This is a genomic window from Rhodopirellula baltica SH 1, from assembly GCF_000196115.1.
GTDB lineage: Bacteria > Planctomycetota > Planctomycetia > Pirellulales > Pirellulaceae > Rhodopirellula > Rhodopirellula baltica.
In genome coordinates this window covers 865,071-1,326,443 of the sequence record NC_005027.1, presented here as the reverse complement: position 1 = coordinate 1,326,443, position 461,373 = coordinate 865,071, and the positions used below count along the sequence as shown (strand labels likewise).

Annotated in this window: 301 protein-coding genes, 4 tRNA genes and 3 pseudogenes (2 of these 308 running past the window's edge); 152 read left to right on the top strand and 156 right to left on the bottom strand. The window is 55.5% G+C overall.

What is annotated here, in order from left to right; genetic code table 11:
• Together RB_RS05010 and RB_RS05005 are read left to right on the top strand one after the other, a co-directional pair.
• Positions 1 to 78, top strand: the 3' end of a protein-coding gene (locus tag RB_RS05010) for a hypothetical protein (RefSeq protein ID WP_007324373.1). The gene continues 183 nt to the left of window position 1, outside the view; only the last 78 of its 261 coding nucleotides appear in the window; the start codon falls outside the window, past its left edge; its stop codon occupies positions 76 to 78.
• A gap of 238 nt (positions 79 to 316) precedes the next feature.
• A complete protein-coding gene (locus RB_RS05005; protein WP_164921545.1) occupies positions 317 to 1,324 on the top strand; it encodes a substrate-binding domain-containing protein in 1,008 nt (335 codons plus the stop codon).
• 296 nt (positions 1,325 to 1,620) lie between these two features.
• On the opposite strand, the gene RB_RS05000 is transcribed toward RB_RS05005, so the two are convergent.
• Genes RB_RS05000 through RB_RS04985 form a run of 4 tightly spaced genes read right to left on the bottom strand, consistent with a single transcriptional unit; the run spans position 1,621 to position 6,161 of the window.
• Complete coding sequence (locus tag RB_RS05000; RefSeq protein WP_011118914.1) at positions 1,621 to 3,129, bottom strand: DUF389 domain-containing protein; 1,509 nt, start codon at positions 3,127 to 3,129, stop codon at positions 1,621 to 1,623.
• Positions 3,126 to 3,881, bottom strand: a complete 756-nt coding sequence (nagB, locus tag RB_RS04995; protein WP_011118913.1) for a glucosamine-6-phosphate deaminase — start codon at positions 3,879 to 3,881, stop codon at positions 3,126 to 3,128. The genes RB_RS05000 and nagB overlap by 4 nt, the downstream gene beginning before the upstream one ends.
• A gap of 22 nt (positions 3,882 to 3,903) precedes the next feature.
• Positions 3,904 to 5,301 carry an HD domain-containing protein gene (locus RB_RS04990; RefSeq protein ID WP_164921544.1) on the bottom strand — a complete coding sequence of 466 codons (1,398 nt, stop codon included), beginning with the start codon at positions 5,299 to 5,301 and terminating at the stop codon, positions 3,904 to 3,906.
• A 14-nt stretch (positions 5,302 to 5,315) separates the two neighbouring features.
• Positions 5,316 to 6,161 (bottom strand): hypothetical protein, encoded by an 846-nt coding sequence (locus RB_RS04985; RefSeq protein WP_164921543.1) that lies wholly within the window; start codon positions 6,159 to 6,161, stop codon positions 5,316 to 5,318.
• 705 nt (positions 6,162 to 6,866) lie between these two features.
• Here RB_RS04985 and RB_RS04975 point away from each other — a divergent pair.
• From RB_RS04975 to RB_RS04880, 19 genes are all read left to right on the top strand, one after another.
• Positions 6,867 to 7,811: a GDP-L-fucose synthase family protein gene (locus RB_RS04975; protein ID WP_011118908.1), complete on the top strand. Its 945-nt coding sequence runs from the start codon at positions 6,867 to 6,869 to the stop codon at positions 7,809 to 7,811.
• Positions 7,812 to 8,426: 615 nt separating this feature from the next.
• Positions 8,427 to 9,437 (top strand): GDP-mannose 4,6-dehydratase, encoded by a 1,011-nt coding sequence (gene gmd, locus RB_RS04965; RefSeq protein ID WP_007330038.1) that lies wholly within the window; start codon positions 8,427 to 8,429, stop codon positions 9,435 to 9,437.
• Between the two features lie 433 nt (positions 9,438 to 9,870).
• Positions 9,871 to 11,196: a nucleotide sugar dehydrogenase gene (locus RB_RS04960; RefSeq protein WP_193427766.1), complete on the top strand. Its 1,326-nt coding sequence runs from the start codon at positions 9,871 to 9,873 to the stop codon at positions 11,194 to 11,196.
• 595 nt (positions 11,197 to 11,791) lie between these two features.
• A complete protein-coding gene (locus RB_RS04955) occupies positions 11,792 to 12,769 on the top strand; it encodes a GDP-mannose 4,6-dehydratase (RefSeq protein ID WP_011118899.1) in 978 nt (325 codons plus the stop codon).
• A gap of 628 nt (positions 12,770 to 13,397) precedes the next feature.
• Positions 13,398 to 14,558, top strand: coding sequence for a dTDP-glucose 4,6-dehydratase (rfbB, locus tag RB_RS04950; protein WP_164921541.1), 1,161 nt, complete (start codon positions 13,398 to 13,400; stop codon positions 14,556 to 14,558).
• A gap of 829 nt (positions 14,559 to 15,387) precedes the next feature.
• Entirely contained in the window at positions 15,388 to 16,935 is a 1,548-nt protein-coding gene (locus RB_RS04945; protein ID WP_011118891.1) for a lipopolysaccharide biosynthesis protein, read from the top strand.
• Positions 16,922 to 17,560 carry an acyltransferase gene (locus tag RB_RS28305; RefSeq protein WP_011118890.1) on the top strand — a complete coding sequence of 213 codons (639 nt, stop codon included), beginning with the start codon at positions 16,922 to 16,924 and terminating at the stop codon, positions 17,558 to 17,560. The genes RB_RS04945 and RB_RS28305 overlap by 14 nt, the downstream gene beginning before the upstream one ends.
• Positions 17,561 to 17,569: 9 nt before the next feature.
• Complete coding sequence (locus RB_RS04935; RefSeq protein ID WP_011118889.1) at positions 17,570 to 18,496, top strand: hypothetical protein; 927 nt, start codon at positions 17,570 to 17,572, stop codon at positions 18,494 to 18,496.
• A gap of 48 nt (positions 18,497 to 18,544) precedes the next feature.
• Positions 18,545 to 19,465: an NAD-dependent epimerase/dehydratase family protein gene (locus tag RB_RS04930; protein WP_011118888.1), complete on the top strand. Its 921-nt coding sequence runs from the start codon at positions 18,545 to 18,547 to the stop codon at positions 19,463 to 19,465.
• Between the two features lie 48 nt (positions 19,466 to 19,513).
• Positions 19,514 to 20,659: a glycosyltransferase family 4 protein gene (locus RB_RS04925; protein ID WP_164921540.1), complete on the top strand. Its 1,146-nt coding sequence runs from the start codon at positions 19,514 to 19,516 to the stop codon at positions 20,657 to 20,659.
• A 205-nt stretch (positions 20,660 to 20,864) separates the two neighbouring features.
• The gene (locus tag RB_RS04920; protein WP_164921539.1) at positions 20,865 to 21,557 is read left to right on the top strand and encodes an FkbM family methyltransferase; all 693 of its coding nucleotides are present in this window, start codon (positions 20,865 to 20,867) and stop codon (positions 21,555 to 21,557) included.
• A 1,132-nt stretch (positions 21,558 to 22,689) separates the two neighbouring features.
• Positions 22,690 to 24,024 carry a glycosyltransferase family 4 protein gene (locus tag RB_RS04915; protein WP_011118881.1) on the top strand — a complete coding sequence of 445 codons (1,335 nt, stop codon included), beginning with the start codon at positions 22,690 to 22,692 and terminating at the stop codon, positions 24,022 to 24,024.
• 221 nt (positions 24,025 to 24,245) lie between these two features.
• Positions 24,246 to 24,689: a hypothetical protein gene (locus RB_RS04910; protein ID WP_164921538.1), complete on the top strand. Its 444-nt coding sequence runs from the start codon at positions 24,246 to 24,248 to the stop codon at positions 24,687 to 24,689.
• On the top strand, positions 24,686 to 24,817 hold the full coding sequence (locus tag RB_RS28495) for an FkbM family methyltransferase (protein WP_011118878.1): 132 nt from the start codon (positions 24,686 to 24,688) through the stop codon (positions 24,815 to 24,817). Before RB_RS04910 ends, RB_RS28495 begins: the two co-directional genes overlap by 4 nt.
• Before the next feature lie 321 nt (positions 24,818 to 25,138).
• Entirely contained in the window at positions 25,139 to 25,957 is an 819-nt protein-coding gene (locus RB_RS04900) for an FkbM family methyltransferase (protein ID WP_164921537.1), read from the top strand.
• A 20-nt stretch (positions 25,958 to 25,977) separates the two neighbouring features.
• The gene (locus RB_RS04895; RefSeq protein ID WP_164921536.1) at positions 25,978 to 27,147 is read left to right on the top strand and encodes a glycosyltransferase; all 1,170 of its coding nucleotides are present in this window, start codon (positions 25,978 to 25,980) and stop codon (positions 27,145 to 27,147) included.
• Positions 27,148 to 27,286: 139 nt separating this feature from the next.
• Complete coding sequence (locus RB_RS04890; protein ID WP_315851302.1) at positions 27,287 to 28,387, top strand: glycosyltransferase family 4 protein; 1,101 nt, start codon at positions 27,287 to 27,289, stop codon at positions 28,385 to 28,387.
• Positions 28,384 to 29,556 carry a glycosyltransferase family 4 protein gene (locus RB_RS04885; protein WP_011118873.1) on the top strand — a complete coding sequence of 391 codons (1,173 nt, stop codon included), beginning with the start codon at positions 28,384 to 28,386 and terminating at the stop codon, positions 29,554 to 29,556. The genes RB_RS04890 and RB_RS04885 overlap by 4 nt, the downstream gene beginning before the upstream one ends.
• Positions 29,557 to 29,802: 246 nt before the next feature.
• Complete coding sequence (locus RB_RS04880) at positions 29,803 to 30,582, top strand: FkbM family methyltransferase (RefSeq protein ID WP_164921534.1); 780 nt, start codon at positions 29,803 to 29,805, stop codon at positions 30,580 to 30,582.
• A gap of 423 nt (positions 30,583 to 31,005) precedes the next feature.
• On the opposite strand, the gene RB_RS04875 is transcribed toward RB_RS04880, so the two are convergent.
• Positions 31,006 to 32,184: an ISAs1-like element ISRba7 family transposase gene (locus RB_RS04875; RefSeq protein ID WP_011118077.1), complete on the bottom strand. Its 1,179-nt coding sequence runs from the start codon at positions 32,182 to 32,184 to the stop codon at positions 31,006 to 31,008.
• 8 nt (positions 32,185 to 32,192) lie between these two features.
• Here RB_RS04875 and RB_RS04870 point away from each other — a divergent pair, with 8 nt between their 5' ends.
• From RB_RS04870 to RB_RS04820, 9 genes are all read left to right on the top strand, one after another.
• A complete protein-coding gene (locus tag RB_RS04870) occupies positions 32,193 to 32,990 on the top strand; it encodes a glycosyltransferase (RefSeq protein WP_011118867.1) in 798 nt (265 codons plus the stop codon).
• Between the two features lie 31 nt (positions 32,991 to 33,021).
• Complete coding sequence (locus RB_RS28490) at positions 33,022 to 34,152, top strand: glycosyltransferase family 4 protein (protein ID WP_011118866.1); 1,131 nt, start codon at positions 33,022 to 33,024, stop codon at positions 34,150 to 34,152.
• A 39-nt stretch (positions 34,153 to 34,191) separates the two neighbouring features.
• Positions 34,192 to 35,532: a hypothetical protein gene (locus tag RB_RS04860; protein ID WP_011118865.1), complete on the top strand. Its 1,341-nt coding sequence runs from the start codon at positions 34,192 to 34,194 to the stop codon at positions 35,530 to 35,532.
• Between the two features lie 87 nt (positions 35,533 to 35,619).
• A complete protein-coding gene (locus RB_RS04855; protein WP_011118864.1) occupies positions 35,620 to 36,930 on the top strand; it encodes a glycosyltransferase in 1,311 nt (436 codons plus the stop codon).
• A gap of 216 nt (positions 36,931 to 37,146) precedes the next feature.
• Positions 37,147 to 37,677, top strand: coding sequence for a putative colanic acid biosynthesis acetyltransferase (locus tag RB_RS04850; protein WP_011118863.1), 531 nt, complete (start codon positions 37,147 to 37,149; stop codon positions 37,675 to 37,677).
• The gene (locus RB_RS04845; RefSeq protein ID WP_164921533.1) at positions 37,674 to 38,423 is read left to right on the top strand and encodes a glycosyltransferase family 2 protein; all 750 of its coding nucleotides are present in this window, start codon (positions 37,674 to 37,676) and stop codon (positions 38,421 to 38,423) included. Before RB_RS04850 ends, RB_RS04845 begins: the two co-directional genes overlap by 4 nt.
• A 758-nt stretch (positions 38,424 to 39,181) precedes the next feature.
• On the top strand, positions 39,182 to 41,752 hold the full coding sequence (locus RB_RS04830; protein WP_011118858.1) for a polysaccharide biosynthesis tyrosine autokinase: 2,571 nt from the start codon (positions 39,182 to 39,184) through the stop codon (positions 41,750 to 41,752).
• Between the two features lie 923 nt (positions 41,753 to 42,675).
• The gene (xrtU, locus tag RB_RS04825; RefSeq protein ID WP_164921531.1) at positions 42,676 to 44,505 is read left to right on the top strand and encodes an exosortase U; all 1,830 of its coding nucleotides are present in this window, start codon (positions 42,676 to 42,678) and stop codon (positions 44,503 to 44,505) included.
• Positions 44,502 to 45,995, top strand: a complete 1,494-nt coding sequence (locus RB_RS04820) for a tetratricopeptide repeat protein (protein ID WP_011118854.1) — start codon at positions 44,502 to 44,504, stop codon at positions 45,993 to 45,995. The genes xrtU and RB_RS04820 overlap by 4 nt, the downstream gene beginning before the upstream one ends.
• Positions 45,996 to 46,861: 866 nt before the next feature.
• Here RB_RS04820 and RB_RS04815 read toward each other — a convergent pair.
• Positions 46,862 to 47,506, bottom strand: a complete 645-nt coding sequence (locus tag RB_RS04815; protein WP_007332500.1) for an acyl-CoA thioesterase family protein — start codon at positions 47,504 to 47,506, stop codon at positions 46,862 to 46,864.
• 424 nt (positions 47,507 to 47,930) lie between these two features.
• Entirely contained in the window at positions 47,931 to 49,664 is a 1,734-nt protein-coding gene (locus RB_RS04810; protein ID WP_011118849.1) for a hypothetical protein, read from the bottom strand.
• Positions 49,665 to 49,994: 330 nt separating this feature from the next.
• Between RB_RS04810 and RB_RS04805 the strand changes: the two genes are divergently transcribed.
• The 5 genes from RB_RS04805 (at position 49,995) to RB_RS04785 (ending at position 60,042) form a co-directional block, all read left to right on the top strand.
• Positions 49,995 to 53,147 (top strand): dockerin type I domain-containing protein, encoded by a 3,153-nt coding sequence (locus tag RB_RS04805; protein WP_011118847.1) that lies wholly within the window; start codon positions 49,995 to 49,997, stop codon positions 53,145 to 53,147.
• 417 nt (positions 53,148 to 53,564) lie between these two features.
• Positions 53,565 to 57,233, top strand: coding sequence for a DUF4347 domain-containing protein (locus RB_RS04800; protein WP_231846230.1), 3,669 nt, complete (start codon positions 53,565 to 53,567; stop codon positions 57,231 to 57,233).
• Between the two features lie 239 nt (positions 57,234 to 57,472).
• A complete protein-coding gene (locus tag RB_RS04795; protein WP_011118845.1) occupies positions 57,473 to 58,678 on the top strand; it encodes a hypothetical protein in 1,206 nt (401 codons plus the stop codon).
• A gap of 75 nt (positions 58,679 to 58,753) precedes the next feature.
• Positions 58,754 to 59,800: an endonuclease/exonuclease/phosphatase family protein gene (locus RB_RS04790; RefSeq protein ID WP_231846229.1), complete on the top strand. Its 1,047-nt coding sequence runs from the start codon at positions 58,754 to 58,756 to the stop codon at positions 59,798 to 59,800.
• Complete coding sequence (locus RB_RS04785; RefSeq protein ID WP_007325922.1) at positions 59,797 to 60,042, top strand: RNA-binding S4 domain-containing protein; 246 nt, start codon at positions 59,797 to 59,799, stop codon at positions 60,040 to 60,042. The genes RB_RS04790 and RB_RS04785 overlap by 4 nt, the downstream gene beginning before the upstream one ends.
• 11 nt (positions 60,043 to 60,053) lie before the next feature.
• Here RB_RS04785 and RB_RS04780 read toward each other — a convergent pair whose 3' ends face one another.
• Positions 60,054 to 60,887, bottom strand: coding sequence for a DUF726 domain-containing protein (locus RB_RS04780; RefSeq protein WP_011118843.1), 834 nt, complete (start codon positions 60,885 to 60,887; stop codon positions 60,054 to 60,056).
• A gap of 256 nt (positions 60,888 to 61,143) precedes the next feature.
• Here RB_RS04780 and RB_RS04775 point away from each other — a divergent pair, with 256 nt between their 5' ends.
• From RB_RS04775 to RB_RS04765, 3 genes are all read left to right on the top strand, one after another.
• Entirely contained in the window at positions 61,144 to 62,907 is a 1,764-nt protein-coding gene (locus RB_RS04775; RefSeq protein WP_007336666.1) for an Hsp70 family protein, read from the top strand.
• A gap of 2 nt (positions 62,908 to 62,909) precedes the next feature.
• Complete coding sequence (locus tag RB_RS04770) at positions 62,910 to 63,590, top strand: hypothetical protein (RefSeq protein ID WP_231846227.1); 681 nt, start codon at positions 62,910 to 62,912, stop codon at positions 63,588 to 63,590.
• A gap of 113 nt (positions 63,591 to 63,703) precedes the next feature.
• The gene (locus RB_RS04765) at positions 63,704 to 65,434 is read left to right on the top strand and encodes a J domain-containing protein (RefSeq protein ID WP_011118840.1); all 1,731 of its coding nucleotides are present in this window, start codon (positions 63,704 to 63,706) and stop codon (positions 65,432 to 65,434) included.
• Positions 65,435 to 65,684: 250 nt separating this feature from the next.
• Here RB_RS04765 and RB_RS04760 read toward each other — a convergent pair whose 3' ends face one another.
• Together RB_RS04760 and RB_RS04755 are read right to left on the bottom strand one after the other, a co-directional pair.
• Positions 65,685 to 65,966 (bottom strand): hypothetical protein, encoded by a 282-nt coding sequence (locus RB_RS04760; protein WP_011118838.1) that lies wholly within the window; start codon positions 65,964 to 65,966, stop codon positions 65,685 to 65,687.
• Positions 65,963 to 67,123, bottom strand: a complete 1,161-nt coding sequence (locus RB_RS04755; RefSeq protein WP_193427765.1) for a Gfo/Idh/MocA family protein — start codon at positions 67,121 to 67,123, stop codon at positions 65,963 to 65,965. The genes RB_RS04760 and RB_RS04755 overlap by 4 nt, the downstream gene beginning before the upstream one ends.
• A gap of 494 nt (positions 67,124 to 67,617) precedes the next feature.
• On the opposite strand from RB_RS04755, the gene RB_RS04750 reads away from it, so the two are divergent.
• Positions 67,618 to 68,142: a hypothetical protein gene (locus RB_RS04750; RefSeq protein ID WP_164921528.1), complete on the top strand. Its 525-nt coding sequence runs from the start codon at positions 67,618 to 67,620 to the stop codon at positions 68,140 to 68,142.
• Positions 68,143 to 68,290: 148 nt separating this feature from the next.
• Positions 68,291 to 69,415, top strand: coding sequence for a transglutaminase-like domain-containing protein (locus RB_RS04745; protein ID WP_164921527.1), 1,125 nt, complete (start codon positions 68,291 to 68,293; stop codon positions 69,413 to 69,415).
• A 493-nt stretch (positions 69,416 to 69,908) separates the two neighbouring features.
• Here the strand turns inward: RB_RS04745 and RB_RS04735 are convergent, their stop codons facing one another.
• On the bottom strand, positions 69,909 to 70,955 hold the full coding sequence (locus RB_RS04735; RefSeq protein ID WP_231846226.1) for a hypothetical protein: 1,047 nt from the start codon (positions 70,953 to 70,955) through the stop codon (positions 69,909 to 69,911).
• 385 nt (positions 70,956 to 71,340) lie between these two features.
• Complete coding sequence (locus tag RB_RS04730) at positions 71,341 to 72,057, bottom strand: transposase (protein WP_231846225.1); 717 nt, start codon at positions 72,055 to 72,057, stop codon at positions 71,341 to 71,343.
• 251 nt (positions 72,058 to 72,308) lie between these two features.
• Here RB_RS04730 and RB_RS04725 point away from each other — a divergent pair, with 251 nt between their 5' ends.
• Together RB_RS04725 and RB_RS04720 are read left to right on the top strand one after the other, a co-directional pair.
• A complete protein-coding gene (locus RB_RS04725; RefSeq protein ID WP_011118830.1) occupies positions 72,309 to 74,036 on the top strand; it encodes a purine-cytosine permease family protein in 1,728 nt (575 codons plus the stop codon).
• 18 nt (positions 74,037 to 74,054) lie between these two features.
• Positions 74,055 to 75,563, top strand: a complete 1,509-nt coding sequence (locus RB_RS04720) for a mannitol dehydrogenase family protein (RefSeq protein WP_011118829.1) — start codon at positions 74,055 to 74,057, stop codon at positions 75,561 to 75,563.
• A gap of 81 nt (positions 75,564 to 75,644) precedes the next feature.
• On the opposite strand, the gene RB_RS04715 is transcribed toward RB_RS04720, so the two are convergent.
• Positions 75,645 to 77,690 carry a dockerin type I domain-containing protein gene (locus RB_RS04715; RefSeq protein WP_164921523.1) on the bottom strand — a complete coding sequence of 682 codons (2,046 nt, stop codon included), beginning with the start codon at positions 77,688 to 77,690 and terminating at the stop codon, positions 75,645 to 75,647.
• A gap of 367 nt (positions 77,691 to 78,057) precedes the next feature.
• On the opposite strand from RB_RS04715, the gene RB_RS04705 reads away from it, so the two are divergent.
• On the top strand, positions 78,058 to 78,924 hold the full coding sequence (locus RB_RS04705; RefSeq protein WP_164922721.1) for an SHOCT domain-containing protein: 867 nt from the start codon (positions 78,058 to 78,060) through the stop codon (positions 78,922 to 78,924).
• A 30-nt stretch (positions 78,925 to 78,954) separates the two neighbouring features.
• On the opposite strand, the gene RB_RS04700 is transcribed toward RB_RS04705, so the two are convergent.
• Positions 78,955 to 80,313, bottom strand: a complete 1,359-nt coding sequence (locus tag RB_RS04700) for a sigma-54-dependent transcriptional regulator (RefSeq protein WP_165447204.1) — start codon at positions 80,311 to 80,313, stop codon at positions 78,955 to 78,957.
• Between the two features lie 500 nt (positions 80,314 to 80,813).
• Here RB_RS04700 and RB_RS04695 point away from each other — a divergent pair, with 500 nt between their 5' ends.
• From RB_RS04695 to RB_RS04670, 6 genes are all read left to right on the top strand, one after another.
• A complete protein-coding gene (locus RB_RS04695; RefSeq protein WP_007325942.1) occupies positions 80,814 to 81,524 on the top strand; it encodes a cytidylate kinase-like family protein in 711 nt (236 codons plus the stop codon).
• An 11-nt stretch (positions 81,525 to 81,535) separates the two neighbouring features.
• Complete coding sequence (locus RB_RS04690; protein ID WP_007325943.1) at positions 81,536 to 81,781, top strand: hypothetical protein; 246 nt, start codon at positions 81,536 to 81,538, stop codon at positions 81,779 to 81,781.
• A gap of 2 nt (positions 81,782 to 81,783) precedes the next feature.
• Complete coding sequence (locus RB_RS04685) at positions 81,784 to 82,146, top strand: SpoIIAA family protein (RefSeq protein WP_007325944.1); 363 nt, start codon at positions 81,784 to 81,786, stop codon at positions 82,144 to 82,146.
• A 388-nt stretch (positions 82,147 to 82,534) separates the two neighbouring features.
• A complete protein-coding gene (locus RB_RS04680) occupies positions 82,535 to 83,710 on the top strand; it encodes an efflux RND transporter periplasmic adaptor subunit (protein WP_231846224.1) in 1,176 nt (391 codons plus the stop codon).
• Positions 83,711 to 83,889: 179 nt separating this feature from the next.
• Entirely contained in the window at positions 83,890 to 87,324 is a 3,435-nt protein-coding gene (locus RB_RS04675) for an efflux RND transporter permease subunit (protein WP_011118819.1), read from the top strand.
• A gap of 287 nt (positions 87,325 to 87,611) precedes the next feature.
• Positions 87,612 to 89,456, top strand: coding sequence for a TolC family protein (locus RB_RS04670; RefSeq protein WP_011118817.1), 1,845 nt, complete (start codon positions 87,612 to 87,614; stop codon positions 89,454 to 89,456).
• Positions 89,457 to 89,632: 176 nt separating this feature from the next.
• On the opposite strand, the gene RB_RS04665 is transcribed toward RB_RS04670, so the two are convergent.
• Entirely contained in the window at positions 89,633 to 94,390 is a 4,758-nt protein-coding gene (locus RB_RS04665; RefSeq protein ID WP_231846223.1) for a sulfatase-like hydrolase/transferase, read from the bottom strand.
• 719 nt (positions 94,391 to 95,109) lie between these two features.
• Between RB_RS04665 and fdhA the strand changes: the two genes are divergently transcribed.
• The 3 genes from fdhA to RB_RS04645 all read left to right on the top strand — a co-directional run bounded on the left by fdhA (position 95,110) and on the right by RB_RS04645 (position 100,249).
• A complete protein-coding gene (gene fdhA / locus RB_RS04655) occupies positions 95,110 to 96,318 on the top strand; it encodes a formaldehyde dehydrogenase, glutathione-independent (protein WP_011118811.1) in 1,209 nt (402 codons plus the stop codon).
• 328 nt (positions 96,319 to 96,646) lie between these two features.
• Positions 96,647 to 97,279: a hypothetical protein gene (locus RB_RS04650; protein ID WP_011118809.1), complete on the top strand. Its 633-nt coding sequence runs from the start codon at positions 96,647 to 96,649 to the stop codon at positions 97,277 to 97,279.
• A 600-nt stretch (positions 97,280 to 97,879) separates the two neighbouring features.
• Complete coding sequence (locus tag RB_RS04645; protein WP_011118806.1) at positions 97,880 to 100,249, top strand: arylsulfatase; 2,370 nt, start codon at positions 97,880 to 97,882, stop codon at positions 100,247 to 100,249.
• A gap of 27 nt (positions 100,250 to 100,276) precedes the next feature.
• Here RB_RS04645 and RB_RS04640 read toward each other — a convergent pair whose 3' ends face one another.
• Positions 100,277 to 101,569 (bottom strand): hypothetical protein, encoded by a 1,293-nt coding sequence (locus RB_RS04640; RefSeq protein ID WP_231846222.1) that lies wholly within the window; start codon positions 101,567 to 101,569, stop codon positions 100,277 to 100,279.
• A 223-nt stretch (positions 101,570 to 101,792) separates the two neighbouring features.
• Positions 101,793 to 102,686, bottom strand: coding sequence for a rhomboid family intramembrane serine protease (locus RB_RS04635; protein ID WP_164921521.1), 894 nt, complete (start codon positions 102,684 to 102,686; stop codon positions 101,793 to 101,795).
• Between the two features lie 1,437 nt (positions 102,687 to 104,123).
• Here RB_RS04635 and RB_RS04630 point away from each other — a divergent pair.
• From RB_RS04630 to RB_RS04590, 7 genes are all read left to right on the top strand, one after another.
• Complete coding sequence (locus RB_RS04630) at positions 104,124 to 104,636, top strand: GNAT family N-acetyltransferase (RefSeq protein ID WP_011118797.1); 513 nt, start codon at positions 104,124 to 104,126, stop codon at positions 104,634 to 104,636.
• A 213-nt stretch (positions 104,637 to 104,849) separates the two neighbouring features.
• On the top strand, positions 104,850 to 105,122 hold the full coding sequence (locus RB_RS04625; protein ID WP_231846221.1) for a hypothetical protein: 273 nt from the start codon (positions 104,850 to 104,852) through the stop codon (positions 105,120 to 105,122).
• Between the two features lie 169 nt (positions 105,123 to 105,291).
• Positions 105,292 to 105,570, top strand: coding sequence for a helix-turn-helix domain-containing protein (locus RB_RS27985; RefSeq protein WP_315851294.1), 279 nt, complete (start codon positions 105,292 to 105,294; stop codon positions 105,568 to 105,570).
• A gap of 18 nt (positions 105,571 to 105,588) precedes the next feature.
• The gene (locus tag RB_RS04615; RefSeq protein WP_011118793.1) at positions 105,589 to 106,842 is read left to right on the top strand and encodes a DUF1559 domain-containing protein; all 1,254 of its coding nucleotides are present in this window, start codon (positions 105,589 to 105,591) and stop codon (positions 106,840 to 106,842) included.
• 186 nt (positions 106,843 to 107,028) lie between these two features.
• The gene (locus RB_RS27855) at positions 107,029 to 107,241 is read left to right on the top strand and encodes a hypothetical protein (protein ID WP_173391551.1); all 213 of its coding nucleotides are present in this window, start codon (positions 107,029 to 107,031) and stop codon (positions 107,239 to 107,241) included.
• A gap of 535 nt (positions 107,242 to 107,776) precedes the next feature.
• Complete coding sequence (locus RB_RS04600) at positions 107,777 to 108,211, top strand: hypothetical protein (protein ID WP_011118790.1); 435 nt, start codon at positions 107,777 to 107,779, stop codon at positions 108,209 to 108,211.
• A gap of 659 nt (positions 108,212 to 108,870) precedes the next feature.
• A complete protein-coding gene (locus tag RB_RS04590; RefSeq protein ID WP_011118787.1) occupies positions 108,871 to 109,440 on the top strand; it encodes a DUF1572 domain-containing protein in 570 nt (189 codons plus the stop codon).
• A gap of 1,788 nt (positions 109,441 to 111,228) precedes the next feature.
• Here the strand turns inward: RB_RS04590 and RB_RS04580 are convergent.
• Positions 111,229 to 111,580: pseudogene (locus RB_RS04580) on the bottom strand (transposase); the annotation flags it as partial.
• 298 nt (positions 111,581 to 111,878) lie between these two features.
• Here RB_RS04580 and RB_RS04575 point away from each other — a divergent pair.
• Together RB_RS04575 and RB_RS04570 are read left to right on the top strand one after the other, a co-directional pair.
• Positions 111,879 to 112,430 (top strand): hypothetical protein, encoded by a 552-nt coding sequence (locus RB_RS04575; RefSeq protein WP_011118781.1) that lies wholly within the window; start codon positions 111,879 to 111,881, stop codon positions 112,428 to 112,430.
• A gap of 88 nt (positions 112,431 to 112,518) precedes the next feature.
• The gene (locus RB_RS04570) at positions 112,519 to 113,058 is read left to right on the top strand and encodes a hypothetical protein (protein ID WP_011118780.1); all 540 of its coding nucleotides are present in this window, start codon (positions 112,519 to 112,521) and stop codon (positions 113,056 to 113,058) included.
• Positions 113,059 to 114,067: 1,009 nt separating this feature from the next.
• Here the strand turns inward: RB_RS04570 and RB_RS04565 are convergent.
• The gene (locus RB_RS04565) at positions 114,068 to 114,310 is read right to left on the bottom strand and encodes a hypothetical protein (protein WP_164921520.1); all 243 of its coding nucleotides are present in this window, start codon (positions 114,308 to 114,310) and stop codon (positions 114,068 to 114,070) included.
• Between RB_RS04565 and RB_RS04560 the strand changes: the two genes are divergently transcribed.
• The 3 genes from RB_RS04560 to RB_RS04550 all read left to right on the top strand — a co-directional run bounded on the left by RB_RS04560 (position 114,300) and on the right by RB_RS04550 (position 116,396).
• The gene (locus RB_RS04560; protein ID WP_164921519.1) at positions 114,300 to 114,824 is read left to right on the top strand and encodes a hypothetical protein; all 525 of its coding nucleotides are present in this window, start codon (positions 114,300 to 114,302) and stop codon (positions 114,822 to 114,824) included. The two genes, RB_RS04565 and RB_RS04560, sit on opposite strands and share 11 nt — an antisense overlap.
• A 114-nt stretch (positions 114,825 to 114,938) precedes the next feature.
• The gene (locus RB_RS04555) at positions 114,939 to 115,175 is read left to right on the top strand and encodes a hypothetical protein (RefSeq protein WP_164921518.1); all 237 of its coding nucleotides are present in this window, start codon (positions 114,939 to 114,941) and stop codon (positions 115,173 to 115,175) included.
• 681 nt (positions 115,176 to 115,856) lie between these two features.
• A complete protein-coding gene (locus tag RB_RS04550; protein WP_011118772.1) occupies positions 115,857 to 116,396 on the top strand; it encodes a hypothetical protein in 540 nt (179 codons plus the stop codon).
• An 886-nt stretch (positions 116,397 to 117,282) separates the two neighbouring features.
• Here RB_RS04550 and RB_RS04545 read toward each other — a convergent pair.
• The 11 genes from RB_RS04545 to aroA form a co-directional block, all read right to left on the bottom strand.
• Positions 117,283 to 117,354 (bottom strand) — tRNA-Gln (locus RB_RS04545).
• Positions 117,355 to 117,510: 156 nt separating this feature from the next.
• Complete coding sequence (locus tag RB_RS04540; protein ID WP_011118768.1) at positions 117,511 to 119,475, bottom strand: BBP7 family outer membrane beta-barrel protein; 1,965 nt, start codon at positions 119,473 to 119,475, stop codon at positions 117,511 to 117,513.
• A 220-nt stretch (positions 119,476 to 119,695) separates the two neighbouring features.
• Positions 119,696 to 121,228, bottom strand: coding sequence for an anti-sigma factor (locus RB_RS04535; RefSeq protein ID WP_011118766.1), 1,533 nt, complete (start codon positions 121,226 to 121,228; stop codon positions 119,696 to 119,698).
• Positions 121,225 to 121,935 (bottom strand): RNA polymerase sigma factor, encoded by a 711-nt coding sequence (locus RB_RS04530; RefSeq protein WP_007328552.1) that lies wholly within the window; start codon positions 121,933 to 121,935, stop codon positions 121,225 to 121,227. Before RB_RS04530 ends, RB_RS04535 begins: the two co-directional genes overlap by 4 nt.
• A 172-nt stretch (positions 121,936 to 122,107) precedes the next feature.
• Positions 122,108 to 124,498: a protein kinase domain-containing protein gene (locus tag RB_RS04525; protein ID WP_164922716.1), complete on the bottom strand. Its 2,391-nt coding sequence runs from the start codon at positions 124,496 to 124,498 to the stop codon at positions 122,108 to 122,110.
• Positions 124,499 to 125,398: 900 nt separating this feature from the next.
• The gene (locus RB_RS04520; protein WP_011118761.1) at positions 125,399 to 126,388 is read right to left on the bottom strand and encodes a ParB/RepB/Spo0J family partition protein; all 990 of its coding nucleotides are present in this window, start codon (positions 126,386 to 126,388) and stop codon (positions 125,399 to 125,401) included.
• Complete coding sequence (locus RB_RS04515) at positions 126,381 to 127,127, bottom strand: ParA family protein (protein ID WP_011118760.1); 747 nt, start codon at positions 127,125 to 127,127, stop codon at positions 126,381 to 126,383. Before RB_RS04515 ends, RB_RS04520 begins: the two co-directional genes overlap by 8 nt.
• 805 nt (positions 127,128 to 127,932) lie before the next feature.
• The gene (locus tag RB_RS04500; RefSeq protein WP_011118756.1) at positions 127,933 to 128,958 is read right to left on the bottom strand and encodes an IS110 family RNA-guided transposase; all 1,026 of its coding nucleotides are present in this window, start codon (positions 128,956 to 128,958) and stop codon (positions 127,933 to 127,935) included.
• Positions 128,959 to 129,479: 521 nt separating this feature from the next.
• A complete protein-coding gene (locus tag RB_RS04485; RefSeq protein ID WP_164921516.1) occupies positions 129,480 to 130,310 on the bottom strand; it encodes a hypothetical protein in 831 nt (276 codons plus the stop codon).
• 317 nt (positions 130,311 to 130,627) lie between these two features.
• Positions 130,628 to 131,377, bottom strand: a complete 750-nt coding sequence (locus RB_RS04480) for an N-formylglutamate amidohydrolase (protein WP_164922712.1) — start codon at positions 131,375 to 131,377, stop codon at positions 130,628 to 130,630.
• Positions 131,378 to 131,404: 27 nt separating this feature from the next.
• Complete coding sequence (gene aroA, locus RB_RS04475; protein WP_007332883.1) at positions 131,405 to 132,796, bottom strand: 3-phosphoshikimate 1-carboxyvinyltransferase; 1,392 nt, start codon at positions 132,794 to 132,796, stop codon at positions 131,405 to 131,407.
• An 81-nt stretch (positions 132,797 to 132,877) separates the two neighbouring features.
• On the opposite strand from aroA, the gene RB_RS27850 reads away from it, so the two are divergent.
• From RB_RS27850 to RB_RS04450, 4 genes are all read left to right on the top strand, one after another.
• A complete protein-coding gene (locus RB_RS27850) occupies positions 132,878 to 133,093 on the top strand; it encodes a hypothetical protein (RefSeq protein ID WP_007340739.1) in 216 nt (71 codons plus the stop codon).
• 372 nt (positions 133,094 to 133,465) lie between these two features.
• On the top strand, positions 133,466 to 133,936 hold the full coding sequence (locus RB_RS04460; RefSeq protein WP_007332884.1) for a hypothetical protein: 471 nt from the start codon (positions 133,466 to 133,468) through the stop codon (positions 133,934 to 133,936).
• A gap of 36 nt (positions 133,937 to 133,972) precedes the next feature.
• Entirely contained in the window at positions 133,973 to 134,935 is a 963-nt protein-coding gene (locus tag RB_RS04455; protein ID WP_007327839.1) for a putative bifunctional lysylphosphatidylglycerol flippase/synthetase, read from the top strand.
• A gap of 263 nt (positions 134,936 to 135,198) precedes the next feature.
• Positions 135,199 to 135,903, top strand: coding sequence for a methionine-R-sulfoxide reductase (locus RB_RS04450; protein ID WP_164921515.1), 705 nt, complete (start codon positions 135,199 to 135,201; stop codon positions 135,901 to 135,903).
• A 22-nt stretch (positions 135,904 to 135,925) separates the two neighbouring features.
• Here the strand turns inward: RB_RS04450 and RB_RS04445 are convergent, their stop codons facing one another.
• Positions 135,926 to 136,828 carry an alpha/beta hydrolase gene (locus tag RB_RS04445; RefSeq protein ID WP_164921514.1) on the bottom strand — a complete coding sequence of 301 codons (903 nt, stop codon included), beginning with the start codon at positions 136,826 to 136,828 and terminating at the stop codon, positions 135,926 to 135,928.
• Positions 136,829 to 136,835: 7 nt separating this feature from the next.
• Positions 136,836 to 137,300, bottom strand: a complete 465-nt coding sequence (gene mscL / locus RB_RS04440) for a large conductance mechanosensitive channel protein MscL (RefSeq protein WP_164921513.1) — start codon at positions 137,298 to 137,300, stop codon at positions 136,836 to 136,838.
• A 363-nt stretch (positions 137,301 to 137,663) separates the two neighbouring features.
• On the opposite strand from mscL, the gene RB_RS04435 reads away from it, so the two are divergent.
• Positions 137,664 to 139,199, top strand: coding sequence for a S10 family peptidase (locus RB_RS04435; protein ID WP_231846218.1), 1,536 nt, complete (start codon positions 137,664 to 137,666; stop codon positions 139,197 to 139,199).
• A gap of 224 nt (positions 139,200 to 139,423) precedes the next feature.
• Here RB_RS04435 and RB_RS04425 read toward each other — a convergent pair whose 3' ends face one another.
• On the bottom strand, positions 139,424 to 139,972 hold the full coding sequence (locus RB_RS04425; protein WP_007327833.1) for a DOMON domain-containing protein: 549 nt from the start codon (positions 139,970 to 139,972) through the stop codon (positions 139,424 to 139,426).
• Positions 139,973 to 140,590: 618 nt separating this feature from the next.
• On the opposite strand from RB_RS04425, the gene RB_RS04410 reads away from it, so the two are divergent.
• Both RB_RS04410 and RB_RS04405 read left to right on the top strand, forming a co-directional pair.
• Positions 140,591 to 142,312: a hypothetical protein gene (locus RB_RS04410; protein ID WP_164921510.1), complete on the top strand. Its 1,722-nt coding sequence runs from the start codon at positions 140,591 to 140,593 to the stop codon at positions 142,310 to 142,312.
• A gap of 156 nt (positions 142,313 to 142,468) precedes the next feature.
• On the top strand, positions 142,469 to 144,001 hold the full coding sequence (locus RB_RS04405; RefSeq protein ID WP_164922709.1) for a sulfatase: 1,533 nt from the start codon (positions 142,469 to 142,471) through the stop codon (positions 143,999 to 144,001).
• Between the two features lie 68 nt (positions 144,002 to 144,069).
• Here RB_RS04405 and RB_RS04400 read toward each other — a convergent pair whose 3' ends face one another.
• Entirely contained in the window at positions 144,070 to 144,750 is a 681-nt protein-coding gene (locus RB_RS04400; protein WP_007327827.1) for a redox-sensing transcriptional repressor Rex, read from the bottom strand.
• 455 nt (positions 144,751 to 145,205) lie between these two features.
• On the opposite strand from RB_RS04400, the gene RB_RS04395 reads away from it, so the two are divergent.
• Positions 145,206 to 146,945 (top strand): hypothetical protein, encoded by a 1,740-nt coding sequence (locus RB_RS04395; protein WP_011118733.1) that lies wholly within the window; start codon positions 145,206 to 145,208, stop codon positions 146,943 to 146,945.
• 245 nt (positions 146,946 to 147,190) lie between these two features.
• Here the strand turns inward: RB_RS04395 and RB_RS04390 are convergent, their stop codons facing one another.
• Positions 147,191 to 147,769, bottom strand: coding sequence for a glutathione peroxidase (locus RB_RS04390; RefSeq protein WP_007332895.1), 579 nt, complete (start codon positions 147,767 to 147,769; stop codon positions 147,191 to 147,193).
• Positions 147,770 to 147,916: 147 nt separating this feature from the next.
• Here RB_RS04390 and RB_RS04385 point away from each other — a divergent pair, with 147 nt between their 5' ends.
• Positions 147,917 to 148,648, top strand: coding sequence for an SDR family oxidoreductase (locus RB_RS04385; RefSeq protein WP_007340751.1), 732 nt, complete (start codon positions 147,917 to 147,919; stop codon positions 148,646 to 148,648).
• On the top strand, positions 148,639 to 149,469 hold the full coding sequence (locus tag RB_RS04380) for an SDR family NAD(P)-dependent oxidoreductase (protein ID WP_164921509.1): 831 nt from the start codon (positions 148,639 to 148,641) through the stop codon (positions 149,467 to 149,469). The genes RB_RS04385 and RB_RS04380 overlap by 10 nt, the downstream gene beginning before the upstream one ends.
• 148 nt (positions 149,470 to 149,617) lie before the next feature.
• Here RB_RS04380 and RB_RS04375 read toward each other — a convergent pair whose 3' ends face one another.
• Positions 149,618 to 150,934: an FAD-binding oxidoreductase gene (locus RB_RS04375; protein ID WP_011118731.1), complete on the bottom strand. Its 1,317-nt coding sequence runs from the start codon at positions 150,932 to 150,934 to the stop codon at positions 149,618 to 149,620.
• 86 nt (positions 150,935 to 151,020) lie between these two features.
• Here RB_RS04375 and RB_RS04370 point away from each other — a divergent pair, with 86 nt between their 5' ends.
• Positions 151,021 to 151,176, top strand: a complete 156-nt coding sequence (locus RB_RS04370; protein ID WP_164921508.1) for a hypothetical protein — start codon at positions 151,021 to 151,023, stop codon at positions 151,174 to 151,176.
• A 710-nt stretch (positions 151,177 to 151,886) separates the two neighbouring features.
• Here the strand turns inward: RB_RS04370 and RB_RS04365 are convergent.
• From RB_RS04365 to RB_RS04350, 4 genes are all read right to left on the bottom strand, one after another.
• Positions 151,887 to 153,383, bottom strand: a complete 1,497-nt coding sequence (locus RB_RS04365; protein ID WP_011118727.1) for a DUF1501 domain-containing protein — start codon at positions 153,381 to 153,383, stop codon at positions 151,887 to 151,889.
• 28 nt (positions 153,384 to 153,411) lie between these two features.
• On the bottom strand, positions 153,412 to 158,769 hold the full coding sequence (locus RB_RS04360) for a DUF1549 domain-containing protein (protein WP_011118726.1): 5,358 nt from the start codon (positions 158,767 to 158,769) through the stop codon (positions 153,412 to 153,414).
• Between the two features lie 261 nt (positions 158,770 to 159,030).
• Complete coding sequence (locus RB_RS04355; RefSeq protein ID WP_011118724.1) at positions 159,031 to 159,690, bottom strand: hypothetical protein; 660 nt, start codon at positions 159,688 to 159,690, stop codon at positions 159,031 to 159,033.
• Positions 159,691 to 159,944: 254 nt separating this feature from the next.
• Positions 159,945 to 161,336 (bottom strand): hypothetical protein, encoded by a 1,392-nt coding sequence (locus tag RB_RS04350; protein WP_164921507.1) that lies wholly within the window; start codon positions 161,334 to 161,336, stop codon positions 159,945 to 159,947.
• Between the two features lie 271 nt (positions 161,337 to 161,607).
• Here RB_RS04350 and RB_RS04345 point away from each other — a divergent pair, with 271 nt between their 5' ends.
• From RB_RS04345 to RB_RS04330, 4 genes are all read left to right on the top strand, one after another.
• A complete protein-coding gene (locus RB_RS04345) occupies positions 161,608 to 162,153 on the top strand; it encodes an acetyl-CoA carboxylase biotin carboxyl carrier protein (RefSeq protein WP_007329525.1) in 546 nt (181 codons plus the stop codon).
• Between the two features lie 667 nt (positions 162,154 to 162,820).
• A complete protein-coding gene (locus RB_RS04340; protein WP_164921506.1) occupies positions 162,821 to 164,113 on the top strand; it encodes an LptF/LptG family permease in 1,293 nt (430 codons plus the stop codon).
• A gap of 51 nt (positions 164,114 to 164,164) precedes the next feature.
• Entirely contained in the window at positions 164,165 to 164,836 is a 672-nt protein-coding gene (locus RB_RS04335) for a TIGR04283 family arsenosugar biosynthesis glycosyltransferase (protein ID WP_011118717.1), read from the top strand.
• Between the two features lie 211 nt (positions 164,837 to 165,047).
• Positions 165,048 to 165,947 carry a ParA family protein gene (locus tag RB_RS04330; RefSeq protein ID WP_011118715.1) on the top strand — a complete coding sequence of 300 codons (900 nt, stop codon included), beginning with the start codon at positions 165,048 to 165,050 and terminating at the stop codon, positions 165,945 to 165,947.
• 149 nt (positions 165,948 to 166,096) lie between these two features.
• Here the strand turns inward: RB_RS04330 and RB_RS04320 are convergent, their stop codons facing one another.
• Positions 166,097 to 167,095, bottom strand: a complete 999-nt coding sequence (locus RB_RS04320; protein WP_231846212.1) for a linear amide C-N hydrolase — start codon at positions 167,093 to 167,095, stop codon at positions 166,097 to 166,099.
• A gap of 278 nt (positions 167,096 to 167,373) precedes the next feature.
• Between RB_RS04320 and RB_RS04310 the strand changes: the two genes are divergently transcribed.
• A complete protein-coding gene (locus RB_RS04310) occupies positions 167,374 to 168,930 on the top strand; it encodes a mechanosensitive ion channel family protein (RefSeq protein WP_231846211.1) in 1,557 nt (518 codons plus the stop codon).
• Between the two features lie 27 nt (positions 168,931 to 168,957).
• Here RB_RS04310 and RB_RS04305 read toward each other — a convergent pair whose 3' ends face one another.
• From RB_RS04305 to RB_RS04290, 4 genes are all read right to left on the bottom strand, one after another.
• On the bottom strand, positions 168,958 to 169,104 hold the full coding sequence (locus RB_RS04305; protein ID WP_007329533.1) for a hypothetical protein: 147 nt from the start codon (positions 169,102 to 169,104) through the stop codon (positions 168,958 to 168,960).
• 390 nt (positions 169,105 to 169,494) lie between these two features.
• Entirely contained in the window at positions 169,495 to 170,142 is a 648-nt protein-coding gene (locus RB_RS04300; protein ID WP_231846210.1) for an LssY C-terminal domain-containing protein, read from the bottom strand.
• Between the two features lie 299 nt (positions 170,143 to 170,441).
• The gene (locus tag RB_RS04295) at positions 170,442 to 171,077 is read right to left on the bottom strand and encodes a hypothetical protein (protein ID WP_164921505.1); all 636 of its coding nucleotides are present in this window, start codon (positions 171,075 to 171,077) and stop codon (positions 170,442 to 170,444) included.
• A gap of 75 nt (positions 171,078 to 171,152) precedes the next feature.
• A complete protein-coding gene (locus RB_RS04290) occupies positions 171,153 to 171,683 on the bottom strand; it encodes a hypothetical protein (RefSeq protein ID WP_011118707.1) in 531 nt (176 codons plus the stop codon).
• A gap of 788 nt (positions 171,684 to 172,471) precedes the next feature.
• Between RB_RS04290 and RB_RS04285 the strand changes: the two genes are divergently transcribed.
• Entirely contained in the window at positions 172,472 to 173,752 is a 1,281-nt protein-coding gene (locus RB_RS04285) for an IS701-like element ISRba4 family transposase (protein ID WP_076611259.1), read from the top strand.
• Between the two features lie 255 nt (positions 173,753 to 174,007).
• On the top strand, positions 174,008 to 174,865 hold the full coding sequence (locus tag RB_RS04280; protein ID WP_164921504.1) for an IS5 family transposase: 858 nt from the start codon (positions 174,008 to 174,010) through the stop codon (positions 174,863 to 174,865).
• Between the two features lie 336 nt (positions 174,866 to 175,201).
• On the opposite strand, the gene RB_RS04275 is transcribed toward RB_RS04280, so the two are convergent.
• The 7 genes from RB_RS04275 to RB_RS04240 form a co-directional block, all read right to left on the bottom strand.
• Positions 175,202 to 175,693: a hypothetical protein gene (locus RB_RS04275; RefSeq protein ID WP_231846209.1), complete on the bottom strand. Its 492-nt coding sequence runs from the start codon at positions 175,691 to 175,693 to the stop codon at positions 175,202 to 175,204.
• 163 nt (positions 175,694 to 175,856) lie between these two features.
• Entirely contained in the window at positions 175,857 to 176,237 is a 381-nt protein-coding gene (locus RB_RS04270) for a hypothetical protein (protein WP_231846208.1), read from the bottom strand.
• A gap of 521 nt (positions 176,238 to 176,758) precedes the next feature.
• Positions 176,759 to 177,226, bottom strand: a complete 468-nt coding sequence (locus tag RB_RS04265; protein ID WP_231846207.1) for a hypothetical protein — start codon at positions 177,224 to 177,226, stop codon at positions 176,759 to 176,761.
• A 192-nt stretch (positions 177,227 to 177,418) separates the two neighbouring features.
• A complete protein-coding gene (locus RB_RS04260) occupies positions 177,419 to 177,604 on the bottom strand; it encodes a hypothetical protein (RefSeq protein WP_231846206.1) in 186 nt (61 codons plus the stop codon).
• Positions 177,605 to 177,636: 32 nt separating this feature from the next.
• Positions 177,637 to 177,846, bottom strand: coding sequence for a hypothetical protein (locus RB_RS04255; RefSeq protein WP_164921501.1), 210 nt, complete (start codon positions 177,844 to 177,846; stop codon positions 177,637 to 177,639).
• An 83-nt stretch (positions 177,847 to 177,929) separates the two neighbouring features.
• On the bottom strand, positions 177,930 to 178,310 hold the full coding sequence (locus RB_RS04250) for a response regulator (RefSeq protein WP_164921500.1): 381 nt from the start codon (positions 178,308 to 178,310) through the stop codon (positions 177,930 to 177,932).
• 222 nt (positions 178,311 to 178,532) lie between these two features.
• Positions 178,533 to 180,014: a DUF1501 domain-containing protein gene (locus RB_RS04240; protein ID WP_007333131.1), complete on the bottom strand. Its 1,482-nt coding sequence runs from the start codon at positions 180,012 to 180,014 to the stop codon at positions 178,533 to 178,535.
• Between the two features lie 227 nt (positions 180,015 to 180,241).
• Between RB_RS04240 and RB_RS04235 the strand changes: the two genes are divergently transcribed.
• Positions 180,242 to 181,654 carry a mandelate racemase/muconate lactonizing enzyme family protein gene (locus RB_RS04235; RefSeq protein ID WP_164921498.1) on the top strand — a complete coding sequence of 471 codons (1,413 nt, stop codon included), beginning with the start codon at positions 180,242 to 180,244 and terminating at the stop codon, positions 181,652 to 181,654.
• A 631-nt stretch (positions 181,655 to 182,285) separates the two neighbouring features.
• On the opposite strand, the gene RB_RS04230 is transcribed toward RB_RS04235, so the two are convergent.
• Together RB_RS04230 and RB_RS04225 are read right to left on the bottom strand one after the other, a co-directional pair.
• On the bottom strand, positions 182,286 to 183,173 hold the full coding sequence (locus tag RB_RS04230; RefSeq protein WP_007329162.1) for a serine/threonine-protein kinase: 888 nt from the start codon (positions 183,171 to 183,173) through the stop codon (positions 182,286 to 182,288).
• Positions 183,174 to 183,282: 109 nt separating this feature from the next.
• On the bottom strand, positions 183,283 to 185,442 hold the full coding sequence (locus RB_RS04225) for an alpha-amylase/4-alpha-glucanotransferase domain-containing protein (RefSeq protein WP_011118691.1): 2,160 nt from the start codon (positions 185,440 to 185,442) through the stop codon (positions 183,283 to 183,285).
• A 31-nt stretch (positions 185,443 to 185,473) separates the two neighbouring features.
• On the opposite strand from RB_RS04225, the gene RB_RS04220 reads away from it, so the two are divergent.
• From RB_RS04220 to RB_RS04210, 3 genes are all read left to right on the top strand, one after another.
• Positions 185,474 to 185,656 (top strand): hypothetical protein, encoded by a 183-nt coding sequence (locus tag RB_RS04220; protein WP_231846205.1) that lies wholly within the window; start codon positions 185,474 to 185,476, stop codon positions 185,654 to 185,656.
• Positions 185,657 to 186,352: 696 nt separating this feature from the next.
• Positions 186,353 to 187,498, top strand: a complete 1,146-nt coding sequence (locus tag RB_RS04215; protein WP_164921497.1) for a DUF4013 domain-containing protein — start codon at positions 186,353 to 186,355, stop codon at positions 187,496 to 187,498.
• Between the two features lie 106 nt (positions 187,499 to 187,604).
• On the top strand, positions 187,605 to 188,072 hold the full coding sequence (locus RB_RS04210; RefSeq protein WP_007325564.1) for an NUDIX hydrolase: 468 nt from the start codon (positions 187,605 to 187,607) through the stop codon (positions 188,070 to 188,072).
• 385 nt (positions 188,073 to 188,457) lie between these two features.
• On the opposite strand, the gene RB_RS04205 is transcribed toward RB_RS04210, so the two are convergent.
• Positions 188,458 to 189,630, bottom strand: a complete 1,173-nt coding sequence (locus RB_RS04205) for a hypothetical protein (RefSeq protein WP_231846204.1) — start codon at positions 189,628 to 189,630, stop codon at positions 188,458 to 188,460.
• Positions 189,631 to 189,938: 308 nt separating this feature from the next.
• Here RB_RS04205 and xseB point away from each other — a divergent pair, with 308 nt between their 5' ends.
• The 5 genes from xseB to RB_RS04180 are packed head-to-tail and all read left to right on the top strand — an operon-like array spanning position 189,939 to position 194,767.
• A complete protein-coding gene (gene xseB, locus RB_RS04200) occupies positions 189,939 to 190,358 on the top strand; it encodes an exodeoxyribonuclease VII small subunit (protein ID WP_007333124.1) in 420 nt (139 codons plus the stop codon).
• Between the two features lie 2 nt (positions 190,359 to 190,360).
• The gene (locus RB_RS04195) at positions 190,361 to 191,308 is read left to right on the top strand and encodes a polyprenyl synthetase family protein (RefSeq protein WP_193427779.1); all 948 of its coding nucleotides are present in this window, start codon (positions 190,361 to 190,363) and stop codon (positions 191,306 to 191,308) included.
• Positions 191,305 to 193,212, top strand: a complete 1,908-nt coding sequence (dxs, locus tag RB_RS04190; RefSeq protein WP_007325559.1) for a 1-deoxy-D-xylulose-5-phosphate synthase — start codon at positions 191,305 to 191,307, stop codon at positions 193,210 to 193,212. Before RB_RS04195 ends, dxs begins: the two co-directional genes overlap by 4 nt.
• A complete protein-coding gene (locus tag RB_RS04185; RefSeq protein ID WP_007325558.1) occupies positions 193,212 to 194,102 on the top strand; it encodes an NAD(+)/NADH kinase in 891 nt (296 codons plus the stop codon). The genes dxs and RB_RS04185 overlap by 1 nt, the downstream gene beginning before the upstream one ends.
• A 20-nt stretch (positions 194,103 to 194,122) precedes the next feature.
• On the top strand, positions 194,123 to 194,767 hold the full coding sequence (locus RB_RS04180) for an RluA family pseudouridine synthase (protein WP_007333120.1): 645 nt from the start codon (positions 194,123 to 194,125) through the stop codon (positions 194,765 to 194,767).
• 268 nt (positions 194,768 to 195,035) lie between these two features.
• Here RB_RS04180 and RB_RS04170 read toward each other — a convergent pair whose 3' ends face one another.
• A complete protein-coding gene (locus RB_RS04170) occupies positions 195,036 to 196,901 on the bottom strand; it encodes a hypothetical protein (RefSeq protein ID WP_231846203.1) in 1,866 nt (621 codons plus the stop codon).
• Between RB_RS04170 and RB_RS04165 the strand changes: the two genes are divergently transcribed.
• Positions 196,900 to 198,447, top strand: a complete 1,548-nt coding sequence (locus RB_RS04165; protein WP_164921496.1) for a sulfatase family protein — start codon at positions 196,900 to 196,902, stop codon at positions 198,445 to 198,447. The genes RB_RS04170 and RB_RS04165 overlap by 2 nt on opposite strands.
• Before the next feature lie 94 nt (positions 198,448 to 198,541).
• Positions 198,542 to 201,694 (top strand): DUF1583 domain-containing protein, encoded by a 3,153-nt coding sequence (locus RB_RS04160; protein ID WP_231846202.1) that lies wholly within the window; start codon positions 198,542 to 198,544, stop codon positions 201,692 to 201,694.
• A 168-nt stretch (positions 201,695 to 201,862) separates the two neighbouring features.
• Here the strand turns inward: RB_RS04160 and RB_RS04155 are convergent.
• Both RB_RS04155 and RB_RS04150 read right to left on the bottom strand, forming a co-directional pair.
• Positions 201,863 to 201,935 (bottom strand) — tRNA-Lys (locus RB_RS04155).
• Between the two features lie 127 nt (positions 201,936 to 202,062).
• Positions 202,063 to 202,151, bottom strand: a tRNA-Ser gene (locus RB_RS04150).
• Positions 202,152 to 202,561: 410 nt separating this feature from the next.
• Here RB_RS04150 and RB_RS04145 point away from each other — a divergent pair.
• The 4 genes from RB_RS04145 to RB_RS04125 all read left to right on the top strand — a co-directional run bounded on the left by RB_RS04145 (position 202,562) and on the right by RB_RS04125 (position 206,147).
• Positions 202,562 to 203,176, top strand: a complete 615-nt coding sequence (locus tag RB_RS04145) for a hypothetical protein (RefSeq protein WP_007333116.1) — start codon at positions 202,562 to 202,564, stop codon at positions 203,174 to 203,176.
• A 225-nt stretch (positions 203,177 to 203,401) separates the two neighbouring features.
• Positions 203,402 to 204,298 carry a polyphosphate kinase 2 family protein gene (locus RB_RS04135; RefSeq protein ID WP_011118674.1) on the top strand — a complete coding sequence of 299 codons (897 nt, stop codon included), beginning with the start codon at positions 203,402 to 203,404 and terminating at the stop codon, positions 204,296 to 204,298.
• Positions 204,299 to 204,482: 184 nt separating this feature from the next.
• Positions 204,483 to 205,631 (top strand): (E)-4-hydroxy-3-methylbut-2-enyl-diphosphate synthase, encoded by a 1,149-nt coding sequence (ispG, locus tag RB_RS04130; RefSeq protein ID WP_011118672.1) that lies wholly within the window; start codon positions 204,483 to 204,485, stop codon positions 205,629 to 205,631.
• Between the two features lie 174 nt (positions 205,632 to 205,805).
• On the top strand, positions 205,806 to 206,147 hold the full coding sequence (locus RB_RS04125; RefSeq protein WP_007333113.1) for a tetratricopeptide repeat protein: 342 nt from the start codon (positions 205,806 to 205,808) through the stop codon (positions 206,145 to 206,147).
• Positions 206,148 to 206,436: 289 nt separating this feature from the next.
• Here the strand turns inward: RB_RS04125 and RB_RS04120 are convergent, their stop codons facing one another.
• The 3 genes from RB_RS04120 to RB_RS04110 form a co-directional block, all read right to left on the bottom strand.
• Positions 206,437 to 207,981 carry a polyamine aminopropyltransferase gene (locus RB_RS04120; RefSeq protein WP_011118670.1) on the bottom strand — a complete coding sequence of 515 codons (1,545 nt, stop codon included), beginning with the start codon at positions 207,979 to 207,981 and terminating at the stop codon, positions 206,437 to 206,439.
• Between the two features lie 17 nt (positions 207,982 to 207,998).
• Positions 207,999 to 210,704, bottom strand: a complete 2,706-nt coding sequence (gene acnA / locus RB_RS04115; protein WP_011118669.1) for an aconitate hydratase AcnA — start codon at positions 210,702 to 210,704, stop codon at positions 207,999 to 208,001.
• Positions 210,705 to 210,790: 86 nt separating this feature from the next.
• The gene (locus RB_RS04110; protein WP_011118668.1) at positions 210,791 to 212,194 is read right to left on the bottom strand and encodes an MATE family efflux transporter; all 1,404 of its coding nucleotides are present in this window, start codon (positions 212,192 to 212,194) and stop codon (positions 210,791 to 210,793) included.
• 237 nt (positions 212,195 to 212,431) lie between these two features.
• Between RB_RS04110 and RB_RS04105 the strand changes: the two genes are divergently transcribed.
• Positions 212,432 to 213,844 (top strand): hypothetical protein, encoded by a 1,413-nt coding sequence (locus tag RB_RS04105; RefSeq protein WP_011118666.1) that lies wholly within the window; start codon positions 212,432 to 212,434, stop codon positions 213,842 to 213,844.
• A 135-nt stretch (positions 213,845 to 213,979) separates the two neighbouring features.
• Here RB_RS04105 and RB_RS04100 read toward each other — a convergent pair whose 3' ends face one another.
• Positions 213,980 to 216,325 (bottom strand): AMP-binding protein, encoded by a 2,346-nt coding sequence (locus RB_RS04100; RefSeq protein WP_011118665.1) that lies wholly within the window; start codon positions 216,323 to 216,325, stop codon positions 213,980 to 213,982.
• A 668-nt stretch (positions 216,326 to 216,993) separates the two neighbouring features.
• On the opposite strand from RB_RS04100, the gene RB_RS04095 reads away from it, so the two are divergent.
• The 4 genes from RB_RS04095 to RB_RS04075 all read left to right on the top strand — a co-directional run bounded on the left by RB_RS04095 (position 216,994) and on the right by RB_RS04075 (position 223,919).
• Positions 216,994 to 219,831: a serine hydrolase gene (locus tag RB_RS04095; protein ID WP_193427763.1), complete on the top strand. Its 2,838-nt coding sequence runs from the start codon at positions 216,994 to 216,996 to the stop codon at positions 219,829 to 219,831.
• A gap of 145 nt (positions 219,832 to 219,976) precedes the next feature.
• Complete coding sequence (locus tag RB_RS04090; protein ID WP_011118659.1) at positions 219,977 to 220,960, top strand: DUF3500 domain-containing protein; 984 nt, start codon at positions 219,977 to 219,979, stop codon at positions 220,958 to 220,960.
• 293 nt (positions 220,961 to 221,253) lie between these two features.
• A complete protein-coding gene (locus RB_RS04080) occupies positions 221,254 to 223,104 on the top strand; it encodes a carbohydrate-binding family 9-like protein (RefSeq protein ID WP_164921495.1) in 1,851 nt (616 codons plus the stop codon).
• Between the two features lie 11 nt (positions 223,105 to 223,115).
• Positions 223,116 to 223,919: a polysaccharide deacetylase family protein gene (locus RB_RS04075; RefSeq protein ID WP_011118657.1), complete on the top strand. Its 804-nt coding sequence runs from the start codon at positions 223,116 to 223,118 to the stop codon at positions 223,917 to 223,919.
• Positions 223,920 to 224,135: 216 nt separating this feature from the next.
• Here the strand turns inward: RB_RS04075 and RB_RS04065 are convergent, their stop codons facing one another.
• The 4 genes from RB_RS04065 to RB_RS04050 form a co-directional block, all read right to left on the bottom strand.
• Complete coding sequence (locus RB_RS04065; protein WP_164921494.1) at positions 224,136 to 224,399, bottom strand: hypothetical protein; 264 nt, start codon at positions 224,397 to 224,399, stop codon at positions 224,136 to 224,138.
• Between the two features lie 113 nt (positions 224,400 to 224,512).
• Positions 224,513 to 225,778, bottom strand: coding sequence for a hypothetical protein (locus tag RB_RS04060; protein WP_011118655.1), 1,266 nt, complete (start codon positions 225,776 to 225,778; stop codon positions 224,513 to 224,515).
• Between the two features lie 65 nt (positions 225,779 to 225,843).
• Positions 225,844 to 227,757 (bottom strand): tetratricopeptide repeat protein, encoded by a 1,914-nt coding sequence (locus RB_RS04055; RefSeq protein WP_164921493.1) that lies wholly within the window; start codon positions 227,755 to 227,757, stop codon positions 225,844 to 225,846.
• Between the two features lie 92 nt (positions 227,758 to 227,849).
• Entirely contained in the window at positions 227,850 to 229,316 is a 1,467-nt protein-coding gene (locus tag RB_RS04050) for a sulfatase (RefSeq protein WP_011118653.1), read from the bottom strand.
• Between the two features lie 226 nt (positions 229,317 to 229,542).
• Here RB_RS04050 and RB_RS04045 point away from each other — a divergent pair, with 226 nt between their 5' ends.
• Positions 229,543 to 230,322: a thioesterase II family protein gene (locus tag RB_RS04045; protein ID WP_164921492.1), complete on the top strand. Its 780-nt coding sequence runs from the start codon at positions 229,543 to 229,545 to the stop codon at positions 230,320 to 230,322.
• 84 nt (positions 230,323 to 230,406) lie between these two features.
• Here the strand turns inward: RB_RS04045 and RB_RS04040 are convergent, their stop codons facing one another.
• Complete coding sequence (locus RB_RS04040) at positions 230,407 to 234,912, bottom strand: DUF885 family protein (protein WP_164921491.1); 4,506 nt, start codon at positions 234,910 to 234,912, stop codon at positions 230,407 to 230,409.
• Positions 234,913 to 235,121: 209 nt separating this feature from the next.
• Between RB_RS04040 and RB_RS04035 the strand changes: the two genes are divergently transcribed.
• Complete coding sequence (locus RB_RS04035; RefSeq protein ID WP_011118648.1) at positions 235,122 to 236,057, top strand: proline racemase family protein; 936 nt, start codon at positions 235,122 to 235,124, stop codon at positions 236,055 to 236,057.
• A 235-nt stretch (positions 236,058 to 236,292) separates the two neighbouring features.
• Here RB_RS04035 and RB_RS04030 read toward each other — a convergent pair whose 3' ends face one another.
• Positions 236,293 to 237,009 carry a DUF3467 domain-containing protein gene (locus RB_RS04030; RefSeq protein ID WP_231846199.1) on the bottom strand — a complete coding sequence of 239 codons (717 nt, stop codon included), beginning with the start codon at positions 237,007 to 237,009 and terminating at the stop codon, positions 236,293 to 236,295.
• Between the two features lie 230 nt (positions 237,010 to 237,239).
• On the opposite strand from RB_RS04030, the gene RB_RS04025 reads away from it, so the two are divergent.
• A complete protein-coding gene (locus tag RB_RS04025; protein WP_007324730.1) occupies positions 237,240 to 237,422 on the top strand; it encodes a hypothetical protein in 183 nt (60 codons plus the stop codon).
• Positions 237,423 to 237,694: 272 nt separating this feature from the next.
• Here the strand turns inward: RB_RS04025 and RB_RS04015 are convergent, their stop codons facing one another.
• From RB_RS04015 to RB_RS04005, 3 genes are read right to left on the bottom strand one after another with little or no spacing between them, the layout of a single operon-like run.
• On the bottom strand, positions 237,695 to 239,848 hold the full coding sequence (locus RB_RS04015) for a hypothetical protein (RefSeq protein WP_011118644.1): 2,154 nt from the start codon (positions 239,846 to 239,848) through the stop codon (positions 237,695 to 237,697).
• Between the two features lie 3 nt (positions 239,849 to 239,851).
• On the bottom strand, positions 239,852 to 240,976 hold the full coding sequence (locus RB_RS04010) for a PDZ domain-containing protein (protein ID WP_164921490.1): 1,125 nt from the start codon (positions 240,974 to 240,976) through the stop codon (positions 239,852 to 239,854).
• Complete coding sequence (locus tag RB_RS04005) at positions 240,966 to 242,246, bottom strand: S1C family serine protease (RefSeq protein WP_007324734.1); 1,281 nt, start codon at positions 242,244 to 242,246, stop codon at positions 240,966 to 240,968. The genes RB_RS04010 and RB_RS04005 overlap by 11 nt, the downstream gene beginning before the upstream one ends.
• Positions 242,247 to 242,589: 343 nt before the next feature.
• Between RB_RS04005 and RB_RS03995 the strand changes: the two genes are divergently transcribed.
• Positions 242,590 to 243,495, top strand: a complete 906-nt coding sequence (locus tag RB_RS03995) for an SDR family oxidoreductase (RefSeq protein ID WP_164921488.1) — start codon at positions 242,590 to 242,592, stop codon at positions 243,493 to 243,495.
• Positions 243,496 to 243,628: 133 nt separating this feature from the next.
• Here the strand turns inward: RB_RS03995 and RB_RS03990 are convergent, their stop codons facing one another.
• From RB_RS03990 to RB_RS03970, 5 genes are all read right to left on the bottom strand, one after another.
• The gene (locus RB_RS03990) at positions 243,629 to 244,162 is read right to left on the bottom strand and encodes a TadE/TadG family type IV pilus assembly protein (RefSeq protein ID WP_164922697.1); all 534 of its coding nucleotides are present in this window, start codon (positions 244,160 to 244,162) and stop codon (positions 243,629 to 243,631) included.
• A 108-nt stretch (positions 244,163 to 244,270) separates the two neighbouring features.
• Positions 244,271 to 245,404: a VWA domain-containing protein gene (locus tag RB_RS03985; RefSeq protein ID WP_164921487.1), complete on the bottom strand. Its 1,134-nt coding sequence runs from the start codon at positions 245,402 to 245,404 to the stop codon at positions 244,271 to 244,273.
• Positions 245,405 to 245,420: 16 nt separating this feature from the next.
• The gene (locus tag RB_RS03980; RefSeq protein ID WP_007336011.1) at positions 245,421 to 245,822 is read right to left on the bottom strand and encodes a TadE family protein; all 402 of its coding nucleotides are present in this window, start codon (positions 245,820 to 245,822) and stop codon (positions 245,421 to 245,423) included.
• A gap of 341 nt (positions 245,823 to 246,163) precedes the next feature.
• Positions 246,164 to 247,267, bottom strand: coding sequence for a DUF481 domain-containing protein (locus RB_RS03975; protein ID WP_011118637.1), 1,104 nt, complete (start codon positions 247,265 to 247,267; stop codon positions 246,164 to 246,166).
• 191 nt (positions 247,268 to 247,458) lie between these two features.
• Positions 247,459 to 248,460, bottom strand: coding sequence for a DUF6655 family protein (locus RB_RS03970; RefSeq protein WP_164921486.1), 1,002 nt, complete (start codon positions 248,458 to 248,460; stop codon positions 247,459 to 247,461).
• A gap of 525 nt (positions 248,461 to 248,985) precedes the next feature.
• Between RB_RS03970 and RB_RS03960 the strand changes: the two genes are divergently transcribed.
• The 4 genes from RB_RS03960 (at position 248,986) to RB_RS03945 (ending at position 256,668) form a co-directional block, all read left to right on the top strand.
• Positions 248,986 to 249,900 (top strand): iron-sulfur cluster transporter, encoded by a 915-nt coding sequence (locus RB_RS03960; RefSeq protein ID WP_164921484.1) that lies wholly within the window; start codon positions 248,986 to 248,988, stop codon positions 249,898 to 249,900.
• Positions 249,901 to 250,178: 278 nt separating this feature from the next.
• A complete protein-coding gene (locus tag RB_RS03955) occupies positions 250,179 to 254,840 on the top strand; it encodes a DUF4332 domain-containing protein (RefSeq protein WP_011118631.1) in 4,662 nt (1,553 codons plus the stop codon).
• Positions 254,841 to 255,024: 184 nt separating this feature from the next.
• Entirely contained in the window at positions 255,025 to 255,243 is a 219-nt protein-coding gene (locus tag RB_RS03950; protein ID WP_085978436.1) for a small basic protein, read from the top strand.
• Positions 255,244 to 255,612: 369 nt separating this feature from the next.
• A complete protein-coding gene (locus RB_RS03945) occupies positions 255,613 to 256,668 on the top strand; it encodes an acyl-CoA desaturase (protein WP_051156491.1) in 1,056 nt (351 codons plus the stop codon).
• A 318-nt stretch (positions 256,669 to 256,986) separates the two neighbouring features.
• Here the strand turns inward: RB_RS03945 and RB_RS03940 are convergent, their stop codons facing one another.
• Positions 256,987 to 257,514 (bottom strand): hypothetical protein, encoded by a 528-nt coding sequence (locus RB_RS03940; RefSeq protein WP_164921483.1) that lies wholly within the window; start codon positions 257,512 to 257,514, stop codon positions 256,987 to 256,989.
• A 137-nt stretch (positions 257,515 to 257,651) separates the two neighbouring features.
• Here RB_RS03940 and RB_RS03935 point away from each other — a divergent pair, with 137 nt between their 5' ends.
• Positions 257,652 to 259,334 (top strand): S1 RNA-binding domain-containing protein, encoded by a 1,683-nt coding sequence (locus tag RB_RS03935; RefSeq protein ID WP_007326414.1) that lies wholly within the window; start codon positions 257,652 to 257,654, stop codon positions 259,332 to 259,334.
• Positions 259,335 to 259,459: 125 nt separating this feature from the next.
• On the top strand, positions 259,460 to 260,245 hold the full coding sequence (locus RB_RS03930) for a TIGR00282 family metallophosphoesterase (protein ID WP_011118627.1): 786 nt from the start codon (positions 259,460 to 259,462) through the stop codon (positions 260,243 to 260,245).
• An 800-nt stretch (positions 260,246 to 261,045) separates the two neighbouring features.
• Here the strand turns inward: RB_RS03930 and RB_RS03925 are convergent.
• Both RB_RS03925 and RB_RS03920 read right to left on the bottom strand, forming a co-directional pair.
• Positions 261,046 to 262,638 carry a hypothetical protein gene (locus RB_RS03925; RefSeq protein WP_011118622.1) on the bottom strand — a complete coding sequence of 531 codons (1,593 nt, stop codon included), beginning with the start codon at positions 262,636 to 262,638 and terminating at the stop codon, positions 261,046 to 261,048.
• A 200-nt stretch (positions 262,639 to 262,838) separates the two neighbouring features.
• Positions 262,839 to 265,028 (bottom strand): preprotein translocase subunit SecA, encoded by a 2,190-nt coding sequence (locus tag RB_RS03920; protein ID WP_007328238.1) that lies wholly within the window; start codon positions 265,026 to 265,028, stop codon positions 262,839 to 262,841.
• A 265-nt stretch (positions 265,029 to 265,293) separates the two neighbouring features.
• Here RB_RS03920 and RB_RS03915 point away from each other — a divergent pair, with 265 nt between their 5' ends.
• A complete protein-coding gene (locus RB_RS03915; RefSeq protein WP_164921482.1) occupies positions 265,294 to 266,817 on the top strand; it encodes a BBP7 family outer membrane beta-barrel protein in 1,524 nt (507 codons plus the stop codon).
• A 235-nt stretch (positions 266,818 to 267,052) separates the two neighbouring features.
• Here the strand turns inward: RB_RS03915 and RB_RS03910 are convergent, their stop codons facing one another.
• Complete coding sequence (locus tag RB_RS03910) at positions 267,053 to 267,796, bottom strand: ribonuclease E inhibitor RraB (RefSeq protein WP_011118617.1); 744 nt, start codon at positions 267,794 to 267,796, stop codon at positions 267,053 to 267,055.
• A 95-nt stretch (positions 267,797 to 267,891) separates the two neighbouring features.
• Between RB_RS03910 and RB_RS03905 the strand changes: the two genes are divergently transcribed.
• Positions 267,892 to 269,142 (top strand): sensor histidine kinase, encoded by a 1,251-nt coding sequence (locus tag RB_RS03905; protein WP_164921481.1) that lies wholly within the window; start codon positions 267,892 to 267,894, stop codon positions 269,140 to 269,142.
• Positions 269,143 to 269,413: 271 nt separating this feature from the next.
• On the opposite strand, the gene RB_RS03900 is transcribed toward RB_RS03905, so the two are convergent.
• The 5 genes from RB_RS03900 to RB_RS03880 form a co-directional block, all read right to left on the bottom strand.
• Complete coding sequence (locus RB_RS03900; protein ID WP_007328243.1) at positions 269,414 to 269,620, bottom strand: hypothetical protein; 207 nt, start codon at positions 269,618 to 269,620, stop codon at positions 269,414 to 269,416.
• Complete coding sequence (locus RB_RS03895; protein WP_007336109.1) at positions 269,598 to 270,377, bottom strand: hypothetical protein; 780 nt, start codon at positions 270,375 to 270,377, stop codon at positions 269,598 to 269,600. Before RB_RS03895 ends, RB_RS03900 begins: the two co-directional genes overlap by 23 nt.
• Before the next feature lie 360 nt (positions 270,378 to 270,737).
• Positions 270,738 to 271,940: a glycosyltransferase gene (locus tag RB_RS03890; protein ID WP_164921480.1), complete on the bottom strand. Its 1,203-nt coding sequence runs from the start codon at positions 271,938 to 271,940 to the stop codon at positions 270,738 to 270,740.
• Positions 271,941 to 272,520: 580 nt separating this feature from the next.
• On the bottom strand, positions 272,521 to 275,181 hold the full coding sequence (gene ppdK, locus RB_RS03885) for a pyruvate, phosphate dikinase (RefSeq protein ID WP_164921479.1): 2,661 nt from the start codon (positions 275,179 to 275,181) through the stop codon (positions 272,521 to 272,523).
• A gap of 197 nt (positions 275,182 to 275,378) precedes the next feature.
• Positions 275,379 to 275,816 (bottom strand): hypothetical protein, encoded by a 438-nt coding sequence (locus tag RB_RS03880; protein WP_231846195.1) that lies wholly within the window; start codon positions 275,814 to 275,816, stop codon positions 275,379 to 275,381.
• A 161-nt stretch (positions 275,817 to 275,977) separates the two neighbouring features.
• On the opposite strand from RB_RS03880, the gene RB_RS03875 reads away from it, so the two are divergent.
• Positions 275,978 to 277,240, top strand: a complete 1,263-nt coding sequence (locus RB_RS03875; protein ID WP_164922696.1) for a CCA tRNA nucleotidyltransferase — start codon at positions 275,978 to 275,980, stop codon at positions 277,238 to 277,240.
• Between the two features lie 74 nt (positions 277,241 to 277,314).
• Here RB_RS03875 and RB_RS03870 read toward each other — a convergent pair whose 3' ends face one another.
• From RB_RS03870 to RB_RS03860, 3 genes are all read right to left on the bottom strand, one after another.
• Entirely contained in the window at positions 277,315 to 277,737 is a 423-nt protein-coding gene (locus RB_RS03870) for a VOC family protein (protein WP_164921478.1), read from the bottom strand.
• 34 nt (positions 277,738 to 277,771) lie between these two features.
• On the bottom strand, positions 277,772 to 278,248 hold the full coding sequence (locus RB_RS03865) for a hypothetical protein (protein ID WP_231846194.1): 477 nt from the start codon (positions 278,246 to 278,248) through the stop codon (positions 277,772 to 277,774).
• Positions 278,249 to 278,378: 130 nt separating this feature from the next.
• Positions 278,379 to 281,882, bottom strand: coding sequence for a DUF7133 domain-containing protein (locus RB_RS03860; RefSeq protein ID WP_164921477.1), 3,504 nt, complete (start codon positions 281,880 to 281,882; stop codon positions 278,379 to 278,381).
• Positions 281,883 to 282,040: 158 nt separating this feature from the next.
• On the opposite strand from RB_RS03860, the gene RB_RS03855 reads away from it, so the two are divergent.
• Complete coding sequence (locus RB_RS03855; protein ID WP_007332717.1) at positions 282,041 to 282,457, top strand: hypothetical protein; 417 nt, start codon at positions 282,041 to 282,043, stop codon at positions 282,455 to 282,457.
• Between the two features lie 76 nt (positions 282,458 to 282,533).
• Here RB_RS03855 and RB_RS03850 read toward each other — a convergent pair whose 3' ends face one another.
• Complete coding sequence (locus RB_RS03850) at positions 282,534 to 285,566, bottom strand: hypothetical protein (protein WP_164921475.1); 3,033 nt, start codon at positions 285,564 to 285,566, stop codon at positions 282,534 to 282,536.
• A gap of 232 nt (positions 285,567 to 285,798) precedes the next feature.
• Positions 285,799 to 286,956 carry an exonuclease gene (locus RB_RS03845; protein ID WP_011118602.1) on the bottom strand — a complete coding sequence of 386 codons (1,158 nt, stop codon included), beginning with the start codon at positions 286,954 to 286,956 and terminating at the stop codon, positions 285,799 to 285,801.
• A 197-nt stretch (positions 286,957 to 287,153) separates the two neighbouring features.
• Between RB_RS03845 and RB_RS03840 the strand changes: the two genes are divergently transcribed.
• Together RB_RS03840 and RB_RS03835 are read left to right on the top strand one after the other, a co-directional pair.
• Complete coding sequence (locus tag RB_RS03840; RefSeq protein ID WP_231846192.1) at positions 287,154 to 287,951, top strand: hypothetical protein; 798 nt, start codon at positions 287,154 to 287,156, stop codon at positions 287,949 to 287,951.
• A complete protein-coding gene (locus RB_RS03835) occupies positions 287,948 to 289,222 on the top strand; it encodes an HTTM domain-containing protein (RefSeq protein WP_011118600.1) in 1,275 nt (424 codons plus the stop codon). Before RB_RS03840 ends, RB_RS03835 begins: the two co-directional genes overlap by 4 nt.
• A gap of 120 nt (positions 289,223 to 289,342) precedes the next feature.
• Here RB_RS03835 and tgt read toward each other — a convergent pair whose 3' ends face one another.
• The 3 genes from tgt to RB_RS03820 form a co-directional block, all read right to left on the bottom strand.
• Entirely contained in the window at positions 289,343 to 290,461 is a 1,119-nt protein-coding gene (gene tgt / locus RB_RS03830; RefSeq protein WP_011118599.1) for a tRNA guanosine(34) transglycosylase Tgt, read from the bottom strand.
• A 5-nt stretch (positions 290,462 to 290,466) separates the two neighbouring features.
• The gene (locus RB_RS03825; RefSeq protein WP_007332711.1) at positions 290,467 to 291,798 is read right to left on the bottom strand and encodes a tetratricopeptide repeat protein; all 1,332 of its coding nucleotides are present in this window, start codon (positions 291,796 to 291,798) and stop codon (positions 290,467 to 290,469) included.
• A 198-nt stretch (positions 291,799 to 291,996) separates the two neighbouring features.
• Positions 291,997 to 292,070, bottom strand: a tRNA-Thr gene (locus RB_RS03820).
• 572 nt (positions 292,071 to 292,642) lie between these two features.
• On the opposite strand from RB_RS03820, the gene RB_RS03810 reads away from it, so the two are divergent.
• From RB_RS03810 to RB_RS03790, 5 genes are all read left to right on the top strand, one after another.
• Positions 292,643 to 292,876, top strand: a complete 234-nt coding sequence (locus RB_RS03810; protein WP_164921471.1) for a hypothetical protein — start codon at positions 292,643 to 292,645, stop codon at positions 292,874 to 292,876.
• 97 nt (positions 292,877 to 292,973) lie between these two features.
• Positions 292,974 to 294,788: a proteasome accessory factor PafA2 family protein gene (locus RB_RS03805; protein WP_164922695.1), complete on the top strand. Its 1,815-nt coding sequence runs from the start codon at positions 292,974 to 292,976 to the stop codon at positions 294,786 to 294,788.
• 214 nt (positions 294,789 to 295,002) lie between these two features.
• Positions 295,003 to 297,459 (top strand): polyketide synthase, encoded by a 2,457-nt coding sequence (locus tag RB_RS03800; RefSeq protein ID WP_164921470.1) that lies wholly within the window; start codon positions 295,003 to 295,005, stop codon positions 297,457 to 297,459.
• A gap of 79 nt (positions 297,460 to 297,538) precedes the next feature.
• On the top strand, positions 297,539 to 299,458 hold the full coding sequence (locus RB_RS03795) for a hypothetical protein (protein ID WP_164921469.1): 1,920 nt from the start codon (positions 297,539 to 297,541) through the stop codon (positions 299,456 to 299,458).
• A gap of 19 nt (positions 299,459 to 299,477) precedes the next feature.
• Complete coding sequence (locus RB_RS03790; protein ID WP_007332705.1) at positions 299,478 to 300,713, top strand: hypothetical protein; 1,236 nt, start codon at positions 299,478 to 299,480, stop codon at positions 300,711 to 300,713.
• Positions 300,714 to 300,958: 245 nt separating this feature from the next.
• On the opposite strand, the gene RB_RS03785 is transcribed toward RB_RS03790, so the two are convergent.
• Complete coding sequence (locus RB_RS03785; RefSeq protein WP_164922694.1) at positions 300,959 to 301,762, bottom strand: hypothetical protein; 804 nt, start codon at positions 301,760 to 301,762, stop codon at positions 300,959 to 300,961.
• Positions 301,763 to 302,080: 318 nt separating this feature from the next.
• On the opposite strand from RB_RS03785, the gene RB_RS03780 reads away from it, so the two are divergent.
• The gene (locus RB_RS03780) at positions 302,081 to 303,589 is read left to right on the top strand and encodes a Gfo/Idh/MocA family protein (protein ID WP_011118593.1); all 1,509 of its coding nucleotides are present in this window, start codon (positions 302,081 to 302,083) and stop codon (positions 303,587 to 303,589) included.
• A gap of 154 nt (positions 303,590 to 303,743) precedes the next feature.
• On the opposite strand, the gene RB_RS03775 is transcribed toward RB_RS03780, so the two are convergent.
• The 4 genes from RB_RS03775 to RB_RS03760 form a co-directional block, all read right to left on the bottom strand.
• On the bottom strand, positions 303,744 to 306,725 hold the full coding sequence (locus RB_RS03775) for a carboxypeptidase regulatory-like domain-containing protein (RefSeq protein ID WP_231846188.1): 2,982 nt from the start codon (positions 306,723 to 306,725) through the stop codon (positions 303,744 to 303,746).
• Between the two features lie 187 nt (positions 306,726 to 306,912).
• Positions 306,913 to 312,327, bottom strand: a complete 5,415-nt coding sequence (locus RB_RS03770; protein ID WP_164921467.1) for a choice-of-anchor I family protein — start codon at positions 312,325 to 312,327, stop codon at positions 306,913 to 306,915.
• 577 nt (positions 312,328 to 312,904) lie between these two features.
• Positions 312,905 to 313,453, bottom strand: coding sequence for a PEP-CTERM sorting domain-containing protein (locus tag RB_RS03765; protein ID WP_011118586.1), 549 nt, complete (start codon positions 313,451 to 313,453; stop codon positions 312,905 to 312,907).
• A gap of 34 nt (positions 313,454 to 313,487) precedes the next feature.
• Entirely contained in the window at positions 313,488 to 327,254 is a 13,767-nt protein-coding gene (locus RB_RS03760; RefSeq protein WP_231846187.1) for an SdrD B-like domain-containing protein, read from the bottom strand.
• A 685-nt stretch (positions 327,255 to 327,939) separates the two neighbouring features.
• On the opposite strand from RB_RS03760, the gene RB_RS03755 reads away from it, so the two are divergent.
• From RB_RS03755 to RB_RS03745, 3 genes are all read left to right on the top strand, one after another.
• Complete coding sequence (locus RB_RS03755; RefSeq protein ID WP_164921466.1) at positions 327,940 to 328,218, top strand: hypothetical protein; 279 nt, start codon at positions 327,940 to 327,942, stop codon at positions 328,216 to 328,218.
• A 320-nt stretch (positions 328,219 to 328,538) separates the two neighbouring features.
• Positions 328,539 to 330,506, top strand: a complete 1,968-nt coding sequence (locus tag RB_RS03750) for a WD40 repeat domain-containing protein (RefSeq protein ID WP_164921465.1) — start codon at positions 328,539 to 328,541, stop codon at positions 330,504 to 330,506.
• An 85-nt stretch (positions 330,507 to 330,591) separates the two neighbouring features.
• Positions 330,592 to 332,664, top strand: coding sequence for a hypothetical protein (locus tag RB_RS03745; RefSeq protein ID WP_164921464.1), 2,073 nt, complete (start codon positions 330,592 to 330,594; stop codon positions 332,662 to 332,664).
• A gap of 345 nt (positions 332,665 to 333,009) precedes the next feature.
• Here the strand turns inward: RB_RS03745 and RB_RS03740 are convergent, their stop codons facing one another.
• From RB_RS03740 to aroB, 6 genes are all read right to left on the bottom strand, one after another.
• A complete protein-coding gene (locus RB_RS03740) occupies positions 333,010 to 333,510 on the bottom strand; it encodes a globin family protein (protein ID WP_011118578.1) in 501 nt (166 codons plus the stop codon).
• Positions 333,511 to 333,543: 33 nt separating this feature from the next.
• On the bottom strand, positions 333,544 to 334,167 hold the full coding sequence (locus RB_RS03735) for a Tll0287-like domain-containing protein (RefSeq protein WP_011118577.1): 624 nt from the start codon (positions 334,165 to 334,167) through the stop codon (positions 333,544 to 333,546).
• Positions 334,168 to 334,280: 113 nt separating this feature from the next.
• Entirely contained in the window at positions 334,281 to 335,666 is a 1,386-nt protein-coding gene (locus RB_RS03730; RefSeq protein ID WP_164921463.1) for a cytochrome c3 family protein, read from the bottom strand.
• Position 335,667: 1 nt separating this feature from the next.
• Positions 335,668 to 337,677: an FAD-dependent oxidoreductase gene (locus tag RB_RS03725; RefSeq protein ID WP_164921462.1), complete on the bottom strand. Its 2,010-nt coding sequence runs from the start codon at positions 337,675 to 337,677 to the stop codon at positions 335,668 to 335,670.
• Positions 337,678 to 338,069: 392 nt separating this feature from the next.
• Positions 338,070 to 338,624: a transcription termination/antitermination protein NusG gene (gene nusG / locus RB_RS03720; RefSeq protein WP_007327462.1), complete on the bottom strand. Its 555-nt coding sequence runs from the start codon at positions 338,622 to 338,624 to the stop codon at positions 338,070 to 338,072.
• A gap of 104 nt (positions 338,625 to 338,728) precedes the next feature.
• Complete coding sequence (aroB, locus tag RB_RS03715; RefSeq protein ID WP_164922692.1) at positions 338,729 to 339,889, bottom strand: 3-dehydroquinate synthase; 1,161 nt, start codon at positions 339,887 to 339,889, stop codon at positions 338,729 to 338,731.
• A gap of 140 nt (positions 339,890 to 340,029) precedes the next feature.
• On the opposite strand from aroB, the gene RB_RS03710 reads away from it, so the two are divergent.
• On the top strand, positions 340,030 to 340,701 hold the full coding sequence (locus RB_RS03710) for a hypothetical protein (RefSeq protein ID WP_164921461.1): 672 nt from the start codon (positions 340,030 to 340,032) through the stop codon (positions 340,699 to 340,701).
• Between the two features lie 127 nt (positions 340,702 to 340,828).
• On the opposite strand, the gene RB_RS03705 is transcribed toward RB_RS03710, so the two are convergent.
• Complete coding sequence (locus tag RB_RS03705) at positions 340,829 to 341,110, bottom strand: DUF1294 domain-containing protein (RefSeq protein WP_231846184.1); 282 nt, start codon at positions 341,108 to 341,110, stop codon at positions 340,829 to 340,831.
• 74 nt (positions 341,111 to 341,184) lie between these two features.
• Here RB_RS03705 and RB_RS03700 point away from each other — a divergent pair, with 74 nt between their 5' ends.
• The gene (locus RB_RS03700; protein WP_164921460.1) at positions 341,185 to 343,389 is read left to right on the top strand and encodes an AAA domain-containing protein; all 2,205 of its coding nucleotides are present in this window, start codon (positions 341,185 to 341,187) and stop codon (positions 343,387 to 343,389) included.
• 143 nt (positions 343,390 to 343,532) lie between these two features.
• Here the strand turns inward: RB_RS03700 and RB_RS03695 are convergent, their stop codons facing one another.
• The 5 genes from RB_RS03695 to RB_RS03675 form a co-directional block, all read right to left on the bottom strand.
• Positions 343,533 to 346,757: a protein kinase domain-containing protein gene (locus tag RB_RS03695; protein WP_164921459.1), complete on the bottom strand. Its 3,225-nt coding sequence runs from the start codon at positions 346,755 to 346,757 to the stop codon at positions 343,533 to 343,535.
• 124 nt (positions 346,758 to 346,881) lie between these two features.
• Positions 346,882 to 350,103, bottom strand: a complete 3,222-nt coding sequence (locus RB_RS03690; RefSeq protein ID WP_011118569.1) for a serine/threonine-protein kinase — start codon at positions 350,101 to 350,103, stop codon at positions 346,882 to 346,884.
• A gap of 206 nt (positions 350,104 to 350,309) precedes the next feature.
• Entirely contained in the window at positions 350,310 to 353,561 is a 3,252-nt protein-coding gene (locus RB_RS03685) for a serine/threonine-protein kinase (RefSeq protein ID WP_011118567.1), read from the bottom strand.
• 235 nt (positions 353,562 to 353,796) lie between these two features.
• Positions 353,797 to 355,263: an aldehyde dehydrogenase (NADP(+)) gene (locus RB_RS03680; protein ID WP_011118566.1), complete on the bottom strand. Its 1,467-nt coding sequence runs from the start codon at positions 355,261 to 355,263 to the stop codon at positions 353,797 to 353,799.
• Between the two features lie 15 nt (positions 355,264 to 355,278).
• On the bottom strand, positions 355,279 to 356,160 hold the full coding sequence (locus tag RB_RS03675) for a class I SAM-dependent methyltransferase (protein ID WP_011118565.1): 882 nt from the start codon (positions 356,158 to 356,160) through the stop codon (positions 355,279 to 355,281).
• 140 nt (positions 356,161 to 356,300) lie between these two features.
• Between RB_RS03675 and RB_RS03670 the strand changes: the two genes are divergently transcribed.
• The 3 genes from RB_RS03670 (at position 356,301) to folK (ending at position 360,250) form a co-directional block, all read left to right on the top strand.
• Positions 356,301 to 358,151 (top strand): ExeA family protein, encoded by a 1,851-nt coding sequence (locus tag RB_RS03670; RefSeq protein ID WP_011118564.1) that lies wholly within the window; start codon positions 356,301 to 356,303, stop codon positions 358,149 to 358,151.
• Between the two features lie 581 nt (positions 358,152 to 358,732).
• A complete protein-coding gene (locus tag RB_RS03665) occupies positions 358,733 to 359,152 on the top strand; it encodes a hypothetical protein (RefSeq protein WP_231846181.1) in 420 nt (139 codons plus the stop codon).
• A gap of 114 nt (positions 359,153 to 359,266) precedes the next feature.
• Complete coding sequence (gene folK / locus RB_RS03660) at positions 359,267 to 360,250, top strand: 2-amino-4-hydroxy-6-hydroxymethyldihydropteridine diphosphokinase (RefSeq protein WP_011118559.1); 984 nt, start codon at positions 359,267 to 359,269, stop codon at positions 360,248 to 360,250.
• Between the two features lie 161 nt (positions 360,251 to 360,411).
• Here folK and RB_RS03655 read toward each other — a convergent pair whose 3' ends face one another.
• The 6 genes from RB_RS03655 to hemB form a co-directional block, all read right to left on the bottom strand.
• Positions 360,412 to 361,812, bottom strand: a complete 1,401-nt coding sequence (locus tag RB_RS03655) for a hypothetical protein (protein WP_011118557.1) — start codon at positions 361,810 to 361,812, stop codon at positions 360,412 to 360,414.
• A complete protein-coding gene (locus RB_RS03650) occupies positions 361,809 to 364,316 on the bottom strand; it encodes an ABC transporter permease (protein WP_011118556.1) in 2,508 nt (835 codons plus the stop codon). Before RB_RS03650 ends, RB_RS03655 begins: the two co-directional genes overlap by 4 nt.
• Complete coding sequence (locus RB_RS03645) at positions 364,313 to 365,320, bottom strand: ABC transporter ATP-binding protein (protein WP_011118555.1); 1,008 nt, start codon at positions 365,318 to 365,320, stop codon at positions 364,313 to 364,315. Before RB_RS03645 ends, RB_RS03650 begins: the two co-directional genes overlap by 4 nt.
• Positions 365,321 to 365,406: 86 nt before the next feature.
• On the bottom strand, positions 365,407 to 365,814 hold the full coding sequence (locus tag RB_RS03640; RefSeq protein WP_011118554.1) for a GntR family transcriptional regulator: 408 nt from the start codon (positions 365,812 to 365,814) through the stop codon (positions 365,407 to 365,409).
• Between the two features lie 755 nt (positions 365,815 to 366,569).
• Complete coding sequence (locus tag RB_RS03635) at positions 366,570 to 367,310, bottom strand: class I SAM-dependent methyltransferase (RefSeq protein ID WP_164921458.1); 741 nt, start codon at positions 367,308 to 367,310, stop codon at positions 366,570 to 366,572.
• 79 nt (positions 367,311 to 367,389) lie between these two features.
• Positions 367,390 to 368,421 (bottom strand): porphobilinogen synthase, encoded by a 1,032-nt coding sequence (hemB, locus tag RB_RS03630; protein WP_164921457.1) that lies wholly within the window; start codon positions 368,419 to 368,421, stop codon positions 367,390 to 367,392.
• A gap of 196 nt (positions 368,422 to 368,617) precedes the next feature.
• On the opposite strand from hemB, the gene RB_RS03625 reads away from it, so the two are divergent.
• Positions 368,618 to 370,168 carry a family 16 glycoside hydrolase gene (locus RB_RS03625; RefSeq protein WP_164921456.1) on the top strand — a complete coding sequence of 517 codons (1,551 nt, stop codon included), beginning with the start codon at positions 368,618 to 368,620 and terminating at the stop codon, positions 370,166 to 370,168.
• Positions 370,169 to 370,347: 179 nt separating this feature from the next.
• Here the strand turns inward: RB_RS03625 and RB_RS03620 are convergent, their stop codons facing one another.
• The 3 genes from RB_RS03620 to RB_RS03610 all read right to left on the bottom strand — a co-directional run bounded on the left by RB_RS03620 (position 370,348) and on the right by RB_RS03610 (position 371,729).
• The gene (locus RB_RS03620) at positions 370,348 to 370,824 is read right to left on the bottom strand and encodes a hypothetical protein (protein ID WP_011118548.1); all 477 of its coding nucleotides are present in this window, start codon (positions 370,822 to 370,824) and stop codon (positions 370,348 to 370,350) included.
• A gap of 24 nt (positions 370,825 to 370,848) precedes the next feature.
• Positions 370,849 to 371,232, bottom strand: a complete 384-nt coding sequence (locus RB_RS03615; protein ID WP_011118547.1) for a hypothetical protein — start codon at positions 371,230 to 371,232, stop codon at positions 370,849 to 370,851.
• A gap of 101 nt (positions 371,233 to 371,333) precedes the next feature.
• Positions 371,334 to 371,729, bottom strand: coding sequence for a hypothetical protein (locus tag RB_RS03610; protein ID WP_011118546.1), 396 nt, complete (start codon positions 371,727 to 371,729; stop codon positions 371,334 to 371,336).
• 101 nt (positions 371,730 to 371,830) lie between these two features.
• On the opposite strand from RB_RS03610, the gene RB_RS03605 reads away from it, so the two are divergent.
• Positions 371,831 to 372,643, top strand: coding sequence for a 4'-phosphopantetheinyl transferase family protein (locus tag RB_RS03605; RefSeq protein WP_231846180.1), 813 nt, complete (start codon positions 371,831 to 371,833; stop codon positions 372,641 to 372,643).
• Positions 372,644 to 372,753: 110 nt separating this feature from the next.
• On the opposite strand, the gene RB_RS03600 is transcribed toward RB_RS03605, so the two are convergent.
• The 24 genes from RB_RS03600 to RB_RS27705 all read right to left on the bottom strand — a co-directional run bounded on the left by RB_RS03600 (position 372,754) and on the right by RB_RS27705 (position 406,797).
• The gene (locus RB_RS03600; protein ID WP_390174941.1) at positions 372,754 to 374,187 is read right to left on the bottom strand and encodes an FAD:protein FMN transferase; all 1,434 of its coding nucleotides are present in this window, start codon (positions 374,185 to 374,187) and stop codon (positions 372,754 to 372,756) included.
• Between the two features lie 286 nt (positions 374,188 to 374,473).
• Positions 374,474 to 375,733: an NADH:ubiquinone reductase (Na(+)-transporting) subunit F gene (gene nqrF, locus RB_RS03595; RefSeq protein ID WP_007337386.1), complete on the bottom strand. Its 1,260-nt coding sequence runs from the start codon at positions 375,731 to 375,733 to the stop codon at positions 374,474 to 374,476.
• A gap of 135 nt (positions 375,734 to 375,868) precedes the next feature.
• A complete protein-coding gene (nqrE, locus tag RB_RS03590; RefSeq protein ID WP_007328966.1) occupies positions 375,869 to 376,510 on the bottom strand; it encodes an NADH:ubiquinone reductase (Na(+)-transporting) subunit E in 642 nt (213 codons plus the stop codon).
• Positions 376,511 to 376,513: 3 nt separating this feature from the next.
• On the bottom strand, positions 376,514 to 377,140 hold the full coding sequence (locus RB_RS03585) for an NADH:ubiquinone reductase (Na(+)-transporting) subunit D (RefSeq protein WP_007328967.1): 627 nt from the start codon (positions 377,138 to 377,140) through the stop codon (positions 376,514 to 376,516).
• Between the two features lie 3 nt (positions 377,141 to 377,143).
• Complete coding sequence (locus RB_RS03580) at positions 377,144 to 378,055, bottom strand: Na(+)-translocating NADH-quinone reductase subunit C (protein WP_007333689.1); 912 nt, start codon at positions 378,053 to 378,055, stop codon at positions 377,144 to 377,146.
• On the bottom strand, positions 378,042 to 379,301 hold the full coding sequence (locus RB_RS03575) for an NADH:ubiquinone reductase (Na(+)-transporting) subunit B (protein ID WP_007337389.1): 1,260 nt from the start codon (positions 379,299 to 379,301) through the stop codon (positions 378,042 to 378,044). The genes RB_RS03580 and RB_RS03575 overlap by 14 nt, the downstream gene beginning before the upstream one ends.
• Before the next feature lie 5 nt (positions 379,302 to 379,306).
• Positions 379,307 to 380,677, bottom strand: coding sequence for a Na(+)-translocating NADH-quinone reductase subunit A (locus tag RB_RS03570; RefSeq protein WP_164921455.1), 1,371 nt, complete (start codon positions 380,675 to 380,677; stop codon positions 379,307 to 379,309).
• 255 nt (positions 380,678 to 380,932) lie between these two features.
• The gene (locus RB_RS03565; RefSeq protein ID WP_011118540.1) at positions 380,933 to 382,768 is read right to left on the bottom strand and encodes a hypothetical protein; all 1,836 of its coding nucleotides are present in this window, start codon (positions 382,766 to 382,768) and stop codon (positions 380,933 to 380,935) included.
• Positions 382,769 to 382,799: 31 nt separating this feature from the next.
• Positions 382,800 to 383,807, bottom strand: a complete 1,008-nt coding sequence (locus tag RB_RS03560) for a hypothetical protein (protein WP_164921454.1) — start codon at positions 383,805 to 383,807, stop codon at positions 382,800 to 382,802.
• A gap of 163 nt (positions 383,808 to 383,970) precedes the next feature.
• Positions 383,971 to 386,379, bottom strand: coding sequence for a serine/threonine-protein kinase (locus tag RB_RS03555; protein WP_007337392.1), 2,409 nt, complete (start codon positions 386,377 to 386,379; stop codon positions 383,971 to 383,973).
• Positions 386,376 to 387,380, bottom strand: a complete 1,005-nt coding sequence (locus RB_RS03550) for an NAD-dependent epimerase/dehydratase family protein (RefSeq protein WP_011118537.1) — start codon at positions 387,378 to 387,380, stop codon at positions 386,376 to 386,378. The genes RB_RS03555 and RB_RS03550 overlap by 4 nt, the downstream gene beginning before the upstream one ends.
• 133 nt (positions 387,381 to 387,513) lie before the next feature.
• On the bottom strand, positions 387,514 to 387,726 hold the full coding sequence (locus RB_RS03545) for a hypothetical protein (protein ID WP_164921249.1): 213 nt from the start codon (positions 387,724 to 387,726) through the stop codon (positions 387,514 to 387,516).
• A gap of 505 nt (positions 387,727 to 388,231) precedes the next feature.
• Positions 388,232 to 391,087: a vWA domain-containing protein gene (locus RB_RS03540; RefSeq protein WP_011118534.1), complete on the bottom strand. Its 2,856-nt coding sequence runs from the start codon at positions 391,085 to 391,087 to the stop codon at positions 388,232 to 388,234.
• Positions 391,084 to 393,672 carry a BatA domain-containing protein gene (locus RB_RS03535; protein WP_164921453.1) on the bottom strand — a complete coding sequence of 863 codons (2,589 nt, stop codon included), beginning with the start codon at positions 393,670 to 393,672 and terminating at the stop codon, positions 391,084 to 391,086. The genes RB_RS03540 and RB_RS03535 overlap by 4 nt, the downstream gene beginning before the upstream one ends.
• A gap of 133 nt (positions 393,673 to 393,805) precedes the next feature.
• On the bottom strand, positions 393,806 to 394,687 hold the full coding sequence (locus RB_RS03530; RefSeq protein ID WP_011118532.1) for a DUF58 domain-containing protein: 882 nt from the start codon (positions 394,685 to 394,687) through the stop codon (positions 393,806 to 393,808).
• The gene (locus RB_RS03525; RefSeq protein WP_007335040.1) at positions 394,677 to 395,771 is read right to left on the bottom strand and encodes an AAA family ATPase; all 1,095 of its coding nucleotides are present in this window, start codon (positions 395,769 to 395,771) and stop codon (positions 394,677 to 394,679) included. Before RB_RS03525 ends, RB_RS03530 begins: the two co-directional genes overlap by 11 nt.
• A 259-nt stretch (positions 395,772 to 396,030) precedes the next feature.
• Positions 396,031 to 398,595, bottom strand: coding sequence for a peptidase (locus tag RB_RS03520; protein ID WP_011118530.1), 2,565 nt, complete (start codon positions 398,593 to 398,595; stop codon positions 396,031 to 396,033).
• Positions 398,596 to 398,616: 21 nt separating this feature from the next.
• Entirely contained in the window at positions 398,617 to 399,279 is a 663-nt protein-coding gene (locus tag RB_RS03515; protein ID WP_164921452.1) for a hypothetical protein, read from the bottom strand.
• Positions 399,276 to 399,848 carry an RNA polymerase sigma factor gene (locus tag RB_RS03510; RefSeq protein ID WP_231846176.1) on the bottom strand — a complete coding sequence of 191 codons (573 nt, stop codon included), beginning with the start codon at positions 399,846 to 399,848 and terminating at the stop codon, positions 399,276 to 399,278. Before RB_RS03510 ends, RB_RS03515 begins: the two co-directional genes overlap by 4 nt.
• A 3-nt stretch (positions 399,849 to 399,851) precedes the next feature.
• Positions 399,852 to 400,583, bottom strand: coding sequence for an FHA domain-containing protein (locus tag RB_RS03505; RefSeq protein ID WP_007325534.1), 732 nt, complete (start codon positions 400,581 to 400,583; stop codon positions 399,852 to 399,854).
• A 357-nt stretch (positions 400,584 to 400,940) separates the two neighbouring features.
• Entirely contained in the window at positions 400,941 to 402,374 is a 1,434-nt protein-coding gene (locus tag RB_RS03500) for a nucleotide sugar dehydrogenase (protein WP_011118525.1), read from the bottom strand.
• A gap of 568 nt (positions 402,375 to 402,942) precedes the next feature.
• Positions 402,943 to 405,045 carry an esterase/lipase family protein gene (locus RB_RS03490; RefSeq protein ID WP_164921450.1) on the bottom strand — a complete coding sequence of 701 codons (2,103 nt, stop codon included), beginning with the start codon at positions 405,043 to 405,045 and terminating at the stop codon, positions 402,943 to 402,945.
• Between the two features lie 302 nt (positions 405,046 to 405,347).
• Complete coding sequence (locus RB_RS03485; protein ID WP_007325404.1) at positions 405,348 to 406,502, bottom strand: DUF1559 domain-containing protein; 1,155 nt, start codon at positions 406,500 to 406,502, stop codon at positions 405,348 to 405,350.
• 121 nt (positions 406,503 to 406,623) lie between these two features.
• Positions 406,624 to 406,797 carry a hypothetical protein gene (locus RB_RS27705; RefSeq protein ID WP_007338348.1) on the bottom strand — a complete coding sequence of 58 codons (174 nt, stop codon included), beginning with the start codon at positions 406,795 to 406,797 and terminating at the stop codon, positions 406,624 to 406,626.
• Between the two features lie 587 nt (positions 406,798 to 407,384).
• Here RB_RS27705 and RB_RS03480 point away from each other — a divergent pair.
• The 6 genes from RB_RS03480 to RB_RS03455 all read left to right on the top strand — a co-directional run bounded on the left by RB_RS03480 (position 407,385) and on the right by RB_RS03455 (position 415,830).
• A complete protein-coding gene (locus RB_RS03480) occupies positions 407,385 to 410,108 on the top strand; it encodes a COG1361 S-layer family protein (RefSeq protein WP_011118518.1) in 2,724 nt (907 codons plus the stop codon).
• Between the two features lie 128 nt (positions 410,109 to 410,236).
• Positions 410,237 to 411,193: an ATP-binding response regulator gene (locus RB_RS03475; RefSeq protein ID WP_007325399.1), complete on the top strand. Its 957-nt coding sequence runs from the start codon at positions 410,237 to 410,239 to the stop codon at positions 411,191 to 411,193.
• Between the two features lie 40 nt (positions 411,194 to 411,233).
• On the top strand, positions 411,234 to 412,421 hold the full coding sequence (locus RB_RS03470; protein ID WP_007338344.1) for an AAA family ATPase: 1,188 nt from the start codon (positions 411,234 to 411,236) through the stop codon (positions 412,419 to 412,421).
• A 99-nt stretch (positions 412,422 to 412,520) separates the two neighbouring features.
• Entirely contained in the window at positions 412,521 to 413,804 is a 1,284-nt protein-coding gene (locus RB_RS03465; protein WP_007338343.1) for an HD-GYP domain-containing protein, read from the top strand.
• A gap of 2 nt (positions 413,805 to 413,806) precedes the next feature.
• A complete protein-coding gene (locus RB_RS03460) occupies positions 413,807 to 414,829 on the top strand; it encodes a ribonuclease H family protein (protein ID WP_011118516.1) in 1,023 nt (340 codons plus the stop codon).
• Entirely contained in the window at positions 414,820 to 415,830 is a 1,011-nt protein-coding gene (locus RB_RS03455; RefSeq protein WP_011118515.1) for a c-type cytochrome, read from the top strand. The genes RB_RS03460 and RB_RS03455 overlap by 10 nt, the downstream gene beginning before the upstream one ends.
• Positions 415,831 to 415,977: 147 nt before the next feature.
• Here RB_RS03455 and RB_RS03450 read toward each other — a convergent pair whose 3' ends face one another.
• A complete protein-coding gene (locus tag RB_RS03450) occupies positions 415,978 to 416,439 on the bottom strand; it encodes a ferritin-like domain-containing protein (protein WP_007325393.1) in 462 nt (153 codons plus the stop codon).
• Between the two features lie 492 nt (positions 416,440 to 416,931).
• On the opposite strand from RB_RS03450, the gene RB_RS03445 reads away from it, so the two are divergent.
• Both RB_RS03445 and RB_RS03440 read left to right on the top strand, forming a co-directional pair.
• Positions 416,932 to 417,687: a hypothetical protein gene (locus RB_RS03445; protein ID WP_164921449.1), complete on the top strand. Its 756-nt coding sequence runs from the start codon at positions 416,932 to 416,934 to the stop codon at positions 417,685 to 417,687.
• Between the two features lie 102 nt (positions 417,688 to 417,789).
• Positions 417,790 to 418,815, top strand: a complete 1,026-nt coding sequence (locus tag RB_RS03440; protein ID WP_007331323.1) for a helix-turn-helix transcriptional regulator — start codon at positions 417,790 to 417,792, stop codon at positions 418,813 to 418,815.
• 90 nt (positions 418,816 to 418,905) lie between these two features.
• Here RB_RS03440 and RB_RS03435 read toward each other — a convergent pair whose 3' ends face one another.
• Complete coding sequence (locus tag RB_RS03435) at positions 418,906 to 419,763, bottom strand: dihydroorotate dehydrogenase electron transfer subunit (protein ID WP_011118509.1); 858 nt, start codon at positions 419,761 to 419,763, stop codon at positions 418,906 to 418,908.
• A gap of 81 nt (positions 419,764 to 419,844) precedes the next feature.
• Positions 419,845 to 420,909, bottom strand: coding sequence for a transglutaminase-like domain-containing protein (locus RB_RS03430; protein ID WP_011118508.1), 1,065 nt, complete (start codon positions 420,907 to 420,909; stop codon positions 419,845 to 419,847).
• A gap of 213 nt (positions 420,910 to 421,122) precedes the next feature.
• Between RB_RS03430 and RB_RS03425 the strand changes: the two genes are divergently transcribed.
• Positions 421,123 to 422,991 (top strand): arylsulfatase, encoded by a 1,869-nt coding sequence (locus RB_RS03425; RefSeq protein WP_011118507.1) that lies wholly within the window; start codon positions 421,123 to 421,125, stop codon positions 422,989 to 422,991.
• 433 nt (positions 422,992 to 423,424) lie between these two features.
• On the opposite strand, the gene RB_RS03420 is transcribed toward RB_RS03425, so the two are convergent.
• The 4 genes from RB_RS03420 to RB_RS03405 form a co-directional block, all read right to left on the bottom strand.
• Complete coding sequence (locus RB_RS03420; protein WP_231846173.1) at positions 423,425 to 424,279, bottom strand: carbon-nitrogen hydrolase family protein; 855 nt, start codon at positions 424,277 to 424,279, stop codon at positions 423,425 to 423,427.
• Between the two features lie 139 nt (positions 424,280 to 424,418).
• On the bottom strand, positions 424,419 to 425,282 hold the full coding sequence (locus RB_RS03415) for a DUF2314 domain-containing protein (protein ID WP_011118504.1): 864 nt from the start codon (positions 425,280 to 425,282) through the stop codon (positions 424,419 to 424,421).
• Positions 425,283 to 425,632: 350 nt separating this feature from the next.
• A complete protein-coding gene (locus RB_RS03410) occupies positions 425,633 to 426,490 on the bottom strand; it encodes a DUF1206 domain-containing protein (RefSeq protein ID WP_011118502.1) in 858 nt (285 codons plus the stop codon).
• A 310-nt stretch (positions 426,491 to 426,800) separates the two neighbouring features.
• Positions 426,801 to 428,534: a DUF11 domain-containing protein gene (locus RB_RS03405; RefSeq protein ID WP_164921448.1), complete on the bottom strand. Its 1,734-nt coding sequence runs from the start codon at positions 428,532 to 428,534 to the stop codon at positions 426,801 to 426,803.
• A 441-nt stretch (positions 428,535 to 428,975) separates the two neighbouring features.
• Between RB_RS03405 and RB_RS03400 the strand changes: the two genes are divergently transcribed.
• The 4 genes and pseudogenes from RB_RS03400 to RB_RS28480 form a co-directional block, all read left to right on the top strand.
• Positions 428,976 to 430,568: a DUF4153 domain-containing protein gene (locus RB_RS03400; protein WP_164921447.1), complete on the top strand. Its 1,593-nt coding sequence runs from the start codon at positions 428,976 to 428,978 to the stop codon at positions 430,566 to 430,568.
• Between the two features lie 914 nt (positions 430,569 to 431,482).
• Positions 431,483 to 432,775, top strand: a complete 1,293-nt coding sequence (locus RB_RS03395) for an HD domain-containing phosphohydrolase (protein WP_011118495.1) — start codon at positions 431,483 to 431,485, stop codon at positions 432,773 to 432,775.
• Between the two features lie 28 nt (positions 432,776 to 432,803).
• Positions 432,804 to 433,115, top strand: a pseudogene (locus RB_RS28485) (DUF1589 domain-containing protein); the annotation flags it as partial.
• Positions 433,052 to 433,249 (top strand): annotated as a pseudogene (locus tag RB_RS28480) (hypothetical protein); the annotation flags it as partial. The pseudogenes RB_RS28485 and RB_RS28480, both read left to right, overlap by 64 nt.
• A gap of 4 nt (positions 433,250 to 433,253) precedes the next feature.
• On the opposite strand, the gene dnaB reads toward RB_RS28480, so the two are convergent.
• Entirely contained in the window at positions 433,254 to 434,702 is a 1,449-nt protein-coding gene (dnaB, locus tag RB_RS03385) for a replicative DNA helicase (protein ID WP_011118493.1), read from the bottom strand.
• A gap of 103 nt (positions 434,703 to 434,805) precedes the next feature.
• Positions 434,806 to 436,542 (bottom strand): DnaA/Hda family protein, encoded by a 1,737-nt coding sequence (locus RB_RS03380; protein WP_164921445.1) that lies wholly within the window; start codon positions 436,540 to 436,542, stop codon positions 434,806 to 434,808.
• A 496-nt stretch (positions 436,543 to 437,038) separates the two neighbouring features.
• On the opposite strand from RB_RS03380, the gene RB_RS03375 reads away from it, so the two are divergent.
• The 4 genes from RB_RS03375 (at position 437,039) to RB_RS03360 (ending at position 443,419) form a co-directional block, all read left to right on the top strand.
• A complete protein-coding gene (locus RB_RS03375) occupies positions 437,039 to 437,722 on the top strand; it encodes a Maf family protein (protein WP_164921444.1) in 684 nt (227 codons plus the stop codon).
• Between the two features lie 242 nt (positions 437,723 to 437,964).
• Positions 437,965 to 438,864 (top strand): DUF1573 domain-containing protein, encoded by a 900-nt coding sequence (locus RB_RS03370; RefSeq protein ID WP_164922688.1) that lies wholly within the window; start codon positions 437,965 to 437,967, stop codon positions 438,862 to 438,864.
• 77 nt (positions 438,865 to 438,941) lie between these two features.
• Positions 438,942 to 440,426, top strand: a complete 1,485-nt coding sequence (locus RB_RS03365) for a DUF4346 domain-containing protein (RefSeq protein WP_011118487.1) — start codon at positions 438,942 to 438,944, stop codon at positions 440,424 to 440,426.
• A gap of 269 nt (positions 440,427 to 440,695) precedes the next feature.
• A complete protein-coding gene (locus tag RB_RS03360) occupies positions 440,696 to 443,419 on the top strand; it encodes an O-antigen ligase family protein (RefSeq protein WP_011118485.1) in 2,724 nt (907 codons plus the stop codon).
• 77 nt (positions 443,420 to 443,496) lie between these two features.
• Here RB_RS03360 and RB_RS03355 read toward each other — a convergent pair whose 3' ends face one another.
• Genes RB_RS03355 through RB_RS03340 form a run of 4 tightly spaced genes read right to left on the bottom strand, consistent with a single transcriptional unit; the run spans position 443,497 to position 450,164 of the window.
• A complete protein-coding gene (locus RB_RS03355) occupies positions 443,497 to 445,902 on the bottom strand; it encodes a site-2 protease family protein (protein ID WP_231846170.1) in 2,406 nt (801 codons plus the stop codon).
• Positions 445,854 to 447,305: an efflux RND transporter periplasmic adaptor subunit gene (locus tag RB_RS03350; protein ID WP_164921443.1), complete on the bottom strand. Its 1,452-nt coding sequence runs from the start codon at positions 447,303 to 447,305 to the stop codon at positions 445,854 to 445,856. Before RB_RS03350 ends, RB_RS03355 begins: the two co-directional genes overlap by 49 nt.
• Entirely contained in the window at positions 447,299 to 448,228 is a 930-nt protein-coding gene (locus tag RB_RS03345) for an efflux RND transporter periplasmic adaptor subunit (protein WP_164921442.1), read from the bottom strand. Before RB_RS03345 ends, RB_RS03350 begins: the two co-directional genes overlap by 7 nt.
• 4 nt (positions 448,229 to 448,232) lie before the next feature.
• A complete protein-coding gene (locus RB_RS03340) occupies positions 448,233 to 450,164 on the bottom strand; it encodes a TolC family protein (RefSeq protein ID WP_231846169.1) in 1,932 nt (643 codons plus the stop codon).
• Between the two features lie 476 nt (positions 450,165 to 450,640).
• Between RB_RS03340 and RB_RS03335 the strand changes: the two genes are divergently transcribed.
• Positions 450,641 to 461,373, top strand: the beginning of a protein-coding gene (locus RB_RS03335; protein WP_164921441.1) for a LamG-like jellyroll fold domain-containing protein. Its footprint extends 11,752 nt past the window's final position; 10,733 of the gene's 22,485 nt are visible here — the first part of the coding sequence; the start codon lies at positions 450,641 to 450,643; its stop codon lies off the right edge, out of view.

The following is a 461,373-nucleotide window of genomic DNA, read 5'->3' as shown; positions in this document are numbered from 1 at the left end:
CGCTCGACCGGCCGAAAAGCCGCCCCGCGGAAACGGCTGGGCAAGTCGCTGCAGGAATTGAATCCGCCGGCGAAATGATCTCGCCCGCGAGACAGCCACTTCCGGCGAACATACCCACGCTGGCCTTCCACGGCCGGCGAAGCCAAATCGTCGTGCAAGAAGCCTGACCGGCACGCTCGACCGAGGCACCAAGCAAACGCCCCACGTGGGCTCGCGTGGTGGCGATTTTTGGCCAAATCGGGTTAGAATCAGAATCGAACGTTCGCTTCCATTCAGAACGATCCTTTCCGCCCGTTCCCCAATGAGACCACGCCCGATGTCAAAAGGCCGGATCACGATCCAGGACATTGCCAATCGAGCAGAAGTCTCCAAAAGCACGGTTTCGCGAGTCCTCAACAGCCCGCTGATTGTCCAAGCCGACAAGCGCGAACGCGTGATGGCGACCATGGCAGAACTGGGCTACGAACCCAACCAAGTCGCTCGATCTTTGGCGGGCGGCCGATCGATGACAATCGGGATCGTGACACAAAACATCGGCACGCCGTTTTATGACTCGGTCGTGCAAGGTGTGATGCAAGGGCTCAATGGGACCGGATTCTCACCCATCGTCGGCGACGCGATGCTGAATCAGAATTTGTTTCTCGACGCCGCCCGAACTCTGATGGGACGAAATGTCGACGGATTGATTTTGATCGCGGGCGACACACCCTCTGAAAAGATCGAAGAGCTCGGCGAAGAAAAACCCACTTTGGTCGTCGCCCGAGAAATGCCGGACTGGGATGGCGCGAACATCGCAACAAACAATTTCCAAATCGGCGCCAACGCAACCCAGACATTGCTCGACCACGGTCATCGAGAAATCGTCCACATCGCTGGCCCAGCGAATCACATCGATGCGATCGGCAGGCTTGCCGGGTTCCGGCACGCGATGCAGCAGGCTGGTATCGAGGTGACTGATGACCACATCATCCACGGTGACTTCCACGCGGAATCGGCTGCGGAAGCGATCGAGACCTTGGCTCAACGGGGTGTGCCTTACACCGCGATCTTTGCCGCGAATGATCTGATGGCATTCGGTGCAAGACTGGCTCTTCATCGCCGGCAGGTTTCCGTTCCCGATCAGGTCTCGTTGATTGGCGTGGATGATCAACCCGAATCGAAGTGGATGGTGCCACCACTGACCACCATCCGCCAACCCGGCAAAGAGATGGGCCAGGCCGCAGCGACCGCGATCATCGCGATGATCAACGGCAGCGAACCAGACCTTCCCAAACTGGGCGGCGACGTCGTGCTACGCGAATCAGTTCGCCAGCACCCCAGCTGACCACGAACCGTGACGCCATGACCTCAACAAAAGACCACCGAGCGACTGTAGGCCGTACCGAAGCGATAGCGGAGTTACGGCAACCACCAGCCGCACCCAAACCGTAGCCCCCGGCCCAACAATGCACCCAAACCCAATCTCGGTGAAGCACCACCGAGCAACATCGTAGGCCGTACCGAAGCGATAGCGGAGTTACGGCAATCCCCAGCCACAACCAACCCACATCCCTCGGCCCAACAGCGAACTCGACGCCGATCTCGGCGAAGCACCACCGAGCTACAAACTGGGGCTTTCCCTCAAAACAACCACGTCTCCAGGTGCATCATCCAAACCAGCACCAACATCAATAACGTGATTAACGAAACCGTCATTCGCGTCGCCCACTTGTGCCCCGATTCGACTCGCAAACCGCGAGCGTAGAGCACAAACGATGTCCCAATCATAATCGTCAGCACGTTGACGCAGACCAAGATCAGCGGCCCAAAGACCGGCCATCCACGCTCGGTCGATTCCCAGACATTGAATGATGCCTGCAAACCCGCGGTCGAAATGGGCGGCACCAGCGCCGCCGCGATCGCCGCTCCCGCCAAAGCCGACGACAAATGGCTTCGCGTGCGAGCGTAAGAAGCGGCCATGCCACCAACCAAACCGACACAAAAATCCAACGGCGACGGATTGCAACGGCCCCACATCTCATCCGTCACGACTGGATGATGCACCAACCGAACCAGCAATCCGAACAGGAAGCTCGATCCGAACGCACCCGCGAAACCAATTCCGATCGACAGCAGCGAACGCCGGAACAACGGACGATTGCCGTGAGCCAGCGATAACCCCGCACCCATGATCGGCGTCATCAAAGGAGCAATCAACATTGCACCAATGATCACGACCGCCGAATTTTGCAGCAAACCAAACGCGGCCAACATCGCCGCGGCCGAGATCAAACCGAGGAACTCCAAACTGGGCTCGGACCCTTCCTCGAGAGAACGAGCCAACTCCAACCGAGCGTCGCGATCCATCGGTTCGGCCACATGACTGGCCCAATACCGAACGCTCGCCGACAACGATTGGTTCCAACTCTCTTTCTGACTGACCAACGCCACCGAAGCTTGGGTCGATTGCCCTAGCAACGCTCGTGCAACTTTATAGTGCGGCTCAGACGAAGGTTTCGAACCGAACGGCACCCAAATCAAATCACCACGGTCACAGCGCTGCCGCTCCAAACTCAGGGCTTTCGCAATCGCCGCATCCACTGGATCAGAATGCTCTGACGTAGATTTGGATGACGACTGACTTTGCTTGGCCAGTTCGGTCAACCACTCGTGCCCCAGATGTAATCCGGGATCCACCCCCAACAAACGCCGCGAGATCCATCGCGTCACTTTGTCAGACGAATCGTCGATCGAAAAGACATGGCGAGAGGACTCGGGCGGCGTTCCCTTCGAACTCAGCCAAACCGATTTGATCGCACATCGATCGAACAACGTCGCTTGAAAACGGTCGTCATCCACATCGTCGACCATCAACAACAAACGCGAATCCCACTTGGCCAACTGCAGCGAGATCGCTTCCACATCGGATTCGACCCGCTCGACGCGATGGGGTGATTTCGTGGCCGCTTGCTTGGACGAACCCAGCCCGATTTGCTCCAGTTCCTTTTGACTGCGAAGCTCCAGCGTCCGGTGATCCAGTCCCAGCACCAGAACGTCCGCACGCAACTTCATCGATTCCGCGAATTGACGAAGCCAAGGCAGCCCATCAGCCAACTGCTTTTGCGAACCGACCAGCAACGTGACGCTCATGCCCGCTTATCCAACAAACTTGCTGCGGCTTCGTCCAACACAAACGTGACACTTGGATGCTGCTGAAGGAACGAGGCCGGCATCTGCGGCGCGACCGGGCCGCGAACGGATCGCTCAACCGCCTCCGCTTTCGACTCGCCGGTTGCAATCAAAACAATTTCACGAGCTTCCAAAATGGTCGCGATTCCCATCGTGAGCGCCCGCCGCGGAACGTCCTCGGGTGAATCGAAGAACCGAGCATTCGCGGCGATGGTTTCCTCCGTCAAATCCACCACCCGCGTGCGACTGTCCTCCGTCGCACCAGGCTCGTTGAATCCGATGTGCCCGTTCGCTCCCAAGCCCAACAACTGCAAATCGATGCCGCCGGCCTCGGCAATCAACGCCTCGTATTGACCACCCGCGTCCGACAGTTCATCCGCTGTGCCCTTGGGCAAATGCGTTCGCTCCGCATCAAAATCCGTTTCGCCGAACAACCGAAATCGCATGTAAGCGTGATAGCTTTGCGGATGATCGGGTAGCAACCCAACGTACTCATCCAAGTTAAATGTGGTCGCTTGCGAAAACGAAAGATGACCTGCGTTCACCTTTTCGACCAGAAGTTCGTACGTTCGCTCGGGAGTGCCACCAGTGGCCAGACCAAGAACGCTCGCTGGCTTGCGACGAATTTGCTCGACGATAAATCCCGCCACTCGCGCTGACGCCGATTCGTGGTCGGGAACAATCTCTATCTCAATCACGTTGATTCCGCCCACCCATTCAAAAAGGAATGCTGAGTCACGCCCACTGTTTTTCAGTTTCAGCGACCGCGTCGGTCAGCCATCTTCGCATCGAATCGCCGGGCAAGTCAGCCAAACGATCACGAACCCACTCGGGCACAAACACTCGCACACGCTTGACATGATTGTCGAATTGGCGATTAGCTAACACGGACGCAACGGGCGAAACATCACCCAGTGTCGCGACCTCGCCCGACCGAAGCACGATGTCGATGTTGATGTCGACCTCCAGCTTGACCGGTGGAGCATCGATCAGAACCAATTCCGGCTCGACGGGTTTCCCAATCGCATCGCCAATGGATGTGGCCAACGGTTGCGAACAAGACGCGAGCCACCAATACGGACGCCTCGCCAGCATCTGGTGCATGTCTTCGCCGGACTCGACGTTGAACTGCGCCGCTCGCTTGAGCAACTTCCGTGTCGGCCCGAACAATCCATCCGCCAAACTCTTCACCGGCCCACCACGACGATCCGCGGCATCGACAAACTGCCTCACCCAAGCTGACTCACTCAGGTCCATCCACTCGGTGATGTCGGCTTTCTCGCCACCGGCAGATTGCTGCAATTCGTGAACAGCTCGCTGCAACATCGCGGTGGCTGCACGAACCGTGTGATGCCAATAGACTTCGCTGAACATCACATAACGACCGAAGACCATCATCTCCGCCGCCGTGCGTCCTTTTTCGTGAATGGCGAGCTTCGGCCGATCCGGATGCCGAACCAACGAAGCGATGATTCGCATCGGATCAAAGTTTCGGCCATACGGAACTCCCGCATGCAGACTGTCGCGTTGCAGGTAATCCAATTTATCGACATCGATCGGCCCACTTAAGCAACTCGCATAAAACGCGATGTGCTCCGATGAAGTTGCCGCTGGGTACTGATCGATCTTTTTCGGACACACGATCGCCATGACGTCATCGGCGGTGCACGACCAGTCCGCTGCCAGTGCGTCGGCGAGAGGCCCGGAACGCAACATCGCTTCGACACGTTCCTCGTGCCGCGGCATACCGGACTGGCCCATGTCTTCGATGGGATGGCAAAACGGCCAATGACCAGCGTCATGCACTAAAGACGCAACGATGAACGACTCAGAAGCACGCATGTCCTCGGCGATTTGGTTCGCTGAGCCTTGTTCCACTGGGCTCTGTTGGCCAACTTGATTTAGTACTCGCAGCGCCCAGGTGTAGACGCCGAGCGAATGTTCCAACCGGCTGTGCATCGCTCCCGGATAAACCATCGAAACCAACCCGAGCTGGCTGATCGACGCCAGTCTTCTCATCGGGGAGGTGTCGATCAACCGTTGGACGCGAGCGGTTACTGGTACATCCATCGCGGGCGGAATCCGCAACCGCGATGGCCCGCGATCCATCAAATGCACTTCAGGAACAGACACAGAATTGCAGTCGCTCAAACGGACGAGCCCTGAACCGTGCCAGCCAGTTGTCCGATTCGATCGATGGATGCTAATTCAGCCACCCCGGTCATCTGCATCGGGGAACTCAATTGCACGAGATCATCAACGAACTCTTCGTCTTCCCAATCTGGATCGAGTTCTCGGCGAGCACCGGGTTGCCCCGCGAGCGAAACGCCCGCGATCAGGGCCAGCAAAATCACGGTGACGAAGTACAAACCTGACTGAGCCAAGCCGCTGACGAATTCCAACTCAAAAGCCCCAACCGAAACCGCCGCTCCAATCAGGATCATGACAGAAAAAACGATCCCGGCCGTCGTCCATGACATTTCGTTGGCATGATCCAACTCCAACACATACGCGGGAACGAATGCGTAAACCAACCAAATCGCGGCGTAAACGGCCGAGCAGATCAGGACTCGGTTGCGTAGTTCGACTCCCGCATAGGGTTCCAATTCTGCGTCGTGGACGAAACTGTAGCCCGTTCGAACCACGGGCGGTGCAAGCAGCAAAATCCCGATAATCTGAGCCCAAAGCGGAGCCCCACCCATCGCAAAACGGAACCCGAGAGCTAGAAAGAGCATCCCAAGTACAACGCCTGCTGCGATATAGAGGTGCCGCCGCGTGAAATCTCGGTCTTTCCGAGTGATCGGCTTGAGAACACTCTGCCCCTTCGAATCCTTCGGCCCATCGTCCTCGGGCGCGTGGATTGTGACGGCTTCCGAAGCGTCGGGGACCCGAATCGTTTTTTTGCAGGCGGGACATGGCCCCTGCTTCCCAGCAAACTTGTCGCTGACTTGGAACCGTTTCAGACAATTTGGACAAGTGACTTGAATCGGCATGGGGGGCGGCGAACCGGTCGAATCGGGACGAAAATATCAGACGGCGGTGCACATTGTGACGGCCGAAAACGAGCGAGGTGTGGGTTGTAGCGAGAGCTTAACAGAAAATGAATCCGATTACGCCAGCACTCGCGGGTTCGCCGGTCCACAATCCGGGACACCGACTAATCTTCATCGCATCCCCTGGAAATTGCTCCGCCGCCCGCTCAGCGTGCTATGGATTGAGTAGCTTTCCACGCCGCTGCTGATGTGCCCCAACGGGGGCGATCAAAAGTTGTGGAGGGGGAAGCGAATTTGATTCAGGAAGCTAAAATGGACCTGAACCAGATACCTTGAAGTCGTGCAATGCGTGCAGCCCCACCAGGTCGCACACGGTGTCGCGAGTTTGAGCACTTAACAATCATCCAGATGTGGAAAGTCCGATTAGGCGACGAATTCACTCTGGCTGAACTTTCCGGCCCACCGGCGGTGACAATGAAACAAGTGTCACCCAAGTGGACGAAGTCCGCGCTGACCAAACGATTTCCCAGTCCACATTGCTGCGTCCCAACCACACCCCGCCGCGTCAGCAAGGCCAGCCAAGCCTCCCGTAGGCCAGGTTCCACCTGGCACCCCAACCGATGCTTCCGCCAGGAAGCGAGCCGTCCCCACCGAAGCAACTCCCCGTGGCCCTGAGCCCCTGCGGCCCTTTCCCACTTCCCAACAATGCCCCAAAAGATCTTCGTTGCTGGACACCGAGGCATGGTCGGATCGGCCATCCTCCGCCGGTTCGCCCACCGCGATGACCTGCAAGTTGTCACGCGGACTCGGACCGAACTGGATCTTTGCAACCAAGCCGCTGTCAACAAGTTCTTCGAATCGGAACGCCCCGACACGGTCATTTTCGCAGCAGCCAAAGTCGGCGGCATCCACGTCAATGCGACCTACCCAGCCGATTTCGCCTACGACAACACCATGATGGCGGCCAACGCCATTCACGCGGCGTTCCAGACAGGTGTCTCTCGGTTCCTGTTTTTGGGCAGCACCTGCATTTACCCTCGCATGGCACCTCAGCCAATCCAAGAAGACGCTCTGCTGACCAGCCCACTCGAAGAAACCAACGAAGGATACGCCCTGGCCAAAATCATGGGGCTGAAACTCTGCCAGTACTACCGGCAACAACATGGTGCCCTCTTTCACAGTGCGATGCCAACCAATCTGTATGGCCCGGGCGACAACTACCACCCCGATAATTCACACGTGATCCCAGGCCTCATTCGCCGCTTCGACGACGCTGCGAAAGAGAACGCCAATTCGGTCACCGTTTGGGGCAGCGGAAAACCTAGACGCGAATTTCTGCACGTGGATGACTTGGCCGCCGCAGTCGAACACCTGCTCCAGCTCGAAAACCCTCCCGACTGGGTCAATGTTGGCACGGGGGTCGACCTGACAATCGCCGACCTCGCACGAAAGATTGCCGACGCAACTGGTTTTGAAGGGCAAATCGTTCAAGACGCCAGCAAACCCGACGGAACGCCCGTCAAATGCACCGACATCAGCCGAATCCGGTCCACCGGCTGGCAGCCGACCATCCGTCTGGACGATGGTCTCACACAAACAGTCGCCGACTATCACCACCGAATCCAATCCGGCGAAGTCCGCTCGGTCTAGCAGCCTGTCGATTTAGTCGTATAGCGAGTGAAAACAATTAGCCGATGGGCGTTAGCCCCGGTTGGCACTTACTTCACAAATCCACCCTCCCTCTGGGAGGGTCGAGCGAAGCGAGGGGAGGGCTACCCACCGGGTTTTAGGTTCGCCCTCCCCGGCCCGAAGTGGGCCGACCCTCCCTGAGGGAGGGTGAAGTAAATGCCATTCAGCGTTAACCTCGGTTGGCGTCTGACTAACCGCCGCTAACGCGGTACGGCTCATTCAATCAACAGGCCGCTAGCCCTCCCGTCACCAATCACCCCCTGCCTCCGCCCGCTGTCGCAACCCGCCACGTAAGCAAGGCACTCCCTCTGATTCTGTAGCCGGATTCGCCAGAATTCGAAAAACCCACACCGTGGCCGACATCCAGAACTCTGACGGGCAAGAGTGCCCATCCTACTGGCATGGAAACGTCGTTGACGACCAAGTCGACAAAACGGTCAGCAAGACATCCTTCCTTCATAACCCGCCGCGTTAGCAAGGCACTCCCTCTAAATCCCTAGCCGGATTCGCCAGAATCCGGAAAACCCTAAACCTGTGGCCCTGAGCCCCTGCGTCACTTTCCCACTCATCCCAGCCATGACCAAAACCGCACTCATCACCGGCATCACGGGCCAGGACGGCTCCTACCTCACCGACTTGTTGCTCGAAAAAGGCTATCAGGTTCACGGGATCGTTCGTCGCAGCAGCACCTTCAACACCGACCGGATTGATCACGTCTACAAAGACCCGCACGAGTCGTCCAACCTGCACTTGCACTATGGCGATCTGACCGACGGTCAAAACATGACCAATCTCGTCTTGGACATTCAACCAGACGAGATCTACAACCTCGGTGCCCAGTCACATGTTCGCGTCTCTTTCGACTCGCCTGTCTACACGGTCCAGACCGTTGGCCTCGGCTCACTCAATGTGCTCGAAGCCGCTCGCCAACTCAACAAGCAAAAAGCGACTCGCGTTTACCAAGCCAGCAGCAGCGAAATGTTTGGCGATGTGATCGAAACACCTCAAACTGAAACGACACCGTTTCAACCACAAAGTCCTTATGCCTGTGCCAAAGTTTACGCTTTTCACCAAACGGTGAACTACCGGCACGCTTATGACTTGTTCGCCAGCAACGGCATCCTGTTCAACCACGAATCGCCACGTCGAGGCGAAACGTTTGTGACTCGCAAAATCACGCGTGCCGCCACGCGAATCAAACTCGGACTGCAAGACAAACTGTATCTTGGGAACCTCGACGCCAAACGAGACTGGGGCTATGCCAAAGACTATGTCGAAGGCATGTGGCGAATCCTCCAGCATGACGAGCCCGATGACTTTGTTCTGGCCACCGGCGAAACTCAAACCATTCGCCAATTCCTCGACTATACCTTCGAAGCTTTGGATCTGGATTGGAACAAGTACGTCGAGATCGACCCTCGCTACTTCCGCCCCACCGAAGTCGACCTGCTACTGGGCGACTACTCCAAAGCCAAAACCAAGCTTGGTTGGGAACCAGAAACCAGCTGCAAACAACTGGCCGAATTGATGGTCGAACACGACCTCGAACTCGCCAAAACCGAGTTGGCACAAAAGTCACTCTCATAACTGAAGCGTGAAATAGGCTTCCAGCCTGTCATCCCCCCGGGGCCCACCCATAGGCGATGAAGGCCACTTCGTCGCCCCCCAATTCCCCACCAGATTCATTAGCCGCCGAGCGTTAGCTCCGGTTCCCAACAGCACGCCCAACCACGTCAGCAAGCCCCACCCCGTAGCCCGGATTCGCCAGAATTCGGATCCCCGTCGGCCACTCCCATCACAACCCGCCGCGTCAGCAAGGCGGCTCTAACGAGTAAGCCAGATCGAGCCAGCGACGCTCCGCCAAGGTAACAATTGCCGGATGTGTGTCGCAAAGCCGCCTTCATTCGGCGATCGAATGCGTTCATCCTGAGTCCCTGTGGTCCTAAGTCTCTTTGACCCTCACAGACAGGCAGGAAGCCTATCCCACTTTCTTTCCCCGAAGCGATCGCCTCTTCTCTTCATGCCAACAGACTTCACTTCACGGATTCAAGATCGTAGCGCCACGGTGGGTGTTGTTGGACTCGGCTATGTCGGTCTTCCCCTCGCACTCGCCTATGCTGGCGGCGGGTTCAAAACAGTAGGATTCGACATCGATGACAAGAAGACGTCGGCAATCAACGCTGGCACCAGCTATATCAAACACATCTCGGCGGACTCCATCGCCACGGCGATCCAATCCGGCAATCTCGCCGCCACAACAGACTTCAGCCAAATCCGTGAAGTCGACGCGATCATCCTGTGTGTTCCCACGCCGCTGGATGAGCACTTTGAGCCCGACCTCTCCTATGTTGTGAGCACGATCGAATCGATCCTGCCACATCTGCGTGCAGGGCAAACGATCAGCCTCGAAAGCACGACTTACCCTGGCACCACCGCCGAGGAACTGGTCACTCGTATTGAAGCCGCCGGCCTGACCGTCGGCACCGATGTACACGTAGTCTACTCACCCGAGCGAGAAGACCCCGGCAACCCCGAGTTCGCCGCCACCAACATCCCCAAAGTCGTCGGCGGTCACACGCCAGCGTGCCTGAAGGCAGGCGAAGCGCTCTACGGCAGCGTTTTCGATCAAGTCGTCCCGGTCAGCAGCACACAAGTCGCCGAGTTGACCAAACTGCTCGAAAACATTTATCGCAGCGTCAACATCGGGTTGGTCAACGAATTAAAACTTGTCGCCGACCAAATGGGCATCGACATTTGGGAAGTGATCCAAGCCGCCAGCACCAAACCCTTTGGCTTCAAAGCCTTTTATCCCGGCCCTGGACTGGGCGGTCACTGCATCCCGATCGACCCGTTCTACTTGACTTGGAAAGCCCGCGAATTCGGCGTGCACACACGGTTCATTGAACTGGCCGGCGAGATCAACCGAGCGATGCCCACGCACATCGTTCGTCGCTGTGCAGACGCCTTGAACCAAAACAAAAAAGCCCTCAACGGCAGCAAGGTGCTACTGGTTGGCCTGGCCTACAAACCCAACGTCGACGACGACCGAGAATCACCCTCCTACGAACTCCTGGATCGCCTGACCTCGCAGGGTGCTGAGGTCGACTACCACGATCCGTATGTCCCCGTCATTCGCCCATCGCGAGAGCACTCGCACTGGGCCGGCAAACCCAGCGTCGCCTGGGACGAAGCAACCATTCAAGAATACGACCTGGTCCTGATCTCGACTTGGCACGATTGCCTCGACATTCATGAACTCGCCCAATGGTCGACTTTCATCGTCGACACCCGCAACGCCACTGCCAAACTGCCACCCGAACTCCAAACAAGAGTCCTCAAGGCCTAGTGGGATAGGCTTCCATCCTGTCATACCCTTTCAGCAGGTAGCAGGCTGTTGATTTAGTCGCATACCGAATGACAATCATTAGCCGTTGGGCGTTAGCCCCGGTTGGCGCCTAATCAACCGCCGCTAACGCGGTGCGGCTCAATAAATCAACAGTCTGGTAGGCGACAAAGGCCTCTTCGTCGCCCCCAACACCAACCCTATCAGCCGCCGAGCGTTAGCTCCGATTCCCAAGAACCGATCGACAGGCTAGAAGCCTGTCATCCCCTTTCAACAGGTAGCAGGCTGTTGATTTAGTCGCATACCGAATGACAATCATTAGCCGTTGGGCGCTAGCCCCGGTTGGCGTCTAATCAACCGCCGCTAACGCGGTGCGGCTCAATAAATCAACAGCCTGGTAGGCGACGAAGGCCTCTTCGTCGCCCCCAACACCAACCCTATTAGCCGCCGAGCGTTAGCTCCGATTCCCAGCAACCGATCGACAGGCTAGAAGCCTATCCCAGTGTCCTCCGAGCACGCACCGGGTGGCTCGCGCCACTCCGCTAATACAACCTGAGTTCCTGTGGCTCTGAGCCCCTGAGTCCCTTTCCCACTCCATATGCCTACCGCACTCATCACTGGCATCACCGGGCAAGACGGCTCGTACCTGACCGAGCAACTGCTCGACCGAGGCTACACGGTCCACGGCCTGGTCAGGCGGACCAGCAACACGGTTCGAACTCGACTCGACCCGCTGTTCCACAACAAGGGCGTCTACAACAAGAGTTTGTTTCTGCACTATGCGGACCTGGATGATGCGACCACCATCCGCCGCGTGCTCGTCAAAACTCAGCCCGACGAACTGTATCACTTGGCCGGGCAAAGCCACGTGGGTGCCAGTTTCGACATCCCCGAATCAACGTGCCAGTTCACCGCAATGGGCACGCTCAAATTGCTTGAAATTCTTCGCGACCTCGAGAAACAACCGCGGTTCCTGCACATCAGCAGCAGCGAAATCTTCGGTCGCCCCGACGAATTTCCTCAGCACGAACACACGCCAATGCGACCGGTCACGCCGTATGGCGTCGCCAAGACCTTCGCGACCCAGATGGTCCAGCTCTACCGTGAATCGTTTGGTTTGTTTGCCTGCAACGCGATTTGCTACAACCACGAATCACCACGACGGGGCGAATCCTTCGTCACCCGAAAAATCACCAAGGCTGCCGCGGAAATCTCCCTGGGCCTGAACGACGAAATCGTGCTCGGTTCCCTCGATGGACGCCGCGATTGGGGCAGTGCTCCCGAGTACACCACCGCCATGCACCTGATGCTTCAACAAGACGCCCCAGATGATTATGTCCTGGCCACAGGGAAAACACATAGCGTCGAAGAGTTCCTCGACGCCGCGTTTCGAAGCGTCGGTCTCAAGTACAAAAACCACCTGAAACAAAACCCCAAGTACATGCGACCGGCAGAAGTCACTCGCCTGGTCGGCGACCCAACCCACGCCAAACAACGACTCGAATGGACCCCCACCACGACCGCTCTCGAGCTAGCCAAACAAATGACCGCCGCTGACGTTGAATCGCTGAAGTGATCAGCCTCTAGCAACTAGCGATTAGCTTTAAGCTTTTCATAACCCGCATCGTCAGCAAGTACTCCAGCCTCCTGCCGGCATTTGTCATAACCCGCCGCGTTAGCAAGGCCACTAGGTAGCGGATTCGCCAAGAACCGGATTCCACCTTCTCAGCCGCCGAGCGTTAGCTCCGGTTCCTTCACCACCATAACCCGCAGCGTCAGCAAGTACTCCAGCCTTCAGCCGGCTTTTGTCATAACCCGCCGCGTTAGCAAGGCCACTACGCAGCGGATTCGCCAAGAATCCGGATTCAACACCTCAGCCGACGAGCGTTAGCTCCGGTTCCTTCACCACCGTAACCCGCAGCGTCAGCAAGGCCCACGCGCAGCCGAATTCACCAGAATTCGGACCATGCCTGACCATCCCATCATTTCCCCAACCCGTAGGCGACAAAGGCATCTTTGTCGCTCACTCCCTACGTCGCCACCCCAAAACACCACCGAGTCAGCAAGCCTAAGTGTGGGATAGGCTTCCAGCCTGTCATCCCCGAAGCATCAACAATCGCCCGCCGACCTGTAGGCAACGAAGGCCCGTTCGTCGCCCTCCAAACCTGTAGGCGACAAAAGCCTCTTTGTCGCCATCCTCACCTATGCCACCTACCACTCCCCAACGACTCCTCATCACCGGCGGCGCCGGTTTCATCGGCAGCAACCTCGTCCGCATAGCTCTGTCCGCCGGCCACCAAGTCCTCAACGTCGACGCCCTGACCTACGCCGGCAACCTCGCGTCCCTCTCTGACATCGAGTCATCCCCCAACTACCGATTCGCGCACGTCGACATCACCGACGCCGCGGCAATCGACGCCACCATCGCCGACTACCAACCCGATGCGATCATGCACTTGGCCGCCGAGAGCCACGTCGATCGCAGCATTGATGGCCCCGGCCAGTTCATCCAAACCAACGTCATCGGCACCTTCAACCTGCTGCAATCCAGCCTCAAACACTACCGCTCACTGGAAGCCGATGCCAAAGACCGCTTTCGCTTCCTGCACGTCTCCACCGACGAGGTCTACGGCAGCCTCGGCGACACCGGGTTGTTCACCGAAACCACGCCCTACGCCCCTCATTCACCGTACTCGGCCAGCAAAGCATCCTCGGACCACCTCGCCCGAGCCTGGCAGGACACGTACGGGTTACCCGTGTTGGTCACCAACTGCAGCAACAACTACGGGCCGTACCAATTCCCTGAAAAGCTGATTCCCGTCGCGATCCTCAAATGCCTGCAAGGCGAACCGATCCCGGTTTACGGCAAAGGCGAAAACATTCGCGATTGGCTGTACGTCGAAGACCACTGCCGCGCCCTGCTCACGGTCATTGAAAAAGGCACTCCCGGCGAGACCTACAACATCGGCGGCAACAACGAACAACGAAACATCGACCTCGTCCACCTGATCTGCAACCTTATGGATGAGCTCTGCCCCAAAGTCCCCTCGCCCCCGGAAATGGGGGAGAGGGCTAGGGTGAGGGGGCAAAAAAACAACACCCCCCGCTCCACTCCAGATGGAGCATCCCGAGGAGAGAGTCAAAGCAACAAAACTTCCCTCTCCACCTCAGGGGGAGAGGGTCAGGGTGAGGGGGAGAGAAGCTACGCCTCGCTCATCACCTTCGTGACCGACCGCCCCGGCCACGACCTCCGCTACGCGATCGACGCCAGCAAGATCCAACGCGAACTCGGCTGGGAACCGCAGGAAAATCTCCAAAGCGGCTTCCGAAAGACCGTCCAGTGGTACCTCAACAACCAAACCTGATGGCAAAACATCCACTCCGGTGACTATCAGTTGTATCGCCTGGAAACGGCCTAGCATCCCATTTCATGACCCGCTGCGGTAGCAAGGCTCGTTCGCCACACCTCCCATGGCCGAATTTGCCAGAGTTCGGACACCACCAGCAACTAGCCCCTCGCCGGTTTCTAACGATTGCGTCGTCTTTGCCCTGGACGTTCCCCCAATCGACCAAACCGCCCGTAGCGGCGATTGCGAAAAGCGAATCCGCAAAACATCCTTCCCCAGCCCTTGAATAAGCGCCCTGGATGAGGTCTCAAAAAAACGAGCAGGTGCCACCCAAACGGACGAAGTCCGCGCCGAAACAAGCGAGCTGCGAGGAGCGAACGCCTCTTGCACCTTCTCGCAACTCGAAGCGGAGATATCTAGCAACTTATCTCCTTCGTCACCGAACGTTCCGGCCACAGTCTTTGCAACGCCATCGACGCCAGCAACATCAAACGTTAGCTCGCCTGGAAATCGCAAAAGCCGTTTCCTCAAGACTGCCCAATGGTTTCTCGACAACGAAAACTGGTTGCAACAATCACCTCCCCCGTCCCTTCAATTCAACCGCGGTTAGACTTCCAGCAATACAATCTAAAAAACATCATCCAAACACCGCACAACCGAAGATGAGTGTTAATCCATGAAACACAGTCACAGAAAATAGTTGGAATCGTCGGGACTAATTCCGGACGACAAGAACAATCGGGCAAACCACATTCGAACCAACCAAGCATCGTGGGAATTCGCACATGACGAACGCACCGAGTCGGTGCCCCGCAAACACGCGAAAACCAAACATCTACTCGCATAAATGACGATTAAAGAAAACCGCCTCCTCAAGGCGACACAGACTACACTAGTATCTCAAGGCTTTCGCATCCTCTCGCTGGCGATTTCTTTAGTAAGTGTACCGCTCTATCTAAAGTGGCTAGGTCAGGAACGCTATGGGCTGATGCTGACAGGCAGTTCCCTCATTGGCTACTTAATGTTCTCAAATTGTGGATTAAACTGGGCCTCGATGCTATTGATAGCACAAGCACATGGCAAAAAAGACCAACCCGCGATACAATCGATCGTAAGAAACAGCTTGTCCCTAGCTGTGTTTTCCGTGCTCGTAGCGGCCTCAATGACACTCATTCTTTACTTTACGCTAGTGGACAACCTAAACGTTCATTTCCTACCGCCCCACCCCGAGATGCCGGGCATTATTCTCGGCCTAGGAGTAGTGGCGACTGTCAGGTTACTTATTTCTCCGATATACAATCTATTCTCCGGCCTCCAAGACACACCGGTTGTTGCAGCCTACCAAGGAATTGCCACGCTGCTGAATACATTGTTCATGATATACGTTGCCTACCTCGGATTAAGTCTTGGATGGTTATTCACCCTGGGAGCGATGGGGACTGTATTCTGCGGGTGCATAGCCGCGATACACTGTTTTTTCAAACATCGTTGGGCATTCGCGATCGGGCCAGTGTGGGAATCGAGACACATTCGCGATCAGTTTCGAAGCGGGGCCAAGAGCCTGGTAATGCAGGTTGGGGTTGTCATGACGACGACGGCACCAGTCCTTTCAATCAGCTCGACCATTGGTCCAGAGTGGGTTCCTCTCTATTCGATTCCAATGACCCTTCTTAGCATTCCACTAAGCTTAATTCTGCAGTTAAACGGAAATCTTCAGCCGGCATACGGCCAAGCAATCGGAGAGGGTGACAAAGAATGGATTCGCTCCACGGTTATGACAATGCTACGAAGAGTATTCGTGTTTCTTGGAATTGTTGGAACGGGATTCATTGCACTCAATTCCCAATTCATCTTCGCGTGGACAGGGGGAGACATTGACGTCTCTTCAACGATGACGATCTGCGTTTTCGTTAGCGGCGGTATTTCGGCGTGTGTGGCAGTTTACCGTGGCGCGTTAGCCGGTATGAACCGACATAGATACGCCGCAATAGGCGATATCCTTTGCGGCTTTGCAACAATTGCTATTGCGCCCATTGTCATCAATACGTTCGGCGTCGCATGGATCGGACTTGCCGCCTCATTCGCCTCGCTTGCAACCGTCGGTTGGATGTTTCCCTTGCAGTTCCGAAGGTTCGCTGGAGATCATGTACAGGGAACTGGATCAAACCATTTCACGATCCCATTGCTTCTAACATGCGTCATGGCAGCAATATCAACTTCGATTTCAAATACATACACAGCGGCACTGCCCCCTATCATCGCAATGACGGCAACCGCATTGTCCTGCTGCGTTGTTTTTTTGTTTGTTGGTTATCGCCTTGGCCTCACGGATGTCCGCCAATTCGTAGGATGGTCAGTTAGACGCATTCAGATCCTGCCACATGCGCAAAGCTAACGGTTTTACTCGGACACTTCGCATGAAAATGTTAGATCGAGTTTTAGCAAAAGTCTCTCACATCCTGGAGGACTCCAGGCTTCGAGCGAGGCAAAGGCATATGATGTCTCTGTTGAGCAGACCGTGCAACGCAATCATTGGTGATGACTGCGTAATCATGAAGCTCGATTCGAAAGGTGTCATAACTATTGGCGAGGACACCAGAATCGAAGGACAGCTCCTAACGCTATGGAATGGGGGGCACATCGAAATAGGATCAAATTGCTTCGTGGGCCCAAACACGCGACTTTGGTCACAGAGCAGCATTAAGGTCGGAAACCACGTCCTCATATCGCATACGGTCGACATCCATGACACCAACTCACACCCGCTAGACAGCGTGGAGCGACGCAAGGACGCCGAGGGCATATTGATTACAGACAAGTATCTGCTGCCAACACAAACTCAGTCAGCGCCGATCGTGATCGAAGACGATGCGTGGATCTGCATGAAAAGCTCGATAATGAAAGGTGTCACGGTTGGAAAAGGAGCGGTCGTTGCAGCGAACTCGGTCGTTACCAAAAATGTAGATCCTTATACAATTGTTGCGGGAACACCTGCGACCATGATTGGAACAACGACATAGAATTGAACTATGAAAAAAGAAATCACAGAAGGACTTGAGCGAATCGTTGGCCGTGCCAGCTCGAATAGCATCGCGCAAAGCCCCGGGATTGCGGCGTTACTGACCGGCGTGGGTAAGCTGCAGGCAACCTTGAATGAACATAGACTCGGTCCCGACGCACCGCTTGCGAAGGCCGAGTTCAAAGTCTTTTCTCAATATGGGGATGACGGAATTATTCAACACCTGATCCACCATATCAACTTGCCGCGGCGACATCAAGTATTTGTGGAGTTCGGTGTCGAAGATTACCAGGAATCGAACACAAGGTTCCTCTTGGTCAATGACAACTGGCGAGGCCTCATTATTGACGGAAGCGAAGTGAATATGAATTCGGTGCAGAACTCAGACCTGCATTGGAAATACGATTTGACGGCAATCGCAATGTTTATCAACCGTGATAACATCAACGACATCATCAAGAACGCTGGGATTTCTGGCCCCATCGGAATCCTAAGTGTCGACATCGATGGAAACGACTACTGGGTTTGGGAAAGCATCGATGTTGTTGACCCCACAATCGTGATTGCAGAGTTCAACAGCGTGTTCGGTGACGAACGCACGATTACAATTCCCTATGATCCAAGTTTCGTTCGACAGCAAGCGAATGATCCGCACCTCTACTACGGCGCTTCGCTTGCTGCGCTTTGCCACCTCGCACAGTCTAAGGGATACGCATTCATCGGATGCAACACCGCTGGAAACAATTGCTACTTCGTGAAACGCGACCGATTGGGCAAGATCAAGGAGTTGTCCGTAAAGGAAGGTTACGTCGAATCTAGATTCAGCGAATGTGTTCGCTCCGGTTCATCCATCCGAATTCGACGCGAAGAAAGACTTGAGTCCATTCGAGGCCTGCCGGTCGTCGACGTACTTACGGGAGAAACCGTTGAGCTTTAGTCACGCGATGAACGGTGTTTTGCAAATATTAGTACGCGAGATTCAACAGTGAGAACAGTGCTGATTACCGGTGCCAGCGGTTTCCTCGGTTCTCTGATCACGAGTCGGTTCGCGAGTGAGGGATGGAAGGTACTTGCGTTCGGACGCTACGGTCCGCGTGCCAAACCGGAAGCTGCTGAATACGAAATGACCGCCTGCAATCTTCCGGACGAATTGCTCGAAGACGCGGTTCGCCGCGAGCGGCCCGACGTTTGTGTCCATTGCGCAGGAAATGCGAATCCACGACTTTCAATGACCGACCCGCTTCATGACTACGAAAACGGTCCACAGCTAACCGCTTGGTTGCTTGACGCGTTCCGACGTCACTCAAACAACACTCGATTCGTGTTCCTCTCTTCGGCCGCCGTGTACGGAAATCCAAAGACATTGCCCATCAGCGAAAAATCAGTCGTCGAACCGCTTTCACCCTACGGATTCAACAAATTCCATTGCGAGTCCCTGCTTTCTAGCTACCGCAATATCTATGGCCTTTCAACGTCCTCTGTTCGCATCTTTTCGGCCTATGGCCCCGGACTTCGACGGCAAGTGATCTGGGACTTGCTAACCAAAGTCGTCAGCCGCAAAGTGATCGAAGTCTCAGGGACCGGAGATGAGAGTCGAGACTTTGTCTATGGCGAAGATGCGGCCCAAGCCATCTATAGAATCGCCACGTTGCAATTGGAACCCGCACCTGTTTACAACTTGGCAAGTGGCCAAGAAACATCTATCAAGACTGCCCTCGAACTAATCTGTGAGACAACCGGGCGAAATCCCGAGATCAAATTTGACGGGCGGAACGCCCCGGGGATGCCACTAAATTGGCGTGCTGACATCGACCTGATCAGCAAGACGGGATGGCGGGCTGAAACCTCGCTTCGCGCCGGAATCACGAAGATCTACGAGTTCGCAAAAAATCGACTTGAATCCTAAGGAAACCCAAACGGCATGTGCACTCTTCCGCACTGCCGCCAGATCAATATGAATCAACCGCACCGAATAGGAATCATCAACTATTCCCATTCCGACTGGCAGGGTGGCAGAAACTACATCCAAAACCTTCTTACGGCGTTGCAAACGCTAGACGCCGACTCTTTAAATTTTGAAGTCGTCGAAGTCCCGAGCCATGAATCCAAATCAAATTCAGTTCTCACGCGACTAAAAAACCGATTCCATACGATTCGCGGTATCCACCAACCTCAACTACACGCTGAACTCGTGAAGCAAGGCATCGATTTCGCGTATTATTGTGCTACGGGCGATCGCGAGAAAGTTGGTTACCAAAGTGCACATTGGATTGCAGACTTTCAAAGTTTGGTGCGCCCCGAATTCAGCCCCGACGACTATAGTGTCAAGGCCCAAAGCTACTTCAGAAGCGTGCTGCGCGACTCTCAACAAGTAGTTCTCAGCAGCAATGCGAGCCAAAACGACTGTCGAAAGCTTTTCCCGGAGTACGTCTCCAAAACGGCGGTCCTACCGTTCCGCGTTGCAACGTTTCCGCAACTGATCGAGCAGTCACTTCCGTCACTACCAGAACTGAAGAAACGTTTTGACCTACCAGATAAATTTTTCATCGTCTGCAATCAGTTCTGGGCTCATAAGAATCACGAAACTATTTTCAAAGCAGTCGAGATGCTTTCGAAAAAAAACAAGTCGACATGTGTTGTCTGCACGGGGCAGTGGAAAGACCTTCGAAACCGAAATCACCAGGAAACGATCGATCGACTGTTGGAAAAACCCTCCATTAAGCAGGGCATTCGATTGGTTGGCAAGATTCCGTTCGATTCACTGCTGGGACTGATCCGTCATTCACATGCCGTCATTCAGCCATCACACTTCGAAGGTTGGAACACCTCGGTTGAAGAATCACACTGTTTGGGCAAAACGATACTTCTCTCAGACATCCCGGTTCACCGCGAACAAGCCTGCCCAACCGCACAGTATTTTGATCCAACGAGCTACGAATCGCTTGCAAAATTGATGTGCAATTCACTCGACGAGGCGACTACAGGCTTCGATGCGGGCAGAGAACAGATGGCTGTCGATCGTTACACAGTAAAGATCAAGGAATTTGCGAGGGCCTTTTTGAATCTAGCGACGCAATCGCAACACAATCATTACGGGTGACGAAGCTATGACAAATGAACTACCACACTGGAAAGATCACATTCGATCCTTTAGCTATGCAACTCCAGACTTTCCGACGAAGCGTCGCTGGCTTGAACTGTTGTTTCGCAAAGAATTGCAACAAACCAATCCGATGGACCTTGTTCTATCGGGTGGTTCGAGGTGTGTCGTTCCGGTCGTGCCTTCATCCGTAATCGGACACGAAGTGCTGCTCTACGGAACGTACGAAAAAGAAGTCGTAAAACGATTTCTGCGGACACTGAAACCGGGCGATGTATGCATTGATATTGGAGCAAACTTCGGCCAATACAGCCTGCTTGCGTCACGCCGTGTTGGGCCAAATGGAAAAGTCATTTGCGTTGAACCTGTACCCCACGTTTTTCAACGATTGAAAGAGAATCTTGAACGGAACCAATGCGAGAACGTGGTTGCGTTAAACGTTGCCCTCGGCGAATCACCCGGGACCTTGAACATGCAAGTCATCGAGGATGAAAACGACGGAATGCATCATCTTACGCATGAATCGGGCGCAGGAACGATTCCCGTTCAAGTGTGTACGCTTGACGGATTGCTTGATGACCTCGAAATCAGCGGAGATGTATCAGTAATCAAAATGGATGTCGAAGGTTGGGAACAAGCGGTGTTGTCAGGCGCAACTCGCACTCTTTCACCAAAGAAAAAGCCAACAATATTTTTCGAGTCGATTGAAGAACACGCAGCTCGCTTTGGATTCGACGCATTGAAAGTACATCAGCTATTGCACAAATACGGTTATCGCTTGGAGTTTTTGAACGAACAGCACGGAAAGGCTTCAATATGGCAACAATTCGCGACTGGTACAACACATCAGCCAAACTTGATTGCCGTACCGCCCGCGACTAGGAGTCAATCGACCTGATTATCGCCGCTATTCCGGTAGTTGTCTCGACTGAGGCATCGTCGAATTTCGCGCTGGCAATTCGGAGCGACGATTCCTTTCGCATTTCGAAGACAAGTAAATACTTCACTTAACCATGAGCAGGTTGTTTCTTCATATTAGCTACCCGAAAGCAGCAAGCACGAGCCTGCAAGAACTTTTGTTTTTACAGCCCCCAGAGATTAACGATATCGGACCGGGAACGTGGAAGGAAACTCTAGAGGGTGAGGAGCTCGAAAGATTCTCTAGGAGGCTAAACATATTTCATTCAATCCAACTGGAAGATCTGCTCCGATTTGATCACGCGAAATTCGAGTTTCAAGTTGCCAACCTGTTCAAGAAGAACATCGACGTTTCCCCGCCAAAATCGACAGTTGTCAGTGTAGAGCCCCCCCCCCCCCCCCCCCCCCTATTACGTGGATGTCGTGACGTAAGCAAACCGATTGAGTTCACTATTTGCAAATGCAAAGATAATTGTTGTGATTCGCAGCCAGCATTCAATTGTCGAGAGTCTTTACTCGATGGCCCCGCACTCCCCATTGGCCCGGGAAGCCAGCGTAAAAGCCGCCTATCGTTTGGTAAATGGCTCGACGTTTGCATCGAGAATTCGAGTAGAAGTGCGATAAGCTCGCTGTATTTCGACGAGCTAATTCAGGTCTATAAAGACTTATTTAACGAAGATCGCGTTGGCGTCCTTGTCTTTGAGGAACTAACAACTTCGCTCATTTCGTTCGCAAAACAAATTTTAGAGTTTCCTGACGTGGATGAGCAGAAAACGGAAGACCTGGTGCGTCAACCACCACGCAACTAACTGACGAAATACTCTTACAACCGACTCCGGTCGCTCCTCCTAAAAGATGTAGCGAATCGAAAGTACATTCCGTCGTCGATAGGAGAACTGCTCGTCGATAAAGCCTTAAAACCAATTTCAGAGAAATTGCTTCCCGTACGACGCAAGTGTTAATCAAGCCAGCAAGGACAACGATTGGATTATAATTTCAAGGTCTCCAATCAACGGCTTTCCCGACGACATCGACTCAAGATCAATGAATTTGACTATCCCCTCCAACAGCTCGTTTGATTTGACCAAACGGTCGAATCGTTCGGTTATCAAGTGAAGGTTCTTCATCTTCCCGGATCGTATCCACCCTGGCGCGCCGCTGGGAAAGAGGTTTACTCGCATACTCTGGCGACTGCATTGCGAGAATTCGCGATCGATAGTGAGGTCGCTGTGACGACTTCAGGTGTCCATCCAGCGGAAGTTGGTGACTATGAGCATGAAGGGGTTCCTGTTCATGTTTTGCCACCGGCGTCCGAATACGGTTCGCGGCAGGCTTTTTACGGACGCAAGTTCAGTGATCTACCAGGCTTCAATCAGTTGCTAACCGACGTTCAACCCGACGTCGTCCATTTTCATGATCAAAATGACGGCGCCAGCCTCTCTCATCTGCGAATGGTGAAGGATCGAGGCTTGCCCGCAGTTCTGACCTTCCATAGTCCGGGGCAAATTTGTCCTCATCACGACCTGTTGCGTTGGGGAACAACGCCTTGCGACGGAGAACTCCGAGTGCGTCGGTGCACGGCTTGCAGAATGAGTGCGTCTGGCTTGAATCCGGTGTTAGGCAATTTGATCGGGCTTGTAGAGTGGCCGGCACCTGATCCAGAGTCCACTTCGATTGCAAGCCGCTTGCTCAATGCCCGCAAGATGACTCGATGGTTTCGAGATTCGGTCATCGAATTCGGAGAGCTATCTGATGCTGTCGTCGTGCTTGCGCGTTGGTGCGAAGATATCTGGCTTCGAAATGGATTGGAACGATCGAAATTGTTTTTGGTTCCCTCCGGTGGACGTTCGGAGCGACCTCGTGATCCATCTCCAAAATTCCCTGAACGTAGTACATTGGTTGTCGGATTTGCGGGAAGGTGCGAGTCGATCAAAGGAATTCACGTCTTAGTCGATGCCATTCAACGGCTGCCACCAGAGTTCATGATCGAAGTACGTTTGTACGGCGGCGGTTGGGATTCTGATTATGGTCGAGCACTATTGGATCGAATCGCAAATGATAGTCGATTTGTGAAACCGCGGATCGTGCCCAATGACCAATTGGGCATTGAATTTGCAAAACTCGATGTGGCCGTTGTCCCATCGATCTGGTTAGAGACGGGTCCCTTAACACTGTTCGATGCGTTCGCCGCCGGTACACCCGTTATCGGAAGCAATCTCGGAGGAATCGCGGAACGTGTTCGCCATGGCGAAAACGGGCTGCTCTTTGAGGCTGGTTCGGCACTGGACCTTGCCGCATGCCTGACACGGTGCCGCGAAGAATCTGGGCTCGTACAAAGACTTCGATCCGGCGTCTCTTCGCCGAGAACATTTGTCGATACCGCGTCAGACATGTCGGTCATCTATCGAAAATTAGCTGGACAGTCAAAACCTACAAAACCTAGCTGAAACGGCGGTGGTAAGGATTGTCATAGTGTCAGTCGCGATGATACAACTCTCCCTGATGCCGACGTCCATAACATAGCAATGAAAGAATCCTGCGATCCCACCCTACGCGAATCTACCAAGTCTGGAACGCTCCCGGAAACAGTGAGGCACGACTGTCGGCCTTTATCCGGTCCGATCATTGGTTTGTGCATCGCCGCACATCCAATTGACGATGGAAAGTGATGGTCCATGATGGTCTCACGTTTGCTTGGTATCCGGATAGCAACATCGCGACCGACGTTGCCTTGTTTGGTGACCGTTACGCAGCCGATTCGCTATCCCTGATCGAACGCTATCTTCGCCCCGAACACTCCTTTCTTGACGTAGGTTCCAACATCGGACTGTTCACTTCGTTGGCCTCTAAGAAAACCAATGACCTGACGTGCGTGGAAGCTGGAGTAAAACAGCGACGGCGGCTTGAAGAGAACCTACGGCTGAACGAATCAACGCGACCATTCACGGCGTTGCAGTATCGGACAAGAACCAAACGATCCGATTTTCACTGGGAGACTCAATCTCACACGTTCTGGACGACATTCGCGGCAATCAGCCTGCCGAATCTTCCCACGGGTCGGTTGAAGCAAAAAGACTCGATGACATATTGGACGATTGAGAATACGCGATGATGAAACCCGATGTCGAGGGCTATGAATTGGCCGCACTGCGGGGTGCAGTCCACTTGGTAGAGAATCATCGACCGCCACTATTTTTGTTGGAAGTCAATGGCGCGACGGTACGGCAAGGGCGACCATAAACTTATTGAGCTTCTAAAACAAAGCGGGTACGTCGTCGGAATATTCCGGAATCGGAATTCAACACTCGAGATTTCGCGTGAGCCATGGGGCGACGTATTGGCCATCAGTCCCCTCGGGCTAGAACTACTTCAGCAGCGCATCCCCGAGTGCCAGATCATTGAAGCCTAACATTTTGAAGGCATTCAAAATGATGTGCAGTCAAGTACGAACACGAAGTACAAACTTAAAGTAAAAGTAGAATCCAGATGTCGCTAAATAAGATCCAGAAACGGTTTTTACGTCCCGAGTTTGTTCACCGTCCTCAGCAAGCATTTCAAGCAATGCTTCAAAAACTACTCGGCGTTCGTCCTGGCCCAGTCCGGCGGATCCTACCGTGGGGATACCCAGTCTGGGTTGAACCGCAAGACTACATCGGGCATCGAGTCCTTCGTCATGGGCTGACAGCGTTAGAAGCTTGCGAGACCAGCTTTCGCTTACTTGATCCAGGAGATGTTGCCGCAGACGTTGGTGCCAACTATGGCGTCGTCACGGCGGCAATGGTCGCCGCAGTTGGGAAAACCGGGACGGTTACCGCCGTCGAAATGCATCCCAAGACATTTGCCGCTTTGCAGCGCAACGTCAATGAATGGGATACCGGCGGGACGACGGTCCGATTAATTCAGGCTGCCGCGAGTGATCGAAGCGGGGAAATCATCGCCTGCGAATCGGAAGACTACGCCTCCAACAGCGGTGTTGGCTATGTCACACATCAAGTCCACCATGAAAATCACCGTCAGCGCAAAGTTTCCAGCGATCGTCTTGACCATCTTCTCAATGGTAAGGCCCCGGTGTTTCTCAAATTGGACGTCGAGCGTCACGAGCTTGAAGCTTTACGAGGCGCGGGGGAGTTGATTTCTAATCACTCGGTCCCACACCTATTGGTCGAGGACTTGGTTGGCCGAACACCTGTGAAAGATCTCCTTCAAGATGCTGGCTATACATTGTTTGAACTTGAATGCGATTTACGAGGTCCGAAGGTTTGTCCAGTCAATTTTGAGCGCCCGTTTCAAGACGGCGTTTGCAGCGACATCCTAGCGACAAAGAATCCGGATGAAGTCCGGCGAAGATTCGAATCGCCCGGCTATCGTTGTTTAAATTGAATTCCGAACAACTCATCGACGTGAACACTAACAAAAACATTGCTGAAAAACCACGCTTGCTGCACGTCCTGGTCGGCGCCGGACGGGGTGGTGTAGAACGCGACGCGTTGGTTCTCATGGAACGTCTGTTGACTGTGCGGCACGATGCCTTTGTGCTAGGCCCGGATGGGCCGATGACAAGTGACTGGAAAGATTCTGGTGCGGTAGTCCACATTGCAAGACAAACAAGCCGTTGGCCGTTGCAGATCTCGCCTTGTCTCAAGAAATACCTGGAACGATTGAAGGCCAATCAACGACTTCCGGATGCTGCGATTGTATGGCATGGAATGCCAAAGTTGCCACAAATCCTTCATCTGCTTTCGGCGTATGGGATACGGACAGCGATCCATGGCGGGAATCCAGCAATCGGCTTGTCGCGACTTACCGACTGGGTTTATTGCATGCTTCACCGTCTCTACCCGCCAAAGGGTGAACTACCGAATTACATTTGCTGTTCAAAACATGTCGCCGATTCATTTCATCGCAGCCGCTACTTGCGACGCTTTCCGACGGAGGTCGTACCCAACGGAATCGAGTGGCCACAGGCACCGGCCGATGTTAAGTCTGTCAGAACCGACAAGCCGTTCACCATTGGCATGACAGCTCGACTCAGCCGCATCAAGGACCATGCGACACTCCTTCAAGCATTCGCAGAGCTTCGTGAATCGTTGGCCCACAACGGATCGCAAAAAAGTGTCCGACTCGAATTGATCGGCGATGGTGATCAACGGGGCGTATTAGTGCAGTTGTGCGAGGATTTGAACCTGAATGATTCGGTTCGCTTCGTCGGTGAAGTAGATGACGTCTACGGTGCGATGGCGGAATGGGATCTCTTCGCCTATGCAACGACAAAACACGAAGGGTTGGGCAACGCTGTATCGGAGGCAATGGCATTCGGCTTGCCCTGTGTACTTACGGATGTGGGCCCCATCCGAGACTTCTTCGACCTTCGACCAGATGGCCCGTCGGTTCGACTCGTTCCCCCCTTTGATTCAACAGCGATGGCGTCATCACTGTCCGAGCTCATCACCGATCAGGCCGCCCGTTTTCGCCTGGCGTTGGCGGGTCAAGATCTCGCAAGGGAACGATTTCATCCAGACCATTACTCCAGGGCATACGCCGAGCTATTGGGGCTTCCGACCGGTGCCTGACGCAGCCAAACCGAATTGGATTTGCGCACAACAAGGTGCGCGAGAACACTATGCGATTCCACGCGCTTTGGCGGGCCGCAACGAATTAGCGTTGCTCTTGACCGACATCTGGAACAAGGATTCTTCATTCCTTGGACGCATGCCCGGCGCGATCGCAAGACGCTTACGAAGCCGTTCGCACGAGGACCTCCGCGAGTATGCCGTACGTTCGTTCCCCTTCACATTTGCGCGCATCGAAGCAATGCAGCGGGTCCGCCGAGAGGAGTCTTCCAGTTATTATGCAGCAAGAAACGAGAGATTTGATAGGCTATGCAAGAACGGTCTTCAGGATTTCTTGTCCATCGATTCGAATGGCGATTGCCTAACTGTTTTCGCCTTTGCTCACGCGTGCCGAGACCTTTTTGAATTCGCTCGAAGGGTCGGTTGCCAAACAGTACTTGGCCAATTCGACCCGGGCCCTGCGGAAGCGGATATCGTTGAACAAGAACACTTTGACCGCCCCGAATTTCGCACGACTTGGAAACGCTACCCCGAGAGCTACGTTGAACGCTGGAGGGAAGAAATCGAGCATGCGAACCGAGTCGTTGTCAATTCAACTTGGAGCCGAAACTGCTTGATCGGTCGCGGTATTGATCCCAGTCGAATCGAAGTACTTCCGCTCGCCGAGGTCCCATCGGCCGCCCCGGAATTTCGACGTAATTTCCCAGATCGCTTTACTCGTGAACGTCCCCTACGCGCGCTATTCCTGGGTCAAATTATTCTTCGAAAGGGAGTGGCTCGGCTAATCGATGCGGCAAGAGAGCTAGTCGACGAACCGATCGAATTCCACCTCGTTGGACCAACCGACATCGAGAATTTGAGCGAGTTGATCGATGGACTGCCAATTACCTGGCATGGTTCTGCCGCTCGTTCGCAGGTCAGTCAACACTACCGCGACGCAGATGTTTTTCTATTACCTACGCTATCGGACGGTTTTGCTCTGACTCAGTTGGAAGCTCAAGCATGGCGTCTGCCGGTTGTCGCAACCCACCGCTGCGGCAGTGTTGTGGAACCAAACGTCAACGGGTTGCTACTGGACGAACCGACGGGTCCAGCTATTGCCGCTGCGATTGCCTCACTGCTGGAATCTCCCGAACGTCTTGTCGCAATGTCCAGCGCGACTTGTATCCCGAGGGGCGGACTCGATCTCTTGGCCGATGGTCTCTTGCGTACAGAATCGAAACTAAGGAAGGTCACTTGAACCGATCTGTGCTAGCGATCGGTGACGTCGAAAGTCCGTCATGCCACGGTGGGATACCGCATGCGTTTCTCAATGCCGCCCGCCATGGCGAATTTGCGCAAAGAGGTGGGCGAATTAGGTTAAACGAATTCAAAGCAAGGCGAATTTCCTGGACCGTGAACCGCATGATCCGCGGGCACCGAATGGGAGGCTATCAATATTCCTCCGCGTTTCTTCAGCATGCTGAAAACGCGGTGAAGGAATTGATTAAGGGCGACGTCATTAGTTTCAGCCAACACTTCCCGAGGGCTCAAACTGTACGTGATGCTGGCGGATCAATCACCTACTATCTTGACGCCACGGCCGCGCAACTGACCTCCGGGAGAGGCCTGGACGTGCGCCTCCCCAATGACATTCGGCAAACACTCTTAGACATTGAACGACAAAACTATTCGCTCGCCGACCGAATAGTTTTTCGCTCTCGATGGGCGGCCGACTCAGCGATAAAAGATTGCGGAGCGTCACCCACGAAAGTTCACGTCGTTCTACCAGGAGCAAACCTCGACCTCCCAGAGGACTGGTCGTTCTTGGCTCCAACAGGTCGTCCAGGTTTTGATCGCCCCGCCGTACTTGGGTTCGTTGGAAAGGATTGGAAACGCAAAGGGCTACCCCTTATCTGCGATGTACGGGACGAACTTGAACGTCGTGGACTGCCTGCGATCGTTCGAGCCGCCGGTACGATACCGGATTCCATAGGCCAACGTAGTGGCGTAGACCTTTCGGGCTACATTGATAAAAAATCGGATCCTACGGCTTACCCTCGTTTTCTATCCGAATGCGACTTGGGCTGCCTATTTAGCAGTCGCGAGGCGTTGGGGTTTTCAATTATCGAATTCCTGCGTGCCGGCGTACCAGTCATCGGATTTGCCGCGGAAGGACCCGCAGAGACAATCCCATCGGATGCAGGTCTCCGCTTTTCACCCGAAAATGATGTACTAACAATTGCTGACGCGGTTGAGTCACTACTGCGTGATGAATCTCGCATGTGTGACTTTCGTCGAGCAGCTCAAGAGCATTCGTTTAGTTTGACTTGGGATCGCTGTATAGCCGAGTTCAAACGTTTGTGGGCCGGGAAAGAGCTCGTTCCATTTCGTCTCGTCTCGTCCAAAACTGCTGAACGTATTGCATGACCGTCAACGCATCTTTCCAGAAAGTCAATCGACACAATGCTGGTTGCCCCATGAACTCTCCTTCTTACAGTAATGCCGATACGAATCGGGTGAATCTATTGAGACATCTGGACGAAGGAAGCAACAATACTCTCAACCTGCGTATTCCCAAACGGATCAAAGCGAGTCGAAAAAAACCATGTCCTTGAACTCCGCAAAAGCTTCATGATTAGTATCCTCAAGAGACTCTGGCGACAGTACGTTCAGATGTCCGTCAACCATCCGGGCATCGCCATCTCACTTTCGACGCATCTCGCTAGCCGCGGCCGAATTCGCGTACATCCGCGCTGCTATCGACTACAACTCGACAGCGACCCCGATCGCGTATTTGAGCTGCTTCGCGAGTTGGCGACGGATGTTTCGGTTGTCTTTGACGTGGGCGCAAATTTCGGGATAACGTCGCTCGTCGCCGACGGTGCCGTTCGAGACGGTGGAACGGTCGTCGCATTCGAACCATCAGCACAAAACTTGAAGGTACTGGAGTTCAACATGAATGCTTCGGCCATAAATCCGTTCAGGGTCGAACGGTTTTGCGTGGGTGACCACGAAGGAATGACCGATTTCTATCTTCTGGGCGGTGACGGCATGCACACGAGCAACTCGCTTAATTTTGGACAAGAAGCCGGGCATGAAATTACCCATGTCAAACCAGACCAAACGACCATTGTTCAAGTTCCCATACGAACACTCGACGCTTATTGTTCCAACACCGGTCTGGTTCCCGATGTTATCAAGATTGACGTCGAGGGGGCCGAGTTGCAAGTCCTGCGCGGCGCCTATCAAACACTTCTAAAACATCGACCGAAGTTGATGATCGGGGTGCACCCGTTTTGGTGGCCAAAGGAACAACAAGCAGATGAGTTAAGACTGTTGCTAGAGGAATTGAACTATTCGTCGACTAAGCTGGATGGTTCGGCCACAACTTTGGAGGACTTCGAGGACGTAGTATGCACTCCGTTGACTAAATCAAAACAGGTTACGACTTGAAAATTCTGCATATTTTGTCGACGCCGCGTGCGGAGGGTACGCCGCGTTTGGTGCTCGATTGGCTCGCCATGGACTGTGAACACCAACAGTCAGTGTTTTGCCTCAATTCAACGCCGGCAGACTTAAGCAGCAGGCTAAAAACTTCTGCACATAGCTACTATGAATCTAACCTATTGGCTCAATCCCGGCTTCAAAAGTTCCCAAGTATCTTGAAAAACACTGCCAAGGTCGTACGCGACCTGCAACCGGATCTCACTATTTGCTGGAGCGGCGGATTCTCCAGTTGGGTGTTGGCTGGTGCTCGATTGGGAGGATGCAAAAAACTGATCGCGCACGCGGGAAATCCTGCAGATCGAGGACTTCGTGGCGACTTCCTTACTCGATATGTTATGTGGCCCTTGACGCACGGCGATCGCATCAAAATCATGCTGAGAACATGAGTTTCTCGAGGAAGTCGGTATTCCAGCCCGCTTTTTTTCGCTTCTGCTTGAGACTTCGCTTGGTAGTGTCCTGCTTGAGAAGCGTCGTCACATAACGACGGATGAACGTGAAATTCGCCGTCGCGTTCTTGGTCCGAATGCGGCTGGCATCGTCGTGGAACACGACATCCAACACCCAGTGCATGGACTCCACGCTCCAGTGACTCCGGACACTGATTGCGAACTCTCCTACCCGGGCAGGTCGACTGAGCAGGAAATAACGAACCTCGACATGGCACTCTCCATTTCGCTCCGTTTGCGTGATGGCTTGGCCGATGCTCGTCGCACCTGCCCAGAGATCTGTCATGGCTTTCATCTCAGGTGGTATCGGGCAAACAGCGTAGAATCGTTCTTCCTGTCGGCCACTCTTTTTTCCCACCGTCTTCTTCGACTTCACTCCATTGGCTTTCAGCCCTTCTTCGTGAACCAACTCGAAGTGTTCACGGATGGCATTGGCCAACTTGGGATGGTTGTCTTTGATCGCGAAAATGTAGTCGCCGCCATTACGATGAATCTTCTCAGCAATCGACTTCTGGGCTCCGATTGCATCGAGCGTGATAATGGTGCCACGGACATCAATGAAGTCTAAAAGCTCATCAATTGCTGTGATTTCGTTGGTTTTTGAATCCACTTCGGTTTGCCCAAGAGTGACTCCATGTTTGGAAGCCCAAGCGGATACAAAGTGAATTGCGTTTGATTTCTCAGCGTTGGTGTAAGAGCCGCGTGCGGTCTTGCCATCAATCGCAACATGAATGGGCAGAGACTGCTCTTCATCACGATCAAGCTTGTCTTCGGCGTCGCGATATTGCTGACAAAGTTGTGTGTGCCAGTCTAGCAAAGCTTGCTGAAACTGCTCTGGTTTGATCAGTGACAGGACTCGACCGATGGTGTCGTGCGAGGGGATGCCGTGAGGGAAATCTGCAAAGCGACTGAGCCAATCGAGTCGTTCATTTCCAAAACACTCGATCTCTTCGGGACCGTCGGCATCGGCGATCGTCGCAGCAACCACTAGGAACAAAATGGAGTTCAACGGATGCGTGGTTCGTCCGGGAACGCGAGGGTCTTCGACCTGATCAAAGCAGTCGTGAAACACATCGATTTGCGAAAGCATTGCCGTCTCCATAGCAGGGCATGAATCAAACGAGTTCACGCAATCTTTCGCAACAGGTCTTCACCAAGACAACCGGCAATCGAATACTTCTTCCGAAATTTGATGCGATCGCCGTGCCCTTGACGCTACTCGGAGGTCGCGTGGTGTGCTGTTCAGACTATGTGCGGGATTCCATGCGAGCAGTCCCTGGTACACGGAAAGATCTGTTCGTAACTGTCCGGAATTGCACCCGTGTTGCTGAGGTGGCAGAAAGAGCTGAGCATGCCAGAAATTCACGATCTTCGCATAGACCGCCAACGGTAGTGATGATTGCGACTTTAGAACGTCACAAGGACCACAAAACTCTGCTACATGCGATACCCACCGTCCTATCACGGATTCCCAATCTCCAATTGCTGCTGGCAGGTGACGGAACACTTCGAAAGGAACTAGAAAAACTAGCCAACGAACTTGAACTCTCTGCTGCGGTCAAATTTCTTGGTACGCGTGACGATATCCCAGAACTTCTTGGGAACGCAGACCTTTTCGTGTTCTCAACCACACCGCGAGAGGGTCTTGGTAGCGTTCTGCTGGAAGGCTTGGCTGCAAAATTGCCTATCGTTGCCTCCGATGTTCCGGCCTGTCGCGAGATACTCGCAGGGGGACGTTGGGGCCTACTCGTCCCGCCTGCGGATCCGCAAGCACTTGCAAATGCGATAATACGATCCCTAGGCGAACCCCTTAGTGCAGACGCCTTAAATAAAGCAGCAAAGTATGCATCAGCATTTACACCACAACAAATGATGTCTGACTATCTAGCGATAGCAGAACACATCTAGTCCACGGCATTCCTTCAGCGAACACGCACCAATGACTGCTCATATCGAAAAGCGACTGGCTATCTGTTGGCCGCATTTTGGACCATATCATTTCGCACGTCTGGACGCCCTTTCAAAGGCACTCGCGGATGATTGGCACCTATGTGGTTTCGAAACTGACCCATCAGATTCGACGTATGAATGGTCCTGCGAGGAGAATCAAAATAGAGAATGGACTCACGTCAAAAGTGCCCCCACCTTAGTATCTCATTCACTTGCTTCATACCGACCAACCATCGTATTCATCAACGGATGGGGCTTCCCAACTTCTCGTCGTGTTTGGCGATGGTGCCTTCGAAACCGTACGCCGAAAGTGCTTCTGAGTGATAGTCGCGCGTCAGACAAAAAGCGCAATAGAATCTCGGAATGGGCAAAATCTGCATACGTGAAAACATTTCAAGCAGCTGTAACGGCAGGTGAAAGCCATGCAGAATACCTAGTCTCGCTCGGCATGCCGAGGCACAAAATTCACCTGGGCCTTGACGTCGTTGACAACCAATACTTCTCCAGTAGACGGAGCGACCACTCTAGCAACACCGGTCATTTCTCACAAACAAAGGATCGCCCCTATTTCCTAGGCATCGGGCGTTGGATCAAAAAAAAGGACTGGCCCCTCCTAATAAGAGCGTATGCAACGTGGAGTTCGTCGATTGACAATCCGCCAGAACTAAGGCTAGTCGGCGGAGGGGAAATGCATCGAGAACTGAACAAGATGCGACTGAAGTATCAATTGAATGAAAACCTATCTCTTGTCCCATTCCAATCGTACGCAACTCTGCCCAATCTTTATCAGAATGCGATTGCTACGGTTTTGCCAAGCCGAGAAGACGAACAATGGGGACTGGTAGTCAACGAATCACTTGCCGCCGGCACTCCTGTCATCGTCTCAACCGAATGCGGATGCACTGAATCATTGGTCGAGCATGAAAAAACGGGCTTTATTTTCCAAGCGGGGGATGAGCATTCGCTACGCAGGATGCTTCAGAAAGTGTATTTTCTCCCTTCCTCGTCTCGGAAGGAAGTTGTGAGACTAGGTTCCAGCAAGATTGACTCATGGGGACTACCGCGTTTCGCTAGTGCCATCAAGGAATCAGTCACAACTTGCCTACTACCCGAAGGGTAGTAGTTCCCACAGCCTTCTAAACCAACAAGAATTAACTACATGGCGTTTCTCTACATCGCACTAACAGGTTTCGCCATTGCAATTGCTCTCCAATCATCTTGGAAGCGAAGCCACGATCCACTACACCCTACCTTCTTATTTGCCTTCCCATCGATTGCAGTCTACATTGCACAACCAACCTGGCTCGTGCTGAGCGACTACACAAGATTTCACTCATACCTTGACCCGAATCAATTCCAACAAGTCGCATTGCTAAATCTCATTGGCTTGATCTCATTATTCGCTGGCTCCAACGGCCCAAACTCAGCAGAACCTGTCTCCGCAGGGCGACAGTTTGCCCGGGATCACCGGGGATTGCGATTGATAAGTGTATTTTTAGGCGTAACCAGCATCATTGGCTACCTATATTGCATTCATTCTGTTGGAGGATTTTCAGAAGCTTATGGAAGAGGAAAAGGCGGGGGCTGGTCGGACATAGGCTATGTCCGAGAAACTCCATGGCTGTCGATTCCGGCAACGACTTTAATGGCAATCTCCAATCGAAAGCTGGGATGGAAGGAGTACCTTTGGATTGCCACCTTTTCATTCCCCCTACTCTTCCATGGCCTGGTAGGAGGAAGACGCGGCTTCATCGCAGCCGGCTTCCTGACAATTGCAATCTCGCGATGGCTCGCAACTGGCCGACGACCACGCGTGTTTCGGTTGAGTATTTTTGCTATCGCGCTTGGCATTCTACTGCTAGCCGTTGTTGCAAATCGAAAGCAAACATCTTTAGTACACGGAGTCAGTCTTGACCGAGGGCTTAAAAGTTACGCTGTCGTATCGAGCTCTGGAACTGAGTACATCTACGGCGGTGCGGTCATGCTCGCATCACAGGCTCAAAACATTCATTTTTACGGAAAACGCTACCTGACTGTTGTATTCATACGGCCTGTTCCATCGCAAATTTGGCCTCAAAAGTATCAGTTCGCATCGGAATTCCTTTCGATACCAAACCTCGCTGCGAAAGGAAGCAACTTGGGCACAGGAGAACTTGATTTTGCTAGCACAGTAGGTTTCCATGCATCTGTCGGAGCCGCCCCTGGCCTTGTAGCCGATCTATACCTGGAGTTCTGGTACTTCTATGTTTTCGCGTTGTTCGCCGTAGGGCGTTCTTACTGGTTTGCATGGCACAGAGCGATGCTGGGCAATCATTTCTGGGGCACCGCGTACATTGTCATGGCCGCTTTATCTATCTACTTGATCCTCCAAACGCTGGAAGCTATGCTTTTCCGTTTTCTTTTCGCAACAGGTTTTGTTTTCATAACCTGGTTTGCCATGGAACAACGCTTGCCTAATCTCGACTTTACCATTACGTCAGATAATCGAACGAAAGCATAGACTTCAGAAAATCCGAATTGCTTCACATAGAACGCAAGTTTTACCCAACGCAGATCTGAAGAACCTTGAACACGCAAACTACGAGCAATGGTGGCAGGTATTAATTGTTTTGACTGCCTTAAAAGCTTGATTGCGTCCAAAACAGATACTACTGATTTGCAAACACATCATCGCCTGAGTCAAATTAGCTACATGATAGATTACCGCCGAGAAAAGCCCAGGGTTGCTATGGTCACCTCGTCAGTAACGCGTGCTGCCGGCGGACTTGCTCCCATCGTATTGCGATTAACAGCATCACTGGTTAATTCGGGGTACCCCGCAACAATACTAAGCGTGGAAGACGAGTACTGGAGTGACGTCTCCAAAAAGATTGGTGCCGCTGCTGGGGAGGCGTTCCCCGCCTGTGGCCCGGCCAAAGTTCGTTCGGCTGTTCGTTATAGCCCGGGGCTCCATCGTCGCCTTGAACAGCTTTGCCCAGAAGTTGCTCACACACATGGACTATGGCAATACCCATCGATGGCTGTTCTAAAGTGGGGCCAATCTACTAAGCGTCCTTGGGTTGTCTCACCACAAGGAATGTTAGACAAGTGGGCACTTGATCAGTCGCCAGTAAAAAAGCGAGTTGCTTCAATTGCTTTTGAATCAAAACATTTGGGACAGGCTGGTTGTGTGCATGCGTTGGCCGAAGGTGAATATGAAGCGATTCGCGCTTTTGGCATTCGTTCTCCTATTTGCCTGATTCCCAACGGGGTAGACTCGCCTGAATTTGCGATCGGGCAAGAGCCTGCCTGGAAGAATGATTGCGGAGACCGTCGCGTGCTACTGTTTTTGGGTAGGATTCATCCCAAAAAGGGGCTATCTGAGTTGATCGAAGCTTGGCGAATGCTTAACGAACAGGACCCCGTCACTTGCAAATGGTTTCTTGCAATAGTTGGCTGGGACGACGGAAACCACCTGCAAGCTCTTCGACAGCAGGCTGCAGACGCTGGCCTCAGCGACTGCATTGGGTTTTACGGCCCGGTCTTCGACGGGGGAAAATCGGCGACACTCTCATCGGCGAACGCATTCGTACTTCCTTCATATAGCGAAGGTATGCCGATGGCAGTTCTTGAAGCATGGTCTCATGGCTTGGTTGCTGCGATCACTCCGAAATGCAATCTCTCTGAAGGTTATGAGCATGGGGGTGCGGTTAAGATTCTTCCTGAACCGCACTCTATAGCCAGCGGATTGCAAAGCATCCTACGCCTGAAAGAAAGCGAACAGGCAATTCGATCACAGATGGCAAGAGCGTTTGCTGAAGAACAATTTTCATGGAAGATAATCGCAAATAAATTTCGTTCGGTCTATGATTGGCTGGCTGGTCACGATTCACGTCCAAATTGCGTCAGATTGGATTGAAAGAATCACTCTTTGCCGATTTTCTGCCAGCTTGACTGTACGCTCAGGAACCATTCGGAAACAACATTCGGGATTCAAATAGGTAGCGGAAGGGCGCGAGCCCGCCGGGCGGCTCGCTCCGCTATAGCCGAACTAGATTCCGAACGATTCCTGAGATCCCAAAGCAACGAGCTTGGGGGTTGTTCACATCGTCCATTCAATATTTGAATTGTCAACTTGAAACTAAAAGGATACCGATCGAAGTTCGAACGCGGGGCTTCGCAATTTACCGAAGCTCTTTGGCTTGTTGTGAAATGCGTTGCTTTCATGCCTCCAATTCCCTTGCCCTCCAAGCTTCGAGTGTGGCTACTGGGAGCCTTCGGCGCTCGAGTCGGAAAAGGGGTCGTAATCCGAAGCCAAGTTGACATCGCGTTCCCGTGGCGCCTAACTGTTGGCAATGACGTGTGGATTGGAGAAGGTGTCAAAATCTTGAATCTGGCCTCGGTGACAATTGGCAATGATTGCTGTCTGTCTCAACGCTCGTTCCTGTGCACTGGATCGCACCGATTCGACCTTCCCGAATTCGATTTAGTAACCCGCCCCATCGTGGTGAACGATGGGTCCTGGATCGCCGCGGGTGTTTTTGTTGCCCCCGGTGTTTCGATCGGCCCCAACAGTATGTGCGCGGCGGGTAGCGTCGTACTGAACGACGTGCCCGCAAACACCAAAGTTATCGGCAACCCGGCTTGTCCGAAGAATCAACCATGAAGATTTCAGCCATCACCGCGGTTTATAACCGCCGCGAGACGATCGGCGATGCAGTTAAATCGGTTCTTTCTCAACGGAACGTGGACCTGGAAACCATCGTCGTGGATGGGGACTCCAGCGATGGCACCTCCGACATCATTTTGCAGTTTGGTGATCAAGTATCGAAGTCGATTCGGGAACCCGACACGGGAATCTACAACGCACTGAACAAGGGACTGCGGGCCGCCACCGGGGATGTCATCGGTTTTCTGCACGCGGATGACTGGCTGGCAGACGCGAATGTCCTGGCTGACGTCTCCATGCTCATGGCCAATCCCAACGTCGACGGCGTCTACGCTGATCTGGAATATGTCGATGCAAACGATCAAAACCGTGTGCATCGCCGTTGGGTTTCCGGTTCCTACGACGTCCGGAAGTTCCGAAGGGGTTGGATGCCGCCGCATCCGACCGTGTACTTTCGTCGTGAACTCTACGAGCGGTTTGGTCTGTTCAATGAAGACCTTCGCACGGCGGCTGACTACGAGTTGCTGGTCCGAATGATGGTTCGCCATAGGGCGAGAATGGCATATCTGCCGCGTGTGACCGTCAAGATGCGAGTCGGTGGGGCCAGCAATGCCAGCCTGACAAATCGTTTGAACGCGAATCGCGATGATCGGCAGGCTTGGTTGATCAACGGATTGAAGCCACCGATTGGATTGCGGTTCACAAAACCGCTTCGGAAGCTGCCCCAGTTTCTGAAACGGTGAGCAGTATCTTGCTTGGCCCTCACCCTAGCCCTCTCCCAACAGGAGAGGGGACTTTCTGGTGGCGGCAGGCTTGGTTGATCAACGGGCTAAAACCACCAATCGGATTGTGGTTCACCAAACCGCTTCGGAAACTGCCTCAGTTTCTGAGACGGTGAGCAGTGTCACGCTTGGCCCTCACCCTAGCCCTCTCCCAGAAGGAGAGGGGACTTTCTGGTGGCGGCAGGCTTCCCAGCCTGTGATTTAATTCCACGGGCCGAGTCCTTCTTATCCCCACATCTCGAAACACCGAAGAATTAGTGTCCGATCAGACTGGATTAGTGTTCCACGAGAGCGGTCAAGGGAACACTAATCGCCGCTAATCGAACACTAATAATTCCTGGACAGGGATATTTGGCTCCAAACCGCTTGTATTCCCAACGCAAGCGTCTCTGAAAAGATGTGGGGTACGAAAAGGCTGACATGCCTATGCCACTTTTCGGGGTGTAATCGATTGGCGCGACTGGGCCTGAGTTTCGACCGGATTTGCGGAACAGTTGCGGACAACTGTTCTACTATGGTCGATTCCATCGACTTTGACGATTCTGGCGGGCAATCCGAACGTTCCGGATGGCCGTCACCAAACCTTCGGAATTAATATTCCCGAATCAGAATTCCTAGCCCTACGGCGGGTGGCTCCTTACACTTGACTGCTTCGATAGCAGATTTCCTCCGCTTTACCGTTCCATCCCCGCTCCTCTGCTTCTCATCACGGACTTCGGATGACCCCGAACTCAAATTCAACTGAACCATCGGCCGGAAAACGCGGCCCGAACTCCTTTGCGTCGTATCCCTCGCAAAACGCTGGAACGATGGGACAGGCGGCGATGGGCTCGTACCCTGCGATGAACGAAGGCTGGGGCAGCAGTGGCTCTGCCCAAACGGCTGAATCGGCGGATCTGATGGGTGCGATCTGGCGTTATCGCTGGGCGGCTCTGGTCCCGACGATTCTCGGTGCGGTGATTGGCTTCCTGGTTTTTGTCAAGACACCGGAGTCGTTTCAATCCGGAACGTTGCTAATGTTCGAATCGGATCGGCCTGCGGTCATCGACACGATGACCGGCGATTTAATCGGTGGTGTCCCCTCGATCGACATTCTGCGATCGCAACTGTTGAGTGACAAAGTCACTCGCAACGCGTTTGAGAATGAGAGCATGGAAGTTTTTCGCGAATCGCTGGGGGGTCATCCCTCTGCATTGCTAGGACTTGCAAACAATGCACTCAAGTTCGAAACGAACATTCAGGATGCTAGGTCAGCCTCATCACTCGTGGCGTCATTGAGTTTTGAACATTCTGATCCGGAGCTTTGTGAAGCCGCCGTCAAAGCCTACAGCGCTGCTTTGCAGCAGCTGTTCGCGGAAAAGCACAAGAGCTCACGTGGGGAATTGCTTCGTCTCATTCGGGACGCAACCGACAACTTGCAGCCAAAACTTAGCGAGTTGGAGAAAGACTATCGTGCGTTCCGAACCAAGGCCTCTTTGGTCTGGAATGAAAACGGGGAGGCAATCAACCCGCACCGCGAACGTCAGCTTTATTTGACTGAACGACGAAGCGAGTTGTTCGAGACGCTCCGTAGTCAATCCGTTGAACTGTCGGCAGTTGAGAGCATCGCGAAAGAGGCTGATGATCCGCTTGTGCGACTTTCAATTATCGGGCAATTGATGGGCAAAACCTTCGAGATGCCTGAGTCAAATGAGATTAGCCAAAACATGCGTGATGGCGACGCTCAACTTGCCCAAATCGAGCTAGATCAACAATTGGTCCCGTTGATGATCGAACGCAACAAGTTTGCGGCGGAGTTCGGTGAACAACACCCAACGGTTAAGGCGCTTGATGCGGAACTGACCATGATGAAGAGTGAGCTGAAACGCTTGGTCAAAGAGCAGTCGGAGCGCATTGTCGAGTTGATGGAACAAAACAAAGTGGAAGGTGTCGACCCTCGTAAACGTGCCGAAGAAGCGGTCAATGTGATCTTGACCGCTTCCCGAGCGGAAGTGCAGTTGCTGAAACAGCAAATTTCCGAAATTGATTCGCAAATCGCTGGCGAACGGATCGAGGCAATGAAGCTGGCCCAAGACGAACAAGAAAATGCATCGATGCTCCGCCAGATTGACCGCAATCGCGAATTAATCAATCAGCTCGACGAACAAATGGCTCGAGTCGAACTCACCGAGGAAGAAGGAGGTGTTCAGGTATCTGAACTACGAGCTCCGAGCAGGGCTTATCGAATTGGTCCGAACTTGATGAAGATGCTTGGGATCGGAACCTTCCTGGGCCTCGCCCTTGGATGCGGACTCGCAGTGCTTTTGGAAAAGAATGCCAACACGTTCCGAGACCCAGAGGAAATCATCGCGGCCGTCGGTGCACCGATCTTGACTCACGTCCCATTCTTCAAGGGTCGCGTTAAACGTAAGAAAGGTGAAGCCTCAAATCCATTTGAATTGCTTGACCCGCACTTGGCGGTCGTGCATGCCCCATCCTCCGTGGCATCCGAGTCCATTCGGTCTTGTCGGACGTCGGTTCTGTTTGAATTGGCTGGTGTCGAGGGAGGGAAGGTTCTTCAGGTCACCAGTCCGCTACCCGGTGACGGGAAGTCCACGATTGCCGGCAACTTGGCATGCAGTATCGCCCAGTCGGGTAAACGTACTCTGATCATCGATTGTGACCTTCGCCGGCCTCAGGTAACGGACAACTTCGCCATGGCAGATCAGCTTGGCTTGGTCGATGTGCTCAACGGAAAATGCGAACACGTCGACGCAGCTCACGATACACCTCTCAGTACATTGAAAATGATGCCTTCGGGGCCAATCCCCGCGAACCCGGCCGAAGCGTTGACGTTGCCCGAAATGAGCGAGTTGTTGGATGTTCTTCGGGAAGAGTATGACTACATCATTCTGGATACTCCGCCGTTGTTGGTGGTGACCGACCCGAGTATCACCGCCAGCATGACTGATGGCGTCGTGATGGCACTGAAGGTTCGTCGCAAGAGCAAGCCAAACGCGAAAGAAGCTGCCTCGATCTTGGCCAATGTTGGTGCGAAATTACTCGGTGTGGTGATCAACTCATCGGATGAAGGTAGCAACAACGATGGCTATAAAGGCTACGGCTACTATCGTTACGGGCGTCACACCAATCGATACTATCGCAAGACGGCCGACAATGGTGCGAAGGCGGGACAACGACGGAGTCCCGTGGTTGTCTCCGGTCGAGGACAGGCCGCTCGGAGTGCACGACCAATCGCTGTGCCGCCAGCAACTGCTCCATCGATCGAGCAAGAACGCTCGGACGTGTAGCCGGATTCGCCTAGAATTCGGACACGACAAGGAATTCAGCCACAGAGATCGCCGAGGGCACAGAGTTGCGTTTCTCAGTCCCTCACGCTCTAGGCTTGGAATACGCACTCGCGAATTTGAAACACCTAGGGCCACTTAAAAGCGTACATCAAACCTCGTTCCGCCCTCTGTGAACTCGGTGTCCTCTGTGGCGATCAACCGCTCACTGTATAGAGCGAAATGTCCTGTGCAAACTTAGCCAGAAATTTGCCTTCGAACATCAGTCCTCTAAAATCTGGCGAATCCAGCTACGACCTTAAAGCAAGTTGGTCGTGGCCTTGCTGACGCGGCGGGTTACGACGGGATGGACAACGCTCGTCGGATTTGTAGCCGGTTTGGCGGTGAATTCGGAAGCGAGGACCAGCGAGGTTCGCTTGTGTACTGGATTGCCGACTTAGAGGCCTAAGTCGGCTACGTGCACCTCTCCCCCTCGCATTAGGCTCTTGCCAATCTGAATAAGCTGAGGCCATCCAAAAGCTTTTCATCAAACCTCGCTCCGCCCTCTGTGAACTCGGTGTCCTCTGTGGCGATCAACCGCTCACTGAACCAAGCAGAATGTCCTGTGCAGACTTGGCCAGGAATTTGCCTTCGAACATCAGTCCTCTAAAATCTGGCGAATCCAGCTACGACCTTAAAACAATTTGGTCAAGACCTTGCTGACTCGGCGGGTTGTGACGCGACAGTCGGCAGAGTAGCCGGATTCGCCAAGAATTCGGATATGACCGTCGACTTCTTAGGTTTCGCGATTCCCGCTACCGGTTGAACGGGACTAGCCGGTATTCTTTTCGCGATTGCGGTGACAATCGGCTGGCAATTTGTGGCGTTCAATGCCGCCTCACCTTATCATGGGGACCGACCTTTCCCCCCGAACAACAGACCGCAGTATGACCGAAGATTCTCCCGCGATCGCTCCCATGAAGACGAAGGCGAAGGTGCCGCTGGCTCCTGTTCGCACTCCGGTGATCCTGTCCGTTTGGACCTGGTTCTGGGTGGCACTGCTTGCCGCGTGCATTCCCATGCTGGGCATCTACTTTTCGCGGATGTGGCGGCTGGACCATTACCAGTACTTTCCGTTTGCGATCGGCGCGGTTGTCTGGCTGGCATGGTCTCGTAGCGATCGTTACTTCTACGCCCCCTCTCGAATCAGTTCATTACTGCTGATCTCAGTGGGCGTGCTCGCCATGATCGGTAGTTGGAGCCTAAGGTCACCTTGGATGATGTCCATCGCGTTTGTCTGCTACGCAGCGGCGAGCTTGGGCGTGATGCGTGGCCCAGATGACAAGAGCCTGTTGATCCTCGCTCTGCCGTTGTTGCTGCTGATTCGTTTGCCGCTCGGTTACGACCAATTGCTGGTGATCCAATTGCAGCATTTGACCACAATGATGTCGAGTTTGCTCCTCGATGTTCTTTCCATTCCGCACGCGGTAACTCGCAATGTGATCGAACTGCCAAGCCGAGAATTATTTGTGGCTGAGGCGTGCAGCGGAATTCAATCGGTGTTCACGATGGCGTTTCTGAGCACGTTGATCGTTGCAATCAATCGCCGGAAACTGTGGCTTGCTCCCTTCTATCTGATCGTCGCGTTGATTCTCGCAGCGGGTGGCAACGTATTGCGGGTGTCCATGGTCGCAGTTGCTGATCAGTGGATGTCATTGGATCTCGCTTCGGGATGGGCGCACGACATTCTGGGTTACACCACGCTGGCGATCTCCGCATTCTTCCTGTGGTCATTTGATGGCATGATCATGACGCTGATGCACGTGACCGGAACGACGTCGGACGAACACCCCGACAATCCAGTCTTGCATCTTTGGAATTGGTTCGTTGACGACGGCCAAAACGTTGACGCAGTGGGCGAATACTACCGCAGTAACCAGGCTGGTTCCGATCCGAAAGAGCTCGGGTTTCAGCTGCAACTGGCTCGTCTACTTGGGCGTCTACAAGCCAAGCCCATTGCAGCAGCAATGGCGGTATTGGCAGTTGTGTTGCTTTCAGTAAGTTCGACTTCGGCCATGAAGGTCAGTGCCGTCGGCGTGGAGGAAGGTGCTCAGGGCATGTTTGTTGATGGGCTCATTTTCGAACCACCAATTCAATTCATTGCGTCGGGAAACAATGGCTTCGAATTAAAAAATCATCAGCAAGCTCGTGATGGTGACAATCCTATCCTGGGCCAAAATGCGGATGTTTGGACATTCGAATCCATCGTCAAGGGCGTGCCCGTTCGCGGGCAAATTGTCTTGAGCCAAACGTATGCGGAATGGCACGAACTATGTCTTTGCTACGAGAACCAAAATTGGAGGCTGCTCAATCGAATCTTGGAGTTAACCGATACGACCGAGTCAGAAGACGCAGATTCTGGATTTCAACCTTTTGCTTACGCTCTCTTTGGAGGTGACACTGACGCTCGCGGTCACCTTTGGTATTCCGCAATCACCCCATCAGGAAACTTTGTTTCCCCCCCCGAGAGACCCGGGCGTTTAGGAAGCAGACTAGCCGATGTAGCTGAACGTCTGGACGAATCAATCGAACCAATGATGATGTTGCAGCTTTGGGTGGTTGCACCTGAGAAGCTTGACGCGTCGACGATTGATCGGATTGATGAGATGTTTGACGGACTGCGTCAGAAGATTGCGACCGCGGTGAAGGCGGCCAATGGTGGCTCAGCGATCGGATCAGACGCTCAGGCAGAAGCCAACCTGGAGGTGTCGTCATGATTCGGTACTTCAATCCGTTGCAGTGGTTCAAATGGTTTGGGCAGTGGTTCGTTGCCTGGTTTCGGACGATTCCGTGGAAACGTGCCTCTACAGCAATCCCCGCGTTGGCGTTAACGGTTGCTTTGGCGATCTTGCTGTTCGTTTCGACGGGAAAGAACGTTTCTTGGCGGAATCAGTTGATCCGCGAACAGTTGGCTGATGCGTTTGAACGGGACGACTACAAGACGGCTGACCTGTTGATTCGGCGGCAAATTGATGAGGGCGACGAGTCGGCGGAGACATTGTATCGGTTGGCGGTGGCTCGGAATCAGCAGGATGAGACAGAGGAAGCTCAGTCGTTGATGCGTGGGCTGGTGGCTCAGCAGCGTGATCCGCGTGCGGCTCGGTGGTTGTTGCAGGAGCTCTATGAACAAAAGAAGTGGGCGGACCTGGAGAATGAGGAGCAGCGGGAATTCGGACAGTTGCTTCGTCTATTAAGTGAAGAGCTGCCTGATGATCTGGGCATCAAGAAGGCCTATGCGGATTATCTGATTCGCACCAACCGGCAAAATCAGGCGGTCCCGTATCTGGTTCAGCTCGCGTCGGTTCAGCCGATGTTCGGATTGCAAGCGGCGATGATTTCTCGCCAAGCAGGTGAGGATGACGCGGCCACCCGTTACGCGGAAACAACGCTTGAGAAGATTCAGCAACTGTTTGAGGAAGAACCGGCCAGCCCTCAGTTGGCGATGGCGAATGTGCAAGCGTTGATCTTCCTGGAGAAACACGCTGACGCGGTGCGGCTGTTGAGCGAATCAATTGGCCGGATGAAAACCAAGGAGCATCAGGCTGGGTTGCAACAGGCAATGGGCGACACGATCGTCGTCTGGATCAACAAAATTGAATCGGAACCGAACGAGACCGTTGAAGAACGTTTGCGGGTTCTGAAGATGCTGCAAGTTGCGTTGCAGTACGCCCCCAATAACCCTCGCGTGCTCAGCCTGGTTGCGGATCAGGTGCTCAAGACGCTGGAGTCCGACGACAAAGAGCTGATCAAGATTCGAGCGGCATTGGTCAAAGGGTCTTCGCCGGGAATCGCGAATTTCATCCGCGGGACGGCAGCCTTACTGAACGACGACGCTGAAAAGGCAACGCTGCATTTGAAACTTGCGGCGGAGCATTTGCCTCACAGCTCGGCCATCCTGAATAACTTGGCAGTCGCAATGGCTGAGAAGGAAGACGGTGACCTGGAACAAGCCCTTCAGATCAGTGAGCAAGCAATCGAGAGTGTGTCGACTCCCAATGCTTACTTCTATGAGACCCGCGGGCAGATTCTGACGAAGCTCGGGAAGCACCTGGAAGCCATCCCTGACCTTGAACGGGCTTTGGCGGAAGAGTCGCTGGCGAATGCGGCTCACGAATCGCTTGCCGTTTGCTTTGAGGCTTTAGGGCAAGAGGATTTGGCGGAAGAACACCGAGCGGCGATGACGGTGGAAGCTGAGACGAAGGATTGAGGTGGTTGAGATGTTTGAGCGGTGAATCGAATGCTCAACGATTCAGGATTCTTTTGGCTTTCGCTCGTCATAACCCGCCGCGTAAGCAAGGTGCAGTGGAGTCGCCGACTCCAGGGCTCGGCATTGCTTTCGTCGCCGACTCAGGCTTTGAGTCGGTTCGCCGCTTCGCCAAGAGCCTTGCTTACGCTGCGGGTTGTGACTTGGAGCAGGTTGGACTACTGGCCTTGCAGACTGAATCATTGTGAGCCCGGTTGCGAGCTGGAGGGCTCCGGCGAGATTGTGTCTGAAGGCGCGGAAGGCCGATTCAGGGCCTGAATCGACTACGGGAATGGCGGTCCGAATTCTGGCGAATCCGGCTACGATATGATGGCTTTGTTGACGCGGCGAATGCATTCACATGTAACCGATCCAGGCTCTGAGTCGGTTCGCCGCTTCGCCAAGAGCCTTGCTTACGCTGCGGGTTATGATTTGGAGCAGCTTGGACTGCTGGCCTTGCGGACTGAATCATTGTGAGCCCGGTTGCGAACTGGAGGGCTCCGGCGGGATTGCGATTGAAGGCGCGGAGGGCCGATTCAGGGCCTGAATCGGCTACAGGGGTGGCGGTCCGAATTCTGGCGAATCCGGCTACGCGATGATGGCTTTGTTGACGCGGCGAACGCATTCACATGTAACCGATTCAGGCCTGTGAATCGGTTCTTTACGTGGGAAGAGCCTTGCTTACGCGGCGGGTTGGGATTTGATGGCTAGGCGATGGGCGTCGCTGATACGACATGAAAAAAGGCGACTGTGAGCTTGGCTCGCAGTCGCCTTTTTTTGTTGGTTTCTGAATCGTACGAAGTCTTGCGGACTCGGGTCCTCAAACAGCTTTACTGAGTGATACCGGCTTGTCCGGCTGCGCTGGTGGTTGGCAACTTCGGTGCGGCCATTTGCTCAAGGCGTTCCCGGTTGATCTTGGTAGCCATGACACCTGGCGATGTGGCTGGCTCGATCGTTGTCACCAAGACTTGCGGTTGAGGTTGGCCATCCAACACATAGTTGTCGACCGCGTCTCGCACCGATTTCAGACGCGACTGGGTCTCAGCTTGGCTGGCACCACGAAGGACGTAGATTTCACGGCGAGTTTCAGGTGCTTGGGTGGCGATCCAGCGAACGCGATTTTGGCCGGCAGCCAAGAGGGCTCCGTCACCGCCACGAAACAGCTCGTGTCCGATGGTGTTGTGCATCCGCCATCCGTTGCGTTTCATCGCTTCAAATGGCATCACGACTTGCAGCGCGTCCACTTCATTGAAGGGGTCCGGCCAAGCGACATTGCGGTGGTAGCCGACGTGCATTTGGTGAACCAACGAACCCCAGTCCGCCGATGCTGTTTGGGTGCGAATGCCGCCGAATGCTGTCGCTGCGAGGATTGCGGCGAAGAGCAACGTGCGTTGTGTTGGGAACGTGGTCGCCATGGCGGGCAAGTCCTTTTGCAGGGCCGAATGAGGTTGAGTCGCGATGCACTGGCTCCTCATCGCGAACTGCGAACAGGAAGCCTTGATGCTTTGTCTCATTCGTCACGTTACCCCCTCAACGTTCAATCGGTGGACCAGAGGGGCCCTGGTTTGCGTGATCGATAAAGTCGCGGCAAGCGTTAGGGTTGGGTGAGCGTTGCTTATAAGGCGGGTTTACCCTGGTAGGCGACTCCGGCTTTGAGTCGAAGGATCCTGGACAGGGGAGAGCCTTGCTGACGCGGCGGGTTGTGAATCGGAAAGCGACGGGATGTTGGGCGTCGCTGGGGTCCGAATTCTGGCGAATCCGGCTACGGAGTGATGGGCTTGATGACGCGGCGAACATGCACACTTGTCGGCGACTCAGGCCCTGAGTCGGCGGATCTCAACGTGGAAGATCCTTGCTGACGCTGCGGGTTGTGACTGAAAGCAGCGAGCTGGCTCTGTATCAGGAGTCGCTGACTTCGGATTGGACGACCAATTTGTGGATCGCCTCGATTGCCTGTGACTCGCTGCCGTGCAGGACTTTCATGGCATCGGGACCACCGGTGATTTCGAAAGCTTGTTCGACTTCGTCGGGCGTCAACCAGCCGCGATAACCGTAGTAGCGAATTTCGGCTAGTTTTCGAAGCGGCGTCATTGACCGGTCACCCAAGACCTGAGCCACACGCTTGCGAGCGACCTCGGGACTGAGGGTTGGCAAGTCCGACAACGTCAAACGCTCATCGACGACTGCCCACAACGACTTCATTTGCTCATCGACATACGCGGCTGGCGAACCGCGTCCGACGCGGGTGATGCGTTCGACTTCGGTATTGTCCATCGCGGCGGAGCTGACCAACGTCTTGCCGGTGCGAGCATCCATCACCTTCACGCGGCTGATGTTGCTGACCGCGCCCATTCGATTTTCTTTCAGTCCCACGTCGAAATGGAACAGCAAATCCAACTCGAGGTTGTGGGCGGTTTTGATCGTGTCACGCGAGTTGCCTTCGCCGACGAACAGAACGCTGGGAATCCACATGGGTTGGGGTGCTTCGTCGACCGAGTCGCCGTTGACGGTGTGACCTTGTGTCGTGGACTCAGCCTTCACGTCAACCAATGCGTGACCGAACTTGCCATCGGAGATTCGTTTCGACAGCCCCGTTTTGACGGTGTCGGCGACCAGCCCCAAAAACTTTTCCATGCGGGCACTGACTTCCGAATCGGTCATTTCCGCCTTTGGAACCAAGGGAGCAGCGGCTCGATTGCGTCGGCCTCGTCCGGACATGCCCATCCCAGACATCCCCATTCCGGCCATGCCCATGTCTTCTTCATACATGTCCATGCCACCCATCCCCATCTCTTCTTCCATCCCGGCCATCCCTTCTCGCATGGCGTCTTCCATTCCCTGCATGGAGTTTGCCATCTCCATTTCCATGTCCATCATGCCAGAGTCCATTCCCATACCCATTTCGCCGTTCCCCATGCCTCGAGATGTTCCCGAGTCGGTGATGGGCGAAGGATCAGTGGTGGAGGAATCGCCGTGGACCCCGAGGCTCACGCCAACTCGAAGGTGCCAAAGCGGTTTTCGAAAATGCTTGCTGAACTTGATTTGATCCATCTGTTGTTCAGCCGCGTCACTGCCACGAGCGATGAAGCCGTGGAAGAGCTGCAGAGCCAACGGCAAGTTGCCGTATCGATACGCCACATGGGCTTCGTTGCGAAGAACGGGCCCCAAAGCCACCGGCTGTTGCGAAGCCTCCGAGGACGTCAGGACTTGCTGAACACGCTCGGTCAGTGGTGACCAGTCGAGCTGGAACACTTCCAGCATCACGATTGGCGACGGTTTGAAGTCGCCTCCGCCGCGAGAGTTTGATTGACCGCCGTAGCCGGGACCGTATCCCGATTCGCCGTATGGATCCCCCATCCCTTGGTTTTCCATCTCAGCGTCGTACATGTCCATGTCATCCCCCATGCCCATGTCATCGTAGCCCGGCTCCATTTCTTCGTAGCCGGACGGTCCACCTTGGGCCTCCATCGCGGCACGCTCTGCCGCTTGCATCGTGGCCTGTTGGCCCTGAGCAACCGCGACAGACGAAAACGCTGTTGCGACAAGTAGCGGGCCAAGCGCCGTCAAACAGATCGCCCAACGGGCAGATTTGGCAGAAAAACGCAGCGACAGATCAGCGGGCTTTGTCGGCATGGGATGAATTGAATGGTGAAGAGGCTTTGCGGACGTTCAATCAAGCGTTTTGCGGAGGATCACGGGCGTGCGGGAGGTGTCTCGATCGCGATGATTCCGGCAAAAATCCGAGCAAAAGGCTACTCGGAGCCAAACGGTCGTCGTCTATAATAAGCGACGACGACGAGCGTCGGGGAATGGATTCTGGAAAACCATCCAAACAATCGCGTGACAATTCGTCGGATTTTAACGCGAAAGGTGCCGCTTCCAGGGAACTTTCCGCCCACCCGTGACGTCCACCATAAAACGTCTGCCCATCCGTTCCGCCTCGACATGTGAGAATTCGTCACGATGCCGCGTGTTTCCCTGACGAGCCTACGACGCCGCTCCCAGCGAAATCTGTCGCGCGGGACTCGACGTCGTCTTGCAATGCAGACGCTGGATGATCGCCGCGTTTTGGCCGCGATTGTCGGTTCGGTCTTTCACGACGCCAACGATTCGCTGAAAAAAGAAGCGGAAGAATCGACGCTCGCGAATCGGTTGGTGTTTGTCGACCAAAACGACAACAACACTCTCGATCAGGGCGAACAATACGGGCTGACTGACGAAGCGGGCCAATTTGTCTTTGATGGACTTGGTGACGGCACGCACGTGATTCGTGTTTTCAATGGCACCGACTCGCAAGTCCAAACGACGCCGACGGTGATCACGGCCAACCCGTTCCTCAGCGAATCGGGAATCACGGCTGTCACCCCCGCTTTTGTTCTCGACGCGGGAACGCCGGAAGAAGACGTGTTGCCCGCCGTCTTTGCGAAAGGCACATCGCTCCACTCCGTGACCAGCAGTGGATCGGTCGCGTCAACGTTGGATTTGGGCGTCGGCATTCAAGCCATTTGGCGTGCACCGTCCGGCGAATTGATCGCATTGGGCGACAATGCCGTCAGACACAAAGCCTTCATCATCGATGCGGCGCTCACCGGATTCACACCGTTCGAAGACAGTGATCTGGCACCGCAGTTCGTTGATCATGCGATTGACGACGTCGGCCGAGGTTTGTTGCTGCAAGCGGACGAAAATGGCTCGTCGCAAATTTGGACCGTGGACACCGCCAACCTCAGTGCCGAAGCAACAGGCACATTGGTTTCAACTGACACTCGGTTGGTTGGCGATTCAGCACCTCGTTCAACGGACGGCCCCACCCGTTCGATTCTGGCTCGTGCGACGCAAATTGATGACGGACAAGGTGGCTTCGCCGATGGTTTGGAGATCCAGGTCTGGAGCAATGCCAACCACTCGTTGTTAACCAACGATCCAATCATCGTCGATGGCGGTGTCGAGGTGGTTGCGTTTAGCGACGAAGCCGGGCTGCTAGTTGTCCGACAATCGGATGGATTGACGGTCCACGATCTCGAAACCACTGACCTGGCAACTCTCTACAGCCTTCCGACCGACGCGCCCGTCGCGATCGATGCGGCTCGCGGTTTGATCGTCACCTTGACTCCTGAAGCAGTCGATCCGGTTGAGGCTGGTTTGCGATTGATCGATGCCGAAACCGGCGACTTGGTAGTCGATCTGGCGATTGATTTGTCATCGTTGAATCTGCCATCCATGTCCGGCGCACAAGGCATCTCGCTCGATCCCGAGTTGCGACGCGTCGCCATCGTTGGTGCGGCTGGATTGGCGGAGATGAGCCTTCGCACGCCGGCTCCACACCGAGTTCAAATCACCAATAACGAAGACGCGGCCCCGATCGAGTTTGGCATGCGTTTGATCGGAGCCAACACGGCACCGGAATACGACACTCCGCCCAGCTGGACGATGGACGAGGACACCGTTCTGACCAGTGCGGCTCCCGCGGTTTATGGCGACGCATCCGACACGGATGAAGACGATTTCATTCTGCTGCCGATGCAACCAGCCAGTGCTGGCGTGTCGACGGTAACTCTGGCCGGTTCGCTTTCTTACGTTCCAATCGAAGACTTCGCCGGCGTAGATCAGTTCACCGTTTGGTTGCACGACGGACGCGATTTCACCGAGCATGTGTTGGACATCACGGTCGTGAATGTGCCTGAAGCTCCCGTCCAGGTCGTGCCCCACGTCGAACCGGTTCCCGAAAACATTTTGGTGAACGGAATCATTGGTGAAATCGAAGTCATCGATGGTGACGGACAAGGCAACCACATCATCGAAATCGATGACGAAAGATTCATCGTCGACGGCAACGGAAATTTGATCTTCGTTGGCCCCGACAAGTTGAACTGGGAAGATGAATGGTCGATTCCGTTGATCATCACGGTTCACGATCCTGACTTCGAAGAACCTTTAATCCACACCGCGACGTTGCAGATCACCGATGAAGATGATCCGATCGAGGATGTGTTGCCAGGCAACGCAACCGTGCGTGAAAACTTCGAAGGCGACGTGGTCACCGAGATCACGGTGGTCGATGAAGACGACGACCAGTTTTACGACTTCGAAGTCGATGACGACCGCTTTGTCATCATCAGCGGAAGCCTGCGATTGAAACCGGGCATCGCCGTTGACTACGAAGCGGAAGAAAGCATTGTGATCAACGTCACGGTTTCTCACCTGGACGACTCGTTTGAAAAAGCAATCACGTTGCAAGTGATTGACTTGCCAGAAGCGCCAACCGGCTTTGCACTCACGCCCGCTACGGTGGAAGAACAGCTCGCCGGTGCAACCGTTGGCGAACTTCGCATCGCTGGAAACCCCGCGGCAAACAATCACACGCTGACAGTCAACGATTCACGATTTGTGTTCGATGGCTCAACGCTGAAGTTGGCAGAAGGCGTTGCGGTTCTGGTTGCGGACCAACAGGAAATTGAAGTCGACATCACCGCGAGCTCGCAGTCGCCCGGAGTCGATCCGGTGACGGAAACGTTCCTGATCCAAGTGATCGAGAATGACACGCCGTACCACAACGACACCGAACCTCACGATGTCAACGGCGATGGTGACGTCAGCTCGTTGGACGCTTTGACGATCATCAACTACCTCAACACTTACGGTCCTGGACCGGTTGGTTTTGGTGATCCTGGTTTCGGCTACGATGTCAACGGCGATGGCTTTGTCACCGCGTTGGATGCGTTGCTGGTGATCAATTATCTGAATCACATTTCGACGCCTGCCGGCACGGTCAACAACGGTGAAGAAGAGCCTGACGAAAAAGGCGAAGGTGAACCCGACGTCGATGACAACTTGACTCAAAAGAGCGACGATGAGTCGGGACAATCGCTGGCACCCGGCGGTGACAACACGATTGGTCCAATCGCACCGCGCGGTTTCGCTCAATCATCGCTTCGAAGCCAAGCTCGTGATTCTGTGCTGACCGACTTGACCAAGTTGATCGACAGCAGCAGCACCGATGATCCGTTTGGCGTCACAACGGATCAGCTCATCGACGTGCTCTCACGCGTGAGCGACCTGGGCGGCGACAGCCACGACTCGGCACTCAAGTTGTTGTCCGACGAATCGGACGAGTAGTTTTAGAGTCGTCTGTGAAATTGAAAACGTTTCGCGCATTAGCCGCCCGGCGTTAGCCGCGGTTTCTGCCAGCACCGTCGTGCGGCTCGCTCGGTCGATGTCTCTCGCTATCCATTCACGGCCGCACGTTGCTCGCCGTGAGAACCGGGCCTAACGGCCGGCGGCTGATTTGATTGGGCCAACCATTTCAGACTGCCTTCTTAGGCAAAATTCACATTGGGCGAGTTGTATCGGTTGAGCGGGTAGGTATGCTTGGGACAGCACCCCTCTGCAGGGCCGCATTGTGGTTGGTCGTGCCGGAAGGTTGCTGGTATCCCAGCCATACCGGAACTTCATCTGATGACTCGACTTCAATCCAAACGCAAACCAGCTTTCGCCCACCCTCAATGGTCACTTGAGCCGCTCGAGCCACGGCTCATGCTCGCCGGTGATGCTGGTGCAGAAATCGCTGCTGCGGCTGGAACAAGCTCCGCCGACTCAACCTCATCCGATACAGTCTCGGACTCATCCGCTTCGTCCGCATCGGTAACCGAGATTGCGTTCATCGATGGTGACGTCGAACAATCCGAGAAACTCACCGGATTGATGCGAAGCGGCGTCGAGTTCGTATTGCTTGATGGAAAGACACCCGCCATCGATCAGATGACCGCGATTCTAAATGGCCGCACCAACGTGCGAGCGATACACATTGTCTCGCATGGCGAAGCGGGCGCATTGCAACTTGCCGGGCAACGAGTCGACGCGGAAGTGTTTCAACAGCACTCCGAGCAACTCGCACGTTGGAAACAATCACTTCGCAGCGACGCGGACATCATGCTTTATGGATGCAACGCTGCTTCGGACGTCACCGGACGCAACCTGATCACAACGCTCGCACGTTTGACATCCGCTGATGTCGCTGCGTCCGACGATGCGACTGGACATACATCTCGAGGCGGTGATTGGGACTTGGAATTCCACGTTGGTGAGATCGAGACTTCGTTGCTTGCGACCGTGGATCAACTGCAGCACATTGAAATGGTTCTACCGATCTCCATTCGCGCCGCCGGCACGACGGGATCCGAACAAATGCAGTTGCAAGTCGGTGGCGAAGTCGTCCAAACGTGGAACAACATCGGCGGCGACGTCGCCACTCGTCAGTTCCAGACGTTCACCTACGACGGTGCCGCGGACGCCACGGCGGATGATGTGCGAGTCGTATTCACCAACGATTTGTATCAACCCAGCCAAGGCATCGATCGCAATTTGGTCGTGGACTCGATTACCGTCAACGGTGTCACGGTTGAATCAGAAAATGCGAACACGTTTGGAACAGGAACTTGGCAGGAAGAAGACGGTGTCGCCCCCGGATTCCGACGCAGTGAATGGATCCACAGCAACGGCTACTTCCAATATGCGGCTCCGTCCTCAACCAGTTCCATCTCCGTTTACGCGGCCGGTGCCGAGAACACTGAAACGATTGAGCTCTGGATTGATGGCCAACGTGCCCAAACCTGGCAAAACATTGGTGGAGACATCGACACAGGCGAGTTCGTCAAACTGGATTTCGAAGCCGACAGCACCGTCGATATTTCACAAATCCAGATTCGCTTCACGAACGATTTATATCAAGCCAACGGTGCAATCGATCGCAACGTGCGAATCGACCGAGTTGAGCTAGATGGCACGTCCTATCAAACCGAAGCCGAAACGGTTTATTCCACCGGCACATGGCAGGAAGATGGCCTGACACCAGGATTCAAACAATCCGAATGGCTGCACGCAAACGGCTACTTCCAATACGGACTCACGCCCACCAACCCCGGAACGATCTCACTCGAAACCAGCAATGTGACGGTCGACGAAGACGCGGGGACCGCACTTATTCAGGTCATTCGATCCGGTGGCAGCGATGGCATCGCCACGGTGGATTACGACACGTTCGCGGGCACAGCAACCGAAGGAGTCGACTACACACGTCAAACCGGAACACTCACGTTTGCTGACGGTGTCACCGAACAAACCATCGTGGTTCCCATTCTCGATGACGCTCTGCTGGAAAACAACGAAAGCTTCAACATCACCATCGACAACGTGCAAGGCGGAGCCAACTTACTGGTTCCGCGAACCGCGACGGTATCGATCGTTGATAACGAAGTCAGCCTGCCTAACTACGCCAGTTTCGCCGACGTTTCGGGTTTGACTCTCAACGGAACCGCACGCCAAACCGGCGACACGCTCGAACTCACGCAAGCCCTCAACAATCAAGCCGGCAGCGCGTTCTACTCCACCGCGGTCAATCTCACCAACGACGGATCCTTCCGTACCGCATTCGCATTCCGTGCCATGAACGGTGCGGGCACGGACGGCGCCGATGGTTTGACCTTCACCATCCAGAACGATCCACGCGGAGCAACCGCCATCGGTGGTTCCGGTGAAGAGCTCGGTTACCAAGACATCACTAACTCGGTCGCAATTGAGTTCGATACCTACCGCAACAGTTTGGATCTCAACGACAACCATGTCTCGATCTTGACCGGTTCAGTCTATTCCAACGTGCGGACCGCGGTGCCGGAGATCGATCTCAACAACGGAAGCCCGCGATATGCGTGGGTGGAATACAACGGGACCAGCAATGTGTTGGCGGTCTACCTATCCGACGACGCGACCAAGCCGACTCACGCTTTGATGAAGGCCACCATCGACCTGCACACTCAAGTCGGCGATGCAGGATTCGTCGGCTTCACCGCGGGAACGGGTGGACGGGATAATTCACATCGCATTTTGAATTGGACCGTCGACCAATCCGATCCGCCGCTCGACCCGCCTGTCGTTGGCGGCGACGAAGTCCTCAGCACCACGATCGCTTCACAACTTCGTTTGCCAACCGCAATCGATTGGCTTCCGGATGGAACGATGTTGGTTTCCGAACAAGGCGGAGTCGTCAAAACGGTTCGAGGCGGTGCGGTCGCGAGCGATCCGTTCATCGACATCTCGGGAATCGTCAACGGAACTCGCGATCGTGGATTGCTCGACATCGCCGTGCATCCGGACTTCGCAAACAATCCGTACGTCTACTTGTTGTTCACTTACGATCCGCCCGAAGTCAATCAACAGGCGGCTGGAACTTTGGCCGGACCAGATGGCAAAGGCAACAGAGCCGGTCGTCTGATCCGCGTCACTGCCGATGTCGCGAACGACTATCAAACCGCCGTCGCGGGTAGTGAAGTCGTTTTGCTAGGCAGCAACAGCACGTGGGAAAACTTCAACGGGTTTGCCAACAGCACATTCAACTTCACCGAAGCCCCCGCCGGCGAGAATCCTGACGGAACGTACATCAACGACTTCATCAACAGCGACAGTGAATCGCACACGATTGGATCGCTTGCCTTTGGAATCAACGGCGAGCTGTTCGTTTCAATCGGCGACGGTGCCAGCTACAACCGTGTTGATGTCCGTGCCGACCGCGTCCAGGACATCGACAGCCTGTCGGGCAAGGTCTTGCGAATCGATCCACTGACTGGCGAAGGTTTGTCGGACAATCCGTTCTACAACGGCGATCCAGACGCGAATCGATCGAAGGTTTATCAGCTGGGTTTGCGGAATCCGTTCCGCATGTCGGTTGATCCCGTGACCGGACGTTTGTTCGTCGGCGATGTCGGCTGGACCAAATGGGAAGAGATCAACTCCGCCGGGGCTGGTGCCAACTTTGGCTGGCCGTTCTACGAAGGCGGCAGCGGAACCAGTTTGGTCAACGCCGGATACGCGGGCACTCCAGAGGGGATCGCTTTCTTCGCAGAGAACGTCGCCGTGACATCCTCGCAGTATGCACTGAATCACCAAGCCGATGGAATCAACGCGATCGTCATGGGCGATGTCTATCGAGGAAACTTGTACGGCGACGACTATACCGGCGACGTGTTCTTCAACGACCTAGGCCAAGGCATTGTCCGACACGGCGACGTCGATGCGACCGGGGCAATCACCAACGTGCAAACCTTCACGACCGGTGCCGGTGCCGTGGTGGCGATCAGCCAAGGCCCCGATGGAGCCCTCTACTACGTCGACCTCGACGATGGCTTGGTCGGACGCTGGGAAATCGTCTGATCGCGCTGCACTCTGAAATAGCAGAATGGTTGCCCCCAGCCATTCCGTTGCAATGGGTACCTATTTTTGCCCCTTTTTTGATGAGCAATGGCGGCAATTGCGAGAGTTCCCCAACGCCTGTCCAGCGATTGCCCCGGCGAGCCGCACTCTGTCAGACGCGTTGTTGACATTTTCGCCCTGCTGCGTCACGTTCGGGGACACCAAATCACCGAAAATCCCCGCCTCAAAGCTCATTCTCCGTGTCGCTCGATCCCCAATTGCTCGCCCGCCTCAGCACCGATCCTGCCAAACGCATCGACGAAGTCATCGCCCACTACCGGCGTGAACGTCAGCCGGTCGAATTGTTCGAAGCCTTGAAGATGAAAAGCCGGCTGGCCCATGGTCTGCCGATGATCGCGGATCCGGACGAACCGCTGGCACCTGCCACATCAGAAGCAGACAAGCAACGTGAGCGAGAACTCGAAGAGGATCTTCTCGACGCATGCCGCCAAGCCGGTGCGATGCTCATTCAAGACGGTCGCATCGCAGAAGGTTGGATGTATCTGCGTCCGACAGGCGACATCGAATTGGCCAAACGTTTGCTCGAAGACATCGAGATCAACGATGACAACTACGACGAGATGACTCAGGTGCTACTGCACGAGAACGTCGATCTCCGCCGCGGTTACAACGCGGTGCTCAAGCACCAAGGCACATGCAATAGCATCACGCTTTACGATCAAGCCATCGCGGCGCGTTCGCGAAAGGATCGCCAAATCGCCGCCGAATGTTTGCTGACATCGTTCTACAACGAACTTCTGTCACTCGTTCGCGATGACTTCCAAAATCGCGGACCTGACAATGGCGTCTCTGCCGAAGCGATCGAAGCAGACGCCGCTAAGCTCAACCTTGGCGAACTGATTGCCAAGTACAAATGGATCCTCGGCGGCGGTGGCTATCACCTCGACACAACACACCTGTCTTCGACTGTCCGGTTCGCGACTGTGATTGACGATCGCGAAATGATCGATCAAGCGTTGCAGCTTTGTCAGTATGGCCGTCGTTTGCCATCTGATTTTCAGTATCCCGGCGAAGAACCGTTCGTCGATTTCTATCCTGCACACTCCGCGTTCTTTTCCGCGTTGTTAGGACAAAGCGTCGATACCGCTCTTCGTATGTTCGAACAGAAGGCTCGCACGGTTGACGTCAACGTTGCCGGCGCAGGTGCGATCGAGACGTACATTGATCTGCTCGATCGAGTCGGCCGCCCCGCGGAAGCACTCCGCGCCGCGATCGAGCTCTTTCCCGATGACGTCCCCGTGCAACGAGTCTTGCCCGAACTCCTGGCGATGGCTCGACGAGCCAAACAGGCTGGCGACACGTCGGGTCTGGATGCTTTGGAACAGTTCTGCTTTGGCCGATCTGATCTTCTCGCCGTCGCGGCCATCGCGGCGGAAAAAGCCTGACCAGCGGAAGCGTCTGTCCAACTTCCCCGCGAGATTCAATCCCGCGTGATCCACTCAACATTGACGAATGACACCATGCGTTTGCTCTTTCTGCTCGCGTTGACCGGGCACTTCATCAGTGGGTTTGGTTCTGTCGCGATCGCGCAACAGCCGACCGAATTCAGCGTCATGACTTGGAACTTGGAATGGTTCTTCGACAATCAAACCGCTGACAACCCAAGCGAACTGGGCCGCGAAAAAAGTGCTCCCAGTCGCGGGCAATGGGATTGGCGTCGCGACCGAGTGGCGGCGGCGATCGCGAAAGTCCAACCAACCGTTGTCGCGTTGCAAGAAATCGAGAGCCAGAACGTCACGTACTTTCTGACTCGAGCGATCGATCGCAACCATGGGCTGAAGTACGACGACTATGTGATCAAAGGCGAAGACTTCTACACCGAACAAGACGTCGCCTTGCTAGCGACCACCACAACCGGCGTTCAATCGATCTCTCGCGGAGTCGTGACACCGTCGATGAAGTCACGCGGCTACGCCTCGGTTTCCAAACACCTGTTCGCCGTCGTCGAAATCCCGGTCAATGGAAAGACCGAACTTTTGGTGATCGCAAATTGTCATCTTCGTGCAATGGCCAAGAAAGGTGATTTGCGAGCGAAACAGGCACGAACGCTTGGCCTGTGGTTGGAACGCTTGGTGGCGGGCGTGAAAGCATCGCAGGAAAACCCTGACCAACCAGTTCATGTCCTGGTGACCGGCGACTTCAACACGGAAGAGCTGGCCGGAAAAATCTCACCGGACTCGGACCTCGGCGTCCTGATGTCGCGAGGCAACGACGATCCCTCGGATGATTTAGTCGACCTGCACGACTACATTCCCGACCAAAACCGAACCACGCACCTATTGCCGGGTCGCCAATTCGATCGCATTCTCGTTTCGCGAGACTTGGTCATCGACACTCCCGGAGTCGTCGACTTGTCTCTTCGCGATGTAACGGTTCGATCCGACTTGAACTTTGGCGGCGATCAAGACACCCAAGACGAACACTGGAACAACTACTGGGGCATCGCCGATGACCAGCGTGACATCAGTGACCACAATCCCGTCCTCGCACGATTCCAAATCCAATGAGCGATTCGCCGACGCAGCCCAACGTTCCAGTCCCCATGGTTCGACTGGATGATTTCCTCAAACGAGAGGGGTTGGTTGGAACCGGAGGCGAAGCCAAGGTGCTGATCCAAGGCGGCGAAGTCATCGTCAACGGCGAAGTCGACACTCGTCGTCGCAAACAATTGCATGATGGCGACGTCGTCACATTCAATGGTGAAGACTACCCGGTCGATGTGGCATCACTCGGCGACCCACCAATGTGAACCGGTTGTCTCTACCGGATCGCGTATTGCCCGAATCGATTCCAGTAGCCGCTGTGATGGCCCCAGAAATTGAACTGATTCGGCAATTCGCGACACAGATCGTGATTCATCAATCGATCACTCAGCTTTTCGCAAACGATCGCGCCGGTGCCGACCACTCGATCAATCACGGGTGCCATGTTCAAGATCCGATCTCGCGGCGAATAAAGATTGATCAACCGCCCGCGAAACGCATCGGCTTGTTCGTTCCAATTCAATCGCGATGTCATCCCGCCCATCAGCAGCAGGTCATCGACGCGGCAATCTCTTTCGGCGAGCTTCTCGAGAGCCGATCGGATCACGACCGTCCCCAGCGAATGGCCGACCAGATGCAACGGACGCTTTCCAACACCGGGAAGCTCCAAAATTTTGTCGGCCAATCGGATGCCGTCGCGTCGGGCACAGTAATACCGATGACGAAAACTGGCGGCACCAATGACCGCGGCGGTTCCAATGCCGCCAGCCAAAGTCCCGACCCCGATCAACGCTCGGCCACCATGGATGGCCGGCAAGGCCGCACGAGCACCACGAGCGATCACGCCCACCGATGGTCCGGCTTCTGACCAGGATCCAGCGGCCCAAAGCACGCTGTACGTGGATCCTCTCAATTCGGCAGCACGGATCAGATTGGCGTTTGGTCGAGCACGGTAGCCAGCCACCACGACGTGGATTGGCCCGCGACTCGATTCTTCAATCGCATCAATCCGGACTGCCATCAACAACTCTTCAAAAAAGACAAAACACAAGTTCGCCAGGTCGGCGAAATCAGCCCTCTCAAAATACCCGATCAACGCACTTCGACGCAAAGCGATTTCCGAACCCTCGATCTGGATTCGCTATCCAGTCTCTCGTAAACGCCCCGACGTTTCATGCCCAAAGCAGCAGTTCCATTGATAGTCGGATCAATCCCACCCGCAGTTTGCTCTTTCGTGGGCCGCATTCACCCGTTAAATCCACCTGTTTCAACGGATGCACGGCGGGACGCAAAATCACTAGACTATCACCGCCCGAAAATGCTTTTGCCCGCCGCGATCACGCTCTCCCGAACACCGTTCTCAATTCATGCCTGAATTCGGATCCGATTCGTCCTTCCCAACCGAAGAACCGGTGTGCATCGGGATCGATCTCGGCACGACACACTCGTTGGTCAGCGTCTTTCGCGATGGCAAACCCGAACTGATTTCCAACGCTCACGGCGAAAAGCTCACACCATCCATCGTTGGTGTTTTGCAAGACGGCCAGATCGTCGTCGGATCCGCTGCTCGAGAACTTCGCGTGACAGCGCCCGAGCGATGTGCGTGGGTTTTCAAGCGATACATGGGACAGGAACGCAAACTCAAACTTGGCGACAAAGAATTCACGCCTCACGAGTTGAGCAGTCTCGTGTTGCAGTCACTCCGCGACGACGCTGCCGCTCAGTTGAACACGGAAATCACCGACGCCGTGATCACCGTCCCGGCTTACTTCAATGATCACCAACGCACCGCGACGAGATTGGCGGGCGAGATGGCAGGTTTGAACGTTCGCCGAATGATCAACGAACCCACCGCAGCGGCGCTCGTGTACGGCTTCCACGCTCGCGAAGACGAAAAGAACCTCTGCGTCATCGACCTTGGTGGTGGCACGTTTGACGTGACCGTCATGGAAGTCTTCGAAGGCACTTTGGAAATCCGAGCAACCGCCGGCGAAAGCATGTTGGGCGGTGAAGACTTCACCGATCGCATGGTATCCGCGGTCTTGTCCGGCGAAGACACCCAGCTTGAACTCGCCGAACTGCAGCAACCACTGCGTGTATCACGGTTGCGAGGCGAATGCGAAAAGGCAAAACGTTTGCTGTCCAAGGAAGAAAGCTGCAAGATCCGGCTTCCCGACAAGGATGGCAACTTCGCCGAAAAGCCAAAAACATACCGGCTCACCCGAGCCGACTTTTCGCGAATGTGCGATCCGTTGATGCAGCGAATCGCGGGCCCGATCGCGAGAGCCCTTCGCGACGCAGAGCTGGATCCCAAGGAAATCGACGATGTGATCTTGGTCGGCGGATCGACTCGCATGCCGGTGCTGCGTGACTTCGTGATCGACTACTTTGGCAAACCACCGATCATCGATCATGACCCCGACGAAGTGGTGGCATTGGGTGCCGCCGTGCAAGCCGCTTTGATCGGTCAGGACGCTGCGGTCGACGACATGGTGATGACGGACGTCTGCCCGTTCACGTTAGGTGTCGAGGTTGTCAAAGAGTTCGGCGGACACATGCAAGATGGCTACTTCAAACCGGTGTTGCATCGCAATTGCACCATCCCAGTCTCTCGCGAAGAAGTCTTCAGCACCGTCGCCGCAAACCAAACCAACGTGACACTTCGGGTGTTCCAAGGTGACGCCCGCAAAGTGGCCGACAACACCGCTCTTGGGCAACTGGAAGTCAAAGGATTGCCGCCCGGTCCCGCCGGCAGCCCCATCTATGTTCGCTTCACATACGATTTGTCAGGCGTGCTGGAGGTAGAGGCTTATGCACCGGGTGGCGAACGGTTCCGCACCGTTTTGACCAATCACGTGCACCAGTTGTCGCCCGCTCAGATCGAGGAAGCCAAACGTCGCATTGACGCGTTGAAGTTCTATCCTCGCGATGATTTGGACAATCAAAAACTTGCCCGATTTGCCGAACGCATGCTGGGTGAACTCCATCCGTCGCAACGTCAACAACTCGACGAAGCCTTAGACATCTACGAAGACGCCATGGCGAGATCTGATCGCGAACACTTTGCCAGCGCAAAAGACACGTTGCTGATGGTCCTATCGTCACTCGGCCTCGATCACGAAGACCTTTGAACGTGAGTGATTCGCCCGCCAAAACCTATTTGCGATCCATGCTGGACATCAATCCGGTGTGGCAGTCCGCGTCCGCGTTGCAATTGCGACGAAAGACATTGCGGATGCCCAATCATGACCGCCGCCAAACCGGTGTCGATTCGGATTCAGTCGACGACATGGTCGCCAAGCACCAAAACCGCGCCAAGGCTCGCGAGACGGTGAGTCATCTTCAACAGCAATTCTTTCATTTGTCGGACGAGGAACTGAGCACAGGATTGGCCAGCCTGAATGCGGATGAGGTCCCCGAGTTGGCACCGACGATCCGTCGTTTACAGATCGCCGCCAGCGAACGCAACTCGTTCGTCACAATGCTGGCCGACAAAAAGTTCGATCGTGAATTAGTGATCGCACTGGGCAAGTCCGTTGTTCTGCCGCAATCTGACGCTGGCTACGTTCGCGAGAAATTCATTCAAAATTTGACGACGAAGAACAGTCGCAAGCGGGCTCGCGAGACTTCACTCAAAATTCAAAAAGCGTATCCGGATCTGTTCGCCTTAGAACGCGATTGGCTCACCACGCTGCAGAACAGCAAAGCGTCCGGACCGATGAAGTCCGGCGGAGCATCCTTGCTCAACTACAGGGTCCTATTCTTTGGAACCTTGATCGCCTACCAAATCGCCAAGATCTTCCTGATGGATTGAGCCGCTCACTGCATCCTCAGCGTCCTGCAAACGCATCGCACAGTAGTGACAGAATCAACATCTGGCCGAACCTCCCCATCGCAACCCAGTGACACTCACGCCCATCACCGTTCATGTCTGACCCCGCGTGGCACCATCTTCCGCACGATCCAAGATCGTTCTTCGACTTAGCGGAAGGCTTCGATCGCCGTGATCTGAAACGTGCCTATGGAAAGCTGATTCGCCAGTTCAAACCAGAAACGCATCCTCAAGAATTCCAAAGAATACGATCGGCATATGAACAACTCGAGAACGCCGAACGATACGGAAGGAACCAAGCGGAAAGCCAATCCGCAGCGGATGCTTGGAAACCCAGCGCCAACACTGATCGGCAATCCACATCCGAATCGCAACCTGACAACACGTCGAACTCGGACGCAACACAACGATCACCCAAACGTCCAACGCCACCGGTTTCGCCCGTCGATGAAGCGATCGCGAATCCACGTGAATCGTACACGCGTCTTTCGCAAAAACATTCACGCTCGCCGCTGGAATACTACATCCTCGCGGTGCTCAGCGATCTTCTCGTCAAACCAGCCAACAACAGCGAGAAACCCAATGACAGCGAAAAACATCGCCCACAGTTTTTGCAATGGTTGCTGGATGGTTTGCAAGAACATCCGCAAGAACCCGGTCTGATCTCGCTCGTCGCCGGCACGCTCCGTGGTGATGTGCCGGACGATCAGATTCAAACGCTTTTGCCAAAGATCGCCAAATCAATTCGTTCCTCGTTGTTCTATCGATTGACCGAACCGCTTTGGGAACGCCTGCTGATCGATCAACCGTTTGAAGTCTTTGAAGGTTTGATCCGCGAATGTGAGAGCCATCTGCGGCAGGGCGATCCGCGAGGTCGACTGGCGTTCTGTCTACGAATTCTGCGGACCGCCATTTGGACCGCCCCCACGGAATGGACTCAATCGCAACTCGAAACGTTGTCTGGCCAAGCCGCGGACTTGGATGATTCGATGCACAACGATTTGGAATTCGTTGAACTGCTGCACAGTTATCTTTCGTCGACCAAGTCATCCGCGTCAGCGTTGCCAGCGCGTGCGGCGATGGAATCGTTTCTGCGAACCTACTGCACCGGCGACGGACCGATGGCGACGGCGGAAATGGCACGTTGCCTCGACGAGATTGCTCGTGATGCTCACGGCGTTCAGGAATCATTCCCAATCAACCAAGAACAGGACGATCACTCGTTGTTCTTGTTGATGATGATGGCCACATCGGACTTGGCCGAAACAACTGGCTTGATCGCCCCCGCACCAGACGAAGAGAAGAACAACCGACAGGCCGTGTCGTGTTTGCGTGACCTCAAGAACACGTTGCAAGATGTTGTGCATCGCGTTTCGTGGATCGACACAACCTACAAATGGCTTCCCTTCGCGGGACTCTACTTGGTCTACGGAATCCTCTTCACGGTGCTTTGGTTCATCGCGATGACGATCGTCAATCAAGTGATCTACTCGTCGGCGACCGGCACGATCAGCGTGTTGATCATGATCGCGGGTCTCCTCAGCTTTCCCGTCTTGTACTTCTGGTGGTTCTTTCCCAAGTACCTTGCTGAGCGAGCTGAGAACTCTCGTCAAAAATACTTTTCAACGTGCTACACCAAACGTTGGCGCGGGCGTCTGTTCCGCTATGTGCAATCCTGCGGTGAATCCCCCAACGATTCTTTGACCCGACTGAACGGAGCGGCGGCATTCCACGACGACACCGAGTGGATGAACCTGGTCCTCAGTTTTTGCCACGGCGATCTTGGACTACTGATCTTCGCCCGAGCGCAGCTGTTTGTGGGGTAAAAGTGGGAAAGTGTCTCAGCGCCAAAGAACCACAGGAGCCACCACGTAGCCGGATTCGCCAGAATTCGGACCGCAGCATCACCCAGCGTTCGCAAAGCGAGCGAACATCGCAACCCGCCGCGTAAGCGAGGCCCCCAGTAACAACCCTTCCGTAGCCGGATTCGCCAGAATTCGGACCGCAGCACCACCCAGCCTTCGCACAACAACCGAACGTCATAACCCGCCGCGTAAGCGAGGCCCACACAACAACCTACAAGTGCAGCGGCAAGAATCGCTTCACTTCATCCGGCTGCTTCTCCGCAGGAGGATCCAACCACGGCACCTCCTCTTCTCGCTGCATGTGCTCGCTGATCCGAGCCCGCACGTCGCGAACGATCGTTGACAACACATCGCGTTCGGTGGCACCTTCGGTTTCAAGGCCTTCCAAGTTGGCCACTCGACCTCGAGTGCGACCACTCTCCGTGCGGCTGACGTAAACCACGCACCCAAACGCCGGCTGATCTTTTTTGCTGGTCGTCGGTAAATCGGTCACGCGAGATCTCCCAGATCAACTCGTCGTCCTTCATGCAAACTGGTGCGAGCCGCCTTCAAAATCGCGGCTGCGTTGAAGGCGTCTTCCAATCCACTCAGGTTACGAACCAAACTCGTCACCGCACGATGGAATTGGCCGAGCATTTTTTCACCAACCGGGGATTCGCCTTCCAAGAACTCTTGATGACGACCGGCGTCATCGAACCACACCAACGTACCGGGAAGATCGACAAACGCGACTCCATTCTCACAACAAACTTGCATCGCCGCGGGCGGTCGAAAACCGATCGCTTCTTGCCATTGAGCAGGAATGTAACTGCCACAGCTGACTTGGGCGGTAACACCTTTGTGTTCGCCGTTGCTTCGAACACTATCGGTGGCACTTCCATTGGATGTCGCAGCTGGAGTGCCAGTCGTGAAATGCTTCCGCGCCCCTCGACCAGAACTCGCGTCATTGAACAACAAACTGAGAGCTTGGTAGTCCGCTGCTTCTTCGGGCGAGTGGTTGGCCGACATCACACTGAGGGGACGTTCCCCGACCACGTAACAACACCAGTCGATCAACTGCATCAATTCGGTACGCGTCATCCGAGCACGAATCTCTTCCGGGTCGACCCGCGAATCATCGCCCAAGTTTCCTTCAACGCCACGACGCGTGATTTGGTCACGTCGTTTCAGTGGAGCGTCTTCCAGACAAAGTCGTTTGTGACAAAAGATCAGCCGGGGCGATCCCAGGTGAGTCGCAATCAATTCCTTCAGCCGCAATGTCGCGGGAGCAAACCGGCGTGGCAAACCGGCCATGAACGCGACCCCGGAATCCTGCACGCAATTCTTAAATTCACGATCGCGGACCGGATCGAAATCCAAATCGCTGGCCCAGTAAACCGCTTTGCCCGCCCGACACGCTGCTGTCGCGGGATGGAACCGCAACCACGAGTTCTCGAGCACCAAAACGGCATCAATGTCATCGCGCGTCACCAACGCTTGGTAACCATCGACAGGGTCCGCTTGAAATTCTGAGACCGCTGATTCGGCCAATTTGGACACGTTGCAATAGATCGCACGAACATCGAATCGATCTCCTAGCATCCGCAATGCAGGCCGGTGCATGGACTGCCATTGATCGCCCAATCCGATCAATCCGATTCGCAATTTCACTCGAGTTCCCTTCGCAGTTCGCCTGGATTGTTCATCGATGCACAATCTAGCAGATTCGCAACGGTTCGGTATGCAGCCTACCGTTCCGCCCGGACCGCCAAAAAATGAAACCTCCGCAAAAGATCGGGTTGAGCAACCTGCGTAGGGCTGACAACGCCCGCTCAGGCACTGACACGTACCGAGCCCGCAGGAAACGGCCCCAAAAAGCTCGCCCGGGAAGTGTTTGTTAGTCACACCGACCATTTCCCGAAGCACTTGAGATGGATGAGCTGGATCGATCAGACGACGAACCTGAATTGGCTCGCCAAACTTACATTCGTACCGCTCGCCTGGGTCCGAAACGACGACGCTCTGCCTTTGCGGAATAGCCCGATTCGTGCTGCCGATCCAAAGACCGCTTCGCTTGTTTTTTTGATGTAACACACCGCGGTTCAGTCCGCTGAGTGAAGTGTTGCCCAACACGCACCAAAACTTCACCAGCACGGACCGAAATCATGCGTCAATTCAGCCTCACTGTCGTTTTCAGCGTCTGCTTCCTGTCCACCGCAAGCGCTCAGTACCCACCACAGCACGAGCACACTCTCCCATCGCCGCCTCCAATCAAGAAAGCCGACAAGGGATTGCTCGAAGCTGAATGGCTCGAAGCAATCGCGATGACCGACTACGAAGTCTGGATCGCGGAAGACACATCGAACAAGCAAGAATTCGAACTGTTCCTGCAAACCAAAGATGGGTGGTTCCCAATTAACAAAGCGGCCGGCGGGATGCATGTCGAGCGTCGTTCCTTTGACACCCGTGAAGAAGCAGAACTTTTCGCATTGCTAGAAATGGAACGCAACCCGCAAAACCTGGACTACTACATCCATGCTTACACGCCCGACATGGAATGGCAGTACGTCGACACCTTCGACAGCAACGCCGAAGCACGCGAATTCCTGGATGGTTTGATGGAACTGATTGGCGACCACTACGTCGGGGACATCCGCCGAGTGACGGTTCTGCCGCGGTCGCTGCGCTAGCAAGCTGTCCCTTCAAACTCGGTCATGATGGTGGCGGCGATCATTTTGACACACAGCCAACAATTCCGACTGCTATGCTTGGCATTCATCGATTTGATCACGGGTGACTGATTCCCCGCGAGCGACTATTCCAAGCAGGGTCCAATCCATGCCATCATTCAAAACGCTATTCGCCACAGCGATCGTGTTCGCCGCTTTGTCGTTCCCGGCAGCTGTGGCACAAGACACCATCGTCGACCGGCAGGACCAAGCTGCGGGCAAAGTACCTTCCATCCCCAGCGGTCTCAATCAAGGTTTCTCGATTGTGCGTACGCCGGCTAAACGAGTCACCGCGACGATCACCTTCGCAGTCGACATTCCTTCGGTGAAAGCCAACACCTGGGTTTTCGCGATGCCAGAGCCACCGGACTTGCCCAGCCAAACGCTGGTTCACGCGAGCACAAAACCCAACAGTGAACGAATCAAAGACAAATCTGTGTTTGAGCGAACCATTCGTCGGTGTCGCATCGAGGTCCAGCATGACTCACAGACCAGTGCTGCTCAGTTCCGATGCGATGACGAAATTCAGTTGTTCAATCGGTCGCTGAAATACGAAAAACGGATCACCACAGAGAACGCTCCAGTCGATCCGCTGTCTGCCGACGACCGAGCAATCTTTTTGCGATCGACACCCGAATACGACTATCAGTCCGAAGAATTCCGAAAGTGGAAAACGAAGAACCGATTCCAACGCAGACGGACTGAGGGCGAAGTCCGGTTCGCTCAACGCGTCTTTCAAAAGCTCGCCAACACGTACCAGTACTCGTACGTCCCCAGCGAAGACAGAACCGCATCGCTGCTGTGCCAATCGGATGCAACCGACTGCGGCGGGCTTTCCACTCTTTTCGCTACCGTGATGCGAAGCGAAGGCGTGCCGGCTCGGATTCTATCGGGCCGGTGGGCAATCTCTGCCAACCCGGGCGAGACAATCAATGATCAACCGTACTACCAATACCACGTGATCGCGGAGTTCTATGCGCAAGGTGTCGGGTGGATTCCGTTGGACATCTCATCGGCGATCATCCACGATCGCACCAAAACGAAACTGCAATACTTCGGGCAATCCGATGGTGACTTCATCACCTACCACGTCGATCCCGGCGTTGAGTTCGACACGGACCTTCACGGTGACTACCGTGCCGCATACTTCCAGATCCCATTGATGTGGCTGACCGGCGAAGGCACACTCGATCAATTCAGCCACAAGGAATCTTGGACAGTCAGCCCGAAGTAGGTTGTGACAGGACTGAGCGGAATATAAGTGGCATAGGCTTCCAGCCTGCGTTCCGCGCAATCACAGACTGGAAGCCTATCAGCCCATTGATTTAGTCGTATACCGAGTGACAACAATTAGCCGATGGGCGTTAGCCCCGGTTGGCGTCTGACTAACCGCCGCTAACGCGGTTCGGCTCATTAAATCAACAGGCCGCTATGCCACTCCTGCTGTCCGACTCTTATTTTTCTCTCGTTGCCAAGCAGGTCGGCAGGAGTCTTTTGCATTGAAGCTGTCTTGGGAAACGCCACTATATCTCACGTACAAACTTGGCTAACGCCTAAACGGCTCACATCTTCCCCCGCTAATTCCCGCCGACGTGCCTAAACGACGTTGAATCTGCAGCAGGCAACCACGAAAAAAGGGCGATGGTGATTCAATCACCGTCGCCCTTGCTGTTTTACGATTTTCGTCACACACCGATCCAATTGTGGTGTTTGATCGGTGACGCCGATCAATACCGGAAAATCATGTCCACGGTCACTCGGTCTTCCAGGACATCTTTGAACGCGGTCAGCGGGAACTCGTAAGCGACGCCGGCCTCGAAGTTTCCATTGGGTTTGAACTTCATGCCGACGTTGTGCGTGACCAAGTCGTTGCCTTCAACGTCGGTCGCACCCAGGTTGAGCAAGTCTTGGCCCGAAACGCCCAACGCCAAGCCATTTTCAGCTTCATCCACCCAGTGCCACCAAGAGTTTTCGGTGAACAGATAGACCCGGTCGGTCAGCTTCACGTCAAAGTGGTTGTTCCAATGGACAGTTGTGCTTTGGACCGATTGATCGACGGGCAATTGCCAGCCAAAGGAGCTAAGGATGTGAGCGTTGCCACCCATCAAACGTTGACCGCCGGTTGCGAAGAAGTGGAACTCCCCGTCGCCAACAGCTTGCGATGATTGCTTGCTACCCATCGGGATTTCGTAAGTGAAGCCACCGGACAACAACGTTCCCGATTGAGTGTCGCGGATGAAGTTGTATTTCAAACCGGCTGAAACATCCGCCCACCCGGAATCCAACAACAGCGTGTCCAAAGCCCCTTCGCTGTTGTCCAGAATGTATCCATCCTTCACAGCGATCAGACTGAGTCGTTCCGTCAGTGCCACACGGAACTGCAAAGCAAACAGTTGCACCGAACCGCTTGCAGGAATATTGCCCGGACCAAGCGTCGCGGGGAACTGATGTGTCACAAAGATCGGACGCAGCTCCGTCAGATTGCGAGGGTCCTCGAAGTGAACGAAGTCGATCATCGGGCTGATGAAGTCATCAAAGCAGTGATCACTTGGACGCAAATGCCGTTTCAGCGATGCCAAACATCCGGCGGCTTTGCAACCACGACACGCGACGGAGTCACAAAAAGAATCGCATCCACAATCGTCGCAACACACGTCATCGCATCCAACCAGCCCCAATGGATCACAACCACTGGATCGGCCGGCCGAAGCAAACGACGTCAAACAACATCCCATGATGACGGCCAAAGCCGAGGCCTTCCAAACGCAATTCACGATCCATCTCCTGTTGCCGTTGACACTGCCAATGGCCGATCGACGATGCCGGCCCAATCGAACAATGTGCTTGTTTCGTTACCGAGGCGAATCGGTTGGCCCAGTCGCATCGCTACGATCCCACATCGGCGATCGACACAGCTTGCCAAGTCCCACTCAATGGCAAACTTGTTATCACCCAAGCAAGATTTGCATGACTGCCAATCCAGATCGTGCGGTCCTGTCACACACTCCAAACCCCTCTCAGCCACACTGTGCCAATCCGACGCGAATCAAAGCATCGCCCCCAATCCACCGCTCAACCTGCAACACTTTCTCGCCCCAAAGAAATCTCGCCCACCACCAACACAACCCCTCCGACCCCACCAGATTCTCAAAAAAGGTGTCAGGTACCTTTTTGACAAACTGGGTAACCTGTCGTTTCTCGCTGCTCGAATTTGCGAGGCCTACCACGGGGACGCATTGTCATTTCCAAGTCGAATCGACGCGCAGTCGACTCCATCCAATTCTCTTCTCCGAACGGTGCCCCACGTTTGACAGAAAAATCCAATTGTTTCTGTTCCTTGTCAGACAGTTTTGCGGCGACATGTTGGCACCAACCAGATCGCCGAACGATCGGCCAAGGCGATAGCAATGCTTTCTCTTTCGCGGCCCCGTACTTCCAACGATGAAGACTTCCCCAACGCCAATCTTCAGGTAGCTCGCAATAGCCCGCGGCCAGTGCGTTGCGTTCGACGTACCGGCAGACCGTCAGAAAATGCTCGTCGTCCTGGATCGGAAAACTCTTGTAGCGGCCCTGGTAGAGATGGCCTTCACCGACAATCTCATAATGGGCGTTGTACCGCTGCGTGTGAGTCAGAGTGAGCCACTGAACAAATCGACTCATTCCACCATCGCACTTCGGTCGGAGAACCAGGTGCCAGTGGTTCGGCATCAAGCAATACGAAAACAGTTCCACCTCATCTTTTGACAATGCTTCGGCCAGGACCGATTCAAACGCTTCGTAGTCTTGCTGCTTTCTAAAAATCGTGGCCCTGCGATTGGCACGGTTCAGTACGTGATAGAGATGCCCGGAGGCATCAGCTCGTGGAGCACGCGGCATGGGATGAATCGATCCAAGAGTGGGTGGCGGACCATCCAACGCTATCCTTGAAGGTTGCCTAGTCAATACGATCCACCGAAACGCCAAACGCCCCAGACCCCCAAAAAGGTACCTGACACCTTTTTCGCGCGATACGATTCATAAGCGGGGCAAGTTGTCTGTGACGAGTTGGGTTGAGATTGGTCCTGTTGAGGTGGAAATCTGTTTAGAATACAGTCACCGGCCGCGAATTCCCCCGTAGAGCAGCACGCATGAGCACCGATACGAACCGACAAGCAATTGCCCAAATGAAACAGGAGCAATTGCCGGTTCCGAATCATCGGTTGCACAGTTGGCCTCACTTCGTCGGCTTGTATGCGGGAGAGCATGTTGCGGCAACCGAGTTTGTGATCGGTGCGACGTTTGTGGCCATGGGCGCGACGACTCGCGACATTCTGATTGGGCTGCTGATCGGCAACATCATGGCGATCCTAAGCTGGACGCTCATCACCACTCCGATCGCCGTGCAGATTCGGTTGAGTCTCTACACCTACCTCGAAAAGATCGCTGGCGACTCAATGACGCGGCTCTACAACTGGGCCAACGTATTGATCTTCACGGTCATTTCCGCCGCGATGATCACGGTCTCCTGCACCGCGGTGAGGTTGCTATTCAACATACCGGCTCAACTGGAGTGGTACCCGACGGACTTTTTGTTTGTCGCCGTTGTTGTCGCGGTGGGAATGATCGTCGTGTTGATCGCGATGTACGGATTCAACGCCGTCGCAGAATTCTCGGGACTCTGTGGTCCGTGGCTGGTCGTGATGTTCGTCAGTGGAGCGTTGGTGTTGTTCCCCGCGTTGGCTGAGTCAGTCTTGGGAAAGACCACCCTCACCGGATTCAATGACTTTCTCGTCATTGGCGATCATTCAATTTGGACGGGCACCAATGCGGAAGGCAAACCGGGGATTGGATTGTGGGAAGTCGCCGGTTTCGCTTGGGCGGCCAACACAATCACACACTTTGGATTGATCGATATGGCGTTGTTGCGATACGCGAAAAAGTCGATCTATGGGTTGTGCACCAGTGCGGGCATGCTGTTTGGACACTACATCGCGTGGATCGCGTCGGGCATCATGGGCGCCGGTGCCGCGGTGCTGCTGAAGTCCACCATTGTCGATTTGGATCCCGGCGACGTTGCGTATCGAGCACTCGGAATGTCGGGCTACGTCATCGTCATTGTTGCAGGATGGACGACCGCGAATGCGAACCTCTATCGCGCCGGATTGGCTGCGCAAGCGATCTTCCACAATCGATCTCGCAAGATGGTCACCTTTACCGTCGGATGCGTCACGGTCGCGGTTGCCTGTTTCCCGTTCGTCTTTCGTCAAATCCTTCCGCTATTGACCTACGCGGGATTGTTGGTCGTTCCTGTCGGAGCGATTGTTTTTGCCGAACACGTGGTGTTCCCTCGGATTGGCTTCACGCGTTACTGGGCCAAGTATCGAAACCTACCGCACAGCACTCCAGCGATTGCGTCCTGGATCGCTGGGTTGATCTTCGGCTTTGGTTTGAACGCGATGCAGGTGATGTCGTTCTACTACCTGTTTCTTCCCACCTGGGCGTTCACGATTCTGCTTTACACATTCCTAGCCAAGCTCTACGGGGCCGCGGAAGCTTATCCGGCTAAGGAAGAAAAGGAACGGATCTTGAACGAAGACATCCGCGAATTCCAACACGAACAAGCTTTGGCGGAAGGCGAACCCGTCACCGACTCCACGCGTTTGACCCTGGTACTACGATGGACCTCACGGCTTTGTCTGCTGTTGATCTTGTTGCTTGCCTTGAAAGCAATGTTCCAAAGTCCGGACCTGCCAACCTACACCTCGAACCGTGATCTCTTCTACACCTGGGCGTTCGTGCTGACGATTTCGTATTTCGCGACCGCCTACTGGGTTCTGCATCGCTACAAAGCCATCAATCCACAGCACGACAATTAGTCAACTGGCTGGAACATCATGACCAATGAAATCAAATCGCTAAACGAATCCAACGTGTCGATGTTGCCCGCTGAACTATCGCCGCCGCAATATGATCGCGATCGTTTAAAGCCTCGAATCGTGCACGTTGGAGTGGGTGGATTCCATCGTTCGCACGAAGCTTTCTACACCGACGAGCTTCTGCGGTCGGATGATTCGTGCGATTGGGGAATTTGCGGTGTGGGATTGCGACCAGCCGACCAGAAGATCGCATCAATCTTGAAAGAGCAAGACTATCTCTACACATTGATCATTCGACATCCAAACGGCACCATCGAAAACCGCGTGATCGGTTCGATCATCGACTTTCTGATGGGATGCGACGATCCTGAATCCGTGATCGAGCAAATGGCCAGCCCGGATACTCAAATCGTTTCATTGACCATCACCGAAGGCGGCTACAACCTCGACGCGGCGACGGGCGATTTCAATTGGAATCATCCCGACGCACAACATGATTTGGAACATCCCACCAATCCGAAAATGGTGTTTGGTTTCCTCACCGAGGCTTTGAAACGTCGTCGAGCACGCGATTTGCCCGCATTCACGATCCAGTCCTGCGACAACATTCAACACAACGGCGACCTGACTCGCAAAACCGTGCTAGGATTCGCCAGAAAACAAGATCCAGAGCTAGCGAAGTGGATCGAAACCAATGTGTGCTTTCCCAACGCAATGGTTGATCGAATCACTCCCGTCACCACCGATGCCGACATCGAATACTTGGCACAGGAGCATCAATTAAAGGATCAATGGCCGGTCACATGCGAACCTTTTTGCCAGTGGGTCGTGGAAGACAACTTCTCCTCGGGTCGCCCAAAATGGGAATCCGTTGGAGCACAGTTTGTCCCTGACGTCGTTCCCTACGAGAAGATGAAGCTACGACTTCTCAACGCTGGCCATTCCGTGCTTGGAATACTTGGAGCCATTCACGGACACCGCACCATCGATGGTTGCGTATCGGACACGTTGTTCGCAACGTACCTTCGCCAGTTCATGGATGTGGAAGTGACGCCGGTGTTGGACGAGGTCGAGGGCATCGACTTGGAATCCTATAAAGACACCTTGTTGCAGCGTTTTGGCAATCCAAACATCAAGGACGCTCTTTCGCGTATCTGCCTGGAAAGCTCCAGCAAATTACCGGTCTTTTTGATTCCAACCATTCAAGACAACTTGGCTCGCGGTGGCAGCATCCAATTCGCGACGTTGGTGATCGCGGCTTGGTGCTTCTACAGTGACAAACAAACCGACCAGGATGGCAACGCTCTCGAGATCACCGACGAACTGAAAGCTCAGCTTCACCAAGCGGCAGTCGCCACTCGCAAGGACCCGCTCTCGTTCTTGGAAGTCACCGAGGTCTTTGGCGATCTGATCCAAAACGAACGCTTCACCAAACAATACGTTTCGATGGTCGAAACGCTGTACGAGACGACCGATGTCGCTTCGATGATGGAACGCATGGTTCAAACTTCCGGCGAAGTGAACTGACACCTCGCCCGAGATCGCTTTCACAAGCCAACTCGCAATGACCGTGACTGAATCGCTGCGAGTTCCACTTTTGCAGCCAAGTCAAATCAAGCGGTTCTCTGCGAAAATCTGGTCAATGGCTGCGATTCGCTGATCGTCCTCTGATCGTCGATTCGACTCATCCCGCGATGAAGTTTGTTGCTGAGGCACTTGAGTCGTGTCCCGAGCGACCGGTTCGCGATTCCGCTGCCTCGAACCGTCGACGCCGTCTCGGTTTGGCTGGTCGTCACGGTCCATTGTTGCGAGTTGGCCATCGTCGACGCCTTTGCCAGTGGAGTCATCTTCGGGCGTCGCCACGCTGAATTCCGATGCGACCGCTGCGGCGATGGATTGCCCGACTTCCTGACCGACCAAATCATCGAAGTCGAAGTGAATGCCCAAGTAAACTCGGCTGCGTCCATTCTCGGCCATGGCCTCACTGAAGGAACTGAAAGTTCGCTCGGCGTCATCAAGATTCAAACCGTAGGCTTCCTGCAATTCAGGATTGTCCAACAGAATCTCAAGTTCTTCCGACGCGACAGTGAACGAGATGTCATCGGTGCCATAGAATTCTTGCAGGGTCCCAAACAAGGCACCGCCAAAGGTCGCGTGGCCGGAGATGTAGGTCGGAAATTGCGGCGTGAAGCCAACAATGTCATCACCTCCATCAGGCGCCCCCAAAGCGGTCCAATCAGCATCGCCTTCGGTCAGCGTGTTTCCATCGAAATCGCCTTCTTGGATTGCGGTGACCGGACGCCAAAGTTCTTCTCCGAACTTGGTCGTCCACGCCACAACCCCCGCATCAGCCATCGCGACTGATGCCTGGGCGAACAAAGCCGCATTCTCCTCAAACGTATTGCCTTCTTGCACGGCGACTGTTTCTAGAATGTCGTTGAACAGCGTGAGCGGCGTGCCCAAACCATCTCGGTCGTAAGCCCAAAAGATCCCCGCTTCGGTTTGGTCGGCCGTTCGTGTGGTGCTGTCGACCGCCCCCAATTCCTTCACTTCGTTGTAAGACGCCGCGTATTCTTCGCTGGTCAAATCCGGAGGCGACTCCGGTGTGAAGGCGTCCGCATCGGAGATTGCGAACGTGTCCACATCACCCCAACCCGGTCCCCATACTGGGACGTCCGGATTCAGCGGATCCGAATGAAAAGAACCTATCTCATCGGTGTAGGTGTACTCCACGACCGAGTCCGATCCATCATTTGCACGATTCGCGATCACGGTACTGTTAACTTCCGCGCCGAGGATCAACCCCGCCTCGGTTTCTGGATCTTGGCTGTAAGTTGCTAGCACATCTCCATAGAACGAATCGATCGTTTCTTGCTGGTCCGAGTACAGGGAACTCAGGACGGAGTAGGCGGCACTCGATGCGGCAGCTTGCGATGAAACGTCACCGGAAGAGTTCGTCAATGATGAATCGTATTCGTAGAATGCAATTTCAGAATCGCCAGAAGCTATCGCGACGGAGTCATAGATCGCCACGTTCAACATCGCCATCGCTCGAGAAGCGTACCCCGGGTTTTGATAATCCTCGCTGTTGGAGGTCAACTCGTTGAACAGGTTGTTCCAATCAAGCACAGCATCCCCGGTCAACTCAATCGCTGAATCAGCATCTGTTTGATCGCCCGACGTTGTTCCGTCGGTGGATGGATCATCGCCATTGGTGCCCTCAACATCCGAATTGTCTCCGCTCGTTTCGGAATCTGTTTGGTCTTGGTTTCCCGATCCCGCGTCGGGCGATCCTGAATCTCGTGGTCCACCTTGGTCGCGGTTCAAACGGTTGATCACCATCAACGCATCCAGGGCACTGTTGCGACCGTCGTTGTTGACGTCCGTCATCTGTCCGCGTCTGACATCACCCGCGGATTCACCAGCTTGTTCGCGGTTCATCCGATTGATGATGGTGAGAGCATCCAAAGCCGTGACCTGATCATCTTCATTGACGTCTTCCGGCATCGCCTCGTTGTGGAACAGATTGGCGGCGAGAAGGTTCCTGGTCTCCAGATTCTCTGACATCAACTTGCGGCGAGTCGATTTTCGTTGTTGTTTGCGAGATCGAGCTGACTTGGACGTTCCGATCCAACGATTCCAACTGAGTGGCATGGTATTCCCCGCGCGGCGATTGAGAAAAGGAGAAGCGACGGGCCTTTCGAATCGTTGCAAATCGCGACGAAACAAGACTCGCCTACCATCTCAGGACGTACCCCGCGACCAAACGTCACACCCGAATCGAAATTTGGTTCAATGGCAGCAAGCAATTCGCAGCAATTCGTTTTCTTTCTCGGCTCAACCAGGGGGCGAGGACACCCGGCAAAGATTGCGGCCGGCACAATCAACACCCCAAAAATGTGGCACTAGGAAGTCTGGGCGAATTGGTTGACAATAAAGCTCGTGATGTCAGTAAAGTGCCTGATATCAATTCGTTTCCACCAGTGTTTCCTGCGAGTCTCCCGTGTTGCCACTTTCGTCCATGGGCCAGCAAATCGCCCAAACACTTTCAAATCGTCATGGATTCTCCGTCGATGCCGTCAGCCACATGCTGGCAGCGGTCTACAACGGCAACGGAAGCATGGCCCAATTCTCGCATCCTGAATTCGGTGGGTCCGGACAATGGATGTCCGGCGGCATGATGATGATTGGCGACATGTTCAATCAAAATCTGAAATACCGTGTCGCCGCATTGTGTGATGATTGCGCTCGCTCGATTGCCGAGAACCAAACCGGAACCAGCAGCGGCGTGTTCCAATCGCAAAGCCAAAGCGGTGGCTCGAATTACCAAGACCAGCAGGCCGGCGGCGGATCGGCCGAGAACAGCTTGTTTGCACCGGACCCACGACGAAATTGGTGGCCCAGCGAACTAGGATCGCCTTCGGCCAGCGGATCACAAAACCACATGCGTTACGCGTACTTTGCCAACGCACAACGATTGGCGGTCGCAACGGGCGATGACGTTTGGTTGTACGACACGTTGCATCACAACATTGGCGGATTCAGCCAACAGCAATCGGGCGACGGTTCAATCACCTTCACCAGCCAATTCGGAATCGTTCCGCTTTCTTCGCTGCCGGTTGTCAGTCGCAACGGAGTCACCGAAACGCCGCAAGCTCCACCAGCGCCGGCCCCACCACAAGCGGCACCAACTCAATCGATGCAACAGCCCCCTCCTGCCGAGACTCCACCTGCACCGGTTCCCACATCGAACCAGCCGCAAACAACATCGTCCACTTCGAATGATGTTTTCGACACACTCAATCGCCTCGGCGGCTTGCTCGACAAGGGCTACATCACGCAAGAAGAATTCGATCGCAAGAAATCAGACTTGTTGGACCGGATCTAAAGCTCCCCGGCAAGATTTCTCTACGGAGCGTTAGTGCAGATTGTATCGATTCATCTTGTAGTGAAGCGTTCGCACACTGATTCCCAATGCCTTCGCAGTTTGTTCGCGGTGGGACTTCTTGGCCGACAAAGCCAGCTCGATCCCGGTCTTCTCTGCTGACTCAGTGATTTCTACCAAGGTTTTCAACGCCGTGCTTTGCGCGGCGTTCTGCTGGTGCAGTTCGCATGGCAAATCGGCTGCTAAAATCGTTTCCGCGGGAACGGTTACAACCAACCTTTCGATGTGATTGCGGAGCTGACGAACGTTCCCAGGCCAATGCGACTGAGACAACATTTGCATCGCTTCCGGGACGATCCTTTTTAAGGGCCGACGATGTCGTGCACAAAACCTTTTTAGAAAGTGTTCTACCAGCAACGGGATGTCTTCTCGTCGGTTCCTTAGCGGGGGGACTTCGATCGGAATGATGTTCAGACGGTAGTACAAATCTTCGCGAAAGGCCCCATCCTCGACCAACTTCGAAGCCACTTGATTGGTGGCCGAAACGATCCGAGCGTTGGATTGCAACAACTCCTCACCGCCGACACGTGCGTACTGGCCGGTTTCCAAGACCCGCAACAAATCGACTTGGCTCTTCGCGGGGATCTCCGTGATTTCATCTAGAAACAACGTACCGCCCGATGCCTGTTCAAAGCAGCCAGGTTTCTGCCGCGAGGCTCCCGTGAATGAACCCTTTTCATGGCCAAACAATTCACTTTCCAAAAGGCTTTCAGGCAAGGCCCCCAAGTTGACAGCAACAAACGGGGCGTTGTTGCGGTTGCTTAGATCGTGTACCGCGCGAGCGATCAATTCCTTGCCGGTTCCGCTTTCTCCTTGCACCAACACCGTCGCGTCCGTCGCCGCGACTTGGCGAATCTTGTCGACGAGGTTTTGAAACGTTTGACAGTTCCCGATGAACCCTGTCAGTTCGCCGGCTTCCGCCAATTGCTCTCTCAAATGATGATTTTCGTTCCGCAATTGGTGATGCTCTGCTGCCTTTGCAACTTGTTGCCGAATCAAGTTCAAATCAACGGGTTTCATGATAAAATCGAACGCACCCCGCTTCATCGCATCGACCGCTGTTTCCACGGTTCCGTTTGCTGTGATCACGATGCAAGTCGTTCCCGGATCGCGTTGCCTAATCAACGAAATCAGTTCCAATCCATCGCGATCACCAGGCATTTGCACGTCCGCGATAACGAGCTGAAAGTGTCCGGCATCGAACTTGTCGAGAGCCTCGTTGACCGAGCCTGCCGTTTCGATGTGATCGCAGATCTTTTCCAGCCCACGCGCGAGACCTGACCGAATATTCGGCTCGTCGTCCACGATCAATAAATGCAGTTCGCTGTCCATTCTCAGTTGGCTTGCTCGTTCGGATGGGAAGTCGTCTTTCGAGACATGCTCACTAGGCAAACGACAGACCAAACAAAAGCTCATCGAAGTGAAGGCCAACTGGACGACTGCTCTAGAAGACTTTGTGGCGAAAGCAGCCGTACCTTTCTAAAGCGACGAAGATGCCCAAACACCGAATAACTAGGCAATTCCTTGCTCGTTCGGCACCACTGTCCATAAAACCGACTGGCAGCAACGGCGAGTGCTTGGGTTCGTCGGTGGATGTGAGTGGCACCCCGCGTCAGCATCGTGAAGATGCAAGTGTCTGCATCCTTCCTGCAAGAACCTGCACAGTTCTCACATCCATACTCAGCGCTAACTAAGACGCCTGTCCAAAACTTTGCACCGTGATTCACGGGCATCGGCGTTTGCATCCCGGTCACGTCGCCTGGTAGCGGCCCATCAATTGCGTTTACGAATGGCTCCGGTACTAGCCCACAACGCAAGGAGATTCGCAACCAATGAGTGTCAGAATTCCGGCCATCGAACGCCGAGCCGACGAAGAAGTGATGAAGTGGGTGCATTCTCAAAAAGACCATGACGGGATGTCCACAAAGAAGACAGGCAGGGAATTGGGGCCTTACCTCACCCTGTCACGGGAAGCGGGTGCCGGCGGCAGCGAGTTGGCCCGCAAAGTCGCCGAACGTTTGCACTGGGATGTACTGGACAACGAGATCGTCGAATACATGGAGCAGCACTATGGAACGCCACGCTGCCTCATTCAGCGAGTCGACGAAAAGCACGAGAGCTGGTTGAGCGAAATCCTAACGTCGCGAATTGGTGGGCTCGGGTTTTCGGAATCCACCTACACGCACCGAGTCGCCAAACTCGTCTTGTTGGCCGCATCGCACGGAAACGTTGTCATCGTGGGACGTGGTGCCAAATACGTGCTTCCGAGAGACCGCGGATTGGCGGTGCGTGTGGTCGCCTCTCTTGACGTACGAGTGCACCGAGTGATGAACCAGCAAGGCATCTCTAAGAAGGAAGCTCATCGCTGGATCCTGGAGAAGGATCGGCAACGAGAGAGCTACATTCGAGAGCACTTTCAACAAGACGACACCGATCCGCATCTCTACGACCTGGTTCTCAACGTCGGCGAAGAATCGCTCGATGAAGCGGCCAACGTGATCATCGACACGGTTCGTCGGTGGTCCGACAAGCAACAACGATGAGGTCACATGCCATGAAATACAAGCTGATTTCAATCGACGATTCGGTGTTCGAATCGGAACAAGCGATCGTAACGGTTTGGTGCGAGCCGTCCTGGTTCGATTCGTTGATGGGTCTGAAGGCAGAGTGCCTCGCGTTCATCGGCAGCGATGCGAATTGGGAAAGCATCGACCACGGAGACATCACCCCGCACGAGTTTCGAATGCTGAACCAAATTTGGGCACAACACACACGACCGTCCAACGTGACCAACGAGTAATCATGGCTGTTATCCACATCGCTCCTTCGCAGAGCAACGTCATCGAAGTCGAAATCAACGGAACGCTCTCGAAGCAGGATTGCTCCGCTTTGCTTCCAACGGTGAAAGAGCGAATCGTTCGGTTCGGAAGTGTTCGGATCTTGGTCCACCTCCGCGATTTTCGCGGGTGGAATCTTCGAGCCTTCGATCCTAACCCTGGTCTGGGGCTGCAAGGCGATGAAGAAGTCGAACAAGTCGCAATTGTCGGCGATCGACGTTGGGAACATGGCATGAGTTTGTTCTGCCGTCGCTTTCGTACCGTTGGACTTGAATACTTCGAACCTGACGAATTGAACGTCGCCCGTGCCTGGATCCAGGCTTGCTGAATGGTTCGATCGCCGAGCCACTGACGTGGATTTGTTCGCGAACCAGCGATACGCAAGCGTACCGACGCAACCTGCAGATTGTTGCAGAGAGGGTGATGCGATTTGCAGATCGCGTGCGGCGTCCCAGAAATGCTTTTCCAAACGCAAGTGTCGTTTCCCCCGCGAAACCCGCCAGTTTTGCAAGCAATGCGTTAATCTGACGCGGACATTTCGAGCCTCGGCACGGCTCGTGCTTTTGGTTGGTCCGACCAGTCCAAATGCGTTTGAACCGCAGTCCTTGCACAATCAATTCCTTGAAATGATCTCAATCATCCGTTCCATGCTCAATCGATCGATCCCCATCCTGATTTTCGTGGTGATTCCATGTGCCTTCCTCGGATGCGACACGATGTCTGGATCACGCCCGGCACAAATCATCAGCGGTTCGCATCCGTCGTCCCATAGCAAACAACATACAACGACCGGGCAAGCAAATTCGCACCACAACGAGTCTCACCATGGCTCAAGCGAACCGGAAGTGACGAACGCTCACCATGCAACCGGCGAACATCACGCTCAGCACAAAATTGTGGTGACGAGTCCTGTTGCCCGAGACGTCACGCTAACGCGGCAATACGTCTGCCAAATTCATTCACGGCGGCACATCGAAGTGTGCGCTTTGGAGGGTGGATACCTCAAAGACATCCATGTCAATGAAGGCCAAGCCGTTACCAAGGGCCAGACAATGTTCCACATCCTGCCGACCATTTACGAAGCCAAGCTGGACGCCGACATGGCGGAAGCTCAACTCGCACAAGTGGAGTTTGACAATACCAAGAGCTTGGTTCAACAAAACATTGTTTCCACCCAAGAGCTCAAGTTGGCAGAAGCTAAACTCGCGAAAGCGGTTGCGAACGTCAAACTGGCACAGGCCGAAATGAACTTCGCCAACATCAAAGCTCCTTTCGACGGAATTGTTGATCGTTTACAGGAACAGGAAGGCAGCTTGGTCGAAGAAGGCGCGATGTTGACGACCATGTCCGACAACAGCGTCATGTGGGTCTACTTCAACGTCCCCGAATCCCGCTACTTGGAATACCAAGAAGCCATGAATGCGGGCCAGAACCAGGATGCGTTGGATGTGCAATTGCGATTGGCCAACCACAAGATCTTTGACCAACCAGGCAAGATTGGTGCGATCGAAGCGGACTTTGATAGCGAGACCGGCAACATCGCATTCCGGGCCGACTTCCCCAACCCAAACGGACTGCTGCGGCACGGCCAAACGGGAACGGTGTTAATCAACCAAGTGGCGAAAAACGCGGTCGTGATTCCTCAGCGAGCAACCTTTGAAATTCTGGCCAAGAAGTACGCCTTTGTCATCGACGTAGACGACATCGTGCACCAACGGGAAATTGTGATCCAAAACGAAAAGGATGACATCTTTCTTATCTCTGAGGGTTTGCAACCGGGCGAGAAGATCGTGCTCGAGGGCATCCTTCAAGTCCGTGACGGCGAGAAGGTGGAGTACGAGTATCGGGATCCAGATACCGTGCTCGGCAATCTGAAATATCACGCTGAATAGTCGCCGCTCCATGCTGACGACCATGTCGATCCTGACTTGGTAGAGATCGCAATTGCACCTTTCAGAGGCTTCCGCCGAGACGACAACAAACGGCAAGTGCCCACCTTAATCACACCCCGCGAGCTTCTGTTACCTGCTCGTTCAACCAGCCATTCTCTCGCGTTCACTCGTTTCGCAACATGTTCGAAAAATTCCTTCACCGGCCCGCGCTCGCCATCGTCATCTCGTTGCTGATCCTGTTCATGGGCGGCCTCGCGATCAACGTGTTGCCGATTTCGCAATTTCCATCCGTCGCGCCACCGAGCGTTCGCGTTTCGGTCTCGTATCCCGGTGCAAGTGCCAAGATTCTGATCGACTCAACGATGGTGATCTTGGAACAAGCCATCAATGGTGTTCCCAACATGCGTTACATGCTCAGTGACGCGACCAGCGCCGGCGAAGGAACGATCCAGGTCATCTTCGAACCGGGAACTGATCCGGACGTTGCCGTGATGAACGTGAACAACCGCGTTCAAATGGTCAAGAACAACCTGCCGCCAATCGTTGAACGCGAAGGCATCATCGTGATGCAGAACATGAGCAGCATGCTGATGTATGTAAACGTGTTCAGCACCGACGAAAACGTCGACCAGAACTACCTCTACAACTATTCCACCGTCAACATCCTCAACGAAATCAAACGCATCCCCGGTGTGGGCTTCGCATCGATTTTGGGCAACCGCTCGTACGCCATGCGAGTGGAGTTGGATCTGGACCGCATGCGGGCCTACCACATCGACGCAGAGGACGTGATGGAAGCACTTGCTGAACAAAGCATGATTGGCACGCCAGGACGACTTGGCCAGGCAACCGGAACGACGTCGCAAACGCTCGAGTACGTGCTGACTTGGGTTGGACGATACACGACGCCAGAGGAATACGATCAGATCATCTTGCGAGCGACTCCCGAAGGCGAAATCTTACGTCTAGCGGACGTTGCCACCATCTCGCTGGGTTCGTCCTTTTATGACCTGTACTCTGACATTGACGGACTGCCTGCCGCGGCAATCGTCCTGAAGCAAACGCCAGGATCCAACGCCGCCGAAGTGATTGAAAAGGTCAAGGCAAAGGTCGAAGAGATCAAGGAGAAACAATTCCCACCGGGGATGGATTACGCGGTCACCTATGACGTCTCCAATTTCCTGGACGCATCGATTGAGAAGGTGCTGCACACACTATTCGAAGCCTTCATTTTGGTTTCGTTGGTTGTCTACTTGTTCCTGGGCGACTTCCGCAGCACGCTGATCCCAACGCTCGCCGTTCCGGTGTCGTTGATCGGCACATTCTTCTTCATGCTGATGTTCGGCATGTCAATCAACCTGATTACCTTGTTCGCACTGGTGCTCGCCATCGGGGTCGTCGTGGACGATGCCATCGTGGTGGTAGAGGCGGTTCACGAGAAGATGCACGCCAAGCATCTCGGCCCCTATCAAGCGACCCGGGAAGTGGTGCAAGAGATCAGCGGCGCGATCATTGCTATCACCTTGGTAATGACCGCGGTTTTCATTCCCGTCACATTCATGACCGGCCCGGTCGGCGTGTTCTATCGTCAGTTCGCGTTGACCATGGCTATGTCGATTGTCATCTCGGGAGTCGTTGCATTGTCACTGACGCCGGTGCTGTGCGCGATGATTCTAAAACCACTCGACGACAACACACCGCGTGGGATTATCGGTCTGTTGAACCGCGGAATGCAAAAGATCGCAGGCAAATATGCTTTCGTTTTGCGGGCTTTGGCGAGTCTTCTTCTCGGGTTTGCGGTTGGTTACGGCGTCTATTCGCTGCTGCACATCGAACTCGTCCACGAGGTCATTTCTGAACAGGTGGAACTGACCAACACACGAATTCAAATCATTGCTGTTGTGGTCGCTTTGCTGGCCACATTCTCATTCCGCGCCGCGTTCTCCGGTACTGATGGCACCGCGAAAAAACGAAGTCCAATCGGATTGTTCCTGCATGGGTTTGACCGCAGCGTTGAATCGGTGACCGGCGTCTACGCAAGATTCCTTCGTCATATCATCAGTCGCCGAGTGGTGACGATCGCAGTGATCGCCGTTTTTGGATATGGAATTCTGGTTGTCAACCAAGTCCTGCCGACTGGTTTCATCCCGCTGGAAGACCAAGGCATGATCTATGGAATCGTGCAAACTCCACCCGGATCGACGCTTGAGTACACCAATTCAAAATGCCATGAACTGCAACAAATCTGCAAACAGATGGACGAGGTCACCTCCGTTTCGTCAATCGCCGGTTACGAAGTTCTCACCGAGGGCCGCGGATCCAATGCGGGCACATGCATCATCAATCTCAAACCGTGGGCCGATCGCGAGCTGACCTCGCGAGAGCTCATCGAAGAATTGGAAGAACGTGGGACGGACATCGCCAATGTCAAACTCGAGTTCTTTGAACCACCGGCCGTTCCAGGGTTTGGTGCCGCCGGCGGCTTCTCCGTCAACTTGCTCGACAAAACGAACAGCGGCGACTATGCAAAACTCGGGCAGGTGACCGACGAGTTCATGGCTGCACTGGGCAAACGTCCTGAACTGAAAGGTTTGTTCACGTTCTTCGCTGCTAACTACCCACAGTACGAAGTCATCATCGACAACGACGTTGCGATGCAAAAAGGTGTCTCGATCAAGGACGCGATGGACAACTTGTCGATTGTCATTGGAAGCACGTGGGAGCAGGGCTTCGTTCGATTCGGCCAATTCTACAAAGTCTATGTCCAAGCCCAACCGAAGTTTCGTCGCTACCCAGAAGACCTCGACAACATGTTCGTCAAGAACGAAGGCGGGGAAATGGTGCCGTACTCGGCTTTCATGCGAATCGAAAAGAAGCAGGGACTGAACGAGATCAGCCGATACAACCTCTATCCAACCGCACCCATTCAGGGAGCCCCAGCCGCGGGCTACAGCAGTGGCGAAGCGATCGCGGCTATCAAACAGGTCGCTGCGGAAACGCTGCCAAACGGTTTCGACATCGACTGGCAGGGTTTGTCATACGACGAAGCCAAATCGGGAAACACGGCGGTCTACATCTTCTTGATCGTGGTGATCTTCGTTTACATGGTTTTGGTTGGCCAATATGAGAGCTTTATCATTCCTTTGGCCGTGTTGACATCACTACCCGTCGGCATCTTCGGATCATTCGCGTTCCTACAATCCATGGGTTTGGCCAACGATGTGTACTGTCAAATCGGTTTAGTGATGTTGGTTGGCTTGTTGGGTAAGAACGCCATTTTGATCATCGAATTCGCCGTTCAACGTCGCCAGGAAGGACTGAGCATCATGGAAGCGGGCATCGAGGGAGGCAAACTTCGATTCCGGCCCATCCTGATGACATCATTTGCGTTCATCGCCGGTCTGATTCCGTTGGTCCGCGCCACCGGCCCTGGTGCGATCGGAAACCGCACCATCGGAACCACTGCTGTCGGTGGCATGTTGCTCGGCACCCTCGTCGGCGTCCTGGTGATCCCAGGCCTATATTACCTGTTCGCCAAAATAGCGGATGGTCGTTCTCTGATTCGAGATGAACATGACGCGCCACTCAGCGAGATCTTCGAGCGTGAGCACTGAAGCACCGTTGGATGGCCATCCCATACGAACATTCCTCATAGACATTGCAATCAGAAAGGTCCTTGCAGGTTTCAGAGCCAGAACGACTGATCTGCAAATGTTGGCACAATCGCGAAGGCATGGCCGATGCGTCCAATGAGCGTTTTATGAGAGACGATATTGAAGCTACCAGACTAACAGCATTCGGCCCGCCAGCCAATCTTGGCGGGACGCCTACTGGTTAATCAAAACGGCCATCGAAACCAATCGGCAGGACGCCGATTCCAGTCAGTTCAGCAAGGACGAACATGAACTTTCCATCGAAGCTTGCCCCACGTTGCAAGTCATCTAAACGCGCCACAATCGCCGCCTTGATTTGCGGATCATTGCTAGCGATTCCGGGCTGCGGTATCCCTTGCTTGCGAGGCTACAAGCCGGGACCGTCGATGCCTCAGCACTACAACTGGAATAATGGCACCGACTATACCCAACCAACTGTGTCGAAGAGCATGCCCCAGTTCGAAACCGAATCAGGTTCGCTAGTCGAAACAGCCTCCTTCATCGAGACGCGAAACTCGCAAGCGATTGATCTGGCAAAACAATCGCCGTCGATGAAATCGAAGCCGGTATCACCCAAGTCAGACGACGAAGACAAAACATTCGCAAACTACATCAAGTCGACTGACCTCTCAGACGTGAATTCACCAGCCGACCAAAACAAGACCAATAAACTGAACGCAAGTTCCACCACATTGGTGAATGTTCAGGTGGATGCCAGCGACGACGCGCAGATTGGCGAACCAGCGGAAATGATCGTCTACGACGAAGCCGACCTGAACTTTGGCATTTCGACGTACCAAAACTCGGCCCACCTGCCGCAAAGTATCTTTTACACCGATCCTTACCTGCTGGACCTGATCAATCAAGCATTGGTTGGCAACCAGGAACTGAGAATCCTTTCTGAAGAGATCCGAATTGCATGCAACGAAACCTACGCAAGAAGCGGTGAGTATCGTCCCTTCGTCACCGCGGGCGTCGGAGCCGGCATCGAAAAATCAGGCCGCCACACCCGCGATGGCGCAGTGGAAGAACAACTAGAAGTCGTGCCGGGCAAGGGGTTCCCTGATCCGTTGCCTGACTTCTTGGTCGCCGCAAATGTATCGTGGGAAGTCGATATCTGGAAACGACTGCGCAACGCTCAAAATGCCGCTGCGATGCGATACCTGGCGACGAAGGAAGGGCGGAACTACGTTGTTACCCGTTTGGTCGCGGAAATCGCCGAGAACTACTACGAGCTGCTTGCTCTCGACAACCGAATGCAGACGCTTCAAAAGACGATCGATATCCAGCAGCGTAGCCTCGACATATCCAACGCGATGAAGGAAGCCGGACGAGGCAATCAACTGGCCGTCCAACGTTTTCAGGCCGAAGTGCACAAAAACGAGAGCGAACGTGCGGTCATCGCTCAAGAAATCGTCGAAACGGAAAACCGAATCAACTTTCTGGTCGGACGTTATCCCCAGCATGTGGACCGAACGGAAGTCGACTTTATCGACCTGAACATGCAAACGCTCAGTGCCGGCGTCCCATCGGAATTGTTGCAAAACCGAGCCGACATCCGCGAAGCGGAGCGCCGCGTCGCCGCAGCTGGATTGGACGTCAAAGTCGCACGGGCTCGCTTTTATCCCTCCCTCACTCTGACCGGCGGATTGGGTTGGAACGCATTCGCAACTGGATATCTGTTCCGAACACCAGAGTCGTTGATCTACAGCGTTGCGGGTGACATCGTGGGTCCGCTGATCAACAAACGTGCCATCAAAGCCGACTACCAGACAGCGAACGCGGTTCAGTTGCAAAGCATTTACAACTACCAGCAAACCGTCCTGGAAGCACACGTCGAAGTTGTCAATTTGGTTTCAAAGGTCGACAACTATCGAAACAGCATCGAAGTCAAGAAGAAGCAACTTCAGTCGCTGGAAGAGTCCGTCGACAGTGCCGGCAAACTGTTCCAAAACGCTCGTGCGGAATACGTCGAAGTGTTGCTCGCTCAACGGGAATTGATGGAAGCCAAGATGTTGTTGATCGACACCAAGCAAGAAGAACTCAGTGCGATCATCAACGCTTACCAAGCCCTCGGTGGTGGTGGCTTCTGAGCCCGAGCGGCGACGAATCTCGCGAATCGGTACGAGCCAGATGAGCGTTCGCACCGTTCGCGAGAAGCAAGCGAAACAAAAAGCCATTCGCCTTCTTTTGGTGCGGCGATACCATCGATGGCTTCAGTGTTCACGACCATATCGACAAACGACGGGGTTCGATAAACGCTAGCCAATCAGAACTTCTGAGACTCGTCTGGCCCTGGGCTTGCATACGCTGGATCTTTGGCTCGGATCAAAACTTCGCCATCGTCTGTCATCCGCACTTCCAGCGGGACGATCGTCACTCCTTGCTCGTTGATGGTTTGAGCGTTGTCGCCGAGGTCGCGACCCTCGATGCCATCACGCTGAACGGGAGGAACATTGGCGTTGAAAAATGCGGTGCACCACCACTTTCCATCTTGGGTTTGAAAGGGAGTCCCGTGTCCGAGGAAGCGGCCCGCGAATTTCCGAGGTCCGTAGGGACCAGTGATTTTGTCGGCCACGCTGTAGTACAGATTGTAAGAACCCTTGCGTCCTTCGTCGGTTGACCAAGCCGTTCCAAGATGAACGTATTGTCCGCCGACCTTGATCATCGTGGCGCCTTCGTGACCGATTCGACGGATGGGGGTTCCATCCGGCCCCGGGCGTGTTCCTGATGGATCGATGCGAACGGGTTGGGCGGCGTAACCCGAGAGGTCCTTGTTGAGCGGAGCAACGGAAGTGTTCTGCCACAACATCCAAACCGTTCCATCGTCATCGGTGAACAGCGACGGATCATGACGAGGTCCCATCTTGCCCTTCATCGGATGCGTCCAAGGCCCCGAGAGTTTCTCGTCCTTTGAAAGCACAAAACTGGAGTGCTGCTTCGGGCAATGCACCAACGCCCAACGTCCCCGATCCCCCAGGCTCGGCATCCAATGAACCTCGGGTGCCCAGATCCTGTCTTTCGCTGCCCTTCGTCCCTGCATTGCCTTCCAAGTGTCGCCGGTATCGAAGATCACGCCGAGCGATTCCCACTCGACGAGATCCTTGCTGCGATATGCACGCACCTGACTTCCCACAATGCTCTGGTCACCCAGACCGATGTTGTAGGGATTCGATTGTTCTCGAGGGTCACCTTCGTTTGGCTGCGTCCCTGTGAGATAGAAGTATCCGTCAGGCCCTGATGTGATATACGGATCGCGAATCCAGCCTGCCTTGATGAACAATGCCCGGTCGTGAGACTGCAACCCCGCGCGAATGGTCTCCGCATCCATGACCGGTCCTGGAACACGATCGGTTGGAACTTCGACAAAAGCCGAGTCAGGAAACTGGTCCGCCTTGCTCTCATCGATTTTTGCTGTACGCCTCTCGGTGTCATCCGCCATGGCAACTTTCATGTCCGAATTCTGCGGCTTCGACACGTTTGCTGACAAAGTCGATGCCTCGCGCGGCAGCATGATCGGACCGGACGCATTGATTGTCGTGCAGTTGTTATCAGATCCTGGAGATTCACCTCGCTTCATGTTTCCGCTCGCGCCGGAAGCATGCAACGGTTGGCGATCAGCCGTCGGATGCTTGGGAACACTGTCGCCGGTTTCCTTCTTCCACTGGTCCAGCAACGTTCGCATTTGTTGCAGCGTTGTTTGATGTTCCGGCCTCGCAGCCAAATTGACAAACTGATTTGGATCTTTGCCGACGTGGAAAAGCATCTCGGCCGGCTGCGGCTTTTGGGTCAGCAACGCTTGAGCGTCGGTGAGCTTGCCAGCCTTGGCGGCTTCCCACAATTCACGTGCGGCAGCGAAACTGTACGTCGCACTCTCGCCCGACAAGTTGTGGCGTTCCGGCCAAGCGTTCCAGATGTAGAGCCAGTCGCCAGCTCGAACGGCTCGCTCGTGGTTTTGAAACACGTGCCAATTTCGCTCTGCAAACGCGACCTCGCGAGTGATTGCATTCGGATCGCCAAGGACGTCCACGGCACTGACTCCTTGCACCGTTTTCGGACACGCAACGCCGGCGAGTTCCAGGATTGTGGGTGCGAAGTCAATCGAACTGACGATGGAGTTCGTCCGCCCGTTCACTACGTTTGGTCCGGAAATGATCAGCGGGGTTTTGATTCCACTGTCGTACAAGTAAGTCTTGCAACGCGGAAACGGACGGCCGTTGTCGCTGCAATAGATGATGTACGTGTTATCCAGAATCTTCTGGCGTTTCAGTTCTTCCAACACTTGCCCAACGGCGTGGTCGGTGCGAGCGACCTCGTGGTAGTACCCCGCCAATTGATCGCGTGTGACTTCACCGTCAAACAACATCGGTGGCACGCCAATCGATTTGGCGTCGAACTTCGGAGCGTCTTCGTTTGGCGTGAATGGAGAGTGAGCGTCGTGCGATGCGAACCAGCAGAAAAACGGCTGATCCGTCGGCCGGTCGCGAAGATGCGACACCCAACGCTCGCTACCGGCCGGTTTGCTATCCGTGCTCACATCAAAGCCCAACGCATGGGGGTCGGCCATATGATTCTTTCCAGAGATCACCGTGTGGTACCCCGCCTCCCGCAACGATTGAACGAACGTTCGTTGCGTCTCCGGCAAAGTCGTGTGCAATTCCGGCGCACCCGTGTTGTGTGGGTAGCGGCCCGTGATCATTGAACAACGACTCGGTGAGCACGAACTGATCGTCAGATACGCGTTGTCGAAGACAAGTCCTTTCGAAGCGAGGCGTTCAAGATTTGGAGTTGGAACGAACGCATTGCCGTAAACGCTCAAGTCATCCGGGCTGATGTCATCGGTGAGCACAAACACAAAGTTCGGTTTGCTCTTGCCGTCGCTTGCCGCTCCGCTCTTCTTCTTCGCCGGCCCACCGACCGCCGGTCTTGTTGCCTCGACATTGTGGTGCAGCACCTTTCCCGAAAAGCGATTGGGCGAGGAGTAATCTCCCGCGGCAGTTCGCTCATCAAACCCAATGCTCAGTCCATCGACCGGTTGTGCGGGAATCAATCCGGGCGAACTCGTCGAGATCGGTTCGTCACCATCGATGGTCAACGTCATACGCTTTGCCGACAGCGTCGCGGCAAATTGAACTTGTCCGCGGACGGTGGCCGTCCCCATCAATCGTTTGACTTTCCCATCCACCCGAACATCGAATGCCGGTTTGCCGTCGACGAAATGCAAAGCGTAGCCATGCTGGATACCACCTTGAGCCATCGCAACGCCGCTCGGATTGTCCGCCTCAATCTCCACGGTCAACGTCAGCGTTCGATTCGCAATCAACGGCGATTCAGTTTCCTTTGTTGCGGACGTCGCTTTCTCGGTGCCAGCGTACGGCTCCCACGTCACACCGACTCGTTTGGCCCACGCTTCCCACCGGGACACCATCGACGCCAAACGCTGCGGATGCTGTTCAGCAAGATTGTTGAGCTCACAACGATCTTCCGCCAGATTGTAGAGTTCCCATGTCAGCTTCTCCGGCATTCGCTTCGAATAGACAATCTTCCAGTCTCCTTCGCGCAGAGCATGTGCCGCTTGGTGATCAAACCCAATTTCACGATCAGCCGATGTTTCGCCACGCATCACGGAAAGCAAGCTTTTTCCTTCCAATGGCTGGATCGAATGTCCGGTAAAGGAGGTCGGATACTCCCCTCCGGCTGCTTCTAACACAGTGGGCAAGACATCCATCATATGGGCAGGCTCGCGAACCCAATCGTTCCGTTTCGCGATGCCCTTTGGCCAATGCGCGATGAACGGCGTGCTGATGCCGCCCTCGTGCGTGAAGTGCTTGTACATCCGAAACGGCGTGTTCCCAAGGTTCGCCCACGCGCTCCCATACGATTGATGAGTCCCGCGTCTGCCGATTTCTCGCAATTGCTCACCGGTTCGCAGGAATGTGTCACCGCGTCGTGAAACGCCGTCGAAACCAAACGGCCCCCATTCGTAACAAGCACCGTTGTCGCTCAAAAACAGAATCAGTGTGTTCTCGAAATCACCGGTGTCTTTCAGGTGCTCGACAATTTGACCGACGCCGCGATCGACGCCTTCGACCATCGCTGCGAACACGGACATCCGACGGGCGAGATCCTTTTGACGATCGGGTTCCAATGAATCCCACACCGGATTCTGTTCTCCTGCAAACCCATTCGCGATGTCGTCCCGATCCTCAGGAACGATTTCTCTCGGTGCCATCTTCCAATGATCGCCGTCAACCAAACCGAGCTCCCGCATTCTCTCGAACCGTTCTTCTCGCAGGACGTCCCATCCGCGTGAATAGATCGGCTCGTACTTGTCCGCTCGTTCCGATGGTGCTTGCACCGGGAAGTGCGGCGATGAATGTCCAAGGAACAGAAACCATGGCATGTTGGTCGATTGCCCCTGCCGAATAAACTCGATCGCGTAATCGTTGAAGACATCGGTAGCGTAGAACTGATCCGCCGGTGGATCGATTTCTTTGACGCGATTCTCGGGCAACCGGATGTAGTAGTCAGCGTCGTATTGATCATGCGAATGATCGTTGGTGTAGCCATAGAACTCGTCAAAACCACGTTTGATCGGTCCAGTTTTCGGATGCATGTGCCACTTACCAACGTAGTAGCAACCGTACCCTTCCGGCTTCAGCACTTCGGCCATCGTGACGCAGTCGTCGCGAAGCCGACCAAGGTAACCCTGCCCTCGAGTCCGGTTTGGTTCGCGAGTTGTAAAATCTCCAATGCCTGCCTGAGTTGGATACAGACCGGTCATCAAGGACGCGCGGCTGGGACAACAACGTGCCGAGTTATAAACCTGGGTCAGCTTGACGCCATCTGCCGCAAGTGCGTCGATGTTTGGGGTGCTGATTTCGCCGCCGTAGCAACCGAGATCGGAATAACCCAAATCATCGGCCAACACGACGATAACGTTCGGCCGTTCCTGAGAAGATACGTCACCGGCAAAAACCGCCAAACAACCAAGTACCGATAACAGCGCCCGAAAAACGGAAGGCATAGAACACCTTACTTTCGTGGAATACATCGCGAAACGAGGTGCATACTCTACCACAAGGCAGCAACGACTGAGCAACCAGACGAGAACCCGACTTGAGATTGAACGTCACCCGACTTTCTTCTCAAGACTCGTATGCTTGGCGGGAGTGTTTCGCGAATGATTCAGGCTCAGCCCCATCGTCCTTTCGCCATCAAGCTCGGGTCCACAAACCGGATCGATCGAATTTTCTGATTGGCCGGATTGATCTTGGACGCAGCGACCGCCAACTTTCGTCTCTAGAGGTTGTGCAGTTTTCCGATACCGCTTTTCAACAGATATCCACCTGGCATACCTCTCCCGAAACGAAGTTTGGCGAGAGTGTCGAGCGACGCCTTTCAGACGTACACGAGGGTGATGGCCGTGCGTGACATGTGACGTGCGTTTCCCTCCCCAGGAAAGCTCGCTTGAATCGATCGCGGCGGAAGAAACCGATGCAAGCTTCTCGAACAAGATCTTCATTCGATGAACGCAGTGATGCATGAAATCGATCATCCAAGTTGCGATCGACGTCACCCGAAACAACAGTCTATTGACCTTGCAGCAACATCAGTCGCGTCCCCCATTGCCTCGAGCTCATCTGCTAGACTGCCACTCGACTTAGAGACGTCGTTCTCCCCGTACACGTCTACAAAGTCGCCTTCTCTCTCGCTCGCTCCATCATCCCCACGAGGCGTGTTTCGATGTCAGACAACAAAGGTGTTGTGTATCTGGGTGCCGGAAAGGTCGATGTTCAATCGATCGACGATCCCAAACTGGAACTCAGCTACCGAGGCAAAACTCGGCAGTGCCACCACGGAGTGATCTTGAAGGTCATCTCCACAAACATTTGCGGATCCGACCAACACATGGTTCGCGGACGCACAACCGCCCCGGCCGGCATGGTGCTCGGGCACGAGATCACGGGCGAAGTCATTGAGGTCGGCCGTGACGTTGAATTCATCAAGAAGGGTGACATCTGCAGCGTCCCGTTCAACATCGCTTGCGGTCGATGCCGTTGCTGCAAAGAAGGCGACACCGGAGTTTGTGAAAACGTGAACCCTGATCGCCCCGGCGCAGCGTATGGCTACGTCGACATGGGCGGCTGGATCGGCGGCCAATCACGATACGTCATGGTTCCCTATGCGGATTGGAATTTGCTGGCGTTTCCCGACCGTGATCAAGCTCTCGCGAAAATTCGCGACTTGACCATGTTGTCGGACATTTTCCCGACCGGTTACCACGGTGCATACACCGCGGGGGTGACCACCGGCAGCACCGTGTATGTCGCAGGAGCCGGCCCGGTGGGTCTTGCTTGTGCTCACGCGGCCCAGTTGCTTGGAGCAGCGGTTGTGATCGTTGGAGACATGGTGGAAGAACGACTCGCACAGGCACGCTCGTTTGGTTGCGAAACGGTTGACCTCAAAACCGATGCCTCGCTGCCTGACATGATCGAACAGATCCTGGGTTCCCGAGAAGTCGATTGTGCCGTCGACTGCGTTGGATTCGAAGCCCGCGGCCACGGTGGTGATTCAGGCGTCGAAAAACCCGCCACGGTGCTCAACCAAGTCATGGAAGTCACCCGGGTCGGAGGCGGCGTTGGGATCCCTGGTCTGTATGTGACGGACGATCCAGGCGGGGTCGACGAAGCCGCCCGAACCGGCAACCTATCGCTCCGAATCGGTTTGGGTTGGGCCAAGTCCCTGCACTTCACCACCGGCCAGTGCCCCGTGATGAAGTACAATCGAGGCCTGATGATGGCGATTTTGCATGACCGATGCCAGATCGCCAAAGCGGTCAATGCAACGGTGATTTCGTTGGACGATGCCCCTCAAGGCTACGCCGATTTCGACCAAGGCGCCGCGAAAAAATTCGTGCTCGACCCACACGGCGTCCTGGCTGCTTCCACTTAAGAAACGCCGGGCCTGATCGAACCAACAACGAGGGTGGATGCGACACACTGCATCCGCCCTCGTTTCGTTGATGCATGATTTGATTCAACCAATCGTTCCAATCGCTTTCGCGGTAGCCAATCCACACCAAGGGTCCTGCTAAATCCAACGCTGCAATTTGCGAAGAAAGACAAAACGCTGGAACCTCCATGGAATCCTCACTGCTGCATCCCACGTTGCTTCCGGCGACACTGGACGACTACGATTGCACCGAAAAAACAGCGCCCTGAACGCCGCAATTTTGTGCCAGGGATCATACTAAATCGCACAGCCATTAGGGAAAAATCCTTTGCCACTTCTATCAAACTGGAATCAATCAGACTGGATCGCACTTGCTGCCGTAATTGTCGCGATCTCCTCACCTTACATCCATGCCTACCTGAACCGTGTTAAGCTCAAAATTGAAAACAAAAACCAACATGGACTCACCTACCAACCAAAGTCAGCAAAAATCCAAAAAACATCCCTGAAACATGTCCGCCACCTCAAAATCTCGACGAATCGCACGATTGCAGCAGAGAATGTATTCGTATTTCTTGAGCGAGTAGAAATGCTGGATAAGAACGAGGAATGGAAGACAGTTTTCAACGATGGCAGACTTAGTTTGAAGTGGCAGTATGAGCAAGATGGAGGAAAACGCATTGGTCCATATGTGTTCTGCAATCTGGTTCGAATGACAAAAGGACAATCACTTCATTTTGTTCCTCAACATGACACTGCAAGCATGGCCGATGTTTCGATTCCGTCGACAGGAGGATCGATGCGGGCATGGGTCCAGGCGGTCGGAGACAATGGAGAGTCTCCTGTATACTTGTTAAAAATCGAATACAAAGGAGGTTGGGCTGAAACGAACGAAGAATGGGCCCAAATCTTGACGGTCAGCGGACCAACGCCTTGTAGTGGGCTCCCATCTGACAAATAGAGAAGACGAATTAGTTTTCCTACAAACGACGTTGACATTGAGCCGGCACCTTCAAATTCTGATACAACCGTGTCATGAGTTTAAACGCGACACATCATTCATCGGCGAAGCACTCGCTGCAATTACATTCAAGACGTACTAGTTGCTGAATGATGGATGACGGCTATGTTAAACGCCCCACCAGCACATCGAGCCTACCTGGGTCCGCCACGCATCTTCGGCGCATTGAAGTCGATGCAACTTCATAGCGATCTACTCGTCAGAACATCTTGTTCTTGTCGCGTTTGGCGGATCACGTCTAGCGCGTCAACATGGTCGATTGGAACTCCGGACACCGTGTGGACACTCGGCGAACATGCTGTTTTCTTCTCAGACGGCAGAAGATTTCCACGTATCTTCATGCATCAACAAATCGTTTTGATAAACTGCACGTCAAGATTTAGGCAGTGCCGCTCGCCCGTTGATTTGCGGGCTGAATCGTGTGTCATGTGTTTGAAGATTGGCCGACGTGCGTTCGCATTCTTTTTCGCTAGGCAACCGGGCCTAACGGCCGTCGGCTAATTGGTGCAACGATTGTTTTCCCCACAAGGTTGTTGAGTTATGAGAGTTCGTGTCCCGCAGCTCGCTTGTGTCATTGCCGCGATCATTGCGATTCCCGGCGTCGCAGTCGCTCAGTCCTCCCCGGATTCATCGCCAGCCCTGGATCGAACAAGGTTGCCGATCGCCGAGCCGATCGTGAAGCCGATCACGGAACTGGATGTTCGAAACACTCAGCCACCGCCTCGTTTTCAAGTGACTGCGCCGCAGGGGGCTCCCAACGTCGTCATCGTGCTAATCGACGACCTGGGCTTTGGTGCAACTTCGACTTTCGGTGGACCAATCCCCACGCCAACGCTCGATCGCCTTGCCAAGAGCGGCCTGAGATACAACAACTTCCACACCACCGCACTCTGCTCGCCCACCCGTGTCGCTCTGAAATGTGGTCGGAACCATCACACGGCCAATGCTGGCTCGATCATGGAAACGGCCACTGCCTATCCGGGAAACACCGGTGCGATTCCCAACTGCGTCGCACCGCTGGCGGAGATGCTGCGTCTAAACGGATACAGCACCGGCGCGTTCGGCAAGTGGCACGAAACCGCCGCTTGGGAAACCAGCGTTTCCGGTCCTTTTGATCGCTGGCCCACTCATCAAGGCTTTGACAAATTCTATGGCTTCATCGGCGGTGAGACCGACCAGTGGTCACCGTTGATCTTTGATGGCGTGATCCGCATCGATCCTCCACTGAAGGAAGGCTACCACTTCACCGAAGACATGACCGACCAAGCCATCAATTGGATCAAAGCACAGCAATCACTCACGCCGGACAAGCCGTTCTTCACCTATTTCGCGACCGGTGCGACCCATGCTCCGCACCACGTGCCGAAAGAATGGATCGAAAAATTCCACGGTCAATTCGATGCGGGATGGGACAACGTTCGCCAAGAAAGCTACGAGCGTCAAAAGCAATCGGGAATTATTCCTGAGTCGACCCAGCTTCCGCCACGTCCGGAGGACATCAAAGCGTGGGATTCACTCTCCGACAACGAACGAAAACTGTTCGCAAGGCAAGCCGAAACGTTCGCGGGCTTTGTGGGCCACACCGACCACCACATCGGTCGACTGATCGACGCGATCGAATCGATTGGCGAAATGGACAACACACTCATCTTCTTCATCGCTGGCGACAACGGCACAAGCGCTGAAGGCGGCATGGTTGGCATGTTCAACGAGATGACTTACTTCAACGGCGTGCAAGAGAAGGTCGAAGACTTGATCCCGTTGATGGACAAATGGGGCAGCCCGGAAACGTTCCCGCACATGGCCGCAGGCTGGGCGGTTGCGTTTGATTCACCATTCACCTGGACCAAGCAAGTTGCTTCGGACTTCGGTGGAACTCGCAACGGTATGGTGGTGCACTGGCCAGAGGGAATCAGAGAGAGTGGCGGAATGCGAAAGCAGTTCGGCCATGTCATTGACATCGCCCCCACTGTGCTTGAAGCGACATCGTTGCCTGAACCCGAAGTCGTCAACGGCACGCCTCAGACGCCGATCGAAGGGACAAGCCTGCTTTACACCTTCAACGAACCCGACGCTCTCGAACAACACACGACTCAGTACTTTGAGATTTTCGGAAACCGAGCGATCTATCGAGACGGTTGGTTTGCTCGAACGATCCACCGAGCACCTTGGGAAACCGGCAAACAAAAGCCGCTCACGCAAGACGTCTGGGATCTCTACAACGTGCGGGAAGACTTCAGCCTTGCGGTCAATTTGGCGAGCGAACGCCCAGAAAAGTTGAAGGAGCTGAAGGCATTGTTCATGACCGAGGCGGCCAAATACAACGTGTTGCCAATCGACGACCGCGTCCTCGAACGAATCAACCCCGCAACTGCCGGTCGCCCGGACTTGATGGGAGATCGCACGACGTTGAGGTTGTACGAAGGCATGAACGGGATGATGGAGAACACATTCATCAACGTAAAGAACCGCTCCATAACAATCACTGCGGAAATCGAAATTCCGGATGGCGGCGCATCCGGAGCCCTGCTAGTTCAAGGCGGTCGCTACGGCGGTTGGTCACTGCACCTTCGTGACGGAAAACCAGCGTACGAATACAACTGGTTGGGGCTGGAACGTTTCGTCGTCGAGAGCCCGAAGGCAGTATCCGCGGGCAAATCCACTGTCACGCTCGACTTCAAATACGACGGAGGCGGCATGGGCAAGGGCGGTGCTGCCACTCTTTCCGTGGATGGCGATCAGGTCGCTGAAGGTCGCATCGACAAAACGCAAGGCTTCATTTTCTCCGCAGATGAAACCGCTGACGTGGGTCTCGACAATCAAACTCCCGTCGCACTCGGCATTGGTTACGGCCCCAAGGAAACCAAATTCACCGGCAAGATTCACGAGATCGTGGTGGAAGTGAAGTAGGGCAGACCGCAGACGTGAAGTTCCGGCTCAATAGCCCTTTAGGGTTTCGCTCAAGATCTCGTGTAGCTCGGTACGCGTCGCTGCGTTCAGATTCGAGTATTGGTCGGGCACAGTCTCTGCGGTCAGGATGGTCCGCAGTTGAGATATGATTTCTGTTCGCAGCGTTGGCTGCAGGTCGTCAAAGGCTTCTGAGTAGACCAGGAAACTGCACGGGTATCGGAACAACCTGGTTTGTAGATCAAACTGCCGAAGCGATCGCCCCTTCGCATCGATCGGCCCGCGCGCCTCGAACTCATGCACAAACTCTCCCGCACTGTCGATTGGTGACTGCAACGGTTCCTCGTCGCAGAACAAGATTACCTTCAACACTTGGCGTGCGGCTTGGGCGATTTGCATCGACAGCTCCTCCTTGTCTGCTTCGCTGATGCTCTGCCCCTTTGCCTGACGCTGTGCCCGATCGTATTCCAGCTTTCGGACGGTGAAATCTGCTTTGACGAAAACGTTGTGCACACCGGTTTGATGCCCCAGCACCATCAACGCGGCAATGTCACTGGTCGGCAACAAGTACCCGGTCGTGTCAAAGCGATCTTCCAAGTCGGTCACATTGCCACTGCGACGCAGGTCCAACGTGTTGCCACGCAAAAAAGCATTGCCCATGTGTTGCATGGAACCATGGCCGCCAGTCACGTACCAACCGCCCCAACGCTGGGCAAAGGGACTGGAATCACCGGTCACATACGACGGGAACTGGGCGTTGATCCCACCATCATGAAACGGCGAAACGCTGCGGATCATGTGCCCCGGCAATCCATCCGTCATCGACGTCGCATGGCACCCCAAACAGTCATAGTCGGACCGAACAATCTTCGCTCGCCAAGGTTTCATATCAACGGTGTAGAAAGCTGCTCCTAGCTTTGAATCGGCGGTGGAGACTTCGACCAACGAGCTGCCTCGTACCCAACCAACATAAGTGTCATCGTTGAAATAGATGGCTCTGGGATTGGACCGAGAAATGTGCTGCACCTGCATGCTGGTTTTGGAAAACACCAGCATCTGTGATGACACGGGGATCTCCAAAGCCTTCAGCAGCGATTCCAAATGTCCGCGTGGCTTGCCGTAGTCGAGACGCAACTCTTTCGCTTGGATCTTCTCAATAAACCGACTGACTCGATTGTCTTCGACCGTATCAGAGTAAGAAAACGGCGGCTCCTCGATGTCCATCAGCCCTTGCGCGGACACCACAGAAAGGACAGAAAACGACAGCGACCATCCCACAGCCAAAGCCACAACCAGAATGCAATTGATGCGGGAATGATTCATCGTTGGATCGCCAAAGTCACGTGTTTGAATTCGGTTGGTGCTTTCTGCAAAGTTCGCTGAATCTTCGAACCCTTGGGTTGCCGCGCTGTCCGAACCTGCCGGTATTCGCCAGCAACTTCTTGGACAACCCTGAAATACACCTTTCTGTATAGAATACTCTGTGAACACTTTCATGTGAACGGTGTCCATGCAGGAACTCAGCAATTGAGCACTGCAAAGCGGCTCACGCGGCGCCGAGCAGCCATGCTCCAATCACAATGGCGCCCGTGATCAATCCAGCGACGATTTGAAACGAACCGTTGGCAAGCCACGCTTCTGGCAAACGGCACCCGATCCAGCCAAACAAAGTCCCGGCGAGGAAACCGGTGACGTGCGCCAAGACATCGGTCCGTTCACCTTCCAACCCCATGAACGACAACAACAGGACGCCGCCGATCAACGGACTCCATCGAACCAAGGCCTTCGTCGATGTTTTGTAACGTGGGTGCATGGCGTGCGCGACCAAAATTCCCAATGCCGCGAAGACCGCAGTCGACGCACCGATCGAAGTGTGCGCCGCATCTCGGATCAAGGCGTTCATCAAGTTTCCCAGTGCACCGGCCATGACGATTGCCAACCACGCCAATCCGCCGCCCAACAAACGCCCCGCCAGCACACCGAAGACACCACCAAAAACCAAATTCGAAAGTAGGTGACCAGCATCCGCGTGCAAAGTCAGCGCCGTGATCGTTCGCCACCACTGACCACCCAACACATCCCCCGCGTTCATCTGGCCAACCGATTTCCAGTCGATCCCGTATGCGGAGGTATCCGCCAGAACGGCAACCGAGACAATGAAGATGGCGTAGTAAACCACCCCCGCAATCGCGCCGCCGAACACAGCCGCCTTCGGTGGCAGCGTCTGTTCGGTTTCAGCAAGACGGTCGTTGCGATACGACTGCAACTCAGCAAAGGCGGCGTTGACTTGATCGTCAGGGACGACCAAGCACCAGTCCCCCGATTTTTGAATCATCTCGTTTGAGATCCCCACCGATTCCAGCACCAAGCGAGCGTCCATGCACTCGCGGTGCGAAGGCGAACGAAAAACGATTTCGGGTTCCGGCCGTCTCTCGGTCATGGCTTGGCAGGCAAGGTTGCCAACCACCCCGCTTTGTGCGGAGCGTTGGCTTGGTCAACAGAATTTGGACTGTGCCAAACTAGGCGACACCCCTAGCACAAGGCAAGCGGTTTGAACGAAGCGTCCTCCCAAACACACGATGCATCAACAGGATCGCGTCGGAACCGCAACGACGTGAAACAACACGCTTTCAACCTGCCAATGAGGCTCCTCGCGATCGAAGGTCGTTCGCCACGGTCCCCTACTCTCGGGTCAATGAAACCGGGGCTGTCACGCCGAGGAACTCCCATCGAGTCATGTCCTCCGATTCGCTGTGCATGCGAAGCCTCTCTTGCTCAACTGGTTGCGCCACCGTTTCAGCTTGTCGGCTGAGTCGTCAACGACATTTGAACGCATGCGGGTGAGCACTCCTGGCCATCAACGTTTTGGAACTCGGCCAAGCGTCACGAAGGCACTTCCAAGCGGCGCACCCAAGTGGCTTAGGCTTCCAGCCTGAGAATCACCCACTCCATCTCAAATAAATCCAGCATCCAATCCATTGAAATAAACCGAAACGCGATAGCATCCGGTTCGCCAAACACAACCGCGACGGTTCACACAACCTGTGATGCGTATAGTCCCAAGAGGCACTCAAAAAGCCCGCAAGTCTCACGGCCTATATCAGCCGCCTGGCGTAAGCCACGGTTCCCACACTCATCCGAAACCAACACCCAAACCGCTCATTGCGTTCACCCCAAGTGGCTTAGCAGGCTGTTGATTTAGTCGCATACCGAATGACAATCATTAGCCGTTTGGCGTTAGCCCCGGTTGGCATCTAATCAACCGCCGCTAACGCGGTGCGGCTCAATAAATCAACAGCCTGTTAGGCTTCCGGCCTGAGATTGTGCGGTACAAAACTGAAGACCGCGTCACACTTTCTGTCCGACACTTATTCGTCGCTCGTTACCAACTGCATTCAACTTGGTAGCGCACGCCCGTTCGGTCTCACGTCACTTGCCACCCTTCCGTATCGCCTGACCGAACGCTTGGATCGCAAGAAAAGAATCACCTCGCCATTGCCAACTCCCTAAGCATCACGTTCCAACACGAACCCAACGGTCTGCTCCACGCTGTTCTTTGTTCCAACCCCACAAACTGCTGAGTCCGCCAAACTAACCGAGCAGTGCGTCAATTCCACCGGATTCGTTTCAGGCAAGAAGCTTCTGCAGGTTCTCCCCAGGCGGATGAGCAGCAATTGCTTGCAACGCCTCATAGAATCGGGCAAACTCGAAAGCGACCAGCGAGGGAAGCCCGCTGAAACCAGCCCCCATTCGCTAAGAACAAATCCTCGTCAAGCCAAAACGCTCGACTTGTTCCCACCGCCAAACCGGCGGAGACACCCCAAAAACCTATTCCATCTCAGTCTGACTGCTAAAAAACAAGTTCCCCGATCAAACAATGATCGTTGCCGAAACAGAGCGATTGACGCTTCGCCACGCGTCGCCCGATGATGCAATTGCAATGCGATCGGTATTTTGCGACCCAGAGGTAATGCAACATGGTGACGGATTGCAAACGGATGATTGGATTCGATTGTGGATCACTCGGATGAACTGCAATTACAACGAACGCGGATATGGACTCTGGATTATCACACAATCGTTCGACACGCTGGCGATTGGTTACTGCGGGCTAACTTGGTTCCCGAACATCAATGGTCGCCCAGAAGTAGAAGTGGGATACCGTCTGGCCCGCGCATACTGGGGCAGGGGCTATGCCACGGAAGCCGCGATGTCGGTCCGTAATCTGGCGTTTTCACACCATGACTTGGATCGCCTGATCGCGGTCATTGAGCCAGACAATTCGCGGTCGATTCGTGTCGCAGAGAAACTGGGAATGAAATACGATGGTGAAGTATTACTCGACGGCTATGATCACAGCGATTCCGTTTACGCCTGTCAACGAGAATGAGACGGGGAATCACGGAATTCTCGTGACTCGCCAAGCTGAGGTAATCGAAGTGGTCGATCGCTCGCGGCGACCACGTGATCCCAATCGTTCCCTGACTAAGAAACGTCGCGTTTGACACTTAAGAAAAACCAACTATCGCTTCGACGAACGGCCGTAGCATTCGGTGTTCTCGCGATAGCGTTTGCTTACTACCGAAACCTACCATTCGCCGGAATGACAATTGGTTTTCTCGTTGGTGTCCCGTCGTTCTTTATCGTCCTACTCGTCCGCAAAGACCAACTGCGTGGCATTGTGCGATGTTACGTCTACGCTGCCCTTTGCGCGGTTCTTGCCGCAGGGATGTCACCACCGGACGTTGCACCGGCAGCGTGGGGCGGGGTGGTTGGTTGGACATTGGCCGTAATACAAAACCAGTTCATTCGTGCTCGCAATGCGGACGCATCGGGACTGCCGGCACATGTTGATACTTCTGACTACGGACGTTAGCCGCTGCTATGCTTGGGAGTGAGAACCGCGTGAATTTAAACCTGAAACGCAATTTCAAGAGCATTGAAAAAACGAAGGGTTTTTCAACGCCCTCTGGCGAAAGACCGACTGAGCCCACCAAATTGTTTGGAGCTTCAAATCCCAACAACTCAGACGGACTCAGCCAGCTATGGCAAATCTTAGCTTTCACCAACGCGTAGCCATCTCTGTCATGCAACGACACGACAAGAAACAGAAAGACATTGCTGAAGCAATTGAGGTTTCTCCTTCCACGGTTTCTCATGAACTGGCAAGGAACCACGTCACCGGCAAGCACTATCATCCATTGCATGCCGAACGCCGAGCCAATTCTCCTAAGAAATTGAGCGCACGGAACACTTCACGTATCGTAAATCTCAATTGTGCGAATATCTGCTTACCCCCTATGTTCAATGAACTGCCCTTCTAGCCCGCCAGGAATCGCACAATGTCTTCCAAGTCGCATCAACAAGGTGGCTTCACTCTGGTCGAGATTCTCGTTTCGATCACGATCATTGCCATCTTGATCGCAATTCTGATCCCTGCGGTCCAGCACGTTCGTGAGAGTGCTCGACGAATCACTTGTGCCGACCGCATGAAGCAGGTCGGCTTGGCGATGCACAACTATCATTCGTCATTCAATCAACTCCCATCCGTCATGGGCGGCACTACCGCGTCTGCCGTGGATGGCCCATCACCTACACTGACCTGCAACCGCAACTACCTAGGTGGTCTCGTTGCGTTGTTGCCCATGCTAGAGCAACAAGCATTGTGGGACCAGATCGTGGCGGGCGGGCCTTTGGAGGAGGACACGCTCGGCAATATGGTCACTCCTTCAATGGGGCCGGCGCCATGGATCGGACAATTCAAACCTTGGGCAACGGATGTTGCCTTTCTACGCTGTCCGAGCGATCCCGCTTCGAGCGATCTGTCTTCGCCTGCCTATGGTGAGTCGGGAACGTCACGCAGCAACTACGCGTTTTGCATGGGTGACACGATTCTGCTTGTTCATTCAGGAGGACGTAACGAAGCGGGCTTTTATGACACCGACGGAATCGAACCGAGCGATCTTTCAACATCCGCCTTAGCTGGCGTCAAAACCCGAACACGTAAAAACCGCAACGACATCGCTCAACTGGCGAGATCGACTAACCGTGGGTTGTTTTGGGCCCGTCATCGCACTTCCTTTCGTGACTGCACGGACGGTTTGAGCAATACGATCGCGATGTCGGAGATCGCAACTCATTTGGGTAACAATGAAATCATTGACACGGCCATCTTTGATCAAGGAACGCAAATGCTGACCCAACCGAACTTCTGCGAGCAGGCGATTGATCCCAATCGCCCGACGCACTGGGGGGCTGGGTTTTCAGAGGGAAATCAATCGTTCGACGCGGAAAAAAAGGGAACCCGATGGTGTGATGGTCGCTTGCTGTACACCGCCTTTCAAACGATTCTTCCTCCTGGCAGTGTCACCTGCTTCTCGCTGCGCGATGCATCTCACGGATTATCCTCTGCGACGAGCCGGCATGTCGAAGGCGTTTCAACGTTGTTCGCGGATGGATCAGTTCGCTACATCACAACCAGCATCGACGCAGGCAATTCGGCGGCAGCACCCGTCTTGGGCGCTCAACCATCCCCGTATGGAATCTGGGGAGCACTTGGTACTCGCGGCAGTGGCGAGATAGTCCAGAACTATTGACAATCGAGGGCAATTTCAACAGGCTCAAACTGGAGCATCCGCTACTTCGTATCGTCAGTTCGCCACGCGAGATAGCGTCGAATAGTGGTGGCAGTTCACTGTGCAGGCTGACGATCTCGATCAAATCATTGCCGCCTATCCGAACTCATCGGATGTCAACTGGCGCAACGGCCTTGGCGACGCTTCATGCGCCACGTTCGACGACAAACCGCCGTCGTGGTGGGAGCCTACGAACGGGTCGTCTGCGAAAATGCTTCGGTGGTGCCACCCCGTTGGCAGTGCAAAACGCCACCATGGAGTCACTCCATTCGATCCGTCAACATCATTCGCTTACGTCTGACGGTGGAACCACCAATGGTCTTCTTGCGACAGGACGAACGACGGTTAACGATCGCGTGAACCGGAAAACGCAAGCGGAGCGATTTATCGTTAGAAACTTTCCGTCGCGTTCCCGGTTACGCGTGACGCTATCCGGCACGCAGACCCGCTGCTTCGTCATCCACGCACGCGATTCCCGACTACGAACTCACTCTGGCACTACAACGACTACGTTTGCTCTGACCCGCGGCGGCGTTGTTGCCGATCCAGCGGCCGGCGTTCTCTGGTTGCCCAGCATCGTTCAATCCCCAATCCATGCTGACCCAACGTTCATCTCATGCAAGTGACTGCAACGCTCACCCGAACCCACTGCTTCGGTTTGCTCGGACGATACCGCGACGTGCTACAATCTGACGATCGCATCGTGACGCTGAGACAACGCACGTACTCCCAATCGGCGAATAACGATTGCAATGAACCGGAGGAAGTGTGCTTCCGCTGCGGCGGGTTGCCTTCGGCATTATAACCGTCTCCGCTACGCCACCACTTCTCTGGTTACCGCTGTTGTTATCCGACCGAAGATGTTCCGTTTCCACTCGTCCAAAGGATTTGACCAATGGCACGTCAATTGATTTCTTGCTCGCTGTTTACCGCCGCACTCCTGCTTGCATCTGCGTCGATTGCTGACGACGCTGCTGCAACGCTGTCGCAAGACACTGACCGCGCCGCAGCAATCAAGCAAAATCAGAATACTTGGGAAATGCGACGGGCTGCGGCTGTGCAAGAATACGACGCCAGAATGGCGGAGTTCCAAGCAGGACAGTTGCCTGCCAATGTTGCAATTCAGGCTAACACCCGCCTGCTCCATGCTTCGCTGGTGCTCGGCGTTCCTGATGCGGCCGTCGACTATGATCGCCGGGCATCCCGAATCGAATCAATCGCAAAGAAGAACCTCGAACTGCGTACTGGCACGAACCAAGACGTCGCTCAGGCCGAGTCGGCGAGGCTGAATGCTTTACTCAAGGCTTACCTCGAACGCGCGGCTGACTGATCCCGATCGGCGAATAATTATTGCGAACGGGATAGGGGCCCGGTTGCCCGGGCCCTCCTCCCACACCACCTAGCATGCGGGACCGCACTAGGCGGTTGAGCACGAATTGTAAGTCAACGCGTCGCCGCGATTCCCCAAGCCATTGGACCGACAGCTTCGGCACTAAGAGTTTGCCATACGGCAACGGCTGCTCCGCGAGATGAACCGATACGCGCTCGTTCGTTCCCTTCAGGCCTTCGCGTCGCGGTTGGATTCGGCGGATCGCTACTATGCCCTCTGCTGACCTCTCTTTGCTCGGGCATGCTTTTGCAATGGATGCGACTTGAAATCATCTCTCACATCGTTGCCGTGTTCCTATCTTTTCAGGTTGCAATCTCAGTTGCCGCTGGTGTCGCAGTACACGTCACTGACCGAAGACTCATTCGTTGGCTCATTGTGATCGGCAGCGGAGCATTGATCGCCCTCCCATGGGGTTATATCTTGATCGTGGACGCAATGAGGTTTGGTATGTAGGCGTTCGCTCAGACGTCGGTTCCTGATTTGAACTCACACAATGAAACAACCAAGTGTTGCGAAAGAGCGGCGGCAATGTCTGTTCGCACCACAGAATCCAGGGGCACCGCCGTGTGACCACGACCGTTATTTAATTTGGAGTTCAGATGAGCGAATCAACACCGTGGCTTAATGCGATGCGAGATACGGTAGTGTCGTATCGACGCATGATTGACGGCAGTGTTGCGCAACTCACTGACGCAGAACTTCACATGCGGCCTGAGAACGGTGCAAATTCTGTCGCGATCATCCTACGTCACCTCGGCGGCAATCTTCGAAGTCGCTGGACTGACTTCCTGACGACGGACGGCGAAAAACCTGACCGGAACCGTGATGCCGAATTCGTTGATTGGACTGGAGATCGGCAGTCGCTGATCGAGCACTTCGATCGTGGATGGTCGGCGTTAGTCTCAGCGATTGACTCGATTGATGCCGAGAACATTGGTCAGACGATCTTTGTCAGAGGCGAAGCACATACTGTCGCACAGGCACTCACTCGATCGCTCACACACGTGACGTATCACGTGGGACAGATTGTTTTGGTCGCGCGATTGGTTCACGAGGGAGAATGGCGTTGGCTAACAATTGCGCCCGGATTGTCTTCATTTCACAATCACCGCACTTGGGGCACCAAAGCAAGTCGTAGCGTGTTTGCTGATGCCGATGACGGCAAATAGACAATGAGGATTTAACTTCGCGTGGGAGCGGTGACTGAGTCACGTTCTCTTTGGCGTTGATCATTCGTCGCGGTTCAAAACGCGTCGTCTAGCCGAAGCTCGAGTCCTCTTTTCAGGAATCAAGATGACGGAAGTTGAGTCGTTCCCACATCCCGCGTGATCTAGACCGTTCGATTGGATTCGTCCAATTGTCAAAGCGGCAATCATCTCGTGGATGGGCAGCGACGATGACTATACGCCTTCTGATCCGACTCGCGACATTTGGGTGAAATGCCTGGTGCGGTTTTCAATCACATCAGCCAGTAGAGAGTAGATCGCCAAACTTCAAAGACATGGACGTGGTGCCGCCGATTGCAGTTTCAATTGACGCATCAACCTCGACGGCCCTTTGACAAACGTTGTCCGGACAAAATCATGCAACGCTCAACATTGCTGACAATCTCTGCAACCGTTGTGCTATTCACTTGGTTTGCGTTCGTGGCGTTTGGCTTCGTGAACGTTCGGCTTCGTTCAAGCGAATTGGCCCGCGATTTACACATGGAGGATCGCCGATTTCACATCCTCGACGGACCTCTGATTCCGCCGACAACAGTGAACGGCGAGGAGCGTTTACTTGTCGTTGGCGAATCAACTGAGAACTATCTCCTGTGTAGTGTGTCTCGAAACCGTCGATTTGACGACTCCCGTGGACAATGGAAGGTTGATTGCGTTTACCGCCCTGACATCGAACCCAAATTTCCTCGGCTCCCAATCTGGATGCCAATCGATCATTTCCCCACCACCGAAGATATCGCTAGATTCCGCGTCGCTTCGCAGGAGCATCCGTGGGTAAGATGGGACACACCTAACGGAACCGACCCAATCACGACGGAAGGCGATCTACCAGAGTAATATGCTTTCAGTTACGGCAGTACTGCCTTCGGCGACTTCTGTCGCTTCCACCACGATCTTTTTACCCGGCCATCACTGGTACTACCCGAAATAGAATGCGAATCAACCCGTGTTCAGTGCGCTCACAACCTCGAACGCCCGAAGTCGCAACGGATTCTGGTCTACCAGCGCTTCGCAGAAGGCGTGGTACTGGTCCTGGTTAACCTTCTTGCTCACATGCATCAACTTGATCGGCGTGCCAGTAGTTCTCTTCGTTGGAATGTGCCTCGGTGGAAATGGGCATGGCAGCGTTACTTGGGTAGTCTGATACCTCGGCCTGCTCTACTGGTTTATTGCAATCACCACTATGTTCGCGAGTGCGGCACTTGGTGCATACTCAGCTGTCAAGCTGAAGCGACTTCCTTGGTGGGTTCTTGTTGAATTGTTGCTGGTTGCACTTCCTTCTGCCTACTTCATCTACGAAATGCGATACTAGCGTCGTCCGCCGCAAGAAGCGGAACAACTAGCCGGTGAGGAATCGCATTCGCGTGGACGTAACGTTTGCCACGCCTATCCCATTGGAATCACGGGGTGAGATGCGAACGTTTAGTCGAAGCTGAAGTTCTCTGTTCAAGATGCCCGGTGCAGTAAGCCGAGCGGCCACCCGCATTCTCCCTTGAACTTTGCGTCGAACTTGTTTTCGCAGACGCAGTTGTTGGTTCGTTCCAAGTGCAGCGATTCAGTGGCTGGACTTGTGCTGGGCCCCTGGTTGTGCTGTATTGGCCGTGGATGGCACTGACGAAGGTTCATGGCCGGTCGGTTTTGATGAAAGAAATTGCCGTCACGTCATACTATCCCCCTTCGCCCTCCTGAAGGCGTTTGAAGTCGCTCGGTCGTTTCACTTCCCTGGTTCATGCGTTACCCACTGTCGTAGTAAGTCAGCCCATGCTTAAGGCGGATGCCCTGAGCTGACAATGACGTGTAGCTGACCTCGATCACTCGCATCGCACAGGCGGCATTTCATCGGAACAGTCAGTGGCTTCGTTTGCGGTACATGGCCACTGCCCAACCAGGAGGTCCAACCCAGAGCGAGCCACACCAACCATTTCACCTCTTCGACCTTCACCTTGCTGCCCGCACTCATCCAGCCGTAGTGGCGGATCTTTATCAAGTCCGTCGGCATCACGTGCTGCAACAAGTTGTGCACGAGACCTTCGTCTGCAACAGTCTTGTTCTGAAACTCGTTTCCCTTACGACAAATCCGGCAAGTCCACTGTCAACTTCTTGTGGGAAATTTCAGGCTTACCGATCATCTTCGCAGCCTTCTTCCCCACGGTGGTCACCTCTCCGCAGTTACTTCGGGTTGCCTGGTGTATGGCCTCGTACTGCCTTACTTCAGAGTTACTTTTGGTATACTGACTCCTCGAAAGAAACCAGAACTAGGTAGAGGGGACTCGCTTCTAAAAGAAAGTGACACCCCGCGAAATCACGCCGTTTTTGGGCGTAGTGCACACGAAGCAGGTGTGTCTCGGCGTTCCGCCAAAGATGTCCACAAATAGGGAGACCTTATGACTTGGCAATTGATGGCATTGATCGTCGGCACGCTCACTCTAGTTCCCTACACGGTGAACGCGAGTGAGCCGACACCGAAGATAGCTGCCCAACCAGAATTCAATCAGGTGCACGTCAAGATCATCATGCCCACCGAACCGGCGGATCACCACAAGAACCGCCCCGTTGTCGAGTCTTGGATCGCTGAAGACATGAAGATACTCGGGCAGGCCAAATTCACCGCCGTGACAGGGTGGGTGCGACTCGATCTTTCCCCCTTAGGTGCAACGGACGTATGGGGTGGGACACTCGGCGATAGACACCATTGCCCCGTGGGCGCGGATATTCCAGAGCGGTCTGAGGACCGCATGAAGGTACACCTCAGCGGATGGAGCCCCGGCGGTGCATGCGTGACTGTTTCACTGAAGAATGAACCGGGTAGCCGCGTGGTTGCGGCTGTCAAGCAGTATGAGAACACGTACAAGACGTTTAAGGGAATGCCCTACGTGGCCGTTCTCATCGGTCCACCTGTTGAAAAACCTTCCGCTGAGACGATCCGCAAGAACTAGTTTCCGCTTTCCGACCACAAACCGATCGATGCAGGCAACTCCGGTGCCTCCATAGATCGAAATTCGTTCGCCTCACTGATTACGTTTCGTGCATCGCAAAATCATTCTCGCTGTTCTTGTCCTGCAAATTTTCGCATCATGGCACACTGCCGCATCATGCGATGAGGCTCAAGCCATTGCCGGCCCATCAAAAGCTTCGATCTACTTGCACTTACTCGGAACCAACAGAGCGAAAAATCACGATCCTGATGACTGGCGACCAGATCCAGATGACCAACGGCTACCGAGGTGGTCATGCGTTTCGACGCTGCTGGTACACAACAATCGTAAGTTCTATCTCCGTGCTCCTGGTAACAGAGACCCGTACGTCAAGCTAAATGGCCTCGCGGTGCTTGATCAATCCGGTATCGCGAGCGTTGAGATCGAGTATGAACTAGATGACTCAAACATGACGTACATCGAAACCGAAACGTTCAAGGTAAAACTCGACCATTTCATCTACTTGGCCGACGGCATCTATTGGCGGGCGATACTTTCACGTAACGACGATGCTTACGAAGCGTTTGACTTGGCACAAAAAAACCAGCGTTTGAACTCGAAAAGCGATCGCAAACCGTGTCCCCCGTGACGTTGTCCGGCATGCATTCTCGCTCAGCTCATTTCCATCATCCTAACAGCCAACTATGTGATCGAGCGATGCCCGACTCGCATGACAACACAGATGCAAGTCCACACGAGCAACCTCATCCAAAAAAATTAAAGCAAATAAAAAGCTGCTGGTCTTTTCGACTGCGGGCGCTGCAATCGGAGTTTCAGCTATGTTGGCTGGCAACACGGCCTACGAATCCCCGGCGGTGCGATCGGTGGAATCATCGGTGGCGCAACGGGAGAAGGCATTGGCCATCTCGTTGGAAAGGTAGTTCTCGGAAACGACGCCACGAAATCGTCCAAACTTGATCACGCTCAGTTGCCGGAAAAAGAGATCGAGTTCCCATATGCGAAACGCATTCTTTTGTAATTTGCTATCTTCTGGCTCGTTGTATTTTTCGTGATTCTTCCGATCGTGGCGTTGATCGACTACCGAACCTGATCACAATCCGACACAGGCAGCGAAAGCCCAATCGTGGAGGACCATCGGTTAGAACTGGTGTTTTGACCTGACGTGTTTGCAGCGGAACATCAATCGCGCGGCCGCGTTAAACGGTACCGTCATCGCAATGAATTGATTCCGCGTATTGGAACTTGACTCGATGCATGTGCTCACCGAAGTTATTGCTCCGCATGGGTGGTTCGCTCTGACGTGTTGCGTCTTCGGGACATCACTCGCATCGCACCGTTGGGGTGGTCGCGGGTTTGTATTCTCTGTGCTCCTACATGGCTTTGCTTATGCAATTGTTGACCAACGCTGGATTCGTCCTGAAGTCGATGCCCCTGGCTGGAGCGGAGCTCCTGATCAAGACGCGGTCTTCTATCTGGGCGTCGCAGTTCGAATCGCGGTTCTATTCGTCATTCTGGTCGCCACCTTTTTCGCAACTAAGTTCTTCGGCCTGCGACTTGGCAACGGAAGAACGAGGTGACAATGGCATTCGCCCACTTGCAACGTGCGATCGCCATTGCACGCAACGAAGGACGAGTGATCAGCTTTTGCCGTAATCATGTTGCCAATGATTGCCTTCGGTAGCGGTTTCCCTCGGTCCGCTGATATGCTGTGGGGATATCTTACCGGGTCGTTCGAACTCCGATCGGCGAATAACAATTCCTCTGAACCGGGGGAAAGCGGCTTTCGCAAAGGCGTTGTTTCCTTCGACATCATACGCTGTCTTCGCTTCATCCACTTTCAGCTTTTCGCTGGTGTTCTGCCACAGATCAATGATTGTCAACGCTATCCGAATCATTGCGTCCTTCAGCGTTGCGACATGTGTTGCTATCACGATCTACTGTTGTGCTAACGGCATTCGTTCCATCGATGACTTTCGCAACTATCGAGTAATGCGATCGGTTTCTAGTCCTGTCGTTGAGGCTCTCGCAGATGGATTACTTGCTGTTGGCTCGACGAGGCAACAATTGCTCGAGATCGATACGCCATCATGGACGGAAGACTACGGCCGGTGCAAGATTCATGGATTTACACCCGAACGCGACTACGATCGTCAAACCGTCGTGACGGTCGATGATCGTGTTGTTTCGGCACACGTCGGCAGTTGCACTTGGCAATGGTCGTTTTTCGATGAGATGCCGGAGGATGTCGCCGAATCGGTTGGCTCGGTCCGCGGATTGCGATATGCAATCGAGCTGGTCCCTGAGCACGCTGGTATACTGCAACCGATACTTGATGCGGAGCTGAAATCACTCGGCGTGCAATCTGCCGCATCCGCCCAAGAATCAGAACCATGACATACAGAAGAGCACGGCTCGCGACCTTTTCGCAATGGATGGTCAACCATCGTGCCGCGTGACTTCCGCTGCTCTGCCAATAAGGATGTTTTTCTCAACCCCGGTGCGATAGTCATGGACAAAACTCACGACAGACGCTTCTTCGCGTTCCTTGGCTTTCTCTTTTTTCTGTTCTTCCTTGGGTTCCTCGGGTCAAACACGTATGGTCACTTTGCGTTCCTCGCAGCACCCGCCGCATTGGCATCGCTCGCTGCACTGGTCTTCATCCCGAGAAACGCAGATCAAGTTCCCGTCCAGCACCGTCTCGATACCGTCGCTGATATCTTTCGTGCACTGATTGGCAAGATCTAGCGTGTCATCGCGGACGTGCAACTTACTACTGACCGAATTCAGAGCTTCCGGGCGTTCCACGAAACAAACGAGACGACTGGTGTCTCGGGCTCTCGTCTGCTTGTACGTCGTTTGCACGCCCCTGTAATGGTGGTCATTTGTTGGTTGAACTAGTTTCAGTCTCAACAATACGAGGGAACGACATGTCGCGACTAGGAACCCACTTCTATCGCCTACCCACCGTCCCCACGTCTTCCGCGTTTTCCGTGACCGTATCGCTGACGATTGGATGCGTGAGACCAATTCCTCAACCCGAGTATCCAACGCATCAAATGATGGGTACCGGACATCAGATGATGGGTACCGGCGATGTTCAGTTTTTCCCAGTCGGAACTGAATTCAAGCTATCACCTGAAGAGGCTAGACTTCAGGCAGTACACGCTGAAAAGGAAATTGTGATCAGACTCTGCCGCCACTACACAGCATGCCGAGCTCATCCATCCGTACATGCCTGTCCCGTAGCTATGACAGCGGCAACCGAAATGTTGCTTTACAATACAGAGCAGTTTCCGACAAGATTCCGTGCGAGCACGGCGAACCAGCGGTCACAACGGAACGACGACGGCCGCCAAATTGATGATGGCTAGTGATGCATTGTCGCTCGCGGGATCGTAACGTTCTCCGACCAATAGAGATGTTGCAATGAAATCACTGCTCGCATTTTTCTTGTTGCTGTGCCCCACGGTAATCGTTGCCGAAGAGCGTCCACGTGACCTGAAGGGCATCGAGGCAGCTTTGAAAGCATCACCAGATGACCCGATGCTTCGTTACGGCAAATGCCGAGCGTTATTCGCCGACGGAAAGGAACAGGAAGCGATTGACCACGCATCCATCACCATGGCAAAGTTCATCAAAGCAGAAAAGGACCTTGCCTGGATCGGACTCGGATCAATCGAGACAAAACAGCACCGCATCGACGTACATTTCAACATGGGACCGAAAGAGAGGGCTGAACGCAAAGACGGCATCGTCCGTCCATACAGTTTCCGCGTGTGGGAGAAGGGCGATAACCCCGACCTCGTCCATGTACTTGACTTTGAGCTGGGATACTCCAACGGCAAGGTTGCAACGGCGGCAATCGGGGAGATGACCAGCCAAGGCCACGGGAACTATGGAATCATTGATCCCCAAAGTGATTTCGCTGCAGTAAAAAAGGAAGTGCTTGAAATACTGAGCAGATAGACGGCGAACAATTGGTTGGAACCGAGCGTCACGATCGTTTTTCGTGGAGATCCGATCGATGAAGCAATGATGCGAGTCGGTCCGCCCCAGAGCTGAAAATCTACCCCGCGGATCCGGTGATCCAGAATGCCACGGAATTAGAAAGGTGCTCGAACTCATGATTGTCCCGTGAATGACCTTGGCAAGCTGTTCTTACGAGAACAACGCATCGACAAGGTGTCCGTGTCCATTGCATGCTTTGCCGCTGCATTGGTCTTGCTAATGTCGCGGTGTTTAGCTTCTGCTTGGCGTCCCGTGGTTCCACGTTCGTCTCGGATCTTTACCAGCAATGGACCAGATGATTTCCGTTCGTCGCAACGCTCGTTGTGTTGACACCGATCGTTTTCGCCAAGAACTACAAGCACCTCACGCTGGTTGCTGGATCGGCTCTCGTGCTTATTTCGCTGACGAAACTAAACACGTTTCTAGTGATCATCGTGTGCTGGGGTGACTGGGGGCCGATGTGAGTCGCTCCGCGTCAGGCGATCGGACCGGCCGTCCAATCAGGATACGACATCGCGTGGACGCGGCGATTGAGTCGCCTTCGGCTCCGGGCTGCTTCGCCGGTCGTGGGGTGAGCCCCGATTGCCTGGCCGACGCTCAAGTCACCTGTTCAAGACGCCCGAGGATGACATCCCAAGCACCTGAAAGCCCGCAGAGTTCAGACCGCAGCAAAACGATGTCGATCTCAATGCCAGCCATCCGCCGGCGAACGAAGAAGACGCCCCACTCCGCCGACTGCACAGGGCAAACGCGGACAATCCGCGACACGAAAAAAGCCGATTGAAGAAAACCCCGCAAATAACTGGGTGTGTCTTCAATCGGCTCTTAGTGTCTTGCCAATAAGCTACCCCGCTAGGACTCGAACCTAGAATGGCTGGACCAAAACCAGCTGTGTTGCCAATTACACCACGGGGTAGTGGGTGCGACTGAGCGGGAAGTTTAGCACGCGTTGCTTGGTTGCTAAAGAGGAGTCTGGCCGATTCCAGCGGGTTCGCTGCGGAATTTTTTTCGGTCGTTCGAACGCACCGATTTTGCCGAGTTTCTCTTGAATTCCACGCTCGATTTGCCCCTCTCAGAACGGATGGAAGACTCCAAATGTGATCCCGTGTGCCAACAAATCGTTGTACGTTCCCGTGGCGTCCGGTCGACGACTGCCTTCGAATCCCCCGATCGTCAGATCGCTTTTGTTCAGCAGGGGGTCGATCTGCTCAGCTGCCCTCAGCACGCGACTGAGATACAAAAATTGGTATCCGATCGTGACGTCCCAGTCGTTCCAGAAGTGCCGCGTCACCGACAACTGAATTTCCGGAGCCACCGACAACGCGTCGAATTCTCTGACCCCTGAATTGGTGGATCGAACCAACAAACCTGTGTCCGATCTGCTGGTGATGACACCGCCCCCAGCTTGCGGTTCGGTACTGACGGATGCTCCAGATGCCGCCACGCTGCTGTGCGTGACTCCGATTCCTAACTGCACGGCGGTGTTGAACGACCAGACGGGGCCGGACGTGGTTGAACGGATCCCCATGGTTGCACCGTGGAAACGGTTTTCGACGGAGAAGCTATCGGTCTGTTCCAACAACGAACCGGCTTGCATGCCTCCGCCGTCAACAAGTGCCCTGCGTTCGTCATGGATGGTCAAACTGTCGTCGAGTTGCAAGAAGCGGTAGCCAACAAACGATTCCATTTGTCGCCCACGCGAATTGATCAACAGAGCTCGCACCAAGGCGTCGGCCCCGCCAAATTCGGTCGACGAATCGACGGAAATGCTGCCTCGCAAATGATTGTTGAAATGAATCAAATCCGCGGCCTCACCGTTATCAGTGCCACCGGGTGTGACGTCGACGTAGGGCCGAGCCAAGATGGAATATTGCGAACCGTCAGCGAAGAATCGACTGGAAACATCCTCCGAGAAAAGAATCGATCCTGAAATCGCCAGCCCCGTGTCACCGAGATAGCGACCGATTTCAAACCGTCCGGCATTGCGACCATCGTCGTCCAGCATTCCACCGTACAACGTTCGGGTACCAACCTGTCCGATCTCGCCGGCGTCATCTCGAGCGGTTCCGGCGCGAGCGGTGGTCACCAACGACGGTGCATTTTGTCCGTCCACGAAAAGATGCATGTAGTCCGCTCGGATCCAAAGATCGTGCAGCGGATCAGACAGGGCGTAGGCGAGAACGCGCACGCGGGCGTCAATTCGTTCATCGCAAGCACCGACGCATCCACCGCCGCATTCATCGCAGGTGGCCGCGTGGCCGTATGAGTCGCCTTCCATCAAAATGCTCTCGCCTTCGATGTACGACTCGCCCATTTCGCCAACATAGTTTCCTTGTTCGTCCATCCACTCGCCATCAACGACGACTCCATCGATCATTTCTCCATCGACCGAGTGTGGCACAAAACGATTCATCGGGGCTTGCGCAGTCCGCGCGGGCACCGACAAGGTTCCTGGCAATGGTTGACCGACTCGCACCGGGGCAGGTTGTGAGCCGTAGTAGTATTCGCCTTCTTGCAGTTCGCTGCTGATTGGATTCCCATCCGCGTCCAAGATTTCGACACTGGTCACTTCACCAGGCGTTTCAAAGTGCGGCAAACCATCGGTGCCAGGAACGACGACGCGACCATCGGCGGGCAACTTCACGCGAGAAGATCGGACGCCACTCGCGTCGATGTGCTGGACCTGGGTGACTGTCAGATTTCCATCGTCTTCGTGTGAATCGTCAAACGCGGCATGCTTTGGTTTGGTCAGCTGACGCTTCACTGGAATCCGTCGCAGCGAACTTGCCGACGATGAAGATGCCTTTGCGGGCACGCTTGCCTGGGGCGTCTGCTGGACCGGAACGGTTTTGCCTTTGATCTCCGCCTCCGACTTCATTCCGAATCGAATGGGAAACGGGAAGAAGTTGGACTTCGATTTCTCGGTGGTTTCCTGAGCCCGACTGATGCTTGGTGACATCGCGAAAGGGATGGCCATGCATGCGCACAGCAACATGCTTCCGGGTCCAAATCGTCGTCGAATCGTGTGGTCGTTCATGTGCTATCCAGCCTTCCGAGGCTCCGAGTGGAACCGTGAATTGCGAAGCGATTGCGTAGCGTCAACGGCAATCGCTGGTGCGTCGGCTTTCGGGGTAGCAAACTTGAGCAGAAAAGATCAAGTCGGAAAGAAAATCGCGTGCGTGAGTTTCACGTGAGAAGGATGCAAAAGCACAGCATCTCAGCAACGAGACATCGAACGGAACGCAGCAAATTCGTCGCTATGGACGAAGCAGACGATCGCGAACTTCACCCGGCGGCAGCAGGTCCAACACTTCCTTTTGATCCGCCGAGGCCTCTTGGTAGGCCTGTTGCAACGTTTTCAACTCGGCATCCGGCCGACCACGACGTCGCAACGCTTCCTCGGCCCAATCACGGATCACCATTGATCGGAACCACGCGTTGGCCGAAACCGTTCGCAGCAACTCCAAATCATCCTGTGGCAGCATGATTTCGATTTTGTGCAACTCACTTAGCGACAACGGTGGTGATTCAGGGCCACGTCGTCTGTCTCTCGAATTATGACGTCGTCGCGAATCACCAACGATCGAATGCGCGATGAAATGATAGGCGGTCAACTCATCGGTCTCGCCACGGCCGTAGCGACGGAACCATTCCATCATTCTCATGGCGGCGGGTTCTTCGTCCTCAACACGTTCTTCAACGATTTGCCGCATGGTGAAAGCGATCCGCTCGATCGTTTCATCACTCAATCCCTTCGCCGTCACTCGCCCGATGACGTTCATCGTTTCACGAACGCCCTCTTCAATTGCCAGCCGCCGCGATTCGCCGGTTTGACTTTCGATCGACGCGAGCGTGTCGCGGCTGAGTTGTTCCTTCCAACGCGAATAGGCTCGCATTGTCGCCAACAGTTTCTGCGAGTCCTCGGTTTCAGCCACTCGTTTGGCTCGTTTGCGAGTTGTCTCGCGTGCTTGAGGCGACAAGTTATTGAACGTGTCCCAGCGACGGTACGCGGTTGCACGCTGTTCGTCGTCCAGTTCCGAAATGGCGTCGAGCAATTCGTCGGTCCCACCGTACTGGTCGACCAAACGCTCCAAATCTTCCGTTGCCGAACGACTGGCGAGAGTCATCCAATCGGGTGACTGCTCGAGTTCTCGAATCAGATCCAAGTCGTCGGTACTGGCATAAGCTTGGTGGTCAATCGCGATTGGAAGGTCGGCGAGTTGTTGCTCGCGAGCCATCGCTTGCCAACGCCACGTCACCAACGCGGAGACAATCAAAGCGAGAACACCGAAGACCCCCACGCGTCGCAGCCATTTTCGTCTGCGTTGTTGGGGCAGGGCATCCAGGCTGACGCTGCCATTGACGGATGCGGCCGGTTCGGTCCCCATCGAGGCACGCGTGAGATCACGGACCACCATTTCCAACGTCGTTTGAACCGAACGCTCATCGGCGACGGGTGTCGGAAGCACGTCCAACATATCCCACCCTCGTTGCAGCCCCTGCAAACGAAGGCGTAGCGACTCTTCATCAATCAAACGATCTTCGAGCTCAGCTCGTTCTTTGCCTGACAGCTCACCATCCAGATACGCCACCAGTTGCTCATCATCACGATCGACTGGCATCTCGCGCAGCGTCACATTGTCGGGATCAAAGCCCTGATCGGATCGCGATTGTTTTTCGGTTGGGATTGCCATCGAAAGGGTTCTGTCACCCGATGCTTGACCGGTGTCGTTGGAATTTGAATTGGATGGATTGGATTTGTTGTCAAGCGAACGTTTCGGATCATTCATGATGGATCCTCCTCGACAACTTCACCGGTGGGCTGTTTGGAATTGTGGTCGATTTTGATCGACGGCAACGACATCGCTGGGTCGAACGTTCCGCCGAGTTGTCCGGATTCGATGTACGGCGTCAAAGCCTCTTTCAAACTGACACGGGCACGGCTGAGCAGCGACTTCACGGCCTTGGTGCTGAGCCCCATCGTTTCCGCGATTTCGACGTAGCTCATGTTTTCAAACCGAGACAGGATCAGCGCCATCCGCTGACGCTCGTTCAACGACGCGACCGCCGAACGAACGATCGACGCTCGTTCGTCGCCCTCGACTTGGCGTGTCGGCATCAATCCACTGCTATCGACCGCGGTCACCGCCAAAAACGGAGCATCGTCCGAGTCATCCGCGCCGCGTTGCGAATCCACTTCGCTGGTTTCATGTCGTCGCGATGCGGTTCGTTTTGAATTGCGTGCAACGTTGCCCGCGATCGTGAACAACCAAGTCGAGAACTTAGCGCCAGGCGTGTAACTTTGGCGAGCCCGATAGACACGCAAAAATGTTTCTTGAGCCAAGTCCTCAGCCAGTCCTCCTCGCGGTGCCAAATGTTGCATCAATCGAACCAATCTTGCTTGGTAACGACGAACCAATTCCTCAAACGCGCCCGCATCGTCCTCTTTTACGCGCAGCATCAACCGCACATCGGGATCAGATTGCGTGTAACGCAAGACGGTGGATTGGGTCGGCGATGTCAGGGCACTGAAGGGGAGGAAAAAGGGTAGGGTGGGTCAGCAAAACAAAAGTGTGTTCCGGTTCGGCAGGAAACCAATTTTCAGCATAACGGAACACGAACGCGAATTTGTCGGCAAAGGAATTTTGCCGACCGCAGGAATGACTGAATCAGCCACCGCCGGCCGCGACATGTTGCAAGATGCCGTAAATCTCGATCACGTTGTCATCCGCGTCAAAGACCGGATTCCCTCGCGTGAACAGCTTTCGATATTTGCCTTGGTCGTCACGATAGCGAAACTTCAACTGATACGAAGTCCCTTGGGTCACGCTGCGTTCGATGGCTATCTGAAGCGATTCGCGATCGTCGGGGTGAATCGACGCGACGAATTCGTTGTAATTCGGGGACCCGCGACGAACATCTCGCCCGGTCACCCGAAAAGCTTCTTCTGACCAATGGATCGCTTGCGATTGCAAGGTGAACGACCAACTACCTAACCCCGCCAAACGCTGAAGGTCTCGCAACCGCCGGCGTGAATATTCCAAATCATGCTCGGCGGCTTTGCGAGCAGAAATGTCACGAACGGTCGACAACAGCATCTCTTCGCCGGCCAATTGAACCGTCCGAGAGCTGATCAGAACATCAATCAAGCCTTTGACTTCGCTTCGATCCACCGGGTGATCGTCGCAGATCGGGTTTTCCAACTTGGTTTGCTTGGGAACGAACTGGGTTTCGAAGTTGTCGATCTGACCTTCGCGGGCCAGTTGATCAATGAACTTTTCACGAGCCATCGGGCACGCCCAAATCGTCAGCGACGTCATCTTTTCGCCGACCACTTCTTCCTTTTCGTAGCCCAACAGTTCCAAGCACGCCGTGTTGGCTTCCATCACCACGCCGTCGGACCACCGAATCAGCAGACCGGCATCGGGCGAATGAGTGAACAAGGTCGAGTACTTCGCTTGGCTCTCACGAACCCGTTCTCGGCGATCACGTTGCTTGCGAACCCGTGCCGCCGCTTCGCTGTTGGATTGCCCGGCGGACTCGTACAACACCAACGCTAAATCCAAGTCACCTTGAGCGGTGGCGGTGCGAGCGAATTCCAGTTGAGTGCTGCGTAGCGTGTCGATCGCTCGTCGGTTGTCCGGCCAAATCTCGATCGCTTCACGAAGCAGGGCATCGACGGCCGCGAAACGCTCGTAGCGATCGGCTCGCAAACCAGACGAGCCCTTTTCCTTGTTGGGATCTTCAACCGCATCCAGTTCGTCCAGTTCAGCCAAACGACGTTTCGCGCGACGCACCAATCGATCACTGGCTTCGTGCGAACGGTGCCCCTCGATCGCTTCGATCAATTCCTCCACCGAAGTGAATCGGTCGAGCGGCTCGGTCGCCATCGCCTTGTGTGCGATTTGAATCAGTTCCAACTCGGTGTCGCCGAGGTTCTCTGGAATGGGTTCGATCTTGTTGTTCGCCGCCGCGCGAATGCAAGCCAGCAGGCTCTTGCCGTGGTGTGGCGGGAAACCCGTGACCACACGAAAGAGGATCGCGCCGAGCAGATAGATGTCGGTGGCGTAGGTGATGCCAAACAGATCACCCGCTGCCAGTTCCGGTGCCATGTAGGCCGGTGTGCCACCAATCGCGTGATGCGAATCGGTGCTGGGCACCGCGGACGATGGCGTCAGCGAGGACTTGCTGAGCGCCAGCCCCCAGTCGGCCACCAAGACTTCGCCGAAGCGACCAAGCATCACGTTCTCGGGCTTCAAATCGCGATGGACGAGTCCTCGCGAATGGGCGTAACGAATCGCATCGGCAACTCGCAGCAAGATGTTGAGGTTTTTTTCCAAAGAAAGCGTATCTATTTGCTGGTCCCAACTCGCTCCATCGACACGCTTCATCGAATAGAACAGCTGACCTTCGTCATCAATGCACAGATCATGCAGGGCGATCACGTTGGGGTGATCCAACGCACCAATCACGCGGGCCTCTGCCAAGAACCTTCCTCGCGAAGAAGCGTCGGTCGCCAGTTCACGCCGGAGCACCTTGATAGCAACCTCGCGATCGATTGCGCGTTGGTGAGCTTGATAGACGATCCCGGTACCACCACTTCCCAGCGTTCCGATCAATCGATACTCGACATCCTTCAACGACACGCAGTCAGCCTTGGTCGGGTCCGAGCTCAACATCGCAATCCGACGAGGCGGCAAGAAGCCTTCGCAACTTGCAAGCGCCGACTGGCCATCGATCGGATCGTTCGACAAGAGATTCCCACCAGCCGGCGAGGATCCTTCGACAGGTCCGACGCTGCCGGAGACCTCGATGGTTTCTGACAACTCATCCTCAGAATCATCAGCACCGGTCGACTGCAGTGGCGTCAGGAGATGCGGATTCCGAGCCCAGCTAGGATGCTGCAACACACCCGCGGTCGAACCACCGTTTGCGATTGCATCGAGGGAAAGCGTGAGGGTCTGCGAGTCGGCAGGCATCTCTGCCAAACGGTTTGCCAGAGCGGCGTCGACTTCAATTGTTTCAATCAGGCTGGACATCAACACGTCCGAAGGGGGCATCACCCGCGAAAACTCCGGCCACGTTGCCGATCATTCGCGCACATGATTTTAGACGGCGGGGTACCGCCCACGTAGGCCCAAGAGCAGAATTCACCCAGGCATCCTCCGGAAATCAGCCGATCGAGCCCGATAAGTTTGCCTGGACGCTTCGACCGCTCGGGGGAGCACGATCCCACGCCACATTCATCCACCCAGTACGTTGGGCTTCCAAGCCCGACGAAGCCAAACGCTCCTATTCAAATTCCCCTAGCTCCATCGCCCCGCTTCGAGGTCGTGCCGCTTTGCTTCCCCCACCCTTTGGAATCGATCCACGAAGCAGGTCGGCAGGAATGATCGGGTAGAAGAACCTCACGTAGGCGAGCCTCTCTGAGAGTCGCAAATGACAGCGTCTCGGAGAGACGCCGCTACGTGATCAAGCCCAACGACTCCCGCTCACGTGCTTAGGGTCGCCCCGCTTCGCGGTCGAGGAGGGTTGCGGGCTGGATTCAGTGCTGAGCCCTCCTCTCGCTTCGCTCGACCCTCCCATGGGGAGGGTGAAGGCAATCAACTTGCAAGACAACAACTTAGAAGCTGCACGGCTTTCTTTGGAGAGCGGAGATTGGTTGCGTTGCTGTGCTTGTCGGGCTTGGAAGCCCAACCTACGGAATCTAGCGGTCCACCACCTTCGAGAACGGGACGGGGGCACAAAAAAACCGACGTGGTGACAGACTTGAATCTGCGACACCACGCCGGCCAGGTGAATACTCGATAGCTAACAGGCTGTTGATTTAGTCGCATACCGAATGACAATCATTAGCCGTTGGGCGTTAGCCCCGGTTGGCCTCTAATCAACCGCCGCTAACGCGGTGCGGCTCAATAAATCAACAGCCTGCTAAGCGTCTTCCGCTCAGCCGAATGCAATCAGCCCGCGACGCGAAGCTGAGGGCGATTGACGCCGCCGAGCAAGCCGCGAATGCGTTCGAACTCCTCTGCGTCGCTGAAGTGAATGGTGATCTTCCCGCGGCTGCGAGCCGAGGCTTTGATCTCGACCTTGGTGCCGAACACCATCCGCATCTCTTGCTGCATCGCTTCGATGTGCGGAGGAACGGGCTTGCGTTTCTGGCGAGAGACGTTGGTGACTTTCAACCCGGTGTCGCTGTCTTCTTCTGCACGCAGCAATTCAGCAACACCGGTCTCGGTTTTGCGAACGCTCCAACCTTCTTCCAAAATCTTCTTGGCCGTCGCGACCTGCACTTCGACTTCGCCGATCGGCAAGAGAGCTCGAGCGTGTCCGGCGGTCAATTCGCCGCTGGTGACCATCTCAACGATTGGCTGAGGCAGCTCCAACAAACGCATGAGGTTGGCAATCGTGCTTCGGTCGATGCTCAAGCGGCGAGCCAGGTCATCTTGTTTGCACTTGTGCTCATCGATGTAGCGTTTGAACGACATCGCTTTTTCGATCGCGTTCAAGTCCTTGCGTTGCAAGTTCTCGATGATCGCCAGCTCAGCGACCAAGCGATCGTCGGCTTCGCGAACTTCGGCGCGGATGGTTTTCAAACCCGCGTGGATGGTCGCACGCAAGCGACGTTCGCCGCTGATCAGTTGGTAGCGACCGTCAACGATGCGAACCAAGATCGGCTGCAACTGCTGATGGTTCTTGATCGATTCGGCCAGCGAAGCGATCTCGTCGGGATTGAATTCACGACGCGGCTGAAACGGGTTGGCTTCGACCGAATCAATCGGCAACTCGAGCGACTGAACGCCTGGTTTAGGAGCGTTGTTGGTTTCGCCGGGTGGAACGATGTCGTCCATGGGCTCACCCAACAATGCCGCCAAGCCTTTTCCAAGACGGCGGTCTTTGCCAGCGGGTGCTTTACTGGTGTTCGTTGGATTGGTTGTCGCGTTAGTCACGTTGCAGTACCTCCATGCACAGTTGGGTATAAGCGAACGCGCCGCGACTTCGCGGGGCGTACTGGAAAACGGTTTGGCCGTGGCTGGGGGCTTCGCACAACGCGACGTCCCGGGGCACGACACTTTCGAAAACGATGTCGCCAAAGAAGTCACGGACCTCTTCGTCGACTTCACGGGTCAATTCAAGAGATTCGTCGTACATCGTCAGCAGGATGCCGCCAAAGGTCAGACGACCATCGGTGGCGGTGATGACTTTCTTGATCGTTCCAATCAGTTGTGTGACGCCGACCATCGCGAAGTACTCGCACTGGATCGGAATCAACACTTCGGTGCTGGCAGTGAGCGCCGTTTCCGTCATGGCTCCCGCACTGGGCGGGCAATCGATCAAGATGTATTCGTACTCGCTCATCACGCTATCGAGATGCTTGCGGACCCGAGCGGTCGAACGATCGCCGGTTTCTGCAAGCACGTCTGCGTCATGGAAAGAACGACTACCGGGCAACAACCCAAGATGCGGCACATCGGTTTCGACGATCGAATCAGGAAGCGAGTCGGTTCCCGTCAATCCGTGATGTGCGGCGGGCGATTGGCCCAAAGCCGACGTGGCGTTGCATTGTGGGTCGATGTCGACCAACAAGGTTTTCTTGCCAGACATGGCCAGGGCGGCGGAAAGGTTGACCGATGTGGTGGTCTTCCCAACGCCTCCTTTCTGGTTCACGACTGACAAGATTTTCGCCACGTTGAATGCGTCCGAGATGGATGAATCACATTGCCGGCAAGTCCGTTTGCCGACCGACCAAGGAACTCCTTGGACAAGCGGGAAACTAGGTGAAACAAAGCTCGCGAAACAAGACTGGTTTCATAAGAAACCGGCCTTGACTTGTCAGGCGTGTTTCTGCGTGCGCGAGTTTCGTGTGAAATTGGGCGAGCGAGATAGCCTCAGGGAAGCTGAGTTTGGCCGTTGGCCAAAACGAGCGTGTGCTTTCCTCGTCCTGAGGCGTTGCCCCAGGCGAGGTTGAAAAAGGCCGTTGGCCATTGAGGGAAGCAAGGCTTCAATCGATCCTCGCTCACCGGGCTGTTGATTCAAACAGCCGCACCGCGTTAGCGGCGGTTAGTCAAAGGCCAACCGGGGCTTCCGCCGAATGGCACTTACTTTACAACTTCACCCTCGCCCCTGGGGAGGTCGTGCAGATTGTCGAGGTCGCGTTTCAGCGGAGTTCTGTATGATGCACCTCTCCCGAAACGAAGTTTGGGGGGAGCGACCGTAATGAATCTGGCAAGTGTCAGCGATCAAAAATCATAAAATTTTTGATTCCATGGCGTTCTCTGCGCAGCATCTTAACGGCGGGCTCTTGGGTAAAAGCTCGCTTTGATTAAACTTGCAAACTGGTACCGCGTGGCAACACGCGAGTACGTCGGGCAGCCGGTTGTCGGGCTTGTTTCGATGCCCGGCTGCCCCCTTTTCACTTCGCGTGGTGGTTGCCTGTGGCGGTGCGACCTCGATCGGGCTCGGCGAAAGGGACTCGCGGCGACGCTTGGGTGGATTAGCAACAGGATTGCACCTCGGCCATGGAGGCGTACTTCGTTGCGTCAAAGGTTTCTTCGTTGCGAACCATTTGATTGAGCGTCGAAAGCATCTTCCGCATGCAAGCGACCATCGCCACCTTGAAGGGCTTGCCTTGGCGGCGAAGCCGTTCGTAAAACGCCTTGGTCGCCGGGTCGTGTCTGCGTGCCGAATTAGCCGCCATGTACATCGCGTTGCGTACGTCTTGTCGTCCGCCGCGAATCGGACGCTTGCCATCCTTCCTGCCACTCTGGTTGGCAATCGGACTGACGCCAACAAGCTTGGCCACCTGCTTTCGGTTCAGCGTTCCCAATTCAGGCAACCGAGTGAGCAGCACGCTCGCGGTGACTTTGCCGACACCGGTGTGACTGAGCAGGATATCGACCTTGGGATCCTCTTTGGCAAGCTCCTTGAGAATCTCATGGAGGCGTTTTTCAACGCTTTTGAGCTGCTTTTGGATGTTTTCCAACATCTCTTCAAGGAACTTGATTGCCTCGGCGTCATGGGTGTGTTCCAACCGCATCCGCTCCTGGCCACGCATCTTCAGCAATGCCTCACGTCGATTGACCAAGGCGGTATGGTGCTTCTGCTGAGCAGTGCGAGGAGCCGTCAGATGAACTTTGACATCCTGACCGAATTGGCAGAGCACACCTGCATCGATCTGGTCCGTTTTCTCCAGCCGGCCCTGACCTTTGGCAAAGTCTCGGACCTGTCGCGCGTTGACCACCGCGACGTCGACCGAATTGTCGTGAGCGGCGTCCATCATCAGTAAGTGGTAACTTGCTGTCGATTCGCAAATGATCAAAGTGCGAGAGGCTGGATCAATGTGATCGAGCAAATGCTTGTGGATGTGATCGAGGTCATTGTTGATCGAGCCGGTGATCTTCCCGTGCGAGTCACACAGGTCGAGTTTGTCTTTGGCGACGTCGACGCCAATGACCCGCTGGTAGCCGGTTCTCGAAAGAGTTGCTTCGTTGACGCTGATGGTTGTTGCTTCGCGATTCATCTTTCAAATCCCTGCCTAGTAAATGCGGTCTGGCTAAGAAGCCGACCTGGCGACCGTTCGGGTAAAAGAACTCGCTTGCGACCAAGCTCCCCCTCGTACTGGCGAACGCCGAATAAAGGGTCGAAAGCGATCTGCAAGCGAGCAACCATTTCGGCAGAGCGACTGCCCAATGGTCGTCACAGCGAATCGACTGACAAACAGTTAAAACTCAGCAACAGCGATATACTAGGTCGAGCGACGCCGTTCAGGCGTACGCGAGGGAGGGGGCCGAGCATGGAAAACGGCGCGGATTGCCCTCCCCCGGAAATCTCGCTGAACGCTCGCTTTCCGACCCCTCCCGCTGCACGGGCGGGGTTCTCAAGGCGTTACTGGCGATGCACGTAAAAATTCACAACCTCCTTGAGGGGGTGTGAAGTAAGTACCATTCGGCAAACGCCCATCGGCTAATTGTTGCCATCCGGCATACGATTCAATCAGCAGGCTGTCACCCCTCGGGTTGCCAAGCAACCGAAGAAACCGGATCACTCAGGTTGCCGGATCCAATGACGTTGCCGTTCCATCACGCTGGGAGCTGGCGGCATCGCTGGCATTTCGACTTCCGGGATTCGAAAGGAACGCGTCCGAGCTGACTCTTGAGAGGACGGCGAACGATGCAGATCCATCGTCGGCGGACGAAGAACTTGCTGCCGCGTATCCGGCCTCATTCGAGATTCAGGAATCGAACTGGCCAACTGAGCCGGAGTCGACTCCTCGTGAACAGCCGGACTGGATGCCAAATTTGCTGATGCGGTCGTCGCGGATTGAGCTGCGACTTGTTGCTCGCTTGGTGACGACGCGCCGTGAACGCGAGCCTCTGCTTTGCCGATCGGCGGCATCGACTGACGTGGCAACGGATTCGAAGGCGATCCCGACAACGCATTGAATCGTTGATCAGGGAAGTGGGGATTGCTCAGCGGAACCGCCAAATCGTTGTATGTCAGCGGCAATCGACCGTCCCGGCGTGGACGAGCCGGCTGGCGTGACGGAATTGTGTCCGGACCGGTTGCGGCAAAGGCGTCCGAACGCGAAGGAGCGGCAAAACCTTGGCTGGGCGGGTCCGGCAGATATTGATTGGGCCAACCGTTCGATGCAGAACGACCGGAAGGCAAATCCGATTGACCGGCCAGCGAAGGTTCCGTGTCCCAAGGCGGATTGAGCGGAGCCGACGTGGCAATCGCGAACGGTGCCGACGTCGGACCGGTTGCCAAAGCGTTGGGATCGGAAGACTCAGGATGAACCGCGTCGCGACGAAATGGAATCGCGGCGAGGAAGCCACCGACAACGATGATCGTGCCGAGGGTGAGATTTCGCATGAGAAGGACTCGAAGGCTGGGGGGGAAAAGAACATTCCAGCTTCGTCCATGAAATGGCACCGTCGATCGCTTCATGCGGGTGCCTATCGAGTTGATCGGCACCGGGAGTCGCTATAGACGCAACAATTTCTCTGCCGACGCACGACCGCTGCAAACGAAAAGGTCCCGGGCGAATAGCTTCATCGACCGGAATAAACGGGCGCCAAGCAACCTGCAGCTCGGTGGTCCCCCACCGAGAGCTGACTGTTTTTTCAGTGCTCGGTTCGCTGGAGACCCCAGCGAGCGACATTCTTACGAGCGACGGTTTTAGATCCGAATCAGGCGGCTTGGGGTGTCGCTTCGGGGGTCACTTCGCGAATCGCGTTTGCGAGCACTCGCAGGACCTCGCGTCGACGACGGACCGGACGAGCTGCCCATGCTCGATTCAGTACAACTTCGACGCCCAGGTAATGCACATCGTAAAAGTGCTTTCGCATCGCTTTCGTGAGCGAATCATTCGTCCCGCGGCCCGGATGATTTCGGCGGACACGAAGATCGGGCATCGCGAAATACAGCTCGTCGGATAGATCCAAGCACCAATCCAGCTCATCGGCACGCCCGGGATCGTAGAGCAACCCCACGTCGCCACGCTGCCATTGCCCCGACGCTGATCGAGCCGCGAAAGTGCGAATGGACAGATGAACGACATACGGGAATTCCAGCAGCATGCCGCTCACCCGGCGCCGGACCGCATCCCGGTACGGGGTGCGAATCTCCGACAAAATTGATTTTCGAATCTTCGCTGGCAACTTCCGAATCGCCGGTGCAAAAAGATTGCGGTGGTGGACCGATCGGCCGACATCCACCAAATCAGCCCGGAAGGGGTTTGCTATCAATTCGCACCCGGCGTGCTCAGCAATGATCCGAGAAGCAAAATGGGCGTCGCGATCGACCAGCGGCAATGACAGACGGGACGCCGGCGATGAGATGACCGCATCGACGCCTGCGAAGGTATTCCTCCACCCGGCATGTGCCAAAGGCTCGCGCAGTGATTCTGGGATCCGGTCGCCTCCGGAGTCGCAGGTCACTAAGAGAGCCATCTCTGTTCTCCCGGATTATTCCGCCGTCCAGTGGTGTGCCCGGCCGATCAACTGCTCCAAATCCGACCAATAATTCGGATAGGTCTTGCCGGTGCAGGCGGGGTTTTCGATCTCGATCCCGCCAAGTCGCAGCCCCGCCAACGAAAAGCTCATCGCCATTCGGTGGTCGTGGTAAGTATCCAAGCGTACCGGACTTTCGTCGCTGACAGCGGGTTCACTCAACGGATGAATCGTCATCCCGTCGTCATGTTCCTGGATCGTCGCCCCAAGCTTTCGAAGCTCGCTGGCCAGATCGCCAATCCGGTCAGTCTCTTTGAACCGATTGTGAGCGACGCCACGAACGCGCGTTGGCGAATTAGCGAACAACGCCACCATCGCCAACGTTTGAACCGTGTCGCTGATCGCATTCATGTCGACATCGACACCGCGAAGCTGGCCGCCGGGCAAATTCGTTGCGATCACGCGGATCGAATCTTCACCTTCTTCGATTTGGCAACCCATCATTTCCAAGACATCGACAAATGCGACGTCGCCCTGAGTTGCTGCTCGACTCAGCCCGTTCACGGTGACATCGCCGCCGGAGATTGCCGCGGCCGCCCAGAAATAACTGGCTGCCGAAGCATCGGGTTCAATTGACCAACCAATCGCGTCGTAGTCGCCAGAGATTTGAACCAGAACATCGTCCTGAGCAGCCGCCGGCCACTGCAATTCGACAGACGCACCAAAGACCTGCATCGCATCGGCGGTCATCTCAACGTAGGGACGCGAGACCAATTCGCCGACGACTCGGATCGTAACGGGCTGGTTCGAGCGACGACTGGCCAGCGGCGCGGCCATCATCAAACCGCTCAGATATTGACTGCTCACACTGCCGGCAACGCTCAGCTCATGCTTCGCCCACCCCGCCGTTTGAATATGAACGGGCGGACAACCGCCTTCGGAGACCGCTTCGATGCGACCATCAACGACTGGCGAAAGAGCGTCCACCAAATCTCCGATGGGACGCTCGTGCATGCGGGGGACACCCGACAGAACATAGTTGCCACCCAGAGCGGACAAAGCGGCGGTCAAAAACCGGACCGTCGTTCCGCTGTTAGCGATGTACAAATCGTACGGCGAGTCCGATTCCGGTGCGGACTGGACGCCGGTGACCACGAGGGTTCGTCCGGCATCATGCGACTCGATTTCGACACCAATCTTACGGAGCGAATCCGTCATGACATGGGTGTCTTCGCTGACCAAGGCACCTTCTAGCTGACTGGTGCCACGACCGAAGGCGGCCATCAACAGGGCTCGATTGGTCAGACTCTTGCTACCGGGAGGCCGAATAGAACCGCAGACTGGACCACCGGGAATGACTCGGACAGTGGCGATCGCGTCGGACGGTGATTCGGTGGTCGAGTTCATGAACCGGCTAGAGTCGGGTGTTCGGGTGAGGACGAAGTCCGGGGTGGATGCTGCCCGGGAATCCAAAGGGATCCAACAATCATGACCGCCAAGGTCACCGTGTGGATCAACCAAGTCGGTTCGCTGGTGGTCACGGTATGGGCCGTGATCACGCTCATCATAACCAATAATGCCAAAAAACGCCGTTCAGCACGACGGGCCGCAGCTCCCACGGACAATTTACTGACCATCAACATGATCAATGCGATCAAAGGCAATCCGATGGCACTGGTGGCGGTCGCCAAAAAAATCAACTGAGGCATCACTGGCATCCTGCGTGAAGCGGAACAAAAAGAAGAGACCGGTTGAGAGCGTTCCTTGCTCGCCGGGAACGCTCTTGTCACATGTTTGCCCCGGTTCGTGGAAGAGCGAACTTGAGCGGAACTTCAAAATTTTTGCCGGAAAATTCGGACCAACCGAAATAATCGACAAAAACTCCCCAAATTACCTCACCCGAAATCTGCTGGATTCCGATAGGGATGGTGGAGGGTTTTGTGTCCTGACGTTTTTGCAAACCGCTTGCCAATCGTCGAGCTCAAGCCCCGGGAAACGGACGCTGGAAGCAATTGTTTTCGCTCGCCCGCCTTCCCACCCGTCACAACCTCCCCCCTTTCACCTCTCCGAACCCACATGTCCGCTCGAAGAACCGCCTCCGCCGTTTTTTCGCTGATCTTGCTGGTCACGCTGGTGGTCCCATCAACCGGCTGCCGATTGTGCGCCGATTGCGAAATGGATGCCTACCCAGCCTATGGCGGTGCTTGGGAGAGAACCCTTCGCGAAACCGGCCGGGTCGGCAGTGTCTTTGATCCCGGTGGCGTGCGAGCAGCTGATATTGAGGCCCGGACGGATCCGGAAACCGCCGATCGCCGCATCCGATCGCAATCACGCTACGACAACGACAGTGCTACCGATTCGGGTGAAGATCGTCAAAAGAAGTCCGACGACGAGCAACGGAAGCTTGACGAAGAGACTCGCGACAACGACAAAACGCCGGAACAACAGAAAGCAGAGCTCGAGGAACTGGAAAAGCGTCTGGAGGGCCTGAATTTGCAAGATATCCGTTACGTCGAACCACGCGAAAACCAATCGGATTGGAATTAGCAAGCTTCGGCGGCTCCTAAAACAAAGCCCCTGCGCGTGAAATTCGATCCCCGCAAGCTCGTCGGCCCGTTCATGGCGTTGCTGCTGTTCGGCTTGGCCGTCCGGCTGCTAATCGGCGAAGCCCAAAAGGTGTCGTGGGATGACTTCGTCGCTGGCTTGACCGGCGTCCCCACCGCCTACCTGATCATCGCGACATTTCTGGTCGCTTTGAACTACGGGCTGCTGATCTGCTACGACATTTTGGCACTCCGATACGTTTGTCGGGCACTTCCACTGCGACGGGTGTCGTTGGTCGCGTTTCTTGGCTACGCCTTGGGAAACAACCTGGGCACGCTGCTCGCCGCCGCTCCGATCCGCTATCGGTTCTATCACCGTTGGGGCCTGACGCACCGGCAAATTGTTGCCCTGATGAGCGTTCTGGCGTTGACGTTCTGGTCGGGCGTCTGCGTGCTGGGCGGAGTCGTTTTGGTCCTGCACCCCATCGAACTGCCCGCTAAGTTTGACCTGCCCTTCGGTGTGCGAACGCTGGGCGCCATCCTGCTGTCGATTGCCGTTTTTTACGCTGTCATTTGCTTGGTGTGGCACAAACCATGGCCAATTGGAAAGCTGCATCTTCGCCCGCCAAGCCTGGGACTTGCGACCGCACAGGCCTCCGTCGCAATCGTTGACCTGACAATCTCCGCCACGGCACTCTACTTGGTGATGCCCGGTGACGCGGTCGTTCCATTTCCAACCGTATTGGCAGCGTATTTGGTCGGAATCACGGTTTCGCTGATCACGCAGGTCCCCGGCGGACTAGGAGTCCTCGAGCTGATCCTTTGGACGCTTCTGAAAGACACCGTCGGAAAACCCGTGCTTGCATCCGTTCTCATCTTTCGCGTCATCTACTACATTTTGCCGCTACTGGTCGGAATGGTAGTTTTGGTCGCGCATGAGATCTACAGCGGCGCGATGGAAGCACGCCACGATGCCGAAGCCTTTGATTCCACCACGACCTAACGTTCTATTGAGCGTGCGCCGGTTGGCAATTCGAGCCAAATTCAAGTCAATGCATCAACCAAATTGCCGGTTTGCTGCGTAGAACGATGCGATAAAATAGATGCGGACGCGGAGCATGCTTGAGCATTTTCAATGCGCTGGCATCTCGTTATCGCGGACGAAGACCTCATAAGCGATCCAACGAGCGAGTCCTGTTCTCTACGCTACGCTGCTTCTGCCCACCTCAATTGCCCCTTCCTTGCTTTCAACCACAAGGCCGAACGATGCCACTGCTCTCAAAGCCTCTTTGGAAACACGTTTTTGGACTCGCGATTGCGGGCGGCCTCGTTTTCGCGGTCGCCGGATGTGGTGAGCCAATGGCATCGACCCAGGCGAATGACGCTCCGGTGACGAAGTCTTCTGACACAAAATCAGGTGACACCGAAAAGACCGCCAAGACTGAAACGGCGTCGACAAGCAAGAAGACCACGCCTCTCCTCACCCACAACCGATATGAGCTGAAGATGGATTCGAGCCCGTTCAACAAGCTAACCGAAGCGGAAGCCTACGTGATTTTGCACAAGGGCACCGAACCACCTGGAGACGGTGGCTACACACTGACCAAAGATCCGGGCACGTATATCTGCAAACGCTGCAACACACCGCTGTATCACGCGAAAGATAAATTCATCAGCCACTGCGGTTGGCCCAGTTTCGATGACGAGATTGAAGGTGCGGTCAAGCGTCAACGCGATGCCGATGGTCGCCGAATCGAAATCGTTTGTGCCAATTGCGACGGTCACCTCGGTCACGTTTTTCACGGCGAACGTCTGACGCCCAAAAACGAGCGTCACTGCGTGAACTCCATTTCGATGAAGTTCATCCCGGAAGGCAAAGAAATGCCAAAGCCGATCAAAGCCAGCGACGTGAAGAAAGCCGAAAAGGCGACTGAGTCGAAAGCGGCCAAGAAAGAGACCGCTGCCGAGTAACCTTCGCTCGACCTAAAGGTCTTCACTCGATCCAATCAAGTGATTTTAGGAACGCGACCGTCTTCTCCATCGTGTCGCGATAAATCTTTCCTCCCCCATCGGTCTTCTTCGCGTTGAAGAAGCCATGGGGCTGGCCTTCGTAGAGATGCAGCTCACTGCGAACGCCAACTTCTTTGCAGTCGTCGCGAAAACGCTCTGCCGTTGCAACTGGAATCAAGTTGTCTTTGGTTCCCAAGAACACGATCGATGGTGGGTCATCTTTCGTGATGTTGTGAGCGGGCGAGTACTTGGCGAATTCGTCGCCGACGCGTGCCGTTCCCCATCCGCCGGGGCCATTGTCGTAGACGGGATTGAACAGCAACATCGCCGCGGGTTTTCGCGAAACTCCATCAACAACCTGGTCATCCATCGTGCCCAAGTAGGCTGCCAAATGACCGCCCGCGGAGCCGCCACCGGAAGCCATCCGCTTGGGATCGATGCCAAATTTGCTGGCGTTTGCTCGGATATAACGAAACGCATCCGAGGCATCTTCCACACAGTTGTCCGGCGGAGTTTTGGACTTCTTGTTCAGCAAACGATACTTCACCCGAAAGCAAACCATTCCGCGACCGGCCAGTTCCTTGCTATGCAAAGCAAACTGGCCCGGCTTTCCACCCGTCCAACCACCGCCGTGGAAAAACACCGCGGCGGGACGAGAATCCTCGGCCGACCAATCCGCCGGTCGCGTCCAGTCGACGAATAGTTCCGTCAACTTTCTCGAGGAATCATCCGTGACTGTTTTGTAGATGAACTGGTCTTCCACCACATCGCTCGATGACGGCGCGTCGAGCGTGGCGTCTTGACCTAGAACGCGATCGCCACTTCCAAACGATTGGCAAATGAGTGCGGTGGCAAAAGCAAATGCAATCGAATGTCGGTGGCTCATCGTGTCCTCAGCTCTTTTGAAGTGCGTCGCGAATTTCTCGCAACAGTTGAATGTCCTCGCTCGGCTTGGCGACTTCTTCCTCTTCCGGTTCATCTTCCATTCGCGACCGAGCAGCGTTGATCAGCTTAATCGCTACGAACAAGGCAAGGGCGATCAACAGGAACTCAAAAATGGTTTGAGTGAATGGGCCGTAGTTCAAAATGGGATAGTCCTGAACCAGCATCTCGGCACCTTCGCCTTCGATGATCTTGCCCGCATCGTCCAGCTTGGGCGACTCCGTTTCGATCGTTAGAGCGGCCTCTTTGAAGTTGACTCCGGAGCGAGCTGTCAACAGATTGATTGGTGGCATGATGATGTTATCAACCAATGACTTCACGATGCCACTGAAGGCACCGCCGATGACAACGCCGACCGCCAAATCAATGACGCTGCCCTTGAGCGCAAACTCTTTAAACTCTTGAACCAAACCCATAACGTCCCCTCGCTCTTTTTTGGTGTGCACCACATCCAACAAAACGCAAACACAACGCTTGCGATGAATGCGGACAGACTAGGCGAGTGACACCTGTCTACCAAGCCACCGGCTTCAATTTGCATTTGCATCGTTGTTCAATTGAGCCTGCTTTTGAATAGTCAAAACCGCGACAGGATTGGCAACTTCAGAGGTGAGCCATCTTCCATTCCGGTGGCGTATTGGTGGTGAGGTTTCCGGAAGCGACAGGCTCATCAATCGTCACCGCCAATGCCAAATCACAGATCAAATCAGCAAGTACACTGGCGATCTGGCGGACCGTGTCTTGAATGCTTCCCAAATATCACAACTGAGATGGACCCGATGAATTGGAAATGTTTCGCGAGCTTGTTGGTGCTGTTTTTCCTGAATGCTCAGGTGAACGCCGATGACACGACTTCGTCGAAAGACACAGCCGCTGACGAAAAATCGAGCGACGAGCTAACGGACAAATTCGTCACGACCGAGCATTCTTTCAGCGTTGCCGGTGAGACCATTGACTACACCGCCACCGCCGGTCGACTCGTCATGCAGACTGACGAACTGGATCCGAAGGCCGAGGTCTTCTTCGTCTCCTACACAAGAAAAACAGACGACGTCACCAAACGTCCGATCACCTTCTGCTTTAACGGAGGGCCAGGTTCATCTTCCGTTTGGTTGCACTTGGGGATGTTGGGGCCAAAGATCATCCGCTTTCCCGATGACGCGTCGTTTCTGCGACCGCCCTATCACTTGGACGAAAATCACCAAAGCCTGCTCGACATCACCGATCTGGTTTTCATTGATCCGGTAAGCACCGGATACAGCCGTCCGGCAAAGGACGTCAACAAAAGCGAATTCCATGGATACAACGAAGACGTTCGTAGCGTCGGTCAATTCATTCACGACTACACCACGATCTTCGAACGTTGGCTCTCACCCAAGGTCATCCTTGGTGAAAGTTACGGTGGACTCCGCGTGGCGGGACTGAGTGGTTATTTGCGTGATCACTACAAGATGGAACTCAATGGCGCCGTCGTCATTTCCGGCGCGATCAACTTTCAAACGCTTCGGTTCTCGCCCAGCAACGACGTTCCCGACGTTTGCTTTCTGCCGACCTACACCGCAACGGCTTGGTACCACAAACAACTGAACGACGAACTGCAATCATTGCCCCTGGCCGACGTTGTTGCGGAATCGGAAAAATTCGCCTATCGGCAATACGCTCCCGCACTGTTGAAAGGAACCAGTATTGGCAAGAAGGAGCGTGAACGTGTCGCCAAAGAACTGGCTCGTTTAACGGGTCTGACGGAAGACTACCTGCTGTCGTCCAACTTGAAGCTCTCGATGCAACGGTTTGGCAAAGAACTGCTTCGCGACGAAGGTTTGACGGTCGGTCGATTTGACGGTCGTTACACCAGCATCGATCGTGACTCAGCCGGCGAAACACCTGAATTCGATGCCAGCGGCGCTGCGATTTTCGGCCCCTTCACGGCATGCCTGAACGACTACATGCATCGCGATTTGAATTACAAGGATCGCCGCGTTTATGAAATCCTGACTGGCAACGTGCACCCGTGGAGTTACAAACCGTTTGAGGGTCGTTACGTCGACGCTTCAGAAACGCTTCGCGGCGCGATGGCCGCCAACCCATCGCTGAAATTGTTCGTCGCCTGCGGTTACTTCGATTTGGCAACGCCTCACTTCGCGATGGAATACACCATCGATCACATGGGGCTCTCACCGGAACGAAGCAAGAACCTGACGATCAAGCACTATGAGGGCGGACACATGATGTACATCCACGAACCGTCGCTCAAACAACTCCGCAAAGACTTGGTCGAGTTCTATGACGAAGCCGTTGGGCACTCGGCGGATTGATTCCCGGTGCTTCGCTGGGCGAGTGTCACTTTGGATGCAATTCAACGCGATTCGTAGCAACCTCCATTCGCGTTAGCGTTAGCGAACTGTCGATCCGATGAGCCGTACCGCGCTCGCGGCGGTTGACAGGACGCCAACCGGGACGAACGCCCTAATAGCTCATCCAGCGTGACTGAGTCGAATCAGCAACTGCTCTGGAACGAGGCCGCAAACGTCGCGGCGATCTATGAGTTTGAGATCAATGCGGCTTCGGACCACAACGATGGATCTTCCGCGACCGGGAAATCAGTGCTCAGCGTCAACGCTTGGTTGCCCAGTTCCCGGTCTGCGACGAGGTAGTAGAAACCAATTTGAGATTGATCCTTCGGGTCGTAACCCGTGAGCGCATCGGCGGGAATCAAACCCGATAACTCATAGCCGTCATGTCGCGGAATCGCATGAATCTTCAAGGCGTCCGGGCGGATCGGCTTTGGATTGGTCCGAGCTCGATTGATTGGCACCATTGCCGCGACGGGGCGTTCCCGCTTTGGTCCACCACCAGCGGGCAGCCACAGGAAGCGATGACAATGCTGTGTCGCTCGGTGAATGTTCGGGCTGTTCCGCGTGTCCATCCATAAATGCAGACCATCGCTCTCATCCAACCGCGTCTCGCGGCACCATGGCAGCTGACGCTTTCCGTTGACGAGCAAGTGAAATCCGATACCGGACACGTCCCAGGCGATGCGTACATCCGCGTAGATCGGACCGCCTGACAGGGCAGCGAACGATGGCACCCGGCACGATGTCGGCAAAGACAAACCTCGCGAGGTCCAATCCAACGTGTGTTGTTGCAGCCGAACTTCGAATCGGAACAACATCGTGGGATCGAGAAGGGGACCTTTGGCAGAACTCAAGACTACAAACCTGCTCGTGACATTCTTTGGGACCAATCAGCCGCGTTGACATCGCTGCGGCAACCAAAAGCGTACCGGGTTCGTTCCAATTGGGAATGGTGGGAAGCTCGCAGCACCGCTTCCCGTTCTGGCAATTCCCCATCGCTGGCTTCATCCGGAAGCGCGCCGTGTACGTCGTTTCAGTAGGCGAATTGTGGAGGTTTCTTCAATAAAGCGGGCGTGAAACTGACGGGACTTTACCCAACCGGAACAACCTGAACGGTCGAGGTGAAAACGAAATGCTTTCCCAGGCGATTTCAATTCCCCAGCCCTTCAAGTCGCCGATAGCGTGCGTTGGAGCGGGATCTCCATCAGACGATTTTGACGGCGCCAACTTCGGCAATGCCTTGCCGCTCTGTCCCACCTCACAGCCCACCATCACATTTATACAAACTCCGGTTTCGCAGTGAACTCATTATTCCAAGACGTCGTTCGCTGATCTCCGGCCAAAACATAATCATGAAAACTCTTTCCCCCATTCGTCATTGTTCCAGTACCGCCAAACGCCTCGCTTTGTCGGTCGCCATTGCCGGTTCAGTCTTCGCTACCGGGCTGGCCCCCTCACTCGCCCACGCCAAGCGAGTTGACTCTGCTCTGACCGGCGGCATTTCCATTCTCGTCCATCGCTTTGACGAAGAAGCCGCCCCCATCGACCCGGCACCTGTCGTCGTTGACGAAGCCAAAGACAAAACCGAAACGAAGACCGACGAAGCCGACAAGCCAACTGACGCAGCCGCCACCGACCAAATTCAAAAGACGATCGTCGCGATTCCCGGCACGCACGATTCGATTCCAACCGTTACCGTCGACCTTCACCCCGAAACGGTCCCCGCCGAAGTTGACCAGCCCGCTGCAGACGGAACCGAAGCCGTCGAGGATGAACTGCAACTCGCCGCCGCCGACGCTGAAGTGGCTCCCGCTCAACCAACCAGTGTTCGCCGCACGTCATCCGACTTCAATGAAATGCTGGCCGCCGTCGCCGCTTCGACCGCAGCCAAAATCGGCATTCCTTTGGAACAGTTCCTCGAACCGTTCGCGATGATTCGCACCAAGGCTAAACTGCCACCGGTTGCTGGCGAACTCGACCCGTCGATCGGAGCAGCCGTCGCCGACGACGAAGCCCTGGCTCAAGCGGTCGCACTGAACCGTTGGTGGTTGGATGAATCCAAACCTGAAGTCGACTCCGACAAGAGCGTGCTGCAAAGCCAAGTCGTCGAAAAAGCATCGAAGCCAACATCGACGCCTCACAAATTCACGATCGACGTTCGCGAAGAGCTGGCTGCTCTCGCAGCAGAAGAACCCTTCGATGTCACTCAGCCCGCGGTGATCTTGCCCTTCATCGCCAAGCATGACTTTTCGGCCCCCGCAACCGAAAACTCGGCTGAGCCCGCAACGGAACCCGCAGTTGTCGAGGAAGAGATCGATCGTTTGGCGGGAAGCTCACCCGTCATCGTGACGTTGGAAGAAGCGTATCTGCCATACGACTTGAACGAGGGCGACATTCACCAAGCCCAGGTGGTGAAGTCGTCACCGGACTGCTTGCTCGAGGAAGCGGTTTGGCAAATCAGCAAGTTGGCGGATCAGGCGGAATGCTTCTCGCCACGAGAATTGGGCGGATTGTTGGCAGATGTTTCGCGTCGACGGGCGAGCATCGAAGCGGATGTGTTGGATGTCGTCGCACACGATTTGGCGTCAATCGTTGCGACGCCAGTTCCGATGATGTTGGTTGATGGCGAACCGGTGCCGAAGCCGGTTGCTGATGCGGAGCCGGACGCCGTCCACTCGATCGACACAATGGTCGTCGACGGCGAAGTCATTCCGGCTCCGATCCCGGACGCTGTCCCCGATGAATTGCCCAACTCGGCAATCATTGAAATCATGCTGGTCGATGGTGATTTGGTGCCCGCCCCCACGCCTGACACTGCACCGGATGCACCTCAGGCGGCACCAGCCATCCCGACCATGTTGGTCGATGGCGACGCGATCCCGGCACCGACGCCGGATGGAATTCCCAATGGGCTCGTGAGCTTGGACACGGCCACCGGAATTGAATCGATTGTCGCCGTCGATGTGGTCCCCGAATCGGCTTATCCAAAAATGAACCCAGGATTGGATCCCGCCACGTTGGATGCCGAAACCCAATTGGCCACGCGTCCCGAAGACGAGAGCGTTCAACGCTAGCAGAATCAGGCGATTCGCATTCCACCGCGAATCACCATCATCACTTCGAAGTCGAAACCCACGATGTTGATTACCAACGTCGTGGGTTTCGCTCGTTTATACTTGCCGCACAAGTCTCTATCCCCGTGTCTCAATCCTCGTGCGGAAGTTGCATTGATGAACCTCAAACGGATCTTTGGTCTCGGACTCCTACTCGGCTTTGCTCTCAGTTCTCAATTCTCTTTTGGACAAAAACCGGACGCGAAAAAGGCCAGCCAGCGCAAGAATGTTCTCTTTCTCATTTCCGATGACTTGAACACTCGCATCGGTTGCTACGGCGATCCGATCGTTCAAACACCCAACATTGATCGCTTGGCCGCTCGAGGGGTCTTGTTTGAAAACGCCGCCTGCCAATATCCGCTTTGCGGACCCTCACGCAATTCAATGCTGTGCGGCCTCTACCCCGACACGACTGGCATTCACGGCAACGCCCAAATCTTTCGTGATTCTATCCCTGAACGCTGGTCGCTCCCGCAAGCGTTTCGTTTGGACGGGTACTTCGCCGGACGAGTTGGCAAGCTGTATCACTACAACGTGCCCAAGTCGGTCGGAACAAACGGCCACGACGATCCTGCCTCCTGGGAATTGGAACTGAACCCCGCCGGTTGCGATCGACTGATCGAAGAGCCAGACATCTTCACGCTTCGAAAGGGTGCATTCGGCGGCACGCTTTCCTGGTACGCATCGCCTCGCCCCGATGAAGCCCACACCGATGGGATGCTCGCCGATGATGCGTCCTGGGTCTTGGAACGATGTGCCAAACGCAACGACCGCCCGTTCTTCTTGGCCGTTGGTTTCTATCGACCGCACACACCTTATGTCGCGCCGAAAGAGTACTTCGAGCCTTACAAGCTGGAAGACATGCCCTTGTTCGACAACGTGGAAGAAGACAATGCTGACGTCCCCGCCGCTGCTTTGTTGAGCAAGAAGAAGGAACAGGACCTACTCAACGATGAACTGCGGCGTCAAGCGATTCAGGCTTACTACGCCAGCACAACGTTCATGGACGCTCAAGTCGGCAAGGTTCTCGACACTCTGAAGCGGACCGGATTGGACAAGAACACGATCGTCGTGTTCACCAGCGATCACGGCTACTTCTTGGGCGAAAAAGGGTTGTGGCAGAAACAGGCTTTGTTCGACAAAGTCGCTGGTGTGCCGTTGATCATCGCCGAACCGGGACGCACCGAAGGTGCAATCGCGAAGTCACCTGTTGGCTTGGTCGACTTGTACCCGACATTGGCTGAACTGTGCGACGTTCCCACGCAAAAGTTGATGCAGGGACAATCCCTCGTGCCGATGTTGCGTGATCCATCGCAAACCGGTCGCGGCTATTCCATGTCGATGGTCGCGCGAAACGATCGCCAGACCAAGCAGCGCTATTACGGCTATTCGATTCGAACCGAGCGATATCGCTTGACACTTTGGGACGACGGCAAGCGAGGAACCGAACTCTACGATCATCAAAACGATCCCGAAGAGTTCACCAACTTGGCCCACGGGGAACGAAAGAACGACCCCAACAACGCCAAAGTGATTCGCGAGCTGACTGAGAAACTAAAAGCAGAAATGGCCAACGGGATGCCTGCCTCCGGAAAACGGACGGAATACAAAGTCGGCAACTGGAACCCAATGCTTCGAATCGACAACTGAGCGGGGGCGACGGCGGTCGCCGGCTTCTAGCTTCTAGCTCGTGCTCGTGCTCGTGCTCGTGCTCGAGCTCAGCGGTTCTGAATTCGAAACGCCAGTTGCTGCAGTTCGCTGGCCAGATCCACATTGATGATCGCTGTGCCCGGTGGCACGCGAAGGGTTGTCGGTGCGAAATTCAAGATACCTTGGATTCCGCCGGCCAGAACTCGCGTTGCCACTTGGCTGGCCTGTTCGCTCGGCACCGCCAGAATTGCCAGTTCCGGTTTCGCCGTCGCCAACACTTCTTCCAAATCGTCCAGCGAACGAACCGTTGTGCCGCCGACCTCGTGTCCATACTTCGCAGGATCGGTGTCAAACGCCGCCGCAAGCGAGAAACCCAGGCGTTCAAAACCGCGGTAACGCAGGAGCGCGTTGCCCAAAGAGCCGACGCCAATCAGCACCGCTTTCCACTGCACGCCGGACCCCAAAACCGCGCCAATCCGTTCGGCCAGAATCGCGACGTCGTATCCGACACCTCGGCGACCAATCGACCCAATCGAGCTGAGGTCACGACGAACGACGGCGGGCGACACGTTGACCATCGCACCCAGGTCACGGCTGTTGGTGGAAGACTCTCCCGCCGCCAGCAAACGGTGCAATTCGCGGTAGTAAAGAGACAATCGACCGACCGCTGGAGTCGACAACTCGGCCCTACGATCGCCCTCATCGGAACCACCTGAATCGCTCGTTTCGTGATCGGTGTTCATGTTCATGATCCAGCCGCACAGTCGTTGCGATTGGAACAACCCGCAAGGTCGGCAGGACTTGACGACCCAATCGTTCCGTTTTGCCAGGACTGCCCTGTTTGCTTGTTCAACGAGTGTCCCGCAGACGATGAAGTTTGTGCATCAAGATCAGTTTTACTAGTCCGCAGAGTTCTCGCCTGTGCCTCATACGCATTGGGCACAGCTTATCTCTGACCGGCTGGTAAGTGAAGCCTTACCGACCCTCCCTGGCCCACGTGTGGGCCATCCCGCTCTCACTCCCGCAGCCTCGGCCTTCGTTCAGTCGACGGGCAATCTGCACGACCGTGACAGTGAATCAGGCAGCGGATCGGTTTAGCAGTCTGGGTTTTGATTGGTTAAGAGGTCAAGCCGGGGGGTATCCGGCAGGCCAAAGGAAGCTGCGTTCATACAACGTCCCGTTGTTACCTGTGGAGAAACTTACGATGAAACGTTTGTGGTTGTTGCCTGCATTGATGATCATCTCGATCGTCTCGGGCGCTAATGCTGCTCACGCTGCTTACAGCGGCGCGATCAGCTACGAAGGTTGTAGCAGCTGTGGTGGTTCCGTTGTTGCCGATGGATCGGTAATGGCAGAAGGCTCAGCTGTCGCTGGTGGTTCGGTTGTCGCTGACGGTTCCGCCGTCGCCGGTGGCTCATACACCGTGATGCGAACCGTTCGCGAAACTGTGATGGAGCAAGTCGAAGAGACTCGCTACCGCACACGGAACGAAGTGTACTTCGAAGACCAAGTGGTCAACCGTACGCGGATGGTTCCAGAGACTCACCAAAAAGAAGTTCAGTACACGGTCATGGTACCGTCGTACGAAACACGCCAACGCACGATCAACTACACAGTCAACAAGCCTGTGTACGAAACTCGTGAAAAGGTGATCAACTACACAGTCAAGAAACCTGTGTACGAAACTCGCACGAAAACGATCAACTACACCGTTAACAAGCCTGTTTACGAACAGCACCAACGGGTGATCAACTACACAGTCAAGAAACCTGTGTACGAAACTCGTACGAAGACGATCAACTACACGGTCAACAAGCCAGTGTACGAAACTCGTCAAAAAGTGACCAACTACACCGTGATGGTGCCAACGTACGAAACTCGTACGCGAAACATCAACTACACGGTTTACAACACCGTGCAAGAACAAAAGGTTCGCACGGAAAACTACAGCGTCAGCGTTCCTCAAACGTACACCAAGACCATCACGGTCAAAGGTGGACACTGGGAAACTGTGACGGAAACCGTTCCTGGACCGATGATTCGTCGCACCGTGCGTGAGCCCGGTACTTCGTACTTCGATGCAGCAACTTGCCGGACCGTGTACTGCCCAGGCAAATGCCGAGTGGAATGCGTTCAAGGTTGCCCCAAGACGATCTGCAAGAAAGTCTGGGTCCCAACTTGCGAGCAAAAAGAAGTGACTTGCACCAAGTACGTCTCAGAATGCCGTACTCGTGAAATCCCTTACACCGTGTGCCGTCGCGTTCCTGAGTGCCGCACCAAGACCGTTGAGTACAAAGTGTGCAAGATGGTTCCTGAGTGCCGTACCAAGACTTGCAACTACACCGTGTGCAAGATGGTTCCTGAGTGCCGTAGCAAGACGGTTGAGTACAAGGTCTGCAAGATGGTTTGCGAAAACCGTCAAAAGACCTGCAACTACACCACCTGCAAAATGGTTCCTGAGTGCCGCACCAAGACTTGCAACTACACCGTTTGCAAGATGGTCTGCGAGCCTCGCACCAAAGTTTGCAAGTACACCGTCTGCAAGATGGTTCCTGAGTGCCGCACCAAGGTTTGCGAGTACAAAGTTTGCAAGATGATCCCAGAATGCCGTACCAAGACCGTGTGCCACACGACTTGCCGCAAAGAGTGCTACCAAGAAACGATCAAGGTCAAGAAGTGCCGCAAAGTTTGCGAGCCTTACACCGTGACTCGTTGCGTGCCACGAGTTGTTTGCAAGCAAGTTCCTGTCACCGTTTGCTGCCCAGCTCCAGCTTGCGGATGTGCAGATCCTTGTGCAGACGCTTGTGCTCCAGCATGTGCACCTGCTTCGGCTGGTCCTATCCGTAGCTTGCTCAAGGGAATCCTTGGCGGCAACGGCTGTGGCTGCGGAAACGACTGCGGTTGCGACGCTGGCTGCGATGTTGCACCAGCTTGCGGTTGCTAATTGAATTCGGATCTCAGGGGAGCCCCCTACGACGGGGCTACCCGGAGAACCACTGACGTAACGCTCTCCACAAAGCGACCCCATCCGACTTCGTCGGCCGTGTTGATTCGGACATCCGACCGAACAACGAATCACCGGCCACGAAGTCACCGGGGTGCTCCTGTGGAAACTACGCGATCAAACAAAAATGGGGACGAACTTGCATGACAAGTTCGCCCCGTTTTTTTTGCGCGGACGTCTCGCTCTCAGCCCTTCAAAGCTGACTTGATCGCCGAGACCAATTCTTCGTCCGATGGTGCGACCTTCGATTTGTAGCGTCCGACAACTTGACCATCGCGACCGATCAAGAACTTCTCGAAGTTCCAACTGATCGGACCTTTGCCCGCCGGTTTGGCTTCAACGCTGGTCAACTGTTTGTACAAAGGCGACGCGTCATCGCCATTGACGTCCACTTTGCCCATCATCGGGAAGGTGACGTTGTACCGAGCGCTGCAGAATTCCAAAATATCCGCGTTCGTGCCAGGTTCCTGCGAGCCGAATTGATTGCAAGGGAACCCGAGGATGACCAATCCGTCGTCTTTGTGGGCTTCGTACAGCGATTGCAACCCAGCGTACTGCTTGGTGTAGCCGCACTTGCTAGCGACGTTGACGATCAGGACGACTTTGCCCTCGTAGTCGTGCAGATCCACTTCCTTGCCTTCGATGGTTTTGGCCTCGTGAGCCAACACGCATTCGTGATCCGCAGTGGAGTCAGCGGCGGAAACAGGTTGAGGAGCATTCATCAGACAACCCAGGGCGAGCGTGAGAAGCAAAAAACGTGACATCGATTTTCCTGTGGGAAAACAAAAGGGAGGGGGAGCAAAACAAGCATCATCACTATAACCGTGTCGCCAAGGGGGGATTGCGAAATGCCCGCCGCAATTCGAAAATCAAACTTCCCCCACGCATCATCCCCCAACTTGCATTCCACCATGAATTTGAAAGACAAAGTCGTTGCCATCACCGGTGGAGGCACCGGAATCGGTGCAGGGATCGCTCGCGAATTAGCGATGGCAGGTGCGAAAGTCACCATCGGTGGCCGTCGCGAAGCACCGCTGAAGGAACTCGCCGGGTCCATCGATTCCCCCAACCCTGTTCGCACGCACACCATTGATGTTGCCGAAAACGAGAGCATCGAAGCTTTCTTCCAAGACGTCCGAACCAACGTGGGTGACGTGGACATCTTGGTCAACAGCGCCGGAATCAACATTGCCAAGCGGACCATGGCCGAAATGGATCCCGACGAGTGGGACCGCGTTCTTCGAATCAACGCGACCGGCGCCTACCGCTGCATCCACCAAGTGATCGGTGCGATGCGAGACCGGCACGATGGATTGATCATCAACATCTCCTCCGTGGCCGGTAAACGAGCCATCACGCTGGGCGGAGTCGTCTACTGCGCCAGCAAATTCGCGATGACCGCGATGGGAACGGCCGTCGCCAATGAAGTCCGTCACGAAGGTGTCCGGATCACCAACGTTTATCCCGGCGAAGTCAACACGCCGATTTTGGACAACCGCCCCGTACCGGTCAGCCAAGAGCACAAGGAATCGATCCTGCAACCCGAAGACATCGCTTCGGTCGTGCTCTCGATTTGCCAACTGCCACCGCGAGCCTGTGTGCCCGAGATCGTAATCAAACCCACCACGCAAGAATGGGTGTGACTTCGCCGACGAAGACTCCATCGGCCATCGTCACGGGAGCTTCCGCGGGCCTGGGTCTGCACGTCTGTCGTCGACTGCTCGGCGAAGGCTATTCAGTCACGATGCTGGGACGCAATCCGGAACGACTCGATCAAGCATCAGCGACTCTGGCGAAAGAATTCGATGGCAAGATCGTCAACACATTCGCCGGTGACGCTTGCGATTCGGAAGCGATGAACACCTTGGTCGAACAGCACGTCGCGAAATTTGGATCATTGGATGTCTTGGTCAACGTTGTTGGACGCAGCGATCGTGGGTTGCTGATCAACAGCGGTGCCGCGGAACTTGAATCAATGTTTCGCGACAACGTTGTCTCCGCATGGACTTGTTGCCGTGCCGCCTATGACGAACTCAAGAAATCTCGCGGCACGATCGTTAACCTCGGTTCACTCGCTTCCCGAGTCGCACCGCGTTACCTCGGTGGCTACGTCATCGCAAAACACGCTCTGGTCGGTTTTTCACGACAACTTCGAATGGAGCTGGAAGCGGATGGAATCCATGTCGGTGTGGTTTGCCCGGGACCCATTCGCCGTGACGACGACCAACCGATCGACCGTTACGAAACGGACAAGAAAGCCGGCGTTCCTGCGACGGCGGCCCAACCCGGCGGCGGAGCCAAGCTGAAGGGTTTGCCGCCCGAAGAAGTCGCGGACGCCGTTTTGCGATGCATTCAAAAACGCAAGATCGAAATCGTGTTGCCGCCAAAGGTGCGAGCTTTGATGGCCATCAACGCAGTTTCACCAAGACTGGCCGATTGGTTGCTAAGCAAAAGCACCGCCTGATTCCTCACCGCCCAAAGTAGGCCAGGTCCCACCTGGCATGGTGAAACGCCAAACTCAGAACGCACTTGCGTATCAACCAAATCAATCGCCTCGCTTTTGGCAAAGCATCGGCCTGAACGCCAGGTACAACCTGGCCTACGGTGCAAGCTCAAGCGTCGACGACGACTTCGCTGACCGGTTTGGCAACGCACAAAACCGCTTCGCCATCTTCGACGTCGCACTCAGGTGTCTCGGCATAACGAACTTCGCCTGAGAGCAAACGACGGACGCAAGCTCCACAATCTCCCGAACGACACCCTGAATCGACATCCACGTCCAATGATTCAGCCACGTCCAACAAACCGTCCATTCCAGCCTCAAACGAAGCCGACTTCCCGCTGGTCTGAAACGTCACGTTCCAACCAACAGAGTCATCTGAGTTTGATTCATCAACGTCCGACGCATCAGAACAAGGGTCGCACGCCGGAACCGCCAACGCTCCCGCCGATTTAGACTTCCCGCCAAACGATTCAAACATCACACGATCGGCGGACGCTCCGCACTCGATCAACCCTTCGGCAATCGCGTTCATGAACACATCTGGTCCGCAAATCAAATATTCGCCGCGGTGATGACCGAGACGTTCCACGATCCGCTCCGCTGACAACCGTCCAACCGAGTCACCCGGTCGCAAATCGTCGTCTTCCGGTTTGCTGAACCAAAGATGCACGCGAACTCCTGTGGTGGCTTCCAGCATTTTCGCGATCTCGCGAATCGGTGCCAGGAAAGGTGCATCGACTGCATTTCTTACTTGATAGAACAAATTGACGTCGCGGTCCGTCCGTTCGTTCAAACTTTGAAACAGCATTGAGAGCATCGGAGTGATCCCGATGCCCGCGGCGACCAAATTCAGTGGCTCTAGATTGGCGCTTTGGCTCTCCTCCACCGAGTAATGGAACCTGCCCTTGGGAGCTTGAATCTCGATCCGATCGCCAACATCAATTGTGTCGTGCAGCAGATTACTCATCGTCCCGCCCGGAACCCGTTTCACCGTGATTCGATAGTGCGGTTCATCGGGTCCGCTCGAAAGGCTGTAGCAACGCGAAACATTCTTGCCTGACGACGGATCCTTCAATCGGACTGTCAGGTACTGACCGCCCAAAAATGGCGGGAACGGTTCCCCATCGGTAGGAACAAAAACGAAGGAGCGACAATCCAGCGATTCGTCTTTGACCGATTGAACGCTTGCCGACCGCCAGCCTTTCCAACGACTTGGATGGTTCGTCACATCGGGCTTCGCTGCTGAAGCGGACTGATCAGCCAGCTTTGCTGATACGGCATCAATAGCTTTGCCACTGCGAAGTTTTGGAAGCCGTTTTCGCGTCAGCCGTTTCCATTCCCATTCTTCGATCGCGTCGGCGCTACCGACGAACAGAAGGAAGCAGCTTCCACAGAAAATAGCAGCGAAAAACAACGATGGAGACACGGCTCAAACGCTCGAAAAAGTGGAAGCAATCAAATTCAACAGGTCGACCAATGAATTTGTTGCTCCGCCGAACGAGCATGCGCGTCATGAAAAACGGAATCCCTCGCAGTCATGCCACGACCGGTCAGTTTGCACCGATTGTGTCGGTTCAGCAGATTGCTGCCGTAGCTCACTTCGTTCGGTACGGCCTACTGTTGGATCTCAACGACGTAGCCGGATTCGCCGAGAATTCGGTGGAGTGAGTTCTGGGCAGTGGGGCTGCCGTAGCTCTCTGCGTTCGGTACGGCCTACTTTTGGAGCTCAACGATGTGGCCGGATTCGCCAAGAATTCGGCCGGGGTGAGTTTTAGGCAGTAGTGCTGCCGTAGCTCTCTTCGTTCGGTACGGCCTACTGTTGGAACGCAACGATGTAGCCGGATTCGCCAAGAATTCGGAGGGGTGAGTTCTGGGCAGTGGTACTGCCGTAGCTCACTTCGTTCGGTACGGCCTACTGTTGGGACGCAACGATGTGGCCGGATTCGCCAAGAATTCGGTTCGGTGAGTTTTTGGTAGTGGTGATGCCGTAGCTCTCTTCGTTCGGTACGGCCTACTGTCGGAACGCAACGATGTAGCCGGATTCGCCAAGAATTCGGTGGGGTGAGTTCTGGGGCAGTGGGGATGCCGTAGCTTACTCCGTTCGGTACGGCCTACTGTTGGGACGCAACGATGTAGCCGGATTCGCCAAGAATTCGGTGGGGTGAGTTCTGGGGCAGTGGGGATGCCGTAACTCTCTTCGTTCGGTACGGCCTACTGTTGGAACGCAACGATGTGGCCGGATTCGCCAAGAATTCGGTGAGGGTAAGTTCTGGGGCAGTGGTGATGCCGTAACTCTCTTCGTTCGGTACGGCCTACTTTTGGGGCTCAACGACGTGGGCTGATTCTCGGCGTCTATTGAATCTGCGAGTGCTAGACGATCACGTCATCAGGGCTGTCACTGCCTGGGCTTTGACCAATTCGCGGGGTTGGTTGAGGTGGTTGTAGACGATCGTCTCGGGATCAATGCCGAAGCTGTGATAGATCGTTGCGAGGAGCTCCGCCGGATGGACTGGATTGTCCACGGGAGCAGACGCGGTCTTGTCGCTCTTTCCGTAGACAAAGCCTCGCTTCATGCCGGCACCCGCAACAACGGCGGTGTAGCAATAAGGCCAGTGATCACGGCCATCATCGGAGTTGTTATTGCCCGACGTGCTGACCCCACGCTGCGGGCTGCGTCCGAACTCTCCAACGGCGACAACCAAGGTCTCTTCCAACATGCCACGTTGGTCCAAATCCTCGATCAGTGTCGTCAAACCATTGTCCAGCATCGGAGCGGATTGGTCCTTCATTCGCTTGGAAAGCCCAGAGTGATGGTCCCAGGAGTGATTGTCACTATTGGCTACCTTGGGCCAGATGACTTCGACGACACGCGTGCCCGCTTCGACCAAACGTCGAGCCAACAAACAACTCTGGCCGAATGAGTTGCGACCGTACGCGTCACGGAGGACATCGTCCTCGGCGGACAACTGGAACGCGTCACGGGCACGACCGGACAAAATCAGCGAGAGTGCTCGGTCGTAGTTTTGATCGAGCTCGAACTTTTCAACCGCTTCGTTGATGACCGGCATTTGCTCGTTCAATGCCTGACGCAGGTTCGCCCGACGCTGCAGACGAACGTCAAAGACTTCGTCACGAAGCGACAAATCATCCGTGCGAATCTTTTGAAGCTTGTCCATATCCATGTCATCGCCGGGTGGGTACAGCGTGTATGGATCGAACGCTTTGCCAAGAAAACCGGCTGTGCCGCCCTTCCCAACCACGTTGGATTCTTGCAGAGGACGCGGCAACATGACGAACGGCAGCATGGGTTCGTCGAGTGGTTTCATCTTGACGATGTTGCTGCCAAAGTTGGGAAAGTCCTTTGGCGATGGCGGTTCGAGTTGTCCCGACGGGCTGACCTTGTCGGTCGTGTACCCCGTCATCATTTGGTAGATCGCCGCGGTGTGATTGAACAAACCGTTGGGCGTGTACGACATCGACCGGATCATCGTGAACTTGTCGTTCACCTGAGACAAACGCGGCAAGTTCTCGGTGAATTTGACCCCGGGAATCTTGGTTGAAATCGGGTTGAACTGACTTTTGACGTTATCAGGGACGTTTTCTTTGGGATCCCACAAATCCAAGTGACTCGGGCCACCTTGCAGATAGACCATGATGATCGACTTGGCTTTTCCCCAGCCCGGTCCACCACCGTGGTGAGCGTCGGCTTTGCCGGTCGCCTCGGCGGCTTGAGCTTGGTTGGATTGCAATTGCATGATCTGTGGCAACGACAATCCAAACAGCGACGCACCACCGACTCGCAAAAACGCACGCCGGGTTTCGCCCAAATGAGGGTCGCAAAGATCTTTGGCACGCGGGCCTTTGAAAGACAACATTGTTTTCTCGAAGATTGGTGGCGACGGATCAGTGGTTGAACAAGAAGGCGGGCGAGTTGACGAGGGCCCAGACCAAGTCTTCCGCTGCGGTCAGGCGAACGCTGCCCAATTGAGTCTTGGACCGTTCCACGTTTGCTCGCAGTTCGACCAAAGACGGGTCGATCGGTGTCTCGGCCTCAAAGCGTTTGCGTCGCTTTTGCAGAGCGACAATCTGCGCGTCTTCCGGCAGCGGGCGTTTGGCTTGGTTCAGTGCGTCACGGGCCGACTTCAAATCGGGGTTGATCGTGGAAACGTACTGATCGATCGTTTTTGACAATGCTTCGCCACGTTGGTCGGCCGGGGTACGTTCCGCGGCGGCGAAGGTCTCCGACAATCCCAACGGGATTTCGCCCGAATCCGTGGTCACGCTGATCCGGAACCGTCCCAATTGATGATCTTTTGCATTGTGGTTCTGAGCCAGTTCGAACCGCAAACGCGTCTTCCCTTTGCTCTCAATTGGTTTCGCAAATTGGAAGGTTGCCCAGTGCTCGTGTCCATTGGCTCCGGATACGGCCCAGGCTGATTGGTTGCCGGCATTTCCGTCGAACGTGTTTTCAATTTTGAAACCGTTCTGCAAGAAGTCCGCTGAGGCTCGGGCAATCTTGACGGTTGGCAGATCTTTCGATTGGATCTTCGTGTCCGAGCCAGTCCCGTCCGATTCAGTCCCGTCCGATTCAGTCCCGTCCGATTCAGTCCCGTCCGATTCAGTCCCGTCCGATTCAGTCCCGTCCGATTCAGCCCCGTCCGAGCCAGCACGAACGGTAATCTCCGTGACCACGAAGTTTCCCGCGCGACCCGGACCGTCTTGTGGCAGGCTCGGGTCAGTGAGTGCTTCCACACGGAAACCAGTGATGCCCGTCAGGTTGGTTTCGAAGTCAACAATGTAGGAACCGTTGCCCTGCTTTCCGCTCGCCAAAACGCTGCGATCGGGCTGAACGGCCAACGTCGCTTGGTTGGTCGCGGACAATGAGATCGGTGTCAAAGGATGCCATTCCGTGTCGGCCTTTTTCTCCGCCAAAAACGCAGCAACCAACTCGGGCAATTTCGCTTCTTGATCAGCAAGGTTCTGAGTTGCCTCGGCGATCTTCTTTTGACGGTCGGCCTCCATTTTGGCTCGTTCATCGGCGATCTCCACACGTCGAGCTTCAATGTCATTGGCGAGCTTCGAAAGCATCTCTTTGCGTGACGCTTCCAACTTAGGGAAACGCTCCGTCCAAGCGGCTTCTGCATCCGCCAAACGCTGAACCAGCGTTTCGTGGTCGCCAGCGATCTGCGAATGAATGGTCGCGAAAGCCGCTCGTTCTTTGTCGGTCGGGTAGCGGCCCAAGGCTCGCAAGAAAATCTCTTCCGTAACGGCCTCGTCAGTGGAATTTTCTGCGACGATCTTTTCGAGTTCGTTCTTTGGGTCGCTGATCGCGGTGCCGATCGTCGGACCACTGATCAGTGCCATCACCGGACCGAGCTGCAGGTCCGTGCCTCGTTCACATTCACACGCGGTTTCTCGGACGGGACGACCAAGGTTCGCGAGGAAACCGTCGGTCAGAGCCACCCCCGAATCCGTTGCGGCGGCGGCACGTGTCCCAGCCGGCATGCCGGGAATTTGGCTGGTGGCTCCCGTGAGCGAGTGGACTGCGTCGAAGATCACTTCAGCTGGCAGACGTCGCGGTGTCGCGTGGGAGTAGTTCAGATGATCGTCTTCGTTCCATTGATTGGACTCAACGGACAACTGATAAGTTCGCGAACTGACGATCAATCGCATTAGATGCCGGGTGTCGAAGTTCGACCCGATGAACTCGTCGGTCAAGTAGTCCAACAGCAGTGGGTTAGTTGGCGGGTTACCGGCGCGGATGTCATCGATCGGTTCGATCAAACCGACACCGGTCATGTATCCCCAGATGCGATTGACGTAAGAACGCGCGAAGTACGGATTGGCTGGATCCGTCATCCAGCTCGCGAGTTCCTCACGTCGCGTGGGTGTGTCGTTGGATTTTGAGACCAACGTTTGTCCATCCAATGGAGCAATTCGTGTCTGCTGCTCAGATTCGTTCGCAACATTACCGGCCAACTCGTAAGGAAACGAGGGCACAACGTCTTCGCCCGTTCGAGCGTGTTGAACTTCGGAATCTGCCGAGTCAGCGATGATCTCGAACAGTGGCGTGGCACCTTCGACCGCCGTACCACCAATTTTTCGATTGCCAGAGTCTGGATCCTTCTTCCGATCAACTTTGGCGAAGTAGGCCGCCAGCTCGTAGTACTGGTCTTGGGTCCAGCGTTCGAACGGGTGATCGTGGCACTTGTTGCAATTGAAGCGAATGCCAAGGAACAGGTGCGTCGTGTTTTCCATCGTGTCCTCGGGGGTCCGGAGGACTTTGTAATACGACGCGGCCGGGTTAGTTTGGTTGGACCCCGACGCTGTCAGAATCTGATAGGCAAACTCGTCGTACGGACGATTTTCTTCGACCGCTTTGCGGATCCAGTCGCGATAGAGTTTTGTGCCTTCGACGCCCAGAAACTTGCGGTTGACCTGCAACAGATCCGCCCATTTGTTCGTCCAGTATTCGACGAAGTCCTCGTTGCCGATCAGTCGATCGATCACGGCTTGGCGTTTGAGTTTGGTCGGCGTTTCATCCGCCAAAAACTCTCGCACCGTTTGGCTGGTCGGAGGCAACCCAGTCAGGTCCAAGTGCACGCGGCGTAGGAAGGTGGCATCGTCGGCAACGTCACTGGGAACGATTTTCATTCGATCCCACTTCTGAGCGACCAACTCATCGATACGCCCCCATGTGTCCACTTCGGCTTGTTCGTATCCCGTTCGATCACCCATCACGGTCAGCGTCGTAGCGGCGTATGCGCCTTCAAAACGAGCCAGCACAGGTGCTTCACCACGACGAACAGCGTGGAGCATCCCGCCGGTTTTTGCGGTCGCGACTTCGGTGTTGCCCGAACTGATGAACGCTTCCCGCGTCACATCTCGAGCTTCGCCGTTGGCATAGGTCGCAACGATACGGACCTGTTGCCGAGCGTCGGTGGACTGAACGACGGGGTTGCGCGGGGAAATTTCAAGTGAGGTGACACGTGGCGTTTCCAAATCAAGTTTGGAACCATCAGCGATCCAGCGATGCAAGACCGCGTGATAAGGATCGCCCTTCTTCATCAGCGTGCCGCCCTCGTGAGGCGTGATGCCCAACGGTTTGCGAAGCATCATCGAATCATCGGGAGCAGACGGATTGATGCGTCGCGCGGCCAAATCATCCGTCAGGGCTCGAATGTCGAAAATGGGGTCATAACCTCGCAGCGACAAACGAAAACCGTTCTTGCCTTTCTGAGCCCCGTGACAGGTGCCTTGATTGCATCCCAAACGAGACAACACCGGGTTCACATCACGGATGAAATCGACATCGAATTTGCTTTGTCCAGTGATCTCGATCGGCAGCGTGTGTTGATGCGATCCGAAGCTGACGGTGACTTCGCCGACGGAATTGCTTTGAGGACGAATCAGACCACCGGGGAGACTGACATACGAGTCTGATTTTGACACATTGATTTGACGCGTTACATCAATTGTCGATCCATCATGTCGTTTTCCGATGGCGACGAGTTGAACGTAGTCGTACGGCGAAGTCAGCGAAATCGACTTCGGAACAACGGATATTTCGACGACATCGGAGGGTGCGACCGCCGACTCAGGTTGCACGTCACTCGCCTCATCGGCGGGTTCTAGTTTGGCGTCTGCGAAATCCAAAGTGGGTGCGGTTGCCGCGAGTACTTCATTCGAGACCGATTCATCTTGCGGAACGGCGTGAAATGACCGCACCAGCTTTCCGGTCGCTTCGAGGTGTCGAATTTGTCCGTCGTTGGCGGCAACAAAGACACTCCCGTCGTTGGTCAATTCCAACGAATAGGCGGCCGCGTCAGGCAGTTCGAAATGCACCGTTTGCGTGGTCGTTTGGTTGACCGATTCGTCGACCTTTTTCTTTTCGTCGGCGGAGCGATTCGCAACGCGTTTGCCGAGAATGGCTTTGAGTTCATCGGTCAACTCGCCGGTGAAGTCGTACTTCCACACTCGCAGTTCAGAGTGCCCGTCGATCGTTGCAACGGCGGCGAGATGCGTCCCAGCTGAGTTCACGACAACTTGGCGGATGCGTCCGTTCAATCGAGGTAGATTGCGAACCAAGTTTGCATCGTCACCAATTTGTCGTTTTGTTTGACGAAAGACGCGATAGACTTTCGTCACACCATCGGATCCGCCCACCACGATTTCATCGCGAGAAGGATGCATCGCGACGCTGGACAATCCGCCCGATAAAGCGCCCGGGGTGATGGACGTGACATTGTCAATGAAGCGTTCGGTTTCGACTTCGGTCAACTTGCAAGTCATGTCTCGCGCGACCGAAACCAAGTGCTTGCCGTCCGGCGTGAACACCGTGTCGCGAATCCAATCTTCGTGTGCACCTTGGAACAAAACTTGTTCACCGGTGGCTGAGTCCAAGGCTCGCACCGTGTTGTCGTTGGCTCCAATCGCGATTTTGGATCCGTCGGGCGACCACGATAAACCCGTGATCGTGTCGTAGGTGATTTGCCGCGAAAGTTCTAACTTGCCGGTCGATGCGTTCCAAATCTGTAGTTCACCCAGTTCGCCGGGCATGCCACCAGCGGCCGCGATGCGAGATCCATCAGGTGAGAAGCGAACGGAGTTGATGCGAGGCGAAATACCCACCAAACGAGTTTGCATTTCGCCTGATTTCGCGTCTAGCAAACAAATCTCGTGGTAACCCGCGATTGCGAGCGTTTGCTCATCGGGCGATAGATCGATCGATGGCAGGGTCGGCGGCCCGGCGTATACCGGTGGCTGGTCCGCATCGAATCGCGGGCCGGATGTTTCAGGGGAATCGTTCTTCGCACCTTGCTCGATCCATCGCCGAATCGTATCGACCTCGGTTTCGTGCAAAGGTTTCCGAGGAGCCTTGGGCATTTCGGCAACGCCCTCGTGCGACGTGATCAAGGAGATCAAATAGCTCGAATCGGCATCTCCGGGAACAATTGCCGCATCTCCGCTTTCGCCGCCGCGAATCAACGCGTCAAAGTCGGTCATGACGTATTCGCCCAATTGCTTGGCGCCTTGATGGCACCCGAAGCAATTGGTTCGAAGGATTGGCAAGACGTCGTCGTGATAACTGACGTTGTCCGCATCGGTTTCATTCGCTGCCGAACTCGGTGGAGCACCAAGGGCAGAGAGAAAGAAGAGTCCCGCAACGGCTAAGTGGGGAAGTGGGGATCGCGGTGACTGTTTGGACAGCGTGACCAACGAAATATCTATCACGACGAATTTCCTTCCAAGCAGATGCATGGGGACGAAAAATCATCGCCGATCCGAATCAATCCCGGGGAGACACTGATTCGGTAGCCGTGTGGGAGGTGGCAGGCGGGAGCGGGGTGAATCCCCGCTTACGCACAGATTAGTGGCGGATTCCAAGTTGGTCAAGGAAAGGATGAACCTAAATTACCCGGAAAGAGAGCGTGACGCTCCATAGAGCGGCAAAGGCTCCCAGTTTGTGTTCACCGCTATCAGATGCTGAAAACAGATGCCACTGCATCAAACGATCGCTGACTAGCGATGAATCAGTCCGCTGACTGGTGCAACGAAGACGGGATCGCGAATGACGCTCGGCAGCGACGATTGGTCGTTCAGGTCCAAGGCGTCGGTCGCTGGATCTTGCACGGGCTGTTGAGCTTCGGGCTCCGGCAGAACGGATTCCAGTTCGTCAGGACTAGGGCGATGCAATGTTTCCGCTTCCTCCAGTTCCTCGGCGACCTCTTTCATCAGCACGGGTTCTTGATAGCGATCGACATCGGTGGCATCAGCGGATCGCGATTGACGAGGTCCAACGGTCAGAACTTCCCATGGCTTGGGATAGAAATAATGTTGCTCGACTCGTTGAGGTGGGCAGTGTTTGCCGTGCAATGCTCCTTTGATGCCGTTGTCGTCGTACAAACCCAACGCATCGGCTCGTTGCCAAGCCCGTGCTTCTTGGCTGGAAGGAGCGATGATTGCCGCGGTCTTACCACCGAGGTACGTCGGGCGGTTGTATTGGCGTCGATACGATTCTGGCATCCGGCTACCGACCGGTCCGATCACATCGATCCGCTGCGCTCCGTCGGGACGCAGCAATGGAAAAGGCCAATCGGCGTGGCACTCGTTGCTGGCCCAACCAGCCAACATCGCGACCAACAATACGGGAACCGACGCGTGAAGTGAGTTGACTTTCATGAGACTGGCGGCACTGCATCCTGCGAAACCGAACGAAGTAAACGTCGCAGATCCTTTGCGACATCCATCGAATCGTCGCGATCGATCGGTCCGGTACAACACGTTCGCACTTTCGCGCGTCGCAACCAACAGGCAAAGTCATCGGCTTAGTCAAACTGTTCGGCCTGCGGGGATTTGAACAGCGAAGCAGAGACGTAAGAACGATAGGGGTGAATCCGTGAATCCAACGACCCGTGAGCGTTTGCCCGGTCCCGTCAATCAACTTGCATGCTGCTGGTCAGCAACGTCGCCATTTCGCGGCCGGCGAAACACGATCGCTTGTAATACTCCTCTTCCGAGTGAGCCTTGCCGACCGTGGGCGAACAGTCTCGCGAACGCACGGGAAGCGGCGATCCGTCGTAGCGGGCGGCGAACCGCGTCGGGCCCGTGTACCCCAAAGCCCGTGTGCCACGAATTCGCGAAAGCAGCCAGTAGTTTTTGAGGATTGCGTCGCGTTGGTTGTACAGCAGAACCAAACGATTCATGTTTTGAGTCGCCAAACGGTGGTACCCGTGCGGCATCAACCAATCGCTCTGAATCGCGGGAGCCAACAAGCCAACGTCGAGGTTGGCGGCCATCACGGGCTCTTCGCTCAAACGACGGCGACCAATCGTGCCACCCGCCAAAGCGTGAAGACTGCCTGTCACGATGCGGCCACCAAAACTGAAACCGATCAACGCTGTCGGTTGGGCGGCGTCCACGTGACGATGCAACAACCAAGCCAAATACAAACCTTGGGCGTCGGTTCGTTCGGCTTTGATTCGTGCGTCGGTGATCGCGAACGTTTCGCGATCGCTCTGCCAACTCCAAATCACAAAATCCATCGGTCCCTGGCCGCATCGATTCGATTCCAACTCGCGAGCAACATCCAAACCGCGTTCGATGGCCAAGGGTGCGGATCGGCGGTTGCCATGCACGTAGATGACTCGCGGGCGCCCCGGATCAAACGTCGCGAGGTATTCATCGAGACTCGACGGAGTGACTCGACCGCAACGATTCAGCCGCGAGATATGCAGGTTGGGATTCTGCAGGTTGGCTCGACAAGCCGTGCTGGTGATGTGACGCGTGCTGATCAACCAATATCGATCGCTGGCCAAGCACTGTTGCAAACTGGAAGGGGCAGGAACGGAGAACGATCCCGATGGAATCATCGACGACGGATGAATCACGGCGTCTGCGGCAGGATGGACGGACGCCAGCGACTCTGACGCGTCCAGTTGCAATTCAGCTTGTCGTTCGATCTCTTCTGCCCGTTCGAGTTCAGCAACATCGCGAGCGGCGATCGTTTCGCTTGATGTCCAATCGCTGGACGCGGACAAAGTGAGAGGCTTTGAGAAGCTGCTTGTATCAAACGAAAGCGGCTGGCCCGCGAGAGCAGGATTCGCTTGCGACACGATCGCGCAGCACAGCGTCATGCAGGACACTGTGACGCTGAGCAACCAAGGCGGGATCACACGCAAGAGCTTCGTTCGTTCCGCGGTGACGCGAATCGAGGAACCGGATGATCGGCTGATGGCGTTGTCGGTCATCAGCGACTTGTGGTCGTGAAAGTAAGGGAGCTGCATCATGCGAACAATCAAACGGGTCGTATGAATCGTGCGGGGCATCCAAGCTACCACAGCCCTTCTGAAGGTGGGATGTGGCGTTTTGTCAACAAATTGTTGCCCAAAATTAGCGTGTTGCATTTGCACAACACGCAGAGCGTCCTACTTTTGAGTGGTCTTGATGCCAAGGCCAACGTTTAGGCTCGGTTTTCCCTTTGGGTCCACCTTGCCCGATCCGCCTGCTTTGCCAGTCAAGGAAACTCTGATGACAATCCGAACTCTAACGCTCCTGATGCTCGTGACGGTCACGGTTACCTCGACCGGCTGCTCAGGAATGAGAAACTTCTTCTTCGGCCGTGGTGCAAACTGTGGCCTTTGCAATCGCGTCGGCGCGATCGGTCGTGCCGTCAACCCGTTCGCTCCGCCGCCTGCACCAAGCGCTGGTGGTTGCAACACGGGATCCTGTGGATTGTTCAATCGCGGTCCAGCCGTCGCTGCTCCGCCGATGATCCCACAACAACCTGTTTATGCACCCGCACCTGCTTATGTGCCCTACGCTGCACCTCAAGCTTCCGCGGGCACCTGTTCGACATGCCCCGCACCGCAAGCCTATGTTGGTGACGGATGCGGCAGCGAGTATGCCGTCGGCATGCCTGGTTACTACGAGGGTGCTGTCGATCCTTACTTGGGCAGCGGCACGCTGGGTTACGGCGAGACCATCGTTCCTGGTGGCGGTTATCCCGTCGACGCTTACGGTGGCACGATCCAAGGTGATTCGTTCGGCCCACGCTCCACTTACCAATCGAATCGCGTTGACTCGCAAGGCGACGTGATCATCCACGCTGATCCACTGCCACCCGGTGCTCAGCTGGTCGATTGATTGAGTCAACTCAGTAATCACTGAAGTTGCCGAACCATGTAGCTCGCTGGGGCCCCCCAGCGAGCTGTGTGCGCATTCACGGTGGAGACCACCGTGCTACAGATTGCCTCGCTGACGAGGCACGCTGCATCGCGATAAATGCGAATACGAAGACGAGCTGCGTCTCCAACCTGCTCGACGGAACAATTGGGGACAATTGTTCTACTCTGCCCCGCCGAATTCCGCGGCATCGCACGAGCACACCCGGTAGCTCGCTGGGGCCCCCAGCGAGCCGAGCGCAAACTCACGGTGGTGACCACCGTGCTACAGATTGCCTCGCTGGCGATGCACGGCGTATTGCGATAAATGCGAATGCGAAGCCGACTAGCGGCTCCAACCTGCTCGACGGAACAATTGGGGACAATTGTTCTACTCTGCCCCGCCGAATTCCCGCGGCGTCGCGCGAGCACAATCCGTAGCTCGCTGGGGCCCCCAGCGAGCCGAGCGCAAACCAACGGTGGTGACCACCGCGCTACAGCTTCAGTCCGTGGCGATTGATCTTGAGGCGTCGACGGGTTGGATGCGATGGTGAGATGGGATGGGAGATATCCGTTTTCCCAAGTTCCCCAACCTTTCGAGACCTTGCTCTCAAAAGCCGGTTCGCCTCACTGACCTTGCCCGCCGCATCGTGACCCAGATCGATCGCTATGTCCTGATCCTCTTCTTGCGCACCGTTTGTGTGTGCTTTTTGTCGTTGGCGGGCATCTTCATCGTGTTTCACGCCTTCACGGCGATGGATGACCTGATTGCGCAATCGAAAGTCGGCGACTCATTGCCGCTGGTCCTGGCCAAGTTCTATGGACCATATTTGCTGCTGCTTTTCGACATGACGGGCACCATCATCACGCTGATGGCGTTCCTCTTCACTGCCGGTTGGCTGCGGCGAACGGGAGAACTGACCGCAACTTTGTCCGCGGGAGTTTCCCACGGACGTATCCTCCGGCCGATGATCATCGCGTCGTTGGCAATCATCTCGGTCCAGTTAGCCAATCGCGAATGGGTGATTCCCCGTTTTCGCGATTCATTGACGATGAAAGCGAAAAACCTGTCCGGTGACATCGAACAAGCGGTCATGCCAACATACGATCAATCCTCCGGGATTCTGATCGAAGGTGACAAATTGCGGACGCTCGGGCGAGTCATTTCGCGTCCAAACTTTCGGCTCTACAGCGAATACGCTGGATTTGGAGACGTTTTGCTCGCCCGCGAAGCGATTTGGTGGGACCCCGAGGCGATGGCAGAATGGCGGACGGAAATGGGACCGACTGAGCCCACTGGTTCCGACACCGCTTCGCCGCAATCGACGTCGACACCAGCAACTCCTTCCGGCATCGATGGCAAACGAAGCAGCTGGACTGATTTGGCCAGCCGAGCGGGAATGCCAGACGTCACCGGTTATTTGTTGCAGGGTGTTCGTCGACCGGAACAACCTAACAGCGTCCCTTCGGCGGGACTTTCTTCGCGAGAAGATTTGGTGATATTCACGCCAGCCGATCAACCATGGTTGGGACCGACGGAATGCTTTGTCGTCACCAGCATTCACCCCAACATGTTGCAGACTCAAGACACCGCCACGAAACTGGCATCCGTCATGGAGTTGGCCGGAAGAGTTCGCAATCCGGCCGTGCACAGCAGCATGGCGCTGCGAACGACAACGCACGAACGAATCGTCCGAGCACCGCTCGATTTCGCTTTGATCCTGCTGGTCTTGCCGATGGTGGTCAACCGCCGCGGACGCAAACTGTTCGTGTTGATTGGCTCCGCCGTGGGATTGATCATCGCATTCTTCGCATTGAAAACCATCGCGAGCGCCCTGGGTGGCAGCACAACGATGGTCACACCCGGCATCGCAGCATGGATCCCGCTGCTGATCATTGGACCGCTGGCGTACTCACGCTACCGCCATGTTCAAACAGTCTGAACGAACCGGTTTACCGAACGTGATTGCCGCCATTGAGTTGGCAAGCCGACGATGAAAGTCAGTATCATCGTGCCGACCTGGAACGAAGCCGCCAACATCGAGGCGTGCATTGAATCTGCGTTGAGTTGCGGTGCCGCAGAAGTGGTCGTGAGCGATGGTGGCAGCGGCGATCGGACTTGCGAAATTGTCGAATCCCTGAGCGACCCTCGCGTGCGCTGTATAGATGCTCCGCCGGGACGTGGCGTGCAGTTGCGTGCGGCAGCCGAGCTAGCGACCGGGGAAATGCTGCTGTTTCTACACGCGGACAATCGTTTGCCAACCGATGCACTCGAACAACTGCGAAACGCGGGTTGGCCAGTTTGGGGTGGGTTCCGCCAACACATCGACGCGGACGGATGGCGGTACCGTTCGTTGGAATGGGGGAACGCCTGGCGAGCTCGCGCGAGATCCAACGTGTTTGGTGACCAAGCAATGTTCGTTCGCCGCGATGTGTATCAACAGGTAGGTGGATTCGCCGCCGTGAGCCTGATGGAAGACGTGATGTTGTCAGCTGAACTTCGCAAGATCACGCCCGCAATGGTGCTGGCCGGCCCAGTTGGAGTCGACGCAAGACGATGGCAGCAGCGAGGAGTTGTCCGTCAAACCTTGCTGAACTGGCGAATCCAACGCGCGTTTTCCCAAGGTGCATCCCCGGACGATTTGCGTCGAATCTACGACCGATGAAGGATCGGTTTTGACGACGTTGTGCAATCAACGTGGCAAAGCGGTTGGCATGATTGGGCGAGCTTTGATGCCCCGGAAGACGAAAGAGCCGGCTTTTCGAACGCTCGGTTTGAGCATGCGTGAGTTTATGTTGAATTGTTGAGTGGATCAGTGCCCCTCTCGGGTGCTGCTTCCGCTAGGCGATCCCGAACCCTCGAACCATTGAAAGCCCATGCCTGTTCTATTGATGATCAATCTCAAAGGTGGAGTTGGAAAGACCGCTTCGACGGTTGCCATTGCGGAAACTCTGGCGGAGGAAAGGTACAAGACTTTGGTGATCGATGCGGATCATCAGAGCATGGCCGGCGAATTGTTGCTGGGCCAAACGAGAATGCTCCAGTGCGAGAATCGCAAACGCACGCTGCACGACGTCTTTCTAGAGATGTGCGATCCAGACTTCGAAGTCGACGACTTGAGATCCTTCATCGCACAAGAAACATCCAATGTTGCGACCGTCCATGACTTCCTGGATGTGATCCCATGTTCGTTTCGAATTGACGATTTCTACAGCAATGCGTTTCGATCCAAGCGTCGTGCGGGCTTGTTTCAAACCGAGAGAGAATTGTTCACGCAGATCAAGAAACAAATGCCAGGTGCGAAGAAGTGGCTCAACGAACTGTATGACTTCGTCATCGTGGACTGCCCACCCAGCATTGCGATGCAAGTCAAAATGTTCTTGCGGATTGCGGATGGATGCGTGATCCCATCGATCCCGGACCAGTTGTCTGTGCGAGGATCTGCGAACTTGGTTGATCGACTCAAGCGTTTTCGCGTCGAGACGCTAGGAACGCTCTGGACGTTGTACCGCCAGCAAACACCGCTGCACCGCGCAATGGTTGCGGAACCCTATTCGATGCTGCCCACACCATTTGAATCAGTCATTCCCAACGCGGCTCAATTGGCTCGGGCGGTCGACCCACGCGAACTGAGCAACTCGCAAACGAACTGCGATGCGAAGTACGGACGACAATTCGCGGCCCGTTATCGAGAACTCTGCGGCGAGATCATTTCGCGACTTCGGAACTTGGATGTTCCTGTCAGTCATCGACAGGAAGAGCTGATTTGCTTGTGAGACCTTGCTGGAAAGCAAGCTTTCACGGGTGCCTGCTTTCGCAACGCGTGAACAACAAGTGACGATGTTGGCGTTGTGTCGCAAGCCGCCCGGTGAGGAACCGGAGAGCTCGCGCCCTTCCGCTAGGTCACTTGTGGTTCCCGTGGTTCTTAGAACGGAGGTTCAGCCACGGGTGTGAAGTCTTTGTTCACATTGCCTGACAGATGAATGTTATCTGGGTTGAGCGTAAGAACCGGGGAGCCTGGAGAAAGAGCCAAGTCCTCCAGGTTCACCCAAATGACGTTGGGGCTCGTTGTCAGCTCAAAGAAGAAACGTCTGGAATCAAGGTTCACGACGGTGCGGTATTCTGTGTCGTAGATCGTTCCAGGTGTTTTGTAGGGCGCGTTGAACGGCACCGACGCGTTTCGGGCGAGCGACAGTGTCGTGGCGATTGCTTCTCGTTCTCCCTCGGGTTTGCGAAGCGTCTTCAAGAAATAGTTGGCTCGCACGAAGCGATCAATTGGATTGACGTTGCCGGGCAGCGGGGTTTGGCGTGTCGCATTCGCGAAATCCCACTTCTCCAACTCAATGAGTTGTTCATCGTAGGGCGGATCATTGGTCACCACTTGATGTTCGGATCCATGATAGATTTTTGGCTGGCCATCGACGTATTCGATGATCGCGGAATCTCCTGATGCATCTTCGATTGCTAAGTGAAGCGACGACTTGAAACCGGCATGCTCGACCATGATTGGTTGAACGTCTTTCATTCTCTCCAGGGCTTCTTCCACCGTGGCAGCGTTGTCTAGCAAGTACTGTCCCCAAAGGCCCGCCTGGAGGCCAGCTTTCTCAGGATTTCGCGGCCCGTAGTCGGTGGCGGTCAGGAATAGCAAGTGCATGGCGAGTCCCTTTTCGTTCAAGCCGTCGACAGATGCCAAGCCGTATGCGGAAACTACGACCGATCCATAGCGAGACATCCAGGTGAGTGGATTCTCATCACCGAGATCAAGCGGTCCGACTCGACCCCCATTTCGGTGCATGCCTCTCGGGAAGACATGCAGCCTGGGTTCTGTTGATTCCGCCCAATCCATTGTCCGTCCGGCAACGGTCAGAACGCCATTGGTATTCCACAGAATGCGAGTGCAGGCCAATGCGGTGGAGGCTGACATTGCCAACACAATCGCCAGGATTGACCAGATGGATTCATGAAAAAAGTGCTGCTGTGCGACCATGCATCTGGGCCTTCATTTTCTGGAAGAAATCTTATTCGAGTAAACAAGGCTCGGCATTGTCCGGCAGTGACGTGAGATTGCAAGGCAAACAATGGCTCGCCAATCCTGCAATTGTTCGGGCAACTCTTCATGAATCTGCGCGACAGCGTTAGGGTATTCGCGTTCTTCCCGCATTCGTTCGATCGTCTTTGTTCCATCCTGAGGAGCCATGTCTCATGTGTCAGGCAACCCATCGCATTCTCTCCCGAACGCCCTCGGCTCTCGCGTTTAGTATTGTCGCTTTGATCACGCTCTGGGTCAGCGGTCTGCCAGTCGTTGCACAGGAATCGGACCAGCCCAAAACGGCGCCCGTCACCACGGCGGATCCCAACGTCCCGATGGACAGCCTTCGGGTGATGGTCAAGCCGTTGACGCAGGACGAATTGGCTGTCGAAGCCGACGCTTGGTTCGAATTGCTGAAAGCGAAAGCACGTCAGATCGCGGTCGCCAAGCTTGGGGTGAGAAAGACCAGCGACGCATTGGCTGCTGAAAGTGAAGAAGAAGCCAGCAGGTCGCTGGCGGAAGCTGAACAGGTCAAAAAGCTTGGAGACGAGGTCGCGAAGAAGGCCGAGGAAACGGTCACGCAGGCGGCTCGTGAAAGCACTGGGGTGGATGTCATTGACCGTTCAGAAGAGCAGCTTCCGGAAGCAGACGAAGGGGGCGAACCGTCCGCCGAGGACACATCGGAAACGGCGCAGTCGACCGAAACGGCTGCCAAACTGAAAACTGATTTGCTCGAAGACATCACGGTTTTGCAAGACGAACGCACCTCGCTCAGTGATCGGTTTACGATCGTTCTAGATTCATGGGAAGCCAAAGGCGGAGAGGCCGAAAGTTACCGCAAGTACATCGCAGCCGTGTCCGGCGTAGAACTTGACACGACGGATGCCGAAGCCGCTTGGTCCACCGTCGTTGGTTGGTTTGTATCCAAAGAAGGTGGGCAGCGTTGGGCATGGAACATCGTCAAGTTTATTCTGATCTTGGTCGTTGCGTACCTGGTCTCCAAGGTCTTGTCCGGGGGAGTGAACTGGCTTTTGGACCGGAAGATTCGCCTCTCACAACTTGCCGAGCGGTTGATTGCCAACACGATCCGGAACGTCTTTCTCGCCGTTGGATTTGCCGTGGCGCTGACGGCATTGGAAGTGGACATCACGCCAATTCTGGCAGCGATCGGTGCAACGGGATTGGTCGTCGGTTTGGCGTTGCAGGACACGCTCAGCAACTTTGCCAGTGGACTGATGATCTTGATCAACCGTCCGTTTGATGTGGGGCATGTCGTCAACGCGGGTGGGGTCACCGGAACCGTTCACCAAATGAATCTGGTTTCGACGACCTTTCACACTTTCGACAACCAAACGATCTACGTTCCCAACAACGAAATCTGGAACAACGTGATCACCAACATCACCGCCAATGACAAGCGTCGCGTTGATATGGAATTTGGGATCGGCTACAGCGATGACTTTGAGCAAGCGGAAGAGATCATTGCCGATGTGGTCAAAAGCCATGACTTGGTGTTGGAAGAACCGGAACCGGTCGTCGTCACCCATGCCCTAGCGGATTCTTCGGTGAACATCGTTTGTCGTCCTTGGGCGGCGACATCCGACTGGTGGAAGGTAAAGACGGATGTCACTCGGGAGGTGAAGCGTCGGTTCGACGCCGCTGGGATTTCCATCCCCTTCCCGCAGCAAGATGTCCATGTGTACCAAACCAGTTTGCCTGAAAAGTCGTGATCTCAGGCGAACAGAACACCGCTTGGCTCACTTCACTTTCCACTCAATTTGCCGGACGGATCCACCAAGACTTCGCTTGATCAATTCATCGCGGTTCGTCTGATCCAGTTCGCCCTTGTCGAGAAGGTACTTGTCCAAGACCCGGGGAACCATGTTTTTTAGAGCGTTGGTCACGTCTGTGTCTGTGTTCGGAAGTCTACGTGGACCGCCGGTGGGATCGGAAAAACTGGAGTGAGACGCGTCATGAAACCACAGCAAACGCTTGTCGCCGGGTGGCATCAGGCGGAAGAAGTCTTGGTGGTCGGTACCGGAAATGTCGCGGGTGCCTGAGATCCCAACGAACGGCTTCAGCCTTCTCTTCTTTTCTCGTCGTGCAAGTTCATCGAGATTCGCTATTCGCTGGTCTGGTGGATCGCGAAACAGCCTATCGATGGTTGCCCGGGCCCAACGCCCCTACGGTCCTTGAATGCGCGCAGCAGGTGTAAGTTTCGAAAAACTGGCCATCGACCACGATTCTGTCTCAGAAACATAGTGGGCAACGCTCTTCGCCGAGGCTCGTGCTCGTCAAAGGCGGGAAGCGTTTGATGCCTCTCCATCTTGAGCGGACACGACGGGTTCGTTTGTCGCGCGAATCACGCCTCGATAGAGGTCACCATCGGTTTCCCAGAGATCACCGCCTCCGTTTCGACCGGAGCGTTTTGAATGGAATCCACGCACAATGAACGTTGATTCGAGTTGTCCCGTTTTCTCCAAGCATTCGAAGAGGTAGTCCCGCTCCGCATCAACATCCGCGGCAGTGACATGTGTGATTTGTCCCGTTGTTCGGCTGAGGCCGACGTGCTCATCGTAGACTGCCGCTCCGATCCATTTCGGTCTTCCATCTTCGCTCAACTCGTTACTCTTCCAAAAACGCACGTGATGTCGATGCCGTGGGTTATCGCCGACCGGTTGCTCAAAAGCAAAGTCTTCCTTGCGTCCATCGAGATACAAACTGCTAACCGGCGCAGCATCATCCGGCCTCGAAAGAATCGTGTCAGCCGCAATCTCTAGGTCGCTTTTGACTCCCAGTGCAGACGCCGTGTACCAGCCCGCGGCGTTCATGGTTGATTCGAGCTGGAACTTCGTGCCGATCAACTCCACATTCAGCGGGTCACCTGGATGACGATCGCTTGTTTCTGTGATCCGTGGCACAGCATCCAATGCAGGGTCCATCCACGCGATATCCTTCCATACAAAAGGGGCCACCAGGTACGCCAAAAGGCCCCAGGCGACTGCCAAGCCAATGAGCAAGTGAATGACTCGGCGACGGCGTGGCCGACGCGATGGAGTCGGTGTAGTTTCTTGGTTCAATTTCGATGCTTTCCAATGCAATGAGCAAAGAGGGCTCCAGCATGACATGCGTTCCGCGTTGTGCGGCAAACGCTACCGGACGCACACAGCAAGTAACAGGTGTTTCAAAGCTCAAAGGAAACTTTGGACACGGAAAAGGTGTCCGACACCTTTTTTGGGGCTCAATGTATCATCCCCGACGTAGCCGCGCGAGCGTATTGCACGACCGATTGATTCTGCGTCGTCGGCTTTTGACACCAATGTTTCAATATCGAGACCGCCTCGGGCACAGTGGATGCCCAGTGACCGAGTCCGTGGATGGCAGACACCAGGCTATTGTCATGATTCGTTTGAAGAACCAAACGCATGACATCGATCGCAGCGTCGACCATCCCCGATGTTGCATTGCCAGGGTACAAAACGAAAACGTCCCAGAACATGTAACAGATGAATCCCATTGGACCGTCGTCCCGGGAGTTACCGATGTCGGTCACTCTACCAGTGCAGTGCCGGTTGAAAAAGTTTTGATAGAGATTCGACAGGTTGCGAATCCCCACGATTCTCCGATCTTCACTACAATCCGACGTGTAGAGAAACGGAAGATTGCTGCAGCAATTTGAATAGACGGTGTTGATGCCTTTACCGAGTTGATCCTTTGTGAACAAAACGTGAACCTCTGGGTCAACCAGCATTTGATCGACGTAATCAAATGCAATTTCCGCCGAAACATCGTAGAAGCTCTCTGACCGCTCGTGCATTACCGGGTCGCTTCCAGGCGGTAATTCAAACAGTTCGTCTCTCCATCGCTCATATTTCATCGCGGGCGTCTCGCTGGCCGAATGCAAACTGTCTCACTATCTGTTGAACGCAGGCGTCCGACGAGATTCGTGCTCTCAAACCGCACTCACAGACTGAAATACCAGACGCAACTCGAACTCAGCAGGTTCGGTAGCTGGGAACACATTGACGCGCTCCTTGCCACCGCGCAAAAGCCAATCGCCAGGTTTGATCAGCCCTTCGTTTCTCCAGCTTGTTACGCCCGCATCAGAGAGAGGATCGTCCAGGACTCCGCGGGCCAGTGTGCTTCCGGCTGACCAACAGTACTCAATCTTCCTCGACTTCTGGTCGCGACGCAGTAGCAAGACGACCGTGGATCCACCTTCCACGGTGGTACCGCCTCCTTGGGTCGTTTCTCCATTGACCGTCACATCGAAGGTAAGCACTTGCCCGTCAAGTTCCGGTGGGATTTCGATGGTGTACCTCTTCGCGTGGAGAAGGTTCATCAACTCATCGGTCGAAACATTCCGGCTGTCAATCCGCTGCTGCAGATGCGGATGGATATACAACGAATAGATGGGTGGCCAGCCAACCGCAATTAACAACAGCAACAGGTAACTAGCGACGTTTCGATTAACACGATTCAAGGAAGGAACCTCTCTAGCAGTATCTGATGGTCGGTTTAAGGGGCACTCGACTTATCCAACACAGTCGATGAAATACTTTGCAAAACATTGCTCAACGACGATTGTGAATTTTCCGATTCACAATCGACTCATGCGAATCACTTCCGCCGAAATCGTCACGAAAGTATCGCCGCCGATCAAAGCGGCCGGAAGAATGCGGACAGAATCAGACACAATAAAACAACGACAGCGACAATCAGGATCCATCTCGCTGAACCCAGCATCGTTGAATGCAGGCTTTGCTTTGTCGATGGAGAGAACTCCCAAGTTTCACCTTCGAAATGGATTCCGCAGTGCTCGCATCGCATGTCGTGCATAAAGATGCGACTGCCGCATTTTGGACATCGAACTCGAGCGTCCGCGTTCGCCGACTCGCGGTGTTCATCAAACTTCAACATTGGCGGATCGTCGTTCATCTTAGTTCCACAGTCTCGGTTGGCTCCGTCTGAACCTACCGCGTGATCAAAGGCAGATGAAGCCAAATCCTGGCGGCGCCATACGAAGCTACACAAAAACATCCAGAAAGCGGCATGCGATGTAGCCAAGCGTACCGATAATCAGGGCGGCCAATACAATGGCCGCAAACTTGTCGATTGGCCCATACGTTTCAAGTTCGCCGGTAGCAAAATCGAGCTGATTTTTGTAAACCGGCCCAGTTAGTACTACAGCGATAAATGGTGTTGTAGAGGGCCGGGCTTTTCGCTGAGAATAGCAGCTGGAGATTTTGTTTGCTGCACGGAGAGCTTGGCATGGATGTCGCTGAACTGGAACAACTCGAAGATCGGTTAAATGCTTACTTGGCTCGCTTTGGCGATTGTTTTCGACGAAGCGACACGAGGGCTCATTTGACGACCTATGTCCGTGGTCAACTTTCCGACCTGGACGCCAAGAGTGTGGAGCCGATTGCGTTGCAAGCCGGTACACCGGTGCGAACCTTGCAGGAATTTATCGCCCAGCATCGGTGGGACGAAGATGGACTTCGCAGGAGGCTGATCCACATCGTCCGTGATGAGCATGTCAACAAGAACACTGTCGCGATCATTGACGAAACCAGCGACGTCAAGAAGGGCGACAAAACGCCTGGCGTGCAACGACAGTGGTGCGGCAAAGTCGGCAAGCAGGAGAACTGTATCGTCACGGTTCATCTGGCTGCGGCGAACGAAGACTTTCACTGCATGGTCGATGGTGAACTGTTCCTCCCCGAGAGCTGGAGTAACGACCGCGAGCGTTGTGCCGCCGCCGGCATTCCCGATGAGATGGTCTATCGCCCCAAGTGGCAGATCGCGTTGGAATTGCTTGATCGCAGTAAGGAGGAGGGGATTGAATATCCTTGGCTAACCGCTGACGAAGGCTACGGCGGTAAACCTGGATTCCTGGAAGCTCTTGCCGACCGCGATCAGAAGTTTGTGCTTGAAGTGCCGCGAACGTTTTCGGTTTGGGAGAAGCATCCCGAAGTGACCGAGCAGCCCTATCGCAAGGGCGGCCGCGGCCGAGGTCGCAAGACACCCCGCGTCAAGAGCGGGGAAAGTTCGCCGCGAAGTGTTGAAACAGTGTTCTGGCACGGCGAAGCGATGAAAGCGAAACGCTGGAAACGCTACCGCGTCAAAGACGGCGAGAAAGGTCCCATCATCTGGGAAGCCAAGCGGGTTCGCGTCACACTCAAAGGCAGCGACGGACTACCGGGGCTGTCTCTGTGGTTGGTGGTCGCGAGAAACGTGCTTGACGGCGAACTGAAATTCTTCGTCAGCAACGCGAGCGAGTTCGCTTCGATGGCGATGCTGCTACAGGTTGCGTTTCAGCGATGGCGAGTGGAACGTTGTTTCGAGGATCAGAAACAAGAGGTCGGCTTAGACTGTTACGAGGGGCGCCGATATTTGGGTCTGAAACGCCACTTGATCATCACGTCGTTGAGCTATCTGTTTCTTTCGCAAACCTGCCAGCAGGAGCGGGAAAAAAAATCCGGAGTGGACAATTCAGCAAATTCGCGACGCGGTCGACGCAATCGTTGTCAGCTGGTCACTCCCTCGTGAGAGTCGTCGCATGTTGCTTGATCAGGTCGCCTCACGGATCAACTACCATCAATCACGCAACGTAGCGGCTCGCATCAGCCATACGCAAACGAAGCTCGACAGATACGCCGAACTCGGTATCGACCCCGAAAGCATCACACGATGCCGATGGCCCAAAACTTAGCGCTGTAGTATTAGAACCTATCCGGAAACTGGACTTCTCGAAAACGCCAGTAATCACCACACTTTGTGTTCCTCGAAGCAACGGAGTGTGCGATGAACGACGGTGGACGAAAACGATATCCAAGCGACTTGACTGATCAGCAGTGGGAGATCATCTGCGAGTTGATTCCGCAGCCTCGCAAGAGTCGAAAGGGCGGTCGGCCACGCACTGTGGATATGCGTGAAGTCGTCAACACGATCCTCTACCAATGCCGTAGCGGCTGCCAGTGGGACATGCTCCCTCATGACCTTCTTCCCAAGAGCACGGTGTACGACTACTTCGCCAAGTGGCGTGATGATGGCACCCTGCGAAAAGTCAACGAGCGACTCGTTGGGGCGATTCGAATGCTGGAGGCGCCGAGTGAAGAACTGGAACCCAGCGCGGGCAGTATCGACAGCCAAAGCGTCAAGACAAGCGAACGAAGTGGAAGCCGAGGATACGACGGAGGCAAGAAAATCACGGGGCGAAAGCGAAACATTGTGGTCGACACGCTCGGTCTGCTACTTGCTGTCACGGTGACGATCGCATCGGTCGACGATGCCTATGCGGCTAGGCCGGTGCTGAAGCAGCTTTCGCAATCAAAGCAATCACGACTACAAGTTATCTGGGCCGATTCGAAGTACCACAATCACGCTTTGAATTCCTGGCTCGGTCGTCAAGCGAATCTGACTTGGAAGCTGGAGGTCATTCGGCGACCCAAGGGAGCAAAGGGATTTGTGTTGCTTCCGAAACGTTGGGTAGTGGAACGAACATTCAGTTGGTTTGGACGTTGGCGGCGACTCAGTCGCGACTATGAACACCGGACAGAATCAAGCGAAGCAATGATCCATGTCGCTTCGATCGGACGCATGCTTAGGCGACTTGCTCCAACCGGTGATCAACCTCCGTTCAAATATAGACTTACGACTTAATTGGGTTACCGGATAGGTTCTTAGAGCCAGCGTGCAGATGAACAAAACACTGAGTGCAGCAACAAGTAGTGCTAGCAAACATATCAGAGCCATTGCCTTTCCGACCGAATCACTTCCCGACAACAGGCCGACTTGAGAAGCGATCTTAAGAACGATGAGTGTCAAGACACAGGTAGTGGCTAAGATCGACTCGAGCGTGCGAGAGCGACGCAAAAACGGCACCGTTTGATAACTGCGTTTGGCAGCGAGCCTTCTTTCAATTCGAGCCGAGCGAGACATGTTGTCTATGCATGAAGAGATTCAAGGAAGTGCGGTCGCTCAATTGCGATTGCGGACTCAACTTTGAGTTGAGTCGCTCGGCCGTGGGATATTGCCGCAAAAGCGATGGACGGCATAGATCAATAAGTTGCCAAATGCAACGATGGCTGCGATGCAAAGCAAATAGAACCCGGCGTCTCGAACCTCTCGTGCCATCATCCACCAAAACCGAGGGTTGTTCGTGAACGCGGTGCCTCGGACAAAGTCGGCGGTCAACAGTTTTGCGAGCGGCCACGCTCCGTTGTAGCTCGCAAGACCTATCATCACTAGCAGTGCACTGCTGACTGCGGCGATCGGCCAATGCTCGCGTTTGTGATCCTTTGCGAAGCTAAATGTCGTGAGAAGAATTCCAATTGGGATGGATAGCACCACGAGCATCGCAAAAACAATTCCGATCAGCGGCTCACCGCCAAACGTGTCATCGAAAATCGTGACCATCCCCGAGAACCACGCAACGGTGGCAGCAAGTGTGGCAGTAACGAGTCCGAGCGTGCGTATCCCGAGTTTCATGTCAGCAGCTCCGTGTTCGCAGTGCGACTGTTTCGTAGGCCAAGCGGCGTTCGCCTCCATCGACTGGCGGCTTTCACTGGATGTCGGCGGACGGCACAAGGCGAATGCCCTCATATTTACCAAAGTTGAGGCAGGTCATTCCCTCTGCGAGATGCAAAGTTCGTCATTCATCACCGTTTGAGATATCACTGGAATGAGGAAACTTTGGATTTGGAGGCAGACGTCTTACTCGAGTTTCGAAGATGGATTTCAACGCGACGCGTGTCAAAGCCAGCATCGCGATTATCAGTAGAACAACCACGTAGGCGATCGGCGATGCTTCGAATGTTTGAAAGACGCTGATAGCAATCGCAACGGATGCGGTGAACCAAAGCAACGAACTGATATGAAATCGGAAACTGCTCTTCAACGCTCGACGTACAATACGGGCGTCAAAAAGATCCCGCATTCCCGAGAATGTTTCTCTTGGCGAAAGAGCAACCGACAACACGAGCATGGCGATGATCGAAGTGCCAGCCAGCGTTATTGCATAGGTATTCCACATAGGTAGCCGATGGTGAGGCCGAAGTCTCGACGAAGTCAATCCTTCGAGCGAGTTGTTTGGCAGGTCATCTATTGCATAACATATTTTTGTATCGCTCCGAAATTCAAACCGCAAGCTTTCCATCATCGCCTGGCTTTTCTCTGATGGCAGATTTGGCAAACGTCGCAATCCGACAGAGAAAAACGGACCACAGCGATTTGTCTCGCCCTGCATCACCAACCGTTGGCTCGATTCTCGTAATCTGTTGAGGGCAGTGATGCCATCGACCCAAACCTGTGGGCTTAGAAATCATCGCACTCCGTCGGACCGACGTTGAAAGCTCAAAGAAATGCATTGCTCGCGGACCAACCCACTTGACCAGCGTAATCGGCAGTGGGGTTGGTTTCGGTAACGTTCCTTTTGCCGTTGAACATGTGATATGGACGTCCTCCGCGTTCTACCAACAGTCGGAAAAGGCAGAGTCGGAAAAGGTGTCCGACACCTTTTTGGGTACAAATGCAGTGAGGCTCCTCCCGGTCTGGTTACATCGCAAAGCCAACGACTGCGAGTGAAGGACGACCATCGCGGATATATGGAGACTCGACGGACGTTGCAAGCTTGGCGTGTTCCAAAGAACGCTGCCAAATGCTTTCTGGTATTGATCGCATCAGGGAATCAATCCTCTTGCTATCCGAGCAGATCAGTGCTGGGACAATCGGATTAAAATCTCGAAAACGATCATGTGAATTCGGACCTGGTGGAATGCGTGGGTCGGATCGACCGTCCAGCGGATAGACATTCACCACAAGAATCCGTTGGCCTCTTTTCCACGATGCAACACCAGGCCAATTCTTGTCCATTTCCAAGAGCACAACCGCGTCAAGTTCGATGGAGTACGCAGCCACCATTGGGCGTTTCACCGAGACAACCCACCCCGCATCGACATCACCAATGTGCAAGGCTTGGGATAAACCTGTGTAACCAGTGTGTTTTCCGGAACTGGCGATCATGAAGTCTTTCGCAATCGCAGCGAAACCGAATTTGTCCGGTTCGATTTGCCTCCAAAGATCTTTTGACAGTTTCAGTTTCGCTGGGTTGGACGATTTGGGTTTGCTTTTGAACACGGTTTCGTTTGGCGAGAGGAAAGGCGATGAGCCCGAGGAGCTTCGGTCATCGTTGTACAGGGAAAGCAACGCAGATCATCAAGCAGCCTGCACACGTGTGTTAAAATCGATGTTGATCGTTTGGTCAGTCGTGGGCTTGCCACCCTCGCAAACGGCGTAAAGCACCGCGACGATGCAGATCGGCAGGAGGCTTCGCGTCTGCGACCGGTTTGGCGTTCGCCACGGTTCCCACGCATGACCGGAGCGAACACGCCAACGGCTCATGGAATTCATCCCGATGATTTCTGCATCCCTGCTTAGCCAGCCAGGGCGATCAGTATCGGCATGCCGATTAGAACCAAAGTTTGGAATGCCATCATAAACCAGTAAGGGCCTGGTGCAGTGCGGCGGTCGATCAAAGCGTTGTCGCCAAGCAAACCTGCGACCGCGAATCCAGTCCAAAGTTGCAGGAGACACGTTAGGATCGCCGACACGGTCAAGAAGATCGGTACGACAGATTCGAGCATTGCTCTTGGATGTTTCGAAGCAGATGGGCAGGATGAGCTCGCGTCATGATCCCGCTCCATTCTGAAACGGCGGTTTGCTCTGATCAACGGATTGTATCGTGCAAGGCGACGAGATTCACCAAGCGACTGCGAAGATCCGTTTCTGCGATCGGTTTCGACAAGAAATCGTCCGTTCCTGCTTCCGCACCGCGAGCAATCTCGCTGTGGTCCCTCAAGGACGTAACGAGCATGACCAACGCAGTGTGATCATCTTTAATTTGACGACACAGTTCATACGCGTCTGGTTCAACGAGTTCAGTGTCAAGCAACACAAGATGTGGCTGGTACTTTTGCAACTGATTGAGGCCGTTCGCACCGTTGTCAACGGATCTGAAGTCCCAGCCTCGTTCAGAGATCGTGTCGAGAAGCAATGCAGAGTCCGTGTCGGTGCATCCAGCGGCGAGAATTCTGATTGCGGTCGTCATGTCTGTCCGACATTCTGAAACGAGCAGAGAAAGAGTGGCATAGCGGGCTGTTGATTTAATGAGCCGCACCGCGTTAGCGGCGGTTAGTCAGACGCCAACCGGGGCTAACCCCCATCGGCTAATTGTTGTCACTCGGTATACGACTAAATCAACGGGCTGATAGGCTTCCAGCCTGTGTTCAGCGCAATCACAAGCGAGAAGCCTATGCCACTTGGTTGCTGCTCAGGCGATGATTTCGTGGATGGGGCGAACGTGTTCGACGCCAACCAGTTTCTGGTCCAAGCCACCATAGAAGTAGGACAGATGGTTTGGATCGAGTCCCATTTGATGCAAGATCGTGGCGTGCAAGTTACGGACGTGCAGCGGGTTTTCGACCGCGGCGGCACCGAGCTCGTCGGTCGTCCCGTAGCTGACGCCGCCTTTGATTCCGCCTCCGGCCATCCACATGGTGAATCCGTAGGCGTTGTGGTCTCGGCCGCTGCCGTTGGCGTATTCCGCGGTAGGTTGACGTCCGAATTCGCCACCCCAAACGACCAAGGTTTCGTCCAGCATGCCGGTTCGTTTCAGATCGGCCAGCAACGCAGCGATGGGCTGGTCAGTCGCTCCGGCGTGTTTGTTGTGGTTGATTTCCAGGTCACCGTGGGCGTCCCAGTTGTCGTCGTTGTGGGCACCGCCACTGTAAAGCTGGATGAACCGAACACCGCGCTGAGCCAGACGACGTGCGAGCAAGCAGCGTTTGCCGAAGGCTTGCGTTTTGGGATTGTTCACGCCGTACATCGAAAGCGTTTCTTCGGTCTCGTCGGAGAGGTCGACCGCTTCCGGTGCAGCGGACTGCATTCGGTACGCCAGTTCATAGCTGGAGATTCGCGAAGCCAAGGGTTCTTCGCCAACGTGTTGGACCAAGTGACGGCGGTTGGCGTCTTGGATGGAATCGATCAGGCGACGCTGCAACCCAGGTGGGAAATCGGAAGGCGGATTCAGATCGAGAATCGGATTGCCTTCGGTGCGGAACACGGTGCCTTGATAAGTGGCCGGCATGTAACCGCTGGACCAGTTTTTGGCACCGCTGATGGGACCACCGGTCGGATCGAGCATCACGACGAAGCCCGGCATGTTCTGGTTTTCGCTGCCCAGCCCATACGTCAGCCAAGATCCCAGAGCGGGCGAGCCGGACAGGATCTTGCCGCTGTTCATCATCAGCATGGCGGATCCGTGAATCGGCGAGTCCGCGGTCAATGAATGCAGGAACGCGATGTCGTCGACGTGTTTGGCAACGTTGGGGAAAAGCGTGCTGACCATTTTGCCGCATTCGCCGTGAGGAGCAAAATCCCAACGAGGTTCAACAATTCGGCCGCCGGCTTTGTGTCCGCCGCGACCGAACGTTTTGACGTCGACGGTTTTGCCATCCATGCCTTTCATCGCAGGTTTGTGATCAAACGTGTCGATGTGGCTGGGGCCGCCGTACATGAACAAGAAGATCACCGTCTTGGCTTTGGGAGCGAAGTGCGGTGGTTTGACCGCCATCGGTCCCGCCGATCCGGAGACCTGTGACGCCGTTGCCGCAGACGCATGTGGCAACAATCCATCGGAGGCCAGCATCGAGCTCAGCGCGGCGGCTCCGAACCCACATCCGGTTTCCCAGACGAATTCGCGACGGGTGCGGCCACAGAAGTTACCGGAATGGCTTGGTCGAGGTGCGTTCATGGCGTGATGATGAGGCAGCAGGTTGGAAGGGAGGCGGGGGCGGACGCGATCTTAGAACACGTGACGTTGGTTCTTAGACGCAGGTCGCCTCCACATTGTAAACGACTTTTGCGAACCGAGGCAATCGATTCGGGAAAAATCCGGTTTCTCGGGCATCACTTCTGATCGATCGAGTGCGTTAAACTGCTGGCAAAGTCACTCGATCCCCTCCCCAGTTGAGTCCCGCCTTGTCTGCCCCAAAGCCACTTCGTTTCCCCGCCAATCCTGCTCCAACGGCTCTCAAACAGTTCGCATTGACCCTGCAATCGGAATCGTATCGCTACCGGACGCCGATGAAATTTGGCGGGCGGGTGGTCGAAGAGGTCACGGTTTTGACGGCTCAGTGCACCGCGACGAATCAGGCAGGTCAGGTCGCCGATGGTGATCAGATCGGGATCGGCAGCATGACGATGGGAGTGGCCTGGGCGTGGCCGGACGCTTCTGTCGCCGATGGAACCAAGCTGGAGGTCGTGTTGGAGTTGGCCAGTCGCATGGCCGCGCAAGTCAACGAAGCGTCGGGAACCCTTACTGGACACCCGATGGAAATTTGTCTGCAGTTGGCCAGTCAGCGTGAGGATCTGGTCGCTGCCGTCGCGGCGGGGCACGATCTGACAGCACCGATTCCGGAACTGGCGATCTTGTTGGCCGCATCGCCAATCGAAGCCGCTTTGTTTGACGCTCATGGGAAAGCTGCAGGGCAGAGCAGTTACAGCCTGCTGTCGGCGGAGCATCTTCCGCCGGATTTGGGTGAGATGACCGGCGATGATCGCTACGCAGGTCTACGTTTGGATCAGTTCATTTCTTCGTCGCCCGTCGCCACGTTGCCGCTGTACCACTTGGTCGGGGCGCTCGATCCATTGACGCAAGATGATTTGGCGGAACCCGTCGGGGATGGTTTGCCCGAGACGCTCGGTGAGTGGATCACTCGCAACGAGTTGACTCACCTGAAGATCAAGTTGAACGGCGACGACGCCGACTGGGATTTTCGCCGCGTTCGAGACATCAACACGGTGGCCAACGAAACGACTGACCGCGGATCGTCGACCGGCAAGCCTTGGTGGTTCTCGTTGGATTTCAACGAACGCTGCGAGGACGAAGCCTACGTGCTCGGGTTGCTGGACCGATTGGAATCGGAGTGCCCGGAAGCGTTCGAGCGGATCCAATACATCGAGCAACCCACTCATCGTGACTTAAAGCGACCGGGCGCGGTGACGATGCATCAAGCGGCCGCGAGAATCCCCGTCGTGATCGATGAGTCGCTGACGGGACTGGAAAGTCTGCATCTGGCCGTGTCGCAAGGTTACAGTGGCATTGCGTTGAAGGCTTGCAAGGGGCACGCCGAAGCGTTGTTGCTCGGCGCGATCGCGGTGCACGAGAACTTGTTCTTGTGCGTGCAAGACCTGACGTGCGTGGGAGCGTCGCTGCTGCACTCAGCGTCATTGTCAGCTCATATCCCCGGCGTGGCCGCGGTGGAGAGCAATGGCCGCCAGTACTGCCCGGAGGGCAACGCCGAATGGATGGCTTGCTTCGGACCGATGTTCGAAGTCCGAGGCGGAAGCGTGCCGACGAGTTGCTTGGATGGCCCCGGGCTCGGGTATTGAAGGGCGATTGATTGAGCATCCGCCCCCATTCGTAGGCCGGACCATAGCGAAGCGGAGTTCCGGCAGCACTCGAGCAAACCGTTGCCTTCAATGGTTCCCGCGAGAGGGCTCGCACACCAAGACGTCCAATGCGGATGGATGGACGTTAGCGCTTGGTAGAGCAAGGCTTGATTGATGAGCGTTGGTTGACGGAACAATTGGGGACAATTGTTCTACTCTGGTGATGCGTGTATCACGGTGGGGGACCACCGTGATACAGGTTTTTGGGTCGCTGCTTGTTTGCGTCGCTTCGGCAATCGCTGGCGGGTCGAGATGCTCGGCGCGGACGCGAGTCAAGTCAACGCAGGGGTGGCGTGAGGCGTATTGGTTCGAACCCAAGCTGGAAACTCAGGCCACTGGTGAACCTGTAGCTCGGTGGTCCCCCACCAAGACGATCGCAGAATCTACGCTGCTTGCTGTTTTCGCGGCAGAGATACCAACAGCCGATTGGTTGGCGTTTGGCTTGGGGGGAACAGGCTTAGGGCAGAGCGTTGGTTGACGGAACAATGGGGGACAATTGTTCTACTTTGGTGATGCGTGGGTCACGGTGGGGGACCACCGTGCGACAGTTTTTTTAGCGAGAGCGTTTTGTTCACGCGACTCGGCGTGTTCGGTGCCGGGTGCTTCTTGTGGAAGTGGTTCCCGTTGCGGAGCCAGGAACGGTCAACGATTTGATCCGGTCCAGTGCGTTGGCCATCGCGACTCCGTCTCGGAATCGTTTCAGCGGTTTGGGATCCATCGACTTACGGATCCAGTCCACAAACTCTTGGTTCAGACCGCGACGCAGTTTGGCGTACGAAGGCAAAGGGGCTTCGAACGGGTACTCGGGCAGCGATCCCGACAACATCCGGTAGATCACCAAGCCGAGCGAGAACACGTCGCTGCGGTACGTTGGTTTGCCCATCGCTTGCTCGGGCGCGATGTAACCGAGCGTTCCCGATGCCGAAACGGCGTGACGGCCACGTTCGATCCGTGCCAACCCGAAGTCGGTCAGGCAGATCTTGGAGTTGGGAAAGAGAATGAAGTTCTCAGGTTTGATATCGCGGTGCAGCACTCGGCGTTCGTGTGCGTACGCGACGGCCGATGTCATTTGACGGACGTAGTCCAGCGTGGTTGCTCGAGCCATACGGCGACCAAGTCGATCGTGCAAGGTTTCTTCGCCAAGTGGGAACACCATCACGAAGTGGCCGTCGATGTACCGAGCGTCCTTGAGCGGCAAAATACTCTCGTGCGACAGGCTCGCCATGATGCGGACTTCGCGTTGCAGGTCGTCGGCAGATTGGTGATCGTCCGAAGAATGGGACTCCGGAATTTTCAGCGCCACGTCGCGATCCTCGATCGTGTCGTGGGCGGAATAAACGGTCGCAAACCCACCTTCGCCAAGCTTTTTGACGAGCCGGTATTTATCCAACCGCATGCCGACGCGAAGACGACGCGTCGATTCGCCGGGATCCATCACCAATTTCAAACGTGCCGTCACGGGCGTTGCCTCAAAGGGGACATCAAATTCGCACGGCGAAGGGCTCGTGCCGACCAAACGAAATCAAAACCGAAATCAGAATCAAAACACTTTCGAACCAGCATGACTCTTACGCGTTCACATGATCGTGGGATTGAAGTTCGACCGAATTTTCGCAGCGAGTCGCGATGTCGATCGTGACCGCCCAGCGTCCTTCGGCATCCGCAGTGATGATCCAGTGAGGCATCACGCACACCGATTGATGCACGAGTTCAAACCCAGCTTCGCTTTGACTGACCGTTTCGACTGGGAATGCCCAAACGCCACTGTCGCGATTGGTTCGCAAGTCGATGTCGACGCCCAACCAACGATCCGAGAGCGACAAGCCGCGAACATCGGTGAGGTCCAAACGTTCGCCGAGTTGCCCGAGTTGGTTGCCGTCGACGTCGCTGAAATAACGGTCGTCAGCTCCGGACGGCAGACCAGCAAAGTTCCACTCCACGGCGAAGTGCAGAGGGCTGGCCGGTGGCAGGTTCTCCAGCAAGTAAGTCACGGACAAGTTGCCGCTGCCTTCTTGCAACGTGACCGCTTTGGTCAGCGTGATTGGAATTCCCCAAGCATTGCCATCGCGGCGCAGTTGAGCTTGAACGCGGTCGCTGCCTCGACGCAGTTTGGCTTCGAATGGAAGTTCTACAAAGTCACCTCGTTCGGGCGACTCGCCGCGTGAGACGGATTCCAACGTCGCTTCGTTGTCAAAGAAGTGGTCCATCAAACTCTTGCGAGCGTAACGGTCGTACTGAATCATTTGATCCAGCCCTTCTTGTTTGAACACGACTCGGTCGTGGATGCTGGCCACGTCGCCACCGGCGGAGCTTGGTCCAGCCAGGACTTTGCGATGGTAGGCTTCCGGGCGACGCTGCAGCGTGGCCAACAAGTTGTGGTTGATGCCTCGCAAATCCCACTCGTACATCCGGCCACCTTGGGCGGGATCGATCCAAGCGACCATGGATTCGTTGGACAGCCGGATTTCTTGTTGGCCGTCGTAGTCGTAGTCGCCCGCGGTTGCCGAAACGGTGTGCAACGTGCCTTCGATTTCTTGAAGCAACGTGTCGGCTTGGATCAGGTGTTCGTAGATCGCGTTGCGAAGGTGAGGCAAGTAGATTCCGCCGAAGGCACCGTGCCAGTACGGGCAGTTGCATTGACCGCGATACAGGTGGTCGCGAATTTCGGAGAGCTCACCCGCATCGTGACCGCTGGCTTCGGCTTTGGCCAACCGATCGCTCACGTGCATCATGCGAGCGTACATCTCGTTGGTTTCTTCGTATTTGACTTTGAAGTTCCGCCAGAAACCTCCTCGCACGAACGATTCCAAGTGACTCCAGCGTTCGTCGTTTTCCATCGCGTGGGAAACGTCGTCGAGGATCTCTTGTGATTCCGCGGGCAGCGACCAAACCGTCATTTCGCGATAGCTGCAATCGGGCAGGTAGGCTTTGCCAGCTGGAGCCGCGTTTTGGATCGATTCTGCCAAGGTGACCGTGTGCAGCCACTCTTGGTTTTCAGTCAACGCATCAAAGAACGAACGCAACCAGCCTTCGTCGTAGACGTGCGATTTCGTGTCGGGCCAAGTGCCGAACTTTTCGCCATCGTCACCGAACGTCATCACGGCACCGGGATTCGAATGAGCGATCCCGCGTAGGTAGTCGATCGTTTCGTGAGCCGGGCGGAATGGGATCGTGTAGCGAAGTTGTTCGCTGCCAGGGAAGACGCGGAGCAGTTGGCCTTGGTCTTCGACAACGAAATAACTGCGCAGTTCTTCTTCCGCCATCCCAGCGGATTTGAAGTGGTAGTCGTCCAAGACGGTGTAACGCATTCCGGCCGCAGCCACGTCGGCGGTCAGTCCTGATTCCCAAACTCGTTCGGGCATCCACATGCCGGCGGGCGAGACACCTAGGTTGCGTTGCAGCCATGAACTGTACGATTGGATCTGGCCCACGCGATCACGTCGGGGCAACATCGTCAGGATCGGTTCGTACTGAGGCCCACCGACGATCTCGATGCGGCCGGCTTCGACCAGCAAACGCACACGGTCGAGGTACTCGGGATGGCGTTCGGCCAACCACAGCATCAACGGGCCAGAGGTGTGCAGCGAGATGTTCAGGGCGTCGTAGGGTTCAAACACCTCCAGAAACGGCAAGTAGCTGTCCTGGTACGCTTGTTCAAACACGCCATCGAAGTTTCCGATTGGCTGGTGGTTGTGAAGGACCAAGCAAAGGTGAACGTGAGGCGACATGGGCGCTGGGGTCAGTGTGTGGAAGGACGTCGTGAAACAGGCGATGACGGTGCGCGAATTTTACGATTTGCATGCATTGCGCGAATGCAAAAAACAACCGGAATTTTCGAAACGACGCGAATGTTTGGGCGAGCCAAATTCGCTGGTCGTTTCCAGCCGGTTAATTGGCGCAATCGTCACACTCGCGACAACCGCTGCGAACATCATCGGCTGACGGTTGTGTCAGCTTGAGCGGAAACGACGGTCGTAACGGTTCTGCGGGCTGGAGCGGCACCCCAAAAGCAAACCGTAGCTCGGTGGTCCCTCGCCGAGACGAGCATTGAGTCGATGTTGCGAGGTGTTTGCGCAGTGGGTCAGGGATGCGTGACACAGATGAGTTGGAGGCTGGTTTGGGTGGGGCGAGGCTTGGAGGGAGAACGTGGGTTGGCGGAACAGTTGGGGACAACTGTTCTACTCTCGTGCAGATGGTGTTTGGGTCACGGTGGAGACCACCGTGCTACAGGTTTTTGACGTTTTCTGTAGCTCGGTGGTCCCCCACCGAGACGAGCACTGAATCGACGTCGCGAGCGGTTTGCGAGGTGGGGCAGGGATGCGAGCTCCAGATGAGTTGGAGCTTGGTTTGGGTGGGGCGAGACTTGGACGGAGAACTCTGGTTGGCGGAACAGTTGGGGACAACTGTTCTACTCTGGTGCGGATGGTGTTTGGGTCACGGTGGGGACCACCGTGCTACAGGTTTTTGGGATGCTGGTAAGATCGGGGTTTGCTGCATGAATCAGGATCCTAAGGATTTGCATGATCCTGTGGTTCTGTGATCCTGTGCCCCTTTCCACTATCAAGCCCCCTTTCCACTTCCCTCCCACAAAACTCATTTTCATTGCCAAGATCTCGGGGAAGATTTCGAACACCGGGTATGCGACGCTTCTTTCAATCCATTCGAAAAGCCACTTGGACGCTGTTTTGTCTTGCGTCGTTGGCGTTGATCTTGGCGTTCGTCACGGCGCTTCCGTTGTTGCAGTTGATCACGTTGGGGTATCTGCTCGCCGTTGCCGGGCATCTGGCCTCGGGAGGGCAACTCAAAGACGCGCTGCCGAATTTGAACGCGGCGGGGGTCTTTGGAGCCGCGTTTTTGGCGCTCGCGGTTGCGTCCGCACCGACTCGATTGCTGGCTCATTGGGAATCCGTTGCTGCGGTGATTGATCCGGGGTCTCCCGATGCGACTCGACTGCGGATCGGGGCTCTCGCGCTGTCGGCGTTCTTGACCGTTTACTTGGGTTGGGCTTGGGTTCGCGGCGGACGGCTGAAGCACTATCTGTGGCCACAGCCCAAACGGTTTTTCAAAGAAGCGTGGCGTCCGTCGACTTGGTCGCAGTTTGCGGATCGAGTGTGGGCGTTTTTAAAAGGCCTGCGGATTCCGGCATTGTTTTGGATGGGCGTTCGCGGTGCCTTGCTGACTTTGGTTTGGTTGATTCCCGCGTTTGTGATCATGGGTGTGACTCGGCAAGGCGACAACGCCGCGGATGGTCTGCTGGGCGTGTTGGCTTTGTTCACGCTCGCGTTTGTGCTGCTGTACTTGCCGATGTTGCAAACTCACTTTGCGGCCCAAAACAATTGGCGAGCGATGTTCCAGTGGCGGCAAGTTCGCAGTGACTTTCGATACGCACCTTGGTCTTGGGCGGGAGCGATGTTGGTCGGGTTGGTGCTGATGCCGATCCCGCTGTACCTGCTGAAGATTGAAGCGACTCCGCAAGAGATCACTTGGTTGCCGTGTTTGGTGTTTGTGGCATTCATGCTGCCGGCTCGAATCGCAGAAGGGTTGGCGCTGCGTCGATGCCGGCGGCTGCGTGTCCTAGCGGAATCGGGCGAATGGTCTCCGGGTGTTTGGTCGGGGCGTTGGTGGTTTGTCTCTCGATGGGCGGTTCGGTTGGTGGTGATGCCCGCGATTGTCGGCTTCTACATGCTGGTTCTGATGGGCAGCCAATTCACCAGTTGGGACGGTGTGGAAACTTGGGTTCGCCAGCATGCTTTGTTGGTGCCCGTCCCGTTCGTGGGCGTTTGATCGCACCGCCGATGACTGCACTGCTGACTGAGCATTGATCCCACTGGGCATCGATTCCGAGGCGGGTTCCCTTGCCGTTTCTTCTATCAGGTGGTAGAAGCGCAGCATGACTGGATTGCCGAATACGAAACCGAACCAATCAAGACATCGCAACCGCAAACGCGGTGTGATCGGAGTGATGTTCCGCGCCGATAAGTTGCTGATCATCCGCCGCTCGTTGACCGTCAATGCACCAGGCAAGTTGTGTTTGCCTGGCGGAGGCATCGAGGCTGGTGAGAGCGAAGAAGAGGCTCTGATTCGCGAGATGCAAGAAGAACTGGCGATTGATGTGACGCCGACACGTTTGTGTTGGCGAAGCGTTACGCCCTGGGGAACTCGGTTGGCGTGGTGGGTGGCGGAATTTCCTGATCACATCGATCCCGTGCCGAATCCCGACGAAGTGGCTGAGGTTCACTGGATGACGGCCAATGACATCGTCACCGCACGCGGCGTGCTGCCCAGCCTGCCTGATTTTCTGGCGGCGTGGCGAGGCGGCGAGATCGAGTTGCCTTGGACAGATTCCTCGACGTCCTGAGGGAAAACTCGCCTTGTCGGTCGCTGGCGTTCTGCTAGGCTACGCGATTCGATCCGGCCGGTGTTTGAATTCGCCCCAGTTTGGAACGCCAATGAATGGCGGTGCCAAGACGCGAAACCTGGCCATGCACGCAAAACACGAACATTTTTCCAGGAGAGCGATCTAGGTGGGTACCAAGAAATCTGGCAAGGGACGACGCAAGGTAGGCCGCAAGAAACGACGGATGCGAGCCAAGATTCGTCACCGCAAGAAATAATCTTTGATGGCTGGTGGAGCGATCGGTTGTTTGAACCCGTTGCTCCGCCCCATGCAATTTGTAGCCGCCACGAGGAATGCGATTGATCGTCTCTGGTTCACTAGTCCGTGAGCCAGTGAGGTGGACGCATCATTCGCCCTCGGATTGCAATCCCAATTCGGCCAGCCAACGGCGGCCGGTTTTGGGGTAGTTGCGGGCATCTCTTTTTTCACGCTGCAACTGGTCGATTTGTTCTTCCAGTTCTTCTGTGCGACGAGCCAACTCCTGACGCTCTCGCGAAAGCTTGGCTCGTTCGAGCGAAACTTCGATCTCAGCGCTTCGGAATTTGTCTTCCCATTCGGATTTCAATTGCGCCAGGCGTTCGCGTTCTTCGATCACCAATTCGTCACAGTCGACCATTCCGGCGATCGCAGCAGCACCAAATGCGACTTGGTCGTTGCGAGTGTCCGCGCGGTTTTGCAGCAGAATCTGCAGTTCGTGGATCTCGGCATTGCGTTCAGAAATCGTCTGTTCGGCGAGTGAAAGCCGGTCGACCAAATCATCGATGAATGCAACCGGATTGCTGACCCAATCAGGATCGATCGACGCTGCAATTTCTTGGGCGGGTTGGGACAGCGACTCGAGGAACGACTCCGCGTTGAAGTCATCGTTTTCCATCTGCTCCAGGATGCGTGCCTTCCGCTCTTCCCAGGACATTGAGTCGTCGCAGCCCTGCGTGTCGGACACGGTGCGTTTGACATCGTTCGATGCAAGCTGTGCCGCCAACTGGTCATTCTGGGTTTGCAGTTCATGCGAGCGCATTCGCTCGGCCTGCAACTCCTCCTCCAACCGCTGCACTTCCGGCGGAATCAAGTCGCAGTAATCGCCTTGGCCGTATTTGCCTTCGGTGTACTGGTCGCCGTCGTAGTTCTGGTCTGCTGGCTCGTCTGTGTTTTCGGTCGGAACAGGTGGCTGCCACGAGACCGCACAGGTGTCGGCGGGTTGTTCGAATTCGTCCGCCGAGATTTCGGGATCTGCCGATTGTTCGGATTCGTAAGGCGTCAGCGGCGCGAGCGCGAATTCGTCCAGACGTGATGTCAGGCGGCCTTCGAATTCACCAAGCAGTGAAACGATTTGCTGCAAGCGTTCATCGATCGGCGTCGCAGCATCTGACACGACTTCGACCAAGTCGGCGCGAGTGATCGCGGAGCCGGTTGCGCCGGCTGGTTCAGCAGAAGCGTCGCCGATGGCAGCGGGATTCGTGAGAGAATCCGCCTCCGGCGAGTCGTTCAGATCGTTTGGATTGGTTTCGTTGGTGGACATGGAAGCCGATTCAGGGACCTGATCACAAGGATTTTCGGTCCCTTCGATATTGCCAGCAGTGGATTGCTCCACCTGCGGCCGCGGCTGCGGTGCAGGTGAAGAAAGACGTCGCTTTCGTTTACGGTTGTTTCGAGCCATTTGGCTAGAGATTCATTTCCGGGGCAAATCGGGACAGGCATGGCCTGATGGGTGTGATGGACTGTCTGCTATAGTCCATTCTCACCACTTCTTCGGAACAATAGATCACAAACAATTGCTGGTCAAAAATTCACACAGACCATCCTCACCCAATCCAGAAAAAGACAGTTTTGGCTAAGAAGAAACGGAACCCCTCTGCTGAAGAGGCCGGCGACGGCGAGCAAACGGCAGCAGAATTAGGGGATTTTGAAACGACGCTGGGCGATGTGGAGACGATCGTTCGGAAGCTCGAATCTGGTGCATTGACGCTGGACGATTCGCTAAAGCAGTACGAGGTCGCGGTGGCGAAAATGCGACAGTGCTATCAGTTACTGGACGTTGCCGAACGAAAAATTTCGGTGTTGGCCGGCGTCGATGCCGAAGGTCGACCCGTGACGGAGCCACTGGAAAACATGTCCGGTGGCGAGTCACTCGTTCAAAAGCAGGCCTCCAGAGGCAAACGCCGCGGAGCCGTCGCGCCGGATCATTCCGCAAGCGACACAACGGGCGTTGATTCTGCGGACCTCGATTCAGCGGAGGACGATGAGTGAGCGTGCAAGCGTCGGGGGATCGTCGTGAACAACCGATCGATTCCAATGAATCATTGAAGGACTACATGGACGCTCGCCGACCGGCGGTGGAAGCGGCATTGCAAGCTGCGTGCGAAGACCGGCCGGGTGTCCCCGAGCGTCTGGCCGCGGCGATTCGATACGCGGTACTGGCGCCCGGCAAACGGCTCCGTCCGATGCTGACGATCATGGCCGCGGAAGCTTGCGGTGGCGATGCGGAATCGGCAATGCCGTCGGCTGTCGCGGTCGAAATGATTCATGCTTATTCGTTGATTCACGATGACTTGCCAGCGATGGATGACGACGATTTGCGGCGTGGTCGACCGACGACGCACATCGAATTCGACGAAGCGACGGCAATCTTGGCTGGCGATGCCCTGCAATCGATGGCATTTGCTCACCTGCACCACAGCACATCGGACGCCACCAAATCAGCCGCTCTGATCGGCACATTGGCGACCGCCGCCGGACCGGCCGGGTTGGTCGGGGGCCAAGCGGACGACTTGGATGCCGAGAAGTACACCGTCGAGGACTTCGGGGGGGCGGATGCTGCCCTCAAACACCTCGAAGCAATCCACCACCGCAAAACGGGGGCTCTGTTTACAGCCTGTGCGGCGATGGGCGCAATTTCCGCCGGAGCGGATACTAATGCTGTTTCGGCCTTGACCGATTACGCTAAAGCGTTTGGACTCGCGTTTCAAATCACGGATGATTTACTTGATTGCACGTCCACGGATGAGCGACTTGGTAAACGAACGGGCAAAGACGACGGCCGTGGCAAGCTGACTTACCCGGGGTTGATGGGTCTGGACCGGGCGAGAGCCCACGCGGAAAGCACCATCCACATGGCGCACGAATCGTTGCAGTTGTTCGGAACAGCTGGCCAGCGGTTAAGAAAACTGGCGGACTTTGTCTTGGAGCGTACGAATTGACTGATCAAAAACACCCATTGCTGGCCGGCTTGCAGGACGCAACGCCATTGGCCAATTGGTCCAGCACCGAACTGAGCAACGCCGCCGTCGAAATCAGAGACGTGCTGTGCAACTTGCTCGCGACCCGAACCGCCCACTTCGCGTCGAACTTGGGCGTCGTGGAACTCTGCTTGGCGTTGCACAGCGAGTTTGATTTTCGAACCGATCGATTGATCTGGGACACTGGCCACCAGGTCTACCCGCACAAGCTGGTCACCGGTCGCTATGACCGATTCGAAACGATTCGCACCGCCGGCGGATTGATGGGTTACCCGAACCCGCACGAAAGCGTTTATGACTTGTTCATGACCGGACATGCGGGTTGCAGCGTCAGCACCGCGGTTGGGCTTCGCAGCGGCGACATCTTGATGGACCAGAAGGACCGAAGAACGGTCGCGGTAATCGGTGATGGTGCGTTCCCCTGCGGAGTCGTCTTCGAAGCCCTCAACAACGCTGGCGAACTTGGCGACGATCTGACGATCATTCTGAACGACAACAAAATGTCGATCTGCCATCGCACCGGTTCGGTGGCTCAGTACTTGGATCGTCTTCGCGGCAATCCGTTCTACACGGGACTGAAACACGAAGTCACGAAGTTACTCGACCGAGTGCCAATGTTTGGTGATCCAGCCGAACGTTTGCTGGCTCAGATGAAGGAAGGTGTCAAAGCCGGACTGCTGGGCGGAATGCTGTTCGAAGAACTTGGCATTCGTTACATCGGTCCCATCGACGGCCACGACATCCCGCTGATGCAGAAGTACCTGCGACTGTGCAAGGAGACTCCCGGTCCGGTCTTATTGCACGTGGTGACGGAAAAGGGACACGGTTACAAACCTGCCGCCGAAGACCCCGTCTTCTTCCATACCCCGCCAGCCTTTGAAGATCGCGGCGGCACGCCGGTCACCCGCGGCAGCGATGGTCGCCCGCCGTACACAACGCACGCTCGCGATGCGATTGGCGAGGCAATGAAACGCGATTCGCGAGTGACTGTGATCACCGCGGCGATGTGCCAAGGCAACAAACTCGAGCCCGTCCGGGAACAGTTCCCCGAACGCTTCTTTGACGTTGGAATTTGCGAGTCTCACGCGGTCGCCTTCGCCGCGGGGCAATGCAAAACCGGCATGCGTCCGATCGTTGATATCTACAGCACGTTCCTGCAGCGCAGCTACGATCAGATTTTCCAGGAAGTTGCCCTGCAGGATTTGCCGGTTGTCTTCATGATGGACCGCGCCGGACTGACCGCACCGGACGGGCCGACTCACCATGGCGTGTACGACATCGGCTACATGCGTTTGTTCCCGAACCTTGTCTTGATGGCACCGGGTTACGCGGAAGAATTGTCGATGATGCTGGACAAGGCTTTGACGCTCGATCATCCGTCCGGCATTCGCTATCCAAAAGCATCCGCTCTCGAAGCAACCCACACACCGGCGCCAATCGAAATCGGCAAGGCGGAATGGATTCGCGAAGGAACGGACGGCACGATCGTGGCCTACGGAGCGATGCTGGAACAAGCCATCGCGGCAGCGGAACAACTCGAAGGCGAACTGGAAATCGGCGTCGTCAACGCTCGCTTCGTCAAACCGATCGATGCCGAGATGGTTCACAAAACGCTCAGCGATGGACGCTTTGTGGTCACGCTCGAAGAAGGCACGCGGGTTGGTGGCTTCGGATCTGCGTTTCTAGAATCCGCCGTCGACCAGCGATTGGACACGCGGGCCGTCCACCGACTGGCATTGCCGGATGAGTTCGTGCTGCACGGTGATCGATCGCAATTGTTGGATCAATCAACCTTGTCGGCTCAAAAGATTGCTGAAGTGTGTCGCGAAGCCGCTTCCGAGGTCGGATCACAGGTTGGTATTTAATGGCATCCTCAAGCGGAGAGAAACTCGATTGGTGCGGATGTGGGCGTCCGCCACGAATCGTGGTACTGGGTGCCCCTGACAAGCTGAACGTGTCCTCCGCGTGGAAGCGTCTTCGTCCGACGATCCAGTCGCACGCCGAATTGATCGCGGCGGACTTTGAATTCACCTACGACTTCTCGGACAAAGAAGTCGACTTGGTGATCGTCATCGGCGGCGATGGTTCGATTTTGCAATCCGCACGCCAGATGGGCGAAAATCAAACACCCGTCCTGGGAATCAATTGCGGTCGCTTGGGATTCTTGGCCGCTCTTTCGCCCGAAGATTTCCTGGATGCTTGGCCCAAGGTCTGCCAGGGCGATTTCTCGATCATTCGTCACCTCATGCTGGAAGTGCAACTGATTCGTGACGACGAAGTGATTGCACAATCAATGGCTCTAAACGAAGCCGCCATTCTGAACGGCCCCCCGTTCGCAATCCTCGACATCGACTTGTATGCCGACGGTGAACTGGCGACCCAGTATCGATGCGATGGATTGATCGTCGCGACTCCGGTTGGATCGACCGCACACAACTTGTCGGCCGGTGGTCCCATTCTGAGGCGACAGCTTCAGGCGATCGTGATCTCGCCAATCAGCCCACACACACTGACCTATCGCCCACTGGTGGATTCAGCGGACACGCGGTTGGAACTAGCCGTGACCGAGCCCAATGAATCGACCAGCATCGTCGTCGACGGACGCATTTTGGGACAACTGAAATCGGGCGATCGAGTGCGTGTGCACCGTGCCCCGGTGTCCTTCGAAATGCTTCGAGTTCCGGGGCAAAATGATTACCGGACCTTGCGTGAAAAGCTCGGTTGGTCGGGACGCTTGGCATTGCGTCAACTCTGATCGGTGATCAAGATCCTGCGATGATTGAAATTCTTTGGCAGTGCCATGCCTGCGTCGTCGTCAACAAACCGGTGGGACTTCCGACCACTTCACCCAAGGGAACGGACAGCCTCGAGTCGTGCTTGCGCGAACAGTTCGCTCAGGCGGGCAACCCGGTCAGCTACCTCACCGCGGTTCACCGGCTCGATCGCCCGGTGTCGGGATTGGTTTTGATCGCACTTCGCAAGAAAGCGGCCCGTTTGCTGAGCGAGCAATTTCGTTTGCGTCACGTTCAGAAAAAGTATATTGCGATGGTCCAGGGAAATGCCTTGGAAGCGTGCAAACAAGAACCATGGCACGACACGATCGCAAAGCTGACCGATGAAGCTCGAGTGGAAATCGTCGGCCTTGATTCCACCGATGGACGGCAAGCGGAAACGAAGGTGAGCTTCCTGGAATACGATTCGGAGAGTGACACCTCACGAATTGAATTGCGGCCGGTCACCGGACGCATGCATCAATTGCGAATCCAGTCGGCTCACCGCGGGCATCCGATCGTCGGCGATCCGCTGTATGGAACCGCGGAAGACGAGTCCGCACTGCGTCTGGTTGCGGCGAAGTTGTCGTTCCGAGACCCGACCAACGGGCGTGCCGTCGAAGTTGAGTTGCCCGAGTTGCCATTTTGACCAGGTCGGTTGGAGGCAACGGCGCGAGCCGTTTTGGCGTTAGCCACGGTTCTGCTGCTCAGGCTTCTATCATCTCGGTAGAGACCAAAGATGGTAGGTCTCACGGGACTTCCACCCCGAGCTAACAGGCTGTCGATTCATTGAGCCGCACCGCGTTAGCGGCGGTTGATTCGACGCCATCCGGGGCGAAACCCAGATGCCAGCTACCATGGCGCCCAATTGGCTTTGTCCAGGTTGGGTGGATCAGCGTTCGACTTTCGCGTGCGAATCACTCAGGAATGTTCAGCGGGTTGAGTTGGCAGTTGGGCTTGGCTTGCCGAAAACGCTGCAGGCCCTGTTCGGTGATCTTGGTGCGTTGAATGTCGATCGTTTGCAAACGCGGAAGTGCCGCCAGCGTGTCGATGGCTTGGTCGGTCAGATTCGTGCCCGTCAACCACAACGTTTCGACCGACGACGGGATGGACTGAACTGCGGTGTCGTCGATCGCGGTGTAACTGAGGTCAAGTTCCCGCAATTGCGTTGCCCCACGAAAAAGCGGCACGATCTCGTTCGAGACGCCGGTTGCTTCCAAACTGAGTTGGTCCATCCGATTTGTGTCCGCAACCAATCGCCGAACATCGACGTCGGTGATTGGCAATCGAGAAAGATCGCACCAAGTCAGACCACTGATCGGTTTCTGTTTGGAAAGACCTTCACGGGTGACTTCGCAACCGGCCAAGCACAGCGTTGACAAATCGCCCTTGACCGGATTCTGACTGATGTGAGCGTCGTCAACGCGAAGCGAACGCAGTATTCCCGCCGGGTTGATTTCAGCTGCCGTAGCCGGCGGATCCACTTCGGCAGCTTTCTTTGACGGCGAGTAGAGATCTGCTAACTGCTTGATCAACGATCGGCGAACGGAGGGGCCAGCCGAGTCCATTAGGAAGTGCGTCCGCAGGCTCGCCTGAGAGTACCATCGTGCCAGATCAGGTTTGGATTGTATGTCGTCGCGAATTCCTTGCAGATTTCCCAGCGATGCGATGGGAACGCCACCGATCAAGGCTTGATAACGAGCCAACTGCAATCTCGGCGATTCCCACCCGCCAACGTAGGCCAACGATTGTTCGTAACGCAACGATTCGAAATAACCCGCGATGCCTTCAACCAACCAAAAGTCCTTCGTCGTCGCCGTTGCGAACAGCTGCCCGCGAGTTGGCCGGCGCCGGGATGCGTTGGCGGATGCTTCGGTAAAGAGTTGATGGCAGACTTCGTGATGCAAACTCGACAAATCTTGTTGGGGAAAGAAGAACGAGAGTCGCAACGTGTCGCTGTAGAAACCGGTCGACGCGGCAACCGCATTGGAGTCGGTGTTTTGAAACGCCAACGCGACGGTGGCTCGGTAGCTTTCTGCGTCCGATAACAAAACGACTCGGTGCCGTTGCCCATGCTTGATTCGAGCGGGCGAAGAAAGTGACTTCAAATGCGCATCGGCAGTGGTGGATTGCCGATTCCAATCGTTCGTGACCAATGCGACTTGGTCACGACCGGCCCAGATCGGAAAGAAGACTTGCGTCCAAACCCAGTACTCACGTTCGAGCGACTCAGCAACACGACGGGACTCGACGTCGTCGGCTTGGCTGAGGATTTCGAAGTGATCGGTTTGCCAGACCCGAAACGAACCGGGCCGCCATTGCAGTTCACTGGGAGCCACCCGTCCACGACGCTGAGTGATCAAGACATCCGCACCGGTCGGCAGACCAAACAAAGTGCGAAGTTCGGCTTGGCTCGGATCCGCGTGATGAGCCTTCCACAGGTCGATGTACGCCGACCAAATCTCGTCGGCAGCGTTGGGAGAATCCGATCGAGCGGCAACGTCGGGGGTCAAAAACAAGGGCGTCCCCGCAGAATCGGGTTTCGACAACGCGATCGGATCCGCGGCGGCAGGCAACGGAATGAAGGCGGTCACTCGATCGATTGAGTCACCAGAGTCCCGCTTTGGGCTGGAAGGTGATTGCAAATCCTCGTCGGCTCGTACGATTGCTGGTGCCTGCGAAATCGACAAAAAAGCCAGGACGATCAGGTATAGTGGTGCCCTCGCGAATGTGTTCGCGAATCCCTTCCCCACCTCACCCCCACCCAACCACTTTTTCAACATGAAAAATCTTTGGACCGAAGCAGGCCGTTGCGTGTTCGCAGCAGCAATCGCCGCCGTCTGCTTCTTCGCATCGACGTCGTTGCACGCAGCAGAACGAAATGTCTTGTTCATTATCACGGACGATGAAAGCCCAACGTTGGGTTGTTATGGCGACGAAGCAGCGGTGACTCCCGCGATCGATGCCGTTGCCGCCGATGGCATGGTTTTTCGAAACGCGTTTGCGACCACGGCATCGTGCAGTGCCAGCCGAAGTGTGGTGATGAGTGGTTTGCACAACCATCGTAACGGACAGTTTGGACATCAACATCATTATCACAAGTTTGCTTCGTTCAACGACGTCGCTGGGTTGGCTTTGCCACGTGTGATGGCAAACACCGGCTATCGCACCGGACACATTGGCAAGTATCACGTCGCGCCCGAATCGGTTTACCACTACGAAACCTACATGAAGGCCAATTCCCGCAGCGCCGTCGAAATGGCCGAAGTTGCAAAACCGTTTTTGACAGACAAAGAAGATGATCGTCCATTTTTCCTTTATTTCGCGACGTCGGATCCACACCGCGGTGGCGGCGTTGACAAAACATCGGATCTGGAACTGAAACCAGACTTGTTCGGCAACAAGCCTCGGCGTGGTTCGTTTCCGGGCGTCGAAGAGGTCTTCTTTGACCCGGCCGATGTGGTCATCCCGCCGTTTTTGACAGACACTCCTGAAACACGCGCTGAGTTGGCGCAGTACTACCAATCATGTGCCCGAATTGACCAAGGCGTCGCGAGATTGATTGAGATCCTCAAAGAAGCCGACCTCTACGACAAAACCATGATTCTGTTCACAAGCGATCATGGAATGGCGTTCGCCGGCGGAAAGACCACGGTTTATGAAGGTGGGCTTCGAGTTCCGATGGTTGTCCGCGATCCATACCAGGAAAAGCGTGGCGTCGAAAGCGATTCGATGATCAGCCACATCGATATCACGCCGACCATCTTGGATTTCGCCGGCGGATTGGACCGAAAAACCAACGCGCCGAAGAAGTTGGTTCCCGCCAAGAAACTTCGAAACGAGTTGGGGGTCTCGCCGATGGACAACCACAATGGCAACAAACCACTGGACCACTACCACGGTCGAAGCTGGATGGACGTGTTGGCTGATCCAGCCAAACCACATCACGAAGAGATCTTCGCTTCACATACCTTCCACGAAATTCAAATGTACTACCCGATGCGGGTGATTCGTGATGGCAAATACAAACTGATTTGGAACATCGCTCACGCGTTGGACTACCCCTTCGCTAGCGATTTGTGGGCGGCAAGTTCGTGGCAGGCTCAATTGGCCAAGGGCATGGACGCACCGTACGGACAGCAAACGGTTGGGAAGTACATCCATCGTCCCGAATTCGAGCTGTTCGATATCGAGGCAGATCCGAATGAGTCCACCAACCTGGCAACCAGCAGCAGTCACACGGACGTCCTGGAGGCGTACCAAGCAAAACTGAAGAAGCTGCAGAAGAAGTACGACGACCCCTGGATCATGAAGTGGGATTATGAGTGAAGGTATTTGCCGAAACGCTCTCTCATCACCAAGCCGATCACTGCTCAGAATCGTGATTTTCTTGGTGGCCGCGTTTTGTTCGCACGGAGTTGCAATGAGCGACTTCCGGGCCGACAAGCAGGCATTGCACGACATCTTTGGTGAGGGAAACCTGCAAAGCAGTGCTGGAATGTTTCGGCAATGGGCTGATCTTTCCGAACTGGAACAGTACCGCCTGCTGCAGGGACATGTCTTCCCTGCCGGCACGAGCGTGATTCGGTGTGACAGCGTCTTGGTGGATGCTGCAATGCTGGCTGGCGAACGCGGCAGCCGGCCTGGTTCGGCCCGCGTGCCATTCACACCGAGTGAAACTCGATCGGTAGTGCCTGTGTCTCTGCTCATCGATGCTGCGACTCAGTTGGGCAAATTGGACGAAGTGGAAGCATCTGTCGCGCAGCGTCTCGGAGAGAGAGACGCCGACCTGGCTCACGCCTTGATCGCTCAGGCCTTGATCGCCATCGCACGGGAAGAAAGCGACGAGGCTGTCCGGTTGCTCGGTGAGCTTGAGCCATTGGTCTGCGACCGCAATCGGGTTGAGTCGCTCATCGGTTCCACGTTAGAACTGATTGCGAAGGCAGAGCGTTTGCCAGCATTGCATGAATCCTGCTTAGCGCTTTTGTTTTGCTTCTATGAATTTGGGCGTGAAAGCGGGTCGGTTCTCCCAGAAAGGTGGAAGCGACGTGCTTTTGCTGCCTACTATTCTCTGCATTGGCGGCAATTTCGAATGCACGCCGTCTGGGGTCCTGATGCGCAGGTCGGAGAGGTCTTCACTCCTCAACGGTGGTATGCGACCTCCAGGTCAACTGCCTTGTCGGAAGAGGGAGGTTACCCCGCCGCTCAATGGGCCTTTGAACGCGGCCACTTTGAAAAGACCGGTGGGCACGACCGCGACTTCTTGTACTTTGATGTTCCTGTAGTTGGGGATTTCGAAGTCGAGGCCATCGTGAGCGGGTTCGACTATTGCGAGACACGCCTTGGATACGGAGGGCATTGGGCCGGACCTGGACACGATCATCTCGCGATACTCAACGGTCACTTCGCAGGGGACGATCCAACGATCTCGCTTCCTCGCCCGCTCGACGACATTGGCTCTTCCATGCGAGTTCGTTTGGTCATCCGGAATGGCTTCTGCGAAACGCTCATCAATGGTCGGAGTGTTTGCCGCAAACGGGTTTCATCGGCTGATCCCTGGGTCACCATTTTCAGTCAATGGTACACGCACGGATGGGTTCGTGATCTGAGGATCACCGGCGATCCAACAGTCCCGGCGATGGTGAACTTAGTGGAAGATGAACGTCTGCTCGGATGGAGCAGTTACTTCGACGAATCAATCGGCAAGGATGGTGATTGGCAGGTGCAAACGCCTGCCAAACTGGACGGCGACGGTTCCGGCGAAACGCCGGTTTTGAAAGGAGACCAGCATGGGTTGATCAAAGGATCCTTCCAAGAAAGCTTGTTGCAATATGGCCGACCGCTGGGTGATCAAGAAACGATCTCCTACGAGTTCTTTTATCGTCGAGGCAGTCATTCTGTTCATCCCGCAATCGGTCGAGACGTTGTGTTGCTGGATTCCGACCGAATCGCTTGGCTTCCAGAAACCGGCGAGTTGCGGTTCAATCCCATTAACCAAAACGCCGCAAGTTTGCTTCGAAATGATCAGTGGAACCGAGCGGAGATCGTTCGGTTTGGTGAAAGCATTGAATTGCATCTGAACGGTGAAAGCGTCTTCCACGCTTCCATCGATCCAGGACAGACTCACCAGTTCGGCCTGTTTCACTTTTGTGATCAAACGACCGCTCTCGTTCGCAAGGTCGTACTAAGCGGAGACTGGCCAATGCAATTGCCAACTGCTGATCAGCAGGAGCTCGCGGAAGACACGGTGAAACAATTGGTCCAAGGAACGGAGCGCATGAACGTTTTCCACCACGAGTTTTCGGAGGGACTTCCTCTGGACAGCTTCTTTATGACAGGGAACGATTGGACCAAGCACTTCTTACAGGTGGACGAGGGAATTCATTGCGAGCATCCCGGCGGAAAGCACATTCAGTATGGAATCTCGCCCAATTTGGAAACGGAAGGTGACTTTGACCTGACCGCTGAGTTTGCTGGTTTCGAAGCGGCGGTTGAAGAGGGTGGCGATGCAAGCGTGCACCTCAAGGTTTCACTGCCGGAGCGATCAACGGATTGCGTTCTGTACCGAAAGTTCACTCGATACGCAAAGAAAGAGATCGGGGAACAGATTGTCCAGTCGGCGATTTTCACGATTCGAGAAGGAGAGCGAACGTTTCACTTTCCGTTCCGAACGAGCGAAGCAGCGACTTCGGGCAAGCTACGTTTAGTTCGACGCGGCGATCAGATCCACTATTTGTTTGCAGCCCACGATTCGACGCAGTTTCGATATCTGTACAGCGAAACAGTTCCGAAGAAGTCCGCCGGTTCGGCAAAAATACGCTTGGTGGTTGAGACCACCAGGAATGGTCACGCCAAAGCGATCTGGAAATCTCTGACCGTTCGCGCGGATCGACTTTCAGGGCCCGCGGTCATGCCCTCACTTTCTGTCGCACAGCTTGGACAATCACGCGATGCTTTGGCGCAATCGAGAACGCTGGACTATTCGGATCAGGACGTGCAGCGATCGACCCAAACAATCGGCCAATCCTCATCGCTTCAAGCGACCGAGAAAGGTTTGCTCATCACCGCACCGGGATCGGATACGTGGACTGGCCATGGGCTGACGCTTCCATTCGCACTGCATGGTGATTTCGATGTGGCGGCTGAGATGGACGTGGAGAGATTGGATCCGCCAGCTGGGAGAGGTGAAAGTGTTGTCTTCCTCGAGACAGAGTTTCGCGATCCGAAGAAGACATCGATTCACGCTAAGTTCGCGATCTCGCCCAGCAACCGGAAAACAGGTGAGGTGCAGCTTCGCCAGGTTTCAGAGACCGGCAAGTTTGATTACACCGAACTGGTAAACTACCCCGCTTCCAATGTTCAGCTTCTTCGCGTGGCTCGCAGACAAGAAATTTTATACGTCCTCATTCAAGAGGCAGGACATGAAGTCGCAAAGGTTCTTGGCAAACTCGAAGTTGGCAACCATCCGATCCTGGCAGATGACCTGAGGTTCATATTGCACGCAGATGGCGAAGGCCGCCAAGTCCGCGTGCTGCTCAAGCGAGTGACGGCCCACGCTGATCGCATCGATCCGTAGCGGCGTCAGCCTCCGGCGTGGGGCGTACTCTCGCGATTGGCCTGGTGCCATCTCGACCAACGCGCCACTTGAGCTCGTTGATCGATCAACCAATCATCTTTTTGCGGCAAACGCGACGCACAAGTGCTGCTGGGCCGCTCGCCCACGTCGGGGCCAAGGAAAAAGAAGTGAGAGTGCTGGGACTCGAACCCAGGACCATTCGATTAAAAGTCGAATGCTCTGCCAACTGAGCTACACTCTCGACCGACGACGAATCGCCGGTTTGAACTAGACCGAAACGGTGAAGCAAAATTCACCAACATTCGAGAACGAATATCAGAGAAAGAAACCTGCCAATTGCAGAAGCAAACTGGCCGACCGAGTTCAAGCGGAGCGGACAGGATTCGAACCTGCGGAACCAGTTTCCCGGTTCACCGATTTAGCAAACCGGCGCTTTCGACCACTCAGCCACCGCTCCTGGTGGAAACGTGCCCGCGGGACGTTGCCGCCGCGTGACGTGTTTCGGTCAGGCGGGATTGTGCTTCATTCCGCTTTCCGCTGCAACCCTTTCTGGCCTCTGACAGCCTGACACGAGGAACTTTTTTGAGGTTCGGAACCCCACCGGATGTCGCAACCGACTCAGTCGCCTCAATTGGAACCCAAACCAGGAGGAATCCGTTCCAATTAGCTGTCCTGTGAACTCTGCCGCGGGCTGTTTCGTTGCACTACACTGGTTCTTTCCACGTCGATTCGCGAATTCGTTGAATTTGACGAACCGCCGCATTCCCACCACGTCCCCACCTGATCACGAACACCATGCGACCTCTTTTTGCGAACGTTCTGTCGGCCGCTTTGGCGGCATCCACTCTCTCCGCCTACTCCCCGCTGGTGTCCGCCGAAGACACTCGGCCGGCAAAAGTCGTTTTCCAAGACGACTTTGAAAGTGGCGACGACAAATGGGAATACCTCGATCCGAAGACTTGGAAGCTGAATACACCTTCGGGAGAATCCAAAAATGGATCGATCGAGATCACCGATCGAAAATCCGAGTACACGCCACCAACCCGCAGCCCTGGACATGTGGCGTTGGTCAAAGACCTCGAGGTTGGCAGTTTTGAAATTCAATTCCGCGTCCGCAGCACGCTGGACACTGGCAACCACCGAGATTGCTGCGTGTTCTTTGGCTATCAAGATTCCGCCCATTTCTACTACGTCCATTTGGGTGCCAAGCCCGACCCACACAGCGGTCAAATCATGATCGTCAACGACGCTCCCCGATTGGCTTTGACAACCAACGAAAAGCTGACTCCGTGGGACAATGATTGGCACAACGTGCTGCTCCGTCGAGATATCGAGAACGGCAAGATTGAGATTTATTTCGACGACATGGAAACGCCTCACATGAGCGTCGTCGACAAGACCTTCGGTGCGGGACGAGTCGGCTTGGGATCGTTCGATGACTTGAACGAGTTCGATGATGTCGTGATCCGCAAATTGCAGTGACCGATGCCCGGGAGGCTCCGAAAAGGGAACCCGCAGAAGCAACAACTGAATTAGCCGATGGGCATCAGCCCCGGTTGGCGTCTGATCAACCGCCGCTGACGCGGTACGGCTCATTCAATCAACAACCCGCGAACGCCAAAACGGCTGATTGGATGCATTGCCCAGCTTGGCAAATCCAATCCCATCCGCCTGATACACCTCCACACTCCTGATCGAGAAAACCACGTGAGCACGGAAGACAAACGACTCGACGAACCAGATTGGGATCTCGATCCTAAATTTGATTTCGTTGACGCTCATCGATTGCCTTTTTCGAAGGACAAGGTGTCGTTGAAGGAGATCGACACCGAGTGTTCAGGACCGTTTGAAGGCAAGGACCACGGTCGCGCGTTCACTCGAGCTGCCAACATCGAAATTCGTGACCTGCAATACCGCATGTACACGGAAGGCAAGCAATCGCTGCTGATTGTCTTGCAAGCTCCCGACGCGGCGGGCAAAGATGGCTTGATCCGCAAAGTGCTCGGCCAGATGAACCCGCAGGGCTGCCGAACTTATCCGTTTAAGGTGCCATCTTCGGAAGAGCGAGCTCATGACTTCCTATGGCGGATCCACAAGGCGACGCCCGCGGCCGGCAAGGTTTCCGTCTTCAATCGCTCGCACTACGAAGACGTCTTGGTCGTGCGAGTGGAGGATTTGGTACCAAAGTCGGTTTGGAAGGATCGCTACGAGATCATCAACGATTTCGAAAAGCTACTCGCTCATCGTGGCACTCGAATCCTGAAGTTCTACCTTCACATCAGTCCTCGGGAACAACTCGAGCGATTCAAGAAACGGCTCGATGATCCGACGAAGCACTGGAAGCTGAACGCTGGCGATTACGCCGCTCGCGACAAATGGGGCGACTACCGCGAGGCATACGAAGATGCGATGGCCAAATGCCACTCAAAAATCGCTCCTTGGCACGTCATCCCGGCCGACAAAAAATGGTACCGCGACGCCTCGGTGGCGGCGATCGTTCGCGACACGCTGCGTGACATGGACCCGCAATTGCCAAAGATCGATGCTGACTTGGATGAGATCCGGCGGCTCTACGAACGCGAATTGGAAGAGATGAACGAGTGATTCACCACGCTCGATTGCGGTTTTCTCCAGTAGGGTGCCTTGTCAGACGCGGATCCGTCTGAAAACTCACTGTTCCGACATGAGTGACCGCACAAACTCCGATTCGCCAGCAATGAAGATTTGACCGATCGGCTGTTCGCATGACGCGTCCATGACCACTAACGACCACACTTTTCTCGACTGATTGCTTTCGTTCATGAAAATTCGCCGCAACCCGACTCGCCCGGTCACCATCGGATCGATCACGATCGGCGACGGTCACCCGATCGCCGTTCAAAGCATGACAGCGACGAAAACGCAAAACATTGACGCGACGGTCGAACAAGCCGAAGCCCTTCATGCTCGCGGTGCCGGAGTTGTCCGGATTGCGGTCGACAGCGACAAGGACGCGGAGGCGTTGGCCGAGATTCGCAAGCAAACCCAAGCCAATCTCGCCGTCGATTTGCAAGAGAACTTTCGGCTGGCGGAAAAGGTCGCGCCCCACGTCGACAAAATTCGCTACAACCCCGGCCACCTGTATCACCACGCTCGCGAACTGACATGGCAGGAGAAAGTTCGCTACCTCATCGATACCGCCGGCAGCAACAACTGCGCGGTTCGTATCGGCGTGAACTGTGGCAGCGTTGACCCGGCAAAGAAAGAAAAATACGACCACGATGATTCCATCACCCCGATGCTGGAATCGGCTCTTGAGCACTGCGAATTGGTCGACTCCCTGGGTTTTCACAACTTTGTCGTTTCGCTAAAGGACAGCGATCCGTCCAAGGTTGTCCAGGTGAACACGTTGTTTGCTGAAAAGCGTCCCGATGTCGCATTGCACTTGGGCGTCACCGAGGCTGGTATGCCGCCGGATGGAATCATCAAAACGCGAATCGCGTTTGAGCAATTGATTGGCAAAGGCATCGGCGACACCGTTCGAGTCTCGCTGACGTTGCCGAACCCTCGCAAACCCGAAGAGATCGACGCAGGCAAACAGATCGTCGAGGACATTCACGCAGGGCGTGTACGTAGCGTTGTGAAATTCGATGATTCGAAATTGAACATTATCAGCTGCCCCAGCTGTTCGCGGGTCGAGAATGAGGCGTTCATCGATTTGGCCGCCAAGGTCAAAGAGATGACCACGTTTGCACAAGAGTATTCGATCACCATTGCGGTGATGGGATGCCGCGTGAATGGCCCCGGCGAAACCGACGACGCGGACCTCGGGTTGTGGTGCGGGCCTGCAAAAGTCAATCTAAAGCGTGGCCCGGAAGCTCTGGGCGCGTTTGGGTACGACGAGATCCTGCCAAAATTGAAGCAGGAACTCGACGATCTGATCGCCGCCAAGCAATAGGTTTCTGTTTACGCTTGGTTTTCGGGACCAATTCGTAGCGGAAGTCGTCAAGACTTTCGGCGAACCATCATGCAACTCGAAACTCTTGACGAGTTTCGCTACCCGAGGAATGAGTTGCAGTGACGTCCATTTTTGAATGCTTTTCAATCCACCTAGTTCTCTGATTTAAATCCCATGGCCAGCGACGAACTTTACGAACGATACAACGAAGTCGAAAAACTCATCGATGAAGAGAAATACGAAGAAGCCATCGCGGGCCTGACCCCTTTGGTGGAAGAAGATGAGACCTTTGTATTGGCTCACTTGGCCCTCGCTCGCGTGTACACCAAAACCGGCCAACACGAAGAAGCGATCGCGCATGGCAAGAAGGCTTGTGAATTGGAACCCGATGACGCGTTCAATTTCACCGCGATGAGCGTCACCTACCAACGCGCTTGGGCGGGAACACAAAACCAGGCCTACATCGCCGCCGCGGAAGACGCCATGGCACGAGCCCAACAACTCAACGCAATGTAGCCTTCACCAAACGAAGTAAGCTTCGGCAGTACAACCAAACGTAGGCCGTACCGAACGAAGTGAACTACGGCAGCACGACAGCAAACAGTTGCCCACAACTGTTTACGAAGTCGGCGTCCATCGCCGAACCACGAGTGCGAAGCTGCCCAACGTCTCACAACACCAAATTCTTCGCAAATCCGGCTACATCGCCAGACCTTCAAAGTAGGCCGTACCGAACGAAGTGAGCTACGGCAGCACAACAACTCACACACCCGAATTTTTCGCGAATCCGGCTACGGTGTTGTGGCTATTGGTTCTGGCCCCATTCCTCGTCGTAAAAACGCACGAGAATTTGATCGTTCAATCGATTCGGTGGCACGTCGCGGGGCTGTTGATCGGCGGGCAAATCGAACAACCCCGCCATGGTGGACGGCGTGAGATATCGCAGACCAGCCACCTTGGCCGACAACTCCGGCGGCAACCGCCAATCCGAATCTGATTCTGGATCTTCAGCGATTCGAGCCAGAGCAAACCCCCAGATCCCAAACGTGGGCACCGGTGCGTGATACGGCGTGACGTCAAACCCGGATGCCTGCATCGTCCGCAGGATGCACCAGTAGGATTTTGGGGCCACCAACGGCGAGGTGCACTGAATCGCCAAACCCGCGTCCTCCGTCATCCGCTCTCGAAGCAGATTGTAAAATCGCGAGGAATACAGTTTGCCGATTGAGTAGTTGCCGGGATCGGGGAAGTCGATCACGACCGCATCGAATTGCTCATCGCCTTCGCCCACCCACAAAAACGCATCTCGATGAACGACCGTGACGCGATCCCTCTCCAGCGATCGTCCATTGAGTTCCGCCAGCGGTTCGAACTGGGTCGCCAAACGCGTCATCGCTGGGTCCAGGTCCACCAATGTAACCGACTCGACGTGATCGTATCGCAGAATCTCACGAACGGCCAGACCGTCGCCACCGCCCAGCACCAAGACTCGTCGAGCGTCTTTGCAAACGGACATGACCGGGTGCACAAGAGCCTCGTGGTATCGGTATTCGTCGACACTGTTGAATTGCAGATGCCCGTTCAGATAGAGCTGAAACCCTTTTTCGTTCCGAGTCACCGCGATGCGTTGATAGGGCGACGTGTCAGCGTAAACAATTCGGCCACCCAGCGTGTTTTCTTCCGCGAGGCTGGTGATCGAATCAGCTTTGATAAAGCCGGCGATCAGCAATCCGATGACCAAGAATGCACGGCCTCGAAGCCCATCCAGACCTTTCTTCGCTAGCAGTGGACGCAGTAAATACGTCCCCCACAACCCAACCAATGCGTTGAGCAATCCGAACACGATCGCTGTCCGGTTGAGACCAAGTCTTGGGACCAGAAAAATCGGGAACAAGAGCGAGGCGAAGAGAGCCCCCAAGTAATCAAACGCGAGAACCCGAGAGATCAATTCTTCAAACTCGAGGTGTTCCTTGAGAATCCGCATCAACAGCGGAAGCTCCAAACCCACCAGCGTCCCGATCACGATCACGCTGCCAAAAAGCAGCCACTGAAACCACTCGATCATCGGGAACGCAAGGAACAGCAGCGGTGTCGAGAACCCGCCCAACAACGCGAGAGCCAGTTCGACTTCGATGAACACGCGTGCCAGTTTGGTTGTCACGTACTGAGACAACCAGGCACCAAAGCCCAATGCGGACAGATAGACGCCGATGATGAGCGAAAACTGGGTGACGGAATCACCCAGTAGGTAGCTCGCCAACGTCCCCGCCAACAACTCGTAGATCAACCCGCACGTCGCAATGACGAGCACGTTGAGATACAGCAGGTGCAGCGGGGCGCGATGAATCACTGGCTAGTCAATCAAGCTCAACCGCGAAGGTTTCGCAGAACCGTTGGGAGGATCCCACCGTTCTGGTAGTACTGCAATTCAACTGGCGTATCGATGCGAACGCGGCACTCGAACTCGGTCTTCTTGCCGTCTTCCGCCGTGGCGACAACGGTGATCAACGAACGAGGCTCGAGGTCATTGGACAAGCCGTCGATGTCATAGCTTTCCTCACCGGTCAAACCGAGTGATTGCCACGAACCGCCATCGGCGAATTCCAAAGGCAACACTCCCATCCCGACCAAGTTGCTGCGGTGGATCCGTTCGAAGCTGGTCGTGATGACGGCTTTGACACCCAACATCATCGTTCCCTTGGCGGCCCAGTCACGACTACTGCCGGTTCCGTATTCCTTGCCAGCCAAGACAACCAATGGCACATTGTCGGCTTGGTACTTCATCGAAGCATCGTAGATGCTCATCGTTTCACCAGTCGGCAGGTATCGCGTCACGCCGCCTTCGGTGCCGGGTGCCAGTTGATTGCGAATGCGAATGTTCGCGAACGTTCCACGCACCATCACTCGGTCGTTCCCACGACGCGAACCGAACGAGTTGAATTCGCGAATCGGCACACCGTTTTCTTGCAGGTAACGGCCCGCAGGTCCGTCGGTCGCGATCGCACCGGCAGGCGAAATGTGGTCGGTCGTGACCGAATCGCCCAGCAATGCCAACACCTTCGCACCCTTGATCGGAGCGATGTCCGGCACCGCTTCCGCGGTGACACTGTCCAAGAATGGTGGGTGGTGAATGTAGGTGCTCTTTTCGTCCCACGGGTACAACGCTCCGCCAGCCGCTTCAATGGCGTTCCACATGTCGTTGCCCGACACGGCGGCTTCGTATTCGTTGGTGAACATTTCGGGCTGAATGCAAGCCGCGATGGTTTCGCGAATTTCTTCGGCCGATGGCCACACATCCTTCAAGTAAACGTCTTCGCCGTTGGTGTCTTTGCCCAGCGGTTCGGTGTTCAAATCAATGTCTGTCGTTCCCGCCAAAGCGTAAGCAACGACCAACGGTGGGCTGGCCAAGTAGTTGGCTTTGGTCAGCGGATTGACCCGGCCCTCAAAGTTCCGGTTGCCGGACAGGACCGCTGATGCGATCAAGTCGCCTTCTTGGATGGCCGCGGCAACGGGTTCTGGCAGAGGTCCGGAGTTACCGATGCAGGTCGTGCAACCATAGCCAACAGTGTTGAAACCAAGCTTGTCGAGCGATTCGGACAGACCAGCTTTGTTCAAGTAATCCGTCACGACTCGCGAACCAGGGGCCAACGATGTTTTGACGTGAGACGGCACGGTCAATCCGCGTTCCGCTGCCTTCTTGGCCAGCAATCCGGCACCAACCATCACCGATGGGTTGGACGTGTTCGTGCAAGATGTGATCGCAGCAATCACGACGGCACCATGCGTGATGTCGGTGCTGGCACCGTTGTTGGAGACGTGACCGGTGCGGCTGAGAGCTTCGGGAGCGAGACCGAATCCGGAGGCACCAACGGGAGCCGTCAACGATTCGTTGAACGCTTTCTTCATCGATGCCAACGGCACACGATCTTGCGGACGTTTCGGTCCAGCCATGCTGGGTTCAACCGTCGACAAATCGAGCGACACGGTCTTGGTGTAGTTCAATGCGGGGCCGTCATCGAGACGGAACAAACCCTGTTCTTTGCAGTAACGTTCGACCAGCTCGACGTTTTCCTTGCTGCGGCCGGTTTGACGCATGTAATGCAGCGTCAGATCATCGACCGGGAAGAATCCCATCGTCGCACCGTACTCGGGTGCCATGTTCGCGATCGTGGCTCGGTCAGCGACGCTCATCGCGTTCATGCCGGTCCCGAAGAATTCCACGAACTTGCCCACCACGCCTTCGGCTCGCAAGATTTCGACGACTCGCAACACCATGTCCGTCGCGGTCGCTCCGGAAGGCAATTCACCGGTCAGTTCGAACCCGATGACTTCGGGCATCAACATGTAAAGCGGTTGGCCGAGCATGTTGGCTTCGGCTTCGATGCCTCCAACGCCCCATCCCAAAACACCCAAACCATTGATCATGGTCGTGTGCGAATCAGTACCGACCAATGTGTCGGGCATCGCCACGGGGCCTTGCTCGTCTTTGCCCATGGCAACGACGCGAGCGAGGTATTCCAGGTTGACTTGGTGAACGATCCCAACATTAGGAGGAACCACGCCGAAGTTGTCGAACGCTTGTTGGCCCCAACGGAGGAACTCGTAGCGTTCCTTGTTGCGTTCGAATTCACGCTCGACATTTTGAACCAACGCGCCTTCGCTGCCAAAGAAGTCGACTTGCACCGAGTGGTCGATGACCAGGTCGACGGGGATCAGCGGGTTGATCTTGTTCGGATCGCCCCCGATTCGTTCCATCGCGGAACGCATCGCGGCCAAGTCGACCACAGCGGGAACGCCCGTGAAATCCTGCAAGACAACGCGATAAGGTTTGAACGGCACCTCGTGAGGAGCAACCGCTTTCGCGTCCCAACCGGCGAGGTTCTTGACGTCGTCCTCACTGATTTGGAAACCGTCGCAGTTCCGCAGCACGGCTTCCAACAGCACGCGAATCGAAAACGGCAAACGGTCAATTTGCCCCAAGCCTCGTTTCTGGAGCGCCTCCAAGCGATACATCGCTGCAGAGCCGGATCCGGTTTCAAATTGTTCGCGTGCGCCGAAGATATCCGCAGTCACTGCATGGTTTCCTGTTGTCGAATTGCCGAAAAGTGCTGAGCGGCCAACAGTTTAGCAATGCGTCTCGGAAAACCGTAGTGGTGGAATCAAACCATCCGCATCCGCTGCCATTTGCCCTGCAAGAAACGTCCGGCCATGACGATTGCGAGGGTGCAGACCCAACCCGTAATCACCCACCACCACCAATCCAACGCCACTAACGCCGCAGCTTGCCCATCCGGGTCCTGAAAACGAGCCGCGACAGGTTGCCACACCGTCCCCACGACAACGGCCACGGCGGACACAAACAGTCCCGCCAAAAGCACGAACCAGGTGTCACCCGCACCGCGGAGGGCTCCCGCGAGAATCAACTGAGTGGCATCCAGAATCACGTAGATCGCGACAAAGCCCAGCAGTTTTTCAGCAATTTCGAAAGCGACCTCACTGTCCACTCCCGTTGGCGACAGCGAATACAGCGCGATCAAGCCGCCCGGCGCAAAGACGTATGCGATCGCCCATGCCAACGAATATGCCCAACCGACAACCAACGCCGCGATCACGCAACGAATCGCGGGACCGGGGCCAGTCCGAATCAAATGCTGACCAACCAAAACCGACGCGGCGATCGACATCCCGACCAAAGGAATGAAAGCGATCATGTTGAAATTGATAGCCATCGTAGTGGCTTGCAGTGGAACGTCGCCAAGTCGACCAATTTGCAAAACGATGACGGTGAAACCGCCCGCTTCGGTCACATACATCAAACCAGCCGGCAACCCGAAGTAAATCAGTCGCTTCATCATTCGACGATTCAACCGGATACCTCGCAGGATGCCGTAACGTTCCCGTTCGATAGGCTTCATCAGCAACACGGCATAACAGACCGCTTTGAACCAAAACGACAGCGTGCTCGCGATCGCCGCCCCAGCGATGCCGAGTTCGAGGAATCGCAATCCGGTCTCGGGGTCCGCCGAGCCAACACCGAAAATCAACACGAGGTCCAACAATAAGTTCAGCACACCAGAAGCAAGCGACACCAACATGATCGTTCGAGTCCGGTGAGTTCCGCTGTAGAAACCCGACAGCGCCGTCTGCAAAACTTCGCCGGCACCACCCCACATCAATATGCGAAAGTAAGCGGCCTGCATCGGAATCAGATGCTCGGGCTGGTCCGTCAATCGAAACAACGACTCACCAAAGCTGCCCACCAGAACGAACCACGGCAACGTTGCCGCGGAAAACCAAGTCGCTTGCCACAGCAGCTGACCCACTCGTTTAGGCTGATCCGCTCCAATGTATTGACTGATAATCGCACTGGTCATCGACGCGATGCCGACGAAAACACAGACGGAAACCCAAAACAAGTTTCCAGCCGCCATCGCCGCGCCCATTTGAGAAGGCTCGTGCCATAGCAGCAACGTTCGGTCGACGAACAGAACCAGCGAAAACATGCCGGTGCTGACCATCAACGGAACCGCAACGCGAAGAACTTCCTTGAGCGCGGAAATCATGAGGGAGACGATGGAGAGGAAGGGGATTGTCGGCGGGAATCGGCGTCAGAGCAAAACCGTCGCTTCCATTGGCCAGGCAAAACGCAGCCTGATTCGCCAAAAATTCGGAATGGATGGGACAGGTTGCAGCTCCAATTCGCAGGCAAGTCCACATTCAAACGAATCAGACCATGCTCGGCGGAAGTGAGGCAATGAGGGCTTATCGCGTTCATCCGCTGGCAGGTTAAGCTGGTCGGTATGAAACACTTCGCTTTGATATCGCTCGTTGCGTTCATCATCCTGATGGGGACATGTTGGGCGACGAATCGGTTCGCACCTCATTTGGTGCCTGATTCACCCAGCTACACCGAATACTCCTTTGAGTCCGCCGAAGCGATCGCGACTCAGATTCGAACGCCGGGTTACCCGATCTTGGTTCGATTCGCGAATGGTCTGGCGAGTTCCAACGCAAACCAAGCATTGGTGATTCTTCACATTGCATTGCAAGCCATTGCGGTTGGCTTTTTTGCGATCGAGCTCGCCGCCTGGAAGTTCTCAACCAAAACAATCATCATCGCGTCGATCGCTTTCGCGATTGGCTGCACGTTTTGGGATCACGTCAACACGATCGCAACCGATGCGCCCGCGATGTCGCTGGCCGCAATGATCGGAATCGGCGTGCTGCGAATTTGGCGAACTGAATGGACACCAAGACTTTGCATCGCAATAGGTGTCCTGACCACCTTGGTCATCGCCCTCCGCCCGGCGTATCTGTTCCTGATCCCCTGGTTGATGCTCAGCGTTTTTATCCGTCCGAACATCGCGATCTCAAATCGCTGGATCCTAGCACTCTCAATCGGATCCATCCCAATCCTTGCTCTGTTCGGATGGTGCACCTTTCGATCCATCACGGTGGACGACTTCGGCATTCTTCCCTTTGGCCACCAAAACATGGCCGCTGTGACCACCCAATTGCTCGACGCCGAGGAACTCGAGAACCTGCCTGGCCGCCTGGGCGAGCTTGGAAAAGAGATTGCCGACCGTCGCATTGAATTGGCAGCCGGTGACCGTGCTGCTGCCGATGGTTTGGACCTTCGCCCGATTGCGGACGCGGTACCACGAGCGAACTCGTACACGACGATCGAAAATCGATGGGACGCGATGACCTACATGGTGGTGATCCCCGCCGCCGAAAAAGTCGCGAACCGAACGTTGAAAGTTGACGATTTAGCACCTGGAATGCAACGAGTCCACCAGCACCAGATGCTTGCGGAACTCGACCGCACGATCGTTCGCAGCTATCCGGTTCGGTACATGCGCTGGATTGCTTTGGCGATCCGACGGGGAGTCTGGGGCTCCGTCGCGGACATGCTGATGCATCCGATCTTTTTTGTCGCGACCATGGGACTGGTTGTCGCCGCCTGTGTCGCGTCGATCCGTTTCAATGAAAAGCAGACGGCGGATCCAGTTCGCAAGTACACATCCAACCAAGCTGGACTGGCCGCGCTGACTTGGTTGGCATTCAGCTACTGGCTGTTCAAAATTGCGTTTGTGTCACTGACCAGCCCGCCAATCGGACGCTTTTCAGACGCCGCTGCGGTTTGGCTGCCTGTCTGGATTGCAGTCACGATTGTCAGTCGATGTTGTCCAAAACCACAACCCATCCCGTAGGCCAGGTTCCACCTGGCAAGGTGAAACGCGAGGTCACACTACCCTCGCCGAACACTCAACACCAACCGCTCAACGTGCACCACGCACGCAAACATTTGGGGACAAATGTTCGACTCGGTTGAAAACTTCCATCGACTACGATTCGTTTTCGATTTCGCTTAACAAAGCTTCCAACTCTTCGGGCGACAAATCCGACGCTTCGATATCCGACTGAATGTCGCCTTCCGAAGCACCAAACTCATTCGCAGCGGAATCTTGTTCGGGACCACCGGCCAACGTCTCCGCCAAATACGCCGCCAAACGTGCTGAAGTCGGATAGTTGAACGCCAACACAGGTGTCAGCTCGATGCCCAACCAGTCCTCCAGTTCGCTACTCAGCTCCACCGCCGTCAGCGAATCCATGCCGGTTTCGGCGAACGGTGTTTCCGGTGTCAGCGAAGCGTTGCGGACCGGTCGTTCACCGTCCTCATGAATTTGTTCGCCACTGTGACCCGACAACCAAGCCAGCAACCAAGCGGTGATTTGTTCGGTCGCTTCTGGAATCTCTTCCCGAGTCACGCGAGTCGGCAATTCGGGCAGGGCGACAGATTCCGAATCGTCGATGAATCGATTGCGTGACCACTGGTAGCGTGCCGACAATTCGCCGGCTTCGATCATCGCACGGCATTGTTGTCGCTGGACTTTGCCGCTGGTCGTCAGCGGGATCCCGCCTGGCCGTGTGATCAACACTTGGCGAGCGTCGACTTCATGATCATCAATGATCGCCCGTCGAATGTGACGCACGATGTCAGGCAACTCTTCTGAATCGACATGTCGCGAAACTTCGGCGGCGACCGTCAAAGCATCCCCGGTCCGTCCGGTCGTTGCGACAGCAGCACACTGCAATACGTTCGCCTGCAGCAAACCTTTGACCGTGGCCTCGATGTCTTGCGGGAACAAGTTTCGACCGCGCAGAATCACCACGTCTTTGCTACGTCCGGTCACGTAGACTTCGCCGTCGTGGATGAATCCCAAATCGCCGGTTCGCAGAAATTTCTCCGCCGGATCTCCGTCTGCGAGGGTCGCACCGAAGACTTCCGCGTTGACGGTTTCGCGTTTCCAATAACCTGAGGTCACCGATGGCCCAGCCAACCAGATTTCGCCAATCTCCCCGTCGGGACGTTCGCGTTTTGTTTCTGAATCGACGACCAACACGGTCATTGAGTGAGCGGGACTTCCCGAGCTCACCAATTGACGCGAGGTCGCGGGATCGGGTTTCGCGATCGACGCATCGTCCGGCAAAGTTTTGCCAAGCACGGTCTGGCGGATAACGCGTCCTCGACCATGAGCCAATTCGTCTTTGTCAACGTCCAGCAAACTGGGTGCTTGCCCAGACCGGCAGCTCGCCGCCATCAATGTCGCTTCGGCCAATCCGTAACACGGGCAAAACGTTTCGCCGCGAAAACCAGCGTCGGAGAATCGATCGGTGAACTGCTGCAACGTGTCCGCGTTGATTGGTTCGGCACCACAAAAAGCCAGCTCCCAACCACTCAAATCAAGCGACTCGGCTTGAGCCAAATCGACTCGATCAACACACAGTTGATACGCAAAGTTGGGGGCGCCGCTGATGGTGGCTTTGTAATCCGAGATCGCTCGAAGCCAACGCATTGGCCGAGCAAGAAAGGACCGCGGCGACATCAAAATCGCATGACCACCGACATACAACGGTTCAAGGATTCCGCCAATCAATCCCATGTCGTGAAAGGGTGGCAACCAGAACAAACCACGTTCAAAGTTGTCCCCATCGTCATCGGACCATTCAATTCCGAATGCATGACGGATGGATTCCAGGTTGCTCAGCAAATTGGCGTGCGAAACCATCACTCCCTTTGGATCGCTTGTGGATCCACTGGTGTATTGCAGCAACGCCAGGTCGGTTGATTCAATTTCGCCCAGCGGCAGTGCATCTTCCGAGATGTCGATCGTTGTCAGATCTTCTTCGACCGAAGCATCGGTTGCGATCTTGGGCAGCGCCGCGGTCTCGGGCGACACACGATGCGGATCGATGCCCGCGATGGTTTCTTGATCGCTGATCAAGACGGAAGGACGACAATCCGCGACGGAGGTATCCAAACGTGGCATCGCACGTCCGGGTTTTGGATAGCTGGTCGGAACCGGAATCAACCGAGCCATCTCGCAGGCCATGAACCCGACCATGAATTCCAAACCAGGCGGGAACAGCAACATCGCTCGATCGCCAGCCGTCGCCCCCGTATCACGCAACAGACGATTCGCGACCGCACAAACACGACGATGCAATTCGGCGTATGTCAGCGTCTGCGGTTCCTCAGCCCCGTCCAACGAATCGTCGGGCAAAAACGTCAGCGCCGGACGATCGGGATGCCGCGCGGCACGATCAACGAGCAAATGAGCGAGCGATTTCCATCGCGTCTCATTGGGCTCGCGGGTCGTGGAATCAGTGATCTCTGATTTGCGTAACATACGGTCTCGGGCGGATGGCCGATCAGGTGGGCAACTCGAAAACTGTTTGGCTCGCCGGGGCAGGATAGTGAGTTTGGGTCGTCTTTCGTCCTAGCATATAACTCTGCTAGGTGGATGGAAAGCATGATGGCGTTTCTTTGACGACAGGTCAAAATTCGTCAGGGGGGCATCCTTGCTTACCGCACAATCGTCATGGATGGCGGGACTCCAAAACTTCTCAAGATGCCCTATCGTTACAGGTTGCCAAGAGAGATCGAACCCCCCTTCCACGGGTGCCGCAAAAATGATTTGCATTCTGGGACGTGTGTGCTGTGCATTTACTAGCAAATCCCGGTGTCAATCTTGGCTACGGTGAGGATTTAGGCAAGAAAAAGAAACAGTGCACTCGCTTTGACGCCACCCATTCGAGACAAACAAACCCACCGTCGCGGAAAGGCCCCTGTGATTCGACACTGAATTGTCAACCGGTGCAGAATTGATTCGCTGGCCCACCCCCATCCGGCAACGATTGCGGAAGGCCGAGTCCCCCTCTCGGATCAGTTAAGCTGGTGGCTGCAATTTGATCCGTTCCGCATCCTCGGCTCGGATCAATGTCCCGCCTGCCCCTCCCCGCCTGCTGAGTCAATCCTGTGTGGAAGAAGCCCTCTGACGTTGCGCCGCGCCGATCTGTGGTCGTTTGTTTTTTGGTTGTTTGGCTGACATCATCGGCAACCTTTGCAACCGACACCGACGCCGAGACCAAATCAAACAAGCCCACATTTGATCTCGCAATTCTGAATGGGCACGTCGTCGATGGCACGGGAGCCCCTTGGTACGAAGCCGATGTCGGAATCACCGATGGCAAGATCACCCACATCGGCCGCATCGATCCAGCGTCTGCGGTCGACACGATCGATGCCGAAGGGTTGATCGTCGCTCCGGGCTTCATCGACATGATGGGCCAAACCGCCACGCCGATGCTGCGGAATCCTTCCACGGCAATGAACCTGCTGACTCAAGGCATCACGACCATCAACGCGGGCGAAGGATCGTCCGCCGCGCCGGTTTCAGACCGTGACGCCGAATCGGTCGGCTGGCAAAACATGGCGGAGTACTTTCAGTTGCTGGACCTGAAAGGCATGCCCGTCAACACCGTGCAGACCATTGGGCACACCCAAGTCCGCCGGTTGGTGATGGGCGAAGACGACCGGCGTCCCAGCGACGATGAACTGGAGGCAATGAAGGAACACGTTCGCGAAGCCATGCGTGCTGGTGCGATTGGAGTCTCCACCGCGCTGATCTATCCGCCGGCCGTTTACGCATCGACCGACGAAATCGGTGCCTTGGCCGGAGTCGCCGGCGAACACGGCGGACGTTACTACACACACATGCGCAACGAAGGTGATCAGCTTCTTGAAGCGATCGACGAAGCCTTGGAAATCGGTCGCATCGGCAACACCCCCGTTCACATCTTTCACTTGAAGGCCGCCGGACGTCAGAACTGGGGCAAGATGCAATTGGCGATCGCCCGAATCAAGGCCGCTCGCAGCGAAGGTCATCAAGTCACCGCAGACATCTACCCTTACATCAACAACGGTTTAGGCATCGATGCACTGATCCATCCGCGACACTTTGGCGAAGGACGAGCGAAGTTCCTCAATCGTTTGTCCAACGACGAAGAGCTTCGTGCCGAAGTTCGCGAGGAAATCGAATCCACAAGCGGTTGGGAAAATTGGTTTCGCCACGCGGGATCGGATTGGAACCGCATCATCATCGGCCAAACCACGGAACCTCGTTACCGCGAGTACACCGGACAGTCGGTTGCCGCGATCGCCAAAGCGACAGGCGAAGACGCTTGGGACACATTCTTTGGACTGTGCAATGCGTCCACGTTTGCTCTGCCTGAAACGATGAGCGACGCGAACAAAATTTTGGCGATGCAACAAGAGTTCGTTTCGTTCTGCACGGATGTCGGTCCCGCCGGTGGCAATCGAGGTGCATCACACCCACGTTCTTACGGAGCGTTCCCACGGATGTTGTCACGATATGTTCGCGACCTTGGCGCGATCTCGATGGAACAAGCCATCTCGCAAGCCAGCGCTGCCGCGGCCAACGCCGTGATGGTTTATGACCGCGGCCGAATCGCCGAAGGATTGGCCGCCGATGTGATCGTTTTCGATTTCAACGAACTCGCCGATCGAGCCGACTTCGAAAACCCGCACGCTGAGTCGGTTGGAATGAAACATGTGGTCGTCAACGGAATCCCCGTGCTCGAGGATGGCAAATTCACAGGGAAACGTCCCGGCAAAGTCCTCCGCGGCCCCGGTTTTGATCCTGCCACCGCGCCGCATGCAATCATTACCGGAGACAACCAACCGGCGTTTCGCGAAGTCGATGCGGTGATGCAGTCTTTCCTCCGCGAGCATCGTATTCCAGGTGCTTCATTGGCGATCACCGACAAAAACAACGTCGTGTACGCACGTGGGTTTGGCTACGCCGATGTGGGACAGTGTGAGCCGGTGACGCCTGAAAGCCTGTTTCGGATTGCCAGCATTTCCAAACCGATCACCGCCGTCGCGATTTTGCAGTTGGTTGATCAAGGCAAGTTGTCACTCGACGACAAAGTCTTCGAAATCCTCGACCATGAACCTCATGTCGAAGAGGGCTCCAAGATCGACGAGCGACAGGACCAAATCACAATTGAACATCTGTTGCAGCACCGGGGTGGTTGGGACCGAGACCAATCGTTCGACGCCATGTTCCGCTCCACCCAATTTGCAAACGCTCTCGGTGCATCCCACCCGGCAACGCCCGACACCATCATCCGTGTCATGCGAGGCAAACCGCTCGACTTTGATCCCGGCGAGAGATACGCGTATTCCAACTACGGCTACTGTTTGCTCGGCCGAGTCATTGAGAAGATCAGCGGCGAAGCATACGAAGACTATGTCCAACAACACGTTCTGCAACCGATCGGCGTGACATCGATGTCTGTCGGTGCGACTCGCTTGGAAGGTCGCAAACCAAACGAGGTCCGTTACTACGATCCGCACCAAGGTGACTCCGTCTTCGCCAAGGACTTGAATTCGCGTGTGCCGCAGACGTATGGGGCTTGGCACCTGGAAGCAATGGATTCACACGGAGCGTGGATTGCATCGGCCAGTGATCTGGCTCGCTTCGCCAGCGCCTTTGATGATCACGAGAACAGCCCGCTGCTGTCGTCGGCCAGAATCACCGACATGTTCGCTCGGCCGGACGGGTTGGCGGGACATAAAAAGAACGGTGCCCCCAAGTCCAAGTATTACGGCCAGGGATGGTCAGTCGTCACCGACGAATCTGGCGAATTGACTGCTTCCCATGGCGGTTCACTCCCCGGGACCAACACGATTCTCGTTCGTCGTTCGGATGGAAAGAACGTTGCGTTGCTGTTCAACACACGTGTCACCGCTCGTCTGTCGCGAGTGACCGGAACCATCCTTCCTCAAGTCATGAAGGCCATCGACGAAATCGAAGATTGGCCACAATGAACGACAAACTGAGTTCGGCAACTTTCGGAGTTCGACAAGGGTGCGTCCGGAACGATCCAATTTGTGTTTATTGGGGTTGAATTTGGTAGAATCGAAAGCGGCCGTTTGACACAGACGGTCCCCGCCTGCCTTCCCCCCAACCCTCATGAGCTTTCCGATGAACGCCCAACGTCCTGATGGCCAACGCGTTGCCCGACGAACCTTCGTCAAACTGGGAGGAGCCATCGCCGCCGGTGTCGCGACGACCAACCTCTTCGACGCCCGCTTTGCTCATGCCGCGGGTTCGCCCACCACGTCGGCAGAAACCTACGTGGGGGAATTGTACGCTTCCTTGTCCGACAAGCAGAAAACCGCTGTTTGGCGACCGTTCGATCATGCGGACCGCTTGAAAATCAATCCGAACTGGCACGTCAGTAAAACGACCATCGGCGACGATTTGTTTTCACAGAAACAAAAGACGTTGGTCGATCAAATCGTTCGCAATATCACATCCAAAGATGGTTACGAACGTTTGATCGAACAAATGGAATACGATGACGGCGGTTTGGAAAGCTACAGTTTCGCGTTGTTCGGCGAACCGGGATCCGACCAGTTCCAATTCGAATTGACTGGTCGACACGTGACGATGCGAGCCGACGGAAATCAACTCGACAAGATCGCATTTGGCGGACCCGTTGTTTACGGTCACGGCGAGGAATATCTCCCCGACAGCCCCTTCTTTCAGCAGACGTTGCAAGCCAACAAGGTCTTCCAAGCCTTGGACGCCGACCAAGCCAAACTGGCGTTGCAAAAGAAGGCCCCCAGTGAAACCGCGGTGCAATTGAAAGGCGAGAGCGGTCAATTCCCCGGCGTCGGCGTCGATCAACTTTCCAGCGATCAAAAGGAACTGGTCGAGTCGACTCTCAAGATGTTGCTCGCCCCGTATCGCGAAAACGATTCGAAGGAAGTGATGGAGATCCTAAACAGCAGCGGAGGCATCGACCAACTGCACATGGCTTTCTATCAACAAGAAGACGTCGACAACGATCGCGTCTGGGACATCTGGCGAGTCGAAGGTCCATCAATGGTCTGGCATTTCCGCGGCGCACCCCACGTCCACGCCTACCTCAACATCGGCACCAAGTCCTAGCCAGTGGCATAGGCTTCCCACCTGTGGCATAAGCTTCTCGCCTTTTTGTACCCCACATCTTTTGCGAGCCGCTTGCGTTGGGAATACAGGCCTTTTGAAGCCAATCATCCCTTGTCCAAAAACCATTAGTGTTCGATCAGCGGAGACTAGAGTTTCCTTGGCCGCTCTGGCGGAACACCAATCCACTCTGATCGGACACCAATCTTTGGTGTTTCGAGATGTGGGGTATAAAACGGCGGGATGCCGATGCCACTTCGATGCCACCAGCAGACCAGACAACTCAGAGAAACCACATGCCCTCTTGCGCCGTCCGAACACCTCTCTTTCACCACCGGCTTCCCGCATCGTTTATCGTCGTCGCAGCAACCCTGCTGTCGATCGCAGGTTCAACGGATGCATTCGCAGCCGAACCACCCACCTTGATCGTACAGAAATGCGAGGACTTCGAGGTCACCGGCCATGGCGACAACCAGGCCTGGGAAGCATGCGACTGGGTTTCGCTGAACCGGCGTGGCAACGGGCAACTCGATTACCAATCGCGGTTCAAGATGCTGTACTCAGACAACGGCGTCTACGTCTTGTTCGACGGTGCTGACCAAAGGCTGACCGCCACGATGCAGGCAGACTTCTTGGACCTTTGGAACGAAGACGTTTTCGAATGTTTCTTCTGGACCAACGAAAAAGATCCGGTCTACTTCGAATACGAAATCTCGCCGCTCGGATTTGAACTGCCGATCCTGGTGCCTAATTTGGATGGGAAGTTCCTCGGTTGGCGTCCCTGGCACTACGAAGGCGATAAGAGGATTCAAAAGAAGGTCTCTGCAACGGGCGGCAAAAACGAATCGATGAGCACCGTCACCGGATGGCGTGCTGAAGTCTTCTTTCCTTATGCAGTCTTGGAACCACTTCGAAATGTCCCGCCCAAAACAGGAACTCAGTGGCGGGCCAACTTCTACCGCGTTGACTACGACCAAAAGAAAACCACCGGTTGGGATTGGGCGCGGGTTGGTCCCAGCTTCCACGACATTGAAAACTTCGGGACCTTGGTCTTCGGCAAAGTCGTCGAATCCGAAAAACCCCAGGACGACATCCGTGATTTGAAACTTGCGGACTGGCAGCCAAAGTCGATGCTGAAGACCAAGGTCACTCGCGTCAACACGCCCTCGTATCCAGTCATCGACGTTCACAACCATCTCGGCGGCGGTGCCAACGTGCTGACGGAAGAACGCGTCAAACGTTACCTGCAAGTCATGGACGAGGCCAACGTGGAAACGGTCATCAACTTGGACGGCGGCTGGGATGACAAGCTGAAGGAAACCGTCGCCGCCTTGGACTCCGCGCACCCAGGCCGGTTCCTCACCTTCGCACTGATCAACCTGCGTGATTTCGAAACCGAAGGCTGGTCCGAGCGAGAAACCGCGCGGCTACGCAAAAGTTTCGAAGCTGGTGCGAAGGGGCTCAAGTTCCATAAATCATTGGGGCTGTCCTACCGGAACCAAGCCGGCAACCTGCTCACGATCGATGACGAACGGCTCGATCCGATCTGGGAGCTGTGCGGAGAAATGAAACGCCCAGTGATGATTCATACCGCTGACCCAGCCGCCTTCTTCACGCCCCTGGATCGGTTCAACGAACGCTGGCACGAATTGAACGCGCACCCAGGTTGGGTGTTCCATGGCGACCGCTACCCGTCGCGTGAAGAACTGCTGGAACAACGCAACCGAGCGATCGCGAAGCATCCCAACACGACCTTCATCGGGGCTCACTTCGGCAACAATCCGGAAGACCTGGAAACCGTCGGGCAGTGGCTCGACCAGTACCCGAACTTCCACATCGACATCGACGCTCGGATCTCCGAACTGGGACGGCAACCGTACAGCAGCCGTAAGTTCTTTCTCAAGTACCAAGACCGAATCATGTTCGGCACCGACACGACTCCTGATCCCAACGCCTACCGGTTGTACTATCGCTTCCTGGAAACCGACGACGAGTACTTCGACACCGCCGAATCGCACCACCGGCAAGGCTTCTGGAACATCTACGGCATCTTCCTGCCTGACAACGTTCTTGAAAAGGTTTACCGCGGCAACGCAGCCCGAATCCTGGGCCTGAAGTCACCTGTCAACGCCGCCAGCAAAAACTGAAAGACATCCCAGTGCGACGATTTGTTTGGACATTCTTTATCCTACTATTCGCGGCATTCGTCAGCGCAGGCGAACCGCAGTCACTGACAAACGTCCCGAGCCGCGTCCAAACACCAAAACCGCTCACCGAAGGCGGTGTGGTGCTCACCTTTGACGACCGCAACTTTCAGGACTGGATCCAAGCGTTGCCACTGTTGGATGAGTTTGGCGTCCAAGCCACCTTCTTCATCAGTGGGAAGATTGACGGCCCGGCGCTCAAAGCAATTCAGAAACTCCATGCTCACGGGCATGCGATCGGTTCGCACAGCGTCAACCATCTCAAAGCGGTGGAGTACTTCGAAGAAAACTCCGCCGAAACTTTCTTGCGACGTGAGATCACTCCTCAGCTGAACGAGTTTCAGGTCGCAGGTGTCGCTGCGGTCTGCTTCGCCTACCCGATGAGTCGCAACAATGCCGTGACGGATGAGGCGTTGTTAAAAGTGTTCCGGCATTTGCGGACGGGCAAAAGCATTGCGGCCAACGAACGACTCAGCGAACAAGATGCCTTCTTCGTTCCAGCGGCCAAGATCGCCGAGCAGGGGTGTTTGCCCGGCAAAGGAATCGACTTCGCGCCCACTCGGCCCGATCGAACGTATGAACAGATTGACGGCGCGTTCGATCGCGCTGCCAAAAACAACGAGATCATCGTGCTCTATGCCCATCGCATTGCCGAATCCGGAAACGGCAACTTCATCACCCCCGAAGCCCTCACCCGCATCCTCCAAAGTGCCAAGCAACGAGGCCTCCGGTTCTACACCTTCAACGACCTGCCCTAAAAAGTGGCATAGGCTTCTAGGCTTTTTGTACCCCACATCTTTGGCGAGCCGCTTGCGTTGGGAATACAGGCGTTTTGAAGCCAATCATCCCTTGTCCAAAAACCATTAGTGTTCGATCAGCGGAGATTAGTGTTCCCTTCGCCGCTCTGGTAGAACACTAATCCAGTCTAATCGGACACTAATCTTTGGTGTTTCGAGATGTGGGGTATAAAAAGGCTAGAAGCCTATGCCACTCTTGGCGGCGACGCCTGCGCCGATCACTGCGAGCAGGATGACTCCGGCGCAGCCGATGGGTTTGTTGTCGGCCATTTGTCGCGGGTGTGTTTTTTCAAGCTCTTCGCTGAGCTTCTCGACTTGCGTCTTGGATTCATGAAGCGACGAGTCCGTGGCATCGCGGTACAGCTTAATCGCCTTGAGTTTTTTTCCTTCTAGGAGAAGAGCACGGACTTGTTCCATTGTTTCGTCAGAAATTTCGACCATGACGCTCGTCCTATGTGCATTTGAAGAAGGGGAAGGCTGTCGTTTATCGCAGGTTTGATTCCTCAGTGGCAACCGACATTGGCATGCGACTGAAGAACTCCCATCGTGGACAATCAGTTCCGAAGGTCAGCAAGCGTTTTCAGTTCGGCTTCCGAGAGTGCCCGATCAAACACACTGACGCCTCCGATCCATCCGGTGAAACCAACACTGCGACTACTGTGGATCACCCGCCCAATCGTGAACGGCCCGCCTTGTTCCGCGTCCGGCGGCGAGTAGATGCCGTGCGGGTACCACCACGGGTTCAAACGCAGGCCCACGAGGTCTCGTCCGGTCTCACCCCATTCACCGACACCGTCTTTCTCCAGCGTCACGACCACTTCGGTGTAGCGATAGCGACGGCGTTCAACGCGTTGGTTTTCATCCTCACGCAAGACTTCCACCTCGGACGCTTCACCTTCCGGCGGATTGTAGTACTGGGCCTTGGGAAAGTCGCTGTCTTCACCTTCCTGCGTTCCGGGCGTTCGAGCGTAATGCCCTTGCAGGTAGGCATTGTGTGCGTACGACAACAGATTGTTCGACTTTGGGTTCATGAGCCATCGCTCACCCGAAATACCGTTGAGCCAACCGGTGATTTCGTTGTTCTCATTGTCGAAAGTCATCGCAAAGCACTGCCAGGACGCAGCCAGCTTTTCCGGCGACGAATCGGCAGCGACGGCAGGCGATTGACCAAGCGAATTGCACTTGTGCAACGCATACTTGTTGAGGAAGGAACTGGCTCCATTCTCTGACACATGGCCACACGCGCTGCCTGGCTTATTCAGCCCAGCGAACAAAGCGTACTGCCGCTGTCCACGTTCGACCTTCTTGATCGATGCCGTGGACGATTGCTTGAGATCGGTTCCCTCGTGCCAAATGCCCGCCAGAGCATGATTGCCACTTTCACGAATCGCCCAGACAACGACGGTCACTGATTTCCCGTCTCCTTTGATGTCCAGCGGAGTGTCGTGCAAACGCGACCTGGGAATGAACAGAAAAGGACGAAAGTTTGGATCGGATTCCTCGCGAATACGAATCGCTTGCCCAAACGGCCCATCGTTCAGCAGCGGAAAGTCAGCGTAGGTCGCTTGTCTGCCTTCGCCCCAGTAGTCCCGCACATAGTTCGCCGCATCCAACGGATAATTGTCAGATGATCCAGAAGGCACGTGAGCGATGAAACGCTCGTTGCCCGAAGATTCACGCAGATCGAAGTCCCAAAAAGCAACCAGTCCCGGCGTGCTACGAACGACGTCACGGTTGAGGGGTGGGTCAAACGCCGAAAGTGTTCCGTCCGACATCGCCGACGTGAAGGCTGCGATGAGCACAAAGATGATGCGTTGCATGGTCGGTTCCTGCTGATAATTCCAATGGCTGTGTCGTCACGACGTGCACGTCGATTGTTCCGATTCTACTCCGCCGATTGCTTCAACTGATCGATGACCATCATTCCAGCTTGTGCTCGTTCGTTGTCCGGTGCCAACGACAAAGCGGTGGCGAAATGCCCAGCGGCTCGATCGGTTTGCTTGGTGCTCAGCAGCGTGTGAGCGAGGTTCAGGTGGGTATCAACGTCGTTGGGGAACTCGTCCAAGACTTGCTCGTACAATTCGATCGCCTTCTCAGGTTCTCCGATCCCCACACTCGCTTCTGCGATAGCAAACACGACATCCATGTCACCGGGAGTGTGCTCACGGCATTCTTGCAGTTCGCGATGCGCTGATTCGAAATCGCAGGCTCCCAAATGAGCGATCGAAAGTTGAAAGCGGGCTGCCCAATGACGCGGATCCGTTTCCGGCCAACCAAGCGTCGCGATGCTAAACATCTCGCGAGCAGCATCATTGTCACCCAATTCCAACAACAGCAGGCCGTAGCGTTGAACCCCGCGGAAGTAAGTCGGGTAAGCGCTGACGCCTTTTTCAAATTCGACCACCGCTTCGTCGATCTGGCCGGTCCACCGAAGACAATCGGCCAAAATGAATTGGCTCTCGGCATCGCCATCAAGCAATTCGATCGCGTCTCGAGCCCGCGGTGCAGCGACCTCGAATCTGCCAGCCCAGTGCATGACTTTGGCCAGATTTCGCATTGCGATTCCTTGCGCTGTGCGATCGATGCGGCCGAGAATGGACTGATCCACACCTTCGACCGTCTCGGCTGACAATTCATTCAGTGCGATCGAATCAGCGGCCATCCATCCCGCCTCTCGCATTTCTGAAATCAGCCATCGTGACAACTGGCGGTGAGCATCGATCGTCGGATGAACGTGATCCAGAAAGTACTCTTCGCCCAGGATGTCGTGTCCATGCTCGTCGATGCACACGTTGCGAAGCTCGGATTCGAAATCCAACACGCGAACGTCATCGGATTCGGGCAAGTCGCGGATGAACTGCGCGAAATTGCTTGGAGCACGAAGCGGACAGATGTCGCGATCGATGGCTAATTGGAACGCCGCTCGAGCAGACGCAAAATCGCCTGCATCAAATGATCGCTGCCCCGTTTCAAATGAACCGTCCTCAGAATCCGGTTTGAAGGGACTGCAATCCTTTTCGTTGGATGCCGGAACGACGAACAAAATCTTGGCGTTTGCCGATCGAGCGATATGGATCATCCGCCGAATGTTGAATTTAAAGTGTTCGCGGACCTTGTCGCTCCATTCATCGTCGCGAACATAATCGGACGGCCCCACCGTGTGGTTCAGGCGTTCGTCGACTTCGGCCGCCAATACGATCGAGTCAGCATCACTTTCCTGCGGGGCATTCTTTCGCAGGATGGAATCAATCGCCGCGTACGTTCGAGTCTGAGACACCAATCCGGTCAACCAAAGTTGTGCCTTGGTTTGCTCAAAGAAGTCTGCATAGGTTCTTCGTTCCAAAAACTCGTTCTGGCCGGTGTAGACAATGAACAGATCCGGTTCGTGATTCGCCAATTCTTCCATCACCGCCGCGACGCGGTAGCTCGCATAGCTGACCCCACCCGCATTAAAAACTTCATAGCGAGAACTGGCATCGACATGCGGTAACCATTCACGCAACCAACCTGCAAACGATGTGTTGTCGTCGTAAGGCCGTCCAAACGTCGTGGATCCTCCCAGGCAAAATATCCGCTGTGTGTTCGCTGGCTTGGTCAACGGAAAACGTTGGTCGTTGAACCAGACCAGTTTGTTCTCTGCCGTTCGCATCCACGCCTTGCCGTCTTCATCGACATAGCGTTCCAACAACGGAACCTGCTTGGAAAACCCCATCATCGGGTCGCCGTCCGCGTTCGACCGTCCAACGCCGAGCAACGCCAGCGTCAACTCGATCGCCACCAAACCAAGCACAGTTGTCATGAGACCAAAGCAGGCCTTTTTAGTCCTGCTGAGCTTGTTTGAATTTTGCTGGCGAGTGGCATGGCTGGAAGGAGTCTTGCTTGAGTTCGTGGTCATAGTCCTGTGGCGGATTGTTCGCACCAAGCGTGCAATTGCGGCAGGAAGGGTTGATAGGCAGGGTCGGACGCGACATTGCGAGTCGCTCCGGGGTCTTTGTCAAAATCGATCAAGACGATGTCTTCCAGCTTTCCGGTCTTGGTCGAAACGTACTCGGTGTAACGGAATCGATCCGTACGAATGCTCGTCCCCAGCACAGGACCGACGCCAAGCTTGGATTTTTTGTATTGACTGAAGGCTGCCGGACGAACCGACAGTCCTGGATCGTGCACCACACCCGCGATGCTTTTCCCTTGGCAGTGTTCTGGAACGGGCAACTCAGTCAGCTCGCACAATGTTGGAAACAAATCCACCAGTTCCACCAAGGATTTGGTTTCACCGGCTGGAACCCCGGGTGCCGACACAATCAACGGGACTCGCGTCGCGATTTCATAGTTGGTGTGTTTGCACCAATCGCCAAAATCACCGACGTACCAACCGTGGTCGCCCCACAGAACCACGATGGTGTTCTCACGTTGCCCATTGGCTTCCAGTGCGTTCAGGACTTTACCAACCTGTGCGTCCATGTAGCTGACCGCGGCACGATAGCCATGAATCAGCTCGCGAGTCTTCTCGTCGTCCAACATGTCCGTCTTCGCCGGAATGTCGGTGTAGTTCTTCAGCTCGCCCCAACTAGAACGCGCGTACGGCAGACCATCGACGACATCTTCGCGAGAAGGAATTTTGATGTCGTCGCGATCGTAGAGGTCCCAGTACTTTGCCGGTGCGTTGAACGGCAGGTGAGGCTTCAAGAATCCGACCGCCAAAAAGAACGGTTTGTCTTGTGTTGAAAAACGTTCCAGCAACGCGACGGCTCGGTCTGCGTTGTGGCCATCGGTGTAAGCACTGTCGGGGACATCGCCTCCGTTTTCGATCGACGGTCCGTTCTTCTCGCTCGAGTTGGCGGGATTGCGTTTCCGAGGCAATTCCTGAACGTAGCTTTTCCCCTTGCTGCGATCGCGAGGTGCCCACTCGTTGGCATCGACGGTCCACGCCGCCGCATCGTCGCTGGCGCTGTGGTAGACCTTCCCCAGAAACCCAGTCTCATAACCGTTGCGAGAAAGATGCTGCGGCAGCGTCAGCACATCGGGCATTTGAGAACGCAGCAACGTTTTGAAGTTCCAGCACTGGGTCGTCTCCGGTCGGCAACCGCTCATCAAACTCGCTCGCGAAGCACCGCACACGGCGACTTGGCAATAGGCCCGATCGAATCGCATGCCCGATGCGGCCAAGCGATCAATGTTCGGCGAGTGCATGTACGATTTGCCGTAGCATCCCAGTTCAGGTCGCAAGTCATCGACGGCGATCATCAACACGTTGAGTGGCTTCGGTGGCGAGGTCTCTTGCGCCGACGCGGACATCGGCACGGAACAGAAAAGGCAAATCAAGCCGAGAAACAAACAGCGGGGTCGGAGAGCGTGCATGGTGGGAATCGGGATGGGGAATGAATCTTTGTGGGGGTTCTCGTTATAGCTGAAACTTCGGCAAGTTGTGGGGGACTGGGTGGATGCGCGGGGCGTTGGGCTGGTGGGGAATCACAGGCTAGAAACCTATGCCACTTGGGGCTGCTTGCGTGCTTTGCTACAAAGCGTCGCAGGCGGTGACTCTCCTGGACTGCAAACTAGATACGCTTGTTGAAATGAATGCTTGATGACGTCGAATGACGCCCTTTGTCGAATCAGTCCCCCCTCCACTTCGAAGACGCACTTGTTGTGGGTGCCGCATGCAGGCGGTGCAACTGCTCCCCTGTTCAAACAATTTCGCAGTCTTGCAACGTCTCGGAATGCTTCCCATTGCGTGAATCTGTGGGCCGTTCGGCTGGCTGGTCGCGAGTCTCGCTTTTCCGATCCGCTGGAAACCGACATGGACTCGTTGGTTGAATCGATTGCCACCGAAACAGAACCAACGTTTGACGATGACGACACGTTGGTGCTGGCCGGCCACAGCCTCGGTGCTTTGATCGCGTACCGCTTGGCGAATCGGTTGTTGCAAGGATCGTCCCTTCCAACCCGCGTGAAGGGGTTGATCGTGATGGGAGCCTCGTCGCCCAGCCAATGGACGCAGAACCGCGATTGGTTGGACTGGGACGACGCAGATTTCGCGGATGAACTGGATCGTCGCTATGGCGGGTTGCCAGCCGGTTTGAAACAGCATCCCGACGCGCTGGCGATGTTCTTGCCCATCGTGCGTGCGGACTTGAAACTGGCCCGAGGAGTCGCGTCCGCGGAACATCCCGTCATCCCCGTTCCCATCCGGGCTATGGCCGGGGCAGAAGACCATGTTGCCAACCGAGCCAAGATGCAGGGTTGGCAATCACTCACGTCGGCTGGGTTCTCTTTAAGAGTCTTGCCGGGGGATCACTTTTTCCCGGTTGCGAACTTAAGCAAAGTGATGCTGACCGCGGAGACGCTGGCCGGGGGCGAGGGTTGAGAGGCTGACGCGACGGTCTTGGCAGTTCATCGTACAGTGGTAGAAAGCACGACGGTCTTGTAAGACCATCGTACGGGGGCGTGGTCAGTTGAATTTCCAACGCGGGGGTTCATCTCGCTGGAGCGGTTCTTGTTTGAGAACCTCACGCAGCATCGCGATGGGCAACATCCCGGCTTCCATGATCGCATCATGGAATTCACGTTCGGTCATCTCACCCGACAAAACCATCTCGCGGTGCAACTGGCGAATCTGCAGAGCCCCCAACATGTACGCGGCTTGGTACAGCGGTGGGTAGCTCGGTCCGATGCTTCGCCGAACTTCCGCCGTCGCGTTGCGTCGTTCGAATCCAACGTTGTCGACCAAGAAATCAACGCACTGGTCCGGCGAGAAACGTCCCAGGTGAAAGTTCAACGAGAAGATGATCCGAGCACACCGGTGGGCTCGCCAAACCAGCATCCCCATGCGTTCTTCGGGAGTGCGGGCGAACCCGTCATCGTACAGTTTCAGTTCCCAATAGACGGCCAGCCCTTCCAACCAAAACGGCGTGCTCATCGTCCGACGGTGAGGTTGGTACCGCTCATTGCTGAACATCTGCAGGTGGTGCCCGGGAATCAATTCGTGATGCACCGTCGCGCGAGCGTAACCGATGTTATTGCCTCGCAGGCTTTGCCGTTTGTCACTGGGGGACATCTCCGACGTCGGGAACGAAACGCTGATCACTTCGCCGCCGGTGAAGAACGGATTCACCTTTTGTCGTTCGGGAGTCATCATGATCATCCGCCAGCAATAATCGGCGAACGGCGGGACCGTGATCCAATCCCGTTTTCGCAACCAGTCGACGGATTGATCAGCCATTTCACCGATCAAAACAGGTTGTTGTCCCGGTGCGACGTGATGATTCTTCATCCGTTCAACCGCGGCTTTCCAGTCGTCGCCCAACCCCATGTCTTGAGCCACGCGAACCATTTCGGATCGCACAATCGCGTACTCCCGTTCAGCCAACTCGATCAATTCCTCCGGCGAATGATCGATGAACTGGCGACGCAATTCCAACTCGATTCGTTCGCGGCCAACTGGTGTTCCAGACAAGTCCTTCTCGACTGACGATGTTGCCGGAGGAAGTTTTTCACCCGAGTCTTCAATCCGCTTGCGTTCGATTTGGGTATCGACCTCAGCGGTCAACAAGTGCCAATCGACTTGATCATCCAGCGACCATTTCTCGAACGGTTTGCCATCCAGCTCCAGTGCGGCAAGCTCTTCCTTCCAACGTGGCAACTGGGCGGCCTTCTTTTCACGATCTCGTCCACGACGCGTGAAACGACGAACGATGGTTGGCATCCAGGTCGCTTCTCGCTGTGACCACGTTTGAATCGGTGGATACGCTTCGCCGAACACAAACGTCTCCGCAGGCGCCGGTAGAGCGGACGAGTCGCTGGCCACTTGCTCCGATTGTTTTTTCGTCAACTCTTCGTCGACTTTCAAAGTCGCCTTCCAGGCTCGAAGTTTGTCACCGGTATCTTTGGCGAGATCCAGCACCCACCAATTGAAGTCCGGGTGATAGCCTTCGTAGAACGTCTGCCAAGACTCATAGGCATCCACCAAGTCGGCCGCGGCGTCCAAGACAGGTTGGCTGACGGAAACAGAATTTGGCTCCGTGTTTTCGCCCGAATCACTGCCTTCCATAGAAGCGGGAAGTGATTCATTAAGCGTCTGAACGTCTGCCGCCATGGCCTGCCCATCCAATGGTTTCACACGATTGGAGAGATCCGTTAGCGAAATCAACTGATCAACAAACGGAGCCAACTGACGCAGTTTCTCGGACGAGTCGAGATCTGTTTTCAGCACGTTCTTTTCATCATTGATTGCCGACTGAATTTCACGAGCGACCTCGGTATCTGATTCGCTTAACGCCTCGTCGCCTTCTGCGTCCAAGGCCGTCTGCAATTTGCTTTCCCAAGCTTTCAAAAACGCGGAGGTTTGCGAAAGTCGTTCTTCCGAAACTCGAACCGGCAAACGACGTTTTAAAGTCTCAAGGTCAGTTTGGTAGTGATTCTGGATGTCCATCCACGCCGTTTGCGGTTGCAGCTTTTCGGTTTGAATCAGCGGCGTCGCGATCTCGGGTGTCGACTCGGAAGTGGACTTCTCTGCTGAGTTTCCGGGGTTCAATTTCTCGATGAAGAATTCCAGCGTGCGTCGTTTGCCGTACGCTCCACCGTCGCTGTGACCGACACCTGGCATGACCAGCATGTCAAAGTCCTTGCCGGCTTTAATCAACGCATCGGCGAAACGCAGCGTGGATTCCGGGGGCACGTTCGTATCAAGTTCGCCAACGATCAAAAACAGATCGCCAACCAAGTTGGCCGCGTTGTCGATGTTGCTGCATTCGGAATAGTGCTCGCCGACGGGATACCCCATCCATTGTTCGTTCCAAGAGGCCTTGTCCATTCGGTTGTCATGACAACCACAGGCAGCCACTCCGGCGTCGTAGAAATCACCGTGGAACAACAACGCGGAACCCGTGTTCTGGCCCCCGGCCGAAGTCCCGAAGATACCGACTCGTTCCAAATCCATCGCCGGATGTTCTTTCGCGAAAGCCTTCATCCACGCGATGCGATCAGGAAAGCCTGCGTCATTCAGGTTGTGCCAGCACACATCGTGAAAAGCCTTGGACCGGTTGGCCGTCCCCATGCCATCGATCTGGACGACGACGAATCCTGCGTCCAAGTAGTCACGATGCCACGGCGCGGAACGGAACGACTTGGGCACATGCGAATCGTGAGGCCCGGCGTAAATGTATTCAACAACCGGATACTTTTTGTCGGAACTCGCGTCGTAGTCTTCAGGAAAACACGCCAATCCCCAGATGTCCGTTTCTCCGTCACGGCCTTTGGCGGAAAACACCTGCGGCAAATTCAGCTTGGCGTCGTCTGGTGTGACAGTCGCCTTTGCGAGCGTTTGAATCAGTTTGCCATCGGCGGATCGAAGCTCGTGAACCGGCAACGAGTCAACTCGCGAATGAGTGACGACCAAGCTACTTCGGTCTGGTGAGAAAGTAGCGGTGTGTGTTCCGTTGGCGTCAGTCAGCAACGTGAAATTCTCGCCACGAAAGTCCACGCGGGCATAATGCTTCAAGTAAGGATCTTGTCCTTCATGCACACCGCTGACCACCAAGTCGATCAGGCGGTTTTCTTCGTCGATGTTTTCAATCCCACGCACCACGAATTCACCGCTAGTGATCGGGCGGATCTCGCTGTTGCCGGACAAATCAACCAAGTAAAGATGTTGAAAGCCGTCTTTCTCGCTGACCCAAATGACTTCATTGCTGTCTTCCAGGAATGTCCATCGGGGCAGGTCCGTCTTGTGGGTTGTCCAAATGAAGGTTTCTGATTGTTCATCGATGACAGTAGTGACTTTGCCCGTCAACAAATCGACATCGAACAATCGAAAGCGTTGGTGGCCGCGTTCAGTGACCGCCACCAAGATCCGATGTGGTCCGGCAAAACGCAGATCCCAAAAACGCTGAGACATCCACGGCAATTCTAGTTCGATTGGTTCGCCCGTTTCCGCATGAAACGCGAGCAGACGAGTCTCGTCGACCGGATCACCGGGCAACAAATACGGTCGCGATTTCAGGACCGCTCGTCCGGCCGCTTTGGGCGAAGATTCGACCAGGTGCACCGGTTGAGTCTCGTAAGGAATGACCGCTCGCGTCAGCAACACGGTTCCATCGGGCGACCACTGCGGTGACTCCAACTTCATCGGCTGAGCGGATTCTTCGGCGTGGTCACCAAACGATTCTGCCAGCCGCGACTCCTCGATCAACGTCTTCCATTCCGCCGCATCGTCATCAACTTCTGCATGTTTCAATTGCAGGCGACCATCGGACAGTCGGGCCAGCACTTTGTCGTTGTCAGGGGCGGGCACTCCCGCGGACCAATCATCGCCACGTCGAAAATCACGACGGCGACGGCCACGGCGTTCTGGTTCGACTTGCGTCACACGGGCGGGTGCTGAGACTTCAACCCGTGCCGGTTCGATGTCAGCAACGAAGTATCCGAATTTCGTTTCATTGTCTCCAACAAGTTCCCAAACGTGCCCGGCAAATGTCGTTCGGACAAACGTCTCTCCCGCTGGAATCACCTCGTACTTGACTCGTTTTCCGCTGCTGTCCACCCAAAACAATTGCAACGCTTGATCGGTTTTGTTGACGAAAGTGATTTCGGTGTGGGCTTCGGATGATCGACCTGACCGTGGTGCCCGACCGCCGCGAAGCACAGCGTCTCGCGTGATGTCTTTGTTGGCCGAATCAACTTCCGTCATCTCGCCGGTTTTGGCATCCACTCGAATCCCAGTGAACGACCCATCCGCGTTCTGACGTCGAAACCAGAATGAATCGTCACTGGTCCAATTGGGCGTCAGCGTTTGCTGAAGAACGCGAGGTCGCGGCGACGAAGATTCTTGGGCGATTGCGGGAGCAGCGACCGCAATGGAAGCCAATCCGAGCAGCAATGCCGCGAGTTGAAATGAGACGCTCGCGGACAATCGTCCGGCAAAAATTCCAGGCATCCAATTGTGAAACGGCAATTTCATGTCTATATGTTCTGTGGAACCGTGAGTCAGTGGGCTGCGTCCCCGCAAATCGGGCTCTCTTCGGCCCCCACTTCGAACGAGCCTTTTAAGTCCATTGATTTCGCGGGTTTGCGTCCACTTTAGTCAAGCAGAACGCGGCGATGCGTCGCTTTGAATGATTCGCCCGACAATGGCGAAATCTTGCTCCTACCCTCATTGATTCGGGAACGATGATGCTGCCTGCACGCGTACGGGTGTTGGATTCTCACACCGGCGGGGAACCGACGCGCATGGTGATCGGAATGGAAGAAACGCTGATAGGGCAGACGATGGCAGAACGCCGCCTGTACCTCCGCGAAAATTTCCAGGCCTTGGGTGCTCCGATCGTCAACGAGCCTCGGGGCAACGACATCATCGTGGGGGCATGGATGTGCACACCGGTTGATCCCAGCTGTTTCGCCGGGGTCGTTTTCTTCAACAATGTGGGCGTGTTGCAAATGTGCGGGCACGCGACGATCGGTGTCATCGCGACACTCGCTTGGCAGGGAGTCTTGCCGCCGGGGATTCATCGCCTGGAAACGCCCGTGGGAATCATCGAAATCGAATTGCATTCGGACGGCAAAACGGTCTCATTCGAAAACGTGGCGAGCGAACGTTACCGATCTGCGGTTCGCGTCGAGGTTCCCGTTTCACCTAGTCTCGAAAACAGCTTCGTCATCGGCGACATCGCCTACGGAGGCAACTGGTTTTACTTGGTCGATGACCATGGGCTGGAGTTGGAAGTGAGCAATGTCAGTCAGTTGATGGCGACGACGCTCAGCATCAAAGCGGCTCTCATCGAACAAGGTATCACCGGCGAAAACGGCGACGAAATCGACCATGTCGAACTGGTCGGCCCATCCAAGAAAGCCGACGCAAAGAACTTTGTGTTGTGCCCCGGCAACGCTTATGACCGATCCCCGTGCGGTACCGGCACCAGTGCCAAAGTGGCTTGTTTGGCCGCGGCTGGCAAACTCAAAGCCGGCGAAACGTTTCGGCAAGAATCGATCACCGGCAGTTGTTTCGAAGCAACCTATCGGATCAACGACTCGGGCGCCGTGATCCCAAAACTCACCGGATCAGCAGAAGTTATCGCCGAAACAACGCTGCTGTTCGAGCGTGAATGAATTGGGCTCGGTGAGCACCGTCAACGTAGGATGGGGTTCCAAGCCTGTCGAGTCACAGCCGGGTGATTGAGTCTGCCAGAATGCAATCGCGTTCAGTTCTTCCAAGGGAACCGTGGGCTATCGCCGAATGGCTGACCGCTCCGTCGGGCTTGGAAGCCCAACGCACGAGTAGCAGCGTATGGGTAGCATCAAACGGTGACGTATGACACTGAGACCTTCAATGATGGCACCCCAGTCACTGGTTGCCTTCGTTGCCCTTGCGACGGTCTTCCAATTGCTTCGTTGCACCTCGCAGTGAATCAAGCAAACGTGGGACTTGCCCAGCCGCCAAAAAGACTCGAGCACTGACGGCCGACTGCGGGAAAAAGCTGGTCAAAAAATCCAAGCCAAATTCCGTCGCACCGTGACCGATCATGACTCCGTTGGCATACGTTCCGCTGAGCACTTCATCGGGCAATTTCAAGTCGTCATAGATTTCTTGCGGCGTTGGCCGACGCTGTTCCGCGTTGGGATTGGGGGTCGGAGTTGGCATCACTGGATCGCCAAAGCGACCTTTGTACAAATCCAGATTCTTTTGCAGTGCATCGACGAACTGAGGCATCACGGCGTGAGGTATCACAACGCGAACGGCGACTCGGTGCGGTCGTCCCACCGTCTGTAAAAAATCGACGATGAACTCGCTCGGCCCCGTCATCACGATCGCGCCGGTGCTGAAACAACCGCCAGCCACATGATCCGGCACCCGAGCTCGAACCGCAGGATTCTCCGCGGCCGGATTGTTGCCTGGCATCGGAGTTCCGGGTTGGCCATCGGCGGGTTGTCCGCCCTCTGGCACTCCGTCACCCCACTGTCCGCCGCCAGGTAGATCGCCGCCCGGTGGTTTTCCAGCGGCCCCATCATCGTCGTTGGGTGGACCGTCAAATGGAGGCTCAGAAGGCGTGTCAGAATTCATCGGGACCGCAATTGCAAGGAAGCGAAAGGAGACAACCGACGCTATTCTATCGCGAGAAAGATCATCTGTCGTCGGGACTGGATGCATCGATCTCCTCATTGGCGGGGGTTGAGGAACATTCCGATCCAAGTTGAAAGTCGACTGATTGTTTGCACTTGCGATCACTCTGCGCCATCTTAAGATGGACAGACGCTTTCCCATCCCCGCATCCCCGTTTCAGGTCTCCCACAGTGTTAACCGAAGCCACCATCGAACGCATGTTTCGTGAACTTGTCTCCGAACCCAAGAAATGCACGGACGAAACCTTCGACCAAGCAGAAGAATTGCTCGAGCGTGAATTGCGTGACGAGAGCCCTTTGCGTCACCGTTTGACTGTCGAACTCGAAGAACTTCGCACTCTGGCTGCTAAGTAATTCGACGGAGTCGAGCAGAACCATTCTCGGATCCTTACGCTCGACGCGTCTTACCTAAACCGCCAAACCCAATCTTTGGCGAACGATCACCAACCTTCTGCCACGGTTGGTTTCTGAAAATTCAAACGAAATGAATGGCGCGGTTGTCAACAACCGCCCCTTTCTTATCTTCCCGGTTTCATTTCCCGGAACGCTTGGCAGCCCGCAGCAACCAACGCTGCCGAGCGAATCGTTCTTGTCATCCTGATACGGACAATCGATCAATCGCCGAATCAGAGTTCGGGACCGATGATCTTTGGCAATTGACGATAGAGAAACCTTGGCATGACGGCCAAGAAGCCATCTGAAACGGGATCATGCTCAATCGCCAAACTGGCGCCCACCAACCGAGCCGATTCGCGAATTCGGTGCAGAACATCATCACGGCGTGGCCCCAAGGGCTCGCTTCGGACAACGACCGGCAAACGGTCATAGGTCGCCGATGTTCCAACCCACCAATGTGACGAATCAACTTCCCGTACCTGCAAACCCATCGGGTCCAGCACTCGCTCCAACATCTCGCCCGCCGTGACTTCGTTTCCAGCTTCGCCCGCGTAAGCCATGACCAACTGCCCAGGCGACAAACGACGGCGTTGTGCATCGTTCCAATTGATCACGCAAGTCGCGTCGTTGATTCTAGACGTTCGTCGCAACAATCCAGCCATCGCGATTGCGGTGTCGAGTTGTGTCCCTGTCTTGCCCTCACTGAGAACTCGCCATGCCGGGGGTAGCCCATCGTCGACAAGCTTTTCAGTGGGTTGGTGCACATAAGCAGCCGACCATCGCGACATCACATCGTCACTGAGCAGGGGCTCATGTTGCCGCAACCGCCGCAAAGATTCGGTCGTCAAACAACGCAGATGCAATGCGTCTCTGGGTTCCAGTTCCACCACCGCGTTCAATTGATCCAGAAGCGTTTGAGCGGAACCGCGTTCATTCCCAAAGTCTTCGAGATCGATCAGCTGCTTCGTCTTTGCCTGAAGCATTTCGATCGGCAGGGTCAACGTCAACCGATCCTCTTCAGTTTCGATTTGCAAACCCGCCGACCGAGCGGCATTGCCGAGCAATTGGCCGATCGTGGTCATTCCTTTGGAATCCGTCGCGACTGGCTGCCGCAAATCCACGTCCGCCAAATCCATCGATACCCAATCCAATTGAATCGGAATCAACGTCGCCTCACCGAGAAACAAAATCAGATCCGACAACGGGTAGCCTTTGGTACTGACCGCCAAACGCATCTTCAGCGCCGTCTCGATGTTGACTTCCTCGGGCGGTGTCGCGATCAACATCGGATCGACAAACTCTTCCGCCGCGATGTCTAAAACAACGTCTTCCAACACCGGAGCTTCTGACATTGGCGGAGCATCGGGAGCCTGTCCAGGCATCTCCAACAACATCTGGAACTGAGCGAATTCGGGCGGCAACTCCATCACCGGATCCGGTGCGGATTCCGTTGCTGGTGGCTTCGCTACGGGGCCGGCGTTTGGTTGATCGCGTCCAAGAACAGCAGCGGGACCATCCAGTGGACTTCGAGGCATCAAGTCGTTTGGCACTCCCGACTCGTCCGGACCGTCCGCCCCCGGAATACCAGCGTCCATCATCCCGTCGGAGCTTGAATTGCCGCTTGAGGTGTCTGCCGAGGTTTCTACCGCGTCTGGGCCGTCTGCCACCGTTGCATTTGAATCACTGTTATCGACGTTGGAATCAGGCGCCGGATCGCCTTCATTTGAATCGGCATCCGCATTGGAACCAGCCAAACCATTCTCGGGTGCGCTTTCGATGGGTTCATCGGACGCGTCCGGGTCGATACCGCGTCCCGCCGCGGGCGAACCCGCGGTTTGATCAGTTTGGCGAAACCAAACGAACAGACCTGCCATGAGCGTAACGCTGAGCAGTGAGCCGACGATCCACAACGCGACTGATTTCGATATCCCGCTTCGACGGGCTTGATACAACTCGCTCGGATCAACTCCGACCGCCGATTCCGACGAACCAGATTCCGAAACACCTGTCGTCTCGCGCACTCCACTTTCGTCGGACGCAAACGATGCTTCACCCGCCAACGGAGGAGCGACCAGCGGGCCGGAATCACCAGCGGCCTCAGATGAATCGGTCGGGAAATCGTCGACCGACATCCCTGCTTCCGTCATCGCCTCGCTGCCGATCGATTCATCCCCCAGCGTCACGCGTGGAGGTGAAGGCGGACTGGGATGGGCCTCTGTGGGTGCGTGCTGCGGTGGATCGACTTGCACAAAGGAATTGCACTTGGGGCAATTCACAATCGTACCAATCAAGCTCGGATTGCTGACCTTCAATCGAGACTGGCAACTGACGCACTGAACTGCGAAAGGTCGGAAATCGCCGCCGGAGGATGCCTCGTCAACCAACGATCACTTCCCACCCGCTTCCGCGATCATGCTGGAAACTTCCACCGTCACCAACGACGACGGCAACGCATAACTGACAACTCGTCCGGCACGAGCGATGTTGATTCCGATGACGTTTCCGTCGCTATTGAGCAAAGGTCCGCCGCACTGATCGGGATTGAGAACCGTGTCGTGCTGCAAGGCTTCTTCGAATCCGGACAACCGAATGTTTCGAGCACCGTTCACGCGAGCATCGTTTTCGGATTCTTGCACGATCGAAGCCTCACGCATCTTTGCCGAGACCTCCTTCGTGTCACCGTCGCGAACGATCGTGAGCTGAACGATCTCGCCAGGAAACACCATCCGCAACGTCGACATCACCGAATCGCGGTTGTTTTGCATCTGGCCATTGATCGCGATGATCCGGTCTCCTGATTCCAAGCCGGCTTCGGAAGCACTGCTGTTGGGTAGGATCTGTTCGACTTGTGCGCCCGCGGTCGCCCCACCCGGATTCAACTGAACGCCAAGCATTCCTCGATAGGCAACTCGGCGTGGTCCGGTACCCATCACACCCAAACCAATGACACGATTGGTGCGGTCCGGGCTGATCAAAAAGCTGCCGACAGTAGGAACCTTTGACGTGAGCGTCACCGGGCGAAGCATTGGCAGGGTGCCAGTGCTATCGCGTTCAATCACCAACAAAGCCAAATCGCTGCGACGGCGGACCGCGGCGACTCGTGCCGGAAACATCCGACCATCGCGCAGACGGACTCGAATCGGATCGTTGGACAATTCGCTTCGCTTGGTGATCACATACGCGTCCGTCGTTGGAACCGATGCGCCCACATGTAAACTGGATCGCGCGACCACGGTCCCCAAGGACACAGGACGTCCGCCGCAGATCACCCCGACCACTCCGTCGTTCACGCTTTCGGCAATTGGACGAACCAATTGCATCATCTCGCCGTTGTCGCGGCGATGCATCACGCGCTCGACCAAGCGTTCTTGCAACCAAGCCGGCACCGATGTTTCTTCTTGCGCGGCAACCACACCGGCGAGTGACACGTTCACCAACGCAGCGGTCACCGCCACGGCGAACGTGCGGCGCAGGGATCGCTTCCAGGATGTCATTCGCAAATCAATCGCCACGGCCAATCTCCACAATCACTTTCACAGGTTGGCCGTCACGTCGCAGCCAAATCTTCACTCGTTCACCCGGCATCGTGTCTGAGACCGCAGCCTTCAATGATTCAAAATCGGTGATATCCACTTCGCCGAACGTGATGACTTGATCACCCGCTCGAATGCCACCTTGGTCGGCCGGCGATCCCGGACCGACTCGAACAACGTTGGCGATCCCACCTTCGCTGTTTCCACGAACGCCCAGCACCGGACGAAAGCCCGGAAGATAGCCCCAGGCACTGCCGCTCTGCATCCGGTCCCAGTGTTCATTGTAGTGATCGATGGGAACATGCAAGTTGTCGGCGACATCATTCCCAATTCGACTGTGCACGGCGATCAGTTTGCCAGACAGATCAAACAACGGTCCACCGGAATCACCACCGATCAGCGCACAATCCGTCACAATTCGATCTGGGTACACGGCCAAGATGCGGCCAACCCGAGTCACCATGCCTCGTTCGGCTTCGTAACCACCGGGATGCCCCGTCGCGATGCACCACATTCCCGATTTGAGGTTCTCGCTGGTGCCGAGCGACGCGTGTGGCCATCCGATCTCGCGTCCGGCCGAGTCGCGAGCGTTTTGCCCGGGATCGATTTTCATCAAACCCGCATCAACACCACGATTCATCCCCAACGTTTTCGCGGATACCGTCCGACCGTCATTGAGCGTCAACATAGCGGACTTGCCCGGACGCATCGCCACGTGGGCGGCGGTCAAAACGTAGCCGCTCGGAGTGATGATCACGCCGCAACCTTGAGCCGGTCCAATTTGCACACTGACCGTGCATGCTTCGGCCGCCTTGGCGACATTTTGTTGTTGCCGCTGCAGCGAACGCAATTGATCCAACGATGTTGGCACTCCACCATCCGAAATCAATCGCCGCAGTTCCGTTGGCGGCTCGATGAAAGTGCCACCTGATCGACTGTCGAAAGCGTCCGAAGCGGATTCTTCAACAAAAGCATTTTGATTGATTGATCCAGGCGGGATCAACCTTTGCGAAGTGATGTCCGGAGCGGCTCCGTAAGAACTTTGTCCCGAGATCGCCCCAGGCGAACTTTGCCGCGGAGGCACCAAGGTCGCACCGGGTGGCAACGGAGGTGGACCGCCGATTGCCGACGGAACTCCGTTGACGATCTGCGCGGGACTCACTGGGTGGGGCATCGCCAGAGCGAACAGAAAACAACTGGCAACCAGCCTCAGTCCGAGCGTGTCGTGAAATGGCATCGCGTGATTCATCAGGAGGAAAGACGGACGGTTCCCATTGTACCCCACCAACCAGTCCTTGGTTCAAGGTCTCGGCGGTCGCGACAATCTTGTTCAGGCGATAAAGTGCCGCTGCAACACGTGCAATCGGACCAAACCACCCTATCGTCGCGAATCAACACTTTCGGCGGAATCCAGCGGGTCGACTGCACATTGGCGAACAATGTTCGCGAATATGCCCTTGGATGCCCGCACGATAACAATCGTTCGCTGTTCATTCAGTTTAGTTGCCGTTTTCTCGCGAATCCGCCGCCAATCGCGACAGTTTGGTGAGCCAACGCGTCTCCACATCCTTTTTGCACTCCACTTTCACCCCATGTCGAATTCGTTGCTCATCGTCGGTTGCGGTTACTTGGGTCGACGAGTGGGCCGGTTGGCTCAGCGAGCCGGGTGGCAAATTCACGCGACAACTCGCAGTCGTTTCGAAACTTTGGCGGCCGAAGGCTTTCACCCCATCGCGTTTGACTGGAACGATTCACGCACCTTCGATCGCCTGCCGACGACGACACACGTATTGATCGCCGTCGCATACGATCGACACAGCCGAGTGGACCGATACGCATCCCAAGTCGATGGTCTGGCGCGACTGATTCGGCACTTGGACAATGGTCGCCCAACCGACCAATCCGCCGATGTGTGTTACATCAGCACGACCGGTGTCTATCATCAAACCGGCGGCGTTTGGGTTGACGAAACTTCGCCCACGCATCCAACACGCGAAGGCGGCAAAGCTCATTTGGCAGCAGAGGCCAAGTTGCGTTCACTCCGAGTCGGCCGCCCAACGACAACACTTCGTCTGGCAGGCATCTACGGCCCCGATCGAGTCCCTCGGGCCGCCGATGTGATTGCCGAACGTCCGATCGCGTCGCCACCACATGGGCACCTGAATTTGATTCACGTCGACGATGCCGCGACCGCCGTGATGAACAGTTTCGACAACCAACGTTTTGCATCGCGTGCCCGATCACCGCTTTATGTTGTCGCGGACGACGAACCTGTTGTGCGTCGAGAGTTCTACCGAGAGATCGCACGTGCGACACGTTCGGCGGAACCGACGTTCGTGGATCCGGCGGCGGATTCAGGGGTTCGCTTTCGAAGTGAAACGGACAAGCGAATTTGGAACCGTCGCGTTCGACGCGACTTGCTTCCGCAGATGCGCTACCCAACCTATCGCGAAGGTCTTCGCGATGTGCTGGAAAACAACGTTTCGAATGAAGCTTGACCAACACGACCCTGCGTCCTGATTTGGCACCCGGTCATGGATGCCTGAACGCTTGACCAAAGAGCGATCCGCAAAAACAACTCGTTTGCTTTTGCGGATCGCAAACTTTGGTTAAACGCTCTGCCATGCTCGCCTACAGCAATGGTGGCGGCGGCGGTGGTGGCGGCTCCGGCTCCGGTTCTGGAGTTGGTTCGGGATCCGGGTTGGGTTGAGGCTGCGGCTCCGGCTCAGGATTTGGTTCTGGTTCCGGCTCAGGTTCTGGCGGCGGTGGAGGTGGTGGCGGAGGCGTCGGCATCGATTGACTCATCACCATCGCTGCACGTTCGGTCAGCAACCGAGCTCGTCCTTTGAGTTTTTTCCCAAACAACTCCGGACTGATCCAAGTGTTCATCGCCAAAGGAACGCCCACTTCCACTTCGACTTGTGTCGTCGCTTCAGTGATCTCTTCAGGAATAACGGTCACGGTCGCATCGCGAATACCGATCGCATCCATGTGGCCTTGGACCACTTCTTCGACGTTCTCCGCAGTGGCGCCTGTGATGATTCCTCGACGGGCACCAATGTACGCGGCGTGATCGGCTGAATGTCGCAGCATCGTGACACGAGTCAACTCGATGCCCGAAATCAGGATGGTGAATAAGACCGTTGAAACGATCGCCATTTCCACCACTGTCGCCCCCATACGCACGGAAGCGCGAGAGCGATAATTTGAGTGCAGCAATTCAAACATGGTGCGATGTCACAGTAGAAAGTCAAACAAGGTCGGGCAACGAGATCACTGCGTCATCAAAGACGGCAGCTTTTTCGCGATTTTTTGAAAAGCGTTTTGCAATTGGCTTGCGTCGGTGGCGTGAAAGTTCTCGCCTCCACACGCGTTCGCCAAATTCGACATCCTTGATTGATCGGCGTCGTCGCTGAACGTGATCGTGAACAACGTCACTCCGTGGTTCTGCAAGTGATACGTCATGCTCTCAGGACTCTTGCCAGTGTTATGATGACCGTCCGTCATCAACACCATGACGCGTACCGCAAACTTACGAGCGTGAGTGGCATCCGTCAGCACGGCCAACCCGTGTTCCAGCCCGTAACCGACACTGGTTCCTCCACCGTTGAATTGATACGAAATCGCATCCAACTGATTCGAGATTTCTGCGTAGGTGTGCGTCAGATCACAATCGCGACTTGCGTTGTCGGAATAGGTCGCCAAACAAAGCTTTTCGTACTGCGGTGAATCAGCCAAGAATCCATTGAACGCGTTGACCGAAGCGACCAAATCCAACCAGCGCGAATTCGGTGGAACAGGATCGCCGTAAGTCCAACCGGGCGGAGCGGCGGCCGGATTGACGTATGGATCAGGAGCCTCATCGTTCGCGTAGGCCATCGAACCACTGCGGTCGATCACGAGCGCGACATCCATCGTGCTTTGCGTGCTGACGGCAACACGTTGAGGACGGATTTCCAAGTTGGTTCCCATCGTCGGGAACAAGGGCGAAAAGACAGGCTGAGGTGAATTCGAAAGCGACAAGGTCGTCAATCGCACGGCGTTGCCAAACTCATCGTCGTCAGACAACGGCTGAAAACTGTAGCCTTCGTCGAGACTCTCGCGGAGACTGATTCCGAATTCCAAATCGGACATGTTGATGGGCACAACTTTTCCCGCAACGGGGTTGCGTTCTGCGGCGTCGCGAGCAGCTGCCAGGGCGGCGTTTTTGTCGCCGGTTTGAATGTAGACGCGGCCAGCCGCGCACACTGCGGCGTCGGTGACCACTTGGCTATCCGCGGTGACGGCTTCGACGTAGGCAACGTTGATCACGTAGGCCGCCAGGATCAACAACACTGGCAACATGATCACCAGCAAGACGATGACGGCGCCGGAACGTTGCTTTGGTTGGTTTTTCAGCAGGGTCATCTGAACGATTCCAATCTCACGGTTTTTGAAGAGTGACCGACTCGGACAAGTCGTAGTTTCCGAATCCCCAACCACCCATCAAAGCGTTGTCAGAGAAAGGAGCCCGAATTTCGACCGTGAACCACTCACCTGAATCGAGCGTTGTCGGATCCATTGGGTCCATCACCACGACGATGCTGTTCAACCGTTGATCGGCACTCAGCGTGTCGCACTGCCATTCAACGTTTTCGGCTTTGGCTTCCGGCAACACACCGACGCGGGCGCCTTCGTAAGCGACCATCTTCATCTTTTGTTGCAACCGAATCATCGTGCACGCTTCGACGGTGCCCATCATGACCACCAACAACAACGGCAATCCCACGGCAAGTTCCGTGACTGCGATTCCGCTGCGATGTGATGATTTGTTTCGAGTGACCATGGAATTGGTTCCCCGCGTAGGAAAGGTACTGATGCCCGCCTCTTGAGCGAACAAATGCATCCTACGTCACAAAAAGCCACCCCTTGGCCAGCATTCACCCGGAAGCAGCGTTTCTCAGCACCCAATCCATCGGTTGGTCAATCGATCCAAACGACTCTGCGGATTGCACCAATCTCAACGACTGAAGCGATCACCCGGTGTCGTCGGTAGCGACGGACATGAAACCGTGCCACTTGGTGCCTGAACAACAAAGCGATTTCAGCGAATGCGTTGCCCAGGGGTTTCGATCATCGCAGCAACCGCCGCTGTTGAGCAGACAGCCTGAGACGCATACTCAGCAATCAGAACTTGTAGAGCAGCAGAGCGGAGTAATAGAAATCGTTCTTGAGCGCACCCTGTGGCGTGCTGTCATAGCGATCCGTCACCGACAAACGCAGCGAAAAGTTGTCCGAATCGCTGAGCAAGGTTTCCCAAGCCAGATCAGTCACTAAACGAAAATCGCTGAAATCGTCGAAAGCGGGAAAGAAGTCCAGTTTGCCCTTCAGCTTCTGACGCGAAGTCAATTGATGATCCGCCTCGACGCCAAACACGGCTTCTGGAATCCAAGAATCATCCGGCGATCCGATCTCTTTCGACGCACCAGCACCGACCCGGGTGACGAAGTTTGTCTTGTCGTTGCGAATCCAGTAGTACCCAATACCGCCGTTCAGGTTCAAACGCAGGTCAAAGGATTTGAACTCGTCGAACTCCATTCCGAATTTTCCAAACAGTGACCATTTGGATTCCTTGATCAAACGGTCGTAGTCCAAATTGAACCGCCCGTTCTCTTCCGTTGTCACATCATTCGCACTGGCCTGCCGATAGTCGAAATCCAACGCCAATGTGTACCTGTCTGTTTTGCGTTTCATTTCCAAACCGGTCTGAAGCGCCAGCGTGTCCGAGTTACCGGAACTACCATCCAAACCAAACTCGGCGTGGTTCGTCCAACCATTTGTCATCCAAACCCATGGTCGTTGATACCAACTGACAACTTCTTCTTCGAGCGGTGGCGACTCGACGACCTGCCCCGAGGCAACCACATCGGAATAGCTGGCCGATTCGATCGCACTGTCCGGTAAAGGAGCATCCAGGATGGGCGATTCCAACTTCGCGGGCGACAACCCAAATTCTTCGTTCCATCCCGAAGGCAGTTCGTTCAAATTCAAAGAGGAACCGTTCCCCGGCGCATCGGCTGGCAACCCCATCGAGTCAACCGCCGTTGGCTTTGGAACCGATGGCATTGGTGATGTTGCAGCGGGCGGTTTGGGAAGTTCGTACCCCGACCCATTGAACACGGGTTGTCCGGACTGCCAACTCGGAACTGTTTGTGCTTGCGCACCAGCCGACAACACCAGCCAACCGGCCAACGCGAAAACGATGGGTTTAATGGAATGAATTCGATTCATGGTTCTCTTCTTTGGAACAAGTTCATCCAAAGGAAGCCCACGTGCTCACTGCCAATTGAAAACGCGTTCAATTGACAGTGCGTTTGGCGTTCGGTCTGGTCGATGAAGTTGCGGCGCTCAAAGCACCTACTGAACAAATCTTCTAAGCTGCGTGTACAAAAGCACTGGCGCCCTCGAAAGAGGAATTTTTATCAGCGCAGCTTCTTCTTCAGCGGCGGCGCGGCAATCTTCTCGGCCGGCTGTGCCTTCTTTGATGTCGGTTCATCTGACGCTTCGTTCTCGACTTCCGATACATCGGTGCTATCACCAGCGTCATCCTTCGCAAGCATTTCCGTTGCCATAACGCTCGGTAAAGGCTCGCCGGGCAACAACCCGCCACCGATCATGCTTTGGTTTTCATCGCGGAGAACTGGGTACCCACCGTCGAATCGGGTCTCTGCGGTGTAGTCAACTGGTGGACGACTAAAAACTTTTGGCGGAGAGCCCGTTGAACGGCGTCCGAATCGCAAAAGTTTGCTCCCGGCCAACCGCGTTTCATCCCGGATCGATCCACCTTGGAATGGCCCGACCCCCATCACCCATGTATCGCGGGCGGTGGATCGAGACTGGCTGATTCCGGATTGCCAAACCGCTTCGCGAGTTTCTCGGTCGTAAGCAAACGCTGCAACCTTGGCCGCACCTTCACGAGCATCACGGCGTGCCACCGCGATTTCGGGAATCTGAGGCACATTGGGCGACCCCGGAAACAACGACACCGTCGAGTTGATCGCGCTGTTCTCCGGAACACCAAGCGTGACTCGGTGATCGTCATACCCCAACGTTCCGATCCGGGCTTCGATGATGATATCCGCTTCCGCACTGGAATCTTGCAGATAACAACCGGCCGCCATGACCTGCTGACGCAGCGCACTGGTGACATAGTCCGCATTCACGAACGTGGTTGCTTTCACCGACCGAAGGTAACTCGTGTCGAGATAAACCTTTTCACCGGACAATGGCCGAAAGTCGATGGTTGAAACGCTCCGGTCAACAGCATCCGACAACAACAACTGCTCCGTTGCTTGATGCTCTTTGGTCGTGCCACATCCTGCGAACAACGCCAACATCACCCCGAGGCCAATCAGCATCTTCAATGGACGAGCCGAAGGCTTTCGCCCAGGTTGAATCGCGTTGAGTTCTTCGGTCGTTCGCAAAAAAGGTACCTGACACCTTTTTTGGGCGCAGCGGTGATCGGTGTGCGGGGTGGCGAATCGTATAGGCAGCCGATTCCGAAACATCGGACGAGCGTTCTGGGTGTAGCAGGGCGGGGTGTCTGGGTGGGCGGTTTCGACATGAAACCGGTCGAGGATCTCCTCAACGGTCTGAGGGTTAGCAAACAAACACCACCAAACGCAACGGACGTTCTGTATCAACACGAGCAATCCACTCGAACCTATGAGCATGTGAAACACTTCGAAACAAGGAAACAAACCTCCCCGGCAACCGACATCACGAGCGACGACAAAGCAGCCTTCTTCAGCCAAAGGTGCGAAAACAAGAGAAAGATTCAACGCGCTGTTCCGAATCTTCCGAAAAAAGAAGAACGAAGCCTGTGATGCGGAGTTCGTCCCGAACGATCCGCCCGGACGAAACAAGCTTCGCGTTCCGGTTGAGCTGAACTTTGCGACGCCGTCGACCGGAACCCCTGCCCCACCTGCGTCCCCGAGGATTGTCCTGTGATGCCCACGATCGAATCCGCAACTGCCGATCCGATGTACCTCGTGGTGCTGGGATTGGCCGCTGGATACTCGTGCTTGGGACTCGTCGTTCTCTATGGGGTGCTATCCAGCAAAGGCAAAGCTCGCGAAGAACGCCTGCGGGAACTGCGAGCGACGAGACAAGCCAAGCGTCTATCAAGCCGAAACCAATTGGCCAACAATGATTCACGCAAGACAAACGCGGACACAGAAGAGATTCGTTTGCTTCGTTCCGAACTAGCCAGGTTCATCCAGGTCTCCGCTTCGATCACGAACGAGTCCCAAAACCTGCATTTGGAAGTCGCCGCGCTGCGCATGCGAATCGAAACGCTCGAAAACGAATTGGCAGAGCATCTGGAAGTTCACAACCAAATCGATTCGGTCAAACCGAACGCTTACCCAACGCAGCACGCCAACGACTCGTCAAAGTTGCCCGCCAACGACAACTCCACACCGTTCGAATCGGCGACGGTCGATTTGGCGACGGCATCGAAATCGGCAAATGGATCCTCCGTGCCGACCACGATTGCACTCGTCCATCCCACGCCGCCAGAATCGCACGGCGAAACCCGAGATGAAAACGGTATTCCAATTCGGCAACACGACGAACTTGGACTGCTATATATGTCGCGTCCAAAATCACCCGACGATCTGACTCAAATCTGGGGAATCAGATCGGTTCAGCAAACCGAATTGCAAGAACACGGAATTTTCTACCACCATCAAATTGCAGCGTGGTCGTCCGAGCAAATCGGCCATTTTGACAATTGGATGAACTTGGGCGGACGGATCCAGAGCGAGTTGTGGGTTCCTCAAGCCATTCGCCTGACACGCCAAAACGCCGGAAAAAAGGCGTCAAAGAAGAAGCAGAAGCGTCGCCAGCGGCGTGCTGCCTGACCCTCGCCGCGCTCCCGGAACGCTCCCGGGAAAGAACGCCGCGTTCGCTCGACTGACCACAAAATGATTTTTTGGTCTTGTCGCAGTTTCACGAAATCGGCCTTTCCACGAATTTGCCGATTCGACTAAAGTCTCCGCGTGTTCACCCATTCCAGTGGTGAACAAAGGAAACCGGCAAAGGTTCCCGCAAGTGGGCAGGATGGCCCTCTTTTCTTTGCCAAGGACCTTGGACCCTCACAGGGCGTGATCACGCGCAGCCACGGAAGGAGCGTTTTGCGATGTTGTTGGATCGAATCGAAATCGACAATCATGGCCCGTTAAACCGGGTGGAACTTGGACCGCTGTCTCATCACTTGAATGTGGTGCTCGGCCCGATCGGATCCGGCAAAACCGCGATCAGCCGCTTCATTCGCGACTCACTCGTTTCGCGACAATACCCCAATGGAATGCTCAGTGGTTCGACCGGACGAGTTGTTTGGGTCGACAACAATGGCTGGGTTCACTGCCGCCGCGAAGCAGACGGCACTTCCAATGGCCGCCGCACCGTGGAATTCGAACCACGCAGCGAAACGACCGCCGCATGGGAAGGCTATCACGACGGATGGTTCGGCAACCAAGACGATGTTGTCCCGACCAAAAACAGCACAACCATGGCGGCACGTGCTCTCCGCAGCGTGCAAATGCCTGAATCAATCGTGGATGGTGTGATGGTCGACACGACTGTCACCAGCGTTTCCCGCGTGGTCGCCGCATGCATTCAATCGGGACTTGATCGCGAAGGATTCGCCGCCCTGCCGTACGAATCCGAAACGGCTCGTTACACGCACAATCACCACGCCTACAGCAATTCGGTTCAGTCGGGCGAATCCGTTCATTCATTCACCGAATCGGACGACCGACGCCGCCGAGCCCTGCGTTCGGAATTGGCCGACGTTGAAGCTCAGCTAGCCGCGTTGCCAAGCCAAGACTTAGAAGCATCCGACCGGTACGGAAGCACATGGGACGAAAGCTCCCAGTGGAACGAAGCCAACTTACGTGCCGAGCAAATCCAACGCGAACTTGCTGACATCCATCGTCAACGCGGGGAATGTGTGCGGCTTCGCGATTCGTTGACCGCTCGTCGCAGCGTCATCTTAGCCCATCGTTCACGTGCCGCTCGCTACGAGAGCGTTCATGCGGAGCGACATCGTCAGCACACCCAACGTTTGCACGAACTACACACGCAAGCCGACTCGTTGCGAGCTCGTGCGTCCGGTTTGAAACGGTGGATCGCCGACCTGGATGCAAAAGCCTACTCGGCCCCCGGTTCCACGACGCGGCCCTACGCTTATGGCATCGATCCCCTGGCATACGGCACCACTCATCGCGATCACTACACCGGCAGCGGCTACCTAACGACCGACCTGCGATACGCGGCGAAGTTGTCGGCAAATGAACTGCGAGACCAACTGCGTCTGGCTGATTCGGAGATCATTCAACTGCGTCGCACATTGGCCGAAATCCGTGGCCTTCGCGATTCGATTGCCAACGCTCGCCAACATGCTTATTCCGTCGATGTCGATGGCATCAGCAACCGCCGCTACGACCATTTCATCAATGCGATTGATCACTACTCAGTCGATCACGCGTGGGACGATTTCTATCGCGACGCGTATCGTCCGCTGCACCAGATCGATGACATCGACCTGCGAATCAACTCGGCGACACAACAAATCGATTGGTTGCTGAATCGAATTGAACGAGAAACTGCTGCCACTGCTGCGGGCTCAGTTGATCCGGTCACCTTCGAACCATTGCGTGGTGCTTGGAACCGACAAAGCTCGCTCGCGTCGACTCTCCGTCAAATCCGTACCGAACTTCGCCGTTCGCCGTACGTGGTTGGCGATCACGTCGACAACGTCACACGTCAACTCGCGGACACTCTGGACCAACTTCTTCGCGATCGAGCACGCATCGTCGAAGAACTCGCCGCGTCACGAAGCGAACTGCACGACTTTGTGACCATCACGGGTCACCATCCCGATTGGATGGCCGAACGTGGTGCTCGTTTAAGCGAACTGCATCAGACCGAGACACAACTGCGAAGCGTGCTGGACGAATCCGCTCGTGTTCGCCGCAGCCTTCGAACGCTGCCAATCGTCGATGCCGACTACCCAATCGGAATGCCCGAAACGGCGTTTGACTTGGCAGCCGTCGACGATCGACTGCGTCAAATCGATCGAGAACTGCAAGCACTTGCAACTCGCCAGCATGAATTGGAGTTGACCCCCGTTCCGCATCCGATTCGCCCCGCTGCTCGTCCAGTGGTCCGAAACTCGCGTCGTACTGAATTGCTTCGTCGTCGAGACGAGCTGATCACTGAACTGAATCGATACCGTCCGGCCACACGTGCCGAATCGTCACTGGTGGAACTGGCCAGTCGTTGGTTGGTTCGCTTGTCCGGCGGACGTCATCGCCGAGTGACCTGGACCACTTCCGCTGTCAATGTGGACCCACACACGTTGCAGCGAAGTGAAGCTGAACATCGCTTCACCAACACTCGATCGATCGCTGCGGGACGCCAAGTCCACGTCCGAATCGATGACCAAGACGAAATGAGTCTGCCTGGTGTCACTCGTGCCATCGCAGCAATGGCCGTTCGCATGGCTGCCGGCGAATTGATGGATCGCACCGGACGCTCGGTTCCATTGATCCTTGAAACTCATCGCGAACTATTCACGGCGGTCGATAGCAGAACTGACCTCCACGGCTTGAACGATGCATTCCGTCCTTGGACCGCTGAAGGTGTCACCGGCGATGCAATCGCATCGGCTTTGTCCGACTACGCATCGCCTGGCCGCCAAATTGTGCTGTTGACCAGCCACGAGCCACTCGCTTCGTCGCTTTCCCGCAGCGGTGCACGAACCTTCCGATTGCACGCGTCGCGAATCGTCCACGCTCACCAACCTGTTTGGCGAAACGGCCGTCGCCACGATCGCTACGTCGGTCCTCATGGACTGGACAACCAAACCGAACTCGGAACCGGCGAACGTTCACGATGGTTCAATGGTGCCTCCGCGGACGTCAACCACGAATTCGAAGCCGCTTACCGCGAAACGGCAGGACTCGATGAAGACCAATGGGTGGGCGGTCCAACCGCAATCCATGGTTCGACAACGGGTCCCGTGCAACACGCCGTCTATCCGGCCGCTTCGGTTCACGCCGACGCGAACGGAGCCACCCACAATGGTTTCGTCCCCAGTCATCCCGCATCCGCCACCGATCACGCTCCTTCGGGAACCGCTTATCGCGACGGGTACTACTACGCTGACCAAACCACTTCGACGATTCCTGTCGCCACCAACGCGACCACCGAACATGGTGTTGTCGCAAATGGGCACACGAGCGAATCGGAAGTGAACGAGACACCGTTCTTCTTGACCGTTGACAGCCCCATTGACTCGGCACCTTCGATCGATGGTGTCGCAGCGGCACGTCTCCGCCGAATCGGGATCTCGCACATCACTCACTTGATGAGCCAAGACAGCAACCGATTGGCCGATACTCTGGGATTGGCGGGTGTCGACGCTCGCACGATCCGCCGTTGGCAATCGGAATGTCGCTTGATGTGCCGAGTCCCACAACTGCGTGGCTTTGACGCTCGCGTTTTGGTCGGCTGTGGCGTCACCGATCCAGCCCAATTGGCAGCGATTCACCCCAGCGATTTGCTGGACCAAGTCAAAACGTTCCTGGCAACCGAACGCGGCCAGCGAATTCTGCTCAGCGGATCGAGCTACGAACTTTCCCGCATCACCAGCTGGATTGCATCGGCCAACCAAACCGCTCACGTACGAACTCGCACCCGCACCGTCAACGGTCGCACGTTGAACGGCCGCTCGCGAAGCACTCGTTCGCTCAATGGCACCTCCGTCAACGGACGCCACGTGATCGATCATGACTTGGACCTTCGTGACGACTACGACGACGATGCATTTGACCAAGAACGATACGAAGTCGAAGCAGCCCGTCGCGGTCGCCAACTGGCCAACGAGATGCAATCGCTTCGTGAAAGCAAACGCGGCGAAGGCGAACGAACTCGCACTCGCACCCTGCGAAGCCGCAGCAGCGAGAGCGGACGATCGAGCCGCACTCGCACATCGAGTCGCAGCTCGTCCAGCACCCGCACTCGAAATGGTTCGTCGTCCGGCAATGGTTCCGGGAACGGTAACGGCTACGGCAACGGAAGCGGATCCGGCAACGGTTCAGGCATTGGCAATGGATCGGGCAATGGCAACGGTTCAGGCACCGGGCGAGCCAACCGCTCGCAAGGCGTCGTGTCGATGCGAGACCACGAATCCAACCGCGGACAACGAAGCTCGCGGACCGAACGTGACTCGCGCAGTGAACGTGAACCGCGTGCCGAACGTGAAGCACGTGGTGAACGAGAATCGCGAAGCAATCGCTACGAGCGAGGTGAACGCGAAGAACGTTCGAGCGATCGCGATTCCAGCAAAACAACTGAACTGCGTTTCTACTTGGAACGAGCCAGCGACGTTGTCGACGCTCCCTCGATCGGTCCTCGTATGGCTGAGCGTTTGAATGAGATTGGCATTTACACCGTCGATGATTTGCTGAAATCAAATCCTGAAAAGGTTGCCGAGCAGCTCAACCACCGCCGAGTCGAAGCGGAAACCGTGCTGGCGTGGCAACAACAAACCACGTTGGTATGCCGCGTCCCGATGATGCGAGGCCATGACGCTCAGTTTTTGGTTGCCGCCGGAGTCACATCCGCCGAGGAATTGGCCGAGCAGAATCCTGTGACACTGTTTGGCGAGGTCGACGCGATCGCACATTCGCGGGAAGGAAAGCGAATCGCTCGGGGCGGCAAGCTTCCGGACCTGGAAGAAGTCACTGAATGGGTGACCTACGCTGCCCAACACCGATCGTTGCAAGCCGCCTAAACCGGCCCCGATTGACTTTGGCCCCCGTTTTCGGACTCGATTTCGGGGGCCGGCCAAGGAAAGTAGCCGATTGTGACAGGACATCGGCCAACCGCTGGACTTACGACTTGCCAGCAAATCAAACTGTCGATAACCTGTTCGACTTGACCATCCGAATTCCCCCTCGATTTTGACACATTTCGCCATGACCATGGATCGCAGCCTCAAGGTGCAAGCCGGGGCCATTAAGAGTCGCAACGTCCTGACGCGTGCTGAACGTGTCGAGCGTATGAAGGATCTCGACAAATTCAACGAAGAGTCGAGCATCATTGGCATGCCGAAGACGCGTGTACTCAAAGTCTCGCTGAAGAAGAAAAAGAAGGTCAAAAAGGCCGACGAAGCCGACGACAAGAAGAAGAAGTAGTCGCGGCCGGAGCATTTCGCTCCTTCCCAGCAAATACAACAAAAGGCGATTCACCCAGCGGTGTGTCGCCTTTTTGCGTTGAAATCGGGCATCCGACGCGAAGCCGTCCTGATTCTGCGGTTCTGATCCGGCGGTTCGCGGATCGAGTGAGCGTTTCAACCCGGATTCCGCCAATTGGCCCACCCCTCACCGCGATACGCTCCAAATGGATTGCCTTTTTGAGCGGATGGGCCCGATGTGGGGCATTTGTTGCCAAATCACCCTCCCGAGCGGTTCGAAAGCTAGCTAGCATGGTCCGCAAACAGCCGCCCATTCCGGGAGTCTCGCTTCCGTTTGGGCCATGAATTCCAATTCACCCTGGTTTTGACGATGTCGACTTCCGAAGCACCCGCACCACCTGAATCCGCGAAACGCGACAAGCTGGTTTGCGATGAGTCCAACGACTACGGTTCGGGAGCCGTCCCGACCGAAGCAATGGCCGTCGGCGAAACCGGAATCGATCCTCAACGGCTCCCGCGCCCCGAAGAGACTCAGCCGCTGCGAATCATGTGGCAGTACGTGATCGTGCTGTCGCTGGTCCACTTGGTCGCGTTGGCCGCGTTTGTCCCAGCGTGGTTTTCGTATCTGTTCACTTGGTCGGGACTGATCGCCGGAATCGCCGGGCACTTTATCTTCGGCATGTTCGGCATCACGATTGGCTATCACCGGCTGCTCACCCACCGCGGATTCAAATGCCCCAAGTGGATGGAACACACGCTCGCGATCTTGGGCATGTGCAACCTGCAGGACAGCCCCGCTCGATGGGTCGCTATTCACCGAATGCACCATCAACACAGCGACCACCAACCTGACCCACACTCGCCGCTGGTCAATTTCCTGTGGGGTCACATGGGATGGGTCGTTTGCCGCCACAAGGATCTGGATAAAACCAGCCACTATGAACGTTACGTTCGCGACTTGCTGCGAGACCGCTTCTATCTGAAGCTGGAACGCAAAGACGGATGGTTCTTCGTCTTCCTGATCCACGGAATCATCATCTCGCTGATCGGTGGAGCGGTCGGTTATGCGGTCAGCGGTGGCGATTGGGCGGTTGCCTATCGCTATCTGTTGTCATGGACCGTTTGGGCCGTTGCCATCCGAACCGTCTTTGTGCTGCACGGGACTTGGTCGGTCAACTCACTCAGCCACGTGTTCGGTTACCGCAACTACGACACTCGCGATCACAGCACCAACAACTGGTTGGTGGCTTTGATCAGCCACGGCGAAGGTTGGCACAACAATCATCACGCGACCCCACGCTCGGCTCGCCACGGACACAAGTGGTACGAGTTTGACATGTCCTGGGGAATCATCCGCGTCTGGGAGATGATGGGACTGATCACCGACGTCCAACGTCCCACCAAGGCCAGCGTCGCTGGGAAGTAGCAATCCGATTGGCGAGCCCGCGGGATTGGTTCGACTGATTTGACTTGTGTGTGCGATCGTCTCGGTGGGGGACCACCGAGCGACAGGTTGGTTCGCCACCGCCTCCCGTAGGCCAGGTTATCACCTGGCGCCCGTGCCGATGCTTTGGAACAAAGCGAGGCCTCCCAGCAAACAACTAACCACGCCGGGCCATCTAGATCAACTCGCGTCGCGTGCATGGCGATCGTCTCGGTGGGGGACCACCGAGCGACAGGTAGATTGGGCATCCGTAGGAATTCTTGGCGAATCCGACGACGCGTTTTTGCGGCGACGAACCTTTCAGCTGACGCTCATCAACCATTGCCACTCGGTCCATTGGACCTGTTGGCAAGCCTCGACGTCTTCGCCCGTTCGCACAGCGTTTGCGACGCGATCGACAAACTCATCCGCATCAGAATGCAGTTCCGGGTACATGCCCGACAGATCGCTCAGGATCGAATGCCTGCCGACTCGGTGAAACCAATACTTGGCGTTGCCAAAATCGCCTTCGCGGCGATGCATGATGCCGTGCCAGAAACTTCCCTCCGACGAGCTTTCGTCTTGGCTGATCGTGTGCGACCGATCCAAATCCCCGGCCAGCAACCACAAACCGCTTCGCTGGAGCGGCGTGAAAGATTTCGCCGAATCACTTTTCAGCAACTCAGCCAATTCGCGATTGGCCGGACCGTCGCCCAACCCAGGCATTTCCGCGGCCTGAATGGCCTGGATCCACGGTTGAGCCACGGAAGCGTCCAAATCGGTCAACCAGGACGGCAAGTCGCTCGAATTCGATGCGGCAGAAGACGTGCAATCGTCAAAGTTGGGCATAGTCTCGAAGCTTGTCGGTGGATTGTGCTGGGACAGAACGTGGGAAGGCTACCGAGTGGCCCTCCCGATTGCTAGACTGCGGGACGCCTTTGGCGCGATTGCCATTTCACTCTTTCTCAGATCCCCCCTGACTGTCCATGAGCAGCGGCGAACCATCCACCGACGCAACGGCCGAAACCCCAACTTCGGACGCCCCCGCCCCGGAAGCCTCGGCGGAGGCCACTCAGGCCTCGCAAGAATCGGCTCCGGCTGAATCGGCGTCGCCAGCCCCCGCGGAGCAGGCCAAACCGAGCAGCCCCAAACCGACCGGGCCAAAGAAAAACAAGGCTCCGCTGCCGCGAATTGGCGGCGGTCCTCTGGCAGCTCGCGGCCAAGGAGTTGCCAAACCGGTTTCCCCCGCAGCGGTTTCGACGGAGCAGCTCGAGGGCGGCAAGGTCAAACACAAACCGAAACGCGGCGGCAAACAGGGCGAAGGCAAATCCGGCGGCAAAGACGCCCCGTTGCCTCGTTTGGCCGGCGAAAAACCTCGCGACAAAGGCGACAAGCCTTACGTTCCGCAACAAAAAAAGACGGCGGTTCCCAACGTTCGCGACCAACTGAGCGAAGATCTGCAAGCGGAGCTGGAAGCCACGTTGGCGGAAGCCGATTTGGACACGATCCTCGGCGGAAACGCTGGGTTGCCTGATCGCCGCGAACCGCTCGGCGAAGGTGCTCGCGTTCACGCTCAAGTGATCAAGATCCACCAAGACAACGTGTTCGTCAGCTTGGGCGGTCCCGATGAAGGCACTGTTCCGTTCGAACAATTCACCGAAGAAGAACCCACGCCCGGCCAATCGATCGAAGTCATCGTTCGCGGCATCAATTCCGAGGACGGACTGTTCTCGTGCAGCCTGCCTGGCAAAGCGACCGAAGTCTCGGACTGGGACGACATCGACGAAGGCAGCGTTGTCGAAGCCACCATCACCGGCCACAACAACGGTGGTTTGGAATGCAAAGTCGGCAGCGTTCGTGGCTTCATGCCGATCAGCCAAATCTCGGAATACCGAGTCGAAGACTGCAGCGAATTCGTCGACCAAAAAATGGTCTGCTTGGTCACCGAAGCCAACGCTCGCCGTGGCAACCTGGTCCTTTCGCGACGTGCGATTTTGGAACGTGAACGCGAAGTCAAACGCCAAGAACAACTCGAGAAGATCGAACCAGGCGACATCCTCGAAGGTGTCGTCCGAAGCGTTCGCGACTTTGGTGCATTCGTCGATGTCGGTGGACTCGATGGTCTGATCCACGTTAGCAAACTCAGCTGGGAACGGATCAAACATCCAAGCGAAGTGATCGAAGAAGGCCAGAACGTCAAGGTTCGCGTCGACAAGATCGACAAGCAAACCGGCAAGATGTCGCTGACCTATCGTGATTTGCTCGAGAACCCATGGGATTCGGCCGAGTCGATGTTCGCCGTCGGTTCAGTCCACAAGGGCGAAGTCACTCGTACCGCCGAGTTCGGTGCTTTCGTTCGATTGACCGCCGGTGTCGAAGGCCTTTGTCACATCAGCGAATTGGCGACGCACCGCGTGTCTCGCGTCAGCTCGGTGGTCAACGTCGGCGATGAAGTCGACGTGAAGATCATGAGCTTCGATCGTGATTCGCAGAAGGTCGGGTTGTCGATCAAAGCCGCTCATGCCAAACCGGCAGCGGAAGGCGAGAAGCAGGTCGAAGAAGAAGTCGAGCCACCACGTGAATTGGCGGTCAAGGCTTCGCACTCCGGGCCACTCAAAGGCGGCAACGACCGTCCGAGCGGCGGCGAGAAATTCGGCCTCCGCTGGTAGGTCTCTTCCGGGCGTTGTTCGAAAGGGGTTCCACCTCATTTCTGGACAAGGCCCAGCAGGATTTTGCTGCACGGCATTTGGGATGACGTGCAGATTGGGTACGACCTTCTCCGCAAGGACTCCGTGTGCGTTTTTTGTTTCTCGGCGATGTCGTAGGCAAACCCGGCTATTCCGGGGTGCTTGCGCGGACCGCAGAACTACGCAAACAACATCGACTCGATGCCGTGGTCGTCAACGCGGAAAACGCGGCCGACGGCGCGGGCCTGATGCCTCGCCAGTACCGACGTTTGATCGAAGCTGGTGTGGACGCGATGACGATGGGCGATCATTTGTATCGTCGCAAAGAAATCATTCCGATCCTGCAATCGAGTCAGCGGATTGTCCGTCCGGCCAACTTCCCGGAAAGCTCATCCGGCCGAACCTGGACCGTGGTCCAAACCTCCGGCGGCAAGCTGGGCGTGATCTCGTTGCTGGGCCGAGTCTTCATGCGTCCGGTCGACTGCCCATTCGCGGCGGTCGACACGGCCCTCAGCGAAATGGAAGCCGAGAACCCACGTTGCATCTTGGTCGATGTGCACGCCGAAGCGACCAGCGACAAACAGGTTCTGGGCCGCTATTTGGACGGCCGAGTCACCGCGGTGTTGGGCACACACACGCATGTCCCAACCGCGGACAGTTGCGTTCTTCCGGGCGGCACCGCGTTCCAGTGCGATGTTGGAATGAGCGGACCGTACGACAGCATCATCGGTCGAGATATCAAACGCGTGACCAACGCGACGATCAGCTTTGAGCCGTCTCATTTCCACGTTGCGACACGAGACGTCAGGTTGTGCGGGGCGATCATCGAAGCCGACGGCGAAGGCAAAGCGATCTCAATCGAACGCTTCGAAGATCGAATCGAAACGCAGTGAATTTGCAGCACGGTGGTCCTCCACCGTGATTCACAAAATTCTGATCAGTGCGCGTCTCGGTGGGGGACCACCGAGCTACAGGTTGACCAACCGTAGGTCAGGTCTCACCTGACGTCCCAACCGATGCTTTGGAACAAAGCGAGGAGTCAGCGAAATAGAATCTCGTGTTGGATGGTGCTCGTCTCGGTGGGGGACCACCGAGCTACAGGTTGACCAACCGTAGGTCAGGTCTCACCTGACATCCCAACCGATGCTTTGAAACAAAGCGAGGAGTCAGCGAAATAGAATCTCGTGTTGGATGGTGCTCGTCTCGGTGGAGGACCACCGAGCTACAGATCGGCCAACCGTAGGTCAGGTCTCACCTGACATCCCAACCGATGCTTTGGAACAAAGCGAGGAGTCAGCGAAATAGAATCTCGTGCTGGATAGCGCTCGTCTCGGTGGGGGACCACCGAGCTACAGGTTGTGTCAACCGTAGGTCAGGTCTCACCTGACGTCCCAACCGATGCTTTGGAACAAAGCGAGGAGTCAGCGAAATAGAATCTCGTGCTGGATAGCGCTCGTCTCGGTGGGGGACCACCGAGCTACAGGTTGTGTCAACCGTAGGTCAGGTCTCACCTGACGTCCCAACCGATGCTTTGGAACAAAGCGAGGAGTCCCACAATCACCCTCCAACGCATGGCGACCGTTTCTGGCCCCCAACAAACGCTGCTGCCACCGCAACGTCCATCTCGAAATCAACACGTTACTCCAACTTCAACCACTTAATGCAGCATCGACTGAAGGGTCTTCGGTCCCAGCTAGGCAGCCGCTTCCAACGCGATATCGCCGCCCGTGAAGGATGCAATCGATAGGGTGCGATCTCGATTTTCGACAGCCAGATCGATTTCTTCGAGCATGCTCTTTCGTGACAATGCCACAGGTTTTCGCGAGACCTTGTTCTCACGCCGAACATCCGATGATGCGACAGATCTCAAATTTGATCGATCAAACGCAGATGCCTCCACGGCGATTTGCCGCATGATGTCAAACGAGTGTCCAGCGGCGGCAGCCTTGGCTTGCTTGCGTGCGATGCTCAATCGCGTTTCCGATGCAGCCAGCAAATCATTGATGATTGTCAGACGTTCGCCGTAGAATGCCTTGGAGCTAGCAACCTTGCTTTCCAAGGTCTTAATCTTCTCGCTCTGCCTTGCTTTCTCAGCATCAATGGCAGCGTTAAGCTTCGAGACATCGCCGGCTGCTTTATCGCCGACAGCTTCTTTCAAATCACTTTGCAGAGCCGAATTTCCAAAATCGCTGGTGGAGTCACGACGCAGTTCTTGAATGTCCTTCTCCCAAACCTTGCACCACCAAAGCGAACGCTTGACCAGATCACGGACTTTGTCCAAGTCGTAAATCGTGATGTCAGAACTCTTGATCAGTCGTGCTGGACCATCTTCCATCTGACGCCGAATTGTGTCGCCATCCTGGTGCAATCCAGGGCCAAGCAATTTCTTTTTGTACCTTTCGATTGCCGCGTCGATCCCCAGGCGGCCTGTCAGTGGTTGAAAGTTTGGATCTTTTCCGAGAAGCAAATCGGTGATTCCCGCGACCATCCCTGCCAGTGCATTGAGCGCACCGAGTGACTTTTTCAGCACTTTCATCGGGCTGGTGGTGGCGTGCATCACAATGCCACCGAAGGCCAGTGAAAGCGTTGTCTTGACGACTCGCCAAAGTCCACCGGCTACCAGCAGTTTGTTCTCCAAACTGCTTTGCGGTCCGTTCGCTGCCGCGTCATCATAAATGTTGTTGATCAAATCGGCTTTGGCCGCGTACTCGCCAAAGTACTTGTTTTGAAACAGCTTGTCCGACGCAGAATTGCCGATCCCCTGAACGATAAGAAATGCCCTGCGAAGGTTCCCTATGTTTCGATCCGACGCAATCTTCTGATACTTCTCTTTCAAGAACTGAAGGCCGTTCCAAAAGTCATCGTTGGTCAACGTCGACAGCATTCGAGTTCGATCAGCATCGCTGACGACATCGGCGAATCGATGACTCGCCGCAGCAATTGGAAACTTTGTGGCAGGAAGAGCAGGATTAGCCGCAGCGAGCTGGTGGAAATTTGGAGACGCAGCAGCTTGAGACGCGTGTGGTCCAGGCCGATTGTGTGATTGAAAACAGCTCAGCCACATCCCCCGAAATTCCTGGTACTCGGACTCGGTCAGTGACTGGACCCACACAAAGTTGAATTTGCCGTAGGCCCAGTCGACTTCACGCAGCCGCGTGAAGCTCGATCCAAAGTTCGTGCCAATTTCTTGGATCAGTCGATCCAAAGCAACCAATTTCGGTTTGTTAGCGCCCTTGAACGGATTGACGTTCCGTTTGACGACTTCCCACATGCGATCGAAATTCATGAGCCGATGACCGTCGAAGGCGATAGAAACTGACCAAAACCTTGCCGGTATTATCGGTTGTGCGGCTCGTTTCGTTGAACCGAATGTTCCGCATTGCTACGGCGATAGCGTATCCGGAGCCAATTCGCTCGGCCGCCGTCCGAATTCTGGCGAATCCGGCAACGCGAGACGATTCAGCCATCGACCGACCGAGACCTGAATCAGTCCGGAGTATCCAAGTAGGGATCCTGGCCGATTTCACGCTGCATTTTCTTCCGTTCTTTCTCGTGATGCATCAACACCATTCGATCACGGAAGTGACGACGCTCGACTTTGCGTTGCGCCTTGTGGAACATGGCTGCCAAGCGATCGACACTACCGCTGGTCGCTTCACCACGCTTCTTCAGCTTCTCGTACTTAATCGCCCCGTAGCCACCTTTGAGAATATCATCGTCCAGCGACAAGTATTGACGGTAGGATCCGCGGTCACCTTGGCGGCCACAACGACCGATTAACTGGCGGTCAATCCGTGCCGCATCGTGAAGCTCGGTACAAATCACATGCATCCCGCCGATTTGCTCAACGTCGTTGGAAAGCTTGATGTCAGTACCACGTCCCGCCATGTTGGTCGCAACGGTCACTTTGCCACGACCACCCGCCTCGGCCACGATTTCAGCTTCGCGTTCCACGTTGTTCGCGTTCAAGACCTCGTGTTCGATGCCCAGATCATCCAACAATTTCGACAGCAGAACGCTTTTGTCGATCGAGCGAGTTCCGACCAAAACCGGTCGCCCGGTCGCGTGAATTTCCTCGACCTCTTTCGCGATCGCTTCGAACTTTGAAGTGAGCGTTCCAAACACGCGAGACGGCAACTGGATGCGTTGCGGCGGCCGGTTGGTTGGAACGCGAACGACTGGGGTACGATAGATTTTCCGAAGTTCGCCGGCACTGGTCGCCGCCGTACCGGTCATCCCCGCCAAGTGCGGGTATCGCAGGAACAAATCCTGAACGGTGATCCGAGCGGCTTGCCCAGTCGGAACGCTGATTTCAACGCCCTCTTTGGCCTCAATGGATTGGTGAATGCCGTCTCGCCATTTACGCCCTTCGGCCAGACGTCCCGTGAACTCATCGACGATCACAATCTCGTCGACATTGGGATCCTTCTCGCTCGGACGAATCACGTACTGGCGATCCAACAGAAATTCGCGATGTGTTTTGATGGATCGTTCGATGTACTCGTACATATCAACCAAACCCATCGTGCGAACCAGATCGCTCTTTGGCAACGCTCGAACCTTGCTTCGTCCGCGGGCGGTCAATTCGTAACGTTTGGTTTCGTCGTCGATTTCAAAGTGTTCGTCGAGTTCAAACAGCGGAGCGTTCTCCGCCGCCCACTTGTAGGTTTCGATAATCTGATCGCGAACGGTGTCTTCGATGCTGCCGATGATCAACGGCGTACGAGCTTCATCGATGAGAATACTGTCGGCCTCGTCGACCAAGCAGAAGTGCATCCCTCGCATCACGACTTGGTCGCCCGAGTTGCTGAAACCGCCGTCGCCGGAGCCCAGCATTTCGGTTTGCATTCGGTTTTGGGCCCGCAACAACAAACGGTCACGCAAAAAGTCGAAACCGAATTCCTTTGCCGTTCCATAGGTGATCGCAGCGCCGTAACTTTTGCGGCGGCCGCCCTGGTCATCTTCGGTTTGAATGATGCCGACGGAAACGCCCAGCATTTCAAACAGCGGCATCATCCACTCGGCATCTCGTTTGGCCAAGTAATCGTTGACCGTCGCCAGGTGAGCACCTTTGCCAACCAGGCTGTGCAAGTACAGCGGCAGCGTCGCGGTTAGCGTTTTACCTTCACCGGTTTGCATTTCGGTGATGTGGCCTTCGAACAAAGCGATGCCACCAAGAATCTGTACATCATAATGACGCATCGACAAACTACGCCGGCCTGCTTCGCGACAAAGCGCGTAGGCTTCGGGCAACAGTTCGGAGAGTTTCTCACCCGCCATCGCGCGATAACGAAGAGCCAAACTACGTTTTCGAATCGTTTGGTCGTCTTCCGCCTGCAAGGTTGATTCGAGAGCGTTGACGCGGGCCAATTGGCGTTGCCAACGGACCATTCTCGGACGCCAGTTCGAAGCCTTGGTCCACTTCTTCTTGTTCGCCGAAGGGTCGCTGGATCGACGCACGACTGCCTGCGCGGTCGTTTCGGCGTCGTTGCCAGCGTCTTCCAATGGCGCGTTGGGTGCCAATGGATCCAGCAAAGTGGCTTCGGAAAGGACGGGATCTGGCGGCGTCCAATTCGGGTCAGGACCGGTTTCCTCCGTCGAGGTGGAAGAAAGCGGGACGCCTGATGGATCCAATTCGTTTGGGTTGGTCGTTTCGCGAGCGGAAGATTCGGACATCGAGCGGGCCAACGGGAAGAAAAGCGATGCAAAGAATTACCATTTTTACGCACGAGAGCGCGCGTAGAGCGACCTCCAATCGCCGTGAAACACCATTTTATCTGACTTTGAGGAAAGATAGCGAACTTGTACCACAGGTGGGGTTCAAAACAGGCAATCTGCGTCGGCTGTTCCTAGGGTAGGGCTGGTTCTGAATGGTCCGCTGAATCTGGTCGAAACAGTTAACCAGATGAATCCCGTGTTCCCGGACTACACGAGAGTACCAATGGAAACGAAAAAAACGACGAAATGGAAGTTGCTCGCGTTGGCAGCAATGCTGTCAGCTGGATCTGCCTCGGCGGCCGATCAAGGCAACTCGAACATCAATCAGTACTACACCGGTGCTGCACCAGTGACCGCAGAGGAAGGCGAAATCGTTTATGACGATGTCGACTACTCCGCGGACAACATGGCGGCATCATTCTACGGCGACGAAGCTCAATCGCTTCAGCCTGTTGCATTTGTTGGCGACCATCAAGGAAGCAGCATTCCAACGCCTGCTCCTATGATGGACGATCCCTACGCCATGAGCACCGGCAGCGGATGCAGCACTGGCGATTGCGGCAACAGCTACGACATGGGCAGCTCCTACGAGATGGCCAGCAGCTGCGGATCGTCTTGCGGTGGAAACTGTGGCAAATGCCGCAAGCGTCCCATTCGTAAGATGATGCAAAAGCATGACATGTGGATGACAGCCGAAGCATTGCTGTGGTTCACACAAGCTCGCTCGAGCACACCTTTGATCACGCAAAACACGGCTGGTGCGGCTCCTGAATTGGATGTCCCCGGCACGACCACCGTGTTCGGTGGCGACGAATCTCTGGGCGGCGATCTGTCGGCTGGGTTCCGCCTCGACTTCGGTAAGAACCTCAGCGATGACTTCGGTGTCGGCGGCCGCTTCTGGTGGCTCAGCGAAAGCAGCGAAAGTGCCAGCTCAGGTGGAATCGTCGACGGTGCAGCCAACTCGTTTGGTCGCCCGTTCTACGACACCAACATCCCGTCGGATAACAGCATTCTGATTGCGAACACGGGAGTCGCCGGTAGCGATGACTTCGAAGGGTCGTTCTCAGCGGAAAGCTCGCTCGACATCTATGCCGCGGAAGCCTACGCTCGCATGAAAATGCTCAGCGGTTCAGGATTCCGTACTGACCTGATCGGTGGTTTCTCGCACTTTGGTATCGACGATACCTTGAGCGTGAACAGCACCAGCATTCAAACGACGGATGCCATAGCTGGCCTCGTCGGCGACCGAACTGACATCAGCGACCTGATCGAAACCGAAAACCGATTCTTCGGTGGTCAAATTGGTTTCGAAAGCCAAATCAATCGTGGCAAGTGGTCGTTCAAGACGTTGACCAAGGTTCACTTGGGCAACATGGAACAGATCTATCGTGGCACCGGCCTGCGTACGTTCACCAGCGGTGGCGTTCCAGCTGACTCGACCAACGGTGGTGTGCTCGCCTTGGGCGACACGTTCAACACGACCGCACTGGACGAAGACAAGTTCACCTTCGCACCTGAAGCCAACGTGAAGCTGGCTTATCAGTTCCGTCCGAACGTTTCGATGTCCGTCGGCTACAGCTTCATCTACTGGGATGACGTTTTGTTGGCAGGCGACAACATCAACAACGTTTACAACGGCGACGCGATCACATCGCCACCCGCCGCACTGGCTCAGCCAGCCTCAGAACGCAAGGACAGTTCCTTGTACACCCACGGCATCGACCTCGGTTGTGTCATCGACTTCTAAGCTGAACTCGGCAGGAGCTTCCAGTTCCTGATAGGCGGTAGGTTCTGCCGGGTGGACTCCGGTTTGATAACTGTCCGGGGTTCCAAGTCGGAGACTGCTCGGCGAAAGCGAATCGAGACGTGCGAGGATTTCTATCCTCGCACGTTTTTTTATGCGCTGACAACAAGAACGAGAAACCAAGATGCTGGCTTCGCCGACTGATCCGCATGATGCCAAGACCGGCGACGGCTTGCGATTAGTCGTCCAAATCGACGGTCACGTCGATGAAATCTTCTTCCGACAAGAACTGGATGCCTTCAAACTCGGCCCCGTGTTCGGTCGCGATTTTTGTGATCTGCCGATGTGCGGCAACCAATCGTTCTTCGTCGTTGCTGCCTTCCTGAAACACGAAGACGCCGAAACGTCCGTCCTCATCGGGATCTTCGTCCGCTTGACTGTTGTCAAACCCGCCGGTGACGAGTGCTTCTGCGAGCGATTGCATTTGTTCCAATGAATTCCCCATCAGCAGAAACACCCACGGCAGCACTTCGCCCGGGTTCAATCCACTGTCATTGAAATGCCGAAGTCGCCAAACGGCTTCATCCAAGCTCAACCAATCGAACAACTCGTCGTCATCGATCGCATCGAATACCTCGACACCCTCGTATTCGATGCCGGTCCGCCCAGCGATCTGCTGCATCTGGTCCGCGATCTTCTTCACTTCGCTGGGAACAAGAGCGCCTGTTTTGACGACGCTGAGCATTGGACGTCCGAGTGACAATCGACCTTGGCTATCGATTTCTTCGACCGCCTCTTCCAGTTCACATTGATAATCGTCAAGCGTATCGGCGATCGACTTCAATTGCCCAATATCAGATCCTCGAAGCGTGAAGGTCCAGTCCATGGGGATCGATAGATCAACTCCCAACTCGTCGACCAGATGCGAGAAAAGGGCGTCAATATCGAAAGCCAAATCAGGCTCGTTGGATGAATCATTCATGCCGCCAGATTACCAGATTCGGCAACGCTCGCCAGAACCAACGATCTGAACAGTTGTGGCCCATTGTGGGTCAACGTTGTGATACATTTTCAACCATGACGACGGACATTGAAAAACAGCTGATCGAAACCAACCTTCGGTTTCGCATTGCCACGCGAACCGCGAAGCTCGGCTATTGGGTTTTTGACGTGAAGTCCTCTCACGTGGAGGTGTCCGAAGAGCTTCTCAATCAATTGGGACTTCCGCCGGACTACAAATGGACCCTTCAGAGTTGGAAGGATCGACTGCATCCGGATGACTACGACCGGGCGATCACCCAGTTGGCAACAGTGACCGACGGGCAGCCGACGGAATACTTCAACGTCTTTCGCCTTCAACATTCCAACGGCGGATATCGCTGGGTCGAGTCGATCGGAGATTTCATCTACGATGACAATGGCGATTTGGTCCGGATGATCGGAACCCACCAAGACATCACACGGCGAATCGAGATCGAGCAGGCGCTCGACGCGGCACTCGAAAACAGCATTCGCATGAACGAGTCGCTGCAGCGAAGCAACCAGGAACTCGAACAATTCGCATACGTCGCCTCCCATGACCTGCGTTCACCACTTCGAGGTTTGCAAAACCTGACCGCGTGGATTCGCGAGGACATGGAGGAAGCGGGGCAAGAAGTCCCTGAGTCGGTGCTGGAACACTGCTCCACGATGGGCAAACAGATCGCCCGCATGCAATCCTTGCTCGACGGTTTGCTGGCCTACGCCAGGATCGACCAAACCTACACGTCGACCGAACCAGTCGATTTGAACCAAATCGTTTCAGAAGCAATCGCTTTCGTCGAAGCTCCGGAGGACTTTGAGGTCCGCTTGGAATCAGAACTGCCGACCATCATCGGTAACTCGTCGCCGGTGATGCGAGTGATGGTGAACCTGATCGACAATGCTGTCAAACACCACCCCGGGCCCTCTGGAACCATCGTCATACGAGGCGGAGTGGCCGAGGACGGAACCGCGGAAGTCATCGTGGAAGACGATGGCCGAGGCATTCCGGAGGAACACCGTGAACGAGTGTTCCGAATGTTCGAAACGTTGAAGAACGACCGGGCGAGCGGCAAAGGCGGGATGGGTTTGGCCATGGTCCGCAAACTCGTGCTTTCCTGCGGAGGCACCATCCGTTTTGATGCCTCGCCACTCGGCGGTGCCGCGGCGATCACACATTGGCCGACCGATGCCTCTCAAGCGAAGCACAAGAAGTCACCCGAACTGACTCACCGTTTGCTCGAAGTGATCACCGGATCGACGGACCCAACCGACGTTGAGTCCACTGAATCGACCAACGGGCAGTAGACGTCGAAGGTTTGCTCACCAGACACACCTGGCTCGCAACCACACCACCGACCTCCTAGCGGGACGGATTGGGCTAACTGATCGAACCGTTCGGGCGTTTATCAATGCCCGAACGGAAATGTTGCGGGCGGAAATGTGGCTTCGGTACTTTCCACCGCGACGCGAATTTCTTATCGCCGCGGAACGTTCTTCACACGCCAAGCCGAGTGGATACGAAAACACCCAGGCACGATGGCCTGGGTGCGATGAATCAATTTCTTGCTCCGCAGACTCAGCCGATGAAAGGGCTGTTCGTCGTCAGCATCACGGTCGGACGAGCCGTGTTGGTTTTGTAGTAATCGGGTCCCCAGCGATTCAGTTCCACAAACATCGCGATGACCGCGATCAACATGAACAACATCGCCAGCAACAACATCACCGTGTAAACACTAGGTGGTTGCTTGCCCGTCGGTACATCATTCGATGGAAGTGTCGACACGATCGCCCTCCTCCACTACGCCTTCGCTGTAGTCCCGCATGATTTCGGCAACCGCACGATCAGGTTCCGTCTCACGCACTTTCAAACGGGTCACATAGCGACCACCACGGGTGACTTCTAGGTAGTGACCGTTGCGAAGCCCATCGTCATAGCCGATCGAAACTTCGACCAACTTGCGAGGACGGTTGACGACCAAGACGGTGCCGTTGCGTTCGGGCGGAGCACCATCGAGCGGATCGTTCATGTTCAAACCAGCGGCGTCGACGACTTCTTTGTATCGCGTCACCTGAGTATGCAATTGATCGTTGCGATCTTGTTGCAATTGAACCACGCCGCGAAGGCTGTTCATTTGGTCAGTCAATTCCAACGTGCGGGCGAACAAGGTGTCGCGGTCTTGTTGCTCGGTGCGGATTTGCTCTCGCAAACGAGCATTGTCTGCCGTCATTTTCTCCAACTCTTCCGCCCGAGCCCGGTCGGTCTGAGCCAGTTCAGTGCTCTTCGCCTGCAACTGCTGTACAGTCGACTCACTTTCACGCAACTGCGACTCCAACTGATCCAGCTGAGTTTGCAGAGCAGCCAAAGCGGTCCGACGAGCGGCTTGTTCGCGATCCAAGGACGCTTGTGTGCGTGCTCTTGAATCACGAAGTTGTTCGTTGGTGCGAGCGATGGTTTCGATCTGGGCCTTCAAACCCGTAGGTCCGAGCACGACATCACGCCAGTTGCGATGAGACGCGTTGACGGCGAGCGCCAGTACCATGAAAACCCCGCTAAGAAGCAGGATTATGACCGAAAAGGATTTCCCGAGTAGGGTCATGGGTGGTCGGTTCCGGATGGAGAAAAGAGGTCGGGAATTTCATTCCAAAGTATAGTTACGCCCAAAAATGAGTGTCAACAAAATTGCCTGAAACACGTCGCAATTGACGACACCCACCATTTCAATGGAAAGTGTAGCGATTGTAAGGGTCGCCACGGTTGTCCATGTGTGTTCATACCCCGCCACAGATGAGGACCAGGCCTCGTGGTGAAATCGCACCGGCGTGGATTGAGCACAACGTGAGTTGAACCGGCTCGACGACCGGCCGTTCAACTCAGCATTGAGCGGGAAATGGGTGTGGTTCTACGTTCCAACCCGCATCAAGAGATCGCTGATCCGGTCCATCGCGGATCGCAAATCATGATTTTCGCGAATCAAACGGTCCGCATTGGCGACGTGCAACTGCCTCTGATCAGCCTGTTCCGCGAATTCGCGAATGGCTCTCGCCAGTGAACCAGGGTCGGCTGGAACGGCCCAGTGACATGTCGGCTCGTCGCTCGATTTCTGCAGTTCGACGGCTCCCCCGGCCCGAGTCGCGATGACCGGGGTCTGCAAAGCGAACGCTTCCAGGACCACATTGGGCAATCCCTCAAAATGCGAAGGCAGGACCAATCCGTCCGCCGCAGCGATTTCAGAACATGCCGGCTGGATCGCGCCGGCGAACTCGACTCGGTGGATCGCATCCTTCGGCCCGGCCGCCAACACCATGTCTTTCCATCGAGATTCGAGATCACCGCGAAGCGGCCCGTCGCCGATCAACCGAAAACGAAGCGCCGGCAACTGCTCGGGCCAATCCTTCGCCAGAATGCCAATTGCACTGAGCAGTGTGGCGTGCCCTTTTTCCGGAGTCATTCGTCCAACGACGACCAATCGCAGCGAACCATCCGGTTCGAGACCAGGTTCGCTTGAGCCCGCAGAGCCGCGAATTGAATCCACATCGATCGGATTGCGAATCGTCTGCACGAGCGATTCGGGCAACCCGTAATACCGAATGGCGGACCGACGTGCCGCCTCGCTGACCGCAACCACGGCAGCGCTCCGCCGGTACGCCTGAGCAAGCCGTTGACGCTTCAACCACACGAATCGCTTTTCGACCAGCGGCAATGCAACTTCGGGAGGACTGACGATGGTCGACACCCGTGGACACGGTCTCCCCGAGGATCCGCGCTGGACGATCGGATGTCCGGCGATCAGCGTCATGTGGAACGTCCGGTCGTAGATCACATCCACGTCAGCCCGACGAATCAGATCGCGAAACCATTCGGCTTGACGTTTTAGCAACCCGCCGGGAATTCGATCTGATATTCGAGGCGAAAAGGATTCGGGCGGATGATGAATCGTGACATCGTTTGGAATGGTGCTTAGCAAATCACCGACCGCTTGGGTCAGATACAGATGCACGTCAAATCGTCCGCGATCGAGATGCCGAGCCAGCATCGCCGTTTGCAGTTCGCTTCCGCCGCCACGCATCGAACTGGCCATTAACAGGACTCGGCGGCGTGGCATGTGGCAGACTGGTTGGGATGGAGATTTGTTGGCCGGCGTCCGTGTTCGGTCACCACCATCAATTCTATGGTAACGAAGCCAGTAGACCAGGTTCCACCCGGCAATGGTGACCAGCTGTAGGCCAGGTTCCACCTGGCGATTGAGCCGATGCTTCGAAAGAAGCGAGGCGAGCACACGAACCAACGCTCCCTCGCGAGCGTCGGTTGTCACGGCGTTTCACCAACGCCATGTAAAACATGGCCTACGTGGACCACGTCAGGACTCTAGCGAATCCAGTAGGCCAGGTTCCACCTGGCAGTGGTGACCAGCCGTAGGCCAGGTTCCACCTGGCGTTCGAGCCGATGCTTCGTAAGAAACGAGGCGAGCACACGAACCAACAATCTCTCGCGAGCGTCGGTTGTCACGGCATTTCACCAATGCCATGTGAGACATGGCCTACGTGGACCACTTCAGGATTCTAGCGATCCCAAGCCATCCCCGGCCTGCTACCCACGCACAAAAAAAGCCGCGAGGCGGAGGGCTTCTCCGGTCTCGCGGCCCATCAATCATTCGTGGAATGGTGCCAGTTTGGCTCGGTTCACTACGCCTTCAAAGCAGCTTGAGCAGCGGCCAAACGTGCGATTGGCACGCGGAACGGGCTGCACGAAACGTAATCCAAACCAACCGAGTTGCAGAACTCGATCGAGGCTGGATCACCACCGTGTTCGCCACAGATACCAACCTTCAGCTTCTTCTTGATGCTACGGCCCTTGGTAACGCCCATTTCAACCAACTGTCCAACGCCGCTGGTGTCCAGCGATTGGAATGGGTCAACAGGAACGATCTTTGCCTCGATGTAATCGGGCAGGAATCCGCCGACGTCATCGCGGGAGTAACCGAACGTCATTTGGGTCAAGTCGTTTGTGCCGAAGCTGAAGAAGTCGGCGTACTCGGCAACTTCGTCTGCGGTCAAACAAGCACGAGGAATCTCGATCATGGTACCGATCAAGATGTTCAGCTCGCCTTCAAACTTCTTGGCGGTCTTGGTGGCTTCGATCGTTTCTTCGACCTTTTCACGCAGGATACGAAGTTCAGCAGCGGTACCGACCAATGGGATCATGATCTCAGGCTGAGCGTCGATCTTCTTCTTGGCACAGCTGATGGCTGCTTCGACGATCGCTTGGACCTGCATTTCCAGGATTTCGGGATACGTCACGCTGAGACGGCAACCACGGTGACCGAGCATTGGGTTGGACTCGTGAAGAGCCTCACCACGCTTTTTGATTTCCGCTGGTTTGACGCCCAACTCTTCCGCCATTTGCTTTTGAGCTGCTGCTTCGTGGGGCAAGAACTCGTGCAATGGTGGATCCAGCAAACGAATGGTCACTGGGCAACCCTTCATGGCTTTGAAGATGCCTTCGAAGTCTTTGCGTTGGAATGGCAACAACTTCTTCAGTGCTGCACGACGCGCGTCTTCGTCTTCGGCCAAAATCATGGCACGCATGTGAATGATGCGATCGGCTTCGAAGAACATGTGCTCGGTGCGGCACAGTCCGATGCCTTCGGCACCGAAGTCACGGGCACGCTTGCTGTCGGCAGGCGAATCCGCGTTGGTGCGGATCGAAAGGCGACGATACTGATCGGCCCATTCCATCAACTTGGCGAAATCGCCGGACAGTTTGGGCTCTTGCGTTTCGACTTCGCCGGCCATCACTTCGCCGGTCGTGCCGTCCAGGCTGATCGTGTCCTTGGCGGTGAACTTGCGTCCGCCGACCGTGATCGTCTTGCCCTTTTCGTTGATTTCCACTTCGCTGGCACCAGCGACGCAGCACTTGCCCCAACCGCGAGCAACCACAGCCGCGTGGCTGGTCGCACCACCGGTGCTGGTCAAGATACCAACAGCAGCCGACATGCCTTCGACGTCTTCGGGGCTGGTTTCGCGACGAACCAGGATGACGTCTTCACCAGCTTCGAAACGCTCACGAGCTTCGGGAGCGGTGAAGGCCAACTTGCCAACCGCGGCACCTGGCGATGCGTTCAGACCACGGCACAACACGTCTGCCGCGTTACGAGCGGTGGGTTTGAACGATGGCAACAAGCAGTGAGTCAGGTCGGACGCAGGAACACGAAGAACAGCTTCCTTCTCGGTGATCAAACCTTCTTTGACCATGTCGCAAGCGATCTTCACGGCTGCGATGCCGTTTCGCTTGCCGTTTCGAGTTTGCAGCATGAACAACTTGCCACGCTCGATCGTGAACTCGATGTCCTGCATGTCAGTGTAGTGGTCCTCAAGCTTCTTCTTGATTTCCATCAACTCTTTGTGAGCCGCTTTGTCCCACTTCGCCATTTGAGCGACAGGTTGTGGGGTACGGATACCAGCGACCACGTCTTCGCCCTGAGCGTTGATCAGGAACTCACCGTAGAACTTGTTTTGTCCGGTGTTGGGGTCACGGGTGAAACCAACGCCAGTTCCCGAATCGTCGCCCATGTTGCCATAAACCATGGCTTGGACGTTCACGGCGGTACCGATCAAGTTGTTGATCTCGGTGTTGCCCTTGGCCGATTCGATGCGGCGATAGCTGATCGCACGGTCAGCGTTCCATGAGCCGAAGACGGCTTCGATGGCCAACTGAAGTTGCTTGATCGGGTCTTGTGGGAAGTCTTCGCCGGTGCCTTTCTTGTAGACCGCTTTGTAAGCTTCGCAAAGTTCTCGCAAACCTTCGGCGGGAACTTCGGTGTCTTCGGTGACATTGTGTTTTTTCTTGACCTTGTCAAACGCAGCTTCGAACTGCTCGTGGTGCAGTCCCATAACGACGTCGCCGTACATGTTGATCAGACGACGGTAAGCGTCGTAAGCGAAACGCTCGTTCTTGGTCGCTTTGGCCAAACCTTCGGTTGCTTCGTCGTTCAAACCGAGGTTCAAAATGGTGTTCATCATCCCGGGCATCGAGACGGCGGCACCGGAGCGGACGCTGACGAGCAATGGGTTTTCATTGTCGCCGAAGTTCTTGCCGAGTTCCTTTTCGAGGATTTTGACGGCGTCCTGGATTTCGTCCATCAATCCCTTGGGAAGCTTTTTGCCGGCTTTGTAGTAGCCATCGCAAACTTCGGTGGTGATCGTGAACCCGGGAGGGACCGGCAGTCCGATGGAAGTCATTTCGGCCAAGTTCAGGCCTTTGCCGCCCAGGATGGCTTTGCTTCCGCCTTTTCCTTCGGTCTTCGTTTTGCCGAAGTAGTAAACCATCTTGTCTTTTTTTGCCATCGTCGCTGTCAATCCCTGTGTGGGGTTTGGAAATCAAAAGAACGTTTGGCCGCAAAGCGTATTTGGCACACGTAGTTAGGTCAATCAGTTAAGACGTCCGAAACCGGCAAAATCACGGGGTTTTCGCACCGTTTGGGGCTTGGTCGGGACACGCCGCGCCATCGCCAGATCGACACGCTCAACAAACGTCCCGGCGGTCAGTCGTGACGACGCAGATGCCCGGCACTGGTTTGGAACAATCGCCGACGCCGAGTGGCGGCTTCTTCGGCGGAGCGGCCGCGAGCGAGTTGCTGGTTCAAATCATCGAAATTGGCCCGACAAACGCGGCATCCGATTTCGGTCAGATGAAACAGGACGTAGTCCGCCATCTCGTGATCCAACTGATTCGCGACGTACGCCTGCAGCGTCGATCGGTCGGGACACGACAGCCGCTGACGACGCCAAATCGCACCGATCGTGTGCAATCCAGCGACATCCTGGCCTCGCAATTGGATCAGCCGCTGACGCAGTTTTTCGTCCTCCCGCACCGCCTGCTCGATCTCGGACGACCGCGACGGTTCGAGTTGCTCATCCAGAAAAGCGACCAATTCCGCGTCGGAGAATCGGTCGGGCGAAGAAGCGGAATCAGCGGACAACGGAAATTCAAAGGTGCGAGAAAATGAAATGGACCGACGACGATCGGCAGAATCAAACGTCTCGGTATGGTAGCGTCTTTTCGAAACTCGGGCGGAACGACGCTCCGTGAAATCGTCGCTCCACGACCCTCGACCTCCCATTGTCCGACTCTCGCTGTTCGATGCCTGACTTCCCGACCGAAATTCTGAATTCGCCCGAAGCCGCCGAAGCGGTTCGAATCATCACCGAATTGAAAGACGCCGGATTTGTCGCTGTCCTGGCGGGAGGCTGCGTCCGTGACGCGTTGCTGGGTCGCAAACCCAAGGACTTCGACGTCGCGACTGATGCGACACCCGAATCCGTGCGTGAAGTCTTTGGCAAACGCAACACGCTAGCGTTTGGAGAATCCTTCGGCGTGATCGGGGTGCTGCCTCCGCGATCCGCAGTGACGGAAGAGCCCTCTGCCAAACTGATGCCGACCGAAGTCGCGACGTTTCGCGCCGATGGCAACTACTCCGACGGCCGCCGGCCTGACAGCGTCACCTATGGCGATGCGGAAGCCGATGCCATGCGTCGTGACTTCACCATCAACGGGATGTTCTACGACCTGTTCGAATCCAAAGTGATCGATTACGTCGGTGGCATCCAGGATCTCGAAAAAGGCCATCTGCGAACGATCGGTAAAGCGGTACAGCGTTTCGAAGAGGACAAGCTCCGAATGCTTCGAGCGGTTCGCTTTGCGACGACTCTCGGATTTTCAATCGAATACAAAACCTTTGCCGCGATCCAAAACCACGCCAGCGACATCAGCGTCGTTAGCGGCGAACGCATCGGTGCCGAAATGCGTCGCGTGATGACGTCATCCGCCAGCGATTTCGGATTGGAAACATTGGTCGACACCGGATTGGCGTTGCACGTTTGGCCACAACTGCGTTCCATGAATTGGACGGAATACTCACGAGCCATCCAGACGACGAAGCATCGCTCATTCGAAGTCGCGATGGCACTCGCACTGTTTCACCTACCCGGCGATTCAATTCAGTGCCTACGCCTGCTCTTCAATGATTGGAAACTCTCCGTCGCGGAGCGTCGTGCAATCGAAGCCGCACTGACACATGCCCAAACGATCACCCAGTGTGACGGCTTACCATGGTCACGACTGCAGCCGATCTTGATCGACGAGGATGCTGAAACCATCGTCGCGACCGCGCGAGCCTTGGCACCGAAGTCCCGCGGCGTCGCCCGTGCGGCTCGATCTCTCTTTGGCGATCCGAACAAACTCAATCCGCCACCCCTGGTGACCGGAGCGGACTTGATTGCCAACGGGATGCGTCCCGGTCCGGAATTCAAATCCATTCTGCAATCAATTCGCGACGATCAACTCGACGGCAAACTCACATCGCGAGAAGACGCTCTGCGACGAGCCTTCCAAGACAAAGTCTGATCCCAATCGACAAGTCTCACAAAGGCTTTCACCCACCCGAACATTTGAGACAAAAGTTCGACTTTGCTTCGGTTTTACTCTGCTTCACCGGGCACGGTGATTTTCCAAGACACGCCGAATCGGTCTTTCACGATTCCGTAACGCGTGGCGAAAAAAGTCTCTGAGAGCGGAACGATCACTTGCCCGTGTTCGCTCAAACCGGTGAAGTGCCGCTCGGCATCTTCAATTGATCTCGCTCTCACAGCAAACGCGAAACCGGCGAAGGAAGTCTCGAATGACGGGTCGTCGCAACCGACGTCACTCGCCATCAACTCCGTCGACCCAATGCGAATCGTCGCGTGGAAGACTTTTTCTTCAAACCCGGATTTCGCGAATGACGTGTCGGGGCATTCGCGAAAACGCATCAGCATCAACACATCGGCGTCGAGCACCGCTTGGTAATGCTCGACCGCTTCTTCCGTGCGACCACCGAAGTTCAATGTCGTGACGACGCTCAACAAACCGCCCCCTGATCAAGCAATTGAATGGAGCTCACTTCGCGATTTCAACCTTCGCTTTTTCGCTCGCAGCGGATCGACGGGCGGAGTCGATCAACTTCGCCGTATTCTCCTCCGCTTCCTTGGTCATTTTCACAATCAAATTCTGAGTGCACTGGTTCGGCAACACCGTGAGTTTGGCTTTGGTGGGCGCGAAGCCGTCGCACTTGAATTCAAACTCACGGTCACCAGCCTGCAAGTGAAGTCCCGGCTGCACCGATGAATAGGGCGATGTCATCGCGTGCCCGGTGAACTTTCCATCGACGAAGATGGAGATCGGCCGAATGGAATCGATCGGAAGCACCATACCACCGACATTGACCATCGTTTGCCTGTCTGCTGGTGGTTCGTCTTGGGGCACGACAAAGAACAGTTTGACTCGCGAGCATCCTTCCGGCGGGAGAGGCTCAGCTCCGATTACAGACGTCGCGGTGACTGCCAGGATCGCGAAAATGGCTAGACAAGTCTTCATCGTGACCTCCGTTTGAATAAGAAAAGCACCGAGGAACATCTGCTCCTCGGTGCCAATTCTATCTCAATTCACGATGGGATGCCGTGGCAGTCCGCCGTTTGGACGGACGGCGACCAAGCCGCTGCGAATCTCATTCGTGGCCTTCTTCCTCGCCGGCCCGTGGGTCGACTTGAAGGCTCGCCAAATAGGCAACCAAATCACGCAATTCGCGGGCGGTCATCTGCTCAGTCAATCCAGCCGGCATCGATGACTTGCCTTTCTTCCGAGCGATGATGTAGTCCTTCTCGATCCGAGACCGTGACCCGTCGGCGGCGATCAGTTCAATCACATCGTCGGTCTCCGCTCCCACAATCCCGGTGAAGACCTGTCCATCTTCGTCCGCGATTACAGCCGTCTCGAAGCCTTCTGCGATCTTTGCATCCGGCAGAGCGATCGCTTCCAGCAACGTGCGACGGTCTCGCGTTTTGCCAATCGTTGTCAGGACCGGACCAACTTCACCACCCGCGCGATCCACTTTGTGGCAACGCACACACGAAAGTTCGGTCTTGCCAAAGAACAGCTTCGCTCCCTTGTCGGGATCACCACCGTGCAACGAATCCATCCACTTCGCCAATGGTTCCGTCGTCGCCAATTGCTCTCGATGAGCGGCGATCTTCGCGTTCCAGTCTTCAGGCAAACGTTTCGCGGCGGCTTCGACCAGGTTCAACTGAACATCGGCCGGAAGATCATTTTCGAGGTAAGCGTTCACACCTTTGATGATGTGCTCGAGGGCCTCTTTCGACTCCACGTTGGCCAACAAGTCCCAAGCCAATCCTCGAACGAGTTGGCTCTCGGTCGCCGTCGCGGCAATGAAGCGATCAACGGACGCGGGGCCATCGTGCTTGCCCAGAACGGAGAGTGCGGCGGTGACCAACTGAGTCGGTTGCTCGATATCGATCGCCCGAGCGATCTGGACCGCTTGAGCGGGTTGCAAACGAGCCAACGCCGTCAATGCCGACGCTCGTGATGCGGGTCGCGATTGAGCGTCATTGGTGCGTGCAATCAACTGCGGAGCGATTTTCTTGATCCCAAGTTTGGATCCAACATCGATCGCTTTTTCGCGAACCGTTTGGTCGGTGATCATCAAGACTTCGATGTGCTTGGCCAACGCTTCGCGAGCGACGATTTCAGGACGACTTTCCAAAGGTCGATATTCGTTCGTGACTCGGTCACGCGGTTCCGGAGTGGCCCAATTGGCCAACATGTCGATCGCTTCGATTCGAGCCCACGTCGGCTTTTCACCCGACGCAGCGAAGGACGCTAGAGCCGCAGCGGAGTCAGCCGTGCCAATTCGGTAATTGGCCGTCAACACGCGACGCAACAACGCCTCCGAATTCAGCGGCAAATCCGCGACCGAAATCAGCTTCGCCAACTCGTCCACGCCAGCCGGAATTGGTCGGTCGTGAATTGCCATCGCGGCTTCCGCCAAGACCAGTGAACTGGCGTCGGACAAAAATGCCGTCACCTTCTCGCTGCCTTGACCACGAAGAGCGGCGATGGCGGCTCGGCGAACGGGAACACTGCTGTGCGTCGCCAATCCCGCCAACAAGTCTTCCGATGCAACACGTCGCAGGAAAAACGTGCACGCGTGTCGGAGGGCAGGATCGTTGTTGTCGTTCTTCGCCAAAATCTGCAAGACACTGCCGATCGCTTGCTGATTGACAGAAGCGTTGCCAGTTTGCGAAGTCAACAATTCGGACAATGACATCGCGGCGAAGTACTTCACGCGAGGCGATTCGTCAGCCAACAACTCGCTGATCTTCGCGACTGATTCGGCATCGTTCCGATCGCCGGCCAAAGCACAGGCGGCGGCACGAATGACCGGGTCGGAATCGGTCAACCAACCGCGATTGGCGGCCAACACATCCGCTTGCTTCGAACCATCCAAACGCACCGCGTGCTCGCATCCCCAAATGCCGTGTAAACGCAAACGAGCATCCAAGTCAGTCGCTGACGCGATGTCGATCAGGGGTTTCGTTTCACCGCGGCTGGCGAGTTCCCACTGAGCATTCAAACGCACTCGACGATCGATGTGGCGAAGTTGCTCGGTCAGATCCTCCACCGATGCGGAGGTGAAATCACCACTGAGCAGTTCCTTGACTTCCGTCACAACATCGGTGTCTTGCTGTGCCGGGTCACTCAGCTTGTACAAGCGCCCTTTGCCAAGTCCGTCCCAACCATCGACCCAGTCACTGACCAAAAGCTCACCCGAAGGAGTGAACGCAACGTCGGTCGCGAGAATGTTCCAAATCGGCTGGTCATCGGCGCCCATTTTGTAAAAGGCCCCATCGGGATCCACCGAGAACGACCGGATGCCGCTATTGGATGGGCCGCCACGGAAATCACAAATCAGAAATTGATTGTCGAGTAGTTCCCCGAATCCGGTGCCCGGATAAAAGGCGAGTCCCGATGGTCCGTCGGTGAAGTTGATGATCGGCGGAACAAGGTGAGCCGGTTGTTCGTTGTGGTGCGGCTCCCAAATCTTCAAACGATTGAAAGGTCCGCGATCAGGCAAGTACTGATAGTGCATCCGCCAACCCGTGTCGCCACCTTCCAACAGATGAACCAAACGAGCTTTGTCGCCACTGTCGGAGTTGTTGTCGACGGTGAACCAGTCGCCGATGTCGTTGAAGGCCAACTCCTGCGGGTTCCGCAAACCGTTGCAATAAACTTCCAACTGGCTGCCGTCCATTTCGCAACGGAACACAGCGCCGACGGCTGGGTTGGACAACAGCTTTCCTTCGGGAGTCGTCACGTGGTAACCACGGTCTCCGATCGAGAAGTACAAACGCCCGTCATAGCCTCGGATCAACCCGTGCATGTCGTGACCACGGAAAGCGACTCGGACGCCATACCCATCCGACAACACTTGCGAATCTTCCGCGACGCCGTCGTCATCCGCGTCGGTCAATTTCCACAGTTTGGGAATGCAGGTGTAATAGATATCCGAACCGTTGATCAAAACTCCCGCGCCGGTCCCCTCTTCCAAACCGTTGAAGCCATCGGCCACGACGGTGGACTCATCGGCGACACCATCGCCGTCGGTGTCCGTTAACCGGCGGATCCGATCGTCATGTTGTGCGTAAGTGATCGCCGCTTCACCGAGCAACCGTTTGTGGTAATCAATTCGGTCTTGAACTGTCTCGGCCGACAAATCAGCCAGCAACCATTCGTCGTCGTGACCTCGGTTGTCCGTCACGCCGCGATTCTGCCGGTAGCTTTCGCAAACGTAGACTCGGCCCTTCGAATCCACGCCAAACGCGACGATGTTGGCGACTTGGGGCTCGGCCGCGAAAAGTTTGATTTCCCAGCCTTCAGGGATCTTGAATCCCGCCATCGCCTGGGCCGCTTCTTCGGACGCCTCGGCGATTTCCGGTTCCAGCGCTTCGGGTTTGGTATTCGTCACCGCCGCGGCAGCTGGCTCGTCGGCACTCACCGAGCCGATCGAATCGGTACCACTGAGAACGGCACAGACCGGCATCGCAGCGACGATGAGGCCGAGCCCGATCGCGGAGCGAATGAAGGAAGACGGACGCCGCGACCGACGCAAAGAACGGGAAAACGAGCGAGAGGGGAAAGCAATTGGCGACGACATAGTGCTGATAAGAGACCTCATTGGGCGGCGGCGAGCGGTATGTATAGAATAACTGGGGCTTGGAAAGATGGACAAGGATTAACCGTCCAGCATCTGGCATTCCAACCGAATATTTGCCTGTCAAACTTCTTGGTCTCCATCCCGAAGTCACCGTTTCAATGAGTGAACCGAACCCTTCGCCGCCACCATCGGATCAAGCCACTTCCGAGGCCGCTTCGTCTTCGCAAGCAGCAGGCGATCTGTCCGCGAGCGCTGAATCGAGCGAGATCCGGCGTGGCAGCCCCTTCGCGGCGGGAACCGATCGCCCCGTCATCGCCGCGACCATTCCGTTTCATCAAGAAGAAGTCTGGGTGCCCGAGTCCGGCATTCTGCAAGCGAGCGTCATCGCCGCACTGATCGTGCTGGTGTTCTCGGTCGCCTGTTGGCGATTGTTCCCGGCTGGCGGCATCCTGGTCACGGGACTTGGGTGCGGCCTTTCGATCCTCGGAATGTTCTCATCCCGACTCGTCGGTGCCGCACTCTGCCTGATTGCCCACTCGGTCCTCTTCGCCGCCTGCTACATGCAGATGATGTAGTAGGAAGTCGAAAGGGACTCAGAAGCTCAGGACCACAGTTGCGGTGAGTGTGAACCAGGCCTGAGATGATTGACGCCTAACGGTTGTTGGCTTGCGGGCGATTGGCGACGCTTGGTGCGGCGTCGGGGCTCAATGCCAGAGCCAACCAACCGTCACGAAGTTCCAACTGACTGACGACCAAATCCTGCATCGCAGGATGCTCGACCAACTTTGGCGTCGTCAACGGAATCACTCGATCTTCCGCCAACACTTTGTTGAAGACCGCTCGAATTGGCAGTCGTTGTCGCATCGACATGCCCGGGCCACTGACTCGCAGGTGCCCATCTCGAACCAGCCTCGCGTTGAGCCCGTCGATCTCAGGTTTGTAAGCCGCGCGAACGATGAATCGCGTCAGCTTCGGACTGCCCGGTTGGCTCAATCGAACCACACGCAGCGTCAGCCACATCTTGCCGTCTTCGATTTCAATTGTCATTGGCCGCGTCGGCGAGAACGCGATTTCAGCATCACCGGGAACTTCCTCCGGCAACGTCGCACCTTCTTTGCCAAACAAAGCAAACGTATCGGTGTAAAGCTGATCAAACGTTTTGACTTCGCCGCGAGGAAGAATTTGCTCCAACGTGTTGTTGATTGCCGATTGATGCATCTGCAAACTCAACCAGCTGTCATTCCACGCGCGAGGACGAGGCGTGTGAGCGGCGAGTTGCCAATCACCGGCCAAACGATACCGAGCGATCAAACGTTCCGACGTGGTCTCCAAATCGATCACCGTCGGTGACAACTCCAAACGTCCAAGCGGTCCGAGTACGAGGTCGTCCCACTTTTCTTCCGCCTTTGACGTTTGACTTCCCAATTCCGATTGAGTCTGCGTTGTGACTTCATCTCGAATTTGTTGACGTGTTCGTTGATTCGCCAACGACTTGGTGTCTTCGTATTTCTTTTCCGCAATGCCGCGAACCAAGGATCCAATCAACGGCCATTGGTTGACCTTGGAATCCACTCGCTGCAATCGGTTGTCGGCGTTGACCTGCACTTCGGTGCCGCCAACGGTCAAACCACCGGGCGTGATACGAATCGGAGTCGACGCATCAAACTCGGCCCAACCATTGGCATGAACGGTCACGCCACTTTGCTGAGCGTAGCTGCGTGTCGACACGTCACCTCGCGTCAACAAATCGATGCTCCATTGTCCAGGCACAGGATTCAAACGCAGATCCATCGCGGTGCTGACGTTGCTGGTTCCTCGCACGGGCGTTCCGGCAACCCGGGTCGCGATTGGTGACGTGCGATCAGGAACCGATGGGATCAATCGCTCGATCAACTTCGCCGAGATCGCGGTTCGAACATTTGCATTTCGGTAGTTCAGATCAATTGCTTTGGCGACTCGAGCCGCGTGAGCGTCGTCTGAAAACCGCAGTGATTGAAACGCGTTGGTGACCTTCACAGCCGCCAAATCAATCGCGTCGGCTTCGGCTCGTTCCAAGTCTTGCAGCAACGCGACGTAGTCGATCGGGATCGCACTCCACGTCTTCATGGCTTCGGTCAATTGCAACAGTGCAGCTTGACTCAACCATTCCTCGTGCTCGGGTGCCAATCGCTTCGACGTGATTCGCGAAAGATATCGCTGGGCCGTCAAGGCACGCTCGTCCATGTCATCCGACGAAGCGAGTGTTTGGATTTTGTCGAGCAACAGGAACGTCGTCCAACCATTTGGATCACCCGTTTCCGGCAATTTTTCACGGACATCGCGAATCAGTTGGTGCACATCAAACCGTTCATGCACCTTGTTTTGACTGTGCAAGGTCAACGTCTCATTCGGCAGGGTGCCGGACGGTTCGAAGGAACCCGCATGGCCGCGAGCCAACTGCCAAATCGATGCCCACACACTTGTGCGACGCGACAACGAATGAGATGCCTGCAACCAACGCACTTGCTGGTCACGTTCAGGAGCTCGTTCAGCCAACTGCAATCCAGCAGCGGCCAACGATGATAGCTCACGCAGGATCGGCCCAGCGTCTTGTTCGCCCAATCGAGCGAGTTGACGAAGCTGGCTCAGTCGCTCGTCGACTTCCTCGGCCCAGCGTCCCATCACGATCGAGGTCGCCTGACGACGCATCGCTTCGGCGGAAGAGATCGATCCGTTATGCAGGTCTCCTGTCCGAAGCATTTCGTCATGAGCGGTCTTCAAATCGGTTCGCTCGATATCGACCGAAGTCAGCAACACATCGCTCAGCTCTTCATTGGCATCTAAAGCCAAATTCGCATGCGAGGACAACTCCGACAATTCCAATCGCAGTTGTTTCGGAAGTGGCCAACCGGTCGCATGGTGCGTTTTCGTTGCACTCGCGTTTTCGGCCGGCGAGACAACAGGTGGACGGACAAAACGGGGCAAGTCCAGATTCAATTGCGGAACGTCCGCGGCTCGCACGCTTGGTTTTGCCAGGACCGCAACCGAATCGGGAATCAATGAAGTGGATTTGTCGCCCGCGTCTTGCGATCCCGTGTGGAACATTTCCGCGGGTAGCGAAACCGATTCGGATTGCTTTGTCGTCGGGTCTTCCAATCCGGGTGACAACGAGGCGGGAACCGCAGCGGAAATCTGTTCCAGAGCAGGTTCCAGCTCCAAAGCTTCAGAAAATCCAGCCAGCTCCGTTTCAAGGTCAATCACCGGGGCCTGCAACACACCGGGTGATTCCGGCGCATCGTCGGCCAAACGCTCGGGCAATGACAATCCTCGACCGCCACGGTCAGGACGATGTGCATCTTCAGCGGGCGTTTCAGGCGATTTCACGTCCGCTTGATTGAGCGGCGTCAACGGTTCAGGAGCGCCAAACCCGTGCTGAGTCGACGAAGCAAAATCATCGGGCCGATTGGGCGTGTCGGCGTCCCACGCGAGAACGTTTTCTTCCGATGTCAGATATGTGTCACCGTCATCAGGTGTCGCAGACGAATCGGCATCGACGGATCGGTCGAATCCAATTTTGGCGAACACAGCGTCCGGGTCGATCAAACCGGTCGACTTCAGAAGATAGGGCGAAGTGGTGGCTGCGATGACGGCGATGGATGCCGTGATTGGCCACAACAACAGCGATCGTCGGGAATCCTGACGCATTCGATGACTGATATTAGAGAGCAATTGAGAAGGCCGGCGACGAGACGATTTGCGCCGATCAAACGCTTATGCCTAAAATGGGCTCTCCAAACCAAGATGAATTCTGCCACCGATCGCCGCGATGCGAGGTTTGTCGCTCAGAATGAGTGATTTTATTGCTTCGCCCGCTCACCACGCGATGTTCAACTCGCCGAACGCGTGAAACGGATCTCGTGTGAAACTGCGGAACTCGTCAGTCATCGTCCACATCTGAATCTGCCGTGGCGGTTTCCCAGTAGGAAGGAATCTCGCAAGCACGAATCGTGTGTCGGTCAGTTTCTCGTTCCGCGATCAAACGCTCTGTCAGTCCACCCTCGTTCAAAAAGCGACTGACGACGGCGGTGCTTCCGTGTGTCACCCAAATATCGTCGGCTTCGCTCCATACGATCGCATTCATCAACCCCGACCAATCCACGTGGTCGCTCAGCACAAATCCGCGGTCGACCGCCCGACGCCGCCTCGCACCTCGGACCGCCATCCAACCGCTGGCCATCGCCGTGCTGACCGCTCCAAATTTTCGCATCCACGGTGTGCCATGAGCGCTCGGCACCGCGACCACGATTGAACCCGCCCAATCCAGTTTCGCTGTTCGTTTGCGAGATCGTTTTTTCGGCGACTTTTCAGCGGACTCGTCCGAATCGAGTTTTGTTTCACTCGATTGCCCCGTCATCTCGATTCTACGTGTCACCGCCATCGTCTCCGGCAATTCCACTCCGGATTGACGATAAGCCTGCACGCCTTTCTCAACCGCACCGTGCGTGTAGATCGGACCAATGGAAGGATCCAGACCGGACAACAATCGCTGCGACTTCCCAACCGCGTACCCGTACAGCAAGCAGCACTTTCCTTCCGCCGCCGATGTTCGCCACCAATCATTGATGTCGGCAAAGATCTCAACATCTTCACGCCACTGGTAAATCGGCAACCCAAAGGTCGACTCCGTCACCAAAGTGTGGCATCGCACCGGTTCGAAATCGGCACACGTCGCATCCGATTGCAATTTGTAGTCTCCCGTGACGACGGCGACTTCGCCTTGATATTCAAGTCGCACCTGAGCCGAACCGAGCATGTGCCCGGCCGGATGCAGAGAAACTTGGATGCCGCCAATCGTGCGTGGCTCGCCATATTCCAGGAACTCAAATTCAGCTTCATTGCTCAGACGCATTCGCAAAATGGGTTCGCCGGGTCTGGCTGACAAATAGTGGCGACAACCCCATCTCGCGTGATCACTGTGTCCGTGAGTGATCACGGCCCGATCGACCGGTCGAACGGGATCGACATAAAATCCGCCGATGGGACAATGCAGCCCCGCGGGGGTCGTTTCCAACAATTTTGGTCGTGGGCGTGTCATGAAAGCGGCTGTGGCTGGTGAAGGCCGTCATCTGTACATGGGATGCGGACGGATTAAGGTTGGGCGAAAATCGAAGCGGCCCCCGATCCGTTCCACTGTATCGCCGCGTGAACCACGCCGTAAAAAACGGCCAAATTGCCGCTGACAATCAACGACCGCTCCACCATTGCCAATCCTTCCGGGACCACCAAACAAACGTGACTCACCCCGATTCCTTGCCGCTTTCACGCCGAAATCGATTTCTGATCAGCATCTTGCTGATCGGAATGCTGTTGACGATCGTTCTGCCGCCGCTCGCTTTTCAAGCACGTGGGGCTCGCGGGTTATCCCCATCGGTCGGAACATTGCTTTCGGTGATTTCGCCGATCGCCCAGATGTTTTACATGGATCGCGGGTATGCCTTTTTCGCTCCCGATCCCGGCCCCAGCCACCTGATCCGGGCGTCTTCCGATGCCGGAGAAACGGTTCAGGTGTTCCCCGACCTCGACGAGCAGTGGCCCCGGCTGAAATACCACCGGCACTTCATGCTGGCTGAATTCCTGAATGACTCCTACCAGCCCGCATTGCCGCTGGAGGTCAGTCAATTGATCGGCCCCGAACTCAGTCCTGAAGAATTGCAAACGCTTCGACTGGGCCGCAAACGATACGAACGCATCCTGGAATCGATGGTCCGGCACCTGGAGTCCACCGGCAAATCGGATGTCGCGATCGTGCGTCTGGAACACCAATTGGCCGATTTCGTCCTCTTCGCTCAAGAAAACTTGTCTCTGACCGAAGAACGATCCTACGTCGAGTTGCCCGACGTTCCGATCACGTTGGAAGGACTGCTCGGTACCGCCGAAGCATTGCCTCAACCAGACGCCGAAAACGCGACTCCCATCGATCCATCGAACTCGGAACCCGTCCCCGTGCCGGACGGCGAACGTAAAACCGACGCCGATTCCCCCATCGTCGAAACGGATCAACCAGACGATACACAGGAGGACGCATCATGATGATCGAATCCTTCAAACAGTACGCCGCTTCATGGGTCGATGCTTGGGATCGATTCTGGTTCACACCGCGCCACATCGACACGCTTGCCGTGCTGCGAATCGTGACCGGAGCGATGCTGTTGTATTCGCACTTGGTTCTCGCCACCGACTTTGCATCCTTCATCGGCACGGAAGCCTGGATCGACAATGAAACCAGCGCGCGACTGCACGATGGAACGCTTGGCGAACAAACCGCGGCGTGGTCTTACCTTTGGCTGGTCGACAACGCGACGGTTCTATGGCTGAACCACATCGCGACGATCTTGGTCACTGCCTGTTTCATGGTCGGCTTCCTCACACGCGTGACCGGCCCGCTGACATGGTTCCTTCAATTGATGGTGATTCATCGATTGCTCGGCAGCCTCTTCGGTTTGGACCAAATCGTGACTTACTGCGCAATGTACGTGGCCTTCACTCCCTGCGGAGCGGTGTGGTCCATCGACGCGAAACTGCGACGACGATTCACGGATGATGGCGAGAAGACGCTGACCGGCCTGAAAGCTTGGTTGTTTCCGGCGGACAAGAAAACCATCACTGCCAACGTGGCGACGCGTTTGCTGCAAATTCACCTGTGCGTGATCTACTTGTTCGGCGGAATCGCGAAGGCACGCGGTGAGCTTTGGTGGGATGGGACCGCGGTCTGGTTCGCCGTCGCCAACTACGAATATCAATCGCTCGACATGACATTCCTGGGACGTTTTCCGCGGGTCTTCACGGCTTTGTCGCACATCACGATGTTCTGGGAAATCTTTTATTGTGCGATCATTTGGCCGCGACTGACGCGAGGAATCACACTGGCTCTCGCCGTAGCCGTCCACGGCGGAATAGCATTGTTCCTGGGCATGATGACATTCGGAATCATGATGATCGGAGCCAACGGAATCTTTGTTTCGCCCGATTGGATTCGCCGGAAACGACTCGGCGACCTCGCCGAAGATGAGAGCGACGACGCATCCCTTTCCGGGGTGATGACATCGCTGGGTGGCGATCCAAATGGTGGTTCAAAGTCCGTCCAATTGCCGGCTGATTTGCAGCACCGCTTGGAAGAATTGGAAGCAGCCGAAAAAGGCATCCAAAAGCGCTACGCGAAACTCAAACGTCGCGAAGCCAAGAACGAAGAACGCACCGAGCGTTTGATGGCAACTCGCGAAAAGATCAAACAAAAGCTGGCCGATGGGAGCCTGTCGGCCGGTGATAGCGTTTTGAGAAACGACGATCTCAACGAGTCGTGAGTCGCGTTGCTTGCGCCACGTAGCCGGATTCGCCAGAATTCGGTGTTCCAATTCTCGTCCGAATTCTGGCGAATCCGGCTACTGTTTGGGGCAGACGGACTTGGAAGTCCATCGTACGGGCTAAACCGTCTCTTGGAACGGTTCGTGTCCCCAGCCCGCCAGCTTTGCATTCTTGAAAGCTTCGAACTCGCCCGCTTCGATCGCGTCGCGTGTCGCCTGCATCAAACGACCGTAGTACATCAAATTGTGATGCGAGAGCAGGATCGGCCCAAGCATCTCGCCCGCAACAAACAAATGGCGCAGATAGCCACGACTGTGCCGGCAAGCCAAGCACGGGCAATCTTCCATCAGCGGACGAGTGTCGAGCTTGTGCACCGCGTTGCGTAGCTTCAGCGGACCCTCGTCGGTGAACGCGAGAGCATTCCGACCGTTGCGAGTTGGCATCACACAATCGAACAAATCGATCCCGCGGGCGATGTTTTCGAGCAAATCACGCGGTGTTCCCACACCCATCAAATACCGTGGCTTGTCCGCCGGCAAATGAGGCGTCGTGAATCCGGTCGTCGTGTACATGTCTTCGGGTGGTTCCCCAACCGACAAACCACCAACGGCGTAACCTTCAAAGGACATCGCGGCCAATTCAGAAGCACACTGCTGCCGCAGCGTTCGATCCAAACCACCCTGCACGATCGCGAACAGCGCCTGGTCTTCTCGGTCGGCGGCGATGCGACAACGCGCGGCCCAGCGGATCGATCTCGCAAGTGCGTCTTCGACTTGAGTCATCGGAGCGGGCAAGGCGATGACGTGGTCCAGCACCATCGCAACATCGCTGCCGAGTGCCTGTTGGATTTCGATCGAGTGTTCCGGGGTCAGTTCGATCTTCGCGCCGTCGATGTGCGAACGAAACGTCGCGGCGTGTTCGTTGACCTTGTTGATTGCACCAAGTGAGAAGACTTGGAAACCGCCCGAGTCGGTCAGGATTGGCCCGTCCCAGCCACACATTTTGTGCAGACCGCCGAGAGCCGCCACGGTTTCGTGTCCGGGACGCAAACGCAAATGGTACGTGTTGCCGAGGATCATGTCCGCACCGGTGGCGGCAACTTGATCAATCGTCAGGCCTTTGACCGTTCCAAGCGTTCCCACCGGCATGAAGCCAGGCGTGCGGACCGGTCCGCGCGGCGTATGAAACACACCGCGCCGGGCACCTCCATCGGTGCCGATCAATTCATAGCGAAACAAGCGGGTCAGTCGCCCCGCATTTTCAATCCGAGGTCACCCAGCTTTTCACGAACTTCGTTCAAACTGGTCACACCAAAGTTCTTGCACTCAAGCATGTCATCGCCGGTCTTGCGGATCAGCTCGCCAATGGAGTTGATTTGCAAACGGGTCATGCACTTGCGAGCACGAACGGACAAGTTGAGGTCTGCGATGGGACGTTCCAGCAACGCTTGTTCGTCGGGCGACATGTGCGAAGTGTCGACAGGCGGGTCGTTGGATTTCTTCTCGCCAGCGAACTGGCCGAGCGACAAACCTTTCTGCGACAGCATTTCGCGAATTTCGACCAAGCTGGTTTCGCCAAAGTTCTTGCTCGAGAGCAATTCTTGTTCGCTGTGGCGGGTCAAATCGCCAATCGTTTCGATGCCCATCTTCTGCAGGCAGTTGCGGCTTCGAACGCTGAGCTCGAAGTTTGCAACGGGCATGTTCAACGTTTGAGCCAAACGATCGTTGCGACGTTGGGCCTCTTCGTCGTACAGCATGTTGCCGGTCGCCGAAGCGTCCTTCATGTACAGCTGCGTACGAGGGTGATCGGGGTGACAGTCCAGGATTCGCTTGTAGCAAAGCTGAGCCTTGTCGTATTGCCCGTTGTCTTCGTACATCACGCCCAAGTTGATCAGGGCACCGATGCCGGTCGGGAATGCCTTGGCGGCACGCTCGTACAGACGGAGGGCTTCGTCGTCGTTGCCCAAGCGGTCGTTTTCGAGTGCCAAACCAAACAACGCACCAGCGTGGTTTTCGTCGGTCGACACAGCTCGTTGGTACAAGTTGATCGCTTCTTCCATCCGTCCACCGATCTGGGCGGCGGTCGCAGCACGCTGATACATGTAGTCAGCGGTCTGCTCGGCGGGGCCGAAGATGTCGTCCAAGATCGCCATCGCTTCTTCGATCTTGCCTTGGTAACGCTTGGCTTCCGCGATACCAATCTTGCATTGATCTTCGTTGTATCCTGACGTCTTGGCTTGTTCGTAGCCTTCGATCGCCCCGTCGAAGTTCGACAGTTCAAACTGGCAACGAGCGTTGTAGAACAACGCCATTGCGCTGCCGTCGGCCGCGGAGAGGGTCTCCGAGGCGTCTTTGAAACGGCCCAGCATGAATTGGCAAACACCCATTTTGGTTTTGCCGGCGGGAGTCAGGGCGTCGTCCTGCTCCATTTCGTTGACCGCGTCGCGCAGTTCACCGAAGTGTCCGTAGTTTTCGGTGATCGCCTGCCGAATTTCGGCGACGTCGCTGGGGCCGAACGAGTTACTCGCCAGAACCATTTGCTTCAGGTCGAGAACTTCGAGTTCGACTTCGCTCATCTTCGTTTTGTCCGGGGCTAACTTCGGCTCGCTCGCACAGCGATCCGAAAGGAGGGATAAGGAGTCAGGTGGCGATCTGCTCTGCAAAAATGTGCTCTGCAGGAACAAAAATTTGTCGAGAAAATCGACGCACAAATTGTGATGCCAATTTTTCCCGACGCTCGGCGGCAAAAAAGTGGAAAATTTTCTGCTCGTCTAAGCCAGCGGCCGGATTTGAACCGGCAACCCTCGCATTACGAATGCGATGCTCTGCCAATTGAAGCTACGCTGGCGACTTTTCCAGAGAATACGTGCGTTTGGGCCAAAACGTCAAGGGCCGTCGGGTCGGCCCAACCGGTCTCCAGAAGGCCCCGAAGTGATCCCCGCAGGTAAAAATTCCACAAAATTTTGAGACGACGAGAAAAAACTTTTCCGAATTCGCAAAAAAATTCTCTCGAAAATTTTGTGAGCGGGAGCTGGGATCGCAATTTGTGGTTCTCAAATTGCTCTAACGAAGCGGACTCAAATCGGTTTCAGCAGACCACCTGATCGGTGAGCAAACCCGGACAGACCACAGTTTCGTCGACGTGGCGTGTCCTCGAGCCAGTGCACTTTTTCGCACGATCGAATCGAATTTCGCTCTCCGAAGGTGAAACCAGGTATCGCCGTGGTGTTAGAATGACGACACATCCCGCGTTGATGCTCTTGGTGACCAAGGTGGCCAACTGGATGGCACCGAAACGAGCCAACGCGAACCGAAGCCGCGATACGCATCAGCGTGGACTGATGCCGGCAACGAATGAACGAATGAAACGGCCCGAGCAAATGGAATCGTTCGCAATGTCGAACGGAAGGTCTTTGAACGATGAATGTCACTGAAACGAAACCGTTGGATCAGCCATCCGAAACATCCAGCGGTCGTCAACCGTCGCCGTCTTCACGGACGCAATCAGCTGAATCGAACGCACCCGCGACGTCCTTTCCTGCGAAAGACGAATCGGGCAGCCTGGAATCATTCGCCTTGTCGATTGGATTGGACGCCTGCGACGATGCCGCAATCTATCTGCATCGTGCCAACACGCATCACGACGGCGAATGAACCCGGCCCCAGAATGACCAGGCCTCGAACGCCCCCACCCCAGACGACATCGCCCTCAGCCAGGATTGCCATTCGCCAGCGTTTGTGCCGACGGTTGATGGGAATGGAAACCGAGTTCGCCACCGTCGTCGAACCTCGCGACGGTTCGTTGAGTTCCAGCGTTACAGCTCGCGAAGTCTACGCTGGCCTGCGAGATGCGATTTGTCGCCACTTGCCGGCCGTGGAAGGACTCGATGGCGGCGATCGCCGTTTCTTGGCAAACGGCTCAGCCATCAACCTGGAGACCCATCTGGCATTTCGCGACGGACCGGGCGGGTTGTTTGAGATGGCGACCCCGGAAGTGTATCGCCCAAGTGATCTGGTCGCGTGTCAACGAGCGATCGACGAAATCATGCGAGACGCATCGAACGAGGCACGGTGGTCAGACGATCAAAACGTCGGACGACTTCGAGTTCTGAAGAACAGCTGCGACGCGGCCGGGCATCTCTATGGTTGTCAGGAAAACTACGAGACCGATGTGGCATCCGGCTTTGGCTTGCTGGTCTACCGACTCGCGATATGTTTCGTTTGGGCGTTGCAGATCATTTGTGTGTTGATGTCATTTCCCATTGTGGTCGCGATCGTCTTTGCATCGCTGATTCAACACTCGGTTCGGCAAGCTCGATCGATAGTTTACCGGCGTGGTGGTCGCTTTGACACACAACTGAACACCACGGACCAAGACAATGATCTGCAGTGGCACGACCATCCCGACACCAGTGATTCGGAAGAAACTTTTGTGGCACTGCCATCATGGTTTCAATGGCTTTCCATCGCCTGCTTGCGAATGCTGCACCTGCCACTGGTGTTGTCCTTGCGAGTGATTGGGACACACATCGCATTCCGAACCCAACGTCGCCATCTGACCGGCCTGCTGGTTTCGCGAGTTGCGATCATGGGAACCGGTCACCTGGATCATGACGGCCGTTTTTTCTTGTCAGGCAAAGCGTTGGGAATTGACCGGGTCGCCGACATGGGTGGCTTCAACGGCGAACGACCAATCTTCGTTTACGGTCACTGGTTGTCAAAGTTGTGTGGTCGTTCTTGGCGATCGATTGCCGAGACTCGTCACTTGCTCAAACGCAGACAACGTTTGCAAATTGGGTTGTCCGATTCCAACCTCAGCGATCTGGCGCAATGGGCAAAGGTCGGCAGCGTCGCGTTGGTGCTGGACATGATCGAAGCAAAGCAAACGAAGGAGCTGCCACGACTACGTCGTCCAATTCGAGCTCTGCATGTTTTCAATCGCGATTGGAATCTGCTGCGGCGAGTTCCAACCAGCCACGGTGAGATGACATCGTTGGAAATGCAAACGCACTACTACCGCGCGGCGGCGAAGTTCGTCCGCGAGCAACAACAGCAATCTCGCCAAACGTCCGGTTGGGACGAAGCCGATCGGGCACTGCAACATTGGGCCGAGTCGATTCGTTTGGTTCGCCAGTTCCGAAAAGATGGCAACCAAACGGCGCAGGGACTCGGCCGCATCGATTGGCTGGGCAAACGTTGGATGCTGGATCAAGCCGCCGGTGAGATGCCCGGTGAGAACGCATCTTGGGTGACTCGAAAGAAGATCGACCTTCGATACCACGAGTTGTCCGAAGAGGGTTACTTCGCTCGATTCATTGCTGACCACCGAGAACATGAACTGGTCGACGAAGATGACATCGAGATGCGTCGTCGCAACGCTCCGGCAGATTCACCGGCCGCCCAAAGAGGCTGGATGATCCGTGAATTTGCAGGCGATGTTTCGGTGGCAGGCGGTCCCACCATGCGAACGGATTGGGACCGAGCCTTGGTGGGTCACGAACAAGGCGTTCGCACGGTGATCTACGGTCAACGTGAAAGTGAACCGCGGGCCGACAAACGAAGCTAGTCTTGGGAGTTCGGCTGCGGCTCAGGTGACTGCCATCTCCCCCGTGTTGCCAGCACGCTCTTTCGCGACGACATCGCGTTTACGTTGGTTTTGAGACGACCACACGCTTCCCGACGATCAAGATTCGACGCCAAATCCGCCGCGATAGGCTGGTTCGTGGATCGTTGGTACCATGGGGACGACGGACACACGTACAAATCGAATTGGGAATCGGATGGGTCGTACTGAATCGTTGGATCCGGGACTTCGTGATTTATTGTCACGACTACGCGAACGGGTGCGACGCTACATCGTTTGGGATTCGTTGCTCGCAATCGCGGCGCTGGTGCTGGTCGTGTTTTGGGTGGCACTTGCGGTCGACTATCTGCCAGTCCGAATCGGCGGCAGCGAAATGCCTCGATCGGCCCGCGCGGTCGTGCTGTTTGTTGTCGCGGTTTTGGTCGTTGTGATTCTGGCCAAATGGTTGTGGGGCCGACTCAACCGAGAACTGCCCGATGACTCATTGGCGTTGCTGATCGAACGTCACCATCCGAGTCTTGGCGGACGTTTGGTTACCGCCGTTCAATTGACTCAAGAGAATCGCACCTACGATTCGCACAGCCCCGTGTTGTTGCAACACGTTCACCAGGAAGCCGCCGCGGCCGTCGACCAAGTTGAATTCGGACGTGTCTTTCGGTGGGAACCGATTCGCCGAAAGTTGATGTTGGTCATCCCGTTGTTGCTGGCCGCTTTGGTGATGGCGATCGCCAGCCCACATACGTTCGCTCGCGCGGTCGGACGATTGTCATTGTTTTCCGATTCACCTTGGCCACGAAAAGCTGAGCTTGAAATGATTGGCGTGGAATCGCCGATCATCACCGCGGACGACACCGAAGAGGTCGGCACCGAACTTTTGACATTCGAGGACAAGACGCTCCGCTTGGCTCGCGGGAGCAGCACAACGCTTCGCATTCGTGCGGCAACGGAAGAACTCGGGCACACCGTTCCCGAGATCTGCACCGTTTCTTACGTCGATGATTCCGGCAACCGTGGTCAAAGCAACCTTCGCCGAGTTGGCCGCATTCAAGATGGTTATCAATCGTTTGTGCTCGACGGGCCACCGCTCGCTTCGTTGGCCGAGTCCGTGACGATGACCATTCGAGGCTTGGACGATCGCTTGCTCGACTACCGTATCGAAGCGGTTGATCCGCCCGCGATCGCGGACATGGAATTGGCAATTCGTTATCCCGATTACCTACGCATCTTTAACGCCGAAGATGCATCGCCCGACGCCGCTGATCAAATCCTGAAGTACCAAGCCGGCTTCCGAATTCGCGAGGGCAGCTCACTCACGCTTCGTGGAACCAGCAGTAAACCACTCGGTGCCGTCGATGTCGCAACGACTTCCGAAGGTGCAAGCGATGGGTCCACCGAACGTGCGGAACCTGTCGTTAAAATCGCTAACGACCGCATGTCGTTTGAATGGTCGGTGTCCGATTTGCGAGAACCCACCTCCGTTCGATTGGTTCCTAAAGACGAAACTGGCATTTCCGCTCAGGCATCTTATCGATACTTCATTGGCGTCGTCCGAGACCAAGTTCCCGAGACATCGATGACGATGAAGGGCATCGGCTCGTCGATCACTCCTATCGCGATGTTGCCAATTCAAGCGACTGCAACGGATGACTACGGCGTCGAATCGTTGAGCCTGACGATGGCGGTCCGAGCATCCGAGGAAAACGCAGACGGGGCTAGCGATGGCGAAGCGGCGGCCAATGGGGAACCACAGCAACACACCGTCTCGCCCGAATTGGATCGTGACGGAAACGCGGCTTGGACGTTTGACCTGCGAGACCTATCTGACGACGGCACCGTGAATGGGTTGGCTCCCGGAGCGAGCGTGCAAATTTTCACGACGGCCAAGGACCGGTTCGACTTGGGTGAACCACACTCGATTCGCGGCGAGGTGGTTCGTTTGCAAGTCGTGACACCAGAGACACTGCTCGCGACACTCGAACGACGCGAACTTGAATTCCGTTCGCGGTTGGAACAAGCGATCGATGAAACACAACGTTTGCGCCAGAGTTTGGCCGCGGTGCAAAACGACGCGTTGGATGTTTTGCAAACTCCGGATGAGGGTGAATCTGCCGAGGAATCCGCCTCGACTGGTGACGGCGAATCCGCTGACGACGACGGCGAGGAAGACGTCCGGGCGAGACAAAGAGTCCAGCTGCGAATCCGCCAATCGGAATTGCAGGCAACCAAATCCACGGAAGAGTTGGCGGGGATTGTCGTCGGACTCGAAGACCTGCTTCTCGAAATGGTGCAGAACCGCGTCGATTCGGTTGACCGCCGCGAACGATTAGAAAACGGCGTCCGTAACCCATTGTCGGCGGTGGTGACGGAACCCTTGCCACGCCTGCAGCGTCAAATCACTTCGATGGAACGGGTTTTGATGGCGGAAGATTCCGCCGAATCGTCTGGGGACAAGATGACGGAAGCAGCGACCGCGGCAATCGCAACAACCGACGAAGTCCTCCTGTCGCTCAACGCCGTCTTGGAAAAGATGCTTGACCTGGAAAGTTTCAACGAAATTCTGGATTTGGTCCGAGGGTTGATCAGCGATCAGGAAGAATTGATCGAGGAAACGGAAGAAACTCGAAACCAGCAGGTTCAAGATCTGTTCAAGTAGAAAGGAACGCGGGTGATCGACCGGGTTCGTTTTCTGGACGCATCCTCGCGACGTGAACCGCGGATGGAAAGCCACTTCAATGAACGCCTATTGCATGAACCAAGCTGACCGCCCCCGCCGAATCCTCTGGCCGATGAAAAACGCACGCATTCGTTTCGCTTACTCACTCGCGTTGGCTTCGGCCGTGTTGGTGATCTCAATCGCCGCGAAACCGTCCTTTGCTCAATCATCGACGGACGATGAAGTCACAACGCTCGCGTCACGCCAATCCAGCGTTGCAACCCGCTACGAGCGTCTCGAAGAACTGTTGCTTCGATTGGCTGACATGGAAGCCAGCGAAAACCCGGAACGTTCAGCCCTACTGCGACGCGTCGCCAAACAATCTCGCGAACGATTCGTGCTGGAAAAACTTCGCGGTGCCGGCAAGATGATCGGCGACGGCCAACTATCCAAAGCGATGACGGATCAGAAGTCGGCGACGGAAGAACTGCAGTCGATTCTGAAACTGTTGATGAGCGAAGACCGAAGCTCCCGAATTCGCGATGAGAAGAAACGCATTTCGGAACTCATCAAACAACTTCGATTGACCGAGCGCAACGAACGTAGCGTCCGGGCTCGAACCGAAAACGGTGTCGAGATGAGTGAAGTTGAAAAGGAGCAGAAGGCGATCGCCGAACGGGCTGAAGAACTTCGCAAAGAACTCGAGGAAGAATCCGACGACGCCAGCGGCGAACCATCCGAAAGCGAATCGTCAAAGAGCGAATCACAAGAATCAAAGAACGAAGATTCCGAAAACCAATCTGGCAACAAGAGCGAGATGGAAGCGGGACGAGAGTCCGGCGAACAGAAACCTGGCGAAGAGAGCAGCGAGCAAAACGAGAACGGACAGCCGCAGGAAAACGAGCAGCCCAAAGAAAGCGGACAACAAGACGAGAACTCGCAACAGCAACCTGAAGGCGATGAGCCCAAAGAAGCTTCCGAAAATGGCGAGCAACCAGATGGTGAACCCGCCGAAGAAAAAACGGGCGAAGAGCAAGGTGAACAGTCACCTTCCGGGGAACAGCAATCCGAAGAAGGGCAGCAACAATCGGGCGAGCAAAAATCTGGAGAGAAGCAGTCCGGCGAACAGCAGTCGTCTTCGCAACAGCAACCACCCAAACCCCAATCGCCTCAAGAACAGGCGAAGGAGCAGCTCGAACGCGCGATCGAGCGGATGAAAGAAGCTCAGGACAAACTCGCTCAGAACGAACGAAAAGAAGCCACCGAACAACAACGACAAGCCGAAGAAGAGTTGCGTCGCGCGATCGATCGATTGGAAAAGATCCTTCGACAACTTCGCGAAGAAGAGATGGAACGTGAACTGGCAAAACTCGAAGCACGTTTGCGCAAGATGGCGGCGATGCAATCATCCGTGTTGGACCAAACCGTTCAACTGGCAAAAACACCCGAAGTCCAACGCAATCGTGCCACGGATTTGAAGGCCGGTGATTTGGCGTTCGAAGAACAGAAAATCACGTTGGAAGCGGACCGCGCGATGCTGCTTTTGCGAGAAGAAGGCTCAAGTGTCGCGTTCCCAGAAGTCGTCTCACAATTGCGTGAAGACACCGTTCGGGTCTCGACCCGGTTGGGACAAAGCAAAATTGACTTGGTCACTCAGGGTCTGCAATCCGACATCTTGGCTGGGTTGGAGGAAATGATTGCGGCATTAGCCAAAGCACAACGTGACCTGGAAAAAAAGAAACAACAGGAACAACAGGGCGACGGTGGGGGGCAACCGTCGGGTTCTGGAGAAGAACCCCTTGTCCAGAAATTGGCCGAGTTAAAATTGATCCGTACGATGCAAACTCGCATCCAGGGCTCCACGGATCGCTATGCTAGTTTGATGGATGGCAAGGAGACTTCTGCCGAAGACGTCTTGCCATTGCTCCGCGATTTGTCGCAAAGACAAGATCGGCTTTATCAAATCACCCGTGATTTAGTGACCGAGCGGAACAAATAGGGAACCACCTCCCGCGACCTTGAATGGATCATTGCTGATGAGAATTCGTTTCGCTGCTGCGCTCTGGACTCTGTTGCCGGCCTCCTTTTTGGCGTCTCCCGCCATGGCCGAAATCGGACCCGCGTCGGAACTCGCCATTGTCTCGGCTGCTTCGAAAGCATCGTTCTCATCCAATTCGGTTTCTCGACCATTACGTTCTGATTTGGTCCAAATCATTCCGGAATCAGAAGCCCAACCTTTGGAATCCGGCCTAGCCAATGACGGCTTGAAGAGTAACGCGGATTGGCCGCTGCGAGACTCGGACGAAATGGCAGAACAGCTTCGCGCAGCACTGGATGCGTTGGGCGTCGCTCCCGACTTGATGGACCAAGCGACCGAGAGCTTTCTGATTGGAGTCCAGCGTGACGACATGGAACCGCTCAACGCATGGGTTGATGCCGCGTCGGCACAGTTCGATGTGTTGTCTGAACTGATGCGTCGACTGAACGGCGATTTGTTGTCCACCGCACGTGGCATGGATCCCAACGGTCCGGATTACGCAATCGTTGAATCAATGCCAAACGAATTGCGAGCGGCCCTTCGAACTTGGATCGGCCGTGAACTGGTGCGTGCTCGTTACTACGACGAAGCCCTGCCGATTTTTGCCGAAGTCGATCCGATGGTGTGCCCCGATCCCGCGACGCTGTTGTTCTATCGCGGTGCGTGCTACCACGCGCAGTTGAAGATCAAAGACTCACTGTCGGATTTGCGTCGTCTGTTGCAACGCAAAGACGAGATTCCTTCACGTTACGCTCGTACCGCCGAGATGATGGTCGCGGATATCAAACCACTCAAGAAAGATTCGCTGGACGAGATCTCTCGATTGATGAGCGATGTCACGCGTCGCTTGGATTTGGGACGTGCCGACGAAGCGACCAAGGATCGCGAGCAAGAGGTGATCGACAAGCTCACCAAGCTGATCGACAAGATCGAAGAAGAGCAGCAGAAACAGCAACAACAGCAGCAGCAACAACAAAGCGCCAGTGGGAACGGCGGCCAAAGCGATGGGCAAGCGTCACCCATGGATGACAGCCGGATCGCAGGTGCCAATGGCCAAGGTGATGCGGATCGCAAGAAGATGGACGACCAAAATGGCTGGGGCAATCTGCCTCCCGCGGAACGTCAGGAATCACTGCAACAGATCAGCCGCGATTTGCCGACGCATTACCGCGAAGCCATCGAAGCTTACTTCCGCAAACTTGCCACGCAAAAGTAAGCCTCGCCGACAATCCGGTGTTTAGCGACAAAGCACGCAGACCACGTCCCACATGCGTTCGCATGATGCATGGGACGTACGCCATGTCCCACATGCCTTGACATGCATTGGACGTAGGCCATGTTCCACATGGCATCCCAACCGATGCTTTGGAACAAAGCGAGGCGTGCACCCCGCCAACCTCGCCATCAACACGCGGACAAACAGCGAACAACCGTTCGCCGCCGCCCAATTCAATCACCTGATCAAATCTTGATCTTCGGCGGCGCCGGCAATTCCTCGACCGAGCCTTCAATGCTTCGGTCATCTTCCTCGTCTGTTTCCGACACGTCCGAGTCATTTGCTTCATCGGGTGACGGAGCCAACGTGGGCTCGTTCGCCATCGTCGACGTTGGTTGCAACGGAGAGGCGACGGGTGCGTTGGCTGAATCAGACAAAATGGATTGCGACTGCGAGAGAACCACCAGGGCGTCTCTCGTTTCGGCGAACCCATCCAACCTTGTGATGTTGCCAAGTTGCCCGTTCGACGTGACACCTCGATACGCCCGAGCGGCGGAATCGATCGTTGCGGCCGCATCAGCCGTCATCGAACCATCCGAAGTGACCTGAGAATTGTCAGTGACTTGTCGCAACGCATCGATCTGCAGGTAGTCCCACCAAATGTCGCCATCCTCGATCGTGTTCAACGATGCGGCGAGACGCTCGACGCCTTCGGTCAATTGTGTCGCCACGTCAAATGCCGGCCCAGGTATCGGCGGGTAGGAGGAGATCACCGGATCGGATGGGTAGGCACTCTCAGCCGAATAAGCCGGCTCCACCGGATAAGGCACAGGGCCGGGAATGCTGAGGCGGAAACCGGGCGTGTTGATTTCAACTCCGCCGATTCCAGGGCCCGCAACCACGGGCGGGGCAATAACGATCGCCGGCGCCGGGGGATACGGCAGCACCGGAATGGCGGGCCCGATTGGAGCGACACCTCGATATCGATAGAGCGGATCTCGGTAGGAACCCGGCCGAACCACCGGCGGGCCAATTGGCACGACGGCCATTGTGCTCGGTAAATACGGGGGTGGAACCAGATAACCGGGTGTCCGGTAGGCAGGTCCATAAAATCCAAAGCCGGCTCCCGGGCCCCCACGGTAGCGGGCAACCACTCCTTGAGCATCTGCTGTCGGCGCGAAGACGCCAAAGATTAAGGCCGAAGCGATCAAAAAGCGTCGCATGTCACTGCTCTGTTATCGTTGAAAGGAAAGATCCGTTTGTCTTCATTTTAGTCCACAATTCCCAATACTTGCGGACCAAATCTTCGCACTCAGGGAACCGCAGGGAGTGATCTCGGGTATAATCAACTTCCGTCGCGACGCATTTTGCCCGATCCCCATCTTTTGACTCGCTGGTTGATTGTTGAAAACGAGCCAGTCTTTTCGGTGCTCGTCGTGGTTCCCGCCTTGTTTTCCGACCTCACGCGGACGTCCCGATTGCCTCGGGCCCCGTTCAACACGTTTTGCTACAGGAAGTCTCTGATGCCACAGCCGAAGCCACCCGTTTCCAAAGAAGCCAGCCGCACCATCGACGCCAGCCGTCGGTCGTTCCTCAAGGATTCTGGTTTGATTGCTGGCACCACATTGGCCGGCAGCACGCTGGCCGGCGTTTCGATCCCCAACGCTCACGCGGCTGGTGACGACGTCATTCGCTTCGTCGTGATTGGTTGCGGTGGTCGTGGCACTGGAGCCGCCGCCAACATCATGTCGACCAAGGGCAACGTCAAGTTGGTCGCCGTGGCCGACGCATTCGGTGACAAAGCCGAAGGAACGATCGAAGGCCTGACTCGCAAGTTCGGCGACAAAGTTGCCGTTCCACCTGAAAACGTCTTCACCGGTTTGGACGGCTACAAAGCTGCAATCGATGTCGACTGCGACTTGGTCGTCATCGCAACACCTCCCGGATTCAAACCGCAACAATTCGAGTACGCGGTCAACAAGGGACGCCACATCTTCATGGAGAAACCCGTCGCGACGGATGCTCCCGGCGTCAAACGAGTTTTGAAGGCTGTCGAAGAGTCGAAGAAGAAAGACCTGATGGTCGGCATCGGACTGCAGCGTCGTCACGAGCCACACTACATGCAGTGCATCGAACGCATTCATGACGGTGCGATCGGCGATGTGCTTTCACAACAGGTTTACTGGAACGGTGGCGGCATCTGGTACCGCAACAAATCCGAAGACCAAAGCGAAATGGCCTTCCAGTGCAACAACTGGTACCACTTCAACTGGATTTGTGGCGATCAAATCTGTGAGCAACACATCCACAACCTGGACGTCGGTTGCTGGGTCAAAGGTGAATACCCTGTCGAGTGCAACGGCATGGGCGGACGCGAGCAACGCATGGGCGGTGACGCGACCAAGTCACAAATCTTTGACCACACGTTCTGCGAATTCACCTTCGCCGACGGATCGAAGATGCACAGCCAAGGCCGTCACTTGGCCGGCGGTTGGAACCACGTTGGCGAATTCGCCATCGGTTCGAAGGGTTCCGCCAACCCATCGGGTCAAATCATGGGCGAGAACGAATGGTCGTTCGAAGGCAAACGCTTGAACGGTCACCAACAAGAGCAACACGATTTGATCGAAGCTCTGATGCGTGGCGAGATCTACAACGAAGGTGAGTACGGAGCGAAATCGACGTTTTGTGCGATCCTCGGTCGCGAAGCTTGCTACTCCGGAAAGATCGTCAAATGGGACGACCTGATGGAAAAAGGCAAGGACCTTTGCCCAGGAATCGACGAGTACACACTCGAGTCGACTCCACCAACTCTGCCCGGCGAAAACGGCGAGTACCCAACGCCAACTCCAGGCAAGTACTCACCATTTGCGTGAGTTTGAATGCGGCGTGAACGCTGCCTTGACGGATTCAGAAGAAAGCCCGAGGGGAAATCCCTCGGGCTTTTTTCGTGGTTGGATTGAGGATGGCCATCGATTGGAAATCGCGAAAACTTTCGCGGAACAGTTGGGGACAACTGTTCAACTCAAGTTAGTCGTCCTCTTTGAGTTGATCCACCAGCGACGTGATCTCGTCTTCGGTCATCGTCAGTTTGGTTTGCATCAAGATGCGTTCCAGGTGCCGCTGCCCAGCTTCGCTCGACGGGAAACCAATGTTGCGTCCGCCTTCGCCTTGATTTGATGTTGCCAAACGGTTGCCGTCCGCATCCACGATGGCAAACCATGGAATGCCGCCTTGTGCCCCGTCGCGAAGTTCTTGCATCAATTCGCGAGCACCGACGTAACGATGGTCCATCTTCACCCACAGATAATCCTTTTCCCAAGCCTGGTGTTCGCTCAAGAAGTCTGAAAGCATGTGACACGGTCCGCACCAAGTCGCCGTTTCTTGGACGATGACACGTTTGTTTTCTTTCCTGGCTTGGGTCAAAGTCGTTTCGAAGAGCTTTCGAGCGTCGATCGGATCGGGACGGAACGAGTCAAGCCAATCGATCACATGTGACTTCGAAAGCTGCTCTTCGACAATGAAGTCTTTCCCGGAAACGTGTTCGATGAGTTCGCCATCTGCGTCGACCAGCACCAACGAAAACTCAATGGATTGATCCAGGTTCTTGACCCCAAGTTCGTCCAGCAACTCGCGTGCTTGTTCCTTTTGTTCTTGGCTTTCGGTCGAGATCGCCATGACCAAGTAGTCATCACGAACTTTGCGGTAGTCGCTGTCTTCGTATCGCCACTGCATAAAGTCGTGCAGACGAGGTTCATTGATGGTTCCAAATGCAATCAACAACATTTGTTTGGAACGCTGGACTCGCGGAACCGCGCGGCCAAAACGCTGCAAGGGAGTCCCGTCCACTGCCATCGCACGCTGGATGCGCTCGTCCAGCGTGGGTGGAACGTATGGTTTCCGGGGAGCAGGAATACCTACCGCCCCCAGATCGACCGTTTCACCTGGTTCGACGAAGACGGTTCCTAGTCGAACGCTGCGTCCTTGTGAGTCAGGTGCCAAAGTCAAAACGTACTCATGATTTGCGGTCAGGTTTGGGAGTATGAAATTGCCGTCATCGTCCGTGGTCACTTGCCCACCAAACCGCGGACTGAAGGAACGATTGTTCTTCGCGTGGACATAAATGGCGTAGGCAATGACAGTTTTAGACGCCGGTTCATCTGAGTCACTTTTGTGCAGCACACCCCGCGCGGAACCGACAGGATGAAGTTCAATCTCAACTGACTTCACCTTGTCATCAATCTTGGTGATGGATCTGAGTTTGCCGTGTTCATCGGTCGTGTGGATGTAGGCTGCGCTGCCGTCCGTCTCGACCGCGAATTTTCCGTCCGCATCTGATATGGCTTTCCAATCGGTGCGGATGAATTCGCGTGCGATACCGTCAAGTGTCGCGTTTGGAACGGGAACGCCATCAGCGGCATTACGGACGATGCCTTGCAACACGACCTTTTCAATCGTTTCAATGCTCGCGTCGACTTGCTTTTCCAATTCACCCGCCACTTCAAACTCGACCGACTTCGCACGTTGTGGTGGACGCAAGCTGTAGTTGCCGTTGCCAAGTTTCAACTCGTATCGACCCTCATCATCGGTTTGAGTGCTGAAGTAGACCATGGGACGAACGTAGAGGTTGGAACCATCTGGATTGGCGATCTTGACGTCCTCCATGTCATTCAGTGACGTTCCATACAAGTAGCAACCAACTCGCTCGTTGGCGATCGGTTCGCCGGTGACTTCGTCCGTGATGCGTCCGGTGACGACTGTGGGCTGGCGAAGTCTCAGTTCCACACCATCCACAGGTTGGTACTGATTGACCACGAATGTCGGAACTCCGTCGCTGGCCCACTTCTCGCTTTCGACGGAAAGAAGGTAAATCTGCTCTCCCGGCACTAGCATTTCAAACGTTCCGTCATGCTCGGTCGTGACTCTTTCTCGCCCGGGGTCGGTGGCATAGCCTCGACCATTTGCGACCACGGTGATCCCAGGTGCAGGGTTGCCATCAGGGTCGACCACGCGTCCGCGTATGGGAACGGTTCGGTTCATGACGACCGACAAATTCTTGTTGCCCTTCGATGGGAAATAGTTCCCTCGCGAATGGACGAAGCCATCGCGAGACAGCCAAAATGTCACTGGGCTCTTTTGCCACTGCGGCATCCAATCAAATGTCACCTGCCCATCGGCCCCAGTTTTTTCGACGAAATTAGTTTGGCCGAAACTCAGATTGACTTGGTCGTTCTCTGATTCCTTTTGCAGTAGCCATGGATAAACCTCAACGTCAGCCAGTGGCTTTCCATCGCCGTCCTTGACGATGAATGTGACTGACTCCGCACCGTCCAACTGAAGCTTTGCTCCATCCTCTGGGAACTCGGGGACTTTTGCGTTCTGGTCGTTTCGCTGGTTTCGTGAAAGCGCGTACAGTTCGTAGTCCGCTCCCAGACCATTTTTCCAAGCAATCACCGATCGGATTCCGCTCGAAGGCGGATAGGAAAACGTGTATTTCCCAGGAACAGAAGTCGCGAAAGCATCGACCGTGAAGTAGGCGCCGATTTGGACCATTAGATTGGCTCCTTCGACTGGTTGATTGTCTTGATCAACCACCTGAATGGTCCCGAGACGGGTCTTTTCGAGCTGCAACTGAACTGGCAAAGGACGCTGGCTGGAAGCATCTCTGCTAATTCGGTCAAACGTCAGCAGGGAACCGTCTTCGCTCTGCGCACGAAAAGTTGTCGCGGCGAGCATCGTCTTCGCGATCGGAAGTCTGAACTGGAATTTGCCGTCGGAATCGGCTTTGCCTTCCTTCTTCCGTTGCGGATTGGATCCGTCGAAATAATGAATCTCTACAACTGCGTTGGAAACCGCGTTGCCAGCTTCATCAACTGCCGTCCCAGCGATCTCAGTGAGACGGTCGACGTCTGAATCCGGAAGTTCATCCGACGCCCCCTGACCCTGCGGAAGGACCATCAAGAGCAGCATCAAATAAACGAACTGCAATTTAGTGACTGGTTTCCAACGCATCGCTGAATCCTCTGGCAATGAACGGTCTCGAAGGACGGTCTTCAAACATTCGATCCGATTGTAGGGGGTGCGGCACAACCCTGCAGTAATTTTCTATACCGTTCCGCGGTGTGGACACCTATCAAATAAAAACGCCAGAGAAGACGAACTTCGCTGGCGTTTGCGACGTTTGGAAACGACGTGAGTCTTACGACATCAGACGTAATTGACCTTGGTCGAGCGACAGTGATTCGAGCAAGCTTTCCAGTTCTTCTCGGTCCTCTTCCGAGTCCAAATCGACCTGGCTGATCGCGGCGTAGTCGAGTGAAGCTTGCGGTGCCACATTCAACAGCTTGCGTGCCTCACGTTCGACTTGACCGAGAACGGCATCGAGCACTTCGACACTTGATTCATCGTTTGGCTCGCTGGACGGCGCTGCATCGCCGACGATATCGATGTCGCCGAGAGCGTTGATCACACGAAGGGCATCGATCGCCGTCGTGGCACCGTCTTCGTTCACATCCAAAAACGCACGAGACATCTGCGTATTGGGTTGGTTCAAAGCATTGATCACCAACAAAGCATCCAGTGCGCTGACTTGGCCATCGTTATTGACGTCCGTTTGCATGCGTTGATTGTTGAAAGGCCCGAAGTTCGCCAATCGCTGTTGGCCGGCTGCCGAAGCAAATTTGATCGCGACGGGTGGCCCCGCCAATTCCGGCGTGGGGTAGGTGTTGCTGAACCCAAGCTGATCGCCATCCGCCGAAGGCAATCCGTGGTTGGCATCGAACAGATCAAGGTCTTCGAAGTCGACTTGTCCCGAACCATCAAAGTCCGCCCAAGCGGCCAGATGATTGCTGTCGCTGACAACCGCGCCAAAGACGCTCGCAAAGATCGAGAAATCCGCGAAGTCAATTTGGTCGCTGTCATCCGCGTCGTAAGGAACCGCCCACATGCCGGTATCAGGGACTTGGCTGACGCCTGCGCTACCGACGATGCCACCTGAAGTGACGGTGGCATTTTCGACCGCCAGTTCCAAATCGTACGCACCGACGAAATTGCTGTTCTCATCGACGGGAGCGTCATCGTTTGCTGTTGGTGCAAAACGAACGCGACCGAGCAGGATCGGACCACCATCCGAGACTGGTGTGGACGCGCTCAGCGAAATATTGCTGACGATGCCATTGGCATCGTCGACGTTCACCGCGCCGTCCAAACTGAACGACTCGGCAGGTTCGAATGTCCAAGCACTCGTCAGTGATGTGTCGTACGAGAGGTCAAACGAAACCGCATCGACGGCTTGTGTGTTTACTTCAGGCGTCAGGTAGATCTCGGTGGCGAAGCCTTCCCATTCGTGAACATAGCCAACCGATTCAGGCACCGCGTCCACTCGGCCTCCTTCTTCCAAATCGGTATCGTTCCGAACGACGGCCAAATCAAGCATTGCGGCTTGAACATGTTGAACGGATTCAACATCGGTCAGATCCACGGCCCCAGCGTCCAGGTTTCCTCCGCCAAATCGTGCAAACGGCAGGTCACCGGATGCTAGTGTGTAGGTCGCGGTTCCGCCTGCGGTGGCAATCACTTCGAAGTAGCCCAAGCGGACCCAAGTTGGTGCCAAGCCTTGCCCGGTCTGCAAGGTTCCGCCTCCAAGATCATCAATCAGCCCGACAAAATCGTCGATCGTTCCCGATGGCAGCAAGTTGTAGTCGTCGTTGGATATCCCAACCGCGTCAACGACATCGGTGTTGTACCGAACGTCAATTTGTCCACCGGCCAATCCATTGAATTGGTTGTCGAAATCCTGCACCCAGGCTTCGACGTAGTAAGTCCCGCCGATGGGGCTGGTCGTGATCGCGGAGGGCAATTCGGTCGAACCAGCGAGGCTCGGCGTCGCGACGGCACGCAATTCCACGTCCAATACGGACTGGCCGAGTTGAAAGATGGTGACGCTGCCACTGACTTCGTTGGACGCGAGCAACAGCGGCTGCCCGTTGGGACTGTCCGATGCGGAAACGAATTTCAGATCTTCGACACCCAGATCGCCAGCTTGTTCGATGTCCGTCGCATTGGCATCACGATTATTGATGTATTGAACGAAGGTGGCTTCCTCGGGGGACGTGATGTCGTAGACGAAGACGCCACCGGTACGTTCCAATCCGATGAAAGCATACATTCGATCGCCGATGACTCCGGTGGTGATGGCCTCGGGTTCAGGCCCTTTTGCATCACTGCGTGAATCAAACTCGTTTTCATCATTGCTGCTGTTGAACAGATCAGGAACCAACTGAGCGGTGAGTTGCTCAAACTGGTCGCCTGAATCAAACACAACGTCGCCAGACGCATTGAAGATCGTGAACGAGCGAGCTCCAAACGCGAAGAGCTGATCAAAGTCGCCATCACCATCGATGTCGCCATCGATATTTGAAATCGTCAGACGCCCCAGAACATCGTCTTCTTGCAGGTCGGCCGCATTGGGGAAAGCGGTCGGGTCAAGAACAATGTCTTTGATCCGGTCTTCGTCAAAATCTCGTGAATCACCTTCGTTGGCGGTGGCATAGAAAGTCTGTCCACCGACTTCGAATGAGGTGATGGCGTCGGGCATGTAGAGCCCAAAGACGGGATGCGGTGCAATTACCACGGAGTCGTCCCGATCGCTTGGGTCGATGCCGTTACCTGGCAGCGAATGATCTTTCACACCAAGCGGTTGGATCTCCAGAATTTCAGGCTGAACCAAGTCGACCACTGCGACGGAGTTGGCTTCTTGCAAAGTCACATAGGCACGCGTTCCGTCCGGAGAAATGGAGGCGTACTCGGGCTCCAAATCACGTGACGCCGAGCGGCCCGGGAAGATGCGTACACCTTGTGAGCGTAGCGAGTCTTCTTGTCCATCAAACGCGGTGAAGTCGAGCGTGGTCACGTCGAAGGATGTGATGAAGCCGTCTTGACGCAATCGAGTCAGATCAATCACGCTGATCGTACCCAAGGGATCGATGGTCGGATTGGGATCTTCCAAATCGTCCGGTTCGCCTTCACCAGCAACGACCACTTTCATCCCGTCGGGAGAAAATGTGAGTGAGTCTGGCAGAGCCCCAACGGTGACACTGCCGAGTAAGTTGCCGTCGACGTCGAAGAACAGAACTCCACCAGGATCAGTGTGCGTTGGAGCAGCAACCGCGACTGCAACGATGCCACCAGAAACCGCGACGCTGTTCACACCACCGGTCCCGCTGGGAAACGTGATGGGGGAAAGTTCCGTTGGTGAGGTTGGATCGGCAATGTCCAGCACACCAATGTGGTTGGCATCGGAGTTCGTGAAGAAGACTCGCTGGGTTTGCGGGTCATGAGCCACGATTTCCGCGGCCGATTCGTCGAACACGCCCGTTTCGAAGGTGCCGGCAACGGAGATTTTGAAACTGTCGATCGAGGATGGCGTCAGGATCGTGTCATTGGTGACCGCCAAATTTTGGATACGTTGATCTTGAACTGGCGAAGTCTCGCTCTCTCGATAAGGAGCGGTCCCACCATCCGGATTGTGGTTGGCCAGCAGGTATTCAGCCAACGCATCCTGCTCCTTACCGGTCGTGAAGACATCCGTCGCACCATCCGACAAACCAGCCGACGAAAGATGAGTCATGGAATCACCGAAGGCGGGGAACGGGTAGCCATCGCCTCCAATCGGTGAACCGCCCGAGAAGATCCCAGCGAGGAAGTCCAAAGTCACGATACGAATTTCGCGATTGGGATTGCCGATCAATTGGCCATTTCGCACCAAGACGTCGATGATTTCACCGTTATCGTCGACCAATGCGAAGCTGCGAACTCGCTGGCCTTCCTGAACGACGTTGGCGGAAGCGTCCAACACCAATGCTGGTTCGTTTGGATCAAAGCTGAACTTGGCACCACCGATTTGCGGGAACTGACCTGGTGTCGCGTTGCCGGCCGTATCGGTCGCCGCAACGCCGTGTTCGATCAATCGCTTCAGCTCCATCGCGGTGACCGTCATCACGGTCAAACCGTTGTCAAACCGCAACGCGTTTTCGATATCCAGTTGAGAGATCTCGCCTGCTTCCTTTCCTGCGTCTGGGTTCGCCGCGGTCGGAAGCTCTTCACCGGTCGATCCATCGATCGCACCAATCGCCGCGCGAATGCCGCCACCATTTTTGATCGAAACCGCCACTGTAGCATCGAACTGACGAGCTGCCACAAGGTTCGCGTCCGCGGTCAGGTTGCCCAGATTCGTTGCTTGTGTTCGAACCTCTGCGCGGCGTCCTTCGAGGAAGACATCGGTGGCACCAAAGATCTCTCCGTCTTTGGCAGTGACAACACCGCGAACGGCTTGAACCAGTTTGTTGACTTCGGTCGCCTTGGTACTATCAGCGATCGCGGTGGCAATGTCTGCCGCACCAGTGACGACCAATGTTCCCGCTTCGTCAGTGGCAAAGACTCCGCTGACCGAAGCGTCCAACATCGATGGAATCACGACACCACTGGCGTCAAAGTCGACGACCAACCGCCCGACGTAACTGTATTCGCCGTCGGTGCTGACGATCAGCGTCGGATCGTTGTCCGCGTTGGTCGTTTGCAAAGGATAATTTCCTTCGGCTACATCGCCTGCACGCAAAGTGTCTTGCGCATCGGCGAGCAGCGTGTCCGAACCACCGGCGACAATGACGTCGACACCGTTGAGCAATCCAGCCAATTCTTCCTCCAGCGAAATCTGCTGTAGATGGCTGACCAAGATGACCTTGTTGACATCATCCGCGTTTCCCGCGATGTCGTCATCGCCATCAACAATGTCAGCGATGATTGGGTTCAGGACATCGGCCAAAGCCTGCATGTCGTTGGTTCCACCCGCGTTGGGAACAGTTCCGCCGGGTGACGATATCTGGCTTAGCAACTGAGTGGTCGCACCGACAATCGCGACCGATTCACCGTTCACTTCGGCAATCGTCGCGGGAGCGATTTTCGGCGCAGCGGCGGTTGCGGCCAAATCACCAAGATCGGCTCGATATTCGGTGGTGGGTAGAATGTCGGCGGTGAACAAACCGGCCAAACTTGGATCGCCAGAGAAATCGAGGTTGGCACTGAGCGAAGGAAACTGCGCTCCCAACCAACGCACATCTCCTGGCGTGTTGCCGCGAATATCTGTGCCGATCAAGGCACCGAGCGTGTCGGTCCCGAAGTCGAATTCATGATTCCCCAAAGCCGACGCATCGAATTCCAACAGGTTCATGATCGAAATGTCGACGCGGCCCCCGTCTTCACGAATGTTGTTCAGGCCAGGTTCGCTGAGCAACCCTTGGTAGGCTTCTTGCAGCGGAGTTCGCAGACTGCCATCACCGGAGGCACTGAAGAACGGGCCGCCGATGAAATTGTCACCCGCCGAAACGAGCAGCGAACCGCGACCGTCATTGGCTGCTTCTGTTTCCAAACGATCGACAATCGCCGCGAAGTGCGGTGCATCAGAAATCGCCTCCACACCGCCTTCCAAATCACTGGCATGGAGCAGTTGCAACGAGAAATCAGAAGCCAACATTTGGCGGGATTCGAGTGTTTGCAATCCCGCACGCAGGTGCTGACGGCGTTTGTTCGAACGACGGGAAAGAAATCGTTTTGCCACGAGAGTGATCCAAATTCGATGGTAAGAACGGGGGACAATGTAAGTCCCGCGAATTCTGACGATCAAAAATGAAGTTGCTGCAAACGTTGCTCACAGAGTTCCATGCGAATTCAGTGAAGATTCGCAGAAGGTGACTTTGAATCCAACGCCAATGCTTGATAAAAGTGGCCAATGAACAACGCAGTTTGGCCATTGCCCAATCCCGCGATTGCATTGCCTGCCTCGAACGGCTTGCCTTAGCATCCCGAAGGATCGAACAAGCATATCCCAGTAATTGAAACCAACATGGTTAGCTTGACTATATCGGGACGGGCCAGCAACTCGGACGACACGACCTCAGATCGAGTCGCCGACCTGGGGCTTCTAGTTAGCTTCTCGCGAATCACTTATTTATTGATGCAGGTCTATGCGTTTAAACTAACTTTCCTAAGCAGATCGGCAATATCGCGAAGGGCATCAGCACTCATCAAGGCTGGTCACAAGAGGCAATAGAGCGAGGCGAAACACCAACACTCTTACAAAATGCTTCGATTCCAATGTGTTCGTTGTCCATCAGGAACATCAGAACAACTTAATGCTAATGTTGCCACCTTACTTCCAAGCCACGCACACGTCTCACGACAAGCAAGACAAGTCCAGAGGCCAATAGTGTGATAGAAGAAGGTTCAGGCACCGCCGTTGCCTGAACAGCCCAAAGCCCTGTCGTAGTAGCGACAGCAAAACCGGCGGCACCATCATCAACTGCCGCCACATCTCCAGCCACTGAGTCGATGTCCAACTGCTCCAAGCCTACGCCACCAATGACGTCATCCAGAAGCGTTACGTTCCAACTGGTTATGCTTGTGCCTGTCCACACGAAAAGACCTGTCAGACCACTAGTGTCAACGATCTGAAACCCTGGCCCTTCGTTTAAAGTCACCTCGAGGTTAATTTGGGTGGGAGTGGAGTCGCCTAGGTTCGCGAAAGTCGCGCTACCACTAATGCTATCATTGCTTGTAAACGGAAAAGTGGCTGTTCCAAAGTCCGTTCCAGAATAAGTTGCAACGACTGCAGCTTCACAGAAGTTACTACTCAACGACAGGAGAATCAGCAAACTTACCTGCTTAAGGATTGCGAATTTACACATTTGAGATTCCTCATCCGGTTATCTCTAGTTCAAACTAGAATTGAATGGCTTTCAATAGATTTCGTCGAAAAAAAATGTAGTCGACGTAATCTACGTCTTGGTCGAGATCATGGTCGAACCAGAACCTGTACAGGGGGTCGTCGGGCTGTTTTAGCAAGCTTCTTCTGAAAAAAAGCAAATCAACATAGTCAACGTCACGATCGCCATCACCATCTCCATAATAGCGATAGAAGTTGTCTGACTCTTGTTGTCCAAAGGAGAGTAAGTCACCAATCAACCCATCTTGATTTGAATCGAATCCAAACCCATCAAGAGTCTCGATATTAGTTCCATCGATCGTGAGTTGGTAATTTCCGTCGACTAGCGAACCATATTCGACGAAAGTTCCGCTGAAGGTGAGGTCGGCGATGGTGTGGCCGTCTTCGTCCAGACGGGTGGTATAGGCGACGTCGACGGTGCCGCCGTCGGGGCCGCGTTTGACAACGGTGAATGCGCCGGGAGCAATCGTTACTTCAGCGTCGAATTGGATGGACAGTGATTCCACGCGTGATCGCTGGGCCGTGCCGTCACCCACCGTGATGTCTTGCTTGGTGACCTCGACTAAGTTGTTGACCCCGAGCGTCAACGACTTCTCAAATACCAATCCCGCCGCATCCGTCACGCGGACTCGCGCAGCGTATGTCGATTGCGACTCGTAATCCAACACTTCGCCTTGCCGTAAATAAAGCTGGTCCGCGCTGATCAGGAAACGAGCATTGTCCGTATCCCCTTCTCCGGACACCAACTCATAGCTGTGTGTGTCGTCGACGTCGGCGTCCACCGCCGACAACGTTGAGAAAAGCAAATCCGCAGCGGAAGTATCCAGATTCTCGTTGATGGAATCCTCGGAAGGAACGATGTCCGTCGGTGCATCAGGCGGGTTGCTCCCCAATCCAGGCGTCGCAACCACCGTGTCGGTTGCGAATGTTACGACAACCGAGTCTCCCGGAGTGGTCGATTGCCAAAACTCAGGAACAACCTGGCGGATCGTGTAGGCCCCCGGAGTCAATGGTGTACCGGATGCCAACTCGGTGAAGCGATAACCGCCTGTTTCATTGAACGGGGTTTGAGGGTCATCGTCGGATGTCAGTTGCGATGGTTCTCCATCGTCCCAATGACCGTTGCCGTTGCTGTCGATGTAGACCGTTCGACCCGCGAGGCCTTGCTCGTTGTAGTTCTGGGTACCGTCACTGTTCGCATCCAGAAAGACGCGGCCAGTGATCGATGCGGAAGGTTGCATCGGTGAGGAGACTAAATGGAAGTTCTGCTCCTGGAAATCCAAATCCGGTGATACTCGCAAATGGATCGCAGCACCAGGCATGTCGATGGCGGCGAGGGCAAACGCCACGTAGCCGATCGGAAGTTCACGCAAGTCCATATCCAAGTCATTCTGGACGCGAATCGTGTCGCCCCACGCACGATAGAACTCGTTGGCTGCAAACGCGACGCCACGCGACGAACCTGACCACGAATAGGATTCCACGATCAATCCGGTGATGGGATCGATAACCAAAGCATCGCCTGAGATTGTGCGATTCAACAGGTGATATCCATCGGTCCATGGACTGAGGTTGAACCCAAATGCGTATGAAGTGCCGTTGATGGAATTGATGTCCATCGGCGGCGCAATGAGTCCTTGCCGCGTGTCAATTAGCGTGATGGTTCCTGCATTTGCAGCGATTACAAACACGTTGTCGTCCACCGCCGCCAAACCATGGTAGTTTCCATCGGGAAGGTCGTAAAAGACTTGCGACTGACCGGTTATTGGATCAAGACTCCAGACACCGTTGTCCTCCGAGTAGAAAAGCGAATCGGCGTTCATAGCGAGCCCCGCCGCGGATGGCTGAAGTCCGGGGGTCGGAAACGAGCTCAAAAGATCGCCCGTGATGGGATCGTGGCGATTGATCGTGCCAACGCCATTGTCGAACTCGACTCCGTAAAGCCAAACGTCATTCTGGTTTGCCAAAGCGCGATCGAGATTGTCCACGGCCACCGCAACGTCGCCGGGCAGGACATCCATAAACACATAGCTGCCGGCTACATCCGTAAGCGTCCAAGCTTCCTCTGGATCGCGAATTCCGTTGCGGTTTTCGTCCAAATAAACCACGATGTTTTCGGCTTCCTCACCCGTGTCCACGACGCCGTTTCCATTTGCATCACGCGAGACGCTCCCACTGATCATCGAACTCGTTGAGCGGTGAGCCACGTCGAGCGGTGCGACTTCTCCTGAGCTGACTTCGACGATGCTACCGGAGACGGGCGCAACAGAACTGGTCAACCCACTCACGAACGGAGTGATTCCCTGTCCAACGGAATTGAAACTCGCGTCAAACGCCTCCAGTCCGTTTGTGTTCTGACCATAGATGTAATATTGGCCGTCCAACACGGTCGATGCGTAGACAAAACCCTGCGTCTTGGGAATGGCCTGGACATCCATCACCCGTCCCGTGACCGGATCGAGACGAAACACGCGTTCGTCATCGCGCGAGAACAGCAACAAAGCCTCGCCATCGACGGTGGTCGTCATCGATTCGGAAAGTAGCGGCATCAATGGATACCCAGCAAACTCCGGATCCCAAAGCGATGTGATCGGTGTCGCGCCGTGGAAACTATCGGAGAGCGGATCGAATCGAATCAATCGGTTCGGCCCCGATACACTCAGATAGACCGTGTCATCCAAGACAGTCATTCCGTACGCGAATGCAGGGAGTCCGCCAGAGGTGGACGGCAGTGGCGTTTCCGAAATGAGTGATCCGTCCAGACTCAACTGCAGCAGCAAATCACGACCGTTGTCGATCACCAAGTACCGATTTCCCCATTGGGTTAGCGAACCGGGGTTGAGGGTAGGAACGTCGGTGAAAACTGTGCTGACGCTCGCACCGTTTGGATTCAAAAGAACGAGCTGCAACCGATAACCCGAAGGAAAATTGTTGTCACTGATGCGACGCATCCCGATGAGCGCTTCAGTCGCCTCGAAAGTCTCCGCTTGCCGCAAACCCTCGACCGGCAGTGTGTCCACGATCACGGGGCCAACGGGAACGTTCGCAAGCGTATACGAACCATCGCTAGCCGAGACATCCAACGGCTCGCCTTCATCAAGAAATCCGTTGGCATTCAGATCTGCAAACACAGTCAAGCCAGCGAGCGGTTCCTCGCCTATATCAAACGTACCCGAGCCATCGGCATCGATGAATTGCTGTCCGGAAATCGACTGAGTATCCGCGACGATGCCGAAGTCCAAGTCGACCGTCGTCTGATTTTCAAACACTCGAAATCGATGCGACGTCGACTCGAACTCAGCCGCTGCAATTCCGTGAGGTACGCCGCTGCCAAGTGCTGGCAACACCCGAATCTTCAACCCCATGTGGTCGCGTACGCCCAGGCTGATCAAGTCTTGACCGCTGTAGATATTCGGTTCGAAGACCTCGCCACCAGCGCCACCAGCGGCTGCGTTGAAGAAAACTTGCGACCACTCGGCCACGATCAGCCCCGTGCTAACATCAATCACCAATGCATTGTTGTTTTCCAAGCCAACAATCACATTGACGCCATCAGGTGCTTCGGCGAGCGAGTCACGAATCTGAATCGATCCTGGTGCATTGAAATTGACTTCGCCAAGTTCCCAGGATTCCAAGTATTGGCGACGTGTAAGATCGAAGACGGCGATTGTGTCGGTATCTGGGTTCGCAACGAATGCCTTCGACCCGACGATCGCTAAACCACTGCCGCTCGGGCCGGCAATGGAATCAACGACCAGCCCCGTTTCCGGCGATAGGATGTCGATTCCGTCACTATCAGACTGATACAACCAACGACCGTCGGAAGCGAATCCAATCGCGACCTCCGTCGGATCCGGCGGTGCTGCGAACGAATTCAAGATGGCACCGGTCCCAGGATCAATCTCCTGAATGATCGAATCCTCGCCGTTGAAGTTTTGATGAACGAACACGCGAGTGACGGAGTCCCCCCAAGCGATAACATTCGATTGCGTTGGAGGAACCACTCGAACAACGTATTCACCGGGAGCTACGCCAGAGATCGTGTAGCGTCCTTCCGAGTCAGTGATTTCAGTCGGCTCACCGGTATCCAACAGTCCGTTGTCATTGAGGTCCACAAAGACGGATTGCCCAGTTGAACCGCTTTCACTTCCGTTCAAGGAACCGCTGCCATTCGAATCAAGCACCACTTGGCCCGAGATCGACGCCAGCGTCTTTGCGAAACCAAAGTCCTGTGTAACCGCGTTGCTGGTTGTGACACTCACGATTGCGCTGGCTACCCGATGATTTGCAGACGCCAGCCCATACTGGGTGTGCGCGGTACTGAAACCGCGAATGAATTCGTAGTTCGCATCGACAACTTCGATTGCCCCGCCAGTTGCAATGTATCGTTCGCTATCGAGAACCGCTGACGCATGCGGCAAGTTTCCGAACGCCGGATCCGTTGAAATCGGCGACGATGCCACCGCGGTCACCGGATCGATCGTGAATCGATAACCGTCGTCGGTATCTAAAAGGAGCGATTGACCATCGTGCGATATTGAGAAGGACTTACGCGCAGTTGGGGTTTCCGGATTGAATGTTCCAGGTGGCTCCGTCAATCCCCAGTCGTAGGTCAGCGGTCTTTCGCGAATGAATTCGTTGGTTGCTGGATCGTACTCGACGAGATTCAAGTAGCCATGCAGGCCGTCGCGAACGGAGAAGATCGTCCCGCCGAACACTTCCGGACCATAATCCGTTACCGACGAATACTCGGTTTGGCCATTCGTCGGATTGGTGAAGGGTTCGCCCAACGGCCGGCTATCGATGAGTTGTCCGTCCAGCGTTAACTCATAAATCATGTCACCAAAGTCATCCGTCAGGATCAAACGATCTCGATAGTATGCTAAACCGATCGCCCCGGTTGTCAGTGGAATATCGGTGAAGATACGATTGACGACGGTACCCGTATTGGGATCAAACTCCCACAACTCCGCGAAATATCCTGTCTGCGAACTCGGACTTGAATAGAGTTCCGCACCAAACAGACGTCCGGTCGATGTGTATGCGTCGCTGGGCCGGTAGCCAACCGGCGGTTGCGTGCTGACCAAATATGCTCCAGGTTCCAAACCGCTGAGCGTATAGGAACCGTCTGCAGCAGAAGTCGTGGCAAGCTCATTGGAATCCGGCCAATGATTTTCGTTCGCGTCGATGTAGACCGTTACGCCTTCGATAGGTAGCTCACCGCCATCGATGATGCCATCGTTGTTTGCATCCTCGCCAACGTGACCCAAAATCGATCCCGCGGTCGGTACATAACCCTGATTGAGAGCGACATCCTCGGTGCCGCTGATGACGACTCCGTATTCAACAAAATTCGCGGCGCCCAGTCCCTGAGAATCCGTGCTGGGCAGCGTACCAATTGGGGCGAGCGTTTCATCGTAGATTCGCAGGGCACCCTGTGATTGCCCTCCTCGTAGATACAACTGACTGTTCAACGCCGCGGCCGACCAAACACCATTGCCAGTATCAGAAAAGTTGAAGAACGACTCGATCTGCGCTGTGAGCGGGTTGAGCACAAAGACTCGGTCGTCGGCGTTGGCGAAGAACCAGATCGATTGGCCGTCAGGCGATTCGACAATGTTCCCAGATGGCGGCAACGACGGAAGTTGCCCAATAAGACCTGAAGCGATTGTGATCGAACGCTCATTGCTGAGCGTTTCTGATTCCGGATCCAGCGTCCTTATTTTGAAGTCGCTTCCAGTGATCCAGTAAACCGTGGCATCGACAACTGCCGGACCTTGGCTATAAGGAGTGCCCCAGATCAGCGGGGGTATCGGAATCTCACGTACCAAACCACCTTGGGCGGTCAACTGAATCAGCACATCTCGAGCGTTGTCAATCGCATAGATGAATTGACCATCCGTTGTTGCATTGTTGGGGTCAATGACCTCAATTTCTGTTGAAATCTCGTCCACAATGGAGCCGTCTTGCGGATCCAAGTAGCGGATACGAAGGGATTCACCGGTCGAGCTGGCCGCATCAGGAACATCGGTGGTTGCGACCAGAAAGTCTGCGGATGACTTAAAAGTGGTTGGGCGGTAACCCGCTGGCCAAGTCCTTCGAATCCATTGCTCACCAATAGAAACATCGGTCAACGTAAATCGACCATCCGGCCCACTGACTGTGTTGGACTCTCCATTGTCGAGTAGCCCGTTGTTGTTCGCGTCCACATAGACAGTGACTCCTTCCAGAGGCAAATCGCCGGCATCTTGCACCCCGTTCTGGTTGACGTCCTGAAACTGAACGCCTGACACCGTTCGCAAAAGAGGCAACACGGCAAAGTCGTTCCCGATGGAAGCGGCATCCAGCAGAAGCGTCAATCGGTGCGAGTTGTCCTCGAAAACTCTTGCGGCTAGGGAGTCTGGAGAGATCGCAAGTGTTTCGGTCTGCAGAACACTTCCCGTGGCGTCCAACGTGGATAGCTCGCCGGCATCATGACTGATGAATATCGAGCCACCGGCACCGGCGAGTCCCTGGTGACGCAAGGTTTCAGGCGGAGTGGGAAGGACATCCAGAATTACGGCGGTCTGCGGATGCACGACAAGGATTTCGTCTGCCGCATTGCGAACCAACAGCTCAGTTCCGTCGGCTGATTCGCCCATCGCGAAGGCAAGATCGAGTTGCAAAGCGGTGTAGGAACCGCCGGAGTTCACCGCCGGAACATTGAGTGTTCGGCTAAGCGTGCGAGAATTGAGATCGTAAACCGTGATCAGATTGTCAATGTGGTTCAGCAAAAACAGCTCGTCGCCAAGAACCGCTGCTCCATTGGGCGGAGAGTTGCCGGTGGACACCGGGAAGTATGAGACCGCGGAGAAATCACTCGGATCAATCACAACGACTGCAGGAGATCCCGGCGGGGTACGTCCACCTGCGTACAACCAGGTTCCGTCAAATGCCAACGCGGTCGAGTCAACAAGGCCTTCAAAAGGCCCAGTGACAAACTGCTGGCGAATGATGCTGTTGCTACTCGGGTCAATCTCGGCAATGAGGCTATCCTGAGCCATCGCAAAGAGAACTTCATCGCTGACGCTGGGCGATACGATGTCCGCTGCGAAAGGAAGCGAGACTCGCACGACCGAATCTCCTGGCATCACAGCATCCAGCAAATAAGAGCCGTCGATTGGCGTTACGACGTTGGGTTCGCCCGCGTCAAACACACGGTTGTCATTAAGATCAACGTAGACCGTTGCACCACCAATTCCCTCTTCGCCCGAGTCTTGGATGCCGTTCTGGTTGCTGTCCTCGAAAACGACGCCTTCCACGCGGGTTTCATTCACATGAACGGCAAAGTCGGCCACAATCTGATCATCACTTGAATTGATCTGTACCGTGACGGGCATGGGACTGGTGACGACATACCCCGCCTGCGATTCAATGGCGACCTGATAGGTTCCGAGCGATAACTGCTCGAAACGATAAGAGCCCGTTTCATCGAAGTCAGTGGCAGGGTCGTCGGCCAGCGTTGTCGTGGACGGTTCACCAGCATCCCTGACGCCATTGTCATTCGCATCGAGAAAAACGATCCATCCGGACAATGGTTCTTCACCGAATTCCTGAACGCCATTTGCATTCACATCGTCATAGACCAAACCGGATATCGCCGATTGGTTTGTCGCCAAACCAACATCAAAGATCTCGACTTGATCGGGCGAGGAATAAGACCGTCCCGTTTCAATGGGACTCGTCGCAAACCAGTCTAGGTTTTCGTCGTAGCGAAACCAAAAGAAGTCTGATGACAGCGGGTCCCAATCAAACGGAACCGGAACAATCTCGTACGCGCCGGTTTCGTCTTCCGGCGTCGTCGGATCGTCTGTCTGGGTGATCACATTGGTTTCGAACGAATCAAAAGCGTCGTTTCCATTGTTGTCGTGATAGATGCGTTGGCCAGCGATACCGGGTTCACCGTCATCACGTATGCCGTTGGCATTGAGATCTTCATAGACAAACCCACGAACGGATGCGAGGTTGCGTGTTGCTGGCACGTCGACATCCAATTCCGTGTCTTCAAACTCCAAGGTCACCGAGATCAGCCGCCCCGGCGAACTAAGATAACTGAACCAAAAGTCTCGCACCGCAAGATCGAACGTGCCGAGGGGAACATTGGCAAAGGAAAACACGCCGCCTTCGTCGATACCCGGTGTAGCAGGATCATCGTCCGGCGTCCGAATCTCAGGCTCATTCGCATCGCGAAAGCCGTTCTGGTTGTAATCGAGATAAATCCCCGCGTTCTCAGCACCGGGCTCGCCTGGATCCTTGATGCCATTGTCGTTTGCATCATCGAACACGACACCGCGGACGGTACGCCGAGGGTCACGTTCCACCGTTAAGACATCCGAGACCGCGTCGCCATTGCCCGCACCATTCCCTCCCAGGACAACGCCAAACTGGTCGACGATCGAATCGTTGTCATTGAGACGCAATTGCAGCGTTCCATCGCCAGATCCTGTTTGGACGACAACGTCGTAGGAGATTCCATCTCCCTGATCGCTCACGCTGCTGACCTGAGCCCCCGTCACACCGGCGGACTGAACGACGTCGAAATCGCTCACGTCGACGCCTGTCACACTTTCGTTGAACGTCACAATGAACGAAACAGGGTCATCTCCCGAAACGAAACTTTGGGAAGCAGCAATCGATTGGACCAGGGGCGGTGCATCATCATCCGCGATCAGCCCCTCGGCTGTTGAGTCCGCGATCGATGCGAATGAACTTGGGTTGCTCAGCGAGACGGTGAAGCCATCATCCGCCTCCACATCCGTGTCACCGCTGACATTGACCGTGACAACCTTCGCCGATTCACCATCGGCGAATTCGATCGTGCCACTTGGGAATGTTCCCGCAAAGTCGTCCGCACTGGCCGGCAGAGCACCCGATCCTGTAACCGCATAATCAACACTCACAACTCCGGTCGTGTTACCAAACCTTGTCACGGTGAAGGTGAAGGCGGTGCTTCCTGTATTGCCTTCTGGCTTGGATGCGTCGGTGACGGCGATCGATAGTGTCGCCGGTGTATTGTCAACAATGTTCGCCGTTGCGGTCGCTGTGCCGATCGCTACCGAAGCAAGACTTGGCGAGGATATCTGCGCGACCAATGTCTCCGTTGATTCGAAGATTCCGTCGTCGACGACATCGATCGTGAACGTTCCAGAGGTTGAACCATCAGGCACGCCGATCTGAGCGTCTGCTGCAATGGCGACGTAGTCGGCGGTCGGTGTGGCGGTGCCCGTGCCGAGATCGTCGAACTCAAACGTGATCGGCGCACCTGTGGTGTTTACCGTGTCCAAGGTGACTGTGAAAACGACACTCGCGGGCCCGTCCTCGTCACCGTCTATCGTTACAGACAAGTTTGCTTCGGCAGTTTCGTTATCGAGAATGTTGACCAAGCTACTGGTGCCCGACGAGTCGATTGTCACCCCCGGCGAACTGCTGCTGATGCTCGTTAGAGTCAGCGATACCAATTCCGTTGCTTCCAACAATGAATCATCGATCACGGGAATTGTGATGGTGGTGCTTGTGCTGCCCGCGGGAATCGTCGCCGTGCCCGAGAGCGTTGCGTAATCGCTTCCCGATGTCGCCGTCCCACCAACCGAATACGTCACCACCGTGTCCGCGGTCGCTTCTGCTGACTGCGTCAGGTGGACGATACCATTGGTGGGTCCCGATTCACTGGCACGGGTTGATTCCTCACCGGTGACGACAAACCGCGTAGCCGCATTCGTGTTGTTGAATCGAATCCCCGGCTGAATGCTGAAGGGAAATTGACTGGGTGCCAGATCGTTGGAGAGCACAATCATTCCGACGCCGTCGGTCGTGCCAGAGCCTGCTGAGGGACCGCCGAAGGCGTTGGTTCCGAAGCTGAGGGCATACCAGCCTGGATCCAGCGTGGCAGAAAAGGGCGTCATCACATCACCACCGGAAAGATTCCCTGGCACCGAGAATGTGGTTGACGCGACGACATCCGTCGTCGATAGATCGTTGGAATCGGGATAGTCAGAGTCAGAGGTCAGCGCTGTGATCGCGGCGAATAAAGTGGCTGAAGCTGGATCCGTATTACGAAAGTAGCCGCCTACGTCCGCAATTGTCGTGGACGTTCCCACCACCTCGAATCGATGGGATTGCCAAAATGCATCGTTGACAATAGTGGATTGGAACAGGCTCGGGTTGAACGTTCCGTCAGCCGACTCAAAGCTGAATGGCCCACTGCCGACAAACCCGACCGTCGCGGTGTCATTGTCGACGATATCGATGCTTGCCGTGTTTGCGCCCGTTTCAATCGATACGCCGGGCGAACTGTTGGTGATTCCTGTCAGCGTCACGGTGACGGACTCCGTGCCTTCAACAATCAGGTCGTCGAACACGGGCACCGAGATGGTGGAACTCGTCGTTCCCGCGGCGATCGTCACCGTACCGTCTAGCGTCGAATAATCATCACCCGACTTAGCTGTTCCACTGACCGAATACGTTAACGTCGTGTCCGTGGCGGCAGCGAGTGTTTGCGCGACGGTGAACGATCCATTTGATGCGGCTGTTTCATTGCCATCGGCGACGCCAGAAAGACTGACTGTCGCGGCGTCGTTCTCGACAACATCGATTTGTGTGTTCGATGGAATTGTTTCCGGGTAGTTCAGTTGCCCAAGCCGATAAACCCGGTAGTCGCTGTCGTAAGTCGAGAAATAGGCTCGGTCCTGATCGTCGAAATCCAAATCGAAAACGCTATACGAATACAAGTGATCGACGAGTCCATTGCTGCGTGCGATCTCCGAACCGTTGCTGTCCAGTGCAATCAGCTGGAGCAGCCCGGTGTCATAGACAGCCGTTAAGATCCGTCCTTGCGAATCAACATCACCTCGTTGGATGAACGCACTGGTGTTCTCTCCTGGAAGGTTGGCAAACCCATTAGTGCCGAAAGAAGTATCCACGGATCCGTTCGGCAATAGCCGTGTCACTTCAGCGTTTTGATCGCCTGCAACATCAGACCGAGCGCCAAAAAGAAGGATGCGACCGGATCCATCTACCGCAATGTCTTTGACGAGAACGTTGGCAGGCCCAGAAATAGTTACCACGCCCGACATTCCGAAATTGGAGTCCGCACCACCGCCGGGCTGTAATTTCACCACTTGTGATGCCCCACCTGCAACGTTCCCGGCCAACAGAACGGAATCGTCTGGCAACGCAACGATCATGGTCCCTTGTTGCAACGGGGTGACCGCAGAGTCATCAAAGTTTGGATCGATAGTCCCGTTTGCCAGGATTCGCTTTGCATAGGTCGTGACGGCCGAGTTCACACGTCGGGTCGAAATTGCAACGATCGAGTTGTCTGACAATGCGACCAAGTCGTTATGAAGTCCCCACACGGTTGCATCGATTTCCAACACCCCTGACGCACCGAAGCTGGTGTCGATGGAGCCATCCGTATTGAGTTGCAGGAGATATTGTTTGTTCGGGGGCGAGAGCGCCGTCGGGCCACGCACGAAGGAAACTACAAGCTTCCCATTTGGTAGCTGAACGATGTCGCCGGGGGATTCATCGAGACCCACGAAATACTCGTAGTCATATCGAACGATTCCGTTATCGCCGAAGGAGGTATCGGGAGTTCCATCCACGTTGAAACGCACGATGTTGAATCTGTCACGTTGGCGGTTGTAACTGGTGACAACTTTGCCGTCCGATTTGACGAGATGCTCGCCAAACGAGGGAAGATAAAAAGATTCATTCTCAACCGCACTGATGGAAGCTGCTCCGGCGTCACCATAGGTCGAGTCAAACTCGATCGGCGGTCCCGTCGCCGCGGTCACAAGGATGGTCTCATCGCCTGTGACCAAGTCGTCGTCGACGACATCGACTAAAAAAGTCGCCGAAGTCGAACCGGCTGGAATCAAAACCGTTTCGGGTATGACCAAACGTGACAACGGATCGGCCGCTAGCGTCACGGTCAGATCCTGATCGACCGGTCCGGTTCGTTGAACGGTGCCCATCGCAGTGGTTCCACCCTCCGTCACCGTTGCGACATCGATCGTAACGCTGAGTGCTGGCACGTCGTCGTTCCGAATCACGCCGTCCGCCGAAGCAATCGAAATTGCGGCGGGAGCACTTGGATTGCTTAGAGTGACCGTGAAGGTTTCGTCCGTCTCCGCGATCAAATCGCCGCTAACGTCAATGGTGACAACTTGCGTTGTTTCGCCGTCAGCAAAGCTGACCGTACCACTTGGAAATGTTCCTCCAAAATCATCTGCATTCGCCGCGTCCCCCGCTGTACCGCTCACTGCGTAGTCCACCGTCGCCGTACCGTTGGCATCGTTCGATCGTGTCACGGTGAATGTGAACGGCGTCGTCCCAACATGACCCTCGTCTTTATTCGCTTCGTTTGCGGTGATATCGAACGCGGCCGACGACACCGTGTACAGCGGCCCAGTCACGGCCCCACCACTCAGCGAATTGCCCACCGTGTCGCTGATCGAATTCGCAGCTTGAAGATTAAGTCCTACCGTTCCGCTTCCACCCGTGTAGGTCACCGTTACAGTGTAGGCCGCACCTGAGCCGGAAACTTGGCTAACAGTGGCGCCACTAACACCTGTTGCAGCCACTTCGAAATCATCGGGATCAACGTTCACGACGGATTCCGTGAACAGAACATTGAAGTCAAGTGATTGGCTGGATGTAGGCGACGCCGAAGCCCTGGTGATCGATTCCACTTCAGGAACGCGAGTGTCGACCACGTAGGCATCGAAGACATTCGCAGGGGTGATCAGTTGATTGCCAGCGAAATCGGTCGCCAACGCTCCCGGCGTGACATCGATTGAGATCGTTCCTTCGCCTTCGCCCGGAGTGACGACAACACGTTTTTGAGTGCCCGATACCGTCTGCAAGGATGCAAACGCTGCCTCGGGAAAGCCGACCTGGTCAAGGTTGACGTCTCCCAGACCGAATGCGGTGATGCTTTCACTTAACGTGATCAGAAAACTCAGTGTGGAGGCGTTCGTTGGAGATGCATCTTCCAACACGACGGCTTCTACCGTTGGAGCGATGCGGTCAATTTGATAAACATCTCCAATACCACTGACAACCGAAGGACTGTTGCCAACAAGATCGCTGAAGTTGCCATCATTGACCAACCTCAATCCAAAGTTGCCGGTTCCCGTTCCGGTATTCAACAAAACATCGTAGGTGTCACCCGCCCCAGTCACTTCGGTTACAGAAACGCCCGAGATTGGGTCGGTCGAGTTCGAGCTGGAAATGAACGGCTGTAAGTTGTCGGTTGAAAGACCGATCACCGGTTCATCAAACTCGATTTGGTAGCGAACCTGCTGAAGATTGGTCGGAGAAGGCTCGAGAGCTGCAACACTGAAACTCGAGGGCGAGGTTTTGTCGATCGCATAGCTTTCCCCGGACGTAAATGAACCGTCTTTGTTGCCAGTCGTTCCAGCACCGCCCAGAGGTTTGTTGGAGTTCGCCGCACTCACAATCGAATCGTCGTCAATCAAATCGAGGCTCAAGGAACCATCGCCAGCTCCTGTTCCGACGTTGACCGTGTAAACTGCTCCCGATCCGGAAACCGGTTCGACGCTGGCAAATGTGGGGCCGTTCGCATCAACGATGAAGTCGGAGGCGTCGACACCGGTTACGGCTTCGTCGAATGTCACCGTGAATGCAACGCTATTTGCATTGGTCGGATTCGCATCTGCTCGCACGATTGACAAGACTTCTGGCCCTGGGCCTGCAAGCACCCGCCTGTCCTCAAGCATCTCGATCCGAAGCTGTTGACGCCGGTAACGCTGGCCTCGCCTATGTCTGCGGGACCTTCTTTCGCTACGCTGCCGTCCCGATTCGTTGATCACCCACGATCCCATCAATCTTCACTCCGACACCTGGATGCACGTTCTGCGTTTGGTCAGGGCTCCAGAATAGCGAAGCCAGCCCGCCAACTGGGGCGTTGCTAACCGCTAAGCCTACATAACGCGAAACAAACACCCATAGCGAGGGGCCCCGCACCCTCCTCGTGGGGCGGTTCACTGAATACCTCTTGAATTTCGCAGGAAATCATTCTGGAGAACGAACAATTGACTCAACAAGCATCTCATGTCGGACACATCGACGCCTGTGGAAACACGCTGAATTGGCAAGACTTGGGATGCGAAAGTGGTTCCTTGCTTCTCAACATTTCCCCGATTTGGTCCTAACCTGCGTCCAAATAGCTCAACGAAAACGTGTCGTAATTCGATTCGTGAGGGGTGCCTCCGGCTGCGAGGTTTGCCAAAAAGCTGGCAACGACGTTCATCGTTGGAGCAACGGTTTCGCAGAAGCCTAACGGTCCAAACGAAGTACCATGAAGGATCGGTTTAGAAGTGCAAACTTGAGTCCCTCTAGCTCAGCAGTCATCTTAGAATTCGTCATTTGCTGGAGAAGAAACGCATGAAAGCAGAGAAGCCATGCGTGTTGTGTGAAGTCGATCCTGCCTTCAATGAGCATCATTTGATCCCGCGTCATTGCCACCGGAAGACTTGGTGGAAGAAACGTTTTGCAAAAGAGGAGATGCAGCGAACGATTTCGGTTTGCAAGATGTGTCATCGATCGATCCACAATTTGATTCCCGACGAAAAAAAATTGGGTCGCGATTACTTCACGATCGAGAGACTGAAAGCTCACCCGGCGTTTGCCAACTACCTGGTTTGGAAACGCCGCCGTATGTGAGGCAGACTAGTTCAAGGCACCGTGCTGTAGCCGAAAAAGAACCCCACCCCGAATCGTGGTACTTGGGAGCTTCGCCTGACTCTTCCAATCGCCAACTCGATTCCGGACATGCAAATCAGTAGCGTAGAACGCGGCAAACTTGGCGAAGGCTCGGATGGGTTCGGCATGCCTCCTCTGCAAAAAAATTGCCTCCTCGCGGAGGACACGGTCCCACCTGGACCGATTCCGCACCTACAATTCGAATGCTCAGATATCACATAACTTCTATCGAGTGGCTACGAATCTCCCCGTTTTTAAGCCTCCGGACTGGTACTCCTCGAATGACGCCTGCTTGCATCAAGCCGCTCTACCTGAAAACGATCAGTTGTCTGTTGCTGGGAATCGTTTTTAATTCCCCCATTCCGGTGAAAGCGCAACACGATTTCGACTCGGACATTGATGAACTCCTTTCCGAAGTCAATTCGCTTCTTCTGAACCGCGAATACGCGGAGCTGAACGAACTCATCGCCAAAACGCGAGAACAGAGCGCCTACTCCATCAATGGTACGCCGCTCCTCACCGCCATCTACGAGCATCTAGGATCGCCAATCCGAACCACACGCCAAACGGTTGTTTCGATCAATGATCGGAAACAAGTCCTGGATGCCTGGATTTCGTCCGAGCCATCTGTCGGTGCCTACGTTGCCATGGCTGACTGCATGTTCACGCTGGCCTTTGAACATCGCGGAGGCGGGTTTGCTTCCACCATCCCGCCTGCGAGGTTGGTCCCCATGCACGAAGCTCTGGAACAGGCGGAAGCAGCGCTGGACCAAGCCGAAGCGTACGCGGCTGACAGGGACATTGCTGATGCCGGGATTCCGCTCTACCGCATGCGAGTTGGATTGCTGACCGGTACCGATCGCGAAACGATGCAACAGTACCTTAATGAATCCGCCAAAATTGATCCTTGGCTTCAGCCTCCGATCCGTGCCATGTGCCAATACTTGCAACCGCGTTGGTACGGCGAAGAAGGAGACTTGCTTGCGTTCGCAGAGAACTGGTCAGATGAAATGGCATCGCAGACCGGTGACTATTCCTACGCCATGGTTGCTTGGGGGGCTTTCAATTCCAGAGACGTGACGCATTTCTCGGAAGACGGGTTTCAATGGCCACGAATGAAACGTGGCGTCCTTCAGTGGCTCGAACAGGTGCCTGATTCACCGATGCGTTTGGGAGGCATAGCACACTTCGCTCACCTCGCGGGCGATCGCGAAACAGCGCAAGCAATGATCGAACGACTGGAGGGGCGTTGGACCACCGGAACGTTTCCAGACTTTGCGAGCCATGAACGAACCGTGCGTTGGGCCTTCGACACCGACTCCATCGGGGATTCACTACTCGTTGCCGAGCTCGGTCCCAAAAGGACTACCCGGGTGAGTGTGCTGAATGAAGGAAAGCAATTCATCGCTTTCAATCGGCAACGCAAAGCGACGGAGATCATTGCCTACGACACCGAGACAGGTGATGAATCCTATCGCAGGTCCGTCTGGCCAGAACGGCTGACCTTCGTCTCGGATCAACCAGTCGGGGATCTAATCGACATCGGAATGCAAATTCGCGGTCGCACCACCGTCCTACGCGGTGATCCAGAAACAGCGGAGTTTGTCATCATTGGACAAAGCGATGGCTACATCCAAAGCCTGACAGCGACCGAGGATGGAAAGGTGGTTGCCATGTCGGACAGCGGTGGAAACATCAAGTTTTGGCTCATTGAAGACGCACCGATTCCGCACGAATGGAAAGACGCTCTTCCCAATGGAACATCCAGCGTAGCCCTCTCGCCAAACGGCGACCGGATCTTCGCAGGTTGCGACCAATCGCTTCGCATGTGGAGCACGGAATCACGCGAACTTGTCCATACATTCGAGACAATCACGCCAAGAAACCACAGCGTTGACTGGTCTTCCGATGGCAAGATTCTGGCTGCCGCCGGCGCTGGGAACAAGATCGAACTTTGGAATGCGGAGGACTTTTCAAAGCTCGGTGTAATCGAACTGTCAGCGGAATTCATCACGTCCATCGAAATCTCTCCGGATGGCAAACGATTGGTCGCCGGCACGTGGTCGTCCAGCGTTCCCACGAAACCCGGCCAGGTCATCCTGTGCGACATCAAGAGACAGCAAGTTCTCAAAACATTGCACGGACATCGCATGAACGTCCACGAAGTCACCTTCACTCCGGACGGTAGAAAAATTCTCTCCGCCAGCGATGACGGCAGCGTCCGAGTCTGGGACGCATTGCAAAACTGATCGCAACGTCTCCCCACGCTCCGTCCCGCTCGCCTTCGCTGCACCACGTATTCGCACCAATTGATCCAAGCCTTGAATGCACCTCATGTCAACCCGAATCCTCCTCTTCACGGCGTGTCTCGCTATCACCTGCGTCTTTTCCGTGCCTGGCCTCTCAATGCTTGGTATCTCCAGGTCCCGAGTCTTCGCGGCGGAACAGGAGCCCAAGCCTCAACTGCGTTTGCAATATCGGTCGCAGAATCAAGCACTGCTCTACGTTGCAGGCCAGGGGCAAGCGGAAGCAGACAAGGCAAAAGCAATCTGTGATGAGAGGAATCTTCCCTTTAGATCCATTCCGACTTTGGAGTCCTTGCCGCTCGATTGCTCGAGTGAGCACGCCATCATCATTGGCAGCAACGCGATCGATTTCTTGGGCTGGCACGAAGATAAAACAAGAACGGCCGAGGTATTTGAAACACTCGAACGCTTTGTTGCCCAAGGCGGACATCTCTTTTTCTTTGGGTCCTACAACGGACGCAATTCCGAACAACTACAAACGTTCGGCATTCAAACCACCCACTATCACAACGATTACTTCCAACAAGTTCCCGGCAGAACAGAGGTCCTATTCAAAGGATACGAAACCTCCATTCCATCGCCCCCGTTGGTGCACTCGTTCGGTAACGTGATCGTCGCCGAAGACCGTGAATTTGCTGTCATGTTGAAGCGTGGCAAATCGGGCGATCCAGACGATCGAAAAGCGGAACACGACCCCGACTCGCCCGCTTTGGTAACCATTGCATACAAGCGTGGACGTGTCTCTTACTCTCCGGTTGAACCACATTCCAGTGGTATGTGGCTCGTCCCCATCGTCGTGAACTGGATCGCTCAGGGAGCACCGACCAACGCGAATCAGATCCATGAAACTGTAGTCGTTCCCGAATCGATGTTGTTGGTTAGGAACTCACCGCGAGGCCCAACTCTTCTCCGCAATGACCTGCAGCAAGCACAAACTAGATTCCAAGAGTTGTTTGCCACGCAAGTTGCGAGTGCGAACGCACCGGATCAACATCAGTCGCTCGCTCAAAAGATCGTCGATGAAGCGACAGCCACCACTGATTTGGTCGAGCGTTATGTCTTTCTTCGAGTCGCCTGCCAGCAATTTGCGACGGGAGGACAATTTGCCAAAGCAGCCATGTTGCTATCGGAATTATCAAATGAATATCAGTTCGATCTTCACCACGCTCGATCGAAATTGCTGCAGGTCGCGGATGAATCGGCATCCGATGACAAGAACGGCACTGACAACCTTCAGGACATCGTGGAGATCACACTTGGCTGGGCCAACGAGTCTGCCAAGCGACATCAATACGTCAACGCAACGCAGTTGCTATCCCTGGCAAAGCCAGCTGTTCCAAACACAGCCCCTCAAAGTCTTTCGCGACTGCTCGTCAGTCGCCTGGATGAATTGCAACCGATTGCTGAGTCTGAGGCGTCCATCATGAGTGGATTGGAGTCTGCCTTGGACGCCCCCAACACACAGTTAGGAAAGTTCTTCGCGCTCACATGTGGGGACTGGCAGAGAGGGCTTCCTCTGATTGCTGAGGGCAACGATCCGTTATTTCAGTCTCTCGCGAAAAAAGACCTCGCTGCGTCAGACGACACAGAGGCCCATCTCGAGTTGGCGGACGATTGGCGAGCCGCATCTGAAACGCTGACCGGGACGGAAGCCACCGGCGCAAAGAAACGTGCTCGTCATTGGTATCTCGCAGCCCTCCCGAAAAGACCGGGATCCGAACGTGAGCAAATTCAGTCTCAGATCGGAAAACTCAACCTACCGCAAACATCGCTGACCTTTGAACTCGAGTTGGAAGGAGCGGCAAGAATGGAAATCACTGCCGAAGGAATCCGTTGGATCCATCACTACGGATTGATGCCTTCCAACGTCAAACTGAACGACGAGCCGTGGATCCCAGGTGATGTGCCCTACTTTCGAAACAGCGGCGTCACTCGCTTCATGCCGGTTGAAACCTCTCTACAAATGCCACAGCTGCAGAAGTTGAGAGGTCGAGGCTTGGTCGCGTTGGAACGAAACGAGGATGGGCAAGTCATCGTAAACTTGAACGACGTTTCCACCGGTTCCGATCAATATCGATTCACGATCGTGCTCACCCGTTGACCGAGACACTTCGCGTTGGTTCCGACTCAGGTTTCGGAAATAACAACCAAACGCAAGCCCCTCGAAGGATTCCCAAGTGGGACTGTGCCACATCGCAGGGGATTCGCCACGATTCATTGCATTTCAAATCGCATCGGCCGTTTTGGCGACAGCCATGGATCCATCCACGGCATCCGCTGCCAACGCGTAGTCAGCGATTCCAAATTTGCACCAGCAAGCCAGAAATTGGCGACAATACAAAAGCGATCAAAGTCTGAAGCCCGAATCCCATGTTTGCTACTACTGCAAAGCAACGCGTCACCAGGTGACGCGGCCTTGTCGGATTTGGGTTGGGAGCCAGATGGCTTATGCCGCCGTGGATTTGCCGCTCAGCATCGCGCCCGATAGTGTGGTGTAGGTCAACAACCAAGCCTCCTTCACGTCCTCGGTAAAGTCGTCACCGAGGCCTTGCCCGAGCGTCCAAATCAATGCTTCGCCGACCGTTGCATAGCTGGAATCAGGCACCTCGTATTCGACCGCGTGCTTCCGACCCAATGCTTGAACGGTCGGCAAAATCGTTTCGAGTCGATCGAGTGAAGTCACCGCCAGCGTGATCGTGCTCATCAGCTTCTTGCCTTGTTCGCTCATGTCGCCTTTGAACAAGGACCGGAGGCTCGGATCGAGCGTGAACAACCTTCCGTAAAACAGCTCCGCGGCCTGCTCTGAAATCGGCTTGACCTTTTCCCAACTTTCTTTGACGAGAGTGACTTGTTCTGGAGTCATGTCGAGTGTGCTCTTTGAATCAGTGATTTTGAAATGAATTGGGAACGAGATTCCCACGAGAATGATCTGGTTCGTTTCATCCAATCACGGCATGGGCGCCGTGCCGATGAATGACTGCTACTTCATGGGCACTCGAACAATGACGCCGCCCATGACATCGTCTTTGACAAACTCCGGATAGTCATCGCCTCGATTGGGGTGATCGTTGTGGCAACTCCAACATGCTTCCGCGACGGCTTTGTCGGCATAGGCGGCGACGAAGTACTTCTCACCACCCAGTTCTTCTTCGCCGTAGAAGTTTTCGGTTGGATTCTCAGCGATGAAGTCCAACGCGGTGATCTCGAGTTCGCTCTTTGGTTTGTTCTGTTCGTTGAGAGGCCATTTGCTTTTGAGTGCATAAGTGAATCCGGCCTCGGGATTGTCGAACACTAACTCCGACCCCATTCGAAACATTTGTGCCGGCAATGGAATCGTGTGCTCTTCGTCCTCCCAGTACTCACTGGGCGTCACCGGGGCATCTTGCTTTTTCAACCGCGTGACCACCTTTGATGCATAAACCGTGCGATCGGCCATCATCACCGCATGCACCGCATCGGCAAACTTCTTGTACGGGATGCCCGGTTCGGCTGGCTCCGATGGTGTTGCCGAAGCGTTTGCACCACTGCCGCATCCGGTGGAGGTCGCGATGAGCAGGCAAAGCAGACTGAAAAGGAAAGCGTTGGGTTTGAATCTGAAAAACATAAAAAGGTCCTAGGGTTGGGCGTGCCTTGGAATAGGCCGAAAGAAACGGCCGAGTAGAACGTCGCGGAAAATCAGGCGACAACGATCGCCATTTGACGGATCGATTGTTTGAGTCACTTCTTCTTCGAACGAGCCTCCTTCTTGCGTTGTCTTTCTTCGAATCTCGCTTTCACGAGGTCAATACTTTCAACATGTACAGATGGTGCGTCGGCGAAGCAGTTCTGAATCAGATGTTCATCCGCCAACGCATCAATCGAAAAGCCAACTCCATGACACTGCATGCATACATCACGGATCATCTTTTCATTGGGCCGAAGATTGTCGTTTTGATTGTGATTGGCCCAAACGTTTCCGTCGTCGTCTTCCAATCGCGGCATGTGACAAGTCGCGCACGAAACACCACTGCCCGCCGGTGCCGTCCCGGAAATCTCGTTCTGCCATGCGGCATAGTGGCTGGTCGTCAGAAACGCCTGACTATGTTCGTCGGCATGACACTTCAAGCAAGCATCGACGGATGCATACGCCGTGTCGAATCGATGTCCAGAATGACACGCGTTGCATTCAAGCTGACGGTGCGATGAATCGGCATGCATTGAGATCCGAGCATCACCCGGTGTCATCGGCGGCAGATCCGCCGCCAAACGCATTCCATGATGACCTTGAAAAAACGTTTCCATCTGTCCCGTATGGCAAGCGCCACACGTCTGCACGGACACTTCAAGGTTCCAAGCTTGGTCGCCTGTGGAAACAGCCTCCGTCTCTGCGCCGGGCGACTCCAGATGGCAACCGCTGCAATTCACACCGGCCGAGGCGTGAGCCGTGCTGGCCCAGTCATTCAGGAGTTCCAAGTCATCGAAAGCGGTGCCTGACCATTCGCCGGGTGCATCGGCATCCGCTACCGACAAAGATGTTTCAGATTCAATCGACATGGGCTCGCGAGTCAGCCCGACCATCTCGTCGAGAAAATCGTTTTCATCGACGTGCTTCAGTAGGAAGTTTTCGTAGAGTGCACGGTTGTCGTGATAGTTGTGACAACCGGCCGTCGCACAAGAGTCAAACTTAAAATCCGCGTGACTGGCGCGTGTCTCAAGCGTCTCTTGATGGCAGTGATAGCAGTAGTCCGACGGCATCGTCAGCCCCATCGGCAACGTCTGTTCGGCGACATGCTCTCGGTGGCAGGTAACACAATTGGTGGCATCCAAAACAGACAACAACTCAGCATTGGTCGGATCATTGAATTTGCTGGCCGGATGTGTGTCCTTGGCCAATCGCAATTCTTCCTCATGGCAACTGGTGCAAGCATCTTCGCGCAGTCCGTTGCCCTCGGTGTGACACAGGTCGCATCGCATTTCGATCTGATAGTGTCCGTGCGATGTCTTGCCGGGCAACGACATCGTCTTGGTCGATGCCCCGGGCGCGAATGCCGAGTACGCGATGCCTCCGATCACCAACACATTGACGAGGATCAAACTCAACCACAATTGTTTGGCCGTTGTCATGTCAGTACCAATACACGCTAAAGACGTGACCGGCCAACAACGCTGGCAGCGGTACAAACAACGCGATGTGGATCCAAGTCAACTTGGGTCGCCAAGCACGCATGAACATGGCGGAATCGCCTGACAGTTTTGATTCGAGCGATGAAGCAATGCCGGCCAAACCACCAACCAGGGCAAGCAGCATGAACGTGAGACTGAGAACAAAATTCAGATTGCTCCCCATTCGAACACCGGTGTGGACAATCAGTCCAAACAGCATCGCCGTTCCAATCGCTGCGTGAGCTGCCCGCCACCATCCATATTCACCAAAGCTGATTCGCTTGACTCGTTTTCGTAGCGAAAAAACAAGCGCAGCCAACATCAAAAACAACAGCGAGAACCCGGTGACTTGTTTGATAAAGCCATCACGCCAAAACAAGTCAATCTTCCGCCAAGAATCTTGGACACTGGTGGCGAACGGAAGCGGAGGCGTCAAAAACAGAGCCAACGCTAAGCATGCAGCCAGAACCGAGGTGACCAATACGACTTTGCTGCCTCGGACGTTGACTTGCTCGGGTCCTTCGCCAACCAATTCGCACAGCAAATTCGTGCAGGTTCCACAGGCCGTGCCGGCTCCAGTCGCAGCGGATAACTGCGCCGCAGTGCCGTGTCCATCGGCAATCGCCATCCCGAGTTGATGTCGCGTGATTCCCATGCAGGAACACACCGTCGCGTGTCCTGGCCACTGATGGATCTGAAGTCCGGTGCCACCGGCATAGGGCATCCCCGTCCGTTGGAAACGAACACGTTGGGTTGGCCACAACCGTTTGTGTTGAGCGACGGACATGCGAATCAGATTCACGTCGTCCCACTCGCCGACCGATGCTGCGCCAACAACACGGCCCTGTTCCAAAATCAATTTTCGATAGCCGTTTTTGCCGTCGTGGGTGACGACAACTCCCGACGTCGACTCGCCGATGGCCTTGCCGAGCGTGATGACCGGAACGCCGAGCAACTTCAGTTCGACGGCCTCTTCACTGTCAACGAACTCAGTTTGCTCGCCGGCCAAACGCGCGGCCAGAACATCAGCCATCCGATAACAAGGAGCCACCAAACCGTGGATGTGGCCATCAACAGCGGCGCATTCCCCAATTGCAAAAACATGAGGGTCGCTGGTTTCCAATCTCCGGTTCACCGCAATGCCACCTCGCGGACCGAGTTCCAAACCAGCGTCACGAGCCAGTTCGTCGCGAGGACGGATCCCCGCGGCGACCAAAACGATATCGACTTGGCTCGGTTCTGCGTTTTCAAACTGCAGCGTCAGTCTTCCGTCTCGCGGTTCGATCGCTTTCGTGCGTCGTGTGACGTGAACATCCACGCCCAAAGACTCAACCTTTTCTCGCAATACCTTCGCGGCTTGTGCATCCAACTGCCGTGGCATCAATCCGGGAGCAACCTCCAAAATGGTGGTCGCCAGTCCAAGATCCGTGATCACCTTCGCAGCTTCCAAACCCAGCAATCCACCACCGATGACAGCCGATGTCTTGGCACCGTGTTCGCGAACGTACCGCTGAATCGCTTCCAAATCATCAATCGTGCGATAGACGAACACTCCGGGACTGTCGGAACCCGAAATGGGTGGCACCCACGGATAAGATCCAGTCGCCAGCACAAGGTGGTCGTACGATTGGACGCCTCCCTGATCATCGTGAATCTGTTGGCGCTGGAGATCGATTCGCGTGATGCGACGTCCCGTGTGCAGATCGATGTCGTTGGCTTCGTACCATTCTCTGGGCGAGAGCAACAAATCCGATTCGGGACGCCCCGACAACAAGGATGAAAGGTTCACCCGATCGTACGCGGGACGTGGTTCTTCGCCGTAGACCGAGATCGCGAATCGCGAACGCTGGGTGCTGCCGATGACTCGTTTGCAAAAACCGTGTGCGGCCATCCCGCCCCCGACAATCACCAACCGCTTCGCCGATGGAACATCGACGACGGAAGGAGCGGCGAGTTGAGGAGCACCTTGCATAGACAGACAAGCGGCGTGCGAACGTGAAACAGGCAGTTCACGCAGCACTCGGTCGAACGAGCGATCGGAACAGGACTGGTCGGCGAGTCAAAGCACACACCATTCCAATGTCCGCCCGAATGCGTGCCAGAACGCTCGGAATGGCCCCATCGCCGCTCTAAGGGTGCGCATCCCTCGAAAGATGCACACTTTGGGCATCTTTCGGGGCGATGGATGATGGCGCATCTTTCGCGTATGACGGCGGAGCGGATTCTGCCGTTGAAAAGAGAGGCAGATGCATGCCTAGCAAGCAAGCATCCGTGCCCGGCGTTTAAGCGACCTTCCAGCCGAGCATCCAACGAGGCAAGTGAAAGTCACAGCCGACGCTGATCGTTTCGAGCACGATCACCTGTTCAGTCAATTTTCTCGAGCTGGCAATCTTCGAGTTTCACACTGACGCCTTGTTCCATGAATCGAACAAACACGAGCAAGCGAGTTTCGTTTTCACGGCGGATGACCGTGCCTTCGTAACCCGCGAAGGTCCCGTTCTTCACTCGAACATGCTCGCCAGGCTGCAGTTGACTTTCGATCGTCAAGGGCACGCCCATCACGATCAAACTACGAATTTGCTGCAGGTCCTCGATCAAATCGGGAACCTGCACAATCTCCGACGCCTTCAAAACCGAGCCCGTGCAGATCGCTTCGTAACGTGCTTGATCGTCGCCTCGAAGAAAGACGTAGGTCGAGAACAACGGCACGAACGATTCTCGCATCCTTCCGGCCGGCGATCGAAAACGCTGCTTGACCATCGGTGCGTAATGCGGCACACCGGCGTCGCGCAGTTTACGAATCACCGCCTTCTCTTGCCGAGATTTGGTGTACAGCAACCACCACGGCGAATCGAGGGATTCTTCCTGGTCGATCAGATCGTCCGGGTAGCAGTCGGGTTCAAAAGGCAGAATGGGCATCGAAGAGACAGCGTCCGTGGAGTCAGAGATGAACCGTTGTGAGTGCGTCGAGAGTGATCAATCAAAAGCAATGCTGCTTACAAAACCAAGCGAACTGCACCCTATCAGTTGGGCTCGTCGCGGCAGGCAAGGATCGCCGCAATGACTTTCTCGGAGGGAACATCACCAACCATGGCAACGTGTCCGATTCGGTCGGGCAACACAAACCTCAGCTTCCCGTGTGAAACTTTTTTGTCGTGCGACATGACAGGAAGCATCTTTTCGGGATCCGCATCCTTCCATGCCAGCGGCAATTTCGCGGCGGACAGCACCGCGGTTTGTTCTTCTAGCAAAGATCGGTCGCACAGTTCCATGTCGATGGCCAAATGAGCCGCCATCTGCATTCCGATCGACACCGCCTCACCGTGCAGACAAACTCCATATCCTGCGGTCGCTTCGATTGCGTGAGCGAACGTGTGACCATAATTCAGGATCGCTCGACGCCCTGATGTTTCACGCTCATCCTCGGCGACAACACGAGCTTTCGATTCACAACTTTTTCGAATCGCGTACCGAAGAGTTTCAGGATCCTTCTCAATCAACCTGGCGGCTTTGTCTTGCAACCAGCAGAAGAACTCGGCGTCTTCGATCACGCCGTACTTGATCACTTCCGCCATGCCGCTGATAAAATCGCGATCGGGCAACGTCGAAAGCGACTGCGTGTCGATCCAAACCATCTGAGGCTGCCAGAAACTGCCAACCATGTTCTTGCCGCCGGGCAGGTTGATTCCCGTCTTGCCACCGACGCTGCTGTCAACCATCGAAAGTAAAGTGGTGGGAACCTGCACGAACCTCAATCCACGTGTGAAGGATGCCGCGGCGAACCCGGCCAAGTCACCCACGACTCCGCCACCGACCGCGACGACGACGCTGCGACGATCTGTCCCCGATTCCAACATCACGTTCCAAATCGACTCGAGTTTTGAAACCGATTTGCTCGTTTCCCCCGAAGGAATCGAGATGCTGGTGATGCGAATGCCGGCCTGCTCGAGTTGTTTTTCCACTCGGCTAGCGATCGTATTTGACACCGCGGCATCGTGTATTAGCACGACGTGAGTGCAGTCGCCAACGGCAGCTTGAAAGTGTTTCGCGAAATGAGGTTGCTCGGCGGATTCGGTCAATCCAGTGGAGATCCAAATCGGATAGCTGCGATCACCAAGTGAGACTTCGATTGATTCAATCGGTTCGGTCATGAGGTCGATGGGTTGGGGCAAAGTTGGTTGCACGGTTAGGATAGTGTAGCCGTTGGCCTGTTTTTGCGGCATGCCTCGGTGGCCCACCCGGCCGCGGTCCAGCGAAACCCAATCGAGTCCGGCGTTTCGATCTAACCACCGCACTTTTGCCACTTCCAAACAGTGTTTCTTTGATGAACGAAAACGAATCGCCCGCCGTCGACCCTCATGCGGACAAGTACAACGATCCGCGAGTCGTCGTCACGCGATACCAAGTGTTGGCATTGGTGGCGATCGTTGTGATTGGCGCGATCGCCGCTGTCGTCAGCATCGCGGCTCGCCGGACCAAACTGGAAAAGACAACCGAATTTTGGGGACCGGACGTCATCACTGCGATCCAGTTGGGTGATCATGTGGAGTTGATTCCCGGTCCCGGTGCAAATTTCAAGCAAGTCGAATTGACCGCGTTTCCTGGACTGGGACACCTTCGCAAAGCGTTGTTGGAACAAAGCCACTACCAATGGACGACGGTCGAGAAAGATTCAGTCGAAGCGTTGGCAGCAGAGGTTCCTGCAATGCAAAACCAAGACAGTGAACCAGAACAGTCGCCCATGGTCGTCCGTTTGGAATTCTCTGACCCGCACTATCAACGTGTTCGACCGGCTTTGATCGACATGGAATTGACGAGCGGTACGGTTGGCCCCGCCGATGGATCGCAGCGAGTGAAGGTGACCGACCGGGTCCGTCCGGCACTCCGACATCAACTGCAATTGCTGATGAAAGTCAGCGAGTTGCGATATGGCCAGCGAACCGAGGCCGCAGACGCGGAAAGAGAAGAGAACGAAGAAAAACAATTGGACGAATGATCGCTCGGCGTCCACGGCATTCGCGATGAGATGGCGTTCCCGCTAATTGGAAGTCCCGCTACATAAAATTCCAGGGCGAGCAACTGAGCGAGCGTCTATTGTTCGATTCTGTCAGCGGTCGCTGTTTTCAGCGCAACCCCCACCACAGTATTCCGGCGACTGAAATGACGTGGATGACCGCCGCGATGACAAACTGGATCCGGTACGAAAGCTTCGACGTTTTGTGTCTTAGCTTCTGGCCAGCGAGGTAGCCTCCGGGCCAACCGCCCAGCACGCTGGCCAGCAACAGCGTCTTCTCCGGGATCCGCCGAGCTTTTTCCCGAGCCGCCCGTTTGTCCTTCCAATACAAAACCGCGGTCAACACACTGGCAAAAAACGTCTCAGCGGCGATGATGAGTGCGAGCGTCACGGACCGTTTCTCCGAAGGCGTGTTCCATTCCCGTTGCATCTTGCCGCGGGTTCGTTCTTAAGATTGTTCTTCGCATGTCATCACGTTCGCGCAAAGCCCGCTCGAAAGCCAAGTCCCAAAGAGAAGGCAAAACCGCGTTCAAAAACTCCGATGCCGGCTCCTTTGGCGATGGAATTCTGTCCGGCGGCAAGAAAAACGGTGCCGGCCCGTCCAAAGTTGGCTTGGAAAATCTAAACGTCCCCTATCCCGCCGGTTTGCCAACCGACCGCCCGCTCGATCCCGAAGACTACTTCGAACAACTCGCCATTTGGCTGGATCTAGAAGCCGAAGCCGAACGAGCCCGCTTGGCCAAACTGCGTCAAATCCGGTCGCAGCGTGATGTCGAAAGCACCGGACAAGCCATCGTGGGACTCGACATGGTCGACTACCACACCGGATTGGCGGGACGCTATCTGCTCGACTTGGCCAAACCCGGCGGCAAAGACCTGCCGATGAACCGTTTGAAAGTCGGATCACCGGTCGTGCTATCGATGGACGACGATCCGTCGGACGAGGGCATCGCGGGAGTCGTCAGCCGTCGAAAGAATCACTCAATTCAAATCGCGACCGATTCCTTTCCAATCCGAGATCAAGACGATCTGAAGAAGAAGGGCGTGGGCAAACACGGGAAGTCCGGCCAACGTCCCGCCGTCGTCTCCGACCGGTTCCGATTGGACATGTCGCCGGACGAAACGACTCGACTTCGGCAACTCGCCGCGATGGCCAAGGCCCAAGAAATTCGCGGCCGCTCGGGAAAACTGCGTGATGTGTTGCTCGGAATCAAAACACCACGCGTCGATGGTAATCCGATCGATACACACGACATCGATCCAGAGAGCTTTCAGTTCGAACTCAATGACATCGACTTTCGGACCGAGCTCAATCCGCCACAGCGTGATGCAGTCGCATTCGCAATGATGGCTGATGACGTCGCGATCATTCATGGTCCTCCGGGCACCGGCAAAACGACCACCATTGCCGAAATCATCGCTCAGTCGGTCGAACGTGGTGAACGAGTCCTCGCGTGTGCGGCTAGCAACACGGCGGTCGACAATTTACTGGAACGTCTCGTTCGTTTGATGCCCAACGTGGTTCGTGTCGGTCACCCAGCTCGCGTCTTTGAGTCGTTGCAAGAGCACACGCTCGATGCATTGGTGGAATCGGACCCGACCAGCACCGTCATCAAAGACCTCCGTCGCGAGCTCGATCAAATCCTGCGAGAAGCCAACCGGCCGATCCGCGAGGGCGGCGGTCGAGAACGAAAACAACGCGCCGAGCTGTTCAATGAAGCCGGGCGTCTTCGCGGCATGATTCGGTCTCAAGAACGCAGCATCGTTCGTGCGGTGATCGACCGAGCCGATGTGATCTGCACCACAACAACCATCGACGAAGAACTGCTCAGCGATCAATCGTTCGACTTGGTCGTCGTTGACGAATCATGTCAGTGCACCGAACCGGGCATGTGGCAAGCGATCCTCCGAGCTGATCGGTTGATCTTGGCCGGCGACCATTGTCAATTGCCACCAACCGTCCTGTCCGATGATGCCGCTCGAATTGGCATGCGAGATTCATTGATGCAGCGTTTGGTACATCGATACGGTGAAAAAATCTATCGCCGACTGACGGTTCAGTACCGCATGAACGAATCGATCATGCGGTTCAGCAGCGATCACTTCTACGACGGAACCTTGATCGCTGACGCGTCCGTGAAACGTCATTTGTTGTGCGACCTACCCAACGTCGAAGAGAACGATTTCACCAGCGAACCGTTGCTTCTGATCGACACCGCCGGTGCCGGATACGAAGAAGAATTGGAACCTGACGGGCAAAGCAAACTGAATCACGGCGAAGCCAAAGTCATCCTGCAACTCGTTAAACAACTCGCCGACCTCGGTGTCACCGGCGATCAAATCGCGGTGATCGCTCCCTACGCTGCCCAAGTGCGCAACCTCCGCATGCGATTGGACCTCGACGGGATCGAAATCGATACGGTCGATGGATTCCAAGGACGCGAAAAAGAAGTTGTGCTGATCACCATGACTCGCAGCAACCCAGACGGCGAAATCGGGTTCCTGTCCGACCAACGCCGCAGCAACGTGGCACTCACACGAGCCAAACGAAAACTGATTGTGGTTGGCGACAGTGCTACACTCTGCAACCACGAATTCTATTCCGAACTGTTTGGCTACTTCGAAGACGCCGGAGCGTACCACAGCGTGTTCACTCTCGACGGCCACTGAACCGCCGCATCGTTCACATGTTCATCACGCAGCGAATTTAATCAGCCGCCTATCGTTAGTTCCCGGTTCACCAGCACTTTACCGAACGAATCGTGTCCCAGTTCTTAGCAGAGCGGCGCAAGCCGCCCGGTGCGTCAACAAAGCTATTCCGCCGATGCACTCAACACGATGGCGGGTGAATCCGTATGACCAGCGAAGATCGCGTTTTTCTCTTTGATGAATTGAAGGTTATGAAAAGCAGGTTTCCCAAGGCCAACGTTCCCGAACTGTCTTTCAGTTTTCAAATCCCAAAACCGGATCGTCGAGTCAACCATCGATGTCACAACCGTCTGGTCGTCATCCAAAAACAAATGGTCGATCGCGTTGTGACGGTGCCCTTTTAAAGTTGCGATGGGCTCGAGCTCTGGATAGGACCGAATTCGGATGACGCGGTTGTGATGTGACGTCAACAATTGCTTCCCCTTGGAATCAAAGCAAATTCCCGCGTACGCTTCGGACTCATCCACACGTTCCAACAACGACAACTTCTGATCGGCGAAACGGTAGAGATGGCTTGCCCCCATGACGATCAAGGTATCTTCATTGGGAACGCGACAAAGCTCCAATAAATTCCCGTCCTCCGTATCGAACTCGTCCACAAAGGATAAGTCGTCGGCGAGATGCAGGAGCATTCGATCGTTGAAAAGCGTGACGAGCAAATCGTCGAAGAAGAGTAAACCTCGGCAGGTTTTCTCTGCTTCAGGCGGGGCAATCGTCGTCTCAACTTCGCCCGTGATCGAATCCGCAATCACAACCCCGTTCGAACTGCCAATTGCCATCCGCCGCCCGTCAGGAGCGAGAGCGATCGCGAGTCCAGCTTCGCAAGGGTAGTTTCCGATGCGTCGCATGTCGTCGACGCCGGACTGATGACTGTAGTGCCCGACAATGCCGCCACGGAATCGAACATACACATTGGAATCGCCTTGACTTGGTGTGTAAGTATTGTGCAGCCGATACTGTTCGCTCGCGAAAAGATCGCTGCCTGGCGTCTTCCAAATGAGGTCCGATGCGTCCCACAAACGCACTGTCCCATCCAAACTCGATGTGATGATTCGCGGGACACCCTGATCGCTCGCCACGAACTTGATGCTCGAGATCCCCTTCTCGCTCGCCTGAATCACATGGGTATGAATGAGTCTCTTCCCATTAGTTCTTTGGTAGAGATCCCACAGGAGGATCATTCCTTCATCCACTCCTGCGCAGACATAACGACCGTCATCCGTGATATCGACGCAGCGGATCCGGCCTGGAATATCTTCGAAATACGCAACCAACTCACGTTCTTTGCCGTCAACCACCTGAACCATGTCGGAATTGCAGGTGACCAAACGCAGCTCACCGCTTTCGCGTAACGGTCGTGAAAAGGCAAACGAAGAGGGCGCTACGATGGTTGGCAACGAATAGGTCTTCTCCGTATCTTTGTCCCAAACAAACACTCGCGCTTCAGTGTCCTCTGGGTTTTCGAGCAAAGCGACGTTCCAGTGGTCCCCGATAAATTCCAGGCATTCATTTCGAGTGTCACTTTCGTAGCGTTCAACCAATTCACCCTCGATGTTGTGAATCTGCACGCTGCGATATCGTTCTGCAGAGGCAACGTATTGGCCATCTAGCGAATACGCCACGGACTCAATCGTGTTCTGGTGCCCAACCATCGACTCCACCACCTCACCAGTTTGCACGTCGCCCACCACGACCAAGTTGTAACCAAGGCTGCCGTTGAGCCCCGTGACAAAACGCTGATTGTCAGGACTGAGCGCGACGGCATTGAGTTGATTGCCGACTTGATGACGATGCAGGACCTTTTGCTTTTCGAGGTCAATCACATGTAGCTGCCCTTCTTCGCCGACGGAAAGAACCAGCTTCCCATCGTTGGAAACGGCCACCTCATTCGCTTTGCCATCATGCGTCGTGAGCAAAGCAGATGGCTGTTCTTTTGTCAGTCGATCGAGCAATTGCCAAGCGAAATGCGGCTTCGCGTGCGCCATCGACTCATCGCGGGAGGAGTCCTTCTTCGGGGCATACTTCTGAAGTAACTTTCTGGCCTCGACAAAATTGTGCGACGCATAAGCTTGATAGGCCAACGTCATGTCCGCCACGTACAAGTATTGCCGCAGTTCTTCTTCACTGGTGGCAAGTTCGACGTTGGTTCGCGAAAGTTCTTCGTTGGTGGCGTCGAGAGCTGTGTTGATGCTCATCAAACGACCGGAATAGATCGAGATTGTGGCAATCACCGCGATGATTGTGGTCACCATTCCGATCAAAGACGCCAGCGCTACCATCGGATTGCGTTCGCTCCAACGAAACAATCGCTCACTCCACCCGGGCAGCTTCGCCGACACCGTTTGGTGGTTGGCAAACCGACGCAAATCGCTAGCGAGTTCAGACGCCGTCGCGTAACGACGTTCTGGTGAAACCGCCATCGCCTTCCCAATGATCGCCTGCAACGGTTTCGGCAAATCAGTCCTGCACTTGCCCGCAGGAGTATGACTGCCCAGAGCGACCTGATTGAGGATCTGCTCCCGCGTACCGCTGAACGCTCGTTGAAGTGTCGCCCATTCGTAGAGTGTCACACCCAAACTGTAGATATCGGCTTGTGCGGTGACGTTGGATGATACACCCGACGTCTGCTCAGGACTCATGTAGGCGGGCGTGCCGAGAATGTCGCCGGTGACCGTCAACGCAGTCTTTTCGTCATCCGTGAATGCCAATCCGAAATCCGTCAGCCAGATTCTGTCATCGCTACTGAACAACAAGTTGGACGGCTTCACGTCTCTGTGAATCACGCCATTGTTGTGGGCTTCTTGCAAAGCATCGGCGATATCAGCGATGGAGTTAGCAATGAACTCGAACGAATCAGATTCGAGACCGGCAATGTCGTCGCCTGCTGGACGATCAGTCGTTCCGTTCAGCATGCCAGAAGAGAACGAAGCCGTGTCGTTAATGTTCTCGCCACTCAAATGAGAGATCCGGTCTGCCAGCGTCACACCGTCGATGTACCGCATGACCAAGTATTGCGTACCGTCTTCGATCCCTGAATCGAGCAACGGCACGATGTGATCGTGTTCCAATTCTTGGACGACAACCGATTCGCGTTCGAAACGTCGGCGCAAACGAAGTCGACTCGACGCTTGTTGGCGGAGCAACTTCAACGCGACTTGATTGCCCGATTCCACATCTTCGGCCAAATAAACCTCGCCCATCCCTCCGGTTCCCAGCGTGCTGAGCAGGCGGTACTTGCCAAAGTGTCGTTGACCGTCTTGGTCATCGACTCCCGTCGTGACAGCTTCCGTTGGATCATCAGGTGGAAAGTTCACGTCGTGCTGAACCATCAGTGCGAAACAAAGTGTGAGCGGAAGAAGGGCGTTTGGTCGATCCAAAATTCAACGATGGACAAACCGTTGTGAGCAGAGAAAAACTTAGGTTGATCTCAACGGCTTCGGCGAACCCGTTGGATCAATCCAATCCTATCGCCCGCCGTTGTTCGGCCAGTCTAGCCCGAGACTGTTTGGTAAGTAACAGTTCCGCAGGTGATTGTTTCGAGGTGACCATCAAGAGATCGGTGTCACCCAAAAGGTGCAGATCGTTTCCCAAGTGCTGCCCAGTCGGAAGCATTCCCATTTCGCGTTCGCTCGACAAATCCCAGAACCGAATCAATCCCTCTTCACCGGTTGTGGCGAGCGTTCGTCCGCGGTCTAGAAAGACGCTGTCAGCGATCGGTTTGGAATACCCTCGCAGCACCGAGACCGTCTCGTTCTGAGGATAACTGCGAACCTCCACCAATCGATTATCAAAGACCACCGCAACCCGGCTGGCGAGGGCATCAAAATCAACTCGCACGTATCGCACCGCTGTCGTGGATGCTTTTTCGAAAACGGAGACAATCGAATCCTCGTAGGTGCAAAGCATGTTGGATGCTTGGATCATCAACGCGTCGCTGTTCGGAATATTCAGCAACAGACTGTTGTTGTCGCTCGGAAGATCGTGGGTTTCAATCAGCGAATAGTCCAACGTGTCGTAAACCAACAACTGTTTGGTCAACAAGACACATAGTTTTCCCTCGACGAACTTCACATCGCTGATCGGTTCATTTTCGTACGGTGGAGTGATCCGAGCAAGCAACTCAGACGACGCCACGTCGCGGACTTCGACTTCCTCGATATTTGCGATGGCGATTTTTGACGCATCCGAATCGCAGCCAAACTGAAATCCCCATTCTTTCAATTCGCACTTGATCGGCAGCATTCGGTTCAAATCGCGTCTGGGGTCGTAATGCCAAACACTATTGTCCTCCAACTTCAGGAAGACATCGAATGGTCGCTCGTGATGAGAATACAAATTGATGACTTGAGCCGTCACAAACGTGCGTCCCATAGGGTTTGGACGAACCGGCAACTTGTCGGTCAAATCCCAAATCCGAACCTGGCCATCCTCTGCGGTTGTCACGATCCGTACCGATTCGTCGCTCGTGGGGACCACCTGAATGCTGGTGACTTGACCTTCCGCCGCTTGAAAGATCATCGGCGGCGGCAAATTGCCAAACTCAGTTCGGTTGGTCAGCGTCCACGCGTAGACCACCCCATCATCGGTTCCGGCATAGACGTCTTCACCATCAGCAGAAATGGCGACACAGCGAATTGGCGCATCGAACGCAATGGCTTGTGCGAAATGTCTTTCGTTGGTGGAATCTGCGACCTTGATATACTTTTCGCCAAAAGCCACCGTGCGATAGGGATTACCGGCTGGCTGCACGATGGAAAAATGAGTGGTTTCACCTTCAACCGGAACGCGAGTTTCCTGATCGGTATCGAGGTCGACGGCATGCAGCAAACGCTGCTTGCCAACCTCTTTCACGTAGGCGAGCGTATGTCCTTCGCCCGCGAAATGCAGTGATTCATTGCGTGAGCCGCCGTAAACCGTTTTTACCGCCGTCCCATCGAAACGATGAACCTGAACATCGCGATAGCGGCCCGCCGTCGCGAAAAGTGTTCCATCGGATGAGAACGCGGCGGACTCGATGTTGTGCCAATGCCCGAGCAATCCAAGCGTCTCGGTTCCTGTTGCGATCTCACGAAGCGTGATCGAGTTGAATCCGACGTCGCCGTTCAGACCAGTCAGAAAATGTTTGTTGTCAGAACTGATCGCGATCGCGTCGAGACGTCCGGACAGCTTGTAGCGATGGGTGAGTTTTTCCGATTGCAAATCGACCACATGGACCTCGCCGTCTTTGCTGACCGAAATCGCAATTTGCCCATTCCGCGAAAGGGCGACCTCAGTCGCCGGCGAGTTGTGCTGGGTCAGAAGTTTCGATGGCGGAGGAGTGATTAGGTAATCGAGGATTTCAAAAGCCAATCGGTTTGAACCGCGTTCCTCAGGTTTCGGGCGATGCTTGTCAAGCAGTTCCTTGGTGGCCTTCAGGTTGTGTCCGTTGTAAGCCTGGAATGCCAACGACATGTCCGACACATACAGTTGTTCTCGCAACTGTGCTTCGCGAGATTCGAGTTCCAGGTTGGTCTCGATCAGCTCATCGTTGCTCTCCGCGAGTTTTTCGTTCACTCGCGTGAGTTGCTCCGAATGCATGGCCTGCATCCCCAACACGGTCATGACAAGAGAGATCACACCGATCAAGGTTGCCAAGGTGACCAATGGGTTGCGACGGCTCCACCGCACCAAACGTTCGGGCCAGCCCGGCATTTTTGCATGAACCGACTTGCCCTCGGCAAACCTGCGGAGATCCTGTGCGAACTCCGCCGCGGTGGAGTAACGGGCGTCGGGCGAACGCGACATTGCTTTGCAAATGACAGCTTCGAGTGGCCGCGGCAGATCGCTGCGAACGTTTCTTGGCGTCGCAAGGCTTCCGTTGGCAACGTTGGCCAAGATTTGATCACGATTGCCTTGAAAGGGGCGTTGCAGCGTCGCCCATTCGTACAACGTCGCTCCAAGACTGTAGATATCGGACCGACGGGTGATATCAGTTTGCGATCCGATCGTCTGCTCAGGACTCATGTAAGCCGGCGTGCCGAGAATATCACCGGTCAGCGTGAGCGCCGTGTTTTGATCCTCGATCAGTGCCAACCCAAAATCAGTCAACCAAATCTTGCCATCTCGGTCAAAAATCAAGTTCGATGGTTTGATATCTCGGTGAATCACTCGTTCGTCATGAGCAACCTGCAAGGCATCAGCGATGTCGGCGATTGATCGAGCGATCAGCTCAAAAGAATCTGCCGCTATCGCAACGTCATCTTCTTTAGCATCATGCGATCCGCCACCGTGTCCGGCGTCGACCGAGAACTCACCGGAATCATGGTCGCCATTGGCTTTCAAAATGCGATCGGCGAGCGTCGGCCCATCGATGTAGCGCATGACCAAGTACTGCGTGCCTTCCTCGACACCGGATTCCATCAGCGGAACGATGTGATCGTGCCGAAGTTCTTGAATCAGGTTGGCTTCGCGTTCGAAACGTCGCCGCATCCGGGACTGTTTCGAAACCCGATGTTGCAACAACTTCAGGGCGACCTGCTGGCCCGTCGCAGCATCCTCCGCCAAATAAACCTCGCCCATGCCACCGGTGCCGAGCGTCCGAACGACCCGATAGCGACCAAAGTGTTGGGACGACGAGTCTGCCTGATCGTCCTCGACGCGGACGGCTTCCGTGGGGGCATCGTTTCGGGAACTCACGTCGTGCTGAACTCAATGAATCAAAGGCTTGGGAGTGCTTGATAACCAATGGTTCATTGCACAAACATTGAACACCGGGCGGACAACACGGCCGGGATTGTCGATGCCGATTGCTCAACTCAACAAACGGCACCTCCGTGCGAGCGAAGGTTGACGCGAAACGTTTGATCGTCCCGGACCTCTAAGATACTCCAATCGCGAATGAATTATCTCACAAGACCAATGTCTTTTTCATTCGCTCCTTTTTTCTCCGTCAGCTCCTCGGAGGCGAGACTTGTTTGACTTCGATTGGTCACCCAAAGATCAATTGGAGTATCGGGCGAAGTCGAAAGCAACATGTCGAAGTCTTTGAAATAGTGAAGCCGATTGTGTGAACTTTTGCCCGCGACGATGGCTCCCATTTCGCGTTCGCTGGCGATGTCCCAGAATCGAATGAGCCCTTCTTCGCTAGTCGTGGCGACCGTCTGGTCATTGTCTAGGAACTGACAATCGCTCGGCCTTTGAACGTGGCCTCGCAACACGGCGATCGTTTCCCCTTCAGGAATCGAACGGACCTCGATCAATCGATTGGCTCGAATGATCGCCATTTGCTTGCCACGCGAATCAATCGCGACGCGATGATAGTGGTCCGCTGCGGTTTGAGCTTCTTCGTAAAGGCTCGCAGACATTCCCTCAATTTGACAAAGTGCCCTGTCCGTCACGACCAAAAGCGAATGATCCATTGGCATCGGAAGGATCGCTTTGGCATTGTCAGACGGAAGTTTGATCACACCAGCCAATGAATAGTCTGGAACCTTGTAGACAATCACTTCATCCGTGTAGACAACGTAAAGTCGATCTTCCTGGTACTGCATGCCGCGGCAGGACCGTTCCAGATCAGGACTGGGGACGGTCTTCACAAGCCTGGTCGACTTGACGTCGTAGATCTTCAGTTCTTTATCCGAGCATAACGCGATCACCGAAGCGTCTTCATTGACAGCAAGCTCAATCGATTCTTTTCGAGAGAATTGCGTGATAACCGACATACCATGCAAATTTATCCGCGGATTGTAGTGACCGATTCTCCCACTTGTGAGTGCAAGAAACACGTCCGATGAACCTTGGTGAGGCGTCGCAATCGCCATGGTTCGTGTGTTCCGGTATGCAACATCCTGATGGCTTGGCCGAATCGGCATTTTCTCTTCGGTTTCCCAAAGAACCACCTTGCCATCTTCGGCCGCAGTGACAAAACGCGGCGTCGTCGCTTGCTCCGGCAAAGCGACGATGTCGTAGATCCGGCCGTTCGCGGCAGGAACAACCAATGGTCGGAACAACTGGTTGGCATGGTCTCGGTCTCTCAACCGCCAAACATAGACCGACCCTTCATCGGTTCCTGAATAGACCAAGCTCCCATCACCGCTGATTGCAACGCAACGGAACGTGGCACTGAACGAATCTAATTCGACAAACGGAGCTGACTGCCCAAAGTCAGAAACAGAAAGAGCACCATACCCTTGTGCCACAATTCGGAAAGCTTTCTCCTTCCCTTGCGGCTGAGAGAAAGCGAATTGCGCCACCGTCACGTCGGTGGGAATGACAGTGTGCTCGCCGGTTTCCAAATCCAACACGCGCAGTTCACGTTGCGGTTCGCGTTCATACACATAAACCAACCGATGGCTATCTTCGAGGAATGCCAAAGATTCATTCCGAGTCGTCGCGTCCAGTGATTTGACAACCTTGCCGTCCATATCGTGGACCTGCACCTGTCGATATCGATCCGCCGTCGCGATCAATTTGCCATCCGATGAAAAGGTTCCCGACTCCATCGAATGCCAGTGTCCCAGTAACCCCAAGACCTCCTCGCCGGTATCAATTCGGTAGACCTTGATTGGACAAAACCCAATGGACTCGTTCAGCCCAGTTAGAAAGAACTGATTGTCAGGGCTGATGGCAATGCAATCGAGCCGCCCCGGCAATTGGTACTGGTGCAATCGTTGGTTTGTCTGCAGGTCCACCACGTGAACTGAGCCGTCTTCACCAGCAGACACCAGCAGCTTCCCATCATTGGAAACAGCTATCCCGGTGGCCGGCGAATCATGCTGAGTCAGCAAGGTCGAAGATGGCGGAGAGGCGAGGTAATTTAAAAGTTCAAACGCAAATCGATTGGTCCCAAAAGGAGATGCTTGCGTCCGGTGCTTATCAACCAACTGCTTGGTTGTGAAAAGGTTGTTGGCCGAAAAAGCGTTGAACGCGAGCGACATGTCCGAGATAAATAGCTGATTGCTCAGCTCCGCCTCGCGGGCTTCCAACTGCAAATTCGAAGCGATCAGATCATCGTTGCTCTTTTCAAGTTGTTCATTGATCAGAACCAATTGGCCCGAGTAAATCGCTTGCATGCTCAAGACAGCGACAATCGTGGCGACCACACCGATGAAGGACGCCAACGCAACCATCGGATTTCGCTGGCTCCATCGGAACAAACGTTCGCTCCAACGTGGCATTCTCGCATTGACGGTCTTGCCAGCCGCGAAACGTCGCAGGTCTTCGGCGAAATCCGCCGCGGTCGGATATCGGCCTTCGGGCGAGCGTGCCATCGCTTTGCAAATGACCGCTTCCAATGCGACGGGCAAATCATTGCGCAGACTGCGAGGCGTCGCCAAACTTCCGTTTGCGACGTTGACCAACACCTGTTCCCGGTTGCCACTGAACGGACGATGCAACGTTGCCCATTCGTAAAGGGTCGCTCCCAAACTGTAGACGTCCGATCGACGCGTCACCTCGGAGTGAGATCCAATGGTCTGCTCGGGGCTCATGTAAGCCGGCGTTCCAACCAGATCACCGGTCATCGTCAATGCGGTTTGATCGTCTTCCAAAAACGCCAACCCAAAGTCCATCAACCACAACTTGCCATCGCGATCGATGATCAAGTTCGACGGCTTCACATCGCGATGAATCACCTTGTTTGCGTGAGCACTGTGCAACGCCTCAGCAACATCAGCGATGGCGTTTGCAATGAACTCGTATGATTTCCCGCTGTCATCGGGCGTTACCAATGCATGCGAGAGAATGGCCGTGTCGGTCTGAGAATCAACTCCTGAGCGTTCCGCATCATCGATTCCACGCTGTTCGAGAATCAAATCCGCGAGGGTCTGACCGTCGACAAACCGCATCGCCAAATAGGGCGAGCCATTGTCGTCACCGGCATCCAATAGCGGCACGATGTGATCATGGTCCAACGTTTGGATCAGATTTGCTTCACGTTCAAACCGACGTCGAAAACGTGGGTTGTCCGCTACATGGTGTCGCAACACCTTCAGTGCGACTTCCTGATGCGTTTCTGTGTGCCGAGCCAAATAGACTTCGCCCATCCCGCCGGTGCCGAGCGTTCGGACGATTTGATAGTCGCCGATGTGTTTGGCAACGATTTCAGCGGAGATCGAAGAACGAACTTCGGTTGGATCTTCGTTGGGGCGTGGCACGAATTTTGGAGCCAGTCAAAGACTCGAATGGGAAGCAGCAACAATGGTATCAAACGTCGCATCGCATCCTAGTCTGTTCACCAGGTTTTCGCCGAGAAAGCAGCCTCGTTCGAGGCAGTTCTACGATTCCGATTTACCAAACGCTCGGAATCCGGCTCACCCACTGTCGACCACGGTATCTATAGGGTTGGAAAGGGCGACAATTGGAGTGCAGGCGAAAACGGCGATCGCAACGTCACAGACTTTCGGGCCAATTCTGGTAGCAAATCGGGCGCACAAAACGATCCAAACTGGCATGACCGACCGATGTGCTGCGACCGTCAAGACTGGCAGGAAACGGACCACCGTGCTGCGTCGCTGCCCCAATCTCCATTCCGGTCGGCCAGCCATTGAGAATGATTCGGCCGGCAAAACGCTCGGATACCTTGAGCCAGTCGATTGCGAAATCATTATCAGACGTTTCGGTGTGCAACGTCGTGGTCAACGACCCATGAAATTCGCCCGCAACCCGCAACATTGTCTCTTCGTCTGGACACCGCACCAAGACCGAAACCGGGCCGAACGTTTCGCTGTGCAGCCAACCGTCGCGAATCGCTGTTTCAGCGCTCATTGCAAACCAGTGAGCCCCGCGATGCCACGGGCCTTCGCCATCCAATCCTTCCGCAACAAACAACTGTTCCACGTCGGCGGCGGATTGCAGCTGCTCAATACCGCGGTCAAATGCATCCGCCACGGGACCGCTCAGCATGGGCAAGTTCGGTTGTTTGGCGAATGTCTTGCAAGTCGCCTCGACGAACGCGTCGGCATCCGCCTCATGAACAATCACCACACCCGGTTTGGTGCACATGTGACCGTTGCCAAACCTCAGCGAAGCAGCAAAACCTTCGGCGATCGTTCCAACCCGTGCGGCCATCGCATCTCGGCCAATGAACACCGGGTTGGTGCTGCCGAGTTCTGCGAAAATGGGAATGGGGTTTTCGCGTTCCAAGACCGCCTTGGCGAGAGCCCGCCCGCCTTGTGGACTGCCGGTGAAACCGACCGCGGAAATGGCGGGATGCGAAATCAAGCGGATCGACGTTTCCGGACTCCTCCCGTGAAAAAGATCAAACGTCCCCGCGGGGAACCCCATCCGCTTCACCACCTCTTTGACCGTGTCACCCAGCAACTCGCAGGTGCCCGGGTGGCTGGGGTGAGATTTCACGATCACCGGATTGCCAGTCGCGATCGCAGAAACGAAATCGTTCCCGACGACTGAGATCGCCAGTGGGAAGTTGCAGGCACCAAACACGGCGATTGGTCCCACGGGGACAAATCGCCGTGTCATCCGTGGTTTGGGAAACGGTTTTCGAGCCGGATCCGCGGGCTCGGATGTCACTCGATCCCAAGGACGCTCCACTGCCAATCGAGCAAACAAATCCAATTGCCCGGTCGCTCGATCAAACTCGCCTTCCACGCGAGCGTTGATGTAGCCCGTCTCCAGCTCGCAACGAGCGACGATCTCTGATCGGCGTGATCGAACTTCCGCCGCCACCGCCGACAGAAACTCACTCAGCTGTTCAGGCGACAATTCGCGAAGTTCCAACGCGGCGTCCGCGGCACGCTCGCACGCGGCGTCAATTTGGTTCGCAGGCGCCTCCGCAAATTCGCCAGGAAGCAGCTCGCCGTTCGCGGCACAGGTGGCTTGGAAACAATCCATGATCACATTCGTTAAAGAAGGCTATCGTTTTCGAAGCACAAACAGAGCGTCGGTCAGGTCGTCATCCATTTCTCGCTGCTCTTTGATCTCGTAATCAAAGTCATGGACGCCGACGATTTCAAACACGTCGCTGACGGACTCCAGCATTTTGAAGGCTTGGGCGGGAGTGTAAAGCCGCAACGGGAACTCGCTGCGAACTCGCTCGACGGTTCCGTTCTTTCGAGTTGCCTTGATAGACACCCGAAGAGTTTCACGCCGCTTTTGTCTTTGAAAATCAATGACCTTCAGTGTGACGCTGATGTTGGTCCCGCCGTGGGAAGCTTTCCATCGTTCGATGCAGTCCGGGTCGGCGTCCAAAGGAATGCAGTGAAACCCGAGCACATAGATCCCACCATCACGCAACGATTCCGCGACGGATCGCAAATGAGCGGTCGCCGACGCTTCGTCCATCATGTGTCGAAACGTGTTGAACGTGCAAAACGCGGCATCCACAGCGGGCGAACAAACATGCGTGGTCATGTCACCGTTGATGAGCTCGGCAGACAATTTTCGACGTTGCAATCGACGCCGCAGATAGGCGAGCATTGCGTCGTTGTTATCCAAACCGACGACGTCATACCCGCGGGCTGCTGAGGCGGCCACCAAACGACCGCTGCCACATCCGGGTTCATACACTCGCGAAACGGTTCCGGTCGCGTATCGCTGGTACGCTTCGTCAAGGAATGCCATTTCGATTGCCGTTTCGTCACGAAACACCATGTCAAAGTACTGAGGACGGTCGTACCAATCGATCGTCGCGGTCGAGGCAGGCTTTCGTGCCTTTGACGCTCGAGTCTCTTTCGCGGAATTGCTCTTCACTGAGTTTTTCTTCGGCGAACGTGGGGATTCGGTGCTCTTTGTCACGGGGCGAATCGAGGGGGCATGAGGTGAATTCGTCAGAGATGGATGAAATTTTCTTCAGACCCTGCGGTCTGGGTGACGACTGTAACGATTAGACGGCTTGTCCGCATTCTCCCACTTGTTCCGCCAAGGAAACTTCGACCATGTCTTCGGTTGAACACTCTTTTCACGTGCCTCCATTCCCACCCTTCCCCAGCGCGGAGCGATACGTTCCAGTTGGCTCGCAGGACGAGGCACTGCAGCGAATCCAACGTGCAATTGAAGCCTGGGAAGCAATTTCGCTGGTCATCGGCCCGCCCGGTGTCGGCAAATCGATGCTGTGCCAACTGTTGCTCAAGCAATTCTCCGGTCGCCGCGAAGTCGTGGTGTTTGGCGACGCGATGCTGGACAACCCACTGTTGTTCCAACGACACCTGCTGACTCGCCTCAACCGGGTTCAGGGAATTCACTCGACGCCGCTGGCGCCCAACGAAGACCCTCAGTTTGCCTTGGTCGAGCGACTTGCTCGCAGCACCTCGGAATTCCCCGGCTTGTTGTTGCTGGTTGATGAAGCTCAAGCGTTGACGCCGGAAGTCCTGGAAACCATCCGCATCATCACCAACACGATGAGCGAAGGCCAACCTCGCGTCAGCGCTGTTCTGATGGGCGGTCCAAAGTTGGACGAGACCCTGGCATTGCCATCGCTGGAAGCTCTCGTGCAACGCGTCGCGACTCGATGCTACCTGCACCCGCTCAATGGCGACGAAGCACAAACCTATGTGCGCCGCGTCATCGAAAACTGCGGATCGAACCCGAGCGAAGCGATCACCAACGAAGCGATTCGTGCGATCCACCAGGCTTGCAGCGGAACGCCTCGCTTGATCAACCAAATGATGACCGCGGCGATCGACTGTGCCGCATCACTCAATCAAAGCATCATCGACAACAAAATCGTCGATCGCGCTTGGGCGATGTTGCAACAACTGCCCAGCCCCGTCATGGAAGAACCAGAAATGGCTGCTCCAAGTGCGGAAGTATCCAACGTTGAATTTGGTGCTCTCGACGATTCGACGTGGAATGACTCCGCTTCGGAAGACCAACCAGCCACCGCGTCGTTCGAGTTCGAAGAATCCAACGACCACGGCCGCCGCTGGAACGACCAGCCTTTGCCAGAAGAAGACGAAACTCCCGTCGCGACGGCGGCCCCCCAGTGCGACATCCAAGCTTGCAGCACATCCGAGTGCGAAGACCAAGCCTGCCAAAGCACTGGCCAGTGCCAAAGCGAGAAGGCGGAAGCCGAACTAAACGAGCTCAAATCTGCTGAATCGAACGAGCAAATGATCGACGAGCAACTCGTTTGCGAAGAAGCCACCGCGCAGTGCGACGCATCCGCTGGCGATATTGAATTTGGTTCGTTGAGCATCGACTGCCAGTCCTACGAAGGTGACTACGAAATGGTCTCCGACGTGATCGGTTCGGCTCTGGCCGCTGAATTGCCTGAAACAAGCGACGCGGAAGAACTGGTCGAGACACCAATCGCAGCCACGCCAACGGCGGATCAATTGTTTGGCGAGTTTGATGACGAAGAAGAAATCAAACCCACCGCTGATTCGTTGACCGCAACGGCCGAGTCAATCGCCGAGCATGACGAAGTGGCCTCCGACCTGGAAACCTCGCTGCATGAGGAGATCCTTAGCATGCGTGGTGCAGCCAACTCGCCACTGGCGTTGGTCGGCGATGAAGCCAACTGCTCAGACGAGATCTGCGACGAGGAAGACATGGGTGCCATGCAAAACCAATCCGCCATGGCAGCCTCGGCTCCCGTGTTATGGATGGAAGAAGATGGCGATGACATTGCCGTCAACCATGACGACCGAGACATGCTGGTCATCGAAGACGACGTGCAAGTCGAAACGGCAGCACTACACAACGAATCCGCGGACTTGTCCGCCGGACGTCCTGTTGCCGTCGACTTCCAAGCGATGTTGGCCAAGATGCGTTCGCCACAATCTTGATCACCCGAATGTATTGATTGCATCAGCCGTCCAGCCTGAGCCACGGCTGATGCATACGCCACCCGGCAAACCCACGGTTGAACCGACCCTATATCAGCCGCCCGGCGTTAGCCGCGGTGAATGAGTCACCACATCAGCCGACGGGCCTTAGCCCAATGGCAATTACTTTACAAATTCACCCTCCCCCTGGGAGGGTCGAGCGAAGCGAGGGGAGGGCTGCACACCGGGTTTTAGGTTCGCCCTCCCCGGCCCGAAGCGGGCGACCCTCCCTGAGGGAGGGTGAAGTAAGTGCCAATTGGCGTTAGCCCCGATTAAACACAACATCGCACTAGCCGACGCACGTCAGCCCCGGTTCCGACACCACTGAACCACCGCCGGCCCAAATAAACCCCACGACGATCGCACCTGCCTCGTCACCCCACCCACTCATCCAATGTCGACGACTCGCATTCCCGAGTCGTCTAATTTCACCGCGATGGCAACGAGATCCGTCTCGAATCCAACGCGGTTTGTTGATCAAGCTTGAATCATTTCTCGGGCTTTGAATCCCAACGTGGTCAATGTTCAAACCGGATCAAACTTTGCGAACTTTGCTCCATCGAACCGTTGAACAAGCCGTTCGATACGGCAAGACGTTGGTCTTGGTCACGCCAGACGAACTGCGACTTCAGCCGGCCTTCTTTGTGGCGTTGGGTCATGCTTGGCGAGAAGCCAACGCGTCACATCAATCGGAATCGGGCGAGCGATCCGCGATGCCTCGTCTGCGTGTGGATTGGTGTGCACCGGCGAAGGGCGTTGGGTGGAGCACCTTGCAAAACAAATGGCACGTTCGTCGTTGCGAACGGACACTTCAGCGAGAACGATTGACCGATTGCGTTCAGCTTTCGCAGTGTCTGCTGATCGGCAAAGCATCGCAGCACTCTTCAACGATCGTGCTGGGCATCACCTCCGAAGCGACTGAACTTCCCGAATGGACCACCGCGGTCCCGATGCAACGCTGACATCGCCGTACGATCGATCCAATGTGGCGTATCGCCATCGTTGGTGTCTGAGCGGGTTCCAGCTATCATTCGCGAGCATTCTCTTCCTCGCCTCGCATATTCGCTGAATCGTTCATGCCCACGCAGTGCCTCATCAGCTTCGGATCGAACCTGGGTGACCGCCGCGTCGTGATCGCCGAAGCGGCACGTCGGGTGGCTGAGTCGGGTGTCATCGCCGAACCTTGTACAGATCTTTCTGGCGGTTCCGCCGAAGAACCTGTTCAACGACTTCGAACCAGCCGGCTATTCGAAACCCCACCAATCGGCGGCCCCGGCGGTCAATCACCGTTTCTGAACGCGGTCGCCGCGTTTGCGACAGAAGCGTCTGCGGCGGAAGTCTTGGACGTGCTGCAACATCTCGAGATCGACCTGGGCCGCAAGCGTTTGATTCGCTGGGGCGCCCGCGTGATCGACTTGGACGTTGTCCTTCACGGTCGCCTAGCAGGTTCCGCCAGCACAGCTGGGCGCCGCGGTCTGATCGGCGGTCGCGGGCCGGCCGGTTCGGCGAAAGCATTGGTCGTTCCGCATCCTCGATACACCGCCCGACGATTCGTCTTGGAACCGGCTTGCGATGTCGCCGCCGACTTCTGCGACCCGCGTTTTGGTTGGACAATTCGGGACCTGCGAGATCATATCGCTGCGGACGTGCCATCCATCGCTTTGGTGGGCGGAGATTCAAAGCTTCGACAAATCATTTGCCAGCGTTTGTCTTCCGAACACGGAATCGCGGTCATCGATCCAAATCGCCCCGATGCGGCAAAGGGTTTGCAGCAATGGGTCGCGGCCGATCCGCCATTGGCACTGCGTGATTCCAAGGAGATTGACCAAGACACTTCGCCGACGTCGCAGTGTCTGCCCAGGTTGCTCGCTCGAATCCAGCACACAACCGAGAAAGATCGATGGCCGGCACCGCATCAAATTTGGCCCGCCGGATGGAAGTGGCCCGAATACCGATTGGAAGTTGACGACCTGGATTGGGCCATCGGCGAGCTCGCCTCCGCGATGGATTCCATGCGATGCGAGATCCACCCCACCACGGACGACGGCCGCTGGTGGTGAGTCACCAGTGCCGAACAACTGTCCCTAATTGTTCCGTCTGAGCACGACGCACCGCCGAGCAGTCCTCCACCCCCAACCTTCTCTCCCACCCGCACCTAACCGCCGAATGGTTTCGCCCACCGCGTAAACAGTTGGGAACAACTGTTCTATGCTGAGCCTGTCTACATGTTTCGGTCAAACCAGATCTCATAATTTTCCGCGCGACCGGCCCCCCACTTCCGCTCGCTATAGGGAATGCGTCCAACCCCGGGTTCACTGAACTCGCCTTGGTCCATTTTATCGTCGGTCCATAAGACCGCGATAGCTTGATCCTCTTCCTGCGATCCATCATCGGCTCGGTATCCTAGGCGTTCTCCGGTGCTGAGTGTCCAATCACGATCGTCCGCTCCCGCCGATCGCAACGAGTCCAACGATCGAGGAAAACGTCCGTTCTCAACTTGGTATTTCCGCATATAGATAGCCGTCAGCGTCCATTTGGTGGAATCGCGAAAATTGTCATTCTGCTGAATTCCGTATGCGCTCGAGATATCCCAGTCCTGTCGCATCCAGCGATTCAGCGTTGCGAAGGGCACGGATACGAAGCTACGTGACCCATCGATGATTGCTTGTTCCGTCTTTCGTTTCTGTTGAGCGCTATTGCGATCACGTCGTCCGCCACGATCGGATTCAGTGGCGTCGCGCGGCTGCATCCATTCCAGAGCCGCCATCGCATGAATCGCCGATGCTCCGAACGGTTGTATAGATCGCAGGTCAGGATCGGTGAATCGAACCCAGGACCCCTTATCCTGCAGCGGATCCCAAGCCACAAAGCCCGACAACAGAGATTCATTCCATTCGTCGAGATCGGGGCCCCGGATTTCGTTCGTCAAAGCAACGAGTTCAGTGAGTTGTTCCTCATTCCAGAATGCATGAGTGACCGATTGGCGAACCAGGCGAAGCCAACGCTTCGACAAACTCCATTGCGACCAGGCCTGGAACCCGTTCGATTGCCCAAGCAGTTCAATGAACTGGCTCCATTGTCGCACCAGCGTAATGGCACGTTCCGTGTCGCCGGAGTGATATGCCATTTGAAACTCGTCCTCCAGGAGCTCCGGGATGGCGCCGTAGTTGCTGCCTGACATCCACAGGCGACGCGAAGAAAACGTTACTTCGCCGGGGATTGGAGCGTCACTTTTCAGCAGGTCTTCGAGCTTTTGAATGAGCGGCTGAGCTTCTTTGCTCATCAGTGCAGCGAACGGTTCGGCTGGCCAGGATTCATCTGGCGGTACGAGGTCATCCAGTCCTTCCACCGAGTCACGCGACATTTCTCGCAATGCAGTCACGGCATCAAATAGCTCGGTCCATTCCGCTGATTGCTCGTCTGTTTCTGCGGCGGTGTACCGATCGTAAATTTGGGTGGTGGTGATGGGGACACCGCTGTCGGCCATTTCGTTGACCACGGAACGGTATTCGCCCTTGGCCCAGTACTCTCGCCCCACACCCCAGGCGATCGCCAGGACAACTAGGATCGGTGGGCACCACATCCAGAGGCGATATCGAAAATCAGATGCTCGTTGGCTCATTGGACTTCCTCCTCAGTGGGGACATTCAATTCGGAATCTGTCTCGATCTCGCCCTGTGTTTTGGCTTGCGAACGCTGCCAAATTTCCTGCCCTTCCGTCTCCCAGGGTTCAAACCAGCTGACCGCGGGATAACCATAGAACCGACGAGGATGCAGAGTGTTTTTCGCGGAGCTCGCATTGTCGCTGTAGGGCCCGGTTTCAAAGTCGCCACCGGGCCGCCCCAGCAATTCATGCAGTGCTCGGAACTCGGGTTCCAGATCGCCGCCGACCTTTTGCTTCTCCAAAATTTGCAAGCACTGATCCACCACTGCGCCGAAACCTTTTTGCACAATGGCCGCTCGCCAATTCGCTGGAACACGAGCAAACCAATCGTCATTTGCACTCACGCCATACCATTGGCCGGGTTCCGACAGTTCGAGATCCAGGTGCCAGCTCACCAGCAATGCCCGCCGGCGAGCCGATTGTCGGTCGTCAAACGCTGCGACTTGTTCCGCCGCCCGCTGAAAAAACGGCTCCGACTGAAGCGGCTGCATGGCTTCGCCCGATAGATTGGTGACCAGCCACTCTTCCACATAGTCGGCCATCTCTTGGTCGAACCAGCGGCCGCTCAGTCGCAACCGTTGGGCGGCCGTGGTCAATCGATCAACGAAAGCGGCGAACTGCTCTTTTGAAGTCTCATTTGGATTCTGCTTCCATCGCAGCTTGGCGAGTGAAGCCATCTCCAAGCTGTTTTGAATGATCCAGGTGTCGGCCCTCAGCGGTATGTCGTCTTGATTTCCGATCACCATCCAGGTGTCCGGCGACGTGTAGTCTCGCTGATGGAACCGTTGCACTGCGGTTTCGCCATCCACATCTCCCAGCGCGCTTGAGAAGTCGTCGCGAAGATCAAGATCGCCCATCCGCATCGAGGCAAAGTTCGTGGAGTTCCCTTTGCTAAGCCTTCTTGCTTCCGGCAACAGTTCCGCGACGCGTTCTTCGGGCATGCCCGGGAACTGTGATTTCGCAATCCAGACGGGGATGCTTGGCAAGATGGAGAATAGCAAGGCTGCGACCACCATCGTCGACCAGTACTTCCAACCTCGTCTTCCATCCATAAAGTCTCGCATCGTCCACCAGGTGGCCACAAATGGAAGCGTCGTGATCAGGAGCAACCACCCCAGCCGAACGCCGTTGCCCACCCCCGCGATGGATAGCATCAGTAGCGCGAGCAGTGATAGCACCGGAGCCAGGAACGCAGACGCCGCCAACATCGGCACGACTTGGCTGGTCCATTGTGACACGCCATACACGATGGCAAACACTGCCAATAGCGTGAACAAAGACACCTCAAACATCAAAGGCTGTTCGTTTGAATGATAGCTTTGCGGTGTCCCCAAAAAGGACTGGATGCCCACGATCAACAGCGTGATTGCCGAGAGCAAGCTGACCGCAAACCAGTGCCTGCCCACCCAAGCCCGCCAGGGAGCGACACCCCGATCCGCCAAAAACTTCAGTCGTGTCGCGGAGCCGTCGCCCGCAAAGACCGCGACCCCCAACCAAGACACCGCTAGCAACGCCAACCCAATGGAAACCTGAATCAACACCATGGTCCAATCGGATGGCGTGCCGATGTGATTCGTCAGGACCAACCATGCCATCGCACCAGCCAGCAATGGGATGCTCAACCCAATCGACATCCAAGGCGAACCGTGAACGTTTTGCCAAACCAGCGAAGCAAGCGAATCGCGAAAAGGCATCGCTGTTGGTACCGGGGCATCCGGTGGTCGCCAAGCGTCTGCCGAGGACAATGTGTTTCGAGTGGGGAGAACCTCCGGCTCATCGGCTTGCAAATCCCTGAGCCCTGCTCGGTAGGCGAACCAACCTATGATCGGAATCGCTGCCAACGTCACCAGGCTCATCACCCAGGTCTTCTGTGTCACGTTGGTGTACTGAATGGACGAAGAATGCGGCAGCGCGAACCAGATCTCGGCGAATAGAAACGGCAGCAGAGCCAGCGGAATGATCCACACCAATGCTGGGAACGCATTCTTGTTTCGCCACGCCGTGTAAAAACCACAAAGCAGCACATAAACCGAATGAAGAAACCAAAAGGCAGGATGGATTTGTCGCCACTCTGACAGTTCACCCACACCACCGCTGTCCAGCCCGGCGACCAAGCTCAGGAGGCCGCAACCAAGCCACATTGCAATCAGTCCCGCGAAAGCGACCGCCAATTTCGTCATGACAATCGGCCGCGTTGGAATCGGAAGCGACGCCAGCCAACGCAGTGAACGCGTTTCCTTTTCGTGGCTGATCAGAATCGCACCGGCTCCCGCGGCAAACAACGCGGGCATGATCATCGGGACAATGTCGCCTGCGGCACGAAGTGTGATGTTCAGTTGCTGGGAGGTAGACGCCCAAATGAAGATCAGGAAGGCAGAAACCGCGAACAGCATTCCAATCAGCGGAATGATCTGCTTCGCCTCCTTCCAAAACAGTCCTTGCCAGATTCGTGTTTTGTTCATGATCGCTCTCCCGTACTGAGCACTTCCGAATCGGACTGCGAACCGCCGCCCTCGGGATCATCTGACTGGCGAGATGACACATGGGACCCCTCCGGCGGATCCGCCGGCCGGAAGAAACCTTTTCGAGTGTGGGCGATGAAGATCTCCTCCAGTGACATCGCTCGCTCGCGGACCCCGGTGACTCCTTCGGCTGATTCGATGTGCGGGATCATGGATGGGTCGAAGTGGCGAACCAGCACCCGGCGTTGGCGACCTTGGTTTTCTTCCAGTAGCGTTTGGGCTGGCTCGGGAAGCGTCGGGAGTTCCACCAACGGATCGTCCAGCGAGACGGTCAGTTCGGTCATCGATCCCTTCAGATCGTTGAGTGGTTCGCAGGCTTGAAGTTTGCCGTTGTGCAGGATTCCGATCGTGTCGGCGACCCGTTCGACTTCGTTGATTTGATGACTGGAAAGGAACACGGTTCGGCCCGACGCGGCCCGACCAATCATGCTTTCCAGGAACTCACGACGAACCATTGGGTCCAAACCAGACGTCGGTTCGTCCAGGATCAAAAGTTCGGGATCGTGCGCCAGAGCCAACGACAAAGCGATCTTGGCTCGTTGGCCTTTGCTGAGCACCCGAATTTTGCGGTCCTCGGGGATCTCGTACTTCGCAACCGATTCGCGGTAGGCTTCGTAGAACCCATCCGGGTAGAACGAGGCCGTGAACCAGCCGATTTGACCGACCGTCATCCAGTCGTACAGGGCGGGATTGTCTGAGACGTAACCGACCCGGCGACGGACTTCCAGTGGTTGTTTCAGCGGATCGAAATCGCAAACGGAGGCCGAACCAGACGTCGGTTTCTGGAACCCGGTGAGGATTCGAATCAGAGTCGTCTTGCCGGCTCCGTTTTCGCCCAGCAACGCAAACACGGTTCCGGGCAGGATGTTGAGATCCACGCCCAGCAGTGCGTCGCAGCCTCGAAAACGCATGGTCAGTTGATCGGTCGAGATGACGGGGTTCATGATGACGATCCTGCTTCGATGAGATGGTGGTCAGTGTGCGTCGAATCAAACGCGTTCGAGCAGTTGTGCTCGCCCGCACGGCAAGCTCATTGCAACTCGGCAATCGCTTCGATGGTTCCGTCGAGGGTCCGCAATTGCTCGTCGACGAGTTTGCGGACCTCCTTGGCTGACAGCCCAGCCTGCAGGGCTTCGGTCAGCACCGCCGACAAGCGTTCAGCGAGAATCGATCGTCGCTGTTTTCGGCAACGCTCGACGGCGCCCTTGCAAACCACAACGCCGCGTCCACGAAGCGTTTCGATCACGCCCTCGGATTGCAGGTCCTGGAACGCCCGAGCCACCGTGTTCGGGTTGACAGCCAATTGCTGGCTGAGTTGCCGAACGCTGGGAAGAAGTTGCCCCGGACGCAAGGTTTGCTCCGCGACGGCGAATTTCACTTGGCGAACGATCTGAGAATAGATCGGAACGCCGTTGGAAGGGTCGACTGTAAAGAACATGTTCGCACCGATGCCCAAAGCTGGTTAACTGGTGTACTGGTTAAACGGTACAGCAGGTAGGTGGTGGGGTCAAGCGATTTCTTCGAAGTTTTTTTCGCCGGACAACCCGGAGGCCAGGTTGTACCTGGCGGCCACGCCGATGCTTTGGAACAAAGCGAGGCGAGAAGCAGTCTTGACGCGAGTGCAATGTTAACCATCCAGCCACCACCGCCAGGTGGAACCTGGCCTGCTGGTTTGGAAGCGTAGGTCAGGTTGTACCTGACGCTCAAGCCGATGCTTTGGAACAAAGCGAGGCGGAAAGCAGTCTTGGCGCGAGTGCAAAGCTAACCGTCCAGCAACCTCCGCCAGGTGGAACCTGGTCTACTTTGCTTGGGAGCGTGAGTCACCGCGTAGGTCAGGTTGTACCTGACGCTCGAGCCGATGCTTTGGAACAAAGCGAGGCAAGCACGAGCCTTCACCAGAGTAGAACAATTGCCCCCAATTGTTCCGCCGCGAAGGATGACATCGTGGGACCACACCCCACTTCGAAGATTCACCGCGTTCGCTTCGCGTGACTCGATGCTTCCATCCCTGACACGCAAACAGTTGGGGACAACTGTTCTACTCTGTTGCTTTGGAGAAAAACGCAGGACGTTGCTCGATTCTTCGTAGCCGGATTCGCCAGAATTCGGATCTAAACGACTCGCAAAATCCGACAACTTGGTGACTCCGAATTCTGGCGAATCCGGCTACTACGACGACGAGGGCATGGCACCCTACCCTTGCGTCAAAACCATGATGCGGATGGGGTGCTCGGGATCGTCGTCCATTTCCACCGTGTGCTCGGTGTAGTCCCATGGTTTGTCTTTCACCCACTGAGAAAACTCCGTCGCAATCAATCGCTGAGGGTCACTCAAGATCAGCTGCCCATCCTCCGTCAAATGCTCCGCGGCCGATTGCAATAGCTCCGGCCACAGCGTTCTCAAATAGGTAACGTCACTTCCTAAGATGAATGGGAACTTCTTCGGGGCCAGTGAATCCTCGCCCAGCCGGAAGACTTGCACGTCCGCATGCAAACCCAATCGAGACAAACTGAGTCGCACCAATTGCAGCGGGTCTTCCACGCCATCGGTCAATGTCACGCGAGCCCCACGCAGCAGGGCGGCGATGCCCGCGTGCCCCGTTCCGCAGCCAACTTCCAGGACGTCTTGATTGTGAATGGGAACTCGATCCAAAAATCGATCCAACCCCGAGGCCGCTCGCCATGTCGTCGCCCAAAAAGGATCGATCACGCCTTCTTCGCCAGCGTCTTGTCGCTCGCACGCTTCGATCAGCATCGCGTCCGGATCCGAAGCCACTGCCAAAGGTCGCTCCTGGCCGGCGATCAAGGTGTCTTCCCAATGCCAAGCGAATGAGAGTGAATCGGCCATGCTGAATTGTGTTTGCGAAAGTTCGAATGAAAAGAGAAGTGTTTTGTCGCCCGTACGATGGTCTTCCAAGACCGTCGCGTTCGACATGGGCGTTCTGGAAGATCGACTTGCGGAATGTGCAGGACGGTCTTGGAAGACCATCCTACGGAAACGCTGTCAAGCGAGATCAACTGCGGTGAAGCAGTTCTGCGGCGTCAGCGGCGAAGTAAGTCAGCACGCCATCGGCACCGGCACGTTTGAACGAAAGCAAGCTTTCCAAAATCACTGCGTCACCGCTCAACCATCCGGCGTCGGCGGCACCACGCAGCATCGCGTATTCGCCGCTGACCTGATAAGCAAACGTTGGCACGCCAAAGGTTTGCTTCACGCGAGCGACGATGTCCAAGTATGGCATCCCCGGTTTCACCATCACGCTATCGGCGCCCTCAGCCAAGTCCAATGCAACTTCCGCGATCGCTTCATCCGACTGGGACGGTGATTGCTGGTAGGTCTTCTTGTCCGCCGCACCAAGATTGGCCGCGGATCCGACCGCGTCTCGGAACGGCCCATAGAACGCGCTAGCGTACTTGGCCGCATACGACATGATCTGAACGCCCGAATGCCCGGCACCATCCAGAGCCGATCGGATTGCTCCAATGCGACCATCCATCATGTCACTCGGCGCGATGACGTCGCAGCCAGCCGAGGCTTGCACGATCGCTTGCTTGCACAGCACATCCACGGTCTCGTCGTTGATGACTTGCCCATCTTGAACCAGCCCGTCCTGCCCGTGGCTGCTGTAGGGGTCCAAGGCGACATCCAAGATCACCCCCAGCGAATCGCCCACCGCATCCTTGATTTGCCGCGTGACCCGGCAAACCAGATTGTCCGAGTTGTACGCTTCGGCTGCGTCTTCCGATTTGAGTTTCGGGTCGGTGGCGGGAAACAAGGCGATCGCGGGAATCCCCAGGTCAACGGCGCGTTTGGCCGCCGCGACAATTTCGGATTCCCCCAGCCGATTCACGCCGGGCAGCGATCCGACCGGCTGCTGGCCCGATCCATCCATCACGAAAAGTGGCCAGATCAGATCGTCCACCGACAAGGTCGTTTCCCGGACGAGACGGCGAGACCAATCCGTCGCCCGAACGCGACGCAATCGGGTGGCGGGGAAAGCGGCACGGGGAGCGGGAGAGCCGGAGAATTGGGACAAAACGAACACCCATAGAATCGATAGAGGAACAGCGGCGGACGTGATCTTTGGACACTCGTCCGCTGCGAGATGTTTCCATTTTGCGTCACAGAACGTGCCAAGCCTACCCGGCCGTTCTGCTAAACTAATCCCCCGCTCAATCACGTTCGGAAAGGGACGTTTTCGAATTTCACCTCGCCCCACCCACCCCACAGATTCAACGCCGATGAAATTTCGACTTTGCACTCTTCTCGCCGCTTTCGCGGTGCTCACTTCGTCCACAGTTGCCGTCGCACAAGACTCAGCCGATTCCAAACCGCTGAATGTTCTGTTGATCGACGGCCAAAACAATCACAAGTGGAAAGAGACCACGCCTCTGATCCAAGCCACGCTGGAATCAGGTGATTTCGCCAAAGTCACGGTCGCGACCGCGCCGGGCAAAGGGGAAGACAAAGCAGGATTTGCACCGAAGTTTGCCGACTACGACGTCGTGGTGTCCAACTACAACGGCGAAGCATGGTCGAGCGAAACCGAAAAGGCATTTGAGGCCTATGTCAGTGCGGGCGGCGGGTTCGTCACCGTTCACGCTGCCGACAATTCGTTCCCCAATTGGAACGCTTACAACCGCATGATCGGCCTGGGTGGCTGGGGCGGCCGAAACGAAAAAGACGGGCCGTATGTCCGTTGGAAAGAAGACCAAAAGAAATTCACCCGCGACATGTCCAAAGGAGGCGGCGGCCAGCACGGCAAACGTGTTCCTTTCATGATGGTTGTTCGCGATGCATCGCACCCCATCACCGCTGGTTTGCCAAAGTCGTTTTTGCAAGTCGCTGATGAACTGTACGGCAAACTACGTGGCCCAGCCGAAAACATGAACGTGCTGGCGACGGCTTACAGCAACCCGGCCACGGGCGGCACCGGTGAACACGAGCCCATCCTGATGACGATTGAATTTGGAAAGGGCCGAGTCTTCCACACGACGCTGGGCCACGACGTTCCCGCCATGAACGGGCTCGCGTTCCAAACATCGCTTCGCCGCGGAACTCAATGGGCCGCGACAGGTGAAGTGACTCTGCCTGCTGTATCTGCTGCGAAGATGGGCAGCGACGAAGCCGCGACGGGCGATCCGGCCAAGGCTTCCGAGGTGGAAGACAACGGACAAGCTGCCTCATCGAACAGCAACGTCAACTTCGACGCTGCTCCGGACTTGAAAGCGGACGGATGGAAGTCGTTGTTCGACGGCAAGACCCTGGACGGATGGAATCGCAAGAACGGCACCGCCAAATACCGCGTTGAGAACGGAACAATCGTCGGCACAACATCCGAAGGCAGCCCAAACTCGTTCCTGTGCAGCGACGAAAACTACGACAACTTCGAACTGACGTTCGAAGTCAACGTGGACGAAGGCCTCAACAGCGGCGTCCAAATTCGTTCGCAGTCACGCGAAAAGGGCGGACGAGTTTACGGCCCACAAGTCGAAATCGAATCGGCACCAGGTGAAGCCGGCTACATCTACTCGGAAGCCACCGGCCGAGGATGGATCACCAAAGAACAACCAATCAAAGATGCGTACAAGAACGGCAAATTCAATCGCTACTTGGTTCGTGCCCACGGCAACCGCATCCAGGTTTGGATCGGCGATCAAAAGATCAGTGACATCCAAGATCCCGAATCTTCCACCGATGGCTTCCTTGGCTTGCAGGTGCACGGCATCAAAGCTGGCACCGGTCCCTACGAAGTCAGCTGGCGTGACATCAAAATCCGCAACCTGAACTGACCCACAGTTTGCAGCACGCAAAATCGACACAGCATCGGTAGGCCAGGTTGTACCTGGCGATCAAGCCGATGCTTTGGAACAAAGCGAGACGTGAAGCCACGTATTCACGTCCATTCGCCCAACGCCCCGAAGCCGCCACCCAAGCAGTTGGCGCCGACAGTTCTAACCTGCTCCGTATGTCATGTCCCGCGCGGCCGGCTTGCGATGTGCAAAAACACCGCCACGCCGACAATCACCGCATGGAACGCCGCCAGCGACGTCAGCTGATAGCTGCCCACCTGAATCGTTTGGCCGAGATACCCGTACCCCAGCATCGTGAACATGGTTGAGAACAGTGCCGTGTTTACGATGATTGGAACCAAGAGGCGGTCGATCGTCAGCCATCCGGTGAAACGCGATGGCACAAACCAAGCTGCCGCCAACGCAACCGCGATTCCGACGGTCGCCGGGATCGCGAACTCGCGAAACAAAAATATCAGGTTGGAAACCCAAAGGGTTCCTGATCGAACGTGCCAGGTCACGGCCAGATAGACCGGACAGATCATCGCAACGCCGAAGCCGACCAGCAACGCTTGGCCATAGGTTGCATGGGTGCGAACGACATCCACCTGATAGCGTTCTTCGATCAGCGACTGAGTCTCATATGGATTCGTCATTGCTGCCCTCCGCCTCTCCGAACGCTACCGTTCCCAGCGATACCCCTGCGAGATCACTTGCCCGTTCTTCCCGTAGGTTGGCTCTTCCAAAACTATTTTGTAACCAGTCCGTTTCAAACGGTGCTGCGTCGACCATTCACGGAATCGCCACGAACTTATTTGAAGAGTTCGCACACAAAGCAAAATCACCACGCAAGCGATCAGGCAACCTACGCCGTAGACCAACCCCGGGCGGGACTCCACATTCAATCGAGTTCCCGCCGCTTTGGCCGTCAGCCCATACAGGACCAAAACCGCCGCGAGTGAGAAGTAAAGAACGGTCGCGACCACCGGATGAACCACCGCCAGATCAAACGACGCTACCACGATCGGCAAAGCGATCAGCGTGGCAAGACTGAAGCGAAACAAGAGAGGCCTCCGCGAGCAGCGACAGGTTCAGGCCGACGCCACCGGATTGGCGAAGGCTCTTGCTTCCAGTCTATCGGTTACACGCCGCGAATGTGCGACGTTCAACCTGCTTGCTGGCGCCGCTCCAACTCCTGCAACACTGCGATTCTTTGGTCGGCTTGTCGGATCAAGTTCTGAACGACCGCGATGCGGGTATCCAGATCGCCGGTCAACTCGCGTTGCAAATCGAACATGGCGACCTGCCATCGCTGCGTTTCGATCGGAGCGTCACTGAGCGGGAGAGCGGTTTTGACCTGGGAATCCAAACGCCGCTGGGTTTCGCGGCTCTCACCCCGCTGCTGAATGGCCTTCTTCTTGCGAGAAATCGTCATTCTCGCCAAAACCCAACCCAGCAGCAAAAAACCTGCGACCAACCACAGCGTCCCACGGTCAAACGAGATCGCTTCGAGAGCGTCTTCGGCGAGAAAACACGGCACTGAAAATGGATGGCGGATCATATCGTTCTCATCGTGTGATCGCCGCACTTGCGAACAACGATTCTGGCGATCCCCGTCAGCGTGATTGACGGGTGGGCCCAGTTTTGTCGATCATGGCAGCCATGACGAAAACGCCCCCCGTACAATCGAACGCCGCCGACTCGCAACAGCCTTCCGTTGCGCAGAATCGCCCGCTGACCAAACAATCGCCCATCCAGCTTTGGTACGCCTCGGCGGCCCAGGACACCCCCGGCAAAATCGAGTCGTTTTGCATGAGGTGGCTGCCGCAGGAAGAACATCAATCGGCCGCCAAATTCCGAGTCGCATCGGCACGGCACCAACACGTGATCGGCCGGGGCATGGCTCGTTTTTTGATCGCGGACACGAATACCGCCCCACATCAGATCCAATTCAGAAACCTGGATCATGGCAAACCCATCGTGGAAACACCCGAGCAATTACGTCGGCCATTCAATATCGCCCACACAAAGGGCCTGGTGATTTGCGGAATCGGAGCCGAAGCAGCGGACGAATGGCTCGGAGTCGACATCGAAGGCCTGGACCGAAAGACCGATCCCGGACTTGCCCAACGGTACTTTGCCCCAGAAGAAATTGAGCAGCTCGACCGAGTCAAGAATGACGACACGAAACAAGCTTTGTTCCTGAAAATCTGGACGCTCAAAGAAGCGTTCATCAAAGCCATCGGTACCGGTCTGAACACACCGCTGGACCAATTCGCGTTTGAGAACGCGGCCTCCAACTCACCTCGCTTGATTCTAAAAGACGAATCGCTCGCGCAAGGTCGTCATTGGCAGATCCGCAACGTGATTCCACGGCAAGGTTACATCGCCGCGGTCGCGCTCGGCACCAAAACCAGCGATATCGTTCCCAAGATCGAACTCTCCGATTTCCGAAAACGAATGCAAGACTGTTAGCTTGAGTTCGGCGAACAGCCGTGGCACCGGCATCACTCCCGCGACCAAGACACGAACTCAGCAGACTTCCACCATGGCTGGAAGCCAATTCGACCTACTTCTCAGCCATCCTACTGCTCAGCCATCTTGTCCCGAAGTTCTTGGCAGGCTTCCGAAGGGGTGCTGCACATCGTGCAGCGAGAAACGCCGTCTTCGTCAACCTTGGCATTCAAACCGCCGCACGACCCACTGATCGCTTGCCGGCCAAAGATCACTCCGACCGCCATCGCCAATAACACCGCACCAAATGTGATCCCGGTCATCAACAGCACTGGTGCCATTCGCTGAGCGAACGTTTTCGCCTCGGCCTTCTCGGACTTCTTGGCAGCGTCATCCGCGACGGAAACATCACTCGGAACATCAACATCGGCGTATTCAGCCAACTCGCCCGTCCCACTGGAGACTAAGCGGTCGCTCAATCGCTGCACGATCAACACGCTGAGGTCGTTCTCACTAGCCAAACGCATCGCTTCTTCGCGTCCGACAACATTCAGCGCCGTCGCCCAACCATCGGCCAGCATACAGCTATCCGTGATCACGCTGACTGACGCCAGTCCATTGGTGACGGGACGTCCGGTCCGTGGATCAATGGTATGAGAGTAACGCTGCTGATCGACCTCAAAGAAGTTTCGATAGTCGCCGGAGGTAGCCATCGCAGCATCACGAATTTTGTGAGCAACCATCAATTCTTGCCCACCCGCGTCGGGTCGCTGAATCCCAACCTTCCACGATTTACCCGACTTGTCGCCGGTCACACGAACCTCGCCACCAATCTCGACAAACACGTTCTCTGCATCACGACCAGCCAACAAATCAACGATCCGATCCACGCCATGCCCCTTCGCGATCGAAGAAAGATCGACACGCAAATTCGCGATGTCCTTCTTCAATGCCGGTGGATCCAAACGTGCTTCTAGATGTTGGTAGCCAACGCTCTTCTTCAGCTCATCCAACTCCGATTCGCTGGGAACATCGTTCTTGCGTTCTCCGGCACCAAAACTCCATCGATCCACCAACGGTCCTACCGTGACGTCAAACGCCCCATCAGTTTTTTCTGAAAGTTGCAATGCTGCGGCGACAACACGAGCGGTGTCGGCGCTGACGTCAAACCAATCCGTGGATTCAGACGCATTGAACTGGCTCAGTTCAGACGACTTCAAATACGTCGACATTTGATCGTTTACTAAGCGTAACTCTCGATCGATTGCCGTCTCAGTCTCAGACGCCCATTCGGGTTGCTCAGGCGGTGAGTGGACTTTGACCATGTAAGTCGTGCCCATCGTCGCACCGCGAAAGGTCAATGGATCGGCGGCATGTGCGGTCGCCGCCCAACAACACGCTGCGAGGAACCAACTTCCAAAGAAAGCGACAACGCTGGAATGAATTCTCATCGAAAGATTCGCATTGGGTTGGAGCTGGAGTCCTGAGCGAAGAATCCGTTCGGCGATCAGTCCGTGTTGCGTGAGCGGTTCTGCCAACGAGATCAGTGACCATCCCGAATGCAATCGTTTGCACTGGCAATCAGGAAGGCAACCGAAAGGGCCTCGGTTGCCGACGTGAAACCTGACAACCGAGGGCCTCGGTTGTCCACATAAATGCATCGAAACCGAGAGACTCGGACGGTGGCTCACTCGTAGGCGACTGAGGCTCTCAGTCGCATCAATCTCGTAAGCAACTGAGGCTCTCAGTTGCATTCAAACTGGACGACAACCGAGGGCCTCGGTTGCCTACGAACTCGCAACCCTCAATTGCTTTCAGATTGGTTTGCAACGGCAACCAATCACCGTCTCATCAGCCACCGAAGTCATCGTACGCGATGTTTTCGGGTTCCACACCCAAATCATCCAACATGCGGAACACAGCGGCGTTCATCATCGGTGGACCACAGATGTAGTATTCGATGTCTTCCGGTGCGGGGTGCTTGCTGAGGTAATTGTCCAACAAGACTTGGTGAATGAATCCGACGTAGCCATCCCAGTTGTCTTCCGGCTGTGGTTCGGACAACGCGATGTTGAACTTGAAGTTCGGGAAGTCCTTCTCGATCTCACGGAAGTGTTCGATGTAGAACAACTCACGTAGACTACGACCACCGTACCAGTAGCTGACCTTGCGATCCGTCTTTTGACGTTTGAACAACTCAAAGATGTGACTTCGAAGCGGTGCCATACCAGCACCACCACCGATGTAAACCATCTCTGCGTCGCTGTCCTTGATGAAGAACTCACCGTACGGACCGCTGATCGTGGCTTTGTCACCTGGTTTGAGCGAGAAGATGTAACTGCTCATCTTCCCCGGAGGAGTTCCCTCGGGTGCACGTGGCGGTGGCGAAGCGACCCGGATGTTGAGCATGATGATGCCCTTTTCGCCGGGGTAGTTGGCCATCGAATACGCCCGCACAACGGGCTCTTCCACCTTCGACACATATCGCCAAATGTTGTACTGGTCCCAATCGGGGTGATACTCTTCGGCGATGTCGAAATCTTTGTAATGGATCTCGTGAGGCGGGCATTCGATTTGAATGTAGCCACCCGCACGGAAATCGACTTCGGCGCCTTCAGGAAGCTGAAGCACGAACTCTTTGATGAACGTTGCAACGTTGTCGTTGCTCTTGACCGTGCACTCCCATTTCTGGGTGTCGAACGCTTCTGGTGGAACTTCCACGACCATGTCGGTTTTCACCGCGACTTGGCATGACAAACGTTCGCCCTCGGCGGCTTCTTTCTTGTTGATGTGACCAGCTTCGGTCGCCAACAAGTCACCGCCGCCTTCAGAAACCTTGACCTTGCACTGAGCACAGGTACCACCGCCGCCGCACGCACTGCTGACAAAGATGCCCGCATCAGCGAGAGCACCAAGCAGCTTTCCGCCGGCGGGGACGGAAATTTCTTTTTGGCCGTTGATCATGATTTTGACCGGACCGGAAGCAACCAATTGGCTCTTGGCGGCCAGAATCAGCAGCACCAATGCGATCACCACAACGGTGAACATGACGACGCCGAGAATGACGACCGTGCTGGCGGAGGCCGCAATCATCAGAGGAAGGGAGAGCATTTTAAATCAAAAGTTGAGGGGTGCACGCGAGGCGATTCAGCCTGACAGTCAAAACTCACGTCAGCCGCTGGGGCTGACAAACTCACTGATGCCAGCCAAGCGGCTGACGCACGTCTTTGCGACGGATCAGATCCGTTACAGCTGGATGCCGCTAAACGACATGAATGCCAGGGACATCAATCCAACCGTGATAAACGTGATTCCCAAACCGCGAAGTGGCGGAGGAACGTCGCTGTACTTCAATTTTTCGCGAATACCGGCCAAAGCCATGATCGCCAAAGCCCAACCGACACCACATCCGAATCCGAAGACGACCGATTCGCCGAACGGATACTCGCGTTGCTCCATGAACAGCGACGCACCCAGGATGGCACAGTTCACCGTGATCAGGGGAAGGAAGATCCCCAGGGCGTTGTAAAGGCTGGGCATGAATCGATCGAGGAACATTTCCAAGATCTGAACCATGGCGGCAATCACACCGATGTAACTGATGAACCCGAGGAAGGTCAGGTCGACCTCCGCGAAGTTGTACGTGTCAGTGCTGATCAGGTAATCATTGACCCAGGTCAACGCACCTTTCTTCAGCAACAGGCTGTAAATCAATTGGTTGGCAGGCACGGTGATGGTTTCAATCGCGATGACCGCGATGCCCAAGCCGATTGCCGTTTTGACGTTTTTACTGACAGCCAAGAAGGTGCACATTCCAAGAAAGAATGCGAGTGCAAGGTTCTCGACGAAGACCGCCTTCAAAAAGACGCTGAGGTATTGTTCGACCATGACTTAGGCCTCTTCGATTTGTTCGGGTTTGTTCAAACGAATGACCCAAATCATGAACCCGATGATGAAGAACGCACTGGGCGGCAACAGCATCAAGTTGTTCGGGTTGTACCAGCCGCCGTTGCGGTCCAGTTGAAAGAGCTCGAAGCCCAACAGCGAACCGCTGCCGAACAATTCGCGGAAGAACGCGACGACGATCAGGACCAATCCGTATCCCAGTCCGTTTCCGATTCCGTCGAGGAAGCTGATCCACACGCCATTCTTCATAGCGAAACCTTCCGCACGTCCCATGACGATACAGTTGGTGATGATCAAACCCACGAAGACCGAAAGCTGCTTGCTGATTTCGTACATGTACGCCTTCAACACTTGGTCAACGACGATCACCAACGACGCGATCACGGTCATCTGAACGATGATCCGGATGCTGCCGGGAATGTAGTGACGAATGGACGAGACCGCCGCATTGGAACACCCGGTCACCGCGATCACGGCCAGAGCCATGACGATCGAGACTTGGATGCTGGTCGTCACAGCCAGAGCACTACAAATGCCCAGGATCTGCAACGCGATTGGGTTGTTGTCGATGACAGGTCCAAACAGGACCTTGCCGACTTTGGGGGCAGCCATGGTTTACTCTCCCACCGGTTCTTTGGGACCGACGTTGTCGATGTCGTATTGTTCGACACCGCTTTCGACGGAGGATTCAGGTTGATCGGCTTCCGCGGATGCGTCACCGGTAAGTCGTTGCTTCACTTTGTCCAGAAACGGACCATATCCATTGGGACCGGCCCAGTAACGAACCAAATTGGTCACACCACGACAAGTGATCGTGGCACCGGACAACCCATCAACAGCGAACTCGTCGCCATCAGGGGCGGGCCCTTTTGCGACACGAGCGGCTGGGTTGCCATCCGTGTCGTACAGCTTGTTGCCGACCCACTGGGCCTTCCATTTCGTGTTGTCCACTTCGCCACCCAGTCCAGGTGTTTCCGCGTGCTCATAGAAAGTCAAACCAGCGATGGTTTCCAGATCGTTCTTCAAAGCCATGTAGCCATACAGCGTTGACCAAAGGCCTTTGCCGTAGACGGGCAGAACGACCATCTCGACCTTCTCGCTACCAGGCTTCTTCACGTAGTAAACGCGAGCGATCTTTTCACGACGAGGAACGCCTATGTCAAATTGAGGATCGGTGATCTCGATGCTGTCGTCTTTTTTCTTGGCAGCTTCACGAGGGTCGTACTTTTCAGCTTCCTCGCCAACGAAGTCCGTGTTGACTTCCCCGGTTTCCAGGTCAACCAGTTCTGGGCTGACCCAGGCCCACAGTGTTTCGATTTGTTCTTTGTCCAGCTCAGCGGCTGGCTTTCCAAATTCGCCCATCGACAAACCGGCCGCATCCAAAATGTTGCGTTGGCGGTCGAGAACTTTGTTTTCTTCTTGCATCGGTCGCAGGGCCACCGCGGCGGCACTGACGGCGAACGAACAGACCACGCACAGAATTGTCGCGGTCACGATCGTTTTCAAAGTGGAATCAGGCTGTGACATAGCGTGCGGCCCTCCGGCGGATGTTGAGTTGGACGACGCCCCAATCGATCAACGGTGCGAACACGTTGCCGAACAAGATCGCCAGCATGATGCCTTCTGGGAAAGCAGGGTTGATGACGCGAATCAAGACTGTCATGAACCCGATCAGGATTCCATAGATCCATTTGCCCATTTCAGTCATCGAGGCACTGACTGGGTCAGTCGCCATGAACACCAAACCAAAGGCGACTCCGCCGATGACCAGGTGCCAGTAGAACGGCACGGCGAACATGGCGTTGGTTTCACTGCCCGCAACGTTCAGCAACAAGGCGGTGCCAGTCACACCAGCGATCACGCCAGCCATGATCTTCCACGATCCGATGCCGGTGGCGATTAGGATCAAAGCACCAACCAAACAAAGCAGAGCACTGGTTTCGCCAACGCATCCTTGAATTGTTCCGATGAAGGCGCTCATCCACGTGATTGGCTCTTCGGCACCCCAGACGTACTGAACTGCACTGAGCGATCCGACGGCATCTTCGCTGGCGTTGGCCATTTGTCCGAGTGCGGTTGCACCGGAGAAGCCATCGACGGCGGTCCAGACTTTGTCACCGCTGATTTGACCAGCGTATGCGAAGTACAAGAACGCTCGCGAAGTCAGAGCGACGTTGAGGAAGTTACGTCCCGTTCCGCCAAAGACTTCCTTGGCAACGATCACCCCAAATGCGATTCCCACGGCAACCTGCCAGAGCGGAATGGAGGCGGGCAATGTGAGCGGGAATAGCAATCCGGTCACCAGAAATCCTTCGTTGATCTCGTGCCCTCGCAGAACACTGAAGACCAATTCGATGTGCCCACCGACGAACATACAAACGACATAGATCGGGATGAAAAAGATCGCCCCGTAGATGAAGTTGTCGACGTGGTTGGCTGGATCGTGTCCGAAACCGACTGCGGTGTGAACGGTGTGGTGCCAATCGAAGTCGACGTCAACGTTGGCTTCGGTCATCTTTTGGATGGCCGTGTTGGCTTGGTACCCGGTGTTCCACATGCCGAACAACGTGACCGGAATCAACGCGAAGACGACCGTGATCATCATGCGTTTCAGGTCAATGTTGTCGCGCACGTGCGTGCGTCCGTGAGCCGTCTCGCCTGGCGTGAACAAGAACGTGTCGAGAGCTTCGTACATTGGGTACGCTTTCTCGAGCAGTCCGCCTTTGGCAAAGAACGGGTGGACGCTGTCAAATGCGTCACGTAATGCTTTCATATTCCTTAACCTTCACGCTCAATGGTTGTCAGGTTTTCTCGGATCAAGGATCCATATTCGTATTTACCGGGGCACACGAACGTGCACAGGGCCAAGTCTTCTTCTTCCAGCTCCAGCACGCCGAGCTGCTGAGCCGAATCGGTGTCGCGAACAATCAAAGCTCGCAACAATTGTGTTGCCAAAATGTCCATCGGCATCACCTTTTCGTAGGTGCCCAGTGGAACCATCGCTCGTTCACTGCCGCCGGTCGACGATGTGAAATCGAACTTGCGATCCGGTGTCATCGCCGATGCAAAAATGCGGCTGACGGAGAACTTATCGAAGCCCGGTTTCTGCCAACCCAAAAATTCGCGGTGGTCGCCTTCTTCGATGACCGACACTTGATTGTCGTAGCGTCCCAGGAACTGATGAGGGGCCGTCGCGATGTGTCCGTTGAGAACCGATCCGGAGATCACACGCAACTTGACCGAGGTATCGACTTCGCCGTCAATCAACTCATCGATGCATGCACCCAGACGAGTCTCGATCAAACGAGGTTGGTTGACTTTCGGGCCCGCCAACGAAATCACTCGTCGAGTGTCGAGTTGGCCGGTCTGCAAGAAAGAACCGATGGCGATCACGTCTTGGTAACCGATGTACCAAACTGTTTTGTTAAGACTGACGGGATCCAAGTGGTGAATGTGCGTTCCTGGCAATCCGGCAGGGTGAGGTCCGGCGAAAGATGCCGACTGAACCCCCGCCACGTCGCCGCCAGGAATCGATGCCTTCTCGGCTTGGCACAGATGAACGGCACCGTCGGTCAAACGAGTCAACGCTTGAAGGCCGATCACGAATTGATCTTTTCGATCCGCCAAAACAACAGCGGGATCCGCTGCCAAAGGATTGGTATCAATCGCGGTGACAAAGATCGAATGAGGCCTCGATTCGATCGTCGGCACCTTGCCAAACGGTCGAGTCCGAAACGCTGACCACAGTCCAATTTGGACCAATCCGTCAACCAGTTTTTCGCGAGCGATTGAGATCGGATCCGATCCCGCGATTCCGTCGATGGTGGTTGTCTCGGTCGAATCATTGTCGACGTCGATCACAACCGCTTCGAACTTGCGTTTGGCACCACGAACCACATCGACAACTGTGCCGGATGCGGGAGCGGTGTAGATCACGCCGGGCGTTTTCTTGTCTTCGAAAACTGGTTGTCCCAAGACGACTCGGTCGCCGGCAGAGACCAACATCGTTGGCTTCATTCCGATGTAGTCGTCGCCCAACAGAGCCACTTGGCGAATCGCCGGGCCAGCTTCCATGTGCTGTTCGGGGCATCCCGTGATGGGCAGATCGAGACCCTTTTTGATCCGGGTCACGCTTTGAGTCGTTGCCATGAATGGGCACTTTGTGAAATTTGTAACAAAGTCGGTTCGAGCCAAAGCCCGCAGCGTTTTTCCGAAAGAAAAGGCCGGAAAAAATGTCGCGGGCCAAGCAAGTGGACACTATTGCATAGCGTTAGAAGATTGACAACGGCAGATCATCACCGTTCGTGATCGGAAATCTGCCACCTGGTTCGACCATGTCCGCCCCAGCAAATGGGGCAGACTTTGCGGGCATGATTGAGCGCACAAATGGTCGTGGGCGGGGGCTCAGTGAAGCTTGACTTCGACCGGTTCGCCGCCCACTTTTGCAGCCTTGGCAACGACCGTTTCAGGTGCGTCCTTTCCAGCTTTCACGACGAACGCTTTTCCCTTCGGAGCCCCTGGCGTGAACTTCGATCCCGCTACACGGACTGTATAGAGAACCTCGCCTGTCGATGAGTCGACCAATTGAACAACGGGATCTTCCACGTCGAAGGTCATTTCACCGAGCTGTCCCCACGAAGGTGGGTTGTAGTTGTCAAACTGCGAAATCGTCAGCGGCCAACCGGGATATTGCTTCGCCGAAGGATCGGTCACATCCACATTTCGCGGCCAACATTCCATCGTGATGTCACGAGTCTTGGTGTTGAGCCGAACGATGCCAAATCCAGCGGCACGGGTGTTCAACAAATTGCCAGCGGGTTTCTTCTCCGGATTGGCCGCGGCGTAGTTGGTGACTTTGTTGGCAAAACCATCCAACGAGTCGCCGGTGTATTCAGGAGCCCCCGGCTCGCGGTTTTCACCTGGTTCAACCGGTTCCCACCAACGCAGATACAAGTTGGCAATCGAAGGCACACAGAACGACCAAATTGAATCACGGTATTCATCGATCCCGTGATGAAAGATCGTCGCCAAGTGTTGGTCACCGGCGTAGTGAAACGCGAATGCTTTCCGAAGTGCAGCGAGGGCTCGGTTGCGTCCGGTTTGCGGCCAACCATTGGAGTCCATGTCAGCGTGCAAACGACCGTTGGCCGCTCCATGGATGTGAGCCCCACCGCAGAAAATCGTTTGCGACAAAGCGACCTTCATATCAGCATCGCTCCAATCCTTGGCCCAATCTTCGATGAAGTCCAATTGTCGCTCGCCCAACAGAACCGCGCCATCGACATCGACACTGGCAGGATCGTAGTCCGGGTTGCGGATATGGTCGGGACGAGGCCCCTGCTTTGGCACGCGACCAGCCGGGCCGGTCTTGAACTTGCGATCTTCTAGAATCGCGAAGTCAATGTTTCCCCAGTTCAAATTGGTGAAGTAGACGCCGATGCCTTGTCCGATTTTGTGCGGGTCCACCGGATCAGGCAGATGGCTGGTTTGCGCTCGCTCGACTTCTTGAACGTAAACGCCCGGTTGCGAATAGCCACCGTCAGCGGCACCGCTGAGCGTCGAGATCTTTCCGCTTTCGCCCCACAGATTGGGCTGGCCGACATCGTGATCGTCGGGCAGGCAAACCGTCGGGCGATCCTTGATGATGTCGCCAAAGTCACGGCCAAACTTCAACCAAGCGGCATAGTGACGATTGTGGTCGTAGACTTGATCCCCCGAAAAGAACAACACATCCGCGTCGACTTTGTTAACGTTGTCGATCAAATCCTGACGCGAAATGTCACCTCCGTGAGCGGGCTGAATCGAGTTGCCGGTGAACCCTGCAACGACAATCTCATCTTTGTCGATCGGATTCTTGCGAATGGTCCCTTCATAAAACGCTTCGGTACCGTGCGCGACGCGATACTTGACGGTCTTGGAATCGTCCCAGTTTTCGACTCGAAATGGCACTGTCCATCCCGCTTCGATCACATCCGACTTAGCGACCTCTGTCCACTGACCGTCCTTTTCGATTTCCAGTCGCGCGACCTTGGCATCGCTGCCCGATAGCGGATACAGCTGCGCGGTCAGCTTCAACGTTTTGTCATGAACCGTGTACAGAGCAAAGCAAATGACGTCCTTTTTCGCGACATCGGGAATGCTCAAATCCGCTCGCCGACGTCCTCCGGGTTGCGCGGACACGGATTCGGCAGTGACGAGCAGTGCCAAGCAGCACAACGCCAAAGGTTTCAATAACTTCATGACGGTTCCTAAAGGGGCAACAAGTTGTTTTTCATGAGGTGAATTCGATCGCCAACGCCGCGTGATCCGCGGATGTCGTGGCGGGTTGTTTCGATGGCTCAGCCGATTCGGCAGGCGCGGCAGATTTTTGCCCGTGCCACAGAACGACCAAATACAGAGGAATCAGAAAGTGCGGCGCACGCAACACCGCCTCGTGGAGGAATTGGTCCGCGCCCCAGTAGTTTAGACTCATCGACATGCCCGCGACGGGTCGAGCGGCGGCCGTCAAGAATCCCCAAACGGTCGCGTACCCGGCCGCCCAAATCCTTAGTGCCGGAACGAAGATCGCAAAACAGACCGCGAAATCCAACACGCCGGCGGTTCGCAACATCGTGTTCGCGGTTTCATATTCGACGCCCAGCGAAACCGAAATCATTCCGTAAAAAGTCGACGGGGTTGGCCACCATCCAATCGCATAACAACCATGGCCAGCAAATGTCATGATCATTGCAACCATCGCCGCAACCATCGTCACTCGATGGCGGGCACCAAACTTCAGCGCCAACACCAACAAAACCGGAGCTAACATTTGACCGCCGTGCTCCACAAACATCGGCAACTGTCGCTGGGCACCGACGTATTTCGCATAACTCAAAACGGTCAACAATCCGCAACCGCCGACCAAGGCGATCATTTGGAATTTGGATTGACGCCGAACGGTCAGGGTCAAAATGGTGCAACCAACATACAACCACGTGATTCGCGACAGCCAAGTCTGCAGCCAACCATCGTCCGCTCCCGTGCCCACAAACTCGTCCCAGCTCACACCCAACCATTCGGCGAACTCATACGTCGCGTCCTGCCAAAGCAGCACCCCGTAAGGAGCTTCCCAATAGTAATGCACCCAAGCCCAACCGGCGAAACACAGAAACGCTGATAGGCGAAGGATCATCACCAATCCAAAATCGTTCGCGGCCCCCTCGACGGCGTCTTCGCTGGCCTCGTGCTGAGCGGACCGAAGTTTCTCTTCTGCAGCGGTTTCAGGTGGGCTGTTCTTCATCGGCGAGTTGCCAAGAAAGGCTGTTCAGGTGGGAGTCGTTGAATCACTTCGTGGAATCAACGAGGAGGGATCAACAGTGTAACCCGTCCTCTGCCACCTGCCAAAACCATGGTGCAATCCAGCCCCAGTTTTGAGATTCCCCAATTTTTTGATTACTGGGAGGTTATCCCAACGTCATCGTCTCGATGCGTTCTTGCGGCGGTGGCGGAGCCTGAGATTCCTTGGCCGCGCGTCGCTCATCTTGGGTTGTCACACGTCTCACAACCCACCAAAGAAACAATGTCATGACGAGAATAGATACAATCGCAAACGCACCTTCGAACAACAGGGAACGACGAAGCTCCGCGACCGGACCGAGCACTTCTGAGAGCCGATACTGGACCAACACAAGCAAATCGGTTTGCTCGACCGAAGACAACGGCAACTGCCCACCCGATACGACATCTTCGCCATGATCGTCCGCAACCTCCGCCGCACCAGCGGCCTTGGTTGGCCGTGGCAGAGTGACCGGTTCCATTGCCGCGATCCACTCACCACCAAAACCGTTCCCCTCCGATGCGAGGGCCATCGGGTCGCGATATCCAACATCACCACCTTCGAGCAACCGGTCCATCGTCGCCCCGTCGACTTGATAGCTCTTGTCCGAAACGGTCTGGCCTTCTTCTCGCAACTGATCCATGAGCGGATGCTGCAACACGGTCCCGCGAAGATCACCTTCGCGAGCCTCCACCAACACCGCCACTTGACTGGGATTGGCCGCGTCCGATTCATTGCCAGAACGCGAACGCTGCAACAATTGAAAATCACCGAGATTGATGGTCGCGACAAAGACCGCGTCCGGATCTCGGTCGGGTGTCTCGCGACGACCACTGACGATCACACCGCTTTCTTCTAACCAAAGTGGAGTGCTGATTGCGACCTTCCACATTTTGGTCGCCGTACTTTGAAACGCTGAACTCAAGTGGGTGTGGCGAAGCGGCGACACCGAATCCATCGGAATCGTCGATGGGTAATCATCTTTGCGTCCGGTGAAATAAGTTCGGTACGCAAAGTTTCGACCCACGCTGTTTTGAGCCCTCGGAACCGATTTCCCGTAAACGATCGTCATGATCGTTCCCGCACCATCGGTCACGAACATCGTCGCCAATCGCTGACGAGGCTTGCCCGGTTCGGAAGGCTGGCGATATTGAGCCAATCGCTCCGACAAGTACTCATCCAGCCGCAACTGCGCCGGATGTTCCAACAAGATGTCCCGGGCGGCGAGAGCGTCTTCACGAACAAGCGCATCGACCGGCGTCGAAGAAGACGCGATGCGGTCCAAAACAGGCTTGGACGTTTCGCCTTGAATCAAATCAGCCAGCAACGTTTCAAACGTTTCCCGTTGGGCCTCTTCGTGCACCAAGTCGAAGTAGCGTTGTATCTCGGTTTCGAGCGTCTGGGCGGCCAACCGGGCCGCGAATTGGTTGCTTCCAAACGCCTCGGTCCGCAATTCGCGAGTCGCCGTCCGAGTCGCTAAATCAATGCTGCGAGCACCAAAGAAGCAGGTCGCCAACAACAGCAAAAGCGGGCCAACAATTCCCAACAACATCAATGGCCGCCGCGAACGCGTTTTGTCGCGGACGGTCAAATCATCCAAGATCTGCTGAACGTTGCTGTACCGAGATTCAGGATCAACTTCCAAGCAACGCTGCATGATCTTTCGCAATGATCGATCAATGTCACGTCGCGACAATTGCTCGGACGCCGGGGGCGCCAAAGCGATTGCTTCGCGATACCGAGCCAACCGGCCCGGCAGCGATCCCGCCGTATCCAATTGCGACAACAACGCCTGATCACGATGCGGTGCCGACCCCGCCAACATTCGAAACAAGATCGCTCCCGCCGCGTAAACATCCCACCGCGCATCGGGCGACGATTGGAAATCGGCTTGCTCAGGAGCCATGTAAAACAGCGTTCCCATCGCCGGCGTCTGATCGTGCGACATTCGGCTTTGGCCAAAATCAGCCAAGCGAGGTTCGTTGTCCGCAGCCAAAAGTATGTTGGCGGGTTTGATGTCGCAGTGCAGGACACCTTTACCGTGACAATGATTCAGGCCGATCAAGATTTTACGGAACAAGTCGACCGCTTCCGCGACAGGCAACCGTCCACGCTTGACCAACATGTCCTCCAGTGAACCACCTTCGATCAATTCCATCACGTAGTAAGGCGGATCGGCATCCCAGCCGACCTCGAGCACTTGCACCACGTGTCGGTCAGCTGACAACTGAACCAAGTTCTTCACTTCACGAGAAAGCAAAGACCAGTTCACACCACCACGGTGCAAATAGAACTTCACCGCCACGCCGCGACCGGTGTTGATGTCACGACCGACCCAAACCTGCCCAAACGCGCCCGATCCCAGAAAACGCTGCAGGCGGACACCGGGAACTTCCGCGGGCGGCATCGTCGCACCCAACGACAAACGACGCGCGGCCGCCTGACCACCGATCGTTTGCGACTCGGTCATCGGCTCCCGCGAAGCCTCGGGTTGACGAGGTGGTTCCGAATCGGGAGACGGTGGCGGCATGTTCACCCGTTTGTGACCTGAGAAGAAGTACGATTTTTCGCGGCGTCGATCAGCTTTTCTAGACCGTCACGCAGCGGCGTGAGTTCGCGGCCCAGAATCTTTTTCATCTTAGTGATATCTGGACAACGTCGTGTCATGTCGCCTTCGGGTAGCGGCGGTAAATGCACCACCTTGGACGAACTGCCCGTCATTTCGATCACCGTTTCCGCCAGCGATTTAATCGTCATTTCAATGTCGCTGCCGATGTTGATCGTTTCGCAAGCCCAACTCGGATCATCCAACACTCGAGTCGTCGTGTCGAGGTTGTCATCAACAAAGCAAAACGTTCGCGTCTGCATTCCGTCGCCATAGACCGGGATGTCCTCACCCGCCAGCGCCGCGGCGATGAACTTTGGAACGACGAAGTCGGTGGTTTGCTTTGGCCCGTATGTGTTGAAGAAACGGAAAACGTTGAACTGCAATCCAAACTCTTGGTGATACGACCGAAAGTAAGACTCGCCCAAGTTCTTAATGATCGCATAAGGCAATCGCGAATTCAGCGGCGTTGTTTGTTCGTGCTGAGGCATTTCCACCGGTTCGCCATACACCTCGCTGCTGCTGGCATAGAAAACTCGACCGACGCCGGTGTTCTTCGAAAGCGACAACACGTTTCGAATCCCATTGATGTCTTCCAACACCGCAACGGGATTGGCCAGCGTACGCTGTACTCCAACCAACGCCGCATAGTGAAAGACCGCATCAAACCGCGTTGCCGTCATGATCGGCGACAAATCGTCCATCCGGTTCACATCGGCCTTGATGAACCGAACGTTCTCGGCGGACGCGGGTGGCAATTTAGATCGATCGCCGGTGACCAAATTGTCCACCACGACGACTTCGTTGTCAGGCGACTGGGCCAAACGGCACGCCAGCGATCCGCCCACGTTACCGGCACCGCCGGTGATCAAGATTTTTCGTTGCGACTGCGTCATGTTGCTGATCAAAGAGAAGAGAAACTCACCCGCCAATCATAGCTTTTTGATGCCTTCCCCGCGACGCGTGACGAACGAAGCCTCAGAGTCGAACAATTGTCTCCATTGTTCCGTCAGGCCAATCTCCAACACCAAGCCATCCCCTTCGCCAACTTCACTCGCGATCGCGTCAGGCTGCTCGGTAGCCGGAAGCATTGCGAGCGGAAACCGCGGCCAACGCCGATCGGCTCATACAGGCGGAACCGTCACCCCAGATCTCACGCCCCGTACGATGGACTTCCAAGTCCGTCGACCCACCAGAGCAGAACGATTGTCTCCATTCTTCCGTCAGGCCAATCTCCAACACCAAGCCATCCCCTTCGCCAACTTCACATGCGATCACGTTAGGCTGCTCGGTGGCCGGAAGCGTTGCGAGCGGCAACCGCGGCTAACGCCGATCGGCTCACACAGGCGGAACCGTCACCCCGGATCTCACGCCCCGTACGATGGACTTCCAAGTCCGTCGACCCACCAGAATAGAACAATTGTCTCCATTGTTCCGTCAGGCCAGTCTCCAACACCAAGCCATCCCCCTCGCCAACTTCACTCGCGATCGCATCAGGCTGCTCGGTAGCCGGAAACGCTGCGAGCGGCAACCGCGGCTAACGCCGATCGGCTCACACAAGCGGAACGGTCACTCCAGATCTCACGCCCCGTACGATGGACTTCCAAGTCCGTCGACCCACCAGAGTAGAACAATTGTCTCCATTGTTCCGTCAGGCCAGTCTCCAACGCCAAGCCATCCCTTTCGCAACTTCACTCGCGATCGCGTCAGGCTGCTCGACGAATTCACCTCGACACGAAACGGTTGAGGACAACTGTTCGCCTCTGAATGACCGAATCAACGGCTAAGCCAAGCGATGCAAACGACGTGTCACCCATTCGAAAGTCAGCACGGATGCGATCAGCCACATCAGCACCGCATTCCGCCGCAGCGTAAACGCGGAATCCGGCGTGCCGGCCAGCAACGTGACCTGAGACTGCGGAACGATCGCTTCGGCCAACTTGGCTTTCACTTCGCTCATCGAAGTCGACTCGTCGACGGGAACGTATTCACCGCGAGTCGTCGAAGCCAAGTTCGACAATTCATCATCGGCCCGACGAGGTCGTTCGAGTTCGCTGGTGGGCAATCGAACTTGCACACTTTGGCGAAGCAACTGTTCGTCGAGTGCGTCGCCCACCGCGAGTTGAATTTCATAGCCGCCACTTTTGGTGACAACAAAGTTGCCCGTGTAAGTCCCACCACGAGGCGAGTCCGCCGCGGGGGTGAGCTTGAGGTCTTTAATTTTTCCATCGGGCGCCAACAACTTCGCAGTTACCGAAGGCTCCGTCAGCGGTTGAAATTGGTCATCGACCAAAACCGCCCGCAACGCGATGTTTTGCCCCACCATGGCTCGGTCCGAATCAACCAACAGCACGCCACGATTGCTGTCTCGCAGAAGTCGACCTTCGCTGACCCAACGAATCAATTTGGTGTAATAGCTGTCGAAGTATCGATCGCCACCGGCACGCAATCGCCACACTTCGCCACTGCCTTGAAAGAAGACGCGCCCCGCACCGTAGAACTGGCTCGCCATGAAGATCGGCAGACTGCCGCTGACTTCCGTGGTTGGGTCCGAGAAATACGCGTAAACCTTCGCACCGGGCTTCGCACTTTTGACGCCAACGTAATCGTAGAATCCGCCAAATTCTTGCCAGACTTCAAAACTGTCCTCCGGAGTATCACCCACCCAAAGGAACTCTGCTTGAGAAGCTTCCGGCGTGAACTTCAATGGCCATGCTTCCGACCCACCCTGGCGTCCACCGCCCAGCAAAGGTCCTCTCGTCGCCAGATTCACTGGAAAGAACGCAGCGATCTGACTGGATCGCGGATCGGCACGATCTCCCGAGATCTTCGGATGGAAAACCGGACCAGCCACCAACACCAAACCACCGGCTTGCTGAGTCATGAAGCGATCCATCAAGTCAAGCGATGCCGAATCGATCGCTGACCAATCAGGATCGAACATCACCACCGCGTCGTATTCAAACAACTCTTCCGCGGTCTCTGGGAACCGAGCCAGCAACTCGTCCGCGTCTTGGCTCATTCCCTGAATACCGGTCTGCAGCCACACGTCGAGTTGCACCGATTCGTCTCGGAACAGCAAGTTTCGAACGAAGCGATATTCGCGGGTCGGTCCTCCGGCGATGGCCAACACACGCAGCTTTCGAGCGACCACTTCGTAGCGAGCCGTCTGCATGTTGTCGGTGGCATTGCGATCCTCGACGGGAGCCACGACACGGACGGCCAATCGTCGCCGGCCGACCGTTTGAGGTTCAACTTCAAACCGAATGTCGGTGAGCGTCGCATCGGGCTCCAGCTTGACTCGTTGAGTTTCCAAAACCACGCCGCCGGGCAAGCTAGTCGCTGCGTCCGTCGGATTGCCTTCCGCATCGGCCGCGGCTCCTTCATCGCCTGTGTCCAATGCATCGACCAATTCGACATCCACCTCCAAAGGCGATGTTCCGGTTGCCTGCAACACAGAAGCAACAACAAATTTGTCTCCCGGATAAACACGGCGTGGGACTTCCAAATCAACCACACGGATGTTGGTCGGTGGCTGGCTGCTTCCCAAACCAACAGGATAAACCGCCACTTCACCACGGCGTGCCAATGCCAGTGCCGACGAAAGCGTCGCACCACCGTTATTCTGACCATCCGTGATCACGATCACGCCTGCGAGTGTTGTTGGATCGTGGTCTACCAAGACTGATCGCAACGCGTCACCAATCCGGCTTTGAGCACCCCCGGCGACAATGACTTCGTCCCAATCGACGGCCTTCATCGTCGGGGAATTGGATTCCTCCTCCGCGCCATCGCCGGTCTCGTTTGATTTCGAATCCATCTCTTCCGGTTGCGATTCAGCGGTGGATTCCCTACCGAAAAGCTGAGCCAGTGAACGGTCGGTGTGCACGGCATAAACCCCGCCAATCGAAACGATGCCGATGACCAGCGTGATCGCGGCGGCCAACAGAGACCAACCGATCGCGGAAGCCGATCCGGGCGTCTCGGCACTGGTTGCTTTGGTCAATCGCCTGCCGGATTTCTTTGACTGGCCGATGCCGAAGATCCCCATCGAGAAAGCGACCAACGACGCGATCGCGGAAATGACCAAACAAAAACCGCCGAACAAAACGAACGGACTGACCGGTTCAGCAAATGCCTCTTCGTTCAAGGATTGCTTGTTGGCGGATGTGTCCTCTTGGTCGAATTTGGTTTGCACCAAACGAGGCTCGGTCGCCTGATCGAACAGATAGACACTCGTCCGATGCTCTTTCGCGAACGATTGAACCAGCTCCGAATCAGCGACCAATTCTCGTGCTCGCTCGACTCGCGATGGAGCCTCAATCGAATCACCGGACGGCAGCGACATGCTTTGACTGGTATCAACCATCACGATGACTTCGCTCGGCCGCGTCACCCGCCGCTCGGTACGCCGAACCAAATCAAAGAACAAGAACACGAGAGCTGTGATGGCAACCAAACGCAAACCGATCAGCGTCCATCGCACCGGGCGACGAAGCTCGCCAACATCTCGCTTGTAATAGAAAATGCATGTTAAATAAGCGACGGCCAAACCCAAAACCACGGCGGCCCAGACCCACCATCCGTCCAGGCTGGTCGCTCTCGCGAATTCGTAGACTACTTGTTCTGAAGGGTTCATCGCGATGCTCCCGCCGTGGATGAATTCGCACTGGACGCTGCGTCGCCAGATCCATTTCCGCTATGAGTGGATGTTCCAACCGTCCGCTTTCGAGAACGCCCTCGCGGCGCCGGACGAGGCAACTCCGATGCCGAACTGGTTCGTCGTCCGCGATTCCTTCGACTTCCGATAGCACCGTCGCTCGTTGGCCGAACGTGATACGAAGCCCAAGCCGCGAGGGCTTGCTCGATTGCCAACATCAACACCAGCAGTATCAGCAAAATCAGCAGGAAAGTTGACATCCCGCCGCCAACACCCGAACCTCCCCAGTCGCCCGGCGAAAGAAACTCGACATCCAAAGGCAACAAGTCTCGAATCACTTCGGCGCTGGTGACCCGAGCCAAATCCGACTCGCCGACGTTCAACACAGACGCCACCGGCATCACGCTGGTTTGCCCATCCGTTCCGGTACGCTGCCACTCGATCGTGCCGGGCATCAGCAACTCATCCAAACCAGCTTGGTCCGCGACGATCAATTCGCGCGGCGAAACCTTGATCGTCGATTCACTGGATTCGGCTTCCAACTCGATTTCCAACCGAGGCGGTTCATTGGCGGGCGGCAACAACACAACCGTCGGCAGATAGCTTTCACTAGGCACATCAATTTCAGCAACCGAATCGACCACTCGACTGGTCGGTGGAGCCGAACCGCTGAACAACATCGCGTTGCTTTGCAGCAAGAACACCACAAACGTTGGATCGCCCGGCCAGTTGTTCCAATTGCCATCCAGTCCTGTCGTGACCGTCACCACTCGGCCCTGCCCCATCCCGTGCAGTGTCGCGACCGGGGTTTCATCGGCTCGAGCCAACAGTGTCTGAACGTTTGACTGAGTCAGCTCGACTTCCGCTTCGTCACCCGTCAACTCTTCGCGGAGTTCTTCGGCGGGAGACACCGCGGGCACCCATTGCCGACGAATACTGACCAATCCAAAAATGCCGTTGCCTGCCGAAGCGATCGGGCCCAGCAAATCAGCGTTCTTGCCGAGCACCAACTTGGGCGATTCTCCGGCCTCGCCACCGAGATCCAAGGTCGGGGCGATGTCAAACGGTAAAAGCCCACCGGCTTTGCCGCCGACCATGTTGTTGTAGTTGTCAGCATCGACGTCGTCGCCCAAGAACCACGCCAATCCACCCCCATCACTCACGTATTGCTTCAGAGCATCGACCGCACGCTTCGAAAGCTCGGGAACATCGATCAAATAAACCGCTCGGTATCGCGACAACTGCTCCGTCGTCACATCACGCAACATCGTGACAGGCTGAACCTCCGGAATCGCACCGATCCGAACCTGGCTGCCGGGATCCAATACTGAGGCGACGTGGTAAGCGCCAATCTCGTCTGAGTCACCACCATCGATGACCAAAACTCGCTGAGCGTCGACCAACGGAATTGTGCAAACTCGTGAATTATCAATCTCCAACGCATCAGCTGGCAAATCGACTTTGACGACGTGCGTTCCAACTTGATTGACAAAGATCTGAAACGACTTGGTCAGCTGCTGACCGCCGGGAATCGAGTCGATCAAAATCACTGGCAAATTTTGAATTTCGCCACTGACCGTAACCGTCGGGTCCGCCGTTTTGACTTGATCGCCGTACGTGATGACGCTGGCGGACAATGCCACGTTTGTCGCTTCACGAGGTGAATAGTTCTTCACCGTGACGTTGACGACCACGGGAACGCCTGCGACCCAAACATCGGGCGTCGGACTCAAATCCGTGATTGCCAAGTTGCGAGTGGTGTTGCCGGTTCGGTTTTCAACGCAGTCGATCATGCGGATCTTTGCGCCCGCTTGATCGACTGATTCCAGAGCCTCCGCCATGCGCCGGGGTGCAGCCCAATCTCGTTGGGAAAAATCACTGACGACATACAGCGTTTGCGTGTCCGCGGTCGTGGCGGCGATCAAGTCCGATGCCAAATCTATCGCGGGAACCAAATCGGTTCGCAGCGAAGAGGCTCGAGTCGCCATCAAACGATCGACTTGTCTTCCATCGGGTGAAATCGTCTGTGCGGATAGGTCAGCTGCCACGTCAGCAGATGCATTCTCGCCGGCCGATACCATCGCGGCTCGACTGGCACGCATCACTGTCAACGTGTGATTGTCACCATCGGCGGCCAAACGTTTGACCAACCCAGACACCGACGCCAACGCTCGGTCGTATGCGGTGTTTCCGACGACGCCGGTTGCATCAGCGTCCACCCCGCCTTCTTCAGCACCTCGACGCGAAACGATTTGCTGCATCGAGTAGCTGTCGTCGAGAATGATCACATGATGCGACGTCTGACCTCCCAGTGCCCCGATCCATTCGCGTCCGCCAACCAATCCGGCCAACAAGGCGATCAGCAGTGCCGCGACAGCCAAACGCGACAGCAACAACAACAGTTGTCGCAGAACGATCCAACGACGTTGCTTGCGATAACTGGCAAGCAAAAATTCCATCGCCGCCCACTTGGTTCGGCGATGCCGAAGCAAGTTGATCAAGTGGACCAAGAGCGGCACCGCGACGAACGCGAAACCAATCGATAGGGCGGGATAAAGGAACAAGACGTTGGTGCTTTAAAGGTTGGACTCAGAGGAATGGAAACGAGCGTGGCAACGGCTTCCCGCCTGTAATTTCGATTCCACCGGCGGGAAGCCTAGGCCAGTGATCAAATTGTTTTCGATGGATGAAAGCAGCTCAATTACGAAGTTTGGGAAGTGCTTGCCTCGCCGACAGAAACCGTGCCAACACGGCGTCGAGCGGTTCGCTGGTACGGACTTGCAAATAATCGATCTTCAAACGGCCACAAGCTCGCCGGGTCTTTTCCAAGAAGTCATCCAAAGCTTCGAGATAGCCTTCGCGGAGCGCGGCCGGATTGCAATTCAGAGCAGACTCGACTTCCAGTCCTTCAAACCGGGTTGCTCCGGTGAAGTCGAAATCCATTTCGTCATCGTGCAAAACATGTATCAACGCCACGTCATGACCGCGAGCACGCAAGACTCTCAGGCCTTCCTGCAACTCTTCCACACCCAGCAAATCGGAGATCACGCACACGACGCCCGCTCGAGGTATTGCCGATGCAAGTTGCTTGGCGACATGATCGAGTTTTGTCTCGCCCTCGTGATCCGCCGATGCGAGACAAGTCAACATGCGGTTGAGTTGATGTTGACTGGACTTAGCAGGCACGCTGTCGCGAAGCTGCGTGTCAAAAGTGTACAACCCACAAGCATCTTTTTGACGAAGGGCGAGGTACGCCAACGACGCCGCGAGTGACGCTGCGTATTCCAACTTGTTTTCGTCACCATCGCCGTACGACATGCTGCCGCTGCAATCGACCAACAACTGCAATCGCAAGTTGGTTTCTTCTTCGTACTGTTTGATGTGCAGCCGATCTTGACGCGCGTACACCTTCCAATCGATGTGCCGCAACTCATCGCCAGCGACATACTGGCGGTGTTGCAGAAATTCGATCGATTGACCGAAGTAAGGACTTCGGTGCATCCCTGAAAGAAAACCCTCCACCACTCGCCGAGCAGTCAATTCCAATCGGCGAATGCGAGCGGTGACCTCAGGACGCAAATATCTTTTGGAATCGGGCATCGCGAGACAATTCGTCCTCGGTCGTCGGGGTGGCATCAATGATTCGGGCGACCACTTCGTCGCTGGTAATGCCTTCGCTTTCAGCGGCAAAGTTCACCACCATCCGGTGACGCAGAACGGGCGGTGCGAGAGCTTGAATGTCTTCGACTTGCACATGGTGGCGACCTTGCAACAACGCGCGAGCCTTGCCACCAAGGATCAGAAACTGAACCGCTCGAGGCCCAGCACCCCAGCCAACCAGATCTTCCACGAAGTCCGGCACACCTTCACCACCAACGCGGGTTTGGCGGACCAGCGACAACGCGTATCGAACGATGTGGTCGCTGACGGGAACCTGTCGGACGAGCTGCTGCAATCGCAAAATCTCTTCGCCGCGAAGAACGGGTTCCGCTTCGGCGGTTGCGGTTCCGGTGGTTCGCCGAGCCACTTCGAACTCTTCGTCAAACGAAGGGTAATCGACGTAGATCTTGAACATGAACCGGTCTTGCTGAGCTTCGGGCAGCGGGTAAGTGCCTTCTTGCTCAATCGGGTTCTGGGTTGCCAACACAAAGAACGGGTCATCGAGTTGGTGCCGCTCGCGCCCCGCCGTGACTTGTCGTTCTTGCATCGCTTCGAGCAGAGATGCTTGCGTCTTAGGCGGCGTCCGGTTGATCTCATCGGCCAACACCACATTGGCAAACAATGGCCCAGGCATGAATCGCAATTCGCGATGCCCGGTCGCACGATCCTCTTCCATGATCTCGGTGCCGGTCACGTCGGCAGGCATCAAGTCAGGTGTGAATTGGATTCGACTGAACGAAAGATCCAGCGTCTTCGCCAGCGTGCTGATCATCAGCGTCTTTGCCAAACCAGGCACGCCTTCCAACAAAACGTGGCCACGGCTGAACAAACAAATCAGAATCTCGTCGATGACTTCTTCTTGGCCGACAATGATCTTGCCCAACTCTTCTATCACTCGCCGGCGAGCGTCATGAAGCAGGTTGAGGTCCGCTTCGCCAATGGCAGCGGAATTCGATTCAGGTGCATTCATCCAGGATGTCTCAGTCAAGTTCTCTTTGTCCAAAGATCACGCGGCAACGATCATGCGGCCAATCGCACCAGTACGTCCTACCAAGGTAGCCCACTGGACAGTGCCAGAGTAGACCGGTCAATCGTGCCTGAATCGCTTGTTACGAGAGATGATCGCGGGGTGTCATCTGTTTTAGACGACTGATTGCGGGCGGATGGCCCAGCGACTCCCCCATGAGCGAAGCTTTGGCGGACCGCCCGCCATTGTGCTGCCGCATCGCTCGTTCGCACCGGACACCTTGAGAAAAGTGTCCTCAGGGAATCTGAACCACTCCCCAAAACGGGCGTTCACGATCCGCTCGAACTCGAACGTCCTCCAGCATCACGCCGACAGACTGATCGAACGTGAAATCCTTGCGACGGGAACGGTAGCGGACCGAGATAGGTTCGTTGAAATCCAATGGCATCTGTGGATACAACCAAATCTTGAAAGCATTGGAAGGAGCCTGCGTGATGATGACTTCGTTATTGGCCATCACCCGAGCCTTCACGGGAGCTGCTTTTAAACGCTCCACCTCATCCCAAAGAAATGGATTGACGGACAAGCCTGGAAGCATCTCGTCCCATTCCATCCACCAAAAGAAACGATCGCCATCTCGCATCGAGACCACCTCCAAGTCATCCGGCGGTGCGGCACGTCGGTGGCCTGGCGTCTTCATCCATTCGAAAATCCGGTCCGCTTCTTCGTAGAAGAAATCCAAACCACGGCCACGATACAACACAATCATGGCGTCGTGATCATAGGTCACATAGCGATCATAGATGGCTCCGAAATCACGCAGCGGCACTCCGTCCTTGTCCCCTTTGACGATGTAAACCGGCATGTACTTTGAGTTCTCGTTGTAATGCAACAACGTTTTGCCAGGGCGACTGCTGATGCTGATCATGCCCGACCATAAGTCGGGATGCGAAACCGCGATATCCCACGCCGCCGTTCCTCCGGATCCGTGACCCGCGATAAACACTCGGTCGGCATCGATCGCAAAATGCCGCATCGCGTGACGCAATGAACTCAGCACGGCATCGTGCTCTCGCATGGTGTACTCGTAATCGTTCTGGCCGCCGCGAGTCCAACGTGGTGCAACCACGATGAATCCATGCCTGATCGAATGCCCCAGTCGCATCGTAGGAGAATTCACTTGGGCAGCGACTTCTGCGGCGTCGTCACTCGAACCTTCCTCAGACATCGCTTCGCTGGACGATGGCTGATCGCTTGAGTTTTGCTGCAAGAACGCTTTCTGCGGAACACCCGACCACCAATTGAGCTGTGTCTCCGCGATCGCACCCGCCGCATGCATCGCTACAACGCACGGATAAGTTCGATTCGGGTCGTACTCCGGCGGCAATTGCACCACGTAAGACACCGGCGGAAGCGAACGAGGGTCTTCGGCTTGCGCGGCATGGAACCCGGCTTGGTCCAATCCCACCTGCAACATTCCCGCCACTGACGGATCTTCCACAATCGACTCGTCCACTTCGATCGCATCGATCAAAGCTGGCTTCATCAAAGGCAACATTTTTGCGATGTAGTCCGCCCGCGCACCTTCAAGTGAGGACAGACGCTCCAGGATTTCTTGTCGCTTGCCTGGATCTTGCTCAGCCAAATATTCGCGAACCAGAGCTCGGACGTCGATCAATGACAACACAATCTTCAGGTTGGTTTCACCCGAGCCATTGCCGAGCAACCAGCCGGCGATTGCGAGCGACACACGTGTTTCGGAATCCATGGTGGAGTTGCCGCCCATCCGAATGAAGTCACTCATTCGCGGAAGCGTCGCCGGAGCCAACTCCGACTTGATCTCAGCGACCAATCCGCCCAATGAATTCTGGACGGGCTCCTGAAGCTCACCGACCAACTCAGTCAGTCGTTGATGGACGGTATCGATTTGCTTTTGCGTCTCATCCATCGAGCCGATCATGTCAGCGACTTTGACCTGCGTGACTCGGCTGACGACTTGCGTTGGAAATTGATCCAAGATCGCTCGTGCCAGCTTCGGTTGTCCTGATTCGCGCCGCAGTTCCGCTTGTTCGAGCAATTGACTTGCTTCGTTCTCGACATACTGGCCGACGATCGGTTTGAGATCCGCACTCTCCGGAAACTGATCAAGCACGCGAACCAATTCACGACGCGCGTCGGCGTAACGTTCCGATTCGGCAAAGAACCTCACGACGTTCAACCGAGCATCAACATCGTCCGGATCCGTGTTGCGACGAAAGATGTCCCGCAACTGATCACTACTGATACTGGATGTCGCGATTCTCATGTCCAGATTGATCGAGTCATCCGTTTTAAGGGCCTCGACCTTCGCGTATTTCGCGGTCAGCTCGGTGATCCCTTGCAGGATCGGAAACGGCGAACCGGTTGGACCACGAACGGTCAATCGCCGACGACCAAATTGATTGAACGGGGTCACGCCGAGCGTTTGCCCAATGGACGCAACTTGTTCGCCACCATCAGGCACCGGTTGAAAGAATTCGATCCGCTCGTGCAAATCAGGAACATCGCGAGGCTCTGCTGCGACCATCCCTCGACGGTGCACATAAGTTCGCCGCAGACCATCATCGACCACCCAAATCGGTCGGTTCTGAATGCCGCCCTCGTTGCCGGCAGAAAACGCGTTTTGGTTCATGCTGGCAACTTCTAAGTAGATGCCTCGTAGCACCATCCCGTTACGCAGCGAAATCAATTGTTCAGCCCAAACCAGGCCGGATTGGCCGATGATCCATGTCGCGAAAACGACTGCTAAGACCGCCGTCCTTACCTTCCTCACCCGATTGGACATTCGCTTGCCATCGGAGTTGCGAAAGGTGAATCTCATGGGGACTCGATGTAGATGCAATCAGTAGAAAAGATATGCCGTGCGTTGCAGTGTCCGACCGAGCGGCGCCACTCCAACGCTCAACTGTGCGACCGTTGGACGAGACTGAGCGATGAACTGAGCCAACAACATGTTCTGACCGGAGGCCGGTTCGGCGACATCGCTTTGCGTCACCATCCCGTCCGAAACATCCGCAAGCGGTTTCTTCGATTCGGCCAGCATGGATACGCGAAAGGAATCGTTCGAGATCGGAACCGTCTTCGTCGCCAATTCGTCCATCGAATCAAGCTGCTTCGGCGAGGAAACGAGCTCTCCCAATTCTACCTCACCGCCTGACGCGTTCGCCGGAGAATCCGCCTCTGCGACGGACAATTCGCCAGTCGGAACCCGCAAAAAGATCATCGCAATCACACAAGCTGCGATCGCGACAGAAAAACTGGCGGCAATGCGAACAAACGACAATTTTCCTTGCGAAGTTTCGCCGGCACCAACGGGAGCCCGCATTCCGGCTTCTAGCTGACGCCAGATCGCCAAGGTCTGTTGACAGTGATGGCAATCGGCCAAATGTCGATCCTCATCGATCGGCATTTTCGACCCCGAATCGATCCACTCGTTCATACGAGCTTCAAACGCATCGCAAGCAGCAATCTTTTTCGCGGTGGTAATAATTAAGTCGTGGCTCACGCGGCACCTCCGGTTTCTCGAACCCGTCGGATCACTTGCAGTCGCGCCCGATGCACCCAAGTTTTGATCGTGCCAGCAGGATGCCCCATCAAAATCGATGCCTGGTCGTATGACATCCCATCAAAATGAACTAATTCAAACGCTCGCCGAGAAGACGCGGGCAACGAAGCCATCGCCTCACGCAACGTTTGATCTGCCTGCACTCCGCCCGCCGGTGAGTCGACGCCAGCGATAATCGCGTGGGTTTCATCGATCCCAGCCAACCTGGGCTTGGAACGCTGCTTGGCCAAGAATGACCGGCAACGGTTGCCGGCGATGGTCGTCAGCCAAGGCTCAATCGGCCGCGAACGGTCCCAAGACTGAATGGATGCCGCGACCCGGCGAAAGGTTTCCTGGGTCAGGTCTTCCGCGTCTTGATGGTGCCCCAACCAGCGGACACAAACTCGATAAACCAAATCGCGATGTCGACGAAAGAGTTCCGTGAACGCGGAGTCCATGCGAGCGTCACGCCCTAAATAGGCGTCCGCCAATGCCTCATTGGACAGCATCGCGAGCGAGATGGTTTTCATCACCTATCGGCCGCTGAAGAAACGCTTCAGTGCATCATCAGCCGCATCTCGAGAATTCTCTTTCAACGCCTTCTTGGCACCCTCGGGAAGTTTCCCCGGCTTGCTCTTCGGCGGAATGACCCGTGATCCGGTGCTGGTGTCATCATCAGACGACATCTTTGTGTCGTTGTTTTGCTTCTTCGCGGGCACGTCTTCGATCATCACGGTGCCATCGACCGAAAGATCGTCGCTGTTTTCGCCTTCTTTTGCGTCCAAGCGGAACTGACGCGTGTCCGGGTCGGTCTGCTTGCGAACACGATCAATCGCGTCAGCCTCATCCAACCACGAATCCACATCGACTTCTTCAAAGCGACTGTCTTCGCCAGCGGTTTTCTTGGTTCGAGCCGCAGCGTCGGCGATGTCTTTGACTTCTGGTTTCTTAGGTGCCTGCAGACCATGCTCGATGACGAGCGAGAACATCAATTTTCCAACACGCAGAAGATCGCCGTCCTTAAGAACTTTGGCTTTGTCAGCTGGCAAACGCTTGTCGTTGACGAAGGTGCCGTTGCGACTCTTCAGGTCCTGGACCAAGACCCGGCCGTCTTTGATCGCCAGAATGCAATGTCGGCGGCTGACCGACTCGCTCTTCGGACGAAGCTGGCAGGATTCGCTACGTCCAATCAAGAATCTCTTGTCCGAGACCTCGATCTCTTTGCCTTCATGGCTGCCCGATTGGACTCGCAGTCTAACTTGCATCGGTACCCTTCGTTGCGAAAACCAAACGCACGATTCAACGTCGGTCGTGCGTAACTTAGATGGTCAAACCTGGTTCCTGCCGATGCAAAAGAAGGGCCAACCTCGGCCTTCCTGCTTCGCGAAAAGCGAATTGCAAGCAACCTTGCAACCATGTTTGCCGCTGATCTTATTGTAATTCGCCGAATAGCGGGAGAGTATTAATCAACCTTTCAATGGCGATATCGTGAGATTACCCACCACTACCCCTCTAGGGCAGAGTACCGCCCCCTCAAAAATAGCATCTCGACTTGGCAAGTGCACCCCCACCTGCGAAGGCTCAGATGGGCGGAAGGGCAGGCTCGCGGACGCAGCTTAGGATCAGCGACTGAATCCGATGCCTTGGTAGTCGAACCCAAGCTCTTCGAGATTTAGGCCTTTCAGGGTGTTGCGCCCGTCAAATACGAAGGCTGGCTTCTTCATTCGCTCCAGAATTTTCGCGAAATTTGCATTCGCAAATTCGTCCCATTCCGTCAAAACGGCGATTGCATGAGCGGAATCGGCCGCCGCTTCCGCATCCGAAACCACTTCCACGTTGTTTTCGATCAATTGCCGCGACATAGCACTGAGCTCTTGATCACCATTCTGAAAGACCGCCTCAAGATTGGCGACAATCTGCGCCTTAGTGACCTGCGGATCGTAGATCGACAACCGGGCCTTTTCGAGCAATAGGTCCCGACAAACGTAGATCGCAGCAGATTCGCGGGTGTCGTTCGTATCCTTCTTAAACGCAAATCCCCAAATTGCGATCTTCTTGTCTGACACCGTATTGAACATCGTCCTGACCATACGGTGCACAAAACGTCGCTTTTGGTAGTCGTTCATCGTGACGACTTGCTGCCAATAGTCGGCGACTTCGGGCAATCCAAAGTACTCACAGAGATAGACCAGGTTCAGAATATCCTTTTGGAAACAGGAACCTCCGAACCCGACCGATGACTTCAAGAATTTCGGCCCGATTCGCGAATCCATCCCGATCGCCATCGCGACTTCATCGACGTCTGCTTCGGTGGCTTCGCAAAGTGCAGAGATCGAGTTGATCGACGATACCCGCTGAGCCAAAAAGGCATTTGCTGTTAGTTTCGAAAGCTCGCTGCTCCACAAGTTCGTCGTCAGCAGTCGCTCGGCTGGAACCCACTGGGCATAGACATCAACGAGTGCTTGGATGGCCGCTTCGCTTTCGCCGCCGATCAAAACTCGGTCGGGTGCCAACAAGTCGTCGATGGCCGTCCCCTCGGCCAAAAACTCTGGATTCGACAACACGTCGAAAGTCGCACCACTGGTTGCTTCCGCCAGGATTGCCTTGACCGCTTCAGCCGTACGGACAGGCAGAGTCGACTTCTCAACGACTATTTTGTGTCCAACCGAGACCTCCGCGATCTTGCGAGCGCACTTCTCGATGAACTCCAAGTTGGCAGCTCGACCAGCACCCACACCAAACGTTTTGGTCGGCGTATTCACCGAGATGAATACCATGTCGGCTTCACGAATCGCTTCATCGACTTCGGTCGTGAAGATCAAGTTTTGGCCCCGCCGGCCTTTGACGATGTCATCCAAACCGGGTTCGTAGATCGGCAGCTCGTCACTGTTCCACTGTGCGATTCTCTCCGCATTGATGTCCACGACTTTGACTTCGATGCCATGACATTGATGAGCGATCATGGCCATCGTCGGACCACCGACGTAGCCGGCACCGATGCAACAAATTTTCTTGACAGGTCCGATCGCGGGACGCTCCGATGCGGTGGCAGTCATGGAGGCAAATCAACAGTGAACTGAGGTTAGAAACGAAGATGGAGAACGGCACTTTAATCCGACCAACGATTTTCGTCTTCTGGAAACCTCCACCTGCGGATTTCTTCGATGGCCGAGAATGCAGACTGTGAGGTTTGCGATGGTAATAGGACGCCCCTACGGAGAGGTCGCGCGACGCCGTTCAGGCGTACGCGAGAGTGAGGGCCGAATATGGGAAACGGAGTGCATTGTCCTCCCCGGGATTCTCGCCGCGCGATCTCTTTCCGCCCCTCCCGCGACAGAGGTCGCTGATTCCAAGTTGTCGTATTGCCACGCGTTATCATCACCCTCCCCTTGGGAGGGTCGAGCGAAGCGAGGGGAGGGCTCGGCGTTGAATCCAGCGCGTAACCCTCCCCGGCCCGAAACGGTCCGACCCTCCCAAAGGGAGGGTGAAGTAAAACGGCACGACCTCATGACAAGGACGCAGGCGAATCACGCCTTCGACGACACCCATTGCGTCAAAGAAAATCCCGCAAAAGTCGCCCGGAGAACATTCCCCTCACCAAGTCCCGAAACGCAAAACACGGCGTCATCGCCGGCTCGCACCACCCGGCGGACTGCTCATCAGTTGGTACACCGACGGGCGGCCCCCTGACATGTTGGGCGCCACATCGGTGATCATTCCGGATGCTCCGTCGCTCATCAAAGGCGTGGCGGAATGAGGTGCCCAAGCCAATCGATCCTCCGAGTCGACTTCCTCCAAGTGTTCCAGCAAAATGCGTCGAACTTCAAAGATCGCCTTACCGGTCATGTGCAACTTGGTGTGCGTCGCATCGACTACCAATTCACTTTCGGTGTCTTCCATCGTCGCACTGTTGTATTCCACCACGCCGTCGCCGCGGTGATGACGTCCGGCCAAAATCGGCGGGTCTTCCAAGACGCCAACGATGTTGTGGTACTTCACATTCGGCGAACGCTGTGCACGCAACATCACTGGAAAGATCGGTGAGTCTGGCGCGAGCGAATCCACCGCATTGGCTTCCGTCAACAAACGCGTGTCACGAAAGAAGCCGGGGTTTGCGCGGGTCAAACGAGTGCTGGTCGACACGGCCATTCGAGGCAACTTGATCACTTTGCCCGCCAACCATCGTGTAGTTGTGTTGGCGAGATTGCTGCCACGGTGAGGCGTGCCGATCGTGATCACACGGCCGACGGATTGATTCGGACGAAATTCGAGTGCACTGACCAGTTTGTTGATGTCTTGCGGCGGGCCACGCAGTTTCTCTTTAGGCTTGTCGCTGACCAAGTTCCAAAAATCATCGCCACTATCGATGGTCTGCATCCGACTGACCAACCCACCCATGCTGTGCCCGACCAGGACGGTGTGGTCCACCGCGCGATCTTGCCCGGCAGGATCAAACGTCTGTCGCATGGCGAACAAGTCACCTCGCAACTGTGTCGCGCTGATCCAGAATGGTTGTCCGGATGGGTACAGATAAAACCAGAATTGGTAGCGTTCCCGAATTTCGGGGAAGCTACGCAAGTCGTTGAACATGTCCATCCACGTCAACGGGCTGGACCACAATCCATGCACCATCAACACCGGAATTCGATTCGGGTCGTAGGGCTCCAACATATACAGCCCACGTTTCTGCTGCGCGTCATCGGGATCCAGCAAACCTTCGGTTGCTCGGTCACGCTTGCGGTATTCGTCGCTGTCCAGAAAGTATGCCAGAGGGGTTGTCAGGTCGGTTTCCAAAGGCACCCAGTCGTTGGCCAATTGAATTTGGTTGGCTCGCAACGGGTCGAAGAACTCCAGCACGCAGACGGCGGTCTCATCCGCCGCACCAAACTCGTTGGTATGCGAAACCTGCTGGATCGAATGCGAGTTGCCTGATCGCGCCGTTCCACTGTGAATCCCCGTTCCGCGACCACCTCGTGATGGTTCCGTTGAACAACGCAGCAACGCCGTCACCGCATAGCTCAAACCTTCGGGATAGTACTCTTCCTCGGGATGCCCTTCGCCACGTGGTTTGCGAACTGCGATCAAAGGCACGCCGAGCCCATAAGTTGTGTGTCGATTGTTCAGCGTTTTGATGTCGTAGTCGCTCACAAATTCGTAGTGATCGAATTCGTCCTCTTTCCACGCCCCACGCATCTCCGCCCGAATCACGAACTTCTGATTCGCGGTTTGAATCGTGTAGGTCTGACCGGGTCGCAACCGATTCTCGGCGCACAACAAACGCAGCAAATCCTCCAGCGACTCGTTGTACAAATCACAAACGGCACGGAACTGGGGATCGTATTGGTTGCGAACTTCGCCAAGTTGATCACCAAACAAATAGCGGTAACTCGTTGTGAGAGCCACGCCGTAGTGATTCATCGCATCGCTGGACCGTCCGTCTCGATCCGCGATTTTCCCTTCGACGTAGGACAACTCCGACAGAGCGTAGGCGAGCTCGGTATCTGGATTTTGGGCGTTGAGTGTTTGCAGGCGGTGAAGACAGATCTGGCTGTCATCTTGATACGTTTCAATCAACCCGTAACGACGCAACGTGCTCTGCGTGCGAACGCTGATCTCGGGACCACGCCATCGCAACAAGTGAAGCGAATTGGTCAGCGCATTTTCGCGAATCGATCGGTTTTCGAGATACCGAGAAGTGATGCAGCCCGACGAGGTGCAGCACAGCAAAACAATCCAAATCGCGCAGCAACGAACGCTCGCCCAAGGAGGCGATTGTGAACGAAGAATCGGTCGTGCAGACGAACGATTGGAACAGACCATGGGCGGACACTAGGAAACCCCTTCAAACCGTGTCAACGCGAACATGGCAAGCTAGGTCGCTTGCGTGCTCTACAAACCCAGATGGTCCGATCAGCTCAATTCATGACACCCGCCGATACCGCCGATCCGCGAGCGCAAAAGAAAACGCTCGCAGCGATACTGAATCGCCACGAGCGTTTTGCGTGCGGTTGTCGAAGTCTGAGCGAAGACTACTCGAGCCCAGCCGTTTCCTTCATGGCCTTCGTGCCGAGAGCTCCCCACAAACCGTAAGGGCTTTGCTGGCCAGGCAAGGTCGTCGACGACCCGACAGGCCAGTTCGGTGCATTCGCGTTTTTGTTGCCCGCTTCGATCGAGTCAGTGATGAAGCGAACCGCTCCGTCACCCATTAAAACGTGCGCCCCGCCTTGGTGACGGCTACCCATCGTTACCATGCAGTCCGAACCATCCCCGGAGTAAGCACAACTGACGCCATTGGGAGGCATGATCGTTGTCACACTCGACATGACCGGACGTCCATCCGCCCATCGCATCCCATGCCGCTGAGAAGTGGCCCAGTTGTTGGCACTGGTTCCCGCGACGTGGAATTGAGGTCGGTTAGGATCAATGGTGTCTTCACAAACCGCAGGGTTGCTGAAGAACGCCGCATTGCTGCCGCGGTTGATCACAACCGTGTTGATTTCGAGGGTGTTGTTGTCCGTGACAATTTCACCGCACGCGATCGTGTTGCTCAACCCATCCAACACATCTCGGAAACGTGTCTCACGTCGTGTGACGAAGAACCCGCGATCCATCCCACCACGCCGTGGCGTACACCATGTCGCTTCGGATCCATCCTGGTTCACACACGTGTGGTTGTTGCTGGCGATGCCGTCGCCGATACACGCCGCATAGTTCGTGAACGCTTCGAAGTTTCCCGGAGGAACATTCGGGTCACTCGGGCATCGGAAAGTGCCCACTTGAGTCAACCAAGGCGTGTAGTTTCGATCCCACGGCACCGGTCCCATTGGTGGAAACGGAGTCGCGCGGGTCGATCCGTTGTGATTCGTCGCACGGGGATTGGCGATCTGCTCCCACAAACCTTGTTGCTCAATGAATGGGGTCAGACCAACCAAAAAGCTCAAAAGATGACGATTACCTGGGTTCTCGAATGTCCCACCACTCTGCGTCGGCAAGCGATTGTAAGCGGAATGGTAGTTGTGTAGGCCCAAGCCAATTTGCTTGAAATTATTGCTGCACTGCATACGCCGCGCTGCTTCGCGTGCTGCCTGAACGGCAGGCAACAACAGGCCCACCAGCACGCCGATGATCGCGATTACGACCAATAGCTCGACGAGCGTGAAGCCTTGAGAGGTTCTGCGTTTCATTGAAAACGCCCTTTCATAAAGAAGGGAACGACACGAGCACTCAACGCGAGCGCCCAAAAGAAATGCTCCAGAACTGGAGACGAATTATGCGATCGGCCAATCCGCGGCCAATCGCGATGAGTCACTTGCTCATCATGTCAGCGGCGTTGGAGGCTTCCATTTCCGCCATCTGTTCTTCCGTGTGAACAACGCTGTCGTCGACTTCCGAGACAGTGACGTCGTTGTTGGGTCCACAACCGACGAATCCACCGAGACAAAATATCAAAGCACCAACAGCCACAAATTTCTTCGACATCTAAAAACTCCTCAAACCAAAAACGGGAAAATTGCGAACCTGGAACCTCATAAGGATCCACCAACCCCCGTCAAACTAAATCTATGGACGGGAAGTCGACAACAAGAATTGCCCGTAATCTGATGTCAAATCGGCTTTTGACAACATTCATTTCAATTTTCACGCTGAAATATTTAGACGTCGCGACGCAAACCGATCACTCGACGCAACGAAATGCGACAAACGAGCTTGCGTGCCCCCGCAGGGAAGAACACCGGCACCCCACCTTGGCAACATCTCTTAAGACTGCCTGTTTGCCCTCAACTGAACACTTGCTCGCCGATTTAGAAGAGAGTCGACCGACCGCTCGGATGTCGCACGGCGACTTGAAATGATCAGATAACAAGTGGCGTGTGACGCTCGCCCGGGGTCCGCCCCGGAGCAGATTTCGATGGCAGATGATCCAAAGATGTGGGCTCCAAACGACCAGTGATGCGAAGTCCAGAGATGACGAGTTGAGGAATCCGGTGACCAGCTCGTTTTCTGGGCTTGTTTCATGACAGCGTGATTTGATACCCCGACATGCCTGGAACCAGACTTTCGCCAGGATGAAGCGAAAGACACGCAAAGGAATGCGAACGATGGAAATTTTTGGCAAACGAATTGGCTACCGGCTAACCGGCGGAGTCGCGACGATTCTTCTCGGAGCTTTTGCTGCCGCGCAAGCTCAACGCAGCGAGCTTCCCAGCGACACAGACCTGGCCGATCAAAACGTGCCAGCCCTGGACGCTCCTCGTTGGCAATCCGAAATGCCAGCACCGATCTCGATGCCAGGCACCGAAGAGACCGGCCCTCAAAACTTCCTCGCGGCCTTTGACGATTCGTCTGATCCAGGTGCGATTCAACAAGCGGCCTACTCAGACGAAACCTACGTGTCTCAGCCAGTCGAAATGGCGAGCCACAATGAATCGTTCGACGGCCCTACGCCAATGACGATTCCGGAACCCGCTACTCAACCGGCACCACAAACAACCGCACAAGATGCTGGACCAACCAACTCCGGTCCAAACATGGCATTGCCCGTGATGGCGATGGAGATGCCCGCGATGGACATGCCTCCTGCCGATGCACCAGCCAACTCCATGCCGGAAGCCGATCTGTCGATGCCCGGCGGATTTGATATGCCCGACATGAACATGTCGATGACAATGCCGCCTCAACCCGAGGTCGCCACGACATCGAATCCCCAACAAGATGCTGGCCCAGCCATGGACATGTCAGCGATGTCGTTCGGTGGCATGCCCGCAGCCGATCCAGCCATGGGCAACGAAGGCCCCTCTGACATTCCAGTCAACGACATGCGAATGAACGACGGTCCCGCCATGAGCGACATGGGTCAACCCATGCGGATGCCTGAACCTGTACAAATGGCGAACGACTCGCTGCCAAACCTGCCGGCTCCACAGCAACCGGGCGCTTCGTTCGCACAACCTGCCGACGCATCGTTCGGCGCGATACCAAACGACATGGCTTACGAGAAACCAAGCCAAAACAGTCAATCGTCACCCTACGGCCAACCCGAACCAGCGAATGCGAACAGCATGCGTTCCGGCGGCGATGCAAGCTTCAACAACGACCTGCGTTCCGCACCGGCCGCTGCTCCCTATGGTGCTCCTAACCAGTTTGCCAATTCCGACCAGTTTGCCACCCCCGACCAATTTGGCGGCGGCAACCAATTTGGTTCGCCTGAACCATCAGCCTATGGCGGCAACGCGTCCAACGACAACTTCGCCAACAGCAACCCTGGTTACGAAGAACCAGCTCCCGCTGCTTCGACTCGTTTCGCCAGCCAACGTGGACTTCCCGCGCCAGGCTACGGTGCTCCTGCCGCCGGCAACAATTACGCCAGCAACGCACCGACCGCGGCGCAAGCAGCCGCTTATGCGATGCCGGGTGAACGTCGTTTGGAAGGCATGCAAACACCAAGCATCGTCATTCACAAAGAAGCACCACCGGAAGTCAAAGTCGGCCAACCCGCCACGTTCAAGCTCAACGTTCAGAATGTCGGAACCGCCGAAGCCTTGGGCGTCCGTGTGCACGACACCATTCCTGCTGGGATGCGTTTCAACGATGCATCGGGCAACCCTGTCATGCAAGGCGACGCCTTGATGTGGGAACTGGGTGCCTTGCCCGCTGGCGAACAACGCATCATCACGATGAACCTGACACCCGTCGAAGAAGGCGAACTCGGCAGCATCGCTCGCGTAACGTTTGAAGCAGCCGCCTCAGTGCGAACTCGCAGCACACGCCCCGAACTGAAAGTCACCCAGCACGCACCTGCAAAGGTTCTGATCGGTCAACAACTCGAAATTGAACTCGAAGTGTCCAACGTCGGTTCGGGTGCCGCAACAAACGTCGTCCTTCGGGAAGATGTTCCTGAAGGCATGGACCACCCCGGTGGCCGCGAACTGGATTCGTTCTTGAACACGCTTCGCCCCGGTGAAGTCCGTCGCGAAGTGTTGCGAATGCGAGCCGTTGAACCGGGCGTCATTCGTAACACCGTTGAATTGGTCTCCGACGACGCCGAACCAACCAGCCACACCGTCGAGGTCGAAGTTGTCGCTCCGGCGATCGACATTCGCTTGACTGGACCTGGATTGCGTTTCTTAGAACGACAAGCCACTTACGAAGTTGAATTGATCAACCGCGGCACCGCACCAGCGACCAACGTTGAAATCATCGCTCGCCTCGACCGCGGATTCACATTCGTCGGGACCGAGAACGCTGGTTACTACGATCCCAACCGTCACGCCGTTCTTTGGTCGGTCGCGTCCTTGCCACCGGGCAAACCCGCCAAGGTGCCGTTGACGTTGCTGCCGGTTGAAGAAGGCGAGCAAGCGATCCAGTTGGAAGCCGCCGCCGATCTCAACACTCGCGCAACCAGCGAAAGCACGGTCCGAGTGGAATCACAAGCGGAACTCAGCTTCAGCATTTCGGACTTGGCCGATCCAATCGAACAAGGTGCCGAAACGACCTACGAGATCCGTGTCCAAAACACCGGTTCGCGAAACGACTCCAACGTCCAAGTTCGCCTGATCGTGCCGCGAGGCATGGAAGTTTTGGGAGCCGACGCGGAAGTCCGCCCGGACGGCCAAGGCGGAATGGTCTTCGCACCTGAAAAAGAACTTCCCGCCGGATCGGAACTGACCTATCGCATTCGTGTTCGCGGAGACGCCGCCGACACGCACCTGGTGAAAGCCATCGTGACCAGCGATCAGTCGCCCAAACCGGTGACCAAAGAAGAGTCAACCATGGTTTACGCGGACCGCTAAGAACCACGGGTCAACCACATGCCTCCTATCTCGGGTGGTTTCATCACCCGAGACGGCGACCTACAGTATCTATCGACGGGTGATTGGCATCCGTCCACTGACTGTTTGTTTGCCGCGGAGGATCGCCCGTGAGTGATCGCGTCCTGATTGTCGAATCCGATGCTGATGCACGCGATAAATTAGTGCGCATTCTGGATGACGATTCTCGCGAAGTCATCGCGGTGAAGAGCTGTGATCAGTCTTTGAAGGAACTGGAAGTCGCGTCCTTCGACTTGATCATCACCGAGCTGCCAAAGTGCAAAACACTTTCCTCCGGTTCGAGCGATGCCAGTTCCCCGTCCAGCGACGCAGGCACCGCCGCGATTCGTTGGGTCGAAAAATTGCGAGCAGCGGCCCCGCGAGTTCCAATCATCTTGATCACACGAGAGGGTGCCGAACCAGTCGCTGGTGAAGCACTGATGCGAGGAGCCGCGACCTATATCCCGCTGCATTTAGCCGAAGAAGGTTTGGTCGATACCGTTGAGCAAGTCCTCAAAGTCAGCCGCTCAGCGTCCCAAGCGACCGACATCGATCAGTGCGTTTCGCGAATCAAGCTGGAACTGGTTCTGCCCAGTCACGAGCAACTCGTTCCCGCGGTGATCGCCAGATTGGAACAAGAACTGGAACAGCTGCATCTGTTCGACGAAATGACGTGGACTCAAATCGCGATGGCGCTCGACGAAGCCATCCTGAACGCGATGATCCACGGGAACCTGGAAGTCGAATCGGCTCTGCGTGAGGTCGATGACGGCGAAGCCTATCTAGAAAAGATTCGCCGACATCGCGAACTGTCACCTTACGCCGAACGTCGTACTTACGTGACGCTGACCGCCACCCGCAGCCAAGCTGTTTTTGTCATTCGTGACCAAGGTCCCGGCTACGATGTCTCGGCGCTGCCTGATCCAACTGATCCCGCCAATTTGGAATCGATCGGTGGACGAGGACTTCTGTTGATCAGTGCGTTCATGGACGAAATCCATCACAATGAGATTGGCAACGAACTGACGATGATCAAACGCAAGCGATCCGACAGTTCCGCGTCGTGATCGTCCATCGTTCCACATCCCAGTTCGCTTTGTATCTGCCATGACTCCGGTCCACCCCGGCGATCGATCTTCCGCGGCAATGCTGCGCAAGCAAGAAGCCATCGAGCAATCGATGTGCTTTGGTCGGTCCATCCGGTGGCCCGTTCTTCGAATCGCCGGCGTCGAAATCTCCGTGGCGATGTCATTGCCGCTCGGTTTGTTTGCCGCCATCGCATTTGGTGTCTCGGCTCATTTGACCGACACCACCGCATCGGCCGATTGGCAATCACACGCCCACTGGATGGCATGGTTGATCGGCTTCTGGTTGTTGGGTTTGCTGATTCAAACAACCATCGCGGTTTGGCATCAACGAAACGCGGGTGTGCATCGCGGCGGTTGTATCGTTTCAATCGGAGGCGTCTGGACCGCTCCGACTCAGCGACCCCACGGAATCTCGGTTGCCGGCGTCCTGATGATCTGGTCGCTCTGCATGCTCGCACTTGGACTTGGATCACTCGCCCTGATTGGCGTTTCCTTGATCACGATTGATGCACCGATCCGAGGAGGCCCGATCGTTTGGCTGGATGATCCATGGGCGGCGGTCGCTTGGTTGTGGTGTCTGCAAGGCATTTGGAATTTGCTGCCTTTGCCCCAATCGCTTGGCCGAGTCGGCTGGGCACTGGTTTTCGCATTGTTTGGTGGCGGGCCAAACCACGATCCCCGCGTTTGTCTGCGATCACTGCGGGCGTGGATCATCGCGATGGCTTTGCTGACTTTGGTCACCGGCAACTTGCTGCTCAGCACCAGTGGAGTGACATCGCAAGCGGGCGGATTGGCTTGGCCGGCCGTCGCCGGCGTCGTGGCTTTGTCGCTTTGGTTGTTCACCTCGGCTGGATCACCCGATTTAACCGCGATCTACGAATCAATTGTTCGCCGTGCGGAATACATCGAAGTCGGCGAGCAGAATCCAATCGGCCGATTTCGTGGACGGTTCGGCCCGGTTGCCACGTGGCGTCGATACCAAGCCCGCCGGGAAGATGTCGCCAAGCAACAGAGGCTGCGTGAAACGATGGAACGCGAACATCGCGAAGCCGATGATGCGTCACGCGTCGATGAAATATTGCAGCGGTTGCATCAGGACGGAGTCGAGTCCCTATCGCAAGATGAGCGAGAACTGCTGCAAAGAGTCAGCGAAGCGCTTAAGAATGAGCGTCAGAACATCGCAAGAGACATCGACTCGAGCGACTAATTGCTACAGGCGGAGCAATTGAACGGGGGGAACAGACATCCACCGCATCGTATTTCGATTGATTGACGACCAAGTGTCATCGAAGTGGTACGGTTTTGCATGACCGTTACATCAACCACATCGAACACCGACATCGATCCGCTGCACGCCAGTGTATTGGCTGGCGTGTGTGTCGCCGAACGTGCCGCAGCCGAAGCGGCTCGCGTTGGCACCGCGACGGAAGATGCGATGGAACGCGTCAATAAAACCCTTGTCAACGATATCGAACAGCTTTCGATTTCTCTGTCGGACAAGTTCGAAGAGATCCGACTGATTCACGATCTGACGGCCAACCTGGAACTGGAAAGCGATGCGGATGACATTTGCATCGACATGCTCAATCAGCTTTCGGTCTGCGTTCCTTGGAAAACGGCCATCGTTGAACTATGCCCTGCCGATGCGGAATGCGTCGCCGATGAACCCGATCGCTTGATCGTCGGTCAACCGATCAGCTCACAAGAATTGGATTCGATGATCGCCGCCTCTTGGCGACACGCCGCGAAAACGGATGGCATCGTTCGCGACATCACAATCGTCAACCAGAGCGACGAACCGAGACTTAACAATCATCGCTTGATGATTCTGCCAATCCACCGTGGCGGAACTCATTTGGGCCGGATGATATCGATCCGCACGCTCGATCAGCCAGAATTCACCACCGTCGACATCGACTTGGTGCGATCCGTTCTGATGATGTTGTCCATGCACTTGGTCAACCAACGTCAGTACATCGAAATGCAATCGATGTTGGAAGGCATGGTGCGATCCCTCGCCTCGGCGCTGGATGCAAAAGACGCCTATACGTGCGGTCACAGCTCTCGTGTTGCGGATCTGGCCGTCGCACTTTCGCGCCGACTTGGAATGACGCAACAAGACTCCGACTCATTGCAACTGGCTGGCATTCTTCACGACATCGGCAAGATTGGCATCGATGATTCAGTGCTGAAGAAACCGGGTGCATTGACGGACGAAGAGTTTGACCAAATCAAACGACACCCGGTGCTGGGATACGAAATTCTCAAAGGCATCCGCCCCTTCCGACACATCTTGCCTGCCGTTCGCCATCACCACGAATCGTGGGATGGCCGTGGGTACCCGGATGGATTGTCGGGCGACAACATCCCACGTGCCGCACAAATCCTTGCCGTCGCGGACTCGTTCGACGCCATGGTCAGTGACCGCCCGTATCGCCGCGGCATGCCACTTGATAAAGTCCGCAAGATTTTCCGCGAAGGTCGCGGGAAGCAATGGGCATCCGATGTTGTCGACGCCCTGCTTAGCAACGAAGAGTTGATGATTCGCTTCGCTGAAAACTACCAAGCTCCGCCGGAAACTGATCCCTAAGTATGTTCTTGATCGCGGTTGATGAAGCCGGCTATGGCCCGAAACTCGGACCGCTGGTGATCGCCGCAACGCTTTGGGAAGGCCCAGCTAAATCGTCTCAATGGAATGACACGATCGCCGAGATGTGGGATGTGATGAAGACGCCCGTCTCCATCGACGGCCAACGCATCCGAGTCGATGACTCCAAACGCGTCTTTCAAAGTCGCACTCAGCGGCGCGGCGACACCTCCCCGCTGGGCAATCTGCATCGAGCAATCTCGTTTGCCCACCATTCGATGGGCCGACCGGAATCAAACTGGCAAAAACGCTTGCCGACATTGATCCCAGACGATCTTCATTGCGTGGAATCAATTCCATGGCTAGCCGATATGCTGAAGCCGGGACGATGGCTGAGCGAACTCCCCGACGAGTGGTTACCAGAAGAATCCATCGCACGCGCCACTCAGGCGTGGGCGGTCCCCGACTGGCAAGTCACCGACGCTCGGGCCCGCATGGTCACGGCGAAAGCTTTCAATGCGTTCTGCGAACCAAATGCTTCGGGAACTTCTGCCAACAAGAGCGACCTGCTCGGTGAAACCAGCCTCGGGTTAGTCGCGTCGATGCTGAATTCTCAAACGCTAGAATCCCACAACCACGGGCAGATCTTTTTCGACCGGCACGGCGGCCGACGTTACTACGCCGGAGTCATCGCGGCGATCTTCCCGGACGCGATTGTTCGCGTGGTGGATGAAACGAGCCGCTGCAGCGTTTACGATGTTGAGACGGCGACCCACCAACTGAGAATGCATTTCACTATCAAAGGTGATTCGTTCGTTCCCGTCGCCATGTCATCGCTTCACGCCAAATGCCTTCGCGAGATTGCAATGGCGTTTTTCAATCATCACTTCGAAGACCGATGGCTCGGCCCAGAACCCTACCAACCCACCGCGGGCTACCCCGTCGACGCCGACCGGTTTCTCGCTGCGGCCACCGCGACACTGAACTCGCAATCCATTGCGACGTCCGATTTGATTCGATGCCGCTGATTCAATTCACCGCCGCGATGCTTTTCGTCCTTCTCGGCGGCATCCATCAATCGTGGTGCGATGAACCGCGACGAACCTCAACGACAAAATCCAATCGCCCAAAGCTTCTTCGTCCGGACCTGATTCTTCAATCGCTCGAGTCTCCCGACGTATCGGTGCGGCGACAAGCTGTACTCGACCTTAGTCAATGCCACGCGAAACATCCGAACTTGGTCCCCGGTGCGATGCAGTTGCTTCGACGCAGCGCCAATGACTCAGCCTTCGATGTTGTGATCGCATCGATCGAAGCTGCAGCAACGATCGGCGACCTCGAATCATTCGGTGCGGTTGCCGAAGTGTTGCGGGGCGATCACACGCCATCGGAAGCTGGAAGAATACTGGACGCGATTGATGTTCCGTCGCTTCGACCATTCTGGAAATCGTCCGATCCGTTCCGCGTCGCAGACGCTGCCAAGAGCCTCCAACAAAAGGCGACGCGACAGCACTCGGTGGCTTCGTTGGCAAAGATCAAAATCCCTACGCCATCCTCCACCGTGATCGCATCCGGTCGAGAAGCATTCATGATCGCGCGATGCGACGCGTGCCATCAAGTTGCCGGGTACGGTCGAGCCTCCGGCCCCGATCTTCGAGGCATTGGAATGTGCTACTCCAATACCGAACTCATTCGCCACATTCTCCAACCTTCGCTCGATCTTCACGACACCGGACGGTTCGAAAAATTCCTGCTGACCGATGGCCGAGTCATCACCGGACGAGTGATTGCCAACAACCTCGCATCGACAGATCGTTCGAGCGTCCAAATTCAGACGGACCTCTCCAATCCTGACGCGGTTCTTTCCATCGAGCTCAAAGACATCGAACAACGACAACCGTCGCCCATCTCGCCGATGCCGGTCGGTCTGCTGAATTCATTGACGCCAACCCAAGTGGCGGAGCTGGTCGTGTACCTTCGCAGCGATGGCGGACGGCTCGCCCCAGCCGACTCCAGCCACGAACATTGACGACGAAGCGACGATGAACCGCCACTGGAGCGATGGCAGTCATCCAGCACTGAAAGCGCAGAAAAAACGGCAACCCAAAATTGGATTGCCGTGGCTCGATTTCGATTGCGGCCAAGTTCAGTTTCGGCCGTCCAGAGCGGAGAGAACTCAGCCCGATTTGCGAACGGGTTCACCGCTCATCGACGCGTGCGACGCAGGCGTGTCACGCAGCAACTTTGTGTACTCGTCGACGCCTTCCTGCTCTTCCTTCAGGATATCTTCCAGGAAGACGACCAAGCTGCGTTGCGGCTCGGCCAATTCGATCGCTTGGGTGTACATCTCGACGGCCTTGGCTTCGAAGTCACGGCTGAATTCGAGAACTTCGACCAGGTTCTTGCTCTGTTTGATCTCGTTGCGAGTGGCAACAGGAACCCCGCCGAGGGCCGAGATCTTCTCACCGACCAGTTGAGCGTGGCCGAAGGATTCCTTCGCGTCGCCCAAAAACTTGTCGGCGTAAACTTCTCGCCAAACGCCTTCGATGATGAACGAAGCCTGGGAGTACTGAGCGACCCCAGTCCATTCGTGCTTGAGAATTTCATTGAGCTGATTGATCAGTGCTTCGCTGGCCATCGCATTTCCTTTGGGTGATCGGTGTGGGATTGGTTGGACCGAAAAATCCGATTCGGTATCTCAACCAAAGCTTCCCAAAATTCTTTCACACCGCACACCCCGAGACGCCCTGCTGACCTCAAACACTCTCCGAATTCCTCACCCAGCTACCGCTCTACCACCACCACTTAACACAGCCGGATGACTCGCGGGATCGTCCGCCGACTTGCCCAAAACAGAACGCTGCCATTCGATCGCAAACAAAATTGTTTGGCAAATTCTGGGAGAGCGATCGAGATGGACACTTCCAATTCAGCCACTTTCAGCACGCACAAAAAACAGGCAGCCTCGCCGACCCCCGCCACATCAGGGCTTGCTCAAAAAACACGCAGCCCCTGGGCAGCGACGTAAGTCCCATTGCTAGCAAAGGTTCCAAAGGCACGTTTGATCGGCCTCGAGGATAGCACCACGTCCCAAACGACCCGTGCACCCTCAGCCCAACTCACTCACGACATGACGTCATCGCCTTCGCACCGAACCGATTCCACTGACTCCCGACAAGTCTCTTCGTCACGGATGAACGAAAACTCAGTGGAGCAAACCGACGCGAGCGATGCTCCCCCAGCCGTTTACGCCAGCGACTTGGCTCGGCCCTCCGGTTCGAAGGACTCATCGAGCAATACCAAAGCCCCATCGGCCCCCGCTTCGACCAGCCCCATTAAATTGTCGCCGTTCGATCCGGACATGCCCTACGAAGACCGTCCAGAAATGGTCCTCAAACTGGCCGCCGAGGTCTTCGCTCAAACCGGAAGCTGGGTCGTCTTCTACCGTGAGATCATGGGCTGTGACGGAGTCGTTTGGAAACTGTTCCCCGAAGCTCCCCAACGCCGACACTTCGAATCCAGTCCCGAGTTCGCTGAACTGCTCGAGATCATGACTTCGCTTCGCAGCCAAGACAGCTCGAAGACTAGCCTGCACGAACCCGAACGAATGATCACCGTTCGCCTGCCCCGCTCGATGCACTCGACCGCGGTCAAAGAAGCCGCCGAACTGGGCCTGAGCATCAACAGCTACTGCCTGACCAAACTGCTGCAGCCGATCAACAAACGCTTCACCCCGCTGGAAGCTGGCCCTCGCCGCGGACGTCGCCCCGGACCTCAAATCCAAGTTGAGAAAACCGCCACCGGCGAGATCTCCATGCAGCGAATTCGCGTGCCATCGAAGCCGACCAAATCGACTCCCAAGCCTGGCCGGAAATCTCAGAAGTAGTCGCGAACCTGATCCGGATCACGACGTCATTCCGGAACACAACCGATCCGCCTCGCGCAATCGCACCTTGCTCCCGACCACCTGACCCCAGGCATCTTCGACGTGGCACGCAACGAACAACTGATTCGCCAACACAAACTCCTGCAACTCCTCGAAGACTCTCGCTTTGGTCGAACCCTGGACGAACTGCGTGGTGACCTGATCCTGGACCTGGGGCTGTCGACGCTGCACACCCGCACGGTCCGCCGCGACGTTGAGGCACTGCAAGGGGCGGGCTACGACATTCAAAACGAGGTCCTGGAACGCGGCCGCATCTATCGCCTCGGTCGCAACCACACCGCGGTCCACGAAATCGCGTTCTCGGCAACCGAACTGATCGCGCTCTCAATCGGTCGCGAACTTCTTTACCCGTTGATGGGAACCCAGTACTGGCAGGGTATCGAGACGTTCTGGAACAAGGTCCAAGAAGCGATCCCCGAAGGCGTCTACGAACACTACCAGCGATACCGGAAAGTTCTCTACGTTTCTGGCACCCCCAGTAAAACGTACGAAGCACAATCGGGAATGCTGAAGACGATCAACCGCGCCATCTTGGAACATCGCGTTGTCGAGATCAAATACAAACCGATCGGTCGCGAAGCATCCGTGCGGCAGATCGAACCCTATGGCTTAGCCGTTCACCAAAACAGCATCTACGTGGTCGCCGCGGCCCCCGAAGTCACCGACGAATCCGAACGACTCCGCAATTGGAAGCTCGATCGATTCACGCAGGCCACCGTCCTGGACGACTACTTCAAACCCGACCCAAAGATTAACCTGAATGAGTTTCTGGGAAAGAGCATCGGCATCTTCTCGGGCGACAGCAGCACTCCGGTCAAAATCCGACTGGGCAACCGATCCGCGTCGTACCTTCGCGAAGACCCTTGGCACCCGGAACAAAAACTGGAACCAATCGATGTCGACGACCCAGCCTCCGATACAATCCTGACCGTCCCCGCATCGCATCCTCGCGAATTGCTACCGAAGGTGCTTGCCCTGGGCAGCGACGCGGAAGTCCTGGAACCGGCTGAATACAGAGAGGCCGTTGCCGACGTCATCCAAAAGCTCGCGCAAACCTACAAAGGCTAGTCACATAAGCTCACCCGAGCAGACGCGGCAAGCAAATTTCCTGGATGAAACGACCGTACGATGGACTTCCAAGTCCGTCGGGCCAACGAGTCAGTCCCAAACGATCTTGCAGGCGTCGAAGATCGGGCCTTCCACGCAAGTGCGTTTGTAATCCCACTCGCCATCGTCTTGCTTGACCTTGGCAACGCATGAGAAACAGATCCCGATGCCGCACGCCATCGGTGTCTCCATCGACACTTGGCAATCGACCCCCAGACGCTCGCAAACCTCAGACGACTTTTCCATCATGATCTCTGGTCCGCAAGTGATCACACGAATGCGAGTCCCGGGGCTTTCGTTCTGAAGCGATTGCAAACGATCAGCCAGCACATCGGGCACACGTGCGGCGCGACCTTCGGATCCATCATCCGTGCAGGTCGTCACTTCAAATCCAGCCGATCGAAAATCGTCGACGCCCGCCAACAAAGACGCACGGCGAGCTCCGTAGATCAGCTCCACTTTCTTTGCCCAACCACGCTGCGTCGCATCGCGCCCCGCGGCGAGCATTGGGGTTTGGCCGATTCCGCCAACCGCCATGATCAATCGGTCGCAAGGTCGATCGTCGAACCCGTTCCCGAGCGGCCCCCAAACGGTCACCATCGTCCCGACGGGAGCCTCCGACAACGGAACCGTGAGCGCACCTTTGCGGAGATAGATCAAATCGATCGATTCGGGCTGGCCATCGGCGCCCGCATGCACGTCATAGATCGCGAAAGCTCGCCCAATCAACGGTGCGTTAACGCCCGTCATTCGGATCATGACAAACTGCCCGGGGCGGAAAGACCGTGCGATTTCCGGTGCCGCCACTCGAAGCAAATGAGTGTTCTCCGCGATGGCTTCATTGCGAATCAGCGGTGCATCGACACGCACCATCGCGTCGGCGTAATGGGCAGCGTGCAAATTAGACATGTGCTCAAGGGGTCAAGACTCGAAACGATTCATTCGGCTCGAGAAGTGTACCGCCAGTTCGTTGGATCCTCTAGGACGCCCTCATGCCGGCTTGCGAATAAACTCCACCCGCGGCGCCTTGGATCCTTGACGATCGCACCGAAAAAACTCCGCGACGTATCGAACCGGGGTCCGCTGCTCTGGCACGCGGAATCGATCCCCCTTCTGCAGAACCGGACGCGCCTCTAGCATCCCGCCGAATTGCTCGGTCCCAGCGGCCTGACATGGGTACCAAGTCCCCGCCAATTCGCCGCGTTCGGGCTTGGCATCCTTCGGCTCCAAATAGAACTCCGGATAACAGTGCCCCGGAATCCAAACCATCCGCGCTGGAATGCCAGCGTTGCGACACAACGCCACAAATAAACTGGTCATGTCTTCGCAATCGCCCACGCCGGTTTTGAGCGCATCCGACGCGTCTCGAATCGGGCCTTCTTGATATCGCACTTTGTCACGGACCACATCGTAAATCTGACGCACCTTTTTCCAATCACTCTCCGGCGCATCGCCAGCCAACTCACGAGACAAAGCCCGGATGGAAGGATGCGATGAATCGATCATCGGGCTGTTCCCCATGTACGATCGCATCTCGCGAGGCAAACGCGCCGGAACGATCAGATCGTTCGTTTCGGTGGGAGCCACAATCGGCTTCCGAACGACCTCCATTTCCAATTCGACTTGAACCGAACCTCCAGACGTCAACCGCGGAATCGTAACGACAACCTGCCGTGCTCCATCCAGTTCGCGAACGGCGACGTTGCCAATACGACCATCCACCGTCCGGTCGGTGATCGACACGGTTTGCTCCGGCCAATCCATGAACACCGGGAACGTTGCCAGCCCCGACGTGATGGTCACCGGCGTGTCGATGTTCACCCCCAAAAGCCAGCGTGTCGTCTGCGGCACCGTCAAATCGAGTTGCGTCGCTGCAACGGACGATCCATCCAACGGAGCCTGAGCTGCGTTTTCACTATCCGGGCTGGACAAACCTTCTTGGCCAAACAAGCGGCCAACTGGCAGAACCGATCCGGTAACGATCGCGCCGGTTCCCGAGCCAACGAGAGATCGTAAACACGTTCGACGAGTCATTTGTTTCTTTGATTCAGTCATGCCAACATTCTACCTCCCGCGCGTCTTGATCCCAAAGGTTTTCCACCATGTCGCGACGCCCAAATTCACCAACCGCCCACCCGGGTTAGCTACAGGTCCGCACGATCGTCACAGCCGTACCAGAGAACAACTTCGTTCGGCCATCCTGCTAAACTGTTTGCCCCACCGCCGTCTTGGCGATCCATCCCCACCTACCTCAGCCCACACCGCACCATGCCTTGGATCCATTCCAACCGCCGCGACACTCTCCTTTGCACGATCTCGATCGCGTTTGCAATCACCACCTTGTTCATCGCGACACCGCGCCCGAGCGGCGCTGCTTCGCCCAACGTGATCTTGGTCATGACTGACGACCAGGGATACGGCGACTTCTCGTTCAATGGCAACCCATACATACAAACTCCGGCGCTGGATCGACTGGCGTCGGAGAGTGTTCAACTCACGGATTTCCATGTTGCTCCGATGTGCACGCCAACGCGCGGGCAATTGATGTCTGGCCTGGACGCATTTCGCAACTCCGCGATCAACGTCAGCAGCGGCAGAACGCTGTTGCGACACGACTTGAAGACCATGGCGGATGTTTTTCAAGACGCAGGCTATCGAACCGGCATCTTTGGAAAATGGCACCTGGGAGACAACTATCCGTTCCGTCCGGAGGACCGTGGTTTTGACGAAACACTTTGGTTCCCGTCATCACACATCAATAGCGTCCCTGATTTCTGGGACAACGACTATTTCGATGACACCTACATTCGCAATGGAAAGCGAGTCGCTCATTCTGGTTACTGCACCGACGTTTTCTTTGATGAAGCGATCGAGTGGGCGAAGCAAACCAGCCCAACGGATTCACCTTTCTTTGCTTTCATCCCGTTGAACTCAGCCCATTGGCCATGGTTCGTACCGGATCAGTATCGCGCCCGAGTTCGCACGATGCTCGGCGATACGACCGAACTGAAACGGCAACTCGACACAACTCCCAGCAATCTGGAAGACCTGATCAGCTTCCTCGCGATGGGATTGAACATCGATGACAACGTTGGAACGCTCACTCAATACCTGGATGAATCGGGGCTTTCAGAAAACACGATCGTTGTTTTCCTGACCGACAACGGCAGCACGTTTGGTGATCATTATTTCAATGCGGGAATGCGTGGCAAGAAAACACAACTCTGGGAAGGTGGCCATCGCGTTCCCTGCCTGATCCGCTGGCCCGAACAAATCACCGCTCAAAAGATCGATGACCTGACGCATGTGCAAGACCTCCTGCCAACGCTCGCGGCCCTAGCGGATTGTGATGAACACCTGCCCGGTCCACTGGATGGAACCAGCCTCGCGCCAAGGCTTCTGGGCGAAACGGATTCACTTGCCGATCGCATGCTCGTGATCAACTACAGCCGAATGCCACAGTTCAAAGTCACCTACACCAAAGGCAACCCTGCCATCCCGAGACGCAATGGGGCCGCGGTGATGTGGAACAAATGGCGACTGCTTGAGAACAAGCGTTTGTACAACGTTGAACAGGATCCTCACCAAGACCACAACGTCGCGCAAGACCACCCCGAAATTGTCGCGAAAATGCGAGCCCATTTGGCGACCTGGTGGGACGGCGTCAAAGACGATGTGATGACTCCGGAACGCGTTGTGATCGGCAGCGAACAAGAAAACCCCAGTCTGCTGACAGCTTGCGAATGGCTGGATATTTTCGTTGATCAACAAGTCCAAATTCGGCGAGGTGTTCGCAAGAACGGCGTGTGGCATCTGATCGTCGATCAACCTGGAACGTACGAATTTGCATTGCGTCGTTGGCCGAAAGAATCCGGCTTGAAACTCGACCAAGCCATTCCGATGAAGCAAGTCACGGACGGAACATTTCCCGCTGGTGCCTCTCTGCCAATCAAGTCTGGCCGACTCAAGATCGGCGACTTCGATCAAACCAGCCCGACGGATTCATCCGGCGAAGCGATCACGTTCCGAACGCAACTCAGCGCCGGCCCGATCGAGATGCAAACCTGGATGCTCGACGGCAACCAAGATTCCATCTGTGGTGCTTACTACGTCGACGTTCAACGCGTCGAAGATTGACGTCACCGCCGGGTCCCTGGCAATTTCCCTAGCAGCCCAAGGGCTAACCCTAGAAGTGCCACTGCCTCGGGTATGACCACCCATGCGCCCCCAATCGATGAACTCATTTCTGCAGGAGTGTCGCCCAAAAAAGCGCGAAAGAAAAAGTAAATGCCGCTCAAAGAACCAATCGCGATAGCTGATGCAAAGAAGAGCACTACCATCCAAATGACCGACAATCCCCCCACTCGAACGAAAAGCAGAAGGCCGCCCCAGAACCTTCGCGGCTCTTCCGTGACGACGATCTCGCCAGCGTCCGGAGCGACTGAATAGGGATTGGGTTGGGGCGACATCAATCGATTCAGCAGGCAAATGTAGACGTTGGCTAAAAACTCATCGATTACCAAACTACCACAACGCTGTCTGTGGCCTGTGGCCCTGAGCCACTTTCCTTTCACTCTCTCACCGGTATATCCACCACACAAATTTCCCGATCCCGGTCAGCTCCCCGCGCTAAAACTCTGGCTTCCGGAGTGACGGCGTAGCTCTGACCACCGTAGATCATTCCCTGCCATGGTCCGCCGCTGATACTGCCGACCACATTCGTCCCAACAATCGGACAGCCAATCGTTTTGGCCGCGCGGGCAATGGTGTCGCGAAGAGAGGTACCATGCTGTGGCCAATCACCCGCGTTCGCTGCCCAACCGTACGGAACCAGCAATAGATCAGGTTGCTCGCCAGCCATCCGCTGCACCGTCTCGTCATGGAACGTGTCGGCGCAAATCAGCATGCCGACTCGACCAAACTTGGTCTCGACGATTTCGACGCTGTCACCACGAGTGTACGGAGGACTCATCAAGTGAGTCAGCACGTTCATCTTGCGGTGCTTGAGAATCAACTCCCCTTCATCGTCGATCAATACCACTGAGTCATACAGTTGATCGCCTTCCTTTTCGGACAATCCCACCGACAGAAAAACGCGATTCTTCTTCGCAATCTCAGACAATGCGTCTGTGTCTTTCCCTGGAATCGGGTGAGCCAGCTCATGCGCCTTCGCATTGACCCATCCATACAAGCAAGTTTCCGGCAAACAGACGATCTCGGCTCCTTTCGCCGAAGCTTCCTCGACGGCATTCTCAATTCGCCGCAAGTTGCCTTCGCGATCGCCATCAATGCAGTAGATCTGAGCCATCGCCACTCGGCATACCTTTTTGTCTTTTGCCGCGTCGACTGCATGAGCCACCGAGCTCATCCCAATGCAAGACAGCAAGAAAATGATCGCGAGTACTGAATGCCGAGCTGAGTTCATAACGGGACAATCCATCCGAGTGAGATAAGATGAAAGCGGCCGGGAGTCTGCCCACACGATACCAGACTATCCGACCGCATTTTGTTGGATCGAGAACATCGCGTGATAACAGAGACCACACGAGTATCCCACACGAGGATCAGCCCGTTGCACCCACCTCTTGCAACCGTGCCATCACGCGTTTCCAACCCAGGCACTTCGCCAAAGTATACGGCGTCATTCCGTTCGCAGCGACGCCGTTCGGATCCGCACCATGCTTCAAACAAATATCCACTCCATCCAACGATCCTGCCAATGCGAGCTGATGAAGGAAGGTATAGCCTTTGTCATCGGCCTCATTCACGAGTTCCGCGTTTTCAGTCAACGTCTCATCGAGCGACTCACGCATATTGACTGACATGGGATGCTCGTTCTCAGCAACCTTCGCGTAGTCTTGAGGCTTCACTTCAGGATGACTGAAACGAGCAAACAACCCTTTCTTTTTGGTCGTGGTATCACCAATGAAGTCAGGTGGAACCAAATTCACTATCCCGACGTCACCAAATTCAAATCCCCACGCTTGATCATGTTGCTTGCGTTCAGCGTTGCCCATTCGTGAACGCATCAGATCGACGGTGAATCCGCCATACACCTCGCCCAACATCACATACATCCAGTCGCACAGTTGGCGACCGGGAATCCTGACGCGATCGCCTTCGTGGACCGATTGCAACGAGGTCGGTGAATTGATCAATGTGCCTTCAATCTTGCGGCCATCAAAATCGACGTCCATCAACCACATGTGTTCGCATTCCAGTGCATCAGGATCCTTCGACCGCAATTCCGGTGGATCGGTAAAGGTCGCCTTCACCGCCGCCAATTCCAAAGCAGGCACGATCCGACGATGCTCCCAGGACATCTCACGCCAAAAATAGCGAAAAGTCTTGCGAGCCTTGGCCGCCGCTTCCTTCATCTCGGAATCATTTCCAGGTGTTTGGAAAACAGGAGATGCTTGTGATGACATTGTTCAACCCCAACCTTGCTGATCGAAAGAAACTTGCACACGACAACGCACGGAGGCGAATTGACGGACAATCCGATCGCCAACGTGGAAACCTGTCCAAGCCTCGAAGCTCTCTCACCAACACACCGCGCGGTTCGCAAAGTTGGCATCGATCAGTGCCAGGGCGAAGTTGCTTGGAACGCCTTAGCATACCCCAGATGGACCCCGCAATGGTCCACTACAGCGGAATCCGCCCCGCCGGACAAGCGTACAGCGAACGCTGGCCCCATAAGTTTCGAGCTTAAGTCGTCGCTCTTTCGTCCCGGCGACCTCGGGACTCATCCGTATCATGCTCGATCAGGACTTCACGTTCAGTTGGCAACGTTGAACCTTCGGTAGCATCCCAGCAAAAACATATGCACCGCATAGGCCATCAAACCAAAGCCCACAATTCCCAATAGAATCCGTCCGTACATCTGGCCCGCGATAGCGGAAAGAGCGTCGCCCATGCCTGCGATTTCACCGTTTGCGGTTCCCTGCCAAGCTGATTGTGCCAGGAAGAATCCGATGATCGCGAACGCGATTCCACGAGTGATAAGACCTATTCGCCCTGCGTGCAGTGCCGTCGTCCGAAACGTGTCTCCCATTTCGGCCAATTGATACTTCGTCATGAACTTGGCGTAGTAGCCCTTCACCACGAAGTAGATCCCGACGCCGATCGTGACCGCGCCCGCAACACCCAGGACAATCCGTCCCGGCGTGCTGTCGAGCAGGAAAGATGCTTTGGATGAGTCGCCGTTTGAAGCCCCACCGACAAACCCGAGCGACAACGATCCCGCATAGCAACCCAGTATCAGATAGGCGATGCCGCTGATTGCATAACCGGTTCGCTTCACTAAACCTTTCGCTTCCGTCCCCGCACCTTCGGTGTCTTTGATTGCTTGCACCCAACGCCAAGCGGTGTAGCCAAGCAAACCAATCGCTACCAAACCCAACAAGAATTTTCCGTAGGGTTGCTCGCCAATTTCGCGAATCGCATTGCGAGACCCACCGACCTCACCACCGGCCCCAATGGTGACACGAAACGCGAGGAACCCGACGATGAAATACACCACTCCCTTTGCAATGTGCCCGGCACGACCAAGCGTTTCCACCCAAGAAGGAACTTGCGGCAAACGTGCCTCTTGAAAACCGTGCCAAGAAAAACGGGAAGTGGCGTCAGCGGACATGGATCAGGCCTCAATTGAACTCAGCGAATGAAATTTGACTGCATCGATCTCACAGTATCGAAGTCCCGTAAAACCGATCGTTTTTATGGTTCGCAAACCCCATACCGATTAGCCTGCTTTCAGTCGCATTTGCGCAACCCCGTTCTCGCGTCGCATCATTCCATCCGCCGGCGATCAACATCGGCAATGGCCTTCGCTCCATACTCGCCTGCATCGGCTGCCGCCAATGTCAAACAGGTCCGCGGCCCTGAGACCGCGAACCTGTTTATGATTTCGCCGTTATTCACCAGTCAGACTGGCGATCGCTCGTTCACCGCTTGAAGATTCGAGTTGGTTCTTCCGCAGTGATTTTCGAAGAAAGCGATTGGCTGGCCAATTGCGTGGTCAATCGTACCGAGCCTTCTCCGTCACCTTCCGCTTTGACGGTGTAGGTCACCTCGTCACCCGGTTGCATCTTTTTGATGGGAGCAAACTGGATCGATTGGCCTTCTTCCTTCAACTCCGTTGGTCCATCAGCAGACACGAACTTCAACCCGTCTGGCAGCTCAGCGGTCAGACGAACATTGTTGTCGATCGCATCCCCTTCGTTCCAAACTTTGATGGTGTAGGTCACTTCGCTACCGTTGTTCACCGGATCTTCGTCATCGACGACCGTCAATTGCAACGCGGGAAGGCGGACCACTTGCGCACGAGTCATCGCCGTTGCGGTGGCTCGAGTCGTTGCATCCGCTTCATCCTCGGCGACGTCGACCGTGCAAACGCTAGTGGCCTTTACCTTCGTTGGAATTTCATCCAACTCGCCCGTGCGAATCGCATAATCAATCGTTGCACTTTGACCGGGTTTCAACGTATCAATCGTCAGGGTTTTCTCCGCCATCTTGGGCGAATCGGTTTGCTTTGACTGCTCGTTGCCATTGCCGCTATCAGATTGGTTCGACGCCGAGTCTTGTTCCGACTTCGCCGGTGTGGGCTGACCTTCGGATTGTTTTTTCGAATCACCCTGCTTAGACGACTGGTTCGATTTCATCTGCGGCTCACTCACATCCGCCAAGTTCGCAGCTTCCGGCCACATCAAATTCACTCGAACATCTTCGGCTGGTGCGTTGCCTTGGTTCGTGATCGTCGCGGTGAAATGCGCCAAGTCATTGCCGTACAAACGATTGGGGCCCTCAACCATTGCGATCAAATCAGCAGAAACTACTTTTGTTTGAGTCTTCTTGCTACGAGAGCTCAAATCACTCTCGGTCGCTTTGGCTTCCGCACGGCTACCAAATTCGCCGCTCTTCGAGGCATACACGCGAGCGATGAATTTGCGAGTCTCTCCTGCGTCGAGTCCATCGATGTCGAATTTCAACTCGTTGTTGCCTTCAATCGTGGCCAACCCATCACCGAGAGAGTCTTTGATCGTGATCGGACCAACGTCGCCGCTCCCGCCGTTTTTCAGCGTGTACTCCATCTTGATGACATCGCATCGATTGGCTTTCTTCGGCGCGACTTTGGTCAATTCCAGCTGAGGTTTGACCGCCTCGCTGGTCAGGCAGATCGCCGGTTTGTAGCTGACCACTTCCAAGCAACTGCGAATCTCACCTTCCTGATCAGCGACCGCTTGCACATCAAACGTGCGAGATTCTCCGGGCTTCAAAGTCTGAATCATCATTTGATTCTTGCTGCCACGATTTTTCTCTTCCGCTTCAGACTGAGATTGCTTCTCGTTCGCCTTCTCGCCTTGCTGAGAAACCGATTCGATCGTCAATCCCTCAGCCTTCTTCTGAGCCAACTTCACCCGATGCAAAGTGACTTGGTCAGAAATATTGGAAACCTCAACGGTGTAGTTAAAACTTTCGCCGAGCCGAACCTCCTCCGGCATCTGACTGGTAACCTTCAATAGCCCATCGCCTGTCGACAAAGACGATTGGGCATGGACGGACGAGAGCAACGACGCGGAACATACGGCGGCTGCTGCGAAGAAGAGACTTCTTCCGAATGAAGTCATGACGCACCTCTTGCTAAGTTGGAAAGTCGGATTGGAAACAACGCTTGTCACCGGAAGATGACAGCGCCGGATTCGAGCAAGGGCTATGCCAGTGGCTCGCTTTCTTGTGTGAAGAATCCAAGATTCCGACTTCTTAGGTGCATCGTTTGGTTGATCCTTCAATTGGTGCTCGACAACGCCCAAATGTTGAACGCTCACCACACACGATGTTCGTGAATTGAACAAGCGAATCTGCATTGCTCCGTCTCCGTCGCGTCTGACAGTTGTGGGCAATCGACCAATCCGATCGACAGTCTCTCACTTACCCGCCAGACTTGTGTGCCGGCTCTGAATTGCTGCGACATGCCCACTCCGGTTGGCATCGGGTGATCGCTCCGGTCTATACTGAGATCGTCCACGGCAAGACGGATTGAACGTGGCCCACAGCCTGATGGTCACGAGCATGATGAATCGATTGCTTTGGCCGTTCTTTTCTCACAAAGGCGAATCGCTATGTCCGGCAACCTGAATCCTCCGATTGATCCGTCTTCCGATGCAACCGCCCCCATTGCGACGAAAGACCATGGGATCCCAATTCGGCTGGCAACCCGCGAAATCACGGCGGCCTTGGTTTGGACTTTTGCCGCGGACGTGCTGATCTTCCGCCTCGCCACCTACCTCTCCGTGGCGATTTTCCTGGTTCTCACCCCAATCCTGTTCCGGTACGCGGCAACCAACCGACCTCATGGTCGGTCTCTCGCGGTTTGCGGCATCCTGTCGGCTCTCGTTGCGTTGCGATTGCTTTGGCAAGGCTCTCCACTTGCGATTGGCTCCGCCCTCTTGTTGATCGTAGCAATGTCGATGGCCGCCAGTGGAGTTGTCCCTTTCGTGCTAGAAGGCTTCCTCAGGTTTGGACGCAGCTTGGTCGACGGAGCCAACCGAATCTCTCGCTACCGCCTGACTCACCAGGCGATCAATCAGGTCCGCAACCACCACCGCCTCGCATCGATTCTGTTGCCTCTCGTCGCGGTCTTGGCATTTGGCGGAATCTTCGTGATGGCCAATCCCGACTTGGTTTCCTGGGTTGGTACTCAGGTTCGCTACGCCTGGAAGATCACCTTCAACTGGCTCAGCAACTTCTCAGTCTGGGAAATCCCGTTTTGTGTTTTGGCACTGACCATCGGCATGGGATTGATGCGTCCCCTTCGTCCGTTTCTTCGATTCGGGAGCAACACGGAAGACGAATTGATTGCCGCATCAGCCGAGTCGGGTCTCTACTCAGCGTATCGAAACACGCTGATTGCGGTGACCAGTCTTTTCGCTGCTTACCTTTGCTTCGAATTCTGGACACTGTGGCGACGTGATTTCCCAGAAGGGTTCTACTACGCCGGCTACGCTCATCAAGGCGCGGCGTGGTTGACTATCGCTTTGGGTTTGGCAACGGTTTCGTTGTCCGTCATTTTCGGACGCAGTCTCTTGTCCGACCCTCGCATGCCGCAAGTCCGAAGATGGGCATGGATTTGGTCTGCAGAAAACCTGTTGCTCGCGTTGGCAGTTTACAACCGGTTGATGATCTACATCGGCTACAACGGCATGACACAACTTCGGATGGTCGGCTTGTTCGGAATCACCGCCGTCGTCATCGGATTCGCCTTGGTTGTTTATAAGATCGCCAAAACCAAGAACTTCTGGTGGCTGCTCCGATCTCAAATGCTGGCGTTGACCATCGTTGTGATCGCATACAGCGTCACGCCGGTCGATTATCTCGCTCATCGATACAACGTCTCACGAGTCAATGCGGGATACTCGGCACCCTCGGTGATGCTGGCCGTCAAACCGATCAGCGATGAAGGGTTGTTGTCGACCTTCCACCTGATCAATCACTCAGACCCGATCATTCGCGACGGTGTCCAAGCCCGACTGGCGATTCGCGAGGCGGAACTGTCCGCGAAGGGAACCATTCATTGGAGCGAACTTCAGGGAGCGTCAAGATTGCTCGCCTCCCGATTGGCCGATCATCCCGAGCTTTCCACTCATTTCGCAAATCCAGGTGAACGCCAAACGGCTCTCCTACGTTTTAAATCCTACGCCATGCAGTGGTATTGAGGTTTGGAGAATAGCGTCTGCGGATCAACTGACACCGATCCACTGCGGTTAATCAAAGTGTGGCTGGGTCGTGGAGAATCACTCCATCGATCTGGCAGGCGGTCTATCCAGCAACCACCGCCAGGTACAACCTGGCCTACATTTCCGCCACGTCATTCCACTCGTAGGCCATGTTCCACATGGCGCCCCAACCGATGCTTTGAAACAAAGCGAGGCGTGCTCTCGTTTTAGCATGCCATTGCTGTGTCGAATAATCCGGCCAGCAACCTTCGCCAGGTGCAACCTGGCCTACATCTCCGCCACGTCATTCCACTCGTAGGCCATGTTCCACATGGCGACTCAACCGATGCTTTGGAACAAAGCGAGGCGTGTTCGCGTTTGAGCGTGCCATTGCCGTGCTGAACGCCCCGGCCAGCAACCACCGCCAGGTACAACCTGGCCTACAGCTCCGCCGCGTCGTTCCACTCGTAGGCCATATTTTACATGGCGCCCCAACCGATGCTTTGGAACAAAGCGAGACATCCCCCAACTCCTGCGATGAAAGGTATCGCTAGCCAGCCTCAGGCACGAACACTGCTTTAGGAACTCCCCCAAAGATGAACCGGCTTTCGAAAACCTCGAATCAATCGTCCGGTCACAAGACTTCCTTGACTCCCTCAATCACTAGCCCAGCAGTGATCGCAAATCCATCAATTGGTGAAAATGCCATCAGAGCGACGGTCAATACGCCGGCAATTCGACGCCTGTTGGCGGAAAACAGGAGTCACTTTCGAATGATCCCGCCATGCGATCGGCATAACCAGAAAGGCCGCACCCACCCGCTCGGTTAAACGCTCATCCTGAGCCCCACAGACTCATCAATGGTATTGAGATTGCCTGGAAGCATCGTCAGGTCATTCGACCTGATGCGATGAATGATTGCCAAACCGTCTCTGACGCGTTTCCAACCGGGCAATCAAAGCGATGCCGTGATTCCTCAGCACTTCTTCGCGTCGGAAGCTTATGCCGTTTGCAAGACAGAGTACGTACCGATGACTGCTAACAAAATCCTATTGGTTGATGATCAACCCAGAACGCTGGAAGTGTTTCGACTCAGCGTTGAAAATGACTTTGACATCGAACTCGTGGACAGCGCTGCGAAGGCGTGGCAACTCTTGAACTCCACGTCTGATTTTGCCGTTGTGATTTCTGATATGCACATGCCAGTCGTCGATGGAGTGCAATTTCTAACGACGGTAAGAAATCGCTTTCCCACCATCACGCGGATCATCATGACGGCTGACTCCGACCAAGAGATCGCGGCCAAAGCGGTCAACGACGGACAAGTCTTTCGATTTCTACAAAAGCCATTTTCCACCGCGGAATTGCGGAACGTCCTGCAATCCGGGCTCGAACACCACGCCCTGGTCGCATCGGAAAAGAACCTTCTCGAAGAAACGCTCCGCGGAAGTATTAACCTGCTGGTTGACTTGCTCGCCGACGTGAAGCCGCTCGCATTCGGACGCTCTCGCAGAGCCAAAAAGCTGGTCTCGATGGTCTGTCGCAAACTCGAGATCGAACATTCCTGGGAGATCAAAGTCAGTGCGATGCTTTCTCAGATTGGTTGCATCTCCGTTCCGGACAGAATCTTGGAAGCCATTCATTCGGGCGAAACGCTGAAGGCCGTGGACCAAATGGAGTTCAACCAGCACGCCAAATTTGGGGAGTCATTGATAGAAAAAATCCCACAAATGAAATCGATCAGTCGGCTGGTTGGTTGGCAGCACAAACGGTTCGACGAATTGCGAGTGCTCGCTAGTTCGGAACGCGAATTGATCAGTGCTTCCATTCTTGCTGCTTGTCTGGAGTTCGATCGTCTGGTTCAAATGAACACCACCGCCGAAGATGCGATTGACGAGATGCGACAAGACCGCAAACGCTTCGACATCAAAGTCGTCGATGCACTCGCAACGGTTGTGTTAGGTACCAAGACAACGGCCCAGCTCACCGCATGGGACCTTCGCGTTGGCATGACATTGGACAGCGATGTGATCGATACGCGAGGCTCTCTCTTGGTCCCGCGAGGACAGGTCATCACAGAAATCATGCTGAAGCGACTCCAGTGCCGCGCCGCCAGCATCAAAGATCCCATCACAGTCGTTTTGTCGACGGTGGACTCGATGATGGAATCGGAAACGGACATACCCACCGAACAACCCATCTGTTAAACCACGAACACGACAGACATCCAGATTGATGAACGAACTTCTTCGCAGGTCATGTCCTACGTGGTCCAAAAGCACCGAACAAACAGGTGCTCACGGCGGTTCATTCCAACGGCGTGATAAACGCCCCGGCCAACAACCATCGCCAGGTACAACCTGGCCTACACTTCCGCCGCATCATCCCACTCGTAGGCCATGTTTCACATGGCGCCCCAACCGATGCTTTGGAACAAAGCGAGGCGTGTTCGAGGCAGGTCATGCCAACGACATGGTAAACGCCTCGGCCAGCAACCACCGCCAGGTAAAACCTGGCCTACATCTCCACCGCGTCGTTCCCCTCGTAGGCCATGTTCCACATGGCAACCCAGCCGATGCTTTGGAACAAAGCGAGGCGGAATCGCGGCAGGTCATTCCAACGACATTGTGAACGCCTCGGCCAGCGACCATCGCCAGGTGGAACCTGGCCTACGGGAGTAGGAACTCAGAATCCGCCGGGGCTGGTGAATTCGCGGTAGTCGTCGAACTCGCTGTGATGTTCGGCGGCGCGGTTGCTGAATCGTGTGAAGTCACCTTCCCAAGTCAACTCAACATCGCCGACCGGACCGTTCCGTTGTTTCGCGATGATGATTTCGGCTTGCCCTGCGAACTGAGCCTTGTCCTCACCACGGTGATAGTACTCCTCACGGTGAACAAACATCACAACGTCGGCATCCTGCTCAATAGCACCCGACTCACGAAGGTGAGACAGCTTCGGTCGGTGATCCTTTCCGTCTTCCGCTTGCCGGTTGAGCTGTGACAAACACAACAGTGGCACTTCCAATTCCCGTGCCATCCCTTTCAAACGACGAGCGATCTTTGCAACCTGCTCCTGTCGAGGGTCGCGAGAGTTGTCCGGTTCGATGAGCTGCAAGTAGTCAATCACGATCAAACCCAACCCGTCTTCTTTTCGCTTGATCCGACGTGCCGCTGCGGCAATTTCACTGACCGTTCGACTGGGCGAATCATCCACAAACAGCGGGGCTTGGCTGATGTCGTTGGCCTTGGAAACCAAACGGTCGCGGTCGTCGGAACTGATCGTCCCGTTTCGCAAACGGTGACCGTTCACGCGAGCCAAACTGCAGAGCATCCGGTCAGCCAATTCGATGGCTGACATTTCCAAACTGACGAACAAGACCGGCTCACGTTGAACGATCGCACAATGTTCGGCGATGTTCATGGCCAGTGCCGTTTTGCCCATCGAAGGACGAGCCGCCAAAATGATCAGCTCACCGTGGTGCAAACCACCGGTCATTTGGTCAAAGTCGGTCAATCCCGTTTCGGCACCACCCTCGACATAGTCGTCTCGCATCCGCGCTTCCATGCGATCCATCGCTTGATGCAGCACGTCGCTGATCGCCCACACGGAGTTGCCCGACCGGCCTTCCATGATCGCGAAGACCTTTTGTTCCGCTTGGGCGCACAGTTCCTTCGCGGTACTGTTTTGTTCGTAGGCGTCGCGCAGAATCTCGGTACCGGATTCGATCAAACGACGGAACATCGCCTTCTCGCGAACGATCTCGCCATAGAAAGCCGCGTGGGCCGCATTGGCAACGCTGCCACCGAGCTGAGCCAGATACGCAGCACCGCCGACTTTTTCAAAATCGCCTGCCGTACGCATTCGCGACACCAGCAACGTGATGTCGATCTTTTCCCCCGAGTCAAACATGTCTCGAAGGTGGCGATAAATGATTTGGTTGGCTTCATCGTAGAAGTCATCCGCCTTCAACGACGCGATCTCGTCGCAGATATCGGGCATCAGCAACACGGAACCGATCACGCCCATTTCCGCTTCGCGATCGAACGGTTGCTGCCGCGCCAGAATCTCGATGGTCGAGACTTCCTTTTTCTTTTTGCCGCGATGAGGTCCGTCGAATTTGTTATCTGCGATCATCCGTGAAGCTGCCGTTGGGGTCGGATGGATGGTTCAAAGAAACGATTCCATTCAATCAGAATGGATGGCGATGAGAATGCAAGGCGACGAGTCATCCGGCGACTCAGCCAACTCGCAAACGTGATTCCACGCGAGCGATGGCGTCTTGCGCCGACATGGCACCGTCTCCAGCACCGATGGGTTTGCCACTGGACAACCAAGTCTCCACTTTACTGATTGCGGAGATCGCGTTGGAGTGGCTGCGTCGACCAAAATGCTTGGCAATTTCCGTGAACGCACTGCCGGTGTGTTGTCTCGCCAAATACATCGCGAGGGTGCGAGGTTCGCTAACCCGTCTGGTTTGAGCTTTGCCGCGGAGCCCGTCGCCTTCAAGTCCGAATGTTTCGCAAACGGCTTTTTCGATGCTTCGAAGAGTTGGTGCCACCTGGGTACTTCGCAGCAAATCGCCACCGTAACGACGAATTTCGTCGATCGTGGGTTCGCGGCGGAACATCCGCTGGAGCATGCCAATCAGGTTTGCGATTCCGCCAGCGGCACGAGCGTCGCCGCCGATCAATTCGCTAACTTCTTCCAGCAACGTGTTGTCACACCCCAGCACACAGCGGGTCGCCACCATCCGCTGAAGAAGCTTGAAGCGTGTTTCTTGATCAAGTGCCGCCAAGGGGCAAACCAGCCCCGATGCCATGCGGCCAGCCACTTCGCCGGTCAATCCGCGAATATCGCTGGGTGGCAAGTTGGCTGAAAACACCAACGGTTTGCCGGCTGATGCCAAGGTTTCGACGGTGTACAACGCTTCTCGCAAGGTCGCCGTTTTGGCCGCCAAGAAGTGAACGTCATCAATCAGCAGTGCATCCACGTCACGATAACGACGTCGGAAGGCGGGCAATCCGGTCGAGCCCACCGAGACGACAAAGTCATTGGTGAATTGTTCCGCGGTCAGCAAAACGACGCGGCGCATGCGGCGGCGAGTGCGAAACTCATTCGCCAATGCGGCCAGCAGGTGAGACTTGCCCGTCCCAGTTGGACCGTGCAAGAAGAGTGGCGTGGCAACGGACGGTGTCGCGACCGCCATCATGGCGGCGGAGAACGCGAACTCGTTGCAGGGACCGGTGATAAAGCTGTCGAGCGTTCGGCCGCCGGTCGGTTGTGATTCGGGAAGCGGTGGAAGTTTGGACTTCGACGATCGAGGTGTGGAGACGGCGACTTCTTCGTCTTCTATCTCTTCGTCATCAAAGCGTTCATCGGTCGGCAATTCCGACGCCGCGATTGGATCGTGTTCCACACGACCGCGTGAACGACCTTTTCCACCGCGAGATCCACCGGACTGGTCGCTGCCTGTTGCGGTCGATTGAGCGAGCAAGCTGGCCAAACTGTTTGCCGATCCGCGGCGGCCGCTCGATTGTCGCCCACCGGATTGCCGGCCCGCGGTTGCACGAGTGCTGGTTTGCCGGGTGCTAGATCGACGAGCGCCGCTTTTGGTGGTCGCTTTCTTTTCGGCAGCAACTTTCGCGGCGCGAGTTCGTTTCTTGGGTTCCGGTTGCGCTGCTTCTTCCACGTCGATGCGATAACGAGCACGCTCACCACAAGCGATCATTGCCGCGGCGCGCAGTTCGGTTGCGAAGCTGTTGCCCATTCGCTGTGCCGCGAATGGACCGCTGGTGCGGATGACCACCACAACGGTTGGCTTGCCATCATCGGGTGACTCGCCGACCTCCAAGTCGAAGCCAACCCCATGGGTGAACCACAACCGGTATCGGTCAGCGCCGATGCGTTGATGCAAAGCCTCGGCGAACCGCTCAATGGCTTCCTGCGTCTCGATGCTACCTTGCGTCGACGACATACCGGTTGCGCAGACCTCCCTCATGGATTTTGTTAACACGGGCGACGAATCGGGCGGCCAGCGTGGCTGCGATTCTTCGAAGCGATGAGTGTCGCCGAGTGATGTGCTCCCTCACGACGTTGGGGCAGATTCTAGGTTTGCTAGCAAACAAGTCAAATAGATTGAGTGAAGTTTTGGAGCGTGGAGGCCGACATGGCGAGAGGTCATCCGGCGGGGTCGGGAAATCCCGACTCGTTCGCGGTCCGAGATCATGACGGAGTCTCTTCAGTGTCGGCAAGGCGAGTTTGGTGACTCGTGGAAAATCTGTCGGTAACCTTTTCCACACAAAACCTTCTCCAAAATGTCATTTGCGTAAACACCTCTACGCAATCAACTTACGAACGCCGAACCGTGTTGATAAGAATTTTGGTCCGGAAATCGGCGTTTCGGCACTCACCGGGAAGACGTCCCGCCAGCATCCGATAAACTGGATGCTATGACGAATGACCTCCCATTAATGAACGACCTTCCACGAGCGGAATTGCCCGGCTCGGGATCGCCAAATCCGGAATCATTGATCCTGGCCAGCGGGTCCCCGCGACGCGCACAATTGCTGTCCGCGGCGGGATACGAATTCTCGGTTCAACCGGCTTCGGACTCTGCCGAGTGTGGGATCTGTAGCCGAGAGACCGCCCCCGAGATGGTGGCGCGGTTGGCGTATCGAAAAGCCGCTGACGTGGTCGCTCGGATCGACGATGGTTTGGTGCTGGCGGCTGACACAGTTGCCTCGTGCGTGGGAAACATCTTGGGCAAACCTCACAATCGCGATCACGCCGAAGAAATGCTGCGTTTACTCAGCGGACGCAATCACGATGTCTTCACCGGCGTCTGCCTTTGGTCGCGTCGTGACGAGAAGTTTGTTGTCGATGTGGTTCGAACTCGATTGCAAATGTCCGACCTGACGGACCAGCAACTGACCGAACACCTGGACAGTTTGCGTTGGGATGGCAAAGCAGGGGCTTTCGGCTATCAAGACGGAAACGACTGGTTAAAGGTCATTGGGAACGATAGTGAAAGCAACGTTGTCGGATTGCCGATGGAACGACTGGCGGAATTGCTGGAAAACTTTGAGCAAAACGCCGAAAAGATAACCACCCCGACGATTGATTCGATTGAATCATCCGATTCAAGCTGTTCCTAGGTCGGACGACCTCGGCGAGCAGAGGCGGCGAAGGATGGCGTCGACGAATTGAATGTCCCATTGCCCACCCGATACCCTCGTGCGATCGCACCAGCGTTGCTGCTGTGCCAGAATTCGCCCTAGCCTGATGGATTTGTTTGATGATTGGATCACTCGTCCGTTCCAGCCTGACCGGTTGCATCGCTCTGCTCTCTTTGATCTCGCTGGCTTCTTCAGCCAACGCTCAGAATTGGGCTGAGAAAATGTTCACTGAGACCAAGCACGATTTTCGTGTTGTCGGTCGCGGCACCAAGGCGGAATACAAATTCGAGTTTCGCAATCTGTACGAAGAAACAGTCCACGTCCAAGGGGTCCGAAGCAGTTGCGGTTGCACCACGCCGACCGTCTCAGACGACACTCTGGAAACGCACGAAACCAGTTCCATCGTCGCGACACTGAACACGAGTACCTTCATCGGTCAAAAGGCCGCGACCGTGACGGTCGTGTTTGATCGACCGTACTACGCCGAAGTTCAACTGCAAGTCAGCGGTTTCATTCGCACTGATGTCACTTTCGACCCGCCCGAAGTCGATTTCGGTCAGTGCAAGAACGGCGAAGTCAAAGAAAAAGACATCACGATCACACACCGCGGCAATTCGAGCTGGCGTTTGACCGACGTCCGCAGCCACTGCGACGACTTCGCGGTCAAATTGGAACAACCGATCATTCAGCCAAACATGGTTCAGTACAAAATGCGTGTTCGCATGAAAGACACCATGGACGAAGGCGAAATTCGCGAACGGTTGACGCTGGTCAGCAACGACACAAAATTTCCAACCATCGAAATGTCGATCGCTGGAATGATTCGTCCAACGATCAGCGTTTCACCCGCCGCCGTCAGCCTGGGAACGACCGAGTCGGGCAAAACAGTCAGCAAACGATTGTTGGTTCGTGGTGAAGAACCTTTCGAAATCAAAGAAGTTCGATGCCCGGACGATCGATTCGAGTTTGATATTCCCGAAGGCAAAAAGATGCTGCACTTCGTGGAAATGAAATTCACCGGGGGTGATGAACCTGCCCGCATTGCTCAACGCATCGAGATCGTGACCGATTTGCCGGGCGACAAAACCGCTGAGTGCGTTGCGACGGGTACGGTAAAGTAACCCGCTCGCTAATCTCGCGCCGACGGGATCGATTCTGTTGATTTGGGGCGAACGCCCTTCGCCCACATCGTTACCGCATGCCTTCCTCGCCTCCCAAGCTGACCGCCGACTCGCACGTTCATTTTCTGACCGGACGATTGGCGGAAGCTGCCGTGAGCGAAGAGGCAAATCGCATTGCGAAAGAGTTTGGTTGCGAGCACAGCGTGGGTGTTGTTCCGATCACCGTGGCCGCGTTGATCACTCCTAAATGGCTTTCTCGTCACTGGGAAATTCCCGATCACGCGACCCATGTCATCCTGCCTGGATTTCTCGAAGACAACTTGGACGCCGCCGGTGATTTGGCCGCTCCGTTGCTCGGACTGATCCAACAAACTTCTGCAGAGGTGTTGTGCGGTCCCAAGGATTGTCGCGACCTGCATGCCTGGATGACTGGTCGCCAAGAAGCCGTCGATCTTTCGGCTCACTCGATTGAGATCATCGCGGAGATCAATCATGCGCCGCGATTGTCGATCGATCAGGTCGTGCGAATTGCGAATCAATTGCGTGAGCAGGGAGCAGACCGAATCGATGTCGGATGCGATCCTTCGCGTCGTTGCCAAACGATCGGGAACTATGTTTCGGCACTCGTCGACGCAGGACACACGATCAGCATCGACACATTCGATGGCGAGGAAGCCGGCGATGCGATTCGAGCGGGTGCCACATTGGTGTTGTCAGTCAATGCATCCAATCGCGATGCGGCACGTCATTGGGGATGCGAAGTGGTCGCGATTCCTGACGTACCAGATGACTTGTCCAGCCTCGACGAAACGATTGAATTTCTCACCCAACACAATATTCCCTTCCGCGTCGATCCGATTCTCGAACCCATCGGATCGGGCTTCACCGAAAGTTTGCTCCGCTATGCCGAGGTTCGGCGGCGGTATCCCGACATTGAAATGATGATGGGCATCGGTAACTTGACCGAATTAACCGATGTCGATTCGGCGGGAGTCAACTTCTTGCTGCTCGGAATCTGCCAAGAGCAGTCCATCCGAAGTGTCTTGACCACGCAAGTCATCAACTGGGCGAAATCCTCGGTCGCGGAATGCGATATCGCTCGAAGATTGGTCCACCACGCGGTTTCGCGAGGCGTTCCGCCCAAACGTCTGTCCGACCAACTCGTCACTCTTCGCGATCCGAAGTTGCGACCGCATTCGGAGGCGGCTCTCGAGGCGCTCGCCGACGGCGTCAAAGACAACAATTACCGTTTGATCGCTCAGAACGACACAATCCATTTAATCAGTGCTGGTTTGCACCTTACCGGCAAAGACCCGTTTGAGTTGTTTGCTGAATTGATGCGACAATCACAAGCGGACAACGTCGACGCGTCACACGCGTTTTATTTGGGCTATGAAATGGCGAAGGCCAACATCGCGCTGACGCTGAGCAAACAGTACGAACAAGACCAAGCGTTGCACTGGGGGCACCTCACCGTGGAAGAGGACTCGCACCGAATCAAGCGGACCAGTCGGCATGCACGCAGTCCGCAATCGCCAAACGACCCGACCAATTCCGAATGATGCAGGATCAATCGACTTCGCCAGATTTCGACATTGTGTTCGGATTGACGTCGTCGCAACGGATTCAATCGCTGCAGCACGCACGGTTGGACAGCGACCGGACACTCCAAACGTTTTAACATTTCGTCAATGCGGTCTTGTCCTTCGTAGCAATCGGGTAAAACCTAACCAGAGATTTCCTTCTTGGTTCTTTTGGTTCGGTTGCCCGCGTGTCAGTTCTACGTACCACGTTGCTATGGATCTCCGCCTCGATTCTGGTCCTAATACCGTTGTGTTTGGCAGCGGATTTCGGGGGGATCTTGCATTGGAGTCAATACGTCGCGGCCACCGGCATCTTGGTCGCGATGCTGTGCTCGTTGGTCGGTTTGACTGACACCACCGCGTCCAGCGGTCTGCGGCAACACAAGTTGCTGGTTCCGCTTGGTTTGTTGGTTCTGCTCGCATGGATCCAAACCATGCCGTTGCCATCCAGCCTCGTCGGATTGCTCAGCCCCGGATCCCAAGACGCCTATTCGACTTGGTTGGACGGTTTGGTGCCTTCGGAGGAGCAACCCTCGATCCATGCGATGTCGGTATCGCCGTTTGACACTCATCACGTTGCGATGTTGTTGACGTTGTTGCTGCCGCTTTCCTTTGCGGCGTCGATTGTCTTTCACGCACGAAATCGATTGACGATGTTGCTCAGCGCGATCGCGATCACGGGTGCATCGGTCGCGATCATTGGCTTCTACCGAAAACTCGACCCGACGGCGGACATTTGGTTCTTCCAATCCAAGTCCAGCGGGTTTGCAGGGTTCGTCAATCGCAACAACGCGGCGTTGATGTTGAACTTCGGATTGGCCGCCAGTCTCGGACTGCTGTCTTGGCGGATGATGGCTTTGCACAGCATCGAATTGGACGATCCAGACTTCGAATTCAACGATCTGCTGGCATTGATTTCCGACCGTGAATCTTTGATCGGTTTGCTTTCATCCATCACCTGTGTCGCTGGTTTGCTCCTGAACGGATCGCGAGGCGGTGTAGTCGCGGCTTTGTTTGGATTGGTTTTCGCTTTTGGATACGTCCGCCCCAGACGCGGCTTGATTGGTTTGCCTGTTCTGGCAGTGGTGATCGCGATCTCGGTAGCGATTTTGACGGTTCCGATGCAGCTCAATCTAGAATCGATCACTCGACTCGAGATGATCTCGGCGAACGCGGACACGTTGCAAAAAGACGGCCGGTTGCTGCACTGGCAAGATGGATGGAATGCCGCGATGGCTTACCTTCCAATGGGATCCGGCATCAGCACGTACGGATATTCCTATCTGCCATACCAGTCACAAAGTCCGGGACCGTGGTTTGAACACGCCGACAACTTGTGGTTGGAAATGCTGGTCGAAACCGGTTTGCCCGGCGTGGCGATCGCCGCTTTGCTGTTTGTGATTTTGCTTCGTTCACTGCGTCGGTTGTCGACGTCAGCCGACCCGGTTGATCAAGGCGTTCGCGTCGCCGCTTGGTATGCAATCGCCGCGGTTGCCGCCTCACAGTTTTTTGACTTTGGTTTGATCATGCCCGCCAACCTGTTCGTGGCTGTCGTACTGGCAACCGCGGTGGTTTCGCGGCAGGTCGCCGGCGGTGGATTGCAAGCACCGATGCCCGACGAAGAGGACGATCCTTATCACGCGATGGCAATGGCCGATCCCGAGTACGCGATGGCGATGGCTGCCGCCGAGCGGGAAGAAGAAGCGGCCGCGGCAGCAGATGTCGAAGCTGAATCGGCATCTGAGAACTCGAAGTCCATATCGGGCGGAGCCAAAATCAAACTGAAATCCACCTCCAAATGGGGCCGTCTCACATCATCGGTCAGCGTCGGTGCCATCGCGGTGGTGATCATTCTGCTTTCCGTGCTCGCGATTCCCGGTTTGAAAAACGACGCCGAATCGGAATCGTTGGTCCGACGCATCCAAAGCGAATACTCGGGAATGAAGTTTCAACCCGATGTTCTGGAACAGGTCGAATCGTTGTTGGCCGAGAACCTGGAATCGAACCCGTTCCCTGAGACCCGGACTTTGCTCGCTGCGACTCAGCGTGATCGCGGCCGCTTGGCTGAAACTTTGGAATGGCGTCCGACCACGATTGAACAGGCTGGTGAGATCTACGCGAAAACGAATCTCAATGAACGTGGACTGGACTATCCACCGCCTTTGGCTGCGATGACGCGAGATCGCCTCAAAAGTATCTTGCATTACGAAGACGCCTGGAACACATCGTTGGCGGGTGTCGTAACTTGCCCGCTCGGACAAGCCTCGCGGGCATCGTTGGTCCAATTGCAATCCGTTATGGAACCGCAGCCTGAAACCAGCGTCGCCGTCAAACACCTTGCGAAGTTCTACTCGACCGAACCCATCCGTTTGATGCGATTGGGACGTCGCGCTTTCATGATCGGCGATTACGACTCAGCCGTTTCAACGTTCCGAGATTCGCTCGCTCTGCGTCCTGCTCTGGCGTCCCAATTGATGCCTCTTTTCCGAGTCAACCAAGACAAGCTTCCGCTCAGCGAGGTCATCCCAGAAGAATCGCAGGCGATTGAATTGGCCGCCGCTGACGTGATGTTGTGGGATGAACCCGACCAACTCTTCCTCAAATACGCTGCAAATGCAATCGATTGCAGTCGCGCATCCAATTTGGCCGGACGTGCCAAGTGCCAGGCACTTCTATCCCGAATTCATTTCACGTTGACTGACGTTGAGAAAGCAACCAAGTCGGGAGAAGAAGCCATACGCTTGATGCCGGATGAACCGCGATACCGCGTTCAATTGATCGAGCAAATGTTGATCACAGGGAACCGAAAAGATGCCCTTCGGCACTCTCGGATGGGCCGCGAAGCGTTTCCAAAGGACAAACGGTTCCAACAATTTGTTGATCGCATCGCAGAAGCCGACCGAAAGGAAATGCTCGAACCAAGTCTTCCGAAAGACGACTCGCTCCCCAGTGTGGAATCCATTTTGAATTAGCGGTGGTTCGTGTTCGCGAACGCTGGCTACTATAAAACAACAGCAAAAGAGTTCGGCAATTAGGACAACTCGTAGTCCTAAGACGCACCTTCGGACAACCAATCCCAAAACCGTCGCCCCAGGCTTCTTTGATCGCGAAGTGCCATTTGCCCGGTCTCACCCGCTCGAACGCGATCGCTGACAGCGGGTGACAAAGGGACAATCGATTGGAAGCGTGGTGTCAACAATTCGTATGGATCTGACGATTGCGACTGTTTCTTTGCGGGGGCAACCGGCAGTGGCCCATCCACGGTTGCCGCGAGTGCGGGATGCGGAATTTGGCGGCTGGCGCGAGGTTGCAACTTCTCGGGATGGACTTCGATGATTTCTCCACCGCGAAAAAGAACTTGCATGGGTTCGTCCTTTTGTAGCGCCGAACGATATGCATCCAAGTCGGAATCACCAACCGAAACCAACAATTCCATTCGCTGGCGAACACCGATGTGGACCAGCTCTTCCCCAGCACGCACGTAAGATTCGCGAAGAGCATCCAAGTCCGTTGTTAGGATTTCACCGTCGCGCTGCGCAACCACCCGCAGAGAATCCACCTGTGCGTTCAACTCTTCCAAGCTTCGTCGCAAACTTTCGGACTTCTGTTTTGCGGCTTCCGCCAATCCAAGTTCGCCCAATCCTTCGTGGCGTTGCCATTTGATCTCTTCCGCGTCCAGTTCCAACTGGGTCGCATCGCGTTCAGCGACCAGTTCGTGATCGATCAACTGCAGGATGACTTGTCCCGCCATGACCGAATCACCGGATTGCATGACGATCTGATCGACAAAACCATCAATGGGCGATCGCAGAATTTGATCATCCGCAAACCGCACTACCACCGGCACCGGGCGGCTGAGTGGTGACGGCAATGTCACCAGGAACTGGGCGAGAAAGCAGAACGTCACGCACGTCCATATTGCACGCCGGCGATGCGACCATTTCGAAAAGGATTCCGCCTCGCCTTCGTAGTTCCAAACTTTGCCCGCGAATTTCACGGCCGGAAGCATCACCCACAACAGGATCGCAGCCATCGCCATCAGCAATCCGACCGGGCCCGCCCACATCGAAACAACGACAATCAATCCGCCCATCCAGACAACCTGAAAGACGACCGAAGCGGCGGCGTGGCAGGAGGCAAATCCTCGCCGCCAACCAGACAACTTGCAGCTGGGACCTCGCATCGCGAATAGTTTGAACTGCAACCAGCCCCCGAACAGCTTGCGACCTTGTTCTCGCAAATTGGGAATGTCCGTCCAGTCGGATAGCACGTAGTAGCCATCCAAACGCAACAGAGGATTGGCGTTGACCAGCAACGTCGCAGGACCGGCGATAAAGAAGATTTGTGCAGCCAAATGCGCGGCGAAATCGGTTGGGTGCCAGCACCAAATCCAAAAGGCAATCGATGCGATCAACAGTTCCCAGTAAACGCCCGCCATTGCGATCGAAGCGCGAGATTGGCGGTTGGGCAGACGCCAGGCATTGGTCACATCCACGTAGGCAAGGGGTGCCATCAGAAAGAACATCACGCCGGCTTTGCCAACCTGGACCCCATGCCAACGAGCCGCGACGGCGTGGCCCATTTCATGGATCAACTTCATGACCGCCCAGATGGCCAGCATTCCAACCCAAAGCTGCGAATCAAAAATCCGCATTAGCTCCGCCGTCAGTTGGCTTCGTTGAAACAAAGCAAATGACATCGTGATCGCGATGAATGCTCCGGCAACAACCACACCGTGCACAGTGAAAAGCGGTCGCGCCAATGGAAGCAATGCGTTCGCGGGTCCGTTTGCATTGATCAACGGAAACCGCAAACTGATCAACCACGAACATGCTTTGATGAACGGACCAACGCAAACGGAAAACATCCGCGATGCAACTGCGAAGATGCTGGTCCGACTGGCCTTCCCCGTCGGCCCAGACGCAGACTCAACAGCGTCGTCCTCATTTGAGTCTTCAACTGACACCTCATCAATATTCACCGCATCGGCGTCGGACTCGGTCGGGGGATTGGTAGCGACTTCGACTGGCAGCTGCGGCGCCACGGCCGGCGTGCCTTCGGCGATCGCGATTTTCTGAGCCACCAATACCGCGATGAAGTCAGCGACGTCTTCTGGCGACCAGTCCAAACCATCCCGCTCGGCTTGTTGGACGATCTCGGTGGTTGAGCGATGGCCATCCAGCAGTGTTGCGACGTAGTGCTCGGACGTTCCCAATTGGAAATGCTGACCCGTACCACCGTGCGCAGCACGAATGACCGTGACACCTGCCACTTCGCAAACGGTGAACTCCAGCTCCGGATCCAGCCGCACTTTGGGGGCTTGGGGCGACGGTTCGGTCAAGGCCTTCCGTTCCGCTAGAACGCTGTCGTCCAATTGCGGTTGTTTGGTGGAAGCTTCGTTTGGATTCACCATCCGATCATCCACCCCATTCGTCTGACGGGGGTTCGAATCCACTTCCAAATCCATGGGTACGTCGGTCCCATCACGATCGCTTCGCCACGCATCCCCACTCGCAAAGCCGCGTTTTCGTTTGGCAGTTCCGCGATGGCGACGAAGACGTTGGAATCATCGCGAATCGTCGCGGCCGGCCATACCGACTGCACGCTGCTTTCGAAAGCTTCCCCATCCAAAGCGGGAAACCACAATTCAACGGGAGCGTTCATTTCCACAAATCCGATTTCGGACTCGGGCAGTTCCAATTCAATCTCAACGTTTCCTTCGGGGGCGACTTCCATCAACGTTTGGCCAATTTCCAAAGGAGTCCCGAGCGAACGAGTCAGGTCACCCTGGATGATAATCCCATCAATCGGCGACACGACATCAAGTTTGCTCAATTTGTCTTGCAACAACTCCGCTTTCCGAAGCAATGTTTTCCGGCGTAGCCCCGCCAGCTGCGCGGAAGCGATTTGATTACTTGCCAGTGCGATGTCCTCGTCTTTCTGTGCCTCATCGATCTCCGCCAGCAGAGATTCCAATTCGATCCGCAACGGGCGTCCATCCAACTGCAACAGTGTTTGCCCGGCTGTCACGCGATCGCCCGGACGAACCAACGTCGTCAGCAGCGTTGCATCAATTGGCGATGCGATCAGCCGTCCGTTCATTGGGGCGACGGTCGCAATTGCATGCGTTCGATACGACATCGGGATACATGTTAAAATCAAAGTCACTAAGAATGCGATTCCGATCAGCCCACGTCGTGACCACCACTTGCTCAGCTTGTTCGCCAGACGTCCCCAATGATCTTTTGCTGGTCGACTCAAGAAGATCGCAGCAAACAATCCCATCACATCGGGAGTCAGCATTCGTTGAAAGGTTCGCGCATCAAAGTCATCCGCACCTGGAGGCCGTATCCAAAGCTGGCAACGAGGAATCGTTGTCGAGCCGCCTTCCGTCGAATCGCTCGATTGCGATGCATTCTCGACATCCGGTACCAAATCGATCACCAGAGTTCCATTGTCCCATCGCGACATGCTTTCGGTCGGAGGTGTGCTGTCGTCTGATGTCGATGCCAACCACTGTGCGTCATACCGTTGACGGATGGAGTTTTCAGCTCCCAGCCATCCCAGGCGTCCGTCATGCAATCGATGCATCGTCCGAGCGCCCCAACCCAAGCGGATCGTGTGATCGGGCAACACGGCACCCAACCGCTGAACCAGCAATTCCGCGGCGGACACACGGTCCTTTGTGGAAGCCATCTCCGTCAACCAAGTGTGCCACATCGATTGGAACAGTTTCGATCGCGAAACATCCGACAACTCAGAGGACTGCATCGCGGGCGCATTCGTAGCGTTCGGCGCAACCGAGCGTTCGGGTTTGGCTTTGTTCGCGAAATCGGTCGATGCGGCAGCACTTACCATCGATTGACTCCTGACTTTCGCAGCTTGGAGACCGACTCGGGACCTTCGTCAGATAGATTCGGTGCAACAACACGCATGGTGCAGCGGTCACCAGGCCGAAGCTCACCTGTTGGGTTGTCGATCCGAACCCGAATCTCAATGGTGCCACTTTCGCTGTTGATCGATGGGCCAATCGTGTCGATCTTTCCATCCACAGTCTTTCGAGCGGCCCGGAAATAGACCTGTGTTTCCATGCCCGGCTTCATCTGCAACGCACGGTCAGCCATCACGTTGAAAACACCGTGAAGAGTGTCGGTCCGCACCAAACGAACAATTTCAGGGGATGACGGTGTGATCGTGGCTCCCAACCCGGCCTTCTTTTCGGCAACCACTCCATCGAACGGAGCACGAATCGTTCGTCGTTTCCATTGCAATTCGAGTCGGTTGGCTTCTGCCGATCGGAGCGTTCGCTGTTCGGTAGCGGTCAACAACCGAGCCGCGGCAATTTTCAATTCCATCTCGGCTCGACGGAGCTCATCGGAACCCGCCATCTCGTCACGCAATAATCGACGAAGGTGTTCGACCCGAATCGTCTGCATATCCAGCGCCGCTTGAGCCGCATTGATTTCCCCCATCATGGAAGCTTGCGCCTGAGCGATCTCCATCGATGCTTTTTCAATTTCATCGTCGAATCGTGCGATGACATCGTTGGCTTTGACCCGTTGGCCGACTTTCACAGGGAGTTCGATGATTCGCCCCAGATCTTCGCTGCTCAGATAAATGTCTTCGATGGCTTGCGAAAATCCTTCGTAAGCTGAATCGCCATACAGTGCGATGCCTCGCTGCGTGCCCGTTGTGGCTTGCGCAGATGCGAGATCGGCGGTTAGATGGAACGCGACGAAGACGCTCAAACCGACAACCGTCCATGAAGTTTGCTTTGTCATTTTCTTATTCCATCCGTTCCATAGTGGACGCTGCATCGTCGACCGCTGAATTCTCTAGTTCAATTAGTCCAAACTCTCCAATCAACGATTCGCCAACCACCTGTGGGCTCCATTCGGTGACGTGAGTCGGAGTGTGCAATTGATCAATCTCAACCGGTTCCATTTTCAAGATGTCAATTTGGCTTGTGTTGCCGCATCGCGATGGCTCAACGCCTTCAGTCATCAACAACGTTCCCATCGCCTTTTGCAACTCGATCAAAGAGATGATGGACGAGACCTGTGCGGTGACGAACAACTGCTCGCTCTCGGTACGGCGTTTCTGAGTTTCCAGCAAGTCTTCCAGCACGAGTGCCGTCGGACCGCCGTCGCCTGCTAACAACTCCCAGCGCCGCATTGCGATTTCTTCTTCTCGAATTGCGGCCTGCAAAGTGATCGCTTTGCTTTCACGCAATCGAAAGTTTGCATTCGCTTGAATCAACGCGGTCTCGATTTCGCGTTGCGCGACCAACAAACTTTGACGCAACTCTTCGCTGCGTTGTTGGTATCGATACCTTGCTTCGCGAACGCGACTGCGTGCGGCGCGGCGACCGTATGGCAGGCTGTACTGCAACGTCGCCGTCAAACCGGGACCTTCGGTGAATTGGTCACCAAAAGCCTGGAAGAATCGATTGTTTCCTCGAAGACCAGACAAATACGCATCGAAAACCGCATCCAACTGCGGCTTCAATTCGTTTCGCGTCACGTTGATCCCCAATCCCGCGGACGCCAATTCTTGCGTTGCGGCTTGGATGTCCGGCCGATATTCCAATCCGCGAACGATCGCGTCTTTCAGATCGATGTCTTCCTTCGGGATCTCGGGATTGGCCAACGGAATCAGTTCGACCGATTGATTCATCGCCGTCAGTTCCGGGCTTCCAACCAAAGTTCGCAGACGCACTTGAAGTCGTTGCAATTCCGCTTCGATTTCGATTTGGCGATCGCGATCGTTTGCCAATCGACGTTGAACTTTGATGCGTTGAAGTGGTCCGGAATCCAAATCCGCGCGTCCGTCAACGATGCGAGCGATCTGTTCGCCTCGTTCGATCAAGCTTCGTTGCTGGACCAGGTGGCAACGTCGTTCGTACAAACGCCAAAACGCTTGAAATGTATCGACAAGATGAGACTCAACCTCCGAACGCATCTCCTGCCAGGCGATCCGACTATCGATCGATGCCTGAGTCACGAGTCGGGTGTTGTAGACTTCACCGCTGGTCGCCAACAACGGTTGTGTGATGCTAAGGCTGACCCTTGAGTTGCCTTGCGGGTTGGGTTCAAAGAACAGACTGTTGCTATCCAGCGTTCCCAGTTCTTGTGTCAGATCGACAACCGCACCTCGTCGTGTCAGCTTGCGGAAGCCGCCGCTGGCGATCACCGAGTTCTGGATCAATCGGTCGGGTCCACCTGTTGTCAGCGTGCTTCCAACCGGATCATTGACACGACCGTAGCCACCTTCCAGCAGCAGCGTCGGATCAAACACGGCGTTCTGCTGAACAATCTTTTCGTACGCAATCAAAGTCCGCCGTGAAACTGACGAGATCCGAGGACTGGTCTCGAGTGTGTCGGTCAGGACGGTTGGCAAATCGAAAGAGACTTGATCGGGCGTCTGCAACAGCCCCGAAAAAGCGATGGATTCCCACCACGGAGCGACCGTTTGGACCGCGGTGGTGACCTCGGGAGGCTCCGGCGGCAACGCCAAAGAGTCGTTGTTTGACGACGAAACAGGCGTCGAATGGGTTGCTGGCGGCGTTTCGGGCTGCAACGAATCGCGACGATTTGCGTCCGCCATGTTGCGTGCGGCGTTCTCGAGGAACTGCTGAAAAGACGTTCCCGGCGTTTCTTCCGCTCGGAGGACTGGTGAGTGCATCCCCATCAAGATCAAACCACCGGTTACTAGCATCCAAGCAGCAACCGTCGACCATCGCCAAGGCTGATATGCCTTCGCCGACGAACGTCGATTTTCGCATTTCGACGTCGAGACCTGCAGAGGTCTGCTCCGTCGAATGCTGCGGTGATGCTGATACGTGGGCGTCATTCCTACCTAAACCAGATTTGCTACTGCAAACAATCACCATCGGTTGTCGCCCGCTCCTTCATCCGAAGGTTGGCAAGCGTGCCCTCTCAACCGCTGGGGTGATCACGAACCGTGAGATCCTGTGCGTTGATCCACTACGTGTACATAACTCTTCGGATGACACGGTCGCGAGGATTGCAACGACCGTGAGCAAATTGAGCCTCACACACGTTTTGACCGGTATCAATCGGAACAACGCGTCAAGTCAGCCGAACCCGCAAAGTCAGCGGATCCTACGTGGACACCCGTACGTCTCATGCGGACGTCAATTTGTGTCGTTTAGGACGATGAGGCAATTCACCATGCAAAATAACGATCCTGAAGATTCAGCGATGTCCAAACGCGACTTTCACTTCTTTCAACTCGAAGATCGAGTCCTTCTCTCGGGTGAAGGTTTGGAAGCAATTGATGTCGTCGCACCTGATGCGGAGCTACTCGAATCACTCAACGCCGAGTTGGACTCGATCGACGCTGCGCTGAATGATTTTGATATCACCGACGTCACACCCGATGGTGAAGCGCGTCGGCCGAAAGACGATCCTGAGTTCTACGATCCGGCCGACGGTCCCATCACGTTGGATCCAGCGCGGCCGATCGAAGTCATCTTCATTGACGAAGGCGTGCAAGACAGCGATACGCTCGTCCAGAACCTACGCAATCAAAATGAAGACACACAGTGGGTCGTCGTACGCTTAGCGAGCGACCAAAGCGGTATCGATCAAATCAGCAGCGCGCTATCGATGTTGCAAGGTGTCGATGCGATTCATTTGGTTTCGCACGGCGACGGTGAAGCAATTCAGTTGGGCAACGATCGATTGAGCATTGATTCCGCTCCGTCGTTTGCCGGCGACATTGCGTCGTGGGGACATTCGCTTGACACGCAGGCCGATCTGTTGATCTACGGTTGCGATTTGGCAAGCACGACCGAAGGTCAAGACTTGATCGAGATGCTCGCGTTGGTTTGCAATTGCGACGTCGCGGCCAGTGACGATGCGACCGGTCACGCAGACCTCGGTGGTGACTGGATCCTCGAATACTCCGTCGGCGATGTCGATACCGACGTCGCCTTTGCTTATCTCGCTCAAGCATCATGGCACCACTCGCTTGATTTAACGGAAACGGGAGGCGAGACACTGGTCAACGCAACAACGACCGCGAATCAGGAAACGAGGCCGTTAAGCGGCAATGTGGACATGGATGATTCCGGGCGATACGTCGTTGTCTGGGATGATTACCAGAGTGGCAACTCAGATGTTTACGCAAAGGTGTTCAATGCGGACGGCACAGTACTTACCTCTGACTTTCGCGTTCACTCTGCCAGCTCGAGTGCCCAGGATTGGGGCACTGTCACTATGGCTGAAAATGGCAACTTTCTCGTTACGTGGGACGATGAGCGATCAGGGACCTATGAAACGTACATGCGGTTGTTTGATGTCAATGGCAATGCCTTAACCGCCGAAACCCAGGTTAGTACGCTCACTGGCGGGCAAGCCAATACATCGGCTGACTTTGCGGCCGACGGTTCTTTCGTTGTCGTGTTCGAAAGTTTGACAGAGCCAAACGTCTATCTTCAGCGATACAACGCCAGTGGTGTTGCACAAGGATCCAACACGCTCGTCAACACTACGACAAGCAATACACAACAAAACGCAACTGTAGCGGTCGCGGGTGATGGTAGCTTCGTCGTCACCTGGGAAAGCCAAAATCAAGACAATGGTACGACCTATGGCATTTACGGCCAACGCTACGATGCGCTAGGCGTATCGCAAGGGTCGAACTTTCTGGTGAACCAAACGGTGGCAGGTGATCAGCAATACGCGAATGTGGATTCTGATAGTGCTGGCAACTTCGTTGTCACCTGGACAAGTTCCGATGGAAACCAGGACGGCATCTGGGCTCGACGTTTTGATTCGTCGGGATCGGCTCTGGGTGATGAATTTCAGGTCAACACCTACACCACGGGCAATCAGTCTCGCTCGCATGTCGACATGAATGAGTCGGGTGAATTCATCATCACCTGGAACAGCGAGTCGCAGGACGGAAGCGGCAACGGCGTGTACGCTCAGCAGTTCGATAGCGAAGGTGCTCGGCTAAGCGGAGAAAGGCTGGTCAACACAACAACGTCGAATGAACAAGACAACACGACCGTCGCTTTCAGTGGCACTAGTGCGGTGATCGCATGGAGTGGAAATGGGACTGGAGATGCCGCCGGTGTATTTACCCAACGTTTCACGACGACCTACGAGAGCGTACTGAGCGTTGATACAACGAGCGATGTGATCGACGGCACAACCACCAGCGTTGCGGCGTTGTTGGCTAACCGCGGAGCAGATGGTTTCATTTCGTTTCGTGAAGCGATTCTCGCAGTCAACAATGACTCCGCGACGAACTGGAGGATCGACGTCGGCGCGGGTACCTACACGTTTGCTGCAGGATCGGGTGACACGGCAGGCGATTTTGATATTCGCAATAGCATGACCATCGTTGGTGACGGAATTGGCAGCACGATCATCGACGCTAGCCAAAATGACCGAGTCTTTGAGGTCTTTTTGGGAACGGTGGTTTTCCAAGACATGACGATCCAGGGCGGGCAAGGGACCGTCGTTGGATCGGGTATCGATGTCAATGTCGGAACAGATGTCACGCTCGACACCGTTCGAATGTTCAACAACGAATCCAACAATGCCGGAGGCGGAGCCATATTGAACGCCGGCACGCTAACGATCCTCGATTCCGAATTTGAATCTAACAACGCAACGGGTGCCGAGGGCGGGGCAATTCGCAACTCAGGTGACTTGACGATAGAAAGAACCACATTTACCGACAACTGGTCCAGCAATGATCTTGGGGGCGCACTTTATCAAGCTGGAACCGGGACGGCCACAATCACTGATTCTCTTTTTGTCAGCAATTCCAGCACCCTAAATTCAGGCGGTGCGATCTACGGTGCCGGGGATTTGACAATCACAAACACAACCTTCAGCGGAAATACCGCAGGGGCCAGTCACCACGGTTCAGCGATATTCGTAACCAACGGAACGACAACGCTGCAGAACGTCACGGTTACCGGCAACACCCATGGAGACAGCGGGGCGGTCCGAGTGACTAGCACCGGCACGCTAAACATCCGCAACACCATCATCGCTGGAAATAGCGGCGGTGGGGCCGACGATCTTTCATCCGTCGGCACGATCAACGATCTGGGTAACAACCTAATCGGTGACGGGACCGGTCAATCCGTTCTAGTCGACGGCGTCAACGGGAATCAAGTCGGCACCAGCGGCAGCCCACTCGATCCGATGTTGGAGGCTTTAGCGGACAATGGTGGTGCAACGTGGACCCACGCCCTTTTGGGAGCCAGCACCGCCATTGATGCAGGTAGCAACATAGGTGCCCCCACTGCCGACCAACGCGCAGTCGCTCGCGATAGCTCTGTTGATATTGGTGCCTACGAGTTCGTTGCTCCGATCGGACTATTGGCACACTACAAATTCGATCCACAAACCGGAGCCACCGACAGCAGCGGCAACGGCTTGGACGGCGTCTTTCAAGGTGACGCATCGGTTGACACGACCAGTGGAACAAACCAAGTCGGGGACGGAAAACTGACACTCGATGGAACTGGCGACTACGTGGACCTGACGTCGTCAATCTCAAGGTTTGATGACCTTTCCGAAGGCACAATTTCAGCTTGGGTCAACACTACCGACACCGGTTTCAATACGATCCTGGATACCAACGATGGAACAACATCAAACTTCGCTTCTCTGTGGATTGACAACGGGCAATTGATCTGGAGCGTTAATGTCGGGGGTTCATCACTTGTTCGCACAACATCGACCGCAACGATCAACGATGGCAATTGGCACCACATTGCCGTTACCACCGATGGCTCAGGAACCTCGATCTACATGGATGGAGTGAAACTGACGGGTGCCGCAATCACGTATTCAAGTTCGACGGATACAACGGCGTTCTTCGACGATGTCACTGGTGCGACGACCGTCTCATTGGGTGCTTACAATTCGGGAGGTGTCGGCGGCGAGTTTGACGGCTTGATCGATGATGTGCGGATCTACAATTACGCGGTCACCGAGTCGGATATGTCCGATCTTTACGCATACCGCTCTGAGACTCCCGCCGACCTGGCGATCACGGAAACAACGCAAGGGGGCATTCGCATCAATGAAGATGGCGGAAACGATGCGTATTTCATTGCCGATGACGGCGACAGTGTCCTGGGTGGCTTGACCGAATTCACGATCGAGATGCAGTTTGCATCGACTTCGATCACCAACCAAACAACACTATTCTCCTACGCGACTGAAGCCGATTCGAATGCTTTACTGAGTATCGTCAGCGGAACAACTCTTCTGCTGTATACCGATGGAGCGAGCTATAGCTTCTCTGGATTTGACTTCACATCGCTCGATGATGGCGAGGTGCATGGCATCGCGATGACGTGGGATAGCGTGACGGGTGAGGCGGAATTGTACGTCGACGGGGTGGTCAAATCTACAATATCCAGCGTTGCAATTGGGCACTCGATTGATGCCGGTGGCACGCTGGTGTTCGGCCAGGAACAAGACTCCGTCGACGGAGGCTATATCGCGAGCCAAATTTTCAGGGGCACGCTTCACGATATCCGCGTTTTCGATGACGTTCGGACTGCCGGGGAAATTGCCGCCAGCTACCGCAGCGAATTGCCATACGATGAAGCCAACCTACTCGCCAACTGGAAATTTGACGGTTTGTCGCCTGACGGAATCGTCACCGAATCAGTCAGCGGCAACAACCTAACAGTCGGTCACGCCAGCGGCACCGGATTCACTACAAGCGATCCGACATTGACTCTCGCAGTCGATGAAAATGCAATCAACGGCACCGTCGTTGGCAACTTGTACGGTGTGGATACCGAACGCAACGCGAGGATTGCTGCACTGCTGGCAGCCGATCCCAATCTGACTTACAGCGCTGAGACGGGCAGTTTCTACAAGTTCGTCAACTCAAACGTTAGTTGGAATGCTGCGTTGTCAGCCGCCGATGCAGCCACGCTTAGCAGCGTAGCGGGCGACTTAGTTCATATCGGATCCGCGGCCGAGAACGAATTGGTTTGGAGCATCGCTGCAAGTGGTGGTGCCGATGTCTGGATCGGTGGTTCCGACGAACAGGCGGAAGGAGATTGGCGTTGGTACGAAGACGGCAATCCGGAAGAGTCGTTTTGGTCGGGAGACTCGACCGGCTATCGTCCAAACGATCAGTATGTGAATTGGATCAGTGGCGAACCCAGCGCGGGACAAGCTGATGAGGACTATGGACGACTTAGACATACAGACGGGCAATGGTTGGACACCAATTCCACGCTCAATCATGCGTACCTGATTGAGTGGAACGCCGACGATGTCCTAGATGCCACCGAAGCGTTGAACTATGCAATCCAAGACCAAACCGTCACGGGTGCCTTCGCGATCGATGCCAGCACCGGCGTGATCACGATTGCCGATGGTTCGCTGTTGGACTTCGAAACGAACGCAGCTCACTCGTTAACCATTCGCGTCACCGATGTTGACTCGAACACCTACGACGAAGTCTTCAGCGTTGCGTTGAACGACATAACCGAGTCCATCGTTGGTCCGACTGATCTTTCAAGCGGCATCGAACTGAACTCAGACGGTGGCAATGACGCGTATCTGGTCGCAGCGGATGGCGACGTGTTGTTCGGCGGCAGCACCGAATTCACCTATGAGATCAGTTTCAGCACCACGTCGCCTGACAAGATGACATTGTTGTCCTATCGTTCCCCTTCGGATCCGGACGACAATTCGGACGCTCTACGCGTGACATTCCTCGCCAATGGGAATCTCAATGTCCTGCTGAACGGTGTCGCCACGACCGCGACCGGTGTGGACTTTGGGGAACTTCGAGATGGTTCGCTACACCGTCTGACAATCAGTTGGGACAGTAGTTCGGGGTTATTGAGTGCTAGTGTCGACGGCCAACAGTACTACTACGAAACTGGCTTCCAAACGGGTGAATCGATTCGAGGCGGCGGGGTGTTTCTAATCGGTCAAGAACAAGATTCCATCGAAGGCGGTTTTGCCTCGGACAATTTATTTTCAGGAACGGTCTACGACATCCGTATTTGGGACGATGTCCGTACTCAAGGTGAGACTGCCTTGGACCATCAATCAAAGTTTAGCCAAGGAAATTTACCAACCGGACTGATCGCAAACTGGCAAATGGACGGTTTCGACGGCTCAGGCGAAGTCGTTGATATCGTTGGTGGAAACAACCTCAGCATCGGACATGCAGTCGGTGCCGGGTTCAGCACCAGCACGCCCGTCGATGACTTGCACATCGTCGAAAACAGTGCCGACGGAACCAGCGTTGGGTTTGTCATACCAAGCGGTCCTGATGTCAGCAGCGATATCGTCGACGATGGGTTGTTCCAAGAGTCTTCCCCATCCACAACGCAATATGATGTGACAGGGACCTTCGGTGGTTGGACCGTCACGCAAGGTTCGGTTGATCTGTTTTCCACAAACGACTGGGAGTCTCCGCTGGGTGGTCGTGTCGTCAACCTGGACGGTTCTGCGCCGGGAGCGATTGAGCAAAATCTGACGACTGTCGCTGGCCGACAGTACCAAGTTGTCTTTGCGCTCACTGGCGACTTTAGCGGCGGAGACGCCGTAAAGAATCTTCGCGTCAGTGCGAGCGGTACGAGCGCTGATTTCCAAGCCACTCAGGAGAGCAATTGGTCATGGGGTGAAACCGGAGCATTTGAGCAGCGCAGCTTTACCTTCACAGCGGACGACACGACTTCGGTGCTCCAATTCAGATCGCTCGAAAGTCTGACAAGTACCTATGGTCCGTACATCGCTGACGTCCAAGTCATCGAACTTCCCGCTGCTGTGACGACGATTTTGAACGATGACCCGGCATTGTCCTACGACGCGGCGACAGGCAAGTTTTACAAACTTGTCACAAACGCGGTGAACGTGACCACGGCCATGTCGAGCGCGTCCAGCGACTTGATTAACGGAGTCGGCGGTCAACTAGTCACGATCCGTTCGTCCTACGAGAACGACCTTGTTCAGGCCATCGTTTCCCGAGCGGAATCGGAGTTCTACATTGGAGGCACTGACGCGACGAGCGAGGGCAACTGGAATTGGATCGAAGACGGGGCGGAGGCTGACAGTTTCTGGGTCGGTGATGAATTGGGTGCAGCGCCGACCGGGGCCTACGCAAACTTCAACTCCATTGAACCAAATGATTTCGGAGGGAACGAAGACTACGTTGCTATCTATGGATCGACCGGTCAGTGGCTTGACCTTTCTGGTGCAGACAACCGCGGCTACGTCGTCGAATGGGACGCCAGCGAAGTGCTGTCCAACTTCACGTTCACGCTGACCGATGACGCGGATGGCCGATTTGCAATTGATAGCAACACTGGCGAGATCACCGTCGCCGCCGGCGCAATGCTGGATATCGAAGTCGCAGCCTCGCACGACATTGGTGTGCAGGTCACCGATGCCACTGGAAACAGCTACAGCGAAACAATCACAATCAACCTGACCGACGCACTGGATGCTCCGGTCAATGTTGTTCCCGCCGCTCAGACGACCGACGAGGACGTCTCGATTGTTTTCAACAGCGGAAACAACAACCAGATTTTCATCAATGATGATGCGAGCGACATACTTCGCGTGACCCTGTCGGTCAACAACGGAACACTGACGCTCAGCCAAACCACGGGACTGACATTCGACTCGGGTACCAATGGAACCGGGACGATGACGATCCTCGGAACGACCAGCGACATCAACGATGCACTGGACGGACTGCAATACAGCCCCCTCGCAAATGTCAACGGCAGCGACACGTTAACCATTTCGACGACCGATGAAACAGTCTATCAACTCAACATCGACGCTGACTTGATCGCGTTGTACGAATTTGATGCGGCCGCGGCAGTCAGCGACACTTCGCCAACAGGCACAAACAGCGGCGCACTGGTTGGCGATGCAGCGGTCATCACTGACTCGCAACATGGCGATGTGATTTCGCTCGATGGCGACGGAGATCGATTGCAAGTCAGCAATCTACTCGGCCAACCCGCCAATGTGACGATGGCTGCTTGGGTGAACCTCACCGCCGCCGACACGCAGGGGTCCAACGTCATCGCAATCGGTTCCAGTGCTGGTTTGCGTTTGGACAACGCTTCCGGCCAAATGGTCGGGTATTTCCAAGACGGCTCGTTTCCGCAGGCTGTCACGTTCGATGTCACCGTGGCCGGAACCGGATGGAGGCATGTGGCTTTCACTTTTGACGATGCCACCGACACGGCCGTTCTCTATCTCGATGGTGCAGCGGTTGCGACCAAGACGATCACAACCTCGATCAGTTATTCGGGAAGCGTGACAAGCATCGGTGGCTTGAGCGTCGATGGGTACGACTTCCAAGGTTCCATCGACGACGTCCGATTCTACGATCGAGCCGTTGATGCAGCGGACATCTCCGCTCTGGCCTCGGTACCAGGAGCATTCAAACAGACCGACACGGTCGCGATCACGGTCACCCCGGTCAACGACGCGCCAGTGATGACGGCTTCATCGCCCACCTACCCCGCCACGGAAGATGGAGCTCCATTTGCTGCATCAGTGGCCGCGTTCTTGGGTAGTTCCGTCACCGATGCTGACGCGGGTGCAGTCGAAGGAGTCGCGATTTTCGGATCAGCTGGTTCCGGCGGCACTTTGGAATACAGCATCAACGGCGGATCCAGTTGGACAACCATTCCATCCGTTGATTCAACTTCCGCGTTGCTACTCAGAGCGAACGACCTGATTCGCTTCACGCCGGATACAGAAAACGGCGGCACTTTGACATTGGATTACCACGCGTGGGACCAAACATCAGGTACCGCGGGCGGCACAGCTGATGTCACCACACGAGGCGGATCAACCGCATTCAGCACGACAGACAACACCGTCACCGTGACCGTTGCGGATGTAAACGACGAACAAGTCATTAGCACCAACGACGGTGCAACGTTTGATGAAGGCTCGTTCGGCAACACCATCACATCCGCTATGTTAGAGACCACGGATGTCGACAACACCACCAGCGAATTGACCTACTCGGTGACAGGTTCTCCCAGTCACGGCCAACTGATGGTTGACGGAATCACCGCCACCACATTCACGCAAGCCGACATCAACGCTGGACGAGTCACGTACAACCATGACGACAGCGAAAACTTTTCGGACAGTTTTTCGTTCAGCGTGGATGATGGCGTTGGCTCAGTGTCGACGGGTTCCTTCAGCATCACACTGAACCCGATCAATGACAACGCGGTTACGATCACCAGCGATGGTGGCGGAGCGACCGCCAGCGTCAATGTGAACGAAACCGTGTCCTTCGTGACTCAGGTCACCGTCAGCGACGCTGATTTGCCGGGCGACACGATGACGTATTCGATCATCGGCGGAACCGACCAAGCGGATTTCGCAATTGACTCCTCAGGCAATTTGACTTTCGTCAGCCCACCGGACTACGAGAACCCCGACGACAGCGATTCTGACAATGTCTACGAAGTCACGGTTCACGTGACCGATGGCATTTACGTCGACGCTCAGACGATCACAGTCACTGTGCAGGACGTACAAAGCACCGCACTGAACGTCACCACCACTTCGGATGTCGATGACACCGGATTGGGTGCGAGCTACACGATCGAGGAACTGTACGCGGTTGGCGGCGGCACCGACGGTGAAATCTCGCTTCGTGAAGCAATCACGGCGGCCAACGGAACACTCGGCCAAGACACCATCAACTTCTCAATTTTGAATTCTGACGCGGGCTACACCGGCACCGATGGAGTCGACGCGTACTGGCAGATTTCGCTCACCGCTGCGCTGCCGACCATCACCGAATCCGTCATCCTCGACGGCATCTCTCAGTCGACATTCAGTGGAGACGCCAACCCGGGCACCCTGGGCGCTGTCAACGAAGCGGGCACAAACGGTCAATCGATTAGCTATGTTGACCGTCCAGAAATCGCGATCGTCGGATCGTCCGGATTCTCTGGACTGGTCGTCTATTCGGACGACGTGACGATTCAAGGATTTTCGTTGTATGGGTTCTCAGACGCCAACGCAGTCTTCATCAATGACGGAGTTCAGAACACGCTGATCGACTCCAACGTCTTCGGAGTGACGCCGACAGGGATCAACGATCCAGGCGCCGCGTTGAACACGCTTATGCACGTCCATTCCAATGGCTCCGACAACGGAGTGCTGTCGAATAACATCCTGGCCTATTCAAAGTCAGCTGGACTTTTTGCAGCCAATGGTTCCGATGGCTGGACAATCACCGGCAACCAATTCATCAACAGTGGTTACAACTATAGCAACGGCGACGCCATCGCGATGAACGGCTCGACCGGCGGCACCATCGATGGCAACTACATCGCCGGCAGTTCCACGCAAGCGATCATCCTGTCCGGTTCCACCAGCGGAATCACGATCAGCGACAACACGATTATGGGCAATGGCGTCGGTCCCGTTACCGGATCACATGTGCAGTACGATGCCGTCGCTCTGCGAAGCGGCACGACGAACATCACGCTGTCTCACAACGTCGTCGCCGATAACTTTGGTGCCGGGATCCTGGTCAATGATGGTGCGACAGGCATCGAGATCACCGAGAACTCAATCTACGGCAACGGCACGGTTCTGTCTCGACAAGGTGCCGCGGCCAGTGGAATCGTTGGCATCGATCTACAGGCAACCGGGGAAGACGTCGCCCTTGGAACGGCTCCCTATTACACCGTAAATGACGCTGGCGATGCAGACACCGGCGGCAACTCGCTGCAGAACTTCCCGGTCATCACCCAAGCCATTAGCAACGGTTCGCAGATTTCGATCGAAGGTAGTTTTAACAGCGTCGCGAACGAAACATTCACGATCGAATTCTTTACGTCGACCTCTTACGCCAACGGACATGGACAAGGACAGACGTTCGTCGGTTCAATCAA

Coding starts and splice junctions, on each gene's coding strand:
- dnaB (WP_011118493.1), bottom strand. CDS start 434,702: ATGATCGCAGATAACAAATTCGACGGACCTCATCGCGGCAAAAAGAAA.
- RB_RS04630 (WP_011118797.1), top strand. CDS start 104,124: ATGATCGTTGCCGAAACAGAGCGATTGACGCTTCGCCACGCGTCGCCC.
- RB_RS04345 (WP_007329525.1), top strand. CDS start 161,608: ATGAGAAACTTCTTCTTCGGCCGTGGTGCAAACTGTGGCCTTTGCAAT.
- RB_RS04805 (WP_011118847.1), top strand. CDS start 49,995: ATGCCGCGTGTTTCCCTGACGAGCCTACGACGCCGCTCCCAGCGAAAT.
- RB_RS04525 (WP_164922716.1), bottom strand. CDS start 124,498: ATGCCCCCTTCGGACGTGTTGATGTCCAGCCTGATTGAAACAATTGAA.
- RB_RS04370 (WP_164921508.1), top strand. CDS start 151,021: ATGAAAAACGGAATCCCTCGCAGTCATGCCACGACCGGTCAGTTTGCA.
- RB_RS03465 (WP_007338343.1), top strand. CDS start 412,521: ATGACCGTTACATCAACCACATCGAACACCGACATCGATCCGCTGCAC.
- RB_RS03510 (WP_231846176.1), bottom strand. CDS start 399,848: ATGAAAACCATCTCGCTCGCGATGCTGTCCAATGAGGCATTGGCGGAC.
- RB_RS04680 (WP_231846224.1), top strand. CDS start 82,535: ATGTCTGGATCACGCCCGGCACAAATCATCAGCGGTTCGCATCCGTCG.
- RB_RS04280 (WP_164921504.1), top strand. CDS start 174,008: ATGAACGACGGTGGACGAAAACGATATCCAAGCGACTTGACTGATCAG.
- RB_RS03435 (WP_011118509.1), bottom strand. CDS start 419,763: ATGTCTAATTTGCACGCTGCCCATTACGCCGACGCGATGGTGCGTGTC.
- RB_RS04665 (WP_231846223.1), bottom strand. CDS start 94,390: ATGCCTTCCGTTTTTCGGGCGCTGTTATCGGTACTTGGTTGTTTGGCG.
- RB_RS03580 (WP_007333689.1), bottom strand. CDS start 378,055: ATGTCACAGCCTGATTCCACTTTGAAAACGATCGTGACCGCGACAATT.
- RB_RS04925 (WP_164921540.1), top strand. CDS start 19,514: ATGAATCAACCGCACCGAATAGGAATCATCAACTATTCCCATTCCGAC.
- RB_RS03365 (WP_011118487.1), top strand. CDS start 438,942: ATGCCTTCCTCGCCTCCCAAGCTGACCGCCGACTCGCACGTTCATTTT.
- RB_RS04170 (WP_231846203.1), bottom strand. CDS start 196,901: ATGTTGAAAAAGTGGTTGGGTGGGGGTGAGGTGGGGAAGGGATTCGCG.
- RB_RS03850 (WP_164921475.1), bottom strand. CDS start 285,566: ATGCGTCAGGATTCCCGACGATCGCTGTTGTTGTGGCCAATCACGGCA.
- RB_RS03635 (WP_164921458.1), bottom strand. CDS start 367,310: ATGTCGAACGCGACGGTCTTGGAAGACCATCGTACGGGCGACAAAACA.
- RB_RS03655 (WP_011118557.1), bottom strand. CDS start 361,812: ATGAGCCAACGAGCATCTGATTTTCGATATCGCCTCTGGATGTGGTGC.
- RB_RS03915 (WP_164921482.1), top strand. CDS start 265,294: ATGGAAACGAAAAAAACGACGAAATGGAAGTTGCTCGCGTTGGCAGCA.
- RB_RS03985 (WP_164921487.1), bottom strand. CDS start 245,404: ATGACCCTGCTGAAAAACCAACCAAAGCAACGTTCCGGCGCCGTCATC.
- RB_RS04960 (WP_193427766.1), top strand. CDS start 9,871: ATGCCAACAGACTTCACTTCACGGATTCAAGATCGTAGCGCCACGGTG.
- RB_RS04945 (WP_011118891.1), top strand. CDS start 15,388: ATGACGATTAAAGAAAACCGCCTCCTCAAGGCGACACAGACTACACTA.
- RB_RS28305 (WP_011118890.1), top strand. CDS start 16,922: ATGCGCAAAGCTAACGGTTTTACTCGGACACTTCGCATGAAAATGTTA.
- RB_RS03455 (WP_011118515.1), top strand. CDS start 414,820: ATGCCGCTGATTCAATTCACCGCCGCGATGCTTTTCGTCCTTCTCGGC.
- RB_RS04675 (WP_011118819.1), top strand. CDS start 83,890: ATGTTCGAAAAATTCCTTCACCGGCCCGCGCTCGCCATCGTCATCTCG.
- RB_RS04450 (WP_164921515.1), top strand. CDS start 135,199: ATGCCACTGCTCTCAAAGCCTCTTTGGAAACACGTTTTTGGACTCGCG.
- RB_RS04615 (WP_011118793.1), top strand. CDS start 105,589: ATGTCTTCCAAGTCGCATCAACAAGGTGGCTTCACTCTGGTCGAGATT.
- RB_RS03520 (WP_011118530.1), bottom strand. CDS start 398,595: ATGAGATTCACCTTTCGCAACTCCGATGGCAAGCGAATGTCCAATCGG.
- RB_RS04410 (WP_164921510.1), top strand. CDS start 140,591: ATGAAAACTCTTTCCCCCATTCGTCATTGTTCCAGTACCGCCAAACGC.
- RB_RS04405 (WP_164922709.1), top strand. CDS start 142,469: ATGAACCTCAAACGGATCTTTGGTCTCGGACTCCTACTCGGCTTTGCT.
- RB_RS03920 (WP_007328238.1), bottom strand. CDS start 265,028: ATGTCCGAATCTTCCGCTCGCGAAACGACCAACCCAAACGAATTGGAT.
- RB_RS03860 (WP_164921477.1), bottom strand. CDS start 281,882: ATGTCGTCGCCAATTGCTTTCCCCTCTCGCTCGTTTTCCCGTTCTTTG.
- RB_RS04775 (WP_007336666.1), top strand. CDS start 61,144: ATGCCTGAATTCGGATCCGATTCGTCCTTCCCAACCGAAGAACCGGTG.
- RB_RS27985 (WP_315851294.1), top strand. CDS start 105,292: ATGGCAAATCTTAGCTTTCACCAACGCGTAGCCATCTCTGTCATGCAA.
- RB_RS04270 (WP_231846208.1), bottom strand. CDS start 176,237: ATGTGGAATACCTATGCAATAACGCTGGCTGGCACTTCGATCATCGCC.
- RB_RS03585 (WP_007328967.1), bottom strand. CDS start 377,140: ATGGCTGCCCCCAAAGTCGGCAAGGTCCTGTTTGGACCTGTCATCGAC.
- RB_RS04860 (WP_011118865.1), top strand. CDS start 34,192: ATGGCGTTTCTCTACATCGCACTAACAGGTTTCGCCATTGCAATTGCT.
- RB_RS03805 (WP_164922695.1), top strand. CDS start 292,974: ATGGGAATGGAAACCGAGTTCGCCACCGTCGTCGAACCTCGCGACGGT.
- RB_RS04870 (WP_011118867.1), top strand. CDS start 32,193: ATGAATCAAACGAGTTCACGCAATCTTTCGCAACAGGTCTTCACCAAG.
- RB_RS04645 (WP_011118806.1), top strand. CDS start 97,880: ATGAGAGTTCGTGTCCCGCAGCTCGCTTGTGTCATTGCCGCGATCATT.
- RB_RS03845 (WP_011118602.1), bottom strand. CDS start 286,956: ATGACACGCCCACGACCAAAATTGTTGGAAACGACCCCCGCGGGGCTG.
- RB_RS04810 (WP_011118849.1), bottom strand. CDS start 49,664: ATGCCGACAAAGCCCGCTGATCTGTCGCTGCGTTTTTCTGCCAAATCT.
- RB_RS04800 (WP_231846230.1), top strand. CDS start 53,565: ATGCTCGCCGGTGATGCTGGTGCAGAAATCGCTGCTGCGGCTGGAACA.
- RB_RS04045 (WP_164921492.1), top strand. CDS start 229,543: ATGACGTCGAATGACGCCCTTTGTCGAATCAGTCCCCCCTCCACTTCG.
- RB_RS04975 (WP_011118908.1), top strand. CDS start 6,867: ATGCCCCAAAAGATCTTCGTTGCTGGACACCGAGGCATGGTCGGATCG.
- RB_RS04790 (WP_231846229.1), top strand. CDS start 58,754: ATGCGTTTGCTCTTTCTGCTCGCGTTGACCGGGCACTTCATCAGTGGG.
- RB_RS04355 (WP_011118724.1), bottom strand. CDS start 159,690: ATGAAAGTCAACTCACTTCACGCGTCGGTTCCCGTATTGTTGGTCGCG.
- RB_RS04765 (WP_011118840.1), top strand. CDS start 63,704: ATGTCTGACCCCGCGTGGCACCATCTTCCGCACGATCCAAGATCGTTC.
- RB_RS04750 (WP_164921528.1), top strand. CDS start 67,618: ATGCGTCAATTCAGCCTCACTGTCGTTTTCAGCGTCTGCTTCCTGTCC.
- RB_RS04600 (WP_011118790.1), top strand. CDS start 107,777: ATGGCACGTCAATTGATTTCTTGCTCGCTGTTTACCGCCGCACTCCTG.
- RB_RS03645 (WP_011118555.1), bottom strand. CDS start 365,320: ATGAACCCCGTCATCTCGACCGATCAACTGACCATGCGTTTTCGAGGC.
- RB_RS03835 (WP_011118600.1), top strand. CDS start 287,948: ATGATGATCGAATCCTTCAAACAGTACGCCGCTTCATGGGTCGATGCT.
- RB_RS03375 (WP_164921444.1), top strand. CDS start 437,039: ATGAACGACCTTCCACGAGCGGAATTGCCCGGCTCGGGATCGCCAAAT.
- RB_RS04560 (WP_164921519.1), top strand. CDS start 114,300: ATGATTGTCAACGCTATCCGAATCATTGCGTCCTTCAGCGTTGCGACA.
- RB_RS04390 (WP_007332895.1), bottom strand. CDS start 147,769: ATGTCACGTTTTTTGCTTCTCACGCTCGCCCTGGGTTGTCTGATGAAT.
- RB_RS03460 (WP_011118516.1), top strand. CDS start 413,807: ATGTTCTTGATCGCGGTTGATGAAGCCGGCTATGGCCCGAAACTCGGA.
- RB_RS03865 (WP_231846194.1), bottom strand. CDS start 278,248: ATGAAGACTTGTCTAGCCATTTTCGCGATCCTGGCAGTCACCGCGACG.
- RB_RS03875 (WP_164922696.1), top strand. CDS start 275,978: ATGCCTGACTTCCCGACCGAAATTCTGAATTCGCCCGAAGCCGCCGAA.
- RB_RS03905 (WP_164921481.1), top strand. CDS start 267,892: ATGACGACGGACATTGAAAAACAGCTGATCGAAACCAACCTTCGGTTT.
- RB_RS03730 (WP_164921463.1), bottom strand. CDS start 335,666: ATGACAACGGCCAAACAATTGTGGTTGAGTTTGATCCTCGTCAATGTG.
- RB_RS04160 (WP_231846202.1), top strand. CDS start 198,542: ATGAGCGACTTCCGGGCCGACAAGCAGGCATTGCACGACATCTTTGGT.
- RB_RS03415 (WP_011118504.1), bottom strand. CDS start 425,282: ATGTCATCACAAGCATCTCCTGTTTTCCAAACACCTGGAAATGATTCC.
- RB_RS03700 (WP_164921460.1), top strand. CDS start 341,185: ATGTCATCACGTTCGCGCAAAGCCCGCTCGAAAGCCAAGTCCCAAAGA.
- RB_RS04360 (WP_011118726.1), bottom strand. CDS start 158,769: ATGCATCTGCTTGGAAGGAAATTCGTCGTGATAGATATTTCGTTGGTC.
- RB_RS04400 (WP_007327827.1), bottom strand. CDS start 144,750: ATGAACATGAACACCGATCACGAAACGAGCGATTCAGGTGGTTCCGAT.
- RB_RS03745 (WP_164921464.1), top strand. CDS start 330,592: ATGTCAACCCGAATCCTCCTCTTCACGGCGTGTCTCGCTATCACCTGC.
- RB_RS04550 (WP_011118772.1), top strand. CDS start 115,857: ATGAAATCACTGCTCGCATTTTTCTTGTTGCTGTGCCCCACGGTAATC.
- RB_RS04185 (WP_007325558.1), top strand. CDS start 193,212: ATGGCATCCTCAAGCGGAGAGAAACTCGATTGGTGCGGATGTGGGCGT.
- RB_RS03640 (WP_011118554.1), bottom strand. CDS start 365,814: ATGTTCTTTACAGTCGACCCTTCCAACGGCGTTCCGATCTATTCTCAG.
- RB_RS04640 (WP_231846222.1), bottom strand. CDS start 101,569: ATGAATCATTCCCGCATCAATTGCATTCTGGTTGTGGCTTTGGCTGTG.
- RB_RS04060 (WP_011118655.1), bottom strand. CDS start 225,778: ATGCAACGCATCATCTTTGTGCTCATCGCAGCCTTCACGTCGGCGATG.
- RB_RS03855 (WP_007332717.1), top strand. CDS start 282,041: ATGAGTGAACCGAACCCTTCGCCGCCACCATCGGATCAAGCCACTTCC.
- nusG (WP_007327462.1), bottom strand. CDS start 338,624: ATGCCCATTCTGCCTTTTGAACCCGACTGCTACCCGGACGATCTGATC.
- RB_RS03795 (WP_164921469.1), top strand. CDS start 297,539: ATGAACGCCTATTGCATGAACCAAGCTGACCGCCCCCGCCGAATCCTC.
- RB_RS03560 (WP_164921454.1), bottom strand. CDS start 383,807: ATGAAGAACAGCCCACCTGAAACCGCTGCAGAAGAGAAACTTCGGTCC.
- RB_RS04845 (WP_164921533.1), top strand. CDS start 37,674: ATGAAGATTTCAGCCATCACCGCGGTTTATAACCGCCGCGAGACGATC.
- RB_RS04720 (WP_011118829.1), top strand. CDS start 74,055: ATGACCAATGAAATCAAATCGCTAAACGAATCCAACGTGTCGATGTTG.
- nqrE (WP_007328966.1), bottom strand. CDS start 376,510: ATGGTCGAACAATACCTCAGCGTCTTTTTGAAGGCGGTCTTCGTCGAG.
- RB_RS04785 (WP_007325922.1), top strand. CDS start 59,797: ATGAGCGATTCGCCGACGCAGCCCAACGTTCCAGTCCCCATGGTTCGA.
- RB_RS04380 (WP_164921509.1), top strand. CDS start 148,639: ATGGGTGTGACTTCGCCGACGAAGACTCCATCGGCCATCGTCACGGGA.
- RB_RS03775 (WP_231846188.1), bottom strand. CDS start 306,725: ATGCGTTGGAAACCAGTCACTAAATTGCAGTTCGTTTATTTGATGCTG.
- RB_RS04715 (WP_164921523.1), bottom strand. CDS start 77,690: ATGCCACTCAGTTGGAATCGTTGGATCGGAACGTCCAAGTCAGCTCGA.
- RB_RS03725 (WP_164921462.1), bottom strand. CDS start 337,677: ATGCAAGGTGCTCCTCAACTCGCCGCTCCTTCCGTCGTCGATGTTCCA.
- RB_RS03340 (WP_231846169.1), bottom strand. CDS start 450,164: ATGCTAGTAACCGGTGGTTTGATCTTGATGGGGATGCACTCACCAGTC.
- RB_RS03470 (WP_007338344.1), top strand. CDS start 411,234: ATGACTCCGGTCCACCCCGGCGATCGATCTTCCGCGGCAATGCTGCGC.
- RB_RS04535 (WP_011118766.1), bottom strand. CDS start 121,228: ATGAATGATCCGAAACGTTCGCTTGACAACAAATCCAATCCATCCAAT.
- RB_RS27855 (WP_173391551.1), top strand. CDS start 107,029: ATGCGCCACGTTCGACGACAAACCGCCGTCGTGGTGGGAGCCTACGAA.
- RB_RS04500 (WP_011118756.1), bottom strand. CDS start 128,958: ATGAATCGCGAAGCAACAACCATCAGCGTCAACGAAGCAACTCTTTCG.
- RB_RS04205 (WP_231846204.1), bottom strand. CDS start 189,630: ATGTCCACCAACGAAACCAATCCAAACGATCTGAACGACTCGCCGGAG.
- RB_RS04685 (WP_007325944.1), top strand. CDS start 81,784: ATGGCTGTTATCCACATCGCTCCTTCGCAGAGCAACGTCATCGAAGTC.
- RB_RS04855 (WP_011118864.1), top strand. CDS start 35,620: ATGGTGGCAGGTATTAATTGTTTTGACTGCCTTAAAAGCTTGATTGCG.
- RB_RS04745 (WP_164921527.1), top strand. CDS start 68,291: ATGCCATCATTCAAAACGCTATTCGCCACAGCGATCGTGTTCGCCGCT.
- RB_RS04820 (WP_011118854.1), top strand. CDS start 44,502: ATGATTCGGTACTTCAATCCGTTGCAGTGGTTCAAATGGTTTGGGCAG.
- RB_RS03575 (WP_007337389.1), bottom strand. CDS start 379,301: ATGAAAGCATTACGTGACGCATTTGACAGCGTCCACCCGTTCTTTGCC.
- RB_RS03950 (WP_085978436.1), top strand. CDS start 255,025: ATGACCATGGATCGCAGCCTCAAGGTGCAAGCCGGGGCCATTAAGAGT.
- RB_RS04100 (WP_011118665.1), bottom strand. CDS start 216,325: ATGTTACGCAAATCAGAGATCACTGATTCCACGACCCGCGAGCCCAAT.
- RB_RS04040 (WP_164921491.1), bottom strand. CDS start 234,912: ATGAAATTGCCGTTTCACAATTGGATGCCTGGAATTTTTGCCGGACGA.
- RB_RS04125 (WP_007333113.1), top strand. CDS start 205,806: ATGGCCAGCGACGAACTTTACGAACGATACAACGAAGTCGAAAAACTC.
- RB_RS04250 (WP_164921500.1), bottom strand. CDS start 178,310: ATGACGACCGCAATCAGAATTCTCGCCGCTGGATGCACCGACACGGAC.
- RB_RS04395 (WP_011118733.1), top strand. CDS start 145,206: ATGAAACGTTTGTGGTTGTTGCCTGCATTGATGATCATCTCGATCGTC.
- RB_RS04700 (WP_165447204.1), bottom strand. CDS start 80,313: ATGGACAGCGAACTGCATTTATTGATCGTGGACGACGAGCCGAATATT.
- RB_RS03955 (WP_011118631.1), top strand. CDS start 250,179: ATGTTGTTGGATCGAATCGAAATCGACAATCATGGCCCGTTAAACCGG.
- RB_RS03895 (WP_007336109.1), bottom strand. CDS start 270,377: ATGGTACTGGCGCTCGCCGTCAACGCGTCTCATCGCAACTGGCGTGAT.
- RB_RS04165 (WP_164921496.1), top strand. CDS start 196,900: ATGAAAAATCTTTGGACCGAAGCAGGCCGTTGCGTGTTCGCAGCAGCA.
- RB_RS04275 (WP_231846209.1), bottom strand. CDS start 175,693: ATGAAACTCGGGATACGCACGCTCGGACTCGTTACTGCCACACTTGCT.
- RB_RS04035 (WP_011118648.1), top strand. CDS start 235,122: ATGATGCTGCCTGCACGCGTACGGGTGTTGGATTCTCACACCGGCGGG.
- RB_RS04255 (WP_164921501.1), bottom strand. CDS start 177,846: ATGCTCGAATCTGTCGTACCGATCTTCTTGACCGTGTCGGCGATCCTA.
- RB_RS03425 (WP_011118507.1), top strand. CDS start 421,123: ATGCCTTGGATCCATTCCAACCGCCGCGACACTCTCCTTTGCACGATC.
- RB_RS03505 (WP_007325534.1), bottom strand. CDS start 400,583: ATGCAAGTTAGACTGCGAGTCCAATCGGGCAGCCATGAAGGCAAAGAG.
- RB_RS03570 (WP_164921455.1), bottom strand. CDS start 380,677: ATGGCAACGACTCAAAGCGTGACCCGGATCAAAAAGGGTCTCGATCTG.
- RB_RS04935 (WP_011118889.1), top strand. CDS start 17,570: ATGAAAAAAGAAATCACAGAAGGACTTGAGCGAATCGTTGGCCGTGCC.
- RB_RS03755 (WP_164921466.1), top strand. CDS start 327,940: ATGAAAGCAGAGAAGCCATGCGTGTTGTGTGAAGTCGATCCTGCCTTC.
- RB_RS04330 (WP_011118715.1), top strand. CDS start 165,048: ATGCCTGTTCTATTGATGATCAATCTCAAAGGTGGAGTTGGAAAGACC.
- RB_RS04050 (WP_011118653.1), bottom strand. CDS start 229,316: ATGCACGCTCTCCGACCCCGCTGTTTGTTTCTCGGCTTGATTTGCCTT.
- RB_RS03380 (WP_164921445.1), bottom strand. CDS start 436,542: ATGTCGTCGACGCAAGGTAGCATCGAGACGCAGGAAGCCATTGAGCGG.
- fdhA (WP_011118811.1), top strand. CDS start 95,110: ATGTCAGACAACAAAGGTGTTGTGTATCTGGGTGCCGGAAAGGTCGAT.
- RB_RS04555 (WP_164921518.1), top strand. CDS start 114,939: ATGGACAAAACTCACGACAGACGCTTCTTCGCGTTCCTTGGCTTTCTC.
- RB_RS04910 (WP_164921538.1), top strand. CDS start 24,246: ATGGTCCATGATGGTCTCACGTTTGCTTGGTATCCGGATAGCAACATC.
- RB_RS03485 (WP_007325404.1), bottom strand. CDS start 406,502: ATGAAACGCAGAACCTCTCAAGGCTTCACGCTCGTCGAGCTATTGGTC.
- RB_RS04985 (WP_164921543.1), bottom strand. CDS start 6,161: ATGCCGATTCAAGTCACTTGTCCAAATTGTCTGAAACGGTTCCAAGTC.
- RB_RS03960 (WP_164921484.1), top strand. CDS start 248,986: ATGCCCACGATCGAATCCGCAACTGCCGATCCGATGTACCTCGTGGTG.
- RB_RS03610 (WP_011118546.1), bottom strand. CDS start 371,729: ATGATCCGCCATCCATTTTCAGTGCCGTGTTTTCTCGCCGAAGACGCT.
- RB_RS04875 (WP_011118077.1), bottom strand. CDS start 32,184: ATGGAGACGGCAATGCTTTCGCAAATCGATGTGTTTCACGACTGCTTT.
- RB_RS05005 (WP_164921545.1), top strand. CDS start 317: ATGTCAAAAGGCCGGATCACGATCCAGGACATTGCCAATCGAGCAGAA.
- RB_RS04460 (WP_007332884.1), top strand. CDS start 133,466: ATGTCCGCTCGAAGAACCGCCTCCGCCGTTTTTTCGCTGATCTTGCTG.
- RB_RS04590 (WP_011118787.1), top strand. CDS start 108,871: ATGAGCGAATCAACACCGTGGCTTAATGCGATGCGAGATACGGTAGTG.
- RB_RS04445 (WP_164921514.1), bottom strand. CDS start 136,828: ATGAGCCACCGACATTCGATTGCATTTGCTTTTGCCACCGCACTCATT.
- RB_RS04690 (WP_007325943.1), top strand. CDS start 81,536: ATGAAATACAAGCTGATTTCAATCGACGATTCGGTGTTCGAATCGGAA.
- RB_RS03450 (WP_007325393.1), bottom strand. CDS start 416,439: ATGGCCAGCGAAGCACTGATCAATCAGCTCAATGAAATTCTCAAGCAC.
- RB_RS03480 (WP_011118518.1), top strand. CDS start 407,385: ATGAAGCGAAAGACACGCAAAGGAATGCGAACGATGGAAATTTTTGGC.
- RB_RS04695 (WP_007325942.1), top strand. CDS start 80,814: ATGAGTGTCAGAATTCCGGCCATCGAACGCCGAGCCGACGAAGAAGTG.
- RB_RS03735 (WP_011118577.1), bottom strand. CDS start 334,167: ATGTTTTTCAGATTCAAACCCAACGCTTTCCTTTTCAGTCTGCTTTGC.
- RB_RS03935 (WP_007326414.1), top strand. CDS start 257,652: ATGAGCAGCGGCGAACCATCCACCGACGCAACGGCCGAAACCCCAACT.
- RB_RS03410 (WP_011118502.1), bottom strand. CDS start 426,490: ATGTCCGCTGACGCCACTTCCCGTTTTTCTTGGCACGGTTTTCAAGAG.
- RB_RS04705 (WP_164922721.1), top strand. CDS start 78,058: ATGGGCCAGCAAATCGCCCAAACACTTTCAAATCGTCATGGATTCTCC.
- RB_RS03620 (WP_011118548.1), bottom strand. CDS start 370,824: ATGACGAATCCATATGAGACTCAGTCGCTGATCGAAGAACGCTATCAG.
- RB_RS04725 (WP_011118830.1), top strand. CDS start 72,309: ATGAGCACCGATACGAACCGACAAGCAATTGCCCAAATGAAACAGGAG.
- RB_RS04310 (WP_231846211.1), top strand. CDS start 167,374: ATGTGTCAGGCAACCCATCGCATTCTCTCCCGAACGCCCTCGGCTCTC.
- RB_RS04335 (WP_011118717.1), top strand. CDS start 164,165: ATGAAAGTCAGTATCATCGTGCCGACCTGGAACGAAGCCGCCAACATC.
- RB_RS04575 (WP_011118781.1), top strand. CDS start 111,879: ATGACTTGGCAATTGATGGCATTGATCGTCGGCACGCTCACTCTAGTT.
- RB_RS04210 (WP_007325564.1), top strand. CDS start 187,605: ATGACTGGATTGCCGAATACGAAACCGAACCAATCAAGACATCGCAAC.
- RB_RS03400 (WP_164921447.1), top strand. CDS start 428,976: ATGTCCGGCAACCTGAATCCTCCGATTGATCCGTCTTCCGATGCAACC.
- RB_RS04815 (WP_007332500.1), bottom strand. CDS start 47,506: ATGAGGAGCCAGTGCATCGCGACTCAACCTCATTCGGCCCTGCAAAAG.
- RB_RS03800 (WP_164921470.1), top strand. CDS start 295,003: ATGGGTCGTACTGAATCGTTGGATCCGGGACTTCGTGATTTATTGTCA.
- RB_RS04830 (WP_011118858.1), top strand. CDS start 39,182: ATGACCCCGAACTCAAATTCAACTGAACCATCGGCCGGAAAACGCGGC.
- RB_RS04880 (WP_164921534.1), top strand. CDS start 29,803: ATGTCCGTCAACCATCCGGGCATCGCCATCTCACTTTCGACGCATCTC.
- RB_RS04955 (WP_011118899.1), top strand. CDS start 11,792: ATGCCTACCGCACTCATCACTGGCATCACCGGGCAAGACGGCTCGTAC.
- RB_RS03765 (WP_011118586.1), bottom strand. CDS start 313,453: ATGTGTAAATTCGCAATCCTTAAGCAGGTAAGTTTGCTGATTCTCCTG.
- gmd (WP_007330038.1), top strand. CDS start 8,427: ATGACCAAAACCGCACTCATCACCGGCATCACGGGCCAGGACGGCTCC.
- RB_RS04180 (WP_007333120.1), top strand. CDS start 194,123: ATGATTGAAATTCTTTGGCAGTGCCATGCCTGCGTCGTCGTCAACAAA.
- RB_RS04320 (WP_231846212.1), bottom strand. CDS start 167,095: ATGTCAGCCTCCACCGCATTGGCCTGCACTCGCATTCTGTGGAATACC.
- RB_RS03565 (WP_011118540.1), bottom strand. CDS start 382,768: ATGAAGTTATTGAAACCTTTGGCGTTGTGCTGCTTGGCACTGCTCGTC.
- RB_RS04240 (WP_007333131.1), bottom strand. CDS start 180,014: ATGAACGCACCTCGACCAAGCCATTCCGGTAACTTCTGTGGCCGCACC.
- RB_RS03980 (WP_007336011.1), bottom strand. CDS start 245,822: ATGGTCACTCGAAACAAATCATCACATCGCAGCGGAATCGCAGTCACG.
- ppdK (WP_164921479.1), bottom strand. CDS start 275,181: ATGGCAAAAAAAGACAAGATGGTTTACTACTTCGGCAAAACGAAGACC.
- RB_RS03625 (WP_164921456.1), top strand. CDS start 368,618: ATGAAATTTCGACTTTGCACTCTTCTCGCCGCTTTCGCGGTGCTCACT.
- RB_RS04625 (WP_231846221.1), top strand. CDS start 104,850: ATGACAATTGGTTTTCTCGTTGGTGTCCCGTCGTTCTTTATCGTCCTA.
- folK (WP_011118559.1), top strand. CDS start 359,267: ATGCCCACGCAGTGCCTCATCAGCTTCGGATCGAACCTGGGTGACCGC.
- rfbB (WP_164921541.1), top strand. CDS start 13,398: ATGCCACCTACCACTCCCCAACGACTCCTCATCACCGGCGGCGCCGGT.
- RB_RS04105 (WP_011118666.1), top strand. CDS start 212,432: ATGAAACACTTCGCTTTGATATCGCTCGTTGCGTTCATCATCCTGATG.
- RB_RS04080 (WP_164921495.1), top strand. CDS start 221,254: ATGCCCTCTTGCGCCGTCCGAACACCTCTCTTTCACCACCGGCTTCCC.
- RB_RS04030 (WP_231846199.1), bottom strand. CDS start 237,009: ATGAATTCTGACACGCCTTCTGAGCCTCCATTTGACGGTCCACCCAAC.
- RB_RS04890 (WP_315851302.1), top strand. CDS start 27,287: ATGCCCGGCGCGATCGCAAGACGCTTACGAAGCCGTTCGCACGAGGAC.
- RB_RS03345 (WP_164921442.1), bottom strand. CDS start 448,228: ATGACAAAGCAAACTTCATGGACGGTTGTCGGTTTGAGCGTCTTCGTC.
- RB_RS04295 (WP_164921505.1), bottom strand. CDS start 171,077: ATGAAATATGAGCGATGGAGAGACGAACTGTTTGAATTACCGCCTGGA.
- RB_RS03350 (WP_164921443.1), bottom strand. CDS start 447,305: ATGGTAAGTGCTGCCGCATCGACCGATTTCGCGAACAAAGCCAAACCC.
- RB_RS03650 (WP_011118556.1), bottom strand. CDS start 364,316: ATGAACAAAACACGAATCTGGCAAGGACTGTTTTGGAAGGAGGCGAAG.
- RB_RS03695 (WP_164921459.1), bottom strand. CDS start 346,757: ATGGTTCAGCACGACGTGAACTTTCCACCTGATGATCCAACGGAAGCT.
- RB_RS04265 (WP_231846207.1), bottom strand. CDS start 177,226: ATGATCGCCAGTTCCGGAAAACACACTGGTTACACAGGTTTATCCCAA.
- RB_RS04730 (WP_231846225.1), bottom strand. CDS start 72,057: ATGCCGCGTGCTCCACGAGCTGATGCCTCCGGGCATCTCTATCACGTA.
- RB_RS04485 (WP_164921516.1), bottom strand. CDS start 130,310: ATGCGAAATCTCACCCTCGGCACGATCATCGTTGTCGGTGGCTTCCTC.
- RB_RS28490 (WP_011118866.1), top strand. CDS start 33,022: ATGACTGCTCATATCGAAAAGCGACTGGCTATCTGTTGGCCGCATTTT.
- RB_RS03825 (WP_007332711.1), bottom strand. CDS start 291,798: ATGAGCGAAGTCGAACTCGAAGTTCTCGACCTGAAGCAAATGGTTCTG.
- RB_RS03670 (WP_011118564.1), top strand. CDS start 356,301: ATGTCTTCGGTTGAACACTCTTTTCACGTGCCTCCATTCCCACCCTTC.
- RB_RS27850 (WP_007340739.1), top strand. CDS start 132,878: ATGACCGCCAAGGTCACCGTGTGGATCAACCAAGTCGGTTCGCTGGTG.
- RB_RS05000 (WP_011118914.1), bottom strand. CDS start 3,129: ATGAGCGTCACGTTGCTGGTCGGTTCGCAAAAGCAGTTGGCTGATGGG.
- RB_RS04215 (WP_164921497.1), top strand. CDS start 186,353: ATGCGACGCTTCTTTCAATCCATTCGAAAAGCCACTTGGACGCTGTTT.
- mscL (WP_164921513.1), bottom strand. CDS start 137,300: ATGGGTTTGGTTCAAGAGTTTAAAGAGTTTGCGCTCAAGGGCAGCGTC.
- RB_RS04260 (WP_231846206.1), bottom strand. CDS start 177,604: ATGAGCCGTTGGCGTGTTCGCTCCGGTCATGCGTGGGAACCGTGGCGA.
- RB_RS04350 (WP_164921507.1), bottom strand. CDS start 161,336: ATGCCCCGCACGATTCATACGACCCGTTTGATTGTTCGCATGATGCAG.
- RB_RS04110 (WP_011118668.1), bottom strand. CDS start 212,194: ATGATTTCCGCGCTCAAGGAAGTTCTTCGCGTTGCGGTTCCGTTGATG.
- RB_RS03995 (WP_164921488.1), top strand. CDS start 242,590: ATGTCGAATTCGTTGCTCATCGTCGGTTGCGGTTACTTGGGTCGACGA.
- RB_RS03445 (WP_164921449.1), top strand. CDS start 416,932: ATGACGTCATCGCCTTCGCACCGAACCGATTCCACTGACTCCCGACAA.
- RB_RS03370 (WP_164922688.1), top strand. CDS start 437,965: ATGTTCACTGAGACCAAGCACGATTTTCGTGTTGTCGGTCGCGGCACC.
- RB_RS04670 (WP_011118817.1), top strand. CDS start 87,612: ATGAACTTTCCATCGAAGCTTGCCCCACGTTGCAAGTCATCTAAACGC.
- RB_RS04005 (WP_007324734.1), bottom strand. CDS start 242,246: ATGAATCACGCGATGCCATTTCACGACACGCTCGGACTGAGGCTGGTT.
- RB_RS04900 (WP_164921537.1), top strand. CDS start 25,139: ATGCTTCAAAAACTACTCGGCGTTCGTCCTGGCCCAGTCCGGCGGATC.
- RB_RS03975 (WP_011118637.1), bottom strand. CDS start 247,267: ATGAATCGAATTCATTCCATTAAACCCATCGTTTTCGCGTTGGCCGGT.
- RB_RS04090 (WP_011118659.1), top strand. CDS start 219,977: ATGAGCTTTCCGATGAACGCCCAACGTCCTGATGGCCAACGCGTTGCC.
- RB_RS03940 (WP_164921483.1), bottom strand. CDS start 257,514: ATGCCCAACTTTGACGATTGCACGTCTTCTGCCGCATCGAATTCGAGC.
- RB_RS03395 (WP_011118495.1), top strand. CDS start 431,483: ATGATTGCCAAACCGTCTCTGACGCGTTTCCAACCGGGCAATCAAAGC.
- RB_RS03500 (WP_011118525.1), bottom strand. CDS start 402,374: ATGACTGCCACCGCATCGGAGCGTCCCGCGATCGGACCTGTCAAGAAA.
- RB_RS04385 (WP_007340751.1), top strand. CDS start 147,917: ATGAATTTGAAAGACAAAGTCGTTGCCATCACCGGTGGAGGCACCGGA.
- RB_RS27705 (WP_007338348.1), bottom strand. CDS start 406,797: ATGTCGAAGAAATTTGTGGCTGTTGGTGCTTTGATATTTTGTCTCGGT.
- RB_RS03890 (WP_164921480.1), bottom strand. CDS start 271,940: ATGCCACGCCGCCGAGTCCTGTTAATGGCCAGTTCGATGCGTGGCGGC.
- RB_RS03910 (WP_011118617.1), bottom strand. CDS start 267,796: ATGAATGATTCATCCAACGAGCCTGATTTGGCTTTCGATATTGACGCC.
- RB_RS03710 (WP_164921461.1), top strand. CDS start 340,030: ATGAACGAAAACGAATCGCCCGCCGTCGACCCTCATGCGGACAAGTAC.
- RB_RS04065 (WP_164921494.1), bottom strand. CDS start 224,399: ATGGTCGAAATTTCTGACGAAACAATGGAACAAGTCCGTGCTCTTCTC.
- RB_RS04365 (WP_011118727.1), bottom strand. CDS start 153,383: ATGTTGTCTTTCAAAGGCCCGCGTGCCAAAGATCTTTGCGACCCTCAT.
- RB_RS03785 (WP_164922694.1), bottom strand. CDS start 301,762: ATGGCCGTCGTGCCAATTGGCCCGCCGGTGGTTCGGCCGGGTTCCTAC.
- RB_RS04055 (WP_164921493.1), bottom strand. CDS start 227,757: ATGACAACTGTGCTTGGTTTGGTGGCGATCGAGTTGACGCTGGCGTTG.
- RB_RS04540 (WP_011118768.1), bottom strand. CDS start 119,475: ATGAACGACCACACGATTCGACGACGATTTGGACCCGGAAGCATGTTG.
- RB_RS28495 (WP_011118878.1), top strand. CDS start 24,686: ATGATGAAACCCGATGTCGAGGGCTATGAATTGGCCGCACTGCGGGGT.
- RB_RS03925 (WP_011118622.1), bottom strand. CDS start 262,638: ATGAATTTCGATCGCATGTGGGAAGTCGTCAAACGGAACGTCAATCCG.
- RB_RS04300 (WP_231846210.1), bottom strand. CDS start 170,142: ATGGACCCTGCATTGGATGCTGTGCCACGGATCACAGAAACAAGCGAT.
- RB_RS04435 (WP_231846218.1), top strand. CDS start 137,664: ATGAATTGGAAATGTTTCGCGAGCTTGTTGGTGCTGTTTTTCCTGAAT.
- aroA (WP_007332883.1), bottom strand. CDS start 132,796: ATGAACTCGACCACCGAATCACCGTCCGACGCGATCGCCACTGTCCGA.
- RB_RS03945 (WP_051156491.1), top strand. CDS start 255,613: ATGTCGACTTCCGAAGCACCCGCACCACCTGAATCCGCGAAACGCGAC.
- RB_RS03420 (WP_231846173.1), bottom strand. CDS start 424,279: ATGAACTCAGCTCGGCATTCAGTACTCGCGATCATTTTCTTGCTGTCT.
- xrtU (WP_164921531.1), top strand. CDS start 42,676: ATGACCGAAGATTCTCCCGCGATCGCTCCCATGAAGACGAAGGCGAAG.
- nqrF (WP_007337386.1), bottom strand. CDS start 375,733: ATGCTCTCCCTTCCTCTGATGATTGCGGCCTCCGCCAGCACGGTCGTC.
- RB_RS04285 (WP_076611259.1), top strand. CDS start 172,472: ATGGATGTCGCTGAACTGGAACAACTCGAAGATCGGTTAAATGCTTAC.
- RB_RS03540 (WP_011118534.1), bottom strand. CDS start 391,087: ATGAACCCTTCAGAACAAGTAGTCTACGAATTCGCGAGAGCGACCAGC.
- RB_RS03750 (WP_164921465.1), top strand. CDS start 328,539: ATGACGCCTGCTTGCATCAAGCCGCTCTACCTGAAAACGATCAGTTGT.
- RB_RS03430 (WP_011118508.1), bottom strand. CDS start 420,909: ATGACTGAATCAAAGAAACAAATGACTCGTCGAACGTGTTTACGATCT.
- RB_RS04225 (WP_011118691.1), bottom strand. CDS start 185,442: ATGTCGCCTCACGTTCACCTTTGCTTGGTCCTTCACAACCACCAGCCA.
- RB_RS03605 (WP_231846180.1), top strand. CDS start 371,831: ATGACGAAAACGCCCCCCGTACAATCGAACGCCGCCGACTCGCAACAG.
- RB_RS03810 (WP_164921471.1), top strand. CDS start 292,643: ATGAATGTCACTGAAACGAAACCGTTGGATCAGCCATCCGAAACATCC.
- RB_RS04635 (WP_164921521.1), bottom strand. CDS start 102,686: ATGACCGAGAGACGGCCGGAACCCGAAATCGTTTTTCGTTCGCCTTCG.